Annotated in this window: 411 protein-coding genes, 2 tRNA genes, 12 pseudogenes and 1 riboswitch (1 of these 426 cut by a window edge); of the genes and pseudogenes, 195 read left to right on the top strand and 230 right to left on the bottom strand. The window is 66.2% G+C overall.

The window, feature by feature from the left end; genetic code table 11:
- Positions 1-288: 288 nt before the first annotated feature.
- Complete coding sequence (locus B6S44_RS06500; protein ID WP_129155961.1) at positions 289-1497, bottom strand: M20 family metallopeptidase; 1209 nt, start codon at positions 1495-1497, stop codon at positions 289-291.
- 210 nt (positions 1498-1707) lie between these two features.
- Here B6S44_RS06500 and B6S44_RS06505 point away from each other — a divergent pair, with 210 nt between their 5' ends.
- Positions 1708-3174 (top strand): methyl-accepting chemotaxis protein, encoded by a 1467-nt coding sequence (locus tag B6S44_RS06505; RefSeq protein ID WP_129155962.1) that lies wholly within the window; start codon positions 1708-1710, stop codon positions 3172-3174.
- 34 nt (positions 3175-3208) lie between these two features.
- On the opposite strand, the gene B6S44_RS06510 is transcribed toward B6S44_RS06505, so the two are convergent.
- Together B6S44_RS06510 and B6S44_RS06515 are read right to left on the bottom strand one after the other, a co-directional pair.
- Entirely contained in the window at positions 3209-4399 is a 1191-nt protein-coding gene (locus B6S44_RS06510; protein ID WP_129155963.1) for a pyridoxal-phosphate-dependent aminotransferase family protein, read from the bottom strand.
- Between the two features lie 109 nt (positions 4400-4508).
- Positions 4509-5141 (bottom strand): LysE family translocator, encoded by a 633-nt coding sequence (locus B6S44_RS06515; protein ID WP_129155964.1) that lies wholly within the window; start codon positions 5139-5141, stop codon positions 4509-4511.
- A 269-nt stretch (positions 5142-5410) separates the two neighbouring features.
- Here B6S44_RS06515 and B6S44_RS06520 point away from each other — a divergent pair, with 269 nt between their 5' ends.
- Positions 5411-5956, top strand: a complete 546-nt coding sequence (locus B6S44_RS06520; RefSeq protein ID WP_129155965.1) for a hypothetical protein — start codon at positions 5411-5413, stop codon at positions 5954-5956.
- Between the two features lie 158 nt (positions 5957-6114).
- On the opposite strand, the gene B6S44_RS06525 is transcribed toward B6S44_RS06520, so the two are convergent.
- The 3 genes from B6S44_RS06525 to B6S44_RS06535 all read right to left on the bottom strand — a co-directional run bounded on the left by B6S44_RS06525 (position 6115) and on the right by B6S44_RS06535 (position 8842).
- A complete protein-coding gene (locus B6S44_RS06525; RefSeq protein WP_129155966.1) occupies positions 6115-6621 on the bottom strand; it encodes a DinB family protein in 507 nt (168 codons plus the stop codon).
- A 13-nt stretch (positions 6622-6634) separates the two neighbouring features.
- On the bottom strand, positions 6635-7855 hold the full coding sequence (locus B6S44_RS06530; protein WP_129155967.1) for an NAD(P)/FAD-dependent oxidoreductase: 1221 nt from the start codon (positions 7853-7855) through the stop codon (positions 6635-6637).
- Positions 7856-7927: 72 nt separating this feature from the next.
- Positions 7928-8842, bottom strand: coding sequence for a LysR family transcriptional regulator (locus B6S44_RS06535; protein ID WP_129155968.1), 915 nt, complete (start codon positions 8840-8842; stop codon positions 7928-7930).
- 255 nt (positions 8843-9097) lie between these two features.
- Between B6S44_RS06535 and amaB the strand changes: the two genes are divergently transcribed.
- From amaB to B6S44_RS06550, 3 genes are all read left to right on the top strand, one after another.
- On the top strand, positions 9098-10618 hold the full coding sequence (gene amaB, locus B6S44_RS06540) for an L-piperidine-6-carboxylate dehydrogenase (protein ID WP_129155969.1): 1521 nt from the start codon (positions 9098-9100) through the stop codon (positions 10616-10618).
- Between the two features lie 127 nt (positions 10619-10745).
- Positions 10746-11963, top strand: coding sequence for an acyl-CoA dehydrogenase (locus tag B6S44_RS06545; protein ID WP_129155970.1), 1218 nt, complete (start codon positions 10746-10748; stop codon positions 11961-11963).
- Positions 11964-12066: 103 nt separating this feature from the next.
- Complete coding sequence (locus B6S44_RS06550; protein WP_129155971.1) at positions 12067-13251, top strand: CaiB/BaiF CoA transferase family protein; 1185 nt, start codon at positions 12067-12069, stop codon at positions 13249-13251.
- 9 nt (positions 13252-13260) lie between these two features.
- Here B6S44_RS06550 and B6S44_RS06555 read toward each other — a convergent pair whose 3' ends face one another.
- A complete protein-coding gene (locus tag B6S44_RS06555) occupies positions 13261-13644 on the bottom strand; it encodes a type II toxin-antitoxin system VapC family toxin (RefSeq protein ID WP_206735092.1) in 384 nt (127 codons plus the stop codon).
- On the bottom strand, positions 13614-13883 hold the full coding sequence (locus B6S44_RS06560; RefSeq protein WP_129155973.1) for a type II toxin-antitoxin system Phd/YefM family antitoxin: 270 nt from the start codon (positions 13881-13883) through the stop codon (positions 13614-13616). Before B6S44_RS06560 ends, B6S44_RS06555 begins: the two co-directional genes overlap by 31 nt.
- A gap of 53 nt (positions 13884-13936) precedes the next feature.
- Between B6S44_RS06560 and B6S44_RS06565 the strand changes: the two genes are divergently transcribed.
- On the top strand, positions 13937-15610 hold the full coding sequence (locus tag B6S44_RS06565; RefSeq protein ID WP_129155974.1) for a thiamine pyrophosphate-binding protein: 1674 nt from the start codon (positions 13937-13939) through the stop codon (positions 15608-15610).
- Positions 15611-15746: 136 nt separating this feature from the next.
- Positions 15747-16250, top strand: a complete 504-nt coding sequence (locus B6S44_RS06570) for a hypothetical protein (RefSeq protein ID WP_129155975.1) — start codon at positions 15747-15749, stop codon at positions 16248-16250.
- Positions 16251-16323: 73 nt separating this feature from the next.
- Here the strand turns inward: B6S44_RS06570 and tal are convergent, their stop codons facing one another.
- The 4 genes from tal to B6S44_RS06590 form a co-directional block, all read right to left on the bottom strand.
- Positions 16324-17307 carry a transaldolase gene (tal, locus tag B6S44_RS06575; RefSeq protein ID WP_129155976.1) on the bottom strand — a complete coding sequence of 328 codons (984 nt, stop codon included), beginning with the start codon at positions 17305-17307 and terminating at the stop codon, positions 16324-16326.
- Between the two features lie 129 nt (positions 17308-17436).
- Entirely contained in the window at positions 17437-18276 is an 840-nt protein-coding gene (locus tag B6S44_RS06580; protein ID WP_129155977.1) for a carbohydrate ABC transporter permease, read from the bottom strand.
- Positions 18273-19163, bottom strand: coding sequence for a carbohydrate ABC transporter permease (locus B6S44_RS06585; protein WP_129155978.1), 891 nt, complete (start codon positions 19161-19163; stop codon positions 18273-18275). Before B6S44_RS06585 ends, B6S44_RS06580 begins: the two co-directional genes overlap by 4 nt.
- Positions 19164-19263: 100 nt before the next feature.
- Entirely contained in the window at positions 19264-20646 is a 1383-nt protein-coding gene (locus tag B6S44_RS06590; protein WP_129155979.1) for an ABC transporter substrate-binding protein, read from the bottom strand.
- Between the two features lie 305 nt (positions 20647-20951).
- Here B6S44_RS06590 and B6S44_RS06595 point away from each other — a divergent pair, with 305 nt between their 5' ends.
- From B6S44_RS06595 to B6S44_RS06605, 3 genes are all read left to right on the top strand, one after another.
- A complete protein-coding gene (locus tag B6S44_RS06595; RefSeq protein ID WP_129155980.1) occupies positions 20952-21938 on the top strand; it encodes an ABC transporter substrate-binding protein in 987 nt (328 codons plus the stop codon).
- Positions 21939-21969: 31 nt separating this feature from the next.
- The gene (locus tag B6S44_RS06600; protein WP_129155981.1) at positions 21970-23715 is read left to right on the top strand and encodes an ABC transporter permease; all 1746 of its coding nucleotides are present in this window, start codon (positions 21970-21972) and stop codon (positions 23713-23715) included.
- Between the two features lie 184 nt (positions 23716-23899).
- Positions 23900-25204 carry a diguanylate cyclase gene (locus B6S44_RS06605; RefSeq protein ID WP_129155982.1) on the top strand — a complete coding sequence of 435 codons (1305 nt, stop codon included), beginning with the start codon at positions 23900-23902 and terminating at the stop codon, positions 25202-25204.
- A gap of 13 nt (positions 25205-25217) precedes the next feature.
- On the opposite strand, the gene B6S44_RS06610 is transcribed toward B6S44_RS06605, so the two are convergent.
- Positions 25218-26156 carry a LysR family transcriptional regulator gene (locus B6S44_RS06610; RefSeq protein ID WP_129155983.1) on the bottom strand — a complete coding sequence of 313 codons (939 nt, stop codon included), beginning with the start codon at positions 26154-26156 and terminating at the stop codon, positions 25218-25220.
- A 120-nt stretch (positions 26157-26276) separates the two neighbouring features.
- On the opposite strand from B6S44_RS06610, the gene B6S44_RS06615 reads away from it, so the two are divergent.
- The 6 genes from B6S44_RS06615 to hpxZ all read left to right on the top strand — a co-directional run bounded on the left by B6S44_RS06615 (position 26277) and on the right by hpxZ (position 32803).
- On the top strand, positions 26277-27773 hold the full coding sequence (locus tag B6S44_RS06615; protein ID WP_129155984.1) for a CoA-acylating methylmalonate-semialdehyde dehydrogenase: 1497 nt from the start codon (positions 26277-26279) through the stop codon (positions 27771-27773).
- 25 nt (positions 27774-27798) lie between these two features.
- Positions 27799-28947, top strand: coding sequence for an isobutyryl-CoA dehydrogenase (locus tag B6S44_RS06620; RefSeq protein ID WP_129155985.1), 1149 nt, complete (start codon positions 27799-27801; stop codon positions 28945-28947).
- A gap of 272 nt (positions 28948-29219) precedes the next feature.
- Entirely contained in the window at positions 29220-30131 is a 912-nt protein-coding gene (gene mmsB / locus B6S44_RS06625; protein WP_129155986.1) for a 3-hydroxyisobutyrate dehydrogenase, read from the top strand.
- A 93-nt stretch (positions 30132-30224) separates the two neighbouring features.
- The gene (nudC, locus tag B6S44_RS06630) at positions 30225-31181 is read left to right on the top strand and encodes an NAD(+) diphosphatase (RefSeq protein WP_129155987.1); all 957 of its coding nucleotides are present in this window, start codon (positions 30225-30227) and stop codon (positions 31179-31181) included.
- Between the two features lie 48 nt (positions 31182-31229).
- Positions 31230-32402: an amidase gene (locus B6S44_RS06635; protein WP_129155988.1), complete on the top strand. Its 1173-nt coding sequence runs from the start codon at positions 31230-31232 to the stop codon at positions 32400-32402.
- The gene (hpxZ, locus tag B6S44_RS06640; RefSeq protein ID WP_248309481.1) at positions 32399-32803 is read left to right on the top strand and encodes an oxalurate catabolism protein HpxZ; all 405 of its coding nucleotides are present in this window, start codon (positions 32399-32401) and stop codon (positions 32801-32803) included. The genes B6S44_RS06635 and hpxZ overlap by 4 nt, the downstream gene beginning before the upstream one ends.
- Positions 32804-32961: 158 nt before the next feature.
- Here the strand turns inward: hpxZ and B6S44_RS06645 are convergent, their stop codons facing one another.
- The gene (locus B6S44_RS06645; protein WP_129155989.1) at positions 32962-33816 is read right to left on the bottom strand and encodes a prephenate dehydratase; all 855 of its coding nucleotides are present in this window, start codon (positions 33814-33816) and stop codon (positions 32962-32964) included.
- A gap of 9 nt (positions 33817-33825) precedes the next feature.
- The gene (locus B6S44_RS06650; RefSeq protein ID WP_129155990.1) at positions 33826-34569 is read right to left on the bottom strand and encodes a 3-deoxy-manno-octulosonate cytidylyltransferase; all 744 of its coding nucleotides are present in this window, start codon (positions 34567-34569) and stop codon (positions 33826-33828) included.
- Between the two features lie 172 nt (positions 34570-34741).
- On the opposite strand from B6S44_RS06650, the gene B6S44_RS06655 reads away from it, so the two are divergent.
- The 6 genes from B6S44_RS06655 to B6S44_RS06680 all read left to right on the top strand — a co-directional run bounded on the left by B6S44_RS06655 (position 34742) and on the right by B6S44_RS06680 (position 42442).
- Positions 34742-35287, top strand: coding sequence for a c-type cytochrome (locus B6S44_RS06655; protein ID WP_129155991.1), 546 nt, complete (start codon positions 34742-34744; stop codon positions 35285-35287).
- Positions 35288-35452: 165 nt separating this feature from the next.
- Complete coding sequence (locus B6S44_RS06660) at positions 35453-37321, top strand: extracellular solute-binding protein (RefSeq protein WP_129155992.1); 1869 nt, start codon at positions 35453-35455, stop codon at positions 37319-37321.
- Positions 37322-37327: 6 nt separating this feature from the next.
- Positions 37328-38419, top strand: coding sequence for a microcin C ABC transporter permease YejB (locus tag B6S44_RS06665; protein ID WP_129155993.1), 1092 nt, complete (start codon positions 37328-37330; stop codon positions 38417-38419).
- Positions 38416-39600, top strand: coding sequence for an ABC transporter permease (locus B6S44_RS06670; protein WP_129155994.1), 1185 nt, complete (start codon positions 38416-38418; stop codon positions 39598-39600). Before B6S44_RS06665 ends, B6S44_RS06670 begins: the two co-directional genes overlap by 4 nt.
- Positions 39597-41225: an ABC transporter ATP-binding protein gene (locus B6S44_RS06675; RefSeq protein ID WP_129155995.1), complete on the top strand. Its 1629-nt coding sequence runs from the start codon at positions 39597-39599 to the stop codon at positions 41223-41225. The genes B6S44_RS06670 and B6S44_RS06675 overlap by 4 nt, the downstream gene beginning before the upstream one ends.
- Positions 41225-42442: a phosphopentomutase gene (locus B6S44_RS06680; protein ID WP_129155996.1), complete on the top strand. Its 1218-nt coding sequence runs from the start codon at positions 41225-41227 to the stop codon at positions 42440-42442. Before B6S44_RS06675 ends, B6S44_RS06680 begins: the two co-directional genes overlap by 1 nt.
- A gap of 151 nt (positions 42443-42593) precedes the next feature.
- Here the strand turns inward: B6S44_RS06680 and B6S44_RS06685 are convergent, their stop codons facing one another.
- Complete coding sequence (locus B6S44_RS06685; protein ID WP_129155997.1) at positions 42594-44051, bottom strand: methyl-accepting chemotaxis protein; 1458 nt, start codon at positions 44049-44051, stop codon at positions 42594-42596.
- Complete coding sequence (locus tag B6S44_RS06690; RefSeq protein ID WP_129155998.1) at positions 44048-44422, bottom strand: hypothetical protein; 375 nt, start codon at positions 44420-44422, stop codon at positions 44048-44050. Before B6S44_RS06690 ends, B6S44_RS06685 begins: the two co-directional genes overlap by 4 nt.
- 193 nt (positions 44423-44615) lie before the next feature.
- Here B6S44_RS06690 and B6S44_RS06695 point away from each other — a divergent pair, with 193 nt between their 5' ends.
- Positions 44616-45044, top strand: a complete 429-nt coding sequence (locus B6S44_RS06695) for a TadE/TadG family type IV pilus assembly protein (RefSeq protein ID WP_129155999.1) — start codon at positions 44616-44618, stop codon at positions 45042-45044.
- 36 nt (positions 45045-45080) lie between these two features.
- A complete protein-coding gene (locus B6S44_RS06700) occupies positions 45081-46763 on the top strand; it encodes a pilus assembly protein TadG-related protein (RefSeq protein WP_129156000.1) in 1683 nt (560 codons plus the stop codon).
- Between the two features lie 4 nt (positions 46764-46767).
- Here B6S44_RS06700 and B6S44_RS06705 read toward each other — a convergent pair whose 3' ends face one another.
- The 5 genes from B6S44_RS06705 to murA are packed head-to-tail and all read right to left on the bottom strand — an operon-like array spanning position 46768 to position 50822.
- The gene (locus tag B6S44_RS06705; RefSeq protein ID WP_129156585.1) at positions 46768-47172 is read right to left on the bottom strand and encodes an arsenate reductase/protein-tyrosine-phosphatase family protein; all 405 of its coding nucleotides are present in this window, start codon (positions 47170-47172) and stop codon (positions 46768-46770) included.
- Positions 47173-47218: 46 nt separating this feature from the next.
- Positions 47219-47692: a UPF0262 family protein gene (locus B6S44_RS06710; protein WP_129156001.1), complete on the bottom strand. Its 474-nt coding sequence runs from the start codon at positions 47690-47692 to the stop codon at positions 47219-47221.
- Positions 47693-47740: 48 nt separating this feature from the next.
- Positions 47741-49033, bottom strand: coding sequence for a histidinol dehydrogenase (hisD, locus tag B6S44_RS06715; RefSeq protein WP_129156002.1), 1293 nt, complete (start codon positions 49031-49033; stop codon positions 47741-47743).
- Between the two features lie 24 nt (positions 49034-49057).
- A complete protein-coding gene (locus B6S44_RS06720) occupies positions 49058-49501 on the bottom strand; it encodes a DUF2948 family protein (protein WP_129156003.1) in 444 nt (147 codons plus the stop codon).
- A gap of 31 nt (positions 49502-49532) precedes the next feature.
- The gene (gene murA / locus B6S44_RS06725; protein WP_129156004.1) at positions 49533-50822 is read right to left on the bottom strand and encodes a UDP-N-acetylglucosamine 1-carboxyvinyltransferase; all 1290 of its coding nucleotides are present in this window, start codon (positions 50820-50822) and stop codon (positions 49533-49535) included.
- Positions 50823-51557: 735 nt separating this feature from the next.
- On the opposite strand from murA, the gene B6S44_RS06730 reads away from it, so the two are divergent.
- From B6S44_RS06730 to B6S44_RS06745, 4 genes are all read left to right on the top strand, one after another.
- A complete protein-coding gene (locus B6S44_RS06730; RefSeq protein ID WP_164985747.1) occupies positions 51558-52520 on the top strand; it encodes an enoyl-CoA hydratase-related protein in 963 nt (320 codons plus the stop codon).
- Positions 52521-52683: 163 nt separating this feature from the next.
- Positions 52684-55044 carry a putative bifunctional diguanylate cyclase/phosphodiesterase gene (locus tag B6S44_RS06735; RefSeq protein ID WP_129156006.1) on the top strand — a complete coding sequence of 787 codons (2361 nt, stop codon included), beginning with the start codon at positions 52684-52686 and terminating at the stop codon, positions 55042-55044.
- A 185-nt stretch (positions 55045-55229) separates the two neighbouring features.
- Entirely contained in the window at positions 55230-56675 is a 1446-nt protein-coding gene (locus B6S44_RS06740) for a dihydrolipoyl dehydrogenase family protein (protein ID WP_129156007.1), read from the top strand.
- An 11-nt stretch (positions 56676-56686) separates the two neighbouring features.
- Positions 56687-58141: a sensor histidine kinase gene (locus B6S44_RS06745; protein ID WP_129156008.1), complete on the top strand. Its 1455-nt coding sequence runs from the start codon at positions 56687-56689 to the stop codon at positions 58139-58141.
- A gap of 127 nt (positions 58142-58268) precedes the next feature.
- Here B6S44_RS06745 and B6S44_RS06750 read toward each other — a convergent pair whose 3' ends face one another.
- Entirely contained in the window at positions 58269-58895 is a 627-nt protein-coding gene (locus B6S44_RS06750) for a S24 family peptidase (protein WP_129156009.1), read from the bottom strand.
- 248 nt (positions 58896-59143) lie between these two features.
- Here B6S44_RS06750 and B6S44_RS06755 point away from each other — a divergent pair, with 248 nt between their 5' ends.
- A complete protein-coding gene (locus B6S44_RS06755; protein ID WP_129156010.1) occupies positions 59144-59485 on the top strand; it encodes a DUF952 domain-containing protein in 342 nt (113 codons plus the stop codon).
- Positions 59482-60570: a quinone-dependent dihydroorotate dehydrogenase gene (locus B6S44_RS06760; RefSeq protein ID WP_129156011.1), complete on the top strand. Its 1089-nt coding sequence runs from the start codon at positions 59482-59484 to the stop codon at positions 60568-60570. Before B6S44_RS06755 ends, B6S44_RS06760 begins: the two co-directional genes overlap by 4 nt.
- 20 nt (positions 60571-60590) lie before the next feature.
- On the opposite strand, the gene B6S44_RS06765 is transcribed toward B6S44_RS06760, so the two are convergent.
- The 3 genes from B6S44_RS06765 to B6S44_RS06775 form a co-directional block, all read right to left on the bottom strand.
- The gene (locus B6S44_RS06765; protein WP_129156012.1) at positions 60591-61064 is read right to left on the bottom strand and encodes an Imm50 family immunity protein; all 474 of its coding nucleotides are present in this window, start codon (positions 61062-61064) and stop codon (positions 60591-60593) included.
- Between the two features lie 57 nt (positions 61065-61121).
- Positions 61122-61394, bottom strand: a complete 273-nt coding sequence (locus B6S44_RS06770; protein WP_129156013.1) for a DUF6460 domain-containing protein — start codon at positions 61392-61394, stop codon at positions 61122-61124.
- An 85-nt stretch (positions 61395-61479) separates the two neighbouring features.
- A complete protein-coding gene (locus tag B6S44_RS06775; protein ID WP_129156014.1) occupies positions 61480-62160 on the bottom strand; it encodes a response regulator in 681 nt (226 codons plus the stop codon).
- A 308-nt stretch (positions 62161-62468) separates the two neighbouring features.
- Here B6S44_RS06775 and B6S44_RS06780 point away from each other — a divergent pair, with 308 nt between their 5' ends.
- The 5 genes from B6S44_RS06780 to B6S44_RS06800 all read left to right on the top strand — a co-directional run bounded on the left by B6S44_RS06780 (position 62469) and on the right by B6S44_RS06800 (position 65943).
- On the top strand, positions 62469-62726 hold the full coding sequence (locus B6S44_RS06780) for a DUF4212 domain-containing protein (RefSeq protein ID WP_129156015.1): 258 nt from the start codon (positions 62469-62471) through the stop codon (positions 62724-62726).
- 19 nt (positions 62727-62745) lie between these two features.
- On the top strand, positions 62746-64734 hold the full coding sequence (locus tag B6S44_RS06785; protein ID WP_129156016.1) for a sodium:solute symporter family protein: 1989 nt from the start codon (positions 62746-62748) through the stop codon (positions 64732-64734).
- Between the two features lie 118 nt (positions 64735-64852).
- Positions 64853-65155 carry a YggT family protein gene (locus B6S44_RS06790; protein WP_129156017.1) on the top strand — a complete coding sequence of 101 codons (303 nt, stop codon included), beginning with the start codon at positions 64853-64855 and terminating at the stop codon, positions 65153-65155.
- A 4-nt stretch (positions 65156-65159) separates the two neighbouring features.
- Positions 65160-65513 (top strand): hypothetical protein, encoded by a 354-nt coding sequence (locus B6S44_RS06795; RefSeq protein ID WP_129156018.1) that lies wholly within the window; start codon positions 65160-65162, stop codon positions 65511-65513.
- 37 nt (positions 65514-65550) lie between these two features.
- On the top strand, positions 65551-65943 hold the full coding sequence (locus tag B6S44_RS06800) for a hypothetical protein (protein ID WP_129156019.1): 393 nt from the start codon (positions 65551-65553) through the stop codon (positions 65941-65943).
- Positions 65944-65953: 10 nt separating this feature from the next.
- On the opposite strand, the gene B6S44_RS06805 is transcribed toward B6S44_RS06800, so the two are convergent.
- Together B6S44_RS06805 and B6S44_RS06810 are read right to left on the bottom strand one after the other, a co-directional pair.
- Positions 65954-67735 (bottom strand): cisplatin damage response ATP-dependent DNA ligase, encoded by a 1782-nt coding sequence (locus tag B6S44_RS06805; protein WP_129156020.1) that lies wholly within the window; start codon positions 67733-67735, stop codon positions 65954-65956.
- Complete coding sequence (locus tag B6S44_RS06810) at positions 67732-68787, bottom strand: ligase-associated DNA damage response exonuclease (protein WP_129156021.1); 1056 nt, start codon at positions 68785-68787, stop codon at positions 67732-67734. The genes B6S44_RS06805 and B6S44_RS06810 overlap by 4 nt, the downstream gene beginning before the upstream one ends.
- A gap of 61 nt (positions 68788-68848) precedes the next feature.
- Here B6S44_RS06810 and B6S44_RS06815 point away from each other — a divergent pair, with 61 nt between their 5' ends.
- Positions 68849-69787: a class I SAM-dependent DNA methyltransferase gene (locus B6S44_RS06815; protein ID WP_164985748.1), complete on the top strand. Its 939-nt coding sequence runs from the start codon at positions 68849-68851 to the stop codon at positions 69785-69787.
- Between the two features lie 14 nt (positions 69788-69801).
- Here B6S44_RS06815 and B6S44_RS06820 read toward each other — a convergent pair whose 3' ends face one another.
- Positions 69802-70731, bottom strand: a complete 930-nt coding sequence (locus B6S44_RS06820) for a LysR family transcriptional regulator (protein ID WP_129156023.1) — start codon at positions 70729-70731, stop codon at positions 69802-69804.
- A 105-nt stretch (positions 70732-70836) separates the two neighbouring features.
- On the opposite strand from B6S44_RS06820, the pseudogene B6S44_RS06825 reads away from it, so the two are divergent.
- The 4 genes and pseudogenes from B6S44_RS06825 to B6S44_RS06840 all read left to right on the top strand — a co-directional run bounded on the left by B6S44_RS06825 (position 70837) and on the right by B6S44_RS06840 (position 75037).
- Positions 70837-71518: pseudogene (locus B6S44_RS06825) on the top strand (L,D-transpeptidase).
- Between the two features lie 55 nt (positions 71519-71573).
- The gene (locus tag B6S44_RS06830) at positions 71574-74060 is read left to right on the top strand and encodes a ligase-associated DNA damage response DEXH box helicase (RefSeq protein ID WP_129156024.1); all 2487 of its coding nucleotides are present in this window, start codon (positions 71574-71576) and stop codon (positions 74058-74060) included.
- A gap of 44 nt (positions 74061-74104) precedes the next feature.
- Complete coding sequence (gene pdeM / locus B6S44_RS06835; RefSeq protein ID WP_129156586.1) at positions 74105-74767, top strand: ligase-associated DNA damage response endonuclease PdeM; 663 nt, start codon at positions 74105-74107, stop codon at positions 74765-74767.
- A 195-nt stretch (positions 74768-74962) separates the two neighbouring features.
- A tRNA-Thr gene (locus tag B6S44_RS06840) sits at positions 74963-75037 on the top strand.
- A gap of 388 nt (positions 75038-75425) precedes the next feature.
- Here B6S44_RS06840 and B6S44_RS06845 read toward each other — a convergent pair.
- From B6S44_RS06845 to B6S44_RS06870, 5 genes are all read right to left on the bottom strand, one after another.
- Positions 75426-76280 (bottom strand): autotransporter outer membrane beta-barrel domain-containing protein, encoded by an 855-nt coding sequence (locus B6S44_RS06845; protein ID WP_164985749.1) that lies wholly within the window; start codon positions 76278-76280, stop codon positions 75426-75428.
- Positions 76222-81219 (bottom strand): beta strand repeat-containing protein, encoded by a 4998-nt coding sequence (locus B6S44_RS06850; protein ID WP_164985750.1) that lies wholly within the window; start codon positions 81217-81219, stop codon positions 76222-76224. Before B6S44_RS06850 ends, B6S44_RS06845 begins: the two co-directional genes overlap by 59 nt.
- A gap of 212 nt (positions 81220-81431) precedes the next feature.
- Entirely contained in the window at positions 81432-82772 is a 1341-nt protein-coding gene (locus B6S44_RS06860) for a calcium-binding protein (protein ID WP_129156027.1), read from the bottom strand.
- A gap of 14 nt (positions 82773-82786) precedes the next feature.
- Positions 82787-84442, bottom strand: a complete 1656-nt coding sequence (locus tag B6S44_RS06865) for a cytochrome P450 (protein ID WP_164985751.1) — start codon at positions 84440-84442, stop codon at positions 82787-82789.
- 315 nt (positions 84443-84757) lie between these two features.
- Complete coding sequence (locus tag B6S44_RS06870; RefSeq protein ID WP_129156029.1) at positions 84758-86113, bottom strand: winged helix-turn-helix domain-containing protein; 1356 nt, start codon at positions 86111-86113, stop codon at positions 84758-84760.
- A 464-nt stretch (positions 86114-86577) separates the two neighbouring features.
- Between B6S44_RS06870 and B6S44_RS06875 the strand changes: the two genes are divergently transcribed.
- Positions 86578-87621: an AraC family transcriptional regulator gene (locus B6S44_RS06875; RefSeq protein WP_129156030.1), complete on the top strand. Its 1044-nt coding sequence runs from the start codon at positions 86578-86580 to the stop codon at positions 87619-87621.
- 102 nt (positions 87622-87723) lie between these two features.
- Here B6S44_RS06875 and B6S44_RS06880 read toward each other — a convergent pair whose 3' ends face one another.
- Together B6S44_RS06880 and B6S44_RS06885 are read right to left on the bottom strand one after the other, a co-directional pair.
- The gene (locus tag B6S44_RS06880; RefSeq protein WP_129156031.1) at positions 87724-90720 is read right to left on the bottom strand and encodes an autotransporter outer membrane beta-barrel domain-containing protein; all 2997 of its coding nucleotides are present in this window, start codon (positions 90718-90720) and stop codon (positions 87724-87726) included.
- Positions 90721-91075: 355 nt separating this feature from the next.
- Positions 91076-91402, bottom strand: a complete 327-nt coding sequence (locus B6S44_RS06885) for a hypothetical protein (RefSeq protein ID WP_129156032.1) — start codon at positions 91400-91402, stop codon at positions 91076-91078.
- A 289-nt stretch (positions 91403-91691) separates the two neighbouring features.
- On the opposite strand from B6S44_RS06885, the gene B6S44_RS30180 reads away from it, so the two are divergent.
- Entirely contained in the window at positions 91692-91874 is a 183-nt protein-coding gene (locus tag B6S44_RS30180; protein WP_129156033.1) for a diguanylate cyclase domain-containing protein, read from the top strand.
- A 170-nt stretch (positions 91875-92044) separates the two neighbouring features.
- Here B6S44_RS30180 and B6S44_RS06895 read toward each other — a convergent pair whose 3' ends face one another.
- Positions 92045-93967 carry a diguanylate cyclase domain-containing protein gene (locus B6S44_RS06895; protein WP_129156034.1) on the bottom strand — a complete coding sequence of 641 codons (1923 nt, stop codon included), beginning with the start codon at positions 93965-93967 and terminating at the stop codon, positions 92045-92047.
- Between the two features lie 375 nt (positions 93968-94342).
- Here B6S44_RS06895 and B6S44_RS06900 point away from each other — a divergent pair, with 375 nt between their 5' ends.
- Both B6S44_RS06900 and B6S44_RS06905 read left to right on the top strand, forming a co-directional pair.
- Complete coding sequence (locus tag B6S44_RS06900) at positions 94343-95203, top strand: alpha/beta fold hydrolase (protein ID WP_129156035.1); 861 nt, start codon at positions 94343-94345, stop codon at positions 95201-95203.
- A 67-nt stretch (positions 95204-95270) separates the two neighbouring features.
- The gene (locus B6S44_RS06905; protein ID WP_129156036.1) at positions 95271-95555 is read left to right on the top strand and encodes a hypothetical protein; all 285 of its coding nucleotides are present in this window, start codon (positions 95271-95273) and stop codon (positions 95553-95555) included.
- A 36-nt stretch (positions 95556-95591) separates the two neighbouring features.
- Here B6S44_RS06905 and B6S44_RS06910 read toward each other — a convergent pair whose 3' ends face one another.
- From B6S44_RS06910 to B6S44_RS06920, 3 genes are read right to left on the bottom strand one after another with little or no spacing between them, the layout of a single operon-like run.
- Positions 95592-96110, bottom strand: a complete 519-nt coding sequence (locus B6S44_RS06910; RefSeq protein WP_129156037.1) for a cupin — start codon at positions 96108-96110, stop codon at positions 95592-95594.
- A 14-nt stretch (positions 96111-96124) separates the two neighbouring features.
- Positions 96125-96352 (bottom strand): hypothetical protein, encoded by a 228-nt coding sequence (locus tag B6S44_RS06915; protein ID WP_129156038.1) that lies wholly within the window; start codon positions 96350-96352, stop codon positions 96125-96127.
- A gap of 19 nt (positions 96353-96371) precedes the next feature.
- Positions 96372-97253 (bottom strand): hypothetical protein, encoded by an 882-nt coding sequence (locus B6S44_RS06920; RefSeq protein WP_129156039.1) that lies wholly within the window; start codon positions 97251-97253, stop codon positions 96372-96374.
- A 342-nt stretch (positions 97254-97595) separates the two neighbouring features.
- Between B6S44_RS06920 and B6S44_RS06925 the strand changes: the two genes are divergently transcribed.
- Positions 97596-99656, top strand: a complete 2061-nt coding sequence (locus B6S44_RS06925) for an ATP-dependent helicase (protein ID WP_129156040.1) — start codon at positions 97596-97598, stop codon at positions 99654-99656.
- Positions 99657-99680: 24 nt separating this feature from the next.
- Here the strand turns inward: B6S44_RS06925 and B6S44_RS06930 are convergent, their stop codons facing one another.
- Complete coding sequence (locus B6S44_RS06930) at positions 99681-99908, bottom strand: DUF6894 family protein (protein ID WP_129156041.1); 228 nt, start codon at positions 99906-99908, stop codon at positions 99681-99683.
- Between the two features lie 272 nt (positions 99909-100180).
- Between B6S44_RS06930 and B6S44_RS29795 the strand changes: the two genes are divergently transcribed.
- The 6 genes and pseudogenes from B6S44_RS29795 to B6S44_RS06960 all read left to right on the top strand — a co-directional run bounded on the left by B6S44_RS29795 (position 100181) and on the right by B6S44_RS06960 (position 105016).
- Positions 100181-100633, top strand: coding sequence for a Zn-binding domain-containing protein (locus B6S44_RS29795; protein ID WP_282568171.1), 453 nt, complete (start codon positions 100181-100183; stop codon positions 100631-100633).
- Positions 100634-100688: 55 nt separating this feature from the next.
- A pseudogene (locus B6S44_RS06940) lies at positions 100689-101084 on the top strand (transposase); the annotation flags it as partial.
- Positions 101085-101388: 304 nt separating this feature from the next.
- Positions 101389-103515 carry an AIM24 family protein gene (locus B6S44_RS06945; RefSeq protein ID WP_129156042.1) on the top strand — a complete coding sequence of 709 codons (2127 nt, stop codon included), beginning with the start codon at positions 101389-101391 and terminating at the stop codon, positions 103513-103515.
- Between the two features lie 101 nt (positions 103516-103616).
- Positions 103617-103916, top strand: a complete 300-nt coding sequence (locus B6S44_RS06950) for an AlbA family DNA-binding domain-containing protein (RefSeq protein ID WP_129156043.1) — start codon at positions 103617-103619, stop codon at positions 103914-103916.
- A 195-nt stretch (positions 103917-104111) separates the two neighbouring features.
- Positions 104112-104306 (top strand): DUF6494 family protein, encoded by a 195-nt coding sequence (locus B6S44_RS06955; protein ID WP_129156044.1) that lies wholly within the window; start codon positions 104112-104114, stop codon positions 104304-104306.
- 179 nt (positions 104307-104485) lie between these two features.
- Entirely contained in the window at positions 104486-105016 is a 531-nt protein-coding gene (locus B6S44_RS06960; RefSeq protein ID WP_248309483.1) for a flotillin domain-containing protein, read from the top strand.
- Between the two features lie 202 nt (positions 105017-105218).
- On the opposite strand, the gene B6S44_RS06965 is transcribed toward B6S44_RS06960, so the two are convergent.
- Entirely contained in the window at positions 105219-106529 is a 1311-nt protein-coding gene (locus B6S44_RS06965) for a type II toxin-antitoxin system HipA family toxin (protein ID WP_129156046.1), read from the bottom strand.
- Between the two features lie 8 nt (positions 106530-106537).
- The gene (locus tag B6S44_RS06970) at positions 106538-106807 is read right to left on the bottom strand and encodes a helix-turn-helix transcriptional regulator (RefSeq protein WP_129156047.1); all 270 of its coding nucleotides are present in this window, start codon (positions 106805-106807) and stop codon (positions 106538-106540) included.
- Positions 106808-107424: 617 nt separating this feature from the next.
- Here B6S44_RS06970 and B6S44_RS06975 point away from each other — a divergent pair.
- Positions 107425-107631 carry a hypothetical protein gene (locus B6S44_RS06975; protein ID WP_129156048.1) on the top strand — a complete coding sequence of 69 codons (207 nt, stop codon included), beginning with the start codon at positions 107425-107427 and terminating at the stop codon, positions 107629-107631.
- Between the two features lie 18 nt (positions 107632-107649).
- On the opposite strand, the gene B6S44_RS06980 is transcribed toward B6S44_RS06975, so the two are convergent.
- Both B6S44_RS06980 and B6S44_RS06985 read right to left on the bottom strand, forming a co-directional pair.
- Positions 107650-108849, bottom strand: coding sequence for a Gfo/Idh/MocA family protein (locus tag B6S44_RS06980; RefSeq protein WP_129156049.1), 1200 nt, complete (start codon positions 108847-108849; stop codon positions 107650-107652).
- Between the two features lie 9 nt (positions 108850-108858).
- Positions 108859-109818: a PDR/VanB family oxidoreductase gene (locus B6S44_RS06985; RefSeq protein ID WP_129156050.1), complete on the bottom strand. Its 960-nt coding sequence runs from the start codon at positions 109816-109818 to the stop codon at positions 108859-108861.
- 114 nt (positions 109819-109932) lie between these two features.
- On the opposite strand from B6S44_RS06985, the gene B6S44_RS06990 reads away from it, so the two are divergent.
- The 3 genes from B6S44_RS06990 (at position 109933) to B6S44_RS07000 (ending at position 114731) form a co-directional block, all read left to right on the top strand.
- Positions 109933-111267, top strand: coding sequence for a Rieske 2Fe-2S domain-containing protein (locus tag B6S44_RS06990; RefSeq protein ID WP_129156051.1), 1335 nt, complete (start codon positions 109933-109935; stop codon positions 111265-111267).
- A gap of 135 nt (positions 111268-111402) precedes the next feature.
- Positions 111403-112866 carry an aldehyde dehydrogenase family protein gene (locus B6S44_RS06995; protein WP_129156052.1) on the top strand — a complete coding sequence of 488 codons (1464 nt, stop codon included), beginning with the start codon at positions 111403-111405 and terminating at the stop codon, positions 112864-112866.
- Between the two features lie 77 nt (positions 112867-112943).
- Positions 112944-114731, top strand: coding sequence for a thiamine pyrophosphate-binding protein (locus tag B6S44_RS07000; RefSeq protein ID WP_129156053.1), 1788 nt, complete (start codon positions 112944-112946; stop codon positions 114729-114731).
- Positions 114732-114745: 14 nt separating this feature from the next.
- Here the strand turns inward: B6S44_RS07000 and B6S44_RS07005 are convergent, their stop codons facing one another.
- Positions 114746-115252, bottom strand: a complete 507-nt coding sequence (locus B6S44_RS07005; RefSeq protein ID WP_129156054.1) for a MarR family winged helix-turn-helix transcriptional regulator — start codon at positions 115250-115252, stop codon at positions 114746-114748.
- Positions 115253-115575: 323 nt separating this feature from the next.
- Between B6S44_RS07005 and B6S44_RS07010 the strand changes: the two genes are divergently transcribed.
- From B6S44_RS07010 to B6S44_RS07040, 7 genes are all read left to right on the top strand, one after another.
- Complete coding sequence (locus B6S44_RS07010; protein WP_129156055.1) at positions 115576-116427, top strand: ABC transporter ATP-binding protein; 852 nt, start codon at positions 115576-115578, stop codon at positions 116425-116427.
- 3 nt (positions 116428-116430) lie between these two features.
- Entirely contained in the window at positions 116431-117186 is a 756-nt protein-coding gene (locus tag B6S44_RS07015; RefSeq protein ID WP_129156056.1) for an ABC transporter permease, read from the top strand.
- Between the two features lie 76 nt (positions 117187-117262).
- Positions 117263-118192 carry a LysR family transcriptional regulator gene (locus tag B6S44_RS07020; RefSeq protein WP_282568172.1) on the top strand — a complete coding sequence of 310 codons (930 nt, stop codon included), beginning with the start codon at positions 117263-117265 and terminating at the stop codon, positions 118190-118192.
- 236 nt (positions 118193-118428) lie between these two features.
- On the top strand, positions 118429-119421 hold the full coding sequence (locus B6S44_RS07025) for an ABC transporter substrate-binding protein (RefSeq protein ID WP_129156058.1): 993 nt from the start codon (positions 118429-118431) through the stop codon (positions 119419-119421).
- Between the two features lie 97 nt (positions 119422-119518).
- Positions 119519-120484, top strand: coding sequence for an ABC transporter substrate-binding protein (locus B6S44_RS07030; protein ID WP_248309484.1), 966 nt, complete (start codon positions 119519-119521; stop codon positions 120482-120484).
- A 42-nt stretch (positions 120485-120526) separates the two neighbouring features.
- Entirely contained in the window at positions 120527-121339 is an 813-nt protein-coding gene (locus tag B6S44_RS07035; protein ID WP_248309485.1) for an ABC transporter permease, read from the top strand.
- On the top strand, positions 121329-122270 hold the full coding sequence (locus tag B6S44_RS07040; protein ID WP_129156059.1) for a DMT family transporter: 942 nt from the start codon (positions 121329-121331) through the stop codon (positions 122268-122270). The genes B6S44_RS07035 and B6S44_RS07040 overlap by 11 nt, the downstream gene beginning before the upstream one ends.
- 23 nt (positions 122271-122293) lie before the next feature.
- Here B6S44_RS07040 and lhpI (B6S44_RS07045) read toward each other — a convergent pair whose 3' ends face one another.
- Together lhpI (B6S44_RS07045) and B6S44_RS07050 are read right to left on the bottom strand one after the other, a co-directional pair.
- Positions 122294-124009: a cis-3-hydroxy-L-proline dehydratase gene (gene lhpI, locus B6S44_RS07045; RefSeq protein WP_129156060.1), complete on the bottom strand. Its 1716-nt coding sequence runs from the start codon at positions 124007-124009 to the stop codon at positions 122294-122296.
- A 216-nt stretch (positions 124010-124225) separates the two neighbouring features.
- Positions 124226-125485 (bottom strand): D-amino acid dehydrogenase, encoded by a 1260-nt coding sequence (locus B6S44_RS07050; RefSeq protein WP_465246092.1) that lies wholly within the window; start codon positions 125483-125485, stop codon positions 124226-124228.
- Positions 125486-125621: 136 nt separating this feature from the next.
- Positions 125622-125722: riboswitch (glycine riboswitch) on the bottom strand.
- A gap of 330 nt (positions 125723-126052) precedes the next feature.
- Here B6S44_RS07050 and minC point away from each other — a divergent pair.
- The 3 genes from minC to minE are packed head-to-tail and all read left to right on the top strand — an operon-like array spanning position 126053 to position 127904.
- The gene (gene minC, locus B6S44_RS07055; protein ID WP_129156061.1) at positions 126053-126793 is read left to right on the top strand and encodes a septum site-determining protein MinC; all 741 of its coding nucleotides are present in this window, start codon (positions 126053-126055) and stop codon (positions 126791-126793) included.
- A gap of 35 nt (positions 126794-126828) precedes the next feature.
- The gene (minD, locus tag B6S44_RS07060) at positions 126829-127644 is read left to right on the top strand and encodes a septum site-determining protein MinD (protein WP_126113752.1); all 816 of its coding nucleotides are present in this window, start codon (positions 126829-126831) and stop codon (positions 127642-127644) included.
- Positions 127641-127904, top strand: a complete 264-nt coding sequence (minE, locus tag B6S44_RS07065) for a cell division topological specificity factor MinE (RefSeq protein ID WP_057188104.1) — start codon at positions 127641-127643, stop codon at positions 127902-127904. The genes minD and minE overlap by 4 nt, the downstream gene beginning before the upstream one ends.
- 34 nt (positions 127905-127938) lie before the next feature.
- On the opposite strand, the gene B6S44_RS07070 is transcribed toward minE, so the two are convergent.
- From B6S44_RS07070 to B6S44_RS07085, 4 genes are all read right to left on the bottom strand, one after another.
- Positions 127939-128352, bottom strand: coding sequence for a (R)-mandelonitrile lyase (locus B6S44_RS07070; RefSeq protein WP_129156062.1), 414 nt, complete (start codon positions 128350-128352; stop codon positions 127939-127941).
- A 189-nt stretch (positions 128353-128541) separates the two neighbouring features.
- Positions 128542-131904 (bottom strand): error-prone DNA polymerase, encoded by a 3363-nt coding sequence (locus B6S44_RS07075; protein WP_129156063.1) that lies wholly within the window; start codon positions 131902-131904, stop codon positions 128542-128544.
- Between the two features lie 217 nt (positions 131905-132121).
- On the bottom strand, positions 132122-133657 hold the full coding sequence (locus B6S44_RS07080; protein WP_129156064.1) for a Y-family DNA polymerase: 1536 nt from the start codon (positions 133655-133657) through the stop codon (positions 132122-132124).
- Positions 133575-134393, bottom strand: a complete 819-nt coding sequence (locus B6S44_RS07085; protein ID WP_129156065.1) for an ImuA family protein — start codon at positions 134391-134393, stop codon at positions 133575-133577. Before B6S44_RS07085 ends, B6S44_RS07080 begins: the two co-directional genes overlap by 83 nt.
- A gap of 174 nt (positions 134394-134567) precedes the next feature.
- Between B6S44_RS07085 and B6S44_RS07090 the strand changes: the two genes are divergently transcribed.
- The 3 genes from B6S44_RS07090 to B6S44_RS07100 all read left to right on the top strand — a co-directional run bounded on the left by B6S44_RS07090 (position 134568) and on the right by B6S44_RS07100 (position 137727).
- Positions 134568-135572: a DUF808 domain-containing protein gene (locus tag B6S44_RS07090; protein WP_129156066.1), complete on the top strand. Its 1005-nt coding sequence runs from the start codon at positions 134568-134570 to the stop codon at positions 135570-135572.
- A 76-nt stretch (positions 135573-135648) separates the two neighbouring features.
- Positions 135649-136587: an AEC family transporter gene (locus B6S44_RS07095; RefSeq protein ID WP_129156067.1), complete on the top strand. Its 939-nt coding sequence runs from the start codon at positions 135649-135651 to the stop codon at positions 136585-136587.
- A gap of 42 nt (positions 136588-136629) precedes the next feature.
- Positions 136630-137727, top strand: a complete 1098-nt coding sequence (locus B6S44_RS07100; RefSeq protein ID WP_129156068.1) for an NADH:flavin oxidoreductase/NADH oxidase — start codon at positions 136630-136632, stop codon at positions 137725-137727.
- A gap of 13 nt (positions 137728-137740) precedes the next feature.
- Here B6S44_RS07100 and B6S44_RS07105 read toward each other — a convergent pair whose 3' ends face one another.
- The 8 genes from B6S44_RS07105 to epmA all read right to left on the bottom strand — a co-directional run bounded on the left by B6S44_RS07105 (position 137741) and on the right by epmA (position 142658).
- Complete coding sequence (locus tag B6S44_RS07105) at positions 137741-138049, bottom strand: DUF1330 domain-containing protein (protein WP_129156069.1); 309 nt, start codon at positions 138047-138049, stop codon at positions 137741-137743.
- 2 nt (positions 138050-138051) lie between these two features.
- Complete coding sequence (locus B6S44_RS07110) at positions 138052-138339, bottom strand: DUF1330 domain-containing protein (protein WP_129156070.1); 288 nt, start codon at positions 138337-138339, stop codon at positions 138052-138054.
- 34 nt (positions 138340-138373) lie between these two features.
- Complete coding sequence (pyrF, locus tag B6S44_RS07115) at positions 138374-139081, bottom strand: orotidine-5'-phosphate decarboxylase (RefSeq protein ID WP_129156071.1); 708 nt, start codon at positions 139079-139081, stop codon at positions 138374-138376.
- A 98-nt stretch (positions 139082-139179) separates the two neighbouring features.
- Entirely contained in the window at positions 139180-139827 is a 648-nt protein-coding gene (locus tag B6S44_RS07120) for a DsbA family oxidoreductase (RefSeq protein WP_164985752.1), read from the bottom strand.
- 10 nt (positions 139828-139837) lie between these two features.
- The gene (locus B6S44_RS07125; RefSeq protein WP_129156073.1) at positions 139838-140224 is read right to left on the bottom strand and encodes a type II toxin-antitoxin system VapC family toxin; all 387 of its coding nucleotides are present in this window, start codon (positions 140222-140224) and stop codon (positions 139838-139840) included.
- Positions 140221-140466 (bottom strand): type II toxin-antitoxin system Phd/YefM family antitoxin, encoded by a 246-nt coding sequence (locus tag B6S44_RS07130; protein ID WP_129156074.1) that lies wholly within the window; start codon positions 140464-140466, stop codon positions 140221-140223. The genes B6S44_RS07125 and B6S44_RS07130 overlap by 4 nt, the downstream gene beginning before the upstream one ends.
- A gap of 66 nt (positions 140467-140532) precedes the next feature.
- Positions 140533-141597 carry a lysine-2,3-aminomutase-like protein gene (locus tag B6S44_RS07135; RefSeq protein ID WP_129156075.1) on the bottom strand — a complete coding sequence of 355 codons (1065 nt, stop codon included), beginning with the start codon at positions 141595-141597 and terminating at the stop codon, positions 140533-140535.
- The gene (epmA, locus tag B6S44_RS07140) at positions 141594-142658 is read right to left on the bottom strand and encodes an EF-P lysine aminoacylase EpmA (protein WP_129156076.1); all 1065 of its coding nucleotides are present in this window, start codon (positions 142656-142658) and stop codon (positions 141594-141596) included. Before epmA ends, B6S44_RS07135 begins: the two co-directional genes overlap by 4 nt.
- 132 nt (positions 142659-142790) lie before the next feature.
- Here epmA and efp point away from each other — a divergent pair, with 132 nt between their 5' ends.
- Together efp and B6S44_RS07150 are read left to right on the top strand one after the other, a co-directional pair.
- Positions 142791-143360, top strand: coding sequence for an elongation factor P (gene efp, locus B6S44_RS07145; protein WP_129156077.1), 570 nt, complete (start codon positions 142791-142793; stop codon positions 143358-143360).
- Positions 143361-143452: 92 nt separating this feature from the next.
- Positions 143453-143971 (top strand): DUF1993 domain-containing protein, encoded by a 519-nt coding sequence (locus tag B6S44_RS07150; RefSeq protein ID WP_129156078.1) that lies wholly within the window; start codon positions 143453-143455, stop codon positions 143969-143971.
- 195 nt (positions 143972-144166) lie between these two features.
- Here the strand turns inward: B6S44_RS07150 and B6S44_RS07155 are convergent, their stop codons facing one another.
- Positions 144167-145624: a phospholipase D-like domain-containing protein gene (locus B6S44_RS07155; protein WP_129156079.1), complete on the bottom strand. Its 1458-nt coding sequence runs from the start codon at positions 145622-145624 to the stop codon at positions 144167-144169.
- Positions 145625-145989: 365 nt separating this feature from the next.
- A complete protein-coding gene (locus B6S44_RS07160) occupies positions 145990-146646 on the bottom strand; it encodes an MBL fold metallo-hydrolase (RefSeq protein ID WP_129156080.1) in 657 nt (218 codons plus the stop codon).
- A 291-nt stretch (positions 146647-146937) separates the two neighbouring features.
- On the opposite strand from B6S44_RS07160, the gene B6S44_RS07165 reads away from it, so the two are divergent.
- Complete coding sequence (locus B6S44_RS07165; RefSeq protein ID WP_206735093.1) at positions 146938-147762, top strand: AraC family transcriptional regulator; 825 nt, start codon at positions 146938-146940, stop codon at positions 147760-147762.
- A complete protein-coding gene (locus tag B6S44_RS07170) occupies positions 147759-148733 on the top strand; it encodes an alpha/beta hydrolase family protein (RefSeq protein ID WP_129156082.1) in 975 nt (324 codons plus the stop codon). Before B6S44_RS07165 ends, B6S44_RS07170 begins: the two co-directional genes overlap by 4 nt.
- Here B6S44_RS07170 and B6S44_RS07175 read toward each other — a convergent pair whose 3' ends face one another.
- From B6S44_RS07175 to B6S44_RS07215, 9 genes are all read right to left on the bottom strand, one after another.
- On the bottom strand, positions 148734-149066 hold the full coding sequence (locus B6S44_RS07175; RefSeq protein WP_129156083.1) for a hypothetical protein: 333 nt from the start codon (positions 149064-149066) through the stop codon (positions 148734-148736).
- Positions 149063-150679: a fumarate hydratase gene (locus B6S44_RS07180; protein WP_129156084.1), complete on the bottom strand. Its 1617-nt coding sequence runs from the start codon at positions 150677-150679 to the stop codon at positions 149063-149065. Before B6S44_RS07180 ends, B6S44_RS07175 begins: the two co-directional genes overlap by 4 nt.
- 135 nt (positions 150680-150814) lie before the next feature.
- A complete protein-coding gene (gene ptsN, locus B6S44_RS07185) occupies positions 150815-151276 on the bottom strand; it encodes a PTS IIA-like nitrogen regulatory protein PtsN (RefSeq protein ID WP_126113772.1) in 462 nt (153 codons plus the stop codon).
- A gap of 84 nt (positions 151277-151360) precedes the next feature.
- Entirely contained in the window at positions 151361-151948 is a 588-nt protein-coding gene (gene hpf / locus B6S44_RS07190; RefSeq protein WP_129156085.1) for a ribosome hibernation-promoting factor, HPF/YfiA family, read from the bottom strand.
- A 188-nt stretch (positions 151949-152136) separates the two neighbouring features.
- Positions 152137-153669 carry an RNA polymerase factor sigma-54 gene (rpoN, locus tag B6S44_RS07195; RefSeq protein ID WP_129156086.1) on the bottom strand — a complete coding sequence of 511 codons (1533 nt, stop codon included), beginning with the start codon at positions 153667-153669 and terminating at the stop codon, positions 152137-152139.
- 158 nt (positions 153670-153827) lie between these two features.
- Complete coding sequence (lptB, locus tag B6S44_RS07200; protein ID WP_129156591.1) at positions 153828-154688, bottom strand: LPS export ABC transporter ATP-binding protein; 861 nt, start codon at positions 154686-154688, stop codon at positions 153828-153830.
- 284 nt (positions 154689-154972) lie between these two features.
- Positions 154973-155668 (bottom strand): LptA/OstA family protein, encoded by a 696-nt coding sequence (locus tag B6S44_RS07205; RefSeq protein WP_248309486.1) that lies wholly within the window; start codon positions 155666-155668, stop codon positions 154973-154975.
- 41 nt (positions 155669-155709) lie between these two features.
- Entirely contained in the window at positions 155710-156447 is a 738-nt protein-coding gene (gene lptC / locus B6S44_RS07210; protein WP_129156087.1) for an LPS export ABC transporter periplasmic protein LptC, read from the bottom strand.
- 115 nt (positions 156448-156562) lie between these two features.
- Positions 156563-157177 (bottom strand): ribonuclease D, encoded by a 615-nt coding sequence (locus B6S44_RS07215; RefSeq protein WP_129156088.1) that lies wholly within the window; start codon positions 157175-157177, stop codon positions 156563-156565.
- A gap of 234 nt (positions 157178-157411) precedes the next feature.
- On the opposite strand from B6S44_RS07215, the gene B6S44_RS07220 reads away from it, so the two are divergent.
- From B6S44_RS07220 to B6S44_RS07230, 3 genes are all read left to right on the top strand, one after another.
- On the top strand, positions 157412-157840 hold the full coding sequence (locus B6S44_RS07220) for a DUF805 domain-containing protein (protein ID WP_129156089.1): 429 nt from the start codon (positions 157412-157414) through the stop codon (positions 157838-157840).
- Positions 157837-159039 carry a succinyl-diaminopimelate desuccinylase gene (dapE, locus tag B6S44_RS07225; RefSeq protein WP_129156090.1) on the top strand — a complete coding sequence of 401 codons (1203 nt, stop codon included), beginning with the start codon at positions 157837-157839 and terminating at the stop codon, positions 159037-159039. Before B6S44_RS07220 ends, dapE begins: the two co-directional genes overlap by 4 nt.
- A gap of 67 nt (positions 159040-159106) precedes the next feature.
- Positions 159107-159694: a hypothetical protein gene (locus B6S44_RS07230; RefSeq protein WP_129156091.1), complete on the top strand. Its 588-nt coding sequence runs from the start codon at positions 159107-159109 to the stop codon at positions 159692-159694.
- 162 nt (positions 159695-159856) lie between these two features.
- On the opposite strand, the gene truA is transcribed toward B6S44_RS07230, so the two are convergent.
- The 3 genes from truA to def all read right to left on the bottom strand — a co-directional run bounded on the left by truA (position 159857) and on the right by def (position 162214).
- Positions 159857-160594, bottom strand: a complete 738-nt coding sequence (truA, locus tag B6S44_RS07235; RefSeq protein ID WP_129156092.1) for a tRNA pseudouridine(38-40) synthase TruA — start codon at positions 160592-160594, stop codon at positions 159857-159859.
- A gap of 3 nt (positions 160595-160597) precedes the next feature.
- The gene (gene fmt, locus B6S44_RS07240; protein ID WP_129156093.1) at positions 160598-161527 is read right to left on the bottom strand and encodes a methionyl-tRNA formyltransferase; all 930 of its coding nucleotides are present in this window, start codon (positions 161525-161527) and stop codon (positions 160598-160600) included.
- Between the two features lie 153 nt (positions 161528-161680).
- Complete coding sequence (gene def / locus B6S44_RS07245; protein ID WP_129156094.1) at positions 161681-162214, bottom strand: peptide deformylase; 534 nt, start codon at positions 162212-162214, stop codon at positions 161681-161683.
- A 115-nt stretch (positions 162215-162329) separates the two neighbouring features.
- Between def and B6S44_RS07250 the strand changes: the two genes are divergently transcribed.
- Positions 162330-163514, top strand: coding sequence for a DNA recombination protein RmuC (locus B6S44_RS07250; protein WP_129156095.1), 1185 nt, complete (start codon positions 162330-162332; stop codon positions 163512-163514).
- A 691-nt stretch (positions 163515-164205) separates the two neighbouring features.
- Positions 164206-164667, top strand: a complete 462-nt coding sequence (locus B6S44_RS07255; protein ID WP_129156096.1) for a hypothetical protein — start codon at positions 164206-164208, stop codon at positions 164665-164667.
- Positions 164668-164708: 41 nt separating this feature from the next.
- On the opposite strand, the gene B6S44_RS07260 is transcribed toward B6S44_RS07255, so the two are convergent.
- From B6S44_RS07260 to B6S44_RS07280, 5 genes are all read right to left on the bottom strand, one after another.
- Entirely contained in the window at positions 164709-165218 is a 510-nt protein-coding gene (locus B6S44_RS07260) for an OsmC family protein (protein WP_129156097.1), read from the bottom strand.
- Between the two features lie 51 nt (positions 165219-165269).
- Positions 165270-165905 carry an ATP-binding cassette domain-containing protein gene (locus B6S44_RS07265; protein WP_129156098.1) on the bottom strand — a complete coding sequence of 212 codons (636 nt, stop codon included), beginning with the start codon at positions 165903-165905 and terminating at the stop codon, positions 165270-165272.
- A 233-nt stretch (positions 165906-166138) separates the two neighbouring features.
- Positions 166139-166921 (bottom strand): ABC transporter ATP-binding protein, encoded by a 783-nt coding sequence (locus tag B6S44_RS07270; protein ID WP_129156099.1) that lies wholly within the window; start codon positions 166919-166921, stop codon positions 166139-166141.
- Between the two features lie 7 nt (positions 166922-166928).
- Positions 166929-167762 (bottom strand): ABC transporter permease, encoded by an 834-nt coding sequence (locus tag B6S44_RS07275; RefSeq protein WP_129156100.1) that lies wholly within the window; start codon positions 167760-167762, stop codon positions 166929-166931.
- A gap of 20 nt (positions 167763-167782) precedes the next feature.
- Positions 167783-168757, bottom strand: a complete 975-nt coding sequence (locus B6S44_RS07280) for an aliphatic sulfonate ABC transporter substrate-binding protein (RefSeq protein ID WP_129156101.1) — start codon at positions 168755-168757, stop codon at positions 167783-167785.
- 328 nt (positions 168758-169085) lie between these two features.
- On the opposite strand from B6S44_RS07280, the gene B6S44_RS07285 reads away from it, so the two are divergent.
- The 3 genes from B6S44_RS07285 to B6S44_RS07295 all read left to right on the top strand — a co-directional run bounded on the left by B6S44_RS07285 (position 169086) and on the right by B6S44_RS07295 (position 173206).
- Complete coding sequence (locus tag B6S44_RS07285; protein WP_129156593.1) at positions 169086-171851, top strand: [protein-PII] uridylyltransferase; 2766 nt, start codon at positions 169086-169088, stop codon at positions 171849-171851.
- Positions 171852-171946: 95 nt separating this feature from the next.
- Positions 171947-172570, top strand: coding sequence for a nucleotide exchange factor GrpE (gene grpE / locus B6S44_RS07290; RefSeq protein ID WP_129156102.1), 624 nt, complete (start codon positions 171947-171949; stop codon positions 172568-172570).
- Between the two features lie 3 nt (positions 172571-172573).
- Positions 172574-173206 carry a trimeric intracellular cation channel family protein gene (locus B6S44_RS07295; RefSeq protein ID WP_126113794.1) on the top strand — a complete coding sequence of 211 codons (633 nt, stop codon included), beginning with the start codon at positions 172574-172576 and terminating at the stop codon, positions 173204-173206.
- A gap of 55 nt (positions 173207-173261) precedes the next feature.
- On the opposite strand, the gene B6S44_RS07300 is transcribed toward B6S44_RS07295, so the two are convergent.
- The 3 genes from B6S44_RS07300 to B6S44_RS07310 all read right to left on the bottom strand — a co-directional run bounded on the left by B6S44_RS07300 (position 173262) and on the right by B6S44_RS07310 (position 175851).
- Positions 173262-173924, bottom strand: coding sequence for an alpha-ketoglutarate-dependent dioxygenase AlkB family protein (locus B6S44_RS07300; protein ID WP_129156103.1), 663 nt, complete (start codon positions 173922-173924; stop codon positions 173262-173264).
- An 8-nt stretch (positions 173925-173932) separates the two neighbouring features.
- Positions 173933-174739 carry a 4-hydroxy-tetrahydrodipicolinate reductase gene (gene dapB / locus B6S44_RS07305; protein ID WP_129156594.1) on the bottom strand — a complete coding sequence of 269 codons (807 nt, stop codon included), beginning with the start codon at positions 174737-174739 and terminating at the stop codon, positions 173933-173935.
- Between the two features lie 143 nt (positions 174740-174882).
- Positions 174883-175851 carry a TIM44-like domain-containing protein gene (locus tag B6S44_RS07310; RefSeq protein WP_129156104.1) on the bottom strand — a complete coding sequence of 323 codons (969 nt, stop codon included), beginning with the start codon at positions 175849-175851 and terminating at the stop codon, positions 174883-174885.
- 180 nt (positions 175852-176031) lie between these two features.
- Here B6S44_RS07310 and B6S44_RS07315 point away from each other — a divergent pair, with 180 nt between their 5' ends.
- On the top strand, positions 176032-176343 hold the full coding sequence (locus B6S44_RS07315) for a hypothetical protein (RefSeq protein ID WP_129156106.1): 312 nt from the start codon (positions 176032-176034) through the stop codon (positions 176341-176343).
- Positions 176344-176809: 466 nt separating this feature from the next.
- Here the strand turns inward: B6S44_RS07315 and B6S44_RS07320 are convergent, their stop codons facing one another.
- From B6S44_RS07320 to B6S44_RS07330, 3 genes are all read right to left on the bottom strand, one after another.
- On the bottom strand, positions 176810-178054 hold the full coding sequence (locus tag B6S44_RS07320) for an amidase (RefSeq protein WP_129156108.1): 1245 nt from the start codon (positions 178052-178054) through the stop codon (positions 176810-176812).
- 123 nt (positions 178055-178177) lie between these two features.
- Complete coding sequence (locus B6S44_RS07325; protein WP_129156110.1) at positions 178178-178957, bottom strand: SDR family NAD(P)-dependent oxidoreductase; 780 nt, start codon at positions 178955-178957, stop codon at positions 178178-178180.
- Positions 178957-179655, bottom strand: a complete 699-nt coding sequence (locus B6S44_RS07330; protein WP_129156112.1) for a hypothetical protein — start codon at positions 179653-179655, stop codon at positions 178957-178959. Before B6S44_RS07330 ends, B6S44_RS07325 begins: the two co-directional genes overlap by 1 nt.
- Positions 179656-179775: 120 nt before the next feature.
- On the opposite strand from B6S44_RS07330, the gene B6S44_RS07335 reads away from it, so the two are divergent.
- From B6S44_RS07335 to B6S44_RS07350, 4 genes are read left to right on the top strand one after another with little or no spacing between them, the layout of a single operon-like run.
- Positions 179776-180624, top strand: a complete 849-nt coding sequence (locus B6S44_RS07335) for an IclR family transcriptional regulator (RefSeq protein ID WP_129156114.1) — start codon at positions 179776-179778, stop codon at positions 180622-180624.
- Positions 180621-181436: an ABC transporter permease gene (locus B6S44_RS07340; RefSeq protein WP_129156116.1), complete on the top strand. Its 816-nt coding sequence runs from the start codon at positions 180621-180623 to the stop codon at positions 181434-181436. The genes B6S44_RS07335 and B6S44_RS07340 overlap by 4 nt, the downstream gene beginning before the upstream one ends.
- A gap of 55 nt (positions 181437-181491) precedes the next feature.
- Positions 181492-182484: an ABC transporter substrate-binding protein gene (locus tag B6S44_RS07345; RefSeq protein WP_129156118.1), complete on the top strand. Its 993-nt coding sequence runs from the start codon at positions 181492-181494 to the stop codon at positions 182482-182484.
- A 16-nt stretch (positions 182485-182500) separates the two neighbouring features.
- Complete coding sequence (locus tag B6S44_RS07350) at positions 182501-183283, top strand: ABC transporter ATP-binding protein (protein ID WP_129156120.1); 783 nt, start codon at positions 182501-182503, stop codon at positions 183281-183283.
- A gap of 116 nt (positions 183284-183399) precedes the next feature.
- Here B6S44_RS07350 and B6S44_RS07355 read toward each other — a convergent pair whose 3' ends face one another.
- Entirely contained in the window at positions 183400-184104 is a 705-nt protein-coding gene (locus B6S44_RS07355; protein ID WP_129156121.1) for a glutathione S-transferase N-terminal domain-containing protein, read from the bottom strand.
- 227 nt (positions 184105-184331) lie between these two features.
- Between B6S44_RS07355 and B6S44_RS07360 the strand changes: the two genes are divergently transcribed.
- Both B6S44_RS07360 and B6S44_RS07365 read left to right on the top strand, forming a co-directional pair.
- Positions 184332-184736 carry a DUF2306 domain-containing protein gene (locus tag B6S44_RS07360; RefSeq protein ID WP_129156123.1) on the top strand — a complete coding sequence of 135 codons (405 nt, stop codon included), beginning with the start codon at positions 184332-184334 and terminating at the stop codon, positions 184734-184736.
- A 118-nt stretch (positions 184737-184854) separates the two neighbouring features.
- The gene (locus tag B6S44_RS07365) at positions 184855-185997 is read left to right on the top strand and encodes an extensin-like domain-containing protein (protein ID WP_129156125.1); all 1143 of its coding nucleotides are present in this window, start codon (positions 184855-184857) and stop codon (positions 185995-185997) included.
- A 53-nt stretch (positions 185998-186050) separates the two neighbouring features.
- Here the strand turns inward: B6S44_RS07365 and B6S44_RS07370 are convergent, their stop codons facing one another.
- Together B6S44_RS07370 and mepA are read right to left on the bottom strand one after the other, a co-directional pair.
- Positions 186051-186749, bottom strand: a complete 699-nt coding sequence (locus B6S44_RS07370; RefSeq protein ID WP_129156127.1) for an alpha/beta hydrolase — start codon at positions 186747-186749, stop codon at positions 186051-186053.
- Between the two features lie 105 nt (positions 186750-186854).
- Positions 186855-187796, bottom strand: a complete 942-nt coding sequence (mepA, locus tag B6S44_RS07375; protein WP_129156129.1) for a penicillin-insensitive murein endopeptidase — start codon at positions 187794-187796, stop codon at positions 186855-186857.
- A 144-nt stretch (positions 187797-187940) separates the two neighbouring features.
- Between mepA and B6S44_RS07380 the strand changes: the two genes are divergently transcribed.
- Both B6S44_RS07380 and B6S44_RS07385 read left to right on the top strand, forming a co-directional pair.
- On the top strand, positions 187941-188924 hold the full coding sequence (locus B6S44_RS07380) for a Bug family tripartite tricarboxylate transporter substrate binding protein (protein WP_129156131.1): 984 nt from the start codon (positions 187941-187943) through the stop codon (positions 188922-188924).
- Positions 188925-189012: 88 nt separating this feature from the next.
- Positions 189013-189186 (top strand): DUF3309 family protein, encoded by a 174-nt coding sequence (locus tag B6S44_RS07385; RefSeq protein WP_129156132.1) that lies wholly within the window; start codon positions 189013-189015, stop codon positions 189184-189186.
- Positions 189187-189304: 118 nt separating this feature from the next.
- Here B6S44_RS07385 and lhpI (B6S44_RS07390) read toward each other — a convergent pair whose 3' ends face one another.
- Genes lhpI (B6S44_RS07390) through sppA form a run of 4 tightly spaced genes read right to left on the bottom strand, consistent with a single transcriptional unit; the run spans position 189305 to position 191898 of the window.
- Entirely contained in the window at positions 189305-190249 is a 945-nt protein-coding gene (lhpI, locus tag B6S44_RS07390; RefSeq protein WP_129156134.1) for a bifunctional Delta(1)-pyrroline-2-carboxylate/Delta(1)-piperideine-2-carboxylate reductase, read from the bottom strand.
- 10 nt (positions 190250-190259) lie between these two features.
- Complete coding sequence (locus B6S44_RS07395; protein ID WP_129156136.1) at positions 190260-190595, bottom strand: LapA family protein; 336 nt, start codon at positions 190593-190595, stop codon at positions 190260-190262.
- Between the two features lie 18 nt (positions 190596-190613).
- On the bottom strand, positions 190614-190901 hold the full coding sequence (ihfB, locus tag B6S44_RS07400) for an integration host factor subunit beta (protein ID WP_129156138.1): 288 nt from the start codon (positions 190899-190901) through the stop codon (positions 190614-190616).
- Between the two features lie 28 nt (positions 190902-190929).
- On the bottom strand, positions 190930-191898 hold the full coding sequence (gene sppA / locus B6S44_RS07405; RefSeq protein ID WP_129156140.1) for a signal peptide peptidase SppA: 969 nt from the start codon (positions 191896-191898) through the stop codon (positions 190930-190932).
- Positions 191899-192173: 275 nt separating this feature from the next.
- Between sppA and B6S44_RS07410 the strand changes: the two genes are divergently transcribed.
- On the top strand, positions 192174-192548 hold the full coding sequence (locus tag B6S44_RS07410; RefSeq protein ID WP_129156142.1) for a cupin domain-containing protein: 375 nt from the start codon (positions 192174-192176) through the stop codon (positions 192546-192548).
- A gap of 6 nt (positions 192549-192554) precedes the next feature.
- Here B6S44_RS07410 and B6S44_RS07415 read toward each other — a convergent pair whose 3' ends face one another.
- Together B6S44_RS07415 and rpsA are read right to left on the bottom strand one after the other, a co-directional pair.
- Complete coding sequence (locus B6S44_RS07415; protein WP_129156144.1) at positions 192555-193844, bottom strand: Hsp70 family protein; 1290 nt, start codon at positions 193842-193844, stop codon at positions 192555-192557.
- Positions 193845-193934: 90 nt separating this feature from the next.
- Positions 193935-195641, bottom strand: coding sequence for a 30S ribosomal protein S1 (gene rpsA, locus B6S44_RS07420; protein WP_129156146.1), 1707 nt, complete (start codon positions 195639-195641; stop codon positions 193935-193937).
- A 447-nt stretch (positions 195642-196088) separates the two neighbouring features.
- Here rpsA and B6S44_RS07425 point away from each other — a divergent pair, with 447 nt between their 5' ends.
- On the top strand, positions 196089-197096 hold the full coding sequence (locus B6S44_RS07425; RefSeq protein WP_129156148.1) for an LLM class flavin-dependent oxidoreductase: 1008 nt from the start codon (positions 196089-196091) through the stop codon (positions 197094-197096).
- Between the two features lie 61 nt (positions 197097-197157).
- Here the strand turns inward: B6S44_RS07425 and B6S44_RS07430 are convergent, their stop codons facing one another.
- The 5 genes from B6S44_RS07430 to B6S44_RS07450 form a co-directional block, all read right to left on the bottom strand.
- Complete coding sequence (locus B6S44_RS07430) at positions 197158-198582, bottom strand: TRAP transporter large permease (RefSeq protein ID WP_129156150.1); 1425 nt, start codon at positions 198580-198582, stop codon at positions 197158-197160.
- Positions 198579-199151 (bottom strand): TRAP transporter small permease subunit, encoded by a 573-nt coding sequence (locus B6S44_RS07435; protein ID WP_465246096.1) that lies wholly within the window; start codon positions 199149-199151, stop codon positions 198579-198581. The genes B6S44_RS07430 and B6S44_RS07435 overlap by 4 nt, the downstream gene beginning before the upstream one ends.
- Before the next feature lie 199 nt (positions 199152-199350).
- Positions 199351-200094 carry a response regulator gene (locus B6S44_RS07440; RefSeq protein ID WP_129156152.1) on the bottom strand — a complete coding sequence of 248 codons (744 nt, stop codon included), beginning with the start codon at positions 200092-200094 and terminating at the stop codon, positions 199351-199353.
- Positions 200087-201616, bottom strand: coding sequence for an ATP-binding protein (locus B6S44_RS07445; protein ID WP_129156154.1), 1530 nt, complete (start codon positions 201614-201616; stop codon positions 200087-200089). The genes B6S44_RS07440 and B6S44_RS07445 overlap by 8 nt, the downstream gene beginning before the upstream one ends.
- Before the next feature lie 80 nt (positions 201617-201696).
- Positions 201697-202176, bottom strand: a complete 480-nt coding sequence (locus B6S44_RS07450) for a MarR family winged helix-turn-helix transcriptional regulator (protein WP_129156596.1) — start codon at positions 202174-202176, stop codon at positions 201697-201699.
- A gap of 135 nt (positions 202177-202311) precedes the next feature.
- Between B6S44_RS07450 and B6S44_RS07455 the strand changes: the two genes are divergently transcribed.
- The 3 genes from B6S44_RS07455 to maiA are packed head-to-tail and all read left to right on the top strand — an operon-like array spanning position 202312 to position 204930.
- Entirely contained in the window at positions 202312-202524 is a 213-nt protein-coding gene (locus B6S44_RS07455; RefSeq protein ID WP_129156156.1) for a hypothetical protein, read from the top strand.
- Positions 202525-202543: 19 nt separating this feature from the next.
- Positions 202544-204256, top strand: coding sequence for a cytochrome c biogenesis protein DipZ (locus B6S44_RS07460; protein WP_129156158.1), 1713 nt, complete (start codon positions 202544-202546; stop codon positions 204254-204256).
- Positions 204257-204294: 38 nt separating this feature from the next.
- Complete coding sequence (gene maiA / locus B6S44_RS07465; protein ID WP_129156160.1) at positions 204295-204930, top strand: maleylacetoacetate isomerase; 636 nt, start codon at positions 204295-204297, stop codon at positions 204928-204930.
- 6 nt (positions 204931-204936) lie between these two features.
- Here the strand turns inward: maiA and B6S44_RS29800 are convergent.
- Positions 204937-205110, bottom strand: a pseudogene (locus tag B6S44_RS29800) (helix-turn-helix domain-containing protein); the annotation flags it as partial.
- A 91-nt stretch (positions 205111-205201) separates the two neighbouring features.
- Between B6S44_RS29800 and B6S44_RS07475 the strand changes: the two are divergent.
- The 3 genes from B6S44_RS07475 (at position 205202) to B6S44_RS07485 (ending at position 207188) form a co-directional block, all read left to right on the top strand.
- On the top strand, positions 205202-205759 hold the full coding sequence (locus tag B6S44_RS07475; protein WP_126113829.1) for a LemA family protein: 558 nt from the start codon (positions 205202-205204) through the stop codon (positions 205757-205759).
- A gap of 34 nt (positions 205760-205793) precedes the next feature.
- On the top strand, positions 205794-206858 hold the full coding sequence (locus B6S44_RS07480; protein WP_129156162.1) for a M48 family metallopeptidase: 1065 nt from the start codon (positions 205794-205796) through the stop codon (positions 206856-206858).
- A 96-nt stretch (positions 206859-206954) separates the two neighbouring features.
- On the top strand, positions 206955-207188 hold the full coding sequence (locus B6S44_RS07485; protein ID WP_129156163.1) for a hypothetical protein: 234 nt from the start codon (positions 206955-206957) through the stop codon (positions 207186-207188).
- A 16-nt stretch (positions 207189-207204) separates the two neighbouring features.
- Here the strand turns inward: B6S44_RS07485 and B6S44_RS07490 are convergent, their stop codons facing one another.
- Positions 207205-207813, bottom strand: coding sequence for a 2-hydroxychromene-2-carboxylate isomerase (locus tag B6S44_RS07490; RefSeq protein ID WP_129156165.1), 609 nt, complete (start codon positions 207811-207813; stop codon positions 207205-207207).
- Positions 207814-208068: 255 nt separating this feature from the next.
- Here B6S44_RS07490 and B6S44_RS07495 point away from each other — a divergent pair, with 255 nt between their 5' ends.
- A complete protein-coding gene (locus B6S44_RS07495) occupies positions 208069-209301 on the top strand; it encodes an argininosuccinate synthase (RefSeq protein WP_129156166.1) in 1233 nt (410 codons plus the stop codon).
- A 153-nt stretch (positions 209302-209454) separates the two neighbouring features.
- Here B6S44_RS07495 and B6S44_RS07500 read toward each other — a convergent pair whose 3' ends face one another.
- The 3 genes from B6S44_RS07500 to B6S44_RS07510 all read right to left on the bottom strand — a co-directional run bounded on the left by B6S44_RS07500 (position 209455) and on the right by B6S44_RS07510 (position 214286).
- Positions 209455-211308, bottom strand: coding sequence for a potassium transporter Kup (locus tag B6S44_RS07500; RefSeq protein ID WP_248309510.1), 1854 nt, complete (start codon positions 211306-211308; stop codon positions 209455-209457).
- A 217-nt stretch (positions 211309-211525) separates the two neighbouring features.
- On the bottom strand, positions 211526-213727 hold the full coding sequence (locus B6S44_RS07505) for an esterase-like activity of phytase family protein (protein ID WP_129156170.1): 2202 nt from the start codon (positions 213725-213727) through the stop codon (positions 211526-211528).
- Between the two features lie 136 nt (positions 213728-213863).
- Positions 213864-214286 (bottom strand): hypothetical protein, encoded by a 423-nt coding sequence (locus B6S44_RS07510; protein ID WP_129156172.1) that lies wholly within the window; start codon positions 214284-214286, stop codon positions 213864-213866.
- A gap of 132 nt (positions 214287-214418) precedes the next feature.
- Between B6S44_RS07510 and B6S44_RS07515 the strand changes: the two genes are divergently transcribed.
- Positions 214419-215240 (top strand): helix-turn-helix domain-containing protein, encoded by an 822-nt coding sequence (locus tag B6S44_RS07515; protein ID WP_129156174.1) that lies wholly within the window; start codon positions 214419-214421, stop codon positions 215238-215240.
- Between the two features lie 88 nt (positions 215241-215328).
- On the top strand, positions 215329-215520 hold the full coding sequence (locus B6S44_RS07520; RefSeq protein ID WP_129156176.1) for a CsbD family protein: 192 nt from the start codon (positions 215329-215331) through the stop codon (positions 215518-215520).
- Positions 215521-215580: 60 nt separating this feature from the next.
- On the opposite strand, the gene dnaJ is transcribed toward B6S44_RS07520, so the two are convergent.
- Positions 215581-216714 (bottom strand): molecular chaperone DnaJ, encoded by a 1134-nt coding sequence (gene dnaJ / locus B6S44_RS07525; RefSeq protein ID WP_129156178.1) that lies wholly within the window; start codon positions 216712-216714, stop codon positions 215581-215583.
- 135 nt (positions 216715-216849) lie between these two features.
- Positions 216850-218772, bottom strand: coding sequence for a molecular chaperone DnaK (dnaK, locus tag B6S44_RS07530; RefSeq protein WP_129156180.1), 1923 nt, complete (start codon positions 218770-218772; stop codon positions 216850-216852).
- 459 nt (positions 218773-219231) lie between these two features.
- Between dnaK and B6S44_RS07535 the strand changes: the two genes are divergently transcribed.
- Positions 219232-220134: a hypothetical protein gene (locus B6S44_RS07535; RefSeq protein WP_129156182.1), complete on the top strand. Its 903-nt coding sequence runs from the start codon at positions 219232-219234 to the stop codon at positions 220132-220134.
- Positions 220135-220144: 10 nt separating this feature from the next.
- Here the strand turns inward: B6S44_RS07535 and B6S44_RS07540 are convergent, their stop codons facing one another.
- Complete coding sequence (locus tag B6S44_RS07540) at positions 220145-221050, bottom strand: methylated-DNA--[protein]-cysteine S-methyltransferase (RefSeq protein WP_129156597.1); 906 nt, start codon at positions 221048-221050, stop codon at positions 220145-220147.
- Between the two features lie 198 nt (positions 221051-221248).
- On the opposite strand from B6S44_RS07540, the gene B6S44_RS07545 reads away from it, so the two are divergent.
- On the top strand, positions 221249-221851 hold the full coding sequence (locus tag B6S44_RS07545) for a class I SAM-dependent DNA methyltransferase (protein ID WP_129156184.1): 603 nt from the start codon (positions 221249-221251) through the stop codon (positions 221849-221851).
- 7 nt (positions 221852-221858) lie between these two features.
- Here the strand turns inward: B6S44_RS07545 and B6S44_RS07550 are convergent, their stop codons facing one another.
- Entirely contained in the window at positions 221859-222386 is a 528-nt protein-coding gene (locus B6S44_RS07550) for a hypothetical protein (protein WP_129156186.1), read from the bottom strand.
- 2 nt (positions 222387-222388) lie between these two features.
- Positions 222389-222916: a DUF2244 domain-containing protein gene (locus B6S44_RS07555; protein ID WP_129156188.1), complete on the bottom strand. Its 528-nt coding sequence runs from the start codon at positions 222914-222916 to the stop codon at positions 222389-222391.
- A 20-nt stretch (positions 222917-222936) separates the two neighbouring features.
- Between B6S44_RS07555 and nth the strand changes: the two genes are divergently transcribed.
- Positions 222937-223638, top strand: coding sequence for an endonuclease III (gene nth / locus B6S44_RS07560; protein ID WP_129156190.1), 702 nt, complete (start codon positions 222937-222939; stop codon positions 223636-223638).
- Positions 223639-223645: 7 nt separating this feature from the next.
- On the opposite strand, the gene B6S44_RS07565 is transcribed toward nth, so the two are convergent.
- Complete coding sequence (locus tag B6S44_RS07565) at positions 223646-224632, bottom strand: Bug family tripartite tricarboxylate transporter substrate binding protein (protein WP_129156192.1); 987 nt, start codon at positions 224630-224632, stop codon at positions 223646-223648.
- Positions 224565-225767 carry a 4-oxalomesaconate tautomerase gene (locus tag B6S44_RS07570; RefSeq protein WP_282568170.1) on the bottom strand — a complete coding sequence of 401 codons (1203 nt, stop codon included), beginning with the start codon at positions 225765-225767 and terminating at the stop codon, positions 224565-224567. Before B6S44_RS07570 ends, B6S44_RS07565 begins: the two co-directional genes overlap by 68 nt.
- Positions 225768-225852: 85 nt before the next feature.
- On the opposite strand from B6S44_RS07570, the gene B6S44_RS07575 reads away from it, so the two are divergent.
- Positions 225853-226767, top strand: coding sequence for a LysR family transcriptional regulator (locus B6S44_RS07575; protein WP_129156194.1), 915 nt, complete (start codon positions 225853-225855; stop codon positions 226765-226767).
- 3 nt (positions 226768-226770) lie between these two features.
- Here B6S44_RS07575 and B6S44_RS07580 read toward each other — a convergent pair whose 3' ends face one another.
- Positions 226771-227568: an undecaprenyl-diphosphate phosphatase gene (locus B6S44_RS07580; RefSeq protein ID WP_129156196.1), complete on the bottom strand. Its 798-nt coding sequence runs from the start codon at positions 227566-227568 to the stop codon at positions 226771-226773.
- 239 nt (positions 227569-227807) lie between these two features.
- Between B6S44_RS07580 and B6S44_RS07585 the strand changes: the two genes are divergently transcribed.
- Genes B6S44_RS07585 through B6S44_RS07595 form a run of 3 tightly spaced genes read left to right on the top strand, consistent with a single transcriptional unit; the run spans position 227808 to position 230499 of the window.
- Positions 227808-228500, top strand: coding sequence for a glutathione S-transferase family protein (locus tag B6S44_RS07585; protein WP_126113847.1), 693 nt, complete (start codon positions 227808-227810; stop codon positions 228498-228500).
- Positions 228398-229636 (top strand): tRNA epoxyqueuosine(34) reductase QueG, encoded by a 1239-nt coding sequence (queG, locus tag B6S44_RS07590; RefSeq protein ID WP_129156197.1) that lies wholly within the window; start codon positions 228398-228400, stop codon positions 229634-229636. The genes B6S44_RS07585 and queG overlap by 103 nt, the downstream gene beginning before the upstream one ends.
- Positions 229633-230499: an SDR family oxidoreductase gene (locus B6S44_RS07595; protein WP_129156199.1), complete on the top strand. Its 867-nt coding sequence runs from the start codon at positions 229633-229635 to the stop codon at positions 230497-230499. Before queG ends, B6S44_RS07595 begins: the two co-directional genes overlap by 4 nt.
- A gap of 7 nt (positions 230500-230506) precedes the next feature.
- Here B6S44_RS07595 and olsB read toward each other — a convergent pair whose 3' ends face one another.
- From olsB to B6S44_RS07615, 4 genes are all read right to left on the bottom strand, one after another.
- Entirely contained in the window at positions 230507-231463 is a 957-nt protein-coding gene (gene olsB / locus B6S44_RS07600) for a l-ornithine N(alpha)-acyltransferase (protein WP_248309489.1), read from the bottom strand.
- 125 nt (positions 231464-231588) lie between these two features.
- Positions 231589-233685: a response regulator gene (locus tag B6S44_RS07605; RefSeq protein ID WP_129156203.1), complete on the bottom strand. Its 2097-nt coding sequence runs from the start codon at positions 233683-233685 to the stop codon at positions 231589-231591.
- A 106-nt stretch (positions 233686-233791) separates the two neighbouring features.
- Positions 233792-235330 carry a YifB family Mg chelatase-like AAA ATPase gene (locus B6S44_RS07610; protein ID WP_129156205.1) on the bottom strand — a complete coding sequence of 513 codons (1539 nt, stop codon included), beginning with the start codon at positions 235328-235330 and terminating at the stop codon, positions 233792-233794.
- 249 nt (positions 235331-235579) lie between these two features.
- On the bottom strand, positions 235580-235879 hold the full coding sequence (locus B6S44_RS07615; protein WP_129156207.1) for a hypothetical protein: 300 nt from the start codon (positions 235877-235879) through the stop codon (positions 235580-235582).
- Between the two features lie 183 nt (positions 235880-236062).
- On the opposite strand from B6S44_RS07615, the gene B6S44_RS07620 reads away from it, so the two are divergent.
- Positions 236063-236152, top strand: a tRNA-Ser gene (locus B6S44_RS07620).
- Between the two features lie 458 nt (positions 236153-236610).
- On the opposite strand, the gene B6S44_RS07625 is transcribed toward B6S44_RS07620, so the two are convergent.
- Positions 236611-237501: a LysR substrate-binding domain-containing protein gene (locus B6S44_RS07625; protein ID WP_164985753.1), complete on the bottom strand. Its 891-nt coding sequence runs from the start codon at positions 237499-237501 to the stop codon at positions 236611-236613.
- 345 nt (positions 237502-237846) lie between these two features.
- On the opposite strand from B6S44_RS07625, the gene B6S44_RS07630 reads away from it, so the two are divergent.
- The 5 genes from B6S44_RS07630 (at position 237847) to B6S44_RS07650 (ending at position 244527) form a co-directional block, all read left to right on the top strand.
- Positions 237847-238899: an efflux RND transporter periplasmic adaptor subunit gene (locus B6S44_RS07630; RefSeq protein WP_248309490.1), complete on the top strand. Its 1053-nt coding sequence runs from the start codon at positions 237847-237849 to the stop codon at positions 238897-238899.
- Positions 238896-239978, top strand: coding sequence for an efflux RND transporter periplasmic adaptor subunit (locus B6S44_RS07635; protein WP_129156213.1), 1083 nt, complete (start codon positions 238896-238898; stop codon positions 239976-239978). Before B6S44_RS07630 ends, B6S44_RS07635 begins: the two co-directional genes overlap by 4 nt.
- Positions 239975-243064 (top strand): efflux RND transporter permease subunit, encoded by a 3090-nt coding sequence (locus tag B6S44_RS07640; protein ID WP_129156215.1) that lies wholly within the window; start codon positions 239975-239977, stop codon positions 243062-243064. The genes B6S44_RS07635 and B6S44_RS07640 overlap by 4 nt, the downstream gene beginning before the upstream one ends.
- 145 nt (positions 243065-243209) lie before the next feature.
- A complete protein-coding gene (locus B6S44_RS07645) occupies positions 243210-243899 on the top strand; it encodes a TetR/AcrR family transcriptional regulator (protein ID WP_129156217.1) in 690 nt (229 codons plus the stop codon).
- A gap of 160 nt (positions 243900-244059) precedes the next feature.
- Positions 244060-244527: a hypothetical protein gene (locus B6S44_RS07650; RefSeq protein ID WP_129156219.1), complete on the top strand. Its 468-nt coding sequence runs from the start codon at positions 244060-244062 to the stop codon at positions 244525-244527.
- A gap of 195 nt (positions 244528-244722) precedes the next feature.
- Here B6S44_RS07650 and B6S44_RS07655 read toward each other — a convergent pair.
- Positions 244723-245802: pseudogene (locus B6S44_RS07655) on the bottom strand (alpha/beta hydrolase); the annotation flags it as partial.
- A gap of 392 nt (positions 245803-246194) precedes the next feature.
- Between B6S44_RS07655 and B6S44_RS07660 the strand changes: the two are divergent.
- Together B6S44_RS07660 and B6S44_RS07665 are read left to right on the top strand one after the other, a co-directional pair.
- A pseudogene (locus B6S44_RS07660) lies at positions 246195-246653 on the top strand (IS3 family transposase); the annotation flags it as partial.
- Positions 246654-246934: 281 nt separating this feature from the next.
- Positions 246935-247213 carry a hypothetical protein gene (locus B6S44_RS07665; protein ID WP_129156223.1) on the top strand — a complete coding sequence of 93 codons (279 nt, stop codon included), beginning with the start codon at positions 246935-246937 and terminating at the stop codon, positions 247211-247213.
- A gap of 169 nt (positions 247214-247382) precedes the next feature.
- Here the strand turns inward: B6S44_RS07665 and B6S44_RS07670 are convergent, their stop codons facing one another.
- The 3 genes from B6S44_RS07670 to B6S44_RS07680 all read right to left on the bottom strand — a co-directional run bounded on the left by B6S44_RS07670 (position 247383) and on the right by B6S44_RS07680 (position 252012).
- Positions 247383-248594 carry an NAD(P)/FAD-dependent oxidoreductase gene (locus tag B6S44_RS07670; RefSeq protein WP_129156224.1) on the bottom strand — a complete coding sequence of 404 codons (1212 nt, stop codon included), beginning with the start codon at positions 248592-248594 and terminating at the stop codon, positions 247383-247385.
- A 554-nt stretch (positions 248595-249148) separates the two neighbouring features.
- Complete coding sequence (locus tag B6S44_RS07675; RefSeq protein WP_129156230.1) at positions 249149-250921, bottom strand: MFS transporter; 1773 nt, start codon at positions 250919-250921, stop codon at positions 249149-249151.
- A complete protein-coding gene (locus B6S44_RS07680) occupies positions 250918-252012 on the bottom strand; it encodes an HlyD family secretion protein (protein WP_129156232.1) in 1095 nt (364 codons plus the stop codon). Before B6S44_RS07680 ends, B6S44_RS07675 begins: the two co-directional genes overlap by 4 nt.
- 172 nt (positions 252013-252184) lie before the next feature.
- Between B6S44_RS07680 and B6S44_RS07685 the strand changes: the two genes are divergently transcribed.
- A complete protein-coding gene (locus B6S44_RS07685; protein WP_129156234.1) occupies positions 252185-252394 on the top strand; it encodes a hypothetical protein in 210 nt (69 codons plus the stop codon).
- On the opposite strand, the gene B6S44_RS07690 is transcribed toward B6S44_RS07685, so the two are convergent.
- The 10 genes from B6S44_RS07690 to B6S44_RS07735 form a co-directional block, all read right to left on the bottom strand.
- The gene (locus B6S44_RS07690) at positions 252391-253710 is read right to left on the bottom strand and encodes an alpha-hydroxy acid oxidase (RefSeq protein ID WP_248309491.1); all 1320 of its coding nucleotides are present in this window, start codon (positions 253708-253710) and stop codon (positions 252391-252393) included. The two genes, B6S44_RS07685 and B6S44_RS07690, sit on opposite strands and share 4 nt — an antisense overlap.
- A gap of 229 nt (positions 253711-253939) precedes the next feature.
- Positions 253940-254629, bottom strand: a complete 690-nt coding sequence (locus B6S44_RS07695) for a response regulator transcription factor (RefSeq protein WP_129156236.1) — start codon at positions 254627-254629, stop codon at positions 253940-253942.
- Positions 254619-255008 carry a response regulator gene (locus B6S44_RS07700; RefSeq protein WP_129156238.1) on the bottom strand — a complete coding sequence of 130 codons (390 nt, stop codon included), beginning with the start codon at positions 255006-255008 and terminating at the stop codon, positions 254619-254621. Before B6S44_RS07700 ends, B6S44_RS07695 begins: the two co-directional genes overlap by 11 nt.
- Before the next feature lie 2 nt (positions 255009-255010).
- Complete coding sequence (locus B6S44_RS07705; RefSeq protein WP_129156239.1) at positions 255011-255655, bottom strand: response regulator transcription factor; 645 nt, start codon at positions 255653-255655, stop codon at positions 255011-255013.
- On the bottom strand, positions 255652-257673 hold the full coding sequence (locus tag B6S44_RS07710; RefSeq protein ID WP_129156600.1) for an MASE1 domain-containing protein: 2022 nt from the start codon (positions 257671-257673) through the stop codon (positions 255652-255654). Before B6S44_RS07710 ends, B6S44_RS07705 begins: the two co-directional genes overlap by 4 nt.
- 220 nt (positions 257674-257893) lie before the next feature.
- Positions 257894-258655 carry an SDR family oxidoreductase gene (locus B6S44_RS07715; RefSeq protein ID WP_129156241.1) on the bottom strand — a complete coding sequence of 254 codons (762 nt, stop codon included), beginning with the start codon at positions 258653-258655 and terminating at the stop codon, positions 257894-257896.
- On the bottom strand, positions 258652-259131 hold the full coding sequence (locus tag B6S44_RS07720; RefSeq protein ID WP_248309492.1) for a hypothetical protein: 480 nt from the start codon (positions 259129-259131) through the stop codon (positions 258652-258654). The genes B6S44_RS07715 and B6S44_RS07720 overlap by 4 nt, the downstream gene beginning before the upstream one ends.
- Before the next feature lie 458 nt (positions 259132-259589).
- A complete protein-coding gene (locus B6S44_RS07725; protein WP_206735094.1) occupies positions 259590-260420 on the bottom strand; it encodes an alpha/beta fold hydrolase in 831 nt (276 codons plus the stop codon).
- A 229-nt stretch (positions 260421-260649) separates the two neighbouring features.
- Positions 260650-261408 (bottom strand): SDR family oxidoreductase, encoded by a 759-nt coding sequence (locus B6S44_RS07730; RefSeq protein ID WP_129156245.1) that lies wholly within the window; start codon positions 261406-261408, stop codon positions 260650-260652.
- Positions 261409-261745: 337 nt separating this feature from the next.
- Complete coding sequence (locus B6S44_RS07735; RefSeq protein WP_129156247.1) at positions 261746-262585, bottom strand: alpha/beta hydrolase; 840 nt, start codon at positions 262583-262585, stop codon at positions 261746-261748.
- 433 nt (positions 262586-263018) lie between these two features.
- Between B6S44_RS07735 and B6S44_RS07740 the strand changes: the two are divergent.
- From B6S44_RS07740 to B6S44_RS07765, 5 genes and pseudogenes are all read left to right on the top strand, one after another.
- A pseudogene (locus B6S44_RS07740) lies at positions 263019-263941 on the top strand (MBL fold metallo-hydrolase).
- A 255-nt stretch (positions 263942-264196) separates the two neighbouring features.
- A pseudogene (locus B6S44_RS07745) lies at positions 264197-264361 on the top strand ((2Fe-2S)-binding protein); the annotation flags it as partial.
- A gap of 364 nt (positions 264362-264725) precedes the next feature.
- A complete protein-coding gene (locus B6S44_RS07750; protein ID WP_129156249.1) occupies positions 264726-265085 on the top strand; it encodes an SPW repeat protein in 360 nt (119 codons plus the stop codon).
- 627 nt (positions 265086-265712) lie between these two features.
- On the top strand, positions 265713-268580 hold the full coding sequence (locus tag B6S44_RS07760) for an MASE1 domain-containing protein (protein ID WP_465246093.1): 2868 nt from the start codon (positions 265713-265715) through the stop codon (positions 268578-268580).
- 24 nt (positions 268581-268604) lie between these two features.
- A complete protein-coding gene (locus B6S44_RS07765; protein WP_129156253.1) occupies positions 268605-269393 on the top strand; it encodes a DUF2628 domain-containing protein in 789 nt (262 codons plus the stop codon).
- Between the two features lie 294 nt (positions 269394-269687).
- Here B6S44_RS07765 and B6S44_RS07770 read toward each other — a convergent pair whose 3' ends face one another.
- Positions 269688-270902: an ROK family transcriptional regulator gene (locus B6S44_RS07770; protein ID WP_129156255.1), complete on the bottom strand. Its 1215-nt coding sequence runs from the start codon at positions 270900-270902 to the stop codon at positions 269688-269690.
- A 161-nt stretch (positions 270903-271063) separates the two neighbouring features.
- On the opposite strand from B6S44_RS07770, the gene B6S44_RS07775 reads away from it, so the two are divergent.
- The 5 genes from B6S44_RS07775 (at position 271064) to B6S44_RS07795 (ending at position 276043) form a co-directional block, all read left to right on the top strand.
- Positions 271064-272296, top strand: coding sequence for an extracellular solute-binding protein (locus B6S44_RS07775; RefSeq protein WP_129156257.1), 1233 nt, complete (start codon positions 271064-271066; stop codon positions 272294-272296).
- A 63-nt stretch (positions 272297-272359) separates the two neighbouring features.
- Positions 272360-273253 (top strand): carbohydrate ABC transporter permease, encoded by an 894-nt coding sequence (locus B6S44_RS07780; protein WP_129156259.1) that lies wholly within the window; start codon positions 272360-272362, stop codon positions 273251-273253.
- Positions 273253-274074 carry a carbohydrate ABC transporter permease gene (locus tag B6S44_RS07785; RefSeq protein ID WP_129156261.1) on the top strand — a complete coding sequence of 274 codons (822 nt, stop codon included), beginning with the start codon at positions 273253-273255 and terminating at the stop codon, positions 274072-274074. The genes B6S44_RS07780 and B6S44_RS07785 overlap by 1 nt, the downstream gene beginning before the upstream one ends.
- The gene (locus tag B6S44_RS07790) at positions 274071-275108 is read left to right on the top strand and encodes an SIS domain-containing protein (protein ID WP_129156262.1); all 1038 of its coding nucleotides are present in this window, start codon (positions 274071-274073) and stop codon (positions 275106-275108) included. The genes B6S44_RS07785 and B6S44_RS07790 overlap by 4 nt, the downstream gene beginning before the upstream one ends.
- Positions 275105-276043, top strand: a complete 939-nt coding sequence (locus B6S44_RS07795; RefSeq protein WP_129156264.1) for an ROK family protein — start codon at positions 275105-275107, stop codon at positions 276041-276043. The genes B6S44_RS07790 and B6S44_RS07795 overlap by 4 nt, the downstream gene beginning before the upstream one ends.
- A gap of 10 nt (positions 276044-276053) precedes the next feature.
- Here B6S44_RS07795 and B6S44_RS07800 read toward each other — a convergent pair whose 3' ends face one another.
- Together B6S44_RS07800 and B6S44_RS07805 are read right to left on the bottom strand one after the other, a co-directional pair.
- Complete coding sequence (locus tag B6S44_RS07800; RefSeq protein ID WP_129156266.1) at positions 276054-277112, bottom strand: Ldh family oxidoreductase; 1059 nt, start codon at positions 277110-277112, stop codon at positions 276054-276056.
- Complete coding sequence (locus tag B6S44_RS07805) at positions 277112-278122, bottom strand: amino acid ABC transporter substrate-binding protein (RefSeq protein WP_129156268.1); 1011 nt, start codon at positions 278120-278122, stop codon at positions 277112-277114. Before B6S44_RS07805 ends, B6S44_RS07800 begins: the two co-directional genes overlap by 1 nt.
- A gap of 188 nt (positions 278123-278310) precedes the next feature.
- Here B6S44_RS07805 and B6S44_RS07810 point away from each other — a divergent pair, with 188 nt between their 5' ends.
- From B6S44_RS07810 to B6S44_RS07825, 4 genes are all read left to right on the top strand, one after another.
- Positions 278311-279111, top strand: a complete 801-nt coding sequence (locus B6S44_RS07810; RefSeq protein ID WP_129156270.1) for an HpcH/HpaI aldolase family protein — start codon at positions 278311-278313, stop codon at positions 279109-279111.
- Positions 279112-279124: 13 nt separating this feature from the next.
- A complete protein-coding gene (locus tag B6S44_RS07815; RefSeq protein ID WP_129156272.1) occupies positions 279125-280042 on the top strand; it encodes a cupin domain-containing protein in 918 nt (305 codons plus the stop codon).
- A gap of 11 nt (positions 280043-280053) precedes the next feature.
- Positions 280054-280986, top strand: a complete 933-nt coding sequence (locus tag B6S44_RS07820) for a DUF6282 family protein (protein ID WP_129156274.1) — start codon at positions 280054-280056, stop codon at positions 280984-280986.
- 133 nt (positions 280987-281119) lie between these two features.
- Complete coding sequence (locus tag B6S44_RS07825) at positions 281120-281521, top strand: hypothetical protein (protein ID WP_129156276.1); 402 nt, start codon at positions 281120-281122, stop codon at positions 281519-281521.
- 146 nt (positions 281522-281667) lie between these two features.
- Here B6S44_RS07825 and B6S44_RS07830 read toward each other — a convergent pair whose 3' ends face one another.
- From B6S44_RS07830 to B6S44_RS07850, 5 genes are all read right to left on the bottom strand, one after another.
- Entirely contained in the window at positions 281668-282654 is a 987-nt protein-coding gene (locus B6S44_RS07830; RefSeq protein ID WP_129156278.1) for a Bug family tripartite tricarboxylate transporter substrate binding protein, read from the bottom strand.
- Between the two features lie 82 nt (positions 282655-282736).
- A complete protein-coding gene (locus B6S44_RS07835; RefSeq protein WP_129156280.1) occupies positions 282737-283540 on the bottom strand; it encodes a DNA-binding transcriptional regulator in 804 nt (267 codons plus the stop codon).
- Between the two features lie 84 nt (positions 283541-283624).
- Positions 283625-284608, bottom strand: coding sequence for an NAD(P)H-quinone oxidoreductase (locus B6S44_RS07840; protein WP_129156282.1), 984 nt, complete (start codon positions 284606-284608; stop codon positions 283625-283627).
- Complete coding sequence (locus B6S44_RS07845) at positions 284608-285246, bottom strand: fumarate hydratase C-terminal domain-containing protein (RefSeq protein WP_129156283.1); 639 nt, start codon at positions 285244-285246, stop codon at positions 284608-284610. Before B6S44_RS07845 ends, B6S44_RS07840 begins: the two co-directional genes overlap by 1 nt.
- A complete protein-coding gene (locus B6S44_RS07850; RefSeq protein WP_129156285.1) occupies positions 285243-286112 on the bottom strand; it encodes a fumarate hydratase in 870 nt (289 codons plus the stop codon). The genes B6S44_RS07845 and B6S44_RS07850 overlap by 4 nt, the downstream gene beginning before the upstream one ends.
- A 180-nt stretch (positions 286113-286292) precedes the next feature.
- On the opposite strand from B6S44_RS07850, the gene B6S44_RS07855 reads away from it, so the two are divergent.
- A complete protein-coding gene (locus tag B6S44_RS07855; protein WP_129156287.1) occupies positions 286293-287744 on the top strand; it encodes an aromatic amino acid ammonia-lyase in 1452 nt (483 codons plus the stop codon).
- A gap of 136 nt (positions 287745-287880) precedes the next feature.
- Here the strand turns inward: B6S44_RS07855 and B6S44_RS07860 are convergent, their stop codons facing one another.
- The 14 genes from B6S44_RS07860 to B6S44_RS07925 form a co-directional block, all read right to left on the bottom strand.
- Positions 287881-288336: an SRPBCC domain-containing protein gene (locus tag B6S44_RS07860; protein WP_129156288.1), complete on the bottom strand. Its 456-nt coding sequence runs from the start codon at positions 288334-288336 to the stop codon at positions 287881-287883.
- Positions 288333-288695, bottom strand: a complete 363-nt coding sequence (locus B6S44_RS07865; RefSeq protein WP_129156290.1) for an ArsR/SmtB family transcription factor — start codon at positions 288693-288695, stop codon at positions 288333-288335. The genes B6S44_RS07860 and B6S44_RS07865 overlap by 4 nt, the downstream gene beginning before the upstream one ends.
- A gap of 624 nt (positions 288696-289319) precedes the next feature.
- Entirely contained in the window at positions 289320-289883 is a 564-nt protein-coding gene (locus B6S44_RS07870; protein WP_129156292.1) for an NADPH-dependent FMN reductase, read from the bottom strand.
- Between the two features lie 36 nt (positions 289884-289919).
- Positions 289920-290207: a YciI family protein gene (locus B6S44_RS07875; RefSeq protein ID WP_129156294.1), complete on the bottom strand. Its 288-nt coding sequence runs from the start codon at positions 290205-290207 to the stop codon at positions 289920-289922.
- Positions 290208-290263: 56 nt separating this feature from the next.
- Positions 290264-291238 carry a sugar ABC transporter substrate-binding protein gene (locus tag B6S44_RS07880; protein ID WP_129156296.1) on the bottom strand — a complete coding sequence of 325 codons (975 nt, stop codon included), beginning with the start codon at positions 291236-291238 and terminating at the stop codon, positions 290264-290266.
- Between the two features lie 41 nt (positions 291239-291279).
- The gene (locus B6S44_RS07885; protein WP_129156298.1) at positions 291280-292254 is read right to left on the bottom strand and encodes an ABC transporter permease; all 975 of its coding nucleotides are present in this window, start codon (positions 292252-292254) and stop codon (positions 291280-291282) included.
- Entirely contained in the window at positions 292251-293204 is a 954-nt protein-coding gene (locus B6S44_RS07890) for an ABC transporter permease (RefSeq protein WP_129156300.1), read from the bottom strand. Before B6S44_RS07890 ends, B6S44_RS07885 begins: the two co-directional genes overlap by 4 nt.
- Positions 293197-294744: a sugar ABC transporter ATP-binding protein gene (locus B6S44_RS07895; RefSeq protein WP_465246097.1), complete on the bottom strand. Its 1548-nt coding sequence runs from the start codon at positions 294742-294744 to the stop codon at positions 293197-293199. Before B6S44_RS07895 ends, B6S44_RS07890 begins: the two co-directional genes overlap by 8 nt.
- Positions 294745-294749: 5 nt before the next feature.
- Positions 294750-296171 carry an FAD-linked oxidase C-terminal domain-containing protein gene (locus B6S44_RS07900; RefSeq protein ID WP_129156302.1) on the bottom strand — a complete coding sequence of 474 codons (1422 nt, stop codon included), beginning with the start codon at positions 296169-296171 and terminating at the stop codon, positions 294750-294752.
- A gap of 65 nt (positions 296172-296236) precedes the next feature.
- Positions 296237-297124, bottom strand: a complete 888-nt coding sequence (locus B6S44_RS07905; RefSeq protein ID WP_129156304.1) for an intradiol ring-cleavage dioxygenase — start codon at positions 297122-297124, stop codon at positions 296237-296239.
- Complete coding sequence (locus B6S44_RS07910) at positions 297121-298038, bottom strand: NAD(P)-dependent oxidoreductase (protein ID WP_129156306.1); 918 nt, start codon at positions 298036-298038, stop codon at positions 297121-297123. Before B6S44_RS07910 ends, B6S44_RS07905 begins: the two co-directional genes overlap by 4 nt.
- A gap of 10 nt (positions 298039-298048) precedes the next feature.
- Positions 298049-299413 carry an amidohydrolase family protein gene (locus B6S44_RS07915; RefSeq protein ID WP_129156308.1) on the bottom strand — a complete coding sequence of 455 codons (1365 nt, stop codon included), beginning with the start codon at positions 299411-299413 and terminating at the stop codon, positions 298049-298051.
- 2 nt (positions 299414-299415) lie between these two features.
- A complete protein-coding gene (locus B6S44_RS07920; protein WP_129156310.1) occupies positions 299416-300504 on the bottom strand; it encodes a maleylacetate reductase in 1089 nt (362 codons plus the stop codon).
- Between the two features lie 43 nt (positions 300505-300547).
- Positions 300548-300922, bottom strand: coding sequence for a Dabb family protein (locus B6S44_RS07925; protein ID WP_129156312.1), 375 nt, complete (start codon positions 300920-300922; stop codon positions 300548-300550).
- A 118-nt stretch (positions 300923-301040) separates the two neighbouring features.
- Between B6S44_RS07925 and B6S44_RS07930 the strand changes: the two genes are divergently transcribed.
- Complete coding sequence (locus B6S44_RS07930) at positions 301041-301955, top strand: LysR family transcriptional regulator (protein WP_129156314.1); 915 nt, start codon at positions 301041-301043, stop codon at positions 301953-301955.
- Between the two features lie 301 nt (positions 301956-302256).
- Here the strand turns inward: B6S44_RS07930 and B6S44_RS07935 are convergent, their stop codons facing one another.
- Positions 302257-303177, bottom strand: coding sequence for a LysR family transcriptional regulator (locus B6S44_RS07935; protein ID WP_248309511.1), 921 nt, complete (start codon positions 303175-303177; stop codon positions 302257-302259).
- Positions 303178-303301: 124 nt separating this feature from the next.
- Between B6S44_RS07935 and B6S44_RS07940 the strand changes: the two genes are divergently transcribed.
- The 8 genes from B6S44_RS07940 (at position 303302) to B6S44_RS07975 (ending at position 313288) form a co-directional block, all read left to right on the top strand.
- On the top strand, positions 303302-304342 hold the full coding sequence (locus B6S44_RS07940) for an aromatic ring-hydroxylating dioxygenase subunit alpha (protein WP_129156316.1): 1041 nt from the start codon (positions 303302-303304) through the stop codon (positions 304340-304342).
- 25 nt (positions 304343-304367) lie between these two features.
- Positions 304368-305465, top strand: a complete 1098-nt coding sequence (locus B6S44_RS07945) for a 2Fe-2S iron-sulfur cluster-binding protein (RefSeq protein ID WP_129156318.1) — start codon at positions 304368-304370, stop codon at positions 305463-305465.
- Between the two features lie 89 nt (positions 305466-305554).
- The gene (hisC, locus tag B6S44_RS07950) at positions 305555-306616 is read left to right on the top strand and encodes a histidinol-phosphate transaminase (RefSeq protein ID WP_282568174.1); all 1062 of its coding nucleotides are present in this window, start codon (positions 305555-305557) and stop codon (positions 306614-306616) included.
- A gap of 74 nt (positions 306617-306690) precedes the next feature.
- Positions 306691-308247: an ABC transporter substrate-binding protein gene (locus tag B6S44_RS07955; RefSeq protein WP_129156320.1), complete on the top strand. Its 1557-nt coding sequence runs from the start codon at positions 306691-306693 to the stop codon at positions 308245-308247.
- 97 nt (positions 308248-308344) lie between these two features.
- On the top strand, positions 308345-309310 hold the full coding sequence (locus B6S44_RS07960) for an ABC transporter permease (protein ID WP_129156322.1): 966 nt from the start codon (positions 308345-308347) through the stop codon (positions 309308-309310).
- 1 nt (position 309311) lies between these two features.
- Positions 309312-310166, top strand: coding sequence for an ABC transporter permease (locus B6S44_RS07965; protein ID WP_129156324.1), 855 nt, complete (start codon positions 309312-309314; stop codon positions 310164-310166).
- The gene (locus tag B6S44_RS07970) at positions 310156-311865 is read left to right on the top strand and encodes an ABC transporter ATP-binding protein (RefSeq protein WP_129156326.1); all 1710 of its coding nucleotides are present in this window, start codon (positions 310156-310158) and stop codon (positions 311863-311865) included. Before B6S44_RS07965 ends, B6S44_RS07970 begins: the two co-directional genes overlap by 11 nt.
- Positions 311792-313288 (top strand): FAD-binding oxidoreductase, encoded by a 1497-nt coding sequence (locus tag B6S44_RS07975; protein WP_129156328.1) that lies wholly within the window; start codon positions 311792-311794, stop codon positions 313286-313288. Before B6S44_RS07970 ends, B6S44_RS07975 begins: the two co-directional genes overlap by 74 nt.
- A 196-nt stretch (positions 313289-313484) precedes the next feature.
- Here B6S44_RS07975 and B6S44_RS07980 read toward each other — a convergent pair whose 3' ends face one another.
- From B6S44_RS07980 to B6S44_RS08010, 7 genes are all read right to left on the bottom strand, one after another.
- Entirely contained in the window at positions 313485-314045 is a 561-nt protein-coding gene (locus B6S44_RS07980) for a PRC-barrel domain-containing protein (RefSeq protein ID WP_129156330.1), read from the bottom strand.
- Between the two features lie 41 nt (positions 314046-314086).
- Positions 314087-314422, bottom strand: a complete 336-nt coding sequence (locus tag B6S44_RS07985; RefSeq protein ID WP_129156332.1) for a cytochrome C oxidase subunit IV family protein — start codon at positions 314420-314422, stop codon at positions 314087-314089.
- 7 nt (positions 314423-314429) lie between these two features.
- Positions 314430-315152: a heme-copper oxidase subunit III family protein gene (locus tag B6S44_RS07990; RefSeq protein ID WP_129156334.1), complete on the bottom strand. Its 723-nt coding sequence runs from the start codon at positions 315150-315152 to the stop codon at positions 314430-314432.
- 23 nt (positions 315153-315175) lie between these two features.
- Positions 315176-315898, bottom strand: coding sequence for a cytochrome c oxidase subunit 3 (locus B6S44_RS07995; protein ID WP_129156336.1), 723 nt, complete (start codon positions 315896-315898; stop codon positions 315176-315178).
- Positions 315899-315910: 12 nt separating this feature from the next.
- Positions 315911-317671 (bottom strand): cytochrome c oxidase subunit I, encoded by a 1761-nt coding sequence (locus B6S44_RS08000; RefSeq protein ID WP_129156338.1) that lies wholly within the window; start codon positions 317669-317671, stop codon positions 315911-315913.
- Between the two features lie 63 nt (positions 317672-317734).
- Positions 317735-318550 (bottom strand): cytochrome c oxidase subunit II, encoded by an 816-nt coding sequence (locus B6S44_RS08005; RefSeq protein ID WP_129156340.1) that lies wholly within the window; start codon positions 318548-318550, stop codon positions 317735-317737.
- Between the two features lie 435 nt (positions 318551-318985).
- Positions 318986-319375, bottom strand: coding sequence for a c-type cytochrome (locus tag B6S44_RS08010; RefSeq protein ID WP_129156342.1), 390 nt, complete (start codon positions 319373-319375; stop codon positions 318986-318988).
- Between the two features lie 399 nt (positions 319376-319774).
- Between B6S44_RS08010 and acnA the strand changes: the two genes are divergently transcribed.
- The 4 genes and pseudogenes from acnA to B6S44_RS08030 all read left to right on the top strand — a co-directional run bounded on the left by acnA (position 319775) and on the right by B6S44_RS08030 (position 325990).
- The gene (gene acnA, locus B6S44_RS08015) at positions 319775-322447 is read left to right on the top strand and encodes an aconitate hydratase AcnA (RefSeq protein WP_129156344.1); all 2673 of its coding nucleotides are present in this window, start codon (positions 319775-319777) and stop codon (positions 322445-322447) included.
- Between the two features lie 45 nt (positions 322448-322492).
- Positions 322493-323462: pseudogene (locus B6S44_RS08020) on the top strand (Bug family tripartite tricarboxylate transporter substrate binding protein).
- Positions 323463-323535: 73 nt separating this feature from the next.
- Positions 323536-324453, top strand: coding sequence for a GntR family transcriptional regulator (locus B6S44_RS08025; RefSeq protein ID WP_129156346.1), 918 nt, complete (start codon positions 323536-323538; stop codon positions 324451-324453).
- Between the two features lie 754 nt (positions 324454-325207).
- Positions 325208-325990 (top strand): helix-turn-helix transcriptional regulator, encoded by a 783-nt coding sequence (locus tag B6S44_RS08030; protein WP_129156348.1) that lies wholly within the window; start codon positions 325208-325210, stop codon positions 325988-325990.
- A 21-nt stretch (positions 325991-326011) separates the two neighbouring features.
- Here B6S44_RS08030 and B6S44_RS08035 read toward each other — a convergent pair whose 3' ends face one another.
- The 16 genes from B6S44_RS08035 to B6S44_RS08110 all read right to left on the bottom strand — a co-directional run bounded on the left by B6S44_RS08035 (position 326012) and on the right by B6S44_RS08110 (position 343454).
- Positions 326012-326782: an SDR family NAD(P)-dependent oxidoreductase gene (locus B6S44_RS08035; RefSeq protein ID WP_129156350.1), complete on the bottom strand. Its 771-nt coding sequence runs from the start codon at positions 326780-326782 to the stop codon at positions 326012-326014.
- 12 nt (positions 326783-326794) lie between these two features.
- Positions 326795-327625, bottom strand: coding sequence for an SDR family NAD(P)-dependent oxidoreductase (locus tag B6S44_RS08040; RefSeq protein ID WP_129156352.1), 831 nt, complete (start codon positions 327623-327625; stop codon positions 326795-326797).
- Between the two features lie 27 nt (positions 327626-327652).
- Entirely contained in the window at positions 327653-328273 is a 621-nt protein-coding gene (locus tag B6S44_RS08045) for a glutathione S-transferase family protein (RefSeq protein ID WP_129156353.1), read from the bottom strand.
- A gap of 14 nt (positions 328274-328287) precedes the next feature.
- Positions 328288-329985, bottom strand: coding sequence for an FAD-dependent oxidoreductase (locus B6S44_RS08050; RefSeq protein ID WP_248309493.1), 1698 nt, complete (start codon positions 329983-329985; stop codon positions 328288-328290).
- A 13-nt stretch (positions 329986-329998) separates the two neighbouring features.
- The gene (locus B6S44_RS08055; RefSeq protein ID WP_129156355.1) at positions 329999-330742 is read right to left on the bottom strand and encodes an SDR family NAD(P)-dependent oxidoreductase; all 744 of its coding nucleotides are present in this window, start codon (positions 330740-330742) and stop codon (positions 329999-330001) included.
- A gap of 29 nt (positions 330743-330771) precedes the next feature.
- Positions 330772-331485 (bottom strand): ABC transporter ATP-binding protein, encoded by a 714-nt coding sequence (locus B6S44_RS08060; protein WP_129156357.1) that lies wholly within the window; start codon positions 331483-331485, stop codon positions 330772-330774.
- Positions 331478-332263, bottom strand: a complete 786-nt coding sequence (locus tag B6S44_RS08065) for an ABC transporter ATP-binding protein (RefSeq protein WP_129156359.1) — start codon at positions 332261-332263, stop codon at positions 331478-331480. The genes B6S44_RS08060 and B6S44_RS08065 overlap by 8 nt, the downstream gene beginning before the upstream one ends.
- The gene (locus B6S44_RS08070; RefSeq protein WP_206735095.1) at positions 332253-333236 is read right to left on the bottom strand and encodes a branched-chain amino acid ABC transporter permease; all 984 of its coding nucleotides are present in this window, start codon (positions 333234-333236) and stop codon (positions 332253-332255) included. Before B6S44_RS08070 ends, B6S44_RS08065 begins: the two co-directional genes overlap by 11 nt.
- Positions 333237-333240: 4 nt before the next feature.
- A complete protein-coding gene (locus tag B6S44_RS08075) occupies positions 333241-334143 on the bottom strand; it encodes a branched-chain amino acid ABC transporter permease (protein ID WP_129156361.1) in 903 nt (300 codons plus the stop codon).
- Positions 334144-334229: 86 nt separating this feature from the next.
- The gene (locus B6S44_RS08080; protein ID WP_206735096.1) at positions 334230-335441 is read right to left on the bottom strand and encodes an ABC transporter substrate-binding protein; all 1212 of its coding nucleotides are present in this window, start codon (positions 335439-335441) and stop codon (positions 334230-334232) included.
- A 613-nt stretch (positions 335442-336054) separates the two neighbouring features.
- Positions 336055-337134: a hypothetical protein gene (locus B6S44_RS08085; protein ID WP_129156363.1), complete on the bottom strand. Its 1080-nt coding sequence runs from the start codon at positions 337132-337134 to the stop codon at positions 336055-336057.
- Between the two features lies 1 nt (position 337135).
- Complete coding sequence (locus tag B6S44_RS08090; protein WP_129156365.1) at positions 337136-338671, bottom strand: class I adenylate-forming enzyme family protein; 1536 nt, start codon at positions 338669-338671, stop codon at positions 337136-337138.
- Between the two features lie 22 nt (positions 338672-338693).
- Positions 338694-340445, bottom strand: a complete 1752-nt coding sequence (locus B6S44_RS08095; protein ID WP_129156367.1) for an ABC transporter permease subunit — start codon at positions 340443-340445, stop codon at positions 338694-338696.
- Positions 340442-341518, bottom strand: a complete 1077-nt coding sequence (locus B6S44_RS08100) for an ABC transporter ATP-binding protein (RefSeq protein WP_129156369.1) — start codon at positions 341516-341518, stop codon at positions 340442-340444. The genes B6S44_RS08095 and B6S44_RS08100 overlap by 4 nt, the downstream gene beginning before the upstream one ends.
- A 23-nt stretch (positions 341519-341541) precedes the next feature.
- The gene (locus B6S44_RS08105) at positions 341542-342609 is read right to left on the bottom strand and encodes an ABC transporter substrate-binding protein (RefSeq protein ID WP_164985754.1); all 1068 of its coding nucleotides are present in this window, start codon (positions 342607-342609) and stop codon (positions 341542-341544) included.
- Positions 342610-342680: 71 nt separating this feature from the next.
- Positions 342681-343454 (bottom strand): enoyl-CoA hydratase/isomerase family protein, encoded by a 774-nt coding sequence (locus B6S44_RS08110; RefSeq protein WP_129156373.1) that lies wholly within the window; start codon positions 343452-343454, stop codon positions 342681-342683.
- Positions 343455-343575: 121 nt separating this feature from the next.
- On the opposite strand from B6S44_RS08110, the gene B6S44_RS08115 reads away from it, so the two are divergent.
- From B6S44_RS08115 to B6S44_RS08145, 7 genes are all read left to right on the top strand, one after another.
- Complete coding sequence (locus B6S44_RS08115; protein WP_248309494.1) at positions 343576-344400, top strand: IclR family transcriptional regulator; 825 nt, start codon at positions 343576-343578, stop codon at positions 344398-344400.
- A 90-nt stretch (positions 344401-344490) separates the two neighbouring features.
- The gene (locus B6S44_RS08120; RefSeq protein WP_206735097.1) at positions 344491-344805 is read left to right on the top strand and encodes a (2Fe-2S)-binding protein; all 315 of its coding nucleotides are present in this window, start codon (positions 344491-344493) and stop codon (positions 344803-344805) included.
- Positions 344798-346156, top strand: coding sequence for an FAD/NAD(P)-dependent oxidoreductase (locus B6S44_RS08125; protein WP_129156375.1), 1359 nt, complete (start codon positions 344798-344800; stop codon positions 346154-346156). Before B6S44_RS08120 ends, B6S44_RS08125 begins: the two co-directional genes overlap by 8 nt.
- The gene (locus B6S44_RS08130; protein WP_129156377.1) at positions 346153-347307 is read left to right on the top strand and encodes an NAD(P)/FAD-dependent oxidoreductase; all 1155 of its coding nucleotides are present in this window, start codon (positions 346153-346155) and stop codon (positions 347305-347307) included. The genes B6S44_RS08125 and B6S44_RS08130 overlap by 4 nt, the downstream gene beginning before the upstream one ends.
- 354 nt (positions 347308-347661) lie before the next feature.
- Complete coding sequence (locus B6S44_RS08135; RefSeq protein WP_129156379.1) at positions 347662-348570, top strand: LysR family transcriptional regulator; 909 nt, start codon at positions 347662-347664, stop codon at positions 348568-348570.
- Positions 348571-348660: 90 nt separating this feature from the next.
- Positions 348661-350712, top strand: a complete 2052-nt coding sequence (locus B6S44_RS08140; protein WP_129156381.1) for a hydantoinase/oxoprolinase family protein — start codon at positions 348661-348663, stop codon at positions 350710-350712.
- A 2-nt stretch (positions 350713-350714) separates the two neighbouring features.
- Entirely contained in the window at positions 350715-352718 is a 2004-nt protein-coding gene (locus B6S44_RS08145; RefSeq protein ID WP_129156383.1) for a hydantoinase B/oxoprolinase family protein, read from the top strand.
- 9 nt (positions 352719-352727) lie between these two features.
- Here the strand turns inward: B6S44_RS08145 and B6S44_RS29275 are convergent, their stop codons facing one another.
- The 4 genes from B6S44_RS29275 to B6S44_RS08165 are packed head-to-tail and all read right to left on the bottom strand — an operon-like array spanning position 352728 to position 357033.
- Positions 352728-353441 carry an MOSC domain-containing protein gene (locus tag B6S44_RS29275; protein ID WP_164985755.1) on the bottom strand — a complete coding sequence of 238 codons (714 nt, stop codon included), beginning with the start codon at positions 353439-353441 and terminating at the stop codon, positions 352728-352730.
- Positions 353438-354337 carry an ABC transporter permease gene (locus B6S44_RS08155; protein ID WP_248309495.1) on the bottom strand — a complete coding sequence of 300 codons (900 nt, stop codon included), beginning with the start codon at positions 354335-354337 and terminating at the stop codon, positions 353438-353440. The genes B6S44_RS29275 and B6S44_RS08155 overlap by 4 nt, the downstream gene beginning before the upstream one ends.
- Positions 354334-355290, bottom strand: a complete 957-nt coding sequence (locus B6S44_RS08160) for an ABC transporter permease (protein WP_129156387.1) — start codon at positions 355288-355290, stop codon at positions 354334-354336. Before B6S44_RS08160 ends, B6S44_RS08155 begins: the two co-directional genes overlap by 4 nt.
- A gap of 60 nt (positions 355291-355350) precedes the next feature.
- Positions 355351-357033: a peptide ABC transporter substrate-binding protein gene (locus tag B6S44_RS08165; protein WP_129156389.1), complete on the bottom strand. Its 1683-nt coding sequence runs from the start codon at positions 357031-357033 to the stop codon at positions 355351-355353.
- Between the two features lie 279 nt (positions 357034-357312).
- Here B6S44_RS08165 and B6S44_RS08170 point away from each other — a divergent pair, with 279 nt between their 5' ends.
- The gene (locus B6S44_RS08170) at positions 357313-358641 is read left to right on the top strand and encodes an NAD(P)/FAD-dependent oxidoreductase (RefSeq protein WP_129156391.1); all 1329 of its coding nucleotides are present in this window, start codon (positions 357313-357315) and stop codon (positions 358639-358641) included.
- Between the two features lie 64 nt (positions 358642-358705).
- Positions 358706-360028, top strand: a complete 1323-nt coding sequence (locus B6S44_RS08175) for an NAD(P)/FAD-dependent oxidoreductase (protein ID WP_129156392.1) — start codon at positions 358706-358708, stop codon at positions 360026-360028.
- Between the two features lie 3 nt (positions 360029-360031).
- On the opposite strand, the gene argE is transcribed toward B6S44_RS08175, so the two are convergent.
- Positions 360032-361174 carry an acetylornithine deacetylase gene (argE, locus tag B6S44_RS08180; protein ID WP_129156394.1) on the bottom strand — a complete coding sequence of 381 codons (1143 nt, stop codon included), beginning with the start codon at positions 361172-361174 and terminating at the stop codon, positions 360032-360034.
- A gap of 212 nt (positions 361175-361386) precedes the next feature.
- Between argE and B6S44_RS08185 the strand changes: the two genes are divergently transcribed.
- Both B6S44_RS08185 and B6S44_RS08190 read left to right on the top strand, forming a co-directional pair.
- Positions 361387-362055, top strand: coding sequence for a haloacid dehalogenase type II (locus tag B6S44_RS08185; protein WP_129156396.1), 669 nt, complete (start codon positions 361387-361389; stop codon positions 362053-362055).
- 2 nt (positions 362056-362057) lie between these two features.
- Entirely contained in the window at positions 362058-363527 is a 1470-nt protein-coding gene (locus tag B6S44_RS08190) for an aldehyde dehydrogenase family protein (protein ID WP_129156397.1), read from the top strand.
- A gap of 18 nt (positions 363528-363545) precedes the next feature.
- Here the strand turns inward: B6S44_RS08190 and B6S44_RS08195 are convergent, their stop codons facing one another.
- Positions 363546-364499 carry a LysR family transcriptional regulator gene (locus tag B6S44_RS08195; RefSeq protein ID WP_129156398.1) on the bottom strand — a complete coding sequence of 318 codons (954 nt, stop codon included), beginning with the start codon at positions 364497-364499 and terminating at the stop codon, positions 363546-363548.
- 230 nt (positions 364500-364729) lie between these two features.
- On the opposite strand from B6S44_RS08195, the gene B6S44_RS08200 reads away from it, so the two are divergent.
- The 7 genes from B6S44_RS08200 to B6S44_RS08230 all read left to right on the top strand — a co-directional run bounded on the left by B6S44_RS08200 (position 364730) and on the right by B6S44_RS08230 (position 371142).
- Entirely contained in the window at positions 364730-365815 is a 1086-nt protein-coding gene (locus tag B6S44_RS08200; RefSeq protein ID WP_129156399.1) for an ABC transporter ATP-binding protein, read from the top strand.
- 29 nt (positions 365816-365844) lie between these two features.
- Complete coding sequence (locus tag B6S44_RS08205; protein ID WP_129156400.1) at positions 365845-366549, top strand: HAD-IA family hydrolase; 705 nt, start codon at positions 365845-365847, stop codon at positions 366547-366549.
- 5 nt (positions 366550-366554) lie between these two features.
- Positions 366555-367871 carry an NAD(P)/FAD-dependent oxidoreductase gene (locus tag B6S44_RS08210; RefSeq protein ID WP_129156401.1) on the top strand — a complete coding sequence of 439 codons (1317 nt, stop codon included), beginning with the start codon at positions 366555-366557 and terminating at the stop codon, positions 367869-367871.
- A 94-nt stretch (positions 367872-367965) separates the two neighbouring features.
- The gene (locus B6S44_RS08215) at positions 367966-368964 is read left to right on the top strand and encodes an ABC transporter substrate-binding protein (RefSeq protein ID WP_248309512.1); all 999 of its coding nucleotides are present in this window, start codon (positions 367966-367968) and stop codon (positions 368962-368964) included.
- A 105-nt stretch (positions 368965-369069) separates the two neighbouring features.
- Positions 369070-369939, top strand: a complete 870-nt coding sequence (locus tag B6S44_RS08220; RefSeq protein ID WP_248309496.1) for an ABC transporter permease — start codon at positions 369070-369072, stop codon at positions 369937-369939.
- Entirely contained in the window at positions 369936-370721 is a 786-nt protein-coding gene (locus tag B6S44_RS08225; RefSeq protein WP_129156403.1) for an ABC transporter permease, read from the top strand. Before B6S44_RS08220 ends, B6S44_RS08225 begins: the two co-directional genes overlap by 4 nt.
- Before the next feature lie 145 nt (positions 370722-370866).
- A complete protein-coding gene (locus B6S44_RS08230) occupies positions 370867-371142 on the top strand; it encodes a hypothetical protein (RefSeq protein ID WP_129156404.1) in 276 nt (91 codons plus the stop codon).
- Between the two features lie 59 nt (positions 371143-371201).
- Here the strand turns inward: B6S44_RS08230 and B6S44_RS08235 are convergent, their stop codons facing one another.
- Positions 371202-372479, bottom strand: a complete 1278-nt coding sequence (locus tag B6S44_RS08235; RefSeq protein WP_129156405.1) for an NAD(P)/FAD-dependent oxidoreductase — start codon at positions 372477-372479, stop codon at positions 371202-371204.
- A 178-nt stretch (positions 372480-372657) separates the two neighbouring features.
- Here B6S44_RS08235 and B6S44_RS08240 point away from each other — a divergent pair, with 178 nt between their 5' ends.
- Positions 372658-373533 (top strand): GNAT family N-acetyltransferase, encoded by an 876-nt coding sequence (locus B6S44_RS08240; RefSeq protein ID WP_129156406.1) that lies wholly within the window; start codon positions 372658-372660, stop codon positions 373531-373533.
- A 3-nt stretch (positions 373534-373536) separates the two neighbouring features.
- Here the strand turns inward: B6S44_RS08240 and B6S44_RS08245 are convergent, their stop codons facing one another.
- From B6S44_RS08245 to B6S44_RS29280, 13 genes are all read right to left on the bottom strand, one after another.
- Positions 373537-374013 (bottom strand): Lrp/AsnC family transcriptional regulator, encoded by a 477-nt coding sequence (locus B6S44_RS08245; protein WP_210215008.1) that lies wholly within the window; start codon positions 374011-374013, stop codon positions 373537-373539.
- A gap of 134 nt (positions 374014-374147) precedes the next feature.
- Complete coding sequence (locus tag B6S44_RS08250) at positions 374148-375542, bottom strand: aminotransferase class III-fold pyridoxal phosphate-dependent enzyme (RefSeq protein WP_129156408.1); 1395 nt, start codon at positions 375540-375542, stop codon at positions 374148-374150.
- 9 nt (positions 375543-375551) lie between these two features.
- Complete coding sequence (locus B6S44_RS08255; RefSeq protein ID WP_129156409.1) at positions 375552-375995, bottom strand: helix-turn-helix domain-containing protein; 444 nt, start codon at positions 375993-375995, stop codon at positions 375552-375554.
- Positions 375996-376256: 261 nt separating this feature from the next.
- Positions 376257-377726, bottom strand: a complete 1470-nt coding sequence (locus B6S44_RS08260) for an NAD-dependent succinate-semialdehyde dehydrogenase (RefSeq protein WP_129156410.1) — start codon at positions 377724-377726, stop codon at positions 376257-376259.
- Between the two features lie 12 nt (positions 377727-377738).
- Positions 377739-378665 carry a 2-hydroxyacid dehydrogenase gene (locus tag B6S44_RS08265; RefSeq protein ID WP_129156411.1) on the bottom strand — a complete coding sequence of 309 codons (927 nt, stop codon included), beginning with the start codon at positions 378663-378665 and terminating at the stop codon, positions 377739-377741.
- Positions 378666-378684: 19 nt separating this feature from the next.
- Complete coding sequence (locus tag B6S44_RS08270; RefSeq protein WP_164985756.1) at positions 378685-379545, bottom strand: GNAT family N-acetyltransferase; 861 nt, start codon at positions 379543-379545, stop codon at positions 378685-378687.
- A 36-nt stretch (positions 379546-379581) separates the two neighbouring features.
- Positions 379582-380289, bottom strand: a complete 708-nt coding sequence (locus tag B6S44_RS08275; protein WP_164985757.1) for a cupin domain-containing protein — start codon at positions 380287-380289, stop codon at positions 379582-379584.
- Positions 380290-380725: 436 nt separating this feature from the next.
- Positions 380726-381022 carry a hypothetical protein gene (locus B6S44_RS08280; RefSeq protein WP_129156414.1) on the bottom strand — a complete coding sequence of 99 codons (297 nt, stop codon included), beginning with the start codon at positions 381020-381022 and terminating at the stop codon, positions 380726-380728.
- Positions 381019-381297 (bottom strand): copper-binding protein, encoded by a 279-nt coding sequence (locus B6S44_RS08285; RefSeq protein WP_129156415.1) that lies wholly within the window; start codon positions 381295-381297, stop codon positions 381019-381021. Before B6S44_RS08285 ends, B6S44_RS08280 begins: the two co-directional genes overlap by 4 nt.
- Positions 381298-381317: 20 nt before the next feature.
- Entirely contained in the window at positions 381318-381797 is a 480-nt protein-coding gene (locus B6S44_RS08290; RefSeq protein WP_129156416.1) for a cupredoxin domain-containing protein, read from the bottom strand.
- Between the two features lie 30 nt (positions 381798-381827).
- Positions 381828-383264, bottom strand: a complete 1437-nt coding sequence (locus B6S44_RS08295) for a multicopper oxidase family protein (RefSeq protein ID WP_129156417.1) — start codon at positions 383262-383264, stop codon at positions 381828-381830.
- Positions 383265-383285: 21 nt separating this feature from the next.
- On the bottom strand, positions 383286-384773 hold the full coding sequence (locus B6S44_RS08300; RefSeq protein WP_129156418.1) for a TolC family protein: 1488 nt from the start codon (positions 384771-384773) through the stop codon (positions 383286-383288).
- Positions 384770-384985 (bottom strand): hypothetical protein, encoded by a 216-nt coding sequence (locus B6S44_RS29280; RefSeq protein WP_164985745.1) that lies wholly within the window; start codon positions 384983-384985, stop codon positions 384770-384772. The genes B6S44_RS08300 and B6S44_RS29280 overlap by 4 nt, the downstream gene beginning before the upstream one ends.
- Before the next feature lie 230 nt (positions 384986-385215).
- On the opposite strand from B6S44_RS29280, the gene B6S44_RS08305 reads away from it, so the two are divergent.
- Positions 385216-385929: a response regulator gene (locus B6S44_RS08305; RefSeq protein WP_248309497.1), complete on the top strand. Its 714-nt coding sequence runs from the start codon at positions 385216-385218 to the stop codon at positions 385927-385929.
- Positions 385926-387317, top strand: a complete 1392-nt coding sequence (locus B6S44_RS08310) for an ATP-binding protein (RefSeq protein WP_129156419.1) — start codon at positions 385926-385928, stop codon at positions 387315-387317. Before B6S44_RS08305 ends, B6S44_RS08310 begins: the two co-directional genes overlap by 4 nt.
- 7 nt (positions 387318-387324) lie before the next feature.
- Here B6S44_RS08310 and B6S44_RS08315 read toward each other — a convergent pair whose 3' ends face one another.
- The 4 genes from B6S44_RS08315 to B6S44_RS08330 are packed head-to-tail and all read right to left on the bottom strand — an operon-like array spanning position 387325 to position 391485.
- On the bottom strand, positions 387325-388077 hold the full coding sequence (locus tag B6S44_RS08315; protein ID WP_129156420.1) for an SDR family NAD(P)-dependent oxidoreductase: 753 nt from the start codon (positions 388075-388077) through the stop codon (positions 387325-387327).
- On the bottom strand, positions 388077-389366 hold the full coding sequence (locus tag B6S44_RS08320; RefSeq protein ID WP_129156421.1) for an ABC transporter substrate-binding protein: 1290 nt from the start codon (positions 389364-389366) through the stop codon (positions 388077-388079). The genes B6S44_RS08315 and B6S44_RS08320 overlap by 1 nt, the downstream gene beginning before the upstream one ends.
- A gap of 54 nt (positions 389367-389420) precedes the next feature.
- A complete protein-coding gene (locus B6S44_RS08325; protein ID WP_129156422.1) occupies positions 389421-390722 on the bottom strand; it encodes an ABC transporter substrate-binding protein in 1302 nt (433 codons plus the stop codon).
- Complete coding sequence (locus B6S44_RS08330) at positions 390694-391485, bottom strand: FadR/GntR family transcriptional regulator (protein WP_129156423.1); 792 nt, start codon at positions 391483-391485, stop codon at positions 390694-390696. Before B6S44_RS08330 ends, B6S44_RS08325 begins: the two co-directional genes overlap by 29 nt.
- A gap of 96 nt (positions 391486-391581) precedes the next feature.
- Here B6S44_RS08330 and B6S44_RS08335 point away from each other — a divergent pair, with 96 nt between their 5' ends.
- The 5 genes from B6S44_RS08335 (at position 391582) to B6S44_RS08355 (ending at position 395836) form a co-directional block, all read left to right on the top strand.
- Positions 391582-392706, top strand: a complete 1125-nt coding sequence (locus tag B6S44_RS08335) for a mandelate racemase/muconate lactonizing enzyme family protein (protein ID WP_129156424.1) — start codon at positions 391582-391584, stop codon at positions 392704-392706.
- A 198-nt stretch (positions 392707-392904) separates the two neighbouring features.
- Positions 392905-393780 (top strand): carbohydrate ABC transporter permease, encoded by an 876-nt coding sequence (locus tag B6S44_RS08340; RefSeq protein ID WP_129156425.1) that lies wholly within the window; start codon positions 392905-392907, stop codon positions 393778-393780.
- Positions 393773-394600 carry a carbohydrate ABC transporter permease gene (locus tag B6S44_RS08345; RefSeq protein ID WP_129156426.1) on the top strand — a complete coding sequence of 276 codons (828 nt, stop codon included), beginning with the start codon at positions 393773-393775 and terminating at the stop codon, positions 394598-394600. Before B6S44_RS08340 ends, B6S44_RS08345 begins: the two co-directional genes overlap by 8 nt.
- A gap of 4 nt (positions 394601-394604) precedes the next feature.
- Positions 394605-395501: a DUF6772 family protein gene (locus tag B6S44_RS08350; RefSeq protein ID WP_248309498.1), complete on the top strand. Its 897-nt coding sequence runs from the start codon at positions 394605-394607 to the stop codon at positions 395499-395501.
- Positions 395501-395836 (top strand): hypothetical protein, encoded by a 336-nt coding sequence (locus tag B6S44_RS08355; RefSeq protein WP_129156427.1) that lies wholly within the window; start codon positions 395501-395503, stop codon positions 395834-395836. Before B6S44_RS08350 ends, B6S44_RS08355 begins: the two co-directional genes overlap by 1 nt.
- A gap of 14 nt (positions 395837-395850) precedes the next feature.
- Here the strand turns inward: B6S44_RS08355 and B6S44_RS08360 are convergent, their stop codons facing one another.
- The 4 genes from B6S44_RS08360 to B6S44_RS08375 are packed head-to-tail and all read right to left on the bottom strand — an operon-like array spanning position 395851 to position 399180.
- Positions 395851-396963, bottom strand: a complete 1113-nt coding sequence (locus B6S44_RS08360; protein ID WP_164985758.1) for a siderophore-interacting protein — start codon at positions 396961-396963, stop codon at positions 395851-395853.
- A gap of 29 nt (positions 396964-396992) precedes the next feature.
- Positions 396993-398132 (bottom strand): ABC transporter substrate-binding protein, encoded by a 1140-nt coding sequence (locus B6S44_RS08365; RefSeq protein WP_129156429.1) that lies wholly within the window; start codon positions 398130-398132, stop codon positions 396993-396995.
- Entirely contained in the window at positions 398129-398962 is an 834-nt protein-coding gene (locus B6S44_RS08370; protein ID WP_164985759.1) for an alpha/beta hydrolase, read from the bottom strand. Before B6S44_RS08370 ends, B6S44_RS08365 begins: the two co-directional genes overlap by 4 nt.
- Before the next feature lie 32 nt (positions 398963-398994).
- Entirely contained in the window at positions 398995-399180 is a 186-nt protein-coding gene (locus B6S44_RS08375; protein WP_129156431.1) for a TonB-dependent receptor, read from the bottom strand.
- 286 nt (positions 399181-399466) lie between these two features.
- On the opposite strand from B6S44_RS08375, the gene B6S44_RS08380 reads away from it, so the two are divergent.
- From B6S44_RS08380 to B6S44_RS08390, 3 genes are read left to right on the top strand one after another with little or no spacing between them, the layout of a single operon-like run.
- The gene (locus tag B6S44_RS08380; RefSeq protein WP_129156613.1) at positions 399467-400501 is read left to right on the top strand and encodes an ABC transporter ATP-binding protein; all 1035 of its coding nucleotides are present in this window, start codon (positions 399467-399469) and stop codon (positions 400499-400501) included.
- Positions 400498-401487: an ABC transporter ATP-binding protein gene (locus tag B6S44_RS08385; RefSeq protein WP_129156432.1), complete on the top strand. Its 990-nt coding sequence runs from the start codon at positions 400498-400500 to the stop codon at positions 401485-401487. Before B6S44_RS08380 ends, B6S44_RS08385 begins: the two co-directional genes overlap by 4 nt.
- 24 nt (positions 401488-401511) lie before the next feature.
- Positions 401512-402978, top strand: coding sequence for an alkaline phosphatase family protein (locus B6S44_RS08390; protein ID WP_129156433.1), 1467 nt, complete (start codon positions 401512-401514; stop codon positions 402976-402978).
- Between the two features lie 186 nt (positions 402979-403164).
- Here the strand turns inward: B6S44_RS08390 and gmtX are convergent, their stop codons facing one another.
- Positions 403165-403386, bottom strand: coding sequence for a gamma-mobile-trio protein GmtX (gene gmtX / locus B6S44_RS30185; RefSeq protein WP_465246094.1), 222 nt, complete (start codon positions 403384-403386; stop codon positions 403165-403167).
- A gap of 79 nt (positions 403387-403465) precedes the next feature.
- On the opposite strand from gmtX, the pseudogene B6S44_RS08395 reads away from it, so the two are divergent.
- Positions 403466-403612, top strand: a pseudogene (locus B6S44_RS08395) (IS3 family transposase); the annotation flags it as partial.
- Here the strand turns inward: B6S44_RS08395 and B6S44_RS08400 are convergent.
- The 10 genes and pseudogenes from B6S44_RS08400 to B6S44_RS08445 form a co-directional block, all read right to left on the bottom strand.
- Positions 403613-403927, bottom strand: coding sequence for an antibiotic biosynthesis monooxygenase family protein (locus B6S44_RS08400; protein ID WP_129156614.1), 315 nt, complete (start codon positions 403925-403927; stop codon positions 403613-403615). It abuts the pseudogene before it with no gap.
- Positions 403924-404943 (bottom strand): zinc-dependent alcohol dehydrogenase family protein, encoded by a 1020-nt coding sequence (locus B6S44_RS08405; protein ID WP_129156434.1) that lies wholly within the window; start codon positions 404941-404943, stop codon positions 403924-403926. The genes B6S44_RS08400 and B6S44_RS08405 overlap by 4 nt, the downstream gene beginning before the upstream one ends.
- 61 nt (positions 404944-405004) lie before the next feature.
- A complete protein-coding gene (locus B6S44_RS08410; RefSeq protein ID WP_129156435.1) occupies positions 405005-405307 on the bottom strand; it encodes an ArsR/SmtB family transcription factor in 303 nt (100 codons plus the stop codon).
- Positions 405308-405421: 114 nt separating this feature from the next.
- Positions 405422-406962, bottom strand: a pseudogene (locus B6S44_RS08415) (mechanosensitive ion channel domain-containing protein).
- A gap of 186 nt (positions 406963-407148) precedes the next feature.
- A pseudogene (locus B6S44_RS08420) lies at positions 407149-407556 on the bottom strand (pirin-like C-terminal cupin domain-containing protein).
- 293 nt (positions 407557-407849) lie between these two features.
- The gene (locus B6S44_RS08425; protein WP_129156436.1) at positions 407850-408215 is read right to left on the bottom strand and encodes a quinone oxidoreductase family protein; all 366 of its coding nucleotides are present in this window, start codon (positions 408213-408215) and stop codon (positions 407850-407852) included.
- Between the two features lie 141 nt (positions 408216-408356).
- Positions 408357-410096 (bottom strand): monovalent cation:proton antiporter-2 (CPA2) family protein, encoded by a 1740-nt coding sequence (locus tag B6S44_RS08430; RefSeq protein ID WP_206735098.1) that lies wholly within the window; start codon positions 410094-410096, stop codon positions 408357-408359.
- Positions 410096-411157 carry an LLM class flavin-dependent oxidoreductase gene (locus B6S44_RS08435; protein ID WP_129156437.1) on the bottom strand — a complete coding sequence of 354 codons (1062 nt, stop codon included), beginning with the start codon at positions 411155-411157 and terminating at the stop codon, positions 410096-410098. Before B6S44_RS08435 ends, B6S44_RS08430 begins: the two co-directional genes overlap by 1 nt.
- Positions 411158-411320: 163 nt before the next feature.
- Positions 411321-412805 carry an alginate export family protein gene (locus tag B6S44_RS08440; RefSeq protein ID WP_164985760.1) on the bottom strand — a complete coding sequence of 495 codons (1485 nt, stop codon included), beginning with the start codon at positions 412803-412805 and terminating at the stop codon, positions 411321-411323.
- A gap of 51 nt (positions 412806-412856) precedes the next feature.
- A complete protein-coding gene (locus B6S44_RS08445) occupies positions 412857-413510 on the bottom strand; it encodes a hydrolase (RefSeq protein WP_129156439.1) in 654 nt (217 codons plus the stop codon).
- Between the two features lie 146 nt (positions 413511-413656).
- Between B6S44_RS08445 and B6S44_RS08450 the strand changes: the two genes are divergently transcribed.
- The 3 genes and pseudogenes from B6S44_RS08450 to B6S44_RS08460 all read left to right on the top strand — a co-directional run bounded on the left by B6S44_RS08450 (position 413657) and on the right by B6S44_RS08460 (position 416535).
- Complete coding sequence (locus B6S44_RS08450) at positions 413657-414607, top strand: LysR family transcriptional regulator (RefSeq protein ID WP_129156616.1); 951 nt, start codon at positions 413657-413659, stop codon at positions 414605-414607.
- 79 nt (positions 414608-414686) lie between these two features.
- Positions 414687-415623 (top strand): annotated as a pseudogene (locus B6S44_RS08455) (pirin family protein).
- A gap of 144 nt (positions 415624-415767) precedes the next feature.
- Positions 415768-416535: an alpha/beta fold hydrolase gene (locus B6S44_RS08460; RefSeq protein ID WP_129156440.1), complete on the top strand. Its 768-nt coding sequence runs from the start codon at positions 415768-415770 to the stop codon at positions 416533-416535.
- Between the two features lie 521 nt (positions 416536-417056).
- On the opposite strand, the gene B6S44_RS08470 is transcribed toward B6S44_RS08460, so the two are convergent.
- The 4 genes from B6S44_RS08470 to B6S44_RS08485 form a co-directional block, all read right to left on the bottom strand.
- Positions 417057-418619 (bottom strand): ABC transporter substrate-binding protein, encoded by a 1563-nt coding sequence (locus B6S44_RS08470; RefSeq protein ID WP_129156441.1) that lies wholly within the window; start codon positions 418617-418619, stop codon positions 417057-417059.
- A gap of 67 nt (positions 418620-418686) precedes the next feature.
- A complete protein-coding gene (locus B6S44_RS08475; RefSeq protein ID WP_129156442.1) occupies positions 418687-419457 on the bottom strand; it encodes a glycerophosphodiester phosphodiesterase in 771 nt (256 codons plus the stop codon).
- Between the two features lie 4 nt (positions 419458-419461).
- On the bottom strand, positions 419462-420340 hold the full coding sequence (locus tag B6S44_RS08480; RefSeq protein WP_206735099.1) for an ABC transporter permease: 879 nt from the start codon (positions 420338-420340) through the stop codon (positions 419462-419464).
- Entirely contained in the window at positions 420337-421278 is a 942-nt protein-coding gene (locus tag B6S44_RS08485) for an ABC transporter permease (RefSeq protein WP_129156443.1), read from the bottom strand. Before B6S44_RS08485 ends, B6S44_RS08480 begins: the two co-directional genes overlap by 4 nt.
- A gap of 304 nt (positions 421279-421582) precedes the next feature.
- On the opposite strand from B6S44_RS08485, the gene leuA reads away from it, so the two are divergent.
- The 8 genes from leuA (at position 421583) to B6S44_RS08525 (ending at position 431071) form a co-directional block, all read left to right on the top strand.
- Entirely contained in the window at positions 421583-423250 is a 1668-nt protein-coding gene (gene leuA, locus B6S44_RS08490) for a 2-isopropylmalate synthase (protein WP_129156618.1), read from the top strand.
- 162 nt (positions 423251-423412) lie between these two features.
- The gene (locus B6S44_RS08495) at positions 423413-424105 is read left to right on the top strand and encodes a protein-L-isoaspartate(D-aspartate) O-methyltransferase (protein WP_129156444.1); all 693 of its coding nucleotides are present in this window, start codon (positions 423413-423415) and stop codon (positions 424103-424105) included.
- A 245-nt stretch (positions 424106-424350) separates the two neighbouring features.
- The gene (locus B6S44_RS08500) at positions 424351-425217 is read left to right on the top strand and encodes a sugar phosphate isomerase/epimerase family protein (RefSeq protein ID WP_129156445.1); all 867 of its coding nucleotides are present in this window, start codon (positions 424351-424353) and stop codon (positions 425215-425217) included.
- On the top strand, positions 425214-426728 hold the full coding sequence (locus B6S44_RS08505; protein ID WP_129156446.1) for a sugar ABC transporter ATP-binding protein: 1515 nt from the start codon (positions 425214-425216) through the stop codon (positions 426726-426728). Before B6S44_RS08500 ends, B6S44_RS08505 begins: the two co-directional genes overlap by 4 nt.
- Positions 426725-427705, top strand: coding sequence for an ABC transporter permease (locus tag B6S44_RS08510; RefSeq protein WP_129156447.1), 981 nt, complete (start codon positions 426725-426727; stop codon positions 427703-427705). Before B6S44_RS08505 ends, B6S44_RS08510 begins: the two co-directional genes overlap by 4 nt.
- Positions 427702-428685, top strand: coding sequence for an ABC transporter permease (locus tag B6S44_RS08515; RefSeq protein WP_129156448.1), 984 nt, complete (start codon positions 427702-427704; stop codon positions 428683-428685). The genes B6S44_RS08510 and B6S44_RS08515 overlap by 4 nt, the downstream gene beginning before the upstream one ends.
- Positions 428686-428765: 80 nt before the next feature.
- Positions 428766-429890 (top strand): substrate-binding domain-containing protein, encoded by a 1125-nt coding sequence (locus B6S44_RS08520; RefSeq protein ID WP_129156449.1) that lies wholly within the window; start codon positions 428766-428768, stop codon positions 429888-429890.
- 149 nt (positions 429891-430039) lie between these two features.
- Complete coding sequence (locus B6S44_RS08525; protein ID WP_129156450.1) at positions 430040-431071, top strand: LacI family DNA-binding transcriptional regulator; 1032 nt, start codon at positions 430040-430042, stop codon at positions 431069-431071.
- A gap of 2 nt (positions 431072-431073) precedes the next feature.
- On the opposite strand, the gene B6S44_RS08530 is transcribed toward B6S44_RS08525, so the two are convergent.
- The 7 genes from B6S44_RS08530 to B6S44_RS08560 form a co-directional block, all read right to left on the bottom strand.
- Positions 431074-433047, bottom strand: coding sequence for a hybrid sensor histidine kinase/response regulator (locus B6S44_RS08530; RefSeq protein WP_129156451.1), 1974 nt, complete (start codon positions 433045-433047; stop codon positions 431074-431076).
- Positions 433048-433112: 65 nt separating this feature from the next.
- On the bottom strand, positions 433113-433988 hold the full coding sequence (locus B6S44_RS08535; protein WP_248309499.1) for a DMT family transporter: 876 nt from the start codon (positions 433986-433988) through the stop codon (positions 433113-433115).
- 93 nt (positions 433989-434081) lie between these two features.
- Complete coding sequence (locus tag B6S44_RS08540) at positions 434082-435371, bottom strand: ArgE/DapE family deacylase (RefSeq protein WP_129156453.1); 1290 nt, start codon at positions 435369-435371, stop codon at positions 434082-434084.
- 134 nt (positions 435372-435505) lie between these two features.
- On the bottom strand, positions 435506-437113 hold the full coding sequence (locus B6S44_RS08545) for an ABC transporter ATP-binding protein (protein ID WP_129156454.1): 1608 nt from the start codon (positions 437111-437113) through the stop codon (positions 435506-435508).
- On the bottom strand, positions 437113-437949 hold the full coding sequence (locus B6S44_RS08550; RefSeq protein ID WP_129156455.1) for an ABC transporter permease: 837 nt from the start codon (positions 437947-437949) through the stop codon (positions 437113-437115). Before B6S44_RS08550 ends, B6S44_RS08545 begins: the two co-directional genes overlap by 1 nt.
- A complete protein-coding gene (locus B6S44_RS08555; RefSeq protein WP_129156456.1) occupies positions 437946-438923 on the bottom strand; it encodes an ABC transporter permease in 978 nt (325 codons plus the stop codon). The genes B6S44_RS08550 and B6S44_RS08555 overlap by 4 nt, the downstream gene beginning before the upstream one ends.
- Before the next feature lie 109 nt (positions 438924-439032).
- Positions 439033-440589, bottom strand: coding sequence for an ABC transporter substrate-binding protein (locus tag B6S44_RS08560; protein ID WP_129156457.1), 1557 nt, complete (start codon positions 440587-440589; stop codon positions 439033-439035).
- Between the two features lie 221 nt (positions 440590-440810).
- Here B6S44_RS08560 and B6S44_RS08565 point away from each other — a divergent pair, with 221 nt between their 5' ends.
- A complete protein-coding gene (locus B6S44_RS08565; RefSeq protein WP_129156619.1) occupies positions 440811-441614 on the top strand; it encodes an IclR family transcriptional regulator in 804 nt (267 codons plus the stop codon).
- Positions 441615-441779: 165 nt separating this feature from the next.
- Here the strand turns inward: B6S44_RS08565 and B6S44_RS08570 are convergent, their stop codons facing one another.
- Complete coding sequence (locus B6S44_RS08570; protein ID WP_129156458.1) at positions 441780-442211, bottom strand: Lrp/AsnC family transcriptional regulator; 432 nt, start codon at positions 442209-442211, stop codon at positions 441780-441782.
- Between the two features lie 120 nt (positions 442212-442331).
- Between B6S44_RS08570 and B6S44_RS08575 the strand changes: the two genes are divergently transcribed.
- The 7 genes from B6S44_RS08575 (at position 442332) to B6S44_RS08605 (ending at position 451386) form a co-directional block, all read left to right on the top strand.
- A complete protein-coding gene (locus B6S44_RS08575) occupies positions 442332-443459 on the top strand; it encodes a saccharopine dehydrogenase family protein (protein WP_129156459.1) in 1128 nt (375 codons plus the stop codon).
- A gap of 146 nt (positions 443460-443605) precedes the next feature.
- Complete coding sequence (locus tag B6S44_RS08580; protein WP_129156460.1) at positions 443606-445093, top strand: M81 family metallopeptidase; 1488 nt, start codon at positions 443606-443608, stop codon at positions 445091-445093.
- A gap of 79 nt (positions 445094-445172) precedes the next feature.
- Entirely contained in the window at positions 445173-446801 is a 1629-nt protein-coding gene (locus B6S44_RS08585; protein WP_129156461.1) for an amidohydrolase, read from the top strand.
- Positions 446802-446933: 132 nt separating this feature from the next.
- Entirely contained in the window at positions 446934-448523 is a 1590-nt protein-coding gene (locus B6S44_RS08590) for an ABC transporter substrate-binding protein (RefSeq protein ID WP_248309513.1), read from the top strand.
- A 105-nt stretch (positions 448524-448628) separates the two neighbouring features.
- Positions 448629-449564: an ABC transporter permease gene (locus B6S44_RS08595; protein WP_129156463.1), complete on the top strand. Its 936-nt coding sequence runs from the start codon at positions 448629-448631 to the stop codon at positions 449562-449564.
- Positions 449565-449572: 8 nt separating this feature from the next.
- Positions 449573-450394: an ABC transporter permease gene (locus tag B6S44_RS08600; RefSeq protein ID WP_126113963.1), complete on the top strand. Its 822-nt coding sequence runs from the start codon at positions 449573-449575 to the stop codon at positions 450392-450394.
- A gap of 26 nt (positions 450395-450420) precedes the next feature.
- Positions 450421-451386 (top strand): succinylglutamate desuccinylase/aspartoacylase family protein, encoded by a 966-nt coding sequence (locus B6S44_RS08605; RefSeq protein WP_164985761.1) that lies wholly within the window; start codon positions 450421-450423, stop codon positions 451384-451386.
- 12 nt (positions 451387-451398) lie between these two features.
- Here B6S44_RS08605 and B6S44_RS08610 read toward each other — a convergent pair whose 3' ends face one another.
- Positions 451399-451875, bottom strand: coding sequence for a hypothetical protein (locus tag B6S44_RS08610; RefSeq protein ID WP_129156465.1), 477 nt, complete (start codon positions 451873-451875; stop codon positions 451399-451401).
- Between the two features lie 104 nt (positions 451876-451979).
- Here B6S44_RS08610 and aroQ point away from each other — a divergent pair, with 104 nt between their 5' ends.
- A complete protein-coding gene (gene aroQ, locus B6S44_RS08615) occupies positions 451980-452429 on the top strand; it encodes a type II 3-dehydroquinate dehydratase (protein WP_129156466.1) in 450 nt (149 codons plus the stop codon).
- A gap of 6 nt (positions 452430-452435) precedes the next feature.
- Positions 452436-453470, top strand: coding sequence for a Gfo/Idh/MocA family protein (locus B6S44_RS08620; RefSeq protein ID WP_129156467.1), 1035 nt, complete (start codon positions 452436-452438; stop codon positions 453468-453470).
- Here B6S44_RS08620 and B6S44_RS08625 read toward each other — a convergent pair.
- Positions 453467-453961 carry the 3' portion of a MurR/RpiR family transcriptional regulator gene (locus B6S44_RS08625; RefSeq protein WP_129156468.1) on the bottom strand. It continues 378 nt past the right edge of the window, so 495 of the gene's 873 nt are visible here — the last part of the coding sequence; its start codon lies beyond the right edge, outside the window; it ends in the stop codon at positions 453467-453469. The two genes, B6S44_RS08620 and B6S44_RS08625, sit on opposite strands and share 4 nt — an antisense overlap.

Genomic DNA, 453961 nt, shown 5'->3' on the forward strand with positions numbered 1-453961 from the left:
GGGTCGATGGATCGGCAGGCGAAGACCCTGGCTCACCCACGGGCTTGCTGTCCCTGAGGGTCGTCGGTCTTCCGCCTGCCACCGCACCCGCCAGTGTAGCAGATGAGGCAAAATCAGAGTTACAAGGGACCGCCGCTGATCATTGGAACGCAACGGCACCGCTGCGCCTTCTGCGAATAGGGCAGGCCCTCATCCCTGCCCTTCTCCCACACGGGAGAAGGGTTCCCCGCGCCTGCTGCTTGGGCTTCCACGCACTCGACAAGCGTTAGCGGTTCGAGTTTGCCACTCTCAATCCATCCGTGCCGCCGTGCGCATCACCGCCAGCGCCAGCGTCTGCGCCGCCGGGACGATGCTCTCGACCTCCAGGAACTCGTCCGGCGTATGCGCCATGCCGCCGACCGGGCCAACGCTGCACAGGGTCGGGCAGCCCTGCGCCGCCGTGAAGCCGGAATCGGCGCAGCCGCCGGTGTATTCGGCCGTCACCGCGATGCCCAAGCCGGCCGCTGCTTCGCGATAAGTATCGTAGAGCAGGAGCGAATCCGGCGTCTGCTCCAGCGGATAGAACTCGCCCTTGATGATCAGCTTGGCCGACGCGCCCTCGACCACCGGCGTCTCGACGATCTCGCGGATCGCCTCGACCAGCTCCTGGCGTTGCGTCGGCGTCTTGTAGCGCAGGTCGATCTCGCACCAGGCCGACGGCGCCACCGTGTTGACGGTCTGGCCGCCGCCGATCAGCCCGACATTGACGGTGACGCCGGCTGCGAGGTCGGTCAGCCCCTGCAAACGCGGGATCTTGTGGCCGAGATCGACGATGGCCGAGACGCCCTTCTCGTAATTCGCGCCGGAATGGGCGGCCTTGCCGAGGAACTCGGCCCGCATGAAGACGCCGCCCTTGCGGCCTGACGTGATCGACTGCTTGTGATCCCTACCATAGTCCGTACCCGTCGGCAGGCGGCTCGGCTCGGCGTTGAAGACGCAGCGGGACTCACGCGCCGCGGCCTCGATCACCGGACGCGAGGATGGCGAGGCAATCTCCTCGTCGCTGGTCGTCAGCATCATCAGGGGCGCCTTCAGGCCGCCATTGGCGGCGAAGGCGGCGGCGACGAAGGCTTCGATGACGAGCCCGGCCTTCATGTCGGCGACCCCAGGCCCATAGGCGCGCCCGTCGCGGATGGTGAACGGCCTGCGCGTCGGCTCGCCCTCCGGGAAGACGGTGTCGCGATGGCCGAGCAGCAGGACCGGCCGCTGGTCATTCGCCGTCGGGTTGGGCAGGCGCGCCTTGATCGCGTCGCCAAAGCGGGCATCGGGCACGATCTCGACGGAAAGCCCGTTCGCTTCGTGGAATCGGGCCAACACCTGCCCGGCCCGATCGACGCCCGCCTTGTCGTAGGAGCCTGAATCGGTGTCGACCATCTCGCGCAGCAGATCGATCATCGCCTGCTTGCGCTCGCCGAGCCAGGCGAGGATGCGGGCTTCTTCCTGTGTCGTATCGGTCATGATCGGGCTTCCGGCTGGTAGGACTGCCGCAAGCTTAGCCAAGCCCTTCCGGCGCCGATAGGACAAGCGCGCAAGCCCGGCAGACCTCCGGCGCGGCCATGCGTGCGAGGCCGGTTAAGCGAAAATTCAGCGTGAGAAGACAAACTATCCAAGGGGGATAGGCCTGCCAGCGGCCATCCCCGGATCGCGCGCTCACAGGCTACCGCCCGCATGCACACGGACTCCGCCGAAATCTATCTGACGCAGCTGCGGCTGCGCGTCGGCGGAGCCTTGATTCTGCTGCTCTGGCTTTTCGCACCGGCGACGATGCTGGCCTCGTTCGCAACCGGCGGCGTCGAGCCGCTGCCGCCCTTGCTGCTCACGATCGGGCTGGCAGCGCTCGCAACCCTGGCATGGCGGCGCGACCCGACCGGCGTGTCGACGCAGATCATCCTGTCACTGGGCGCCGCCGGCAGCGCCCTCGCCTTCACCTTTGCGCTCAAAGGCCCGGGTTGGCACGAGGCCAGCGATGCGGTGCTGCTGATCATGCTGACGCTCTCTGCCGGCTGGTGCGCCTGGCAGCCGCTCGTCGCCACCACGATCCTGGCGCTCGGCCATGCCCCCCTGCTCCGGATGCTCCTGTCCGGCGCCAACCTCTCCCTGCGCGACGAGGCACTGTTCCTCGCCTGCATCGTCGTCCAATTGGGCTTGCTGCTCTGGATCACGCGGCAACAGGCCAGGACGCTCGCCGCGGCAGGCGACATGGCGGCACAGGCGCGCGACGACGCCACTGCCCAGGCCGAGGAACTGCATCAGGCGCAATTGCGCGACATGGAGCGCGAGGCGGCCCGCCGCAAGGCGACGCAAGACATCGTCGCCGGCTTCAACACGCAGTTCCTCGCCACGCTCGACACGGTGCTGGAGAACATCCGCGACCTGAAGGAGCGCGCCGCCTCCCTGAACGAGATCGCCAACATCGCCAATGGCGAGGTCACCGCCGTGGCCTCGACCTCGGAGGAATCCTCGCGCAACGTCTCCGACGTCGCCACCGCGACGGAGCAGCTCTCGACCGCGATCACGGCGATCGACCGCCAGCTCGCCACCACCCAGGCGCTCGTCGCCGACATGAACGGCAGCGCTCGGACGACCGCCGGTTCGGTCGGCCTGCTCGACCAGTCGGTCCAGCGCATCGACGGCATCGTCACCCTGATCCGCGGCATCGCCGGGCAGACCAATCTCCTGGCGCTCAACGCGACGATCGAGGCGGCCCGCGCCGGGGATGCCGGCAAGGGCTTCGCCGTCGTCGCCGCCGAAGTGAAGAGCCTGTCACACCAGACCGCGATCGCGACGCAGGACATTGCCGGGCAGATCGGCGAGATCAAGCAGGCGACGGCCGGCGTGGTCGAGACCATCGCCAAGCTGACCGCCGGCATGGCCGATATGGATGAGCGGACGCTTTCGATCGCAGGCGCGCTGGAAGAGCAGGGGCAGATGACCCATGTCATCAGCCGCAGCATCGCCGAGGTCGCGACCGGCACCGAATACCTGGCGCAGACCACCAACAATATCCGCGGCTCGGCCAACCAGACCCATGAGGTCGCGACCGCAGTGCTCGCCTCGACCACGGCGCTGGAAGGCAAGGCCGAGGAACTCGAGACGGCGGTGCACCAGTTCCTGCAGCGCGTCTCGGCTGCCTGAGGCGGTACCCCGGCGATCTGCCTAGGCGCTATACCTAGGCAGCCACCTCGCGCGCATGGGTGCCGAGATAGGCGATGGCAGCCGCGACACCGCCGCTGCCATGCGGGATACCCTTCGCCTGCAGAGCCATCTCGACCGCGCTCAGGCTGCCCAGCACCATCGGCGCATTGACATGGCCCATATGGGCGATGCGAAAGGCCTTGCCGGAGAGATCACCGATGGCGATGCCGAGCGTCACGCCACAGACCTGCCGTGCATAGTCTGTGATCGCAGCCGGGTCGCCGTCGACGAGGATCGTGGTGACCGAGGGCGCGCGCTGCGACGGCTCGACGACATTGTAGCTCAGCACCTGCCCTTCGGCCCATTTCGACATGGCGGCATGGGTCGCCGAGGCCAGCAGGGCGTGACGCTCCCAGACGGCGTCCAGGCTCTCAGTGAGGATCATGTCGAGGGCGGCGCGCAGGCCGAACATCAGATGCTCGGGTGGCGTGCCGCAATGCTTCATGTAGAGCAGCGGGTTCAGGCGCGCGGTCCAGTCCCAATAGGGCGTGCGCATCGTCGCGCGCTGATGCGCGTGCAGGGCCTTGCCGTTCGCGGCGACGAAGGCGAGGCCGGGCGGGGTCATCAGGCCCTTCTGCGAGGCCGACATCGCGACATCGACGCCCCAGGCGTCCATCTCGAACGGCATGCAGCCGATCGAAGCGACACCATCGACCATGTAGAGCGCCGGATGGCCGGCCGCATCGATCGCGCGGCGGATCGCCGGGATATCGTTGACCACGCCCGAGGCGGTGTCGACCTGGACGGTCAGGACCGCCTTGATCTCATGGCCGGTGTCCCGGCGCAGGCGCTCCTCGACGGCTGCCGGATCGACCGCCGCGCGCCAGGAACCGGCGAGCACCTCGACCTCTGCCCCCATGAACCTTGCAGTCTCGCCCCAGCCAACGGCAAACCGGCCGCTGGCGAGCACCAGAATCTTGTCGCCGCGCGAAAGGACATTGGTGAGCGCCGCCTCCCAGCCGCCATGGCCGTTGGCGGCATAGAGGAAGGTCTCGCCGGTCGTCCGGAAGATCGCCTTGAGATCGCCCAGCAGGGTTTCGGTCAAGTCGACGATCGTCGTCGAGGAAAGCTCCTCGGCAGGCCGGATCATCGCCTGCAGCACACGATCGGGAACATTGGTCGGACCCGGCATCGCGAGCAGGGCCCGGCCATTGGCGACACTCATGGAAAGCTCCTGCCTTATGCGCTGCGGCGAGCGCGACGAGCCACCAGCGGCCCGATAGCGCTATGCACAAACCCTGCTAACGGTGCAGAAATCGTTGCGGGCGGCCTTGTCAACGACGCGCTTCTGCCGCCATGCGCACGGCAAAGCCCGCAAGCATCGTGGCCATCAGCCAGCGCTGCACCAGCGCCCAGAACGGACGCGTGCGCAGGAAGATGGCGATGCCACCCGCGGCGAAGGTGATCAGCGTGTTGACGCTGACGGACACGATGATCTGGATGAAGCCGAGGATGATCGACTGCGCCAGCACGCTGCCGGCGGCAGGGTCGATGAACTGCGGCAGCAACGCGAGGTAAAACATCGCGATCTTCGGGTTGAGCAGGCTGGTGAGGAAGCCCATCGCGAACAGCTTGCGCGGCCCGTCATGCTTGAGCTCGCGGACATGGAAGGGCGAGCTCGCGCCCGGCCGGACCGCCTGCCAGGCGAGCCAGAGCAGATAGGCGGCGCCGGCGAGTCGCAGCGCGTCATAGGCGTAAGGCACTGCAAAGAGCAGCGCAGTGATGCCGAAGGCGGCGCAGACAACATAGAAGACGAAGCCGAGCGCGATGCCGCCGAGCGAGATCAAGCCAGAGGCTGGCCCCTGCGAGATCGAACGCGAGATCAGGTAGATCATGTTCGGCCCGGGCGTCAGCACCATGCCGAACGCGAGCAGAATGAAGGCGATCAGATTGGTCGTGTCGATCATGGCGCGCTCCGGCGGCTAGAGCAGGATGCGAAAAAGTGGGAACCGGTTTTTCGCAAGAATCCTGCTCTAACTTTTTGATGAGAGACGGATTCAGATTTCCGGCTCTAGGTGCAGGACCATGGCATTGCCGGCGAAACGACCGCAAGACGCAGCTCATGCCGCCGCCGCATCGCCGCCATCCCGAAGCCGGGGGCTCCTGACAGGAGATGGCGGGAACGAGTAGCTTCCTGCCGGGTTTCATGGCGACGGTCTCCGGGGGGAGTTGCACCATGAACCTGTTCAGTCGCCTGCTCTATTCCGCCATCGCTGGCGTCTTGCTGCTCGCCGCGGTCCTGCTGATGGCGGTCGCGGTCGCGCGCACCTTCACCGGCTTTCGGACCGGGGACGGCGCGCTCGACACCATGCTCGATGGCATCGGTCTCGTGATCATCGCGGTTGCCGTCGCCGATGTCGGCAAGTTCCTGTTCGAGGAGGAAGTCATCGCCGACCGCGAATTGCGCCACCCGGCCGAGGCGCGCGGCTCGCTGACCAAGTTCATGACCATCATCATCGTCGCGCTCAGCCTGGAATCGCTGGTGCTGATCACCAAGGCGGCGCGCGACAAGCCGGCCGACATCCTGTTCCCGGCGCTGCTGATGCTGGTCGCGGTGGCGGCACTCGTGGGTCTCGGCCTGTTCCAGAAGCTGAGCCAGCATGCGACGGCGGCGATCCCCGATAATGTCGACGACAAAGAGAGTGAGGAAGAGAAGCCGCTGGCAGCTCGGCGGGTGACGAAGACCACCGGGGCCAAAAAGGGCAATCCAATCAACCAGTGACACGCGGGGAACCCTCTCCCGGAGGGAGAGGGCAGGGTGAGGGGTAGGCCCTGTGACCAGTGCCGCGAAGCCTGACCGCGCGGTTAGGTTCAGGCCAACGTTTCCGCTCCGAACACCTCACCCCTGCCCCTCTCCTTCCAGGAGAGGGGTTCCCTGCGCTATCCCCGCAAATCCACCAGCATAAGGTCGGTGTCACCGGGCTTGACGCCGGCGGCCGTCAGCATGGCGTGAGCCTGCCCGCGATGATGGGTCTGGTGGTTGAAGAAGTGCATGACCAGCTGGGCCTTGGGTTTGGTCAGCTCGCGGCGGGAGATGCCGGAGACCCAGGTCAGATCTTCGGCGAGCCATTCCGGTGAGAGACCCGCCGCCCAGTCGCCGATGAGCACGTCGGTAACCTGCCGCTCGGCGGCAAGCTCCTCCCACGCTTCGATCATCCGGGAGGATTCGCTGCCGGGGACGGATGGCTTCGGCGTGCCGGTGAAACGCGAGAGCCACATCCTGTCAGCCCAGAGCAGATGGCAGAACGTGCCGTGGATCGAGCCGAAGAAGGCGCCGCGGTCCTGCCTGCGTGCCTCATCGCTCAAGCTCGCGGCCGCGCCATAGAGATTCTCGTTCTGCCAGGCGTTGTAGCGCGCCATGGCGGAGACATAGGCTGGATCGATCATCGGGACGTGCTCCTCAGATGATGTTCGCCTCGCGCAGCGGCTGGCCGGCGACGATGCGCTCATGGCCGAGATCGGCGAGGTCGAGCGTCAGGTAACGACCGTTGACGATGTGCTCGGCAAGACCGCGGCCGACCGCCGGCGATTGCTGCAGGCCATGACCGGAAAAGCCGTTGGCGAGATAGAGGTTCGATACGCCGACGGCCGGTCCGAGGATGGCATTGCCGTCGAGGCTGTTCATGTCATACGGGCCGGCCCAGGCCCGGCCGGGCTTGATCGCCTCGAAAGCCGGGACGCGATGGGCGAGCGGCGCCCAGACATATTCCTCGAAGAACGACCAGTCGACATCCTCGACATCGGCGTCGGTCTCGATCCATTCGCGGTCGAGCTCAGCCGGCGGCGAGGAGCCGCAGATGAACAGCTGCCCCTCGCTGCCGCGCTTGCCTTCGGGGCGGACATAGGCGCCGGAGGTGTCGATCAGCAGCGGGCAGTTATCGACCTCGCCCTTGCAGGTGAAGCTGTAGACATAGCGCTTCATCGACTTGACCGGGATGTCGACGCCGGCAGTGGCGGCGAGCCTTGCACCATGCGTGCCCGACGCGTTGACGGCGGCGGCGCAGGCGATACGGCTGCCATCGGCCAGTTCGACGCCGGTGACGCGGCCGCCCTCGACGACGTAAGCAGCGACCTCGCCCTGGCGATACTCGACGCCGAGCGAACGTGCCTTCTTGCGGAAGGCCTGCAGCAAAGCCCAGCCGTCGAACCAGCCCTCGCCGCTGACGCCATAGGTGCCGCAGAGGAGATCCGAAGTATTTAGCCAGCTGAATTTGCTGCGCAGCATTTCTGCAGCATAAAGCGCGACATCGGCGCCTTCCTGCTGCTGAAGCTTTTGATTCTGCTCGAGAACCTTGCGACCCTCGCCGCTGGCGACATAGAGATAGCCGCCCTCGTGCAGATCGATCGACGGCATCTCGCCATCGACCGCGAGGTGCTGGCCGATGTTGCGCAAAAAATCGATGCCGAAGAGCGAGACGCGGATGTTCACCGCGCTGGAGAACTGCTGGCGGATCGAGGCGGCCGAGAGCGCCGAGGCCGAGAGCCGATAGGTCGGATCCTTCTCGACGACGATGACCTTGCCCTTGAAGCCGGGATCGCTGGCGAGATGGTAAGCGACGGAGGAGCCGATCGCCGCGCCCCCCACGATGACGATGTCGGCCGAGCCTGGAGCGGAAGACATGAGTGACCTGCGCAAGCGGTGGTTCGTGATCTCAGCGCATGAATGACGCCTCGACCGGCGCTTGTCGAGGGCCTAGTTCATCGCCTCGCATTCGCCGACGAGCCAGTCGCGGAAGGCTACCACCGACGGCAGGCTCGCCTTGGCCTCGGGATAGACGAGGTAGTAACCCTCCGGGCCACGCACTGGCCGATCGACCGGAATGACCAGCGCGCCCGAACGCAATTCCTCTTCGATCAGGAAGCGCGGCACGATGGCGACGCCGAGGCCCGCGACCGCCGCCTGCGCCACCATGGCGAACTGCTCGAAGCGCGGCCCCATCAGCGCCCGCTCCGGCGGCAGGCCCTGCTGCTCCAGCCAGTTGGCCCAGGCGCGCGGCCGGGTCGATTGCTGCAGCAAGGGCTGACGCAGGAGATCAGCCGCCTCCTTGATACCGGCTCGCGTTATCAGCGCCGGCGCCGCGACTGGCACGACCTCCTCGCCCATCAAACGATGCAGCCGTGCGCCCGGCCAGACCGGATGGCCGAAATGGATGGCCGCGTCGGCCTCGTCATGAGCGAAATCGAAGGGCACGAGCTTGGTCGAGAAATTAATGGTGACGCCGGGATGCGCCTCGGTGAAGCGCGGCAGTCGCGGGATCAGCCAGCGCGTGCCGAAGGTCGGCAGGATGGCGAGATGGAGCAGGCCGGCGCCGCCGCGAAAAGCCATGGCGGAGAGTGTCGCTGCGGCCAATCGCGAGAGCCCGTCGCGGACCTCTGCGGCATAGGCGCCGCCGGCCGGCGTCAGGCTGACGCGCTTCTTGACCCGCTCGAACAGCTTGAGGCCGAGATTCTGCTCAAGCAGCGCGATCTGGCGGCTGACGGCGCCTTGCGTCAGGTTAAGCTCCTCGGCGGCGCGGGTGAAACTGCCATGGCGCGCCGCCGCCTCGAAGGCGGCGAGCGCCGAGAGCGAGGGCACCGACAGGCGGCCGGGAACGATCTCCGAGTTCATGATCTCATCTCATCAAGTCGTGAGAACATATCGATTGCGGAGAGCAACCGGAAGAGGGCATTGTGCAGCCGAATGCCGGGCTGCAGCTCGCAGTCCAATACGAGCCCTCATCCTGAGGAGCCGCGCAGCGGCGTCTCGAAGGATGTTCCAGATTGCACCGCTCCGGCGGCCTGGAGCATCCTTCGAGACGCATTTCCGTTGGAAGCGCTCCTCAGGATGAGGGCTGTGGTTCGCTGGCGATCAGGATCAAGCACCATGACGACCTCCCTTCCGAACGACGCCCTCGCCTTGCTGAAGCGCCTCGGCGTGACCGACAGCGCCTATGCGAGCGCCGGTCTTTCCGCCCGCTCGCCGATCACCGGCGAGACCGTCGCGACGCTGCGCGAGACCTCTCCGGCGGAAGCCGAGGCCGCGATCGGCCGGGCGCAGTCCGCCTTTCTCGCCTGGCGCAAGGTGCCGGCGCCGCGGCGCGGCGAGTTCGTCCGCCTGCTCGGCGAGGAATTGCGTACGCACAAGGCCGATCTCGGCCTGCTGGTGACGCTGGAAGCTGGCAAGGTCACCTCGGAGGGCCTCGGCGAGGTCCAGGAGATGATCGACATCTGCGACTTCGCCGTCGGCCTGTCGCGCCAGCTCTACGGCCTCACCATCGCCACCGAGCGGCCGAACCATCGCATGATGGAGACCTGGCATCCGCTCGGCGTCTGCGGCGTGATCTCGGCCTTCAACTTCCCGGTCGCGGTCTGGTCGTGGAATGCGGCGCTCGCCTTCGTCTGCGGCGACAGCGTCGTCTGGAAGCCGTCGGAAAAAACCCCGCTGACCGCGCTCGCCGTGCAGGCCATCACCCTGAAGACGATGAAGCGCTTCGGCCCCGAGGCTCCCGCCGGCCTGTCGGAGATCCTGATCGGCGGCCGCGAGATCGGCGACATCCTGGTGCAGGACCATCGCGTCCCGATCGTCTCCGCCACCGGATCGACCCGGATGGGCAAGGAGGTCGGCCAAAAGCTCGCCGGGCGTTTCGCCCGCGCCATCCTCGAGCTCGGCGGCAACAATGCCGCGATCGTCGCGCCCTCCGCCGATCTCGACCTCGCGCTGCGCGGCATCGCGTTTGCGGCGATGGGCACGGCCGGCCAGCGCTGCACCACTTTGCGCCGCCTGATCGTGCATGAGAGCGTCTATGACCAGCTCGTGCCGAAGCTCGCCAAGGTCTACGGCTCGGTCAAGATCGGCGACCCGCGCGATGCCGGCGTCCTGGTCGGCCCGCTGGTCGACGAGGCCGCTTATCACGGCATGCAGAAGGCTCTGTCCGAGGCCAAGGCCGAAGGCGGCAAAGTCCATGGCGGCGAAAAGGTCGATGTCGGCGCGGGCGGTTTCTATGTCCGCCCGGCCCTGGTCGAGATGCCCAAACAGTGCGGCCCGGTCGAGCGCGAGACCTTCGCCCCGATCCTCTATGTGATGAAGTACAAGTCGGTCGAGGAAGCGATCTCGCTGCAGAACGCTGTCGGCGCCGGCCTGTCCTCCTCGATCTTCACCCTCGACATGCGCGAGGCCGAGCTGTTCGTCTCCGATGAGGGCTCGGATTGCGGCATCGCCAACGTCAATATCGGCCCCTCCGGCGCCGAGATCGGCGGCGCCTTCGGTGGCGAGAAGGAGACCGGCGGCGGCCGCGAGGCCGGCTCGGACGCCTGGAAGGCCTATATGCGCCGCGCCACCAATACGCTGAACTACGGCACCACGCTGCCGCTGGCGCAGGGCGTCAGCTTCGACGTCGATGCGTGATCGATAAGCCGTCATTCTCGGGCGAAGCGAAGCGCAGACCCGAGAATCTCAGGACCAGCCAGCTGGTTTCCGAGATGGTCGGGTCAAGCCCGACCATGACGATCAGACCAAACGGGGAGTTGAGATCATGGCCGAAGCCGCCCGCAAGACCGCCCAGAGCCACAAGCTGGCCGAGTTCAACTGGCAGGACCCCTTCCTGCTCGACGACCAGCTCAACGAGGATGAGCGGCTGATCCGCGACACCGCGCGCGACTATGCGCAGGAGAAGCTGCTGCCGCGCGTGGCCGACGCCTATCTCGAGGAGAAGACCGAGCGCGGCATCTTCAACGAGATGGGCGAGCTCGGCCTGCTCGGCGTCACCGTCCCCGAAGAGTATGGTTGCGCCGGCGCGAACTATGTCTCCTATGGGCTGGTCGCCCGCGAGGTCGAGCGCATCGATTCCGGCTATCGTTCGATGATGTCGGTGCAGTCCTCGCTGGTGATGTATCCGATCTACGCCTATGGCGACGAGAACCAGCGCAAGAAATACCTGCCCAAGCTCGCCTCGGGCGAATGGGTCGGCTGCTTCGGCCTGACCGAGCCGGATGCCGGCTCCGATCCCGGCGGCATGAAGACCCGGGCCGAGAAGGTCGCCGACGGCTACAAGCTGACCGGCTCCAAAATGTGGATCTCGAACTCGCCCATCGCCGACGTCTTCGTCATCTGGGCCAAATCGGCCGCGCATGACAACCAGATCCGCGGCTTCATCCTCGAAAAGGGCATGAAGGGCCTCTCCGCCCCGAAGATCGGCGGCAAGCTCTCGCTGCGTGCCTCGATCACCGGCGAGGTGGTGATGGACGGCGTGATCGTGCCGGAAGAGAACCTGCTCCCGAACGTCTCGGGCCTGAAGGGCCCGTTCGGCTGCCTCAACCGCGCCCGCTACGGCATCTCTTGGGGCGCGATGGGCGCCGCCGAAGACTGCTTCCACCGCGCCCGCCAATACGGGCTAGACCGCAAGCAGTTCAACAAGCCGCTCGCCCAGACGCAACTCTTCCAGAAGAAGCTCGCCGACATGGTGACCGAGATCACACTCGGCCTGCAGGGCTCACTGCGCGTCGGCCGCCTGCTCGACGCTGGTCAAATGGCGCCGGAGATGATCAGCCTCGTCAAGCGCAACAATTGCGGCAAGGCGCTCGACATCGCCCGCCAAGCCCGCGACATGCACGGCGGCAACGGCATCTCGATCGAGTACCATGTCATGCGCCACGCCGCGAACCTCGAGACGGTCAACACCTATGAGGGCACGCACGACGTCCACGCGCTGATCTTGGGCCGGGCGGTGACCGGACTGCAGGCGTTCTTCTGATCCCTGCCCGTCATGGCCGGGCTTGACCCGGCCATCTCTCCCCGAACCAGACTCCCGAAGAGATGGTCGGCTCAAGGCCGACCATGACGACGTGGATCAGTCGATGTCCAATACTCCTCCCCTCGCCGGCCTGCGCGTCCTCGAACTGGCGCGCATCCTTGCAGGCCCGTGGATCGGCCAGCTGCTCGCCGATCTCGGCGCCGATGTCGTCAAGGTCGAGGCGCCCGAAGGCGACGACACCCGCAAATGGGGCCCGCCCTTCGTCGAGGGCGCGGGCGACGAGCATCTCTCGGCCGCCTATTTCCATTCGGCCAATCGTGGCAAGCGCTCGATCACGGCCGACTTCCGCACGGAGGAAGGCCAGGCACTGGTGCACCGTCTCGCGGCCCATGCCGATGTGGTGATCGAGAACTTCAAGGTCGGCGGGCTCGTCAAATACGGGCTCGACGCGGCCTCGATGCGCAAGGCCTATCCGCGGCTGATCTACTGCTCGGTCACCGGTTTCGGCCAGGACGGCCCCTATGCGCCGCGCGCCGGCTACGACTTCCTGGTCCAGGGCATGGGCGGGCCGATGTCGGTCACCGGCGAGCCCGGCGGCGCGCCGATGAAGGCCGGCTATGCCGTCGCCGACATCTATACCGGCCTCTACGCCACGACCGGCATCCTCGCCGCGTTGCGCCAGCGTGACACGACCGGCGAAGGCGCCGTCCTCGACATGGCGCTGCTCGATGCGCAGGTCGCCGTGCTCGGCAACCAGGCGATGAATTACCTGACTTCCGGCAAGGCGCCGCAGCGCCTCGGCAACGCCCATCCCAACATCGTGCCCTATGACGTCTTCCCGGTGGCGGACGGGCATATCATCATCGCCACCGGCAATGACGGACAGTGGCGCAAGCTCTGCGAGGTGGTCGGCGATGCCGGCTTCGCCGGGGAGCCCGATTATCTCGACAATCGCTCGCGCGTCGCCAACCGCGTCGCCCTGACGGCGCGCCTCAACGCGCTGACCAGCCGCTTTGCCAAGCTCGATCTCTTGGCGAAGCTGGAGACGGTCGGCGTTCCGGCCGGCCCGATCAACACGATCGAGGAGGTCTTCGCCGACCCACAGGTCAAGGCGCGCGGCGTGCGCGTCGATCTGCCGAATCCGGCTGCGAAGGCTGGCACGATCCCGACCATCGCCTCGCCGATCGTGCTCGACGGCATCAGGCAGGTCGCGAGCCGGCCGAGCCCGCGCCTCGGCGAGCACGCCGACGAGATCCTGAACGACCCGGCCTGGGGCGGAGGCGGCTGAATGGTCGGCTTACCAGAGGCGACGGGCGCCGAGTGCGTCGAAGGCGGTGTCGGGAGAGACGATCGTCAAATCCTCGACGATGGCTTGCCCAGCAAGCATGCGATCGAACGGATCGCGATGCTCGCCAGGAATCATGCCTCCGACCAGCGCATGCTCATGGCTGAGCGGCAGCAGGTCGAACCCCTCCGCCGTGCAGTGAGCGGAGAAGCCTTCGACGAGCGGGCGAACCTGCGGCAGTTTGCCGATGCGCAGTTTGGTGGCCAGTTCCATCGCAGTGACCGAACTGACGACAATGCGCTCTGCGGAACGGATCGCGAGGCTCGCGGTAAGGCTCAGGCGCTTGTTGTCCAGTACCCACCAGATCAGCGTCGCGGAGTCGAGGAGAAGTCCCAATCGTCCCGCCCTTCCCATAGACGCAGTTCGTCCTCGGGCAGCGGATCGAAGATTTCATCTCCAACCTCGAACTGGCCCTTGAACCGCCCCGGCTTGCGCTCGGGCCGCGCCGCCTCGATCGGCACCAGCCGCGCCACCGGCTTGTCCCGGCGCGAGATCACGACCTCGCCGCCCTTCTCGACTTGCTCGATCAGGCGCGAGAGATTTGTCTTGGCTTCATGGATGGTGACGCGCGTCATCGCCGTCTCCTCGTTCAACCTGACCAACTTAGCTAATTAGGACGGATGTTTCAATGACCGGACCTCGCACCGGCGGGCAGATCCTCGTCGACCAACTCCTGATCCACGGCGCGACCGACGCCTTCTGCGTGCCGGGCGAGAGCTATCTTGCCGTGCTCGACGCGCTGCACGACGCCGACATGAAGGTCACCATCTGCCGGGCCGAGGGCGGTGCGGCGATGATGGCGGAGGCCGCCGGCAAGCTGACCGGCAAGCCCGGTATCTGCTTCGTGACGCGCGGTCCCGGCGCGACCAACGCCTCGCCCGGCATCCATATCGCCGACCAGGATTCGACGCCGATGATCCTGTTCGTCGGCCAGATCGAGCGCGGCATGCGCGAGCGCGAGGCCTTCCAGGAGCTCGACTACCGCGCCGTCTTCGGCACGATGACCAAATGGGCGACCGAGATCGACGATGCCGCGCGCATTCCCGAGATCATCAGCCGCGCCTTCCATGTCGCGACCGCCGGCCGGCCCGGCCCGGTGGTGATCGCCCTGCCCGAGGACGTGCTGACCGACCTCGCCGACGTGGCGGACGCATTGCCCTATCAGGTCACCGAGACGCACCCGTCCCTGCTGCAGACCATCGACCTGCAGAAGCGGCTCTGGGCAGCGAAGGCGCCGATCGCGATCCTCGGCGGTTCGCGCTGGGACCCGCAGACGATCGCGCGCTTCCAGCGCTTCGCCGAGCGCTTCGACTTGCCCGTCGCGGTCTCGTTCCGCCGGCAGATGGTATTCCCTGCCGATCATCCGAACTTCGCCGGCGATCTCGGCATCGGCCCCAACCCAAAGCTCTTGAAGCGCATCCAGGACAGCGACCTCGTGCTGCTCGTCGGCGGGCGGCTCTCGGAGATGCCGAGCCAGTCCTATACGCTGTTCGGCATTCCCAATCCCGGCCGGCCGCTGGTGCATGTCCATCCCGATGCGGAAGAGCTCGGCCGCGTCTACCGGCCGGAGCTGGCGATCAACGCCTCGCCGACCGCCTTCTGCGCCGCGCTCGAGACGGTGCATCCGCCGCAGGTGATCCCGTGGGCCGGTGCGGCCGCCGAGGCGCACGAGGCTTATCTTGCCTGGAGCGAGCAGCCGGCGCCGGTGCCGGGCAAGTTCCACCCTGGCGAGATGGTGACCTGGCTGCGCCGTAACATCCCGGCCGATGCCATCATGTGCAATGGCGCCGGCAATTACGCCACCTGGGTGCACCGCTTCCATCGCTTCACTAAATTCGCGACGCAGCTCGCACCGACTTCGGGCTCGATGGGCTATGGCGTGCCGGCGGCGATCGGCGCCAAGCGCTTGTTCCCTGAGAGAACGGTGATCGCCTTTGCGGGCGATGGCTGCTTCCTGATGAACGGCCAGGATTTCGCGACGGCGGTGCAGTACGAGCTGCCGGTGATCGTCATCGTCGTCGACAACGGCATGTATGGTACCATCCGCATGCACCAGGAGAAGCATTATCCCGGCCGCGTTTCGGCGACGACGTTGAAGAATCCCGACTTCGCCGCCTACGCCAAAGCCTTCGGCGGCCATGGCGAGCGGGTCGAGACGACCGAGGAATTCGCTCCGGCCTTCGAGCGGGCGCTGAGCAGCGGCAAGCCGGCGATCATCCACTGCCTGCTCGACCCCGAGGCGATCACCCCGGCCAAGTCGCTCTCGACGATCCGTGCCGAGGCAATCGCCGCGCAAGGCTGAACTCCTACTGAACTTTCCCGCCCGTGCCTCGTTTGTGAGGAGCGGGCGCCTGATCTTGTCGATTGCGGCGCTGACACGAACAAGCGCGACGCAACCGGGCAACGCAGGAACGGGAGGTTCGGGTATGACGCGACGAATGATCCTGGCGATGGGCGTGGCCGGCGGCATCGGCCTTGCCTTAGCGCCGCAGGCGCAGGCTGCGGGCTTCCTCGACGACCTGACGCGGGCGATCTTCGGCAATCCGAGGCCGCCGGCTGCGATCGGCGGCCTTGATGGGCCGGCGATCAGGCCGAAGCCCAGCAAGCCGCGCCCGGTGAGCACCAAACCGGCCGAGCCCGCGGCCAAGCTCGACCCCGCCAGCGATGCCTATTGGTATCTGCGCGACCCGACCTTGCGGAAGGGCGATATCGTCGTCACCCGTAGTGGTATCGTGGTTTTCGACGGGCAGAAATCATCCGAACACGCGAGCAGCGCGTTCACGGCTCTTGAGGATACCAAGCGCCTGCCGAAGGCCCAGCAGCAGACACTGGAAGCGGCGGCTGCGCGGGGACGGGCCAATTTTACGCCATCCACCACGGCACCGGTCGTTCCTGTACTGCAGGTGAAGGCAGAGGTCAGCGCATCCGCGCAAGCTCAGTAGGTCGCGCGACCAAGCGTGGAATCGAAGACGGCGCCGCCAGTGACGACAGCGACCTTCACCGAACTCGCCGGGTTCACGCGGCCTTGGCCTCGTCGAGCTTGGCGGCGACGAGCTTGCGCAGGCTGCGCAGGTCTTTGACGAAGCCGCGAATGCCCTCGGCGAGCTTCTCGGTCGCCATCGCGTCCTCGTTCATGGCGAAGCGAAAGGCCTTCTCGTCGAGCGTGATCTTCCTTGCGCCATCGGGGGACGCGACCTGCGGCGAGGACGCCGGCGAGAGCCTGCGCGGCAAATCGCCTGTGGCTGCCGCCATTTCGTCGAGCAGGCCGGGGCCGATCGTCAAACGATCGCAGCCCGCCAGCGCCTCGATCTCGCCGGTGTTGCGGAAGGAGGCTCCCATGACCACGGTCTTGATACCGAGCGCCTTGTAATAGGCGTAGATGCTCTTCACCGAGACGACCCCCGGGTCAGCTTCCGCCGTATAGGGGCCGCCGCCAGCCTTGACGTGCCAGTCGAGGATACGGCCGACGAAGGGCGAGATCAGGAAGGCCCCGGCATCCGCCGCCGCGATCGCCTGCGGCATGGCGAAGAGCAGGGTCAGATTGCAGTCGATACCTTCGCCCTGCAGCACGCGGGCGGCCTGCAACCCCTCCCAGGTCGAGGCGAGCTTGATCAGGATGCGCTCGCGCTCGACGCCGCGCTCCTTGTAGGCGGCGATGATGGCGCGAGCCTTGTCGATGCTGGCCTGGGTGTCGAACGACAGGTCGGCATCGACCTCGGTCGAGACCCTTCCGGGGACGATCTTGGTCAGCTCGGCGCCAAAGGTGACGGCGAGCCGATCGCAGACCGCCTCGACCGCGCCGGAGCCGCCCTGGCGCTTGCCCCAGGCGACCGCCTCCTCGACGAGCGCGGCATAGGCCGGCGTCTCCACCGCCTTGAGCAGCAATGTCGGATTGGTGGTGCAGTCGACGGGCTTCAGCCGGCGCACGGCCTCGATGTCACCGGTATCGGCAACGACGGTGGTCATGGCGCGGAGCTGGTCGAGCTTTGAGGCGGTCATCACGTCATCCGTAAGGGTTGTTGCGGCGTCCAACGCCAATATGCGGCGTGCCGCCGGCCATTGCGAGCGAAAGCAAAGCAACCCGGCTCTGCATCAGCTCCGGCCGGATCGCTTCGTCGGTGCTTTCGGTCAGCTCTTCACCGCGCCCGCAGTCAGGCCCGAAACCATGTTCTTGCGGAAGCCGTAATAGATCACCGCCGGCGGGATGGCGTAGATCAGGCCCGCCGTCATCAGGAGGTTCCAGGGCGCGTCGTCGGCCGAGAGGAAGAGGCCGAGGCCAACCGCGAGCGGCACCGCCTTCTCGCTGGAGAGCAGCAGGAAGGCGTAGAGATACTCGTTCCAGGCGAGCAGCAGCGCATAGATGCCGATCACCACCATGGAAGGCTTCATCAGCGGCAGGTAGACCAGCCGGAAGAGCTGCAGCGAGTTGGCGCCATCCATGATCGCGGCTTCGTCAAGCTCCTTGGGCAGCTTGTCGGAGGCCTGCTTCAGCACCCAGATCGCATAGGGCGAAGCGAGCGCGACCATGGCGAGGATCAGCGCGACACGGGTGTTGAGCAGCCCGAAGGTACCCATCGCCTTGTACATGGGGATGGCGAGGAAGGCGGCCGGGATCAGATAGGTCGCCAGCGCGAAATTCATGATCGAGCGGCCGCCCGGCGCCTTCAGCCGCGAGATGGCGAAGGCGGCGCAGGTCGCGATGAACAGGGTGAGCAGCCCGGTCGTGATCGCGATCAGGAAGCTGTTGAACAGCTGCAGCCAGAAGTTCGTCAGATAATAATGCTGCTGGTTGAAGACGATCTGGAAGTTCTGCAGCGTCGGCTTCTCCGGCCAGAGCCTGCCGGCGAGCATCGATTCCTGCGTCGAGATCGACAGCACGAAGAGATGGTAGATCGGCAGCAGCGTCCAGATCAGAACCGGGATGGCGATCAGGATCAGCTTACCCTCGTCGAGAACCTTCTTCATCATTCGGCTCCCTTCGAGAGACGCTTCACCATGAACCAGACCATGGGCAGGATCAGCGGCATCGCGCAGATGATCGAGGCGATGCCGAGGTCGAGATTGTTGTTGCGCATATAGCGGATGCCGAGCGTCGCCAGCACGTGATTGAGGTCGCCCGGACCGCCGCCGGTGAGCAGGTAGACGCTGTTGAAGTCGCCGAGCGTCCAGATCATCGAAAGCAGGGTCGAAGTGACATAGAGCGTCGCCAGCGACGGCCAGGTGATGAAGCGGAACTGCTGCCATCTGTTGGCGCCGTCGACGCTCGCGGCTTCATAGAGGTCCTGCGCGATGGCGAGCCGGCCGGTGACGAGGATCAGTGTCCAGAATGGCAGCGATTTCCAGATATGGACGAGGATCGAGGAGGCGAAGGCGAGCGTCGGATCGGTCAGCCAGCCGGGCCCCTCGACGATGCCGAACCAATGAAAGAGCTGCTGGTTGATCATGCCGTTCTCGGGATTGAGCATGACCCGGAAGGACAGGATGGTCGGGATCGAGGGCACCGCCCAGGGCAGGATGAACAGCACCAGCATGAAGCGCACCCAGGCGCGCTGCTGGACGAAGAAGCCCGAGAGGAACAGCGCGATCAGGAACTTCAGGTTCACCGCGATGAACAGGAAGACGACGGTGTTGACCACCGTGCGGATGAAGATCGGATCGGCGAAGAGTGCCTTGTAGGACTGCCAATTGAGGCCGAGCCAGAAACCATAGGCGACCGGATAGACCACCATCACGGCGAAGACGAGGATATAGGGCGCGAGCATGATCACCCCCCAGAGGGCACGGTCGCGCGCCTGTCCGGAGGTTGCGCTGCTCCGGCTCGTCGTGGTGGGGGGCGCCATCGTTGCGGCGGTCATGTTCTTGTCTCCTTTGCACGTCCGCCGATCGAGACGGGTCGGCATCCCGCGACGCTTGCCGCCGCGGGATGCCTTGTCATTCGGACAGCGATGGCCGGTGTCAGCCGGCGATCTGCTTGATGCGGGCGATCATCTCGTCGACCGCCTGCTCCGGCGCCACCTTGTCGACTAGCACGCGGTTGATCGCCTTGGCCCAGACGTTCTCAGCGTTCACCGCGGTGAACTTGTAGTTGTAGACGAACTGGAAGGGGATCGTGCCCGAGCTGAACTGCTTGTAGACCAGCGCGCGGTGCGGATCCTTGCCGTCGGTCCAGAACGGGCTGGCGAGCCCGGACTTGGTGGTCGGCAGCCAGCGCCCGAGCGAGCCTTCGACGAAGGGGCGCAGATTCTCGTCCTTCATCATGAAGGCCATGAATTCCTTGCCGCGCTTCTTGTTCTTGCCGTCGGCGAAGACGACCGCCGTCTTCACCGCCGCCAGATTCGGAAGCGGCTTGCCGTCGGGCTTGTCGGGGAACTGGGTGGTGCGGATGTTGTCGAAATAGTTCTTCTTGGCCTGGTCGCGCTGCTCCTGGGTCAAGGCCGGGTTATTGCTGTCGTCGAGATGCTTGGAGGCGATCGAGATGGTCGCGTTGTGCGTCATCGCGATCGTCTTGTTATGGAAGGCGACGTTGTTGTCCGGATCGAGCCAGTTGACCGAGGAGGGCGGCGTGCAGCCGCGCGAGGAGATGTTGGCGTAGTCCTTCACCGCGGCGACCATCGCCGGCTTGTTCTTCGGATCGTCGAGGACGATCTTGCCGTTCTCGTCGACGACCTTGGCGTCATGCGCGTTAGCGAAGGTCAAGAAGCTGTAGAAGGTGTCGGAGGCGGCGACGCCCATCGGATGGCCGACGGCGTAGATGCGCTTGCCCTTGGCGCGCAGCCCGCCCTGGACCTTGTCGCACCAGAAGTCCCAGTAGCCGTTCCAGCTCTTCGGGATGTCGCCTTCCTTGAAGCCCGCCTCCTCGAGCATGTCCTTCCAGTAGGTGATGTGCATCATCTGCTGCTGGAGCGGGAAGGCGTAGTAGGACTTCTTCTTGGTCTTGTCGTTCATCAGGAAGGTGGTGACGAGCGAGTCGGGCAGGATGTCGCCCTTGAGCGGCTCCAGCACGTCGGTCACGTCCTCGAGCTTGCCCTCGAAGGCCCATTGTCCCGTGGTGCGGAAGTCATAGGTGGTGCAGAAGCCGACATCCGGCGGCGTGCCGGCCTGCACGGCGCCGACCGATTTGGTGACGCAGTCCTCGGTGGAGTACAGGGAGAGATCGACCTTGACGCCGGCGGCCTTCTGGAACTTGTCGACGACGGCAAGCAGCGCATCGTCCTCGCCCTTGTAGAAGCCCTTGGTGAACCAAACCGTCACCGTCTCCTGGGCGAGCGCCGCTCCCGACCAGCCGGCGGTGATTGCGGCCAAGGCTGCGCCGGCAGCCAGAGAGCGCAGGATTTTCATGGTAACCTCCCATTTAAAACGTTTAGATTGAGCTTTTTTGCCCATCTCCTCCTAAACACTAGTCGAAGAGCCCTGCAAGAAACAAGCGGCTGGTCTGCACGAATTTCATGCCCCCCTCGGCGGAAGCTTCCCTCCATCCGTCCTCGCAGGGATCGTATGAAACGACTTTGACGGCGCAGCCGGGCCGCGGCAAAGAGGACAATGTCACGGATGTGTCATCGATACGGCCTAACCCCGCCGCACGATCCCCATCCAGACCTTCGCGCGGCCTCATCGGCGTCGCGGCAAACTGACCGGAGTTTCCCATGCGCGCCCTCGCAACCACCGCCGTTCTCGCGCTCGGACTGGCCCTGCCGGCGATCGATCCCGCCGGCGCGGTCGAAGGCAAGCTCGTGCTCTACACCAGCCAGCCCAACACCGACGCCCAGCAGACGATCGACGCCTTCAAGGCAAAGTACCCCAAGGTCGAGGTCAGCTTCGTCCGCGACGGCACGCCGCGCGTGATGGCCAAGCTCCGGGCCGAGATCGAAGCCGGCGCGCCGCAAGCCGATGTGCTGCTGATCGCCGACGCCGTGACCATGGAAGGCCTGAAGAAGGAAGACCGCCTGCTCGCACACGACAAGGCCGATGTCTCGGCCTTCCCGGCCGGTGTGCACGACCCGGCGAAGATGTGGTTCGCCACCAAGCTGATCACCACCGGCATCGTCTACAACACCAAGGCGGCGCTGAAGCCGCAGAGCTGGCTCGATCTCGCCAAGCCCGAGGTCAAGAACCAGCTCGCCATGCCGAGCCCGCTGAATTCGGGCGCCGCGATGATCCACACGATCACACTGACCGGCAACCTGCCGGGCGGCTGGAGCTTCTACGAAGAACTCAAGAAGAACGGCACGCTCGCCGCCGGCGCCAATGGCGACATCCTGCGCCAGGTTGCGACCGGCGAGAAGCTCTACGGCATGATCGTCGACTTCATGCCGATCCGCGAGAAGGCCAAGGGCGCGCCGGTCGAGTTCGTCTTCCCGAAGGAGGGCGTCTCGGCGGTGAGCGAGCCGGTCGCGATCCTGAAGAGCAGCAAGAACCCGGAGGCCGCCAAGGCTCTGGTCGACTTCCTGATCTCGAAGGAAGGCCAGGAGCTCGCGCTGAAGCAGGGCTATGTCTCGGCCCATCCCGACGTCGCCCTGCCGGCCGGCTATCCGGCGCGCGGCGCGATCAAGCTGATGCCGTTCGACGCCGCCAAGGCGCTGGCCGACGAGCCGGCCGCCCGCAAGCGCTTCAGCGCCATTTTCGAAGGCTGAGCCCGCTCAGCCCGATTCAGGCTCCGAGACGATGACGCTCGCAGCGCCCGCAGAGTTCCGGCAGACCGGCATCCGGCCGGCCCTGCCCGGCCTCGCCTTGCCGTCAGGCCTTGGCCTGCCGGCGCTGGTGCTGCTCTGCGCGGCGCTGTTCGGCGCCCTGCCCTTCCTGCGGCTGCTCGCCGCCGCCTTCGCGCCCGGCTGGCAGTTCGCGCCCGAGGGCGCGCTGGCCGAGATCACCAGCCGCGCCGCAGTCAACGCGACCCTGCACACCTTCGAGACGGCCGGGCTCTCGGCGCTCGGCGCGCTCCTGATCGGCGGAGCTGCGGCGATCCTGCTCGCGGTCACCGATGTCCGCGGCAAGCGGCCCCTCGCCTTCGCGCTGGTCTTCTCGATGATGATCGCGCCGCAGGTCGCGGCGCTCGCCTTCCTGAGCCTGTTCGCACCGAATTCCTTCCTGCTCGGCCTTCTCGGGCTTTCGCCGGCGCCGGGCACGCCCAACCCATTGCTCGGGCGCGGCGGCATCATCCTGGTGATGGCGCTGCATCACGCACCGCTTGTCGCGATCACGCTGTGGACCGGCCTGCGCAGCGTGCCGCATGCGCTGGTCGAGGCAGCGCAGATGGAAGGCGCCGCGCCTGCGACCATCGTCGGCCGCATCCTTTTACCGGTGCTGCGGCCGCAGATCATCGCCGCGGCCCTGCTCGCCTTCGTCGCCGGCATCGGCAATTTCGGCATCCCGGCCCTGCTCGGCTTGCCGGTGAATTACCTCACCCTGCCGACGCTGATTTATCGCCGGCTCTCGAGCTTCGGCCCTGCCGGCCTGCCAGATGCCGCCGCGCTCTCGCTGCTGGTCGCGCTCGTCGCTGGCCTCGGCATCACCGCCGGCCTGCTCGCGACGCGGCGCGGCGGGGGCAAGGTCGAGATCGAGCGGCCGCTGCAGCCCTTCTGGCATCTTGGCGGCGCCCGGCCTGTCGTCTTCGCCGGGCTCTGGCTCCTGATCGCGCTCAAGCTCGGCCTGCCGCTGCTGGCGCTGATCGGCGAGGCGCTGACGCCGGCGCTCGGCGTCGCATTGACCTGGCAGAATCTGACATTCGACAAATTCGCCGAGGTGCTGCTGCGGCAGGACGTGACGGTGCGCGCCTTCCGCAACTCACTCCTCTTCGCCGGCTCGGCCGCGGTGATCCTGGCGCTGCTTTCGATCGCCTTCGCCTATGGGCTGGAGCGGCGCATGGGCAAGCTCCGGCGCGTGGTCGAGGTGGTGATCGAGCTGCCCTATGCCCTGCCCGGCGTCGTCCTCGCCATCGCCTGCATCCTGATGTTCCTGAAGCCATTGCCGCTCATCGGGGTCAGCATCTACGCGACGCCCTTCATCATCCTGTTCGCCTATATCGCCCGCTTCCTGCCGCTGGCCCTGAAGGCGCCGGTCGCGGCGATGGCCCAGATCGAGGCGCATCACGAGGAAGCCGCCAAGCTCGACGGCGTCACGCTCTGGCAGATGCTGCGCTTCATCGTCGCGCCGATCCTGGCGCCGGCGGCGGCGGTGAGCGGCCTGATGGTCTTCCTCGTCGCCTTCAACGAGCTCACGGTCTCGGCCCTGCTCTGGTCCTCGGGCACCGAGACGCTCGGCGTCGTGCTGTTCAGCCTGAAGGAAGCCGGCCTCGCGGGCGAGGCTGCAGCGGTCGCGATCAGCGCCTGCGTGGTGATCCTTGCCGTGATGCTCGGGCTCGACGCGCTGGGCCGCAAGCTGCCGGCCAACATCCTGCCCTGGCGGATCTGAGCGGCACCCCTCGCACCGTGCCGATAAGCCCTCCTTATCGTCCGTGAACGGCAGGGGCTTAGTTAAACCCAAATTAACGTTGCGGCAGGATGGTCTGCCGCATGGAGTTCGCCTTTCCATCGCGAAGCAGAGCTCGAAACCTGCCGCATACCCTGCCGGCACCGACTAGGGACTCGTGAGCTCAATGGCCTATCGCGCTACCGGACGCCGTCAGAGCGAACCCATCGCCGAAGAGCTCAAGGTCCTTCTCGTCGAGGATTCGCGGACCTATGCGCTGGCGCTGTCGCGCCGCCTCGAGGCCGAGCTTCAGCTGCCCATCGTCGTCTGCCAGTCGCTCAACGAGCTGCACGAGGTCGTCACCGAGGACCGCGCGGCGTTCACCCTGGCCGTGGTCGATCTCAACCTGCCCGACGCCCCGCGCGGCGAGGCCATCGACTTCACCGTCCAGCGCCGCATCCCGACGATCGTCCACACTGCCAGCTTCGACATCGAGACGCGCAATCGGATCATGGAGCGCGACGTCATCGACTATGTCCCGAAGGACAGCGCTTTCACGCTCGAGACCGTGGTCGCGACCGCCAGGCGCGCGCTCTGCAACCGGCAAACCCGTATCCTTGTGGTCGACGACACCGCGGCGACCCGTAAACTTCTCACCCATATGCTGAAGGTACAGCAATACCAGGTGATCGAGGCGGAGTCCGGAGATGAAGCGCTGTCGCTGATCCAGGACAATCCCGACATCCGGCTGGTCGTGAGCGACTACTACATGCCGGAGATGGACGGCTACGAACTGACGCGCCGCATCCGCCGCCAGTTCGCCTCTGACCGGCTGCGGCTAATCGGCGTCTCGTCCTCCAGCGACCGCATGGTGTCCGTTGGTTTCCTCAAGGCGGGCGCCAATGACTTCATCTCGATGCCCTTCATTCCCGAAGAGCTGCAATGCCGGATCGCGAGCAATGTCGAGACGATGGAGCAGATCGAACAGCTGCATAATCTCGCCTCGCGCGATGCCCTGACCGGCCTGTTCAATCGCCGCTTTTTTTTCGAGAGCGCCGAGAAGCTCATTGCGGAAGCGCGAGCGAAGAATCTGCCGAGCGCCATCGCCATCCTCGACATCGACGACTTCAAGCATCTGAACGACAGCCACGGCCATGATTTCGGCGACCAGGCGCTGGCCAAGGTGGCGCGATATCTCGCCCAATCGGTCGAGGGCGCCGGCCATCTGCTCGCCCGGATCGGCGGCGAGGAGTTCGCCATCCTGTTCCCCGGCCTGAACACCAGGGCGGCGCTGCGCCTCAGCGATCACATCCGGCTCGACCTCTCGCACGAGACATTGCTGGTCGACGATCAGCAGATCACGCTGACGGTCTCGATCGGCGTCGCCGAGATAAATGGGCAGGGCAGCCTGGACCAATACCTCATAGCGGCCGACCGAGCGCTCTATGCGGCCAAGCACGAGGGGCGCAACTGCGTCCGCGTCGCCGCGTAGGCCCGCGCCGATCTCAGCCCGCGGCTGCCAGGCGCGGAACTCCTGCAGCCGCCAGCTCGCCCATCAGCAGCGCGCGATTGGCCTTCGACTCGCGCACGATGAAATCGACGACCGCCCGAACCCGGGCGACGTCCTTGAGATCGGCGTGGACCAGCAGCCAAAAGGAGCGCGTGATCGAGACGCTCTCCGGCAAGACGGGGACGAGCCGGGGCTCGTCGACCGCCATGAAGTGATGGATCACGCCGATGCCGGCGCCGGCCGCGACCGCGTTCATCTGCGCGAGCACGCTCGAGCTCTGGATCTGGGCGCGCAGGCCCTTGGCGACCTCGTCGAGATAGTCGAGCTCGGGCGTGAAGATCAGGTCGTCGATATAGCCGACGATACGGTGGCCGAAGAGGTCCTCTGCCGCCGTGACCTTCGGCATCGCATCGAGATAGTCCTGCGAGGCGTAGAGGCCGAGGCGGTAATCGCAGAGCTTGCGGGCGACGACCTTGCCTTCCTTGGGCGGAGCGAGCGTGATCGCGACATCCGCCTCGCGCTTCGACAGCGAGAGCAGGCGCGGCATGGCGATGAGTTGGAGCTCGAGCCCCGGATAGGCCTTGCCGAGGCCGGCGAAGCGCGGTGCCAGGAAGGTCGAGCCGAAACCGTCGGGCGCGCCGATCCGGACCGTGCCGGAGAGCGCCATGTCGGCGCCGCCGATCTCGCTCTGGATCGCCAGCGCCTCGGTTTCCATGCTCTCGGCCTTGGCCAGCAACTGCTCGCCATGGCCGGTCAGGGCGTAACCCTGCGGCCGCCGCTCAAACAGCTTGGCCTTGAGCGATTCCTCGAGCGAGGTGATGCGGCGCGAGACGGTGGCATGATCCGCGCCGAGACGGCGCGCGGCGGCGGTGAGCCGGCCGGAGCGGGCGACGGCGAGGAAGAAACGCAGGTCGTCCCAGTCGAACCGTTCCATGCCGCTCCTCCGTATTTGTGTTTTTGCACGACGTAAGCCGATATCTGCCTATAGCCGTGCGCAAACGATAATGATAGGGGTAGCTCCAATCAGCGCCACACGACTTTAGGGGAGGATGCCATGCGTCAGATCGGTCACTTCATCGGCGGCAAGCACGTCGCTGGCACCTCGGGCCGCACGGCCGATGTCTACCAGCCGATGGACGGCTCGGTGATAGGCAAGGTCGCCCTCGCCTCGCAGCAGGAATTGCGCGCCGCGGTCGAGAACGCGCTCGAAGCCCAGCCGAAATGGGCGGCGGTCAATCCCCAGCGCCGCGCCCGCGTGCTGATGAAGTTCCTCGACCTGATCGCGCAGAACAATGACGAGCTCGCCGAGCTGCTCGCCCGCGAGCACGGCAAGACCATCCCCGACGCCAAGGGCGACATCCAGCGCGGCGTCGAGGTCGTCGAGTTCTCGCTCGGCGTGCCCAACCTGATGAAGGGCGAGTTCACCGACGGCGCCGGCCCGGGCATCGACATCTATTCGCTGCGCCAGCCGCTCGGCGTCGTCGCCGGCATCACCCCGTTCAACTTCCCGGCGATGATCCCGCTCTGGAAGCTCGGCCCCGCCATCGCCTGTGGCAACGCCTTCATCCTGAAGCCGTCCGAGCGCGACCCCGGCGTGCCGATGCGCCTCGCCGAGCTGTTCATCGAGGCCGGTGGCCCTCCGGGCATCCTCAACGTCGTCAACGGCGACAAGGAGGCAGTCGACGCCATCCTCGACGACCATGACATCAAGGCGGTCGGCTTCGTCGGCTCGACCCCGATCGCCGAGTACATCTACGCCCGTGGCTGCGCCAATGGTAAGCGCGTGCAGTGCTTCGGCGGCGCCAAGAACCACATGATCATCATGCCCGACGCCGACATGGACCAGGCGGTCGATGCGCTGATCGGCGCCGGCTACGGCTCGGCCGGCGAGCGCTGCATGGCGATCTCGGTCGCAGTGCCCGTAGGCAAGGCGACCGCCGACGAGCTGGTCAAGCGCCTGATCCCGCGCGTCGAGAGCCTGAAGATCGGCCCCTCGACCGACACCTCGGCCGATTACGGCCCGGTCGTCACCAAGGCGGCGATGGAGAAGATCAAGTCCTATGTCGACATCGGCATCGGCGAAGGCGCCAAGCTCGTCGTCGACGGCCGCGACTTCAAGATGCAGGGCTACGAGAACGGCTTCTATGTCGGCGGCTGCCTGTTCGACAACGTCACCAAGGACATGCGCATCTACAAGGAGGAGATCTTCGGACCGGTCCTCTCCGTGCTGCGCACCGAGAGCTATGACGAAGCGCTGAAGCTGACCAACGACCACGAATATGGCAACGGCACCGCGATCTACACCCGCGACGGCGATGCCGCGCGCGACTTCGCCTCGAAGGTCCAGGTCGGCATGGTCGGCATCAACGTGCCGATCCCGGTGCCGCTCGCCTACTACACCTTCGGCGGCTGGAAGCGCTCGGTCTTCGGCGACCTCAACCAGCACGGCCCGGATTCGATCCGCTTCTACACCAAGACCAAGACGGTGACGGCGCGCTGGCCGTCTGGCATCAAGGACGGCGCGAGCTTCGTCATCCCGACGATGGGCTGAGGCCGACGGCGAAGGAGATCAGGGCATGTTCTCCCTCACCGAAGACCAGATCGCCATCCGCGACATGGCCCAGGGTTTCGCAACCGAGACCTTGGCGCCGCATGCCGTGCGCTGGGACGAGGAGAAGCACTTCCCGGTCGAGGAGATGCGCCAGGCGGCGGCGCTCGGCATGGGCGGCATCTACATCCGCGACGATGTCGGCGGCTCCGGCCTGACGCGCCTCGACGCGGCAGTGATCTTCGAGGCGCTCTCGACCGCCTGCCCGACGGTCGCGGCCTATATCTCGATCCACAACATGTGCGCCTGGATGATCGACCGCTACGGAGCGGACGAGCAGCGGCAGAAATTCCTGCCGAAGCTCTGCAGCATGGAGCATCTGGCGAGCTATTGCCTGACCGAGCCGGGCGCCGGCTCCGATGCCGCCGCGCTGAAGACCAAGGCCGTGCTCGACGGCGACCATTACATCCTCGACGGCCAGAAGCAGTTCATTTCGGGCGCCGGCGTCTCGGATGTCTACGTCGTGATGGTGCGCACCGGTGAGGCCGGCCCGTCGGGCATCTCGACCATTGTCGTCGAAAAGGGCACGCCCGGCCTCTCCTTCGGCGCCAACGAGAAGAAGATGGGCTGGAACGCCCAGCCGACGCGGGCGGTGATCTTCGAGAACTGCCGCGTGCCGGTCGCCAACCGGATCGGCCCGGAAGGCATCGGTTTCAAGATCGCGATGGCCGGCCTCGATGGCGGGCGGCTCAATATCGGCGCCTGCTCGATCGGCGGGGCGCAAGGTGCGCTCGACAAGGCGCTCAGCTATGCCCAGGAGCGCAAGGCCTTCGGCTCCCGCATCGCTGATTTCCAGGCGCTGCAGTTCAAGCTCGCCGACATGGCGACCGAGCTGGAGGCGGCCCGCACCTTCCTCTGGCGTGCCGCGGCGGCACTCGACGAGAAGACGCCGGATGCGACGAAGCTCTGCGCCATGGCCAAGCGGGTCGCGACCGACACCGGTTTCGAGGTCGCCAACCAGGCCCTGCAGATCCATGGCGGCTATGGCTATCTCGCCGATTACGGCATCGAGAAGATCGTCCGCGATCTCAGGGTCCACCAGATCCTCGAGGGCACCAACGAGGTGATGCGGATGATCGTGGCGCGCTCGCTGGTCGGGCGGGCGAAGGGGAATTGACGCTTGGCGCGGACTACGACCGAACGGTGGCGGAAACGTACAGCTCGCGGTTCGTTCGCAAGCACGGTCATCGCAGCGGTAATAGGCGCGTTCGGCCTGCCTCCAGCGTGGGTGCTGCTTTCGCTCGGCTCCGCTCTCGTCCTAGGCTTCGCTTGGCTGCTCCTTCTCTTTTGGTGAACTAAGCCGAAATCCCTGCAACCACGGCCTATGGCGCCATCGATGCGAGCTCTTCAGTTTCCGCTCTCTGATCAGCGCAAAGAGCGAGACCAACCATGAATTCCGCGGAGGAAACGACCATGAGCACCATCGCCTTCATCGGGCTCGGCAATATGGGCGGGCCGATGGCCGGCAACCTGGTCAAGGCCGGGCACAAGGTCTTCGCCTTCGATCTCTCGCAGGCCTCGAAGGACGCGGCTGCCGCGCTCGGCGTCGGCATCGCCGCCTCGGCCAAGGAAGCTGTCGCCGAGGCCGAGATCGTCGTAACCATGCTGCCCGCCGGCAAACATGTGCTGGGGGTCTGGGCCGATATCCTGCCCGCGGTGAAGCCGGGCACGCTGCTGATCGATTCCTCGACGATCGACGTCGAGAGCGCCCGCAAGACCCATGCACTCGCGACCGAGCGTGGCTGCCTCTCGCTCGACGCGCCGGTTTCGGGCGGCGTCGGCGGCGCCCAGGGCGCGACGCTGACCTTCATGGTCGGCGGCAGCGCAGACGCCTTCAAGCGCGGCGAGCCGATCCTGTCGGCGATGGGCAAGAAGGTCGTGCATTGCGGCGACGCCGGCAACGGCCAGGCGGCGAAGATCTGCAACAACATGATCCTCGGCATCTCGATGATCGGCGTCTCCGAAGCCTTCGTGCTGGCCGAGAAGCTCGGCCTGTCGCATCAGGCGCTGTTCGACGTCGCCTCGACCTCCTCGGGCCAGTGCTGGTCGTTGACGACCTATTGCCCGGTGCCGGGCCCGGTGCCGACCTCGCCGGCCAACAATGACTACAAGCCCGGCTTCGCCTCGGCGCTGATGCTGAAGGACCTCAAGCTCGCCCAGGAGGCGGCGCAGGCCGCCGGCGCCTCGACCCCGCTCGGCGCTGCTGCGGCGCAGGTCTATGGCCTGCACAATGCCTGGGGCGAAGGCGGCACGGATTTCTCCGGCATCATCCATCTGCTGCGCGGGCGCGGAAACAGCTGAACGGATGCACCGCCGCCGGCGAACGTTCGCATACGTATAATTCTGCTTTCGACCCCGTTCCGGTTGGAACGAAAGCGGAGTAGGACGGGAGGCATGAACGACGCCTCCCGCCGCACCGAACGCTCAGCCCAGACCGGTTTCGCCACCAGCCCGCTCGACCGACGTGCCGATCTGCGTGACCGGGCGGAGGAGATCGCCGAATTGCGGGCGCGCAGCGATGCGCGCTTCACCGTCGTCGCCGGCGAAACGCCGATCCTGCTGCGCAACGGCGCCGAGACCCAGACCGTCTGGTTCGACGAGAGCGGTGCCGACGGCTTGGGCCCGGCGCTGGACGAGGTCTTTCTCGGGCTCGATCCGGAAGGCGCGCCGCGCTTCGGCCGGCTGATCGACCGCGAGTTGCTCGACGGTCTGCGCGAGCAGGCCGTGCTCGTCGTCACCGACCTGCGCAGCATCGCGCTGAAGCGACTGGTGCCGAAGGAGGAGCTCGGTCCGCTCGGCGAGGCCAAGGCCCTGCTCGACTGGCATGCACGCCATCGCTGCTGCGCCCAGTGTGGCGCGCCGACCAAGCTCGGCTCGGCCGGCTGGAAGCGGCAGTGCGAGGCCTGCGGCGCGCAGCATTTCCCGCGCACCGACCCGGTCGTGATCATGCTGGCGGTGCGCGGCGACAACTGCCTGTTGGCGCGCCAGTCGCGCTTCGCGCCCGGCATGTATTCCTGCATCGCCGGCTTCGTCGAGCCGGGCGAGACCTTCGAGGACGCCGTCCGCCGCGAGACCTGGGAGGAAGCCGGCCTGCGCACCGGCACGGTTCGCTACATCGCCTCGCAGCCCTGGCCCTTCCCGGGATCGCTGATGATCGGCTGCATCGCCGAGGCGCTGAACGACGATATCGTGCTCGACGGCACCGAGCTGGAAGCCGGCCGCTGGTTCAGCCGCGCCGAGGCGCTGCAGATGCTGGAGGGCAGGCACCCCGACGAGCTGTTCTGCCCGCCGCATATGGCGATCGCGAACACGATCCTGAAGGCGTGGGCGGTGGACGGCGAGGAGCCCTGACGCGCCCCGCGTCATCCTGACGAACGAACAGCCTTTGCGGAGCCCTGGATGACGGACCCGGTCAACGCCTTCGTTCCCGGGCCACGTGCCCATATCGCCGGCCATCCGGGCGGACCGCTCTCGGGGCTGACCTTCGCGGTCAAGGATCTGTTCGATGTCGCCGGCCTGCCGACCGGTGGCGGCAATCACGACTGGGCCAAGGCGAACCCGATCCCGACGCGCCATGCCTGGACGGTGCAGACCTTGCTGGATGCGGGTGCGGATTGCGTCGGCAAGACCATCACCGACGAGGTTTCGCTCGGCATCCTCGGCGAGAACGCCTTCGACGGCACGCCGATCAACAGCGCCGCGCCCGGGCGCGTGCCCGGCGGCTCCTCCTCGGGTTCGGCGGCGGCCGTCGCCGCCGGCCTCTGCGACATCGCGCTGGGTACGGATACCGGCGGCTCCGTCCGCGTGCCGGCGAGCTTCTGCGGGCTCTACGGCATCCGGCCGACCCATGGCCGGCTCGACCTGACCGGGCTGCTGCCGCAGGCGCCAAGCTCGGACACGGCGGGCTGGTTCGCGCGCGATGCCGGGACCTTCGCGAAGGTCGGTGCCGTGCTGCTCGGCGAGGCGCCCGGCCCGCTGCCGACGAAGCTGCTGATCGCCGTCGACGCCTTCGGCTTCGCCGACCCCGAGGTCGCGGAAGCCCTGCGGCCGATGGTGCGGAAGCTGGAGCGGATCGTCGGCACGGCGCGCGAGGAGATCATGGCGCCGCAGGGGCTTTCGGTCTGGGCACGGGCGCAGCGCAGCCTGCAGCCGGTCGAAGCCTGGCAGACCTTCCAGCCCTGGATCGAGCGGCATAACCCACGCATGGCCTTCAGCGTCGCCGCCGGGCTGATCGCCGGCTCGCAGATTTCCGCGAGCGAGCGCAACTGGGCGGCGCTGATGCGCGAGGAAGCGCGGGCGCGGCTGCGTTACCTCTTGCCAGCAGGCACGATCCTCTGCCTGCCGACCACGCCTTTCCCGGCGCCGCTGCGCGGGCTGCCGGCGCCTGAGCTGCAGCCCTTGCGCGACCGCATCACCTGCTTCTGCGCCCAGGGCGGCCTCACCGGCTCGCCCCAGCTCAATCTGCCGGGCGCCACGGTAAACGGGGCGCCGGTCGGTCTGTCGATCATCGGCGGCCGCGGCACCGACGCCAGCCTGATCGCCGTCGCCCAAGCCATGGAGGCCCTCTCGTGAGCGACCTGACCCCGAACCTGCCCGATGTCGTCGCCGAGATCAGCGCCCTGTTCGAGCGCTACGAGCAGGCGCTGATCGACAAGCAGGTCGATGTGCTCGACGCCTCCTTCTGGAACAGCCCCCACACCATCCGCTACGCGCTGGGCGAGAACGGCTACGGCTTCGACGAGATCCACGTCCACCGCGTCGCCCGCCCGCCGGGTCCCGGCATCAAGGAGAAGCGTATCCGCCTGGAAATCCTGACGCTCGGCCGCGACTTCGCCACCGTCAATCTCGAATTCAAGGTGCGCGGGCGCGAGATCATCGGCCGCCAGAGTCAGAGCTGGGTGCGCTTCCCGGACCTGGGCTGGAAAGTGGTCTCGGCCCATGTCTCAACGATGGAGGGGCCGCGCCCCTGGTGAAGGGGCGGCGGCCTACCCTTCTCCCCTCGGGGGAGAAGGTGGCTCGGCGAAGCCGACGGATGAGGGAAGGGTAGGCGCTACCTGTCCTCGTCTCACCCAGCCGCGCCGCCCTCATCCCCCTGCCGGGACCTTCTCCCCCGAGAGGAGAAGGGAAGGCTTTACTCCCCCGGCTCGGGGAAGCTGTCGCGGAATGCGTGCGCCGGGTAGACGCCGAGGATTTTCATCTCCTTCGAGAAGAAGGCGAGCTCGTCGAGCGCGCGGCGCAGCGCCGGGTCGTCGGGATGCCCCTCGACGTCGCTGTAGAACATCGTCGCCGAGAAATGGCCGTCGACCATGTAGCTTTCGAGCTTGGTCATGTTGACGCCGTTGGTGGCGAAGCCGCCGAGCGCCTTGTAGAGCGCCGCCGGCAGGTTGCGGACCTGGAAGATCAGGGTCGTCACCGTCTTGCCGGCGCCCTGGCGGGCGAATTCGGGATATTTCGAAAGCACGACGAAGCGCGTGGTGTTGTGCTTCTCGTCTTCGATGTCCTCCATCAGGATCTTGAGGCCGTAGACCTCTGCGGCGATGTGCGGCGCGATCGCGGCACGCGTCGGGTCGCCGGCCTCGGCGACCTGACGGGCGGAGCCGGCGGTGTCGGCCGCGACCTCGGCCTTGAGGCCGAGCTTGCGGATGATCTTGCGGCACTGGCCGAGCGCATGGATGTGGCTCTGCACTGTCTGCAGCGTCGCCAGCGTCGCGCCCTCGACCGCCATCAGATGGAAGCGGATCGGCAGGAAATGCTCGCCGATGATGTGCAGGCCAGAGCGCGGCAGGAGGTGATGGATGTCGGCGACGCGGCCGGCGATCGAGTTGTCGATCGGGATCATGCCGTAGCGGGCAGCGCCGTCCGAGACCGCCGCGAGCGCGTCCTCGAAGGTCCGGCAAGGCAGCAGCTCGCAATCCGGGAAGACCTGGAGGGCGGCCTGCGAAGAGAAGGCTCCGGGCTCACCCTGATAGGAAACGACGACTGACATTTTAGGTCTTCAGGCTCCGGCGCTGGATGTCAGGAACGCGCGGGCGCGGTCCAGATCGGGGGGCGTGTCGACGCCTCGTGGGACGTGATCGATGATCATGGCGTCGATGCGCATGCCGTCCTCGAGCGCGCGCAGCTGCTCGAGCTTCTCGCGCAGTTCGAGCGGCGACTGCGGCAGCGAGACGAAGCGATCGAGCGCGCGGCGGCGATAGGCGTAGAGGCCGACATGATGATAGAGCGGGCCATCGCCGTAAGGCGCCGTCGCCCTGGTAAAGTAGAGCGCCCGCATCCGGCGGGGGGAGATCTCGCTGCCGATCAGCTTGACCACGCTCGGCGCGGTCCTCTCCTCGTCGTCAGTGATCTCGCCGGCAAGCGTCGCGATGTCGACGGCCGGATCGGCCAGCGGCTCCACCGCCGCGGCGATCGCGGTCGGTGCCAGCGTCGGGAAGTCGCCCTGGACGTTGACGATGATGTCGTGCTCACCCTTCGGATCGACGATGTCGGCGGCCTCCTTGATCCGGTCGGAGCCGGTCTGGTGCGCGGGGCTGGTCATCACCGCCCGCCCGCCGGCCTGCTCGATCGCCGCCAGGATGCGCTCGTCATCGGTTGCGACCACGACCTCGCCGACGCGCGCTTCGATGGCACGGCGCCAGACGCGAACGATCATCGGCTCGCCCAGAATGTCGGCCAGCGGCTTGCCTGGCAGGCGCGTCGCCTGCATGCGGGCGGGGATCAGGATCAGCGGATTGGGCATTGGCTGGGGAAAGCTCGCGGGGCGGCAAAAGGTCTCAAAGCGGAGCGTGCTTATACGAGTTGCAATGCAGCGCGCAAAGCGGTTAAGCAGCGCTGACGTGCCGGCTCCGCAAGGGCCCGGCCGCAGCGCTGTCTTGCTTCGCCGACGGGCGGGCCGGGGGTTGTGAGAGACGATGAATATCGAACTGAACAAGATCGCTGGCGCGGGGCTTTCGACCCTGCTCGTCGTGATGGCCCTGAACATGGGCGCCGGCATCGTCTTCGCCCCGAAGAAGCCGGCCGTTCCCGGCTACGACCTGCCGAGCCTCGAGCCGGCCGCCGCTGGCGGCGCCGGTGCTCCTGCAGCAGCCGCCGAAGAGCCGATCGCGGTACGTCTCGCCAAGGCCGACCCGGCCAAGGGCGAGAAGGCTGTCGCCGCCTGCAAGGCCTGCCACACCTTCGAGAAGGGCGGCGCCAACAAGGTCGGCCCGCATCTCTACGACGTCTATGGCCGCAACGAGGGCTCGGTCGCAGGGTTCGGCTATTCGGCCGCGATGAAGGGCCGCGGCGACAAGAGCTGGGACGCCGATGCCCTCGATCATTTCCTGAAGAATCCGAAGGCTTATGTTCCGGGTACCATCATGGCCTTCGCCGGCATCAGCCGCCCCGAGGCCCGCGCCGACGTCGTCGCCTATCTGAACACGCTGGCCGACGCGCCCAAGCCCCTGCCGAAACCCTGAGCCGGCGCCTTTCGCAGCAACGTGACCGCACGAGCCGGGCCAAGCGCCCGGCTTTTGCTTGTTTGCGCCATGCAATTGCCGTCACCATGACGGGGAATGCGCACAACACTGGCTTTGGCCGGGCGTGACGACATAATCGGACGACGAATCGCAAGGGGTTTTTGCATGGCGATCCGGATCACCCGCCGCAGGCTGCTCGAAGCCGGCGGTGCGCTCGCAGGCGCGGCCACGCTGCCAGGCTCGCTGACGACGGCACTGGCGCAGGAGAACGAGGTCCACGGCCTCTCGACCTTCGGCGAGCTGGCGCTGCCGCCGGACTTTCCGCATTTTGCCTATGTCAACCCGAAGGCGCCGAAGGGCGGCTCGATCACCATCCAGATCAAGCGCGCCGGCGGCAACCAGAGCTTCGACACCTTCAACACGCTCAACACTTTTGTGCTGCAGGGCGACGGCGCCGCCGGCATGGATGCCTGCTTCGACAGCCTGATGGCTGGCTCGGGCGACGAGCCAGGCTCGCTCTACGGCCTGCTCGCGAAGAGTGTCGCTGTGTCCGCCGACAAGCTGACCTATCGCTTCCGCATGCGGCCGGAGGCGAAGTTCCATGACGGCTCGCGCGTCACCGCCGGCGATGCCGCCTTCTCCTTCAACCTGCTCAAGAGCAAGGGCCATCCGACCTACCGGCTGATCCTCGCCGAAATGGAATCAGCCGTCGCCGAGAGCGACGACCTCATCGTCGTCAAGCTCTCGCAAAAGCGCAGCCGCGACCTGCATCTCGTCGTCGCCGGGCTGCCGGTGTTCTCCGAGAAATACTGGTCGACCCGCAATTTCGAGGCCTCGACACTGGAGCCACCGCTCGGCTCGGGCGCCTACAAGGTCGGCCGCTTCGAGCAGGGCCGCTTCATCGAGTTCGACCGGGTGCCGGACTACTGGGCCAAGGACCTGCCGGTGAATGTCGGCCAGAACAATTTCGACCGGGTCCGCTGGGAATATTTCCGTGACCGACAGGTCGCCTTCGAGGCCTTCAAGAGCGGCGTGATCACCTTCCAGGAGGAGTTCACCTCGCGCATCTGGGCGACGGGCTACGACTTCCCCGCCATCCACGAAGGCAAGGTCAAGAAGGAGGCCCTGCCGAAGACCGAGCCGATCGGCTCGCAGGGCTGGATCTACAATCTGCGGCGCGAAAAGTTCGCCGATCCGCGCATTCGCGAGGCGCTCGGCCTCGCTTTCGACTTCGAGTGGACCAACAAGAACATCATGTTCTCGTCCTTCTCGCGCGCGACCTCCTATTTCGAGAACTCGGATTCGAAGGCGGTGGGCAAACCCTCGCCGGAGGAACTCGCACTACTGGAGCCGTTCCGCGGCAAGGTGCCCGACGAGGTCTTCGGCGAGCCCTATTTGCCGCCGGTCAGCGACGGCTCCGGCAGCGACCGTGCCTTGCTGCGCCGCGCCGACGAGATGCTGCGTGCCGCTGGCTGCAAGCGCGATGGCAATGTGATGAAGCTGCCGAACGGCCAGCCCTTCGAGATCGAGTTCCTGGATTCGACGCCCTCGCTGCAGCCGCACACCCAGCCCTTCCAGGCCAATCTCAAGCGGCTCGGCATCAATGCGACCTCGCGCATCGTCGACGGAGCGCAATACCAGCGCCGGCTCGACGAGTTCGACTTCGACGTCATCAGCCGCGCGATGAGCGGCAGCTCGATCCCGAGCGACACGATGCGCGTCGTCTACGGCTCGGAAGCGGCCAAGACGCGTGGTTCGCGCAATGTCGGCGGCATTGCCCATCCAGCGATCGACGCGATGATCGACAAGATCGGACAAGCCGACAGCTATGCCGAGGTGGTGGTGGCGGCCAAATGCCTCGACCGATTGCTACGGGCCGGGCGCTACTGGATCCCGATGTGGTGGAACGCCAGCGAATGGCTGGCCTATTGGGATATGTATGAGCGTCCTCAGACCAAGCCGAAATTCAGTTCCGGCGCGCCGGGTACATGGTGGTACGATCCCGAAAAAGCCAAGCGGATCGGGAAGGCATAAGCGGGCATGCTGAACTACATCGCCCGGCGTCTGGCGCTGATGGTGCCGACCCTGTTCGGCATCCTGCTGATCTCCTTCGTCATCGTGCAGTTCGCGCCCGGCGGCCCGGTCGAGCGGATCATCTCACAGCTCAATAATCCCAATAGCGGCGCGGCCGAGCGCGTCGGCGGCGGCTCCGGCGGCGATGCCGGTACGCAGGCGCTGGATTCCGGCTCGGCCTATCGCGGCGCGCAGGGGCTCGACCCGGCCTTCATCAAGGAACTGGAGAAGCAGTTCGGCTTCGACAAGCCGGCGCATGAGCGCTTCTTCAAGATGCTGAAGGACTATGCGACCTTCGATTTCGGCCGCAGCTATTTCCGCGATGCGCCGGTGCTGCAATTGATCAAGGAGAAGCTGCCGGTCTCGATCACGCTCGGTCTCTGGATGACCCTGCTCTCCTACGCGATCTCGATCCCGCTCGGCATCCGCAAGGCGGTGAAGGACGGCTCGCGCTTCGACACCTGGACCAGCGCGGTCGTCATCGTCGGCTACGCCATCCCGGGCTTCCTGTTCGCGATCCTGCTGATCGTGCTCTTCGCCGGCGGCTCGTTCTGGCAGATCTTCCCGCTGCGCGGCCTGACCTCGGAGAACTGGGCGCAGCTCAGTCTCATCGGCAAGGTCGGCGATTATTTCTGGCACATCGCCCTGCCGGTGCTGGCGATGGCGCTCGGCGCCTTCGCGACCTCGACGCTGCTGACCAAGAACTCCTTCCTCGACGAGATCAGGAAGCAATACGTCCTGACCGCCCGGATGAAGGGGCTGTCGGAGCGCCGCGTGCTCTATGGCCATGTCTTCCGCAACGCCATGCTGATCGTCATTGCCGGGTTCCCTGGTGCCTTCGTGCATGCGCTCTTCGCCGGCTCGCTGCTGATCGAGACGATCTTCTCGCTCGACGGGCTCGGGCTCCTCTCCTTCGAGGCGATCGTCAATCGCGACTATCCGGTCGTCTTCGCCAACCTCTTCATCTTCTCGCTGATCGGCCTCGTCGTGCACCTGATCACCGACCTGACCTATGCCTGGGTCGACCCGCGCATCGATTTCGAATCGCGGGAGGCCTGACGGTGAGCGACACGCTTCTCGATGCCCCGCCGCCGGTCCTGCGTTCTGCCGAGCCTGCTCGTGCTCCGGCCACGGCCAAGCAAGGCTGGCTCAAGCTCTCGCCGATCAACCGGCGCCGTCTCGACAGCTTCAAGGCCAACAAGCGCGGCTGGTGGTCGTTCTGGATCTTCCTGACGCTGTTCGTGCTCTCGCTCTTCGCCGAGTTCATCGCCAACGACCGGCCGCTGATCGTCCGCTACAAGGGCGAGACGCTGTTTCCGGTGGCGGTCAACTATCCCGAGGAGAAGTTCGGCGGCTTCCTCGCCACCACTGACTATCGCGACCCGACCATCGCCAGGGAGATCGCGGCGAATGGCTGGGCGCTGTGGCCGCCGATCCGCTATTCCTACCGCACGCACAATCTCGACCTGCCGGTGCCGGCCCCTGCCCCGCCGACCTGGCTGCTCAAGGACGAGCAGTGTCGCGGAATCGCCGAGCGAACCGGCGGCATGACCTGCCGCGAGCTCGAATGGAACTGGCTCGGCACCGACGACCAGGGCCGCGACGTCGTAGCCCGGCTGATCTACGGTTTCCGCATCTCGATCCTGTTCGGGCTGATCCTGGCCTCGATCTCCTCGGTGATCGGCATCGCCGCCGGCGCGATCCAGGGCTATTTCGGCGGCTGGACCGACCTGATCTTCCAGCGCGTCATCGAAATCTGGACCTCGATCCCGGCGCTCTATCTCCTGATCATCGTCGCGGCGATCATCACGCCGAGCTTCTTCGTCCTGCTCGGCATCCTCCTGCTGTTCTCCTGGGTCGCGCTCGTCGGCGTGGTCCGCGCCGAATTCCTGCGGGCGCGGAATTTCGAGTATGTTCGGGCGGCGCGGGCGCTCGGCCTCTCCAACCGGGCGATCATGGTCAAGCACCTGCTGCCCAACGCCATGGTGGCGACGCTGACCTTCCTGCCCTTCATCCTCAACGGCTCGATCACGACGCTGACCTCGCTCGACTTCCTCGGTTTCGGCCTGCCACCAGGCTCGCCCTCGCTTGGTGAGCTGCTGGCACAGGGCAAGGCCAATCTGCAGGCGCCCTGGCTCGGTCTCTCCGGTTTCTTCGTGATCGCGCTGATGCTGTCGCTGCTGATCTTCATCGGCGAAGGGGTGCGGGATGCCTTCGACCCGCGGAAGACCTTCGCATGAGCGCCCCCCTCCTCTCCGTCCAGGACCTCTCCGTCGCCTTCCGCCAGGGCGGGCGGGAAACGCTCGCGGTCGACAAGGTCTCGTTCGAGATCGCCAAGGGCGAGACGCTGGCGATCGTCGGCGAATCCGGCTCGGGTAAATCGGTCTCGGCGCTGTCGATCCTGAAGCTCTTGAACTATCCGGCGGCGTATCATCCCTCCGGCAAGGTGCTGTTCAACGACCAGGACCTGATCGCCGCCGATGAGGACGCGATGCGCAAGGTCCGCGGCAACGACATCACCATGGTGTTCCAGGAGCCGATGACCTCGCTGAACCCGCTGCACACGATCGCGCGGCAAATCGGCGAGATCCTCGAACTGCACAAGGGCCTGCGCGGCGAGAAAGCGCGCAAGCGGACGCTCGAACTGCTATCGCTGGTCGGCATCCGCGATGCGGAAAGCCGGCTCGACGCCTATCCGCACCAGCTTTCCGGCGGCCAGCGCCAACGCGTGATGATCGCGATGGCGCTCGCCAACGAGCCGGACCTCCTGATCGCCGACGAGCCGACCACGGCGCTCGACGTCACCGTGCAGGCGCAGATCCTGACGCTGCTGAAGGAGCTGCAGGGCCGGCTCGGCATGGCGATCCTCTTCATCACCCATGATCTCGGCATCGTCCGGCGCATCGCCGACCGGGTTTGCGTGATGCTGAAGGGCAGAATCGTCGAACAGGGCCCCGTCGCCGAGATTTTCGGCAATCCCCAGCACGCCTATACGCAGCGCCTGCTCGCCGCCGAGCCGAAGGGTCGGCCGGAGCCTGTGCCGGAAGGCGCCCCGATCCTGCTGGAAGCCGGTCCGGTCAAGGTCTGGTTCCCGATCAAGACCGGGCTGCTGCGCCGCACGACCAGCCATGTGAAGGCCGTCGACGGCATCTCGGTCAAGGTGCGCGAGGGCGAGACGCTCGGCATCGTCGGCGAATCCGGCTCGGGCAAGACCACGCTCGGCCTCGCCATATTGCGGCTGATCTCTTCGGAGGGACCGATCGTCTTCCTCGGCGACCGCATCGACGGGCTGAAGAGCGCTGCCGTCCGGCCGAAGCGCAAGGACCTCCAGGTCGTCTTCCAGGACCCTTACGGCTCGCTGTCGCCGCGCATGTCGGTCGCCGACATCGTCGCGGAAGGGCTCACCGTCCAGCAGAAGGGGCTGAGCTATCAGTGCCAGCGCGAGATCGTGGCGCAGGCGCTCGCCGATGTCGGGCTCGATCCTTCGACGATGGACCGCTATCCGCACGAATTCTCTGGCGGCCAGCGCCAGCGCATCGCGATCGCCCGCGCCATGGCGCTCGATCCGAAATTCGTCGTGCTCGACGAGCCGACCTCGGCGCTCGACATGTCGGTCCAGGCGCAGATCGTCGAATTGCTGCGCGGGCTGCAGGCCCGGCGCAAGCTCGGCTATCTCTTCATCAGCCACGACCTCAAGGTGGTCAGGGCGCTGTCGCACCGGGTGGTGGTGATGCAGAACGGCAAGGTGGTCGAGGAAGGCCCCGCGGAGGAGATCTTCCAGCGTCCCCGCGAAGCCTATACGCAGGCGCTGCTGGCGGCCGCGCTCAACCTTGAGCCGGCGAACAGCGCCGCGGTGCGGGACTGATGACACGCGCCATCCTGATCGTGCTCGATTCCGTCGGCTGCGGCGGCGCCGAGGATGCCGCCGCCTATGGCGATACCGGCGCCGACACGCTCGGCCATATCGCTCAGGCCTGCGCCGAGGGGCGCGGCGATCGCCAGGGCCTGCGCAGCGGGCCGCTCCATATCCCGAACCTCGCCCGACTGGGCCTCAGCCATGCCTGCGAGGCCTCGACCGGCAAGCCGCTCGCCGGCGTGACACGGCCGGACGCGCCGCAGGGGCAATACGGCTATGGCGTCGAGATCAGCCAGGGCAAGGACACTCCCTCCGGCCATTGGGAGATCGCCGGCTGCCCGGTGCCGTTCAAATGGGGCTACTTCACCGCGCTGGAGAACACGTTCCCGCCGGACTTGGTCGCCGCCATCATCCGCGACGGTGCCCTGCCCGGCATCCTCGGCAACAAGCACGCTTCCGGCACGGCGGTGATCGACGAACTCGCCGAGGAGCACATCCGGACGGGAAAGCCGATCTGCTACACCTCGGTCGACTCGGTGCTGCAGATCGCGGCGCATGAGGAGCATTTTGGCCTGGAGCGGCTCTATGCGCTCTGCAGGAAGGCCCGCGTCCTAGTCGATCCACTCAGGATCGGCCGCGTCATCGCCCGGCCTTTCGTGGGAACGACCCAGACCGGTTTCACCCGCACCGGGAACCGCAAGGACTTCTCCATCCCGCCGCCGGACGAGACCATCCTCGACCGGCTCGCGGCCAGGGAGCGACCGGTCGTCACCGTCGGCAAGATCGGCGACATCTTCGCTCATCGGAACACGGGCGAGGAGATCAAGCCGTTCGGCAACGCCGCCATGTGGACCGCGGCGCTGGAGGCGTTCGCGCGGCTGCCCGATGGCGGCTTCTGCTTCGTCAACCTCGTCGATTTCGACACCGAGTACGGCCATCGCCGCGACATTCCGGGCTATGCGGCAGCGCTCGAAGCCTTCGACCGCGATTTGCCGAAGCTCGAGGCGTTGCTTCGCCCCGGTGACCTCGCCGTCATCACCGCCGACCACGGCAATGATCCGAGCTGGCCCGGCTCCGACCATACGCGCGAGCATGTGCCGATCCTGGCCTTCGGACCGACCGTACCGGCGCAGCTGATCGGGCGCCGCGGGAGCTTCGCCGACATCGCGGCGACGCTCGGCGAATGGCTCGATATCGGAGTCGTGGGCCCCGGTCGCGCCTGGTAGCTGGGGCCGGTTTACCGGCCAGCTTGATTCAACCTGTTCGAATCCGGTTCTAGAGCATTTTCGAGCGAAGTGGGTACCGGTTCGCGTGAAGAAAATGCGATAAAACAAAGAGATAGAGCATTTCAGCGATTCGGAGAAACGCGGAAATGCTCTAGGCGGCAGCGACGCGCTCGCAGAACTCCGCCACCTCGCGGCGGATGCGCTGCGCCTGCGTCGCAAGGTCCGACGAAGAGCTCTGCAGGCTGCCGGCAGCGGCGTAGGTGCGCTCGGTCACCGCCTCGAAGCTCTGCAGGGTCTGGGCGCTGCGGTTGGCACCATCGGAGGAAACCTGGACCTCGCGCGCGATCTCGGCGGTAGCGCGATCCTGCTCGCCGACCGCATAGGCGATCGCCACCGAGACGGTCTCGACCTCGCCGATCGCCGTGACCATCTCGCGGATCGACTTGAGCGAGCGTTGCGAGGCAGTCTGGATCGCTTCGATCGAGCGCGCCACCTCCTCGGTCGCTGTCGCCGTCTGCGCCGAGAGCGTCTTGACCTCGCTGGCGACGACGGCGAAGCCCTTGCCCATCGCGCCGGCACGCGCCGCCTCGATGGTCGCGTTCAGCGCCAGCATGCTGGTCTGTGCCGCGATGCCGCGGATGATCTCAGCCACGGCGCCGACGCTCTCGCCGGTACGTGCCAAGGCCTCGATCTCGGTGCTGGCAGCCCGTGCGAGCCTGGCTGCCGATTGCGAGCTGCCAGCCGATTGCGTGACGTTGCGACCAATCTCGGCGATCGAAGAGGCAAGCTCCTGACTGGCTGCCGCGGTCTGCTCGATGCTTGTCGTCACCTCGGTAGAGCTGCGCGAGACGAGCGAGATCTGCTGGCGCGCCCGGTCGGAGGCGCCGGTGAGGCCACGGGCATCGACCTGCATCGCCTCGGACGCCTTGTCGAGGACGGCCATCGCGCCATCCATCTCGTCGCGGAAATGTTCGACCATGGCACGCAAGCGCTCAGCGCGTGCCTCGGCCTCGTCGGCGAGCGCCCGCTCGCGCTCGCTCGCCAGGCGTTCGCGCTCGGCAATCTCTTCGGCTCGGCGCAGATTGGCCTCGGTCTGCGCGAAGATGCGCGCAGTCATCACTGCGATCGCTGCGAGGAAGGCGGTTTCGACAACCACGATGACGGCATGCAGCAGCACCCGCGCCAGATTGCCGCCCTGATAGAAGACGGCGGCTGGCAGGACGAACTGCAGCACCAGATGGTGGACCGCGGTGAGCGCAGCGCCAAGGATGATCGGCCGCCAGTCGCAGAAGCCGGCGAGCAGCGCCAGCACCGCAAAATAGTACATATGCATGTCGGGCTGCCAGGGATGCCCGGAGAAGACCGCGACCAGAATCGAGACCTGGCCGATCAAGGCGACAGCGATTGCGCATTGCGCCAGCAACCTCGCGCCCACGCCGCGATAGGCCAGCAGAGCCGCGAGCGCGAGCAACAGGGCGCTCAGCCCCGGTACCAACGCGTCGCCGGACTGCAGCAGGGATGCCATCGCGAGCAGCGGGACGTGGAGGAAGGCGAGGCCGACGAGGCAGCGCGCGACGAGGTCGCGAAGGCCAGGCAAAGTCAAAGTCATAGGCGGTTCGCTTCGGCCTCTGATGAGATGATGCATCCGGCAAGGCCGTCGAGGCGCAGCATCAGCACGGCGCCGGCAGGCCTCGCTGCCGGCACCATCCCAGCCTCTGGCGCAAGGACGACGACGAAGGGCACCGCACCCTGCCGCAGGAGCCTGGAGCCGGTCGCGAGACTGCGCGCCACGGCTTCCTCACCCGACACCCAGGGTGGGAAGATGACCGCCAGCGGTGCGGCCGGGCCGGCGACAGAACCAGGCAAGCTCGCGAGGGCGGCGAGGCCGGAGCAGACAGCCAAGCCTATAATCAAGCCGATATCGCGCCACTGCCGGAGCCGTCGAGACGGTGCATCGATCGGTATTGCGACGGCGCTCATCGTCAGATCGGCTCTCGATTTGGCTAACGTGACGTTGCCCTCACTGAAGCTCCTGGGCCGCTCCGCTTAAATTTCGATTAATCAGCCAACTTGGTTTCAAAGGGTGCCGCCCGCTTCTGAATGTACGTTTTACGGTTTATAAAGCCGCTGGCTATACACTCTATGGTTGTTGAACCTGTGGAGTTTACACGCCATGCGTTCGCTCATTCATCGCCTACGAATTGATCGCTCCGCCGCTACTGCCGTAGAATTCGCCTTCATCGCGCCGATCCTGCTGCTACTCCTCTTCGGCATCATCGGGTACGGCCACGCCTTTGGCGTGTATCACGGCGTGCAGCAACTGGCGGCGGAGGCGGCCCGCGCCTCAGTTGCCGGGCTCGACGATGCGGAGCGCGAGCGGCTGGTGCGCGCTTTCGTCACCCGCAGTATCGGCTCCTACGCCTTTCTCGACCCTAGCAAGCTGACGGTGCGGACGACCGCGACCGGCGCGCCCTCGCCGAGCTTCGAGGTGGCGGTCGTCTACGACTACTCGGACAGCATCTTCAACCGCCTCAATTCCATAGTTGCGCTGCCGACGCCGGTGGTCGAGCGCCGAGCCGTCGTGCAGCGCGGTGGCTACTAAACCCGTCCATCGACGGAAACGGTAAGGGAGGCCGTCATGATCAATCTCTTGCGGAGGCTGTTTGCGGATCGCCGCGGCCTCTCATCCATCGTGTTCGCCGGTAGCTCCATGGTTCTCTTCGGCTTCGGCACGATGGCTGTCGACGTCGGCAGCTTCTACTACCAGCAGCGCCGGCAACAGACCGCAACGGATCTCGCCGCGCTCGCCGCCGCGGCGGACCTGGCAAGGGCAGACGCGGCCGCACGGGCAAGCGCCGGACGCAACGGTTACACCGCTGCCGCAGTCGAAAGGGTGCAGCTGGGCACCTATACGGCGGACGCGACGCTCGCGCCTGAGATGCGCTTCCAGCCGAGTTCAGCGGCTGTCGCGAACGCTGCCCGGATCGAGATGCGCGCGACCACCCCGATGATCCTCGGTCGTGTGCTTGCAGCGGGCGGGCTCGGAAATGAAGCCGGCGACGTCACGATCCTGACGCGAGCGACTGCCGCACAGGATATGCAGGCCTCCTTCGCCATCGGCTCGCGGCTAGTCCGGGTCGAAGGCGGCGCCCTCAACGGCCTGCTCGGCGGCCTACTCGGGACGAGCCTGTCGCTGTCGGTGATGGACTATGAGGGGTTGGCGCGGGCCCGGATCGACCTGTTCGGCTTCGCCCGGCGACTGGCGACGCGCGCCTCGATCTCCGCATTGACCTTCGACGAGGTCGTCCGCGCCCAGGTCCGCATCGGGGATGTCATCCTGGCTGCGCAGGATGCAGCGCGGGACCAAGGCGCGGGCAGTGATGCAGTCGCAGCGCTAGGGCATCTGGCGACGACACTTGCCGGTTCAAGCCAGCGCCTCAACCTGCAGAGCCTCGTCTCGTTCGGCATCTATGGCGGCCGTCAGCTGAGCGAGGAGGTGCCGCTGAAAGCATCGCTATCGGCACTCGACCTGGTCTCGGCCGCGGCGCAGATCGCCAATGGCGCGCGCCAGCTCGATCTCGGCCTGGCGGTCAACGTGCCCGGCCTGGCCTCGGTCTCGCTGAAGCTCGGCATCGGCGAGCGGCCGGTCGGCACCAGCATGGTGCGCGTAGGCCGCACCGGCGCTACGGTCCACACTGCCCAGACGCGTCTGCTGCTCACCCTCACCCTCGTCGGCAGCGGCCACGCCTCCTTGGTCAAGCTGCCGCTTTATCTGGAACTCGCCTCTGCGACGGCTCGTCTGACCGCGATCTCCTGCGGCGCCGGCGACATCACAAGCGCGCGGGTGACGCTCGGCGTGACGCCAGCCGTGGTCGATGCCTGGATCGGAGAGGTCTCCAATGCCGAGTTCAGCAATTTCAGCACCCGGCCAAACCCTCCGGCTGCAACGTTGCTCAACCTGCTCGGCCTCGCAAAAGTGACGGGCCGAGCGCATGTCACGATCAGCAACACCAGCGAGACCCCGGTCAGCTTCAGCTATGCCGAGATCCAGCGAGTCGAAAAGAAGACAACATCGACGCAGAACTTCGTCGCGAGCTTGCTGTCGCGCCTGGTCGGCGACCTCGAGCTGCGCGTCGAACTACTGGGACTCGGCCTGCCCATACCTGGGCTCGACGGCGCCGTCTCCGGCGTCATTGCCGGTGCGGCGGCGCCGCTCGACCAGGTGCTGACGAGCCTGCTCAACACGCTTGGGATCGGGCTCGGTCAGGCCGACAGCTGGGTCAGCGGCGTGCGTTGCGGCGGAGCGGTACTGATCCTGTAGAGCTTTACGCACGCAGCCGGTTCTTGATCCGCTGCATCAGCCCGTCGCGGACCGCGCGATAGGCTTCGAGGACCTGCTCGCGCGAGCCTTGCACGATGGTAGGATCCGGCGTTGGCCAGTATTCGACGTCGGACGCGACGGTGCGGGTCAGGTCGAGCGCCTTGTGATGCGCCTCGGGCGAGAGCGTGACGATCAGATCGAAGTTGAGCCCCTCCCATTCCTCCAGCTCCTCGAGCGATTTCGGCTTGTGCTTGCGGGCATCGATGCCGATCTCGTCGAGAACCTCCAGCGCGAAGGGATCGACCTCGCCTTTGCGGGCCCCGGCCGACTGGACGTAGACCGACTTGCCGAAGAAGTGCTTGGCCATCGCCTCCGCCATGGGCGAGCGCACCGCGTTGTAGGCGCACATGAACAGTACGCTCTGCAGCTTGCGCGGGGCGGACGGCTCCAAGCGCTCAGCCCTTCCAGTGCAGTGCGTAGATCAGGGTGAAGAGGCGGCGGGCGGTCTCGTTGTCGATCTCGACCTTGTTCGCCAACCGTTCGACCAGCAGGTGAGCTGCCTCGTCGTGCAGGCCGCGACGTCCCATGTCGATCGCCTCGATCTGCGACGGCGTCGCCGTGCGGATGGCGGCATAATAGCTGTCGCAGACCAGCTCGTAGTCCTTGATGATGCGCCTGAACGGCGTCAGCGAGAGAAGGTGCGTGACGACCGGGGCGCCATCGGCGCTCCTGATCTCGAAGGCAAGGCGTCGCTCGACCAAGGCAAGATGGACGGCATAGGGTCCGCCGTCGAAGTCCGGCACAGCGAAGTGGTTGCGCTCGATCAGGTCGTAGATCGCGACGGCGCGCTCATGCTCCTGGTCGGCGCCACCCCGGCCGAGTGAAGCCTCGTCGAGCGTAACGGCGACCAGATGGTTGCGTTCCGACATGTATCCTCCGCGCAGCCGGTCGCGAGCGCAGAATCGCCGCGCCCGACGTCAGCCGTTGAGTCGGATCGTCACGGAACGCGCGTGGGCCTGCAAGCCCTCGGCTGCGGCAAGCTCGGTCGCAGCACCGGCGAGCGCCCGCAATGCCGCAGGATCGCATTTCAGCAGCGAGGTCCGCTTCATGAAATCGGGCACGCCAAGCCCCGAGGAGAAGCGCGCCGAGCGCGCCGTCGGCAGGACATGGTTCGAGCCGCCGACATAGTCGCCGATCGCCTCGGGCGTATGCCCGCCGAGGAAGATCGCGCCGGCATTGCGGATGCGTCCCGCCAGGCGCTCCGGTTCGGCGGCGATGATCTCCAGATGCTCCGGCGCCAGCCGGTTGACCAGCGGGATCGCCGTGTCGAGCGCCCCGACCACGATGACTGCGCCGAAATCACGCCAGCTCGCACCGGCGATCTCGGCGCGCGGCAAGGTCCTGAGCTGGCCTTCGACAGCGCGCTCGACCGCATTGGCAAGTGCGGCATCGTCGGTGATCAGGATCGATTGGGCGGCGGTATCATGCTCGGCCTGGGCGAGGAGATCGGCCGCGATCCAGTCGGGATTGGCGCTGGCATCGGCCAGGACCAGCACCTCGGACGGGCCGGCGATCATGTCGATGCCGACCGTGCCGAAGACCCGGCGCTTGGCGGCGGCGACATAGGCGTTGCCGGGGCCGACGATCTTGGCGACGGGCGCGATCGTCGCGGTCCCGTAGGCGAGCGCGGCGACCGCCTGGGCCCCGCCAATCCGATAGATCTCGTCGATGCCGGCGAGTTTCGCCGCGGCGAGCACCAGCGGATTGCCCTGGCCGCGCGGCGTCGGCGCGACCATGACGAGGCGCTCGACCCCGGCGACCTTGGCCGGAATCGCGTTCATCAGAACGGACGACGGATAGCTCGCAGTGCCGCCCGGGACGTAGAGGCCAACGGCCTCGATGGCGCTCCAGCGCCAGCCGCTCTCGACGCCGAGCGCATCGCGCGACCAGGAATCGGCCGGCTTCTGGCGCAGGTGATAGGTCTCGATCCGGGAGCGGGCCGTTTCCAGCGCATCGAGTTGCTCACGCGTGCAGGCCGCAACCGCCGCCTCGACCTCGCTCTCGGTGACGCGCAATGTCTGCGGCGTCAGCGAGAGTTTGTCGAAACGGTCGGTGTACTCGATCAGCGCCGCATCGCCGCGGGTGCGAACATCGGCGATGATCGCGGCGGCGACCTGATCGACATCCTCGGAAACCTCGCGCTTCATCGCGAGCAGAGCAATGAACTCCCGCTCGAAACCGGCATCGCGTGCGTCAAGCCTGATCGGCATCGGGATATCCTGACCGGAAGGGGTTCAGCCGGCGTCCGGATGGGCAGGCGTCGCGACGGCTTCCCAGATCGGGCCGAGATCCTTCATCTGCGCCTCGATGCACTCGACATCGAGGCGGATGGCGGCGCCGTCGGAGAAATGCAGGGTGACTTGCCCGGCCGGGCCGTCGCTCTCGGTGAAGGTGACGGCGAGCAGGCTGAGCACGGCGCCCTCGCCCGCCGCGATCTTCGTGCTGCGTGCGGCCGTCACGCGCTCGAAATGCAGGGCAGAGAGCCGGCGGCGCTTCTGACCCTGGGTCGCGCCTTCCCAGTCGAAGCGGCGCAACGCCAGGGCGAAGCGCTTCTCGGCCGGCAGATAGGCGATATCTCCGCGCTTCAGTACCGCGTCCTGCAAATGCGCCGAGATCACCGACAGATCGTCGGCATCCAGGGCGATCAGTCTCAGCGGCTCGGCGACGGGATCGGACATGCGCCTTATCTGGCGGGGGTGTGGTCCTGCGTCAACCGCTGATGCGCTCGATCTGGGCGCCGCAGCGGCCGAGCTTGGTCTCCAGCGCCTCGAAACCGCGGTCGAGATGATAGACACGGTTGATCATCGTCTCGCCTTCGGCGACGAGACCACCAATGACGAGTGAGACCGAGGCGCGCAGATCGGTCGCCATCACCGGTGCGCCGGTGAGCTTCTCGACACCGTCGACATAGGCGGCATCGCCGTCGAGCCGGATCTTCGCGCCGAGCCGGGCGAGCTCCTGCACATGCATGAAACGGTTCTCGAAGATCGTCTCGCGGATGCGCGAGGTGCCCTTGGCCATGGTCATCAGGGCCATCAGTTGGGCCTGGAGATCCGTCGGGAAGCCCGGGAACGGATCGGTGGTGACATCGACCGGCTCGAGCGCCGCGCCGTTACGGCGGACGCGAATGCCTTCATTGGTCTCGGAGATATCGACGCCGGCCTCGCTGAGAACATCGAGCCCCGCCTGCAGCAGATCGGCGCGCGCCCCTTCGAGCAGGACATCGCCACCCGTCATCGCTACCGCCATCGCATAGGTTCCGGTCTCGATCCGGTCCGGCAGGACGGCATGGTGCGCCCCACCGAGACGCGAGACGCCCTGGACGGTGATCCGCGAGGTCCCCGCTCCCTCGATCTTGGCGCCCATCTTGTCGAGGCAGAGGGCGAGATCGACCACTTCGGGCTCGCGCGCCGCGTTCTCGATGACGGTGGTGCCGTCGGCCAGCACCGCAGCCATCAGCGCGGTATGGGTGCCGCCGACAGTGACTTTCGGGAAGACGATCTCGGCGCCCTTGAGGCCCTTCGGCGCGCGGGCCAGCGCATAGCCGCCCTCGATGGTGATCGTCGCGCCGAGGCGCTCCAGCGCCATCAGCAGCAGATCGACCGGGCGGGTGCCGATGGCGCAGCCGCCCGGCAGCGACACCTTGGCCTCGCCCATGCGGGCCAGGATCGGCGCGATCACCCAGAAGCTCGCCCGCATCGTCGAGACGAGGTCATAGGGCGCGCAGGTGTCGACGATCTGGCGCGCGGTCAGCGCGACGGTCTGACCGGTCTCGGCGCTCTGGCCGATGCGCTTGCCGGCGACAGAGCGATCGACGCCGTGATTGGACAGGATACGCGAGAGCGCGCTGACGTCGGAGAGCCGCGGCACATTGGTCAGCGTCAGCGTCTCGTCAGTGAGGAGGCTCGCGATCATCAGCGGCAGCGCCGCGTTCTTCGCACCGGAGATCGGGATCACGCCATTGAGGCGCTGGCCGCCGGTGATGCGGATACGGTCCATTGGGCTCGTCCTGCAGGACGGCCGGCAACGGGCGCCGGCCAAAAGGAGGGGTCAGGACCGGGGAGGTTCGGCCTGGGCGGGCGGTAGCTGGTCCTGAGCCGGCGTGTCCGAGGTGCGCCGAGCCCGGGCCTGCGCCTTGCGGCGCTTCAGATTCTCGCGGAGGGCAGCGGCAAGGCGCGCCCTTCTTTCATCATCGGCTTCGGTCTGGCGGCTCAAGGCGTCAGCTCGTTAGAATGCCCGCAGCCATGCGGCGACGGACGTTGCTTCATGGTTAGCGGCTCGGCCGGGTCCGGACAAGATCGGCCCGCCGGGACGTCTCTTCTTAGCACGGTCGATTGCGGCACAACTGCGGCGCCGTGGGTCTCCGGATGGGACAGCCCTGTTCCGCGCCGCTATCGGCCGACCGGCCGCGGCTGTGCGCGCGCTGCTCCAGATGCCGGCGCCCAACGTGCTGGGAAGCGGCGCAAGGCTCTGTCCCATTTGGTAAAATTTTCCTTATCTCGGCAACCCTGACCGAACGGTGGTAGGGTGGCACGCCCATTGCGTGCATCGCCAGCACGATGGCGGCGCCGACGAAACAACCGAAGGGGACGCTTCTCGCTGGTGAGCCGACTTGAGGCGTAACCAATAAAACTTAAGCAAATTAACCATTTCCGGCAGTTTGCGTTTACAGATCATTAACTTTGTCTACCCTCGGCGGCGTCGAGGGGTGCGATGCGAGGCGGAGACAGGACGATGTTTCAGAGCTATGCACCCACGGCTGGCGGCCAGGCCGCTGCCGAGCTCACCAACGGCGATGTGATCGAGGCGATCCGCCACCACGCCGGCTTCCTGCCGGAGGTTCAGCTCGCTTATGAGCCGCAGCTGCGCCTGCTCTGGGTCACCATCAAGCCGGAGCTGAAGCCGGTCTTCACGCTGCAGCTGCTCGAGAGCCTCGGCAAAATTCAGCAGGCAATCATCGATCTCTGGGGGGCTTCGGAGCAGTATCACAACGCCCCGGTGCGCTTCCTTGCCTTCCGCGGCACGGGGCCATTCTTCACCCTCGGCGGCGATCTCGACTTCTATCTCGACTGCCTCGCCAAGAACGACCGCCCCGCGCTGGCGGAATACGCCCGGCTCTCGGTCGAGGACGCGCTGCGCAATGCCAGCGGTCTCAACGGCATGGTCGTCACTCTGTCGACCATCCACGCCAAGGCGATCGGCGGCGGCATCGATGCGCCGCGCTCATGCAATGTCATGATCGCCGAGGAACAGGCGTCGTTCGTCTACCCGGAGATCAAGTTCAACCATTTCCCGATCACGGCGGTCGGGCTCCTGTCGCGCCGGATGGGGCAGCGTGCAGCCGAGCATATGCTGCAGTCAGGCGAAGAGATGAGCGCCGCAGAGTTCATGGCCGCGGGCGGGCTGGAAGCGGTGGTACCGGCCGGCACGGGCGAGGATTGGCTGCGCAAGTACGCCGCCGACTCGCTGCCGATCCACGCCGCCAGGACGGCGTTGTTCTCGGCCTTCAACCGCCGCGCCGGAAATCTGCGCGAGGAGCTCGAATATCTCGGCCAGCTCTGGACCGACTGCATGCTGCGCCTGCACCCGAGCGCGATCTCGAAGCTGCAGCGCATCGCCCAGACGCAGGACCGCATGCTCTCGCGCGTCTATCAGCGAGCCCCGGAAGAACGGTTCGCGGGCGCCGGCGCAGTCTGAGCCGCCCGCAAAAGCCGGCGCTGCCGGCTGTCGCGGCGATTATGCGACTCTACCGTGTAACTCTCATGAAACTTTTACCTTTCCCTCTTAAAGCCGTTAGGTGACGCGGCGTAGGATAGGTCATTCAGCCGCCTCTCCGGAGACCGTCAAAAGGCAGGAGCGGATGGCGGGAGTGCCGAACCGGTTGCGCAGCGCCAGCGCAGATAGGGCGATCGCGGAACAGCCGGCCGGGCACGACGGCCGGAGCGCGGTCGACCTTGCCGACTATCGCCTGCTCGTCTCTTCGCTGTTCTCCTCGCCGGGTTCGATCATCCCCGGCGGCATCGCCGGCATCCTCACGCCATTCCTGTGCTGGATCTCCACCGGGGCCGAGTTGTTCATGACGCTGACGCTTGGCGTCGCGCTGGTCGTCGTCATGCGAATTATCACGGTGGTCCGCTATCGCCGGCTCGACCATTCCGAGGACACGCTCGCGCAGACCCGGCGCTGGGATCGGGAGTATTTCTTGGGCGCGACCGTGTTCAGCGCGGTCCTGGGATTCAGCTGCTATGTAGCGCTGGCCTGGACCGACGATCCCGCCGCCCATATCACCTCGGTATCCTCGACGATCGCGCTCGCCTCCGGCTATGTCGCGCGCAATGCCGGACGGCCGAAATTTGTCGCCGTCCAGCTCCTGACCTTTTGCGTCCCGATGGCGATCGGGCTGATTCAGGCGCAAAATCCGTACTATCAGTATATCGGCTACTTCGCTTTCCTCTATGTCGGCGCCAATATCGCGATCACCAACTCGCTGCACCGCAACCTGCTGGCATTGAGCGACGCGACCAAGCAATCCAAGGCGCTGGCGACCGCACTGCGCTCGCAGAACCTGACGCTCGACGCCGCGCTCAACACCATGATCCACGGCCTGGCGATGTTCGACCGCAAGCTCGATCTTGCGGTCTCGAACGCGCCGCATGCCGCTCTCTACGGGGTTCCCGAGACACTGGCGCTGCCGGGCACGCCGATCACCGCGATCGCCCGTTTCCTGGTCGAGCGGCAGGTGATGACGCCGGAGCAGGTGCGCGACATCAAGGCGGCCCTCGACGGCGTCCGGACGACGCAGCAGGCGGCCATCTACGAGCTGCAGTCGCGCAACGGCCGGATGCTCGTCGTCACCATCGCGCCCGCGGCCGAAGGCGGCGTTTTGATGCTGACCGAGGATGCGACGGAGCGGAAGGCGACCGAGGCGCGGATCGAGCAGATGGCGCGCTTCGACGAATTGACCGGGCTCGCCAACCGCTTCGAGTTCAACACACACTTGGCCGACGCTTTCCGTCGGCAGGAGCGAACCGGCGAGACCTTCGCGCTGCTCTATATCGATCTCGACGGCTTCAAGCAGGTCAACGACAATCTCGGCCATGACATCGGCGACCGGGTCCTGATCCAGACCGCCGCGCGCCTGAAGAGCACGATCCGCCACAACGACCTGCTGGCGCGCTTCGGCGGCGACGAATTCGTGCTGATCCTGCCGGCGACCGATATCGCGACGGTCCGGATGATCGCGCAGCGCATGATCGAGACGATGGATCGGGCCTTCGAGCTCGACACCAAGACCGTCTACGTCACCGCCAGCATCGGCATCGCGCTCGCGCCCACCGACGGCGCAACGCCCGCTGACCTGCTCCGCCATGCCGACACGGCGCTCTACAAGGCGAAGGCAGCCGGCCGCAACACCGCGACCTTCTTCGACCCGGCCATGGCGGAAGAAATGCTCGAGCGCCACGAGATCGAGGTCGATCTACGCCTGGCCAGCGCCGAGGGCGCGCTCGAGCTGTACTACCAGCCGATCATCGACCTGCGCACGCAGGAGATCGTGACGCGCGAGGCGCTGATGCGCTGGCGGCACCCGACGCGCGGCATGGTGCCGCCCGGCGTGTTCATCCCGATCGCCGAACAGTCCGGCCTGATCGCCGGCATGGGCGACTGGGCGATCCGGCAGGCCTGCCGCGATGCGGCAAAATGGCCCGACGGTGTCGGTGTTTCCGTCAATATCTCGCCGCTTCAGTTCCGTGAGCCTCGTCGCATCGTCGAAACCGTCAAGAATGCGCTGCTGCTTGCCCATCTGGCGCCTGGTCGTCTGACGCTCGAGGTGACGGAATCGCTGCTGATCGAGGACAACAAGACGACGCTCGAGGTCATCAACGAATTGCGTGGGATCGGGGTGAAGTTCGCGCTCGACGATTTCGGGACGGGCTATTCCTCCCTCGCCTATCTCTCAACCTACCCGTTCTCGCAGGTGAAGATCGACCAGAGCTTCAGCCGCGACGTCAACAGCGACGAGGCCTCGAAGGCGGTGATCGAGGCGGTGTGCCAGCTCGCCCGGCGCCTGTCGATGAACGTGGTCGTCGAAGGCATCGAGACGGAAGCGCAGCGCATGGCGGTGCAATTGCTCGGTGCCCAGCGGGCGCAAGGCTATCTGTTCGGCCGGCCGCAGCCGGTATCGGAGTTCGGCAAGGGCGACGAACCGCGCAAGATCGCCTGAGGGCTGGCTCGACCATCGTCCCGCCCGAATTGACTGCTTCCACCCGGTTATCGCAGCAGCGAGCTTGATTCCGCCGCAACGGCAACGCATCTGCACGAGCAGGCTAGAGCAGGATGCGAAAAAGTGGGAACCGGTTTTTCGCATCGATCCTGCTCTAACCCTTTGATGAGAGCCGGAGACGCGGCGTGAGCGAAACCGCCAGCCCAGCAGCCAGCAAGGAGCCGCTGACGCCGGATATCTGCGTCATCGGCCATGGCCTGGGCGGGCTTGCGGTCGCGACGGCCGCCGCGCTGTTCGGCGCCCGGACCGTCCTGGTCCGGCATGACGGGAGCGAGCTTCCGCCGAACGAGGGCGCACGCGGCCAGGCTTTGCGCGCCGCGGCCGGGCAAGTGCGGGCCTTCTCAGGCGCCGCGTCCTTCGGGATTGCGGTGGATGCGGACCAAATCGACTATACCGGCGTTCTAACTCATCTCGACCACGTTGCAGCCAGGTCGGCCATGAACGATTCGGATGAGCGTCTCACCGCCCTGGGCGTCATGGTGCTCAAGGGCGAGGCGCGCTTCCAGAATCGCCATCAAATCAGCGTCGGCGAGACGGTGGTCAAGGCACGGCGCTTCGTCATCGCCACCGGCGCGCTACCGACGCCCCCCTCGATCCCGGGGCTCGCCGACTTGCCCTATCTGACCGAGGACAGCATCTTCGAGCTGGCGAAGCGGCCGGACCGGCTGATCGTGCTCGGCGGAACGGCAGCGGCCATCGAGCTTGCTCAGGCGATGCGTGCGCTCGGCAGCGACGTCACCCTGATCGCACCGGGCGGCCTGTTGCCGGAAGAGGATCCGGAAGCGGTCGGCGTGCTCAGGCGCGCTCTGCTCGGGGACGGTGTCACCTTGCATGAAAGCCGTCCGATCCTGCGGGCCGAGAGCCACCGGCAACGGCCACGCCTCGTGCTCGACGGCGACATCGCCATCGATGGCACACATCTTCTGGTCGCGAGCGGGCGCAAGCCGAACATTGCGGCGCTCGAACTCGACCTTGCGGGCGTTCGCACCGACGACACAGGCGTCATCGTCGACGCCTCGCTGCGCACCGCCAACCGCCGCATCTACGCCATCGGCGCTTGCGCCGGCGGCGCGGCCGCCAAGGCGGCCTCCAGTCATGCCGCTCAGCATCAGGCCGGACTCGTGCTTCGAAACGCCCTGTTCCGTCAGCCAGTGCGCTTCAGGCCGGAACAGGTACCGCGCACCGTTCACGGCCGGCCGGGATTGGCGAGCGTCGGCCTGAGCGAGGCGCAGGCACGCGCGCAGGGCGCCATCCGGGTACTGCGCTGGCCCTATGCCGAGAGCGGGCTCGCCCAGGCAGAGCGGCAGACGGAGGGGCTGATCAAGCTGGTGACCGACCGCAAGGGCACGATCCTCGGCGTCGTCATTGCCGGGGCGCAGGCCGCCGAGCTGATCGCGCCCTGGGTCCTGGCGGTACAGAAGCGGATGAATGTCCGGGACATGGCCGGGCTCATCGTTCCGTCCCAGAGCCTGTCGGAGATGTCGCAGCGGGCGGCGCTCTCCTTCCAGGCACCGCTCGCAGCGAAACCGGGTATTCGCCGATTGATCGGCTTTCTGCGGCGTTTCGGATAGACTGGCTCTTGATGTCGCCAAGACGGTTCGATCCCAATGCCCTGTCGATCAGCGTGCCGCGCGGGCCGACGCAGCTCGGCCTGTCGGCCAAGCTGCTCGTCCTGACCATCCTGTTCGTCATGCTGGCCGAGGTGCTGATCTATCTGCCCTCGGTCGCGAACTTCAGGCGCAACTGGCTGAACGACCGGCTGGCGGCGGCACAGATCGCCGTGCTCGTGCTCGAAGGCGCTCCGGCCGAAGGCATGCCCGAGGGCAGTGAGGAGCGGCTCCTGGCCGGTGTCGGTGCCTCTGCCATCGCTGCGCGAGTCGGTGGCGCACGGCGCCTGCTCAGTCTCGACTCGATGCCGCACGAGGTCGCCAAGACCGTCGACCTGCGCGACCAGAGCTGGATGCAATCGATCGTGGAATCGGTGGCGACGCTGGTCAGCTCGTCGCATGAGATGCCGATCCGGGTGGTCGGACAGGCGGTCGGCGCCGCCGACTTCGTCGAGATGGTCATCGACGAACGGCCGCTGCGCCGCGCCATGCTGAAGTTCTCGGTCAATCTGACGCTGGTTACGCTGGTCATCTCGATCCTGACGGCAGGGCTGGTCTATCTCTCGCTCAACTGGCTGATCGTGCAGCCGATCCGGCATCTCGCCGCCAATGTGATGGAGTTCGAGCACGACCCGGAGAATCCACGCCGGATCATCGAGCCGACGCTGCGTGCCGACGAGATCGGCGAAGCGCAGCGGGCGCTGGCGCGCATGCAGGCGACGCTCGCCGACGATCTGCGCGCCAAGAAGCATCTCGCCGAGCTCGGGCTCGCCGTCAGCAAGATCAACCACGACCTGCGCAACATGCTGGCCGCGGCGCAACTGATGTCCGACCGGCTGACCGAGACGCGCGATCCGAAGATAAGGCGTTTCGCGCCGAGGCTGATCGCGACGCTCGGGCGCGCCATCGACTTCTGCCAGGCGACGCTCGCCTATGGCCGGGCGACCGAGGCGAACCCGGCGCTGCGCGACGTGGCGCTGCGCCAGCTCGTCGCCGAACAGGCCGAACTGCTCGGCCTCGGCGAGAACGGCACGATCGTCTTCGCCAACGAGGTGCCGGCCGAGGTGATCGCGCCCTGCGATCCCGACCAGATGGCGCGGGTCCTGTCCAATCTGATGCGCAATGCGATCCAGGCGCTCGACAGTATCGCGGAGGCCGGCGAGCGGACGCCGGCACTCAGAATCAGCGCCGGCCGGCGCCATGAGGAGATCATCCTCCGCATCGCCGACAACGGGCCGGGCGTACCGGCGCGAGCCCGCGACAACCTGTTCCAGGCCTTCCGTGGCTCGGTCAATCCCGGTGGCACCGGCCTCGGCCTCGCCATCGCCGCCGAGCTGGTGCGGCTGCATGGTGGCATGATCGCGCTCGAGCCATCCGAGACCGGCGCAGTGTTCACGGTGTCGCTGCCGGCACAGCGCGTATTGGCCTGAATTTTTTCAGCCCTCATCCTGAGGAGCGGGCTTCAGCCCGCGTCTCGAAGGATGCTCCAGATGGTTCCGGAGCCCCCTGAAGCATCCTTCGAGACGCCACGTGGTCAAAGAGCGGCTTCGGCGTTGCCTACTGGCTCGCCCAGATCACCCGCGCCATGAAGGCGATCTCGGTGAGCGCCAGAACGCGGTCGGAATGCTCTGGATTGAGCGAGGCGAGCTCGACCGTCTTCGCCGTTTGACGCCTGAGCTGCTTGGCCAGCACCTCGCCCTCGACGGTCTTGACCACGACCCGGTCGCCCCGGCGGATCGCGGCGCCGGGCGAGACGATGATGGTGTCACCGTCACGATAGAGCGGCAGCATCGAATCGCCGGCGATCTCGAGCGCATAGGCTTTCTCATCCTGCAGGCCGGGAAAGGCGACCTCGTCCCAGCCCGAGCCCAGCGGAAAGCCGCCATCGTCGAAGAAGCCGCCGGAACCGGCCTGGGCGAAGCCGATCAGCGGAATCGTGCGCGCCGGCGGCGCACCGCGCCGGATCACGTTCATGAACTCGTCGAAGGAGGCGCCGGTGGCGGCAAGGATCTTGGCGATCGATTCGGTCGAGGGCCAGCGCTCGCGCCCGTCGACGCCGACACGCTTCGAGCGGTTGAAAGTGGTGGCGTCGAGCCCGGCCTTGCGGGCCAGACCGGACGGGGAGAGGCCGTAGCGCTGGGCGAGCGTATCGATCGCGCTCCAGATCTGGTCATGGGACAGCATCGCGGAGAGGCCTCTTTCCTGATGGTGCCGACGCGGCGCTAAGCGGGGATCAATATAGGAAATATCCCCTATCCGATAAGAATTCAATCTGATTCACTGTGCTAGCGGCCACCGATGGCGGTTTTTTTGACCGCAAGTGGCGCTCCGGTATAGGCGAGCCGACATCCAGGCGAAGAAATCCCCGAAGCACCTCGATGCGGCACGGTTTCCGCTTTTGTCGACGCCCCGCAAGCGATATGCCCAGCGCCATGCCGCTCATCTACAAGATCTGTACCGAGGCGCTCTGGCGCGAGGCTGAGGCCGCAGGCCTCTTCCAGGGAGCCCCAATCGACCTCGCCGACGGCTTCATCCACTTCTCCACCGGCGCACAGGTCCGCGAGACTGCGGCCAGGCATTTCGCCGGCCAGGATGGCTTGCTGCTGATCGCCATCGATGACACCCCACTTGGCGAGGCCCTGCGTTACGAGCCGTCGCGCGGCGGCGCGCTGTTCCCGCACCTTTATGCCCCGCTCGATCCGAAGCAGACGCGCTGGATCGCGCCGCTGCCGCACGGTGAAGGCGGCCATGTCTTTCCGGAGGATGTCGCGTGATCGGAGCGTTGTTCGGCCTGGCCCGGCCGCTGATCCACAAGCTCGACGCCGAACAGGCCCACCGGCTGACGGTCGCGGCACTGGCGGCCGCTCCGGCCTTGCGGCCGGCGGCCGATCCACCGTCGCTCGCGGTCGAGGCGTTTGGACTGCGCTTTGCCAACCCGGTCGGTCTCGCCGCCGGCTTCGACAAGAACGCCGAGGCGATCGATGGCGCGCTCGGGCTCGGCTTCGGCTTTGTCGAGATCGGCGGAGTGACGCCGCTGCCGCAGCCGGGCAATCCGCGCCCGCGCGTCTTCCGCCTGCCGGAGGACGAGGCGGTGATCAACCGCTACGGCCTCAACAGCGAGGGCATGGAGGCGGTCGCGGCAAGGCTTGCGGCGCGCCGGAAGAAGGGCGGCATCGTCGGCGTCAACCTCGGCGCCAACAAGGATTCGGCCGACCGCAGCGCCGACTATGCGGTGCTGGCGCGCAGGCTCGCGCCGCTCGCCGATTTCCTCACCGTCAATGTCTCCTCGCCGAACACGCCCGGCCTGCGCGATCTGCAGGCCGAGGACGCGCTCGACGATTTGATCGCGCGCACGCTTGCCGCCCGCGACGAGGCAGCTGCCGGCGGTAGACCGACGCCGGTGCTGATCAAGATCGCGCCCGACCTCGCCATGCCCGAGCTCGACGGCATGGTCGCGGTCGCCCGCCGCCGCAAGGTCGACGGCATGATCGTCTCGAACACGACGATCGCGCGCCCCGACAGCCTGCGCAGCGCGAACAAGGCGGAGACCGGCGGGCTCTCAGGCAAGCCGCTCTTCTCGGCCTCGACGCGGATCCTTGCCGAGACCTTCCTGCGCGTCGAACGCCAGTTCCCGCTGATCGGCGTGGGCGGCATCGATTCGGCGGAGACCGCCTTCGCCAAGATCCGGGCCGGGGCGAGCTTGCTGCAGTTCTATTCGGCGATGGTGTTCAAGGGTCCGGGACTGGTCGGCGAGGTCAAGCGCGGGCTCGATATGCAGATGCGCAAGGCCGGACTGCCGCGGCTCGACGCTCTGGTCGGGCGCGATGCCCAGGCGGTCGCGCGCGGAGAAATGATATGAGCGACCGTCTACGAAGAGGCTTAGCTGACGTCCCGATAGATTGAAGGTTCATCCGGGAGGCCGGGCTTAAACGAGATCGATACCCGTTTCGCCCGAACCACACCGTCCAAACCGAAGCAAGGCTCAAGCTCAATCTCGATGTCTTCGGGCGACTCCGGAAGCGGATAGTAGTCGCCCCGACCCCGATCGGTTGCCCGTTGCAGCTTCAGACTTCCGATGACGTTCTGATGGCTGAAACCATCGAGCTGCAAATCCATGATGTCTTCCATCGTGAAGGTCACGACGGCGTGCTTGTCGAGCACGATAAAGCCGTCACGGCCGACCTCATTGGTCATGACCCAGCCGTGGAGAATTAGAGTGCTCTGACCCGAGCGGCGCAGATTCAAGCCAAGAATCTCCGCGTCATGAAAGTTCGGAACCTGCCCGAACCAACGAAGAAGCTCCGGACCGCCGGGCACCTCTAGATAGATCTGCGTGTCTGGCTTGCTCGCCATTCTGGCCATCGAAATCTTTGAACGCGAAGTCCGGTCGAAGGCCGATGAGTGCCCTCGCTACCGCTTCGAGGCGAACAGGCGGCTGAGCAGCCAGAGCGGCACGACGACCAGGGCGCCTGCGATCGCCCAGCCGCCGACCTCGCGGACCGCGTCGAAGCCGAGATCGGTGATCGAGCGGACGAAGCGCAGCGCCGAGTCGAAGAGGCCGCGCGGCGACAGGCCGAGAAAGGCCATGGCCGCGCCGACCAGCAGCGAGATGAAGAACAGGCGCACGAGGACGCTGAGGACGGAACCGCCCAGGAAGCGCTCGGTGCCACCGCCATTGGCCATGGAAATCCCCCTACGGATTGACAGCGGGACAAAACCCGCTCGCGGTTGAACCTGCGCTGAACGCCGCCGTCAACCGCTACGCGTCTCAGCTCGTCGCAGAAGCGCCCTGCACGGCCCAGCCGGCGCCGGCGATCTTGGCGGCGGCGATCACGGCCTGGGTGCGGCTGTCAACGTTGAGCTTGGTCAGGATCGCCGAGACATGCGCCTTGACCGTCGCCTCGGAGACGCCGAGCTCATAGGCGATCTGCTTGTTGAGCAACCCCTCCGACAGCATCATCAGGACGCGCACCTGCTGCGGGGTCAGCGTGGCGAGGCGGCGGACCATGTCGGCGGTCTCGTGATCGACCGGGGCGGAAAGATCGACGCCGGGCGGGGTCCAGACGCCGCCGTCGAGCACGGCCTGGATCGCCTCGCCCATCTGAGCGACCTCGGCGGTCTTGGGCAGGAAGCCGAGCGCGCCGAACTCGATGCAGCGGCGGATGACCGCGGGGTCGTCATTGGCCGAGACGACGATCACCGGAATCTCGGGATGGGCGGCACGCAGGAAGAGCAGCCCGGAAAAGCCCTGCACGCCCGGCATGCTGAGATCGAGCAGGATGAGGTCGGTATCGGCAGCCTCGGCCAGCGCCTGGCCGAGCGCCTCGAGCGAACCGACCTCACTGACCTCCGAGCCGGCCAGCGCATGCGAGACCGCCTGGCGCAGCGCGCCGCGAAAGAGCGGATGATCGTCGGCGATCACGATCCGGGTCGACGGCTGACGACTCATTGCTGGCATTCCCTCCCATCGATTGCCGCACAGTCTGGCCCTGCGCGGTCGCGATCTCAAGCGCCACCGCCGGTTTCGGCGGGAATGATGCCCGATCATCGCGATGTCGCGCAGATCGACTGCGGCTGCAACGCGATCGCGACTTGGTCTTTGGGTGAAGACTTACGTCTTTAGTTCACATTCTTTCGTCGACACACTTCCATTAACCTATCGTCAGGCGGTTGGGGACCGGACGAACGCGAATCACAAGAATCCGACAACGGCCGAAGTTGCGAAAATTCGCAATAAGCTCTCGGGAGAAACGTTCCATGGATTCGCAAGAAAACGATCATCACTGGCAACGAACGAGCAAGTTGATGCTCGTGATGATGGCCCTGTGGCTGTTCTTTAGTTATATCATCCATATGTTCGTGACGCCGCTCAACGGCATCAAGATCTTCGGATTCCCTCTGGGTTTCTATATGGCTTCCCAGGGATCGCTCATCGCTTTCGTCGTGATGCTGTTCTGGTTCGCCAAGGCGCAGGACAAGATCGATCGCGACGCAGGCGTGGCCGAAGACGATTGAGCCGGGGAGGGCTACGATCATGTCGAGCGAAGCACAGGCCGGCTCTGGTGGCTTCACCTCAAGCCTCGGCCGCATCTACGGGATTTATACGGGCGGCTTCGTCGCCTTCATCATCCTGGTCGCCATCCTGGAAAAGGCCGGCGTCCCGAACAAGATCCTCGGCTACATGTTCGTCGGCTTCACCATCCTGGTCTATGCCATCATCGGCGTCATCTCCAGGACGGTGCAGGTCTCGGAATATTATGTCGCCGGGCGCTCCGTACCGGCCTTCTACAACGGCATGGCGACCGGCGCCGACTGGATGTCGGCGGCGTCCTTCATCGGCATGGCGGGCTCGCTCTTCCTGCTCGGCTATGACGGCCTCGCCTTCGTGCTCGGCTGGACCGGCGGCTATGTGCTCGTCGCGGTGCTGATCGCGCCGTTCCTGCGCAAGTTCGGCGCCTATACCGTGCCCGACTTCCTGTCGGCGCGCTATGGCGGCAACGTCGCGCGCTTCCTCGGCGTGATCGTGCTGCTGGCCTGCTCCTTCACCTATGTGGTGGCGCAGATCTTCGGCACAGGCCTGATCGCGCAGCGCTTCCTCGACATGGACTTCGTCGTCGCCGTCTATGTCGGCCTCGCCGGCATCCTGGTCTGCTCGATGCTCGGCGGCATGCGGGCGGTGACCTGGACGCAGGTCGCGCAGTACATCGTGCTGATCGTCGCCTATCTGGTGCCGGTCATCATCCTGTCGGCGCAGAAATACGGGCTGCCGATCCCGCAGCTCACCTATGGCCAGGCGCTGCAGGAGATCGCCGCGCTCGAGCAGAGCTTCCTGCAGAACAATCTTGCCACCGCAGCCACGCTCAAGCCGCACACGACGCCGTTCCTGAACTACAGCCCGGCGAACTATTTCGCCCTGATCCTGTGCCTGATGGTCGGCACCGCCTCGCTGCCGCACGTGCTGATGCGCTACTTCACCACGCCGTCCGTGCGTGACGCCCGCATCTCGGTGGCCTGGTCGCTACTGTTCATCTTCCTGCTTTACTTCACGGCGCCGGCCTATGCGGCGTTCTCGAAGCTGGAGGTCTACTCGACCCTGATCGGCAAGAACCTCGCCGACATGCCGCAATGGGTCTTCAGCTGGGGCAAGCTCGGGCTGGTGACGATCTGCGGCAAGGCGGCGGAAAGCGTCCAGGCGATCACGGCGGCCTGCGGTGCGATCAGTGGCCATACCGGCGTGCTGCGCCTGCAGGATTTCGGCATCAACACCGACGTGGTGGTGATCTCGACGCCTGAAATCGCCGGCCTGCCCTATGTCATCACCGGCCTCGTCGCGGCCGGCGGCCTTGCCGCCGCGCTCTCGACCGCGGACGGGCTCCTGCTCGCCATCGCCAACGCGCTCTCGCACGACGTCTACTACAAGATGATCGACAAGAACGCGCCGACGGCACGCCGCCTGATCGTCTCGCGCGTATTGCTGGTCATCGTGGCGGTACTGGCCGCCTACACCGCCTCGACCAGGCCTTCGGATATCCTTGCCATGGTGTCCTGGGCCTTCTCGCTGGCGGCGGGCGGGCTGTTCCCGGCGCTTGTGCTGGGAATCTGGTGGAAGCGCGCCAATTCGGCGGGCGCCATCGCAGGCATCACCGTGGGCTTCGGCCTGACGCTGTTCTACCTGGTGATCAGCCGTTACTACCCGCATCTCGGCGTGCAGTATTTCGGGATGAGCTCATTGCTCAACCCGGTCTCGGGCGCGCCGCTGATCTCGCCCGAGAACATGGCGAAGTTCCTGGCCGACCCGGCGATCGCCAGCGGCCCGGCGCTGGTCACCAACCCGCTCGCCTCCAAGGTCGGCTGGTTCAACATCAACAACATCTCCTCGGCGCTGTTCGGCCTGCCGGCCGGCTTCCTGGCGATGTATGTCGTGTCGATGCTGACCGCCGCGCCGTCGAAGGCGATGATGGACTTCGTCGACGCCTGCCGCCGTCCGCGCGGTGGCACGATCATGGAAGAGAAGACGAGTTGATCGCCTTCCGGCCCTGAACACCAACGAAGGGGCGGGACTTGCTTCCCGCCCCTTCCCGTTCACACTGCCGCAAACCGAGATTTCGCCGCGCGCCCGGCCGGCCACAGGAGAAAGCTGCTTGACCGATTCCGTCGGGTTCTGGGTCTTCCACCTGCCCAACCTCATGCTGGCGGCGCTGATCTACACGCTGCTCGGGCGCTATATCCTCTCCCTGTTCTTCCCACCCGAGAGCGACAAGGTGATCTGGCGCGTCTTCTGCCAGATCACGGACCCGATCCTGAACCTGGTGCGGCTGGTGACGCCGGCGCTGGTGCCGATGCCGCTGCTCAACCTGTTCGCGATCGTCTGGCTGTTCCTGCTGCGCTTCCTGCTGTTCTACATCGTCCGCATGCTCGGGCTCCTGCCCGCCGCCACGGGGTGACGCCATGAACCAGACCACAGATAATGGCGATGATCGCGACAGGCTGGTGCGGCAGGACGGGCTACTCGTCGGCATCGCCGGCTTCTCGCTGCTCTCCGGCATGCACTTCTCGCCCTATTTCGACCCGGCCTTCATCCTGGTGAAGTTCCTGCTGGCGCCGTCCTTCTTCGTCTCCTCGCCGATCCTGCTTTACTATTTCACCTCGCTCTTCGTCTCGGTCGCCTGCCTGATCCTCGCCGGCGCGCCAGCCGCGATCTTCGAGCGCCTCACCGGCCGACGGAATAGTGATGCGGCCTCGCTTGGCATCTGGCTGGTCGGAGTGCTTATTCTGGCGCTGCCGGCGGTGACGGGATTCTAGGACGGAACCTCCGACCGCCCTCCGCATTGGAAGCCGCATGTCGAGCGCTGGCGATCCGGACAAGGCCGACCCAATGCGCCGCTTGCGGACGCTCGCGGAAATCTCGACGGCACGCGCCTGCGGCTTTGCCGGCCTTGCCACCTTCTGCCTGATGGTCGGCCTCTCCGGCAGCCCGCCGGCCGCGCTCAAGGCGGGCGGCTATTGCGCACTTCTCGTCGTCGTCGTGCTGCTCATGCTGGCGCAGCAGGCGCCGCTGCGGCCCTATAAGCGTACCGAGATCTGGCTGATGCTCGACCAGGCGGAGCGCCCGCCGGAGGCCTATGCGCAGGGGGTGTTCGCGCGGGTGCGCCGTGACACCTTCCTGCGTTTCGCCGCCTATCACGCGATGGCTGCCACGATCCTGCTCGCTGCGGCCTTCTTGATCCGCTGAACCTTCCCCATCAGCCCGCCGCCGGCAGCAGCGCCTCGAGTGCCTCGATCCGGTCGGCCTCGCCCGGCGGCTTGTCCCAGCGGATGCGGCTGATGCGGGGAAAGCGCATGGCAACACCGGATTTGTGCCGTGTCGAGCGCTGCAAGCCCTCGAAAGCCACTTCAAAGACCAGGCCGCTGGAGGACGTATGCGTCACCTCGCGCACCGGGCCGAAGCGATTCAGCGTGTTCTTGCGGACATAGCGATCGATCTCGAGCAGCTCCTCATCGGTGAAGCCAAAATAGGCCTTGCCGACCGGCACTAGCTCGTCCGCGCCCGCCTCTCCGACCCGCCAGACGCCGAAAGTGTAGTCGGAGTAGAAGGAGGAGCGCTTGCCGTGGCCGCGCTGGGCATACATCAGCACGCAATCGACCAGCCGCGCATCGCGCTTCCACTTGTACCAATAGCCCTTGGGCCGGCCGGGCAGATAGGGCGAGTCGAGCCGCTTCAGCATGCAGCCCTCGACCGCCTCGGCGTCCGCCCCGGCCCCGGCGGCGGCCGGATCGGCACGAGTCTCCGTCAGCTCTTCCCAACTGGCGAAGGTGATGCGCGGCGAGAGATCGAAGCGGGTGCTGTCGAGCCTGCCGAGGAAGGCTTCGAGCCTGGTGCGCCGCTCGGTATAGGGATGGGCGCGCAGGTCATCGTCTCCTTCGGCCAGGATGTCGTAGGCGCGGATATGCGCCGGGAACTCGGCCAGCATCTTGGGCGTCACCTGCTTGCGGTTGAGCCGTTGCTGGAGCGTGTTGAAGCTCTGGACGACACCATCGCGCATCACCAGCAATTCGCCATCGATCGCGCCGTCCTCAGTCAGCGCCTCGGTCAGGTCGGGAAAGGCGCCGCCGATCTCCTCGCCGGTCCGGGAATAGAGCCTGACGGTCCGGCTGCCATCGGCGCGCGTGCCGGCGACGGCCTGGACGCGGATGCCGTCCCATTTCCACTCGGCGGCGAATTCATTCGCCGCGAGCTTGTCGAAATCGCCATCCTCGATCGCATGCGAGAGCATGACTGGGCGGAACGGCGCCGGATCGGTTGCCTCGGGCCGCGGCGCCCTGCCCTCCAGCCAGGCGAAGAGCGCGGTGTAGGGCGGCTCCAGCCCATGCCAGACCTGCTCGACCTCGTCGGCCGGAATGCCCCCGAGACTCGCGGCCGCGGTCTTGGCAAGGCGGGCGGAGACGCCGATGCGCAAGGCACCGGTGATCAGCTTGAGCAGGGCCCAGCGGCCGGTTTCGTCGAGCGCGTCGAGCCAGGAGGCAATCAGGCGCGGCATCTCGATCTTGCCGGAATTGCGCAGGCCGGCGACGACGTCGGGAAGGCTGAGCGGGGCGCGGTTGTGGCCGGACGCGACGCTCAGAGGCAAAGGCGCTTCTCCTCCCCCTGGCGGGGAGGAGAGAGAGGTGGGGGGCGCCCCGCCTGGCGAGCGCTCACCCGGTCGCTCGCCCCCCACCCCTGCCCCTCCCCACGAGGGGGAGGGGTTCACGCTGGCGGTCGGCCACATCAACGCGACTGTCTCGGAGAGATCGCCGACATAGTCATAGGAGAGCGCGAACAGCACCGGATCGGTGCGCTCGGCGATCAAGGCGCGGATCAGGCCGGGCTTGGCGTTCTGGAAGACCAATCCGCCGGTCATCGCCGCGAGCGCGTAGCCGCGGTCGGGATCGGGCGTTGACCGCAAATAGTCGGCGATCAGCGCGAGCTTGCCGTTGCGGCGCGGCTCGTAGGCGAGGCGGTCGAGCAGCCAGGCGAAGCGGTTCATGGGACTGCCTCCGCCGGCTTGGCGTCCGGCTCAGCCTCGCCCTCGTCGCCATAACCGACGAGGTGGAGCGGCGTGCCCTTGAGGCCGACCGTGCCGCACCAATGCGCCAGCGCCTCGGCCTCGCCATGGGTGATCCAGATCTCGCTGGCCCCGACCTCGCGGATCGTCGCCTGGAGATCGTCCCAGTCGGCATGGTCGGAAATGATCAGCGGCAGCTCGACGCCCTTCTGGCGTGCCCGGGCCCGTACGCGCATCCAGCCTGAGGCAAAAGCGGTGACCGGATCGGGAAAGCGCCGCGACCAGAGGTCCTGGATCGCGCTTGGCGGGCAGATGACGATCTCGCCGGCAAATGCCTTGCGTTCCTCGGCCTTGCGCTCGCTTGGCTCGACCTTGCGGACTTCGCCGAGCGGAACGCCCTCGGCCCGGTAGAACTCGGTGATCTTCTCAACCGCGCCGTGAATGAAGATCGGGCGCTCGTAGCCGGCCTCGCGGATCAGCGCCATGACACGCTGGGCCTTACCGAGCGAATAGGCGCCGACGATATGCGTACGCTCAGGAAAGAGCCGGACGGAATCGAGCAGCTTGGCCGTCTCGGCATGGGCCGGCGGGTGGCGGAACACCGGCAGGCCAAAGGTTGCCTCAGTGATGAAGACGTCGCAGGAAACAGGCTCGAACGGCGCGCAGGTCGGATCGCGCTCGCGCTTGTAGTCGCCGGAGACGACGATGCGCAGACCCTTGTGCTCGACCACGATCTGGGCCGAGCCGAGGACATGGCCGGCCGGGACGAAGCGGAAATCGACCGCGCCGATGCGGACGGTTTCGCCTGGCGCCGCCACCTGCTGCGAGCCGGTGAAGGCCTCGCCATAGCGCAGCGCCATGATCGCCAGCGTCTCGCGCGTCGCCAGCACGGCGCCATGGCCGGCTCTCGCATGATCGGAATGGCCATGGGTGATCAGCGCCCGCGCCACCGGGCGGACCGGATCGATATAGACATCGGCCGGCGGGCAATAGAGCCCGGCCGGAGTCGGCGTCAGCAGATCGGAAGGCTTCATCGTCTGGCCAGTGTCATTCACCTCAGATAAACCCGCCTGCATGATCGAAAAGGGCAGCAGCGTGTACTCCGCCAGTTCCGGCGACGAGCGTCTCGACCGTCGCTACGCCTGGGCCGAGGCGGCGTTGAAGGAGGGCGACGCGCAAGCGGCGATCGACATCCTCGATCAAACGCTCGCCGAGAACTACGGTTTCACCGCCGCCTGGCATCTTTACGGGCTGGCTCAGGAGACGCTCGGACACAATGAGGAGGCCGCGACCGCCTGGCGGCAATGCCTAGACCTCGACCCGAACGACCATGTCGGAGCCAAGCTCGACCTCGCCCGCATCGGCGCCCTGGCGGCCGAGCGGGCGACCTCGGAGAACTTCTCCGGAGTGCTGTTCGACGGCTATGCCGACCGTTTCGACAGTCATCTCGTCGGCACGTTGCAATACCAGGCGCCAGCGCTGCTGAAGGAGGCGCTCGCACGCTGCTGCACGCAGGCCGGAAAGCCGTTCCATTTCGAAACGGCCTACGATCTCGGCTGCGGCACCGGGCTGATGGGCGAAGCGATCCGTGCCGAGACGGAGTTCCTCGCCGGCTGCGATCTCTCGCCGCGCATGATCGCCAAGGCGCGCGACAAGCTGCGCGGCGATGGTCAGCCGCTTTACGACAAGCTCGCCACAGCCGGCTTGACCGCCTTCCTGGCGAGCCGGCCAGACGCCTCGGCCGATCTCGTCATCGCCGCCGACGTCTTCGTCTATCTCGGCGACCTCGCGCCGAGCTTTCATCAGAGCGCGCGCGTGCTCAAAGCGGGCGGGCTCCTCGCCTTCACCGTGCAGAGCCATGACGGCGAAGGCGTCGCCGTCGGCCAGGACCGGCGTTTCGCCCATGCCGAGACGTGGATCAGGGAGAAGCTCGGCGAGGTGAGGCTGGAGTCGGTGCTGGTCGAACACCCGAGTACGCGCATCGATCGCGGTCAGCCCGTGCCGGGCTTGCTTTTGATCGCGGAGCGCCGCTGAGGGCACGAGGCCAGCTAGGCCGCTTCCAAACGCAGATCTCCAGCATCGACGCCCTCAACGGCGCGCAGGGCCGGGATGGCAAAATCGGTGAAGGCGCGCACGACCGGGCGCATGAAGCGCACCGAGGGAAAGGTCCAGAAGGCCTCGGTCGGCTTGACCTCGTAGTCCGGCAGGATGCGGACGAGCCGCCCCGTCGCGAGCTCATCCGAGACGAGGAGGAGTTGGACGGGGCCGGCAGCCCGACCGGACAACAAGGTCGCGGTGATCGCGTCGGCGTGGTTCGTCCGCATGATCGGTCGCACCGACACGTCGACCGTCTCGCTGCCGCGCCGCAGCGTGAGCACATCGCGCGGCAACAGCTCCGTCGCGGTGGTCACGACATCGACCTCGGACAGCTGCGTCAGCGTGTCGATCGGCCCTGACCGGGCGAGGAACTGCGGGGAAGCGACGAGGATGCGGCGAACCTGGCCGAGCCGCCTGACGATCAGCTCCTGGCCGTCCGGGCGGCCATAGCACAGCGCGAGATCGAATCCCTCATAGACCAGGTCGACCGCCCGGTTCTCCAGCACCAGATCGATGGTGACGCCGGGATAGCGCTCCTGGAAGGCCAGGGCGATCGGATGAAGGTGTCGCACGCCGATACAGGACGGCGCGTGCACGCGCAGCAGCCCTTCGATCGCGCCCATCTCGTGGCGAACGCCCTCCAGCGCCGCATCAATGGTGGCGAGCGCGCTCCGGCCGGCTTCGTAGAGCGCCTTGCCCTGAACGGTCGGCCGGACCATGCGGGTCGAACGCTCCAGCAGCCGCGCGCCGACATGCCGCTCGAGATTGCGCAGATGCTTGGTGACAGCGGGCTGCGACACGGAAAGATCACGCGCCGCGGCGGTGACCGAACCGCGCTCGACGGTGCGAACGAACGCTCTGAGGGCAGCGGCGATATCCATACATAGCCAAAAGTTATGACAGTCATCACCTCATAACGGATCGACGCGATCACCGCAAATTGCTCTATCGCCGCACCAATCCCATCACGCGAGCCGATAGCCTGAATGCCCATCGACAGACGCCGCCTGCTGCTCGGCAGCCCGTTCCTTTTGTCCGGCTGCGTCGCGAGACCTGCGCCAGAGCTTTCCAGCCGGTCACCCACCAATCGGCTCGACATGTTCGATGCCGACTACGCCTCGATCTACGCCGCCATCGACGGCGAGCCCTTTCCGGTCCCGGCTGTCGACCTCGCCGAGATCGAGCCCGAATTCCTGCGGCGGGAGGTCGGCTATCGCACAGCCGAGCGGCCGGGGACCGTCATCGTCGATCCCGGGGAACGTCACGCCTATCTCGTCGGCGAAGGTGGGCGTGCGATCCGCTATGGCATCGGCGTCGGCAAGGAGGAAGGCTTCAATTTCCGCGGCGCCGCGACGATCGCGCGCAAGGCGCAATGGCCGCGCTGGACGCCGACGCCGGACATGATCCGCCGCGAGCCGCAGCGCTATGGCCGCTATGCCGGCGGCCTCGCCGGCGGCGCCGGCAACCCGCTCGGTGCTCTACCTTTATCGCGACGGGCGCGACACGCTCTACCGGCTGCACGGCACCGTCGAACCCTGGACGATCGGGACGATGGTCTCGTCCGGCTGCATCCGGCTGCTCAACCAGGACATCCTGGACCTCTATCGACGCGTTCCTGTCGGCAGCAGGGTCGTGGTGCTGGGATCGAACGCCGGCACGGCCGTGTGAAAGACGCAAGCCCGCCGTTCCCTTTTCGTTCGACAGAGCCTATCTCTGTCCCTCGATGGATGCGCCCTCGCCTCTTCCCCTCGCCTTCTCCGCCTGGTTCGCCAGCCGCGGCTGGAGCGTCCGGGCACATCAGCTCGCTCTGCTGGAGGAGGCCCGGGCCGGGCGCTCGACGCTGCTGGTCGCGCCGACCGGCGCCGGCAAGACGCTCGCCGGCTTCCTGCCTTCGCTGGTCGAACTGACCCAGCGCGGCGGCGCGCGCGACGGCTTGCACACGCTCTATGTCTCGCCATTGAAGGCGCTCGCGGTCGATATCGCCCGCAATCTCGAGACGCCGATCCGCGAGATGGGGCTCTCCGTCAAGGTCGAGACCCGCACCGGCGACACCTCGCCCGCCAAGCGCGCGCGCCAGATCGAGCGCCCGCCGGACATCCTCCTGACCACGCCCGAACAGCTCGCGCTGCTGGTCTCGCATCGCGATGCGAAACCGTTCTTCGCGAACCTGCGCCGCGTCGTGCTCGACGAATTGCACGCGCTCGTCACCTCCAAGCGCGGCGACCTGCTCTCGCTCGACCTTGCACGGCTGCGCGGGCTGGCGCCGCAGATGAGCGCAGTCGGCCTGTCGGCGACGGTGCGCGAGCCGGCCGACCTGCAGGCCTATCTCGGCGGCGCCGAGACGCCGTCCGGCCTCGTCACCGTCAAGGGTGGCGCGAAAGCCGAGATCGGCATCATGGCGACCAAACGGCGGCTGCCGCTCGCGGGCCACATCACCGCCCATGCCGTCGGCGACATCTATGCCGCGATCCAGGCGCACAAGCTAACGCTGGTCTTCGTCAACACCCGCATGCAGGCCGAGTTCATGTTCCAGGCGCTGTGGAGCGTGAATGACGAGACCCTGCCGATCGCCTTGCATCACGGCTCGCTCGATGTCGGCCAGCGCCGCAAGGTCGAGGCGGCGATGGCGGCGGGCAAACTGAAAGCCGTGGTCTGCACGGCGACGCTCGATCTCGGCATTGACTGGGGAGATGTCGACCTCGTCGTCAATGTCGGCGCGCCCAAGGGCGCGAGCCGATTGATGCAGCGCATCGGCCGCTCGAACCACCGCATGGACGAGCCCTCGCAGGCGCTATTGGTACCGTCGAACCGCTTCGAGCTGCTCGAATGCCGCGCCGCGCTCGATGCGGTGGCGGAGGCGGCGCAGGATACCCCGCCGCCACGGATCGGGGCGCTCGACGTGCTCGCCCAGCATGTGCTGGGGGTCGCCTGCTCGGACGGTTTCGAGCCCGATGCGCTCTATCAGGAGGTCCTGACCGCCTCGCCGTATGTCGACCTTACCCGCGCCGATTTCGACGCTGTCGTCGATTTCGTCGCCACCGGCGGCTATGCGCTGAAGAGCTATGAGCGCTTCGCCAAGCTTCGGCAGAGCAAGGACGGGCTCTATCGCGCCAGCAATGCCCGCGTGATCCAGCAGTACCGGATGAATGTCGGCACCATCGTCGAATCGACCATGCTGAAGGTTCGGCTCGGCCGCTCGCGGCCGGCCCGTCCCGGCGGCCAGAAGATGCTCAGCCGCGGCGGGCGCCTGCTCGGCGAGCTGGAGGAGTATTTCGCCGAGACGATGACGCCGGGCGACACTTTCATCTTCGCCGGCGAGGTGCTGCGCTTCGAGGGCATCGTCGAGAACGAGGTGGTCTGCTCGCGCACCGCCGCCGGCACCGACCCGAAGATCCCGTCCTATAATGGCGGCAAGTTCCCGCTCTCGACCTTCCTTGCCGCCAGGGTGCGCGCCATCCTCGCCTCGCCGAAGGAATGGGCGAAGCTGCCGGACGAGGTCTCGTCCTGGCTGCATGCGCAGCGCCTGAAATCGCGGCTGCCCAAGCCGGGCGAGCTCCTGGTAGAGACTTTTCCACGGGCGGGGCGCTTCTTTCTCGTCGCCTACCCGTTCGAGGGCCGCCTCGCCCACCAGACCCTCGGCATGCTGCTGACGCGCCGGCTCGAGCGGGCACGATTGAAACCGCTCGGCTTCGTCTGCAATGATTATGGTCTTGGCGTCTGGACGCTCGGCGACATGGCGGCGGCGATCGCGCGCGGGGCGCTCTCGCTCGACGAGCTCTTCGCGCAGGACATGCTCGGCGACGATCTCGAGGAGTGGCTGGCGGAATCGGCGCTGATGAAGCGCACCTTCCGCTCCTGCGCCGTGATCGGCGGCCTGATCGAACGGCGCTTTCCCGGCCAGGAGAAGAGCGGGCGACAGGTGACGATCTCGACCGACCTCGTCTACGACGTGCTGCGCCGGCACCAGCCCGACCATGTGCTGCTGCGCGCCGCACGCGCCGATGCGGCGACCGGCTTGCTCGACATCGGCCGCCTGGGTCAGATGCTGACACGGATCAGCGGGCGAATCGTGCATCAGCCGCTCGATCACGTCTCGCCGCTCTCGGTCTCGGTCATGCTCGAGATCGGGCGCGAGGCGGTCCATGGCGAAGCGGCCGACGAGATCCTGGCCGAGGCGGAAGCGCAGATGCTTGAAGAGGCGATGGCGTGAACCTGGCGGCGAAGCAAGCGACCGGAACGGCGGCCGAGGCGTTCATGCTCGGCCGGCTCGCGCTTGTGCCCGACCTCTCTGGCGCGCTCTATCTGCCGGACGAGCGCACGCTCGTCGTCGCCGACCTGCATCTGGAGAAGGGCTCGGCCTATGCGGCCCGCGGCGTCCTGCTGCCGCCCTATGATTCCGCCGCGACGCTCCGGCTGCTCGGCGCCGCGATCCTGCGCTACCAGCCGGCGCGCGTGATCGCGCTCGGCGATTCCTTCCATGATCGCGGCGCCGAAGCGCGGATCGACGAGAACTGCCTTGCGAGCTTACGCGCCTTCCAGGCAGGCCGTGACTGGCTCTGGATCAGCGGCAACCACGACCCGGCGATCTCGGCCGCAATGGGCGGCGCGGTGGTCGACGAGATCGACCTCCGCGGCGTCAGGCTGCGACACGAGCCGAGCCCCGCCGGTGCGCTGCCGGAAATCGCCGGCCATCTGCACCCGACCGCGAAGGTCCGGATGCGCGGCCGGGCGCTGCGCCGGCGCTGCTTTGCGCTCTCGCCGACGCGCTGCGTCATGCCGGCGATGGGCGCCTATGCCGGTGGCCTCAATGTCCGCGACATCGCCTTCCGGCCGCTCTTCGGCCTGGGCTTTTCTGCCCATCTCCTCGGCGACGGCCGCCTCTTCCGCATCGACCAACGCCTGCTGCTGCCGGACTGAAGCGGGCGATTGCTTCGACTTAGAGCACTCCATTGGTAATGGAGTGGTCGACCGTCTTTCATTTTCCGGTGCAAGGATATGTGCGTAACAGGTTGCGTCAGCGCAGGGCTTGTGGCATCAGGACGCCGCTTCGGAACGGCGCAGCGCTTTTACGGGTCCTCGATCGACCCGAAACGCCAGCATAAGCACGGTCCTGCTGCGGTAGCTCAGTGGTAGAGCACTCCATTGGTAATGGAGAGGTCGAGAGTTCAATCCTCTCTCGCAGCACCAGCCATTCTCCGGATAACCGGCGATTTTCCAAAAGCGCGGAAAACCCGCGCTTTCGCCGTCACTTACGAGTCTCGCGACCGATAGAACGCGATGACCAGCCAGCGGTCACGCGCCAAAAAGTCAGCAAGCCTGGCGCCTGTCTCTGACGCGCAATTTCGGATTTTCCGAGTATTCCAGCGCCCGTGGGCCAGAGACGGGTTAGCTTTGGAAAGAGACGGGTTCGCAACTCGGCTATGGCCGCCCATGGCCCATTCCCGAAACCCAGAATGTCCGCTTATGCGTAGGTCAACAAGTGAAGAGCCCTGCGAGGCGAAGCCCGCAAAGACGGGCTATTCGCTCTGCACCGGGACGACGCCAACCAGCAGCGGTCCAAACGCTGTCATTTGTCTCAGAAGCTGACCCTGAGCTGCGCGGTTCCGCCGATGCGGCGGGTGTTCCCGGAGAGTTCCGAGTCGACGCGCATGCCGAGGCTGACGCTCTGGCTCAGCCCGATGTCGGCTCCCGCTGCGAGCAGGGCGGCGTTGCGGTCCGGTCTGGCGCCGATTACCCCGAAGCTCGCGCCGGGCAGGCCGTTGAGCGAAGCGGTGAGGTCGGCGTCGCGCTGGTAATAATGCGCCCAGGCGGCGCGCACGAAGCCGGTGACGGGAGTAGCGCCCGCCAGCAGGTTGGCGTCGAGCTGCAGCCCGAGCTCGCTGCGGCTGGTGATGTCGGAACGCCCCGCCAGCGTCAGCGTGCCGGCGGCGGCACCGGTCCCGTCGCGCTCGATTGCGACGGGGCTGCTCGCGCGCACCGCCTGAAAAGCGGCGAGCGGCGAGAGTGTCAGGCCGCCCCAGCTTACCACCGGCAGGCTTGCCTCAATCCGGCCGGACCACACCTCGGTCGCATAGGAGGCGGTCACGCCGGTACGGGCGAGCGCGGGAATCACGCGGCTGGTGTTGGTGTCGAGCCTGGCATAGCCGAGTGCGGCGGCAAGGTTGACGGTGCCCAGCGTGGTGCGGCCATAGAGGCCAGCCTGGAAGACATCGGCCTCGGCCTTGCCGAGACCGCCCGAGAGCGAGGCGCGCGATTGGCCGCCCGCGACCGCGATGCCCGCGACCGTGTTGGAGCCGAGCCGGACGTCGACGCCGACCGCGAGATGAGCATCGGAGAGGTTGCGGTTCGCCGAGCCCACGGCCCGGTCGCCGTCATTGCGTCCAGTCGAGCTGAAGGTCGCGCCCCAAAGCGAGAAACGCGCCGGATCCAAGGTCGGGCGACCCGGCCCGTCCCTGCTTCGAGGGCAGATCGGCCGTGAAGCCGGCAGCGCCGCCGGGGCCGTTCTGAGAACCGGCGAGGCGGCCTGCCCCCGAGCCGTCGAGCATGGTGCCGAGGAACTGGCCAGCCGCGCTGTTGGCCATGGCGGGCACGGCGGTATGGACCTCGCCCGAGAGCTGGTTCACGGCGACGGGGATCGCCGCCGCCGGCAGGTTGTAGATCCCAAAAAGCCCTGAGGGGTCTGCGCCATTGGCAACCGCGGCATCGATGGCCGAGGCGACCGCAAGAGCGTTAGCCGGGCGGCCGACGCCAAGTCGTGGCGATGGAGCGGACGGGACGATCGGCGGGACGACCGGGTCGACGATCGGCGCCAACGGTTTCGGCGTCAGCGTCAGCTGGACGTCGTTGCCGTTGTAGCTCACCGCAGTGGTGACCCCGTCGCCGAACGAGCCGGTGGTGTCGACCAGGCCGAAGCGCGTGCCGCCGAGCCCGCCCGCTGTCGAGAGCAGCGTGTAGGGCGCGGAGAAGCTGTAGGCACCGCCTAGAGGCACGATCCGCAGCGTGCCGGCCAGCGCGGCCGTGCCGGTGACAGCTGTCCGATCGGAGACCGCGCCCTGGACCTCCGCGACATAGGTCGAGCCGGTGCCCATCACGAGGTTGCCGTTGACCGTCAGCGTGCCGGGTGAGTTGCCCGGCGAGAGCGTGCCGTTCACGGTGAGCGAAGGCAGGGCGCCGGTTCCGCCGACCGCGCCACCGGCCGCGACCGTCATACCCGAGGAGGCTGCGATCGAGCCGTTGACCACGAGCGCGCCGGCATCGACGAACGTGGCGCCCGTATAGCTGCTGATGCCGGTCAGAGTCGTCGTGCCCGTGCCGGCTTGGCGCAATGCGCCGGAACCCGAGACAGCGCCCCCGAAGCTCACAGCGTCTGACCGGTTGAAGACCAGCGTCCCGCCATTGGCGACGTCACCAGTGATCGAGCCGCTTGTCCCGCCGGCGCCGATCTGCAGCGTCCCGCCCAGGATCGTCGTGCCGCCGGTATAGCTGTTGGCTCCGGCAAGGATCTGCGTGCCCGCGCCGGTCTTGGCCAGCGCCAGGGTCGCTCCGGTCTCGCCGGGGGCGTCGTCGGCAATGCTCCCGACAAAACTTGCCGTGCCTGATGAGACCGCGAGGGTCAAGGATCCGGCCTGGGTATCATGGCCGTTGACGACCAGCCCGCTCCCGGCGAGCGAGCGAACGGTCACAGCGTGGCCATGCGCCATGAGGGCTGCGTTCGGCGCCAGCGTGACGTCGGAGTTCGGGGAGAATGCGCCGTTGGCCGCTGCTGCCAGCGTCACGCCGCCACCAATCGCGGTCGGGCCGCTGTAGCTGTTGCTGCCGCCGAGATCGACCCGGCCGATGTCGGTGCTGGAGTTGAGCAGCGAGAGCACTCCGCCGGCCCCGTTGCCGTCCGTGATGTTGCCGGTCAACGTGACGACCTGACCGTTCGCGTCGATGGCACCACCGCTCGTGTCGACCGCAATGGCAGTGGCGAATGTGTTGATGAAACCCGTTCCCGCCTGGAACGTGCCGCCGGCTAGCGTCAGCGGGCCGACGCCGATCGCGGATGCGCTGCCGGCCCGCAGCGTGCCGCCGCCGATCGTGGTGCCTCCGGAATAGGTGTTGGTGCCTGTGAGGATCAAAGTGCCGGCACCAACCTTGGTCAGGCTGGTGCCGACGCCATCGACGATGGCCGAGCCGATCGAAACGGTGACGCCGGATGCCGTGTTGATCGTTCCGCCGCCGGTGACACCGAGTCCGAGCGAACCTCCGGTCAGCACGTACCCGTCGCTGTTGAACTGCAGCGTGTCGAAGCTTTGTGTGCCAGGGACGGTGACCGCGCCAGCGGTGCCCTGGAAGACCCCCACCGAACCGAGCCAGGGCGCATTGATCCCGGCGTGGCCGGGCGCGCCGGTCCAGTTGGCGTTGCCGCCATTCCAAATCCCGGAGCCGCCATCGACGGTGCCGTTGCCGGTGAGGTCTGTGCCGTCCCAGAACTGCATGGTCTGGCCCGCGCCTACCACAGCGAGATTGACCTGGTTCGGCACACCGGACGGAGCGTTGTAGATCGTGCCGACAGCCCCGGCGACCGAGGGGGCCGCCAATGCCAACGTATCGAAGCTGCCGCTTATCGTGCCGCCGCCGGTGACTTCGAACAGACGATAATAGCCCGCCGAAGCGACGTTGGCTGTCAGTGTCCCGCCGAGCGTCAGGTTGCCGGCCGCGCCGCTGCCGTTGACGATGATACGGTCGTTGTCTGGGCCGCCGACCACGCCGTAGCTATTCAGCTCGAACACGGTATTCGAGCCGCTGCTCAGCGTCAGTGACCCGACCGTCAGCGTGCCCGGCGAGTTGCCGGCCGACAGCGTGCCGCCGGAGGCGACCGTCACCGCCCCGACGATCACGCCCGAGCCCGACAGCGTCGCGCCGCTGGCAACGCCGACCGCCGAGGAGGCGAGCGAGCCGTTCACGCGCAGCTCGCCGCCATTGACCTGCGTCGCGCCGGTGTAAGTGTTAGCGCCACTGAGCGACCAGGTGCCTGCATTGATCTTCGTCAGCCCGCCCGTCCCCGTGGCGATCACACCGGAAACCGTACCGGTTCCCGGGCCGGCGAGGGTCAGGTTTTGTCCCGAGCCGGTAATGCCGCCGGAGATCGCCAATACACCCGGAAGGTTCAAGAAGCCGGCATTGATCTGGCTGTCCGCGGCGAGCGTGATGTCTCCGCCATAGCTGCTCGTGCCGCCGTTCGCGAGAAGCGCGCCGAAGCCACCCATGCCAGTGCCTGAGAGCGTGAGCGCCTCCCCGCCGATGTTGACGCCGCTGCCGAGGCTCAGGGACGCGCCCGATGCCACCACCGTTCCGCTCGCCGTCGCGCCGAGACCGAGACTGTTCGTCACGAACAGGCTGCCCGAAACCACAGTCGTGAGGCCGGAATAGGTGTTGGCGCCTGCGAGCGTCCATAGGCTTCCAACCTTCGTGATTGAGCCGGAACCGATGGCGATCACGCCACTGATCGTGCCGCTATTGTTGCTAGAGCCGCCAAGCGTCAGATCAGTGTTGAATCCAGAAATGCCGCCCGAAAGATTTAGCGAGCTCGTGGTCTGGACAGTGATGCTGCTGGCTGCCGCAAGGGTGATTGCCCCCTGGAAGGTGTTGACGCCGGAATTCAAGCTGGTGAGAGCGCCGGCTCCCAACGCACCAGTCCCCGAAAGCGTAAGCGCCTCGGCGCCGACGGTTATGCCGCCGGTCAAGGCGAGCGTCGCACCCGATGCGACCGTCGTTCCGCCTGCCCCCCCGCCGAGGCCACTGCCGTTAGAGACGGTGAGCGTGCCCGCCGAAACCGTTGTCACACCCGTGTAGGTGTTCGCACCGGACAAAGTCAGGCCGTCCGCACCGAGTTTGGTAAGTGAGCCTGCGCCGGTGACGACGTTACCTAAAGTAGCTGCGGTGGATTGATCGAATTGAACGCCCGTACCGGCGGTGGTGAGATGAACATCGCCCCTCATGCTCCAGCCGGGCAGGAGCGTTACTGTAATGATGCCATCCATCAACGTGATGGCGTTCGCGCGCGCGCTGGCACCGCCATCAAGGCCGCCGGAGATGTCGCCTGCGCTGATGATCGTGAGGTTCGATCCTACTATGCCTGCTCCACCATTTCCCGCTGGTCCATCCACGCCAGAGCCGTCGGAGGTATTGGGAGCAGCGCCTCCAGCCCCTCCGTTGCCTCCGGTGAGTGCGGTGCCTGCGGATATGTTGATGACCACGTTGCTCGCGAGCAATCCTGCGCCACCCGCGCCGCCTGCCCCACCATCGGTCCGATAGGAAACCGCTGTCATAGCCCCAGTTGCGCCGCCGTCTCCTCCTTTCCCACCGGACACACTTGCGCCGACCGTGATCGAAGATGCTCCTGACCCCAAGAACGAGATGCCAGCGCCGCCGGTGCCACCGTTTCCACCCTTACCGTAAGTCCCCTGGAGATCCCAAAGGAACCAACCTTTACCGCCGGCGCCGGCATCCCCTCCTCGCACCGGTGCCGAAATTGTGCCTGTGATCGAGTTACCGGTGAAAGCGAGGCCAATTCCACCGGATCCGCCGCCACCTCCCGAGATATTATTCGATACTAGAGAGCCGCCGTTGCCACCATTGCCGCCTGTGGCAGAAGCGCCGAGGGCACCTAAATTGCCGTCGCCCGTAACGACTAACCCCCAACCGGCCGCTCCGCCACCTCCGCCATTAAACAGTGCCCTCCAGGGAGGGCCGCCGAGCCCGCCTGCGCCACCGGTAATGTTGGCGCCTGCAAGGACTTGGCGCACACCGCCATGCGCGCCGCCGCCACCGCCACCGCCCGAAAGAGAGTTCGAATCGCCGGTTCCGCCAGCCGCGCCAGGGAACGCGCCGCCTGCGCCTTCTCCGAAGCCACCCGGATGAAATCCTCCGCGCCCGCCAATGGCGCCAGCTCCGCCGCCTCCCCCAGAGTCACGAGTAGCCGAGCCGTCGCCGCCAGCCGATCCGGGGCCAGTGGCACTGTCGATGCCTCCCTGTATTCCGCCGAATCCGGCGCCACCCTCGGCGAACGCAGGCCCTATTAAACCCACCAAGTTGCTGGCGACTGCCGTGGTCGCTATCAGGGCCAACATGCCCCACCAGTTTCGGCGCTGGCTTTCAAGGCTTTCAGCGGCGCTCTGAATCAAGTCGATGCGACGCGGCAGTTCGCATACCGATCCGGCTGAAGCGGTCGCTGCGAGCCGCCAAGTGCGATGCATGCAGCGGCGAATATATGCCGACTCTGCATCAAGAGACGTGGCAAAGCCCGCGGTGACTAATGGAAGACGCAGATCATCCAAGCGCACTTTGACGAGCGGGTGGCAGCGCCGACCAGTGAAGTTTGGCATGTAAATCCTGTCCGGCATAGGAATCATGAAGGGGCGGCGGGGTAGAAGAGATATCCGGACCAGCGCCGCATGAGCCTCCTCAAATCGAGGTGGAACGCTTGAGGTCGGTCGATATACACAGACCACGCCGGTCGCTCCGGCGCGGCGGCTAGAAAGGAAAAAAGGCCGCCGCGACCTCAAAGGCTGACGGCGGCCCATATCCAGTTTGCCGCTCAGGCGAAGATCAGCTGATCACCGAGCTGGGCCGCGGTGAAGTTGGTGACGATGATGCCGCCAGAGCCGCCAAGCGCGGTTGTGCTGATGACGACGCTGCTGCCGCTATTGGTGAAGGTGAGCTGCCCGGCTCCGATGCCCTCGAAACGCAAATAGTCGAAATTGTTGGCGCTCTCGCCGAAGCCGTCGACGACGTCGAAGATCCCGGCCTCGAAATCCGCGGCAAGCGTCCAATACTGGTCATTGCCGGCGCCACCAGCGGAATAATCCTTGCCGGCCCCGCCAATGAGCTGGTCAGAGCCCTCGCCGCCGAAGAGCTGGTCGGCACCGCCCTGGCCATAGAGCCAGTCATTACCGAGCTGGCCGTACAGGTAATTGATGTTGCTGTCGCCGATCAGGTAGTCCTGCTGGGCCGATCCCGTCACGGCCTCGACGCCTAGCAGCGTATCGCCCTGGGCATCGCCGCCGACGCCCATGCCGACATCGAGCCGCACCACGACGCCATTGATTGAGCCGTCATAGCGCGCGAAGTCGAAGCCGGACCCGCCGTCGAGCCAGTCGGCGCCGGCGCCGCCGTCGAGCTGGTCGCTATCGGCCGCGCCATCGAGATAATCCGTGCCTGCTCCGCCGAGCAGCGTGTCGGTGCCGGCGCCGCCCAGGAGCGTGTCATTATCCGCACCGCCATCGAGCATGTCGCTGCCGCGCCCGCCATCGAGATAGTCGTTGCCGGCATTGCCGACGATGGTGTCGTCGCCATCGCCGCCATCAAGCACATCCGCGCCGGTGTCGGCATCGCCGATTTCCCCGAAAGTGCTGGCCTTGCTGCTCACTTCCGGCAGGTCCGAGATGCCGTTGTTGGTGTAGTTGACCGTCTTGGCGTAGCCAGCCGGCACTGAAAACGTTCCGCCGCCGTAGATCGTGTCGTTGCCGGCGCCGCCGAAAATAGTGTCCGCCCCGGTCCCGCCTTGTAGAAAATCGTCTCCCAGCCCCCCGAAAATGGTATCATCGCCACCTTCGCCATTCACGTAGTCGAAGCCCGATTGACCAAATATCAGATCGTCTCCAATCCCGCCTAGAATGACGTCTGCCTCAACGGTCAAGCTTCCAACGATATCACCGTCACGTCCACTTGCAGAATTATCGCCGTAGACAACATCATTGCCGCCGAAAGCAATAATATAATCCTCTTGTGACCCGCCTTCGATATAGTCGATTTTCGCACTTGCAAAAATATAGTCATCGCCATCAAAGGCAAAGATATCCGTTGCTAAATTAGGGACGTCAAAAATTTCCGATCGTCCTGCAACGCCTTGATAGATTCTCTTGTTTGAAAACGACATTAAACCATCCTTATTTAGAATTTAAATGCCGTCGCGACATTACAACTTTCCGTTACGGGATCGCCTCGTTTCGCTAGGACTTTTGATCGGCCAGTAGTGACCGCTTTGGGTGGGATATCAGGGGGCGTTGAGAGCGGGACCAATCGTACCGGCACGGATGATGGCGTCACCGAAACCGTCGCAGAGAAGGTCACGGCGACGTCGTGCACTGGCACCAGTTCAAACTCCTGGATCACGGTACTCAGGAAGCGCGTTAACAGGTATTCGGCCTGGTGGCGCCCAATGCAGTGTCGCGCTCCCGCGCCGAACGGCATGGCGCTTGCGATTGACGCGGCGGGTCGCTCACCGCCTGGTCCCGCAGCGAAACGGCAGGGATTGAATAGCCGCGCGTCCGCGAAGAATGCCTCGTTCAGGCCTACGGCGGTCTTCATCCACATCACATTCGTCTTGGCCGGGATGGTGATCCCCTCCACCTCCATCGAACGAGTCTCGGATACCTTCGAGCTGAACGGAACCGGCGGAAACAGGCGCATCGTTTCGTGGACGATGTTCAGCACGAAGTGATCCCCAGCGCTCTTGCCTGCGTCTCGTGCCTCGAGCACGCGGGCTCGGACCTCGTCCTGTACGTGCGGGTTTCGGGAAAGCAGGTAGAGCGCCTGGGCCATGGTGTAGCTCATGGCGTCGGTTCCTCCGGCAACGAGCGAGATCAACTCCTCGACGCATTCGTGGTGGCTCCAGGTCGCCGTGCTGCCTGGATCAAGCTTCAGCCTGACAAGTCTTTCCAGCACATCCGGCGGCTCGTCCCCTCCACCGCTCAAACGACTTTGCAGCCGTCGCTCCAGAACCGCCGCGAGATGTGCGAAGAGGTAGCGATATGCGGCTCTTGCCCGCCTTGCTCTGATCGGGAACAGCCATCGCACGAAGAAGGGATGAAACGCCCGGAAGCTGATCGCTTCCTCAAGCGCGCCGATCGCAGCCAGATATACGCCGAGGTCCGACCGCTGCTCCCACTCGTCTCCGCAGAGGAATGAACCCAGGCTATTCGCGCTCCAGTGATGGAGGTCGGCCTTCAGGCTGCCATGCCGGGTCTGCCCGGATCGCCAGGTTCGGAGATAAAGCGCCGAGACTTCCTCCATACGGCCAGCACCTTGCTGCACGGCTTTTGGTGTAAACTGCGGGTTCATCTGTTGCCGATGGGCGGTATGCCTCTCGCCCCTCTTCAAGCCCATCAAGCTTCGAGGCAGCACGGTGCTATCGGCGACCCGGTTTGAATCCATGCCCTTATGGCCAAGGTCCTTCGGCGCGACCGAAAGCGAGACAAACGGCGTGTTGCCCCACGCCATGTGGACCTTCACGACCGGGCCGTACGCCCGATGCAGCTCCACCAGCGCCCGATCACGAGCGCCATGATCGTGGAGGAGGAGAAACTTAAGGCTCCCGACGAAGAACGACGGCTTCGGGCCGGGAATGTGGGCATATCGTCGAAACTCGAGGCATCGGAACGCCACACCCAGCGCCAAGAGGCCGACCGGGGCCAGCGCCGCGAGGAGCCATGCTTCGGGGGAAGACAGCATCCGCGCAAACGCCAAGGTCGCCACGACAAGCACGATGGCGATGATGAAACCATAGAGGCATTCGTACAGTTTCAGGAGTGCCGCGGTGCTCTTCATGACGAGGTCTCCGGCAGGGCGACACGACCCTTGCGCGGAACTACGCAGAGCGTGGCGGCACCCGTCCTGAAGCCCGAACGAAAAACATCCGAAATTAACCCGAAATTCAACGGGACCAGGCTTGTCCTGGATAGTGTCTAGTCGCTGTCGCCGCCGTCCGGTGGCTCGATGCCCGCTTCTGCAGCCGCCCATAACAGGTGGATCGCCGCACAGTGATGGCGACACTCGAAGGCCGAGAGGTCTCGATGATGCAGGGCTGGAATCAGGCCGACGCCCGGACGCAAGCTGCAGACGGCCGCCCTGACAAAGGCTGCCCTAACGGCCGACCTCGACCCAGCCCATCCGGTGCAACGGGGCCAGCACCGCCGTCTCGAAACGGGCGCGATAGGCAGCCTCGTCCGACATGCCAAGCGCCCGCAGCGGACGCGCCAAAAGCGCCGGGTCCCGCTGCCGCAAATTGGTATCAAGCGCCTGCGCCTCGGCCAGGCGACCGGCGGCATGCAGCGCAACCAGGCGATAAAAAAGCCGTTCCTCAGTCGGGAAATTGAGCGCGGTAGACGTCAGAAAATCATCGGCTGCCTGGTCCGGCTGCCCCGTCATCAGCTTCGCCAAGCCTAGAAAGCCCCTCCAGCTTTCTGAGAACTGGTGAAGGGGGCTTTCCAGCAATGCGGCCCGCAGGGGCGGCTGGGCGGATTCGGCGTTGCCCAGCATCAGATGCATGATACCGACATTGGCACGGTCTGCGACTCGGCCGGGATCTGCGCCGGCGCGCTCGTAGAAGGCCATCGCTTCGGCGAAGCGGCGGTGCTGCCGCAGGACGGCCGCCTGGGCCCCTAGCGAAATGGGCGCCTCAGGCTTTGCCGCCATCGCCAAGGCGGCAAAGCGCTCCGCCTCGCGCAAGTCCCGTTCCGGGTCCAGACTGGCACCGTTGGTGCGCAGATTCGTATGGACGAAGGCCGCCTCGGCCGCCGCTTCCGCCAGGCGCGGTTCGAGCGCGAGCGCGCGGAGGAAGAGCGGCAGGCTCACACGCAGGCGATCCCCATACGCCCCGCCGCCCTGCTGGGCGATGCGCCCTTCCGCCAGCAGTCGCTGCGCCTCGTCCCAGGAGGAGCGCTCCGCGGATGCAACAACGGACGGCGCTGCCGGAGCAGGCAGGCGGTTTGCGCTGATCCAGGCGGCGGCCGAAAACACGAGACCGAAGCCACCCACGACAAGGGCGGCCCAGGCCACGCGGCTGCGCGGTCGACCGCCAGAGGGCATCGGTGCTTCCGAGCCGGCCGGCGTTGCGGCATTGGGGCCGGCACCGGGGGGGAGCAGCGCTGCCCGTTCGGCGCCTGGCGCAACGGGGCGCAACCTCGTCGCCAACACATAGCCCCGCCGTGCATAGGTCTGCAGCATGGCCGCCTGGCCTGTTCCCAGCGCGCGTCGGATTTCCGAAACGCATTGTGTCAGGCTGTCGTCCGAGACGGCAACATCGCCCCAGACAACGGTGAGCAAGGTGTCACGCGACACGATCTGGCCAGCATGGGCCAGCAGATGCGCGAGTACCGCCGTGGTCTTGGGGCGCAGCACCACCTCCCGCGCCTCAGCGGTCAGAACCCCACGCGTGAGGTCGAGGACGAAGCCATCGAAGGCGAGGAGGGTGCGCGGCGATTCCAGTAGGTCAGTCATGCCCACCAAAGCAATCGAGGCCTGCCCGTTTTCGAGCGAAGTGGATACCGATTCGCGTGAAGAAAGCGAGTCAAAACAAGGGCTAGGGCAATTGAACGATCCAGTTGGATCGAAAATTGCTCTAGAGGTTCCTGTCCACGCGCGCCGCGTTTTACAACGCCTTCAAGACCCAAGCCCATCTGATCCGCCGCCCCACCTCCGTCCGTTCCGAGCCGAAGCCCATCGGAGGTGGGCGGTGGCCACCGCGGCCGCCTGACGAATGCGGCCGGGCAGGGGTCTTGCGGTCACCATGTGCGAACCTGACAACACCCGCTTGCGATCGGATCAGCCTGCCACGTTATGGAGGTGTCGGATGCCAATTCTGACCGTTCTTGCGTCTTGGTCGCCAAATCTGTCCACGCATCACGAAATCTGTCTATGCTGCGGATGCGAACGGCTGACGCGGCCGAGATGGAGACATATCGATGGTCGTGCCTGCGATCGAGCCTGCGCTGCCGGCGATGTTCGATATTGTCCGGGCAAGGCATCCGGAGGATTTGGACGGCCGGTTGCGCGTCAACGAACGCGTCGCCAAATCGGACCGCATCTACACCTATCAACTCCAGAACCGCGCGCTTTGGAGCGCGAAGTTTGACAAGCCGATTTTTACGCTCGCGACCCGTGCCGCTGGCTCGATCCTGGCAAGTTACGCCGACAGCAGCTTCGCAACGGATGTCTCCGTCGAAGGCGACGAAGGCGATCTTTTTTGCTTCACGACCATGCTATTCGGCCACATCACATTGGTCCAAAAGGGGAATTCAACGACGGCCATGGACGGTCGTGGCCTTGTCTGGAGGCCCGGCCCCGGCGGCCGGCTCCTGATCAGCGATGACAACGCGCGCACGAATGTCTTCTTCAAGGTCGCCGATGTCGAGGATGCGCTGGAGCACATGCTCGATAAGCGCCTCCGACAGCCACTCGAATTCGAGCCCAATCTTGATTGGGGCAGCGGGCTTGCGGGCAGCCTGAAGCGCCAGCTTGATTTCGTGATGCACGAGTTTCAGCGACAGGACGGTGTGGCCAGCAACCCCGTCGCACTGGCGTCTTTGACGGACCTGCTGATCTCGCTGGTGCTTCGCGGCGTGCCACACAACTACGTCGATCAGTTGGACGAGGGAGCTTCCAGTGTAGTCCCGGCCTATATTCGCCGCGCGGAGGACTTCATGCGCGCAAATGGCGCGGAGCCGATCCGCATGCCGCAGGTCGCCGCCGCCGCTGGATGCAGTGTGCGAACGTTGGGCCATGTGTTCAAGCATTTCCGCGGCAATACGCCCCTTGGCGTGTTGCACTCCATCCGACTTGAGTTAGCGCGTGACGATCTGACTCTTGGCGCATCGGGAAGCTCAGTGGCTACGGTCGCGCGCCGCTACGGTTTCACCAATTCGTCCCGCTTCGCCACCGCCTTTCGCCGCCGTTTCGGCGAGACCCCATCTGAGGCCGCGCGACGCTCATCGCGCTCCTCCAGTTGAGTGCTGCAAAGTCACGTTTAGGTCCAAAGCCCACTCGGCCAATGCGGCTGGCCTCTTGTCACCGTCGCTGAAATACCTCTGAGCGTCTGCCAATGGCCCGTCTCAGAAGCTGACCCTCAACTGCGCGTTTCCGCCGATGCGGTGGGTATTCCCGGAGAGTTCCGAATCGACGCGCATGCCGAGGCTGACGCTCTGGCTCAGCCTAATGTCGGCTCCCGCTGCGAGCAGGGCGGCGTTGCGGTCCGGCCGGGCGCCGGTGACCGCGAACCTGGCACCGGACAGGCCGTTGAGCGCGGCGGCGAGGTCGGCGTCGCGCTGGTAGTAATGCGCCCAGGCGGCGCGGACGAAACCGGTGACGGGAGTGGCACCCGCCATCAGGTTGGCATCGAGTTGCACGCCGAGTTCGCTGCGGCTGGTGATGTCGGTGCGCCGCGCCAGCGTCAGCATGCCCGCGGTCGCGCCCATCCCGTCGCGCTCGATTGCGGCCGGGCTGTTCGCGCGCACGGCCTGGAAGGCGGCGAGTGGCGAAAGCGTGAGGCCGCCCCAGCTTGCCACCGGCAGGCTCGCTTCGATCCGGCCGCTCCAGGCCTGCGTCGCGTAGGAGGCGGTCACTCCCGTGCGACCGAGCGCGGGAATGGCGCGGCTGGTGTCGGTGTCGAGCCTGGCATAGCCGAGCGCCGCGGCGAGGTTGGCGGCCCCGATCGTGGTGCGGCCATGGAGCCCGGCCTGGAACACATCGGCTTCGGCCTTGCCGAGCCCGCCCGAGAGCGAGGCGCGGGCCTGACCGCCCGCGACCGCGACGCCCGCGACGGTGTTACTGCCCAGCCGGATGTCGACACCCACAGCGAGATGGGCGTCGGAGAGGTTGCGGTGGGCGGAGCCCATGCTTCGGTCGCCGTCATTGCGTCCGGTCGAGCCGAAGGTCGCGCCCCAGAGCGAGAAGCGCGCCGGATCGAGGGTCGGGCGCCCCGGCGCGTCCTGTTTCAAGGGCAGGTCGGCGGTGAAGCCGGCCGCGCCGCCGGGGCCGTTCGGCGCACCCGAGAGCCGGCCGCTGCCTGAGCCATCGAGCATGGTGCCGAGGAAGCGGCCAGCCGCGCTGTTCGCCATGGCCGGTGCGGCCGTGTGGACCTCGCCCGACAGGCTGTTCACGGCCGCCGGGATCGCTGCCGCCGGCAGATTGTAGATCCCGAACAGGGCCGAGGGGTTCGCGCCGTTGGCCACCGCCGCATCGATGCCGGAAGCGACCGCAAACGCATTGGCCGGGCGGCCGACGCCGAGACGCGGGCTGGGGGCCGGAGCCGGAGGCGTGACCGGCGGTTCGGTCGGCGGCGCGACCGGCGGCTCGGGGTCGACGATGGGGGCCAGCGGCTTCGGCGTCAGCGTCAACTGCACGTCGTTGCCGGTGTAGCTCACCGCGCTGGTGACGCCGTCGCCGAAGGAGCCAGTCGTGTCGACCGTGCCGAAGGTGCCACTGCGCCCGCCCGCTGCCGCGAGCAGCGTGTAAGGCATCGAGAACAGATAGGCGCCCCCCAGCGGCGCGATCCGCAGCGTGCCGCCCAGCGCGGCCGTGCCGCCGACGTTGATCCGGTCGGAGACGGCGCCCTGCACCTCGGCGAGGTAAAGCGAGCCCGCCCCCAGCACCAGGTTGCCGTTGACCGTCAGCGTGCCCGGCGAATTACCCGGCGCCAGCGTGCCGTTGACCGTCAGCGACGGCACTTGCCCCGAGCCGCCCAACGTCGCGCCGGCCGCCACCGTCACGCCGGAAGACGAGGCGATCGAGCCGTTCACCACCAGCTTGCCGCCCATGACCGTCGTCGCGCCGGTATAGGTGTTGGCGCCCGCGAGCGTGAAGGCACCTGTACCGACCTTGGTCAGCGAACCTGTGCCCGAGAGCACGCCCGCGAACGTCGTGCCGCCATTGTCCGAGCCGGTGCTCAGCGTCGCCGCGCCCAGCGTCACCGCGCCCGCGCCCGCAAGCGAACCGATCGCCTGGTTGAAGCCATTGAGAGCGAGCGTGGCGCCGGTCGCGACGGTCAGGGTCGAGTTCGGTGCAAGGCTGCCCGCAGCCCCAGCCAGCAAGGTGCCGGCATCGACCAAGGTCGCACCTGTATAAGTGTTGGCACCCGAGAGCGTGAATGTGCCGGTGCCGCTCTTGGTGACAGGGCCCGAGCCCGAGATGACGCCGCTGATGATTCCATTTCCGGCGCCGTCGAGGCTGAGTGCATGGCCGCCCGTAGCAATCCCGCCGCTGAAGGTTGCGGTTGCATTCAGCACACGGATCGCGCTGGAGCTGGTCAGCGAGACGTTGTTGCCGAGGGTGCGCGCCCCCGTGGTCGCCAATATGCCGCCATTCAGCGTGACCAGACCAGTGCCAAAGGCCGCGTTATTGGCCGCGATGATCGAGCCAGCAGTGATCGTCGTCCCGCCGGTATGGACATTGGCGCCTGACAGGGTCAACGCGCCGGTACCGACCTTGGTGAGGCTCACAGGAGTATCGATCCTGCCGGCATAGGTGGTGTCCGAGTTCAGGCTGCCAACCGACAGCGCACCGAAGCCTATGGTGCCAGTGCCTTCGATCGAACCGATCGACAGCGTGTTCGCGGATAAGTCCCCGCCCTGGCCGATGAATCGCGATCCCACAGCCGAGCTGGTGGGACCGGTAAAAACGACGAAGCTACCTACTGTCGCAATGAGCGTCGTCGCGCCGGTAACCGAGGTGCGGATCGCAATCGCCCCACCTGCTGCAGTGATCAGCGTCTGCTCGACGCTCGAATTATTGATGACGGAGTCTATGACCAAAGAATGGTTCGGGGTCATCAACAGTGTGTAGGCGAGCGCGTTGCTGTTGAATTGGATAGTGTTGATCAAATTGTCGGTTGTGACAGTGACATTTCGCATTGCCGTGGGGCTGTTGGTGAACGTCGCCGTGCCCGTCGGCACCGCTCCGCCAGTCCAGTTGGAACCGAGGTTGAAGTCCCCCGTGGCGCCCAGCCAGTCGGCAGTCTGGGCCAGAGCTGGAGATCCGGCGGCAAAAGCCGTGACACTGACCCCGAGCAGCAGCGCGAGACGCGAAGAGATCGTCGTATTGCGGTAGAGCATGCTCGGCGAAGGCCTTCATCTTCTGAATGGGATCACAGGATCGTTGTCGCGGCTGCAGTTTGCAGGTCGAGCAATGGAGACGAAGACAAATCCAGAAGGACCCCGGTCTTGTCGCCGAATATGTCTAGCTGCTGCTGAATATGTCTAACGTAGCAGGAGATCTGGCAATCAAGGCCGGAGTGCCCCACCGCTATTGAAATAGGGAGCACGACCAATGACCACGATCGAAGCAGTCCGCCGCGGTCCGTTGCTACGATTACGGGGGTAGACTGGCAGCGCCGAAGTTCCAATGGGTCGTCCGGAGCCGACCTCCTGCTCGGAGACGGTGGCTCGACACTGCGCATATTTCCGGCGATCAGTCGGAACTCACCACGTCGTTGGCTTCATCATCGTGCAGCATCTTGCTGAGCAGGACATAACGATTGATCGTTGTAGGCGTAACGTCGAGGGTGCATCTTTCGCGCAATTTGGCCGCCTCCTGATGCACGACCAGTCGCATCTCCTGGGGGTGGATCGCGTACGCCTCGCTCCAGATTAACATGCGCTGAAGATTGAGATCCCAGCTCAGGCACGCGGTTTGGATCCGTGTCAGTGGCTGTTTCGACTGACTGGGCTCGGCGGCTGCGACCGCCGCCGCCGCGAGTAACATCAACAATTTCAGGCGTGCCGCGGTGGTCTTCATGACGAGGTCTCCGGCAGGGCGACATGACCCCTGCGCGGAACTAGGCGGAACGTGGCGGCACCGGTCCTGAAGCCCGAACGAAAAACATCCGAAATTTACCCGAAATTCAACGGGATCGGTCTAAAACGTCCCGAGTTGGTCGACCGCAACCGGGTCGGCACTCCCGCATTCATGCTGCTGAAGATCAAAGCGCGTGTCCAACGGGCAGAGCGAAGTTGATTTTCGCAACGAGTCGCGAGCGGGCCCCGAACGTCCCAGCGGGGAACGTCCGGTTTCGGGCAGTAAGCCAATGTCCGCAGTTGGCGCGACGCCGGCGTTGGTCAACGCCCGCAGGTTCGAGGTCAGTTTGTCGATCGGGCTGGCAATCCACCCGCACTACGCAGATTCAGTCGCCACACTCAGGCGCAGGGCGGATAACGCGCTTTATGAGGTCAAGAAGACTGGACGTGGCCGCTGGAGCCGTGCCGCCTGAACCTTCAGGAAGATTCACCGGCCAGTTGGACCCGGCAGACGACCGTGAGAGAGCTCGCCGCTCACAATATTGGGGGCAGTTCCAGCTTCGGCGCGAGGCGCCTCACCGACTTCCCTCCTAACTCTGCGTCCTTGCTGCGCGGACCAAAACGTCGGCGAAAGCAGCGTTGTCTACGCTTGCCTCGCGTGAGGCCAGGCCATCACCTGTCCCGACATAACCAGGCGGTCGCGACCATTAGTCTTGGCCGCATAAAGCGCCCGATCGGCAGTCGCGACCAACGAGGCGCAATTCGCCGCTGTCGCAGTGCTGGGCCGAGCGATAGCACCGCCTAGGCTGGCGGTGACAAGCTTGGAGGGAGGATTCAAGGCGTGCGGAATCTGAGCTTCGCGAAGTGCCTCGCGAAGTCGTGCGCCGACCTGCTCACAGCCTTCGGTATCCGTGTTTGGCAACAGCAGGGCGAACTCTTCTCCGCCGTATCTCGCGGCCAGATCTGCCGGCCGCCACGCATGTGCCGCCAAGACACCTGCGACGGTACGCAGGCAGCTATCTCCGGCCTGATGCCCGTAGTGATCGTTGAATTTCTTGAAATGGTCGATATCGATCATCAGCAGGGAAAGAGACGTGCCGTCTCGTGCGGCCCGCGCCCACTCCTGCTGCAGCCGCTCGTCGAAGCAACGGCGATTGGCAAGCCCGGTCAGCCCGTCGGAGGCCGCAAGAGCCGCGAGCTTGTCCTCCAGATCCTTGTGTTCCGTCATGTCACGCGAGATCGCCACGACGCCATCGACCATACCGGTGGCCGGCGTTCGCGTCACGCGCAGGGCCGTCTCGATCCAGATCTCGGTCTTTTCCCGGTGCCGTGTGCGATAGATGATCCTGGCTTCTTCGACGTCACCGCACTTTAGTGAGGCGACCGCCTGTTCGACGCGGGGCAGATCCTCCGGGTTGACGCCCGCCAGGGCTGGCGTCCCCACGAGTTGCGCGGGATCCCAGCCCAAGACACGTGTGGAGGATGGCGAGGCGTAGAGAATGCGCTCATCGAAGGCGATCCGCGTGACCATGTCGCTGGATTCTTCCGCAAGCAAACGGAAGCCCGCCTCCTTGGCGGCCAGCGCCATCGCCATGCGTTGGCGCCCGACGAGTTGGCGCACGAGATAAAAGCCGATGATGCCGATGACCGCCGTCAGCACCAGAACGACGGCCGTCCGTATGATGGCACCCTGCCGCCAGGGCGCCAGCACATCCTCCTGGGCTTGAGTCGCCAGCAACAGCAGAGGATATCGCTCGCTGAATCGGTAGGCGCTCAAGCGCTGCACGCCATCCAGTGGCGACTTGAAATAATAGGCGCTGGCGGAGGGGCGCGATGTGCGCTCTTTCAGGAGAGGCGTCGCCGACATATCTCGTCCGACATAGGTGCCATCATCGGAACTGCGCGCGAGCAGAATACCACCGGCGCTCAACAGCGTGATGGCGCCGTTCGGCCCAAGGTCGAACTGCCGATAGAACTGGGAGAAATATGCCGCGTCGATGGTTGCAAGAACGACGCCGGCGAACCTCCCGTCGGGATGGTTGAAGCGGCGGGACACCGTGATGATCCATTGGCCACCCGATCGGCTCTTTATCGGTTGCCCCAGATAAGCGCGTGGTTCGTCCCACTCGCGGTGACGCTGAAAATAGGCTCGGTCACTATTGTTGAGGCCAGCGAGATTCACCCCCTCCGTGGTCGCTAGCCAGCGGCCCGTTTCATCGTAGATAAAAAGACCCCGGATACGTCCCAGCGTCAGCTTGCGACGGTCCAGAAAAGCCTGAACTCTCGAGATCGCTTCCGAATCCGTCCCGATTGTTTCGAGTCTGCTGGCGAGGCCCATCAGTATCGCATCGGCAAGCTCGACGGTGTCTTCCGCATGTTGCGTGAGTGACCGCGCGAGATTGATCATATCGACCTCGGCGCTCTTCAGATCGGCACTCCTCGCCTGCCATTCTCGCCATCCGCTCAGGGAGAGAATGGCGACGCAGGCCAACGTCACAAAGGCCGCCGCCCAGAACGGAAGACGCGGCAGACCACCGGCACCATTGTTGATGCGAACCACGGTCATGGCCGGCTCCCTTCAGACCGGAAACTCGCACCAGCGCGTTAACAAAGCTTAACAGAGTGGATCTTTCGACAGCTCGCGCTGCCGCCATGTGGCAAGGCCTGTCTATTCGGGGCACGCAGGGCTGCTGCATGGATGGGAGGTGGACGGATCAGACCTCGATGAAACAGTGAGCACCGCGGTTGAGCTCGGCCTTTAGTGGCGCGCCGCCAGTGCCCGCTGTCCGGCAGCAGGCAAACGTCAGTTTGTGGCGCGAAGCTGTCACCGCATCAGCGCGCCAACGTCACCTGCCCGGAGCAGATCGGAGAAACCTTACAGCAACCGGAACGAGCAAGGCATCCAAGAGTTAACGGTCGCCATCTGAGACCGGAGCCGCAGATGTTCGACGGCTTTACCCTCGATTTCATCCAGCTGGGTGAAGTGACTTTGCGCGTGCGCCACGGCGGCTCGGGGCAGCCCGTGCTACTGTTGCACGGCCATCCGCGCACCCATGCGACCTGGCACCGGGTCGCGCCGTTGTTGGCGACGGAGTTCCACGTCGTCTGCCCAGATCTGCGGGGCTTCGGGCAATCCTCGCGGCCTCCCGAATTGCCCGATCATCTTGGGTCATCGAAGCGTGCGAAGGCCCTGGATTGCCGGGAACTGATGGCGCGGCTCGGCTTCGACCGCTTTCATGTCGCCGGACACGATCGCGGATCATACACAGCTTTTCGTCTGGCGATGGATCATCCCGAGGCCGTACAACGGCTTGCCGTCATGGATGGTGTACCGATCCTCGAGGCCCTGGAGCGCTGCACTGAAAAGTTCGCGCGGCTCTGGTGGCACTGGTTCTTCTTCTGCCAGCCGGACAAGCCCGAGCGAGCGATCCTGGCCGATCCGCTTGCATGGTATGGCGCTGATCCCGAGGCGATGGGGTCTGAGAACTACGCCGATTTCCTGGCAGCTATCCAGGATCCCGACACTGTCCGTGGGATGCTGGAGGACTATCGCGCCGGGCTAGCGGCGGACCGGTTCCATGACGAATCCGATCGCGAGCAGGGAAGGACCCTGCAGTGCCCGCTGCTGTGCCTGTGGTCCGAAAGAGATGATCTGCCTGAACTTTATGGGGATGTGCTGGATGTCTGGCGGCCTTGGGCGCCGGATCGCCGAGGGCACGCGATCGCCAGCGGTCACCACATGGCGGAAGAGGCGCCGGAGGCTGTTGCGCGTGCACTTCGGAATTTTTTCGCCGAACGGTGAAAGCAACGGCTGAACGGAGAACCCACCGGCTCCTGCTGCGTTGTCCATGCGCAGCTAGGAGGGTGCGATGAGCCATCATTCTTCGGAACTGATCAGCTTCGTCCTTCCGATCAGCCACCGCGCTCCCCCGACCGGCAAGGCCTTGAGGGAGCGGCTTCTGCTGCAGATGGATGAAGCTGCGATGCTGGCAGGACTCGCCCGCCTGTCGGGGCGCAGCACGAGTTCCATTGCCTGGCTGCTACAGCAGGACATGATCGTACCTGGCGGATTACTGCGGGCCGCGATTGAGGTCGATCGGAAAAACCAGATAGCACTCCGTCATGAGCGAAGCATGTCGATCACGCCGAGATAGGCGGTTTGATTCAGCCTGGATCCTGAACTGCGATCCTCAGAGCCCGTCGCTCCAGTGCTCGAGCATCGGCCCGTCCCGGCCGGACACCGGATCGGCTACCGGCCTGGCCAGGCGGTTGATCGCCGTCTTTAGCTCCCCGGTCGGGGCCTCGCGCAGAATGTCTCCGCTCTGCCCGGGTGGGTAAGCTCCGACGACGAGAAAGTCACTGCTGGCGCTGAGCCGGCGATGGCCCGTACCGGCTGGAAGCAGCAGCACGTCACCGGCCGAGACACCAAGCTCGCGACCACCTTCTCCGCCCAGAACCAGCTCGGCCGAGCCCTTGGCAATGCCGAGCACCTCATGGCCCTTCGAATGGTAGTGATGAAAGTCGTAGATGCCGTTTCGCCAAGCCGGCAGCCAGCCGTTCTCTTCGAAGCGCCGCTCCATAGCGCTGGCGAGGTCGGCCGGAGCACGAGGAAAGGCCTTCTGATACACGAGCGCGGGGAAGCGCGGATTGTTAGGGATAGGTCCGCGCTCCTCGAAGGGCAGGACCAGGATCGTCATCAGCGCTGCCATCGCTCGCTCTCCGATCAACCAGAGCGCGGCCCGCTCGGATCGCGATCGCGACCATGGCCGTTGCCGGGCGTCGGGTCGCCATCCCCCGACAGCACGACCGGGTTGGCGCTTACCAACCCTCCAAGGTTCGGCTTGGCCTGCGAAGGTGCAAATTGCCTCTCCGCGTTCTGCTTCGCCGGCTGGCGAGATTTTACGTCCGCTTCCTGCTCAGGGCTCAGTGAATTGCCGTGTCCATCACGCATGAGCTCCTTTGATTGTCGTTCAACGCGTTCCCCAGAGGGCCGTCAGGTCGAGTTCTTCGTCACGGTGCTTGCCGCCGAGCTGAGCTGCTATCCAGGCTGCGGCAGCGCCGACCAGCAACGCCGCTGCGGTCAGGAACGCCGAGAGAACGCCCATCTTTCGGGTGCGCTCGGCAGCTTGCTTGGCAGTTTCCTTGGCCTGATTGAGGCGAGCGAAAGCGTCGTCGATCCGCTTCTCGGCTTCGGGCTGGGCGATGTTCATCCGGGTCGACATCCGGCCCGCGATATAGGAGCGATCCGCCTGCTCGAGCTGGCCGCTCGCAAGGCTGCGTGACAGGATGCGAGATGCTTCCTCGCGCTCGCCCTGTGATACCGGCTCGGTCCCAGCAGTTCTCGTCAACGTATCGAGCGCCGACGCCAGCGGATCCGGTTGCTGGCCCAGTACCGTTCCAGCGGCACTCGTGGCGGCAGCGGCTCCCATTGCAGCGGTCTTTGCAAGTCCGACAGCGGAGGACGCCGCCAAGCCGGCGACGAGCAGAGCCCCGACCGCCCAGACGACTAATCCGTGGGCGCCGTCGCGCACGTGACGTTCATGCAGGCTGGCATCGGCGGCCGGACGGCGCATCCGACCCGCGAGATAGCCGCCGGCCCCGGACGCCATCACGGTCACCCACAGAATCCAGAGCGCACCGGCGATCGCCAGCGCGGTCAGACCTGTCGACCTCGAGGGCTCGACCGAGACGAGGGACAGCCCGATCGCCGAGCCGAAGGTGGCGAGGAGTGTCGTGATGGCTGCAGACAGGACTGCCCCGCCAAGGATTGCGCTCCATTCAAGATAGGAGCCCGAATGCGTGGCCGCGTCGGCCGGCGCGACGACGACGACGTCAGTGGTTTCAGTTGCCATAGCAGACTCCTATCGCAGGCCAATGAAGGAGAGGATGGCCATGACTACGACCACGAGGCCGACCAGATAGATGATGCTGTCCATTGCTTTTCTCCCGGGCGCGCTTGGCGGGCCGTCGGGAGAACGATCTCAAGCGTCAGCCGGTTCCGTAGCTGCATGCGCTTAGTGCCTTGATCGAACACTCACCGCTCGTCGCGACACGACTGGCGACCTTGCTTCCGCTGTCACTCATAGAACATAATCGGAACAAACTTGCCGGCGGAGCAAATCATCGCCGTCATTCGACATTGCCGCATCCAGCTGTCCAGTGCTCCGGTTCAACTCCAATAGGTCGAATTACGCATGAACGCGCACGTCTATCTCGACAGCCTGAATTCGGCGCAGCAGCGGGCCGTGTCGTATGGCGACGGAGCGGCGCCGGCTCCGCCTGTGCTGATCATTGCAGGAGCCGGCTCGGGCAAGACTAACACGCTGGCACACCGCGTCGCCCATCTGCTCGTCTGCGGTGCTGATCCGCGGCGCATCCTGCTGATGACCTTCTCGCGCCGCGCCGCCTCCGAGATGATCCGCCGCGTCGAGCGCATCGCCCACAAGGTGATGGGCGACGGCGCCGGCGTCGCTGTCGATGCGCTGAACTGGGCCGGCACCTTCCACGGCGTCGGTGCGCGGCTCCTGCGCGACCTTGCCGAGCAGATCGGGCTCGACCCCGCCTTCACGATCCATGATCGCGAGGATGCCGCGGATTTGATGAACCTGGTCCGGCACGAACTCGGCTTCTCGAAGACCGAGGCGCGCTTTCCGACCAAGGGAACGTGCCTGTCGATCTATTCGCGCTGCGTGAACGCCGAGCAGCCGATCGAGGATGTTCTGCGGCTGTCCTATCCCTGGTGCATCGCCTGGGCGCAGGAGTTGAAGCAGCTCTTCGCGGCTTATGTGGAGGCGAAGCAGCAGCAGAACGTGCTCGATTACGACGACCTGTTGCTCTACTGGGCGCAGGCGATGTGCGACGCCGATCTCGCTGCCGATGTCGGCACGAGCTTCGACCACATCATGGTCGACGAGTACCAGGACACCAACCGGCTGCAATCCTCGATCCTGCTCGCCCTCAAGCCGGATGGCCGGGGGCTAACCGTCGTCGGCGACGACGCGCAGTCGATTTATTCCTTCCGCGCCGCAACAGTGCGCAACATTCTCGATTTCCCGTTGGCGTTCTCGCCACCCGCGGAGATCATCACGCTCGATCAGAACTACCGCTCGACGCAAGCCATCCTCGCCGCTGCCAATGCGGTGATCGACCTTGCCGCCGAGCGCTTCACCAAGAACCTCTGGACCGATCGTGCCGCCGGCGCGGCGCCAGAACTGGTCAACGTCCGCGACGAAGCCGATCAGGCCCGCTTTATCGCGGAGACAGTGCTGGCAAACCGCGAGGCCGGCGCAACGCTGAAGCAGCAGGCCGTGCTCTTTCGCGCCTCACACCATAGTGGCTCGCTCGAAATCGAATTGACCCGTCGGAACATCCCGTTCGTGAAGTTCGGCGGGCTGAAGTTCCTCGACGCCGCGCACGTCAAGGACCTGCTCGCGCTGCTGCGCTTCGTCGAGAATCCGCGCGATCGTGTCTCGGCCTTTCGCGTGATGCAGCTCCTGCCTGGCGTCGGCCCAACCTCGGCGCAACGCATTATCGAGCATCTGGCGCAGTCACCGGAAGGAGCAGACGCCCTGCGCGACGCCCCTGCCCCCGCCCGCGCGGGAGCCGACTGGGCATCATTCGTCGAGGCGATAGAGGAGCTGCGCTCCGGTAGATCAGGCTGGCCAGCCGAGATCGAGCGGGCCCGCCTTTGGTACGAGCCGCATCTGGAGCGCATCCACGAGGACGCGACGACGCGCCAGGCCGACCTCCTGCAGCTCGAGCAGATCGCCGGCGGCTATCCCTCGCGCGCGCGATTCCTGACCGAGCTGACGCTCGACCCGCCGGACGCCACCAGCGACCAGGCCGGCGTGCCGCATCTGGACGAGGACTACCTGATCCTTTCGACCATCCATTCGGCCAAGGGGCAGGAGTGGAAATCGGTCTTCGCCATGAACGTGGTGGATGGGTGCATTCCGATCGACCTTGGCGCCGGCGCCAGGGACGAGATCGAGGAAGAGCGCCGGTTGCTCTATGTCGCCATGACCAGAGCCAAGGATGATCTGCACTTGATGGTGCCGCAGCGCTTCTTCACGCACGGCCAGTCATCAACCGGTGACAGGCACGTCTATGCCGCCCGCACGCGCTTCATCCCGAACAACCTGCTGAAGTATTTCGAGCGGCGCGCTTGGCCGCTGGCCGCGCCCGCCGGCGCACGGGCGCCGTCCGGCGGCCCAAAGGTTGATGTACGCGCTAGGATGCGCGGCATGTGGCGCTGAGCCGATTGCCTGTTAGCGGGGCGCCTAGTGGCCTTCAAGCTTCAGCTCTGCGACGTACACTTGCGCGCCATCTGCGTTCTGGACCGTCACGGTCAGCGCTAGAAAATCGCCGTTTGGCAGCTTCTCGCGGTTCATGTCGGTCAAAAGCTCTTTGGCTGCGTTCTTTGCACTTTCATCATCAGGTAACTCGACGCCCTCATCGTCCAGGTCGGTCTTGTCGCCGTCGCGGGTATGAAAAAAGTAGCGCGTCATCCTGGCTGAATGCGAGGCAGGCTACTTAAGTTCCGGTCGATCGAGATTGCTTTCGCAGATGCAGATAGCGGGCGTCGAATTCGCCGAGCTCGCACAGCTTATCCCAGTCAAGTACCGTGATACGGCGGGCTGCGGGGTGAAGCCCACTGTCGCCGCAGTCAGAGTTCTCAGGCTGTGATCCATTTCTTCGATGTCAAGCGAATGCAGGTCCGGGATATCACCGGGAATGTGCAGCGACAGAATCTGCCGCTCGCCTGAACCGACGATCTTGTATCGACAGACCAAGTCTTCGATCACCAGCCAGCACTGCTTGGTGCCCTCACCCTCGCTTACGATACCCCGCGAGTTCTCTCAAAGAACGAGTCTATGCCTTGCCGAGCCGGCAAAACCCTGGTGCCTACGACCGCTGTGGAATTCTAATTTACACCGCAACGCCTGGCGCCCAGGGAACATTGGGCGGTCTGGTGGCCACGGCGCCGCGGTTTGCTGCGCTCCTAAAGAACGCATTGGCTAGATTGACGGTTTGCTCAAGCGACCCTGTTTGCGCTGATCACGAGCCGGACGATCGCAGTGGTGACCGTGCGACACATGGAGCAGCGTGCCACAGCTGCCTCCTGATCTCCGAAACCAGTTGCGAGCGCCGAAACCTATTTTTGGACCGCAGTTTACTCGTACGGACGATGGCCGACGACGGCGCAGAGTTTTTTGATGGAGTACCAACCTGAACTCTTGATTTGTAGGGCTGGCTATCAATGAGAACCTCCGTTCCATCGTGCGGTCACCATGACATGCGGGGCAGGCGCCACGCTACGCGGCTTCATCGCGCCTTGGGTTCTGGACGGTCCGGTCAACCGTGATGCCTTCGAGACCTATGTCGCCAAGGTGCTCGTGCCCGAACTCAAGCCCGGCGACGTGGTGGTGATGGACAACCTCTCCAGCCACAAGGGGCCGAAAGTGCGCGAGATGATCGAAGCCGCCGGCGCGGAGCTGCGCTATCTGCCGCCCTACAGTTCCGACTTCAACCCGATCGAGATGGCCTTCGCCAAGCTCAAGGCCCTGTTGCGCAAGGCTGCGAAACGAACCGTCGACGGCCTCTGGAGCGCTATCGGCCGCTTCATCGACCTCTTCGAGCCCGATGAATGCCGCAACTACTTCAGCGCCGCAGGATACGATGCAACCCGATCGGAAAACGCTCTAGTTTTGCCGCTTCCGGGGATTTTTCCGCACAAGACGGCTCGGCGTGCCGCGGATGCCGCAGCACTTGCGAGGGCGCGTCCTGGAGGCGCCGAGCCCCGCAGAGGGACCAAGTGTAGGCGGGCCACCACCTTTTCGGGAGCCTTCAGGGCCGGCGGCCGTTATCCTAAAGTAAACCAGAAACGGACGCTGGGGAACAACGACCGAAAGCTGCGTCAGCGCCTTGCCGGAATATCTAAGCGTGCTACGAATACGCTCATTGCATTTCAAACTATGTGGTAGGGCCATGACGTTCCTCGACATCGCCAAGGTCCGCCCAACCGTGACGCAATTCCTGCGCGATCGCATTCCGAACCGTCAGACGCTACTCCTGTCGTGGCCCTTCATTGCGGTCAATATTTTCTGGTTCCTCGTCCTGGTCTCCTGGCTGCCCATGATCGCGGGGCTCCAGGATATCCTCGTCCGGCTAAGGCTCGGCACCGCACCGGACGCGTTCAGCGTGAGGCCCGACACCGTTTCATTCGTCCTCGTCGCTGTTGGCATCCTCGCGACGGGACTGGTGCGGTTCCGCTTCATCCCGGTCCTCTGCGTGCTCCCCGCGCTCATGGCGGTCCTGTTGGGCATCGGCCCGGCGAACCTCGGGAACTGGAGCGAGCTCGCGCCATGGCTCCTGCCGATCGGACTCGGTCTCGTCGCCCTGTCGGGGCTGTGTTTCGTGCTCCACGGTCGCATACGAAGCCCGGCTGTCGCCGCCTTCCTCCTGCTGGCAGGCATCGAGGCGCTGTCGGGTATTTTCCCGCTCGCCCCCTCCCTAGAGGAGGGCGCTTCGGCAATTCCTCCAGTAGCGCCTCAACCCGGCGCGCCCACGCCGGCGGTCTTCCTGACGTTCGGAAGGCTATTCCACGCCTACCACCTCTCCGTGCTCGACCTTTTGATCGTCGCGTCGCTCATTGTCCTTGGCCGCTTCCTCGTCCTGGTGTGGAGGCACAACCAGCCCGGCTGGGTAGGCCTGAGAGAGAATGCCGACCTTCGGACGACCGCGGTCCGGACGGCCTGGCTCTCCGTGCCGTTCTTCGTCCTGATCGGCGTCCTGGGCTGGTTCTGGAACGGCGTTGGGCGCGAGGCCGAGGCATACGCAATCACCGTGCTGGCCACGCCAGGACCGACCGCCGCCAAGAGCCTTGAGGACGCGCTGCGACAGGCGAGCGCCCGCGAGCAGCAGAAGGTCGCGGAGCGCAGCAAGGCCTCTCTCGGGGACGCGACCGCCAAGGCCAAGGACGGCACGACGCAACTCGTCGGGTCCGTGATGCCTAACGTGCGGGCCTCGTTCCCGGCTTATCTCATGGAGCTCAGGGGCTGTCGCTGGTACGACGTCTTCTGCCATGTCATGAACGGCATCAAGTCAGTCGTGAACTCGGTTTACCGGAAAGCCCGCGACGCAGCCCTCAACTCGCTGGAGGCCGAGCTGCGCCGTGCAGACGCCTATGGGAAGGACCAGCTCGACACAAAGCGCAGGATTGCGACCGAGGCGGTGGATTCCTTCTCTAGGCAAACCACACGCTGGGCCGACACGGCAGTCAGCAAAGCGTTCGAGACGGCAAGTTGGATCGGGTTGATCCTGTCGATCTACGGCTTCATCGTGGCGGTCAAGACGGTGATGGTGATCATGTCGCGCCTTCTCTATCGCGACACTCCCGATAACCCGCTCTTCGCGTCGTTGAAGCCAAATACGAAGAACCCCGTGTCCCACCTGCCCACGGTCGTGGGTAACGAGGCCGTTATTCCGTACCGCCCGCCCGGCTCGCCCGATACCTATATCGCGCTGCGCTACGAGATCAGGAACGCGGTCGCCAACGTCTCGCTGCCGCAACCCGGCACCGGCATTTTCGGCAGGATGCTAAGCGGGCGTTATGTCCTCGGCCTGCTACGCACATCCAGCCTGCCCAAAGAAGGGGCCTCCATCGTCGTGAATGCGCCCTCGGAGTTGGTAACCTGGTCGTTGGCGCCAGGCGAGGAGATCATCTTGCGCTATGACGACCTTGTCGCCTTTTCAAGCACCGTCCGACTCGCCATCGAGATCAACTTCTCGCTCCAGGCCACGCTTTTCGGACGGTTTCTCTTCCATAAGGCGATCGGTCCGGGTGACGTGATCATGCAGACGCAAGGAGAGGCTGTGGCGGGCCACGAAAAAGACGCGGCCGAGTCACGGCGGGCGACATCGCTGAAGGCGTGGGAGTTGCAGGCCGGGTTCCAGATCCAGTCGAACCTCGATTGGCGCGGGGTCTATCTCGCTCCTTACAATATTCGCAAGCAAGCACGTTCCTTGCTGATCTACGACAATGGCCCGGAGAATTCGCGCTGGTCCTCGCTGGGCCTGATCAAGGCCGTAAGAACCTTCCTGCTGCCATTCTAGCGGCTGCCGTCGTTCCTGCCTTGGCCGGGTCCTTCCTTGGCTGCCGCGGAGTTCCATATCGCCAGCGGCTCCCGGCTACGTGACAGCATGCGAGACGAAACATGGCGGCATCGGATCTGGCCGAGCTTTTGCCCGAGACCCGGGCCAAGCTGGCCAAGCATCTTGCAGCCTTGGCAAACCATGGCGGCGGGTTCATCGTCATCGGGGTCGACGACGCCACGCGCGTGCCCACGGGCGCGCCGCCGGCCGGCCTCGCCAAGATCGATCAGGAAGCGGTAGCAGGTATCCTGAAGCGCTACCTAAGCCCGCCGTTCCAGATTCAGGTCGAGAGTGCTGAGCAGGACGGCGTTGGGTATCCCGTCGTGGTGGTCCCCCGACGGGGCCGAAGGGACAACCGGTAGGCGTCAGCCAGGGCAGGATCTACGTCCGCGCCGCCGGGCCACAAAGCATCGAAATCAAGACTCGATAGGAAACGCAGGGAGAGTCACTGACCAGCTTGGCTGCTTCGCGAGCCGGCGGCTAGCTCTATAAGTGAGGACGCGGCCGATGAGCTTGCCTGCGCACGAAGCCGTCAGCAGCGACCTGGGAGATCAATCATGGATGAAGATCGTTTCAACATGGCTGTCCGGAAGTTCTTGAAGGAGGTAGGAGTGACCTCACAACGAGAGATTGAGCGCATTGTGCGGGAGGGCGCGCTGGAAGGACGCTCGGTGCGTTTTCGCATGACGCTGACTTCAGACGATGCGCCCTCGCTTCAGCATGTTGTGGAGACGACAATCGACCTCCGATGATTCAAAGGAGATCGCGGAGGCGAGCTGGCGTTACGGCGCTCTTGAGTGGGCACTCTCGTGGCGTTCGCCTCCTGCTGGATAACCGATCACGGCTGCTTCGGTAACGAGGGATTTGGGCCAAGCAGATTGCGGTCATCGACGCCCGCCGCGAGGCCGAGCGCGACGCCACGCGCGTCACCGTGAACGCCCAGGCCGAGCGCGAGGCCGCCGACAACCTCGCCCAGGCCCTGCGCACGCAGGCCACCGCCGAAGCCGACGCCAACAAGATCAAGGCGAGCGGCGTCATCGAGCTTGGCGAGGCCGAGGCCAAGCGCGAACGCGCCCTCAACGAGGCCCGCAACGCGCTGTCGCCGCAGATGGTGGATTTCGAGCTCACCAAGCAACGCATCGCGATCGTTCCGGCGGCGCTCGAGCAGGCCATGAAGCCGATCGAGAAGATCTCCGACATCAGGATCTTCAGCGCCGGCAACCTGGCTGGCGCGATGGGCAATGGCGGCTCGCCGGGGCAAGGCGGCCTGAGCCCGATCTCCGATCTCAGCAGCCAGCTGCTCAGCTTCGGCGCACAAAAGCCGATCGTCGACGAGATCCTGGTGCAAGCCGGCTTCCGCGGCAGCGATCCTGTCGACGCACTCCTGGGTGCGACCCGGACGAAGGATTCAGGTGCGAGGTCTATCGAGGGGAACGGCGACGCCACCTTATCCAAGAAATAGCGGTCTGGGCTGTCGCGCGGGATCCGCCAACGCAGCCGTTCCCCTCGCGGGATCTGAACCATGACGTGGCCAGCTTTGCCCTCACGGCTGACAAGTCGCGTCCGAGACGCTTTCGCCTTCATGTAAAGGCGACGGCACAAGCGATCTTGAGAATGGATGACGGCGTTGACGACGAGCGCCGCCATTCTGATGCGGGACTGCCTTACTCGCCTTGGTTTTGGATCCGCTTTGCTCGCGGATCGCGTCTTCGTCCTTCACGCCTATTGGCGAGTTGCCGTTCGATGATCTGAGCCGATCTCGCCACCTCGGCCTGCACTCGATCGAGAAGCTCATGCCCGCCAGCGGGCATGGCGACCACGCGATCGCGCGCTTCCTGGGCGTGCTCCATCACGAGCTTGCAGAGTTCGGCGACACGCTGGAGCGTGTGCGCGGGGTTCAAGCCGACACTGCGCGCCAGGATCTGCCAGTCAGACCCCTGGACTTCAGCGGCAACGCGGCGCTCGCCAAGGCTCTGAGCCAGATTCATCGTAATCTGCGGGTATATCTTCGCGCAGAGCACGTCGTAGAGCGGAGCGAGGCGAGAGGAGCCGCCGGCGCCGATCTGGAGGGCGTAGTTCTTGGCGTGCGCGTCGGTGTTGCAGCAGATCACGTTGAAGATCATGCCATCGAGCAGATCGAGACGCGCTCCGGGGGAGACATGCCGCTCGACGGCCTTGAACAGTTCAATCAGGCCTGGTCCGCTACGGATCTCGCCGCCGCGCCCGGCAGGCGCATATTCGTATTTGTCCTTGGGGTAGATGCCCAGGGCCTGGGCCAGATCCTCCTGGTGAACGCGCTGGATGCCGGCGGGCGTCTCGATCCGGTCATATCGCTCGACCAGCAGGTAGCTTCGTCTAAGAGCGCGTCCCGTCGTGACCGTGGCGGCACGCAGGCCAATCAACCCGGCCAGCGTCAGGCAGAAGGCCTCGTTCTGGACACTTGCCTTCAGCCGTTCGACATCGGGCTTCAGGATATGCGTCGAGGGCGTGCCATCGAGCGGAATCGCGATTCTGCCATCGATGATGAGGACGCCGATCTTTTCCTGGGCACCGGCCAGCGACATCGAGACCCCGGCCTCGCCGGCGAGCAGCGGCTTCATCGGCAAATCCGAAATGATCCGCTCGAGCTCTTCGTCGGTCTCGACGACGTGGAAGCGGTCACCCGCCTCGCGCGGCTGGCCAAAAGCAAGGGCGCCGGCCGTATCGCGTCCGATCCGAGCGAGGAGGCCAATGATGTTCTGGGGCGCGACCTGGAGGATCTGACCGATCTCCTGCAGATGCGTTTCCGGCAACAGGTTCGCCAGCCATGGCAGGACGATTCTCGCCTCATAAGGCTCCGGGCGCAGCGGCATCGTCACCGAGATCGGGAAAGCGAATTTACGATCAATCCAGTCAGGATCGTAGGCAAGCGAGACGCCGTGCTCGTTTTCCAGGATACTCGCGACGCGCAGCTGCTCGAAGAAGATGTCGGTCATCAGGCCATCTAGAAGCGCGGCAGAGTGGCGAGGGGATCATTGGGATCGTCAAGCCGAGCTGGCGACTCTTGCTCGGACGGAAGCGAAGCGAGGCGAAGGCCGACTTCGAAGGCGGCTGTCAGGGCATGCCCAAGATGCGTGCCGGATTTTCCGGCCTCGAGATCGATGATCGTGCGGCGGGTCACGCCGCAGCGGGCGGCGAGCTCGTCCTGGGTGATCCCCGTGGCCTGCCGGTGCCGGCGGACGAGGCGACCGAATTCTTCGGCGGTTCGGATCATGGCACTCTGTCCGCAGGGATGGCACAAACCAGAATGTGAAAGATACTGCACAATGGCGCGGTGTCAAGCGTATGTGCATTATTCTTCACATTAGCTAACTCAGCCGAAGATGTGCAGAATTCTGCACTCTCGCCCTACTGCCGCGCCAGGACGTGGCCGCGCTGTTCCTGTCGGCTCCCTGGTCGCGCAGCCGCCTTGTACGAACGGGTATAACAGCGGGATTCGCCGACTCAGCCTTTCCTCCGCGGGCGGTTCAGGCTACGAGATTCTTGCTTTTTTCTGACCTTCCACAATCCGAGCAAGGGTCATTTCACCGGCCGTCACACCGTTACAAAATATCTCGTAACCTATTGTTTTTATTGAACTGTATGCCAGTTCAATCCTCTCTCGCAGCACCAGCCTTTCCCTTTGAAATCGTTGAAGCCCTTGACGCCACGAGGCCCCTGCTCCTTCCGGCATTGCAAATGTCGTGAGGAATCGCCTGGAGCCCCAGCGCTCGCATGGTGTCGGCATGAAAATGCTTGGCAGGAGAAGTCTTTTTGTCTTGGACCGGAGGTGCCGCGCACGGTCTAGTCCTGCGATCAGGCGTGCCAGCCAGCATCATCGGAGGGTTCATCATGCCGCTCATTCGCATCGAGCCCGTCGAGGATCACGCGACCGGCCGCTTCGCGATCGAGATCTATTATCCGGCAGACACGGAGCGCCCGCTCGTCACCACCGCCCCGCGCTACAAGAGCGCCGCGGCGGCCGAGCAGGATACGATCGCGATCCTCGCCTCGAACGCCAATAATCCTGCTCCGGAGGAGCCGGCCAACCGGCGGTAGCGGGCTTGGCTCACCGGCTCAGCCCGGCGCGACCTGGTGTTTGAGCGCGATCTCGCGGCCGGTATGAGCCGATTCCAGGATCGCGAGGCAGACTTCCAGGGTCGCCATACCCCATGCGCCGCAATGCAAGGGTGCGATGCCGGACCGGACGGCGGCATAAAGCTCGTCGACGACCTCGGCACGCGGCACGGTCGGCGCCGGCAGCCCCTCCAGCCAGCGGCGGTCGTCGGCGTAAATCATCACACCCTCGGCCAATGGGCGAAGGTCGGCCTGCTCGCAGCAGACCGTGACCGGGCCGAAATGATTGTGCCCGAGGGCGGCCGGCAGCGCCGCGACGGAGCTGTTCGCCACGCCATAGGTGCGAGTATTCTTGAGCGCCGCCTCTTCCTCCGGCGTCGAGACCTGCGCCAGCCCGCGGCGCGCGGTGCCATAGCTCTCGGGATCGCGCCGCTGGCCCATCTCGCCGATCCAGCCGAGCTGCTCGTCGCTGTCATAGCGGCCATAGCCGCTATAGGTCAGCGTCGCGCTGGCTCCGTCCGCGAAAATGAGAAATGCCTGATAGGCGCCCTCCGTCGGGCGGGCCGGATCGAACCGGCCGGTCGTAGCCCGCACGGTCGAGACCAGCCCGCCACCCAGCAGCCGGACGACATCGACCTGATGGGCGCCCTGGCTGAAGACGACGCCGCCGCCCTGTGCCGTGTCGAGCTCTTCCGGTCGGCGCGGCCGGTAGAGGAAATCGGTGTGGTTCGAGGCCGTGATCATCCGCGCCCGGCCGAAGCAGCCCGAGCGGATCAACTCTGCCGCCTTGAGATACGGTGCATCGTAGGAATGGCTGTGCCCGACGAGGAGATGCACTCCGGCGGCATCGGCCGCTTCGATCATCGCCTGGCAGTCGGCGATGGTCAGCGCCATCGGCTTCTCGACGAGGACATGCTTGCCACGGGCCGCCGCGAGACGGACATGGGCGACATGGAACTGGTGCGGCGAGGCGATGTAGAGCGCCTCTACCGCGTCGTCGGCGCAGAGCCTCTCGACACTGTCATAGCTGCGCGCCGGCGAACCCGGCCGGGAGAAATCGCTCTCGAACTGCCGGCGCGCCTCTTCGCGCGGGTCGGCCGCGGCAACGAGCCGGATGAGCGGATGATGCGCCAGGGTCGGCAGCATCAGCATGAAGGCGCGTCCCAATCCGACGACGCCCAGACGGAGCGGCTCAGTCATCGCAGATCCCTAGAGGTCGAGCACGAGTTCGGCGGATTTTGCCCGCGACACACAGATCATGATGCTGCGGGCGCGCTCATGCTCGGCCAGCGCCAGATCGCGATGATCGGGCTCTCCCGAGACGAGCCGTGTCCTGCAGGTGCCGCAGGTACCGCTTTCGCAGGAGGAGGGCAGTACTTTGCCGGCCTCCCGCAGCCGCTCCAGGATCGACCTGTCGGCCGGCACTATGAGGCGCTCTCCGCTTTTCGCCAGCACGACCGTGAACGGCGTATTGTCTTCCGACCGGACCCGGGCCGTGCCGAAATCCTCGAAATGCACGGCGGCCGACGACCAGTGCCCGGTCATGTCGCGTACCGCCTCCATCAATCCACGCGGCCCGCAGCAATAGAGATGGGCGCCTTTCGGCTCCTCCAGGATCGGCCAGAGGTCATAGGCCTTGTCCGGGTCGCCGCCGTCATGGTGGATCACCACCTTGCCGCGGAACTCCGGCGTCAGGAACTCGTCCCGGAAGGCCATCATCTCCGGGCTGCGCGTGAAATAGTAGAGCCTGAACGGCTTCGCCCGTGTCGCCAGCAGATGCCTGATCATGGCGCGGATCGGCGTGATGCCGATGCCGCCGGCGATGAAGATGTAGCTGGATGGACCCGGCTTCAGCGCGAAGTCGTTGCGCGGCGCCGTGATCGCGATCTCGTCGCCGACATGCGTCCTGTCGATCAGGCTGATCGAACCGCCACGCCCGCCGAGCTCCTTCTTGACGGCGATGAGATAGTGACCGGCGTCGTCCGGATCATTGCAGAGCGAGTATTTCCGCATCTCGCCAGTGGGGACCCTGACGCCGAGATGGGCGCCGGGCGTGAACGGCGCCAGCGCCTCCCCATCCGCCGGGCGCAGCTCGAACAGGCAGATGTCCTTGGCGACCATCTGCTTGTCGGCGATCGTGACCCGGATGGTCGCTGCTTCCTCGCTCATGTTCCCCTCCGCGAGCCACTCTCGACAAGCGTTTCGAACCGGACTAATCTTACACTTAGATATCTAAGTAATTTGCCGCTGGCTAGTCCGAGCCGCGATTTGGGAGGGGTCCACATGCTCACCCGCGAAGAGAACGAACTGCTCTGTCGCGTCGAAGGCGACACTCCGATGGGCCGGCTGATGCGGCGGCACTGGGTGCCGGCGCTGCTCTCCGAGCAGCTCGTCGAGAGCGACGGAGCGCCGGTTCGCGTCCGGCTCTTCGGCGAGGATCTCGTCGCTTTCCGCGACACCGACGGGCGCATCGGCGTGCTCGGCGAGTTCTGCCCGCATCGCAAGGCCTCGCTGTTCTTCGGGCGCAACGAGGAATGCGGTTTGCGCTGCCTCTACCATGGCTGGAAGTTCGACGTGGACGGCAAGGTGCTGGAGATGGTCTCCGAGCCGGCTGAAAGCGGCTTCGCCGAGAAGCTCCAGCACAAGGCCTATCCGACACAGGAAGCCGGCGGTTTCATCTGGGTCTATATGGGGCCGAAGGAACTGATGCCGGACTTCGAGCCGCCGGCCTGGGCCCCGACGCCGGAGGCCAAGGTCTCGATCGTCAAGATCGACCTGCCGTGCAACTGGGCGCAGATCATGGAAGGGCAGATCGATTCCGCCCATTCCTCCAGCCTGCACTCATCCGACATGAAGCCCGCCCGCGTGACCACCGCGGGCACGACCGCGACGCACTGGACGCGGCCGTCGACAGACAAGAATCCGCGTATCCAGGTTCAGCTGACGAATTACGGCTTCCGCTATGCCGCGATCCGGCGGCCGATCGTCAATGCGCAGACGCATGACTACATCCGGTTGACGGTCTTCGTCGCACCCTTCGCGGCCCTGATCCCGCCGAACGCCTCCTACAACGTCGCCACGGTGATCGTGCCCAAGGACGATGTCTCCAGCTATTTCCACTTCATCGCCTGGGGCAATGACGACTGCATCGACCAGGAGAGCTGGCGCAAGTTCTGCGTCGCGCAGGTCGGCATCGATCTCGACAAGACCTACAAGCCGATGCTGCGCAACAAGGCGAACGACTACCTGCAGGACCGCAAGGCGATGAAGCTGGGCGATTTCACCGGCGTGCCCGGGATCCCGAACCAGGACATCATGATGTGGGAATCGATGGGGCCGATCGCCGACCGTACCAGCGAGCGCCTCGGCGCCAGCGACATCGCCATCGTCCAGTTCCGCCGCGTGATGATCGATGCGGCGCGCAAGCACGCCGCCGGCAGCGAGGCCATCGGCCTGATCCAGCCGCATATCCCGCAGGCCAAGCTGCGCTCCTATCAGGGCATCGTCCCCAAGAGCGAGGACTGGCGCAAGCTCGGCGCGTCGAGCGAGGAGGTCGCGGTGCTCGACGGGATGGAGCAGGACGAGACCGAAGCCGAGATGGCGGCTGCACGGGGCTGATCCGCCGGGGCACTGCGCCTCTCGCAACTGCGAAGTAGTTTTTCGGCATCGCGGCCAAAGCGGGAAAGTCTTTGAACGCAGCCTGTGCGTGCGCGAGTGTTCGCGCCAACGCGCACACCTGCCGTGAGACCAGCCATGCTCGACAAGCCCGCGCCGACCGGCCGCAGCCTCTATATCGGCGGAAGCTGGCGCCATCCGCTGTCTGGGCGCTACGCCCCGACCCTCAACCCCGGCACGAACGAGGTCATCTGCGATGTCGCCGAGGCATCCGCGGCCGATATCGATGTCGCGGTCGCGGCGGCGCGGACGGGTTTCCGGACGTGGCGCCAGGTGCCGCCGCTTGAGCGCGGGCGCATCCTGAAGGCGATCGCAATGGTCGTCCGCGAGAATGCCCGCGAACTCGCTGCGCTCGACGCCGCCAATTGCGGCAATCCAATGCGCGAGATGGTCGGCGACGCCGCCATCGCGGCGGCACAGCTCGACTTCTTCGGTGGCCTCGTCACCGAGATGAAGGGCGACACCATTCCGATGGGCCCCGATGCGATCAATCTCACGGTGCGCCAGCCACTCGGCGTCGTCGCCCGCATCCTCGCCTTCAATCACCCCTTCATGTTCTGCGCCGGCAAGATGGCGGCGCCGCTGGCGGCCGGCAACGCCGTCATCATCAAGCCACCGGAGCAGGCGCCGCTGTCCTCGCTCAGGCTCGCCGAGCTCATCGGCGGCCTGCTGCCGGAGGGCGTCCTCAGCATCGTGCCCGGCGGGCGCGAGGCGGGAGCGGCGCTCGCCAGCCATCCCGGCATCGACAAGGTCGCGCTGATCGGCAGCGTCCAGGCCGGCCGCGCCGTGATGAAAGCCGCGAGCGACACAATCAAGCCCGTGCTGCTGGAGCTCGGCGGCAAGAACGCGCTGATCGCCTTCGCCGATGCCGATCCCGAGCGGGTCGCCGCCGCGGTCGTCGCTGGCATGAACTTCACCTGGTGCGGCCAGTCCTGCGGCTCGACCAGCCGGGCGTTCATCCACCGCGACATCTATGAAGCGGTTCTCTCTCGGCTGCCGCAGAAGCTGTCCGGCTTCGTGCCCGGCATTCCGACCGACGAGGCCACGACCATGGGCGCGATCGTCAGCGCAGCCCAGCATGCCCGCATCCTCGATTTCATCGCCTCGGCAACGGCCGAGGGCGCGAGGTTGGTCTGCGGAGGCCGCGTGCCGGACGATCCCAGGCTCGCCGGGGGGTTCTACATCGAGCCGACGATCTTCGCCGATGTGACGCCGCAGATGCGGATCGCGCGCGAGGAGATCTTCGGCCCGGTTCTCTCGGTCATGCCCTGGAGCGACGAGGCCCAGATGCTGGAGACGGTCAACAGCGTCGAATACGGGCTGACCTGCTCGATCTGGACCAATGACCTTGTCAAAGCGCACCGCACCGCCCTGGCGGCGGAGGCCGGTTTCGTCTGGGTCAACGAGGTCGCGAAACATTTCCTGGGCACGCCCTTCGGGGGCTGGAAGCAATCGGGCATTGGCCGCGAGGAATGCCTCGGCGAGCTCATCGCCTTCACCCAGGAAAAGAACATCCATGTCAGCCTGAAATTGCCGGGCTGACGCTTCAGGACGGCCGGGATCGCTGCCGCAGGCAGTCGGTCGCAGCGTCGTTCGCAAGAACAATCTGGGGAAACGCCATGAACGACCTGACGCTGTCCGGTATCGATGTGCCCGTTGCGTCGAGCGACAACGGCATCTGGGGGAGCGACGTCGTCGCGCAGATGCTGCGCGCGCTCGACATCCCTTATCTCGCGCTGAATCCCGGCTCCAGCTTCCGCGGCCTGCACGACAGCCTCGTCAACCATCTCGGCAACCAGCAGCCGCAGATGCTGCTGTGCCTGCATGAAGAGCATGCCGTCGCTGTCGCCCATGGCTATGCCAAGGTCACAGGCAAGCCGATGGGCGTGATCCTGCACAGCAATGTCGGCCTGATGCACGGCGTGATGGCGATCTACAACGCCTGGTGCGATCGCGTGCCGATGCTGATCCTCGGCGCGACCGGCCCGGTCGACGCGGCCGAGCGCCGGCCCTGGATCGACTGGCTGCACACCGCCAAGGATCAGGGCGCCCTGATCCGGCCTTATGTGAAATGGGACGACCAGCCCGTCTCGGTGGCGGCCACGGTCGATGCGCTGATCCGCGCGACCAATCTCACGCGCAGCGCGCCGCAGGCTCCGACCTATGTCTGCCTCGATGTCTCGATGCAGGAGAAGCGGCTCGAGGAGATGCCGCCTCTTCCTGACCCGAAACGCTTCGCTGTCGCTTCGCCGAGCGTTCCGGCAGCCGCCGAGATCAGCCGGGCTGCGGATCTGCTGCGGGACGCAAAGGCTCCGCTCATCCTGTTCGGGCGGATGTCGCGCGCAGAGCGCGACTGGGGCCGCCGTGTCGCGCTGGCCGAGCATCTCGGCGCTGCCGTCCTCACCGACATCAAGACCGCGGCCGTCTTCCCGACGGATCATCCCCTGCACGCAGCCAAGCCGTCCTTCTTCCTCGATGCGCAGGCGGTCGACGCCATCCGCGCCGCCGACGTCATCCTCGCCTTCGACTGGGTCGATCTTGGCGGCACCCTGCGCCAGGCCGATGGGGCCTCATTGGCCCGCGTGATCAGCGTCTCGCTGGATCACCATCTGCACAATGGCTGGAGCATGGACCATCAGGCGCTCGCGCCGGCCGATCTGCATCTCGCCGCCGATCCCGATGCGGCCATGCACCTGATCGCCGACGCATTGGGGGCCGGCCCCGGCACGGCCCCGGCCGTCCGCCCGACCTTGCCGGCGCTGGCCTTCGATGGCGAGCGCCCGCTGGACGTCGTTTCGCTCGCCGCAGCCATGGGCGAAGCGCTACAGGACGAGGTGATCAGCCTGGTTCGCCTGCCGCTCGGCTGGGCCACCGAGGCCTGGCATTTTCGGCATCCGCTCGACTATCTCGGGATCGACGGCGGCGCCGGCATCGGCTCGGGGCCGGGCATGCTGATCGGCGCGGCCCTGGCGCTCAAGGGCTCGGGCCGGCTCCCCGTGGCGGTTCTGGGTGACGGCGACACCATGATGGCGGCCTCCGCCTTGTGGACGGCAGCGCATTACAAGCTGCCCTTCGTCGCGATCGTCTCGAACAACCGCTCCTTCTACAATGACGAGATCCATCAGGAGCGCGTCGCCAGGCAGCGTCAGCGCCCGGTCGAGAACAAGTGGATCGGCCAGCGCATCGACGAGCCCGATATCGACATCGCCGCCATCGCCAGGGCCCAGGGGTTGATGGGCATCGGCCCGATCCGAACGGTCGATGCCCTCCGCGACGCGGTGACCGAGGCGGCGAAGGCCGCCAAGGCCGGCGCGTCGGTCCTGATCGATGCGCGGGTCATGCCAGGCTACAACCCGGCGATGGCGGCCGGCATGACGCGCCATGCCGGGCAAACGCCGAAGGACTGAGCGCCGAGGGCTGTTCAGGCGGCTCCGGCAGGGTCAGCGACGTCCGGCACATCGGCGAGATTGCGCTGGACCGCGGCGAGATAGCCGAGAAAACGGGCCTTATCCTCTGGCGTGAAACCGGCAGTCGCCTGCTCGACCACCTCCTGCGCCATCGGCAGGAGCTCGGCCCTGAGCGCCTGGCCCTTCGGCGTCAGCAGCACGTGCAGCTTTCGCCTGTCATGCAGGTCGCGTTCGCGGCTGATCAGGCCAGCCTTCTCCATGGCGGTGAGTGCGGCCAGCGTCGTCGGTTCCATCGTGCCGATCCGGCGGGACAGCTCGCGCTGGGTCAGCCCGTCCTCCTGCCAGAGTGCCCGCAGGAAATACCACATGCCCGTGGTGACGCCGTGCGGCTCGATCTTGCTCTGCAGATAGCGCTGTGTCGCGCGGTTCGCCATCCGCAGCTGGTAGCCGACACTGCTCTCGAACGGCAGATCGTGCGGGGCTCCAGGCAGCCCGCCATTCTCGTCCCCCGTCGTCGCCACGATCGTTCACATCTCCAAGGTCAGGGCCGGCCAGTATAGGCCGCAACCGCGCCCTCGATAGCGCGTGCACCCGCCCATCCTGAAAAGTTTGACTGGCCAAGCAAGATAATCTTGGACCTTGCCCGCGCCGCCTCACTAACGTGGCGACTGCGTAGGCCGCGAACCGAAGCGAAGACGGCCGCGCGAGGGAAGGATGACATGCCGCCGACTCAGTCGGGCCTCGACCGCTCCGGGCGCGCCAACGCCGCGCACCCTCCAGCTGCTGACGCAGCTGGACGAGGGTTGGAGCGATGAGCGACGGCCAGCCAAGGGATGAGCGCTCAATGCCCGCTTCGGCCGCCAAACTGCGTCTAGCCGAGACCGTGAAAGAGGCCGACCTGGTCATCGACGGCGTGACGATGCGCTTCGAGACGCGCGAAGGCGCCATCACCGCCGTCGACGATATGTCGTTCTCGGTCGAGCGCGGCGAGTTCGTCTCGATCATCGGCCCGTCGGGATGCGGCAAGTCGACCGTGTTCAACATTCTGGGCGGGCTGGTGCGCGGCTACGAGGGCAAGGTCAGTGTCGGCGGCGACGTGATCTCGGGCCCGCATCCCTCGATCGGCATGGTCTTCCAGGAGGAATCGACCTTTCCCTGGCGGACAGTGCTCGACAACGTCGCCTTCCCGCTCGAGGTCAAGGGCGTGCGCAAGGCCGAGCGCCATGAGGCGGCACGGCACTTCATCGACATGGTCGGCCTGAACGGCTTCGAGCAGCGTTACCCGGCCGAACTATCGGGCGGCATGCGCCAGCGCGTCGCCATCGCCCGCACGCTGGTGTTCGAGCCCAAGATCCTGCTGATGGACGAACCCTTCGCCGCGCTGGACGAGCAGACCCGCCTGCTGCTCGGCGACAAGGTCCTGAAGATTCAGGAAACGCTGAAGCAGACCACCCTGCTGATCACGCACAATATCACCGAGGCCGTGCAGCTCTCCGACCGGGTCATCATCATGACCTTCCGCCCCGGCAAGGTGAAGCGCATCGTCGACATCCGCCTGCCACGGCCGCGCACGGGCGACGTCGTCGGCAGCGAGGCTTTCGGCCGCCATGTTGCCGAGATCTGGAACGATCTGCGGGAAGAAGCCTCGCGCGGCATGGCCGAATCCGAGGCGGGCGCCCGCCGCCGGAAGGGCTGAACCATGCGGCTCGCTGGAATCCCGCCGCTCGCGATCGGCTTCGCCACGGTTGGCCTCGTCCTGGGAGTGGTCGAAGTTCTCCTGCTGCTTGGCCTCCTGAACCAGTTCGTGATCCCGCTACCTTCGGCCGTTCTCGGCAGCTTCGGCCGGTTGTTCGCGGAGGAACAGCTGCTGGAGCGGTTGATGATGACCGGCAGCGAGGCGCTGGCCGCGAGCGTCCTCGTCGCCATCGTCGGCATCTCGCTCGGGGTGCTGCTCTACAAGGTCCGGATCCTCGCGCTGGCGACCGAGCCCTGGGTGGCGGCGGTCGCCGCCGCGCCGGTAGTGCTGGCCTATCCGCTCTTCCTCGTGATCTTCGGACGCAGCGCCGCCACGATCATCGCGATGGGCTTCGTGGCCGGCCTCGCTCCGGTCATCCTGAAGACACTGGAAGGGCTGAAGGGCGTCAGGAAGAGCCTGATCAATGTCGGGCTGAGCTATAATCTCACGCCTTCGCAGCAATTCTGGAAGATCGAATTCCCCGCTGCCATCCCGACGATCTTCGTCGGCGTTCGCCTCGGCCTCGTCTTCGCGCTGATCAACCTGATCGGCGTCGAGTTCCTGATCAATTTCGGTGGGCTCGGCCAGCTGATCAACGATCTCGCGGAGCGCTACGACCTCGCCGGCGTCTTCGCGACGATCGTCTTCGTCATTCTCGTCAGCGTCGTGATTTTCGCGGCACTCGAGCGCATGGAACGCTGGCTCCGGCCGGGCCGCTAGCCGCCGGGCCGCGCCTTGTCGCGACTGCTGAAGCGCCGCATGATGGCCGCCAAGACGACATGCCCGGGAGGCCGCGATCAATCTCCGCCAGCTTCGATATTTCGTTGGGATCGCCGAAGTCGGGAACATCACCAAGGCAGCGGAGCAGCTCAACGTCGCGCAACCTGCGCTGGGCCTGCAGATCCGGCAGCTCGAGCAGAACCTCCAGACCGAGCTTCTGCTGCGCCATTCGCGCGGCGTCGTGCTGACGCAGGCAGGGGAACTGCTGCTGGAGCGCGCAAGACGCATCCTGAAGGAGGTCGAGGACGCCAGGCGCGATGTTCGGGCACTGTCCGGGAACGATCAGGAAATGCTGACCATGGGGCTGACGCCGAGCATCATGCTCCAGCTCGGCCCCGATTTGCTGATCGACGCCAAGAACAAGATGCCCTCGGTCTCGCTCAGCCTGGTCGAGGAACTGAGCCACGGTCTCATCGCCGCGATGGAGCGCGGCGAGCTGAATGCGGCCTTCGCCTATGGCATCGACCATCCGCGCCCGGGCATCGAGCGGACGGCCCTGTTCGAAGAGGAGCTGGTGCTCATCAGGCCGGTCGCAGACGGGCCGCTGCCTGAGACGGTGACCCTGGCCGAGGCCCTGAGCCACGACCTCGTCCAGGCCGGTGAGCGTGACATGGTCCAGCAGCTGCTCAAGGCCGCCGCCGAGAAATTCTCGCTGCCGCTGCATATCGTCTACGAAGCGCAGTCCATTCCGGCGATGCGCGCGCTCGTCGTGCGTGGTGTGGCGGCGAGCGTCATACCCTATGGCACGGCGATCGAGGAGCTGCGCGCCGGCAAGCTTGCCATGCAGCGCATCTCGGACCAGCCGCCGAAGCGGACACTCTACCTGATCAGGCCCGGCAACGCGCCGGCTTTCCGCCAGCAGGAGGCGGTCGACCGCTTCTTCGCCTCGGTCACCGAACACCTGCTCGTATCCCTGGGCTCGCTCGCCCGTCGCGTCGGCTCCTGAACCGCCTCCCATACGGCCTACGTCTTGTTCTCATTTCGCGGAAGTCTTTGTGCCCTCCGCCGGCGCGGCGCACTCTGCCGCAAAATGATGGCGCGCCCGACGCGCTAGAGCACGCGCCGATCAGGTTGCTACGCAATCTGATCGGACAACGCGTTCTCTTTCTATAATTTGGAGACGGATTCACCGTTCAGGTTGATTCAACCTGAACGGGTCCGGCTCTAGCCGGGAGGAATTGCGTGTCCGATCTGCGCCTGTCCATCGCCATCGGCGACTATGATCGCAATCGCCCCCTGCTCGATGGCGCGGTCCAGATCGACGGTGTCGACCCCGTCTTCATGAAGCTGGTGCCGGAGGAAATCTTCTTCCGCGCCTTCCGTCATGCCGAGTTCGACGTTTGCGAAGCCTCGCTGTCGAGTTTCACCCTCAAGACGGCGCGTGGCGACAGCCCCTATGTCGGCGTTCCCGTCTTCCTCTCGCGCGCCTTCCGCCACACCGGCATCTTCATCAGGACCGATCGCGGCATCGCTCGTCCCGAGGATCTCAGGGGCAAGCGTATTGGCTGCCCGGAATATCAGCTCACCGCCTGTGTCTGGATCCGTGCCATCCTCGAAAACGACTATGGCGTGAAACCCTCGGAGGTGACCTGGGTTCGTGGCGGCCTGGAGCAGCCGGGCCGCGCCGAGAAGATCAGCATCGAGCTGCCACCGGAGATCACGGTCGTGCCGGCACCGGCCGACCGCTCGCTCAACGAGATGCTGATAGACGGCGAGATCGACGCCTATATCGGGCCGCGTTCGCCACCGGCCTTCGAGGCCGGCCACCCCAAGATCGCCCGCCTGTTCCCGGATCCGACCGCCGCCGCGTCGGACTATTACCGGCGCACCCGCATCTTCCCGATCATGCATGTCCTGTGCGTACGCCGCAGCATTGTCGAGACCCAGCCCTGGCTGCCAGCCGCGCTGCTGAAAGCCTTCGAGCAGTCCAAGGCCGTCGCGCTCGCCAAACTCGCGGACACATCCGCCACCAAGATCACGCTGCCTTTCGTAGAGGAGCAGCTGCAGGCGGCGCGTAGCCTGATGGGACAGGATTTCTGGTCCTATGGTGTCGGCCCCAACCGCCATGCGCTGGAGGCGTTCCTCCAGGCCCACCACAGCCAGGGGCTGTCCTCGCGGCAGCTTGCGGTCGAGGAGCTCTTCCATTCCAGCACGCTGGAGGCCTTCAAGATCTGACGGAGCCGAACAATCTCCGGAGTTTCCACTTCGCCACAGAAGCGAAGGTAACACGACGAAGGCCAGCCGCACCGAGCTGGCGACAGGGGAGGACAGGATGACGACATTCAAGACGGTCATGTCGACGCTTGCGGCACTCGGCTTCGCGCTGTCACTCGTGCAGGACGCCGCCGCCCAGGACAAGCTCAAGCTGGCGATCGGCCAGCGCGGCAACTGGGATACCTCGGTCTCGGAAGTCGGCACGAGGCTCGGCATCTTCAAAAAGCACAATCTCGAGCTCGAGATGCTCTACACCCAGGGCGGCGGCGAGACCCAGCAGGCCGTGCTCTCCAATAGCGTCGACATCGGCGTCGCCGGCGGCATCATGGGCGCGCTCTCTGCCTATTCGAAAGGCGCGCCAATCCGCATCATTGGCGCCGAGACCACCGGGGCAAAGGACCTTTACTGGTATGTCAAAAGCGACTCTCCGGTGAAGGCGCTCAAGGATCTGCAGAACCACACGGTCTCGTTTTCGACCAATGGCTCGTCGACCCATGGCGTCGTCAACGCCTTCATCAAGGAGAACAGCCTCAAGATCCGGCCGACCGCGACCGGGGGCCCGGCGCCGACGCTGACCCAGGTTATGTCCGGCCAGATCGATGTCGGCTGGGCTGCGCCGCCCTTCGGCCTGCCCCAGCTCGACAAGGGCGAAATCCGCGTCGTCGCGACCGGCAACGACACCCAGGCCTTCAAGAGCCAGACAGTCCGCCTGCTGATCACCAACACCAGCGCGCTCCAGAACAAGAAGGCCGTGATCGATCGCTATATGGCCGCCTATCGCGAGACCGTCGACGCGATGTATTCCAGCGATGCGGCGATCAAGGCCTATGCCGATTTCGTCGGGATTCCCGAGGCCATCGCCAGGCGCACGCGGGATGATTTCTTCCCGAAGGAGGCGCTCGACCCCGACAAGATCGTCGGGCTCGACACCATCGTTCCCGACGCGGTGGCGCTCAAATACACGGCCCAGCCACTGACCAAGGAACAGCTCGCCGAGCTGATCCAGATCCCGCCGCGCAAATGAGCCAGCGCGTCGACGGCCTCGTCTACCCGGAGTGACGGCGCGATGACGACAACGACCCTCGGCCGGACGGAAAGCCGCCCGGCGAAGATGGACGAGGCACGGGCCGTGCTGATCACGCGGATCGGCATCGTCGCGGTACTTTTGGCGATCTGGGAGATCGCAGCGCGCTCGGGATTGCTCTACCGCGACGTCGTGCCGTCGCTGCTCCTCATCACGCGCGCGCTCGCCCATCTCCTGATAGAGCCGACCTTCTACGCCAATCTCGGCGTCACTGCCGGCGAGGTCGCGCTCGCTATCCTCATCGGCGGCGGCGGCGGGGTCGCCGTCGGCATCCTGCTCGGGAGCAACCGCTTCCTGCAGCGCGCCTATGAGCCGTTGCTGCATTATCTGGGACCGACTCCGAAGATCATCTTCTTTCCGCTGCTGATCATGTGGTTCGGCGTCGGGCCGGGTTCCAAGGTCGCGATGGGCGCGCTGTCCTCGTTCTTTCCGGTCGCGATCAGCGTCGCCGCGGCGATGCGCGAGATCGACACCGTGCTCATCCGGGTCGGCCTCAGCTTCCGGCTCAATGTCGGCCAGATGATCTCGAAGATCTACCTGCCGGCGATGCGCGCACCGGTCATCAACGGCCTGCGCATCGGGCTCGGTGTCGCCATCATCGGCACGCTGCTGGCCGAGACCAAACTCGCCAATCAGGGGCTCGGCTATGCCGTCATCCAGACCTATGCAACCTTCGACATGCCGCGCATGTACGCGCTGCTGATCGTCGTCTTCCTGCTGGCCGTCGGCGTGAACGTCGTGCTCGGGCGCTACACGAAGCTGCCCGGCACCAGGCGCCCCTCGGATGCGCACTGAACCTGTCGGCGGGGCTATCCCGGCCACGAAGCCGCCGGCAGGCATCCCGCGCAGCGCCTATTGGCTGGCGACGCTCCCGCCTCTGTTCTGGTCGGGCAATTTCCTGATCGCGCGGCTGATGCGCGAGACGATACCGCCCGTGCAGATGTCGTTCTGGCGCTGGAGCCTGGCCCTTCTCATCCTTGCCCCGTTCTGCTGGCGGCCGATCGCCAACTCCTGGCCGCGCATCCGCGGCAACCTGCCATTCCTCGCACTGCTCGGCGCGATCGGCGTCACCGCATTCAATTGCTTCGTCTATGCGGCACTGCACTACACACCGGTCGCCAACGCGGCGCTGGTCAATTCCCTGCTCCCCGTCGTGACCTTCCTGCTGGCCTATCTGATCCTGAAGCAGAGCCTGACGCGGCAGCAGCTTGCCGGGATCGCAGTCTCGCTCTGCGGGGCGGTTCTGGTGATCTGCCGCGGGGATCCAAGGATGCTTCTGAATGTCTCGCTCAACCGGGGCGACATTCTGGTCTTCGCCGGCATGAGCTGCTGGGCGTTGTACACCGTGCTGATCCGCTGGCGGCCGGCAGGGCTGCCTGCGATGGCATTTCTTGGTGTGACCGTGTTCTTCGGCGTCCTGTTCCATTTGCCGGCCGTCGCCTGGGAATATGCCGTGCAGGGCGGCTTCCGGCTCAGCATGGCGACCGCCGGCGCGCTGTTGTATTTCTCAGTCTTCCCGTCGATCCTGGCCTATGTCTTCTGGAACCGCTCGGTCGCGGTGCTCGGCCCCGGCAGGACCGGCATGTTCATGCATCTCCTGCCGCCAACCAGCGCTGTGTTGGGTTTCATCGTGCTCGGCGAGCAGATCGCCTGGTTCCACCTGGCAGGCTTCGCCGTCATCGTTCTCGGCATCTGGCTCGTCACGTCGGCGCCGCGCAAAGCGTGATCGTAGAATAGCGCCAGACAAATTCACCCTGGCTCGGCAAGCCAGGCCGGCAAACGGGCGGGCGCGATACCGGTGAGAGCAGCCTCGATGCAGTCGTCGAGAGTCCCGAGCCTCACCGTGCAGCCAGAGAGGCCCGGCCCGTAATGGGCGTATTTGCCGGAAGTCGTCAGGACGACCTTGGCCTGCTCCGGGAAAACCGGACGTGTGATCGAGCACCAGCAGAGGTCTGGAATGATGTCGACGCCGCTTTCCCGCAATCTCGTCATCGTTCCATCGGCCTCCGCCGCGGCTATGATCTCTCTTCCCGCCGTGATGATGACGGAGACGGTCTTTGCGAGAGGGCGGCCACCGAGCCGCTCCGCGACAGCCCGGCATTCGTCGAGGGAGGCGTGAGGGCTGCCGATGGCGACGAGATCGACCTCCGAGGGGCCGCTGCTCAGCTTGCGCCAGCCGGCAGCAAGGTCTTCGCGCGTCACCAAAATCTCGTCCTCGGCAGCGCCGCCGAGGCTGTCCGCTTCCGGCGTGATGCCCTCGACATGCAGCATGGCCGCGGCGGAAGTTGTCCCGAAGGCGGCGCAGAGCGCTTTGAGATCGTCCGGCATTGGCTGCGTTTTCGAGAGGCCCCTGATCAGCGGGATGCGGTCGGGCGAGGCGAGGCCGGCGAGATAGCCGATCAAGGGCCAGGCCGAGGAGTCCGCGCCGTCCGGCAAGTCGATCCGGATCGCACGGCGCGCCCGCCGGCCCTCGTCGAGAAAGGCTCCGGCGCGTGGTGCTCGGCCGGTGACGGCGATGCAGAAATCCAGAAAGTCCGGGTGCTTCGCCGTGCGGGCTCCGAGCACGGAGTTGGCGAAGATCACCGCGTTCGATTCCGACCAGCCGATCGCCTCTCCGAAACCCGGCGGATCCGGCAGGGAATAGGGCGCGCAGGTGAAGCTCGCCTGGCATCCCATGCGAACATAGGCGTCGGCGAGGCGCGTCGCGGGCTCACCGAAATTCCGTGCCACACCCTGGCGGCGCCAGTTCGCATGATCGACCGAGATGGCGTTCATCGTCGTCGGGACGCGAGCGCGCGCGCCCAGCTCTTCCATCTTCTCGGCGAAGATCAGATTGGCCGGGCCGGCATAGATGCAACCGTCGACATGGACCCGCGTCACGTCGATGAGGTCGCTCGCTCCCTGCTGGCTCGCCATGGCGCAGATGATGCGCATCGCCTGCCGGGCAGCGATGCCCTCGGCTCCGGCGAGCATGCGATGGTCGGCAGGAGAAAGCTGCAAATCGTCATGGGCTGTCGCGCCGAGAGAAATCCGCAAACGCCCGCCATCCGCAGTTATGCCGTCCGGTGCGATCGTCGCGTCTGTCGCGGATGACAGGGTGACAAAGGCTTCGTCCGGAAGACGAATGACGGGAATGCGGCGCCCGAACATCTCCGAGGCGACGATCGCCCCAAGCGTCAGCGTGTCCTCAGGACCGGCGAAGATCAGCGCCGCGGGGCTCCTGCCCGAGAGCGCGAGTTCCAGCAGCACGCCCGAACCGGAGCAGGAACCTCGGCTGCTCGGCATCATCACGACCGCACCGGCGAGCGAGACGCCGTGCGAGGGGTGGTGGACGTCGATGACCACCCCCGTGGCGGGATCGACGCCACCCCAGAAGCTCAGGGGCTCGCTCAGGACGATGATCGGCCCGGCGGCGTCGCCAGGAGCGACAGCGATCCCGTTGTCGTGTCGTGCGGCAGAGTTCATGGAGGCTGTTCAACGAAAGCAGGTGCGGGATCGGAACAGGGGGTGCGAAGTCGCCCCTCCCGACGCAGGTAATATCATCGAATGTGAGCCGCGTACTGAAGTGGCACTCGCCGTCCTGAACTCGCTCTTCTCCAGCTATCGAAGCCTGAAGCTGCCATGGCGATCGGGCGGGGCTCTGAACGCAGCAGCGCCCGCCCCGCCCGAGAGGCTTATCGTTCAGCCGACGTTCGGCCGCGCAGTCACCAGCGCCCCGACGGCATCAGCCGTCGCGGCCGACAAGGTCCAGCCGAGATGGCCATGCCCGGTATTGTAGAACACCCGCGGATTGCGCCCACGCATGACCCTCGGCAGCATATCGGGCATCATCGGCCGCAAGCCAGCCCAGGGCGTGACCTGGCGCGTGCTCATCCCGGGAAAGTGCGTGCGGCACCATTGGACGAGCGGCTCGATCCGGCTGGCCCGGATGTCCTTGTTGTAACCGTTGAATTCGGCCGTGCCCGCGACGCGAAAACGGGTCGCGCCCAGCCGGCTGGTGACGATCTTCGCGCGGTCATCCAAGAGGCTCGTCCAGGGGGCCGCCCGCTGGTCCGAGGCTTCCGGGAGATCGACCGTGATCGAATAGCCCTTCACCGGATAGACGTTGACGCGATCGCCGAGATCGGCGGCGAGCCGGCGGGATGCGACGCCGCCACAGACCACGATACGGTCGAAGCGATCGATCTGCGTGCCGGCCTCCGCCGCTTCCTCCGTCGGCCTCCAGCTCACCTCGACGGCGTCGCCGGCACCGTGCTCGATAGACAGAACCTCGCTCGACAGGCGCATCCTCACACCCCGGCGCTCGCAGGCACGGGCGAGCCCGTTGGTGAATTTGTGGATGTCGCCGGTGAAGTCCGACGGGGTGTAGAAGCCGCCGTAGAACTCGCCCTTCAGGGACGGCTCGATCGCCCGGATGTCCTCGGGCGTGACGGCACGGCGCTCCAGCCCTCCCCTGGCGAGCAGCGCCGAGACGCGGGCCGCCGCGTCGAACTCAGCCTTGCTATGGTAGAAGTGCAGGATGCCGCGTTCCTCGCAATCGAATGCGATGCCTTCGTCCCGTGCCATCTGCATGAGATGAGCGCGGGCCTCGATCGCAAGCCGGGCGGTCGTGAGCGTGTTCTCCTCATATCGCGGAATCGAGGCGACAAACTGCGCCATCCAGGACAGCTTGTGCCAGGACGGCTTGGGATTGACGAGAAGCGGCGCTCCCGGCGTGAACATCCACTTGATGCCCTTGAGAACCGTGGCCCAGCTGTTCCAGACCTCGGCATTCGAGGCCGAGAGCTGGCCGCCATTGGCAAAGGAGGTTTCCATCGCGGCATAGGGCTGGCGGTCGAAGACCGTGACCTCGCAGCCGCGCCGGGCCAGGTTATAGGCCGTGGTGATGCCAGTGATGCCCGCGCCGATGACGGCGACGCGCGAGATGTCGGATGTGCTCATAGGTGCTCCTGCCCGCTCAATGCGGGTCGTCAGCACCCCCTCTGTCATTGGCCTGAGAGCTTCGTCGGGCCCAATCAGCTGGGCTGTCGACTTGCACCATCGGCGCAGAACTGCGGTTCTGCTTTTCAGAGTCGAATCATCGGCAGCGGTACGTTTTGCCTGAGAGTTTCCGGGGCGGTTGCTCCGTCGGCGCCGGCCCGATTTTGACGTCGAACCGATCTCTCCCGCTGACACGAGTGCTAGTGTGCCTGCGATTTCTGTCAAGGGCGATCGGGCGGGAGCTCGCCGACGTGCGGGCGGCCAGCCGGTATCGGCGGCTTGCGGACCCGGCCGGCTTCAGCACTGACCGCGGACAGCCCCAGCTCGGCGGCGCAATCCCGCAAGGCAACTCCCTGATTGCTTTTCGGCAATGCGTCGGCGCGTTAAAAATTATAAACCCTTGATAAATAACAGATTTATATCGAACTTCGGCATCTCGACAAACCGTTCTCCCCGATATTCGTCCCAACGATTTACCGCTCGTTAACCATTCGATTCCTACATCTGAGCAACCGAAAATTTACCAAGATGACCGCCGTGTTAACTCAACCCCGGCCGATCCGCCTCAAGGGGCGATCATACCTTGCGCTGACGCTGACACCCGAGCTGCCCTTCGAGGATTGGCTGGTGCGGCTCGACGATCTCGCCGGCCGCTCCGCCGGTTTCTTCCTGCGGCGGCCGGTCGTGCTGGACGTCGAGGGCCTCGAGATCGACCGCGCGCAGCTGCGCGACCTCGTCGGCAAGCTCGGCGCGCGCAATGTCCGGATCATGGGAATCGAGGGCGCACGCCCCTCCATGCTCGGGAACGATCTGCCGCCGGCCATGTCGGGCGGAAAGACAACTGGAGACATCGAGGAGCCAGCGACCGAGCCGACCCAGGAAGCCCCTGTCGCCGAGACCGTGGCAGAGGCTCCCGCCGCGCCGCCTCCCGCTAGGACCGCGCCGGCCTCGCTCGTCGTCACCCAGCCGGTGCGCTCGGGGCAGTCGATCTTCGCCGAGGGCGACGTGACCATCGTCGGATCGGTCGCCTCCGGCGCCGAGGTCATCGCCGGTGGTTCGATTCATATCTACGGCACCCTGCGGGGGCGGGCGATGGCCGGCACGCTGGGCAATGCAGAAGCTCGCATCTTCTGCCGCAAGCTCGAGGCCGAGCTGGTCGGCATCGACGGCTACTACAAGACGGCCGAGGACCTGGAGCCCGGCCTGCGCGGCAAGCCCGTCCAGTTCTGGCTCGAAGGCGAGACCTTCACAGGCGGGTCACTCGCCTGAAACGACAACGCGTCCACCGGAACTAGGAGAGGTCAATGGGCAAGGTCATCGTGGTCACATCGGGCAAGGGCGGCGTCGGCAAGACGACGTCCTCCGCCGCCCTGGGCGCAGCTTTGGCGCAGAGCGGCGACAAAGTCGTGGTCGTCGACTTCGATGTCGGCCTGCGCAATCTCGACCTGATCATGGGTGCCGAGCGGCGGGTGGTCTACGACCTCGTCAACGTGATCCAGGGCGAGGCCAAGCTGACGCAGGCGCTGATCCGCGACAAACGGGTCGAGACGCTCTATCTGCTGCCGGCCTCGCAGACGCGCGACAAGGACAATCTCACATCCGAGGGCGTCGAGAAGGTCATCGGCGCGCTGAAGAGCCATTTCGACTGGGTGATCTGCGACAGCCCGGCCGGCATCGAGCGCGGAGCCACCCTCGCCATGCGCCATGCCGATATCGCGATCGTCGTCACCAATCCGGAAGTCTCTTCGGTGCGCGATTCCGACCGCATCATCGGCCTGCTCGATTCGAAGACGCTGAAGGCCGAGAACGGCGAGCGCATGGAGAAGCACCTGCTCCTCACCCGCTACGACCCCGCCCGCGCCGAGCGCGGCGATATGCTAAAGGTGGACGACGTCCTCGAGATCCTGTCGATCCCGCTGCTCGGCATCATCCCCGAAAGCATGGACGTGCTGCGCGCCTCCAATATCGGCTCGCCCGTCACCCTGGCTGATGAGCGCAGCGCACCAGCGCTCGCTTATTTCGACGCTGTGCGCCGCCTCAAGGGTGAGAACCTGCCGATGACCATCCCCGGCGAGAAGCGCGGCTTCTTCGGCAAGATCTTCGGAAGGAAAGCGGCATGAATCTGCGTCGTCTCTTCTTCCGGCCCCAGTCGGCTCCCGCCGCGCGCGAGCGCCTGCAGGTCCTGCTGGCTCATGAGCGCCTCTCGGCCGATGGCTCCGACCTCGTGACCAAGCTGCGCGACGAGATCCTGCGCGTAATCGCCAAGCATGTGCAGGTCGACGACGACAAGGTCACCGTCCGGATGGAGCGCGGGCCCCAGGTCTCGACGCTCGCCGTCGACATCGAGATCCCGTTCGACGCGGGCAAGAAGGCGGCCTGAGGGCCGCCTTTCCCATTCCAGGGCCAGCGGCGACCTACATCACAGCCGGCCCGCGGCCGTCGTATTCGGCGTCCGAGACCTTATCGAGCCAGTCGACAACCTTGCCGTCCAGAGCCTCCTGCACGGCGATATGGGTCATCGCCGTCTCCGGCCCGGCGCCGTGCCAGTGCTTCTCGCCCGGCGGGAACCAGACCACGTCGCCAGGCCTGATCTCCTCGACCGGGCCACCCCAGCGCTGCACCCTGCCAAAGCCCGCCGTGACGACCAGCGTCTGGCCAAGCGGATGCGTGTGCCAGGCGGTGCGAGCTCCCGGTTCGAAGGTGACGCTGGCGCCCTGCACGCGCTCGGGCGCATGCGGATTGAACAGCGGATCGATGCGGACAGTGCCGCTGAACCAGTCGCTCGGGCCTTTCGCCGAAGCCCTTGTCCCGGCGCGGATGATGTTCATGGTGTCTCCTTAGGCCTGCGTTCGCGAGCGAATTCGATGCCGGCACTCTAGGATGCTTTCGCTCAGGGCTGCACCGTCATTGCGAGCGCAGCGAAGCAACCCAGGGCGGCAGCGCTCTACGATTCCTGGATTGCTTTGTCGGCTGCGCCTCCTCGCAATGACGGCTCTGCGATCCAAGTCATTTCAGTCTCAATGGAAATCGCGCGACTTCGGCAGGATGCGGACATTGCGCGGGTGGCGCGCCCGCGGAATCTGCGGATGCTGGAACTCGTCGGCACGGGTCAGCACGATCTCGGCGCGATGGGTGTCGGATAGGCTGAGCAGCTCGGCCGAGCGATCGACGACGCGCTTCGCCATCAGGTGGATCACGTTCTCCGGGCTTTTCTGTACCCTGCCCTCGACGAGGAGCAGCCGCGCCGCCATGACCTCGCGGCGAAAACGCTCGAAATCGCGAGCCCAGAGCACGACATTGGTGATGCCGGTCTCATCCTCCAGCGTGATGAAGATGGCATTGCCCTTGCCGGGGCGCTGCCGCACCAGCACGACGCCGGCGACGCTGGCCCAGGTCCCGTCGCGCATAGCTGACATCTGCTCGCAGCTCGCGATGCGCTCGCGGGCGAAGCGAGGGCGCAGCAGGCCCATCGGATGGCCTTTCAGCGAGAGCCGAGCCGTCTGGTAATCGGCGACGACATGCTCGGCGAGGGGCATAGCAGGCAGTGCAGCGGCCTGCTCAGAGCCGAGCTCGCGTGCCTGCGCGGCCTCGAACAATGGCAGCGCTGCGTCATCCGGCAGGCGGCGCACCGCCCAGAGCGCTTCGCGTCGGTCGAGCCCGAGCGAGCGGAAGGCGTCGGCATCGGCGAGCAGGCGCATGGCACGGGCCGGCAAATGGGCGCGGCGGGCGAGTTCCTCGACATCGCGATAGGGCTCGCCGCGCGCCGCGACGAGGCGCTCGGCCCAGTCCTGCTTGAAGCCGTCGAGCTGGCGCAGGCCGAGGCGCAGCGCCCAGGGGCTTTTCCAGCCCGGCCCTCCCCGCTCCAGCAGATTGTCCCAGGCGCTGGAGTTGACGTCGATCGGACGCGGCTCGACGCCGCCATTCTCCTGCGCCTCCCGAACGATCTGGGCCGGGGCGTAAAAGCCCATGGGCTGCGAGTTCAGCAGCGCCGCGGCGAAGATCGCCGGGTGGTGGCATTTCAGCCAGGAGGAGACATAGACCAGCTTGGCGAAGGAGGCGGCGTGGCTTTCGGGAAAGCCATAGCTGCCGAAGCCCTTGATCTGCTCGAAGCAGCGCTGGGCGAAGTCGCGCTCATAGCCACGCCCGACCATGCGCTCGACCATCATCGCCTCGTAATTGCCGATGGTGCCGGCATTGCGGAAGGTCGCCATCGCCTTGCGCAGGCCGTTGGCCTCGATGTCGCTGAACTTCGCCGCGACCATGGCCAGCCGCATCGCCTGCTCCTGGAAGAGCGGGACGCCCTCCGTCTTGTTGAGGACCTCGAAGAGCTCGTCGGGCCGGCCATGCTCCGGCGCGGGTGACGGATAGGTCACGTCCTCGATCCCGGCCCGCCGCTTCAGATAGGGGTGCACCATATTGCCCTGGATCGGGCCGGGGCGGACGATCGCGACCTGGATGACGAGGTCATAGAGCTTTCGTGGCTTCAGGCGCGGCAACATGTTGATCTGCGCCCGGCTTTCGACCTGGAAGACGCCGAGCGACTTGCCCTCGCAAAGCATGTCGTAGGTCGCCTCGTCGTCCTGCGGGACATCCGCGAGCCCCAGATCGATACCCTCTTTATCGCGCAGCAGATCGAAGGCCTTGCGGATGCAGGTCAGCATGCCCAATGCGAGCACATCGACCTTCATCAGGCCGACAGCGTCGATGTCGTCGCGGTCCCATTCGATGAAGGTGCGGTCGTCCATCGCGGCATTGCCGATCGGCACGGTCTCGTCCAGGCGCTCGCGCATCAGCACGAAGCCGCCGACATGCTGCGAGAGATGGCGCGGGAAGCCGAGCAGGCGCACGGCGAACCGCACCGCCTGCGCGATCACCGGATTATCGGGATCGAGCCCGGCCTGGCGGATCTGGCTGCGGGTGATGTCGGAGCCCCAGCTGCCCCATTGCGTTGAGGCGAGGCGAGCGGTGACGTCCTCGGTCAGCCCCAGCGCCTTGCCGGCCTCGCGCATGGCGCTGCGCGGCCGGTAATGGATCACGGTCGCGGCGATGCCAGCGCGAGTGCGACCATATCGTTCATAGATCCACTGGATCACCTCCTCGCGCCGCTCATGCTCGAAATCGACGTCGATATCGGGCGGTTCACGCCGCTCGGTCGAGATGAAGCGCTCGAACAGCACGTCGCTTTCGGCCGGATTCACGGCGGTGATGCCGAGCACGTAGCAGACGGCGGAATTGGCGGCAGAGCCCCGGCCCTGACAGAGGATGCCCCGGCTTTCGGCGAAATCGACGATCTGGCGGATGGTCAGGAAATAGCGGGCGTATTCGAGCTTACCGATCAGGGCGAGCTCCTTGGCCAGCAGATCGCGCACCTTCGCCGGCACACCGTCCGGGTAGCGGACTTCGCCACATTTCCGGACGAGTTCCTCCAGCCAGGCTTGAGGCTCCCAGCCGGGCGGCACCGGCTCGTCCGGGTATTCGTATTTCAACTCGCCCAGATCGAATGCGATACGGCCGAGCAGATGCTGCGTCTCTGCGATCGCCTCGGGCGCCTCCTTGAAGAGCCGGGCCATCTCCTGCGGCGCCTTCAAATGGCGCTCGGCATTGGCCTCGAGCAGGCGGCCGGCCTTGTCGATCGTCGTGCCCTCGCGGATGCAGGTCAGCAGGTCCTGCAGGTCGCGCTGCTCGGGCGCGTCATAGAGCACATCGTTGGTGGCGATCAGCGGGGTGCGGGTCGGCGCGGCGATACTTTTAAGCCGGGCGTGGCGGCGGCGATCGTCGCCGCGGCGTGACATGCTGGCGGCGAGCCAGACCGCGCCGGGCGCGGCCTCGTCGAGGCGGGACAGCAGCGCAGGCAGGCCGTCGAGCCGACGCTCCGGCATGACGATCAACAGGAGGTCGCGGGCATCGTGCAGGAGGTCGTCGAAATTGAGGATGCACTCGCCCTTGCCGCCGCGCAGATTGCCGGTCGTCAGCAGGCGGCAGAGCCGGCCCCAGCCGGCGCGGTTGGCAGGATAGACGACGATGTCAGGCGTACCGTCGGCGAAGACGAGGCGGCTGCCGGTGACGAGCTTGAAGGCTTTTGCCATCGCCTGGAGCTGCGGCAAGGTGAAGGGCAAATCGGCGAAGGCCGGGTTCTCGACCCAGATGTATTCGCCGGGGCTGCCGCCCTCGCGGATTTTCTCGGGGGCGAGCACCCCATCCTCGCGCAGATCGCGCAGCGCGATCCAGGCCCGCACCACGCCGGCGACCGTGTTGCGGTCGGCGATGCCGAGGCCGCTCTGGCCGAGCAGCAGCGCGGTCATCACCAGGTTCGGCCCGGGCGAGGCTCCGCGCAGGAAGGAGAAATTACTCGCGGCGACGGGCTCGGCATATGCGGTCATGGCTGCGCATCGCCAGTATGCGGGAACCGCCACCTGTCCTCTCCCCCCTTGTGGGGGAGAGCTAGAGAGGGGGGTAGACAGCGGTGCAGCTGTGAGAATTGCAGAACCCGAGCGCCAGCAAGGGAAGCGTCGCGGGTGGCATACCCCCCTCCCCAACCCTCCCCCACAAGGGGGGAGGGAGCCAGGTAGTGCCCAGTCCTAAGGAGAGCATAGACGGTCATGCGAACAGCCCGTGCAGATACCAGCGCGGCGCGGTCGTCTCGCGGCCATAGAGGCCCGCGCGGAAGAGCCAGAAACGGCGCCCCTGCGCATCCTCGACGCGGTAATAGTCGCGCGTGTGTTCGCCGGGCCCGTCGCGCCACCAGTCCGGCGCGATCCGCTCCGGCCCCTCGGCCCGGGCGATCTCGTGCAGAACGCGCCGCCAGCGAAAGCGCAAGGGCGGGCCATCCGGCACCTCGGCCAGGGTCTCGACCGGCTGGGGCGGTTCGAAGAGCTGGAGCGGGCGGGCCGGCGGCTCGTCCGGCTGCGAAATGGGCCAGGGTGCCGCGTCCGCCTTGCCGGACGCGGCCGGAACCAGCGCAGCTTCGCGCTCGGGCTGATGGCTGTCCTGCGCAACGAAACGCAGCACGCGCTCGCGGCCGAAGCGGGCGACCAGCCGGTCGATCAGATCGGCGACCGCCTCCTCCTCGACGGCGCGCCCGTCGAGGCTCGCCTGCGGCGTCCCGAGCGGCTCGCAGACCAGCACCCCGAGTCTGATCGCGTCGAAGCCGAAGCCGGGATCGAGCGGATCGGCCAGACTGTCGATGCGCTCGCGATAGAGCCGCAGGATCGCGGCCACGTCGCGCGAGGGCCGGCCGGTCTCCAGCGCCAGCCGGCGCACGGCACCATCGCTGCGAAAGAAGCTGATCTCGAAGGCCCGCCCGCCCTCGCCGCGCGCTTCGAGCAGGCGCCCGGCCTCGCCGAGCAGGCGGGCGACGATCTGCTCAAGCCCGTCGGTATCCTGCAGCGGATCGGGGAAATGCCGCTCGACCACGCAATCGGGCGGCGGCCGCAAGGGCGTGATCCGGGCATCCTCATGGCCGAGGATGCGGCGCAAACGCGTGACGAGCGCCTCGCCGAAGCGGGCGGCGAGCGTGTGCGAGGGCCGGCCGGCGAGATCGCCCAGTGTCTTCAGCCCGGCGCGCGACAGGGCGATCACCGTCTCCGGCGAAGCCTCCAATGCCGAGACCGGCAGCGGCAGCGTTCGTTGCTCATCCTCGCCGGGGAGCGAAATGGCGCAGCGGCCGAAGCGAGAGAGGGCGCGAGCCGCCTCCGGCGTGCCGGCGATACTGGCGAAGACGGTGAGGCCCAGCCAGTCCATGCTCTGGCCGACCCGCTGGCGCAGGGCCGCCTCGCCGCCGAAGAGATGGGCGCAGCCGGTGATGTCGAGCACGAGCCCGTGCGGCGGATCGAGCGCGACGAGCGGGGTGAAGCGGTCGCAGAGTGCCGCAAGCCATTCGATCAGGCGCTGGTCGGTGGCCGGATCGGCCTCGACCACCGCCAGCTCCGGGATGCGGGCGCGGGCATCGGCCAAGGTCAAGCCGCGGGTCAGGCCGAGCCGAACGGCACGAATGTCGCAATCGGCGAGGCGCAGCGCGCCGCGATCCTTCTCGACCAGGACGAGCGGGCGCTCATCCGGCCCGGCGGAGCCCCGCCGGCGCAGGCGCTCGCTCGCCAGATAGGGAAACCAGAGGGCGAGATAGCGGCGCTGCATCCCTTCTGCCTCCCTCGCTCCCGATCCTGTCCCGGAAACATCGTTCGTCACGGTTCCACTCCACACGCCACTCACGCTCACCAAGGCCGCCGCGATGGCGCAGCAGCCGTAATCCGAAGGCGGGATCGCCCGGCGCCTGCGCCTCCCGCGCCCGCGATGGCAGGGCCCGTACCTGCCAGCGCGTGCTGGCGGCGCTGGGCTCCGGCTCAGCCGCCACCCGCAGCAGCAGGGTCAGGACGCCGGAGGCCTCCGCCGCCAGCGCCAGGCGGCGGCTGGCGGTCAGGTCGAACTGGCGCGGCGCACCCCAGGGCTCGATCAGCGTCGCGCCCAGCGCGGCGCAGCGCGCCGCCTCTGCGCCTGCCCGCAGCGCCCCCTCGCCGTCCCTGACCCTGACCAGCAGGATCTGCGAGGGATCGAGCCCGAGCTCGGCCAGGCCCGGCGGGTGCAGGCGCCCGGCCTCGGCGTCGAGGAAATCCTGCCGGACCCAGAGCACGGGCCGCGATCCGGCGGCGCGCAGGGCCAGGGCCGCGGCGAACCCCGTGGCGGCGGGAAGGTCGGCTCCAGCCGAGGCGTAAACCTCATGCAAGGCAGCGCGCGCGATACCGCCACCCAGCGGCTCGTCCAGCGAGGATGTTCCGAAGGCAACTCGCTCTACCGGCGAAAGCTCGCGCGCCAGCCCCGCCAGAGCGAGGCTCTGCCGCAGGGCAGCCAGAGAACGGGTGGATGCATCGGCCATCGGAATGTATGTTCACTTTTTGTTCCAAACATAAAGCGACTCCAAACCGCTCCGGAGTCAAGCCCGCATCTGCTCCCGCTTGCCTGCGAGCGCCTCGCTGCTGTCATATCAGGGCAAACCGGATCGCTTATCAGCTGCGCGCCGCCCACCCCGCGGCCTCGCCTGGAGACCGCCATGAGTTCGGGACTGTTCGCCCTTCTCGACGACGTCGCAGCCCTGGCCAAGGTCGCCGCGGCCGCGCTCGACGATGCCGCTGCGCAAGCAACCAAAGCCGGCGCCAAGGCGGCCGGCATCGTCATCGACGATGCCGCGGTGACGCCGCGCTATGCCGTCGGCTTCGCGGCTGAGCGCGAATTGCCGATCATCGGCAAGATCGCGCTCGGCTCGCTGAAGAACAAGCTGCTCTTCCTCTTGCCGGCGGCGCTGGTGCTCAGCCTCGTCGCACCCTGGGCGATCACGCCGCTGCTGATGGCGGGCGGCGCCTATCTCTGCTTCGAGGGCTTCGAGAAGGTCTACGAACTCGTCGTGCCGCATGCGCATCATGACGAGATCACCGGCGAGGGCGGCACCGACATCCTCGACGCCAAGCAGCTCGAGGAGCAGAAGATCGCCGGCGCGATCAAGACCGACTTCATCCTCTCGGCCGAAATCATGGCGATCACGCTCGCCGGCGTCACCGCCTCCTCCTTCTGGATGCAGGCTTTGGTGCTGGCCGTGGTCGGGCTCGGCATGACCGTGCTGGTCTACGGTGTCGTCGCCCTGATCGTGAAGGCCGACGATGCCGGCGTCGCGCTGGCACGCAGCGGCCTTCTGCCGATCCGGCTCATCGGCCGCGGCCTCGTCACCGGCATGCCGCCCTTCCTCAAGGTGCTGAGCGCGGTCGGCACGGCGGCGATGCTCTGGGTCGGCGGCGGCATCATCATCCACGGCCTCGCCGGCTACGGGCTCGCCGGGATCGAACATGTCATCCACGATACCGCCGTCGCGGTCGGACGCGCCTGGCCGGCGCTTACGGGCGTGCTCGAATGGCTGACGACCGCAGCCGCCTCCGCAGTGTTCGGGCTCATCGTCGGCGGGCTTTGCCTTGTCGGCATGCACTTCATCGTCGAGCCCATACTGAAGGCCCGGCGCGGCAGCGGCGGGAAGCCGGCAGCCCTGCCGGAAAAGCAGACCCACTAGGCAGCAACGGAACACATAGCGGCCTGAAATCTGCTAGAGCCGGCAACCGGCCCGGCTCGCGGGCCGCGGTGCCCTCATGCTGCAATTCCTCGCCACCAGCACGCCCTTCTTCGCGGTGATCGCGCTCGGCGCCTTCACCGCCTGGCGCGGGCTGTTCAGCGCCGATGCGGTCAGGGTGTTCAACACCTTCGCCTTCATGGTGGCGACGCCGGCGATGGTGCTGCGGGTGATGTCGCGCCAGCCGATCGCGGAATTGTGGAACGGCGTCTTCTTCGCCGCGCTGGCGCTGATCGGGGTCGCGGTGCTCGCCCTCGCCATCGTGCTGCAGCGCCGCCTGCTCGGCCTGCCCTTCCCCAACGCCGTGTCGCGGGGCCAAGCGCTGGTCGGCGGCAATTTCGCCTTTCTAGGCATCCCGCTGATGCTCGCCTTCCTCGGCGACAGTGCGGCGGCGCCGATCGCGATCGGCCTGATCTGCGATACGGCCCTGATCGTGCCGCTCTCGATCGGCCTGATCGAGGCCGGGCGCGGCCAGGGCTCGCCGCTTTCAATCGCGCTCAGGCTCGTCCGCGGCACGATCGTCAACCCGTTCATGCTCTCGATCCTGGCCGGGATCGCCCTGTCGCTGAGCGGGCTTGCCCTGCCGGAGCCGGTCGACCGTTTCCTGCTCTTCCTCGGCGCGTCGGCGGCCCCGGTCGGCGTCTTCGCGCTCGGCATCGCCGCCTTCCAGTGGAGCCGCGAGGGCAAGCTGCCTTTGCGCGGCGTGCTGCCACTGGTCGTCGGAAAGCTCGTCCTGCATCCCTTGCTGACCTGGGTGGTGCTGGCGCTGGTCCTGAAGCTCGATCCGTTCTGGGTCCAGGCCGGCGTGCTCTATGCGGCACTGCCAATCGCAGCCAATGTCTTCGTCATCTCCGAACGCTTCAACACCGGCAGCCGCCCGATCGCGGCTGCGATCGTGATTTCTACCGCCGCCGCAGCCCTCACCTTCCCGCTAGCGATCTGGCTGATCTCGCCCTGACCCGCCGTCGACACGCCCGAAACTGCCCGTCAGGAAACTTTCATGCCGAGCCAGCTCTTCCAGCCCTTCGATCTGGGCGGCCTTCATCTGGCAAACCGGATCGTGATCGCGCCGATGTGCCAGTATTCGGCTGAAGAAGGTTCGGCCACCGACTGGCACCTGATCCATCTCGGAAACCTCGCTCTGTCGGGCGCCGGGCTCCTGATCATCGAGGCGACGGCGGTCGAGCCGGAGGGACGGATCAGCCCTGACGATCTTGGCCTGTGGAGCGACGCGAACGAGGCAGCGCTGGCACGCGTGATTGAGGCGGTCCGGCGCCATTCCGACATGCCGATCGGCATCCAGCTCGGCCATGCCGGCCGCAAGGCCTCGGTCCATTCCCCCTGGACCGGCGGCGGGCAGCGCCCGCTCGACGATCGTGGCTGGCAAACGCTCGCCCCCTCGGCCCTGCCGATGCAGGCCAAGGACCGGCCGCCGCTGCCACTCGACGCGGCCGGTTTGAAGCGAATCCGCGAGGCCTTCGTCGCGACGGCGCGCCGGGCGGTTAGGCTCGGCCTGCAGGCGATCGAGCTCCATTGCGCCCATGGCTACCTGCTGCACCAGTTCCTGTCGCCGCTGGCGAACCAGCGCGACGATGCCTATGGTGGCTCGCTGGAGAACCGGATGCGCTTCCCGCTCGAGGTTTTCGACGCCGTGCGTGAAGCGGTTCCGGCGACGATCCCGGTCGGCGTGCGCGTCTCCGGGACCGACTGGGTCGAGGGCGGCTGGGACATCGCGCAGACCATCTCCTTCTGTGAGGCGCTGAAGGCGCGCGGCGTCAGCTTCGTCCATGTCTCCAGCGGCGGGGTCTCGGCCGCGCAGCAGATCGCGCTTTCACCCGGCTACCAGGTGCCGCTGGCCCGGGCAGTGAAGGCGGCGACCGGCCTGCCGACCATCGCCGTCGGCCTGATCATCGACTACGAGCATGCCGAGGCGGTCGTCGCCGGCGGCGATGCCGACATGGTCGCGCTGGCGCGCGGCATCCTCTACGAGCCGCGCTGGCCCTGGCATGCCGCCGCCCATCTCGGTGCCAGCGTCAAGGCACCGAAGCAGTATCTGCGCTCGCAGCCGAGCCGCTATCGCAACCTGTTTGAAAGCTGAGAGCTAGGCGATCTCAATCGCCCGGCTGCGCCCCGTCATAGCCGCCGATGATGACGAGATCGACCGCGCCGACCTTGGCGAGGTGCTGCACCGCCGCCTGGTATTCCGGCGATTCGTAGCAGGCCCGCGCCGTCGCCTCGTCCTTGAACTCGATGACGACGTTGTGCTTGCGGCCCTCGCCGCGGGCGAGCTTGTACTCGCCGCCGCGGACAAGGAACTTGCCGCCGTATTTGGCGAAGGCGATGGCGTTGAGCGAGCGGTAGGTCGCGTATTCCGACTCGTTCTGCACATCAAGGCGGGCGATCCAGTAGCCTTTCGCCATGGTCACACGCCCTCGACCGCAACGAGATCGATCTCGCCGGCGCCCTCGCGCAGCTTGCGCGCCTCGGCATATTCGGCCGAGAGCAGATAGGCCTTCGCCGTAGCAAAGTCGGGGAATTCGAGGATGACGTTGCGGGCCCGGCCTTCGCCCTCGCCGACCGTCATCTGGCCGCCGCGCACCAAAGGCGTGCCGCCATATTGCCTGATCGCCTCGGAAGCCTTCGCGGCATAGGCCGCCCATTGCGTCGCATTGGTCACCTTGGCGCGACCGATCACATATCCCTTGGGCATTGCCGTATCCGTATCCGGTGAAAGGAGCGGCAGACTAAGCGGCGCCCGCAATCTCGTCCATGACCGCAGCCGCCGCTGCACGCGGGTCAGCCGCGCGAATGATGGGACGCCCGACGACGAGATGATCGGCGCCGGCGCGGATCGCCTCGGCCGGGGTCAAGGTGCGCTTCTGGTCGCCGACGGCGCTGCCGGCCGGGCGAATGCCCGGCGTGACGATCACCATGTCGGGGCCAATGACGCCGCGCACGATCTCGGTCTCGGCGGCGGAGCAGACGATGCCGTCAACGCCGGCGGTGCGCGCCTGCTGGGCCCGCATGCGCACGAGATCGCGCACCGCGAGCCCATAGCCGGCATCCTTCAAGTCGCCATCGTCATAGGAAGTCAGGGCAGTGACGGCGAGCAGCTTCAGCGCCGCTTCGCCGCGCCCCTCGACCGCGCCGCGCATGGTCTGCGGATAGGCGTGCACGGTGAGGAAGGTGACGCCGAGTTTGGTCAGCGATTCCACACCCTCGGTGACGGTGTTGCCGATGTCGTGCAGCTTGAGGTCGAGAAAGACCTTCTTGCCTTCGATCACCAACTGACGGGCGAGGTCGAGCCCGCCGGCGAAAGCGAGCCGGTAGCCGATCTTGTAGAAGCTCGCCCCGTCACCCAGCGTGGACACGATGCGGTAGGCGTCCCAGACAGTCGGCACATCGAGCGCGACGATCATGCGGTCCCGGAGATCGTTGATCTTCTGCGTCATCGTCCTGCCCTCCTCGCTGCCCGGCGGGGATGGCGCACGATTCGAGAGGTGATGCAAGGATTTCCGTTGCAGGAGCAGGCTTTGCGACGCCTGCGAGCTTACTCGCGGCCGCCCGTCAGCGCCTGCGCGAAGACCTGGGTCCAGACGTCCGGCGGCTGGGCGCCGGAGACCGCGAGCTTGCCGTCAACGATGAAGAAGGGCACGCCGGTGACGCCGACCTTCTGGGCGTGCGCCTCGAGCCCGATCACGGTCTCGCGCAGCTCGTCATTAGACAACTCGTCGCGCGCCGCCTGCTCGTCGAAGCCTTGCTCGCCGGCGATCGCGACCAGCGTCTCGATATCGCCGATATCGCGCCCGTCCTGCCAATAGGCCTTGAACAGCGCCGCGGTCATCTCGCTGCCGCGCTGCACGGTCGCGGCGGCGGCGACGAGCATATGCGCCATGCGGGTGTTGACGCTCTTCGTCACCTTCGCCCAATTGAAGGTGACGCCGCTCTCCAGCGCCGCCTCGGACAGGCGCAGTTCGATCTCGCGGCGCTTGCCGGGGCCGAACTTGGCGTCGAGATAGGCCGTGCGGTCCATGCCTTCCGCCGGCATCTCCGGGTTGAGCTCATAGGGCAGCCAGGTGATGGCGACGCGCTCGGTGAGGTTGTGGTTGGCGAGCGCCGTCTCGAGCCGGGTCTTGCCGATGAAGCACCAGGGGCAGGCGATGTCGGAGACGATCGCGAGCGGCAGCTTATCTTGCATGGTGGTCTCCTTAGACCTTGCGGACTGCACGGCCATAGCCGGCCAGCGTCGCATCGGCGGTTAGCAATATCATGCCCTCGACCATTGCCTGGGCAATCAACAGACGATCGAATGGGTCCTTATGGTGCGCCGGCAGCGCTTCGAGCGCGATCGCATGCTCACCGGTAACCGATACCTCGCGATAGCCGCTGCCCAGAAGGCCACGGCGCAGCGAACTCAGATCGACCGAGAAATCGCTTCGTCCAAGCGCATTCTTGATCGCGATTTCCCACAGCCCGACGACACTGTAAGCGATCTCGTTATTGGGAGCGGCGATAAGCTCCATCGCTTCTTTGGATAGCATGTGCGACTTGCCGGCCGTCCAGAGCAGGAGATGCGTATCCAGCAAGAGCTTCACGAACGACCTTCGAACATGTCGATGATGACGTCGGCGCCCATCGTATCGAAATCGTCAGGGACCTGGATTTCCCCATCCATGAAGCCGATCCGCTTCGCGACCCGGCGCTCGGCTTCATCGAGCGGCACGAGCTTGACCATCGGCTTGCCAGCCTTGGCGATGACGACGCTCTCCCCCTTCGACACCTGCTCGACCAGGCGCGAGAGATTGGTCTTGGCCTCGTGAATGTTCACCGTCTTCATATCGGCTCCCGAACTTAGTCCATCGGACTTAGTCTACTGCTTTCGCCCTTGAAATGAAATCGCGACTTATGTCGGCGGATAGGCATGGCGGTCGCCATGGCGATCCTCCGCGACGCCTTGCGCGCCGGGCGTCTCGCAGCCCGAAAGGAAGGCGGGTCCGACCGGAATCTTGCCGGCCCCACCGGGGATGTCGAGGATATAGGTCGGCTGGCACAGTCCGGAAAGGTTGCCGCGCAGGCTTTTGACGAGCGCCTGCCCCTCCGCCAGCGAGAGCCGGAAATGGCTGGTGCCCGGCGCGAGATCGGGATGGTGCAGGTAATACGGCTTGACCCGGTTCTCGACGAAGGCGCGCATCAGCGCCGACAGCGTCTCGACATCGGCATTGACCCCTTTGAGCAGCACACTCTGGCTGACAAGGACATGGCCGGCGTCGACCAGACGTTCCAGCGCAGCCTTCGCGTCCCCGGTGAACTCGCGCGGATGGTTGGCGTGGACGGCGATATAGCTCGCCTTGCCGGGAATGCGCAGCGCGCGGGCATAGTCCACGGTGATGCGCTCGGGCTGCACCATCGGCACGCGCGTATGCCAGCGCGCCACCTTGATGTGGGGGATCGCGGCGAGACGCTTTGCGATCTCGCGCACACGCCGGGCCGAGAGGATCAGCGGGTCGCCGCCGGTCATGATCACCTCCCAGATTTCCGGCCGGGAGGCGAGATAGGCGAGCGCGGCATCGAGCTTGTCGCCAGTCAGCGCATCGCCGCCGGGGCCGACCATCTCGCGGCGAAAGCAGAAGCGGCAATAGACCGGGCAGGCATGGACCAGCTTGAGCAGGGCCCGGTCCGGATAGCGGTGGACGACGCCCTCGACCGGCGAGTGCGCCTCGTCGCCGATCGGGTCGGCCAGCTCCTCCGGCAGCGTTTCAAGCTCGGCCGGTGCAGGAATGAACTGGCGCGCGATCGGGTCGGTTTCGTCGGACGGATCGATCAGTGCCGCGATCGCCGGCGTCACCGAGACGGCATAGCGCCTGGCGACCTCGGCCAAAGCCTCACGCCGTTCGGGCAAGACGAGACCGCGCTCGACGAGAGCGTCGACCGTCCTGAGCGGCTGGCCGGGCAGCTGGTGGATCGTCATCGCCCTCCCCTGCCCGGTTCCGCGACCGGCGTCCAGAGTACATCCTCGATCCGGCGCGCGCCCGTGCAGAGCATGACCAGCCGGTCGAAGCCGAGCGCAATGCCCGAGGCCTGCGGCATCAGCACGAGCGCTGCGAGGAAGTCCTCGTCGATCGGATAGCGCTCGCCATAGATGCGCTGCTTCTCGTCCATGTCAGCCTCGAAACGGCGGCGCTGCTCGTCCGGATCGGTCAGCTCGCCGAAGGCATTGGCGAGCTCGACGCCGCAGGCATAGAGCTCGAAACGCTCGGCGACACGCGGATCGCCCGGTTTGGGGCGTGCCAGCGCCGCCTCGGAGATCGGGTATTCGCACAGGATGGTGGCGCGGCCGCGGCCGAGCTGCGGATCGATTTTCTCGGACAGGATGCGGCTGAAGATGTCGGACCAGCTGTCGTCCCCGGCGAGGCGGATGCCGGTGGCCAGGGCCTGCGCGGCCAGCGCCCCACGATCGGTCGCGCCATCTCCGGCGAGCGTCGCCATCAGGTCGATGCCAGCATGGCGAGCGAAGGCTTCGTGCAGCGTCAGCCGCTCGGGCTCGGCGAAGGGGTCGACTTCGTTGTCGCGCCAGCGCAGGACCGCGGTGCCAGCAGCACGCGCAGCCTCGGCCAGCAGCGCGACGCAGTCCCGCATCAGCGCCTCGTAGCCTTCTCCCGCCCGATACCATTCCAGCATGGTGAACTCGGGATGGTGCAGCGCTGTGCGCTCGCGATTGCGGAAGACGCGGGCGAAATCGAAGATGCGCGGCTCGCCGGCCGCCAACAGCTTCTTGGCGGCGAATTCCGGCGAGGTGTGCAGATAATAGGGATGGCCGGCGCCGGTATCGTCGACCAGCGTGGTGGCAAAGCCGTGCAGATGCGTCTCGTTACCTGGTGAGAGTTGCAGGATCGCCGCCTCGACCTCGATGAAGTCACGCGCCTCGAACCAGCGCCGCAGCGCCGCCTTGATCCGCCCACGCGCCAGCAGTGCCGGACGCCGGTCAGCATGGATGTCCGGTCGCCAGAAGGGCGGGAGCGTCTCGCTCATCGAGCCTCGCTGCGCTGAAAGCCTGCACAAACGGCCTGCGCGCTTCCGTTTGCGCCCCGAATGCGGTAGTGGCGCGGCACAGGAATTCGCATAGCGCGCGGACAGGGCCCGCGCCAGCCAAGGAAATCGCACGTGGTCAAGGTCATCGCCTCCTCCGTCCGCAAGGGCAACGTTCTCGATCTCGACGGGCATCTCTGCACCGTCATCTCGGCCGAGAGCTTCTTCCCGGGCAAGGGCACGCCGACGACGCAGATCGACATGCGTCGCATCTCCGACGGCGTGAAGATGACCCAGCGCTACAAGACGACCGAGCAGGTCGAGCGCGCCTATGTCGAGGATCGCGACTTCACCTATCTCTACCAGGACGGCGAGCAATACGTCTTCATGAACCCCGAGACCTACGACCAGATCCCTGTCGACGGCGGCGTGGTCGGCGACATGGCGCCCTACCTCCAGGAAGGCATGAAGGTCTCGCTCTCGGTGTTCGAGGACCGGGCCGTCGCGATCGAGCTGCCGCAGCGCATCACCTGCGAGGTCGCCGAGACCGAGCCGGTGACCAAGGGCCAGACGGCCTCCTCCTCCTACAAGCCGGCGATCCTGACCAATGGCGTGCGCACCGCCGTGCCGCCGCATATCGGCCCCGGCACCCGGATCGTGGTGATGACTGCCGATGGCTCCTATGTCGAGCGCGCCAAGGACTGACGCCGGCGCCCGCTGACATCGGCGGGGAAAGGCTTATATCGGCAGACGCAGCGGGCCCTTTCCGGGCCCGTTTTCGTTGGTGAGGATTTCCGATGCCGCTTTCCGCCTATGCCGCCGTCTTCCCGGGTTTCATCCAGACCCTGAAGGCGCTCGACGCGATCCTCGACAAGGCGGGCTCTGAGGCGTCCGAGCGCAAGATCCAGCCGGAGGTGCTGCTGTCGAGCCGGCTTGCCCCGGACATGCTGTCCTTCACTCGGCAGATCCAGCTGATGTCGGATTTCGCCAAGAACGCCGCGGCGCGGGTCAGCGGAGCGGAAAACCCGCGCTTCCCTGACGAGGAGAAGAGCTTCGAGGAGCTGAAGGCGCGGATCGCGAAAACCCTCGACTTCATCGCCTCGGTCGACAAGGCGGCGCTCGACGCAGGGCTCGACAAGGACGTGACCTTCCCGCGCGGCCCTTCTGCCACCGTGACGATGAAGGGCGCCGACTACCTCACCCGCTTCGCCGTGCCGAACTTCTATTTCCACGCCACGACCGCCTACGACATCCTGCGCGAGAACGGCTTTCAGGTCGGCAAGCAGGATTTTCTCAAGGGCGTGTTCGACGCCTGAGTTGGCGTCGTCATTCCGGGGCGCTGCGCAGCAGCGAGCCCGGAATCCAGAACCACGACGCGTCTCCAATTCGTCATGCTCGCCCTCGTGGCGAGCATCCACGTCTTGAACACCTCATTGCAGGAAGGAAGGCGTGGATGGTCGGGACAAGCCCGACCATGACGGTAAGGGGGTTGTCCCGGAAAGCCGCCAGCCTCACAGATAGGGTGACCAGAGCCAGAGCATCCGGTCGAGCAGCCGCAGGGGGAAGGGCCGTGAGCGCAGCCCCTTCAGCGTGACCGGCCGTGCCCTGGCGATCGCGGCATCGATGCGTTGCTCGATACCAATAGCGAAGCCTTCGTCGAGCACTTCAAGGTCGATCTCGAAGTTCAGCCGCAGCGAGCGTGCGTCGAGGTTGGACGAGCCGACATAGGCCCAGGCGCCGTCGATCGCGAGCAGCTTGGAGTGATCGAAGGAGCCGGTGGCGCGCCAGACCTTGCAGCCATCCTTCAGTACCTGGTCGAACTGCGCCCGCATGGCGCGGTCGACCAGGACGAGGTTGTTGACGTCGGGCACGACGATGTCGATGGCGACCCCGCGCCGTGCCGCGGTGACCAGCGCGCTGATCAATTCCCGGTCCGGCAGGAAATAGGGCGACATGATCCGGATCGAGGTCCGCGCCACCGAGAAGGCGCCGATCAGCAGCTTGTGGTTGGTCTCCAGGCTGGCGTCGGGGCCGGATGCGACAGCACGCATCAGCACCGTCGGACCTTGCCGAGCCGCCTCCGGCGTGACCGCCCAGATATCGCCGGTGAGCTCCTCCCCCGACGCGAAACGCCAATCCTCGGCCGCGACGCCGAACAGATCCTCGACGACCGGCCCCTCGACGCGGAAATGCGTATCGTGCGCGGCGGCCTCGCCGGCGAACTCGGAGGTGAAACCCTGGCGGATGTTCATGCCGCCGGCGAAGGCGATCCGCCCGTCGACGACCAGCAGCTTGCGGTGCGTGCGCAGGTTCGCATAGGGCAGCCTGAGGCCGACGATGATGTTGCCGTTGAAGACCTCGGTCGGCACGCCGCTCTTCTGCAGATGGCCGACGATGCTCGGCACCGAATAGCGCGCGCCGACGGCATCGATCAGCACACGCACGTCGACGCCGCGGCGGACGGCCGCGATCAGCGTATCGGCGATGCGCAGGCCGAGCGGATCGCGATCGAAGATATAGCTCTCCAGGATGATCGAGCGCTCAGCTGCCGCAATCGCCGCGATCATCGCGGCATAGGCCTCATCGCCGGTCCGCAGTACCGCGATGGCATTACCGGTCTTGAGATGGCGACGCGTCGCCTTGTCGCCCAGGGTCTTCAGCGCGGCGAAGCGTCGGCCGATATCGCCGGCGATCTCGGCATCCGAGACCTCGAATGTCTGTGCGAGCGGAGCGCTGCCAAGCTTCGGCTTGCGCTGCGAGACGATCGAGGCGCGGCGGATGCGGTTGATGCCGCCCACCGCATAGATCAGAGGTCCGATGATCGGCGAGAGAACGATGACGCCGACCCAGCCGATGGCAGCGCGCACCTCGTCCTTGGTCATCGCTGCGTGGCTGGCCGCGATGACCGTCAGCACCAGCGAGACGAAGCCGAGGATATGCGGCCAATAGGCGGAGAGAATCTCCCACATGACCGCGACTATCGCATGGGCCGCGAAACCGGCAACGCGGCCAGGCGCCTAAGGACGCGGCCCGGTTTTCATGGAGCCGGCCCTTGCAATGACAGGATCATCTTCCCATATCGGGTTCACGGCGATGTCGAGGGCGTTCCACCGCCCTCCGTTCCGTTGAAGACGGCCATGAACCCGAAGCCAGCGACGCCGGATGTACGCGCGCCCTTCCGGACATGGCCGTTGGCGTTTCTAGGCTTCTCAAGCGCGTCATGCTCGGGCCTGACCCGAGCATCTCAGGCCGGATGCGGCTCCGTTTAGCGTCTTCCCGTCACGAGATTCTCGAGTCTGCGCTTCGCTCCGCCCGAGAATGACGGACGACCCTTTTATCCCTGCAGGAACGGATTGGTCTGGCGCTCCTCGCCGAGCGTGCTCGCGGGACCATGGCCGGGCAGGAACTGGACGTCGTCGCCGAGCGGCAGCAGCTTGCCCTTGATGCCGCCGATCAGGTCCTTGTGGTTGCCATAGGGGAAATCGGTGCGCCCGACCGAGCCGGCGAAGATCGTGTCGCCGGCGAGCAGAAAGCGCAGATCGTTCTGGAAGAGCGTGACATGGCCGGGCGTATGCCCCGGCACGTGCTGGACGGAGAAACTGACGTCGCCGACCGAGACGCTATCGCCCTCGGCGAGCCAGCGCGTCGGCGTCACCGCCTGCACACCGCGCATCTCGAACATCAGCCCCTGCTGCGGCAGCGCGTCGAGCAGGAACTTGTCGGCCTCATGCGGGCCGATGATCGGCAGGTTCAGCACGCCCGCGAGCTCGGTCGCGCCGCCGGCATGGTCGATATGGCCGTGGGTCAGCCAGATCGCGACCGGCGTGACGCCGAGCTCCTTCAGCGCGCTGCGGATGCGCTCGACATCGCCGCCGGGATCGACGACCGCCGCTTCCTTGGTGCGCGTGCACCAGACGATCGAGCTGTTCTGCTGGAAAGGCGTCACCGGCACGACGGCAATGCCGAGCGGAGAGGTCGTATCGCTAGTCATCCATCATCCCGTGGCTGCTCACATCAGAAACCCGGCGGTGCCATATCGCAGAGCGGCGATGTGACTGCCATACCTCAAATGCCGCCTTGCCCAAACCCATTCGCCACGCTGCGTTCGAGGATGAGGGGATTGCAGCATTCACATCCATGAGGTGAAAGGGGATGCATGATGAGGGAACGGATCGGTCCCTCATCCGGGCAATTTAGCAAAAGCAGCTAAGTTTCCGGCGCGTCGATAGGGCAAGCTATTCTTATGGCAAGCGATCGAACAGAACGGGATTACCGCGCCCGCGTGGCTCGCGCGGTCGCGGCCATCATTGCCGATCCGATGGCCGATCTGCATCTCGATGATCTGGCACGCCTCGCACATTTCTCACCCTTCCATTTTCACCGCGTCTACGCCGGCGTGGTGGGCGAGACCGTGGCCGCCACGCTCCGTCGCGTCCGGTTGGCTCTCGCGACACGCCTTCTGACCGGTTCCGATGAAAGCATCACGCAAGTCGCACTGACTGTCGGTTATGACAGCCCGCAAGCCTTCACCCGCGCCTTTCACCAGTTCACCGGGCAGTCGCCGCGCGCATTCCGGCAGCAGATGAGGCGCGCGATCCTCACTGCCGACGGGGCAGTTGACAACGACGGCGACGATGCAGCCACGCCGACTGTCGAGATCGTCGAACGACCGGCGCAGCGGTTACATGCGCTGCGGCATACGGGATCGTTCGCGACCATTCCTCATACGCATCGGCAGCTGCGTCTGCGCGCCGGCACGCGCGCCATCTCGGAGAAATGGGGCGCCTCCTTCGGCAATCCCCAATACGCCGACCGCTTCAGATACTATGCCGCCGTCGCCTCGCCCGATCCTTGGCCAGAGGGTTCCGAAGTCGAAACGCTCGAGATCCCCGGCGGCCGCTATGCCGTGCAGCGGCTGTTGGGTCCGTACACCCGTATCAACGCCGCCGCGCAGGCTCTCTACACAAGATGGATGCCGGGCAGCGGCTACGAGCCGGATGATAGGCCGACGCTGGAGCACTATCTCGATACGTCGTCGCGCGGCATAGCGCCCGCCGCCCTGCGCACCGACCTGCTCATCCCCATCCGCAGCGCGAGCCCGTCATGAACCTCCGTCGTCTGTTCTCCTGCATCGCCATTAGCCTTGCGGCCTCGCTGGCGCAGGCGGCCGGGTTCAAGTCCGTCGAAATTCCCGCTGAAGGAGCACTCCAGCCGCTCAAGGGAGCGGTCTGGTATCCATGCACCCAGCCAAAAAGCGACATACGGCTCGGGCCTTTTGCCATGTCCGTCAGCATGAACTGCCCGCTCGCTAGCGAGAAGCGCCCGCTCATCGTGGTCTCGCACGGCAGGACCGGGAGCTTCCTCGGACACCGGGACACGGCCGCGGTTCTGGCCGATGCCGGCTTCATCGTCGTCGCGATCAATCATCCCGGCGACACCAGCCTGGACCAGAGCCGGACGCGCGAGTTCTCGGTCTTCGTCGAGCGGCCGGCCGACATCAAGCGTGCGATCGATTACATGCTCGGCTCATGGCCCGATGCGGCCAAGATCGATGCCGGGCGCGTCGGGTTCTTCGGCTTCTCGCGGGGCGGCTATACAGGGCTCGTCGCCGTCGGCGCCAATCCACAGTTCGGCAAGCGCCTCAGGCTCTGTGAAGACAAGAGCGACCCGCTCTGCGAGCAGGTCCGCCTGGGAAAGCTTCCGGAGCTCAGCCATGATCCGCGCATCAAGGCTGCGGTCATCGTCGATCCGCTCAGCGTCTTCTTTACGGAGGAAAGCTTCAAGAATGTGAGGGTGCCGGTTCAGCTCTGGGGTTCCGAGCGCGGTGGCGACGGCGTGACCCCGGCCAGCGTCGCTGGCATAGCCGGCCAGCTGCCGACGAAGCCCGATTTTCACGTCGTGCCCGGCTCGCAGCACTTCTCCTTCCTGCCGCCCTGCCCGGCCGAGCTGGCTCAATCAGCCGCCGAGCTCTGCAGCGATCAGTCCGGTTTCGACCGGGCCGCCTTCCATGCCGACTTCAACGCCAGCGTGCTCGCCTTCTTCAAGGCGCAGCTGGGCCAGCCGCCAGAGATCAGATAGTCAGCGGCGCCCGCAGCGATTGGCGAGCAGCACGCGGTAGTCGGCGAGCGACTGATCCATCTGGCCGACATTCTCCTCGCGCTCGCGGCCGGTCTGGCAGGTGGCGAAGACGGAGCGCGCCTTCTGCAGGAAGCCGACATGGTCGCGCCAGGCGGCGCATTGCGTCGCCTGATCGGCAGTGGCGACCTGCTGCATGCGATATTGCCGCTGGCGCATCGCCGCCTCGTTCTGGAACAGGTCGCGCGTGCAGGTCGCCGGAACGGGACGCGGCTGTGCCAGTGCGAGAGTCGGAACCAGAGTCAGCAGGACGGCGACGGCAGCGCGAGCGATCATCCGAGATTCAGCTCCTTGAAGAAGTCGTTGCCCTTGTCGTCGATGACGATGAAGGCGGGGAAATCCTCGACCTCGATGCGCCAGACCGCTTCCATGCCGAGCTCGGGATATTCGAGCACCTCGACCTTGCGGATGCAGTCCTGGGCGAGGCGCGCCGCCGGGCCGCCGATCGAGCCGAGATAGAAGCCGCCATGGGTCTTGCAGGCTTCGCGGACCTGGGCCGAGCGGTTGCCCTTGGCGAGCATCACCATCGAGCCGCCGAAGGACTGGAACTGGTCGACGAAGGAATCCATCCGGCCGGCCGTGGTCGGTCCGAAGGAGCCCGAGGCGAAACCCTCCGGCGTCTTGGCCGGGCCGGCATAGTAGACCGGGTGGTTCTTCAGATAGTCCGGCATGCCCTGGCCGTTCTCCAGCCGCTCGCGGATCTTGGCATGGGCCGAGTCGCGCGCGACGATGATCGTCCCGGTCAGCGAGAGCCGGGTCTTCACCGGGTATTGCGTCAATGTGGCGAGAATTTCGCTCATCGGCCGGTTCAGATCGACCTTGACGACGTCGCCGCCGAGCTTGGCCTCGTCGATCTCGGGCAGATACTTCGACGGATCGGTCTCGAGTGCCTCGAGGAAGATGCCGTCCTTGGTGATCTTGCCCTTGGCTTGCCGGTCGGCCGAGCAGGAGACGCCGAGCCCGATCGGCAGCGAGGCGCCATGGCGCGGCAGGCGGATGACACGCACGTCATGGCAGAAATACTTGCCGCCGAACTGGGCGCCGACGCCGAGCGCCTGCGTCAGCTTGTGGACCTCCTCCTCCATCTCGAGATCGCGGAAGGCGTGACCACTGGCTGAGCCTTGAGTCGGCAGCGCGTCGAGATATTTGGTCGAGGCGAGCTTGACCGTCTTCAGGTTCTGTTCGGCCGAGGTGCCGCCGATGACGATGGCGAGGTGGTAGGGCGGGCAGGCGGCGGTGCCGAGCGTCAGGATCTTCTCCTTCAGGAACGCCATCATCCGGTCCTTCGTCAGCAGCGAAGGCGTCGCCTGGAAGAGGAAGGTCTTGTTGGCCGAGCCGCCGCCCTTGGCGACGAAGAGAAATTTGTAGGCATCCTCACCCTCGGCATAGATGTCGATCTGGGCCGGCAGGTTGGTCGCGGTGTTCTTCTCCTCGAACATGGAGAGGGCTGCGACCTGCGAATAGCGCAGATTGCGCTTGAGATAGGCGTCATAGACGCCTTCGCCGAGCGCCGCCTCGTCCTCCCCGTCCGTCCAGACCTTGCGGCCCTTCTTGCCCATGATGATCGCGGTACCGGTATCCTGGCACATCGGCAGCACGCCGCCGGCGGCGATGCCTGCGTTCTTGAGCAGGTCGTAGGCGACGAAACGGTCGTTCGAGGTCGCCTCGGGGTCATCGAGAATTTTTGCGAGCTGGGCGAGATGTCCCGGGCGCAGCAGGTGGTTGATGTCGATGAAAGCCTGCTCGGAGAGCCGCTTGATCGCCTCGCGAGAGACGCTCAGGACCTCGCGCCCGCCAACCGTCTCGACCGTGACGCCGTCGCTGCCGAGCGAGCGGTACGGCGTCTTGTCCTCGCCGAGGGGGAAGAGATCGACATGGGTATAGGCCATCGGCGGCGCTCCGGCGGTTTGCTGGCGCCGTGTGCGGCGCCTCAAAACTTCGGCCGCGTCATAGCCGCTCGGGGCGAGGCCTCCAAGCCTAGACTGTCATCATTCAAAGGAAGGGCCGCTTCGGGCAGCCCGTCTTCAGGCCGCCTTGGCGGCGGTCTCCGCCAGAATGGCGTAGATCGCGGCCGGGTCATGCGCGTGGCGCACCTGTTCCAGCACCGCCTGGTTGCGCAGCACGCGCGCGACGCGGGCCAGCGCCTTGAGATGGTCGGCCCCCGCCCCTTCCGGGGCGATCAGCACGAAGACGATATCGACCGGCTGACCGTCGAGCGCCTCGAAATCGATCGCCTTCTCGGCGCGGGCGAACAGGCCGACGAGCCGATCGATGCCGGCCATGCGGCCGTGCGGAATCGCGATGCCGTCGCCGATGCCGGTCGAGCCGAGGCGCTCGCGCTGGAGCAGGGCCTCGAACAGCTCGCGTTCGGGTAGGCCGGTCAGCAGGGCAGCGTGCTGCGCCAGTTCCTGCAGAGCCTGTTTCTTGCTGTTGGCGCGCAACGGCGAGATCACCGCATCGGGCCTGAGAAGATCGGTCAGCGTCATAGGCCAATCCATGCATGTCCCGTGCCGGAACGCGGGCGCCACCGGCATCCCGGCCGGCACCCGAATTCCATCAGCGGCGGGACTTCAAGAAAGAGAAGCCGGCGGATCGATCCAGCCGATATTGCCGTCGCGGCGGCGGTATACGACGTTCATGCGGCCATTGCCAGCATGGCGGAAGATAACCACAGGCGCACCGGTCAGATCGAGCTCGGCGACCGCGTCGCTAACCGTCATCTGATGCAGGGATTTGGTCGATTCCGCCACGATCACCGGGTTCTCGCCGGCGTGATCAGCCTCGTGCTCCTCGATATCCTCATCGGGGGCGGCGATCACATAGCTGGGGATTTCCAGAGCTGGCTCGCGCCCGTTGGCAGCCGCAGCGCGATCTTTCAGTCTTCGCTTATAGCGACGCAGCCGCTTCTCGATGCGCTCGGCCATCTTGTCGAGGCTGGCATAAGGGTCGTGCGCGGTGGCCGACGCCTCGAGCGTGATACCGGAGGAGAGATGCAGGACGCCATCGGTCTTGAAGGCGGTGCCGTCCTTGCCGACGGTGACGTGGCCCTGGTAGCCGCCCTCGTAGTACTTGCCCAACGCCGCGGCGACCCTAGCCTCGGCCTGGCCACGCAGGGCCTCGCCGACATCGAGATTCTTGCCGGAGATTCGCAAGCTCATGGAGTGCTTCCCCTTCTTGTCGCCATGGTCAGTAGCCGACCATCCTGAGGAGGTAAGAACGGGCCCCCGAGGTTGTCAATGCATCGGCGGGGTGAGCTGCATAGGCGACATGACGGAGGATGGGCTCCTTGCGGCAGTCAGCGCGGTGCAGCGCCGCCCGGACCGGGCAGCGGCAAACGTCGGGGTGCTCAGCGTCCGGCGAGCGCCATTGCCGCCTTTTCGCGGCGGCGCTCCATCGAAGAGGGAATGCGCAGCGATTCCCGATACTTCGCCACGGTGCGACGGGCGATTTCGATGCCGCTTCCCTTCAGCTTGACGACGATGGCGTCATCGGAGAGCACATCACCCGGCGCCTCTTCGTCGATCATCTGCTTGATGCGGTGGCGCACGGCCTCGGCCGAATGTGCCTCGCCATAGCCGGTTGCAGCGATCGCGGCGGAAAAGAAGTACTTCATCTCGAAGACGCCGCGCGAGCAGGCGAGATATTTGTTCGAGGTGACGCGCGAGACGGTCGATTCATGCATGCCGATCGCATCGGCGACCGTCTTCAGGTTGAGCGGACGCAAATGCTCGACGCCATGAGCGAAGAAGCCGTCCTGCTGGCGCACGATTTCGCTGGCGACCTTGAGGATGGTGCGGGCGCGCTGCTCGAGCGAGCGGGTCAGCCAGTTCGCCGTCTGCAGGCATTCGGCGATGAAGGCTTTGTCCGCATCGCTGCGTGCCACCTTCGAGACACGGGCGTGATAGGTCTGGTTGACCAGTACGCGCGGCAGCGTGTCGGGATTGAGATCGACCAACCAGGAGCCGTCCGGCGCAGCGCGGATGAAGACGTCCGGCACCACCGTCTCCGCCGCCGAGCCGCCGAACGCGCGCCCGGGCTTGGGATCCAGCCGCCTGATCTCGGCGACCATGTCGGCGATATCCTCGTCGTCGACGCCGCAAACCCGCTTGAGGGCAGCGTAGTCGCGCCTGGCGAGGAGCGGCAGGTTGGCGAGCAGGGCCTGCATCGCCGGATCGTAGCGGTTGCGATCGCGCAGCTGGATCGCCAGGCACTCGCTGACGTCGCGGGCGGCGACACCGCTGGGGTCGAAGCCCTGGACGACGGCGAGCACCGCCTCGACCCTGGCGAGATCGACGCCGAGGCGCTCGGCGATATCGGGCAACGGCTCCGTCAGATAACCGGAATCGTCGACGCCATCGATGATGTGGCTGCCGATCAGCCGCTCCGCCGGCGCGGTGATGGCGAGGTCGAGCTGGGCGCGGAGATGATCGTGCAGCGAGAGCTCACTGGTCAGGCCGTTTTCGAAGCCGTCCGGCCCCTCTTCGAATGAACCGCCGGAGCCGCCGTAGGCCCCGCCAATGATCGGCAGGCTGTCGGCCCCTTGCGTTTCGAGCCGTGCCGCTTGCGGCTGCTCATTCTGGAAGACGTTGTCGAGTCCGGTGCCGAGCCTGCCCTCCATGCCCTCCTGGGTATTGAGGCTTTCGGCGCGGGCGTAGGTCTCTGCGTCGGCTGTGTGCGGGCTTTCCCCCGCACCATTCAGTGAACCCGGCTCCGGAGCCTCGTCAGTGCGCTCGAGCAGCGGATTGCGCTCGAGCTCGCCCTCGACGAAGCTCTGCAATTCGAGATGGGAGAGCTGGAGCAGCTTGATCGCCTGCAGCAATTGCGGCGTCATCACTAGGGACTGGCCCTGTCGCAGCTCCATGCGTGGCATCATCGCCATCGCGATCCCGACTCCTCAGCCTGCGGCAATTCGGCACGGTTCTTGCCTGTCAGTCAGACTAGCCGGAGGCCGCGGCGGCGTCAAAGCCCTTCGGGGGCTTTTGCCTCGGGAAGTTAATGCGCTGCAACATAAGCAGGCGAAGCGCCCGCCGATTCGGCTCAGAGCCGGAAGTCCTCGCCGAGATAGACGCGGCGGACATCGGCATTGGCGATGATTTCGGCCGGCGAGCCTTCGGTCAGCACTCGGCCGGAATGGATGATGTAGGCGCGGTCGACCAGGCCGAGTGTCTCGCGGACATTGTGGTCGGTGATCAGCACGCCGATGCCGCGATCGGTCAATTGCCGCACCAGCTCCTGGATGTCGCCGACCGCGATCGGGTCGATGCCGGCGAAGGGTTCGTCGAGCAGGATGAAGGAGGGCCGGCCGGCAAGCGCGCGGGCGATCTCGCAGCGCCGCCGTTCGCCGCCCGAGAGCGCGATCGACGGCGCCTTGCGCAGGCGGGCGATGTTGAACTCGTCGAGCAGCTTGTCGAGCTCGCGCTCGCGCTTCTTGCGGTTCGGCTCGACGACCTCCAGCACCGCCCGGATGTTGTCCTCGACCGAGAGGCCGCGAAAGATCGAGGCCTCCTGCGGCAGGTAGCCGATGCCGAGCCGGGCGCGCTGATACATCGGCAGGGTGGTGATGTCGTTCCCTTCGAGCGAGATCACGCCCATATCGGCGCTGACCAGGCCGGTGATCATGTAGAAGATCGTGGTCTTGCCGGCGCCGTTCGGCCCGAGCAGGCCGACCGCCTCGCCATTGCGGACATAGAGCGAGGCCTCGCTCACGACATTTCGGGCGCCATAGGTCTTGCGCAGGCCGCTGACGGCCAGGATGCCGCTGCCGCCGACAGCGCTCGCGATGGGACCAGGCTGCACGTCCTCTTCGGGTGCCTGCTTGTCCTTGCCCTTGCCGAAGAGCCCGCCGAGCCTGGCGAACAGGCCAGAGCGCGCCGCCGGCGCCTTGGCCGGCCGCGTCAGGCCGGGCTGCGCCTGCTGGCCAGCCGCGGGAGGGGGAGAAAGAGACACCGTCACAGGAAAAAGCGCGAGCTGCTAGAGCAGGATGCGAAAAAGTGGGAACCGGTTTTTCGCATCGATCCTGCTCTAACTCTTCGATGAGAGACGGATTCAGATTTCAGTTGGCATCGCCTTGCGATTCCAACTGAAATCATCCGGCTCTCGCGTTCGACATGGGTCCGCTCTGGTATGCGAGGCGCGCCCAACTGGCAACGCCTTCCTGCGGCCGCCCCAGCCGCCAGGGAAAATCAGTTGGTCGGCGTGGCGGCTGGCTTGGCCCCCGCCTTGTTGTCCTTGCCGGCCTCTCCCGAGTTCGGCACGAAGAAGCCCTGGACGCGCCCCTTCGAGGTGACGTTGGCGACGCCGGTCTGGGTGTCGTAGACGAGCTGGTCGCCGCGCGTGATGTTCGGGCCGTCGTTCAACGCGACATTGCCGGTCATGATCACCTTGTTGTTGGCGCGGTCGAAGACGGCGTTGTCCGAGGTCGCGGCCTGCGTCTTCGAGACGACGGTCACCGGTCCGGTGCATTCGATGCGCTTGATCGCACCGTCATTGCCCTGGCCCTGTGCGGCAGGCTGGGCGGGCTTCGGCGTGCCGCCCTGGCCACGCCCTTCATAGAACACCGTCATCACCGAGCAGCGCACGGTGGTCTCGCCCTGCACGGCGACGACATTGCCGGAGAAGACCGCCTTGTTGTCCTTGTCGAGCACATCGAGCTTGTTCGCATCGATCTTGATCGGCTCCTTGCTGTCGCCGCCCATGCCGCCGAAGGGCGAGCCCGGCGCGCCGCCGCGCGGCTTGGCCGGCTTGGCAGGCGTGGCGCTCGCCGCGGCGGGCGCGGCAACAGGCGCCGAACCGGAGCGCGCGGGCTGTTGCTGGGCCAGCGCGCCGGCGGACAGGGCCGGCGCGATCAGGACAGCGAGAGCAAGAACGAAGGGTTTCATCGGTGACCTGTGGTTGACCTGCATGGCTCGGTACGATGATCTCACGGCTTCGCAGCGGAACGAAGGGCTTCGAGGTTGGGCGTGCTGCCCTCGCGTTCGGGACCAGCCAGGCTGCGCGCCGGCGCGTTCTCGATCAGGACATGCACACGCCCCTCGAAGGTAATCAGCGCACCATTGTCCTTCACGTCGAGCGTGTCGGCATCGATCGTGGTCGTGCCGAGATTGACCTTGACCGGCTCGCGCGAATTAACGGTTCCGCCCTTGAAGTCGACATCGGCCGTGCGCATGCGGACGTCATAGCCCGACTCGGTGCGGATCTTCACATCGTCGACCAGTTTCAGCTTCTCCTTCTGCTGGTCGAAAAGGCCGCTCTGGGCATTGATGTTGATCCAGCCCTCGTCCTTCATCAGCACGCGGGCCGTCATCTTGACCAACTCGATCTGCGTCGGATTGCGGACGTCCTGGAGGGCCGAATCGGCCGTGACCTCATAGGGGCTGTTGTCCTTGCGATAGCCGGCGAGCTTCGGCGCCTCCATCACGACCTTGCCGCCCGACAGGCTGATCCCGCCTAGGGAGACATTGCCGATTTGACGCAGCGGGTTGAGGAAGGGGACGATGATAAGGCCGACCACCGCGACGACGGCGCCGACCGGGATCAGCCGCCGCAGCACGCGCACGAGCGCAGAATGCCGGCGCGCCGCCCGGAAGGCACTCTGCCGGATCTGCGCCCGGATCGCCGCCGGGCTCCGCGTCTCAGGGGTCGTGATCGCCAAGGTCATGCCCGCCAATTGCCAGCCGCCAGCGGCTTTTTCATGTCGAACCGGCGCGTCCCAACAGGGCGCGCAACCGGTTCGGCAGCCGCTCGGCGAATAGCCTAGCTCAAATAGCTCAACTTTACGTATGTGCGAAGACGTCGACCTCTGGCCAGCCGGCGAGATCGAGCTCGGCGCGGGTCGGCAGGAAATCGAAGCAGGCCTTGGCGAGATGCGCGCGCCCCTCGCGCTCCAGCATCACGTCGAGCTTCGTCTTCAGCGCATGCAGATGCAGGACGTCGGCGGCTGCGTAGCCGAGCTGCGCTTCAGTCAACGTATCGGCGCCCCAATCCGATGATTGCTGCTGCTTCGACAAGTCGACGCCGAGCAGCTCCCGCACCAGGTCCTTCAGACCGTGCCGGTCGGTGTAGGTGCGTACCAGCTTGGAGGCGATCTTGGTGCAGTAGACAGGTGACGTGACGACCCCGAACGCCTTCTCCAGCGCGGCGATGTCGAAACGGGCGAAGTGGAAAAGCTTCAGCACGCCGGGGTCGGCGAGGACGCGGCAGAGATTGACCGGCGTCGGCCCGTCCTTGGGAATCTGCACGACATCGGCTGTGCCATCGCCGCACGAAAGCTGCACCACGCAGAGCCGGTCGCGCTGCGGATTGAGCCCCAGGGTCTCGGTGTCGATCGCCAGGATCGGCCCCGGCTGGAACCCATCAGGCAGATCGTCGCGATGCAGACGAATGGTCATGCCAGAAACCTCACTCGGCAGCGCGGCGCGCCGCTCAGTCAGCTTGCCGTCCACCACTCAAGCCGAACAGCTTCCTCAAAAACTCGGCGGACGCTCCGCAGCTAGCGGCCCACCCGGCCGCATTCAAGCATTTTCTCTGGCAATACAACCGGTTCGCCGGCATTAACCTTTTATTCACCATATGCTTCATTCGAACGTGCGGGCATGCAAGGATGCGCAATCGGAGCCTGACGCATGTCCGCAATCCGCCTCTTCACCGATCTCGACGGCCGTATCGGCCTGCGCCAGTTCTGGCTCGGCAGCATCGCGCTCGCGTTCTGCCTCCTCGCAATCCAGTGGGGCGCACCGCGCCTGACCGACAGGCACAGCGCGGCGATGATCATCGCCTTCGCCAACACCTTCGCCCTGTTTCCCTGGTCAGCACTGGCCGCAAAACGCGCCACAGACCGAGGCGGCTCGTCGCTCTTCGGCATATTGCTGGTTTGCGCCATCGTCCTGCCGCGGGAGTTCCAGCCCCTGCTTGGCTATGCCTGGGCGCCTTCGCTGGTCGCGATCTCGACGATGGCCTGGCTGGTCGCGCTGGTCGATCTCGGCCTGATGCCGGGCGTCGATCCCGATGCGGCGCTTGCGGAGCAAGAAGGGGCTGCTAAACGGGCTCGATGAGCCCGAACCCGCCCGCCCTCCTCGACTTCGATCCCGCCGACCCGATCGCCCTCACCCAGGCTTTGGTCCGCTGCCCCTCGGTGACACCAACCGAGGGCGGCGCGCTTTCTCTGCTCGCTGCCGTGCTGAGCGCCGAGGGTTTCAGGGTGGAGCGGCCCGTTTTCTCCGAGCCCGGCATGCCGGATATCGAGAACCTCTATGCCCGCATCGGTAGCGAGGGGCCGGTCCTCGTCATCGCCGGCCATACCGATGTCGTGCCGCCGGGCGACCTTGCTGCCTGGACGCGCGATCCGTTCGCTGCCGAGATCGTCGATGGTGTGCTCTACGGCCGCGGCGCCTGCGACATGAAGGGCGGGCTCGCGGCGATGGTTGCTGCCGCGATCCGCTATCGCCGCGAGAACCCGGATGCGCCAGGCTCGATCGCCTTCCTCGTCACCGGCGACGAGGAGGGCCCGGCCGTCAACGGCACGATCAAACTGCTGGCCTGGGCCGATGCGCGCGGCGAGCGCTTCGACCATTGCCTCCTCGGCGAGCCGACCAATCCCGCTGCGATGAGCGACATGATCAAGATCGGCCGGCGCGGCTCGCTGACCGGCAAGCTCACCGTCCAGGGCGTGCAGGGCCATGTCGGCTATCCGCATCTGGCCCAGAATCCGATCCGCGGCATGGTCAGGCTGCTGGCGGCACTGGACGCGACACCGCTCGACGCCGGCACCGAGCATTTCGACCCGAGCAATCTCGAGGTGACGACGCTCGATGTCGGCAATCCGGCGACGAACGTCATCCCGGCGCAGGCCCGGGCCGTTTTCAACATCCGCTTCAACGACCTCTGGACGCCGGAGACGCTCGCTGCCGAGATCGAGCGGCGGCTGCGCGAGGCGGCCGGCAACACCGTACGCTACGAGGTCACCTTTGAGCCAACCAATGCCGTCGCCTTCCTGACCCAGCCCGGACCCTTCGTCGCCATGGTCGCGGATGCAGTCGAAGCTGAAACCGGCAAGCGCCCTGCCCTGTCGACGACCGGCGGCACCTCCGACGCCCGCTTCATCAAGAACTATTGCCCGGTGGTCGAATACGGCGTTGTCGGCCAGACCATGCACCAGATCGACGAGCGGGTCGCCATCGCCGATCTCGTGACGCTGGAGCGGATCACGCATCGTTTACTGACGGATTATTTTGCCGCAGCGCAGCACGCTTGACGGAACCGACCCTGATCCCCACAGTTTAGACGAAAGTCTAATATCGTGACGTCCGGAGGGTTGGGCCATGAGGCTTGCTGCCGACGATGTGACGCGATCGCTCGCCGCCTCCTGGCGCCTGCTGCGGGCCGACGCGAAAGCCCTGCCTGATCTTGACCTCAGCCGCGACGGCTTCTGGCGCTCCTATCTCGCGCTGGTGCTCGTCGTGCCCTCGATGATCCCGGCACTGGCCGCCGAGCGCACGCTCGCCGGCCTCTCGAACAGCGGCGGGCTGTTCGACGCTCCCGGCCTGATCGCGGCGATCGTCACCGCCGAGATCCTGGCGATCCTCGCCGTGCCGGCGCTGCTGGTCGGACTCGTGCCGAACCTCACCCACAATCCGCGCTTCACCGGCTTCATCATCGCCTGGAACTGGGCCGGCATCCTCTCGGCGGCGCTGATGGCAGTGCCCGCAACGGTCTTCGCGCTCGGCTGGTCGAACCCCGGCATCGCCGGCTTCCAGAGCCTCGCCTTCGCAGCGATCGTGCTGCGACTGCGCTATTGCGTCGCGAGGGCTGCTTTCGGGCCTGAGAGCGGCGTTGCAGGCGCGATCGCCTGCGCCAGCCTGGTCGCCGACTATGCGGTCCTGAAGACCTTCGGGCTGGCCGGATTCTGATTCGCAACCGTCATTCCGGGGCATGGCGAAGCGATGAGCCCGGAATCCATGAACACGACGGCGCCGAACCGTTGCGGCGACAGAAGCATCCTTGCCTCGAACAGCGTGGTCATGGGTTCCGGGCTCGCCGCTACGCGGCGCCCCGGAATGACCGCGTGGTTTTCAGTAATCCACGCCAGCGAGATAGAGCCCGCTGGACGGCGCCAGCGCTGCGCATTGCGAGCGGTCGCGCGCCGCCAGCACCTTGCCGACCTTGTTCTCCGGCCAGCGCCCCATGCCGACCATCTTCAGGCAGCCGACCATGGAGCGGACCTGATGGTGCAGGAAAGAACGGGCATGGACATAGGCGACGATCTCGGCCCCCTCGCGCCGGCAGTCGAAGCGGTCGAGCGTCCGCATCGGGCTGTTCGCCTGGCATTCGGCGGCACGGAAGGTGGTGAAGTCGTGATGGCCGATCAGCGCCTTGGCGGCACGGTCCATCGCCTCGTGGTCAAGCCTGACCGGGACATGCCAGACGCGGTTGGCGTCGAGCGCCGGCTGCGCCCGCCGGTCGAGGATGCGGTAAATATAATAGCGGCGCGTCGCCGAGATGCGGGCGTCGAAGGTATCCGGCACGGCCTCGGCGCTCAGCACCGCTACCGGCAGGCGCTTCAGCCTGGCATTGCTGGCGTCGCGCACGACATCGGTGCGCCAGTCCTTGTCGAGATCGACATGGGCGACCTGATGAGTGGCATGGACGCCGGCATCGGTGCGCCCGGCGCAGTGCAGGCGCACGGCATGACCGCAGAAGGCCTCGATCGCCTCCTCGACACTCTGCTGGACCGATGGCCCGTTGAGCTGGCGCTGCCAGCCTGAGAAGGGCGTGCCGTCATATTCGATGACGAGCTTGTAACGCGGCATTGGCTAAAGCTTCGCGCCCGCAGACAGCCGCGCACCGCGCAGGAACTCCTGGGCGCTCATCGGCCCCTTGCCGGCGCGCTGGACCTGGATCAGCTTCACCGCCCCGACGGCGCAGGCGATCGTGCCCTCGTCGTCGAGCAGCGTGCCGGGCTCGGCCGCGCCGCCGGCGCGTGCGGTGCGCAGCAGCTTCAACCGCTCTGGCCCCTTGCCGAGATCGACCTCGACGAAGGCGCCCGGGAAGGGCGAGAGGCCGCGCACGACATCGTGGACCTGCTGGGCCGGTCGGTTCCAGCTCAGCTTGGCCTCGTCATTGCCGATCTTGCTGGCATAGGTGACGCCCTCTTCGGGCTGCGGCGTGAAGCGCAGGCCGCCACGACCGAGGGCCGGCAGCGCCCGGACCATCAGGTCTGCGCCGAGGCCGGCGAGACGGTCGTGCATGTCGCCAGCCGTGGCGTTGCCATCGATCGCCAGTGTCTCGACCATGGCGACAGGGCCGGTATCGAGCCCCTCCTCCATCTTCATCACGCAGACGCCGGTCTCGGCATCGCCGGCCATGATCGCGCGCTGGATCGGCGCGGCGCCGCGCCAGCGAGGCAGCAGCGAGGCGTGGAGATTGAGGCAGCCGAGCTCCGGTACCTCCAGGATCGCCTTGGGCAGGATCAGGCCGTAGGCGACGACGACAGCGACATCGGCCTGGTGCGAGGCCATGATCTCGGCGGCCTCGGCGGTCTTCAGCGTCTTCGGCGAGAACACCGGAATGCCGAAGCGCTCGGCCGTGACCTGGACTGGCGAGGGCCGCAGCTCCATGCCGCGCCCAGCCGGCGCCGGGGCGCGGGTGTAGACCGAGACGACCTCATGGCCCTGGCCGATGATCTCGGTCAGGGTGGGCACGGAGAAATCCGGCGTGCCCATGAAGATGACGCGCAAACTCATAGGCCAACTTTATCCCAAACCTGCCCGTCATTCCGGGCGTAGCGAAGCGAAGACCCGGAATCCATCGAAGGGCCCCGGCGTTCTACGATGGATTCCGGAGCGGCGCCGCTGACGCGGCTTGTCCGGAATGACGGCGTGTTTCGCCGGCCTATCCTAAGCCGCGCTGTCCCGTTTCGCCGCCTTGGCGAAGCGCTTGGTGACGCGCTCCCGCTTCAGCCGCGACAGATAATCGATGAAGAGCACGCCGTTGAGATGGTCGATCTCGTGCTGCAGGCAGGTGGCGAGCAGGCCGTCGGCCTCGATCTCCTGCGCCTTGCCGTCGAGATCGCGATAGCTGACCTTGACCCGCGCCGGCCGCTCGACCTCCTCGTAATATTCGGGGATCGAGAGGCAGCCTTCTTCATAGGCGCTGAACTCGTCCGAGTTCCAGGTCACCTCCGGATTGACGAGGACCATCGGCTCGCGCTGCTGCTCCTCACCCTCCTCCGCCTTCTTCGAGACGTCGAGGGTGACGAGGCGGACCGGCTCGCCGATCTGGATCGCGGCGAGGCCAATGCCAGGCGCGTCGTACATCGTCTCCAGCATGTCTTCCGCCAGCTTGCGGATCTCGGGCGTGATGTCGCCGATCGGCGCCGAGACCTTGCGCAGCATCGAATCGGGCAGAATGACGAGGGGGCGGATAGCCATAGGGCGCTCTGGAACGATTGTCGGAAGTTGCGGCGACATAAGCTCTTGTGGGGAAGCGGTCAAACTGTTCCGCTTATGTTCTAGAATTGCCAGACGAATCGTGTAGGCTTCAGGGATGAACCAGATCGCCTTCGTCCTGCTCGAGCGCCCGGTGAGCTGGGCCGAGGCCGCCTTCGGCTTTGCCGGGCTGACCCTTGCCCTGCTCCTGCTGGCGCTGCTCTCGTCCTGGCGCGGCTCGCGCCGGCGCGAGATGGAAGCGGCGATGGCGGCCGAGCGCGCCCGCGAGATGGACGACAAGGTCGCCGAGATGAACCGGCTGCAAGCCGAGCTCACCGGCCGCATGCAGACCATGGCCGAGATCCTCTCGACCCGGCAGGGCGACCTTGCCCGCGTCATGGCCGACCGGATGGACGGGTTGCGCCAGCAGGTCGGTGCCGGCCTTGAGCAAAATGTCCGCCAGACCAGCGAGAGCCTCGGCAAATTGCAGGAGCGGCTCGCCGTCATCGACAGCGCCCAGAAGAACCTGACCGAGCTCACCGGCGAGGTGGTGACGCTGAAGGACGTGCTTTCCAACAAGCAGGCGCGCGGCGCCTATGGCCAGGGCCGGATGGAGGCGATCATCCGCGACGGTCTCCCAGCGGCATTCTTCGCGTTCCAGCCGACGCTTTCGAGCGGCAAGCGGCCGGACTGCCTCGTCACCCTGCCCGGCGACGGGCGCGGCCTCGTCATCGACGCCAAATTCCCGCTGGAGAGCTTCACCATGCTGCGCGAGGCGCGCGGCGACGAGGCGAAGAAGCAGGCCTCGGCGCGGGTGCGCGGCGATGTCGGCCAGCACGTCAAGGACATCGCCGAGCGCTATTTCCTGCCGGGCGAGACGCAGGACATGGCGCTGCTCTTCGTGCCCTCGGAATCGATCTATGCCGACCTGCACGAGTATTTCGACGACGTGATCCAGAAGGCGCACCGGGCGCGGGTGATGATCGTCTCACCCTCGCTGCTGGCGCTGGCGATCCAGCTGATGCAGTCGCTGGTGCGCGATGCGCGCATGCGCGAGGAGGCGCAGGTGATCCAGTCGGAGGTCGGCAAATTGCTCGACGACGTCCGCCGGCTCGGCGACCGCGTCGACAAGCTCGACAACCATTTCCGCCAGGCGCAGGACGACGTCAGCCAGATCAAGACCTCGGCCGGCAAGGTCACCGGCCGGGCCGAAAGGATCGGCGCGCTCGAATTCGACGATGCTCGCCCCAACGAGCCGGCCCTGCCCTTCGCCAAAGAGGTGAAGCTGAAGGCGGCGGAATAGGCGAAAGGCGGCGGAACCGCGACGCAAACCCTCTCCTGGAAGGAGAGGGCAGGGTGAGGTGTAGGCCGTTGGACCAGTGACGCGAGCGCTGACCGCGCGGTTGGGTTGAGGCTCACGATTTCTCTCCCGAACACCTCACCCCTGCCCCTCTCCTTCCAGGAGAGGGGTTCCCCGCACTTCCCACGCCCAAGCGTCGTCCCCGCCCGCAGGCTCATCCCGCGGGCGTTGTGCATATGAGGGGCAGCGGAGCGCCGCGAGGCGCGATTTGGTATCCGCTTCCGTTGAGCCAGGAAGCGGCGCGGATGGATTGAGCCACCACCCGCACGCCCCGTGGCGCTCCGCCTTCGGCGATTTTAAAGCCCCGGGCCGCGCTTCTGTCGCGCCGGTGTGAACCGGCGCGGTCTAGCGAGCTCCTCGCGCAGGGGCCGTAGTACCCCCAGGTCGGTTCCCGAAGCCTCCCGGGAGCGAGGCGCAACCCTCGCCCGCAGGCGCCGCACCCACCCCGCCAAACGACATGCCTCCGGTCGGCCGCCCCTCGGGGATGGGATGTGGCGGATTATATGGAAGGTCGAGAGGGCGGGGATAAAGTCGCGACTGATCCCCGCGCGTCTGTTGAGTGGCCGATTCCGACCATTGCGGACTCGATAGAGGCCGCCTACCGTGAGTAGTATTATCTTTAGGAGACATACCGGTGCGCTCGATCAGGTTCGCTGCTGCACTGGCTTTGAGTTTGCTCCCTAATCATCTAGCGGCTTGCGAAATTGCAATCAGAGATGCCAAGGCCGCGATTTCAGCGATCGGCTTAGTATTCGAACCTTACAAGGAGAGGTGCCTCTACGAAAACGAAGGCCTCCAATGCCTCGTCAAAGAGCGGTCTCTGGCAACCCATTCGTTTGCGATGCCCGGATATGTGCCTGGATATTTGGCCGTGCTCAGCGCGTCTGCCAGCGAAAAAACAGACAAGGACGTTCTTGCCGGGATTTTCATCAGCCATCTGGTCGATCGTTCCCCGAACAAGGACATCAGGCCGCGCTTGGTTCGGGCATTCGAATTAGGGGAGGAGATTAAAATTTCAGGCGGAGACTGCTCACTTCAGGCCCGCACAAAAGACGGCATGGTGGAAGTTTTCATGGCGGGACCGATGGTCCGCTAGCCACCGATCCCCGATAGTTTCCGACTGGCCACCCGCGGCGCTTAAACGCTGGTCAGCGCCGCCGACAACTCCGGCTTCACGTTGAGCGTCTGGAAGACGACGCAATAGCGCTCGGTCAGCTTGAGCAGCGTGTCGAGCTTCTCCTGCGGCGCATCGGTCTCGACGTCGAAGGAGAGGCGGATCGCCTTGAAGCCGACGGCGGCATCCTTGGCGACGCCGAGCGTGCCGCGGAAATCGAGATCGCCCTCGGCACGGACGGTGCCCTTCTTCAGCTCGATCTCGAGCGCGGTCGCGACGGCCTTCAAGGTGACGCCGGCGCAGGCGACGAGGGCTTCCAGCAGCATGTCGCCGGAGCAGAGCTCGGCGCCGGAGCCTCCCGTCGCCGGGTGCAGGCCGGCGAGCGCGATCGCCCGGCCGGCCTCGACCTTGCAGGCGATGTGCTGGTCGTCGAGCTCGCCCCTGGCCTTCAGCGTGATCACCGCCGCATCGGGCGCCTCGCGGTACTTGTCCTTGAGCGGAGCCTGCAAAGCGCGCAGCGCGGTGACGTCCATGATCGTGATCCTCGGGTAGAAGAGAAGCTGGTGGCGGCCTGTCTAGCCGCTTCAGGCCGCAGCCTCTACATCCGGCACGACATGCCGGCTTTCCTTTTCGAGCGCCCGGCGCAACTCGCGGCGCAAAGCGACGAAGCCGACGGAGCGCTCATCGCGCGGGCGGCTCAGCAGATTATCGAGACTGAAGGCTATCGGCCCGGCCTCGTGCGGCAGGACGAGGATGCGGTCGGCCAGCCGCACGGCCTCCTCGACGGAGCCGGCCGCTATGACGACAGCGGGGCGCCCCTGCGTACAGAGCTCCGGCAGGAAGGCCGCCAGCCGCTCGCGCGCCTCGGCGTCGAGTGCCGCGAAGGGCTCGTCGATTAGCAGCAGCCGCGGCCTGACCAGCAGGAGGCGGGCGATCGCAAGCCGCAGCAGTTCCTCGGGCGAGAGCACTCCTGGCCGCTGCGCCGCCTGCACGGCGAGGCCGACGCGGACCAGCACATTGGCGATCAGGCCCTCGCGCTCGAACGGCGTCGCCTTCGGCAAAGCGAAGGCGAGGTTCTCTGTGAGGTTTAGCCAGGGGAAGAAGCGCGGCTTGGCGCAAAGCAGGCCGATCTCGGCCGTCGGAACCGACCCATCATCGGATACCAGATCTGCAAACCCACGCAGCGCCGCCGAGCGAACCTCGGCGGAGGCGCCGAGCAACGCGACAACCTCGCCAGCTGCCGGGCGGCAGAACGTTGTCGGGAGAACGGGAGAGGCTGTGAAGAGCGGCCGACATCAATAGCTCCTTCCAAAACAAGGCGGAGGGAGCGCCGACGGCATCAGGCCGTCCCGTCGTCCCGCGCTTTAGCTGCATTTGTTTCGCGCCCGCAAGCTGAGGCTCAAATCGGCGCGTGTCCTCTCATACGGTCCAGACGTCCGTTTTGTCAAACGGCCTACCACCACATCCCGGCGCTCTCGGCCGTCTTGTGCTGACGCGGCTCGCTGTCGGTGAGCGAGCGGTCGAGCGTGCGCAATGCCTCGCGCTTGATCGCCTCGAAGGCCGGCGAGAGCCGGTCGCGCGGGCGCGTCAGCGGATTGTCGAGTTCGTCGAAGATGCGGCCGGGCCGCGGCTGCATCACCACGATACGGTCGGCCAGCGTCACCGCCTCCTCGACATCATGGGTGACCATCACCACGGTCGGCCGGCTCTCCTCCCAGAGCGCGAGGAGATGGCCGTGCAGGCTTGCCCGCGTCGTCGCGTCGAGCGCCGAGAAGGGCTCGTCCATCAGCAGCAGCTTCGGCCGGGTGACCAAAGCGCGGGCGATGGCGACGCGCTGCTGCTGGCCGCCGGAGAGCTCGCGCGGCCAGCGCGCCTCATAGCCGGCGAGGCCGACGCGGGCGAGCGCACCGGTGACGAGGCGAGAACGCTCCGCCGCAGGCAGAAAGCTGAGGCCGAAGCCGGCGTTGTCGGCGACCGAGAGCCAGGGCAGCAGGCGCGGCTCCTGGAAGATGACGCCGACATCGGCGCGCGGCTCGGTGATGGCGGCGCCGCCCAGCAGGATGGCCCCCTCGCTCGGCCGGTCGAGCCCGGCGACGAGGCGCAAGAGCGTGGTCTTGCCACAGCCGGAACCGCCCACCAGCGCCAGGATCTCGCCGCCGGCAACGGAGATGTCGATGCCGGCGAGCGCGCGGGTGCCGTCGGCATAGGTCTTGGAAAGGTGGTCGAAGATGAGCATGACGCCCTCAGAGCCTGTCCCTGGCGGTGTCCTGCCAGGCAAGGAAGGGACGGGTGATGGCGAGCAGCAATCCGTCAGCGAGCTTGCCGAGCACGGCGAAGGCGATGATCGCGGCGATGATGGTGTCGGGCCGGCCGAGCTGCTGGCCGTCGACCAGGAGATAGCCGAGCCCCTCGCTGGCGCCCATGATCTCGGCGGCGACGACGAACATGAAGCCGAGCCCGAGCCCGCCGCGCAGCGCTGTGAACCAGTCGGGCAGGATCGCCGGCAGCAGGACGCGCCGGACCATGGCGAGGCGGCCCAGGCGAAAGACCCGGCCGACCTCGACGATCTTGCGATCGATCGAGAGGATCGCGGCGGCGACGCCGAGATAGACAGGGAAGAAGACGCCGACCGCGATCAGCGCCACCTTCGAGGCCTCGAAGATGCCGAACCAGAGGATGAAGAGCGGCACCCAGGCGATCGAGGGGATGGCGCGCAGGGCCTGCAAGGTCGGGTCGAGCAGGCCGCGCGCCAGCGGCAGCGCGCCGGTCAGGGCGCCGAGCGCGGTGCCGACGGCGGCGCCGATGCCGAAGCCAGCGGCGACGCGCCAGAGCGTCGCCAGTGCATGAGTCCAGAGCTCGCCGCTGACGGCGAGCTGCCAGAGCGTTTTGCCGACCACGCTGGGCGGCGGCATCAGCCGGCCATTGGCGAGGCCGGCCCGGACGAGGATTTCCCAGATGATCGCGAGAACGACCGGCAGCAGGAAGCCGGCGAGCCGCAAGCCGATGCGGGAAGCCGGCCGCGTAGGCGGCACGGCCGGCTTCCCGTCGATGGCGTCTGCGATCTCGATCGAACTCATCGCGACGGGATCATGCCCGCTCAGTTGGTCGCGGCAAAGCGCTTGTCGATCAGCGCGTCGACCGTCGCCTTGACGTCGGCGTTTGCCGGCAGGACGCCAGCCTGCTGCAAGGCCAGGCCTGCGGCGAGGATCGTCCGCGCCTGATCCGGACCGATCGTGCTGTGGGTCAGCTCGGTCCGGGTCAGCTGGCGCTCGATCACCGCGTCGGAGAGCTTGGTCGCCTCGACCAGCGCCTTCCTGACCTCGGCCGGATTGGCGAGCGCGATGGCGCGCGCCTCCTCATAGGCTTTCAGCACCTTGCGGACGAGGTCCGGGTTCTTCTCGGCAAACTCCTCGCGGACATTGAGGACGCCCCAGGTGTTGTCGGCGGCCTTGCGGTGGAAGAGCTTGGCACCGGCCTCGACCTCGGCGGCGGCCATCATCGGGTCGAGCCCGGCCCAGGCCTCGACATCGCCGCGCTCGAGCGCGAGCCGGCCGTCGGCGTGCTGCAGCAGCACGAGCTTGACGTCCTTCTCGGTCAGGCCGGCCTCGGCCAGCGAGCGGACCAGGAAGATGTGCGGATCGGTGCCGCGGGTGACGGCGACGCGCTTGCCCTTGAGATCGGCAACCTTGGTGATCTCGGTCTTGGCACCGGTGACCAATGCGGTCCACTCGGGCCTGGAATAGACATAGATCGACTTGATCGGGTTGCCGTTGATCCTGGCGATCAGCGCGGCGGCGCCGGCGGTCGAGCCGAAATCGAGCGAGCCGGCATTGAGGAATTCGAGCGCCTTGTTCGAACCTGCGGAGAGCACCCAGCGCACCTTGATGCCATCGGCCTCGAGCGCCTTTTCGAGGATACCGCGGTCCTTCAGCACCAGGCTGACGGGATTGTAGGTCGCGTAATCGACGCGGATTTCCTTGGGCGCCTGCGCCATGGCGCTGCCGAAAGCGAGCGAGGCTGCGGCGAGACCGGCGAGCACGGCGCGGCGGGTCGAAGACGAGATGATCGGCATGGCGTTCCCTTCGAAGACTTCACGCGAAGGGATTCGAAGGCAACCAGCCCCCAGCGCCCCCGCTTTAGCTGCACTTGTTTCGCGCCCGCAAGCTGCTGGCTCAAATCGGCGCGTGTCCGATTGATAGGTTCGATCGTTCTCTTTGTCAAACAAAACGCCAGCCAATGTGAGATCGGTATTTTCACATCCATACCATGTTGAATTAGCGCTCCGCGCCTCGCCGCAATCGTGCTAGGAGTCGCTGGCCGCCGCTTCCGCCGAAAGCCCCGAAGAGCCTCGTTCAGTGCCGCCCTCTCACGACAAGCCAGCGCCCCGCCTCGCCGAGTTCATCGACAATCCCGTGGCCGCGGTCGGCAGGTTGGCGCGGCCCTTCGACAAGGGGGATCGCGACGGCCTGCGAAGCGCCCTGGTCAGCGCCCTGCGCGACAACCTCGAAGAAGGGCGCCAGTCGGCACGGGAGATCCTGGCCCGCACCCGCAACGGCCTCACCTGCGCCAAGCGGCTCTCCGGCGCGATGGACAGCGTCGTCGAGAGCCTGCACGCGGCGGCGACGCGGCATTTCTATCCGGTCGACAACCCCTCTGCCGGCGAGCGCATCGCCGTGGTGGCGGTCGGCGGCTATGGCCGCGGCACGCTGGCACCGGGTTCGGATGTCGACCTGCTCTTCCTCTTCCCCGACAAGCAGACCGCCTGGGGCGAGAGCGTGGTCGAGGCCATGCTCTACCCGCTCTGGGACCTGAAGCTGAAGGTCGGCCATTCCGTGCGCTCGGTCGACGATTGCATCCGCGAGGGTCGGGCCGACATGACGATCCGCACCGCGCTGCTGGAGGCGCGGCTGATCTGCGGCGATGCGGCGCTGTTCGCCGACCTCGTCCGGCGCTACGGCGCCGAGATCGCCGAGGGCACCGCCCCCGCCTTCACCGAGGCCAAGCTCGCCGAACGCGAGACCCGCGTCGCCCGCGCCGGCTCGTCGCGTTATCTGGTCGAGCCCAATGTCAAGGACGGCAAGGGCGGCCTGCGCGACCTCAACACGCTGTTCTGGATCGCCAAATACTCCTACCGGGTCGACGATTCCGCCGAGCTGGTCGAGGCCGGGCTGTTCGACGCCCGCGAGTTCGCGATGTTCCAGCGCTCGGAGGAGTTCCTCTGGCGGGTACGCTGCTGGATGCATTTCATCACCGGCCGGGCCGAGGAGCGGCTCTCCTTCGACCTGCAGCGCCAGGTTGCGGCCGCGATCGGCTATGCCGGCCGCAGCGGCCAGGCTCCGGTCGAACGCTTCATGAAGGCCTACTTCCTCGTCGCAAAGGATGTCGGCGACCTCACCGCCATCGTCTGCGCCGCGCTGGAAGCGCGCCAGCAGAAGCCGCGCGCCAGCCTGACCAGCCTGATCGGCACCTTCACCAAGCGCCGGCGCGTGCGCGCGCTCGGCCATCCCGATTTCACCCTGCAGGGCCAACGCCTCGCCGTGATCGACGACGACGCCTTCAAGCGCGATCCGGTCAACCTGCTGCGGCTCTACGAGATCGCCAGCCGCGACGACCTCGCCATCCATCCCGACACCAGCCGGCTGGTGACGCAGTCGCTCCGGCTGGTCACGCCGCAGTTGCGACAGGACCGCGAGGCCAACCGCATCTTCCTGGAGGTCCTGACCGCGCGCCGCTCGCCGGAAGCGGTGCTGCGGCGGATGAACGAATCCGGCCTGCTCGGCCGCTTCGTCCCGGATTTCGGCCGCGTCGTCGCGATGATGCAGTTCAACATGTATCATCACTACACGGTCGACGAGCACCTGCTCCGCTCGATCGGCATCCTCGCCGAGGTCGACGCTGGTGCACTCGAAGCCGAGCATCCCCTTGCGAACTCGATCTTCGCGACGATCACCAACCGGCGCGCGCTCTATGTCGCGCTCTTCCTGCACGATATCGCCAAGGGCCGGCCGGAGGACCATTCAGTCGAGGGTGCCCGCATTGCCCGCAAGCTCTGCCCGCGGCTCGGCCTCACCGAGGCGCAGACCGAGACGGTTGTCTGGCTGATCGAGAACCACCTGGTGATGTCGACGATCGCCCAGAGCCGCGATCTCGGCGACCCCAAGACGATCGAGAGCTTCGCGGGAATCGTACAGACGCTGGAGCGGCTGAAGCTGCTGCTGGTTTTGACCGTCGCCGATATCAAGGCGGTCGGCCCTGGCGTCTGGAACGGCTGGAAGGGGCAATTGCTGCGCACGCTCTACTACGAGACCGAGATCGTGCTCGCCGGGGGCCATTCCGGCATCGAGCGCAAGGCCAGGGTCGAGCGCAAGCAGGAGGCGTTGGAAGCGCGCCTGTCCGACTGGACGGCGGAGGAGCGGGCCGCCTATCTCGCCCGGCATTACCCGGCCTATTGGCTCAAGGTCGAACCCGAGCGGCAGGAGCAGCACGCCCGCTTCCTGCGCGAGGCGGAAATCGCCGGCCGCACCACCTCGACAAAGGTCGAGACCGACCAGTTCCGCGGCGTGACCGAGCTCACCGTGCTGGCGCCGGACCATCCGCGCCTGCTCGCCATCGTCACCGGCGCCTGCGCGGCGGCCGGCGGCAACATCGTCGATGCGCAGATCTTCACCACCACGGACGGCTTGGTGCTCGACACGATCTTCGTCTCGCGCGCCTTCGAGCGCGACGACGACGAATTGCGCCGCGCCGAGCGGATTGCGGCGGCGATCGAGCGCGCGCTCAAGGGCGAGATCAAGATCGCCGACCTCGTCGCCCAGCGCCGCGCGCCGCCACCGCGTGGCGGGACCTTCCAGGTCGCGCCCGAGGTGATCATCGATAATGTCCTGTCGTCGCGCTACACAGTACTGGAGGTCTCGGGCCTCGACCGGCCCGGCCTGCTCTACGATCTCACCACCGCGATCGGGAAGCTCAACCTCAACATCGCCTCGGCCCATATCGCGACCTTCGGCGAGAAAGCGGTCGACGTCTTCTACGTCACCGACCTGACCGGGGCGAAGATCACCTCGACCGGCCGGCAGTTGCTGATCCGCCAGGCGCTGCTCGCCGTGTTCAGCCAGGAGCTCGACAAACCAGCCGCAGGCAAGGCCAAGGCCATGGCCCGCGCTTGATTTCGCCCCGCCGAAGCCCGATATCGGCGACGAAGCCGGTGTGCCTCGAGGTTACGCCGCAATGATCCATGACGATCAACGATTGGGATGATGGAATGACGCAGAACCCTGCGAAGGACGATCCGAAGCCGGAAACCGAGAGCCAGGAAACGGCACAGGCCGAGGCGGTCGAGACGCAGACGCCCGATCCGCTCGCCACGGCCGAGGCCGAGCGCGACGACTTCAAGGACAAGCTGCTGCGCACCCTCGCCGAGATGGAGAACCTGCGCCGGCGCACCGAGCGCGAGATCGCCGACGCCAAAGCCTATGCGGTGACCAGCTTCGCCCGCGACCTGCTCGGCTCGGCCGATAATCTGCGCCGCGCGCTCGAAAGCTTGCCGGAGGCGGCCCGCGCCACCGCCGATACTGCGCTGAACGCCTTGGTCGAAGGCGTCGAACTGACCGAGCGCGAGCTCCTGAAGACGCTCGAGCGCCACGGCGTGCGCAAGATCGATCCGCAGGGCGAGAAGTTCGATCCGAACCTGCACCAGGCCATGTTCGAGGCGCCCGATGCCGGCATCGCCAAGGGCCTCGTCTCGAAGGTGGTGCAGACCGGCTACAAGATCGGCGAGCGGGTGCTGCGTCCGGCGCTGGTCGGCGTCTCGGCCGGCGCGCCCAAGCCCGCCGCCAACGGTTCGGACAGCCCGGCCGCCGATGCCGGCGACAAGCCTGTGAACTGACAGGTGCTCGAAGCTGCGGGCGTCGTCGTCTTCGCCCTGACCGGGGCGCTCGTCGCCGCCCGCAAGCGGATGGACCCGTTCGGCTTCATCCTGCTCGCCACCGTCACCGGCGTTGGCGGCGGCACCTTGCGCGACCTCCTGCTCGACCGGCGCGTCTTCTGGATCGAGGCGCCATCCGACGTGATGCTGTGCACGGCCGTCGCCCTTGCGGCCTGGGCGATCGCCTATGCCAAGCCCGGCATGCTCGACGGCTGGGGCGCCAAGCGCCTGTTGATCTGGGCCGACGCGGCCGGGCTCGCGCTCTTTGCCGTGGTCGGCGCGCAGAAGGGGCTCGCATCAGGCGTTCCGATCGCCTCGGCTATCGCCTTCGGCGCCATGACCGCGACCTTCGGCGGCATCATTCGCGATATCCTCGCCGGCGACCGGCCGATGGTGCTGTGGAGCCGCGATTTTTACGTCACCGCCGCGGCAGCCGGCGCCGGCGCGACAGTCGGCCTCGCACAAATGGGGCTGGACGCAAGGCTCGTCATGCTGGGCGGGCTCGCCGCAGGCTTTGGCCTGCGCGCCGGCTCGCTCCTGTTCGGCTGGTCGTTTCCAAAGCTGCCGGGCGACGATACCCCAAAGCAGTCAAGCTGACGGCCTAGATCATCGCGCGTCCGAACGGACGCGGTTACTATGATCTATCATATTGTCATCGCATCGGATTCTTCCGAAAAGTGGATTCCACTTTTCGGTCCGATGCTATGGTCACTCGCCGCAGCGTCAGGTTGATCCGTCCCGCCTGCGGCAGCAGGCTCGACGATCCCGCAAGGATGCGGTCGATGCCGTGAAAAGCGAGCCGCGCCTCGCCGCCGAAGGCGAGCGCATCGCCCGAAGCCAGCTTCAGCGAGACCGTCTTGCCGCCGCGGCTGGTGCCGCCAATGCGGAAGACAGCGGTGTCGCCGAGCGAGAGCGACAGCACCGGCGCGTCGAAATCCTGCTCGTCGCGGTCCTGATGCAGGCCCATCTTCGCGGTCGGCTCGTAGAAATTGACGAGGCAGGCCTCGGGCGGGTGCGGATAGCCTGCGAGTTCCTGCCAGGCGCGCAGCAGCCGGGCCGGGATCGGCGGCCAGGGTTGCGCAGTTTCAGGATGAAGCGGCTGGTAGCGGTAGCCGCGCTCGTCCGAGACCCAGCCGAGCGGCCCGCAATTGGTCATTTTGACCGAGAACGGTTTTCCGGTCTTCGGCATGCGCGGCACATAAAACGGCGCCTGCCGCGCCGCCTCGCGCAGTTCCGCGACGAGGGCCGCCTGCTCGGCCGGATCGAGATAGCCCGGCCAATGCGTCACGCCCGGCGCGACGGCGAGCGCAGCCATTGCGGCGCTCAGAGCTTGTCGAGGCCGAGCACGTCGGCCATCGAATAGAGGCCGGGCTTGCGGCCGCGGCCCCAGAGCGCCGCCTTGACCGCGCCTTGCGCGAACAGGCTGCGATCCTCGGCGACATGGGCGAGTTCGAGCCGCTCGCCGGCGCCGGCGAAGATCACCTTATGATCGCCGACGACGGTACCGCCGCGCAAAGCGGCAAAGCCGATCGTGCCGGGCTGGCGGGCGCCGACCTGGCCATCGCGCACCGCGACGCGAGTCTCGGCGAGATCAACGCTACGACCTTCGGCGGCCGCCTCACCGAGCAGCACGGCGGTGCCCGAGGGCGCATCGACCTTCATGCGGTGGTGCATCTCGACGATCTCGATGTCCCAATCGGTGCCGAGCGTCGCCGCGACCTTGCGCACCAGCGCCGCCAGCAAGTTGACGCCGAGACTCATATTGCCGGAGCGGATGATCGCGGCATGGCGCGCCGCCGCCTCGAGCTTGGCCAGATGCTGCGGCTCCATGCCGGTGGTGCCGGCGACATGGACGATGCGGGCCTGGGCGGCGAGGCCGGCAAAGGCCACCGTCGCGTCGGGGGTGGTGAAATCGAGCACGCCCTCGGCCTCGACGAAGGCGGCGAGCGCGTCGTCGCTGACCGTGACGCCACTGGCGGGCAGGCCGGCGAGCACCGCGGCGTCCTGGCCAAGTGCCGGCGAGCCCGGCCGCTCGATCGCGGCGGAAAGCACGCAACCTTGCGTGTCATGGATCGCTTTGACCAGCGTGCGGCCCATCCGGCCGGCGGCGCCGACGACGACGAGACGCATGTCGCTCATGATGAAACGCTCCAGCCAGTATCCAGACCGGCGCAGGCCGGGCAGCGCATGCCTATAAGCTGCTTCTCTGCGGGCCGAAACGAAAAACGGCCGGGCAAAGCCCGGCCGTACAGATTTCGGGTGTGGTCGCCGGCCTATTCGACCGGCTGGATCCCCGTGACTTTCCACTCGCCGCCGCGCGAGCGCACGAAGGTCCAGTGCTCGATCACCTCGCGCGGGATGGTGGCATGGCCCTCGACGACCTTGCCGCCATTGCGCTCGACCATCGCGGTGAGCAGGCTGAAGCGCATCGCGACGGTGGCGTAGTCGTAGCCATCCTCGCGCCAGGATTCGGCGAGGTCGCCCTGCAGCAGCTTGACCTCGGCGGCGCGCTCGATCAGGCCCTTGCGAGCGTTCTCGGCGAACTCCTCCTCCAGCGCACCGGAAATCTCCGGCGTCGCGATCTGACGCAGGCGGGCGACATTCTCATCGGAGATGGACGTCTGCACCTCGGTGAGCAGGCGCTCGAAGTTGCCGTAATCGGCACCGACCAGCTCGAACTCGACCGGCTTGGCCGCTGCTGCCGCGGCAGCGCCGCCACCGAGACCGCCGGCCATGGCCGGAGCAGCCTGCGGCTGGTAGGCCTGACGGTCGAGCGGCGCGCCGGCGCCGGCGAGCTGCGGCTCGCTGCGACGACGGAACAGGCGCAGGGCCAGCCAGATCAGACCGCCGATCAGCGCGGCCTGGAAGAGCAGGCCAAGCAGGCCGGCAAGGCCGCCGAAGCCGGCGCCCGAGAGCAGGCCGAACAGGCCGGCCCCGAGCAGACCACCGGCGACGCCCATCATCAGGCTGCGCGCCATGGACGGGCGGGCGGCCTGCGCGGCAGCGCCTGCCGCACCAGCAGCCGGAGCGGCGGCCGTCGGGCCGGGCGCCTGCGTCGGGCTACGCTGGAACGAGGAGCCGGGCGCGGTCGGCGTTGGCGCGACCTGCGACTGGGTGCGCGAACCGCGGCCGCCGACGCTGCGGCCGCCCGGGGCGGCCTCGGCGATGATCGGCACCAGCAGAAGTGCGCCGGCGATGAGAGCGACGGCACGGCCACGACGGGCGAGCGAAATCAGAGACATGGTTCCTCCCGGAGCCTGGATGGCTCACTGGACCCAGAATATGGTCGGGTCGTACGACTTTCGCAAGGTGAGCCTGCGCGATCGGCGCTGCTGAGCCGACTATCCCACCATTGGGGGTTCGATGCTGCCATGCTATGGTTTCCGTCACGTTAGCCTTTAGGCAAACGACGGGAGCGAGCCATGATCCGATCCCCTCGGAGGCTACCCTGCTCAGGCGCAGTCGCGCTGTCCTTCTGGGCGCTCTTTGCGACAATCGCGCTACTGTTCCAAACCCCTGCCCTTGCGCAAGAGCAGCGCGCGGCAGCCCTCGACAGACCGCGCCTGGCGCAGGCTCCTGAGCCCTATTGCTTCTGCTGGAGTGACGGCAAGAAGATCGCGGAAGGCAGCATGGCCTGCATCCGTACCACCATGGGCCGACGCCTCGCCACCTGCGGCCGCGTGATCAATATGATGTCCTGGGAAGTGACCCAGAATCCCTGCCCGGAGAGTTGAGCGGGCACCTTGCTGGATTCAAAGGAAAAGCGCCGCAGGGCCTCTCCCGCGACGCTTCCCAATTGGCTTGTGGTCTTTGGACTTGAGACTGACTTCCCCGTCAGAACGCTCCGATCACGATCGCCAGAACCAGCGCAAATGCCGCACCCATGGCCAACCGGTCGAGACTTAGCGCGAGGTTCATGTGAACCCTCCTTTGTCATTGACCTGACATGGAAGCTAGCAGAAACGGCGGCCGCTGCAAGTGCCTGCGACGCCGCAGCGAGCGTCGCAGCAGAGAAACGTTCTTAATCAGCGGTTAAAGCATTGAACTGCTTTGTGGATAGTTCCGCATAAGACCTTCTCAGCAGAGGTTTTTAGTATTCCAAAGAGCAGTATAGATCCCTACCGTCACAATCGAGCCTGAGTTGTTGCAGCGCAATATTGTCCCAGGCGGGACCAGCGCCCAGCTTTCGCCGAGATTTCGTCATCCCGGCATCAGGATCTGGCGCTCGAGCGCACGCGCCACGGCAATGACCCGCGCATCGTCACCGAAGCGTCCGACGAGCTGGAACGAGACCGGCAGACCACGCGGGCCACGCATCAGCGGCACGGTCAGGCAGGGTGTGCCGAGCAGCGTCCAGAGCCGGTTGAACTTGGAATCGCCGGTCGAAGCGAGGGTCTCCGGCGCTTCGCCCGGCGCGGCATAGGTCAGGACGAGATCAGCTTCGCCGAACCAGCGCTCGGCTGCCTGGCGCCCGCGCCGGGACGCGGCGCGCGCCGCGTCGTAGTCCTGCGGTGTGGTGGTGCGAACCTCGTCGAGATAGGCGCGCAGCTTCGGCGGCAGTTCGTCACGATGATTGGCGTATTCCCAGGCGAGCGCCTGCGTCGCTTCCCAATTCTGCAACGGACCATGGGCGTGGAAGGTCTCGGCGAGTTCGGCCGGCGTCGCCAGCTCGAGGACCTGCGCGCCGCCTTGCCGGGCAAGTTCGGAGATGCGCTGCAGCGCGCCCTCGCAAGCCGGCTCCGGCTTGTCGGCGAACTCCTGCCGGCAAAGGCCGAGCTTCAATCCATCCAGCGCCGCCTCGGGAGCGTCAAGATCGGCGCGGCCGGTCAGCGCCGCCAAAGCGAAGCCGAGATCGCCGGCGCTGGCTGCCATCAGGCCGAGCGTATCGAGCGACCAGGAAAAGGGCTTCACCCCGACAGTAGGCAGAAGTCCGTAGGACGGTTTGATCGCGGCGACGCCGCAATAGGCGGCGGGGCGGATCACTGAGCCGCCGGTCTGCGTGCCGATGGCGAGCGGGACGAGGCTGGCGGCGACAGCGGCCGCCGAACCGGCCGAGGATCCGCCCGGGCTGGCAGAGCGGTCATGCGGGTTTCGCGTCGGGGCCGGGTCGAGAAAGGCGAAGGCGGTAGTCTGGGTCTTGCCGGCGACGGTCGCGCCGGTCGCCTTCAGCGCCATCACGATCGGGGCATCGGCCTTGGGCTGATGGCCGTCATAGATCGACGAGCCCATGCCGGTCGGCAGATCGGCGGTGTCGATGATGTCCTTGACCCCGACTGCGATGCCGGCCAGCGGCCCCTCGCCTGGCGAAAGCGTCTCGGGCCGAGCCGCAAAAGCTCTGAGATCGCCATCCCGCTCCTCGATTCGCCGCTCGCTATCGGCAAGGGCAGCCTGAGCCGACATCTCGCCATTGGCGACGCGGCGAGCGATATCGCGAACCGAAAGCATGAACCTGTCCCTGGAATCCGCAGCCGAACGGCCGATGCGACCATGCTGGCACAAGCCCGGCGCTCGAAGGAAGCCGTGAGAGCGCCCTTGCAGACGGGGCATGCACCCCGCGCGGCGCGGCGCTCAATAGGTCGCGCGACCACCCGAAAGATCGAAAATCCCGCCGGTCGAGAAGGAGCAGTCGTCAGAGGACAGCCAGAGCACCATGCGCGCCACCTCCGGCACCTCGACGAAACGCCCCATCGGGATGCGCGACATGATGTCGGCGCGCCGCTCCGCCGAAATCTCCCTGGCCATGGCGGTCTCGGCAGCGGCCGGCGTCACCGCGGTGACGATGATGCCCTCCTTCGCGGTCTCCTTGGCGACGCTCTTGGTCAGTGCGATCAGCCCTGCCTTCGAGGCGGAATAGGCCGCAGCCTGCGCCATGCCTTCCTTGCCCTGGATCGAGGCGATGTTGACGACATGGCCGCGCAAGGGATGTCCGTCCGGCGAGCGTCGCGGTTCCTGGCGCAGCATCCGGCCGACGACGGCGCGGGTGACCAGATAGGCCCCGAACAGGTTGACCTGCAGCACGCGCTGGAAGTTCTCCGGTGTCGTCTCCCAGATCGGCTTCACTTCGCCGAGCACGCCGGCGTTGTTGATCAGGATGTCGATGCGGCCATGGGCGGCAACCGCAGCATCGGCCGCCGCCTCGACCGCGTTGACATCGCGAATATCGAGCTGGCGCTGGCTGGCTCGGCGCCCCAGTTCGGGCGCGACTTGCGCCAGCGCGACGGCATCCTGATCCCAGAGCTCGACACTTGCGCCGGCTTCGATCAGCGCATTGGTGATGCCGCGGCCGAGCCCGCCAGCACCGCCGGTGACAATCGCATGCCGGCCGGAGAGATCATGACGCGCACTCATCAGCCGGCTGTCCAGGAGGTCTTGGTCCGGGTGACCTGGTGACGGTAGAGGCCAAGAGAGAACGGGCCCTGGCCGCCGAGGACTTCGAATTCCTCGGCGGCAAGCTGATCGCGCGCCAGCGCGACGAATTCGGCCTCGTCGCCCCAGCCCTCGACCAACAGCACCCAGCGCGGCACGGCGTTGGCGATGCCGCGCACCTTCTGCTCGGCCGTGGCGACGCCGCTCGCCTCGGCATCCGCCGCCAGCACGTGAACGCCGGCGACGCCGCGGGTGGCGAGCAGGTCCGGCACCAGCCCGCGCAGCAGCGCCGCCTTATGGGCTGAGGCGATGTTATCAGGCACATCGTAGCGCAAGGTCGCGATCAGCCCGCCCTGGGCCGGCCCGGTGGTGTGGGAGACACGGCAGATCGCACGCGCCACCGAGCGGAAGTGCTTCACCGCCGACATCGTCCAGGGCGTCGGCGCGTTGACCCTGGCCGTATAGTCCTGCCCCTTCAGCACTTCGAGGCTCTGCGCCTCATAGAGGTTGAAGAATTCGAGGTCGGCGTCGATCGCGACATAGCGGCGCCCGCGCAGGAAGCCGGGAATGCCGACCCGTTCCGGCATGTGCTCCTCGCCATGCCAGGCATAGAACTCCGCCCTGCCCTCCGGCGCGATGTCATGCCAGATCGCGATCGCTCCCTCACCTGCCAGGCTCATCGTTCCTCCATGGGCTCACCCTGCGAGGCGCGTTGACTTGGCCTCACCCCGTCTCTATACGAAAATGAAATCCAAATTGGAAATGATTTCCAATCTTAATCAAAACGAGGGCGGGGACGAGTGACGATCGCAGCGGTCGAGCGCGCATTCAAACTGCTGGAGGCGCTCGCGGGCGAAGCCGATGGCGCCGACCTGACCGTGCTTGCCGAGCGACTCGACCTGCCGGTCAGCGCGACCCACCGGCTGCTCGCGACACTCGCTGAGCGCGGTTTCGTCACCCAGGATGCGCAGTCGGGCGCCTATGGATTGACGCTGAAACTGTCCCAGCTCGCCTTCCGCAATCTCGACCTGCGCGGCCTGCCCGATGCCGGCCAGATCGTCCTCGACGAGCTCGCCCGCACGACCCGCGAATATTGCCGCCTCGCCGTGGTGGAAGGCGAAAACCTGACCTGGATCGCGCGCGCCCAGGGCGCTACCGCCGGTCTGCGTTACGAGCCGCCCATGGGGATGGGCATCGTCCTGCACGCCACCGCGACCGGCAAGGCCTGGCTCGCCTCGCTGCCGGAGGCGGAGGCACTGCGCATCGTCTGCGCGCGCGGTTTCGACGCGGAGGGCCGCGCCGGTCCGAACGCGCTCGGGGACGTCGACGCCTTGCGCAAGCATCTCGCCGAGACCCGCAGCCGCGGTTTCGCCCTCGCCGTCGAGGAGGGCGAGATCGGCACCGTCGCGATGGCGACGACTTTCCGCGCCGGGCCCGATACGGGAGCGCCGATTGCAGGCACGCTCAGTGTCGCCGGCCCATTGCCGCGCATGCAGGAGGCGCGTCGCAGCGAGGTCGCGGCGGCGCTCGCCACCGCAGCCCGGAACATGGCTGAGATCTGGCCGCTGAGGCGGCGACAGATCGGACCACTGCCGGCCGTTTCGACAGGGGCATCCGGACAAACGATGCCGACAGAGACATCAACATGAGCAGCGACAGCGCAACCAGTGCGACCACAGGGACGACGCCGCAGGCCTCCGGCAACGCCGCCGCCTGGGTCTCGGCCATCGCCTGGCCCCTGGCGAGCTTCGCCGTGCTGCTCGTCGCCTGGCAGCTCCTGGTACCGATGGCCGGCATCCCCGAATACATCCTGCCCGTGCCGAGCGCCTTCTTCGAGCGGCTCTGGATCGACCGGGCGCTGATCTTCCAGCACACACTGGTGACGGCGAACGAGATCGTGCTCGGCTTCCTGATGGCGGCGGTGATCTCGATCCCGCTCGGCTACGTCATCGTCTCGGTCAGGCTGCTGGAGAAGGCGATCTACCCGGTCATCGTCTTCTTCCAGCTCGTGCCGAAGATCGCGATCGCGCCGCTCTTCGTCGTCTGGTTCGGCTTCGGCCTGTTCCCGAAGGTGCTGCTGACCTTCCTGCTCTGCTTCTTCCCGACGCTGGTCGCGAGCATGACGGGCTTTCGGGCGCTGGATGAGCGCGTGCTTTACCTGACGCGCTCGATGGGCGCTTCGGCCTGGCAGACCTTCCGCTATGTCCGGGTGCCGGCGGCCCTCACTTATATCTTCTCGGGGCTGAAGGTCTCGGCCGTGTTTGCGGCGACCGGCGCCATCGTCGGCGAGTTCGTCGGCGCCAATGCCGGCCTCGGCTACCTGCTTTTGCGCGGCACGAGCTTCCTCGACATGCCGTTGATCTTCGCCTGCCTGGTGGCGCTCTCCGTCGTCGGCATCCTGTTCAGCTATCTCGTCGATGGGCTCGAGGTGCTTCTGATGCCCTGGCAGCGCAAGGGCTGAAACTTACGAAATCGACCATCAATCCGGGCAAACCGGAACCACAGGGAGAACGACCATGCTGAGAAGGACATTGCTCACCGCCGCCGCCATGCTGGCGCTCGGCACGAGCGGCGCGCTCGCCCAGGCCGGCGGCAAGCCGATGAAGATCACGCTGAACTTCCTCGCGGCCGCCCCCAATGCCGGCTTCATGATGGCCAAGCAGATGGGCCTTTACGAGAAGGCCGGCATCAACCTGACGATCGAAGAGGGCAAGGGCTCGGGTACGACCGCGCAGATGGTCGCGACCGGCCAGGCCGATGTCGGCTTCGCCGACGCACCGGCCGCGATGCAGCTACGCACCAAGGGCGCGCCGGTGAAGATCATAGCGCCAGTGCTGCAGACCAATGGCTTTGCCATCATCTCGCTGGAAGAGAGCGGCATCGCCTCGCCCAAGGACCTCGTCGGCAAGAAGCTCGCGGTCCAGCCCGGCACGGCGCAGACCATTCTGCTCGACGCCATCCTCGCCTCCAACCAGATCGACAAGAGCAAGGTCGATATCATCAACATCGATCCCGGCGCCTTCGTCGGCGCGCTGCTGGAGAAGAAGGTCGACGCCATCCTCGGCGGCGCCGACTTCCATTCGGTGCAGATCCGCGAGCGCGGCTTCAAGGTCCGCGACCTCTTCTACCGCGATGTCGGCGTGCCGACGGTCGGCCTGTCGATCATCGCCCGCGACGACCGGATCAAGGCCGATGCCGAGCTCTACAAGAAGTTCGTCGAGGCGAGCCTGCAGGGCTGGGACGCCGCCCGCAAGAACCCTGACGCCGCCGCCGACGCCGTCGTGGCGCAATTTCCCTCGGTGAAGAAGGCGCAGGTGCTGGCGCAGTTCGACGTGGTCAACAAGCTGCTCTGCGCGCCCGGCGCCCCCTCGCTCGGCAAGGTGCCGGAGAAGAACTGGAGCGTGAGCTTCGACCTGCTGACGCAGTATCTCGGCCTGCCCAAGGACAAGTCGATCACCGACTACTACACGACCGAGCTGCTGCCGGCCTCGGCGCCGGCCTGTCCGTAATCGACGAGGGCAAGGCATGACTGCAGCAGCCGTCTCTCCCGCCGCCTCGATCCAGGGGCGCGGAATCGTCAAGAGCTTCGGCGGCTTCACGGCCGTCGACGGGCTGACGCTCGACATCAGGAGCGGCGAGTTCGTCAGCCTGATCGGCCCGTCCGGCTGCGGCAAGAGCACGTTCATGCTGATGGCGGCCGGGCTGATCCCGACCAGCGGCGGGGAATTGCTGGTCAACGGCAAGCCTCTGAGCGAGCCGCTCACCGATATCGGCATCGTCTTCCAGGACCATCTGCTGCTCGAATTCCGGACGGCGCTGGAGAACGTCATGCTGCAGGCCGAGATCCGTGGCCTGCCGCTGGCGCCGGCGAAGGAGCGGGCGCTCGAACTCTTCGCCAAGCTCGGCATCAGCCATGCCGCCGACCGCTATCCGAAACAGCTCTCCGGCGGCATGCGCCAGCGCGTCTCGATCGCCCGCGCGCTGATCCACAACCCGTCGGTGCTGATGATGGACGAGCCCTTCGGGGCGCTCGATGCGATCACCCGCACGCAGATCCGGCACGACCTCGAAGTGCTCTGGCTGGAGACGGCCAAGACCGTCGTCTTCATCACCCATTCGATCGAGGAGGCGATCGGCCTCTCCGACCGGGTGCTGGTGATGTCGCCGACGCCGGGCCGGGTCGTCGACGAGATCAAGATCGAGTTACCCCGGCCCCGCCCCGCCCATCTCGGCGACTATCCGAGCTTCAACGCCTATGCCGACCGCATCCACGACGCGTTCAGGCGGTTTGGCGTGATCAAGTACTAAACGCGTTATTCTCGGGCGAAGCGCAGCGCAGACCCGAGAATCTCGTGACGAGAAGGCGCCAACCGGAGCCTCCTCCGGCCTGAGATGCTCGGGACAAGCCCGAGCATGACGAGGTGTTACGGCCGCTTCGGGATTTCCAACCCACGCTGCACGGCCGGACGCGCCAGCCCGCGCTCCAGCCATTTCGGCACCAGCTTGAGCTTGTCGTAGTCGACCAACTCGCCGGCGGCGTAGTTCCCGATGAGATTGCGGACCCAACCGAGCGTCGCGATGTCGGCGATGGTGTATTCGTCACCCATCAGCCAGTCGCGGCCGGAAAGCCTGGTTTCGAGCACGCCGAGCAGGCGCTTGCTCTCATTGACGTAGCGGTCGCGCGGGCGTTTGTCCTCGTATTCGCGGCCGGCGAACTTATGGAAGAAGCCGAGCTGGCCGAACATCGGGCCGATGGCCGCCATCTGGAAGAAGACCCATTGCAGGGTCTCGTAGCGGCGGGCCGGATCGGTGGGCAGGAACTTGCCGGCCTTGTCGGCGAGGTAGACCAGAATCGCGCCTGACTCGAACAGAGCGAAGGGCTTGCCGCCCGGGCCATCGGGATCGAGGATTGACGGGATCTTGCCGTTCGGGTTGAGCGAGAGGAATTCCGGCGTCCAGCTCTCGTTCTTGCCGATGTCGATCATATGCGGCTCGTAGGCGATGCCGGTTTCCTCCAGCATGATCGAAACCTTCACGCCATTTGGCGTCGGCAGCGAATAGAGCTGCAGCCGGTCGGGATGCTGCGCCGGCCAGCGCAACGTGATCGGAAAACCGGAGAGATCGGACATCGGGGAAATTCCTCGGATGGCGGGCTTGGGGCCAGCGTTGCCGGCTCGCCCGATAGGCGGGACGCCAGTGGCGCGGGAGCCATGACGTTGCGGCGTAACTTGGGGCGGCGATGGAGGCGGCGCAACCGCGCGGAGCTTGCGGAAATGCCGACCGGCTCGGGCAGGAATCACATGTCGATGCTATGCTCGGCACCCTTATCGCCTTTCGCAGCTGCAAGGACTTCGCGATGACGCTTGCCCCGCTGCTAGCCGCGCCGGCCGTCATCCAGCTGCACGCCCTGGCGGCCCTGACCTCGCTGGCGGCCGGCCTGACGGTTCTCGTCCTGCGCAAAGGCACGGCGCGCCATCGCCTTATCGGCTGGGTCTTCGTCGCGGCAATGGCGGTAACGGCTGCGAGCTCGGCCTTCATCACCAGCGACGGGCACTACAGCGCGATCCACCTGCTCAGCGTGCTGACGATCGTGAACCTGCCCTATGCCATCATCATGCGCCGGCGCGGCAACATAGTCGCCCATCGCTCCGCCATGCTCTGGCTCTTCGCCGGCCTCGTCGTGGCCGGTGCCTTCACGCTCGTGCCGGGCCGCCTGATGAACAAGCTCGCCTTCGGCGAAGCCACCGCCGCGATACGTTAACGCGCTCGACAGCGCAGTAACGGCCGCTTAACGCCATCGGCAAAGTTAATCCGCCCGTGGCTTCCAGGACGCAGCCGGTCAACAAACCGTTCACCCAACGCCTCGCATTTGATCTGTCATGCGTCGCGTTCATCTCACCCTCATCGCGCTCGGCGTCATCGGCGTCGGCCTTGCCGGCTGCGGCAAGTTTCAGAAGCCGCAGCGCGCCGCCTGGCGAGACCAGGCCGAAGCCCAGTGCCTGGCCTCGCGCCAGGTGCAGCTCTCGGCCTATGTCAGCCTGCGCGAGAAGCCGATCGACGGGCCGGGCACCTGCGGCATGGAGAAGCCGCTGCGCGTCGCCGCCTTCGCCAATGGCAGCGTGGCGCTGACCAGCAATGCGACGCTCGCCTGCCCCGTGGTCGCGACCACCGACAAATGGTTCACCGAGGTGGTGCAGCCAGCGGCGATGAACGTGCTGGGTGCGCAGGTGATCGAGATCCGTGCCGGCTCCTATTCCTGCCGTGCCATGAACAACGGCACCGGCACCAGCCGGACCTCAGAGCACGCCTTTGGCAACGCCGTCGACGTCTTCTCCTTCCGGCTGAATGACAATCGCGTCGTCACCGTCAAGGATGGCTGGCGTGGCTCCCCAGAGGAGCAGGCCTTCCTGCGCGAGATCTTCGTCGGCGCCTGCGAACATTTCTCGACGGTGCTCGGCCCCGGTGCCGACGCCTTCCACTACGACCATTTCCACATCGACCTGGCGCGCCATTCCAAGGGCCGGCACATCTGCAAGCCGGTGATCAAGTACGAGCCCAACTACAACCTGCCGCCGCCGGACCCGGCGCGGCCGGACCGCATGGCGCTGCAACAGCAGCAGCAGGATACACGTCAGACGCTGCCCCCGCCGATGGTGGCTGGTGGCTCGGGCGGGCTGCTGCGCCAGCCGAGCGGCGGCCTGCGCCCGCCAGGCGCCGTCGATGGCGGCTACTCCGTCGCCCATCGATCCGGCCAGGGCGGGCTCGACGGCCAGCGGCGCTACATCGAGGAAGGTCCGCAGCAGGCGAGCCCGCGCTACCAGCCGCAACAGGCGCCGAGCGAGATGCGCGGCCCGTTGCAGCTGCCGGGCTCGGTGCCGCCGACCGAGGAGCTGATCGTCGGCGACGACGAAGGCAATGGCATCATCGATGAGGCGGGCGAGAACGAGCCGCCGATCAACCCACGCAACGATCCCTTCGCCTATCGGCCGCAAGGCCAACAGACGGGATCGCTCCGGCGGTAAAGGCGGCGCGATCCCAAGCGGAACGCCGCCATCATCGCTCAGGCGAACAGCCTTCAGGCCTTCGTTACCTCCTGAGCAGCTTCATCGATCAGCCCTGCCACCTCCCCCGCCCGCGAGGCCAGGGAAGCGTGGCTGGCATCAAGCGCGAGGATGCGCCGCGGCTTCATCCGTTCGGCCATGCGATGCTGGTTGTCGGGATGGATCATCCGGTCATCGGTGGAGAGCTGGTACCAGCTTGGTTTCTTCTTCCAGGCCGGGGCTGTGATCGTATCGCCGAAGGTGCTCGCCAGCGGCGCCTTCTGCGCGACCGCCATTGCGAGGGCTTCATCGGCGCTCAGATCCTGGCAGAAGCTCTCATGGAACTTGTCGTAGTTGATCCAGAGATAGCCATCGCTGTCGGGAGCGAGATTGGCGATCGCCGCCGGCGGGGTCGCCTGGCTGATGCCGCCGGGGCTCTCGCCGGCATCCGGCGCGAAGGCGGCGATATAGACGAGGCCGACGACGTTCGGCAGGTCACCGGCTTCGGTGATGACGGCGCCGCCATAGGAGTGGCCGACCAGCAGGACCGGGCCCGCCTGCTGCTTCACCATCTTGCGCGTGCGCTCGGCATCGTCGGCGAGCGAGGTCAGCGGCATCTCGACCGCCCGCAGCTCGGCATGGCCCTTGCGCGCCAGCTCGACGATGACCTTGCTCCAATGAGCGGCACCGCCCCAGAAACCGTGAACCAGAACGATGGTCGGCTTGGCACTCATCATGCCCTCCTCTGATCGGCAGCATAGCCGCGCGGGCAGAACGCCCCGCGCCCAGCCAAGCTGGAGCGCCACTATGACAGAGGAAAGGTGGGCCGGACTATCCTGCTAGCGCGACACCAGCACCTGCCGGCACTCGGCCGGCAAAGCGTCGAGCGACATCGGCGGCTTGGGCTTCGGCTTGGGGCCGGGTTTCGGCTTGGGCGGGTTGAAGATCGCCTGATGCTGGCGCTCGATCCAGCCGGAGAGTTCCTCGCCGCAGCCGTCACCGAAATTGGGCGGCTCCTGGCCGTCGCAGCCCTCGACGCCGGGCGGACAGCTCAGCCTGATGTGGAAATGATAGTTGTGGCCCCAGATCGGCCGAACCTTGTTCAGCCACGTCCGGTCCGAGCCGGCCTCGCGGCAGAGTGCGACCTTGAGCGCCGGATTGACGAAGATGCGCTCGACCCTGGGCTCGCTGGCGGCAGCCTTGATCAGGCGGGTATGGGCCGGCGTCCAGTTTTTCGGATCGACGTCGCGCCAGTCGGAGCGGGCCATGTTGGTCGCGGCCATGTTCTCGCGATCATCGCTGTCGAGCCGCTTCCGTGGCATCGGCGTCAGCCAGACATCGGCGTCGAGCCCAATCTGGTGCGAGGCATGGCCGGTCAGCATCGGCCCGCCGCGCACCTGCGAGATGTCGCCGACGAGCAAGCCGGACCAGCCGGTGATCTTAGGCACCTCGCGGGCGAAGCGCTCGAGGAAGGAAATCAGCTCGGGATGGCCCCAGTTGCGATTGCGGGCGAGCCGCATCACCTGCCAGTTCTCGCCGTCGACCGGCAGCGCCGTCGCCCCCGCCAGACAGCCGCGGGCATAGGAACCGATGGCGCGCGCCCGCAGCGCGGCCGGCGTGGTCTTCTGGCCGAACAGGGCGCGGGCTGCGTCAGGGTAGGCCGCGATATTGGCGGCACGGGTCTTGGCTTCCGCCTCGGCGGTGGATTGCGCGTGAGCCGGTCCGGCCGAGATCAGCATCGGCAGAAGAATCAGGCAGGCGAAGCGGGATAAGAGCTGCATGGCGCAGACTCGCAGGCCACTCGCGGTCAGGTCAAGCACAGCCTGATCAACGAACTGGACAGGCAGAAATTCAGCCGGCAACCTCCGCCGCGCCAGAAAGCAGACAGCAAGCCCGGCGCTGGCAAGCGGAGGAGACATTTGACCATGAGCCGTTTCACACTCGATCGCCGCGCGCTGCTCGGCGGGCTAGGCGCCACGCTTGCCCTGCCCGCAGCCGGTCACGCGCAGGGCGCCTGGCCACAGGGACGCACGCCGAAGCTGGTCGTGCCGTTCACGCCCGGCGGGGCGACCGATATCCTCGGCCGGCTGGTCGCCGACAAGGTCGGACAGGCGCTCGGCGCGACTTTCGTGGTCGAGAACCGTCCCGGTGCCGGCGGCAATATCGGCGTCGAGGCGGTGGCGCGGGCCGAGCCGAACGGCGACACGCTATTGATCGTCTCGGTCGGCCTCGTCGCCAATCCAGCGCTCTACGCCAAGGTCAATTACGATCCACTGACCGATTTTGTGCCGATCACCATGGTGGCGCTGGTGCCCAATCTGCTCGTGATCAGCCCCGCCCTGAAGGTCAAGGACACGGCCGAGCTGATCACCTATGGCAAGGCCAATCCGGGCAAGCTGACCTATGCCTCATCCGGCGTCGGCACCTCGATCCACCTCGCCGGCGAACTCTTCCAGAAGCTGACCGGGATCAAGATGGTGCATGTGCCCTATCGCGGCTCGGCCCAGGCGATGCAGGACCTGATCGGCGGGCGCGTCGACCTGATGTTCGACAACATCACCGCCGCACTGCCCCAGGTTCGTGCCGGCACGGTGCGCGGCTTCGGCGTCACCACGGCGCAGCGCGCGCCGACCGCCTCCGAATTCGCGCCGATCAACGATCTCGTGCCGGGCTTCGACGTCTCCTCATGGTTCGCCCTGTTCGCGCCGGCGAAGACGCCGCAGGCGATCATCGACCGGCTGCAGGCCGAGACCAAGGCCGCGATCGCCGACCCGGTCGTGCGCGGCAAGATGGACCAACTCGCGGCCCAGCCGGTCGGCAACACGCCGACGGAGCTTGCCGCCTTCGTCCGCGTCGAGCAGACGAAATGGGTGGGGCTGATCCGCGAGGTTGGCATCAAGGCGGAGTGACCGGGAACTTACCGTTCGCGCCCGACGTTCTTTGGACGCTCGCCCGTCGATAGCGACGAGGCGGCGGACGGAAGAAGGGGCGCGAGCCATGTCCACACTCCTCATCATCATCCTGCTTATCGTCCTGCTTGGCGGCGGCGGATATTACGGACATCGCAGCTATGGCGGCGCCGGACTCGGCGGCGTGATCGGCCTCGTGCTGACGATCGTGATCGTGCTCTGGCTGCTCGGAGCGCTCGGCGGCCCGGTCGTCCGGGTCTGAGCGCTTACCGTCATTGCGAGCGTCAGCGAAGCAATCCAGAGGGACATAGAACTCTGCCGCCCCTGGATTGCTTCGTCGCTACGCTCCTCGCAATGACGGCAACACCTGGGCCCTGCGCTCAGGACGCCAGTTTCCAGACCAGCATGGCGGCGGCGAGATCCTCGAGCGCGGTGCCGACCGATTTGAACAGGGTGACGTCGTCGCGCTCGGCGGCGGCATCGTACTCGCCGCGGCAGAGACCGGCCAGTGTTCCGGAGACCTGTTCCGCCGTGTAGGCGCCGGCCTTGATCGCGACGGCGACATCCCCGCCTTCATGCAACGCAGCCTGCGTATCGACGAAGACATGGGCGCGCTGCAGCGCCTCGTCATCGGCCTCGCGCATCGACAGGTTGAAAGCGCCGACCAGGTCGAGATGGGCGGTGCGCTTCAGCCAGCGGCCGTGGATCAACGGTTCGCGTGACAGCGTCGCGCAGGAGATGAGATCGGCCTGCCGCGCCTCGGCTTCCAGGTTCTCGGCGACGCGCGCCTCGATGCCGTCGCGCGCCAGTTCAGCCACCACTTCGGCGGCTGCTTCCGGGCGACGCGCCCAGATCGCGATGTCCTCGAAGGTGCGTACGCTGCGATGCGCCTTGACCAGGAACGCCGAGAGGGCACCGGCGCCCACCATCAGCATGCGTCTGGTATCGGGCCGTTCCAGCATGCGCGAGGCGAGCGCGGATGCTGCCGCGGTCCGCCACAGCGTCAGCCGGGCGCCATCCAATGCGGCAAGCGGCGCACCGGTCGCGCCATCCATCAGCATATAGGTGCCCATCACGCTCGGCTGGCTCAGCGCGGCATTGCCTGGGAAGACCGTGACGACCTTGGTGCCAAGAAAGGCCGGGTTCGCCTCCGGCGCCGTCCAGGCCGGCATCAGCAGAAGCGTCGCCGCCGCATCCGGCCGCTCGATCTCGTGATGGTGGCGCACCGGCGTGACGATATCGCCACGGAAGGCCTCGGCGAGCGCATCGATCAAAGCGGGGAAGTTGAGCAGGCCGTCGATCTCGGCCGCAGAGAAGAACCGCATGGCAGCTGCTTCAGATGCGGCTGGTCAGCGCCGGCAGCGCCGAATCCGGCACCGCGGCGCGCAGCGACTGCGCCTCACCGCGCAGCTTCTCGGCCTCGCGGCGGTTGACCCTGGCAGCCTTGCGATGCTTGCCCTGCGCCAGCCAGGAGGCGAAGCCGCCGATCAGGATGCCGATGGCGATGGCAGCGAGGACCACGGCAAACAGCGGCAGATCGAAGGCGAGTGCCGGCGCATCGCGGCTGATCGGATCGAGCGAAACCCGGACGGGCGCGCGGTTCGCCACCGAGAACAGCACCACGAGAAGTGCGACCGGGACGAGCACCAGCGCCTTGAAGAAAGCCTTCATTCCGCTCCTCCAGCCGGCTCAGCCGGCCTTGCCGTTCAGCCGCATGCGCAGCTCCTTGCCAGTCTTGAAGACCGGCACGAACTTCTGATCGACCTTGACGGAGTCGCCGGTGCGCGGATTGCGACCGACACGGGCGGCACGCTCCTTGGTCGAAAAGGCGCCGAAGCCGCGCAGTTCGACACGATCGCCGCGCGCCAGCGCCTTGACGATCTCGTCGAGGATCGAGCCGACAATGTTCTCGATGTCGCGCTGATAGAGGTGAGCGTTGCGCTCGGCGATGCGCTGGACGAGTTCTGATTTTATCATGGGTCCAATATAACCGCTTGTAACATCGTCACTTTTCGACGGCAGGCTGCCAGAGCGCCAAGGGCGCGTCAAGCCGCAGTCCGACCGGGATTTCGGCCGCGCGCGCAAACAGCGCGGCAGCCGCCTCCAGGCCCGCCGCACGCGCCAGCGCCTCGCCGGCGCTCCACAGGCCGTAGGAGGAGGATTCGCTGCGGCGGCGCCAGTCACGCACCGGCAGCGACTTGCCGACGCCCTTCTCGCGTTCGAGCCAGGCAATCGCCTCCAACTCGCCACCGATCTCGTCGACGAGCTTGAGCGTAACCGCCTGGCGGCCCGAATGGACGCGCCCGTCGGCAACCTTGGCGACTTCGGCCTCGCCGAGCTTGCGGCGCTCGCCGACCAGCCGCTTGAACCAGTCGTAATTATCCGCGATGACGCGCGCGATCTCGGCGGCGGCTTCAGGCGAAGTCGGCTCGAGGCCGCTTGGAGCAGCCTTCAGAGGGCTCGAGCGGGTGATCTCGAACTTGACGCCGATCGTGTCGAGCAGCCTGGCGACATTGGGAATCTGGGCGATCACGCCGATCGAGCCGACGGGAGAGGTCTGGCGCGCGACGATGCGCTCGCTGCCGAGAGCGACGATATAGCCGCCGGACGCAGCCATCCCGTCGACCACCGCGACGACCGGCTTCTTTGCGGCAAGCCGGCGGATCGCCTCGTACAGCGCTTCCGAGCCGGTCACGGTGCCGCCCGGGCTGTCGATGCTGAGCAGCACCGCGCTGGCGCGGCTGTCCTCCAGCGACTTGATCAGATCGAGCGTGCGACGGTCGCCGGAGATGAAGCCGGAAATCGTGACGCGGGCGATGTGCGCCTGCGCGGTGCTGCCCGGCAGGCGCCCGCTCCAGACGAGCGCGCCGGCGACGGCCAGAACGACGACGCCGGCAAGCGCAAGCAACCGCCAGAGCGAGAGCTTACGCCGCAGGCTGCGGCGATCGGCGAGCAGATCGGCATCGGACGACATCACGGCGGCTCCGGTTAGAGTCGGATTCGACCCGGGCGCAACGACCCGATCGATCAATCCCTCTCTCATCTTCAGATAGAGACCGCTTTTTCCGATCACCTTGCGATGCAAGCTGATCGGAGCGGGCTCTAGAGGCCTGTGGTGTAGCTCCGCGGTGCCGGGGCGGCAAGGCGGCAGTTGTCGCGCCGACAGCCGTGGCGGCGCTGCACGATCGTTCAAGACAGGGCGACGACGAATGCCGAGCATACCGGCACCTTGATCGGAGCCCTGCCGAGATGCCTGAAAACACCTATCGCGCCATCAATTTCGCCGAGAAGCTCGGCCAGATTCACGAGCGATGGCAGCCGCGCGTTCTGGCGGAACTCAACGACTACCAGATCAAGATCGTCAGGATCGAAGGCGACTTCATCTGGCATGACCACCCCGAGACCGATGAAGCCTTCATCGTGCTCGAGGGCTCGTTGCGGATCGACTTCCGCGACGGTTCGGTCACGGTCGGTCCTGGTGAAATGTTCGTCGTGCCCAAGGGCAAGGAGCACAAGCCCTTCGCCGAAAAGGAGGTCCGCATGCTGCTGATCGAGCCGCGCGGCACACTTAACACCGGCCATGAGGGCGGCGCGCGAACGGCGCAGAACGATCGCTGGATCTGAGCGGTCTCAGGCCGCAGCCAGCGCCTGCTGCCGGTCGAGCGCCAGTAGGGCGAGCCCGCTCGCGACAGAACGGAAGGCGTCGCCGATATGAATGCGCTCCGGGCTGAAGCGACGGTCGAACAGGGCGCGCACCGCCGGGACATAGGAGGTGCCGCCAGTCATGAACACCGCTTCGATCCGATCGGCCTCGACCCCGGCGGCGGACAGCGCCTCATCGAGCGCGCCCTCGATCGCCGCGACATCCTCGGCAATCCAGCGCTCGAACAGGGTCCGCGTCACCGTGCGGTCGATCCGGACGCCCATCTGGTCGAAGGTGAGCTGCGCCTCCTCCTGCGCGGAAAGCGCGATCTTGGTCGCCGAGACGGCGCGATAGAGCTCGTAGCCGAGATCATATTCGATCACCGTCATCAGGTCCTCGAGCCTGCCAGGCTCAACCGCGTCGCGGATCAGCGCCCTGAGCTCGGTCATGGTCTCGCGGCTCTTCATCAGCGAAAGCCGGTGCCATTGCGCGAAGGCGGCGTGGTAATGCGCCGGGATCGGCAGGCGCTTGCCGAAGGAGAGATAGTCCGAGCCCTTGCCGAGCAGCGGCGAGACCGCATGCTCGATGATGCGGTAGTCGAAGCTGTCGCCGGCGATGCCGACACCGGCATGGGAGAGCGGAACCGCCTGGAGCCGGCCCGCGCCGCCAGGCTCGAAACGCATCACCGAGAAATCGCTGGTGCCGCCACCGAAATCGGCGACCAGCATGGTCTGCGGGGTCTTGAGCTCGCGGGCGTACCAGTAGGCGGCGCCGAGCGGCTCATAGGCGAAGTCCACCGTCGGCATGCCGGCCCTGCCATAGGCGGCCGAGAGACGCGAGAGCGCCAGCGCCTCGTCAGGCCGATCGCCAGCGAAGACAACCGGGCGGCCGGAGAGGACGGCGCGTTCGCCGAGATCGTCGAGGCCGGCGGAGAGGTCCTTCAGGAAAACCGCGATCAGATCCTCCAGCCGGAAGAGCTTGCCGAACAGGCGGGTCTCCTGGAAGGCGCGGCTCGACAGATAGGTCTTCAGCGATTGCAGGAAGCGATGCTCGGTCGTCATCCCGAGCGCCATGTCGAGCGCGTCCGGGCCGCTGACATGGGTAACGTGGGAATTGGGCGGCCTGCCTTCGCGCCAGAACATCAGGGCCGAGCGATAGGCGTCGACGGCACCCTGCTTCGTCGCGAAGCTGCGGGTCGTCACCGAACCATCAGGACGTGCGAGCGCGACCACGCTGTTGGTGGTGCCGAAATCGATCCCGATCGCCGCGTCGTCCATTGCCGTGCTCCATTTGCCGAAACAAAAGCCCGCGCGGATTTCTCCGCGCGGGCCGATGGATTGGTCAGGCCGCGAGACGCGGCCCGATGATCACTTCTTCTCGGTCGTCGCCTTCTTGAGGGCCGCGCCGAGGATGTCGCCGAGCGAGGCGCCGGAGTCGGCGGAGCCGTACTGGGCCATCGCCTCCTTCTCCTCGGCCATTTCCAGAGCCTTGATCGAGACCTGGATCTTGCGGGCCTTCTTGTCGAAGAGAATGACGCGGGCGTCGACCTTCTCGCCGGCCGCGAAGCGCTCGGGGCGCTGCTCGGCACGATCACGCGCGATTTCGGCGCGCTTGATGAAGGTCGTCATGTCCGTGCCGGCGATCTTGACGTCGAGACCACCGTCCTTGACGTCGACGATCTCGCAGGTCACGACCTGGCCCTTCTTGAACTCGCCGGCATCCACGAAGGGATCGCCGCCGAGCTGCTTCAGGCCGAGCGAGATGCGCTCCTTCTCGACGTCAACATCGAGGACGACCGCCTGCAGCATGTCGCCCTTCTTGTACTCCTCGATCACCTGCTCGCCCGGACGGTTCCAGTCCAGGTCCGACAGATGGATCATGCCGTCGATGTCGCCCTCGAGCCCGAGGAACAGACCGAACTCGGTCTTGTTCTTGACCTCGCCCTCGACCACGGCACCCGACGGATGCTGCTCGGCGAAGACCTCCCACGGATTGCGGAGGGTCTGCTTCAGGCCGAGCGAGATGCGGCGCTTGACCTGATCGACCTCGAGGATCGCGACGTCGACTTCCTGCGAGGTCGAGACGATCTTGCCGGGGTGGACGTTCTTCTTGGTCCAGGACATCTCGGAGACGTGGATGAGGCCTTCGATGCCCGGCTCCACTTCGACGAACGCGCCGTAGTCCGTGATGTTGGTGACGCGACCCTTCAGGCGGGTACCGACCGGGTAGCGGGCGGCAATGCCATCCCACGGATCGGCCAGCAGCTGCTTGATGCCCAGCGAGATGCGGTGCGTCTCCTGGTTGATCTTGATGATCTTGACCTTGACCGTCTGGCCGATGGTCACGACCTCGGACGGATGGTTGACGCGGCGCCAGGCCATGTCGGTCACGTGCAGCAGGCCGTCAATGCCGCCGAGATCAACGAACGCACCGTATTCGGTGATGTTCTTGACGACGCCGTCGATGACCTGGCCCTCTTCGAGCGAGGCGACCAGCTCGGAGCGCGCCTCGGCGCGGGTCTCTTCGAGCACGGTACGACGCGAGACGACGATGTTGCCGCGGCGACGATCCATCTTGAGGATCTCGAAGGGCTGCGGCTGGCCCATCAGCGGGCCGACGTCGCGGATCGGGCGGATGTCGACCTGCGAACGCGGCAGGAACGCGACGGCGCCGTCGAGATCGACGGTGTAGCCACCCTTTACCGTGTTGAAGATGTTGCCCATGACCTTCTCGCGGGCCTCGAACGCCTTCTCGAGCTTGACCCAGCTCTCTTCGCGGCGGGCCTTGTCGCGCGAGATGACGGCTTCGCCGAGCGCGTTCTCGATCCGGTCGAGATAGACCTCGACTTCGTCGCCGACCTTGAGCTCCTCATCCCGGCCCGGGCCGGTGAATTCCTTGAGCGCGACGCGACCTTCGGTCTTCAGACCGACGTCGATGATCGCCATGTCCTTCTCAATGGCAACGACCTTGCCCTTGATGACGGTACCTTCGAGGGCCTCGTTACGGGTGAACGATTCCTCGAGCAGGGCGGCGAAATCCTCGCGACCCGCGTGATAGCTTTCGACAGCTGACATAAATGCTCCTGAACGCCGGCCGCGTATCCCGCGGATGTCCGGCATGGCGCCGATTGGGTTGGTGTTGCACACCGGATCGATCCGCGCGGTGCTCCGCTCACGGAGCTTGCCGTCCCTCAGGACGGCGGCGCCTGGCCGCAGGGGCCGATCCGCATCCGACAGGCCGTTTTTCCAAACACGAAACGGGAGCAAGCCGATCGGCCGCCCCCGGCTGTGATCGATCACGGCCCTTCGGACGAGGCTGACCTAGCGATTTCTGCCGCCAGTTGCAAGTTGCGCAACCAGAATCCTGCCATCGCCTCGGGCAACAAAGGCGAGCGTACCGAACAACGCCTCGTCAAATGCCGGTCGCGCATGCGCGTAGCGACCTTGCGACCTGCCGGAAGGCTGCCGATCTTTCCCCGCGAAGCCCGGTCGCGAGCCGGCGCGATGCAAGGGAAGTCCCATATGTTCCCGCTCTCCATTCTCGACCTCGCCTTCATCGCCGAAGGCTCGACCGCAGCAAATGCCCTCCATAACAGCCGTGATCTCGCCCAGCATGCCGAAAGGCTCGGCTACACGCGCTTCTGGCTGGCCGAGCATCACAACATGACCGGCATCGCCAGCGCCGCGACCTCGGTCGCGATCGGCTATGTCGCCGAAGGCACCAGGACGATCCGCGTCGGCGCCGGCGGGATCATGCTGCCCAATCATTCGCCTTTGGTGATCGCCGAGCAGTTCGGCACGCTGGAGACGCTTTATCCCGGCCGGATCGATCTCGGGCTCGGCCGCGCGCCCGGCACCGACCAGCGCACCTGGCGGGCGCTGCGGCGCGAGGCCGACGCCTCCGAGCGCTTCCCCCAGGACGTGCTCGAATTGCAGGCGCTGCTCGGTCCGCTGCAGCCGGACCAGGTGATCCAGTCCGTGCCGGGCACCAATACCAATGTCCCGCTCTGGATCCTCGGCTCCAGCCTGTTCGGCTCGCAGCTCGCCGCAGTGCTCGGGCTGCCTTACGCCTTCGCCTCGCATTTCTCGCCGGACGCGCTAATGGACGCGCTCGCCGTCTATCGCGAGCGCTTCCAGCCCTCGGCCCAGCTCGACAGGCCCTATGCCATGGTCGGCTGCAACGTCATCGCCGCCGAGACCGATGCCGACGCACAGCACCTCTTCACCTCGGTGCAGCAGCGCTTCGCCGACATGCTGCGCGGGCGGCGCGGCCTGTTGCCGAGGCCGATCGACGACATCGAGGACTATTGGTCCGGCCCGGAGAAGGCGCAGGCGCAGCGCATGCTCTCCTGCTCCTTCGTCGGCTCGCGCGAGAGCGTGCGGGCGCAATTGCAGGCCTTCATCGAGAAGACGAAGGCCGACGAGCTGATCGTCGCCTCGGCCATCTTCGACCACGCCGCGCGCAAGCGCTCCTACGAGATCCTGGCCGAGATCCAGCCCGCGCTCGGACGTGCAGTCGTCGCGGCCTGAGCCGCTTTGACAAGGAGATAGATCGCCATGTGTCCTATACGACACACGGCGATCTAATGCGTCAGTTCAGCCCCGGTGCAGGCAGGTTTAGGCCGTCGAGCCCGGGCAGGTTCTGGAACTGGCGCTCGATCGCAGTCGGATCGATCACCTTCGGCTTGTCGAGCCAGTAGGTCACCATCTCCGGGAAGGCGATCATCAGCGCGACCAGGATGAGCTGCAGCACGATCCAGGGGATCGAGCCGAGATAGATGTCGCGGCTTTTCACCGTCGGCGGCGCGATGCCGCGCAGGTAGAACAGCGCAAAGCCGAAGGGCGGATGCATGAACGAGGTCTGGATGTTGGCGCAAATCAGGAGCCCGAACCAGATCAGGTTGATGTCGAGCTTCGCCGCCGCCGGCGTCAGCAGCGGGATGATGATGAAGGCGATCTCGAAGAAGTCGAGGAAGAAGGCGATGAAGAAGACGAACACCATGGTGAAGGCCAGGAAGCCGATCTGACCGCCGGGCAGGCCCGTCAGCATGTGCTCGATCCAGAGCCCGCCGCCGACACCCTGGAAGACCAGGCTGAAGACGCGCGCGCCGATCAGGATCATCGTCACCATCGCGGTGATGCGCATGGTCGAGGACATCGCCTGATAGGTCAGCTTCCAGGTCAGCGTGCGATACATAGCCGCCAGCACGAGCGCGCCGACCGCGCCCATCGCGCCCGCTTCCGTCGGGGTCGCCAGGCCCATGAAGATCGTGCCGAGCACGAGGAAGATCAGTGCCGCCGAGGGCACGATGCCGCGGACGCATTTGATCGCGAGCGCCCAGCCCTTGAGCGTGCGCGCCTCGGGCGGCAGCGCCGGGATATGCGCCGGCTTGAGGATGCTGAGGATCGCGACCCAGATGCAGAACAGCGCGACCTGAACGATACTGGGGCCGATCGCGCCGGCATACATGTCGCCGACCGACTTGCCCATCACGTCGGCGAGGACGACCAGCACCAACGAGGGCGGGATCAGCTGGGTGATGGTGCCGGAGGCCGCGATGACGCCGGTGGCGTGCTGCATGTTGTAGCCGTAGCGCATCATCACCGGGAGCGAGATCACGCCCATGGCGATCACCGAGGCAGCGACCGTGCCCGTGATCGCACCCAGGATCGCGCCGACGAAGATCACCGCATAGGAGAGCCCGCCACGGACGCTGCCGAAGAGCTGGCCGATCGAATCGAGCAGGTCCTCGGCGAGGCCGCAGCGCTCCAGCACCGCCCCCATGAAGGTGAAGAACGGGATCGAGAGCAAAAGGTCGTTCGAGATGATCGCGTAGAGCTGGAAGGTGAGGTTGCCCATGTACTGGGGCGCGATCACCCCCATCTCGATCGCGATGAAGCTGAAGAACAGCCCGACAGCCGCCAGCGAGAAGGCGGCGGGATAGCCGATCAGCAGGAAGACGATCAGGCCCCCGAACATCATGGGGCCGAGATTGGCGCGGATGGCGTCGATCATTGCAGCGGCTTCTCGTAAGCGTATTCGTGCTGGTGGAAGCCGCGCAGCGCTGCGGCGCGCTTGATCATCTCGGAGATGCCCTGCAGCAGGATCAGGCTGAAGCCGACCGGCAGGAGCAGGATCACCGGCCAGCGGATCAGGCCGCCGGCATTGCTGGAAGATTCATTCAGCACCCAGGACTGCACGAACCAGGGCCAGGTGAACCAGATCATCACCAGGCACATCGGCATCAGGAACACGGCGCCACCGACGAGATCGATCCAGTGCCGGACGCGGTCGGAGACAGCGCCGTAGAACAGGTCGACGCGGACGTGCTCGTTGACCCGCAGCGTATAGGCCGAGCCCAGGAGCACCATGCCCGCGAACATATACCATTGCAGCTCCAGCCAGGCATTGGAGCTGTAGGAGAAGATATAGCGGATCGTGGCGTTGCCGGCGCTGATCAGGCAGGCGAGCAGGACGAGCCAGCTTGCGATCACGCCAAGGGAGCTGCCAAGTTTATCAATCGCGCGCGCCAGGGGCATGAGCGGACGACAGAAGGTCCAGGCGATCCAGACCGCCGCTGCCATCCCGCCGACCGCGGCGAGCGCCAACCAAAGCTTGAACATTCAGGATTCCCCGGCGTCGCGCTGCGCCGCGCGGCAGCGCGGCCGGACGCCCCTCAGGCCCACCATTGCTTCTGCTCCCGGTTCCGGGCGCGTCCCCGCGCGCTTCTCGGACCTCGTCGCTAGCAGTTACGCGCTTAGCCGTTCCATGTCTGGAACCGAGCTATCGCATAGCCTCGGCATAGCCAGCAGCGTCGAGCTGCTCCTGCGTGCGAAGCCGGTAGCCTACGGAAAGTTCGGTCACCAGATAGGCCGGCCGCGCCGGGTCGGGCTCGATCTTGTCGCGCAGCTTCTTCATCAGGATGCGCAGATACTGCACGTCCTCGTCCGGATCCTGCGGCCAGAGTTCCTTCATCAGCTGGCGATGGGTGAGGACCTTGCCGTGGTGAATGCCGAGCACCCGCAGCAGGGCGAACTGCTTTGGCGACAGGACGACCGGGGCGCCGTCGAGGCTGACCATGCGTTGGGCGAAATCGAGCGTGAGCTTGCCGACGCGCAGCACCGGCTCGGCGGCGCCGGGCTGGGCGACGCGCCTGAGGACCACGCGCGCCCGGGCGAGCAATTCGGCCATGCCGAAGGGTTTGACGACATAATCATCGGCGCCCTTCTCGAGCAGCGAGACCTTCTCCTCCTCCGAGCTGCGGACCGACAGCACGATGACCGGGCCGGGGAACCAGCCGCGCAGGGCTTCGAGCACCGAGGCTCCGTCCGCGTCCGGCAGGCCGAGATCGAGCACGACAAGATCGGGCCGGCGCATAACCGCCAGTTCGAGCGCCTGCTTTGCCGTCTCGGCCTCGGCGATACGGAAGCCCTGCATCTCGAAGCCCGTCCTCAGGAAGCGCCGGATCTGCGGCTCGTCATCGATCACGAGCACGAGCGGACCAGCTTGCTGCCTCGGTTCAGTCATCGTCGGATTCCCCAACTCGTTGCACAGCGAGCGGCAGCCACAGCCGCATCGTCGTGCCTTTGCCCGGTCCCTCACTCAGCGGCTCGATGCTGCCGCCATTCGCCTCGACGAAGGTCTTGGCGATGGCGAGCCCCAGGCCGCTTCCCCCGGCAATATCGGCATGACGCTCGCCGCGATGGAAGCGCTCGAAAATCTGTTCCGCCTCGTGCCTGTCGAGCCCGGGCCCCTCGTCATGGACCGCAATGGCCAGCCTTCCGTCGTGCACGCCGGCGCTGATGGCGATTGGCGCGTCGCCCGGCGCGAACTTCGCGGCATTCTCCAGGATATTGATCAGCGCCTGCTCGATGAGCACCGGATCGACCCGGACAAAGGGGAGATCGCGCGCCAGCGCCAGCGTAACCTTGCGGCCGCTCAACCGCTCGGCGGTGCTATCCAGCGCGCCGTTGACGATATCGGCCGGGTCGATCTCGTCGAAGCGTGGCTGCAGGGCGCCGGCGCGGATGCGGGTGACGTCGAGCAGGTTCTGGATGCGCCGGTCGAGGCGTCCTGCTTCGGAGGCGATGGCTTTCGAGAGGTCGGACAGGCGCGGCTCGGCCGAGACCGCCGGCGCTGTCGACAGCACACTGGCGGAACCGAGAATGCTCGCCAGCGGCGTGCGCAATTCGTGCGAAACCGATTCCATCAGGATGTCGCGCAGAGCGTCGGTACGCTGCCGCAGCTGCCGCTCCTCGAGCGCGCGCGTCAGCCCCAGCCTTTCCAGCGAGCGTGCGCCCTCCTCCAGGATGGAGCGGGCACGGGCGACGATCTCGCCGCTCGGGTCGTGACTGTCACCGCCCATCGCGACCGCCAGGACCGCCTGGAGCGGGCCGGGTCGGCCGAGCCCGCAGAGGAGCCAGCGTCCGCCGGCCGGCAGATCGGCGACCGCGACATCGGGACTGCCGGGCTGGCCACGGCGTTCGGCGAAGCTAAGCGCCGCCTCGGCTAGCGTTGCAGCCGGCACCGCCAATGTCGGACGACCGATCGCATGCCAGGGCTGCCCATCGCCAGCAGCAAACAGCACGACCTCGCGCTCCAACGCCTCGGCCATATGGGCGGCGACGACGTCGTAGATCGCAGCGACGTCGCCAGCCCCGGCGATCTCGCTGCTGAGATCATAGAGCTGGCGGACGCGCCGCTCCTCCTCGCGCACCCGCAGCATCTGGGCACGCAGTTGCCCGGCAAGTCGCCCGATCGTCAGGGCGACGATCAGCGAGATGATGAGGTCGACGATCTGCGAGGGTCGCACCACCATGACGCTGAAGAGCGGTGGGTAGAACAGCGAGGTCATTACCGCGCCGAGGAGGGCGGCCGCGACGGCGGGGCCGGTACCGTACCAGACCGCCGCAACCAACCCCGGCAGCATGTAGATCGCCGAGACGCTTTCCAGCGGCGTCAGCACGACCATGATGACGGCAGGCAGCGTCGCCACGGCGACCAGACCAGCTGCCTTCAGATACGCAAGAGAATCGATGCGCGAGATCACGATGCTGGCTGCTTTAGCAGGTCCCGTGCCGCCTGCCGCACAGGAAACTCATCCGGCTAGGATGCGGCTGCGCGCAGCACTTAGTCAGCGTGCTCGGCTGCGATGAGATTGCCGCGCAAACGCACCATCTCCTCACGCAGATGGCGCTGCTCCTCGGGGACAAGCCCGGTGGCGCGCTGCATGCTGACCCTGACCGCCCTGCCCCGCTCGCGCAAAGCCCGCCCCTGCGCCGTCAGATTGATCCGGACCTGGCGTTCGTCCTGGGGGTCGCGCTGGCGCGTCACCGCGCCCATCGTCTCCAAGCGCTTCAGCAGCGGCGTCAGCGTGCTCGAATCGAGGAAGAGTTTTTCGCCGAGCTTGCCGACGGTCTGGTCGCCCTCCTCATAGAGCGCGACCAGCGCGATATACTGCGGATAGGTCAGCCCGAGCTCGTCGAGCAGCGGCTTGTAGACGCGGTTGAAGGCGAGATTGGTCGAATAGACCGCGAAACAGAGGAATTCGTCGAGCCCCGGCAGCCTGTCGGCGCCGGCGTGCTGAGCCGCCTGCCCTGAATCGCCCATCACGCACGTCTCCCGGCAAAGGATCGCTCACAGATATTTGACGCACGATTTATTTTCAAGCGATTGAGCGGCGCTTCGCTTTCGTTTACTTGTCGAGCGATCCAATCGCTCGACAAGTAAAATCGGAGTACGGCGATGACCCGCATCGTTCCCTTGACCGCCACGGCGTCCGCCCCGGGCCAGCAGCAAACCGCTCCGGCTCCACGCCGTCTGCTCGCTGCTGTGATGCTGGCGGCGGCGACGAGCTTCGCGATGGCCTGCAGCGCCTTCACCGGCCCGCGCAGCTACGGCTCCGCCCCGGTCGTGTCATCGAACCCGTCGCCACGGCGCGGCGCAGCCCGCTCCTGACGCCTCCGAGGAGACTTCCATGACCTTCGTTCTGGCCTATCTCGCCGGCATCCTGACCATCGCCAGCCCCTGCATCCTGCCGGTCCTGCCCTTCGTCCTGACGCGCGCCGGCCAGCCTTTCCGCAGCAGCACCTTGCCGATGCTGCTCGGCATGACCTTGGCTTTCGCCGCTGTGGCCAGTCTCGCCGCGGTCGCAGGCAGCTGGGCGATCGCGCTCAACAGCCACGGCCGCTCGGTCGCGCTCGGCCTCGTCGCCCTGTTCGGGCTGGCCCTGTTGTTCCCGGCTTTGGCGACACGCCTCGCCGCGCCGTTGACCGCGCTCGGCGAGAAGTTGACACGCATTGCGGGCGCTGACGGCCGCACCGATCTGCGGCCTGCGTCCTCCGCCCTGCTCGGCGTCGCCACCGGCCTGCTCTGGACGCCCTGCGCCGGGCCGGTGCTCGGCCTGATCCTCGCCGGCGCCGCTCTCGGCGGGCCGAGCCTGACCACCGCGCTCCTGCTCTTTGCCTATGCGGCTGGCGCGGCCACCGCGCTGGCAGCCGTCCTGCTGCTAGGCAACCGGCTGCTGGCGCGGGCCCGGCGGCCTGCTGCCCTGTTCGAGCCGCTGCGCCGCGGCCTCGGTGTCGCGGTGGTCGCGAGCACGATCGCGATCGCCTTCGGCTTCGACACCAGCGTCCTCACCCGCCTGTCGGCGCCGACCACGGCTGCGATCGAGCAGCGCCTCCTCGATATCGCGATGCCAGTTGCCCCGAGCCTCGTCACAACCGCGCAGGCACAGCCGGCAGCCAAGCCGCTGTTCGGCGCCAAGCAATGGCTCGACCGGGAGCCGCTCACCGCCGAGAGCGTTCGCGGCAAGGTCGTGCTGGTGAACTTCTGGACCTATTCCTGCATCAACTGCCTGCGTACGCTGCCTTATGTCCGCGCCTGGGCCGAGAAGTACAAAGACCGCGGCCTCGTCGTGGTCGGCGTGCACACGCCGGAATTCGCCTTCGAGAAGGACCCGAACAATGTGCGCAAGGCCGTCGCCGCGCTCGGCGTGAGCTATCCGGTCGCGATCGACAACGATTATGCGGTCTGGCGCGCCTTCGGCAACCAGGCCTGGCCTGCCCGCTACTTCATCGACGCGCAGGGTCGCACCCGGCATCACGAGTTCGGCGAGGGCGACTATGCAGCCTCCGAGCGGCTGATCCAGTCGCTGCTCGCCGAGGCCGGCGGCAAGGTCGAGCCCGGCATCGCCAAGGTTTCGGGCGAAGGCGCGCAAGGGGCGCCGGATTTCGCCAATCTGCGCTCGCCCGAGACCTATCTCGGCCATGCCCGCAGCAATGGCTTCGCCTCGCCGGGCGGCATCCGGGCTGATGCGCCGGCCACCTACGAGACCGCCACCTCCCCGCGCCTCAACCAGTGGAGCCTGTCGGGCACCTGGACGGTCGCCGGTGAATTCGCCACGTCGCAGCAGGCGGGCGGGCGGATCAACCACCGCTTCCATGCCCGCGACCTGCATCTGGTGATGGGCCGTGCGCCCGGCGGCCCGCCGGTCCGCTTCCGCGTCACCATCGACGGCGCCGCGCCTGGCAGCGCCCATGGCGCCGACATCGACGCCGACGGCTACGGCACGATCGGGGACGAGCGGCTCTACCAGCTGGTTCGCCAGGACGGGCCGGTGAAGGCCCGCGATTTCAGCATCGAGTTCCTCGACCCCGGCGCTCGCGCCTACGCCTTCACCTTCGGCTGACCACCGCCATTCGCCGGAAAAGACCACGGGAGGAAACCATGAAGCTCTATCTCAACAAAGTCTCGTCCGCGACCGCACGGGTGCGCATCGCGCTCGCCCTGAAGGGTCTCAAAGTGGAGGAAGAGCTCGTCACCATCTTCGGCGACGACGCCGCCAGCCGGAGACCGGAGTATCGCGCACTCAATCCGCAAGGGCTGGTGCCGGCACTGCTCACCGATAGTGGCTGGCTGATCACGCAGTCATTGGCGATCATCGACTATCTCGACCAGATCGCTCCGGAGCCGCCGCTGCTGCCTGCCGAGCCGGAGCAGCGGGCCTTCGCACGCTCGGTCGCTCTCGCAATCGCAGCCGAGATCCACGCGCTGCTGCCGCCGCGCATCGGCGCCCGCCTGAGAAGCCTTCCCGGCGTCGGGCCCGAGGAGGTCGCGAGCTGGAACCGGCACTGGGTCAGCGAGGGCTTGAGCGCAGTCGAAGCGCTGATCGCACGGCGGCGCACCGGCCGCTTCGTCGTCGGCGACCGACCGTCCATCGCCGATATCGTGCTGTTCCCGCAGACGGTCGGCGCTGCCCGCATCGGGCTCGATACCGCGCAATGGCCGAACATTGCCGAGATTGCCGGCCATTGCCGTGCCATTCCCGCCTTCGCCGAGAATGCGCCGGTCTCGCCCAAGTAGCGGGCGTCAGCCGGCCCTGACCTGCGAGGGCGAGCGGCCGAAGCGCTTGCGGAAGCTGCGATTGAAATAGGAGAGGTCGCCGAAGCCGACCTCGAAGGCGACGCTGCTGATCGAGAGGGCGTCGTCTTCGGCCGACATCAGCTTGAGCCAGGCGCGCTCGAGCCTGCGCTCCAGTACATAATCCGAGAAGCTTCCCTACCGTCGCCCTTCATGCAAGGTTGCCGGCGAGATCGCCTGTGCCGCAAGATCGCCTGTGCCGGAGGAGAACACCATGGGTTGGGTCGTCCTTGGACTGATCGTCGTCGTCGTGGTCTGGCTGATCATGACCTATAACGGCCTCGTCGCGATGCGCCAGCGCGTCAACCAGGCCTTCGCCGACATCGACGTGCAATTGAAGCAGCGTCACGACCTGATCCCGAACCTGGTCGAAACCGTGAAGGGCTATGCCAGCCACGAGAAGGAAACCTTCGACGCGGTGATCAAGGCGCGCAACCAGGCGCAGGCCGCATCCGGCCCGCACGACCAGGCGGCTGCCGAGCAGCAATTGACCGGCGCGGTCGGTCGCCTGCTCGCACTGGGCGAGGCCTATCCCGACCTGAAGGCGAGCGCGAACTTCCAGCAGCTGCAGCAGGACCTCGGCAATGTCGAGGACAAGCTGGCAGCGGCTCGGCGCTTCTTCAACAACGCGGTCAGCGAGTTCAATGCGGCGATCCAGGCCTTCCCGGCCGTGTTCTTCGCACCGCAAATGGGCTTCTCCCCGCGCGAATTCTTCGATGTCGGCGAAGAGACGCGGGCGCAAATCGAAGTCGCGCCGACCGTGAAGTTCTGAGCGCCTAGAGAAGCGTCACAGCGGAGCTGCGGCGATGCCGGGGGAAGCCTTCGGGCTCTACACCCATCAGCGCAACAACCGGACCCGGTCGATCGCCCTGATCATCGGGCTCTTCCTGATGGTCTATCTGACCGTCTGGGGCGTGATGCTGGTCGGCTACGGCTATGTCGGCGTGCCGCGCGGACGCACGGTGCTGAACTTCGTCGGCCAGCGCTTCTGGGCCTGGCTGCCGTTCATCACGCTCGGCACGGCCGCCTGGGTCCTGATCGGCTTTCGAGTCAATGTCGCGCTGATCGAGGCTGTCTCGGGCGCCGAGGGCGTGACGCGGGAGGCGCAGCCCAAGCTCTACCGGATGTTGGAGAATCTCTGCATCTCGCGCGGCATGGTGACGCCGAAGCTCGCCATCATCCAGAGCGACGCGCTCAACGCCTTCGCCAGCGGCGTCAACGACAAGCAGTTCACGGTGACGCTGACCACCGGGCTGATCGAGCAGCTCAACGACGCCGAGATCGAAGCGGTGATCGCCCATGAGCTGACCCATATCCGCAATGGCGACGTCAGGCTGATGGTGATCGCCGTGGTGATCGCCGGCATCATCTCCTTCGTCGGCGAAATCCTGTTCCGCAATCTCGGGCGGGTTCGCATCTCCTCGGACGGCGACAAGAAGGGCAGCGGCTTTGCGATCGTCCTCGGCTTTGCGGTGATTGCCGTCGCCTGGCTGCTCGCCGTGCTGATCCGGCTGTCGTTGTCGAGGGCTCGCGAATACCTCGCCGATGCCGGGGCGGTCGAACTGACCAAGAACCCCGACGCGATGATCTCGGCCCTGCTGAAGATCTCCGGCCGCGCCGACATCGACAATGTGCCGTCGGGCGTGATGGACATGTGCTTCGAGAACGACCCCGACGATTTCGCCGATCTGTTCTCGACCCATCCTTCCGTGACCAAGCGCGTGCAGGCGCTGGTGCAGACCGCCGGCGGGCGCCTGCCGCCACAGGCATCACCCGGTCCGCCGAAGATCAGCGAGCGCCAGACGCTGCCCGAGATCGCCGAGACCTCGGCCGCACATGGGCCGTGGTCGCGGCCAGCGCCACCGGCCTGAGCCGACTTCTCGCGCTGTGGACTCGCGACGGCCCCGGCAATAGCTTGTCGTTAGGGAACGGAGACGACAATGCGGAGCTTTCTCGGACTGACCGCATTGGCGCTCGCGATTGCGCTTCCGCGACCCGCGCTCGCGCAGGAAGGCTGCCAAACGACGCAGAGGTCCTGCATGAAGATCTATCAGCGTTGCGACGAAAACTGCCAGAACCGCAACAATCCCAGCGCCTGCGTGGCGCGCATTTGCAACCCCGCGCTCGCCGGCTGCAAGGCGAACGGCGTCTGGAAAGCGAGCGCCTCGACGGCCTGCTGGAAGACAAACAACCGCACCTGAAGAGGTCGCGAGCGCGTCAGCGCCCGTCCTTCGCCCAGGCGAGTGCTTCCTCCAACCTGTCGTCGCCCCAGAACAGCTCGCCGTCGCCGGTGACGAAGGTCGGCGCGCCGAAGATGCCGAGCGACTTGGCGAGCTCGGTCTCGGCCTTGAGCCGTCCCTTGACCTCCTCGCTGCGCGAGGCGGCAAAGGCTGCTGAGGGGTCGGCGCCCGCCTCACGAAGGGCACCACTCAGCACGGCTTCTTCGGCGATGTTGCGGCCTTCGCAGAACTCGGAGCGGAACAGCGCCCTGGAGAAGGCAGGCAGCCAGCCGGCCTCGCGTCCCGCGAGCGCGAGCCGCGCCGCAATCAGCGAGTTCTGCGGGAAGGTCTCGGGCTTGACGATTGTGAGGCCAGCTCGGCCGGCCCGTCGCGCCACGTCGCGCCACATATAGCGGCCCTTGTTGGGGTAGAGATTGAATGGCGAACTGGTCCAGCCCTGGGCAGCGAAGATCGGGCCGAGCAGGAAAGGCCGCCAGCGCACGCTGACGTCGGCTGCATCGGCCAGCTCCTCGATCCGCAGGGCGCTCAGGCAGGAATAGGTCGATGCGAACTCGTACCAGAAATCCAGAACAGGACGATTCGGCATCAAACCTCCGCGCGGGAGCGGCTTAAAAAAACTGGATCGATTCTCCGCCCCCGCGAATCGACCCGCAAGCCAGAAGCCGCAAACGCGTTACCGACAGCGATCCATCAAACGACGACGCGTAATCGATCAGAAGGTTCCGATTGCGTCGCCCCAAACCCTGCGATAGTGCCCGGTTACGTCCGAAATGCGGCCGGCTAAGCCGCATTCTCACACTGTGCACGATCCGTCGTGCCGCCACTGCAGGAACTGAAGCCCATGGTCGACAAGCGCGTCAACAAGGTCGTGCTCGCCTATTCCGGCGGGCTCGATACCTCGATCATCCTGAAGTGGCTGCAGACCACCTACAATTGCGAGGTCGTGACCTTCACCGCCGATCTCGGCCAGGGCGAGGAGCTCGGCCCGGCGCGCGACAAGGCGCTGCTGCTCGGCATCAAGCCGGAGAACATCTATATCGAGGACCTGCGCGAGGAGTTCGTGCGCGACTACGTCTTCCCGATGTTCCGGGCCAATGCCGCCTATGAGGGCGTCTATCTGCTGGGAACCTCGATCGCCCGCCCGCTGATCGCCAAGAAGCTGATCGAGATCGCCGAGAAGGTCGGCGGCGACGCCGTCTCGCATGGCGCGACCGGCAAGGGCAACGACCAGGTCCGCTTCGAATTGACCGCCTATGCGCTGAAGCCCGACGTCGTGGTGATCGCGCCCTGGCGCGAATGGGACCTGCGCTCGCGCGAGCAATTGCTGGCCTTCGCCGAGCAGCACCAGATCCCGATTGCCAAGGACAAGCGCGGCGAGGCGCCGTTCTCGGTCGACGCCAACCTGCTGCATGCCTCCTCCGAGGGCAAGGTGCTGGAAGACCCGGCCCAGGAAGTGCCTGACTACGTCTATTCGCGCACGATCTCGCCGGAGGACGCCCCCGACAAGCCGACAGTGATCTCGATCGACTTCGAGAAGGGCGATGCGACCGCGATCGACGGCGTCAAGCTCTCGCCGGCGACGCTGCTGGCGAAGCTCAACGATCTCGGCCGCGACAACGGCATCGGCCGGCTCGACCTGGTCGAGAACCGCTTCGTCGGGATGAAGTCGCGCGGCATGTACGAGACGCCCGGCGGCACGATCCTCGCCGTGGCGCATCGCGCCATCGAGTCGATCACGCTCGACCGCGGTGCCGCCCATCTCAAGGACCAGCTCATGCCGCAATATGCCGAGCTGATCTATAACGGCTTCTGGTTCTCGCCCGAGCGCGAGATGCTGCAGGCGCTGATCGACAAGAGCCAGGAGTTCGTGGCGGGTACAGTGCGGTTGAAACTGTACAAAGGAGGCGTCCACGTCATCGGCCGCTCCAGCCCATACTCGCTCTACGACCAGGACCTCGTCACCTTCGAGGAAGGTGCGGTCGCCTACGACCATCGCGACGCCGCCGGCTTCATCAAGCTCAACGCGCTGCGCCTGCGCACGCTCGGGCAGCGCAAGAAGAAGCTGGGGCTCTGAAAAGACCGGCTTTTCGGCACACGCCGTCATTCCGGGCTCAGCGAAGTGGAGCGCCGGAATCCATCGTAGAGCTCAGCGCCCTTCGATGGATTCCGGATTTGCGCTACTTCGTAGCTTGTCCGGAGTGATGCGTTTGGCTGATCGCTCCGGCGATCAGATCTCGATCTCCACCCCGACCTCCACGACCTGCTTGGCCGGGATATGGAAATGGGCGGCCGAACGCTCGGCGTTGCGCTGCATGAAGGAGAAGAGCGCCTCCCGCCACATCGCCATCCCCGCAATCTCCTCGCGCGGAATGACCGTCTCGCGGCCGATGTAATACGACATCTGGTCGAGATCGACGCCCGGCAGAAGGCCGCGCTCGACACCGCAGCGCAAGCCGTCAGGAAAGCGCGGTGTCTCCATGAAGCCGAAATGCAGGATCACGCGCGTGACGCCGGGGGCGAGCTCGATCACCTCCATGCGGTTTTCGTCGGACACGCGCGGGATTTCCTCCAGCTTGCCGGTGACAAGAAGAATGCGCTCGTGCAGGGCGTGGTTGTGGCGGACGAAATGCGTGAGCGAGAGCGGAAGCCCACGCGCAGCCGAGGCGAGGAAGGCGGCAGTCCCCGGAAGGCGCACTGGCGGGTTCGTCGCCAGCATGTCGAGAAATTCCTTCTCCGGCTCCCGCTGGCGGCTGCGGGCTACCTCCACCAAAGCAAGGCCGCGCCGCCAGGTGAGCATGATCACCACCAGCACGAGCGCCAGGACCAGCGGATACCAGCCACCTTCATGGAGCTTGGGCAGGTTGGCTGAGAAGAAGGCAAGGTCGATCAGCAGGAAGAAACCGTTGACCGCCACGACAAGGATCGGGTTGTAGCCCCATTTGAGGGCGATCAGCGCTGCTAGCCCGGTGGTGATGGCCATCAGCAGCGAGACAGCGATGCCATAGGCTCCGGCCAGCGCGTCGGACGAGCGGAACATGAAGACCGAGGTCAGCGTCGCCAGGCAGATCATCCAGTTGACGATCGGGATGTAGATCTGCCCCTTCTGGTCATGGGCCGTGTGCTTGATGTGGACGGCGGGGAAGAGGCCGAGTTGCACGGCCTGTTGGGTCAGCGAATAGGCGCCGGTAATCACGGCCTGCGAGGCAATGACGGCCGCAGCGGTGGCGAGGAAGATCAGGGGATAGTGCGCCCAGTCCGGGGCGAGCTGGTAGAACGGGTTGTTGAGGGCTGCAGGTTGGATGAGCAGCAGCCCGCCCTGGCCGAAATAATTGAGCATCAGCGCCGGCAGCACGATGGTGAACCAGGCGAGACGGATGGGTTTGGGGCCGAAATGGCCCATATCCGCATACATCGCCTCACCCCCGGTCACGGCCAGGAAGGTGGCCCCCAGCACGGCGAAGCCGACGAGCGGGGCGGTGTGGGTGATGAAGTAGAGCGCAGCGAACGGGTTAATCGCCGCGAGAATCTCCGGCGCCATCAGGATGCCCCGGATGCCGAGCAGCGCGAGCACCAGGAACCAGAACAGCATGATCGGCCCGAACAGCCGGCCGATGAAGCCGGTGCCCTTGCTCTGGACCAGGAAGACGCCCATCAGGATCGCGGCCGTCAACGGCACGACGGCCGGAGCCAGCATCGGTGCGTCGACCTTGAGACCCTCGATCGCACTGAGCACGGAAATGGCCGGCGTGATCGCACCGTCGCCATAGAGCAGAGCGGCGCCGACGAGTCCGATGACGAGAGCATAGGCTCGCCCTGTGCCTGGCTTGGCATGGCGCGCCTTGAGCAGGGCCAGCATCGCCATGATGCCGCCTTCGCCGCGATTGCCGGCGCGCAGGATCAAGATCGAGTACTTGATCGAGATGATCAGGATCAGCGCCCAGAGGATCATCGAGACGCAGCCAATGACAGCTTCCGGCTGCAGGGCGCCTCCGGCACTCGCGGCCCGGGCCGCTTCCTTGAGCGCATAGAGCGGGCTGGTCCCGATATCGCCGTAGACGACACCCAGAGCCCCGAAAGTCAGGGCAGGGATGGAGCCGCCGTGATCGGGATGAGACGGCGTGCCGTCCTGTGACAGAACCTCACGGGCCATGCGCCGCCTCCCCTTTGGTGGAAGTAGCGCATGTCGCAGCGCTGGCAGCAAGACATGACCCGGCGGGATTGCTGTACTCGGCGGCAGCAACATCCAAGGGCGCCAACATGCCGGCGAGCGTCACTCGCCGGCTTTTTTGTTTTGCGCCCTATTTCGCGAGCTTGCCAAAGGCGAAGAACTGGGTCTCGCCGGAGGAGTCGTCGACGCCGTCATTGTCGGTGACGACGAAGAGCTCGCCGGCCCTGTCGACCGCCATGCCCTCGACCTTGTCGAGCCCGTAGCCACCGAGCTTCATCAGGTCCGGCGTCAGGTCGCGCAGCAGCTTCTTCTCGACCGTCGGAATCTCCGAGGAGCCGAACGGCGCCGGCTTCAGGCCCTTCACCGAGAAGGTAGCCAGCGTCTTCACCGCCTTGGCGCCGAACTGATTGTCACGCTCGATCACCGCGAAGCTGTCGTCGCCGAGATAGGTCAGTTCGGAGAGGCCCATCCAGGCGCCGGCGGCGGGAGCCGTCAGCGGGTAATAGAGGATGCCCCAGCTCTTGGTCGAAGGCTTGTAGGTCAGGAGCTTGACCTTGCCCTTGGGGTCGTCCTTCCACTCGCGCTGGACCGCGATCCAGACCGTCTCGTCCTGGCCGGAGCCAGTGACGGCGACGCCCTCATAGCCCTGGTTGATCGCCTTGGCGGCGAACTCCTCGGGGAGCGCGATCTCCTCCTCGACCTCGCCCTTGGCAGAAGTACGCAGCAGCAGGTTCTGCGTCGGCTTCTCCTTGCGCTCCGGCGCGCCTTCCGAAGCCAGCCAGAAGCCGCCGCCCGGGCGGGTCGCGATCGCTTCGAGATCATAGGAGGTGGGCTTACCGTCCTTGGTCACGGTGAGCGCGCCGGTGATCATCGCAGGCTTCTTCGTCGCGTCGATTTCGAGGATACGCGAGGGCGTATAGGCGCTGTCGGTGACGCTGAAGAGCCGGCCCGGCAGCTCGGGATGAGCGGCAAGACCAGACAGCGCACCCCAGCCGAGCGGGGCGCCATCGACATCAGCCGAGACGATGGTCGGATAGGCGATCGGGGCCTCGCTACGCTCGTAGATCGTCACCGCCGAGCGCGGCCCGCCCTTGTCGCCGAGATCGGCCTCGGAGGCGGAAACGAAGAGATTGCGCTGGGGGATGGCGAGCAACCCCTCCGGCGCGATGCCGGCGGGCAGCGCCTGCAGATAGCGCGGGGTACGGCCCGGTCCTTCGTCCTTGAAGACGAGCACGAGCGAAGCGCGCTCGAGCCCGACGAAGATCAGACGATCGCCACCGTAAGTGCCGACCTCGATGCCCTCCGGCTCGCTGCCCTTGGCGGCGGAGCGGCGCTCCGGATAATGGCCGAGACGGATGGCGATATGGTCGACCATGTTGCCGGCATCGAACTCGACCGTGCCGTCCTTGCGGAAGATGGTGAAGCCGCGCGAGCCGCCCTTCCAGTCGCCCTCATTGGCGGTGACGAAGCGGTCATTGTCGAGCCAGCGCACCGCATCGGGCTCGCGCGCCACGCTCTTCAGTTCCTCGACCGGCTTGATCTGGCCGTCGCGGGTCTTGTCGATGTTCTTGAGATCGACGGTGCCAGCCGGGAAATGCGCGACGAGCTTGCCGGTCTTCGTATCGACCACGGCAAGATGATTGTTCTCCTGCAGCGTCACCACGGCGAGGCCGTCCTGGTTGACGTCGACGAATTCCGGCTCCGGATCGGTCGGCTCGACCGCGGCGATACCGGTGAGATCGACGACCTGCCTGGAAGCGCAATCGGCCTCGCCGCCCTTGAGGCCGATGAGGGTGAGATTGCCGGCGGGAAGCTGCGGCAGGTCGCCCTTGTTCAGCTTCTCGTCGCGCTCGTTCTCGATGACGATGGCGAGCTTGCCCTTGTCCTTGGTCAGCGTGATCGAGTCGGGCTGGCCGCCGAGCTCGCATGTCGCCGCGACCTGCCTGGTCTTGAGGTCGATCGTGGCGAGATGGCCGGCCGGCTCCTTGAAGTTGTCGCCGGAGGCGACGACCACGGCGAAGGCGCGCTCGCCGAGGATGACGACCGACGTCGGCTCGCCACCGACCGGGATGAAGCCCGCGGGCTTGGGGGCATTGGCCGTGCTGATGTCGATCAGGCCGATCGCCTTCTGCTCGGCATCGGTATAGGCGAGCAGCGTTCCCGCTTCGCTGGCGGTGATGATCTCCGCGACCGTCTTCTTTTTCGCGTCGCGGTCGGCCGGGAGGTTCAGCGGCACCTGGAAGGTGGCGATGCGGTTGAAATTCGGCTCGGCAAGCGCCGTTCCGCTGGCGAGGAGCGTCGCGAGAGCCGCAAGGACGAGGGGTTTGCGCATGGGACGGTCCTGTTCCGCAGGGGGAGGAGGCAGGCCTTCCGGCTAGTGAGCACAGGCGACAGTTTCGTGACAAGCCGTCGCAAAGCAAACGCCGCCGCGGACCATTCCGCAGCGGCGCAATATGGGGCACGAGCAATCAGTGCAGCGCAGCTTCGGCTCCAGCGGCTTCCGTGACCGACTTCTTCAGGCCGATCACTTCGAGTTCGGTGACAACGGCCACCGCCGCGGCCTGGGCCAGGACGAAGGCGATGCCGAGCGTGGTCGGCGCAAACCAGCCGGCAACCAGGATCAGCACACTATCGGCGACCCAGAGGATGTTGACGCCGATCACGGCATAGACGGCGAGCCGCGGCAGGCGCGCCCGGCTGGCGAAGAATGCCAGCGCAGCGGCGCAGGGCAGCAGCACCAGACCTGCACCGCGCAGGAACTCGACCGGAAAGCCGAGCAGGCCGGAGAGCGCACCGGCCCCGAGGCTGAGCAGCAGGCCGGTGCCAGCGCAGGCAGCCGCATCGAGAGCGAGAGCATTACGCAGGAAACGTGAGGACTGGATGAAGGCCATGGCTGTTCTCCAATTGGGCCCGTTCTCGTCAGGGCCGTTGCTGATGGGAGCCATGCTGACGAAGCCCAAGCGGCCCGTCGATTAAGCGAGAGGTAATTGGAAGGCGCCCCGGCTGCGGCTAGCTTGCTCTCCATGAACAAGCACCAGCAGCCCGTGATCGGGCATCTCATCCGCGACTGGCGCCAGCTGCGCCGTCTCAGCCAGCTCGATCTCGCCCTCGAGGCCGAGATCTCGCAGAAACATCTCAGCTTCATCGAAAGCGGCCGCTCGGCGCCAAGTCGGGACATGGTCCTGCTCCTCGCCGAGCATCTCGGCGTGCCCTTGCGCGAGCGCAATGCGCTCTTGCTCTCGGCCGGCTATGCCCCGGTCTATCTCGAACGCTCGCTGGAGGATCCGAGCCTGCAGGCAGCGCGCAGCGCGATCGACATGCTGCTCAAGGGGCACGAGCCCTACCCGGCGGTGGCGGTCGACAGGCATTGGACCCTGCTCGCAGCGAACGCGATGATCGCGCCGCTGCTGACACTGGTCGAGGACGCCGATCTGCTGCGCCCGCCGGTAAACGTGCTCAGGCTCAGCCTGCATCCGCGCGGGCTCGCACCGGCGATCATCAACCTCACCGAATGGCGCGGTCATCTCATCGCCCGGCTGCGTCAGCAGATCCGCGCCACGGCCGATCCGCTGCTGGCTGAGCTATTGACCGAATTGCTGAGCTATCCCGTTCCGGCCGCCCCGAGCACGAAGGGCCGATCACACGAAGAGGCGGAGCCGCCGATCGTCGTGCCTCTGAAGCTGCGGCTGGGTGAGACCATCCTGTCGCTGATCTCGACCACGACCGTGTTCGGCACGCCGGTCGATGTCACACTGTCCGAACTCGCTTTGGAGACGTTCTTCCCGGCAGACGAAGCAACCGGCCATGCTCTGCGGGCGATCGCAGCGTCCAATTCGCCCGCCTGAGAACGGAACCAAAGCCCGGCCGTGACGTTCTCCCATCCGAACCGGCGCTATTGCGCCGATCACGGATCATTCTGAAAGGAAAATGTCGATGGGCAGCACGACCGACAAGATCAAGGGCATGGCCAACGAAGCCGCCGGCAACGTCAAGCAGGCCGCCGGCAAGGCGCTCGACAAGCCCGGGCTTCAGGCCGAGGGCATCGCGCAGGAGCGCAAGGGCGAAGCCCAGCAGGCGGTCGGCAAGACCAAGGATGCGGTCAAGAAAGTGATCGACAAGGCCTGACCGCAAGGTCGGCCCGATCAAAAAAAGGCGGGCGCCGTGAGGCGCCCGTTTTTTTTGTTCTCAGGCCGCGCCGCCGAGGCCGCCAAGGAAATCCTTGACGCGGCCGAAGAAGCCGGCGGTCTCGGGGTGGGTGGCGCCGGAGCTCTCGCGCTCGAACTCCATCAGCAATTCGCGCTGGCGGGCGGTGAGCTTCTGCGGCGTCTCGACCAGCACCTGGATGTAGAGATCGCCCATCTCGCGCGAACGCAACACGCTCATGCCCTTGGCCTTGAGGCGGAACTGCTTGCCGGTCTGGGTACCCTCCGGGATTTTCACCCGGGCCTTTTCACCGTTCAGCGTCGGCACCTCGATCTCGCCGCCGAGCGCGGCCGAGGTCAGCCCGATCGGCACACGGCAGAACAGGTCGGCGCCGTCGCGCTGGAAGATCGCGTGCGGCTTGATCGAGAGGAAGATGTAGAGATCGCCCGCCGGCCCGCCGCGCAGGCCCGCCTCGCCTTCGCCGGCAAGACGGATGCGGGTGCCGTCCTCGACACCGGCCGGGATGTTGACCGAGAGCGTGCGCTCACGCGTGACGCGGCCGGCGCCCTGGCAACCGGTGCAGGGATCGTCGATGATCTCGCCGCGGCCACCGCAGGTCGGGCAGGTGCGCTCGACCGAGAAGAAACCCTGGCTGGCGCGAACGCGGCCATGGCCACCACAGGTCGGGCACTGGCGCGACTTCGAGCCTGCCTTGGCGCCGGTGCCCGAGCAGACCTCGCAGGCCATCGAAGTCGGGACCCGGATAGTCTCGTTCTTGCCGGCATAGGCGTCTTCGAGGCCGATCTCGAGATTATAGCGCAGATCGGCGCCGCGCTCGCGGGCATTAGCGCCGCGCGGGCCGCGGCCACGGCCCTCGCCGAAGAAGGATTCGAAGATGTCGGACATGAAGTCCGACATGTCGGCCGGACCGCCTGCGCCGCCGCCACCATTCTCGAAGGCCTGGTGACCATAGCGGTCATAGGCGGCGCGCTTCTGGCCGTCGGAGAGGATCTGATAAGCCTCGTTAAGCTCCTTGAACTTGATCTCGGCCTGCTTGTCGCCCGGATTCTTGTCCGGGTGATGCTGCATGGCGAGCTTGCGGAAAGAGCCCTTGAGCTCGATTTCCGTCACCGTCCGGGAGACCCCGAGGATTTCGTAATAGTCGCGCTTCGACATTCAACCAGCTGCCCCTACGCCGCCCTGCGCTTCCTACGCAGACCAGCGAGTCATGTCCTGCCGACGCCATCGCCTTAATGGAATGGCCGGGTCAAGCCCGGCCATCCCGTAACGGTCGATGACCAGCGCGCCGCCTCAGGCGCTCTTCTTCTTGTCGCCCTTGTCGTCGCTGACGTCCTTGAAGTCGGCGTCGATGACGTCGTCCTTCTTCGGCTCCTCGGCAGCGGCGCCCTCGGGTGCGTTCGCTTCGGCCTGGCTGGCGGCGTACATCGCCTCGCCGAGCTTCATCGACACCTGCATCAGCTCGTTGGTACGCGAGGAGATCGCCTCGACGTCCTCACCGGTCAGCGCAGTCCTGAGGGCCTCGAGCGCGGTCTCGATCGCGCCCTTGTCGGCCTCCGAAACCTTGTCGCCATAATCCTTCAGCGACTTCTCGGTCGAGTGCACGAGGCTCTCGCCCTGATTCTTGGCCTCGACCACCTCGCGACGCTTCTTGTCGTCGGCGGCGTTCGCCTCGGCATCCTTGACCATTTTCTGGATCTCGGCCTCGGAGAGGCCGCCGGACGCCTGAATGCGGATCTGCTGCTCCTTGTTGGTGGCCTTGTCCTTCGCCGTCACCGAGACGATGCCGTTGGCGTCGATGTCGAAGGTCACCTCGATCTGCGGCATGCCGCGCGGAGCCGGCGGAATGCCCATCAGGTCGAACTGCCCGAGCATCTTGTTGTCGGCCGCCATCTCACGCTCGCCCTGGAAGACCCGGATCGTCACCGCGCCCTGGTTGTCCTCGGCGGTGGAGAAGACCTGGCTCTTCTTGGTCGGGATCGTGGTGTTGCGGTCGATCAGGCGGGTGAAGACACCGCCCAGCGTCTCGATGCCGAGCGACAGCGGGGTCACGTCGAGCAGCAGCACGTCCTTGACGTCGCCCTGCAGCACGCCGGCCTGGATCGCGGCGCCGATGGCGACGACCTCGTCAGGGTTGACGCCCTTGTGCGGCTCCTTGCCGAAGAACTGCTTCACCACCTCCTGGACCTTCGGCATGCGGGTCATGCCGCCGACGAGGACGACCTCGTCGATCTGCCCCGCCGACAGTCCGGCATCCTTGAGCGCCTTGCGGCAGGGCTCGATGGTGCGCTGGATCAGGTCGTCGACCAGGCTCTCGAACTTGGCGCGCGAAAGCTTGATGGCGAGGTGCTTCGGACCAGAGGCATCCGCCGTGATGTAGGGCAGGTTGATCTCGGTCTGCGCCGTGGTCGAGAGCTCGATCTTGGCCTTCTCGGCAGCTTCCTTCAGGCGCTGCAGAGCGAGCTTGTCCTTCTTAAGATCAATGCCCTGCTCGCGCTTGAACTCGTCCGCCAGGTACTCGACCAGGCGCATGTCGAAATCCTCGCCGCCGAGGAAGGTGTCGCCATTGGTCGACTTCACCTCGAAGACGCCGTCGCCGATCTCGAGGACCGAGACGTCGAAGGTGCCGCCGCCGAGGTCATAGACCGCGATGGTGCCGGCCTGCTTCTTGTCGAGGCCATAGGCGAGCGCCGCCGCGGTCGGCTCGTTGATGATGCGCAGCACCTCGAGGCCGGCGATGCGGCCGGCATCCTTGGTGGCCTGGCGCTGGGCGTCGTTGAAATAGGCCGGGACGGTAATGACGGCCTGCGTGACCGGCTGGCCGAGATAGGCCTCCGCGGTCTCCTTCATCTTCGTCAGCGTGAAGGCGGAGATCTGCGAGGGCGAGTAGTCCTTACCGTCGGCCTCGACCCAGGCGTCGCCAGACGGGGCCTTCTTGATCTTGTAGGGGACGAGATCGATGTCCTTCTTGGTCATCGGATCGTCGAAGGTACGCCCGATCAGGCGCTTGATGGCGAAGAAAGTGCGCTCCGGATTGGTGACCGCCTGGCGCTTCGCCGGCTGGCCGACCAGACGCTCGCCGTCATCCGTGATGGCGACGATGGACGGCGTGGTGCGGGCGCCTTCCGAATTCTCAATGACCTTGGGCGTCGACCCTTCCATCACTGCAACGCAGGAATTGGTCGTTCCGAGGTCGATACCGATGACTTTACCCATGGATGGGATCCCTTTCGATTTAGCAGATCGCCGAAAAGCCCGCGCACGAGGCGCCGTCCTCCGGCCCATGGCCCCAAGTCGCCCCCACCTTCCGCGGCGAACGAACCCGGGATATCCACGTCTGGCAGCGAAATGACGGAACGAGGCACTGGCCCCGGCCCGGTTTCGGCCGCCGGTTAGAATAAAGATCGACCGGTCCTGCGTTTCAGCGCTCGCATGTGAATGTTGGCGCTTGGCACAATCCGGCCCCGATGGTCGACAAAACCACCGCTTGGCGGCGTATATAGGGAGGGTGACGCCCTGCTTGCAAGGCACGGAGCCGGATTAAGAATCGGCTTTGAGCGGTGTCCTGCACAGAATTCGCAGGGCTGACCATTCTGGATAAGTGTTGCCTTCGTGCTCTTGCGCAGCAAGCTCGGCCAATTCATTCAAAAGAACCTTGCGCAACGGGAACCAGCCGTGACCACGACTCGCCGCCCGACCGCCCATCGTCTCGCCGCCGGCGCAGCGCTGGCCTGGCTCGGCCTTGCGAGTGGGGCTCTGGCGCAGCCGTTGCAACTGCCCGGTGCACAGCCCTTCAACGCGCCCGGCGCCCAGCAGTCGGCGCCGGCTTCGGTCGGCGCCCCGGCGACGCCACGCCCGCGCACCATGCCGGCGATCAAGATTCCCGGCGAAGATTCGATCCTCGGCAAGACGCTGCGCCGCAATGGCGGCTTCGGTGAAGCAACGCTGGAGAAGACCGGCAATGGCTATGGCCTGAAACTGCGCGCCGAGGGCTTCCAGTCCAGCAATCTCACCGAACCCTGCGCGATCTCATTCGGCGACGCGCCCGTGCCGGTGACCTCGCTCGGCAAGCCAGCGGGACTGGCGCGCTACAAGCTCGAAGCGCCTGCCTGCCCGATCGTCTTCGACGTGCTCGAGGGCGCTTTCCTGGTGATCGAGCCCGAGCAGCCCTGCGTGATCGAGGCTGCGGCGTGCCGCATTGATCCCCGCGGGGTCTGGGGGCCGGATGTGCGCACGCTTCCCGCCCGCGCCAAGGAGATCGACGGCGAACGCACCAAGGCCGAGACGGCGGTCCGCGACGGCTTTCGCGCGCTCTCGGCCAAGGCCGACTTGCCTGAGCAGAGGTCCATCGCCCGCGAGCAGGCCGGCTTCTCCTCGGAGCGCGAGCAGATCTGCCGCGACTTCCAGCGCGAGGGCTCGCATGGTTTCTGCGGTGCCCGCGTGACCGAAGCGCGCGCTGCCTCGATCCGCTCCCGGCTCGGCCTGCCCGATCCGAAGCCCGAGACGGCCAAGCCGCGCCCGGCCACGGCGAGACGGGCGCCCCCGCCCGCGGCGGCGCCCGCTCCAGCCATCCAGTAAACCTATCGCCTCAGGCTGCCTGGCCGCTCGCGACCTGGCCCGCCTCCCAGCCGAGGATGGCGCGCTTGCGCGTCAATCCCCAATGGTAGCCGGTGAGCGCGCCGGACTTGCCGATGACGCGGTGGCAGGGAACGACGAAGGAGATCGGGTTCTTGCCGACCGCCGCGCCGACTGCGCGCGCCGCCGAGGGCTTGCCGATATGACCGGCGACGTCGCCATAGGTGGTGGCGCAGCCGACCGGAATGCGCAGCAACGTCTCCCAGACGCGGACCTCGAAATCGGTGCCGATCAGCACGACGCGCAGCGGCGTCTGGGGCGACCAGCTGCCGGGCTCGAAGACGCGGGCCGCATAGGGTTTCGTTGCCTGCGGATCGAAACGGTAATCCGCATGCGGCCAGCGCCGCATCATGTCGGCGAGCGCCTCGGCCCGGCCGCCGATGACCTTGCCACCGTCGAGGCTGTTCGAGACCCAGCCGAGGCCGGCAAGACCACGCTCGGTCACCACCACCAGCGCTTCGCCGAAGGGCGAGGTGTGGAAGCCATAAGACAGTCGCAAGCCCTCGCCGCCGGTCTTCCATTCACCCGGCGACATCGCCTCATGGGTGACGAAGAGGTCGTGCAGACGGCTCGGCCCGGAGAGCCCGACTTCGAAGCTGGTGTCGAGGATGCTGGCGGACGAGGCCAGCAGGCCCTTGGCGTTGTCGAGCGTGATCGCCTGCAGGAAGGCCTTGGGCGTCAGCCCGCACCAGCGGCGGAACAGGTGATGCACGTCGGTCGGGGTCGCGCCGGCCGCGTCGGCGATCGCCTCGATCGTCGGCTGCTGGCGCCAGTTGTTGGTGATGTAGGAGAGAATGCGACGCACTGTATCGTAGTCCGAGCCGGGCGCGGCCGCCGGAAAATCGGCCTCCGAAGGCATGGCTTCGGCGGCGCGGGCGAGCACGGCATTGGAGACGGTGATCGGTTTCATCGCAGTTCGGAAGCTGGAGTGAGCGTTCATCTGTCTATCCTCGCGATCTGAATCTCATGCTCACGAAGCTAGTCATGTCAGCATGCGTCTCCCACCCGAAAGCTGACAAGCTCGTCTTCGCCAGCGATGGTGCGTAGAAGTTTGCAGATGACCCGTTCCGCCGATGCCATCGTCTCGCTCTATGAGCGCCATGCCACCGCCTACGACCAGCAACGCGGCCGGTCGCTGATGGAAGCGCGTTGGCTCGACCGATTTTTGTCGCTGCTGCCGGCAAGCCCTTCGGTGCTCGATATCGGTTGCGGCATGGGCGAGCCGATCGCAGCGTATCTCATCGCGCGGGATTGCACCGTCACCGGTATCGATTCGTCGGAGCCATTGATCGCGCTCTGCCGTGAGCGCTTCCCCAAGCAGGCCTGGCAGGTCGCCGACATGCGCTCGCTCGCGCTCGGCCAGCGCTTCGGCGGGCTGATCGCCTGGGACAGCTTCTTCCACCTAGGCCATGATGATCAGCGGCGGATGTTCCCGATTTTCCGCGAGCATGCCAGCGATGACGCGGCATTGCTCTTCACCAGCGGGCCGAGCCATGGCGAGGCGATCGGCATGTTCGAAGGCGAGCCGCTCTATCATGCCAGTCTCGACCCGGCCGAATATCGCGCCCTGCTGGGCGAGAACGGTTTCGCCGTCGTCGATCATGTCGCGGAGGATGCGAGTTGCGGCGGCCACACCATCTGGCTCGCCCGGTTGCACTGAATGCGGCTCAGGCGGGTAGCCGCCCCGCCAGGAACCGCAACAGCTTCTCCCGCGTCAGGCGCTGGTTGTTGCGATGCCACTCGTCGCTGGTGAAGAAGACCGGCGAGCTCTCGTCCCAGCCGCTGCAGCTATAATCCGACTGCTCGGCAAAGAAGGCGACGAACGCCTCACGCGAGCGCCATTCCGCGATCGCCTCGCCCGGATGATGGCCGTCCAGGATGTCGCACAGCTTGACGCCGGCCTCGGTGCGGATGAGCCCATGGCCACAGAAGTCGCGGTGGAATTCGTGGATCAGGCCCTCGCCGACCGGGCAGGTCATCAGATGATCCCAGACCTGCCCGGCCAGCACCGGGCCGAACAAGGCGCGATCGAGCTTGTCGCGTAGCACGAGGCCATAGGCGCGTACCCTCGCTTCACCATCACTGATTTGCGCCACTGAACCTGCGCCGGGCTTGCGCAGCGTCGCCCGCAAGGCGGCGCCGAGCACGACCACGATCACTGCCAACGCGATCAGCGGGATGATCGTCGCGGCCATGTTCAGGCTGGTTCGAAATCCGGGCCGCGCTTGGCCTTGGCCAGCGCCGTGCCGAGCGCCTGCGCGAAGCCCTCGCGTTCCTGCGGCGAGAGCGCGGAAGCGACCACGGTCCGCTGGCCGCGCGAGACCAGCGAAAGCGCGAGCAGGCCGTAATCCTCGTCATCCTCGCGCTCGATCTTCGTCCAGGCGGGATTCGAGCGCCAGATGTTCTCGCGGCCGTGATGTGAGACCTTGCGCAGCAGCACCTCGAGCGGCGTCACGACGATGCGCTCGAAGGCGCGGGCTGCGTTGAAATTGGCCTTGAAGGCGATGAAGATCGCGATGATGTCGAGACCGAAGAAGCCGGCGACCGGCCAGGCGCCCAGTACTATGAAGGGGATCGAAGCAGCAAAGCTGACCAGGCAGATCAGCGTCATCACGATGCGGAAACCGTCCTGACCGAGCGAGCGATACGGCGTGATCGTCGCGTCGAAGACCGGCCGCTCGGCCGCTTCGGCTGCCGTGTCGCAATCGGGCTTGCCCAAGGTCATCCGCGAATTATAACGCCGCTATGCCCCTGCCGAACAGTCCGAAACGCCGCAGCCCGCCGCCCAAACGGATCACAGATCCGAAACCGCGCAGCGCCGCCGAGATCTACGAGATCTTCAGCCGCTTCCGGCAGGCGAGGCCCGAGCCGAAGGGCGAGCTCGACTATACCAACGCCTTCACCTTGCTGGTCGCCGTCGTGCTCTCGGCACAGGCGACCGATGCCGGCGTCAACAAGGCGACGAAGCAGCTGTTCGAGCTCGCCGATACGCCGCAAAAGATGCTCGCTCTCGGCGAGGACCGGGTGCGCGAACTGATCAAGACGATCGGGCTCTACCGCAACAAGGCGAAGAACGTCATCGCACTCAGCGAGAAGCTGATCGCGGAATTCGGCAGCGAGGTGCCGACCGCGCGCGAGGCGCTGGAGAGCCTGCCCGGCGTCGGCCGGAAGACCGCGAATGTCGTGCTCAACATCGCCTTCGGCGAGATCACCCATGCGGTCGACACCCATGTCTTCCGCGTCGCCAACCGCCTGCGCATCGCGCCCGGCAAGAACGTGCTGCAGGTCGAGCTCGGCCTGGAAAAGGCTGTGCCGGCCGAGTTCGGCCGGCACGCGCATCACTGGCTGATCCTGCACGGACGCTACACCTGCAAGGCGCTGCGTCCGGCCTGCGAGACCTGCGTCGTCGCCGATCTCTGCGATTCCGCGGACAAGCGGATCGCCTAGAACGCCGTCAATTAATGGCGAGTCGGGCCTGCTTGATAATCCCGGCCCAGCGGCGTGACTCGGCCTCCATCATCGCGGCGAATTCCTCGGGCCTGTTGCCGATCGGCTCAGCGCCCTCATTCTCCAGGCGCTCGCGGATCAATGCGCTGTTGATGGTATCAACCGTGGCCTGGCGCAGCTTGGCGGTGACATCCTTCGGCGTGCCCTTGGGCACGACGAAGCCGTACCAGGCCGTCGCCTCATAGTCCGCCCAGCCGCTTTCGGCGACCGACGGTACCTCCGGGAAGAGCTTGGCGCGAGCCTTGCCGGTCACCGCCAGCGCCCGGACCTTGCCGCCATGGATCAGGCCGAGCACCGACGGCACGGTGGTGATCATGAAGTCGCTGTTGCCGGCGAGCAGGTCGGTCAGCGCCGGCCCGGCGCCGCGATAGGGCACGTGCACGGCCTCGAACTGCGTGGTCTGCGCCAGCAGCACCGTCGCGAGATGGCTGGCGGAACCGTTGCCGGCAGAGCCATAGGTCAGCTTGCCGGCATTCTTCTGGGCGTGGCCGACGAGTTCGGCCAGCGTCTTGTGCGGCGAGTTTGGCGAGACCACCACGACGAGCGGCGCGGCCGAGATCAGTGTCAGCGGGTCGAAGGCGGTGAGTGGATCGACCCGGACATTCTTGAACAGATGCGGGTTGACCACCATCGGGCCCTGATTGGCCATCAGCACGGTGTAGCCGTCTGGCGAGGCTGCAGCCGCCTGGGCGGTGGCGAGATTGCCACCGGCCGAGCCGTTGTTCTCGACCACCAGCGACTGGCCGAGTCGCTCGCCGACACCCTGCGCGACGAGGCGCGCGATCGCATCCGTGCCGCCGCCGGCGGCATAGGGCACCAGCAGCTTCATCGGCCGGTCCGGGAAGGCGGCCTGGGCGTGCGCGAACTCAGGCAGACAGGTGCTGGCCGTGGCGGCCGCGATCAGGCTGCAGAGATGGCGGCGCGTGATCGTCATGGGTCAGTTCTCCTCCCGTTTCCGCCCTCTCTGCAAGCGCGAGGATCGTGCTTGCGGGGACGATGACGTTTCCTTCGAAAATACGGCGCGCGGTACGCACCAGGCTCGCGCGGGTCACCTGACCGGCAGCGTCGAGCGAAAGATCGACCTGAATGGCGCCGCTCGGGTGCTCGATCGTGACCAGCGAGCCGGTCTCTAGGCTCAGCATCTCCGCGGCGACGCTGCCGGCGATGCGGCTCGCCGCAGCGACGCAGAGCGCACCGGTGACGGCGTGGCTGCGATGGCAGCGATCCGGGGTGAAATAGCGCGAGGTCAGGCTGCCGCCGCGACGCGCGGGCGAGAGCACCCCGACCTTGGGAATGACGCGGCCGGCGACATCGCCGAGCCCCATGCGGCGTCCGGCCTCGCGGCGCAGTTGCTCCAGTCGCGAGAGCATAGTGGTATTTGCATCGAGCTCGGCCGGCGTCTCGTCGCCAGCGAGGCCAAGATCAGCGGCGCGTAGCAGCAGCATCGGCGTGGCGTAGTCGATCAGCGTCACCGGGACGCCGTCGATCTCCTCGCGGGCGGTGCCGGTCGGCAGCAATGCGCCGGTCTTGGAGCCGACGGCTTGCAGGAAGCCCAGCCTGATCGGGGCGGCCGTGCCGGCAACGCCGTCGATCGCGGTTGCGCCGTCATAGGCGACGACGCCGCCCGGCGTCATCACGGCAGCCTCGATCAGCGCGCCGGTGTTGCGGTTGTGGATGCGCACGATCGTCTCGCCATCGGCCGCCGGCACCAGGCCGGCCTCGATCGCAAAGGGACCGACGGCGGAGAGCATGTTGCCGCAATTCGGACTGAGATCGACATGGGCGCGCTCGACCGCGACCTGGGCGAAGAGATAGTCGACATCGGCATCGGGCCGGCTGGAACGGCTGACGATCGCGACCTTGCTGGTCAGCGAATTGCCGCCGCCCAGCCCGTCGAGCTGCAGCAGATGCGGCGAGCCCATCGCGGCGAGCAGCACGCGATCACGCGCCGCCGGATCGCTCGGCAGGTCGCTTTCCAGGAAGAACGGGCCGCGCGAGGTGCCGCCGCGCATCAGCACGCAGGGGATGCGCAGGGCCTGAGCATGCGGAAGCTGGAAGGGAGCGGACAAGGGCGTCACCCGGCGATTGCGATGCCCTCTCTTCTCAAATCGAATAATCGCTGTGAAATGCAGAGATCGACGCTATTGATACGTCATGAGCATCAATTTCGAAGCCCTCGACCTGCGTGCCTTCATCTCGGTCGTCGAGCTCGGCGGCTTCCACCGCGCCGCCGAGGCACTCAACATGTCCCAGCCGGCGCTGAGCCGCCGCATCCAGCGCCTGGAAAGCGCGGTCGGAGCGGCATTGCTGGAGCGCACGACGCGCCGGGTCGCGCTGACCATGGTCGGGCGCGAGATGCTGCCTTTGGTCCGGCGCATGCTCGACGAGTTCGACAGCTCGATCTTCGCGATGCGCGATCTCGGCAGCCGCCGCGCCGGGCAGATCGCCCTCGCCTGCGTGCCCACGGCCGCCTTCTACTTCCTGCCCTCGGTGATCGCGCGCTTTCAGGCACAGTATCCGAACATCCGCTTCCGCATCCTCGACCTTTCGGCCAATGACGGGCTGGAAGCGGTGGCGCGCGGCGAGGTCGAATTCGGCATCAACCTGATCGGCGGCTCCGATGCCGAGCTCAGCTTCGAGCCGCTGATCGACGACCCGTTCGTGCTGGCCTGCCGGCACGACCATGCGCTCGCTTCAAAATCGACCCTGGGCTGGGGCGATCTTCAAGATCACCCACTGGTCACCGTCAGCCGCAGCAGCGGCAACCGCGCCATCCTCGACGCAGCGCTAGTCAAGGTTGGGGTCAGGCTCGACTGGTCGTTCGAGGTGACGCACCTTTCGACCTCGCTCGGCCTGGTCGAGGCGGGCCTCGGCATCTCGGTGCTGCCGAAGCTGGCGACGCCGGGCGAGAACCACCCGATCATCGTGACCCGGCCGATCCGCGATCCCGAGGTCTCCCGCACCATCGGCGTGGTCAGGCGCCGCGGCGTCAAGCTGGCGCCGGCGGCGGAACGCTTCCTGGAGATGCTGCTCGGAACCTGGCGCGGGCCCCTACTCGCTTCAGAGTGAAGTTCAGCCGAAGACCCAGAGCCCGGCGAGACCGGCCGAGCCGACGATGATCCGCCACCAGGCGAAGGGGGCAAAGCCCCGCTTCGAGACGAAATCAAGGAAGCTGCGGACCACGATCAGCGCCGAGATGAAGGCGGTGACGAAGCCGACGCCGATGAGGGCGACGTCGTTCGTCGTCAGCTCCTTGTAGTTCTTGAGCAGATCATAGGCGAAGGCGCCGGCCATGGTCGGCATAGCCAGGAAGAAGGAGAACTCGGCCGCGGCCCGCTTGTCGGCGCCGAGCAGCATGGCGCCCACGATGGTCGAGCCGGAGCGCGAGACGCCCGGCACCATGGCAAGGCACTGGATGAAGCCAATTTTGAGATACATCAGCAGTGGGAACTTCGTGGCGTCGTGGTGCTTCACCTCGAGTTCCAACTCGTCGACGACGAGGAGAACGAGACCGCCGGCGATCAGCGTGCAGCAGACCAGGAAGGGGTTGAACAGCACGCCCTTGATGAAGCCGTGCGCGAGCGCGCCGATCACCGCCGCCGGCAGGAAGGCGACGAGCACGCCGAGGACGAAGCGGCGGGCGGACGGATCGGTGCGCAGGCGCAGGGCGATATCGAGCAGGCGACGGAAATAGACCAGCAAGATCGCCAGGATCGCGCCGAGCTGAACCAGGATCTCGAAGGCCTTGCCCTTGGATTCGAAGCCGAGGAAATGCCCGAGCAGCAGCAGATGCCCCGTCGAGGACACCGGCAGGAATTCGGTCAGCCCCTCGACCACGCCGAGCACGGCGGCGACAAGAAGGTCATGCATGGGAGGGTCCTTCCGAGCCTTGCTGGTGCGGCGCAACAAAAGCGCGCCGAACGCGTTAAAGCTATGGCGCACGGTCTTTGCAAATTGGTTACCAGACCGGCAAGGATTTCGGCGCAAATCGCCCCTTTTCCCGGTCCTGGGTTGTGAGGCTTAGCCGGCAGGCCTATACGGGGGCGCTCTATTGCGCTGCACTAGGCGCCTGCTTCCCCCGCCGAACCTCCCATTTTTCCAGCAGTTCGATGGCCACGCTTCACCATTACTCACTTTGCCCGCATTCGCGTTTCATCCGGCTCGCGCTCGGCGAGTTCGGCCTCGATGCCGCGCTGGTGGAGGAACGCGTCTGGGAACGGCGGCGGGAATTCCTCGAGCTCAATCCGGCAGGCACGACCCCCGTCCTGCGCGAAGACAGCGGGCTTGTCATTCCGGGCCCCGGACCGATCGCCGAATATCTCGACGAGACGCGCGGGCTGGCGCTGGGCGAGCGGCGCCTGCTCCCCGAGGGGCCGGGCGGCCGGATCGAAGTGCGTCGGCTGCTCGACTGGTTCAACATCAAGTTCAATGAGGAGATCACCGCCCCGCTCGTGCTCGAGAAGGTGATGAAGCGCTTCATGAACCGGGACGAGGGCGGCGGCCCACCGGAAATGAGTGCGATCCGCGCGGCGCGCGGCAATGTGCGCTATCATCTGCGCTACGTCGCCTGGCTGACGGCGAAACGGAACTGGCTCGCCGGCGATAATCTGAGCTATGCCGATCTCGCCGCGGCGGCGCATCTGTCTTGCGTCGACTATCTCGGCGACGTGCCCTGGGACGAGGATGAGGCTGCCCGCGCATGGTATGCGAGGATCAAGTCCAGACCGAGCTTCCGGCCGCTGCTGAGCGACCGGATTCCCGGAATGGCGCCCTCAGCCCATTACGACGACCTGGACTTCTGAGCGGCGAGAAGCTCAAGGCCGCGATCGCCGCGCGCGCCAAGGCCGAGGGCTTCGTGGTCATGCGCGTCGCACCCGTCGACGCGATTCCCGAGGCGCCGCAGCGCCTCGCCGGCTGGCTCGAAGCCGGCCATCATGGCGAAATGACCTGGTTGACCGAGCGCACGGCGGAGCGCGCCGACCCGGCGACTCTATGGCCGGCAGCACGCTCGGTCGTCATGCTCGGCATGAGCTATGCCGGCGAAGGCGACCCGCTCGCCGTCCTGGCGCAGCGCGACCGCGGCGCGATCTCGCTCTATGCCCGCCGGCGCGATTATCATGACGTGATCAAGGGCAAGCTGAAGAGCGTCGCCGGCGTGCTCGCGGCGCGCGGCAACGCCGAGGTCAAGGTCTTCGTCGACACCGCCCCGGTGATGGAAAAGCCCCTCGCTCAGGCCGCCGGGCTCGGCTGGCAGGGCAAGCAGACCGTGCTGGTCTCGCGCCAGCATGGCGCCTGGCTTTTCCTCGGCGCGATCTACACCTCAGCCGAACTGCCGGCGGACGAGCCGGAGCGGGACCATTGCGGCTCCTGCACGCGCTGCCTCGACATCTGTCCGACCAAGGCCTTCCCGGCGCCCTACCAGCTCGATTCGCGGCGCTGCATCGCCTACCTCACGATCGAGCATCAGGGCCATATCGAACCCGAATTCCGCGCGGATATCGGCAATCGCATCTTTGGCTGCGACGACTGCCTCGCCGTCTGCCCCTGGAACAAGTTCGCGGAAGCCTCGCACGAGACGCGCCTGGCGCTGAAGGACGAGCTCGACGCGCTGCCGCTGACGGAGCTCGCTGCGCTCGATGACGCTGCTTTCCGTCTGCTCTTTGCCGGCACGCCGGTGAAGCGGACCGGTCGCGATCGCTTCATCCGCAATGTGCTGATCGCGATCGGCAACAGCGGCGACCCGGCGCTGGCCGCAAGCGCCGAAGCCCTGCTCGACGACGCTTCGCCGCTGGTCAGGGCAATGGCGACCTGGGCGCTCGGGCGGCTTGTCCCGGCCCGCGCTGCCGAACTCGCCCCGGAACGCCTCGCGAGAGAAGCGGATCCCGACGTCAGGGGCGAATGGGCTCGCCTTCTCCCCAACGAACTGGAACCAGCATGAAGCTCGTCATTTTCGGCCTCGGCTATTCGGCCGGGTTCTTCGCACGCGCCGCTCTGGCGAAGGGCTGGGACGTCACCGGCACGGTGCGCTCGGCCGAGAAGGCCGGCGAGCTCAGCCGGCAGGGCCTGCACACATTGGTCTTCGGCGGCTTTGCCATCTCGACGCCGCTGGCCAAAGTGCTCGCCGATGCGGATGCGGTGCTGGTCTCGGCTCAGCCGGACGAGGCCGGTGACCCGGTGCTCGGCGCGCTCACCGAGAAGCTTGCTGAGGCCGAGAAGCTGCGCTGGATCGGCTATCTCTCGACCATCGGCGTCTATGGCGACCATGGCGGCGCCTGGATCGACGAAACAGCCGAATGCCGGCCGACCAGCCGGCGCTCGCGGCAGCGGCTGGAGGTCGAGCAGGACTGGCTCGCCTTCGGCGCGAATAGCGGCAAGGCGGTGCAGATCTTCCGCCTGTCTGGCATCTATGGCCCCGGCCGCAATGCGATCACCAAATTGCAGGCCGGCAGCGCCAACCGGCTGATCAAGCCCGGCCAGGTCTTCAACCGCATCCATGTCGACGATATCGCCGGCGTGCTGATGGCTTCGCTCGAGAAGCCGCGCCCCGGCGCGATCTATAACGTCACCGATGACGAGCCGGCGCCACCGCAGGATGTCATCAGCTTCGCGGCCGAGATGGCCGGGCTGGAGCCGCCGCCGGAAACGCCATTCGATCCCGCAAAGCTCTCGCCGATGGCGGCGAGCTTCTACAGCGAAAACAAGCGGGTCTCGAACGCGCTGGTGAAGCGCGAACTCGGCTATGCTTTCCGTTACCCGGATTATCGGCAGGCGCTGCGCGACCTGGCGGCAGCAGGACCGTAGTCTCGAATCAGGCGGCGTAACGCCCGGCCTCGCCGTCGAGATACTCGATATAGCGCCGGTCGATCGCGGTGACCGGCAGGATGACCAGCACGTCTGTGGTTCCGAACTGCTTGTCGATCACCGCGCCGGAGCCGAAGCGGGCACCAACGCGCAGATAGCCCTTCACCAGCGGCGGCAGGCATTTCAGCGCGAGCTTGGCGTCGATCATGCCGGCTGGCAGGCGATCCATCGCGACCTGGCGCTCAGGCTGCGCCACAACCCGCCAGTCGCCTTGGGCCGTGGCGTGATGGTGGATGAAGCTCAATGGCAGCGCCAACATGTCGGGATCGACGCCGTCGAAGCTGGCGCAGCCGAACATCGCGTCGATGCGGTGATGCTGGCAATAGGCCCAGATACCGTGCCAGAGCAGCTCGACCGTCTTCTTGGTGCGGTAGGGCTTCAGCACGCAGGAGCGGCCGAGCTCGAGGAAGCGCAGATCAGGATGGCGCGCCAGGAGCGGTGCGATATCGAATTCGGATTGCGTGTAGAAGCCGCCGAGCTTGGCAACGGCCTGCTCGCGCATCAGCCTGTAAGTGCCGACCACCTTGGGCTTGATCCCGCCGAAACGCCCGCGCGCGGCATGGTCGATGACGAGCAGATGGTCGCAGACGGCGTCGAATCTGTCAGCGTCGCGCCGGAACATGCGCGAGACCACGTCGGGCTTGGCCGACATCTCCTGGTAGAAAACGCGGTAGCGCAGGCGCTGCGCCCGCCAGATCTCGCGCGGGCCGCGGGCCAGCCTGACTTCGAGCGAGCCGGAGCGGCCGAGCGTGCCGGACAGCGCGTCGGGACCAGGAAAACCAAAGCCACCGAGTTGCTTGCCAGCTGCAAACAGGTTCGATGGCGAGAAGCGCTGCAGCAAGGCCTGGCCGGCCGGCTTCTGCTTTGCCGGCTGACGTAAACCCTGGAAAACATCGCGCGTCATAGACAGTCTGGCCTCTGCGATCTCGGATCGGCGCATGACAGCTCTGCGCCGACCGTCTTACGAGATCGCGACAAAACTACGTCAGTGCGATGACGAAGCCAACCGCCTGTGAATCGAAGTGCGGCTCAGGCCGACAAAGCCTCGACCGTTCGCAGCGGCGAAAGCCGATCGATCCAGCTGCGCAACTGCTCGCGCGAAAGCGGTTTAGCCAGGCAATCGTCCATGCCGGCGGCAAGCGCCTGCTGGCGATCCTCCTCCGCCGTATTGGCGGTGACGGCAAGAATCGGCAACCGGCCGGCGCCGAGCTCCGCTTCGATCGTGCGTATCCGGCGCGCAACGGCCAGCCCGTCCTGAACCGGCATGCGGATGTCGAGCAGGACGAGATCAAAGCCCTGGCCTCCTCCGCCGAGCGTGGCCTCGACGAAGCGCATAGCCTCACCGCCATCGCGCGCCCACACCGCCGTGCAGCCGAGCCGCTCCAGGGTGCGCGTCAGCAGCAGCGCATTGATCTCGTTGTCCTCGGCGACGAGAACCCGCAGGCCGGCACCAGGCGGCTGTATCGAAGGATCAGTTGCAGGCGGCAGCGCCGCGAGGGTCTTTGAGCGTTCCGCCGGATCGAGCCGCACCTGCAGCGAGCGCGCCCGGATCGGCTTGACGAGAAAGCCAGTGAAGCCGGCGGCATAGGGCGAGCCGAAGCTGCGGCGTTCTGCAGGTGCCAGCATGATCACGATGTCGGCGACGCCGGCCCGCCGAGCCGCAGCCGCCACCGCCTGGGCCTCGCCGCCCGGGAGATTGCTATCGATCAGCACCGCGGACAGGACCGAATCGCCGGCGAGCTCGGCAAGCGCCTGTGCGTGGTCAGCGGCTCGCTGGACCTCTGCCCCGTGCCGCTCGAGACTGGCAGCGATATGCGCAGCGCTGAACGGCGCCGACGAGGCGACAAGGATGCGCCTGCCCTGCCAGTCCGATGTAGCGCCAGGTGCGGTTGCGGCCTCGCCTGCCCGCAGCGGCAGGATCAGCCGGAACAGCGCGCCACCGCTTGCTCGGTTGCTTGCCTCGACATCCCCGCCCATGGCGCGAGCAAGCCGGCGCGCGATGGCGAGGCCAAGGCCGGTGCCGGCCTGCTCGCGATGCCCGGTCAGGCCGCCCTGCTCGAACTCCTCGAAGATCGTCGCCAGCCGTTCCATCGGGATACCCGGGCCGGTATCGGCAATAGTGACGACGAACTCGCCCTCGATGGTATCCGCTTCGATGCCCACGCCACCCTCATGGGTGAACTTCACGGCATTGCCGACGAGGTTGAGCATAATCTGGCGCAGCCGCTCCGCATCGCCGACGAGCCGTTGCGGCACGTCCGATCCGAGCAGGGCGGAGATCTCGACGCCCTTGGCCTGGGCGCGCGGCGCCATCAGCTCGGTGATGTCCTCGATCAACGAGGCAGGATCGAACGGGGCATCAACAAGCTCGAGCTTGCCGGCCTCGACCTTGGCGAAATCGAGGATGTCGTCGACGAGGCCGAGCAGCGCCTCGCCGGATGTCCGCAGCGCCTTGACATAGGTGCTCTGCTCCGGGTCGAGCCTGGTATCGTCGAGCAGATCGGCCATGCCGAGAATGCCATTGAGCGGGGTGCGGAATTCGTGGCTGACGGTCGCCAGGAAGCGCGACTTGGCGGCGCTCGCCTCCTCTGCCTTGCTGCGCGCCTCCTCAAGGGCAGTTTCGGCAGCGATGCGCCCGCTGATATCGCGACCGACGCGCTGCAGCACTGTTTGTCCCGCAGCGACAGGGACAACCGTCTCGACCCAGGACAACCAACGCTCGCCGGCGTCCGTCTCGATGCATTCGTCGAAAACACGAGCCCCGCCCGGCAGCGCCTGCACGGGCCGGGCGCTGCGCACGCGCGGCTGCTCGCTGCTGCCGACAGCCTCAGCCTCGTTCTTGCCGATGAGCGCCGCATAGGCGGCATTGGCGTAGATGATCCGGCCCTCGCTGCGGCGCACGATCAGATCGCCCTGCGCCTCGATCAGGCTGCGATAGCGCTCCTCGCTGTCGGCGAGCTCCCAGAGCCGGTCGCTCAGCTTCTCGACATCACGCGTCAGCGCCTTGGCCTGCCGCGTGACCTGCTGGCGCTCGCGCAGCAGCCGAAGCGCGACGAAAGCGCAAGCCATGGCCACGGCAACGGCAGCACCTGTCAGCAGGGCGAGTGGGGACAGCGGCTCGATCATGCCATCCCATCTAGCATCCACCCTCTTGAGAAAGCGTTCGTCCCATCCGCGAGGATGCGGAACGGTTTGAATGGTTTCGTTAACCTTTCAGCATGGATTGGGGCGATCACGCCGCCTGCGCTGCCTGGTCGATGCGCGAGCGATAGGACAGCGCCTCGGCGAGATGGATGCGCCCGATCTGCTCTTCACCATCCAGATCGGCGAGCGTGCGCGCGACCTTGAGCACGCGATGATAGCCGCGCGCCGTCAGCCGCATCGCATCGGCGGCGTTGCGCAGGAGCGCGAGCCCGGATGCGTCCGGCCGCGCGACATCGTCGAGCAAGGCAGCGGGGCAGCGGGCATTGGTCGTACCACCCGGAAGCCCAAGCGCGGCATAGCGCTCCGACTGGCGAGCCCGGGCCGCCGCGACGCGGCCTGCAACCTCGGCCGAACCTTCGGGCGCTGCGGGCAGGATGAGATCGGCCGCCGTCAGCGCCGGCACCTCGATGGTGATGTCGATCCGGTCGAGCATCGGACCGGAGATCTTGGCCTGGTAGCCCGCCATGCAGCGCTCGTTAGGCCTGGTGCGGCAGGCATAGCCCGGCTCGGTCGCCTTGCCGCACCGGCAAGGGTTCATCGCTGCGACGAGCTGGAATTTCGCAGGATAGACGGCGCGATGGTTGGCGCGCGAGATCAATACCTCGCCGGTCTCCATCGGCTGGCGCAATGCATCGAGCGCCTGAGCCTGGAACTCCGGCAATTCGTCGAGGAAGAGCACGCCGTGATGGGCAAGCGAGATCTCGCCCGGCTTTGCCTGCAGGCCGCCGCCGACGAGCGCCGCCATCGAGGCCGAATGATGCGGCGCGCGGAAGGGACGCCGGTCGGTCAATTCGCCGTCGGCGAGGTGGCCGGCGACCGAAAGCACCATCGAAACCTCGAGCAATTCGCGCGGATCGAGCGGCGGCAGGATCGACGGCAGACGGCTCGCCAGCATCGACTTGCCGGCACCGGGCGGGCCATTCATCAGCAGGTTGTGGCCCCCGGCCGCGGCGATCTCGAGCACGCGTTTGGCACTCTCCTGGCCCTTGATCTCGCGCAAGTCAGGCAGCAGCCCGCTCTGACGGGCGACGGCGGGCTGCGGCCGGGCCATCACCTGCGTGCCCTTGAAATGATTGGCGAGTTGGATCAGCGAGCGCGGCGCGAGGATATCGAGGTCGCGCGCTGCCCAGGCCGCTTCCGGCCCGCTCGCCGCCGGGCAGATCAGCCCCTGGCCCCGGGCATAGGCCGCTATCGCCGCGGGCAGCACGCCGGCGACCGGGGTGATCGAGCCATCGAGGGCAAGCTCGCCGAGCACGGTATAACCCGCGAGCGCATCGGCCGGGATCGCGCCGATCGCTGCCATGACGCCGAGCGCGATCGGCAGGTCGTAATGGCTGCCTTCCTTGGGCAGGTCGGCAGGAGCGAGATTGACGGTGATGCGCTTGGCCGGCAGCGCCAGCCCCGAGGCGATCAGCGCGGCACGCACCCGCTCCTTGCTCTCGCCGACCGCCTTGTCGGGCAGGCCGACCAGGATGAAGGCGACGCCGCCCGGCGTGACCTGGACCTGGACATCGACGGCGCGTGCCTCGATGCCCTCGAACGCCACCGTCGCGACCCGCGTCACCATCTATTCGCCACCCCGTCCCGCGCAACCACGCTAGCGGAAGCGCGCTATAGTTGCAAGAACAGATAGGGAACTTTAATGTCAGTCCGCGAGGCTAGAGCATCCGTCAGGCCCGCGGTCGCCGCGGTCGATAGCGGCTGCAGCCGGTACCCGCCCTCTCCCCAAGACAGTCGCGAACGGCGGCGATAGCTGGCACTGAAACCGCGCGATCGGATCGGGATCAAGCACAGCTCGACAATCGTCAAGGCCGCTTCACCGCCGCGTGACGATACCGATCTCGGGCTTGGGCGTGGCGCCCAGCCAAAGCAGCAGGAAGCCGAGCAGCAAACCGGCCGCGGCGGTCGGCATCTGCAGCGCATGTACGAGCACCGGATCCCAGAGCATGGGATGAAGATTCCGTTCGACCGCGGGCTGCAGCAAGCGGAAGCGCTCGCCGACGAGCGTCAGCAGGGTCTCGCCAAGCGGCGTGAAGCGCAGGAGCGAATTGGCGATCGAGCGCGCCCCATCGGTGAGCAAGGCGACGAAGCCTCCGGCGATGAGAAGGTAACCCAACATCCTGACGAGAAAGCGCAATTCGTCCCCCGATTCCCGGACTGACCGGCACTGGCTCGGCCAACAGGCATGTGTCCCCTCACCCGGTGCATTGCAACGGCAAAGGACAATTGCGCGCAACCTCGCCGGGCTGCGGCATTAGGCCTTGAAAGAAGCGCGCGCGGACGCCATAAGCAGCGCGCCGGACAGGTGGCCGAGTGGTTGAAGGCGCACGCCTGGAAAGTGTGTATACGGGAAACCGTATCGCGGGTTCGAATCCCGCCCTGTCCGCCAGCTAGTTTTCGAGCTTCCCCTCGCACCGCAGAACCGCGCAAAATGGCCGGTATATCCGGGCCTTGGACGCGTCGAACACTTCTCACTTTCGCTCCGGGCTAGAAAATTTGGGCGCCCCAAAAGGGCTATTCTTGGCTCCGTCCCATGCTGCTGCGGTTCTCTGCGCCAACCGCAGTAGCTAAATTTGTGTCGAGATTTGGCCCTTTCCGGACTCCGACAACGTCTGCTCCCGGGCGTTCTGGTGCGCGCGCCAGCCAACGGGCGAGAGTGGCCCGATTTTTGACTTTGAGTTCGTCCGCATTGGTGGGGCACATTCGCCCGACGGATAGTTATACAGAGGCAAGTTCGAGCCGACGGCCTGTTTGAGTCCCGACCTCTGAGAGCCGGGTAAGCACTCCGGGTCTGTGACGGCGGGTGTTTTCTCGCGAGCCGGGCGATCACTCGACCGGGGATCATAGCTAATCGAGGCGGACCATCTGTAGGAAATTGACCACGGCAGGGTCGTCAGCATCGCGGCGGAAGACGACCTCGGTGCCAATCTGGATCGTATTGCCCGAGATGGGCCGGTAGACGACATGCTCGCCGATACTGATGGAACTGACCGAGGACGGCACGATGGCCACGCCCAGTCCGGCACCAACGAGGCTGATGAGAGAAAATCCGCTGCGCGCCTCATACGCCACGCGCGGCGCAAACCCAAGCGTCAGCTGGACCAACGAGCGGTCCTGCTCAATATCCGACCCGACATAGAGGATGAAGGGTTCATCGGCGAGCGCCTCACGTGGAATCCGGCTGCGTCGCGCCAGGGGATGGTCAACCGGAAGCGCGATCCGCAGCGGCCATTCCATCAGGCGGATCGCATCGAGATCCTGCGGCAGCTTCCAGGCAGGGCTTCCGATAAAGCTGGCGAGGAAGCCGATCTGGATTCGGCCTTCCAGCAACTGGGCGATCTGGGTGCTCGGATGCAGTTCCTGCAGGCCGAGCTCGACATCGGGCATTTGCCGCCGGTACTCCCGCAGGGTTTTTGACAGCACCCCAGAATAGGAAACGTCGGCGGAGTAGCCAATTTCAATGCGGCCGATCTCGCCGCGCCCGGCCCGGCGGGCCACGATCGCAGCATGCTGCGCCTGTTCAAGGGTGCGGCGGGCCTCCCTGAGGAACAGCCGGCCAGCCTCCGTCAGAGTCACCACCCGGTTCGTCCGGTTGAGGAGCTGCACTCCCAACGTCTCCTCCAGGGCCTTGATCTGAATGCTGAGGGCCGGCTGCGCGATGTGGAGGCGGTTGGCGGCTCGGCCAAAATGCAGCTCTTCGGCCGTGGCGACGAAGTATCGGAGGTGACGCAGATCCATCGATATTTTTCTCATATCGGTATTTGAATAATAATATATTTGAGCAGAGCAACCGCTGCAACACCCTCTCATCGTGCTGCGGCCACGTGTGGACATCGACGTGGCGTTCGAGGGCTGCGTGCAGGGACGCGGAATGTCACATGCAGGCTCCAGGGCCCTCTTCACCGAAGAGTGGCAAGCCAAGCGACAATTGATATCTTTTACCAATCAAACTTTGAATAACAATATATTGGACCATATAGCGTGCCGTGACTATTCCCTCCCCTGACTTTGGCTTCCGGCCAGCGAAAGGGGCATGTGATGGGATACAGTCGTTGGTGGCGGAGATCGGCCCGTTGCACGGCAATGCTTGCCGTGACGGGCTTGGCCGCCTGCCAGGAACAGGCCAGCGGCCCGGAGAACCCGCCGACCGCTGTGCAGGTCGAGGCGGCTGCCCTGGCCGACTATGCGCCGGCCATTCGACTGACGGGCGAGATTCGCCCACGGGTCGAAAGCGAGCTGTCGTTCAGGGTGGCAGGTCGCATCACCGAACGCTTGGTCAATGTCGGCGACCATGTAACGGCCGAGCAGGTGCTGGCCAGGCTCGATCCGCAGCAGCAGCGGGCGACGGTCACCGCCACCGAGGCCGCGGTCGTTTCCGCCGAGGCTGTGCTGCGCCAGGCGACCTCCAGCTACGAGCGCCAGAAAGCCTTGCTCGCCCGAGGCTTCACGACCCAGCGCGAACACGATCAGGCCCAGGAAGCCTACCGCACGGCCGAAGCCGCGCTCGTTGACGCCAGAGCTCAGCTCGGCACCGCCCGCGACCGGCTGTCTGATACTGTGCTGCGGGCGGGGGTTGCCGGCGTCATCACGGCGCGCAATGCCGAGACCGGGCAGGTCATACAGGCGGCGCAGACCGTATTCTCGATCGCCCAAGACGGGCCGCGCGATGCGGTGTTCAATGTCAACGAGTCGATCTTCACCCACGAGCTCACCGATCCCGCCATCGCGCTGACGCTGGTGTCCGACCCGGCCGTGACGGCAACGGGCGCCGTGCGTGAGGTCTCGCCGACCGTGGACCGGCTCACGGGGACCGTCAGAGTCAAGGTCGGCCTCGCGCAGTCGCCGGCAGCGATGACGCTCGGCGCCTCCGTCATCGGCGAGGGCCGGATGCAGCCTCGCAAGCTCGTGGTGGTGCCGTGGAGTGCCTTGTCTAGCGGCAACGGCCAGCCGGCCGTGTGGACCGTCGCCCCCCAGACGAAAGCAGTGTTGCTGAAGCCGATCACCATCGAAGGCTACGGGACCGGGAAGGTTTTCGTGCGGGAGGGGCTCCAGCCCGGCGAGATGGTCGCGACCGGCGGGGCGCAGTTCCTGCGACCCAACCAGGTGGTCGCGGTTGCCAAAGGAGCAGCTCAATGAATCGCATCCTGACATCCCTGACCGTCCTCGGCTCAGTCGCTCTGCTCGCGGGCTGCAAGGACGAGCAGCACGGGAAGGTGCAGCCGCCCCGGCCCGTTCTCTCCGTCGTTGCGACCCCGCAGGCGGCGCGTACCCTAGGCTTCGCGGGAACCGTCGAACCTCGCTACAAGTCCGACATCGGCTTCCAGGTGCTTGGGCGCATCGTGAGCCGCGACGTCAATGTCGGCGACGTCGTCAAGCAGGGGGATCGTCTGGCCAGGCTCGATCCCGTCGCTTATGAGCTTGCGGTGCGGTCGGCTCAGGCTGACTTGGCCAGCGCCACCGCCCGGCTCGAAAACGCCGCCGCGACAGAGGCTCGGCAGCGCAAGCTGCTCTCGCAGGACATTTCCAACCAGGCGCAGTTCGACGCCGCCACGCAGGTGCAGGAGTCCGCGTTGGCCGGCATCACCCGCGCCAAGGCGGAACTCGAAAAGGCCGAGGAGCAGCTCAGCTACACCGAGCTGCGGGCTGACTTCGACGGCGTCGTCACCACGGTTGCGGCGGAACTCGGGCAGGTGGTCCAGCCGGGCCAGACGGTCGTCTCCGTGGCCCGCCCCGAGATCCGCGAGGCGGTGGTCGACCTGCCCGAGAGCATCGGGCGCGATCTCAAGGCGCAAGCGCGCTTCGACATCGCCCTGCAAGTCGATCCGTCGGTTCGAACTGCCGGATCGGTCCGAGAGATCGCCCCACAAGCAGATCCCGCCACACGCACGCGGCGGGTCAGGATCACACTCGACAGCCCGGCGGCGAAGAGCTTTCGCCTCGGAACGACGATTACCGCAACGGTCACGACGCAGGCTTCCCCGGGCATCGAACTGCCGATCACGGCCGTGCTGGAGCGGGACGGCAAGACCATGGTCTGGGTCGTCAATCCGGCAACCAGGACGGTGTCGACCGAGGACGTGACGATCGCCGCGCGAGAGCGATCGTTCGTTCGGATCCTCGACGGGCTCACCGCCGGCTCGCGCGTTGTCACCGCCGGCGTGAATAGCCTGACCCCTGGCCAAACAGTCAAAATCCCAGACGGGGCATTCCAATGACAAACCGCTTCAACCTATCCGACTGGGCGCTCGAGCATCGCTCCCTCGTCTGGTACTTCATGATCGTCTCGGCCATCGCGGGCATCCTCGCCTACGTCAGTCTGGGGCGCGAGGAGGATCCGTCGTTCACCATCAAGACGATGGTGATCGCCGCCCAGTGGCCCGGCGCCACGGTCGAGGACACCGCGCGCCAGGTCAGCGACCGCATCGAGAAGAAGCTCGAAGAGCTCGACTCGCTCGACTACACCCGCAGCCAGACCACGCCGGGCCAGGCCGTGATCTATGTCAACCTGAAGGACACGGTCAAAAGCCGCGACGTGCCGGGCGTCTGGGTCAAGGTCCGCAACATGATCAACGACATCAAGCGGGAGCTACCGCAGGGTGTCGTCGGCCCCGTCTTCAACGACGATTTCGGTGACGTCTTCGGCAATGTCTACGCCTTCACCGCCGACGGGCTGACGCAGCGACAGCTGCGCGACTATGTCGAGGATGTGCGGGCCAAGGTTCTCACGGTACCGAATGTCGGCAAGGTCAACCTGATCGGCGCCCAGGACGAGGTGATCTTCCTCGAATTCTCGACGCGCGAGATGGCCGCCCTCGGCGTCAGCCAGCAGGAAGTCATCCAGACGCTCCAGGCACAGAACGCGATTGCGCCGTCGGGCGTCATCGAGGCTGGCCGCGAGCGCATCAGCGTCCGGGTATCCGGGCAGTTTACGTCGGAAGAGAGCCTGCGCGGCCTCAACCTGCGCGTCAACGACCGCTTCTTCCGCCTGAGCGACATCGCCACCATCAGCCGCGGCCATGTCGACCCGCCGCAGGCCTTGTTCCGGTTCAAAGGTCAGCCGGCGATCGGTCTCGCCATCGGCATGAAGACCGGCGCCAACCTGCTTGCGTTCGGCGAGGCGCTGAAGGAGCAGATGCACAAGATCACCGGCGAACTGCCCATCGGCGTCGGCGTTCACCTCGTCGCCGACCAGCCGGTCGTGGTCGAGGAGGCGGTTGGCGGCTTTACCAAGGCGCTGTTCGAGGCTGTGGCGATCGTGCTGGTGGTCAGCTTCATCAGCCTCGGCATGCGGGCCGGCCTGGTGGTGGCAATCACCATCCCGCTCGTGCTCGCCATGACCTTCGTGGTCATGCAGTATACCGGCATCTCTCTGCAGCGGATCTCGCTCGGCGCTCTCATCATCGCGCTTGGCCTGCTGGTCGACGACGCGATGATCGCGGTTGAGATGATGGTGGCGCGGCTCGAGGCCGGCGACACGCTGCGCAAGGCCGCGACCGCCGTCTACACCTCCACCGCCTTCCCGATGCTCACCGGCACGCTCGTAACCGTCGCAAGCTTCATCCCGGTCGGCCTCAACAGCAGCAACGCGGGCGAGTACACCTTCACGCTGTTCGTCGTCATCGCAGTCTCGCTGCTGTTGTCCTGGATCGTCGCGGTGCTGTTTGCGCCCCTGCTCGGCGTGGCGCTGCTCCCGAAGACGATGAAGAAGCATCACGACAAGCCGAGCAGGGGCGCGGCAATGTTCTCGCGCGTCCTGGTCGGTGCCATGCGCTGGCGTTGGCTGACCATCGGCGTGACGGTCGCGATGTTCGCCGTCTCGCTCTACGGGATGCGGTTCGTCGAGCAGCAGTTCTTCCCGTCCTCGGACCGCAACGAGCTCCTTGTCGACTTTACTTTGGCGCAGAACGCCTCGATCACCGACACGAAGGCGCAGATGGACCGCTTCGAGGCCAAGCTCGCCGGTGATGCCGACATCGATCACTGGTCGTCCTATGTCGGCCAGGGCGCAGTACGCTTCATCCTCTCCTTCGACCCGCAACCGGCGAACCCCAACTACGGCCAGATGGTCATTGTGACCAAGAGCATCACGGCCCGTGAGCGCCTCAGGGCCAAGATCAAGACCTGGTCTCGGGAAGAGTTTGCTGGCCTCGATGTATATGTCGACCTGCTGGCGGTGGGTCCGCCGGCCGGCCGGCCGGTGCAGTACCGGCTCAGCGGACCCGACAACCAGAAGGTGAGGGAGCTGGCGCAGAAGCTCGCCGCAATCGTCGGCGAGCATCCCCGGGTCAGCGATATCGGGTTCAACTGGAACGAGCCCGCTCGGGTGGTCAAGATTGACGTGCTGCAGGACAAGGCCCGCCAACTCGGCGTGACCTCGCAGGACATCGCCGGCGTGCTCAACGGCGTGGTGGGCGGCACGAGCATCACCCAGGTGCGCGACGCGATCTATCTGGTCGACGTCGTGAGCCGGGCCAGTGCCGCCGAGCGGGGCGCCATCGAGACACTGCAGAACCTGCAGCTGCCGGGCAAGAACGGCCAGTCCGTGCCGTTGGCGGCGATCGCGACCTTCCGTTACGAGCTCGAGCAGCCGGTGATCTGGCGTCGCAGCCGACTGCCGACCGTCACGATCCGGGGCAGCATCGTCGGCGAGACGCAGCCGGCGACGATCGCTCAGCAGCTCGAACCCAAGGTCCAGGAGTTCATCCGGGCGCTGCCGGCCGGTTACGCGGCGGCGGTGGCGGGCCCGGTGGAGGAAAGCGCCAAGTCCCAGGGGCCGATCGCGGCCGTCGTCCCGCTCATGCTGTTCATCATGGCGACGATCCTGATGGTTCAGATGCAGAGCTTCTCGCGACTGTTCCTGGTGGTGGCGGCGGCCCCGCTCGGGCTGATCGGCGTGGTGGCGGCTATGCTGCCGAGCGGCGCTCCCATGGGCTTCGTGGCCATCCTGGGCGTACTGGCGCTGATCGGCATCCTGATCCGCAACTCGGTGATCCTGGTCGTGCAGATCGAGGATTTGCGGCGGGAGGGCTGGGCCCCGTGGCAGGCCGTGGTCGAGGCCACCATGCACCGGACGCGGCCGATCCTGCTGACGGCAGCGGCTGCGAGCCTGGCGCTGATCCCGATCTCGCGTGAAGTGTTTTGGGGACCCATGGCCTACGCCATGATGGGCGGCATTATCGTCGGCACGCTGCTGACCCTCCTGTTCCTGCCGGCGCTCTACGTGGCCTGGTTCCGCATCAAGCCGTCCTCGGAGTCTGAGGCAGAACCGCTGCCCGCGCAGCCGGCGCACGAGCCAGCCTAGACCGCGCCGCACCGCTTGCTCGGCGTTCCGGACCGGAGCTTCGCCCCGCATCCGATCCTCACGAACGCCGAGCATCGCCCCGGCCGCAGCGCGCCCCCGCCGCGGCCGGGGCTACACCCACCAGCCTAAAAAGGACGAAAACCCTATGCTCACCAACACCCCGCCGGGCGGCAATGAGCCCCAGCAGGATCTCAGAAGCACGCTCACGAGGCGCCAAATTCTGGACGGAGCGCGCCAGGTCTTTCTCAGGAACGGCTTCGTGGGCACCAGTATCGAGCAGATCACCACCCAAACCGGCGTCTCAAAGGCTACGATCTATCGCTATTTCGAAAGCAAGGATGCCCTGTTCGGCGCGCTGATCACCGGGGAAGCGGAGAGGATCGCGGGCACGCTGCCCTCCATCGATCCGGAGGACCCTGATCCAGTGTCGGCCTTGCGCCATTTCGGGATTGCGATCCTCGAAACTCTCAATAATCCGACGACCATCATTACCCTGCGTCTGATCATCGGGGCGCTTAGCCGCTTTCCGCAGCTCGGAGAGGAGTTCTGGCGGCACAGCCTGGGCCCAACCGTGAAGGAGATCGCAGCCTATCTCGACGTCCACGCCAAAGTCTGTAACGTTCGGATCGACGATAGCCGTGCCGCGGCAGAGGAGTTCGCGCGGCGGTGCCTGGCGCACGTGACCGAGCGTGTTCTGGTGCCCGGCCTGTCGTTCCTGACGGAAGTGGAATGCACGGCGGTGGTCGAGGATATTCTCCGCAACCACGCCATCCGGGTTGGTGCCCGCCAGGGCGGGAGCGCAGGCCTCACGCCTCCGGACGACGGTCTGGCATGAGGTCGGGATTGCTTTCGCTCAACCTAGCGCTGTCGATCACATGCAGCACGGTTCATCACCCGTTTCCCTCGTTAGCCCAACGACTTTAGCCAGCCGGAAAAACCGGCGTAAGCACTCATCCCGGACGAAGATCATGGAAATCAAACCAGAGTGGATCACCTTGGTCACCGCCTCCACGGCGTTGATCGCGTCGATTGCCGGCCCGTTCGTCAATACGCGGATCGCCAAGTTCCAGTTCAACGCGGACGTGCTGTCGGTCAACCGCCAGAAATGGATCGAGACGATGCGCGACCTCGTGGCGAGCCTCACCTCGCAGTTCCTGACCGTGGCGGCAATTCGCCAGACCGTCGAGGAGCCGACAAGCATCGCCATCGCCCGGGATCCCGAGCTGTTCAGGCGCGTGGAGAACCTCCTGCGGACGGTCTCCAAGATCGAACTCATGCTCAACCCGCTGGAACAGGACCACCAGCGGCTCAACGTCCTGATGAGGGAGGCGGTCGACCAGCTTCGCTCACCGCCGCCGGAGTCGGGCATCGAGGATCATATCGAGATCATCAGCCGCGACATCACCCGGGTCTCGCAAGCGATCTTCAAGTGCGAATGGTTGCGGGTCAAACGCGGTAAATAACTAGCTGCGCCCCGGTTGGAGCTCTTCGGCTGCCGCATATTGCGGGGAGCGCAGATGTCGCCGTGATCATCGTCCTGAAGGCGTCAAATTACCTTCACTCGGAAACGGCGGGGATGGGCACGGTGGCGAGGCGCAAGGGCTGAGCTTGAGCTTACTCGCACAGCTCCGAGGGAGGGGAAGCCGTCATCGGAACCTGATGAGGCTCGCGGCCCCTTCTACCTTTAGTGCCGCCTCTGTCGCGACAGTCCCGAGCTGGTTGCCAATGCCGGTCTTGCTACTTGCGATCGCCTGACCGGCCATAAGGCGCTCGCCGAGCAACCGGACGACCTCGGGGCGCTCCGCGAACTTGCCATGATTGAGCGGATCGCCGCCCTTGAGTGCCGTCAGGTCCAGGACTGTCACCCCCGCTTTCTCCAGCTCGGACCTATACGGCTCGGCAGCCGGGTTGATCTGGCCGAGCCGATCGACATCACCGCCGATGAGGCGCGACATATCGAGGGCCTTATCATCCTGCGACACGAACAGCGTGAGCTGCGGACGATGCGGCCCCTGTTCCAGCCATTGCTTACGGAAGACCTGAACATCGATGTCGGGCGATGCCAGAATGACGTTCCTGATCGTCGGCGCCACACGGCCGTCGCGGATCGCCATTTGCCGCAAGGCCTCGACAACAAGCCAGCTTCCCATCGAATGCGCCATGATCGTGATGTCGCCGACCAAGGGATCCTGGGCGGCTCGTCGCAAGACCTCCTCGAGCTGCGTCCGGGAATAGTTCGTGCTTTCCCGGTCATAGGCGTAGTCGAGAACATTGCCCCGAGAGGGCCAGGTGAACAGGATCGGCGCGACGTCAGCACGGGAATCGTGCACAATCTGGGCGAAACGGTACACCGCATCTTCGTAGCGATTGTTGAAACCGTGCACGAAGATCAGCACGCGACGACTACGCGGCAAGTGCTGCTTCACCCACCCGCGAATCTCGCCGAGGCTGGACAAGTCCCGGACGCTTGTCGTCGCGAAGTCCGTCGCCGGGTTTGGGGGCAATTGCTTCGGCCACTGCACTTGCCCGACCTGCCGGTTGTCCGGCGGAGGGATCGAAATCGTGAGTTCGGTCGACTGCAAAGCCTCACCGCGCTCTCCTGAAAACAGGACCGCCCGATCCGGACTGGGCGCCCGCGTGGTCGCAACGAGAAGGTTGACCCGCGATGTCCGTGGAACCGATACCTCGACCGGCGTCAGGACGCCTTTGGGCGGGCCTGCGCATCCCGTCACACTCATGCAGAGGGGAAGGACGGCGGTAAGGAGCAGCGGTTGGCGCAGGATATGAGTTCTTCCTGGCGCCCTCGGAGCTTTGGTCATGAGTCTTCACTGCCTGCTTCGACCGATCCGACAATGCGACCGTTTCGAGCGGCAGGACGACGCTCATGATGCGAGGCATTGGACGGTCATTCGGGTGGCAAGAAGGCTTGATAAAAACCGCCCCTCAGGTCCAATATATTGCTTTACGCATAATGATATCGAAGATTTATCAATGGGCGAAGAGACGCTGTGGGCACGTGTTGATCGGCCTTCCAGACTTCGTCGGGCAACGTGCATGGAACCCAAGTCAGGCCAGCACGTGCCAAAGTCTGCTTTCGGGAGCCGAGCCAGAGGCTGCTTTTGGCGCCCTGCATGTCTGGACGGCGGAAGGTTGGCTCTATGTGGCCGCAGTGATCGACCTGATCTCGCGCCGTGTCGTCGGCTGGTCGATGAAGGCCGAAATGACGGCGGCGCTCGTCATCGACGCGCTCGTCATGGCGATCTGGCGCCGCGGAAAACCCGACGCACTGCTGCATCACTCGGATCAAGGCAGCCAATACACCAGCCAGCACTTCCAGGAGCTGTTGGCCGAAAACGGTGTCACCTGCTCGATGAGCCAGTCCGGCAACGTCTGGGACAATGCCGCGATGGAGAGCTTCTTCTCCTCCCTGAAAACCGAGCGCATCAGAGGCAAAATCTATCGGACGCGCGACGCCGCCAGGGCCGACGTGTTCGATTACATCGAGCGGTTCTACAACACGATCCGCAGGCACTCGACCATCGGCTATCTCAGCCCGGTCGAGTTCGAAAAGAAGGTCGGATTAGCTTAACTGGCCGTCCACGAAACCGGCAGCAGGCCAGGATCACCTCGCGTGCTTGATGCACGACCTTGCGTGCGAGCGACAGCCGGCGGTCATCGCGTGCGACCAAAGGGCTGCCTACCCAAAGGTCTAGGGTGACACCGCCAAAGTATAGATTCTCGCTACTTGTGGCTGATTGAGATGTCTTCTGCTTGGGTCGCAGAATGCCGCCAAGAGCCCAAGACGGTTGGATCAGCGGGCTCCTTCCGCCATCGATCACGATGGGCTTCGCTCAGGTTGGAGTTGCCGCCATGCGTTCCCTCATCTGGCTTTTCAGCTTGCCGGCAGTCCTGCTGTCGCCGGGGCACGCGGCCGAGGGCCGGCAGGCGATATCTCCGGTGCCTCGACTGGGCGACATCGTTCCCACGTCCGTGCGTGTGATTGGAGTCGATGGCGAGAGTGCGCCACGGCGCTATGGGATGCTGATCATCGACGGGCGTTTCATCGTCCTGGTGGAGGCGAGCAGCCGCAAGGTCGTCGAGGTCATCTCGGACGCCCCGCTGTTCGCTCCCGCGCCTCCGACGCGGTGATTCAGCCTTTTTCGGAAACTCCTCCGCTTTCGGCAGGAGTACCTCGCAATAGCCGCCAATACGATCTGCAAGCACGAGCCGCGATGGTCAGGCGCGATGCCCACTGCGCGCTGATATGACAGCGGGGTGATCTACCCGCTGTCACCCTGTTTCATCGCAGGCCGGCGCGTCAGAAATCGACGGTGCGCGCGTAGAGCACGTTCTCATAGGCTGCCGTGCGGTCCGCGGCCGGCGGGTAGATCCAGACCTCGTTGATCTCCTGCTTGACCTTCTTGGCCGCGGCGCCGGTGATCTCGACCTTGGAATTCCACCCGCGCGTGAAGATGGCCGTGTCGGGGCCGAGGTCGAGGCAGGTCACGTAGGCGGGCTGATCATAGGGAAGGGTCGATTCTCCCAGCAGATCCGCAGCGGCGTTGTGCCCGGCGAAGGCACCCAAGCGGCGGGCGTGCTGACAGGACATGACGGCGTAGTTCCCGGCCGTGTCGCTCTTTGCCTTCGCCGTATCGCCGGTCGCGAAAACGCCGGGAGCCCCCGGCACGCGCAGATCGGGCTCGACTACGAGCCGACCCAGATTGTCGCGCTCCGCCGGCAATTGCGCGGTCAGCGGCGAGGCACGCATGCCAGCGGACCAGATCACCGTGGAGGTCTCGATCCGCTCGCCATTGCTCAGCGTGACACTGTTCTCATCGAGTCCCGCAATGCCGACATTCAGCCGAGTCTCAATCCCGAGAGCGCGCAGCCGCTCCTCGATCAGGGGCCTGGGTTCAACGCCCATCGCCGGCGCGACATGCTCCGACCGGTCGACGATGACGACGCGGATATCGGCATCCTCGCCCAGGATCTCGCGCAGACGCCCCGGCATCTCGGTAGCGAATTCCAGCCCGGTGAAACCGGCGCCGCCGACCACAACCGTATTGCGCGCCGGCGATGCCGGCATTTTCGCCAGCGCATGCAGGTGGCGATCGAGTTCGATCGCCTCGGCCAGTTGCGTCGCGGCGAAGCCGAACTCGGCCAGGCCCGGGATCGGCGGAGTAAAGCCGTTGCTGCCCGCCGCAAGGATCAGCCGGTCATAGGGCAAGGTCGCCGAGGTGCCATCGGCCGCTACGACCGTGATCGTCGATGTGGCGCTGTCGATTATCTCGACGCTGCCTTGGCGATAATTGATGTCGGTCGCGGCAAACAGCTCGGTCAGAGGCGCGACCATCTGTTCGGGCTGCCGTTCGTACAGGCGCGGGCGGATGACCAGTTCCGGCGCAGGTGACACCACGGTGATCGCCACGTCACTCGGTGAAACACCCAGTTCATGACGCTGGCGAGAAGCGCCCAGCGCTGCCATCAATCCCGCGAAGCCCGCCCCGATGACCACGATGTTTTTGGGCATGAAAGATCTCCTCGTCCTTGTTGAAAGCAACGGCAAAGAACAGCTTGCCTCACCACCGCCGCGAACATCCCTGGCCTGCAGGCGGGCATGCGACGTGAACCAGCAAAGTCAGTCGGAAGGCGGCATGGCGCCTGATGCTGGATGTCGCCCGCAGATCTTGGTCAGGCATCCATCCGTTCAGGTTGCCGAGGCAGCATTGGCCTCATTGCCTCTCTCGTCAGCTCGGCCGGCCAATCTCCTCGGCGCGTCCTTTATGAGGAAAAGGCCAGGGAGCTGTCGAGAATGAGGGACCCTATGCAAAGGTTCAGGGTGACCTGTCCCGCGGGTGAGCGTGAGCTGCTTTCTTGCGGGCTGCGGTTGATCGGCCGGGCGCGCCCGGTTTCCGCTCGCGCGGCGCTCCGCCTCGTCGCCGGACGAGCGTAGGCGTTCCGTATCACTCGTTATGACGGCGCAAGGTGAGCGCACGCGCCGCTCAAGCGAGCGTGTACGCTGCTGGAACAGCCCATTATTCATCCGACATGACGCAAGCGAAGGTCAGGCTGCTTCGTCCTGGGTCATGCGGCAGGTTCCAGTTTTGGCGCTTCTTCAGAGTCTCTCACCTTGGCGACGGCGCCATCGGCACGTACACCCGCTCGACTATCGTTGTCGGCAGACGCTGTGCGGCCGAGCGAACCTGCCGGCGCGGTCTCCCTCTCCGTCTCTTTCTGGATCGGAGGCGAGGGCTTCGGCACGATTGTCCCTGATGCTGCCTCAGCGTGCTTTTCGAGCTTGGCGAAGGCGATCTTGATGGCGACGAGGATGGGGGCTGCGACGACGAAGAGCAGGGCGACCGCGTTGAAGGCTGTGTCGAAGGCGATCACAGCGGACTGGCCCGTCACGGCTCGGCCGAGCAGGCTCGCCGCGGCCCGGCCGGCAACGGCGGCGTCCATCCCCTTCGCCGTCAACATCGCCGCCGTGGCCGTCAAGCGCTCGATCACGGCAGGCTTTCCGGCAGCGACGTTGGCGCCGAGGACCGCGAGATTGGCGATGGTGTGGTGCTCGATCAGCGTCTGCAGCGCCGCAATCCCCATCAGGCCGCCGAGCTGGCGGCCGGTGTTGAACAGGCCGATGCCGCCGGCGAGTTGGCGCGCGTCGAGATGGCTGAAGGCGATCAGCGTGATCGACAGGAACAGGAAGCCAAGGCCGAGGCCGCGCAGCAGTACCCCCGCCATCATGTCGTCAGCCCCGCTCTCGCTGGTTGAGCCGGAGAGCAGCCACATCCCGCTCATCAGGATCAGGATGCCGAAGGGCACCGTAGCGAAGGGCGGCAGGCGGCGGAACTGCACGAGCAGGGCGACGAGGAGAAGCGTGCCGATGAAGGGCGCGCCGCTCGGCAGCAGGAGCGCGCCGGCCTCGCTCGGGGTGAAGGCGAGGACGGACGTCGCGAAGGCCGGGATCACGAAGGCGCTGCCGGACAGGGCGGCGCCGGCGACGAAGCTGACGATGAAGGCGAAGGTAAAGTCGTTCGGCCCGAACAGGGAGACGTCGATGAGGCCCCGGCCTCCGGCCAGCGCCTGCTGAGCGAGGAAGGCCAGCAAAGCGGCGGCGCCGGTCAGCGTCAGCCAGAGGATGCGCGGCTCCTCGAACCAGTCCCAGCGGCTGCCTTGCGTCAGAACATAGGTGAGGCAGAAGAACGTGACCGAGATCAGCGCGACGCCGAGCCAGTCGAACGGACGGCGTACGTTCCTTTCGGGCATCGGCCCATCCGCCAGCAGCAGGAGCCCGGCGGCGGTGAGGGCGAGCGGCACGATGCTGAAGAAGATCCAGGTCCAGGCCTGCGCATCGAGCAGCCAGCCCTGAAGCGCCGGGGCGAGCGTTCCGGGCGCGACGACGGCGCCCATCGCGAAGAGCGCCTGATGCAGCGGCTGCTGCGCGCGCGGGAAGCGCAGGAAGATCAGCGCCTGGCCTGCGACGAGCAGGGTGCCGCCGGACAAGCCCTGGACGACGCGCAGCCCGATCAGCAGGTCGAGCCGGGCGGTCATGGCGGCGATCCCGGAGGCCAGCCCCATCGCCAGGGTCGCAGTGACGAGCACGCTGCGCGGATCGATCCGGCTCATCAGCCAGGGCGCGGTCATGAAGCCGATCAGCTTCAGCGCGATGTAGCCGATGTCGAGCCAGGCGAACTCGTCGGGCGTCGCCGAGGTGTCGCCGATGATGTCGCCGCGCCCGAGCGAGAGGACGGTGCCGGCAAGCGCCTCGGTCAAGGCGGCGAGCACGATGCCGGTGAGAAGAAGGGTGCCGGCGGCAGCGCTGCTGCGGCCCGGCGCGATGCTAGCGACCATGATCATGAGCTGCCTCCCGGGGCGATCTCGACGCGCGCCGACAGGCCGGGCACCAGGCGGCCGGGCAAGGGATTGCCGACAAAGCGGATCTTGACCGGAACGCGCTGGACGACGCGGACGAAGTTCCCCGTCGCATTGTCGGCCGGGAGCAGGCTGAAGGCGGAGCCGCTGCCGGGCGCGAAGCTGTCGACCACGCCCTGGAGCGCCTCGTTCGGATAGCCGTCGACGGTGATGCGGACATGCTGACCGGGCCGGATCTGCTCGAGCTGGGTCTCCTTGAAGTTCGCCACGACCCAGACATCGTCGACCGGGACGATGTCGAGCAGGGCGACGCCCGGCGCGACCAGGCGGCCAATCCGGACCTGGCGGTTGCCGACGATGCCGCCGACCGGAGCGCGCACGACGGTACTGTCGAGATCGATCTGGGCGAGATCGCGCGCGGCCTGCGTCTGCGCCACGGCGGCAACGGCCGCTTGGTGCTGCGTGGTCAGGACGGCGATGCGCTGCTGCTGCGCTTCGATCGCCGCCGAGGCCGCCGACAGGTTTGCCTCGGCCCGCGAGCGCGCCGCGTCGCTCTCATCGAGCAGGGCCTGGCTCACCGCATTGCTGCGAATGAGTTCGCGGCGCCGGCTCTGCGACCGTGTCGCCAGGGTCACCTCGGCGCTGGCGGCCTGCTTCTGGGCTTCCGCCTGCCGGACCAGAGCGTGCTGGAGCTTGGTCTCGGCATCGACATTGGTGACGCGCGCCTGCGCGGCCTCGACATTGGCCACGGCTTGCGCGAGCCGTGCGCGATAGTCCGCATCGTCGATCCGGAACAGGATGTCTCCCGCTCTGACGGCCTGATTATCCTCGATCTCGACGGCCGTGACATAGCCCGCGATCTTCGGCGCCAGTGAGGTCAGATCGCCGCGGACATAGGCGTTGTCGGTCGCCTCGCCGCCCGAACGGGCATTGGCCCAGCCCGCCGCCGCGGCCGCCGCGGCGCCAAGGCACAGCAGCAGCCCGACGATCTTCTTCCTGCCGGGCCGCGCGGCGGCGGCGGCGCTCCCAGCGCCCTCCTCGCTGACGACGAGGCTCTTCTCATCAAGCGGGTCCATGGTCCCATTTCCGTTGAACGCCAATGGCTGCGATCGAGCGCCCCGGCAGCGAGCCTGCCGCCGGGTGCTTGCTGGCATTCTGCGATCTGGACGGAGGAACTCTCAATCGGCCGCAAGAATAGCGAGAAGCCGTGCATTGGCGGCGTTGCTCTAGACCTTCGGATAGGACGACATGCTGTTTGGTTGCTGTCGAGGCAGTGCGGTCGATACCATTCCGGGTCAGCGCGGACTTGGGCGGGAGGCGGTCCGGTCCTTCGACGAAGGCAAGGCCGTTGATGGTCTGCACGCCTTCCGCGAGCGTGGGCTGCCGATCGAGGCAGATGAGCCATTCGGACGGCTTGACCTCAGTCAAACCGTGTCCAAAGCCACCAACAGCCTCTAGACCCGCGTGACCGTATCCCGCGTGATCTGACCGACGTTGAGCGCGCCCGTCTGGCGCATGATCGTGATGAACTCATCGTCCAGAATCTGGAGGACACGGTCGACGCCGGGTTCGCCGAAGGAGGCGAGCCCCCAGACGTAGGGTCGGCCAATCCCCACGGCCGCGGCGCCGACGGCAAGTGCTTTCAGGACATCGGTGCCGCGGCGCACGCCGCCGTCGATGAGAACCGGGATGCGGCCACCTACCGCGTCCACGATCTCAGCCAGAACACCAATCGTCGCCTGCCCGCTCTCTTCGGCGCGCCCGCCATGATTGGAGACCAGAAGGCCGTCGACGCCGTGACGCAGCGCCTCCTTGGCGTCTGCGCCGGTCACAATGCCTTTCAGCAAGAGCTTGCCTTTGACGATCCCGCGCAGGCGATCGACGAAGCTCCAGGTCATGCCGGTGCCGTAGAGGTTCGTGACCTTCGACACATCGATGCCGGCGAAATTCGCCTTGCGGCTGACCTCATTGGCAAAGCCCGGCGTGTGACAGCCCGAACAATCGCGCTGATCCTGACGCCGCATGCGGAACAAGGTCTCGGTGTTGCGGCCGCCCTGCCGGTCGACCGTCAGGACGATCGCCGGACAACCCGCGGCCTCGGCACGGCTTACCAGTGCCTGCGTCACGGCCCAGTTGTCGGTCGGATAAAGCTGGAACCAGGCCGGCGAGCCATGGGCCTTGCTCACATCGGCGATGCTCGCATTGTCGACCGTGGAGAGGATCATCTGGTGCCCGCGCTTGCCGGCCGCGCGCGCCGCCGTGACTCCCGCCTCCGCATCGAAGGCGCCAAGGCTGCTGACCGGGCAGAGAAAGATCGGGCTGCGCCAGGTTTCGCCGAAGATCTTCACGCTGGTGTCGACCTTGCGCGCGTCGATCAGCCGTTTTGCGCGAATGTTGTAGCGGGCATAGGCGGCATTATTGGCATCGCGCGTCACGTCGCCGTCCACGCCGCTTTCCAGATAACCCCAATGCGCCGGTGCCTCCTGAGCCAGCACGGCTTTCTTCGCCGCAGGTTCGAACTCGAACACGTTCAGCGCGTCCCCCGCCGCGGTGATGATCCCGTCCGGACCAAGCGTTCGGGCGGAGCTGCGCAGCACATCATAGCTTTGGGCCAACGACCGGTCCGGCATGGACGCCAGAATCGAAGCAATCGTGGAGGCGACCATCGGGGTCGCGACGAGCGGGCTGGCAGCCAGAAAATTCAGGAATCTGCGACGCGCAATCATTCCGCGATCCGAAATCTCGAGCGACTTAAGGGGCGTCGGCTTTTCCATGGAGATCCTCCGCGATTAGTGCAATTCAGGAAAACTGCTTGATTTCCTTGAGTTATCTATCCAGGCAGCGCCGGTAGCGGCTATCGTCCGGGGGTATTGAAACCCTATCCGTTGGTTTAGGGCCGGATCCGCCAAGTATCCCGGCACCCGTGGTTAGCCGTTTGCAGACACGTCAGATCAACCCAGACAAGCTGGCAGCCAGCAGCATGCTCGTCCCGGCATCGGCTGCCTAGGCCGTACGCGTTTCGCGGACATCGGCAGGCAGTGCTTCCCAGGCGCGGATGAGCTCGCCAAGCGAGGTCGCGTGCATTTTCCGCATCGCGTTGCTGCGGTGGAGCTTGACGGTGACCTCGCTGATGCCGAGATCAAAAGCGATCTGCTTGTTGAGGCGTCCGTGCGCGACTTCATGCAGAACCGAGCGTTCGCGCGGCGTCAACGTCTCCAGGTATTCCATGCTGCGTTTGGTGACTGCGGCCTCGGCCCGCTGCACGGCATCCGCCGCAATCGCGACGGTCACGGCGTCGAGCAGGGTCTGGTCCCTGACCGGCTTGGTCAGAAAATCCAAGGCACCAGCCTTCATCGCCTGGACCGTCATCGGGATGTCCCCATGCCCGGTCAGGAAGATGATTGGCTTGCGATTGCCGCTTTGAACGAGCTGGTGTTGCAGTTGGAGACCGCTCGCCCCCGGCATGCGCACATCGAGGATCAGGCAACCGGGGCTCTCCAATGCGCCGGAACCTAGCACTTCGCCGATCGACGGGAAGCTGACCGGGCTGAAACCGGCCGACAGGATCAACTCGGACAGCCCCTCCCGAACCGCAGCGTCGTCGTCGACAATGATGACCAAGGGTTCTGGTTCCTGGGCCCGTTGCATCCGCAACGCCTCCGATCCTCGCAGGTTCTGATGACTAGCTTTCATTGTTCACCCTCCTTTTTTGTTCAGGCAAGGCATCGCCAATAGCCGCCAGCAGGACCTGCCCATCGAAGGGCTTGCGGAAGAAGCCGCTGATGCCCAGCGCCCGGCTTTGATCGGCAATCTCGTGGCGGCCCGTGATCAGAAACACCGGCAATCCCGGACACGCCTTCGTCACGGCGTCGCGAAGCTCAAATCCGTCCATGTCCGGCATCCCGATATCGGTGATCAGGGCATCGAAGCCGGATGGCCCATCGGCCAAGAGCGATCGGCCCGACGAGAAGGTCCGGACCGCGTAGCCCGCAGATTCCAGCAGTTCCTCGAGCGCTTCAAGTAACCTTGGATCGTCATCGACAACCGCCACGACAGGTCTCCGTTTCGTCACGGTCAGCTCCTTCCCGCTCGGCGCGAGTGCGCGATCGGAATCTCCAGCCTCTCTGCGATCCGAACGAGATCGGCCAGCGAGGCGGCAGCCATCTTCTGCATCACGTTTCTTCGATGAATCTGCAGCGTGACCTCGCTGATGCCCAGCTGGGCGGCGGCCTGCTTGTTGAGAAGGCCACTCACGACCAGCGGCAGCACCTCACGTTCGCGCGGCGTCAGCACAAGATAGCGCTGCTTAAGCACACCGAACTCGGCACGCTCCAATCGCCTTTCCCGATCCTGCGCGATTGCGGCGTCGATCGCTGCCAGAAGGTCGACATCACTGAACGGCTTCGTAAGGAAGTCCACGGCGCCGTGCTTGATGGCCTGAACGGAAGACGGGATGTCGCCATGCCCGGTGATGAAAATGATCGGCGGATGATCGCCGATCGCGATCTGCTGCTGCAGGTCTAGGCCGTTGATGTCCGGGAGCTCGACATCGAGGAGGAGGCAGGCTGGGACTTCCGGCTTTTCTGCGTTGATGTAGTCGCCGGCCGATCCGAACGCTTCGGAGCGCATGCCGTGTGACGTCAGCAGCTCACCGAGTGCCTCCCGCATGCGGTCATCGTCGTCGACGATGAATACCATAGGATCGCCCGTCGTCGTCATGGCGCCGCTTTCAGTTCAACCGGCAATGTGAAGATGAACAGGGCTCCGTGCTTTTTGTTCTTTTCTGCCCAAAGTCGTCCGCCGCGAGATTCGACAATCGACCTGCAGATCGTCAGCCCCATGCCCATTCCATTTCCTTTTGTGGTGAAGAACGGCTCGAATATCCTGCCGGAGACAGCGACCCCGGGGCCGTGATCGCTGATCTCGGTCTGCACGACGTCTCCGAGCCGACGCGCTCTTATGCCAAGAACCCTGTCTTCGGTCGTGGTGTCCATCGCTTCCATTCCGTTGCGAATGAGGTTGATCAGCACCTGTTGAACCTGGACACGATCGAGAGACACGGGAGGCAGGTCGCCTTCGACATCCGTGTCGATGCGAATGCGACGCTGCTCCATCTCCTCGGCCACAAGAGCCAGCGCTTCGGCTATGGCACTGCCCAGCGCCGTCGAGCTCTTGGCCTCCGTGGATTGCTTGAACAGGGCGCGGATGCGGCTCACGACATCGGCGGCCGAGTTCGCGTCGCGGATGATGCGCTCGGCCGTGAGCTTCGCACGCCCAAGGTTTGGAGGATCCGTCGACAGCCAACGGTTGCAGGCGAGCGAGTTGGCAACGATCGCCGCCAGAGGCTGGTTGACCTCGTGAGCGATCGAGGCCGAGAGCTCCGCGAGGCTAGCGAGTTGGCTCGCGCGGCCAAGTCTCTCTTGCGCGAGCCGCAGCTTCTGCTGAGCGCGAACCTCTCCGTCGATGTCGAGGCAGGTGATGTTCCACTGCACGATTGCGCCTTCGGCGTTGCGCATCGGGACGGCGCGGGTATCGACCCAGCGATACTCGCCATCGAAGCGCTGCAGACGGAGCATTCGCGCGAATGGCTCGCCAGTGGCCAAGGAACGGGCCAAATTCTCCTTGACGCCAGCCACATCGTCCGGATGGACACTCGTGTCGATCGTGCCGGCCAAGCGGGATTTGCCCACGCCGTCCAGTTCTTCAAGTTCATAGCCGAGGAACTCGCGAAGCTGCCGGCTACGATAAACCGGCTCGCCATCCGGCGCGGCGCAATCGATCATCACCGGCAGCGTTTCAACGAGGTCTCGCAGCGAGCGCTCGCTTTGTTGCAATGAGAGCAGCGCCTGCTGGTGTTGCCGGGATATCGCGGCCACGATGAGCGCCGAAAATGCCGAGATGGCCAGAAAGAGCTGCAGCATGACCTGCTTCTGCCTCTGGGTCTCGGGATCGCCGATGAACTGACTGCTGCCGGACAGGGTGAGTGCCATCGTCGTGAGGGCGAGAAGGCACAAGGCGACGGCGACGCCTTTGAACTCGAAACGTACCGCCGCCCATAGGATCGGTGGCATGATGATGTAGGCGGAGAGCAGGAAGTCGTACTTCAAGGCAAGCGCGGCGACACCCAGGAAGATCAGCCCCAGGACGCCTGCCTCCGTCCACTGCATCGCAGAGATCTGCGTCCGGTTGCGCCAGTGCTGGATCGCGACGAGCGCCGGCGGCGCCACGAGCAGGATTCCAGTGGCGTCGCCGATCCAGAATAGCGGCCAGACGCTCGTGAAGGTTTGGGACTTCACGCCGAACCAGGCGAGCGCCGCGCTGCCCACCGTGGCACTGGCGAGGGGCGCGACACCAGCGCCCAAGACCACAAATGCGAGAACCTCTCGCAAGGTCTCCAGCCGAACCGGCCGCCCGATTGCCCGATTCAAGAGCGTTGCGCCGACGACGGCGCAGAGGGCGTTGCCGAGATAGATCAGCAGGCCCGCGAGCAGCGGACTATGGAACCATACGAGCTGCGCGGTCATCTCCGCCAGACAGCCAATCAGGATCCACCACGGCCAACTATAGGGCGAGGTGAGGATCAGCGTCGCGATGAAAACCCCGCCCGGAGGCCAGATCGAAACAGTGATCCCGGGGACGATCGCGAGCGCCTGAGCGAAGCCGCACCCCAGCACATACGCCAGATAAAACAGCGCCAGATGCTGAAAACGAGGGCTGTGCGACCAAGCGTACATCAGCGGTTGCTCCAACCGAGTGTCGCCCACGTTAATCTCGCTATGGTAGAATCGCATCTTATGGAAATCCATGAGATACGCCGGGCTGGGCGAGGTCGTCGCGCGCGCCGGGACGGTCGAGTGCTGGCCGGCCCGCCCGCGGTCGAGATGGTAAGTGTCGGCGCGGGTGCGGATGTTCGTGGTCCGGCCGATCCTCGCAGCGCGCGTTGAAGCCCCCGCCGCGTCAGGCCGCCCTCTTGCGGGCGGCGCTTGTGGCCCAATCCTCGAATCGGGCCGCGCCGATGCGGGCGCCTTCGGCCGGCAGGAGCGAGCGATCGTTCAGCCGGGCGCCGAAATAGCGGGCATTCGGATCGGTTACGACTTGGCGCGCATCGCCGATAGCTACGAGGAAGCGGCGGACGAGCTCATCAAGCCGGAAGCGCTCCGGGCCGGCGACCTCGACCATGCCATCGATCGGAGCGCCGAGAGCGACCGCTGCCAGAGCCTCGGCGACATCGTCGGAGACGATCGGCTGGATCGCGACCGAGGGCAGGCGAACAGTTCGGCCTTTGGTCGCCGCATACGCGATCCCGCACAGGAAATCGGCGAACTGGGTCGACCTCAGAATCGAATACGGGACCTTGGACGCCCTGATCAGGTTTTCCTGTGCCATCCTGCTGCGGAAATAGCCGCTTTCGAGCAAGCGATCCGTGCCGACCACCGACAGGGCCACGTGATGCTCGACCCCAGCCGCGACCTCGGCAGCGAGAAGATTGCGGCTGGAGGTTTCGAAGAACTTGAGCGCCGCATGGTCTTCGAACGAAGGCGAACTTGCCACGTCGACGACAATCTGGGCGCCTGCCAGAGCTTCGGTCAGGCCTTCGCCCGTGATGGTGTTGACGCCGGAAGCAGGCGAGGCAGCCAGGACGACATGCCCTTTCCGGCGCAGGATGCTGGCCAGTTTCCAACCGATCGAGGCGGAGCCGCCGACGACGACGATCTTCATGCTCCTGCCTCCGGTTGCTGCAATCGCGGCCGGTCTGATACGGCAGCGAGCTTTTCCGTGCGCGATTGACGGATCGCCCAGAGGGTCAGCACGACCCCGAAGAGAGCCGGCATCGTCACGGCCGGAAAGTCGCGCGGAATGACGGAAGGGGAGCAGATGCCGACAGCAACTTCCCAGAAGTGGAAGAGCGCATGCGCGCTGAGCCAGACCGTCGCAGCGGCCCAGAGGCCGATGCGGCGCTCCGGCACGGCAAGGCCGATCGCGAAAGCGGCGCCGAGGAAGAGCTGGATCATCCCGATATCGCGGACGAAGTGCTGGTTGAAAAAGCCGGTATCGGTCACGCCAGGCACCAGCTCATACCAGGCCAGAGGGGCGATGAGCATGAAAAGGCCGTTGAGGGAGAGGAATGCGCCGTTGAAGATCGCCATCGTGATGACGGCCGCCGCGGCAGTTCGATTTTCTCGATTGAAGCCCATGATCGGTACCTCCCATGATTGAACTGGAGCCAGGGAACGCGATGCGATCGCGCGCGATGTGTCCGACATCGATGGTCTGGCGCGCCGTCGCGATCGTGCGCCCGTGAGCTCAAGGCTAGGTCGGCGACGGGCCGGAATCGATTGAGTTCAAGGGCAAGCAGCGGCCATACCGCGGTCTAGGCCGTCATAGCCGGCCGCTAGGTTTTGCTGGCTTCACGTGAACCACGGGCAGCTGCGAGCAATCCGCCCGACCGGGCTGCGCCGAGCGCTCTCGCTTCGGTTCGCTCCTTCTCATGGGTTGCCATGAGATGCGGCTTGGTCAGGCGGGAGCATGAGTTCGCCAGCCCACTGGCATTGGGGTCATGGCTTCTGTTCGCGCTGAGGCTGAAAAGGTGATCGCCGACCGGCAAGGGGCGGGCCGGCCGGCGATCAGGCTCTCGCTGAGGTGCAGCTCAAGCCTATGACTTGATGAATGCGAGCAGGTCGGCATTCACCAATTCGGCGTGCGTCGTGCACATGCCATGCGGCAGGTTGTCGTAGACCTTGAGCTTCGCGTTCTTCAGGAGCTTCGCCGACAGCGGCCCGGAATTGGCGAACGGCACGATCTGGTCATCCGTGCTGTGCATGACGAGGGTCGGGACGCCGACCAGCTTGAGGTCTTCGGTGAAATCCGTCTCCGAGAACGCCTTGATGCCTTCGTAATGGGCCTTGGCGCTGCCCATCATCCCCTGCCGCCACCAGTTCTGGATCGTGCCCGGTATGGGTTTCGCGTCCGGCCGGTTGAAGCCGTAGAAGGGACCCGAGGGGAAATCGACGTAGAACTGGGCGCGATTGCCGGCCAGGGTAGCGCGCAAACCGTCGAGAACCTCCATCGGAACCCCTCCGGGAGTGTTCGGCGTCTTCACCATGAGCGGCGGCACCGCTCCGATCAGGACGAGCTTGGCGGCGCGTCCCCGGCTATGGCGAGCGACGTAGCGGGCGGCTTCCCCGCCGCCGGTCGAATGCCCGACATGGACGGCGTTCTTCAGGTCGAGATGGTCGACCACCGCGGCTGCATCGGCAGCGTAGTGGTCCATGTCGTGACCGTCGCTGATCTGCGCCGAACGGCCATGGCCGCGCCGATCGTGGGCGATGACGCGATAGCCCTTGCCGAGGAAGAAGAGCATCTGGGCGTCCCAGTCGTCGCTGCTCAGCGGCCAGCCATGGTGGAAGACGATCGGCTGAGCGTCCCTGGGCCCCCAGTCCTTGTAGAAGATCGCCACGCCGTCCTTGGTCGTGATCGTACTCATCGTCATTGTTCCTTTGCTCAGGTCGGAAGAAGGTGGGCGCTGTCCCCGGTTCGTCTGCGCGGCCGCGCCTTGCGCCAGACCAACGGCGAGCGTCGTGGCGAGGGCGCCCACCAGGACTTCGCGGCGTGATCCGGGGACGTGCGAGAAGTCATTGTGCATTGCTGCGGTCCTTCAGTTTTGCGTAGGAGGCCGGCCCGGTTTGGCGACGGGAGAGTCCGGCGACCATAGGTCAGTGCCGCTGGGGCGAAGCGTGGCGGAACCAGTCATCGAAGCCGATCGCGCCGATGCGCGGGTTGTCGCCGGGGACGAGCGACCGGTCGTCGATCTCGGTGCCGAAATACTGCGCGTGAGCGCTCCCGATCACCTTGCGCGGATCATTGCTCGCCCTCAGGAAGCGCGCGACGAGATCGTTCATGCGGATTGGCTCGGGCCCGGCGATCTCGATCACGCCGTTGGCCGGAGCGGAGAGCGCCACATCGGTCATGAAGCCGGCGACGTCGTCCGATGCGATCGGCTGAAAATAGGCGGAGGGAACGGTTGTCGTATCCCCGACCGTCGTCGATTGGGCGATGGCGCCGAGGAACTCGAAGAACTGTGTCGAGTGGACGATGGTGTAGGGGATGCCGGATCCACGGATCAGGTCTTCCTGGGCCATCTTGGCACGCAGATACCCGCTCCTCGGCAGGCGACCGGTCCCCACGACCGAGAGCGCGATATGGTGCTTCACGCCGGCCGCCTTGGCTGCAGAGAGAAGGTTGCGGCCGGAGGTCTCGAAGAACTCCAGAACGGCCTTGTCTTCGAATGACGGCGAGTTCGCGAGATCGATGACCACCTGAGCGCCGGCGAGGGCCTCGCTCAGTCCTTTGCCCGTGATGGTGTCGACGCCGTTATTGGGGGACGCTGCGAGCACGTCATGCCCCTTGTTGCGCAACCTCGCGACCGTCTTCGAGCCGATGAGGCCAGTGCCGCCGATGACGACGATCTTCATGACGAAAGCTCCGTGTTCGCAATGCGGGAGGCGACTTTTGAGAAGCCGGATGGTCGGCCGGTTCGTCTCACGGCCTTCGCTGCGGATAATGCGACGGAGCTGCGGGCCAGACTATCGAACGGAAGCATCTGTGACGCGATGCGAAGGTTTAGGGCGCCTGCATCCGGAGATTGGGAGCACCTGCCGGAACAGGCAGATGCCGCTGCCACGGACATAGGTCCGCCGAACCATCTGGCCAGAGGGTCAACCACCTCGGCCTTTCGTACCCTCACGATGGCGATGTGATCGGCCGGATCCAGCCGCCCCAACGGGGGCGCTCGCCGTTCGGGTTGTGACGCTATGCTGGGCCAGACAACGCCGCTTGCCGACGGGAACGCCGGCTCGACCCCGGAACATTGGAAGCCCGGGCGTTCTGCGCAGCCCAGTCGAGGGCGAAGTCCGCGACCTCCTCCCAGCCCGCCTGAATACAGGTCCAGTGCGAGCGGCCGGGATAGATCTTGATCTCGGTCTGCGACGGCGCCTGCTTCTGCTTCTCGAACAGGGCTTGCGTCATCTTGGCCTGGGCGATGAGGTCGATGCCGCCGCCGATGAGCAGCAGAGGCGCGCGATGGGGGTTGTCCCAGCGGATCTTGCCTGCGGCCGACACCAGGCCGTCCCAGTAGATTTTTCCGGGCGTCGGGACGATGTAGCGGTCGTACATGGCGTCGACCTGCTGCGGCGGCACGGTCTGCGCGAAGCGCGTGCCGAAGAAGCTGCGCGACATGGTCATGACGCGGCGCCAGCTTCCCCAGGACAGGAACACCGGGAAGGTCGACCGGACGGTCTGCCAGCCAACCAGCACGCCGGAGGTCGGAGCGGGGTCGATGACGACGCCGGCCGCGCCGAGGCCACGGTCGAGCAGGTGCTGCGTGACGGTGCCGCCGAATGAGTGCCCGATCAGAATCGGCGGCTCGGGCAGCGCGCGGATGAGGCGATCGTAGTGATCAATGACCTCGTTGATGCCGACCTCGGCGAGCGCGGGGTCCGGGGACGCCCGCAGCTCGGCCGGAGGACGGTCGTCGAGCGGCCAGGATGGGGCGATGACGGCATAGCCCTGCGCTTCATAGCGGGCCTTGAAGCCTTCCCAGCTCTGCGCATTCAGCCAGGCGCCATGGATCAGCATGATGGTCTTGGACATCGGTCACTCCGTCGGATCTGCTGGTAGCTGGACGCGGCCTTCGCACAGGCCCCGAGGGCCCTCGGCGCTGGGGCGCCAATCGGCGCGCGCCGTCGTCGGCATCGAGGCCGTGGCCACTGATATCGCGGTATCGGAGCGAGCCTCACCCTAGGCGCCGGTGCACCGGCGACATGCAAGAGGCACAGCCGTTGCTCGCCGCTCAGAGCGGCGCCTCCCGACGTTCGCGGAGGGTCGACCATGCGCGCAACGAGGCTGCCATACACCTTCGCACAGCCTGACCGAGGCTTCTGTTCGATGGCTGTGCTGGCGGAGGCGATGCAACGTCCTTCGGCTACGCCATGTGGCCGTCCCGGAAGGCGAGCACGCCAACCATGGAGACCGCTGGCGGAGGTGGCCGATACGGCCGTGGCAACCCCATCAGCAGGAGACAGACATGATCGCCCAGATGAGCCTCGACAACATTTCACATCCCGGCCGAGCGGCGCTCGACGAGTTGGTCCCATCGCGTTACGCGGTGAAAGTCGGAGAGATCGACGTGCTGGTGATCAGCGACGGCGTGCTGTCGCTGCCAACCGAGATGCTGGCGCACGACGCCGACCCGGCCATCCGCGCGGCCTGGCTGAAGGAAAATTTCCTGCCGCAGGAAATGATCGGCTGGCCGCTGAACGTGGTCGTGGTGAAGAGCGGCGACCAGACGATTCTCGTCGATGCCGGGCTCGGAGTGGACCCGAACTTGCCGCGGGCCGGGCGGTTGATCAAGCGATTGGAAGCCGCCGGCATCGATCTCGGCGCGTGACCGACGTGGTGCTGACCCACATGCACATGGATCACATCGGCGGGCTGCTCGTCGACGGGGTGAAGGAACAGCTGCGTCCGGACCTGCGTATCCATGTGGCGGCGGCCGAGGTCAAGTTCTGGGCGGCGCCCGACTTCACCGAGACCTCCATGCCGGAGGGATTCCCGGACGCGCTGCGGGCGAGCGCCAAGCGGTTCGTGCACGAGTATCGCAACCAGCTGCGGACATTCGAAGAGCGGCACGAGGTGGCGCCGGGCGTCGTCGTCACGCGCACTGGCGGCCACACCCCCGGACACAGCGTGGTCCGCCTGTCCTCCGGCGGCGAGCGGCTGATGTTCGCCGGCGACGCCGTGTTCGCGGTCGGGTTCGACCATCCCGACTGGCACAACGGCTTCGAGCACGACCCCAAGGAGTCGGCCCGCGTTCGCGTCGAACTCTTGCGCGAGCTGGCGGCGACCGGCGAGCAGCTGGTGGCCACTCATATGCCGTTCCCGTCCGTTGGTCATGTGGCGGTCGACGGCAAGCTCTTTCGTTGGGTGCCGGCCGTCTGGGACTACTGACCGCTCGTTGGGTCAGGGCCGAGCCGGCCTGGAGGCTGGCTCGGCCAGGGCGTTGGCGATCTTGAGCCAAGTCTCGAGGCGTGGCCCTGACGAGCGACGCCGCCATAGCGCAAGGCGTAGCGCTGCTGCGCCATGAGGTGAAACCGGCCGGCTGCGGCATCGCATCGCTTGGCCCGGGCGGTTTCACCTCACCCAAACCCTTGTTCATGGCCCTAGCGGCCTTCGGATAACCTTGCTGCCAAGAGCCATCGCGCCATGATCGTCTGTTCATGCAATGTGTTGAGCGAACAGGATGTCCGCTCCGCCGTCGAGGCGCAAACGCCGCGCTCGCCCAGCCAAGTTTATGGCTGTCTCGGCTGCAGTGCCAAGTGCGGCCGCTGCGCACGCACCATCCGCCGCCTCATGGACGAGGCGCTCGGCGGCGCGCAATATCCTGCAACGGCTGCGCGCGGGCCTCACAGCCCCGATCTGCAGCCGCCTGCCGGCGTTCCGGGTGTCAAACCGCTTTGGAGACCAGTGCTCCTTTTCGTGGTGAAGGTTGGCCCTGAAGCGGGCGACCGAGTTTTCGGCCACGAAGCGTCGATCGGCTACGGTAGCAGCGTCGAGCACCTATCCCCCAGCACGGAATACACTATCCCCACGACCAGCTGACCTCACTACAAGCATCGCCTGACAGATGCATGCGTAGAGTATCGCAGTTGGATTGAACTCTTCATTCTTATTGAACCTTCAATCTCAAATATAGTTTGGGATATTGGAGGAATTCCAAATCTAGGAGAAAAATATGACAAATGAAATTCCGAGCAAGGGATTGGAATGGACCAACCTCGTTCTAGGCGCGATCTTGGCCTGCGCCGCTTTCCTGTTCGCTGATCCGTCTACCGCCGCATGGAATGCAGGGATCGTTGGCGCGTTGATCGTCTGCTGTTCCCTCGTGGCGCTCTATCGCTACGGAGATTGGACCGAATGGTCCAACCTGACCTTGGGATGCTGGGCGGTCGCCGCGCCGTTCCTGCTCGGCTTCAAATCGGCGGAAGGGCCGATGTGGACGCACGTCGTGGTCGGGCTCTGCGTGGCGACAATCGCCGCTGGGCAGCTTGTCGCCAGCCGCAAAGCCCAGCCGCAGACGAGCGGCTCAAGATAACTCAGGCGGAGCACCGGGGACGGATGAGCGGAGTCTGCTTCCGCTCCCGTCCCCCAAGGCGCTTCGGCCGGTCAAGAATGGACCGCCGCGCCGGCTGAAGCCGGACAGGGAAACGGATGATGGACTCCTCGAACCGCGAACCAACGCTCGAAGACTTGCTGGCCGACTCCATCGTCCAACTCGTGATGAGGCGCGACGACGTCGTGCCAGACGAGGTGCGGCAGATCGTTCACGAGGCTTGGGTGCGTCGAGACCTGTGGCAATTCCGACCAGGACGTGACCGCCTGCGCTGGAGCCCGTCCGGATCGGCCTGTGCCGCAAGCTGGCCGGAAAACGGGCTCTTCAAACTATAATACAAGAGACGGTTCGCCTGCCAGCTCGAGCCGGTCTGACCGGATCCGACTCCAAAGGCCTGTTCAACGTCACCTCGTCCCGATCAAACGATTTTGCTTCGCCTTCATCGTCATTTTTGGCCGATGACGCGTTGTTCGGAAGCGCGATCCCATTCCCCTCATTCGCCATCTGCGTACCGACGGTACGACCCTGAGTTGGCCGCCGCGATACAGAGAACAGTGGTATACGACGGCTGATAGTCCTCGGGCTTGCCTCACTCCGAAGGAGCGGCCAGTGACGACAGCGTCCAACTCTCATGGCGAAGCCGGCGACGACGATCGGAAGCAGGATCAGTGGTCGCGAATCTGGGCGTACCGCCCGCAACTCCGGCGCCTGGCTCTCTTTGCCGTGGCCTATATCCTGGGCTGTGCGTTCGCGCAGTCGCTGGCAATCGTGCCCGAGACAGGAATTTCCATCTGGCCTCCGGCCGGGCTGTTCATCGCGACCCTCATCGTCACTTCAGGCTATAGCTGGCCGTGGTGGATCGCTGCGGCCTGCCTGGCCGAACTCGTCAGCAATCTCGTCTGGTTTCACAACCCGCTGCCGGTGGCGCTCCTGATCAATGCCGGCAACGCGCTTGAGGCGGTAGTCGGAGCTTGGCTCGTGACCCGAACCTGCAAGCGGCCGGTGCGCCTGGAGACCTTGCAGGAGGTCCTCGCATTCGTTTCACTGGCTGCGGGTATTGCGCCGGCCCTGAGCGCGACGGTGGGCAGTGCCACACTCGCGTGGTTCGACATGAAACCGCACTCATTCGCGGCGGCCTGGCCCATGTGGTGGATCGGAGACGCGACCGGGGTTCTGATCGTGGCGCCGCTGGCGCTGGCCGTTTTCCAGAATTGGCGCGGCGAGGCGCGGTTTTCTGCCGCCCGCTGGCTGGAGGCTTTCGTCGTTGGGGTGATCCTGCTCGGTGTCGCCGCGCTGTCCCTCGGTGGCTACCTGCCCTTCGCCTACATCATCATGCCGCCGCTGCTGTGGGCAGCGGTGCGATTTGAATACAGAGGCGCCGCCGTCAGCCTGGCCCTCCTCGCACTGATAACCGCGGCATTTACGATATCCGGCGACAGCCAGTTCGCCGGCGCTCCCGAGACGCAGCGACACCGGCAGATCATGCTGCAGCTCTTTCTGGCCATTTCGGCGTTCTCCGCACTCGTCGTCGCCGCAATATCCCGCCAGTACCATCAGTCGCTGCTGACATTGCGCCAAAGTCAGCAGCAGCTTCAGCAGATGATCGACACACTCCCGGTCCGCATCTGGAGCGCGACGCCCGATGGCGCCCCCACTTATTTCAACAAGCGCTACCAGGACCATTTCAAAGAGGTTCTCCCGAGTCTGACGCCGCTCCAGGCATCGAACATCCAGGATCTGGTCGGTCAGCTCATCCATCCGGACGACGCGTCCGAGGTGGAGCGGACGCTGCGAGGCTGTCTTGAAAGCACCAGCCCCGCCGTGATGCGGTTTCGCTGGCTTGAGAAGGACGGCGCCTATCGCTGGGCGGAGTGCAAGGTGGAACCCCGGCGTGATGAAAGCGGAGCGGTTGCCGAATGGTACGGCGTTTCCATCGACATCGACGATCAGATGCGCCTTTACAACGAAGTTCAGGAGCGAGAAGCCAGAATTCGGCGCCTGGTCGAGTCCGATATCATCGGCATCGTCATCTGGGACCTGGACGGACGGCTCATCGACGCCAATGACGCGTTTCTCCGCATGGTCCAGTATGACCGCGCGGATTTGCAGGCCGGGCTTCGATGGCTCGATATGACGCCTCCGGAATGGCAGGCCGAGCATATCCGCAACGAGCTCGACGAGCTCAAGGAAACGGGCAAGATGCAAGCCCGCGAGAAGGAATACTTCAGGAAGGACGGCAGCCGTGTACCGGTGCTGATTGGGGCTGCCTGCTTCGAAGGCCAGTCCAGGCAAGGCGTCGCCTACATTCTCGATTTGACTGAACGCAAGCGTGCGGAATCGGCGTTACACGACCGGGAATGCGAGCTTTCACAGCTCGTAGACATGCTTCCGGTTTACATCAGACGCCTGTCGCCCGAAGGAGAGCCGATCTTCTTTAACAAGCGACTGACCGATTTTATCGGCGTGAGCTTGGCGGACTTAGGCGCGGCCGGCGCGAGTCGACTTCGACCAGCCATCGAGAATTTCGTCCACCCTGATGAAGTTGCGAAGGTCGTGGCGGCGCTCCGCCGCGCCCTCGCCACGGGCGAGGACTACACCATGAGATATCGCATGCGTGGCGCGGACGGCGTGTATCGGTGGGTCGAGACTCGTGCCGAGCCGTTGCGGAATCAGGATGGAACAATCGCGCAATGGTATTCGGTGTCGATCGACATCGAGGACCAGATGCGAGCACTGCAAGCGGAAGAGGCATTGCGGCGTGCCTCCGGCGAACTCGCCAAGGCGACACAAGCCGCCAGCCTTTCGGAGCTCTCGGCTTCGATCGCCCACGAGGTGAACCAGCCGCTGGCGGCTATTGTGGCGAACTCTCATGCCTGCCAGCGCTGGCTCACGGCCGAACCGCCCAACCTCGAGCGCGCGCAGACGACGGTGGAGCGCATCATCCGCGACACCAATGCCGCGGCCGAGGTCGTGAGCCGAATCCGTGCCCTCTTCAAGCAGTCCGTAGAGACGAGGACGAGCACGCCTCTTGGCAGCGTCCTAGAGGAAGCGCGCAACCTGATAGCCGATGAGGCGGCGCGACGGCGCGTCCGTATAGACCTCGATATCCAGAGCGACCTTCCACTCATCGCGCTGGATCGCATCCAGATCCAGCAGGTGCTGGTCAATCTCATGCGCAACGGTATCGAAGCGATGGAGGCGGTTGCGGACGAGAGATCGCTCGGCGTGCGCCTGCGCCGCATAGCAGATTCGGTTCAAACGGAGGTCAGCGATCGCGGGCCGGGCGTCGAATTCCCCGACAGGATCTTCGAGCCCTTCTTCACCACGAAGGAACAGGGAATGGGCATGGGCCTGGCAATCTGCCGGTCGATCGTCGAGTCGCATGGCGGGCGATTGTGGGTCGAGACAAACGAGCCGCGTGGTGCAAGGTTCATCTTCATCTTGCCGGTTGAAGTGAAGCAGCATGATGACGAGTGATCCACATTGTCTTCACCCCGGAGGATGCCGTTCACCAGCTTTGCGATGGCGGAGGATCACTACCTGGGCAAGTGGCGGACGATGCTGGCCAAGGCCGGCGGCGATCCGGCAAAGATCGCAATGTTGAGTTCCTGGACCTGGCCGGCGCTGTTCTTCCCCTATGGCTGGCTGTTCTACCGGAAGATGTGGGCCCTCGGCGGCTCTGTCTTCGCCTTCCAGTTGGTCTATGCTCTCTTGCCCGAGAGTGCGCCGCCGCTGGCAGCGGGGCTGCTGATGGTGGCGACCTTCAGCCTCGGCATCGTCTTCGCGCTCTACGGCAATGCCTGGTACCTCGAAAAGGTCCGCAAGCGCTGGGAAGCGCTACGATCTGAGCCCGATCGGGCCACCGCGCTCGCCAAGGCGAAGCAGGAAGGCGGCGTCAACCTGATCGCACCGATCGTCGCCTTCGCGCTGGTTGTTGCGGCCGCGGTCGGGCCGCACCTGATCAGTTGGAACGATCCGGTCGCTATGGTGCGCGACGGGCATATGAGGGCTTACCCCAGCACCACTGTCGGCAAGGCCTTCGCCGGCAATTTCGATGGCGGCACCTGGCGCAGCTTCATCACAGCCAAGGGTCAGCAGGTCGTCGAGTTCAGCGGCAAGATCAACGCGGCCCTGCATGGCAATGCGGTATCGGCGCTCGCGGACAGCTTCGAGAAAGCCCGCAAGGTCGGGCGCTCAAAGCTCGAAGACACAATCTCGCCCTGTCCGCCAAGCAATTCTCTTGGAAAAGGTGAGAATATCGAGCCCCAACAGCCACCCCAACAGAGATGAATGACTAGTCTCCTTCAACGCTACGCGAGCAAGGTATCAGGGACACACTGCGTCGGCCGCGAACTGAATTTCTGAATTGCGCCGCAAGCTGACATGAGCTCGCCGCCAGGAGGCGAACATTCGGAAAAAAGGCTCGGGGGTCAGTCTGGCTTCAGTTGACGCCGGGTGAAGATGGCCGACGGCCTCGGCGATCAATCAACGAAGGGCTTGCGTGAAGCGACCGCTGACAACGATGCATCCGACGTGGTGACGCTCTGGGCAAGCCCAAAACCGAGTCCACCGTCCAGCCCTCCTTCAGATCCGCTCCACCACGCCCTGCTTGAACAGCAATGACAGCTCCGGCGTCATGCCGTCGAAGACCGGCAGCGTTGCAGCGCCCAGCGCCGGCGTATCCGGTCCCATCTCGGCGGCGATCAGGCGCGGCGTGTCGGCCGCCTTGTTGAGGCTGACGCTGCGCGGTAGCGGCTCGATCCGGGCGATCAGTGCCTCCAGCACGGGGCGGGGCAGCACTCCACCGAGGATCACCGTCTGCGGATCGAGCATGTTCTCGATCATCACCACGGCCTGGCGCAGGCTGGCTGCGGCCTCGTCCAGCCAGGCGAGCAGGCGGGTGTCGCCGTCTTCGAGCGCCTTGGCGATGCGGTCGAGATCGCCGTGGCGGACGGTTGCCGCCTGGCCATCGCCGAGCGCCTTCAGCGCGAGCGAGACCGAGGCGTAGCGTTCGAGGCAGCCGCGATTGCCGCATGGGCAAGGCCGCCCGTTGGTGTCGACGACGAGATGGCCGATCTCGCCAGATTTGCCGTAGCCGCCACGATAGGGCTGGCCACGCAGGAAGAGCCCGCCGCCGATGCCGGCGCCGATATAGATATAGGCAAAATCGGTCAGGGTACGGCCGGCGCCGTAGAGCCGCTCGCCGATCGCCGCCGCCGTGGCGTCGTTCTCGAGCAGCACCGGCAGGCCGAGCTTGTCCTGCAGCGACTGGCGCAGCGAGAAATCCTTCCAGCCGGGCAGCGCGACCTCGCCGAGCACGACGAGCCGGTCGTCCTGGAACAAGGCCGGGACGACGAGGCCGACGCCCCAGACACGCTGGCGCGCCACCTGCTGGCGCTCGAGCATCGCCGAGATCGTCGCCGCGATCTGGTCGAGCACAGCCTCGGGTGCATCGAAATCAAGGTCGAGCTCGACGCGATCGCGCACCGCGCCGGCGACGTCGGTGAGGATGACCAGCAGGACGCCATGGCCGAAGGACACGCCGAAGGTGAAGCCGCCATCGGGATTGATGTCGAGATCGACCGCCGGCTGACCGCGGGCGCCGCTGCGCCGGCTGACGCTGCGCACCAGCCCGGCCTCGCTCAGCTCGGCGATGATGTTGGAGATGGTCTGCGGCGCCAGGCCGGTGGCGCGGGTGATCTCGGCGCGCGAGAGCGGCGCCTGCAGCCGCACCGTCTCCAGCACGACCCGCCGGTTGAACCGGCGGGCATGGTCCATATTGGCGCCGAACAGCTTCATCTCTGCCTCTGAATCATCGCTCCTGCCTACACCCAGCCGCTTGCCAGTCGAAGTGCTCTCTGATTAAATCACTTCATTGGAATAAATCGGGCGGCAGCGAAAGACCTCCCGGAAACAGCGGGGAACAGACCATAACGCAGCAGCGCGAATCCAAGAGTGGCTTGTCCCGCCGGACGGTGCTGGGCGCGGCCGGAACGATGGCGGCGACGGCCTATGGCTTCGGCGCGCGAGCGCAGGAGATGAACGTCCGCTTCGTCGGCGAGCGCTACCCGGCGCTGGAATTCTACGTGAAGAAGCTCCAAAGCGCGCTACCGAACGTCAAGGTCACTGCCGACCTGATGCCGAACGCGCCGTTGAAGGAGCTGCAGACGATCACGCTGTCGTCCGGTGCGGACTCGATCGACATCATGCTCGGCAACGACCTGACGATCGCCAACTTCGCGCAGAACGGCTGGCTCGAGCCGCTCGACGATTACATCGCCAAGCACAAGGACGAGTACAAGCTCGACGACTTCGCCAAGACGGCGATGAGCTCGGCCTCGTTCGGCGGCAAGGTCTATGGCCTGCCGGTGCTGACCAACACCCAGCTCATGGCCTATCGGCAGGATCTGTTCGAGGCCAAGGGCCTGAAGCCGCCGACCTCGTTCGAGGAGTACATCGCCGCCGCCGGCGCGCTGAACTCGCCCTCCGTCGCGGGTACCGTAATGACGCTCAAGGGCGACGGCGTCCTCAACGAGGGCCACTGGTATCTGAATGCGCTGGGCGACGGCTGGTTCGACGCCAACAAGAAGCCGGTGTTCAACAGCCCGAAGGGCATCGCCGCGATCGAGACGATGAAGTCGCTGACGCGCTTCGCGCCGCGCGGCTACACCGCCAACGGCAACGACGAATCGACCATCCTGTTCCAGCAGGGCGCCGCTGCCATGGGCATGCAGTGGCTGACGCGCACCGCCGCGATGGACCGCCAGGATCAGTCCAAGGTGATCGGCAAGATCAATTGGGCGCCGCCGCCGCGGGGTGGTCAGGTCGTGGTGGCCGACACCTTCGCCATCTCGAAGTTCACCTCGCGCAACAAGGACACGCTGTTCCGCCTGCTCGCCGCGACGCTGTCGCCGACGAACCAGCGCGAGGGCGCGAGCCTCGCCTGTCCGACGCGCGTCTCGGTGCTGGAGGATCCGGAGCTGCGCCAGCGCTTCCGCTATTACAACGTGCTGGTGCCGGCACTGGACAAGGGGGCGACCTTCCCGAAATTCGCCGAGTTCAAGGAAGTCAGCGAGACGGTGACGCGGCGCGTCCTGCAGGCCGTCACCGGCGAGATGCCGGTCAAGGAGGCGCTCGACACCGGCGCCAAGGAAGCCGAGGAATTCCTGACGCGCCGCGGCGTCTACAAGTGAGCATTCTCGCTTCCGGAACGGTCCGGGCCTGAACCGGGCCGCTCCAGCGCAAGGCACAGATTTATGGCGTCGTCGTCGGCGCGGGCCTATCCCCGCGAAATATCGCTCTGGCTGTTCGTGGTGCCGAGCGCGCTCGTCGTGCTCGGCATCCAGCTCTACCCGGTGCTCTACGCCGTCTATCTCAGCTTTTTCGACTACCATATCGGCCAGTCGCAGCCCCGTTTCGTCGGGCCCGACAACTACCTCGCTTTGCTTGGTCAGGACCGTGTCTGGGCCTCGCTCAGGACGACGGTGATCCTGGTCGCCTGCTCGCTTGCGGTCGAGTTCGCGCTCGGCCTGCTGCTCGCGCTCGGGCTCTACAAGCTGACGCGCGGCGCGCGCCTCTTCTCGACACTGATCTTCGTGCCCTATCTGATCACGCCGGTGGTCGCTGCGCTGTTCCTGCGCTGGATCTTCGCGGCGCGCTGGGGTCTTGCCGACGCCGTCATCGCCTCCTTCGACATCTTCCCGCCGGACTGGCTGGGATCGCCGGTCTGGGCCTTCGTCACCATCATCGTCGCCGATGTCTGGCAATTCACGCCCTTCGTCATGCTGATCCTCTATGCCGGCCTGCAGGGCATGGACGAGGCGCTGCTCGAAGCCGGCAAGATCGACGGCGCCTCGGGCCCGCGCCTGGTCTGGCACATCATCCTGCCGTGCTTGCGCCCGCAGATCCTGTTCGTGCTGGCGATCCGGCTGATGGATTCCTTTCGCACCTTCGACAGCATCTATGTGCTGACCGGCGGCGGCCCGGGCACCGCGACCGAGACGCTGACGATGTACACCTACGCCCTGGCCTTCAAGCAGCTCGACCTCGGCCGCGCCTCGACACTGGGCGTCCTGACCATGCTGATCGTCACCGGGCTGACGCTGATGATCATCTCGCTGATGTACCGGCGCGAACGGGGAGCGTTCTGATGCGCCGCCTCTTCGGCCAGCCGCTCGCCGTCTTCCTCCTGTCGCTGTTCGCGCTGTTCAGCCTGACGCCGATCATCTGGGCGGTGCTGATCTCGATCAAGCAGCCGGCCGATGCCTTCGCGATCCCGCCGAAACTGCTCTTCGAGCCGACCTTCCGTTTCCATTACGAGATCTGGGTCGAGCGCCGCTTCGTCGAGTTCTTCCTGAACAGTTCGATCATCGCGCTCGGCACTGTCTTCATCTCGGTGCCGCTCGGCACGCTTTCCGCCTACGGCCTGTCGCGGCTGGAGAGCCGGATGGCGCGCTCCTATCTAATGGGGCTCCTGGTGATCCGGATGTTCCCGCACATCCTGCTGCTGATCCCGTTCTTCATCGTGGCGCGCTCGCTTGCGATGATCGACACCTATCCTGCGATGATCGCGGCGATGGTGGCGATCAACCAGCCCTTCACCGTCTGGCTGATGCGCAGCTTCTTCCTGGAAATCCCGCGCGAGCTCGACGAAGCCGCCACGATCGACGGCTGCAATGCCTGGACGACCTTCACCAAGGTGATCCTGCCGCTGGCCAAGCCCGGCATCGTCGTCACCTCGCTGTTCAGCCTGCTGCTTGCCTACAACGAATTCCTGTTCGCGCTGATCCTGACCGGCAGCAACACCAAGACGCTGCCCGTCGCGATCGCCGAATATGGCGGCGAGGACCTGAACTACTGGTCGCTCTCGGCGGCCGGCGCGATCGGGATCATGCTGCCGATCCTGCTGTTCATGCTGTTCTTCCAGCGCCATCTCGTGCGTGGCCTGACCATCGGCGCGGTGAAGGGATGACCATGGTCGACCAGAGCATCATCGACGGTTTCATCCGGGCGCAGGCGCAGATCGTGCCGGCGACGATCGCCGCCGTGCGCCAGCGGCTGCGCGAGCTCGCGCTTCCGCGGGCGGGGCACATTGTCCTCGTCGGCTCCGGCACCTCGCTCAACGCGCTGCTGGTGGCGAAGCCGGCGCTGGAAGCCAGGGGCACCTTCGTCGAGGCGCTGAACCCGGGTGCCTTCCTGCAGCGCGAGCCGGTGCTCGGCCGCGAGGCGCTGGTCGTCGCGCTGTCGCAGACCGGGACCAGCGAGACCACCGTCGCAGCGGTCAGGCGAGCGCAGGACAGCGGACTGACCACCCTCACCATCACTGCCGAGGCCGACAGCCCGATCGGGCGGGTGGCGACGACCAGGATCGTGATGCCGATCGGATCCGAACCGGTCGGCCCGAAGACAAAAGGCTATGGCGGCTCGCTCGCGGCGCTGGCCGAGCTTGCGGCGGCACTCGCCGGTCATGCCGGGCAGGACGTCGCCGAGGCGGCGATCGCCGCACTGATCGAGGCGGCGACACTGCCGGCCTTCGCGCTGGCGGCGGAGCTCGACGCGGTCGATGGCCTGCTCTTCACCGGCGAGGGCCGCCATCTCGGCACGGCGCTTGAAGCCTCGCTCAAGCTCGCCGAGATGACCGGCGTGCCGGCGGCGGCCTTCCCGGCCGAAGAAGCCATGCATGGCCGCCTGCACGGGCTGACCGGCAGGAGCCTCTGCGTCATGATCGCGGCGGACGCGGCCGAACGAGAGCTCGCGGCCCATGCCGCTGGTGTGATGGCCACACTGGGCGTCCGCATCCTGATCCTCAATTTAACCGATGAGCCGACGTCGTTCGACTGGCTGCGGCTCGACGGACTGGCGGCGCCCTATGACGCGCTCGCCGCGATCGTGCCCGTGCAGCGGCTGGCGCAGGCCATGGCGGCGCGACGCGGGATCCCACCGCATCTGATGCGCTTTCCCGGCCTGTCCAAGAAGCTCGGCATCAAGATCGACCGCTTGCCATGAAGACCGTCTTCGCCTTCGATATCGGCGGCACCGCCGTCAAGTTCGGGCTGGTGGCCGAGGACGGCCGCCTGCTCAAGCAAGGCGAGGTGCCGTTCGAACGCGACCTGTCTTTCGCGGCGCTCTGCGAGCGGCTGGCCCGGCTCTATGAGGACGTGATGGCGGGCGCCCCGGCCGATGCCTTGGCGGTCGCGATGCCGGGCTACGCATCGCCGAAGAGCGGCGTCGTCATCGATGGCGGCGGCAATGTTCCCGCGCTGCGTGACGGGTCAATTGCCCAAGCGCTAGAACAGCGGGTCGGCCTCCCGGTCTGGTTCGCGAATGACGGCGTTGCCGCTGCATTAGGCGAAATCAGGTACGGTGCCGGCCGGGCGCTGAATCGCTTCGTCCTGATCACGATTGGGACGGGGGTCGGCGGCGCCGTTGTGCTCGACGGAAGGCCGGTCATTGGCCCGGACGGCCATCCGCCCGAGCTTGGTGCCATCGTCGTCGGTATCGACGGCACGGGCCGGCCGCTTTCGCTAGAAGCGCGGTCCTCGGCGCCAGCCATGCTGCAAGCCTACGCACGTCAGGCCGGGGATGCAGCCTTATCGGCACGGAAGCTGTTCGAGCAGGCCGAGGCCGGCGACGCGGCGGCGGAAGCGATCATCGATGCGGCCTGTCGCGGCATCGCCCACGCGGCGGGCGCCCTGACCAACGCGCTCATGCTCGAGGCGATTGTTCTCGGCGGCGGGGTGTCGGGGGCCGGCGAGGCTCTGGCGCGCCGGATCCGTACTATTTTGCCGGCTTATGTCTGGCCGGCCCTGGCGGCAGCAGTTGATGTCCGCACCGCCGAACTCGGCAATACGGCCGGGCTGCTCGGCGTCGCCTCGCTTGCGTTCGAAGGGCTAGCCGCGTCGGCCAAGGATCGCAGCGTCAGACAGATCGCGAAGTCCTGATCAATTCGCATCAGTCGGCGAGAGCAATCGGAATCGCGACGCCGAGGCGGCCGGCACTGGCCTGAAGCGCGGCCAGCGTTGTCCTTGCGAGGGGGCAGAAGCCGTCGAAACGGCTGCGCGCCTGCGTTGCCCGATCGCCCGGCAGGCGGATGGGAGGGGCGCCGGGAACCGGCCTCGACTGCCGGATGTGGTCCGTGAACGTCGCTGCAGCGGTCTCGAACTCGGCGAGAGGGCGCATGCCCTCGATCTCGATCGCCATGAACAGGTTGGCGCTGCCATAGGGCCGGGAGAGATCACCATAGAGCGGTTGCACCTCGCTGCCGATGCCGCCGGCCGAGAGGCCACCCGCGATAAGGTCGATCATCACGGCAAGGCCGAAGCCCTTTGCCCCGGCAGCAGGCAGGAGCACGCCCTTGATCGCCTCGGCCGCGTCGCGGGTCGGCAGCCCCTCGGCCGTTTGGGCCCAGCCTTCGGGAATGGGCTCGCTGTTGCTCGCCGCCAGCCTGACCTTGCCCATCGCGCCGGCGCTCATGGCGAGGTCGAGGACGATCGGCTCGCCGCCGGTCGGAATGGCGAGCGCCAGCGGGTTGTTGCCGACGACCGCCTCGGCTCCACCCGGCGCCGGCAGCATCGGGCGCGTATTGGCCATGACGATGCCGATCTTGCCGGTGAGCGCGATCTTGCGGGCAAAGCGCCCGGCGGCGCCGAAATGGAAGGCGTTGCGGATGGCGACGATCGCGACGCCGTGCTCGGCCGCACGGGCGATCGCGATGTCGCAGGCCCGCTCGGCCGTGACATGGCCGAGCCCGTTCCTGGCGTCGATCGTCAGGCGCGCACCCGTGTCGACGACGATCTCGCCGCTGGCCGCCGGATCGACGGATTTCCGTTCGATCCGCTCCAGATACATCGGCAATTGCAGCAGGCCATGCGAGGCCAGGCCCTCGATATCGGCATCGACGAGTGCCTGCGCCACCAGAGCGGCATTGCCTGGCGGCGTCCCGGCCGCCTCGAGCAAGGCGGCCGCGAAGGATCGCAGCGCCTCGGCTGAATAGCGGCCGGACGCTGCCATCAGCGCACCGGCGGCGCGTATTGCAGGCCGCCCTTGGTCCAGAGCTTGTTGAGGCCACGCTCGATGCCGAGCTTCGAGCCCGCGCCGACATTGCGCTCATAGACCTCGCCGTAATTGCCGACCTGCTTGACGATCTGCAGCGCCCAATCCGGCTTCAGCCCCATCGATTCGCCGAGATTTCCCGAGCCGCCGAGCAAGCGTTGCACTTCCGGCGAGCCGGTGCGCTTCATTTCGTCGGCATTGTTGGCGGTGACGCCGAGCTCCTCGGCGACGAGCATGGCATAGAGCGACCAGCGCACGATGCTGGTCCACATCTCGTCGCCCTGGCGCACGACGGGGCCAAGCGGCTCCTTCGAGATCAACTCCGGCAGGATCACGTATTCGGTCGGGTTGACCAGCTTCAGCCGGTAGGCCGAGAGCGCCGAGACGTCGTTGCTGAAGACGTCGCATCGGCCGGACTCGAAGGCCTTGGCGACCTGATCGCCGGCCTCGAAGGCGACGCCCTCATACTTCATGCCGTTCCCACGGAAATAGTCGGCGATGTTGAGCTCGGTGGTCGTGCCGGTCGGCACGCAGACCGAGGCCCCGTTGAGCTCTTTCGCCGATTTGATGTTCAGCGCCTTGCGAACCATGAAGCCCTGGCCGTCATAATAGCCGACGCCGACATAGCGCAGGCCCATCTGGGTGTCGCGCGACAGCGTCCAGGTCGCCTGCCGGGAGAGCAGGTCGATCTCGCCGCTCTGCAGGCTGACGAAGCGGTCCTTCGGGCTGAGCGGGGTGTAGCGGACCTTGCCGGCATCGCCGAGGACGGCGGCAGCGACGGCCCGGCAGATGTCGACGTCGAAGCCGCCCCAGCGCCCGGCCTCGTCGGGCACCGAGAAGCCGGCGACGCCCGGGCTGACGCCGCAGATCATCTCGCCGCGATTCCTGACGGTCTCGAGCGTGCCGGCGGCGGCGGGCATGGCGCAGGCCGCGATCAGGCCGGCGGCCGGCAACAGGCGTGTCTTCATTCGGATGCCCTTCCCCCCGAGTGTCGTATCCGACGTTTCCTCGCCGGGTCCCAGGGTGATCCTGACGGCTTTCTGACGCAGGGGGCGCGCGCCTCGGCTGATTTCGAGATGTGAAACGCAGGGACTTCCGGTCATATCCGGGAGCGGCAGTGCCATCATCCGATCATCGAAATCGGTACGGCCTATCCATGCAGCCCCCTGCCCCAACCAGCTTTCGCCAACGCCTCGTCAGCGGCGCCTTCCTGGCGGGGAGCTTCGTCAAGACGCCGAGCCCGCACGCCACCGAAATCCTCGGCAATAGCGGCTTCGACTTCATCGTCGTCGATCAGGAGCATGCGCCCTTCGATCGCGGCACGACCGACCTCGTGCTGCTGGCGGCACGGGCCGCCGGGATCGCCGGCGTCGTCCGCGTCCCGACGCTGACGAGCGACGCGATCCAGGTGTCGCTCGATTGCGGCGCGGTCGGCATCCTCGCTCCGCATGTCGCGAGCGTGGCTGATGCTGAGGCCCTCGTCGCCGCCTGCCGCTATCGCGGCGGCAAGCGCGGCTTCTCCGGCGTCACCCGCGCCGGCCGCTATGGCGGCAGCAAGATGTGGGACCTCGTCGACGCGGCCGATGCGGCAGTGGCGACGATCGCCATGATCGAGGACCCGTCGGCGCTGGACCGGATCGACGCCATCCTCGCGGTCGAGGGGTTGGACGCCGTCTTCATCGGCCGCGGCGACCTCACCGTCGCCTTCGGAGCCCCGACCCGCGATGCGCCTGCGGTCCGCGATGCGGTCGAAACGATCCTGCGCGCCGCGAAGAAGGCCGGCAAGCCGGTCTGCGTGATGACCGACAATGGCGAGGAATCCGCTGCCTTCGCCGAGCGCGGCGCCAGCGCCTTCATCCTCTCTTCGGACCAGGGCTTCCTGCGCAAGGCCGCGAGCGAAACCCTGGCGCAGATGCAGACAGCCAGGAGCCGGGTCGAGAACCCAGGCTCCCGATAGGAGATACGGACCCGTGAGCTATCCCTCCAGCGATCCGCGCTCGAAGCTGTCTGCGCCGGCGGCGACGAAGGCCGCGCCGGTCAAGGCGTATGCCGGCGCCGACTATGCCCGCTTTTATGTTGAGGAGCCGCAGCACGCGAACGACAGCGAGCGCACCTGGCTGGCTCGCGGCCAGAACTTCATCGTCGCCTATTCGGATGTGAAGCCTGGCGCCGTGCTGGCACGCACGGCGCAGCCGGACGAATACTGCCTGATCCTGCCCGAAAAGGAGCTCGGAGCGACAGTCACCGCCGGAGCCGAGACGGTCGAGGTCGCGGGCGGCTCGATCGTCTTCGTGCCGCCGGGCGCCTCGCGCATCACGCTCAAGGGCACCGGCCGCGTCATCCGGATCTTCTCCAGCGTCGCGACCGACCTGGCGGCGTCCTGCTCGAATGCCGCCTCCTATGCGCAGCCTCATGCCAATGTCGCGCTGCTGGAGCCCTGGCCGGAACCATCAGGTGGCTTCAGGATCCGCGCCTACAGCCTCGATGCCGGCGGCGGCGAAGGCCGTTTCGGCCGCATCTTCCGCTGCACCACGCTGATGGTGAACATCCTCGATCCACGGATGGGCTTGCGCGACGTCACCGCGCTCTCGCCGCATCACCATGACGATTTCGAGCAGGGCTCGCTGGTCATCGACGGCGGCTACATCCACGACATCCGCTGGCCGTGGACACCCGACATGCGGATCTGGCGCGAGGACGAGCACGAATTGATGGCCGCGCCATCGCTGACCGTGATCCCGCCGCCCTCGATCCACACCTCGCGCTCGGTCCTACCCGGGCTGAACCAGATGATCGACATCTTCTCGCCGCCCCGCCTCGACTTCTCGCAGAAGCCCGGCTGGGTCATCAACGCCGCGGATTATCCGATGCCCGGCGAAACCGCCTGAGGGCCTGCGACATGACCTTGACCGCCCAGAAAGCCGACGCCCGCAGCCGGCAGATCGCCGACCTCCTGGTCGGCGCCGTCGACCTGCATTGCCATAGCGGCCCAGCCGCGATGCCGCGGATCCTCGACCATCACGAGGCGATGCTGGATGCCGCCGCGGCGAAGTTCCGCGCCGTCGTCTACAAGGATCATTTCTATCTCGGCACCGCCCACGCGATCCTGCTCGAGAAGCTCGTGCCTGACACCGGTGTCAGGCTGTTCTCGGGCATCGCGCTCAACAATGCCTCCGGCGGCTTCAACCCGCATGCGGTCGACCACGCCATCAAGCTCGGCGGCAAAATCGTCTGGATGCCGACGCTCTCGGCCAAGAACCATATCGACGTGCTCGCCTCCGGCGCGGTGAAGACCTTCCCGAAGACCGCACAGAAGATGCTCGACCCGATCCCGCTGACGCCGTTCGGGGCCGACGGCAAGCTCACTGACGACGTCAAGCTGATCCTCGACCTGATCGCGGCCGGCGACATCATCCTCGCCGGCGGGCATCTCTCTACGCCCGAGCTCTTCGCGGTGTTCGAGGAGGCGAAGGCGCGCGGCGTCAGGAAGCTGCTCGTCAACCATCCGACCTACATGGTCAACAATTGCAGCGATGCGGAAATCCGCGACCTCGTCTCGCTTGGCGCGGTGATGGAGCATTCGATCTGCATGTTCGTCGAAGGCAAGTCGAAGAAGTTCGAGCCGCCTGAGCTGCGCCGGGTGATCGAGGTCGCCGGCGTCGAGAACACCGTGCTCTGCTCGGACCTCGGCCTTACCGGCTCGCCGCGCCCGATCGATGGCTATCGCGAGGTCGTCGGCCATCTGCTCGACCTGCAGTTCACGGAGGCCGAGATCAAGCGCCTGACCGGCGGGCATGCGGCGGAGCTGCTGGGGTTGGAGGCGGCGGCCTGAAAAAAGGACCAGAGAACTGCGGGACAGTCGGCCACGATCCATTGCGTCATTTCAAACGTGAAGGTCGGCTAGCTTGCCGTCCACCAATTCGATAGCTTTCTTCGACAGGGAATGTTGAGGAAGGGGCAGACGCATGAACGCTTCCGAGATGTTTATGAAGTATGACTATGCAGAAACAAAAGATCTACTGAAAACTTTTATTACTCTGATTTCCGCAACGCTGGTATTTTCAATAACTTTTTCTGAGAAAGTAGTAGGCATCAAGGACGGATCACTAGAATCTCGTGTCGCATTGATTATCGCATGGTCACTTCTAATTCTTGCATTGATATGCTCGGGCATAGCGTTAAGCTTCATTGCTGCGGCGGCGGGAAAAATAATCTACGGAAATATCCCACTGTTTAACTGGAACTATTGGCATTTGGCGCTAATTTCATGGTTTTTTGTGCTCTTTGGAGGTGGCGCCTTTGTAGGCGGGTTGGTTGCAATGGCTATTGCTGGCGCACGATCAATGGGCGTTTGGCCTCGGACATAGTGCAGCGGCCTTAATCAGCGAGGTCTGCTGTAAACCCAATCGCGACATTCGTCACGTCAGGCGACGTGACAGCCATAGCCTAATGGAGAGAAGAAGCCGGGCCCAGGCGAACCTTGGGCCAGGCGCTTGTTTTGTAACTTTTCAGCTCAATCCAGCGAGATCGCCGCAGCCCGCACGACATCCGCCCATTTCGCCACTTCCTGGGTCTGAGCAGCCCGCACCGCCGCGGCGTCACCGCTGAGCGAACGCACGCCGATCGTGGCGAGCTTTTCACGCCCCTCGGTGCTCTCGACATAGGCGCGGGTGATCTTAGCGATGCGCGCCACGATCGGATCGGGCAGCCCTTTCGGCCCGACCAGCGCAAACCAGCCCGTCGCACTGACGCCCGGCAACCCGGCCTCGGACAAGGTCGGTACCTCCGGCAATTGCGGGGCACGCTGGTCGCTTGTCACCGCAAGCGCGCGGATGGCGCCGCTTTTGACGTGGGGGATGTAGGCCGGGATGAAGTCGATCGCGACATTGACCATGCCCCCGACCAGATCGGCCGAGAGCGGGGCCGAGCCGCGATAGGGCACATGCGTCATCTGGAAGCCAGCCTTGCGCTGGATCAGCTCGCCGGTGACATGGCCCATCAGCCCGAAGCCGGGGCTGCCGAAGGTGAGCTTGCCGGGATTGGCCTTGCCGTAGGCGACGAGCTCGGCAAACGACGAGACCGGCAGCGAGGGATGGACGCTGACGATGCCCTGGACGTCGCCCAAGAGCGCGACCGGCGCGAAATCGGCCAGCGGATCGAAGGACATGGTCTTGTAGAGCAGCTTGTTGGTCGCGAGCGGCCCGGACGAGGAGAACAGCAGGGTGTAGCCATCCGGGGTCGCCCGGGCGACGCCGGTCGCCGCGATGTTGCCGCCAGCGCCGGTCTTGTTCTCGACGACGAAGCCCTGGCCGAGTTCGCTGCGCAACCGCTCCGCCAGCAGGCGAGCGACGACGTCGGTCGAGGCTCCCGCCGGGAACGGCACGACGATGGTGACCGGCCGGCTCGGCCAGGTATCGGCGAAGGCCCGCCCCTGTGTAGCCAGCGCGCCGGCGCCAGCGAGAGACGCCATGAAACGACGGCGTGAGATCGGCCGCATCATCTGAGGTTTCCTCCGGACACCATGTTTTGGTCGTGTCCGGACACTAGGCACGAGCCCTTCACAGGTTCGCGGGAAAGCGCGGCTATTTCTCGCCTTGAAACGCAACGCCCATGGATTGCGACAGCGCCTCGAGCTGCGCCTCGATATTGGCCGCCGCCTTCTTCAGCGGATGGATGATTTTCGCCTTGTCATCCGGGTTAGGGACTGCGGCGCGGAAGAAGGTCACGCCGAAGGTCGCGAGCACGCGCTCGCCGAGCTTGATCGGCACCGCGATCGTCGCGGAATTCTTCGGCTCGGCGGCGGGATCCCGCTCGGTATAGCCGCGCCAGCGCGCCTGCGCGATCATGCCCTCGACATCTTCGTCGCTGAGGCTGTTGTTCTCCGGCTCGGCCGAGGCGCGCATCGCAGCGCGCAGTACGTCGCGTTCCTCGTCGGGACAGAAGGCGAGATAGGCGCGTCCGAGCGCCCGGCCGCCGAGGTTCAGCCGGTAGCCGAGCGTCGCATGGAAGGGCGAGATCGGGCTGTCAGGAATCGTCGAGAAACGGACGACCACGGCGTCGTAATCGAGTAGGCAGACCGCGCAGGGCCATTTGATCTGGCGCGTCAGCGCTGTGGCCCAGGGGCGCGCCGCCTCGATCACCATCGGCGCGCCATGGAAGCCCGAGCTCAGATGCGCCACCTGCGACGTCACGAGATAGCCGCGCATGCGCTCGTCGCGCACGACATAGCCGGCTTCCATCAGCGTCTCGAGCAGGCGCACGATCGTCGGCTTCGGCATGCCGGTACGGCGATGCAGTTCGCCGACGGTCGCGACACTGCAGCGATTGACCTCGGTCAGCAGCCGGAGCGCCTTGAGAACGGACTGAACGGGCGCGAAGGAGAACACTTTGCGATCCGGCTAAGCGAGCACGAACCGCTGTTCTAGATGAGAATTCTCCAAACTGGATAGTTATTCGCGCAGCCCGCCGGGCTATTCCGGCATGGTCAGGACAACCTTGCCGACCTGATCGCCCGCATCCATCAGCGCATGCGCATCCTGGACGTCGCGCCAGTCGAAGCTCGCGCAGATATGGCTGCGGATCGCCCCGCTCACCAGCAGCGGCCAGATTTGCGCCACCAGCTTGTTGGCGATCCGGCCCTTATAGGCGGCATCGCGTGGCCGCAGCGTCGAGCCGGTCAGGGTCAACCGCCGGCGCACGATGTTGCGGACATTGACCTCGGCCATCTGGCCGAGATGGCTGGCGATCAGCACGACGCGCCCGTCCGGCGCGAGCAGTTGCAACTGCTTTTCGGTATAGGGGCCGGCCTGCGCGTCGAGGACGACGTCGACCTTCTCCTTGCCGATCGCCGCCTCGACCTCGCCTACCCAGTCGGCGCGGTAGTCGACGGCGAGGTCGGCGCCGATCTCCAGGCAAACCGCGCGCTTCTCGGCGGTGCCGGCGGTCGCGATCACGCGGGCGCTGCGGAGCTGCTTGGCAATCTGGATCGCGGCCATGCCGACGCCGCTGGTGCCGCCCTGGACCAAGAGAGTCTCGCCCTCAGCGAGCCGGCCGAGCCAGATGACGTTGTTCCAGGCAGTGAAGAACACCTCCGGCAGCGCCGCCGCCTCAGCGAAGGAGAAACCGGTCGGCAGCGGCATGCATTGCAGCGCCGGCACCGCGCAGAATTCGGCATAGCCGCCGCCATTGGCGAGCGCGCAGACGGCATCGCCGAGCTTCGGCCAGGCGACCTCGGCGCCGACAGCCTCGACCACGCCGGAAACGTCGAGGCCAGGCAGGTCGGTCGCACCGGGCGGTGGCGGGTAGAGGCCGCGCCGCTGCTGGATGTCGGGCCGGTTCACCCCGGCCGCCCGCACGCGGATCAGCACGTCGCCGGGACCGAGCACGGGCAATGGCCGCTCGCAAAAGGCAAGGACCTCGGGTCCGCCCGGCCTGGTGATCTCGATCGCTTGCATCAGTTGGTCTCGTTGTCGGTTTCCGTGGGGCGGAGCGAGCGGATGATCTCCGGCAGGCGCTCGCGGGCAGACGTCATCAGGCGCTCATAGATCGAGTTGCCATGGGCATCGATGGCGACGATCACCGGTCCGAAGCCGCCGAGCCGGAGCCGGTTCAGGCGGAACTGCATGATCAGGTCGCGCCAGGCGCAGTCGGTTACCGCCTCCACGCCTTCGCTCAGCAAGGCGGAGGCGCCGCCGACGAAGGAGAAATAGACGCAGCCGACTTCGCGCATCGCGTCGACGCTGTCCTGCGAGAGCCCGCCCTTGCCGCCGGTCGCGGTCAGGCGCAGCCCCCGGATCAGCGTCGGCATCAGGTGACTGAAGCGGCTCGACGTCGTCGGGTTGACGTAGTGGACCGCGCCGGGCCGCCCGTCATCGTCCTCATAGCTCACGCCCATATGGAAGAAGGTGCCGGCGCGCAGCGACAAAGGCAGTTCGCGGCCGGCCTCCAATTCCGCGACCATGCGCTTCTGGGTGGGCATTCCGACGGTCGCGACCGCATCGCCATCGAGCAGCACGACATCGCCGACCTTGAGCGCGCGCGCCGCTTCGGGCGTCAGCGGCAGGGTCAGACGTATCGGGGATGGGCTCGTCATTCGATCCGCTCCACCACGCCGGAATTGTAGATCCGCGCCCGCGTCCGCCGGTTGATCCAGCAGTTGAACGAGACCGCGACCGGGGTGAAGCCGTGGCCGGAGGCGTATTCGACATGGACGCCGAAGGTCGTGGTCGAGCCGCCGACGCCCATCGGGCCGAAGCCCATCTGGTTCACGGCGCGGGTCAGGCGCTCCTCCATTGCGGCGACCATCGCCTCGGGATTGCGCTCGCCGAACGGCCGCAAGGTCGCGTCCTTGGAGAGCTTTGCGGCATGATCGAAAGTGCCGCCGATACCGACGCCGATCACCACCGGCGGGCAATGCTGGCCGCCGGCGCGCAGCACGATCTCCAGGATGCAGCGCTCGATCTCGTCGAGGCTCGGGCTGACCAGTATCTCCACGGCGGCCCAGCGCCCGCCGCCGAGCGCCTTGGGGGCGCAGGTGATGTCGAGATAGTCGCCCTCGCCGACGAGGTCCCAGGAGACCAGCGGCATGTCCTTGCCGTGAAAGCTGCGCTCATTGGTCAGCGGATTGGTGACGAAGCGCAGCAGCGGCGGCTGGATCGTGCGGGTGAGCTCGGCGAAGCCGTCAACGATGGCCTGGCGGATATCGCCCTCCATCCGCGCGCCGGAGCCGATCTTGATGCTGTAGCTCGGCACGCCGGCGTCCGAACACAGGAACTTGCCGGTGGTCTCGGCGCGCTCGGCGCTGTCCAGCATGAAGGCGAGTGTCTGGCGGGCCTGCGGCTCGGTTTCCGTCGCGAGCGCCTTGCGGAATTCGGCCTTCGAGGATTCAGGGATACGGCGCAGCGACCAATCATAGAGATTGGCGGTGACTTCCTTGACCAGATTATAGGTGATTGCCATGCGCACCGTCCGTTCGACGGCGTGAAACTAGTCGATTGATAAGCGCTGGCTGAGAACCGGCGCCGTGTTTCGCATGATGAAATTGATGTGACGGTCCGCCCCCTGCCCCGGCTTCCCCTTAATGACAGGATCGGCAGAGCCTGCCGGCGCGCCGGCTGCACAGCAACAGGATGATCTGCCATGAGCCATGTGGACATCACCGGCTTCGATCTGACGATCGACGAGATCGTCCGCGTCTCCAGGCAAAAGACGCCCGTCTCCGTCACGCCGGATGCCGTTGAACGCATGGAGGCGGCCCGCGCAATCGTCGACGAAGCCGTGGCGCGCGGCGACAAGGTCTATGGCGTCACCACCAGCGTCGGCGCCAAAACCGGCGTCCCGCTCGCCCCTGAGCGCATCGGCGAGTTCAACCGCCGCCTGCTGCTCACCCACAACGTCGCGCACGGCCCCCTCGCCTCGCCCGAAGCCGTCAGGGCGATGATGCTCGTCCTGCTCAACTCAATGGCGAGCGGGCGCCTCGGTGTGCGGCCGCTGCTCGCCGAGCGACTCACTGCAGCCCTCAATGCCGACCGGCAGATCGACGTCCACATTTGGGGCTCGATGGGCCAGAGCGACATGGCCCCGATCACCGATCTTGCGCTCGCGCTCTACGGCGATATCGAGCTGCAGGCCGGCGAGGCGCTGGCACTGCTCAATTCCAGCTCGCTCGCGCTCGGGACAGCGGCGCTCGCCATGGCGGATTTGCAGCGCAGTCTCGATCTGTGGAGCCTGGTCGCCGCGCTGAGCATGGAGGGCTTCGCCGCCAACCCGTCGATCGTCTCCGAGGCCGCCTTGCGCTCGCGCCCCTTTGCCGGGCTGAAGCGGCATGGTGCCAGGATTCGTCATTATCTCGACGGCAGCTATCTCTTCACCAAGGGTGGGCCGCGCCATCTGCAGGATCCCTTGAGCTTCCGCTCGCTGCCCTTGCTGCACGGCACGGCAGCCGACAGCCTTGGTTTCGCTTATCGCCAGGTCGAGACCGAGTTCCGCTCGAGCCAGAACAACCCGATCGTCTCGCTCGAGGATCGCTCGCTCGTCTCGGTCGCCAATTTCGACACGGTCTCGCTGTCGATGGCGCTCGACATCGCCCGCCTTGCCTTCGCGCCGGTCGTGACGGCTTCCGCCGAGCGAGTCGCCAAGCTGGTCGATTCCTTCTGGTCCGGGCTGACGGTGGGCCTGATCGAGGAGGACGGCGTCGGCCTGCCGGGCTTCAACGGCCTCGCCCAGTTTCATAAAGCGATCACCTCGGAGGCGAGGCTGGCTACCGCACCCGTGGTGCATGAACTCGCCAGTTCCAGCCACTCCAACGGCAATCTCGACCGGGCCGGCATGGCGGGGCTGGCGGCAAGGAAGACGGCAGAGGTTGCAAGCCTGTGCCGCTCTATCGCGGCAATCGAGCTTCTCGTCGCGGCTCAGGCCGTCGATATCAGGAAGGCCACACCGCTTGGCTCGGTCACAAGCAAGCTCCACACACTGGTTCGGGAGGTGATCCCGTTCGCCGCAGCGGGCGATCGCGTTCCCCATCTCGATCCGCTGCTGCAGCATCTCGAGGAACGCAACAGCGACGTCCAACGCATGATCGAGCTGGGTTGACCCGTCCCGGGTTTGCTCGAAATCAGTCTGTTCCGACTCGCTCCGGCGGCCTCGCTTGCTAGGCTGACTATCTGCAAGCGGACCCTTTGAAGGTCAGCAAATGGCCGATGTCAGGTCTGCCTCATACACCGCTATTTCATTCAGCGGTCAGCAGCACCTCAAGCTTCTCATAAACTTCGTCCAGGCCATCGGTGAAGCCGTTAGCAATCGCGGCGGCCCGCGCCTCGTGATTTGCATAGCGCATTACCTGGGTCATGCGGGTCCCTGTTCCGCGCGCGACCAGATCGGTGATGATCGTTGCACCCGAAGTCGTATCGCCGTTGAAATATTCGACATGGGTCATGTGATGCGGGGCATCGACGGTCAGGATCGGTCCCGAGAAAAAGAACGCTTCCCATTCAAAGCGAAAGGTCCCGCCCGGCTGCAGGTCCATCTCGCAGCGCGTCATGTCGTCCGATCCCAGCCACTGACGGATCAGCGCAGGCTCGGTCAGCGCCCGCCAGACGCGGGCGGGTGGATGGGTGAAATCGCGACGGACGATGATATCGGTTTCGCCGTCCAATGCGACGGTCAGGTCCAGGGTCATGTTCATGATGTGCTCCTTTCAGGGTTGTCGGAAGATGTCTGCTCCGTTGTGTCTGACAGGCCGTCGAGAACCGCATCCAGCCTCTGGAACTGCGTCTCCCAAAGTGCGCGGTATTGGCCGAGCCAGTCCCAGAGCGCCGCGACGGCGTCCGGTTTCAGGCGGCGGGGGCGGGCGGCGCCTTCGATGCGGGTTTCGATCAGTCCCGCCTCCTCAAGCACCTTCAGATGGCGGCTGATCGCCGGCTGGCTGATGGAAAATGGGCGGGCGAGGTCCTGCACCGTCGCCTCACCTTCCGCCAGCCGCGTGATGATGGCGCGGCGGGTGGGATCGGCCAGGGCCGCAAAGGACTGATCGAGGGCGCTCATGGCGGATATCCGATATGTAACGACTCAGTTATATAACTAAACGGCGATATAAGTAAGCCTCAAACCGTACCTGGATGGCGGGTCAGTCTGAACGTCCGCTCTGCGGACGAAACGCGTCGTTGAACTGATAAGAATATGTGGCGGCGCTTGACCGCCGGGTGGGCGCTGGGGTGTGGATGCCTGCTCCCCCACCCAACCCAGCCATCGCGCCTCCGCTACGGCTACCCGTCAGCCGTGCGCCGATAACGGAAGTTGAATAAGCTTCCAGATATCGGACATTGGCTCGTGGGCGACTCAAATGACGACACAAGGCTTGGGCGCGAATGCCGCCATCTTGCCGGGATCTCACACCGGATCGCGCGGGTAGGAGATTTTCTGAAGCCTGAGACTTAGCCAACCGACTTGATGAAGCTTCGTGCGGTGGTCCTCGGATGATCATCGCTTGCCTCCCGCAAGGCGCCTGCAGGAAGCTCGTCGTCAGGGCGCCGGATCATCGTCCGCGCAGGGGCGCGAGCGCGGAGTCTAGAGCAGTTCCGCGTTTCTCCGAATCGCGAAACTGCTCCAACCGTTTATTTTGTCGCATTTTCTTCACGCGAACCGGTATCCACTTCGCTCGAAAATGCTCTAGCCGAGCCGATCGCGCCAGTCGCGCAGCGCTTCCAGGAGCTGGCGGATGAAGCCGGCCGTGGCCTCGTCGGTGAGCCGGCCATCCTCGTTGAACTTGGTCTGAGCCGAGCCGATCATCACCTCCGGCTTGTTGAGCGGGAAGGCGTTGAGGAAGATCAGCATCTGCCGCAATTGATACTGCGCCCGGGCAGTGCCGAAGATGCCGCCGCTCGCCCCCATGATCGCCACGGGCTTGTTGTCGAAAGGCTGGCTCGGCGGGCGCGAAGCCCAGTCGATCGCGTTCTTGAGGACGCCCGGAATCGAGTAATTGTATTCCGGCGTCACGAACAGGATCGCGTCGGCGGCCTCGAGCTGGTCGCGCAGGCGCTGGGCCGCCGGCGGATAGCCCGCGACACGAACATCGTCATTGTAGAGCGGCAGGTCGCCGATCTCGGCGGTCTCGATCGTCATCCCCTCGGGCGCCAGCGCAATGGCGGCCTTGAGTGCGGCGGTGTTGTAGGATCCGGCCCGCAGGCTGCCCGACATTCCGACGACCCGGATCGGGCGTCCATCCTTAGCCATGTCTTCTCTCCTGAAACGCTCGGTCAGTTATCGTATTCAGCCCTGGCGCCTGATGAAGCCGGTGATCGCGATGCGCTCCCATATCCCGGCGGCGCGGAACGGGTCGGCGGCATTGAAGCGCTCCACGGTTGCGAGGTCCGCCGCCTCCACGACGAAGAGGCTGCCGATCATGGTCGAGGCCTCGTCGGCGACCAGGGGACCCGACATCACGATCTCGACCTTTAGCGCAGAGGTGTCGGAAAGGAAGGCCTTGTGCGCGTCGTAATGAGCCAGGCGGGCGCCGAGCGCGCCGGGCTTGTCGAGGGCATGGATCACGAACAGCATGCGATGTGCTCCTGTAGCGGCCGGGAGGACACCCCCGGCCGCGACGACGGTGAGGGTCAGTTCGGCTTGCTGGCCAGGGCCGCCGCCTCGCTCCAGCTCGGGCAGCTACGCGTTTCCAGAGGGATATCGTAGGGCTGGAAGTTCGATGCGTTCACCACGGTCGGCTTCAGCACCACTTCGGTGACGATCGGCTCGTTGCGTAGGGCCCGGATCGCGACGAGGGTGCCGATGCAGCCCTGCAGGAAGCCGTTATAGTCGCCCGAGGCGAGGAGCTTGCCGGTCTTGATGGCGTCGACCGCCTCCTTGGTGCCGTTGATGCCGATGACCCTGGCCTTGCGGTTGGCGCCGTCGAGGGCCTCGATCACGCCGATCGCCATCGCATCGTTGGCGGCGAGCACGCCGTCGATCTGCGCATGGGACTGCATCAGGTTTTCCATGACCTGCAGGCCCTGCAGGCGCTGGTAGTTGGCCGGCTGACTGGCGAGCAGCTTGACCTCCTTGAACTCCTTGATCGCATCGTTGAAGCCGCGCACCCGGTCGATATTGGTCAGCGAGCCCTTGACGCCCTCGAGGATCACGACATTGCCCTTGCCGCCGATCTCCTTGAGCAGGAAGCGCGCCGTCTCCAAGCCGAGGCTGTAATCGTCTGCCCCGACGAAGGCGAGGAACTTGCCCCCGGCGCTGCGGTCGGTGACGTTGACGATCGGGATCTTGGCGTCGTTGATCTGCTCCACGCCCGGCACCATCGCCTTGTAATCGACGGGCACGAAGACGATGGCGCTGGGCTTCTTGACGATAACGTCCTCGACCTGGCTGAGTTGCTCGGGGATCGAGTCGGGCTTGGTCGGGATGTAATGCACCGCCTTGGCGCCGAGCGATTTGGCCGCGACCTCGGCGCCGACCCGGACCGTCTGGAAATAGGGGTTGGTCTGGTTCTTGGTGAAGACCGCGATCGTCTCGCCGGCGGCGAGCGCTGCGCTGGAGATCAGGATGGCGGGCAGTGCTGCGGCCAGAAGTTTCGATTTCGACATGGTTGTTTCCTCCCTTTGGTTCTTCGGTTGTGTTGCTTGGTTCAGGCGCGCCGACGGCCGACCATGTCGAACCAGACGGCGAGGATGACGATCAGGCCGGTGACCAGCGGCTGCCAGTTGGCGTTGACGGCGAGCAGGTTCATGCCGTTCAGCACCAGCGTCAGGATCAGGGCGCCGATGAAGGTGCCGAAGACGCTGCCGACGCCGCCGAACAGCGAGGCGCCGCCGATCAGCGCCGCGGCGATCGCCGGCAGCGTCATGGCCTCGCCGATATCGCCCTCGGCCGAGTTCAGCCGGGCGAGGAAGACGATCGAGGCGACGCCCGCCATGGCGCCGGAGAAGCCGTAGACCAGGATCAGGCGGCGATCGACCGGGATGCCGGTGAGGCGCGCCGCGACCGGGTTGGCGCCGATGGCGTAGATCTGCTGCCCCCAGATCGTGCGCTGGGCGAAGATCGTGCCCGCCAGCAGGAAGGCCAGCATCAGATAGACCGGGATCGGCACGCCGAGGAAATAGCCCGAGCCGATCTGCCGGAAACCGGGCGGGAAGCCGTGAATGGTCTCGCCGGCCATGTAGTAGTAGGTGATGCCGTGCAGCACCCAGAGCATACCGTAGGTGGCGATGAAGGACGGGATCCTGAGCTTGGCCACCATCAGCCCGTTGCAGATGCCGATGGCGAGCCCCGTGGCGAGGCCCACGAGCGTGCCGAGCACGGGCGAGCCGGTCGCCTTGATCACGGTCGCCGCGAAACAGGCGGAGAGGCCGATATTGGCGCCGACCGAGAGATCGAGCCCGCCGGTCAGGATCACCAGCGTCAGCCCCGAGGCCAGGAAGAAGAGCAGGCTCGCCTGCCTGAGCACATTGAGGATGTTGTTGGCGGTGAAGAAGGCTTCCGTCGCGACGCTCAGGGCGGCGCAGAGCAGAGCCACCGCCAGCAAGCGATAGGCAAGCTGCTGCGTTTCGCGCGAGAGGTGGAAGCCGGCCGAGCGGGTGGAGGCGTCGCTGGCGATGCTCATGACCTGGTGCTCCGCAGGCTGTCGACGAGAAGGGCGGCGATGACAAGGGCGCCGATGCAGGCGACCTGGACGGAGGAGGGAACGGCCATCAGGTTGAGGCCGTTGCGCAGTACGCCGACCGTCAGCACGCCGAGCAGCGTGCCGAAGAGCCAGCCATTGCCCTTGTCGAAAGAGGTTCCGCCCAGCGCCACCGCGGCGATGGCATCAAACTCCAGGCCGATCGCCGCGGTCGGATGGCCGGCGTTGATGCGCGCGGTCATCAGCAGGGCGGCGAACCCGGCCATCGCGCCGCCGAGCATGTAGACGGCGACGAGCAGGCGCTTCCAGGCCACGCCGGCGAGCGTCAGCGCATCGCGGTTGCCGCCGAGCGCGCAGATATAGGTGCCGAAGCGGGTGTGGTAGAGCAGGATGTGGAAGAGTGCGTAGAAGCCCGCGCCGATCAGGATCGGCGTCGGGATGCCGAGGATGTCGCCGGAATAGACCAGCCGCACGAAGCGCGGGATGCCGACGACGCTCTGGCCGTCGCTGACGACGAGCGCGAGCCCCTGCGCCGCTCCGAGCGTGCCGAGCGTGGCGACGAAGGGCGGGATCGAGAGTCCGGCGATCAGCCAGCCGTTCAGGAGGCCGAAGGCGAGGCCGACCGCGAGCGCGCCGATCAGGGCGAGCGCCAGCGACTGCGTCGCGACCACGATCAGCGCCAGCACGAGCGAGGCCAGTGTCAGCACCGCGCCCATGGAGAGGTCGAGCCCCTCGGTCATGATGATCAGCGTCATCGGCAGGGCCAGCAGCAGCAGGATGACCGACTGCACCAGCACGTTGGAGAGGTTGCCGGCGGTGAGGAAGCCGGGGCTCGCCAGCGAAAAGAGCAGCGAGAGCCCGACCAGCGCGACGGCCACGCCCGGCACTGCCGGGAGACGCGGTGAAGCAGAGGAGATCGCCTGATCAGTCATGGTGCATCCCCATTCGGACGATGTTCTCTTCGGAGAGTTCGGAGCGGGAGAGTTCGCCGACGAGGCGCTTGTCGCGCATCACGTAGGCGCGGTCGCAGACATGGACGATCTCGGCCTGCTCGGAGGAGATCATCAGCACCGCGGCGCCATCGGCTACGAGCTGGTCGATCAGCGCGAAGATCTCGGACTTGGCGCCGACGTCGATGCCGCGGGTCGGCTCGTCGAAGATGAACAGCCTTGTGCCGGCGGCGAGCCACTTGCCGATCACCACCTTCTGCTGGTTGCCGCCGGAGAGCAGCGCGACGCTCTGGTTCGGCGATGGTGTCGCGATCCGCAGCCGCTTGATCAGCTCCTCGGCCGAGCGCTGCGCCCGGCGCGGCGAGAACATCCCGTTCGGGAAGAGCTTGGGCAAAGCGGCGACGGCGAGGTTGTCGGCGACCGTGCGGATCAGCGCGAGGCCTTCGATCTTGCGGCTTTCCGGGATGAGGCCGACACCGGCGAAGACGGCAGCGTCGGGCCCGCCGCGCCTGGCCTTTCCGAAGATGCTGATCTCGCCAGCCGTGACCTCGTCGGCGCCGAAGACGGCGCGCGCGACCTCGGTCCTGCCGGAGCCGACCAGGCCGCACAGGCCGACGATCTCACCGGCGCGCACCGTCAGGTCGATGTCGCGGATGCCGTTCTTGGCGCAGAGGCCCTTGACCTCAAGCACGATCTCGCCCGGCTGCTGCGCGAAGTTGCGCGGATAGCTCATGTCGACAGTGCGGCCAACCATCATGCGCACCAGCGCATCCGGCGTGGTCTCGCCCGGCCGCGCCCGGCCGACGAGCTTGCCGTCGCGCAGCACCGTGATCCGGTCGCCGAGCGCGAACACCTCCGCCATGCGGTGCGAGATGTAGACGATGGCGACGCCCTTCGCCTGCAGCTGGCGCATCACCTCGAAGAGGCGCTCGGTCTCGCGATCGGAGAGCGCGGCGGTCGGCTCGTCCATGACGAGGATGCGCGCGTCCTGCGACAGCGCCTTGCCGATCTCGACCATCTGCTGCTGAGCGACGCCGAGCGTGTGGACCTTGGTCCTGGGATCGACATCGAGGCCGATCAGGTCGAGCACCGCCTGCGCCTCACGATAGAGCCGCCGGCGGTCGACGAGACCGGGAATGCGCGACGGGAATTCGCGGCCGAGGAAGATGTTCTGCGCCACGTCGAGATAGGGGACGAGCGAGAACTCCTGGAAGATCACGGCGATGCCGAGCTTGCGGGCATCCGCCGGCGAGCGGATCTCGACCTTCTCGCCCTTGTGGAAGTATTCGCCAGCATCGGCCTGATAGGCGCCGCACAGCACCTTCATCAGCGAGGATTTGCCGGCGCCGTTCTCGCCGAGCAGCATGTGCACCTGGCCCGGCCAGAGAGCGAAGGAGACGTCGTCGAGCGCCTTCACGCCGGGGAAGGTCTTGGAGATACCCCTGAGCTCGAAGAGCGGCACGCCTTCGGCGGTGACAGGCGGCGGGGCAGCCGCTTCGAAGTCGGGCTTCATCGCCGTCATCGCGCTCATGACGCGCCTCCGATCTGCGCGGGCGAACGGAAGATCTTGCCGGGGTTCATGATCCCCAGCGGATCGAGCGCCTGCTTCACCAGGCGCATGGCATCGACGGCCTCGCCCAGTTCCAACTCGAGGAAATCGATCTTGCCGAGGCCGATGCCGTGCTCGCCGGTGCAGGTGCCGTCGAGCGCGATCGCCCGCCGCACCAGGCGTTCGTTGAAGGCCTTGGCCCGGGCGAGTTCCTCGGCGTTGGCGGGATCGATCAAAACAAGGAGGTGGAAATTGCCGTCGCCGACATGGCCGACGACCGGAGCGATCAGCCCGGCCGCCTCGATGTCCGCCGCGGTGGCGACGAGGCATTCGGCCAGGCGCGAGATCGGCACGCAGACATCGGTGACCAGAGCGCGCGCGCCCGGCCGCAAGGCGAGCCCGGCATAGAGCGTGTTGTCGCGGGCCCGCCAGAGACGGCTGCGTTCCTCCGGCGTGGTCGCCCAGGCAAAGCCCTGGCCGCCGAATTCGCCGGCCAGCGCCTGCGCCGTCTCGGCCTGCTCGGCAACATAGCTCTTCGAGCCGTGGAACTCGAAGAAGAGATGCGGCGCCTCCGGCAAGCCGAGCCCGGCGTGCAGGTTCATGCCGCGCATCATCACCGCGTCGAGCAGTTCGATGCGCGCCACCGGAACGCCGGACTGGATGACCGCGATCGCCGTGTCGACCGCGGCCTTCAGGTCCGGAAAGCTGCAGACCGCCGAGGAGATGGCCTCGGGCTGGGGATGGAGCTTGAGCGTCACCTCGGTGATGACGCCGAGCGTCCCTTCCGCGCCGACGAACAGGCGGGTGAGGTCATAGCCGGCGGCGGATTTGCGGGCGCGCCGTGCCGTCCGGATCACGCGGCCATCGGCGAGCACGGCCTCGAGGCCGAGCACATTGTCCTTCATCGTGCCGTAGCGCACCGCCATGGTGCCCGAGGCGCGCGTCGAGGCCATGCCGCCGATCGAGGCGTCGGCGCCGGGATCGATCGGGAAGAACAGCCCGGTGTCGCGCAATTGCGCATTGAGCTGCTTGCGGGTGATGCCGGGCTGGACGCGCACATCCATGTCCTCCGGGCTCGCCGCCAGCACCTTGTCCATACGGGACATGTCGATGCAGACGCCCCCCAGCGGCGCTGAAGCGTTGCCTTCGAGCGAGGTACCGGCGCCGAACGGGATGACCGGCAGCAGCAGATCGCGGCAAACCGCTACGATGTCGCGCACCTCCTCGGTGGTTTCCGGAAAGGTGACGAGATCAGGCGGCGAGGCCGCATGATAGGCCTCGCTGCGGCCATGGTCGGCGAGGACGCCGGGGGCGCGGCTGACGCGCGAGCCGAGCGTATCGGCCAACCGCGCCAGTGCCGTTTCCGTGGCGGCGCCATCCGGGGATGGTCTGGTCAACATTGGTTTCTTCCTCCCGATTGGCCCGCTGACCGGGCTCTCTCGATTGCAGTCGATGATTGCTGGGCTCAGCCCGCGCCTTGCGCACGTCCCGGCGCAGGGTTGAGCTGGAAATCGTAGGTCAGGTGGCACCAGGGCCGGTCGAGCGTTCTTCCATCCGGAGCGGTGCCTGCCGGATGCGCCGCAAAATCGCTGATCAACGAATCCTTCACGCCGAAGACGGCGTCGGAATCGAGATACTGGTCGCCGGCGACGAAGACGTGGGTGACGAGCTTCTCGTATCCCGGCGCCGCGATCATGAAATGGACGTGGGCCGGCCGCCAGGGATGGCGTCCCTGCGCCTCCAGCATCTTGCCGACCGGCCCGTCATGCGGGATCGGGTAGGCAGCCGGCTTGATCGACCAGAAATGGAAGCGGCCCTGCGCGTCGGTGCGAAAGCGCGCCCGGGCGACGAGATCGGCCGCGTCCTCCGAATGCTGGACGTCGTAATAGCCGTCCTCGTCGGAATGCCAGACGTCGACGATCGCCCCCGTGAGCGGACTGCCATCGGCAGCGGTGACGGAGCCGGAGACATACATCGGCTCGCCCGGCAGCTCGCCGGAGATGTCGCTGCCCAGAGCGGCTTCGGGCGGGCCCTCGACATAGAACGGGCCGAGCACGGTGCTCTCAGTGACGGCGCTCTGATGGTCGTGGTTGATCGCGTCGACCAGCATGGAGACGCCGAGCGTGTCGGAGAGCAGGATGAACTCCTGCCGCGCCCCGGTGCACATCTGGCCGGTATCGGTCAGGAAGGCGATGCCCTTCGCCCATTCCTCCTGCGTCGGACGGATCTCGCGGATGAAATCATGGAGGTGGCGGACGAGGGCTTCGCTGATCTGGCGGGTTCGGGCATCCGGTGCGTCGGCGATGCGCTCGAGCACGGCCTGGGTGATGCTGTCCTGATCGAAATTCCTCATTCGACCCTCCCTTCGTTCCTGCCGAGCTCGGGCTCGCCCAGGCCTGCGAGCCATTCGGCGAGGCGTACCGTCGAGATGAAATCGGCCTCGCCTTCGCCGCGCCCGATCAGGGCGCCATAGGTTTCGCGCGTCAGGCTCGCCAGCGGCATGGCCATGTCAGCGGCATGGCCGGCCCCGATGATCAAATCGAGATCCTTGGCCATCTGCTGGCAGGAGAAGGTCGGCGAAAAATCGCGCGTTTCCAGGCTTTTCGCCTTGTAGTGGACCATGGGCGAGCCGACCGCGCTGTTGGTCAGCACGTCCAGAATGTCCTGCCAGGCGAGATTGCCCTTGCGCGCGAGCACGACGCTCTCGCCCATCATCGCGGCAGAGACCGCGATCATCAGGTTGACGGCGAGCTTGGCGAAGCGGGCCTCCTCGGCTTCGCCGAGATACTTCTGGGCGCGGGTGAAGCCCTGCGCGATCGGCAGGAAGCTGTCGAAGGCGGCGCGCGGCCCCGAGACGAAGCAGGTCAGGTTGCCGGTATGGGCGATGGCGGCGTTGCCGGAGACCGGCGCGCGCAGATAGAGAATGCCGCGCTGCGCCGCCTCCCGCGCCACTTCCGCGGAGATCGTCGGGCTGACGGTCGAGGTTTCGACCAGGATCGCGCCCTTGCGCATCGCGTCGAAGAGCCCGCCGGACAGTGCGACGGCAGCCAGCACCTTGTCGTCCGGCAACGAGGTGAAGACGATGTCGCGTCCGGCCGCATCGAGGAGCGTGGCGGCGGGCCTGACACCGCCTGCGGACGCTGCGGCGATGCGCTCCTGGTCGCGATCGAAGCCTGCGATGTCGTGCCCGGCCGCCGCGAGACGGATCGCGATGGGCAGCCCCATCTTGCCGAGCCCGATCCAGCCTATGGTTTGTGTGTCGGTCATTCCGCTGTCCTCAAGCCGCCCGTTGCCCGCGACGAAGCTCTTCGACGATACGCGTGCCGGAGGCGGCGAGACGGGCAACCTTTCCGTCCAGCCCTCCGGCCAGCAGCCTTCCATGCTGCTTGAGAAAGCGGCCGGCGATCATCACGGCTTCGATGTCGCCGCGCCCCGCCTGCATCACCACGGTGGCGGCGGGATCGTGCACCGGCTGCAGATGCAGCGCACGCGCGTCGATCAGGGTGATGTCGGCCTGCTTGCCGAACGCGAGCGAGCCGATGCGGTGATCGAGGCCCAGCATGCGCGCGCCCGCTATGGTGATCCAGGACAGCGCCTGACGGACGGGAATCGTCGAGGTCGGCGGAATCGCGCCGGTCTGGCGGCGGCTTTCTGCGTTGTCGAGCGCGCGCTGCATGCCGAGCGCGATGCGCGCGACGCCCATCATGTCGCCGGCGAGCACGGATTCGAGATCGACGCCGAGCGAGGGCGCCACGCCCCGCGCCAGCAGCCGGCCGGTGATCGGGAAGCCATGGCCCTGCGTCATCTCGTTTTCCGGGGTGACGGAGAAAGAGGCGCCGAGATCGACCAGCCGCGCGAACAGCTCGTCCGAGAGGTCGTTGCCATGCACGATGTTGATGCAGGGCCCGACCAGCCCCTCGGCGAGCAATTGCTCCCATCCACCCGGCGTCTTCGCCGCGCCACCGCCCTGGTGCATCGAGGCGACGAGGCCGAATTCGCGGGCGAGGCGGAAGTCGGCCCGCGCGACCTCCATTGTCGCGTAATGCGGGCCGAGGATGGCGAGGCCGAGCGTCAGCAAGCCGTCATCGCCGGCGAAACGGCCGCGCCGCAAACGCTCGACCTCGGCGCGCGGATGCGGCACCTCCGAGAAATGCGGCTCACCGGGCTTGGGATCGGGCTTGGGCGAGCCGTGGAAGAAGGCGGCGCGGATGCCGCTTTCCGTCAGCGCCTCGACGGCGGCGTCGGTGTGCTCGGGCGTGGGGTTGTTGTGGCACCAGTCGACCAGCGTCGTGGTGCCGGCGTCGATCTGGCCGAGCGCGCCCATCAGCGTCGCGATGCCGATATCCTCCGGCGTGAAGAGGGTGGCGAGGCCGGCATGCACCCAGCGGAAATATTCGAGCAGCGTCCAGTCGGCCGCGAGCCCGCGCAGGCCGGTCTGCCAGCTATGCATATGGGCGTTGACGAAGCCTGGCACGGCGATGCGCCCGGCCGCGTCGACGCGCTCGGCATCGTCAGCCTTGATGCGGGGCGCGATGGCGGCAATCCTGCCGTCCGCGACGAGGATGTCGCCCCGATCCAGGTCGCCCGTGGCGGCGTCCATCGAGAGGATGGTGGCGCCCGAGATGAGGATGCGGCGCGCCATGCTCAGGCCGCCTCGTCTTCGGCGATGGCGGCCCGCGGCCGCTCGCCTGCGAAGGCCTTGGCGAGCAGGTTGCGGATGCCGTCGCGCGTGACCGGTCGCGGATTCCAGTAGGGGTTCTCGACGGCGATGTCCGCTGCCGTCTCGATTCCGCTCTCCGGCATACCGAGTTGCGCCAGCGACAGCGGCACGCCGAGCGCGCGCACCAGATCGTACAGGCCCTGCGCCGCGTCGGGGGCGCCGAGCGCCCGGCGGATCGCGGCCATCGCCTCCGGCGCGGCCGGCGCGTTGTAGGCGACCGCATGCGGCAGGACGACGGTATGCGTCTCGGCATGGGGCAGGTCGAAGCTGCCGCCCAGCGTGTGGCAGAGCTTGTGGTGCAGCGCCATCCCGACCGCACCGAGGCAACAGCCGCAGAGCCAGGCGCCGTAGAGCGCGTTGGTGCGTGCCTCCAGGTTCGCCGGCTCGTGAACGAGGATCGGCAAGGCGGAGGACAAGGTGCGGATGCCGTCCTCCGCCATCAGGGAGATGATCGGATTGCGGTCCCTGGCGTAGAGCGCCTCGACCGCATGGGCCATGGCGTTGACGCCCGAGGTCGCCGACAGCATCGGCGGCAGGCTGAGCGTCAGCTCGACATCGTAGAGCACCGTCTCGGGCAGCACGTCGAGCGAGCGGATCGTCGTCTTGCGGCCAGCTTCCGTCTGGCCGAGGATCGGTGTCATCTCCGAGCCGGCATAGGTGGTCGGGATAACGATCTGCGGCACGCCGGTGCGCAGCGCCAGCGCCTTGCCGAGCCCGGTGGTGGAGCCGCCGCCCAGCGCCACGACGCAATCGGCCCCGGTCTCGCGCAGGGTTTCGAGCGCCCGCTCCGTCACCTCGACCGGCGTATGCATCGTCGCCTCGGCGAAGTACCCGGCCAAGGCGGAGCCGAGCAGGGCACCAAGACGCTCACCCGCGGCCGTCTGCTGCGGCGTCGTCAGCACCAGCGCCCGCCGGGCGCCGAGCCGCTGAACCTCCGCCGCGACCTCCTTGATCGTGCCACGCCCGAAGCGGACCCGGGACGGGAGAGCCTCATAGGTGAAGGTCTCGATCATCGGGGACTCCCTGCGGAAGAGACGTTGATCGGGCGGTGCCGGCTCACTCGCCGGCGACGACTTCGCGGTGGCGGTGCAGATCGCTTCCGGCAAAGACCGGGGTGTCCGCGTCGGCGAGATAGTCGACCTGGAAGCGCGCGATCCTGAGATCGGCCAGCTCCTGCCGGACCCTCAGATGCTCGGGATGGCTGCCATAGGCTTCCAGCGCAGCGCGATCGGCAAACTCGCTGACCAGAACGACATCGCAGGCATAGTCGACACCGCTGACGTCCGCGCCGATCTCGATATGGGTGAGACCGTCGATGCGGCCCCGAAGCCCCTCGAAGGCAGCCTTGACCTTGGCGCGGGCAGCGGCGCGCTCCTGCGGCGTGTCTCCACGCAAGCGCCACATCACGATGTGGCGGACCGGACCGGACATGGCGTTTCCTCGACCTTAGGCCATCGTTCTTGGGCCGTCGTTGTCCGGCGAGTTAAGACTTGCGAAAGCCGGAAATAAAGCTGAGCTTCAGGAACTCTCTTTTGCGGAAATCGGAAATATGGACCGGCTCACGCAGATCGAGGTGTTCGTGAAGACGGCGGAGCTGCGCAGCCTGTCGCGCGCGGCGGAAGCGCTCGGCATGTCGAACGCCGCCGCCAGCCGGCACCTCGCCGCCCTGGAAGAGCGCCTCGCCGCCCGGCTGGTCGAGCGCAATACGCGCCGGCTCTGGCTGACCGAGGCGGGCGAGCAGTTCTACCAGCGCAGCGGCGCGCTGCTGACCGAGTTCGGCGAGGCCGAGGATGCGGTGAACGCCCATACGCTCGCGCCGCAGGGCGTGCTGCGCGTCACTAGCTCCCTGTCCTTTGCGACGATCTATCTGGCACCGATGCTGCCGGCGTTCCGCAAGCTCTACCCCAAGCTCGGCGTCCACATCGCCGTCGCCAACCGCTATCTCGACTTCATCGAGGCCGGCATCGACGTCGCCATCCGCACGCGCCTGCACGAGCCCGACAGCCATATCATGGTGCGGCGGCTCGGGCGGATGCGGCGGGTCCTCGCCGCCTCCCCCGCCTATCTGGAGGAGCGCGGGCGGCCCGCGGCCCCGGCCGACCTCGCCCAGCACGACATGCTGGTCTATAACCTCGCCGCCGACCCGTTCTCGCTGCGCTTGACCAGGGGGGATACCGAGCGGATCGTGCGGATCGGCGCGGCGCTCGACTGCAATGACGGGCAGGTGATCCGCCAGGCCGCAATCGCGGGGCTCGGCATCCTCATCCAGCCGCTCTACATCGTGCAGGCCGATATCGAGGCGGGGCGCCTGACACCCGTCCTGCTCGACTGGCAGCTACCGATGCTGACCATGAACATTGCCTATCAGAACCGCGACCACCTGCCGGCCAAGATCCGGGTGTTCAACGAGTTCCTCGTCAATCACGTCCGCTCGACCTCAAACAGCCAGATATGGTCGGCATGACCGCCCTTGGCAGTGCCAGCAGATCGAGAAGCTGAGGCAGCAAGGCAACTTTGGCTTCAGTTTTGCCCTTTGTCGGATGCTGAGGCGGTAAACAACGCGACCCTAGCGGTGCGCCAACTGCTGACGTTGGCGTGCTACCCGGAAGCGGACATTTTTCGCTGACCCCTGCGATAAGCCCGCGACCTATTGCGGTCACTACGGGCGGAACGTCTCGCCATCCCGGAGATGCCATGGATGGGTTCGTGCGAGGTTCAACGGCGCGCATGCGATTGTCTTCGGTGCAACCGCTTTTCCGGTACGCCTAGCCGCCGGCAGACAACTTGGCCTGACTTTTCGACAGCGCGACGACCCAAGCTCTGAATTCCGTTCCGAACGGCTTGTCCAGCGCTGCGCGGTCCCAGGCTAGAAAATAGGGGTCGCTCAGTTGCAGACGATGGTCGAAAGGGATCACCAGGCGTCCGGCTGCGAGGTCTTCGGCGATCATCGCCATTTGGGCGAGAGCGAAGCCGTGCCCGTTGACTGCGGCGTCCAGAGCGGAACTCGACAGGGAGAAGGCGAGTTCGGTCTCGACCCGGCGCAGATTTCCGCCGACGCTCGCTGCCCACTCGCGCCATGTCGGGGCCGGACGATGCTGCTGTTCCCATTCGATGCCGATCAAGGGATGGCGCAAGACATCGTCGGCGGTGCTGACATCGTGTCCGGCAATCAGAGAGGGCGCGCAGGCCGGCACGACCCAATCGGTAAACAGCTCGGTGAAATGGGCGAACCCCTTGCTCTTTTCGCCATATGAAATGCGGAAATCAAAGGGATCGTGGTGCAGCACCGGCTCCGCTTCGGCGCCGATCAGGCGAACCTTCGCGGCCGGATGGAGTGCGTGCCAGTCAAAGAGTTTCGGGCCGATCCACCGGCTGGCCACTGAAGCCAGGCAACTCACGACGAGGCCGCCGCTCGCCCGCGCGTGATCGAGGGCGGCATGCGTCTGGCGAAGATCGTCGAACGCCGCCGCCAGGCCCTTCTGATACATCCTGCCCCAGGATGTCAGCTCGACCCCCTTGCCGCTACGCTCGAGCAGATGGAGCCCGAGATGCTCCTCCAGCTTGCGGATCTGCTGGCTAACCGCTCCTGGCGAGACACCGAGTTCAAGAGCGGCCTTCGTGACGCTGCCGTGCCGCGCCACATGCTCGAAGGCTTGCATGGCTTTCAACGGTAGCTGTTTCGGCACCAAGACCTCTCTGCGGAGCGATCAGTCATTTTAGTTTTTCTAATATAGATTGCAATTCGTAACGCTTCGTCCCGGCTCGCAGCGCGCTTAACAATTGGCCTGTCGATTGCGCGGGGAAGCCGTCATGTTCCTGAGAAACGCTTGGTATGTCGCTGGATGGGATCGCGAGATCGGCACCGCGCTGCATCCGGTCACGATGCTGGGCGAGGCGATCGTTCTCTTCCGCAGGCAGGACCGCACACTGGCAGCCCTGGAGGATGCCTGCCCGCATCGCAAGCTCCCCTTGTCCATGGGTCGCATCAAGGGCGACACGGTCGAGTGCGGCTATCACGGCCTGACCTTCGACGGCACCGGAACCTGCACGCGCGTGCCTGGCGCCGAACGCATTCCTCATGTCGCTCGGGTCCGTTCCTATCCGGTCGCGGAGCGTTACGGCCTGGTCTGGATCTGGATGGGCGAGGCGTCGCTGGCCGACCCTGCCGAAATCTTCGCGGTCGATCACTGGGGCGATCCTGCCTGGGGCATCAACCAGGGCGATGGCATGACGATCGACTGCAACTACCTCTACATGACCGACAATCTGCTCGACCCTTCGCATGTCGCGTGGGTTCATCAGTCCTCCTTCGGCGGCGCCGGAACCGAGGAGACTCCCCTCCAGACGACGGTCGGGGAAGACGGAGTGACCGTCTGGCGCTGGATGATGGATGCTCCGCCCGCACCCTTCTATGCGCCGTTCCTGAAGTTCAGCGGACATTGCGATCGCAAGCAGCATTATGAAGTCCGCTATCCCAGCAATGCGATCATCAAGGCAATTTTCGCGCCGGCTGGGAGTGGCGGCGAAGGCCGTCCGTTCCATCAGGACGTGTTCCTGATGGACAGCTACAATTTCATGACCCCGATCGATGAGCGCCGGACCCGCTACTACTGGTTCCAGATGCGCAACTTCGCGCCGAACGACGCCGAGATTTCCGCACAGTTCGCAACCTCGGTCAGGGGCGCATTCGAGGAGGACCGCGCCGTACTGACAGCCGTGCAAAAAGGCATGGACGACAAGCGCACGCCCAATCTCGACCTCAAGATCGACAATGGCCCGCTCCGTTTTCGCCGCCGGCTGACGCAGCTCATCGAGGCCGAGCGCGCCTCCTCGCTCGCCGCCGCGGAATAGGGCGTCCTTCGTGAGCGCGCCCCGGATGAGCGGTTTCCGCGAGCTCAAGGTTCTCGCCAAAAGGCGCGAGAGCAGCACGATCACGTCCTTCGAGCTCGCGCCGGTAGAGCGCGAAGGATGGCGCCCATTCAGGCCCGGCCAGGTCCTCGTGCTGCGCTGCGCCTCTTCAACGGAACGCCGGTTCGTGCCGCGCACCTACAGCGTGTCGTCACCTTCCGCGGAGGCGGGGCGCTACCGGATCACCGTGAAGCGTGAGGCTGCTCCATCTGCGGGGCTGCCCGACGGGATCGGTTCCTGCTTCCTGCATGACGCGGTCGAGGTCGGCGACATCCTTCTGGTGGATGGGCCGCGCGGAGAGTTCGTCCTGCGCGATGAAAGCTCGCGTCCCGTCGTTCTGCTGAGCGGCGGCGTCGGGTTGACGCCTTTGGTCTCGATGCTTCATGCGCTGGCTGCCGATGCCGGCAGGCGCGTCTTCTTTATCCATGCCTGCGACAATGGCGAGGTGCATGCGCTGCGCGACGAGGTCGATGCCATCGCGGCGGACCATGCCCATGTCAGCGTACACTATTGCTACCGATTTCCGACAGATGCCGACCGGCGAGCTGGCCGCTTTCACAGCGAAGGCCTCGTCACCCGCGAGGCACTGCAGAGTCTGCTGCCGCTCGACGACTATGACGTCTATCTGTGTGGCCCTCCCCCTTTCATGGACGCCGTCCATGGGCTGATCCGCTCGCTCGGCATCACGCCCGAACGGATCGCGAGCGAGGTCTTCGGACCCGCCAGCCTCGCCGGCGACGGGCGCGCCTCGAACGAAGGAAGCAACCCGGAATCCGTTTCTTCACTTATCGCCCGACCATTGGCGGGCACGGAACCTCTCGTTGAATTCCGCAGGTCGGGCCGGATCGTGCCATGGGACGCGGCAGCACAGTCCCTGCTGGTCTTCGCCGAGGAGAACGGCCTCGATCCCGAATTCTCGTGTCGCGCCGGAATCTGCGGCTCGTGCACGACCGCCGTGATCGAAGGCGAGGCCGACTATTTCGAAGAACCGCTCGACCCGCCTGGCGACGGCCACGTCCTGATCTGCTGCGCCCGCCCGAACGGCAACCTGGTGCTCGACCTGTGAACCCGCAGAGTGCAGGCTTGAAGGACGGTGACGCCGAGAGCCGGCGCGCAGCCGGCGCGGCTCCCCAGGATCAGCGCTTCAACCGCTATGTGGCCGCGCTGCCAGCCTACAATGCGGGAATGAACGTCGACCGCGCACGCGAGATCAGCGGCAGGCAGGATATTGCGCGGCTGGCGAGCAACGAGAACCCCGACGGCTGCTCTCCGGCGGTTTGGGCGGCACTGACATCGCCCGCATTCGAACCTTGGCGCTATGCAGACCCCGCCTGCACGCTTCTCAAGACTGCCCTCGCCCGCAAACTGGCGGTCGGGATCGACGAGATCGTCATCGGCAACGGCTCCGAAGAGATGATCGCTGCGATCTCGCGCGCGACGCTGATGCCCGGGGCGAAGGTCGTCACGGTCGCGCCCAGCTTCGGCCTGCATGAGATCGAGCCGCTAGCGGTCGGCGCGCAGGTGGTCAAGGTCGCCATGACCGCCGAGCTTGGCTTCGACATCCCGGCGCTGGAGGCTGCGATCGTGGCTGGCCCGCGCCTGGTGTTTCTCTCGTCGCCATGGAACCCCGTCGGCCCCGCGCTCGACAGGCACGCCCTGCAGCGCCTGATCGCCGCCACCGGGCCCAATACGCTGTTCGTGCTCGACGAGGCGTATTTCGAGTTCGGCGGCAGCGACATGCCGGACGGGCTTGCGCTCATGCGCGAGGCAGGTGTCGCCCATATCATCCTGCGGACCTTTTCGAAGGCCTATGGGCTTGCCGGGCTACGCGTGGGCTATGCCGTCTGCAGCGACGCGGAGACCGCGCGCGTCGTGGCTGCGGCCAAAACGCCGTTCAACGTCAATGGCGCAGCCCAAATCGCCGCGCTCGCCGCACTGGACGACGAGGACTGGATGCTGGCCTCGGTCGCGCGGCTGCGCGCTGAGCGCCAACGGGTGACGGAAGCGCTGCGCGCTATCGGACTCCATACGGCGCCGTCCCACACCAATTTCGTCTTTCTGGATGCCGGCCGCGACAGCGTCGAGCTCGAACGTCGGCTCTTGATGCAGGGCATCCTCGTCAAGGCCTGGCGCGAGCCGGGTTTCCAGAACTTCGTCAGAGCGACCATCGGCCATCGTTGGGAGAACGACAGGTTTTTGGAGGCTTTGGCGCCCTAGCCGCGTGCCTGACCGACTGAGCACAGAACTCAGCGGGGCCGCGGTCATCACAAACCAAAAAGGGGAATGCAGACATGAGCGAAGACGTCTCGATCAACCGACGACATGCAATGGCGGGACTGGGCCTGCTCTCCGCCGCAGCCGCCCTGCCATCTCTTGCCAAGGCCCAGGGACCGGCGCCCAAACGGGGCGGCGCGATGCGCATCGCCATCGCGGACTTCGCCACCTCGGATTCGCTCGACCCGACCCTGGCCGAGACGCAGTTCAGCCAGAACCTGCAATGGCAACTGCGCAACAACCTCGTCGAGGTCGGGCCCGGGGGCAAGCTGATCCCGGAACTGGCGGAGAGCTGGGAGGGCTCGAACGAGGCCCGGACCTGGGTGTTCAAACTGCGCCGGGGTGTGACCTTCCATGACGGCAAGCCCTTCACGGCGAGCGACGTGGTCCATTCCTTCAACATCCACCGCAAGGAAGGCTCGAAATCGCAGACCAAGCCGATCCTGAACCAGATCACCTCGATCAAGGCCGAGGGTCCCCATACCGCGATCTTCGAGCTGGTGGACGGCAATGTCGGCTTCCCCGCGCTGACCAGCGCGGTCGGCCTCTACATCCTCAAGGAGGGCGATACCGATTTCAACAAGGGGATGGGCACCGGCGGCTATATCCTCGAGCAGTTCCAGCCCGGCATCAAGGCGGTGGTGCGCCGCAATCCCGGTTACTGGAAAAGCGGCCACGCCAATTTCGACAGCGTCGAGCTGATCTGCATGAAGGACGCGACGGCGCGCGCGAATGCGCTGATCACCGGGCAGATCGATGCCTACAACGCCGTCGACACGCGTACCGTAAACCTGTTGCAGCGCAGCAGCGCGATCCGGATCAACCGGGTCAAGAGCAAGGCGCATTTTTCGTTCCCGATGATGATCGATCAGGGGCCGTTCGCCAGCAACGACGTGCGCCTGGCGATGAAGTTCGCCATCGATCGGGACGACATCGTCAAGCGCGTCCTTGGCGGCTTCGGGGCACCGGGCAACGACCATCCGCTGTCCTCGGCCTATGCCTTCTACGACGGCACGATCCCGCAGCGGAGCTATGATCCCGACAAGGCCAGGTTCCATCTCGACAAGGCGGGCGCGGCGAACCTGCGCGTCCAGCTTCATGTCTCGGAGACCCCCTTCACCGGCGCGACCGACGCGGCCGTCCTGTTCAAGGGCCATGCCGCCAAGGCCGGCATCACCATCGACGTCGTCAAGGAGCCGGAGGACGGCTACTGGTCGTCGGTCTGGAACAAGCGGCCGCTTTGCACCTCGCGCTGGAGCGGGCGCATAAACGAGGACGTGCTCTTCACGCTCGGCTACACGGCCGACGGCACCAAGGCCGGCTGGAACGAGACCCGCCTGAACGACGAGCGCTTGAACAAGCTCGTCGCCGAGGCCCGCAAGGAATTCGACGAGGGCAAGCGCCGCCAGCTCTACGGCGAGGTCCAGCGCATCGTGCATGGGCAGGGCGGCTCGAACATCTTCGCCTTCGCCGACTTCCTCGACGCCGTCAGCAGCAAGGTCACGCATGGCGAGCTGTCGGGCGACTGGATGCTCGACGGCTGCCGTGCCTCAGAGCGCTGGTGGTTCAGCTGAACCCGCATCGTTCCCTGGACAGCCGGCATCTGTTCGAAATCCGCCTCCGCGCGCGTCCTGCGTCCGCGGAGGCACTCGGCCGCAAGGGACGGTCGTCATGGGCAGCGTAGCCGAGCTTCTCGCCAAGCGCCTCGTCTTCGGGATCGCCACGCTGTGGGTCATCTCGCTGCTCGTGTTCTCGGCGGTCAACCTGCTGCCGGGCGATCTCGCCGACGCCATTCTCGGGCAAGGCGCGACCCCTGAAGCGGTCGCCGCCTTTCGCGCGGAGCTCGGCCTCGATCAGCCCGTGGCGAGCCGCTACCTGAACTGGGTGGCCGATATCCTCCACGGCGATCTCGGCCGCTCGCTTGCCAACGACCGGCCGATCTCCGAGCTGGTCGCGGGCCGGCTCGCCAACACCGTCCGACTCGCCATCCTTGCAGCCTTCATCGCGATTCCAGCCGGCGTCGGCCTCGGCATCCTCGCCACGGTGTACCGCGACCGGCCCTTCGATCGCGCGACGACGACGGCCTCGCTCATCGCCATCTCGTTTCCCGAATTCTTCACCGCCTATATCCTGGTCGCACTGTTCTCGGTCACGCTCGGCTGGCTTCCCGCCGTCGCGATCGAGACCCGGGGCGGCGGCTGGCAGCAGGCCCTGCGCGAGATCGCGCTGCCGGCCCTGACGCTGGCGCTGGCCGTCGTCGGCTATGTCCTGCGCATGACCCGGGCAGCGATCGTCAACGTCATGGCCGCGCCCTATATCGAGATGGCGCAGCTCAAGGGCGCCTCGCCGCTGCGCATCGTCACCCGGCACGCGCTGCCCAACGCGCTGTCGCCGATCATCAACGTCGTGATCATCAACCTCGCCTATCTCGTCGTCGGCGTCGTCGTCGTCGAAGTCGTCTTCGTCTATCCCGGCCTCGGACAACTGCTCGTGGACTCGGTGTCCAAGCGCGACATCCCCGTCGTGCAGGCCTGCTGCATCATCTTCGCGGCGACCTATGTGCTGCTGAACCTCTTGGCCGACATCCTCTCCGTGCTCTCCAACCCGAGGCTGCGCCGGCCTCGCCAGCAGGTCTGACATGCAGCTCTGGCTCAAACTGATGCGTGCGCCGCTTTCCGCGAAGCTCGGCATGGCCATCGTCGCCGTCAACGTCGCCTGCGTCGTCTTCGCGCCCTGGCTCGCCCCCTTCGGCGAGACCGAGATCGTCGGGCAGAGCTGGGTGCCGGGGTTTTGGGGGGCCGATGTGCAAGGCGCCCCGGCGACCTGGCTGGGCACCGACCATCTCGGCCGCGATGTCCTGACGCGGCTCATCTTCGGCGCCCGCAACTCGATCGTGATCGCGCTGGTCACCACGATTCTTTCCTTCTCGCTCGGGATCACCACGGGCCTGCTCGCTGCGGCGATGCGCGGGTGGGTCGACCAGATCCTAAGCCGGACCGTGGATCTGATGATGGGCTTCCCGACGCTGATCTTCGCACTGATGGTGCTCGCCGTGATCGGCTCCTCGATCCCGGCCGTCATCGGCGTCATCGCTTTGCTCGATGCCACGCGCGTCTTCCGCATCACCCGAGCGGTCGCGACCGACATCGCAGCGCAGGATTACGTGGAGGTCGCTCGACTGCGAGGCGAAGGGATGGGCTGGATCATGCGCCGCGAGATCCTGCCCAACGCGATCACGCCCTTGGCGGCGGAATTCGGGCTGCGCTTCTGCTTCGTCTTCCTGTTCGTCGCCACGCTGAGCTTCATCGGCCTCGGCGTCCAGCCGCCCGCCGCCGACTGGGGCTCCATGGTGAAGGAGAATTCGGCGGCGATCTCCTTCGGCATCCTGATGCCACTCTTTCCGGCCGCCGCCATCGCCCTCCTCACCGTCGCGATCAACCTGATCATCGACTGGACGGGCGCCACAGCCGGCGGAGTGCACGATGATCATTGACCAAGTACCGCAACGCATCGTCCCCGCTCCATGCAATGATGAGGCCCCGCTTCTCGACATGCGCGGCCTCAGGATCGAGGCGCGCAGCGGCGAGGCCTGGCACGTCATCGTCCATGGCCTCGATCTGACCCTGCGGCGCGGCGAAGTGCTTGGGCTGATCGGCGAATCGGGCGCCGGAAAATCGACGATCGGGCTGGCCGCCATGGGGCATGCACGGCCTGGCTGCCGCTTCGCCGGCGGTTCCATCCTGTTCAGCGGCAGGGACCTTCTGCGCGAGCCCGCCGCGGGGCGCCGCGCACTTCGCGGCACAAGGATCGCCTATGTCGCGCAGAGCGCCGCCGCGGCCTTCAATCCCGCCCATCGCCTGATCGACCAGGTCGTCGAGACGGCGGTCGAGCGAGGTGGACGCAGCCGCGTCGATGCGATGGCTGACGCCAAGGACCTGTTCAGGCGGCTTTCCCTGCCGGAGCCGGAGACCATCGGACTGCGCTATCCGCACGAGGTCTCGGGCGGGCAGTTGCAGCGGGTCATGACCGCGATGGCGATGGTCTGCCGGCCAGACCTGATCATCTTTGACGAACCGACCACAGCGCTCGACGTGACGACGCAGGTCGAGGTGCTGGCCGCCATTCGCAGCGTCGTCGAGGACTTCCATACGGCGGCGCTCTACATCACCCACGATCTCGCGGTCGTCGCGCAACTGGCGCACCGCATCATGGTCCTGCGCCATGGCCGACTGGTCGAGGAGGCGCCGACCCGGACCATGCTGGAGGCGCCATGCGAGGATTACACGCGCTCGCTCTGGGCCGTGAGGACGCTGGAGAAGCCCGCCGAACCCGAGGCGCCCTGTCTCCTCCAGATGGAGCAGGTCGGTGCCGCCTATGGCGCGCGCAGGGTCCTCGACGACATCTCGATCAGGATCGAGCGCGGACGCACTGTGGCGGTGGTCGGCGAGTCGGGCTCCGGCAAGTCGACGCTGGCGCGGGTGATCACCGGCCTGCTGCCTCCTGTCGCAGGCGCGATCGTCTTCGCGGGCGAGCCGCTGCCGGCCCAGACGCAGAAGCGCAGCAAGGCGCAGCTGCGCCGGATCCAGATGATCTACCAGAGTCCCGATGCGGCGCTGAACCCGCGCCATACGGTGCGCGAGGTCATCGGCCGACCGCTCGAGTTCTACGGCGGCCTGAAGGGCCGCGAACGGGAGGTCCGCACGCTCGCCTTACTCGATATGATCGAGATGAGCGCGACCCATCTCGACCGCCTGCCGAGCGAGCTGTCCGGCGGCCAGAAGCAGCGCATCTGCATCGCGCGCGCGCTGGCGGCCGAGCCCGAGCTCATGATCTGCGACGAAGTCACATCCGCGCTCGACCAGATCGTGCAAGCCGGCATCCTGAAGCTTTTGAGGCAGCTGCAGACGGAGTTGTCGCTGTCCTACCTGTTCATCACCCACGACATCGCGACCGTGAAGGCGATTGCCGACCGGATCGTGGTGATGCATCGCGGCAAGATCGTCGAACAGGGCGACAAGCGCGAAATCCTGGCCCCACCGCACCCTGCCTACACCGAACTCCTGTTGTCCTCCGTGCCAGGGCTGGATCCCGATTGGCTCACCCGCCTGCTCGCAGAGCGTGAGCGAGACGGCGGCACCCACGCGACCTCCTGGCCGGACCGTTTGCCGAAAACCGGAAATCGCCATGTCTGACGCCGCCATGCCCGCCACCGCGTCCGGCGCAGACCGGATCGACCGCCTGCGCGCGCTTCTCGGCACCTCCGCGATTCTGGGCCCGGCCGAGCTCGAGGGGCGGGATGCCGGCTGGGACGCTGCGAACTTCAACGCCTTCGCGCTTGCCCGGCCAAGCTCGACTGCCGCCGTCGCACGGCTCCTCGCCTGGTGTGCCGACGAAGGCATCGTCGTCGTGCCCCAGGGCGGGCGCACTGGTCTCGTCGGCGGCGCGGTCTCGAGCCCCGACGCCCTGATCTGCGATCTGGGAGGTCTTGCCGCGATCGAGGAGATCGATGCCGAAACCGGCATCGCCGTGGTCCAGGCCGGCATCACGCTCGCTGCCCTGCAGCAGGCGACAAACGCCATCGGGCTCGATCCTGGAATCGACCTCGCCGCACGAGGCTCGGCTACGATCGGCGGCATGGTCTCGACCAATGCCGGGGGCATCATGGCCTTTCGCGCGGGGGTGATGCGTCACCGCGTCCTGGGCCTCGAGGTCGTGCTGCCCGACGGGCGGATCTTCAGCGACATGACCCGGGTGATCAAGACCAGCGCCGGCTACGATCTCAAGCACCTGTTCATCGGGGCGGAGGGGACGCTCGGGGTCGTCACGCGCGTCGTTCTGAAGCTCGAACCGGTCGTCGCCGCGCGGGCCACTGCTCTGGTTGCGATCGCTGATGCGCAGATGGGCCTCGCCATCGTGCGGCATTTGCAGACGCGCCTGCCCGGACGCCTGCGCGCCGCCGAGATCATGTGGCGGACCTTCGTGGCGGCCACCGGCGCGGCGCTCGGCTTCGATGTCAGCCAGTCGCCGTTCGACGCGCCCTGTGTTCTGGGCCTCGAAATCGCCGGCGAGGACTTCGACGAGGCCGCCAGCGCGTTGGAAAACGGCTTGGCCGAAATCTATGACGAGCTCGATATCGAGGGTTGCGTCGTCGCGACCTCATTGCAGCAGGCCGAGCGACTCTGGAGCGTGCGTGAACGCACGGAGATTCTGTATCGCCTGCATCCGCGCGCGCCCTCCTTCGACGTTTCGGTGGCCGGTGGCGCGATCGATGTCTATCTGTCCCGCACACTCGCGGATTTGCGGCTGATCGATCCCGAGATCGAGCCTTATGTGTTCGGTCACCTCGCCGACGGAAATCTCCATATCGTCCTCAACCTCCCGGGGCCGCTTGATGAGGCAATGCAGGAGGATGTCGAGAGAGCGATCTACCAAGACCTGGCAGCGATGGGCGGCTCATTATCGGCCGAGCACGGCATCGGGCTGACAAAGCGAGCGGCGTTCGAGCGGTACGCCGACCCGGTCAAGCAACAACTGACCGCCGCCATCAAGAACCTTCTCGACCCAACCGGGATTTGCAACCCCGGCAAGATCCTCGATACGAAGCTTGTCCTCTGAGGTGTAGCCCTTCGGATTGCTGGGTACAGAGCGGACAGCGGCAGACCGTTCCACCGCTGACGGTGTAGCCAAGGGCGGCGAACAACCTCGACCCGCCTGAAAGACGCCAGTAAAGGACATTGGGCTCCTGCCCGAAAGCGGACGTTGATGTTGCAGCGAGAACTCCGAGGGCAGCCTCGGAGCACGTTCGGATTGGTCAGTTGGGAACGTTGTTCCAGTAGTCACTCATGTCCTGCTGACGTTGCTGGTCTGGCACAACGCCTTTGTCGCCATACAGGGTCGCAGCACCTCGGACCTGCGCCTCGGTGAGGTCAGTGCGATAGCCCTCGAGTTCCTTGTCGTAGGTCAGCTTTTCCCATGGGATCGTAACGTGGTGGCTGCCGATGCCGAGAAATCCTCCGAACGTCACGTCGACGAAGGAAACACGGCCGCTGACCTTCTCGATCAACAGCCGCTTGATGGTGCCGATCTGATCATATTTGCGGTCGAATACGGCGGTCCCTTCGACACGATCACTTTCGATGATTAAGTGCGGTGCCGGTCGCTCGGCGGGCCCCCAAAGATAAAAACCGTTCTCGATAATGCCGGCTGCGACGACAGCCCTGCTGATGGGGAGTGTCCATTCCTCATTGGGCCGGATCTCTCGCACGAGCGTCCACGGCCCAAGATCCGGAGGCAAATTGCCGCCGGCAGGCTCCTCGGCGAAGGCGCGTAGGTCAGGGGAGTTCACGGCTTGGAACAAGCAGTAAGTTCTCATGAGCGTCTCCCTTTACCGGATCGAGAGCCTCCAGATCGCCATCAGGAACCGGCCACGAAATAGGCCACCCGGGTGAACAGCGTGTATTCCGACTCGAAGACCATGATCCCGACGAAGACCAGCAGCACCAGCGGCGGGACGAGGATCGCATAGGACAGCGCCAGCCGCTCCCAGGCCATGTGCATGAAGACGGCGACGATCAGCCCGGCCTTGAGCGCCATGAAGATCAGGATCAGCGACCATCGAAGATAGCCGGCGACATGGAAAAAATCGACCAAGTAGGAACACAGGCTGAGGACAAACAGCCAGCACCAGACCACGAGATAAAGCCTGATCGGATGCTGCTGGGCGTCGGTATGAGCTATGGGCTGTGCCATGGCGACCTCACCAGAGATAGAACAGCGCGAAGATGAAGACCCAGACGAGATCGACGAAATGCCAGTAGAGCCCGGTGATCTCGACGATCTCGTAATGCCCCTTGCGGCTCGTGAAGAAACCGCGTCGCCCATCGTCGAAATCGCCGCGCCAGACTTTACGGGCGACGATGATCAGGAAGATCACGCCGATCGTGACATGGGTGCCGTGGAAGCCCGTGATCATGAAGAAGCTGGAGCCGAACTGCTCCGCACCCCAGGGATTGCCCCAGGGGCGGACGCCTTCCGAAATCAGCTTCGACCATTCGAAGGCCTGCATGCCGACGAAGGTCGCGCCGAGCACGGCGGTCACGAGCATCAGGATCGCGGTCTTCCTGCGGTCGCGGCGATAGCCGAAATTGACCGCCATCGCCATCGTGCCGCTGCTGCTGATCAGGACGAAAGTCATGATCGCGATCAGGATCAGCGGCAGGTGGTGGCCGGCGATCTCGAGCGCGAAGACCTCGCTCGGATTGGGCCAGGGCACGGTCGTCGACATCCTGACCGTCATGTAGGAAATCAGGAACGTGCCGAAGATGAAGGTGTCGCTGAGCAGGAAGATCCACATCATGGCCTTCCCCCAGGAGACGTTCTTGAAGGCCCGCTGATCGGACGACCAATCCGCCACGATCCCTTGCCAGCCGGGCGCGCGACCGATCTTGGGGTTCAGGGTGTGCGGCGCGACCTCGTTCATCGTTCCGACCTCGCTTAGAGCCTCTAAGTCAGCAATCCCCGGCAGATCGCGATGAGATCATCCGTCCAGCGCATGAGCAGGCTGAACAGGATGAGCCAGACAAGCAGCAGAAAGTGCCAGTAGAGGGCGCAGAGCTCGACGCTGAGCGTGAGCTCGCCAACCGCCCGCCGAGGGCTCGTCGCCGATAGGGCGAACGCCCTGACGCTGGTTCGGCAAAGCGCCACGAGCCCGCCCAACATATGCGCGCCGTGAATCGCCGTGACCAGATAGAAGAAGGCGCTGGCGGGATTGGCAGCGGTGAAATAGCCGGAGGCGGCAAGCTCGCGCCATGCCAGCACCTGAGTTGTGAGGAAGGCGAGCGAGCACACGCCGGCTGCAAGGATGCTGGAGCGGACGTGGCCGAGTTCGTCGCAGCGCGCGGCGATCACCGCCATGTGCAGGGCGATACTTGCGAGGACCAGCAGGCCTGTACTGAACCACAGGACCGTCGGCATCGGCAGCGCGCGCCAGTCCGCCGTGTCCATCCGCATGGAATAGGCGCTGACCAGAAGCGAGAACAGCGAGCCGGCCACGACGAGGAAGGCGCCAAGGCCGACCTTCGCGGTCGGGGAAGACGGCAGCTCCGCACCGCCGGCCTCGACGCCTACCCCGACCTCGAGCCACGGCTTGTCGGCCAGCCCCTGGCGCGACAGCCACCAGCCGGCGAGGATTGCCATCAGGACCATGAAGAGGACGATCACGACCATGGCGACACCTCGTCACGCGGTCCGCGGGGTCGGCGGCTGGTTCTGCGGCAGGAAATCCTCCGCGGCGCCGGGCACGCTGTAATCATAGGCCCAGCGATAGACCACCGGCAGGGTCTTGCCCCAGTTGCCATGCGCGGGCGGCGTCTGCGGCGTCTGCCATTCCAGCGTGGTCGCGCGCCAGGGGTTGCCGCCGGCCGGCCGGCCGTGCCTGACGCTCCAGACGAGGTTGAACAGGAAGGCGAGCTGGGCAGCGCCGACGATCAGGGCGACGATCGTGATGAATTCGTTCAGCGTCGCCGCCGAGGGCGGGACGAAGGCCATCCCGCTGATCTCGTGATAGCGGCGGGGTACGCCCATGAGCCCGATATAATGCATCGGGAAGAAGATCAGGTAGGCCCCGAGGAAGGTGACCCAGAAATGCAGCTTCCCGAGGACGTCGCCGAGCATCCGCCCGGTGACCTTCGGATACCAATGGTAGATCGCCCCGAAGATCACGAGGATCGGCGCGACGCCCATCACCATGTGGAAATGAGCGACGACGAACATCGTGTCGGAGAGCGGCACGTCGACGACGACATTGCCGAGGAACAGGCCGGTGAGCCCGCCATTCACGAAGGTGACGATGAAGCCGAGTGCGAACAGCATCGGCACGTTCAAATGGATGTCGCCGCGCCAGAGCGTCAGCACCCAGTTATAGACCTTGATGGCGGTGGGGATCGCGATGATCAGCGTCGTTGTGGCGAAGAAGAACCCGAAGGCGGGGTGCATGCCGCTGACATACATGTGGTGCGCCCAGACGACGAAGCTCAGCGCACCGATCGCCACCAGCGCCCACACCATCATGCGGTAGCCGAAGATGTTCTTTCGGGCATGGGTGCTGATCAGGTCGGAGACGATGCCGAAGGCCGGTAGCGCGACGATGTAGACCTCGGGATGGCCGAAGAACCAGAACAGGTGCTGGAACAGGATCGGGCTGCCGCCCTTGTGGGCCAGCCGCTCCCCCATCGCGACGATGGCCGGCATGAAGAAGCTCGTGCCGATCAGCTTGTCGAGCAGCATCATCACGGCGCCGACGAAGAGCGCCGGAAAGGCGAGCAGCGCCATGACGGTGGCGGTGAAGATGCCCCAGATCGTCAGCGGCATGCGCATCAGCGTCATGCCTCTGGCCCGCCCCTGCAGCACGGTCACCACATAGTTCAGCCCGCCCATGGTGAAGCCGATGATGAACAGGATCAGCGAGACGAGCATCACGAGGATGCCCCATTGCTGGCCGGGCGTGTTGGCGAGGATCGCCTGCGGCGGGTAGAGCGTCCATCCCGCTCCCGTCGGGCCGCCCGGCAGGAAGAAGCCGGCAACGAGCACCAGCACGGCGAGGAAATAGATCCAGAAGCTCAGCATGTTCACATAGGGGAACACCATGTCCCGGGCGCCGAGCATCAGCGGGATGAGGTAGTTGCCGAAGCCGCCGAGGAACAAGGCGGTCAGCAGGTAGATCACCATGATCATCCCGTGCATGGTGATGAACTGGTAGTAGCGATCGGGGTCGATGAATGAGAATGTCCCCGGGAAGCCGAGCTGCAGCCGCATCAGCCAGGACAGGACCAGGGCGACCAGCCCGATCGCCAGCGCCACGATGGAATACTGGATGGCGATGACCTTGGCGTCCTGCGAGAAGACGTATTTCGTGATCCAGCTCTTCGGGTGATACAGCTCGACATCGTCGACCTCGGCCGCCGACAGCGGTCCGGCTGCGTCATGCGTCACGTCGGCCATCGGAGCATCTCCCACTCCTTTCGGACGCAGCCCCTGTTCCGGAGCTTGATCCCGTATCGATCCCTAGTTCTTCGCCTGCGCCCTCATCGGCGCCTGGAGTTGGGCGAAGGTTTTTTGTTGCTGCAGCCAGGCCTGGAAGTTGCCTTCCGGCTCGACCACGACATTGCCGCGCATGAAGGTGTGGCCGGTGCCGCAGAGCTCGGCGCACAGCACGTCGAAGGTGCCGGTCCGCGTCGGCGTGAACCAGTAATAGGTGACGCTGCCGGGGATCATGTCCATCTTGGCGCGGAACTCCGGCACATAGAAATTGTGCAGGACATCGACCGCGCGCAGCAGCATCTTCACCGGCTTGCCGAGCTGGAGATGGAGGTTGTCGCCCTGAATCACCACGTCGTCCTGCCCGTGCGGATCCTTGGGATCGACGCCCAGCGGGTTCTCAGGAGTGATGTGGGCGACGTCGGAGGCACCGAGCCTGCTATCGGCGCCCGGCAGCCGGTAGGCCCATTGCCATTGCTGGGCGACAACCTCGACAATGGTCGCGTCCTTCGGAACCGTGACGAACTGGTGCCAGACGACGAGGCCGGGCGCGAGCATGGCGGCGACGCCGACACCCGTCCCGACCGCGAGCCACCATTCCAGCCGCTTGTTCTCCGGCTCGTAGGCCGCGCGGTTGCCCTCGCGATGGCGGAACCGGAGGACGCAATAGGCCATGAACAGGACGACGGCCGCGAAGACGACGCCGGTGATCCAGAACGTGATGATGATGGTGTCGTCGATATAGCCCCAGTTGGAGGCGATCGGCGTCCACCACCATGGGCTCAGGAAGTGGAACACCACCGAGCCGATCACGACCAGAGCCAAGACGACCGCGACACCCATTCCTTTTTCATCCTTGCCGAGGGCGGCATGAACAGGAACCAGGCAATGCCGCGGCGCAGGTAACGCGCCTCGGCGCTACGTAAACAAGATCATTTCCGATATGAAAACGGGGTTGGGGCCCGAAACGAAGCGGGCCCATTGTTTAAAACGATCGAGGCCAACAAGATCGGAAGCGGCACATGACTGCCGCTGGGCGCGGGCTCGGCCGAGCGCGCCGTCGGGCTGCAAGTTTTGCTTCCTGTCCGCCATCGCCGAACCTTTGGTTCGCCTGGACGACCACGCGTCGCATCTGACGCACAAACTCTCAGCCGGGTTGCAGGACACTCAAGCCTCCAGCCCATAGTCACCTAATGTTGTCGTCCTGCTCGCGGTGGTTGTCAATCGAACCACATCGCAGGCCGGCGCCGCCACGACTGCAATCGAGCGCCGATCCGGCTATTTTTTCTTTCCGTCGGTGTCAAATTGCTTGAGGAAGGCGAGGATGTCGTCGATTTCCTGCTCCGATTTGAGGCCTGGAAACACCATCTTGGTGCTCGGGATCTTCACCTGCGGCGCCTTGATGTAGTCCCGGAACGTGGGCTCATCCCAGATGATGCCGGAGTTCTTGTTGGCGGGCGAGTAGCTGTAGCCCTCGATCGATCCCGCCGACCGACCGAGAAGGCCGTTCAGCCTCGGTCCGATGGCGTTCTTCGCCGTCTCCCCGATCTGGTGGCAGGCGCGACATTTCTGGAAAACCTTCTCACCCGCGGCGGGATCGCCGGCCGCGTTGGCAGGATGGGGCAGGGCCGCAAACATCAACGAGGCCATCAAGGTCCAGCGCAGCATCGAAGGTTCTCCTTCGAACTCGGAGGCGCCCCTATCCGTCCGATCGCGGACGAGCCGCACTACCTTTCACAGTACACTTACATCATTGCCGGCCTCCCTCCAATTCGGGGGCGATGGGTGTCGCGCCAGCTGAGCCAGCTTGAGGATGAGAACCCCAAGCTTGGGAAACTGGCGCCGATCTCCAGCCCGATCGGGATCTGCTCCAGGAGACCGGCAAAAAATCTGAAACCTGGTCGCAAGTGCAGCGAAACGAAAGGCTGCCGACTCTCCTACCCCGACAAGCGTCAGTCTTATCCATTGGCGGGTGGCGCGGCAGCTGCCTCGATATGCCGGTTACATCCGAAACCACCACCATGGTCGTATATTGCATTTATTGTTGTTATTATGCATATGCCAGATATGAGCCTGTCGGTTGCATCGCCTTATCGAACTGCGCGCCTCGCCGGCGGCGTCTACGTCGTCGCCGATCTCAAGGCCGCGTTCGGCGACGGTTTCCGTAAGCTGCCTCTCGTTCTGCGCATCATCGTCGAGAACGTACTGCGCGAGTCCACGGGCGACCACGAACGCGACCGGGCCCTGTCGGCCCTTCGCGGCTGGCTCGAATGCGGGACATCCGAGGCGGAGATCGCTTTTCAACCGGGCCGTGTGCTGATGCACGACACGACCTGCACGCCAGCGCTGGTCGACGTAGCGGCGATGCGCGATGCCATTGCCGCAGCGGGCGGAGATCCTAAGCGCCTCAGCCCGGTCCTGCCGGTCGATGTGTCGGTCGATCACTCGCTGGGAGTCGACGTTTGCGCCTCCCCGGAAGCCATGCGGGTCAACCTGGAGCGCGAGTATCGCCGGAATGGAGAGCGCTATCGCTTTTTGAAGTGGGCGACTCAGGCGCTGGACGGTGTCCGAGTCCACCCGCCGGGCACCGGCATCATGCACACGATCAACCTGGAGCAACTCGCGACCGTCGTGACCACGCGCCGGATCGACGGCCGGCTCTGGGCGATGCCCGACACGCTGATCGGCACCGACAGCCACACACCGATGATCAATGGCATCGGCGTTCTGGGGTGGGGCGTCGGCGGGCTCGAGGCCGAGAGCGTGATGTTCGGCATGCCCGTGACGATGCGGATTCCCGACGTCATCGGTGTGCGCCTGACCAACCGGCTGCGCGAAGGCGTGAGCGCGACCGATCTCGCACTGACAGTGACGCAGCGCCTCCGGGCAAGGAATGTCACCGGCGCGTTCGTCGAGTTCTTCGGACCAGGGGTGTCCAGACTGTCGGCAGGCGAGCGCTCGGTGGTTGCGAACATGACCCCGGAATTCGGTGCCTCGACCGGCTATTTCCCGATCGACGACGCCACGCTGGAATACCTGGTGCAAACAGGCCGATCGCCGGAACAGATCGGTCTGGTCGAGGCCTACGCGAAGGAGCAGCAGCTCTGGTTCGATCCGCAGGCTCAGCCCCATTACACCGACATCGTCGAGATCGATCTCGCCGCGATCTCCATCAGCCTCGCCGGACCACGCCGCCCGCAGGATTTGCTCGCTCCCGAGGCCGTGCAGCCGGCACTGGTCGCGATGCCACAACCCGAAACGCCATCTGCCTCGTTGCCGCGCTTTCCCGTCGCCCTTGCCGCGATCACGAGTTGCACCAATACCTCGGATCCTCGCCTTGTCGTGGCGGCCGGCCTGGTCGCCCGCAAAGCACGCCGTTTTGGGCTGAAGCCCCCGCCTTGGGTCAAGACCTCCCTGGCGCCGGGATCGCCTGCGGCGGAGCGCTATCTCAGGCGGGCGGTATTGCTTGACGATCTCGAGGCCCTGGGCTTCGGCATCGTCGGCTATGGATGCACCACCTGCATCGGTAATTCGGGGCCGTTGCTACCGGTGATGGATGCCGCCGTCCGCGCCGATGAGATTCTCCCCGTCGCCATTCTGTCAGGCAACCGCAACTTTCCCGGTCGGGTGCATGGCCAGGTCGAGGCGAGTTTCCTCGCATCGCCTGCGCTGGTGGTCGCCTACGCGCTGGCCGGGGATGCCGATCGCGATATCCTGAAGGACCCGTTGACTTCGACTGCAAACGGCAGACCGGTGATGCTGGCCGAATTGTGGCCGACCGGTCCCGAGATCGACGCGGCGTTGGCGCTTGCCCTCGACCCCGCGGATTTCAATCGCGCTTTCGCCGAGGCCACGACAAGCCGCCACTGGGCTGAACTCGACGCGCCCTCTTCAGCTCTATTCCCTTGGGACGCGGGCTCGACCGCCCTGCGGCCGCCGCCCTTTGCCCAGGCGCTACAAGCCAATCGGCTGGGCCAATATCGCGCTCACCCTCTGCTCGTTCTCGGCGATGACATCACCACCGACCATATCTCGCCGGCCGGACAAACCCCTGCGGCGAGCGAGGCCGGGCAATGGCTGATCGAGCGCGGCGAGGACCCGAAGGACCTGAATGTATACGCCTCGCGCCGTGGCAATTGGGAGGTCATGCTGCGCGGTCTCTTCACCAACCGCACGGTGGTGAACCGGCTTGCCACAGAGCTGCCAGCAGGCTCCACCCTTCTCGTCCCGACCGGCCAGACCTTGCCCCTGTGGCGCGCTGCAGAGCGCTATCGCGCAGCGGGCGATGCGATGGTCGTCGTCGCCGGCGAGCGCTACGGCACCGGCTCGTCGCGCGACTGGGCCGCCAAGGGGCTTGGGCTCCTCGGCGTCAATGCCGTCATCGCCCAGAGCTTCGAGCGGATCCACCGCTCCAACCTGATCGGAATGGGCATTCTGCCGCTCTTGTTTCCATCAGGGACCGGGCCGGACTCGCTGGACCTTGCGCCCGGCGACACCATCGAGATCGAAGCTGTGGCCGATGTGATCGCTCCGCGCAGCGCTGTCATGGCCCGCATCCATCGCGTCAGCGGTTCCGTCGAGCCCTTGCCTCTGCAGGCCGCCGTCGAGACCGCACTCGAATGCGAGACGCTGCGTGCCGGCGGCATCATTTCCCTGATCCTCGGGCGCATGCTGGCCGCACCCGTTCAGCCTTTCACCACACCCGGTGAAACACCACCCGCAGCCCTGCGGGAAGCCTGAACAGCGCACGAAGCGCGACCACCTATCATCCTTGGGAGGATTATCATGACGACGCGCAGAGCTTTCCTGGCCGCCGGCATCGCGGCTTTGTCGATCTCGCCCGGCCTCGCGCTGGCCCAATCGCCGATCCAGGAACTGAAGATCATGGCACCGGCCGGTCCCGGCGGTGGCTGGGATGGCGCCGCACGGTCAATCCAGCAGGTTCTGACCGAAACCAAGGCCGTTCGCAGCGTTCAGGTCAACAACGTCACGGGCGCCGGCGGCACGATCGGGCTGGCGCAGTTCATCAATAACGCGAAGGGGAGACCCCAGCCAGTTGATGGTCAATGGCATCACGATGGTCGGCGCCATCCTGACCAACAAATCGCCCGTTAGCCTCGACCAGGTGACTCCACTGGCTCGACTGACTGGCGATCCGCTCGTGATCGTCGTTCCCGCAGACTCGCCTCACAAGTCGGTCAAGGATTTCGTCGCAGCCATCAAAGCCGATGTGGCGCGCGTCACCTGGGCGGGCGGATCGGCCGGTGGCGCCGACCACATCCTGGCTGCGCTCGTCACCAAGGTGGCGGGCGCCGATGCCGGCAAGGTCAACTACGTCGCCTTCTCCGGAGGTGGCGAAGCTCTGGCGGCGATGCTCGGCGGCCGCGTGACTGCTGGCGTTTCCGGCTACGGCGAGTTCGAGGGTCAGATCAAGGCCGGAAAGCTGCGTGCACTCGCGATCTCGTCGGGCAAGCGCCTTGAGGGCGTCGATGTACCAACGCTCAAGGAACTCGGCTACGACGTCGAAGTGGTGAACTGGCGTGCAGTCATGGCAGCTCCCGGCATCACGGCTGATCAGAAGACTCAACTGACCAAACTTTTCGACGGCCTGGCTGCGAGCAGCGAGTGGAAGTCACTGCTCAAGGCCCGCGGCTGGGACGACTACTATCTCGCCGGCGAGCCTTTCGCCGCTTTCCTCAAGGAGGAACAGGTCCGCGTCGGCGACATCCTCAAAACCATCGGCCTCGTCAAATAGGTCCTGCTTGCCGCGCGACCAAGCCGGCCATAGACCACATTTCGGGGGCGGGAATGCCGCCGAGGTGTAGGTCATGGCCGGCAGTGGAAGACGAGACCTCGCAACGCCTCTTGCGGCGCGCATCCTCGGCGAGATCCGGGATGGCGCCCTGGGCATCGGAGCCCATCTCCGCACTCAGGACATTGCGACACGCCTCGGCGTGTCGCGGTTTCCAGTCGGCCAGGCACTGCAGCTTCTCGCCGATAAGGGCGTGCTGCGTCACGAACGCAATCGGGGCTATTTCGTCCAGCAGGCCTCGCCGCCTTCGAGTGACACGCTTGGGCTTGCCGAGCCGGACGGCGTCACCCAGGCGTACTTCCGGATCGCAGACGACCACCTCCGTGGCACCCTTCCGGAGCAGGTCAGCGCAGCCGATTTGCGGCAGAGCTACGGCCTCACGCGCGCCGAGCTCAACGCAGTCCTGACCCGCATCAGCCAGGAGGGCTGGGCAGAGCGGCGGGCGGGCTATGGTTGGACCTTCGCGCCGGTGTTGAACACGCCAGAAAGTCTCGAGCAGACCTACCGACTGCGCCTCGCGCTCGAACCTGCGGCGCTTCTGGAGCCAGGATACCATTTGGCGCCCGAGAGCATTGCAGCCTGTCGTGCTGCCGAGGAGCGCCTACTCGCAGGCGCCATCGAAACCGATACAGCCGATGCCCTGCACGAACGCGGCGTCCGCTTCCACGAAACGATCGTGGCAGGCTCCGGCAATCCGTTCTTTCTCGACACGATCCGCCGGATCAATCGTGTGAGACGATTGCTGTCCTACCGCTCCATGCTCGACCGCAAGCGCTACCGCCAGCAATGCGAGGAGCATCTGGCGATCCTCGACAGCCTGGCGCGCGGCAAGCAGTCCGAGGCTGCCGAACGTCTACGACTGCATCTTTCGCATACGATCGACAATCTCACTGTCATCCGCCCGCTGCTGAGCGCTGAGCGTCACCGCTCGTGACCGGCATGCGAGTTGTTGCATTTCTTGACGTCTCAATGGCGCCTTCGTCGTCTTGCCGAAACAGGACACCTCGAACTGCTCGCCGGATGGATACGGGCGGCCGTAATCCCGTGCATCTCGCGGCTCGAAGGTTCGAAGAGTTGTGGAGGTCGCACTCCGAGGTTTTGTGGATTGTCTCCCGACGAAACCGGACTGATCAGCGCCAACGGGGAAAGCGACACCATCGTCAGGCTTGCGTTGGCTGCGACCGTTCGGGAGTCATTGAGGTCGCCGCTGCGGCCAGCCCTGTTTGCGTGCTCTTCTTCAAACCCTGATGAAGGCGGCACGGGCCAGAGCCATCCGCCGCTCTTTCGCGTGCAACGCGCCAACAATCGCCCGGCGGTCAGCGCCAATTCTGATATTCGACGTGCCGTACGAACCAGACGTCCAGCGCTCATCAGACCGCCAGTCATTCATTAGCGTCGCTAATTGGTCCTAGTGGATCAAGACTACCAAAAACTGTTTTGCAGCCTTGCGCCGATTGCAGGCTCTCACTCATTGCCCGAAAGCGGACGCCCAATTGCCGCATGACGATCGATGCGAAAGCGGCTTCCGATCATGGAGATGGCCGAACAGCGAAGCGACGGAGATGCTTGATTATTATGCCTGCACGCTAGTTTGCATGCGAAATTGGATACTGTTATCGCTTCAAGCCTCAAGCGCTCCCGCCGCTGGCCTCCGGCCATGCTGAAAGAGGAGCCGGCGGGAGGTTGGAATGCAGCTTTTGGCCATCCAGCAGACTGTGGCCGCGGGCAGTATTCTGGCCACCATGCCGCAGGTCATCGAGAGCGTGGGCCGTCCCGATTTTTCGACCGGGTTGTTCGACATCGCCCGTCGTTTCACCGGTACCGAGATCGTTACGGCTTTCATGACCGCGCCCAATGGCGAGGTTCATACGCTTCTCGCCGAGAACCGGCAGGGACCGGGCAAGGCCGCACTCGATGTCGCGCGCCGCTATGTCTCCCGCCACTGGCGCGCCGATCCGGCCAATGCGATCGCTCTCGATAAAGGCGGCGAGCGTGATTGCTGGGGGGTCCGCATGCGGGCCAGCGACATCGCCAGCCCGACCTACCGGAGCGAATGCTATGTCGCCGTCGGGTTGTCGGAGCGCTTTTCACTGATCCAGCGGCGGGTGGCCGGCACGATGCGGCTCAGCATCTATCGTCGTCGCAAGGAAAGCTTCAGCGATGAGGAGATCCTGCACCTCGCCGAAAGCGCGCCGCTGCTCATGGCGGCCCTCTGGCGCCACTATGAGGCGGTGAAGCCCGCCGACGGGCACCGTGCCGCCGCAGTTCTCCAGGCACGGCTCGAGGCGGTCGCGCCCGGCCTGTCGAAGCGCGAGCGCGATGTCTGCGCGCTCATCGCGACCGGCCTGACCTCGGAAGGGATCGCGCTCGAGCTCGGGGTCGGCCTCAATACGGTGCTGACCTATCGCAAGCGCGCCTATGCCAGGCTGGGGATTTCCTCGCAGAACGAGCTGATGCGCATCCTGATGTGACGCGCCACAGCGACAGCTGGATCAAGCCATCCGGTAGCCGCCGTTCACGTCAAGCGTCGCGCCGGTGATGTAGGATGCCTGTGCGGAGAGCAGGAAAGCGACGGCTCCGGCAATGTCGTCCGGCTGGCCGAGGCGGCTGAGCGGCACCGCCTGCGCCAGCATGTCCAGCGAGCCCGGCGCGGCCGAGCGCGGCGTTGCCGCTGCGAGCATGGGTGCGTCGATGATGCCTGGCGCGACGCAGTTCACAGTGATGCCGAGTGGCGCGAGTTCGCGGGCCATGGCCTTGGTGAAGCCAAGGATCGCCGATTTCGACGAGATGTAGCTCGCCGAGCCGCGATAGCCGCCGAGCTCGGCGGCGACGGAGCTGGTCGTGGTGATGCGCCCGCCCTCGAGCGGCCGCTCCCGGCGGCGGCGCGCATAGGCGCGGATGCTCAGGAAGACGCCGCGCGTGTTGACCGCATGCGTGCGTTCCCAGTCGTCTAGCGTCATGTCGAAGATCGTCGGCCGCTCGCCATCCGCCGCCATCAGCAGGATGCCGGCATTGCAGACGAGCGCGGTGACCGGGCCGTGAGCGGCCTCGATGGCGTCGAACAGCGCCTCGACCGAGCTTTCGTCGGAGACGTCGACCGCCCAGCCGCTATGGCCCTCGCCCGGCAGCGAGGCGGCCACTGAAGCGGCCGGTTCCTTCGTCAGGTCGCAGACGGCGACGCGCCAGCCGTCGATGGCGAGCTTGTGGGCGATCGCGGCGCCGATTCCACGCCCGGCACCAGTGACGAGGGCTAGCTTGGTCATGTCAGCGTCCGTTCATTCGCTGTAGATGCCTTGCGCGAGCAAGGCCTTGGAGGAGAAATCGCGGCCGTGGCTGCGGGTGAAGAAGCCGGCGGAGAGGCCGCCATCGGCCATGATCAGGGCGCCGTTGACATAGCTTGCGAGGTCCGAGAGCAGGAACAGGCAGACATTGGCGATCTCCTCCGGCCGGGCGAGCCGGGCCAACGGCGTGCGGTCCTCCATGACGCCGGAGACGAAGCTTTCGGGAATGCCGGCGCGGATCATCGGCGTGTCGGTCGCGCTCGGGCCGATGCAGTTCACCCTGACGCCGTGCGAGCCCCATTCGATGGCAAGGTCACGGGTCAGGCCGACGACGCCGGCTTTCGAGGCACAGTAGTGCGCGCGTCCGGACTGGCCGCCGAGCGAGGAAACCGAGCCGATGGTGACGATGGCACCGCGACCGCGTGCAACCATGCGCCGGCCCGCTGCCTGGCAGGAATAGAAGGTGCCGGAGAGATTGACGCCGATCACCGCCTCCCAGCTCTCGGCTGATAGTTCTGTCGCGGGGGCGGGGCGCGAGATGCCGGCGGCGGTGATCAGCCCGTCGAGCGGGCCGAGGTCGTGCTCGATCGTTGCAGCCGCTGCGTCGGTGGCCGCCTGATCGCGCACGTCGAAGCTCACGGCGACTGCGCGGGCGCCGAGCGCCTCGATCTCCTGGACCACCGCCGCGGCGCCTTCGGCATCGGCGTCCGCGACCGCTACGCCTGCGCCCTCACGCGCAAGCGCGATGGCGCAGGCCCGCCCGATGCCGGAGGCACCACCGGTGACCATCACCGTACGGCCTGAGAGCCCGAAACTGGCGCTCATGTCCTGTCCCTCGAGATCACGCTCCGCTCAACCCAGCTTCTGGCCGCCGAAGGCGGGTCGCTGTGACAGGCGCTCGAACCAGGCCGCCGCCTGCGGTCGGCCGTTGCGCCAGCTCAGGTCGGCGAAGCGCAGGTCGAGATAGGCGAGGCCGCAGAAGAAGGTGATCGTGCCGATGTCGACGCGTTCGCCGAAGGACGGAGCCTTGCCTTCGATGATGTCGAGGACCGCCCGGATCTTGGCGAGCTGGCCGTCGATCCAGCGCTCCCAGCGCATCACCTCGTCGCGCAGCAATCCCTCGTAGCGGGCAAGGAGGGCGGCATCGAGCAGGCCGTCGCCGAATGTCTGCTCGGTGAGAGCGTTCCAGCGCACGGTCGACTCGGCCGGGAAGAGCGTGCCGCCGGCGCGATGGTTCAGGTACTCGCAGATCACGCGGCTGTCGGCGATTGCCGTGCCATCCTCGGTCAGCAGGGTCGGGACCTGGCCGAGCGGGTTCGACTTGATGATGTTCTGCTCGCGCGCCAGCGGCCCGCCGGATTTGTATTCCTGCGAAACGTCGAGCATCTCGATCTGGTCGAGAATGCCGAGTTCGGCGGCGGCGATCCGAACCTTGAGGACGAAGGGCGAGGTTGCGGATTGGTAGAGCTTCATCGCGGCAGCCTTTCTCAGCGGGGCAGATGGTCGGACCCGGTGGCGAGCGCGCGCCCGGCGATGAAGCCGAAGGTCAGCGCCGGGCCGAGGGTGATGCCGGCGCCGGGATAGGCGCCTGCCATGATCGAGTTCATGTCGTTGCCGCAGGCGTAGAGACCCGGGATGGGGCGTTCGTCGCGGCCGAGCACTCGCGCTTGCGGATCGCAGATCAGGCCGGTCGCCGTGCCGATGTCGCCCGGCCAGACCTTCACGGCATAGAAGGGACCGGTCTCGATCGGCCCGAGGCACGGATTGGGCTCGCGGGCGGGGTCGCCTAGATAGCGATTGTATTCGCTCGTGCCCTTGCCGAACGCGGCGTCGACGCCCGAGCGCGCCGCCTCGTTCATCCCGGCGATCTCCGCCGCGAGTGCCGCCGCGGCCACGCCGATCCGCTCGGCGAGAGCGACTATGCTATCGCCTTCTAACAGGTAGCCAGCCTCGACGAAGGCCTTGGGCGATTTGAGGCCGGGATGGACGAGGCCGAGCCCGTATTTGCGCAGGAAGACGCTATCGCAGACGAGGAAAGCCGGCACGGCCCCGCTCGCATGCATGGCCTCGACGAAGCCGTGATAGGAGGTCGCTTCATTGACGAAGCGGCGGCCCTTGCCGTCGACCGCGATCAGCCCCGGCTTCGCCCGATCGAGGATCAGGTGCGGGAACTGGACCTCGCTGCCGTCCGGCTTGCGCAGCACCGAGACAGGCGTCCAGAAGGCGCCGCCGATATTGTCGTCGCGCAGGCTGCCACCAGCGCCGAGCCCGAGTGCGATGCCGTCACCAGTATCGGTCGCCGGCGCCATCGAGCGGTGGACGTCGGCATGCGGCAGATGCTGGCCCCGCATCGTGGCATTGGCCGGGAAGCCGCCGCTCGCCAGCACCACGCCGCGCCGCGCGCCGATGCGCTGCTCGCCGTTCGGGCCGTTCGCGACGAGGCCGATGACTAAGCCGTCGCTGACGATCAGGGAGCCCGCGGCAGTCTTGATGCGCAGGTCGACGCCGGCCAGCCGTGCCGATTTCAGCAGGCGTCCGGCGAGCGCATTGCCCATCAGCAGCCGCGCGCCGCGCGGATGCCGCAACCGGTGGAGGCCGTGCTGGAGCAGGAGCTTCGCACTGTGTCGGAAATTCGCGAGGCTGTGGAAGCGACCGACCAGCGCGTCGATATCCTTGCGGTTGACCATCATGCCGCCGAGCACGGTGAATTCCTTCAGCGGCGGCCGCAACAGGGCAAAATCGGCGCCCAGATCGTTGCCGTCATAAGGGGCGGGGTCGATGGTCCGACCACCTTTCGAGGCGCCAGGCTGCTCGGGCTGATAGTCGGGCGAATAGGCGCGCGCTTCGAAGCGCAAGGCCGTCTCGCTTTCGAAAAAGCGCACCATCTCCGGCCCATTGTCGAGGAAGGCGCGCATCAGGTCCGGCCGCAGGCGGTTGCCGAGCACGGCCTCGACATAGGTCATCGCCGCCTCGCGGCTATCGGCATGCCCGACCTTGGCGGCATGCGGGTTCTCCGGGACCCACATGGCGCCACCGGAGACCGCGGTGCTGCCGCCGACGAACTCGCTCTTCTCGATCAGCAGGACGTCGAGCCCAGCCTTTGCGGCGGTGATCGCCGCCGCCATGCCGCCGGCACCGGAGCCGACGACGACCACGTCGCAAATCTCGTCGAAACGCTCGCTCACGGCCCGTCTCCGCTCAGATGCCCATACCGCCGCCGAGCGACTTGCCGCCGTCGACGAGCAGGACCTGGCCGTAGATGAAATTGGTGCACGGCGAGGCGAGGAAGGCGACGGCGTTGGCGATGTCCTCGGGGGCGGCGAGCGCGCCGGTCGGCTGCTGGGCGAGCAAAGCGGCGCGGGCCTCTTCTGACTGCTTCGCCACCATCTCGGTCGCGACCGCGCCCGGCGCCACGGCGTTGACCGCGATGCCACGCGGCATCAGCTCCATCGCCATCGCCCGCGTCAGCCCGACGACGGCCGCCTTCGAGGCGACGTAATGGGCATGGTTGCGCGCGCCAAGAAAGGTCCGCGAGGCGATGTTGACGATGCGCCCGCCCCTTTCCATCCGCCGTGCCACGGCCTGCGAGAGCAGGAACAGCGCGGTGACGTTGACGTCCATCATCCCTCTGAAATCGCCGGCGGCGAGCTCGAAGAACGGCTTGTTCTCGAAGACCCCGGCATTGTTGACGAGCACCTGCGCCGCCGGCAGCCGTTCCGCCAGCGCAGCCAGGCCGTCGTGATCGGCAAGATCGATCGGCTCGAAGAAGACGCTGTGCCCGCGCGCCGTCAGTCCAGCCACGAGTGCGGTCGCAGCCTCCGCCTCACGATCGAGGATGCCGACCGCAAAGCCGTCCGCACAGAAGCGCTCGACGATGGCCCGGCCGATCCCGCGGGCACCGCCGGTGACGAGGGCGAGAGATTTATCCTGCTGGGCAGCCATCAGCCAGATCCTGTGCGCTTGGTCCCGGCTCAGCCGCCGAGATAGGTGCGGCGGACGCTGTCGTCTCGTCGCAGGTGTTCGGACGGACCCTCGAGGGCCACCTCGCCGTTCTCGAGGATGTAGGCGTAGGAGGAGCAGCCGAGTGCGATTGCCGCGTTCTGCTCGACGAGCAGGATGGTGAGCCCCTCGCGGTTCAGCCGTTCGATGATCGCGAAGATCTGCTGGACCAGCAGCGGCGAAAGCCCGAGCGACGGCTCGTCGAGCAGCAGCAGCCGTGGCCCCGCCATCAGCGCGCGGCCGATCAGCAGCATCTGCTGCTCGCCGCCGGAAAGGGTGCCGGCCTTCTGCTGCAGCCGCTCCTTCAGCTTGGGGAAGTACTCGAACACCCGCTCCAGATCGCGCCTGATCCCGGCCGCATCGCTGCGGCGATAGGCGCCCATGTCGAGGTTCTCGCGCACGCTCATGTCGCGGAACACCTCGCGTCCCTCGGGCACCTGCAGGATTCCGGCGGAAACGACCTTGTGCGACGGCCAGGACTGGATCGCCTCGCCGGCGAACCGGATCTGTCCCGTCGTCACGGGCACGAGTCGCGACACGGTATTGAGCGTCGTGCTCTTGCCGGCGCCGTTCGAGCCGAGCAGGGCGACAATGGCGCCCTCGGGCACCTTGAGCGAAACCTCCGAGAGCGCCTGGATGCGGCCATAGGAGGCGCAGATGGCGTCGATTTCGAGCAGGTCAGCCATGGAGCGTCTCCTGCGTGGTCTCGCGGCCGAGATAGGCTTCGATGACGGCGGGATGGGCGCGCACCTCGGCGGCGGTACCCTCGGCGATCTTGGTGCCGAAACTCAGCACGGTGATGCGGTCCGAGATCGACATGACCAGCTGCATGACGTGCTCGACCAGGAGGATGGTGATGCCGTCGCGCTCGCGCAGCTCGCAGAGCAATCGGTCGAGCGCCGCGATCTCGCGATTGCGCAGGCCTGCCGCCGGCTCGTCAAGCAGCAGCAGCCTGGGGCGGATCGCCAAAGCGCGGGCGATCTCGACCATTTTCTGGTGGCCGAAGTCGAGATTGCGCGCCTTGGTCTGGGCGTAGGCCGAGAGACCGGTGCGCTCGAGCAGGTGCTCGACATGCTCGACGATTCCGCGCGGCCGGGCGCTGATCGCGTCGCGCCAGGAGCGGCCGGCGTGGACATGCGCGCCGATCAGCACGTTCTCGAAGACCGTCAGTTCGGCGAACAGCTCGAGATTCTGGAAGCTGCGGGCGATGCCGAGCCCGGCCATCCCCCTGGCGGGCATGCGGGTGATGTCGCGCCCGTCATAGGTGATGCGGCCTTCGCTCGGCGTGTAGAAGCGCGAGATGCAGTTGAAAGTGGTCGATTTGCCGGCGCCGTTCGGGCCGATCAGCGCATGGATCGAGCCCTTCGCCACCGCCATGTCGAGCCCGCCGACCGCGGTGAGCCCGCCGAAGCGGATGGTCAGGCCCGCGACATCGAGGAAGGGCGCGGCGGTCTCAGCGACCATGGCGCGCCTCCCGGATGCGGTCGCCGATGAAGGCGAAGAGGCCGCGCGGCGCGTACATCATGAACAGGATCAGGATCGCGCCGTAGATGATCTCCTGATATTGCGGCGCCTGGCGCAGCACCTCCGAGATCAGGCCGAAGACGATGGCGCCCCCGATCGCGCCCCCGATCGAGCCCAGCCCGCCGACGACGACCATGGTCAGCACCAGGATCGTGGTCTGGAAGCCGAGGCTGTCGGGATGGATGAAGGTCTGGAACAGGCCGAACATGCCGCCGGCGAAGCCCGCAATCGCGGCGGAGAGACCGAACGCCACGACCCGGGTGCGGCGCACGTCGATGCCCATGGCCATGGCCGCGACCTCGGACTCGCGCACGGCGCGGAAGGAGCGTCCGAGCCGCGAGCGTGAGATCGCGACGGTGACCCCGATCATCAGCAGGCAGAAGAACAGGACGAAGGGGTAGGCCTGCTTGTCGCTGAGGATCTCGAGCGGGCCGAAGCGCGCCGGGCTGATGCGCAGGCCGTTCGGGCCGTTGGTGACGCTGTCCCAGTTGGCGAAGACCCATTGCATCGCCTCGCCGAAGGCGAAGGTGGCGAGCGCCAGGTAGATGTCGCGCATGCGCAGCGCCAGCGCGCCGATGAACAGGCCGACGATGCCGGCGACGAGCGCGCCGAACAGCATGGCGAAGGGATAGGGCAGGTCGACGGCGCGGTTGGCCAGTGCGCTGGCATAGATGCCGATGCCGTAGAAGGCGGCGTGGGCCATGGAAAACTGACCGGTCTCGCCGATGACGATGTGCAGCCCGAGGCAGAGCACCACGAAGACCAGCAGCAGATTGGCGATGTAGATGACGTAGCCCGTGGTGAAGGCCGGCAGGGCCACCGCGACGAGCGCCGCCACCGCCAGGCCTGCGATGGCCGGGCCCGAGAGGGCACGCTTGCCGGGTGCTGCCGATGCGAGGGGAGAGGACGACACGGGGTCAGACCTTCTTGATCGTCAGCTTCCCGCCGAACAGGCCCTGCGGACGCAGGACGAGCACGATCAGGATGGCGAGGAAGGGGGCGAGCACGATGGCGCGGGAGGAGATGAACAGCCCGACCATGTTTTCGACGATGCCGATGATGAAGCCACCGACGATGGCGCCGGGCAGGCTCGAGAAACCGCCGACGATCGCCGCCGCGAAGGCGAGCATGACGATCGAGCCCATGTCCGCGGTCATCAGGATCTTGGGCGAGATCAGCAGCGCCGCGATCGCCGAGATAACGCCCGACAGGCCCCAGATCAGCATATGGCAGCGGCGCAGGTCGACGCCGACGAGTTGGGCCGCCTTCGGGTTCATGCCGACGGCGCGCATCGCCCGCCCCGTCTTGGTGTAGTTGAACATCCAGAAGAAGGCCGCCATCACGGCGACGGCGGTGCCGAAGATCGCAAGGTCGAGCAGGGTGACCGACGCCTGGCCGATCATGACGGAATCGGTCGGCACCAGAGCGGGGAAGGAGCGCGGCGTGTCGCCGAAGCCGGTGCGGCGCACGAGCCCCTTCAGGACATAGGACAGGCCGAGCGTGGCGATGACGAGATAGACGAGGTCCTTGGCCGATTTCGCGACCTGGTCGAGCACGACGCGCCGGAACAGCGCCATGGCGAGGAAGGCCGCGAGCAGCGTCGCCGGCAGCACGACCCAGATCGGCATCTGCTGGAAGACGAAGAGATAGAGCGCGACATAGCCGGCGGCCATGAAGACCTCGCCCTGGGCGAAGTTCGGCACGTCCGAGGTCTTGAAGATGATCACGATGGCGAGCGCGAGCAGGGCGTAGACGCTGCCCGAGACCAGCCCCGAGGCGATGCCTTGCTGCAGGAAGATCAGCGCGAGTTGCAGGTCCATGTCCGGCCGGGGCTCAGGTCAGGGGAGAGATGGCGGCTCGGGGGCCGCCATCCGATGTCGGGCGAGGGCGAGACTGCCCGCGACGATCACTTCGGCTCATAGGTCCAGCGGCTGGTGAAGACGCCTGGTAGCGGGGTCATCGTCGTGCCGTCGTATTTGATGAAGATCGTCGAGCGGTTCGCGGCGCGCTGCTGCGGCCCGAACTGCATGCGCCCGGCCATGACGCCCGAGTCGAAGTCCTGCGTCTTCAGGGCGGCGAGCACCTTCTCGCGGGTCGGGTTCGGGCCGGCATCCTGCAGCGCCTTGACCACGGACATCGCCGGAGGGATGCCGTACGGCATGTAGGTCTGCGGATGGTCGGGCTTGGCGGCGAGATCGGGATAGGCCGCCTTGTACATGTCGTAGATCGGCTTGAGCTTGTCGCCGCCGGGCGAGTCGATCATGACCTCCTGGGTATAGAAGTTCTTCAGCGCGTCCTTGCCGACATTGCCGACGAGCTGGTTGAGGCTCGCCGTGCCGGTGACCGAGAGGATGATCGGCTTGTTGAAGCCGAGCTCGGCCGCCTTCTTGATCAGCAATGCGGCCGGACGGGCATAGGTCACGAGCAGGATCGCGTCCGGATTGGCGGCGCGCAGCTTCAGGAAGGGCGCTGTGACATCATTGATGGTCGGGTTTACCGATTCGACCACGAGCTTGACGCCGCTGACCTCGGCGTCCTTCTTCGAGCCTTCGAGATTCCAGGCGCCGTAGGCGTCGTCGTGGTTGATGTAGGCGACCGTCTTGGCGCCCAGGCTCTTGGCGGCGAATTCGACCATGGCGCCCCCGACCGCGTATTGCGAGATCGAGAAGGCGCCGAAGATGTAGTCGGTCGGCGGGAACAACGCGCCGTCACCCGACGCGTTGAGCATCAGATAGGGCACCTTGTTGCGGACGATGTAGTCCTTGGCGGCGACGACGGCGGCCGAGCAGGAGCCGCCGTTGAGCATGAAGACGTTCTCCTGCTCCACCAGCTTCTTGACGGCGGCGACGAGATCGTTGGCGTTGCAGCGGTCGTCCTCGACGACGTATTCGATCTTGCGGCCGTGGATGCCGCCGTCCTTGTTGATCTTGTCGTAGTACATCTTCGCCGCGTTCACGACGTCGAAGCCATAGGCCATGTTCTGGCCCGAGAGCGGCCCGAAGATACCGATCTTGATCGTCTTGTCGGTGATGCCGGGCTCCTGCGCGCCGGCTGCGAGGTTCATCAACAGCCCGCCGGCCAGTGTCAGGCCGCGTACGATTCCGTTCGTCTTCATCATGTCCCTCCCTGTCATCGCTTTGCCTTGTCGTTGAGGTGGCCCGCCTCGGCAGGGCGGTCCGATCCTGCGGAGGATCATAGCGGAGTGCACCGCCGCCTCTGTCACAGCCGCTTGGGACATCCGGCGTCACCGTCTGCGCGGGCGGCCGTCATCGACGCGGCTCGGCTTCGAGCGATAGCCCGGGTGCGCCGGGCGATGGATAGGACAGTTTCCGGACAATGTGGAAGGTGCGCATGAGTGGTGCGCATCGCCTGCTCGGCACGGTCGGCATCGCGCGGCGGCAATGTCGACTTCGATGAGCGGTTCATTCGGTCGCGTCTCACCGGAGAGGATCCCGTTCCGCAGCGTCTCATAGACATCGCCCGAGCGGCGGCGGGCGGCAGCGGCTTTCTCTGCGTTCACTTCGGGAAACCGCTCTGGCACTGGAAGGACGAGGCGCTTTTGCAAGCCGGCGATCGGTTCGCATCTTGTCGCTATGCGACGAGAATGCCGGGTTTCCGACGACACCGCTGTCACCACGGGTGGGGACATGTTGCGGGCGTTCCGGAGTATCCGGTGGCATCGCCGAGTAGGCGTCCGAGCACGGCGTGCTTCGACCCGCGATCGAGGCGAACTAGCGCTTCATCAGAGCAGCGCGCAGCTGAAGCAACTCCTCGCAGACGGCTTCAAGCTCTCCCACGAAAAAGCCATTGCGAAGGGCAGGAATATGGTCGGCGAGCCTGTCGCCGAGGAGGCCGGTGAAGCTGGCCTTGCCTTCGGGTGAAACAACGAGACCGTTCTCTTCCTCGAATGATGCATTCCAGGCAATCGCTTCGGCCTGGGCGACACCGTCTGGAAGATCGGGTTCGAGCGTCCCATCGGTCAGCCGGACCGGATAACCGCCCGGTAACCCGTTCGGGCCGGGCACATGGCCACCCCATGACCGGCCGGCCGCCATGGCGAGCAGCATGGGGACGCCGCTCGCCCCCGATATCTCGATGACCGGCTCGGGGGTGAGCTGGATATCGGCGAAACGCCCGTAGACATCCTCGACCTCGGTGCCGTCCAGCCAGACGCGCGGCGCCCGTCCGCCGCGTTCCTCAGGCCGGCGGCGCCAGGCCGCGAGGTTCTGGTAATGCGCGAGGACCTTCAGATCAGCTCCCGGCGGCGTGGCGGCCGAGCCGGCGAAGACATTCGACAGGATCGCGACATTGCCCATGCCGCACGCGACGTCGTGGCCCATCGCGCGGATCATGCCGTTGACCACGTCGGGGAAGCCGCAATTGACCAGCGTCACAGGCTTGCCGCTGCGCGTGATCGCCGCCGCGACCCGCGAGCTGAGCAGCGCCTGGAAAACCGCCGTGGCGCTCAGGCCGCCTTCGGCGACGAGCTGCGTCCAGGCATTGCCGCTCTGGGCGATCACCTGCGAGGTCTGGATCGAAGCGGCCTGCACCACGATGCGCGGAGCGGTCGCCGCTAGCATCTCGTCGGACGCGTTCGGAACGAGCAGATCGACCGCATGTGTCGTGAAACGCGCCTTCTTGCCGAACAGCGCCGCGCGGGCATTGGCGGCGGTGCGCAGCCAGTTCAGGCGCTCGCGATTGCGGCCGGCGATGATCACCTCGACCGATTCGTCGGCGGTCGCTGCGATGTCGAAGGCGATACGCGCGGCGAAGCCACCGGTGCCCGAGATCAGGATGTCGCAACCGGCCATGTCAGAATCTCGTCGCCATCGCCGCCCGGTCCCAGCAATCGTCGAGCCGCGGCGAGAGCTTGTGCTTCATGATGCGCTGGCTCGCCGTGCGCTCGAATTCGTCGATGACGGCGATGTAGCGCGGGTTCTGGTAGGGCGCGAGACGCTGGCCGAGCCAGCCGGACAGCGCCTGCGGATCGATGACGATGCCGTCGCGCGGCTTGACGAAAAGCTTGATGTCCTGCTCGCCGACATCGGCAGCGACGCCGATCATCGCGCAATCCTCGACCGCTTCATGCTCTGCCGCGACGTGCTCGACCTCCCAAGCCGAGACGTTCTCGCCCCGGCAGCGCACGCTGTCGGTCATCCGGCCATGGAAATAGAGATTGCCGTCGGCATCGAGGGAACCGAGATCGCCGGTGTGGAAACCATCCTCGCGCAACGCCTTCGCCGTCGCCTCGGGATTGTCGAGATAGCCGGGGAAGATCGCGCCGGGGATGCTGGTCTCGATCACGATCTCGCCGCGCTCGCTGGGGAGCACCGGCTGTCCGCCGGTGTCGAGCAGCTTCACCGTGAACCAGGGCAGCGGCCGGCCGACCGAGCCCGGCACCCCGGTCACATTGCAGGTCGTGAGGCTGGAGGCTTCCGTCATGCCGTAGCACTCGCGGATATCGATGCCGAAGCGGTCGCGGAACTGCGGCCAGATGTCGGGCGGACAGCCGCCGCCCCAGGCGATGCGCACGCCATGCTCGCGATCACGTGGCGACGGGGATTGCTTCAGCAGGATCTGCAGGATGCCGCCGAGATAGTGGATATGGCTGGCGCCTTCCGCCCTGACCTGATCCCAGAAGCGGCTGGCGCTGAAGCGCTCGACCATGGCGAGCGTGATGCCGCTGATCATCGGTAGCGGCAGGAGCTGGGCGCCGCCGATATGGTAGAGCGGCTCCCAGACGAAGAAGACATCTGCGGGCCGTGCATCGGACAGCCTCGCGACGCTCTCCGCCGCGAGCCGGAGCATGCGATGCGAGACGATCACGCCCTTCGGCCGGCCGGTGGTGCCCGATGTGTACATGATGGCGAAGACAGCATCGGCGGCCGGCGCCGGCTCGTCGAAGCGCTCGCTTCTGGCCAGGACGGCGTCGAGTTCGCCGCCCGGCGCGTGCAAGAGCTTTGGCAGGTCCGGCTCCGGGCCCATCGCCTCGGCGATCTGCGGCGCCAGTTCTGCATCGGCGATGACCAGCCGCGGCTGCGAATGCGTCAGTAGGTAGCGCAGCCCCTCGCCGCGCTGCTGGGCGTTGACCGGTACCCAGGCGACGCCGGCACGAGCAAGGCCGAAGACTACCGCGATCGTAGCGATCGAGTTGCGCATCATTACGGCGACCCTGTCGCCAGGCTTGATGCCGCGCGCCCTGAGATGGGTGGCGAAGGCGGCCGAGCGGCGTTCGAGCCCGGCATAGGTCACGGTCTCGCCGCAGAACCGCGCATAGACGCTGTCCGGCTCAGCGGCAGCACGCGTGGTCAGAAGGCTCACGAAGCCGTCGTCGTTGAAGGAGGTCATGCTCGGTCGTCGGCTCGGTCGATCAGGAAGAGGAGCGGAAGCGTTCCGCAAGCAGCAGCATCACCGTCACCACGACGAAGACGACCACGGAGACCGCGGCCAGCGTCGGGTTGAGCTGCAGGATCATGTCGTCCCACATCTGTTTCGGCAGCGTGGTCTTGATGCCGCCCGAGACGAAGATCGCGATCGTCAGCTCGTCGAAGGAGGTGATGAAGGCGAACAGGAAGGCAGCGATGAGACCGCCCTTCACGAGCGGAATGGTGACGCCGGTTAGGGTGCGCAGCCGGTTGGCGCCGAGCGTCGCCGCTGCCTGGTCGAGGCGCTGGTCGTAGGTCTTGAGCACGGCGGCGATGGTGACGAGCGTGAAAGGAATCGCCAGCACGGTGTGGCCGATGACGAGGCCGAGATCGGTCGCGATCAGCCCGAGCCGCGCGAAGAGATAGAACAGCCCGACCGCGATGACGATGCGCGGCACGATCATCGGCGCAAGGAAGAAGGCGAAGATCAGCCCGCCCCAGCGCGTGCGGCTGTTCGCCAGCGCCAGAGCCGTAAAGCCGCCGATGGCGGTTGCAGCAATTGCCGTGACGAAGGCGACCGCGAAGGAGCGGATCGTCGCCTGGATCCACAGCGGCGAGCTGAAATAGGCCTCGAACCAGCTCAGCCCATAGCCCGGCGGCGGAAATTCGAGGAACTGCGAGGAGGTGAAGGCGAGCGGGATGACGAGCAGCGTCGGCAGCACCAGGAAAGCGATGACGAGCCAGCAGAAGCCGGGCAGCAGCAGGTCGCAAACGCGCTTTCCGAACAGGGATCGCGCCAGTGTCGCGAGGTGGCCGGCAAGGGTCGCGACCGCTGCCAGGACCGCCAGGCCGAGGTTGCGGATGCGGCCGGTGCCGACCTGGGCGGAGCCACCGGCGATGGTCGAGAGCCCGAAGAGCCTGTCGTAGATCACGCAAGACACGAGCGCCGCCGCCAGCATCATCGCGGACAGTGCGCCGGCGAAGGACCAGTTCAACAGCTCCTGCACCTGCGTGATGATGAGCTGGGCGAGCATGGTCTCCTGCCGACCGCCGAGGAAGGCCGGGACGATGAAAAAGCCGAGCGAGGAGATGAAGACGAGGAGGCCGGCGGCCGCCACGCCGGGCAGCGACAGCTTGAAATAGACCAGCCAGAAGGCGCGCGCCGGCGCGGCCCCGAGCGTCTGCGCCGCCTGGACCAGCCGGCGATCGATGCCGGTCATCACCGGCAGCATGGTCATCACCGCCAGCGGCACCATGGCGTGCACCATGCCGACCATGACGCCGAACTGGTTGTGCAGCAGCGGCAAAGGCTGGTCGACGATGCCGGAGCCGGTCGCCAGCGAGTTGATGATACCGCTGCGCCCGAGCACGATCATCCAGGCGAAGGTCTTTACGAGATAGCTCGTCCAGAAAGGCACCATGACGAAGAGCAGCATGCGGCCGCGAAACAGGTCAGGCAGGCGTGCAATCCAGTAGGCGAGCGGATAACCGATCAGCAGCGACCAGATCGCCGTCCAGCCGGCGATGCGGAAGGTGATGCCGAGCACGCGCAGATAGACGTCCGTCGCGACGATGCGCTGATAGGCGCCGGCCGAGAAGGCGCCGCTCTCCGGATCGACGATGCTCAGGCCGAGCAATTGCGCGACCGGATAGACGAAGAAGACCGCCAGGAACAGGAGGCCTGGCACGGCCAGCCAGAGCGCGCCGAACCGCAGTTTGAGGCGCACCGGCGCGCTGCTGAGGGATACCGCGCTCATGCGACCAGCACCGCCTTGTCGCGCGACCAGCCGGCGACGATCCGCTCGTCGATCGCGGGCACCAGATCGTCGGGGCCGAGCCGCAGCACCAGCGGGCTGCCGTCGTCGAGCGCGGCGATGACACGCGTCTCGGAGCCGGCATAGACGACCTCGCTGACGCGGCCGCTCACGGCGTTGCCGTCTCGGGCGCCGAGATGCAGGTTCTCCGGCCGGATGACGAGGGTGGCATCCTTGCTCTGGCAACGCGCGCCGCTCGGCAAGGCGAAGCGCCCATGCGCCGTGTCGATCGCGCCATTGCCGTCCCAGCGCCCTCGGAAGATGTTGGAGATGCCGATGAAATCGGCGGCGAAGGCGGTGCGCGGGCGCTCGTAGATCTCGCGCGGCGTGCCGAGTTGCTCGATCCTGGCATGGTTCATCAGGCAGATGCGGTCGGACATGGCGAGCGCCTCTTCCTGGTCATGCGTGACATAGACGATGGTGGCGCCGCTCTCGCGATGCAGCCGCTTGATCTCGATCTGCATGTGCTCGCGCAGCTTCTTGTCGAGTGCGCCGAGCGGCTCGTCCATCAGGATGATCGAGGGTTGGTAGACAAAGCAGCGCGCCAGCGCGACGCGCTGCTGCTGGCCGCCGGACAACTCGCGCGGGAAGCGGCCGGCGAGATGGCCGAGATGGACCATCTCCAGCGTCGCCGCGACGCGTTTTTTGACTTCGGCGCCCGGGCGTCCGCGCATCTTCAGCGGGAAGGCGATGTTCTCGGCCACGGTCAGGTGCGGGAACAGCGCATAATGCTGGAAGACGAGGCCGATATCGCGCTGATGGACCGGCGTGGCCGACTGATCGCGCCCGTCGATCACGACCCGCCCTTCGCTCGCCTCGACCAGCCCGCAGATGAGCTGCAGCAGCGTGGTCTTGCCGGAGCCCGAAGGCCCCAGCAAGGTGAGGAACTCGCCCTCGGCGACGCTGAGCGAACTCGGCTCGAGGGCCGTGGTCGCGCCATAGCGCTTGCAAAGTCCTTCGATGACGAGCTTGCCCTCGACGACGAGCTTGGCCGCCTTCGGTTCGGTTCCGGTCATCGCGGCGCTCGTCGCCATCGGCATCAGGTCAGGAGCCAGGAGTTGAAGCGCTCGGTGACCTTCGAGCGATTGGCGCTCCACCAATCCTCGTTGGCGATCGCCATCTGCTTCAGGTTCTCCGGAGAGGTCGGCAGGACTTTTGCGCGCTCGGGCGAGATCGTCTGATAAGCGTCGAGATTGGTCGGGCCATAGGCGAGGGCTTCGGTGAAGGCGGCCTGCGCCTTCGGGTCCGAGCAGAAGCGGACGAACTGGCGGGCGACATCCGCCTTCGGCCCGCCCTTCGGCAGCCCCCAGCCCTCGATCGAGTAGAGCCCCTGATTCCAGACGATCCTGGCAGGCGTGCCGCCGTCGATCGCGGCCTGCAAGCGCGCATTCCAACCCGGCAGCATGTCGACTTCGCCGCTCTGCAGCAGCTGGGTCGACTGGGCGCCGCCGGTCCACCAGACCGCGACATGCGGCTTGATCTTGTCGAGGACCTTGAAGGCGCGGTCGATGTCGAGCGGGTAGAGCTTGTCGAGCGGCACGCCGTCGGCGAGCAGCGCCTGCTCGATCGTGTCGATCGGGTTCTTGCGCAGTGCGCGCCGGCCCGGGAACTTCTCGACATTGAAAAAATCGGCCCAGCTCGCCGGGGCGTTCTTCACCCGGTCGGTGCGGTAGGCGAAGATCGTCGAATAGACGTCCGTGCCCATGAATTCGGGCGAGATCGCCTGCGGCATCAGCCTGGGCACATCGGCATGCGCAAAGCCGATCGGATCGAGCAGGCCCTGCGTCTTCAGGATGTCGCGAGCCGAGAGCGTCAGCGTGCAGACATCCCAGGTGTAGGACTTGGTCTCGACCATCGCCTTGAACTGGGCGGTCGGCTCGGCCTCGCGGGCGACGTTGACGACCTTGTTGCCGGTCGCCTTCTCGAAGGGGTCGTAGAAGGCCTTGCGGAAGGCCGGCCCGAACGGCCCGCCGGGATCGGCGACCGTGATCTGGGTCGCGGCTCGGGCGATCCCGGTGAGGTAGGGCGCCGCAAGAGCGCCAGCGGCTGCGCCGCCGGCCAGTTGCAGCAGGGTGCGTCGCGTCGGCTTCGTCGTTCCGGTCGTCATCGTCATCTCCCCTTTCAAGCGGTTTTCCGCGTTTCCCCGTGGGTGATCAGATCGTCAGGCGCATTGTCTCATCAGGCGCTTTTGCGCGCGGCGCGAACGGCCAGGAACTGCTCCATCATCCGCGCCGGCTCGCCGGTGCCGTAGGCTTCGCGCTGATTGCGGATGCCGGCCTTGAGGCACTCGCGGAAGCTCTGCTCCGTGACTTCGCGGAAGCGGGCCTTGTTGAGGCGCATGGCGACGGGGGGCTTGCCGGCCAGTTCCTCGGCCAGCGCCAAGGTCGCCTCCATGACTGTCTGCTTCGGCACGATCCGGTTGATCAGGCCGATCCGGTAGCATTCGTCGGCATCCATCATCCGCCCGGTCAGGGTCAGGTCGATGGTGCGGGCGATCCCGATCATCTCGCGCATGATCCAGGGGCCGGTCACCGAGGCGATGCCGGAGTTGATCTCGGGCTGGCCCATGGTGACGCCGTCATGGCCGATGCGCAGGTCGCAGAGCAAAGCGACCTGGAAGGCCGAACCGGCGGCGACACCGTTCAAGGCGGCGATGATCGGCTTCGAGAGCGAGCGGAGCCGGTCGTAGAGCCGCTCCCACTCGTTCATCCAGGCTTCTGCCCGGTCCTGGTCAAAGGTCTTGGTCTCGTTGAGGTCCTGGCCGGCCCCGAAGGCGCGGCCGCCGGCGCCTGTCAGGATGATGGCCCGCACGGCCTCGTTCGCTTCGAGCTCGTCGAGGCCTTCGACGAGCCGGGACCGCATCGGCGCATTCCAGGCATTGAGGATCTGCGGCCGATTGAGGGTGAGGATGCCGACAGCGCCGCGCACCTCGACCAGAACAGAATCCTTCACACCGCCCTCCGATGAGTTTTTATTACAATACGATAACTTCTATTGAATATTCTGCGCGAAAGGCTCACCTTGTCAAGACCGCCGGCCACGGCCATTGATCGCGCCAGGAGAACAGGCCCCGATGACGATGCCCGAAGCGAGACAGACCGGACGCAAGCGAGCAGCCGCAGCAGGCGAAGAGGCCGTGCGCAAGGACGACGCGCTGATGGTCAATTCGGTCGAGAAGGCGTTCCGGGTGCTCTCGGCCTTCGGCCGCCAGCACCAGACGCTCAACCTGTCGCAGGTTGCTTCCGAGACGGGGATGGACGTCAGCGCCGCGCAGCGCTTCACCCACACGCTCACCAAGCTCGGCTATCTGCGCAAGGACGCGCAGACCAAGCGCTTCGAACTGACCGCGAAGACGCTCGATCTCGGCTACCACTTCGTGCGCAGCAGCCGTCTGCTCGACAGGGCGATGCCCTATCTCATGCACCTCAGCAAGGAGACCGAGGAGACGGTCAACCTCACCGTGCGCGAGGGGCCGGAGATCATCTTCGTCTCGCGCTTCCTCAGCCGCCATGTGCTGAACACCGACGTCATCATCGGCACGCGGATGCCGGCCTATTGCACGGCGCCCGGCATCGCCATGCTCTCGCGCCTGCCCGAGGAGGAGGCGATGGCGATCATCGACGCCTCCGACCTCAAGGCGCACACGCCCTCGACGACCTGGCGGCGCGATGCATTGCGCGAGAAACTGCGCCAGTCCGCAGCGCAGGGCTACGCCACCGCGTTCGAGGAGGTCTATCTCGGCGATGCCTCGATCGCCGCCGTGATCGTCGATCATCACGGTCGCCCCGAGGGAGCGGTGAACATCGCAACCTCGACCTCGCGCTTCAGCCATGCCGAGGTCATCTCGCGCTTTTCCTCTCTCGTTATCGCCACCGCGCACGCCATCTCGCGGGTCTGAGTTGAGCGGACTCAGCGCTTGACAGGCAGTCGAGTCACTTATCAATATTCGAGAACTATTATTGCATTGAAATAAAACTTCTGGATCGGAATGGACGCTTCCAAGGCCCAGTTCCGCCGTGTCGCGGCCCGCGCAGGACAGCCGGCGATGCTCAGCTTCGACGGCACGACCATCCGGGCGACGACCGGCGATAGCGTCCTTGCCGCGCTGCTGGAGAGCGGCGCCCTGATCCGCCGGCTGGAGTTCGGAGCCGAGCCGCGCGCCGGCTTCTGCCTGATGGGCGCTTGCCAGGACTGCTGGGTCTGGAGCGCCGAAGGCGGCCGGATCAGGGCCTGCACCACGCAGGTCGTCGACGGGATGATCCTCTCCGCCGAGCCGCAGCCGCTGGTCAGGGCGGATGGCTGACATCGTCATCGTCGGAGCCGGGCCGGCCGGCATCAGCGCAGCCGAGGTGCTGTGCGCGAAGGGGCTGAGGCCCGTTCTGATCGACGAGGGCGCGCGAGCAGGCGGCCAGGGCTATCGCCGGCCGGCCGACGATCTCGCGCTCGACATGAACCGGCTGATGGGGTCGGAGGCCGGGAAATACGCGGCATTGCATCGCCGCTTCGAGGCGCTGCGGCGGCAGATCGACTATCGTCCGCGGACGCTGGTCTGGGCCATCGACGGCAACCAGTTGCATCTGCTGCAGGACGGCCAAGCCGAGACGCTCGCCTTCGACAGGCTGCTGATCGCCAGCGGAGCGATGGACCGGGTGGTGCCCTTGCCCGGCTGGACCCTGCCCGGCGTGTTCACCCTCGGCGGCGCGCAGGTCGCGCTGAAGGATCAGGGCTGCCTGATCGGACGCCGCGTCGCCTTCCTGGGCTCGTCGCCTCTCTTGGCGCTGGCAGCAAAGCAATATCGCGACATGGGTGCGGAGATCGCTGTGATCGCCGATACCACGCCGTTGGCCGCCAAGGCCGCTGCCCTGCCGGCGCTGCTGCGGGCCCCGCGGACGCTGCTGCGCGGCATCTCGTATATGAGCGCGTCGCTGCGCGCCGGGACGCAGATGCTGCACGGTGTGACACCTGTCGCCGTCGAGGGAGAAGGCCGCGTCGAAGCTCTGCTCCTGCGAGATGCGCAGGGTCGTGAACGCCGTTTCGCCTGCGATGCGGTCGCGCTCGGCTATGGCCTGAAGCCGGAGACGCAGCTCGCCGACCTGGCGCAGGCCGAGTTCGCCTATGATCCGGATTTCAGGCTGCATCTGCCGAAGATCGATGGCCTGGGTCGAGCCCGGCCCGGCCTCTATCTCGCCGGGGACGGGGTGCGGATCGGCGGCGCCGACGCGGCCGAGGCGAGCGGCGCGCTCGCCGCCCACGCGATCCTCACCGATCTCGGCCAGCCGCAGGATGTCGAGGCGGTGAGGCGTTTGGCACGGCAGGTCGAGCGCCTGCGCGCTTTCCAGCGCGGGCTGGCGGGCGCCTTCGCCTGGCCAGCCGCGCAGATCGCCGCCCTGCCCGATTCCGTCATGCTGTGCCGCTGCGAGAACGTGATGGTCGGTGACGTCCGCACGGCGATGGGCAAGGAGCTCGGCCCGATCGAGGTCAACCGGGTCAAGGCGATGACCCGCTGTGGGATGGGGCGTTGCCAAGGCCGGGTCTGCGGTCCCGCCTTGCAGGAGATCGTAGCGGCCGGGCGGGACGGTGCCACCGCCGGGCGGCTGCGTGGCCAAGCCCCGGTCAAGCCGATCGCGCTCGCCGCCGCCGGCGATCCGGCATGAGCGAGCACACCAGCGATGTCGTGATCGTCGGGGGCGGGCTGATCGGCGCCTGGACCGCCTTTTTCCTCGCCCGGCGCGGACAACGTGTGAGCTTGATCGAGAAGGGCGTCGTCGGCGCGCAGTCGAGCGGCGTCAACTTCGGGAACCTGCGTCTCCAGGGCCGCTTTCCCGGCCAGTATCCGCTGTCCCTGCGCTCCCAGGCGCTCTGGGAGGATTTCGATGCGCTGATCGGCGAGGATTGTGAGTTCGAGCAGACCGGCCATCTCTATCTCGCCTACGACGAGGACGAGCATGCCAGACTAGAGGGCTATGCCGAGGTTTCCGAATCCTACGGGCTCACCATCGAACACCTCGGCCGTGTCGACCTCAAGCGGCGCTGGCCCTGGCTTGGCGAGCGCGCCGTCGCAGCAACCTTCTCGGCGCGCGACGCCACCGCCAATCCGCGCCTCGCCACCCCGGCGATTGCGCGCGCTGCCGCAAGGCACGGAGCCGTCATCCGCGAGAACACGCCTGTCACCGCAGTCGATCGCTCGGGCGACGGTTTTGCGCTGACGCTGGCCGACGGAGAAGCGTTGAGCTGCGGCGCGCTCGTCAACTGCGCCGGCGCCTGGGCGCTGGAGGTCGCGGAGCGTTTCGGCGAGACCGCGCCGGTCTTCCCGGCCGGCCCGCCCCAGTTCGTGACGGAGCCGTTTCCCTATCTGATCGGCCCGTCGGTTCAGGCGATCGACGGCTCGGTGATTTTTCGTCAGATTCCGCGCGGCAACATCATCCTGGCCGGCTATCCGCGCACGGCGGCCGACCCGGAGGCGAACCGCGCACCGGTCCCTCCCGCCAAGACGCTCGCGGCGATGAGGGCACTGGCGCGCGTCGCGCCCATGCTCGCACAGTGCCATGTCATCCGCGTCTGGTCCGGCATCGAGGCCTATCTGCCCGACATGATCCCGGTGATCGGGCGAAGCGAGACGACGGCGGGGCTGTTCCATGCCTTTGGCTTCTGCGGCCATGGCTTCCAGATCGGCCCCGGCGTTGGGCTCTGCCTAAGCGAGATGATCGTGGACGGCGCAACCCAGACGCCGCTGGAGCCGTTCTCGATCGGACGCTTTCGCACAAAGCAGGCGGTCAGCGAAAAATTCCGCAAGGAATTCGACTGATGGATCGAGAGATCAACGCTGATCATTCGATGGAGCGCCAACTGCTCGCGCTGGAGCCATTGACCTGCGACTGACTTGTCATTCAGCTGCGGTTAGAGCTTCGGCGGGTTTTTGCGCGGATTTGCGCGGTTGCGATGAGACCGGCGGCGCAGGCCGCCGGCGGGATGTAGTCGAGCGCAAGTAGCCAAATTCGATGTCGCAAAATGGCCCATTGTCGACATATGGAACGTCCGCTTCTGGGCGTCCGGTTTGAGTATCGGCGGGCAATTGACCCGCCGAAGGCAGACGAGGCTCCGGCTATTGCCGAGAGCAGCGGCGGCTGACAGGTGTCGCGGCTGCTCCTAGGATCGCATCATGCGTGCCCGTCAGATCGAAGTCTTTCGCATGGTCATGCGCTGCGGCACGCTGACCGGCGCCGCCGAGGCGCTCAATGTCTCGCAGCCGGCGCTCAGCCAGATCCTGCTGCACACCGAGGATGAGCTCGGCTTCAAGCTGTTCCTGCGGGTGAAGGGGCGACTGATCCCGACTCCCGAGGCCGAGGAGATCTATCCCGAGGTCGAGCGCCTGTTCGGCGATCTCGAAATGCTCAGGCGACGCACGCGTGACCTGCGTCACGGCAAGGCCGGCCTCGTGCGCCTCGCCGCCTCGGCACCGCCATCCCTCTCTTTCGTTCCGGAGGCGCTGCGTCATTTCCGTGCAGCGCATCCGAACACGCGCGTGCGCTCCTATGTCGTGCCGGCCGAGGTCATCCTGACCATGCTCGACCGCGACCAGGCCGGGCTCGGCATCGCCATGATGGACCAGCCGACGCCCTTCATCGAGACAGAGGTGGTCGGCTACACCCGCGTGGTCTGCGTGCTGCCGACCAGCCATCCGCTGGCCGAGCGCGAGGCCATCGGCGCAGAGGACCTCGATGGCGAGACGCTGATCTCCTACCGCGCCGAATCGCTGCCGGGGCAATTGCTGCGCGACGCGCTGGCCAAGCAAGGCCAGCCGTTCCGGCCTGAGATGGAGATCGACGTCTCGATCATCGCGCTCGCCTTCGTGCAGCAGAGACTCGGCGTCGCCGTCGTCGACGGTCTCCTGCCCTGGCACAATTTCCCCGGGCTGGTGACGCGTCCGTTCCGACCGCATGTCGCCTTGCCGCTCTGCCTGCTCACCAGCACGCGCCGGCCGCTCTCGCGCAGCCATGAGCTGCTGCGCAACCACATCCGCACGGCCTGCCAGCAGCTCGATCTCGACCAGCCTGCGCCCGAGGCATAAGGGCGACTTATCCGGCACTGCCGTTTTGGTGTTGGACCCTGCGCGGCACCCTCTCCAAGACTGGTCCGTCTTTTGTGGAACGGGCCCATCATGAGCTGGCGTATCGGCGTCGACATCGGCGGCACCTTCATCGACTTCTGCGCGCTGGAAACCGGCAGCGGCCGCGTCGAGACGATCAAGGTTTTGACGACACCTGACGCCCCGGGCCGCGAACTCCTCGCCGGGCTCGACCTGCTGAACGAGCGCCATGCCGTGCCGCCGGAGGAGATCGTCTCCTTCGTCCACGGCACCACGGTCGGCATCAACACCATCATCCAGCGCAAGGGCAGTCGCCTCGGCCTGATAACCACCGCCGGCTTCGAGGACGTGATCGAGCTGGCGCGCCTGCGCATGCCCGACATGTATTCGCTGTTCTGCGCCCGCCCGGAGCAGCTCATCCCCCGCGACTGCGTCTTCGGCGTCGGCGGGCGCATCCTCTCCGATGGCAGCATCGCCGAGCCTCTCGACCGCGACGCCCTCGCCGATGCGATTGCCAAGCTCAAGGCGCGCAGCGTCGACGGCGTGATCGTCTCCTTCCTGCACGCCTATCGCAATCCCGCTCATGAAACCGAGGCGCGGGCGCTGATCGCCGAGCTCGCGCCGGAGCTCTTCGTCTTCAGCACCAGCGAGGTCTGGCCGGTCATCCGCGAATATGAGCGCACCACAACTGCGATCCTGAACGGCTACGTCCACCCGCGCGTCTCGGGTTATCTCGATGCCCTCGAAGAGGCCCTCGTCTCGCGTGGCGTGCCGGCCGGCGCGATGCTGACCAAGTCGAATGGCGGGGTGATGAACGCCGCGACCGGCAAGCGCTCCTGCGTCAACATGCTGCTCTCGGGTACGGCCTCCGGCGTGATCGGCGCGGCCTATCTCGCCGAGCAGGCCGGCGCGAAGAACATCCTCACCCTCGACATCGGCGGCACCAGCGCCGACCTCGCCTTGATCATCGACGGCCAGCCGCAATTCGGGACGGGCGAGGTCGTTGGCGACTTTCCTCTCTATGTGCCGAGCGTCTCCGTCACCTCGATCGGCGCCGGCGGCGGCTCGATCGCCTGGGCCGACGCCTTCGGCGTGCTTAAGGTCGGCCCCGAAAGCGCTGGCTCGACGCCCGGCCCCGCCTGCTATGGTCGCGGTGGCGCCCGTGCCACCGTCACAGATGCGATGGCGACCTGCGGCCTCCTCGGCCACACCGCCCTCGCCTATGACCAGATCGGCATGCGCCGCGACCTGGCGCAGAAGGTGGTCAGCGAGGTCGCCGCAATGCTCGGCCGCAGCGCCGAGACGACGGCCGAGGCGATCATCGCCATCGCCGTCTCCGAGATGTTCGTCGAGGTCAACAAGCTCGTCGCCCGTTACGGCGTCGATCTGCGCGACTTCGCGCTGATGCCGTTCGGTGGCGCCGGGCCGATGCTCGGCTGCTTCCTGGCGCGCGAGCTTGGGATACCGCGCGTGCTGGTGCCGCGCCGGCCCGGCGTCGTCAGCGCACTCGGCGGGCTGATCGCCGATCTGAAGGGCGACTTCATCCAGAGCGTCTTTGCAGCCGCAGAGCCCGCCTCGTTGCCGCAATTGCTGGAGGCGCTGGCGCAGCTCAAGCGCGACGGGCTCGCCTGGATCCGCGAGGATCAGCGCTTCACCGGCCCCGTGGTCGAAACCTTAAGCGCCGACATGCGCTATCACGGCCAGTCCTTCGAGATCGAGGTGCCGCTCTCCGAGAGCTGGCTGGTCGAGGGCGATCTCGCGGCGATCCGCGCCGCCTTCCACCGCCAGCACCTCGACATCTACGACTTCAACGACGAGGCGGCCGAGGTCCAGATCGTCAATCTGCGCCTCGTCGTCACCGGCGCGACGCCGCGGCCGGAGCTCGCCCCGGCAAGCGAGGCGGTCGACGAGGCCGTGATCCCGGCGCGCTTCATCACGGTCTGGCTCGACGGCGGCGAGCGCGAGGTTGCGCTCTTCCACCGCGAGGCGCTGCGCTGCGGCCAGCATTTCTCCGGCCCGGCCGTGGTCGCGCAGGAGGACACCACGATCTGCATTCCGGCCGGTTTCGAGGCTGAGGTCGACGCCTTCCTCAACCTGCATCTCACCCTGCGCGAGGGAGCCTGATCATGGTCGACAAGGTGACCCTGCAGGTCCTGGCCAATCATTGCCGGGCCGCAGCCGAGAACATGGCCTATACGCTCTACCGCACGGCGCATTCCACCTTCGTCAAGGAGACAGAGGACTTCACGGTGATGGTGATGGACCGCACCGGGCGCGTCGTCGCCGTGCCGATGGATCTCGGCGCGACCTGGTATCCGGGGATGAACTACAACCGCGCCATCGAGATGGTGCCGGATTACCGCCCGGGCGACATCGCCTTCACCAACGACCCCTATAGCGGCTATCTCGCCACTCACGCCCCCGACACACATCTATGGAAGCCGATCTTCCACGAGGGCGAGATCGTCTGCTTCGTCGGCGGCCATGTCCACAACACCGATATGGGCGGGGCGGTGCCGGCGAGCCTGTCGCGCTCGCTCACCGAGATCCATCAGGAGGGCATCCGCTTCCCGCCGATGACGCTGATGCGCGACGGCGCCTTCGACGAGACGGTTTTGCGCATCATGATGATGAATGTGCGCAAGCCGGCGCTCAACATGGGCGACCTCAAGGCGCTGGCCGGCGCGCTCAACACCGGCGAGCGTAAGATCCAGGCGATGGTCGCCAAGTTCGGCGCCCAGGGCTTCATGGATGGGCTCGACGGGCTGATGGACTATGCCGAGCATCAGGCCCGCGAGATCCTGCGCTCCATTCCCGACGGCGAGTACTTCTTTTCCGACTATGCCGACGAGGACAGCGTCGACGGCAATCCCTGCCGGCTGGCGCTGACGCTGACGATCAAGGGCGACGCGGCGATCCTCGACTTCACGGGATCGGACCCGCAGCTCGGCTCATCGCTCAACGTGCCGACCGGCTCCGACCCGCGCCATACGCTGCTGCTCGTCGGCGTCTACTATGTGCTCTACACTCTGAACCCGCAGCTCCTGCTCAATTCCGGCCTGACCCGGCCCTTCACCTGCATCGCGCCGGAAGGGACGGTGCTGAACCCGTCCTTCCCGGCGGCGGTCGGCATGCGCAGCCTGACCTGCGCGCGCCTGCGCAGCCTGATCTTCGGCGCCTTCAGCCTCGCCGCGCCCGAGCGCCTGCCGGCGGCGCCGGCAGGCTCCAGCTCGATCGTCAATGTGATGACGACCGACGAGAAGACGCATCGCAGCGTCATCGCCGCGATCAATCCGGTGGTCGGCGGCGGCGGCGGCATGCCGCATCGCGACGGGCCGAACGGCTCGGGCGCCGACGCCGCCTATCTCAAGAACACGCCGATCGAGATCACCGAGACCGAGGTGCCGATCCGCTTCATGCGCTACGGGCTGCAGCCGGATTCAGGAGGCGCCGGGCGCTGGCGCGGCGGGCTCGCGACAGTGATGGAGTTCAAGGTGTTCTCGCCGAACTCGCGCATCACCGTGCGCAATCGCGACCGCTCGCATTTCCGGCCGTGGGGCACGCTCGGCGGCCTCTCCGCCGAGACCTCGAACTTCATCATCAACCCCGGCCGTCCCAATGAGCGCATCCTCGGCAACACCGACATCGCCATCGCTGAGCCGGGCGACGTAATCCATATCCACTCGCCGGGCGGCGGCGGACGCGGCTCGCCATTGGAGCGCGAGCCGGAGCGGGTCCTGCTCGATGTCGAGCGCGGCTATGTCAGCCTTGACGCGGCGCAGGCGCTCTACGGCGTGGTGATCGAAGGGGACGCCGTCGATTCCGATGCGACCGCCGCGTTGCGAGCGGAGCTGACGGCGCGCGCCCATGAGACTCATTTCCATTTCGGCCCGGAGCGGGACGCGTTCGAGCAGGTCTGGACGGCGGAGAACTATGGTGCGCTGACGCGGTTGCTGGCCGGTTTGCCGGTCCACTGGCGCTTCTTCACCAAGACCAAGCTGTTCGCCGCGATGCGCGATGCGTCCGGCAAGCTCGACCTTGCCGCGGCCTTCGCAATCGTTCGGCGAGATTATCCGCAAATTCCGGAGGTCGGGGAGGATGCGCCAGAGATTGCGCAGGCGGCCGAATAGCCGCCGGCTTCAGCCGACGGTGACGGCTGCGCCGGCCGCGATCTGGCCGGGCGTCACCACGTCGCAATAGATCCCGAACTTGCGCTCGTGGCGCTTGACCACGGTCCGCAGGATTTCGACGTCCTGCGGCAGGCCCTCCTGCGCGATGGTGATGAAGCCGCAGCGTCCGCAGGGTTCACGCCCCCGCAGCACGACGTCCCCGATCCTGATCTCGCGACCGATCCAGCCATGCTCCGGTATGGCCTCCGTCCCATCGGGCCAGTCGACGAGGATATTGGGCCGGAAGCGACGGGCAGCGATGACGCTGCCGGGCAGTTCCCGCTCGAGGCTGCCCAGCGCCGCGCTGGTGACGAGATGGATCGGCGCATGCTCGTAGCGTGGCCTGAATCCGCCTGATCCGACGGCGTCGAACCGCTTCAGCACCGGCATGAAGCCGAAGGCCTGTGACAGGCCCTCCAGCAGCTCCGAATCCTCCGGCACCGCCCAGCGTTCGCCATCGAGGGAGAGGGCGACGCCCTCGCCTGCGACCTTGGCATGAGCGCGCGGCACGCCGATGAAATGCTTCTCGCGGCCCGGCGAGGCGATGCGGCCGGTGGCGGCGTCGAGCAGCCCCCAGATCCGGTCGCCGGCGACGCCGCCGGCATTTACATCGAGCTGGTCCAGCTGCTCGCCGGCCACCGAGCTGACCGGGTAGCGCCAGAGTTCGGCGACCTTTCCCGTCACTGGCCCTCCATCCGCGGATCGAGCGCATCGCGCAGACCGTCGCCGATGAAGTTGAAGCTGGTGACCGCGAGCGTGATCGCGGCGCCGGGGATGATGGCGAGCCAGGGCGCGCTGGTGAGATAGCTCTGGGCGCTTTCCAGCATGTTGCCCCAGCTCGGCGTCGGCGGCTGGATGCCGAAGCCGAGGAAGGAGATGTAGCTTTCGGCCAGGATCGCATGGGCGACATTGAGCGTGGCGGCGACGACGATCGGCGCAATCGCGTTCGGCAGGAGCTCGCGGACCATGATGCGCCGGTTGCTCGCACCGAAGGAGACGGCTGCCTGCGCGAATTCGCGCGTCTTCAGCGAGCGGATCTGCGCCTCGACCACGCGCGCGACCTCCATCCATGAGGTCATCGCGATCAGGAGGATGATCGACGGCACCGAGGGGGCGATCAGCGCCGAGATCGCCAGCAGCAGGAAGATCGAGGGGAAGCACAGCATCGCATCGACGAAGCGCATCAGCGTCGCGCCGATGACGCCCTCGTAGAAGCCGGCGACCATGCCCACGACGATGCCGATCGCCATCGCGATCGCCATGGCCGAAAAGCCGACCGCCAGCGATATCCGGCCCGCCATCAGGAGGCGCGCGAGGATGTCGCGGCCGAGCGGGTCGGTGCCGAGGACATGCGGACCGGAGAAGGGCGGCGCGAAGCGGTTGCGGATGTCGATGAAGGTGTCGGTGTAAGGCAGGAGCCAGGGCCCGACGATGCAGGCGAGCGTCAGGAAGACGATCGTCGCCGCGCCGAAGACCGCGAGCCTGTGCCGGCGGAAGCGGCGCAGACCCGGGCTGTTCCAGAAGCCGGGGGCCGGCGGCAAAGCGGGCTCTGCCGTGCTGGTGAAAGGCATGCCGCTCATCGCCCGCTCCTCGAAATGCGCGGGTCGGCGACGCCGTAGAGCAGGTCGGCGAGCAGGGACCCCGTCAGGACGAGCACGGCGGTGAACATCAAGATGCCCATGACCACGGGATAGTCGCGATAGCTGATCGAATCGAGGAAGAGCCGGCCCATGCCGGGCCAGGTGAAGACCGTCTCGGTCACCAGTGCACCCGACAGCAGCGTCGGCACATGCAGGCCGGTGATGGTGATCATCGGCAGCAGCGCATTGCGCAAGGCATGGCGCAGCAGGATCTGGCGCTCCGGCACACCCTTGGCGCGGGCGGTGCGGATGTAGTCCTGGTTGACCACTTCCAGCATGGATGAACGCATGTAGCGGCTCCAGACCGCGGTCGAGACCAGCGCCAGCACGATGCAGGGCCCGATCAGGTGATGCACCTGGTTGAGGAACGAGCCGTCGCCCATGGTGTAGCGGTTGCCCGAGGGCAGCCAGCCGAGCCCGACCGAGAAGACATAGATCACGACGAGACCGAACCAGAAGGTCGGGATCGAGAGCGCGATCATGGCGCCGACGGTGGCGAGCGAGTCGAACAGCGAATAACGCCGGATCGCGCCGAGGATGCCGACCCAGGCGCCGATCACCATGGCGAGCAGCGTCGAGGTCAGCATCAGCTCCAGCGTCGCGCCGATATGCGAGGCGATGATGTGCAGCACCGGCTGCTGGTCGCGATAGGACACGCCCCAGTCGCCGCGCAGCATGCGCCAGAGCCATTCGAGATATTGCACCGGCAGCGGGCGGTTGAGGCCGAGCTGTTCGGCGATGCGGTCGAGATCGGCCTGGGTCATGTCGCCGCCGGCGGCGAACTGCGACATCGGCCCGCCCGGCGCCAGATGCAGGATGGCGAATCCGATCACCGAGACGATCAGCAAGAGCAGCAGCGACTGTCCGAGCCGGCGCAGGAGGAAGGCGATCATGGCGCCCGGCCCCCGGCCAGCGCCGGCTTCATGCCGGCGCGGTTCACATCGCGCTTCATGTCACTTGGCCCAGTACCACTGGCCCATGTTCCAGGTGTTTTGCCTGGCGTTGATGTTGGGCTGGTAGCCGATCAGCCCCTCCTTGTAGCCTTCGACCGGCGCGTACTGGTAGATCGGCAGGATCGGCAGTTCCTCGCGAACGAGCACCTGCAGCTTCTGGTAGATCGCCTTGCGCTTCTCCTGGTCGAAGGTCTCCTGGCCCTGCTTCATCAGCGTATCGGCCTCGGCGCTCTGCCACTGCATCTGGTTGGCGCCGTTGCCGCTCTTGGCCGGGATCGCATCCGAGCCGAAGCGATGCGCCGGATCGGGATCGATCACCGTACGGAAGGCGGTGCCGACCAGCAGGGACTGGAACTTGGAGCGGGTGTAGAACTCGCCCCAGATCACGGCGGCGGGCATGTTGTTGATCGCCATCTTGATGCCGATCTGCTGCCAGTCCTGCTGCATCAATTGCTGGCATTGCTCGCGAAGGGCCGCGCCCGTCGTGGTCGAGACGGCGAATTCGAGCGGCACGCCGTTCTTCATGCGCACACCCGAGCCAGAACGCTTCCAGCCGGCATCGTCGAGGATCTTGCCGGCGAGAGCCGGATCGTAGACCTGCTTCGGCAGGCTCGGATCGTAGGCCCAGGATTCCTGCGGCATGAAGGATTCGGTCGGGGTGTGCAGGCCGTAGAAGACGATGTCGATGATCGCCTGCTTGTTGATCGAGGCGTAGAGGGCCTTGCGCACCGCCTTGTCGGAGAGGACGGGGTGCTCGAGGTTCGGCATCAGCACCTCGAGCGAGGCGCTCGGGATCTTCACCACCTTGCGGCCGGGCAGCTTGACCGCCTCGGCATAGAAATTGGCCGGGATGCCGGTGCCGATGATCAGGTCGACCTGGCCGGTGCGGAACTGGGCATAGAGCGCGGTCTGGTCGGGTACGTATTTCAGCACCGCCTTCTCCAGATACGGCCCCTTGCCGTGGTACTTCTCGTTGGCGACGAGCTGGATGTTGTCGCCCGGCGTGCGCGTGCCCCATTTGAACGGGCCGGTACCGACCGGCGCGCCGTTGAACGGCGCCGTGTTCGGGTCGGCCGCCTTCTCCAGCAGGTGCTTGGGCACGATGAAGGTGTTGGAGAGCAGCGCGAGATAGGGCGCATAGGCCTTCTCCATGCGCCAGGAGATCTCAAGCGGGCCGGTGACCTTGATGTCCTTGACCAGCGAGTGGCCGACGCGGGTGCGCGCCTTGAAGCCCGGCGCATTGATCAGCTCGAGCGTGTACTTGACGTCCTCGGCGGTGAACGGCGCGCCGTCATGCCAGGTGATGCCCTCGCGCAGCTTGACCTTCCAGGCGAGGCCGCCTTCCGAGATGCCGCCATTGGCCTCGCTCGGCACCTCGGCCGCGAGGTCGGGGATCAGCGAGCCGTCTGGCTGGGCCAGCCACATCGTGTTGAAAACCTGCATCCAGACGGTCTCGTCGACCTCGATGCCGGGCATCAGCGGGTTGAAGGCCGTCGGCTCCTGCGACAGGCCGACCACGACCTGACCGCTCGGCTTCGCGGGCGGCGGCGGAGGCGCCTTGCCCTGAGCGCGAGCGCCAAGACCGGACGCGGCGAGGAGGCCGCCGGCGCCCAGCGCCAGGACCTCGCGGCGATGCAGAGCAGGCAGAGCAAGGCCGGACGCCTTCGTGGACGGCTTGTTCATCGTTGATCCCCTCGTTGTCGACGGCCTCACGAGACCGTGGCACGGCCGCCGCCTTTTGCTTGGCGGCTGGCCGTATCGGCCGTCGAATTGACGGCCCGGCCCCATCATAGGCAGGCCATGACCGGCGATGGTCACCGTCCTGTGCGGGGACAACCAAAAGAATCTGCCGAATCCTGCCCTTCCTTTGGCATAGGGTTTCAGACGGATCGGGCTTGAATACCGGCCTCCCGCCCGGTCAGCGCCGCCAGCACGACCTCTCCCGCCAAGGACAACGCCGCCATGTCGCCCCCGGTCAACCGCGTCCAAAGCGACGAAGCCTTGCCCGCAGCAGCCGATGTCGTGGTCATTGGCGGCGGCATCGCCGGCGTCACCGCAGCCTATCATCTGGCGAAGAAGGGCCATTCTGTCGCGCTGGTCGAGAAAGGCTATCTCGCCGGCGAGCAGTCGAGCCGGAACTGGGGCTGGTGCCGCCAGCAGAACCGCGACCTGCGCGAGCTACCGCTAGCGATGCGGGCCGTCGAGATGTGGAACGGGCTCTCCGAGGAGGTCGGGGCCGATGTCGGCTTCCGCCGCAGCGGCCTGACCTATCTGACGACCCGCCAGTCTGACCTCGATGCCTGGGAGGGCTGGGGCGAGAAGGCACGCCAATACCAGATGCAGACCCGCATGCTGAGCCCCGAGGAGGCCCGCGCTTTGGCGCCGCATGCCAAGGGTGACTGGGTCGGCGGCGTGCATTCGCCGACCGATGGCCGCGCCGAGCCGGCCATGGCGGTTCCGGCCATCGCCGAGGCGGGGCGCCGGCTCGGCGTCACTATCCATCAGGATTGCGCGGCGCGCGGCCTTGAAACCGCAGCCGGACGCGTCTCAGGCGTCGTCACCGAGAAGGGCACGATCCGGACCGCGACGGTGCTGCTCTCCGGTGGTGTCTGGACGGCGATGTTCGCCCGCCACCACGGCATCAGCATGCCGCTCGCCGGCATCAAGTCGACTTCTTTCTTCACCGGGCCGGCGCCGGAGATCACCACGGGCGGCATCTCGACACCGGACCTCACCATCCGCCGCCGGGTCGATGGCGGATACACGGTGGGGATCAGCGGGCGCGGCCTGCTCGAGCTCTCTCCGCACGGCATGCTCAATGCCAGGCCGTTCTGGCGCACCTTCAAGAAGCGCCACAAGCTGCTGACGATCCGGGCCGGCAAGTCCTTCTTCTTCGGGCCGGAAGCGCTGATGCGCTGGAGCAATGATTCGATCTCGCCCTTCGAGCGGATGCGGACCTATGACCCGCCGCCGCAGGAGGAGCTGATCACCTTCGCCAAGAAGCGGCTCGGCGAGATCTTCCCGCAGCTCGCCACTGTCGAGATCAAGCACAAATATGGCGGGCTGATCGACTTCACGCCCGACTGGGTGCCGGTCATCTCGGCCATCGACGCCCTGCCGGGCCTGCATGTCTCGGCAGGGTTCAGCGGCCATGGCTTCGGCATCGGCCCGGCGGCCGGGCGGCTCGCGGCCGACATCGTCGCCGGCGACAGCCCGATCGTCGATCCCACCCCCTATCGCTACAGCCGCCTCGTCGACGGGACCGACCTCGGCGAGCCCGGGCTGATGTGACGCTCGCTCTCTCCTAGCCGCACAGTCCCGCCGCCTTCTCGCGCAGCGCTTTCCGGAGCCCTCCATGTCGCCGACCATCGAACGCATCGCCAGCAGCGAAGCGCTGCCCGCGGCAGCTGATGTCGTCGTCATCGGCGGCGGCATCGTCGGCGCCGCCGCGGCCTATTATCTGGCACGGCGTGGCCGCTCGGTGGCGCTGGTCGAGAAGGGCGTGATCGGCGGCGAGCAGTCGAGCCGCAACTGGGGCTGGTGCCGCAAGCAGAACCGCGACGCCCGCGAACTGCCGCTCGCGATCCGCGCCATGGAGCTCTGGGAGAAGCTGAGCGACGAGCTCGGCCGCGACAGCGGCTTTCGCCGCTGCGGCCTGGTCTACGCCAGCAACGACGCTGCGCAATTGGCGCAATGGGAGCGCTGGCGCGAGACCGCCAAGGCCTTCGGCGTCGAGACCACGATGCTGACCGGGGCTGAAACCGCGACAATGACCGCCGCCAGCGGGCAGAGCTGGCTCGGTGGCCTGCATTCCGTCACCGACGGCAAGGCCGAGCCGGCGCTCGCAGCGCCGCTGATGGCCGATGGCGCTCGCCGCGCCGGCGCCAGCATCCATCAAGGCTGCGCGGCACGCGGGCTCGACATCGCTAATGGTGCCGTCACCGGCGTCGTCACCGAGAAGGGTACGATCCGCACGAACGCGGTAATCCTCGCCGGCGGCGCCTGGGCCTCGGCCTTCTGCCGCCGCCATGGCATCGTCTTCCCGCAGGCGAGCATCCGCGCGACCAGCCTGCGCACCGAGCCGGCGCCGGACTTCCTCGACGCCTTCTACACCCCGGAAATCGCGCTGACCCGCCGGCTCGACGGAAGCTACACGGTCGCGATCAGCGGCAAGGGCACGCTCGAGATCACGCCGCAGGGCCTGCGCTATGCCCGCGAGTTCCTCCCGATGTTCGTCAAGCGGCTGAAGGCGGTCGAGCTCGGCATCGGCTCCTCCTTCTTCAAGGGGCCGGAAGCGTTCGGCAGCTGGGAACTCGACGAGGTCACGCCCTTCGAAGCGATCCGCGTGCTCGACCCGGCGCCGAACCGCCGCGTGCTCGCGACCCTGCTGGAGCGCGCCCACGCCATGTTCCCGGCCCTCAAGTCCGTCGCCGTGCGCGAAAGCTGGGGCGCCTATATCGATTCAACGCCGGATGCCGTGCCGGTGATCTCGCCGGTCGCCGGCCTCTCCGGCTTCGTGCTGGCGGCCGGCTTCAGCGGCCACGGCTTCGGCCTCGGCCCCGCCGCCGGCCATCTCGCCGCCGACCTTGCGACCGGTGACACGCCGATCGTCGATCCGCGCCCGTTCCGGCATTCGCGCCTCGTCGACGGCTCCCGCGGCGCGATCGGCGAGTTCTGAGGTTCAGCAGAGGCGGTCGGCGACGCGCGCGATCATCGCCATCGCTCCAGCGAGCTCGGCATCGGTGATGTACTCTTCCGGCTTGTGGGCGCGGTCGACATCGCCGGGCCCGCAGACGATCGCGGCAAGGCCGGCGCGCTGGAACAGCCCGGCCTCGGTGCCGTAGCTGACAGCCGCCTGGCGTCCCTGGCCCGAGACCGCCTCGGTGAAGGCGACCAGCGGATCGCTCTCGTCGAGGGCGAGAGGCGGATAATCGCTCATGGTCTCGAAGCTGAACGCGAGCTTGTGCCCGGTCGCGGCAGCCTCGCGGGCGATCCGCTCGGCGACACCGGGCAGGAAGCCGAGCAGCGCGGCGGGCTCCTGGCCGGCGATGGCACGGGCCTCGACCTCGAACACGCACTGCGCCGGCACGATGTTGATGCCGGTGCCGCCCTTGATCACACCGACCTGGATCGTCGAATAGGGCGGCGCAAAGGCCTGCGCGAATGGCCCTTCAGCGGCATGGCGCAACGCCTCCTCATGGATCGCGGCGATCAGGCCGGCGGCGTAATGGATCGCGTTGTCGCCGAGATCGGTGCGCGAGGAATGCCCGGCCTTGCCGTCGACCGTGACACGCTGGGCGATCTTGCCCTTATGGGCCAGCACCGGCCGCAAGCCGCTTGGCTCGCCGACTATGCAGCCGAGCACAGGCGGGCATAGCTCCGGCAGTCGCGCGATCAGATGACGCACGCCGACGCAGCCGACCTCCTCGTCATAGGACAGCGCGATGTGCACCGGCCGCGCCAACTTCTTTGCGACGAGGGCGGGTACGCTCGCCAGCACGCAGGCCGCAAAGCCCTTCATGTCGACCGCGCCGCGCCCGATCAGCCGCTCGCCATCACGCCGCAGCTTGAAGGGATCGCCGATCCAGCCCTCGGGCGCCGCCGGAACCACGTCGAGATGCGCTGAGAGGATGATGCCGCCCGGGACCTTCGGCCCGATCGTCGCGAACAGGTTGGCGCGGTCGCCCTCCGGCCCCGGCACGATCACGCTGTCGACGCCATGGCCGGCGAGATAGGCGCGGACATGCTCGATGATCGCCCCGTTCGGGGTGCGACAGACGGAGGGAAAGCCGACGAGATCGGCGAGAACGGTTTCGACGGTCATGGGATTCGCTTGAGGGTTGGATCAGCCGAAACTCGGCGAGGCGGCCTAGCCTGTCCATCCTGCCCCGACTGCCGCAGCAATCCATGCCGAAGCATACCCGCTCATCGGCAGAATATTCGGTCGCGCCGAGCGGATTCCGCCTCCCTCCCCACGCTCGCGCTCTAGCCTCTTCCCAACGGCAGAGAGCCGTCGCAACGATCGAGAGCGAGACGATGAGCAGCTTCCGGCCGAAATTCATCACCTTCGACTGCTATGGCACACTGATCTATTTCGAGATGGCTCCGGCCGCCCGGCGCGTCTATGCCGGCCGCCTCGCGCTTGAGCAGATGGACGCCTTCTGCGACGCCTTCTCGAGCTATCGTCTCGACGAGGTGCTCGGCGCCTGGAAACCCTATCAGGACGTCGTCCGCAATGCGGTGGAGCGGACCTGCAAGCTCCTCGGCATCCCCTACGATCCGGCTGATGCTCAGCGCATCATCGACGAGATTCCGAGCTGGGGTCCGCATCCGGACGTGCCGGCCGGTCTCGCCAAGGTCGCCAGGGAGATCCCGCTCGTCATCCTCTCGAACTCGATGACGGATCTGATCCCGCATTCAGTCGCCAAGCTCGGCGCACCCTTCCACGCGGCCTATACCGCGCAGGACGCCCAGGCCTACAAGCCCCACATGCGCGCCTTCGAGTACATGTTCGACATGCTCGGCTGCGGCCCGCTGGACGTGATGCACTGCTCGTCGAGCTTCCGCTACGACCAGATGACCGCCTACGACATGAAGATCGCCCGACGCGTCTTCGTCAATCGCGGCCACGAGCCGGCGAACCCCTATTACAGCACCCACGAGATCAAGGACATTGGCGGCCTGCCGGCCCTGGTCGGGCTCTGATCATGCCGGGTGATTTCGACCCGGCCACGATCCACGTCACGACCGGACATTTCATCGCCGGCGAGGCGATCGGCGGCGGCGAGACGATGCCGGTCGCTCGCCCATCCGATCTGGTCGACTATGCCGAAATCCCGATCGCCGACGCCGCCATGGTCGACCGGGCCGTCGGCAGCGCGCATGCAGCGGTCGCTGCCAGCGGCTGGGCGACAAGGCCGCCGCGCGAGCGGGCCTGCGTCCTGAGACGCTGGGCGGAGCTCATCGAAGCAAATGCCGAGGAACTCGGCCGGATCGAAGCCGTCGGATCGACACGGCCGATCTCGCAGGCCGTGACCGGCGACGTCGCAGCCACGGCTGACGGCATCCGCTTCTTCGCCGAATGGGCCGACAAGCTCGGCGGCGAGGTCGCCGCGACGCGCAGCGACAATCTCGGCCTGATCGTCTCCGAGCCTTATGGAGTCGTCGGCGCGATCGCGCCCTGGAACGTGCCGCTCAGCACCGCGTCGTGGAAGCTCGGCCCAGCGCTGGCGGCGGGCAATGCCATCGTGCTGAAGCCGTCGGAACTGACGCCGTTTTCCGCCGTCAGGCTGGCACAGCTCGCGATCGAGGCGGGCATGCCCCCCGGCATCTTCAATATCGTCCAGGGCACCGGCGTCACAGGCGATGCGCTGGCGCGCCATCCGGGCATCGGCAAAATCTCGTTCACCGGATCGACCCGGACCGGCGCGGCGATCATGAAGGCGGCGGCCGAGAGCGGCATCAAGCCGGTGACGCTCGAGCTCGGCGGCAAGAGCCCGCAGCTCGTCTTTGCCGATGCCGATCTGGAGAAGGCGGCAAGCTGCATCGCCGGTTCGATCCTGGCCAATTCCGGCCAGGGCTGCGTCGCCGGTTCGAGAGTGATCGTGCAGCGCCCGATCGCCGAGGCCCTGATCGACCTGCTGAAGGTGAAGCTCCTCCGGATCACGCCGGGGCATACCTGGAAGGCTGCGACCGATTTCGGCCCGATCGTGTCCGAGGCGCAGGCTCACCGCATCGACCGCATCGTTACCGCCAGCCGGGAGCAAGGCGGCGAGGTGCTGCTCGGTGGAAGCATGATGGCCGGCTATGGCGGCGCCTACTACCAGCCGACGATCATCGCGAACGTGACCGGCGACAACGCGGCGGTGCGCGAAGAGGTCTTCGGCCCGGTCCTCACCATCCAGAGCTTCGCCGACGAGGACGAGGGCTTTGCCCTCGCCGATCATCCCGAATACGGCCTCGCCGCCGGCGTCTACACCCGCGATCTCGGCCGCGGCCTGCGTGCCGTGCGCCGGCTGCAGGCCGGCACCGTCTGGGTCAACCGCTACAGCCGCACGCTCGACTTCATCCTGCCGACCGGCGGCTACAAGAGCTCCGGCATCGGCAAGGATCTCGGCCGGCAAGCGGTCGAGCAGAACCTGCGGCACAAGACGGTGCTGATCGACATCGCGAGCTGAATGCGCCGCGCAGCGCCGTCAGCTGTAGCAGGCCTGCCTCAAACCGAGACCGGGATGAAGCGCGTCGATCGCCTCGATCTCGGCCTTCAGTTCTGCCCCGATCCAGTCCCGGATCTCGCCGACGACCGGGCTCGGCGGGCGGTTGCGCGGCGTCAGGAGCACGCAGTTGCGCTCGCCGCGCGTCAGCCGGTCGCTGGCCGGCACCAGCGCGCCAGACCTCAGCGCATGCGAGACGACCGTGATCCAGCCAAAGGCGACGCCCTGGCCGAGCAGCGCCGCCTGCACCACCACGGCATAGTCCGAGAAGCTCAGCGTCTTGACCGGCCCCGGCCGGCCGGTGGCGAAGGGCGGATAGCGCTCGGCCCAGTCGAGCGCGGAATCGGTCAGGTTGATGATCGTGTTGCCGTCGTCCGTTGTCCCCACTTCCGGCTCGCTCTGCCGGTAGCCCGGGCTGCAGATCGGCAGCATCACCTCGCGCACCACCATCGCCTCGGCCGGCACCGCTTCATCGCCATCGAGGAAGCGCATGCCGAGATCGACATTGTCGACCGGGCCGCGCAGCGAGCCGGCGATCATCTGGAAGCGCAGGTCGACCGAGGGAAAACGGCGCTGAAAATGATCCATGCGCGGCATCAGCCAATGCGTGGTGAAGGCGGAGGAGACCGAGATCGTCACCGTCTCCTTGCCGCCGCGTAGCTGCTCGACCTCGCGCAGGCCCGCTTCGATGCTGCGGAAGCCGTCGGCGACGCGGCGATAGAGCACTTCGCCCTCCGGCGTCAGGATCGCGCCCCTCCCGCCGCGCTCGAACAGGCGCAGGCCGAGATGGCTCTCGAAGCGCGACAGCATGCGGCTGACCGCCGGCTGGGTGACGTTCAGCTCCTCGGCCGCGCGGGTGAAACTGCCGCTGCGCGCCGCCGCCTCGAAGACGAAGAGCGCATTGCTCGACGAGACCATGCGGCGCAGCTCTGACATGACTTCAGGTTATGTTCTCCCTGATTATTTGGCAATTGCGACAAGGGGCCGAAATCCCGTTTCATCAGTTGATCGAATGCAGCTTGCGGTGACGGCCCGCCAGAGGCCCGCACCACCGAACAGCACCAGCGCCGGCACGGATCGCCATAAGATCACCTTATGGCCCGTCCCGAAAACGGTCTTTGCCTGCGCAGTGCCGCGATGTCGCTGTATCCGGACGGGAGAGTGCCATGGCCAACATAGGCGGCGAACGCGTCGAGATCAGATCCGCGAGCAAGCATTACGGCTCGGTGCGCGCGCTCGACGACGTCTCGCTCGACATCGCCCCGCAGGAATTCGTCTCGCTGCTCGGCCCGTCCGGCTCGGGCAAGACCACCTTGCTCGGCATCCTCGGCGGCTTCATCCAGCCTTCCGGCGGCTCGGTCCATCTCGGCGGCCGCGACGTCACCTATACCCCGCCGCACAAGCGCGACATCGGTATCGTCTTCCAGAACTACGCGCTGTTCCCGCATATGAGCGTCGGCGAGAACGTCGCCTTCCCCTTGCGGGCCCGGCGCCTGCCCAAGTCGACCTATGCCGAGAAGGTCCGCGGCGCGCTCGCCATGGTCGACCTCGCCGGTTACGAGGAGCGCGGCATCGGCCAGCTCTCCGGCGGCCAGCGCCAGCGCGTCGCGCTCGCCCGCGCCATGATCTTCGAGCCGCGCCTGATCCTGATGGACGAGCCGCTCTCGGCGCTCGACAAGCAGTTGCGCGAAAACATGCAGATCGAGCTGCGCCAGCTCCACAAGCGGCTGGGCGCGACGATCATCTACGTCACCCACGACCAGCGCGAGGCGCTGACGATGAGCGATCGCGTCGCAATCCTGAAAGACGGCAAGCTGGTCCAGATCGACAGGCCCGAGCGCCTGCACGATCACCCCGCCAACGCCTTCGTCGCCAGCTTCATCGGCGAGGCGACGCTGCTGCCGGTCGAGCGCGCCGGCTCTGACAGCGTCTCCCTCGCCGGCACCGTGCTGAAAAGCGCCCGCCCGATCGCGCCGAACGGCGAGCTCGTGCTCGCGATCCAGACCGAGAAGCTGCTGGTCGAGGACGGCTCCGGCAGTCCGGACCGAAATCGGCTCGAAGCCCGCGTCACCGACATCGTCTTCCAGGGCGAGAGCCTGCGCGTCTTCCTCGCGCTCGATGACGGCACGGCGCTCAGCCTGCGCCAGCCCAGCCATTACGAGGCCGCCCGCCGCATCCCGCCGGTCGGCGAACGCCTCGCCGTCAGCCTCCACCCGCAGGACACGATCATCGTGCCGAAAGCCGGCGCCTGATCCCCCTCCCCAAGCAGAGACGCAAGACCATGGCCCTCAGCGATTTCAAGGTTCTCACATTCGACGTGGTCGGCACATTGATCGACTTCGAGGCCGGCGTGCTCGGCGCGGTCCGGCGCCTCGGTGGCCCTGCTGCCGCCAAGCTCAGCGATGACGAGATCTTCGCGCCTTACCTCAAGGGCCGCGAGCTGCATTACGAGCGCTCCAGCGAGGTGATGAAGCTGGTCTACATCCACCTCGCCAAGGAGCTCGGCCTGCCGCATGACGATGCCACGGCTGATGCCTTCCAGCTCGCCATCCTGCGCCACCCTGCCTTCCCGGATTCGGCTGAAGCGCTGGCGCGGCTGCGCAAGCATTACCGGCTGGTGGCGATGACCAATGCCGACCGGCCGAGCTTCACCTGCTACTCGCACACGCTCGGCAACCCGTTCCACGACAGCATCACCGCCGACGAAGCGATCCACCCCAAGCCCGATCCGCTCTACTTCGCCTATAATCGCGGCCGGCAATCGGCCTTCGGCTACAAGCAGGAGGAGATCCTCCACGTCGCGCAGAGCCAGTACCACGATATCGGCGTCGCCAAGTCGCTGGGCTATGCCACCTGCTGGATCGAGCGGCGCCAGGGGCAGAAGGGCTTTGGCGGCACGCCGGCGGTGCCGGAGATCACCAGGCCCGATTTCCACTTCCCGACGCTGAAGGCGCTTGCCGACGCGGTCGAGGCGGGACGGGCCTGATCCCTGTGACGGCCGCGCCGACATCCTGGCAGGCCCTCGACGCCGCGCCCTCGCTTTGGCGGGCGACGGCTGCGCCGCTGCCTGCGCTGCCGCCGCTCGCCGGCGACGCGCAGGCGGACGTCGTCATCATCGGCGCCGGCTATACCGGGCTCTCGGCCGCCCATCATCTCGCCGCCAGCGGCCTTGCGCCTGTCGTGCTGGAGGCGAACGAACCCGGCTGGGGCGCGAGCGGGCGCAATGGCGGCGTCATCACCGCCAAGTTCCGCCTGTCCTTCCCGGCGATCGCCGCCGGCCATGGCCGGGGCATGGCGAAACGCATGTACGACATCGCCCATGAGGCGACCGATATCGTCTCCGAGCTGGTCGACATCCACCGCATCGCCGATGCCGGCTTGACCCGCGCCGGTCAGGTCAAGGCCGCGCACAACCACGAGACGCTGGCCTATGCGGTGACGGAAGCGCAGTGGCTCCGCGCCGAACTGGGCGACACCACGATGACCGTGCTCGATGCCGGGCAGGTGCGCGAGGAGACCGGCTCCGCCGGCTTCGTCGGCGGCGTGCTCAATGCCGGCTCGGGCGGCATCCACCCGCTCAACTATCTGCGCGGCCTCGCCCGCGGCGTGACCTCGCAGGGCATTCCCGTCCATAGCCAGACGCCGGCGCTCAGCCTCAAGCGCGAGCGTGACGGCGTGCTGGTCGAGACGCCTGGTGGCACGGTGCGGGCGAAGCAGGCGATCATCGCGACCAACAGCTATTCCGATCTGACCCCGGCGACCCGCGACTACCAACGCACGCTGATCCCGTTCCGCAGCGCGATCATCGCGACCGAAAAACTCTCGCCAAAACTCGCCGCCAGCGTGATGCCGACGGGCCGGACCTATACCGAGACCAAGCGGATGATGCGCTGGTTCCGCATGGTCGACGACCGGATCGTCTTCGGCGGGCGGGGCGCCTTCGGCAAGACGGATTCCGCCGCAGCCTTCGCCGCCCTGCACAAGGCGATGATCGGCATCTTCCCGCAGGTCGCCGACGTGCCGCTGGCTTATTCCTGGTCGGGATTGGTGGCGATGACGCTCGATTCCGTGCCGCATGTCGGCCGCGTCGACGACCGGGTCATGGTCGCCATGGGCTACAACGGCGCCGGTGTCGCCATGTCCAGCCTGATGGGACGCTACCTCGCCGCCTTTGCGCGCGGCGAACGCCCCGATGTCGGGTTGCTCGACATCGGCCGCATGCGGCCCGTGCCCTTCTACGCGCTTCGAGAACCGGCGGTCCGTCTGGTCGCCGGCTGGTACCAGTTTCTGGACGCGATCGGACGGTAGCCCTCGAAGCTCCGATCCAACAACAGGGGAACAAGACATGGCTAAGAGCTTGAGTTTCCGGACCGCCTGCGCCGCAGCGGGGTTTTCCCTCGCAATGCTCGGCTCCGCCAGCGCGGCCGAGCAGATCATGTTCGTCTCGCAGGGCGGCGCCTATCAGAAGGCGCAGACCATCGCGATCCTCGACCCGAGCGCCAAGAAGCTCGGCATCACTATCAACCAGGACAGCGTGCCCGACGCCTGGCCGATCATGCGCTCGCAGGTCGCATCGGGTAAGCCGACCTGGGACGTCGTCGACGTCGCCACCAATTTCTGCCTGCGCGGCGGCGAGCAGGGCATCGTCGAGAAGCTCGACTTCAGCAAGATCCCGAACGCCGCGGCGATGCCGGCCGAGTACCGCAGCGACTGGTCGGTGGCCTACGAATTCTATTCGAGCGTGCTCGGCTACAACCTGAAGAAATTCCCGGACGCCGCCTCGGCGCCCAAGACCTGGGCCGATTTCTGGGACGTGAAGAAGTTCCCGGGCCGCCGCTCGCTGCGCAACCACCCGCTCGCGACACTCGAGGCGGCGCTGATGGCCGACGGCGTCGCCCCCGACAAGCTCTACCCGCTCGACGTCGAGCGGGCCTTCAAGAAGCTCGAGGAGATCAAGCCCAACATCACGGTCTGGTGGACGTCCGGCGCCCAGTCGGCGCAGCTCCTGAACGATGGCGAGGTCGACATGGTGATGGCCTGGAACGGCCGCATCAGCGCGCTCGCCAAGGAAGGCGCCAAGGTCACCTATACCTACAATCAGGGCATACTGCAGAGCACCTCGCTCTGCGTGCTCAAGGGCGCCCCCAACCTGCCGACCGCGATCAAGTTCCTCAACGAAGCGGTCGATCCGGTGCACCAGGCCAATCTGCCGCTGCATATCGACTACGGCCCGGCCAACCCGAAGGCCTACGACACCAAGGTCATCTCCGAGGCGCGGGTCAAGGAGCTGCCGAGCGCGCCGGAGAACGCCAAGGTGCAGGCGCTGATGTCCTATGCCTGGTGGACCTCGCCGGCCGGCGAAGCCGCCGAGAAGCGCTGGCTGCAGTTCATGCAGAAGTGAGCAGCCTCACCGTCATGCTCGGGCTTGTCCCGAGCATCTCTTGCAGGAGATTCTCGGGTCTGCGCTGCGCTTCGCCCGAGAATGACGTCTAGAAGGGACCGCAACGTGAGCACCAGCGCGATCGACCCATCCCTCCGTCATCAGCGCCGCGAGCAGGCGCTGATGACGCTGCTCGCGGCCCCGGCCGTGCTGGTGATCGTCGCGCTGGTGGTGATCCCGGTCGGCTGGCTGGCGGCCCAGTCGATCTACGACAACGGCTTCACGCTTGAGCACTACCGCCGCATCTTCACCGAGGAGGTCTACTGGCGCAGCTTTGCGCTGACCTTCCGCATCGCCCTGATGGTGACGTTTCTAACCCTGCTCCTCGGCTATCCGGTCGCCTATGCAGCCGCCCACGCCAAGCGGCCCTGGAACGTATTGATCCTCGCCTGCGTGATGCTGCCGTTCTGGACCAGCGTGCTGGTGCGCGCCTATGCTTGGCTCGTGCTGCTGCAGCGCACCGGCGTCGCCAACCAATTACTCGAACGCTTCGGTCTGATCACCGAGCCGCTGGCGATGGTCCACAACGAGCTCGGTACGGTGATCGCGACCGTGCACATCCTGCTACCCTTCATGGTGCTGCCACTCTATTCGACCATGCAGAAGATCCCGCGCGAGCTGATGCTCGCCGGCGCCAGCCTCGGCGGCGGCCCGCTCTACAGCTTCCTGCGCATCTTCCTGCCGCTGTCGCTGCCGGGCGTCGTCGCCGGGCTCACCCTCGTCTTCGTGCTGACGCTCGGCTTCTACATCACGCCCGAGCTGCTCGGCGGCGGGCGCACCGTGATGATCTCGATGGTCGTGAGCCGCAATGTCGAGCTCTACGCGCAATGGGGCGCCGCCAGCGCCGTCGGCGTCGTGCTGCTCGCCTGCGTGCTCATGATCTTCGCCGCGGTCGGCCGCATCATCCCGCTCGACAAGATGCTGGGGCAGAAATGAAGACCTCGCTGCTGCCGCGCCTCGCCTTCGGCCTCGTCGTCGGGCTGGTCCTGATCTACCTGATGCTGCCGGTGCTGATCATCGTGCCGATGTCGTTCTCGAGCACGCGCTTCCTGACCTTCCCGCCGCCGGCGCTCTCGCTGCGCTGGTACGCTGAGTATTTCGGCAGTCCGAACTGGATGCAGGGCACGCGGATGAGCCTGATGCTCGGCGTGCTGACCGTGCTGATCGCGACACCGCTCGGCACCGCCGCGGCCTATGCCATCAGCAACGCCCAGAACCGGCTGATGCGCTCGCTGCACATGGTGCTGATGCTGCCGCTGATCGTGCCGATCATCATCGTCGCGATCGGCATCTTCTTCGTCTACGCCAAGCTCGGCCTGATCCAGACGCTGACCGGGCTGGTACTGGCCAATGTCATGCTCGGCCTGCCCTATGTCATCACCTCGGTCGTCGCCGGGCTGCAGAGCTTCGACAAGACGCAGGAGATGGTGGCGCGCAGCCTCGGCATGAACCGCCTGCGCGCCTTCCTGACCGTCACCTTGCCGCAGATCAAGGCCAGCGTCTTCGCCGGCGCCGTCTTCGCCTTCATCTCGGCGATCGACGAGACGATCATCGCGCTCTTCGTTTCCGGCGGGCAGTACCAGACCCTGACCAAGCGCATGTTCACCGCCCTGCGCGACGAGATCGACCCGACCATCGCCTCGATCTCGACCCTGCTGACGGCGGCTTCCTTCCTGCTCGTCCTGCTCGCCATGAGCGGACAGAAGAAGGAGGCGTAGCGCAGACCACGTCTGAGGGCGCTGTGGATCGCGCTCCCGCGGGCGACCGGCGTAGCCATCCGAAACTCGAGGTCGGGATTCCCGAATCTGGATCAGCGACGGCGGGCGCAGCAGGTCAAGGGCCTGCGGCTCGCCGGTTCATTCCATGCACCAACTCGGCGGCCTTCTGCGCCGAGATCGTTTTCACACCCGAGCTCGCAAGTTGCTCGAACATGAGCGCTATGGCCTCGACGGCGGTGTGCTCGGCGGCTGCGATCGTAAGGGTGGCCAGAGACAGGGCTTTGTCCCGACTGGCAAGGACAACCTCAACGGACGACTGGTGAAGCGTAGTCGTCAGTCCTTGGACAAGCTCTTTGGCTCGTTCTTCGGGGGTGTGATCCGACAGATGACCAATGTGTGTCATTTCAACGCAACTCAATGACCGGGCTGAGCTAGCGTTCAATCTTCATGCCATGGTTCATATCGATGGCCAGACCTGCCTCAGTGTCGCCAGTCCTGGTAGCGATAATAGGCGCCGACGAAGGGCAGGAACCAGGGCGGGCCGAAATGGCCGGGCACTGCCGGCCAGTCGAGCCCGGCGAAGGGGTTCGCCCTGGCGTCCCCACCCATCACGCTCGCCATGGCCTGCCCCATATGCACCGACATCTGGGTGCCGTGGCCGCTATAGCCGAGCGCGTGGAAGACGCCGTCGCGCTCGCCGGCGCGCGGTAGCCGGTCTACCGTCATGTCGACGAGGCCGCCCCAGCAATAGTCGATGCGCGTATCCGCGAGCTCGGGGAAAAGCTCCAGCATGCGCGCCCTCAGGATCGCGCCGCTCTTGGCGTCCGAGGCCGGGCTCGACAGCGCAAAGCGCGCCCGCCCCCCGAAGATCAGCCGGTTGTCGGGGGTCAGCCGGAAATAGTTGCCGATGTTCTTCGTCGTCGTCGCCGTCCGCCGCGTCGGCATGATCGCCGCGGCGCGCTCTGGCGAGAGCGGCTCGGTCGCGATGATGAAGCTGCCGACCGGCACGATCCGCCGCCTCAGCCAGGCGAATGGCCCCCGGCGCGAGGCGCCGGTCGCGAGCAGGACCTGCCCCGCCTCCAGCGTGCCGCGGCTGGTGACGACGCGGTGGGCCTGGCCGTTCAGCCGCTCGAGTCCGGTCACCGCCGCGTTCTCATGGATCGCCGCGCCATTGCGCGCCGCGGCCTCCGCCAGACCGACGCCGAAGCGGCCCATATGCATATGGGCGCTGCGCGGATAGACGAGGCCGCCGAAGAAGCCGTCCGAACCGATCTCGCGCCGCATCTGCTGGGGCGGCACAACGATCAGGTTCGGCTCGACGGTGCGCTGCAGCAGGGCGGCGCTCTTCTCCAGCTTGGCGAAATGCTCCGGCTTGGCAGCGAGCTTGATCTTGCCGGTGCGGATGAAATCGCAGTCGATCACCTCATGCGCGACCAGCGCCTCGACGGTGTCGACCGCGCTGTCGAAGGCGCGGTAGAGCGCGACCGCCCTCTCCTCGCCGAGGCTGGCGGCGAGGCTCCCGAGATCATGCGCGAGCCCGTTGTTGCAATGCCCACCATTGCGCCCGGACGCCTCGCCGATCACGCGCCCGGCCTCCAGCACGGCGACGCTCGCGCCCGACTTCGCCAAGGCGAGCGCTGCCGACAGGCCGGTGAAACCGCCGCCGACGATGGCGACGTCGACCTTGCCGGCGATCGAGGCCGTGGAGCCGGCGGTGAATCCCGGCGCCGTCGCGAGCCAATAAGGTTCGAGCTTCATGGAAGACAGGGCCTCAGCGCTTCAGACAAGACGGCAGGGATGGCATTCGGCCGGCCGAGCCGGCTCCGACCGTCGAGAATACCGCCTTGCCGGGCAGGTTCTTGGACAATTTTGCAGTTCTCCGCAGCCCGGCGCCTGCCTATAGTCGCCCGGCATTCGAGGAACGAGGCCTGCAACGGTGGCTCATGGTACGGCTCGGCGCCGGCTCGACTACGAGCTCGCCATCAGGCCGATGACAGAAGCGGATATCTCCCAGGCGCACCAGCTCTCCGTCGGTGTCAGCTGGCCGCATCGGCCGGAGGACTGGCGCTTCGTGCTGGAGGTCGGGCACGGCTTCGTCGCGTGCGACGCGATCGACCGGGCGCTGGCTTCGGCGATGTGGTGGCCGTATGGGCCGCATTTCGCCACGGTGGGCATGGTCATCACCTCGCCGCGGCTGCAGATGCAGGGCGCCGGGCGGCGGCTGATGGACACGATCTTCGAGCAGGCGGGCGATCGCGACCTCAGGCTCAATGCGACGCGCGCCGGCTACCGGCTCTATCGCTCACTCGACTTCCAGCCGATCGGCCGGATCTTCCAGCATCAGGGCCGCGTCCAGGCGCCGGCCGGCGCTGCGCCCGACGAATTCACCGTCCGCCCAGTGACCGCCGCGGACGGCGATGCGATCGCGCAGCTCGACGCCGACGCCTATGGCGCCGACCGCTCGCGCGTGATGGCAGCGCTGATGAAGCTCGCAACCGGGACGGTGATCGAGCGGGACGGCGCGTTGGTCGGCTTCGCGCTCTGCCGCCGCTTCGGCCGCGGCCATGTCGTCGGCCCTGTCGTCGCCGAGAGCGACGAGGCGGCGATCGCGCTCGTGCGACCGCATGTACTCGCCCATGACGGCCAGTTCCTGCGCGTCGACACCGCCCAAGAGCAGGGCAAGTTCGGCGGCTTCCTCGAAGATTGCGGCATGACCGTCTTCGACACGGTGACGACGATGATCCGCGGCCGCAATCACGGCCCGAGCGGCCAGGCTCGGACCTTCGGCCTCGTCACCCAGGCGCTGGGCTGAACTTTACAGGCCGAACAGCACCGGAAGCGGATAGCCCGGCTTCTGGATCGGCGACTTGATCACGATGTAGCTGAAATATTTGGAGATGCCGATATTGCGGTCGAGCAGGGTCTCGATCAGCGACTGATAGTGCGTCAGCCCGCGTGTGACGAATTTGACGAGGTAGTCGTAGCCGCCGCTGACCATATGGCACTCGACCACCTCGTCGACACGTCTGAGCGCCGTCTCGAAACGGATGAAGTATTCCTTGGTGTGGTCTGCCAGGGTGATCTCGGTGAAGACGGTGATCGTCTCGCCGAGCTTCTGCAGGTTGATCGTCGCGCCATAGCCGGAGATGAAGCCGGCCTGCTCCAGCCGCTTGACCCGCAGCAGGCATGGGCTCGGCGACAGACCGACCGCATCGGCCAGGGTGACGTTCGTCATCCTGGCGTTGTTCTGCAGCTCGATCAGGATCTTCATGTCGATGCGGTCGAGCCGCACGCCCGGTGTCACGACGAAAGCCTCATGCCAGAGCCGCCCTACGCAGCCGGGCGGCGGACACCGCACGGCCGCGCCACCCTAAAGGCTGTCGCGCCCTTCCGACAAGGAAGGGAGCATGGCCGAACAAGCAAATCTCACGCCGCCTTCGCCACCGCCAGGCCCGCCGCGACCTCCGGCAGCGCCATGACCTCGTCGAGCGTCTTGCGCAGCCGCGTCACGATCAGGTCGATCTCTGCCTCGCTGCAGCATAGCGGGGGCGCGAGGCCGATGATGTCGTCGGCGAAGGCGCGGAAGATCACGCCGTTGGCGTAGCCGCGGGCGAAGAGGTGGTCCGGCAGCTTCGCCTCGCGCGGCAGCTTCTGCTTCGTCGCCTTGTCGGCGACGAGCTCGACGCCAGCGAGCAGGCCCCGCGCCCTGACCTCGCCGACGAGCGGATGGTCGGCGAGCGTCGCCAGGCGCTCCTCAAAATAGGCCCCGACGCGCTGGCCGTTGGCGAGGATGCCGCCCTCCTCGTAGAGGCGCAGCACTTCGAGCGCCACGGCAGCGCTGACCGGATGGCCCGAATAGGTGTAGCCATGGCCAATCGGCCCGCCGGCGGGGGCATTATCGGCAATGGCGCGATAGATCTTCTCGCCGATGGCGAGCGCGCCGAGCGGCGCGTAGCCCGAGGTCAGCCCCTTGGCCATGGTCATCATATCCGGCACGACGCCTTCGGCCTCGCAGGCGAACATCGGTCCGGTACGGCCGAAACCGGTGATGACCTCGTCGGCAACGAAGAGGATGTCGAGCTCGGTCGCCGTCTCGCGCATCGCCTTGAGCCAGCCCTTGGGCGGCACGACGACGCCGCCCGACCCCTGCACCGGCTCGCAGAAGAAGGCGGCGACGTTGTCGGCGCCGAGCTCCTCGACCTTGGCGCGCAGCGCCGCGACGTTTGCTGCGATCACCGCCGCGTCGCTGCTTCCAGTCGGGTTGCGGTAGGGATAGGGCGAGGCGATGTAGTGCTGGCCCTCTGCCGGCAGGTCGAAGCCGGCATGGAAGGCCGGCAGCGCCGTGACGCCCGCGCCCGTCGAGCTCGAGCCGTGATAGCCGCGCTCCAGTGAGATGATCCGCTTCTTCTGCGGCCGGCCGGTGACGTTGTAGTAGAAGCGGATCAGCCGGAGCGCGCTATCGACCGCGTCCGAGCCGCCCAGCGAGAAATAGATGTGGTCGAGATCGCCGGGCGTGAGCTCGGCGAGCTTGGCGGCGAGGCGGATCGTCGGCTCGCTGCCGAAACTGAAATAGCCGGTGGCATAGGGCAGTTCGCGCATCTGGCGAGCCGCCGCCTCGACGATGCTGTCATGGCCGTAGCCGACATTGACGCACCAGAGGCCGGCAAAGCCGTCGATCAGCTCATGGCCGTCGGCATCGGTGATGAAAGCGCCCTTGGCCGACTTCATCACGGTGACGCCACGCTTCTCATGGCCGGCCCAGTTAGCGACCGGATGGACCCAGTGGCGGCGGTCGAGGGCTTCGAGGGAGTTGACGCTCATGGCGGGACCTCAGACGGGACGGGAGATCGGAACACGGGAGAAGGCCGCCTGCTCCGGGCGGGCGATGCTGACGGTCCGCGACGGCGGGGACTGCACCTGCTCGCGCAGATAGCGGCCGGGAGTCGTGCCGTAGACGCTCTTGAAATGGCGCGAGAGATGGCTCTGATCGAAGAAGCCGGCGTCCAGCGCAGCCTGTGCCGCCGGGACGCCATCGGCGAGCAGTACCCGCGCATAGCGCACGCGCTGCCGACAGACGAAGCGGTGCGGCGTCAGCCCGACCTGGCGGCGGAAGACGGTGACGAAGCGGCAGACGCTGAGGCCCGCCACGGCCGCCAGCTCGTCGAGATAGAGAGCCTCGGTGAAATGCCGCTCGATATGGACCAGCGCCCGCCGGATACCGGGGCTAGCCGGCTCGGCCGCTCGGGCGGCAGGACTGGAAACAGACTGGAGCATGGACCGCCTCGTCCTCCGCTGAACGCGCTCGAGCCGGATCCGATCAGGTCGACTCGACCTGATCGGTGAATCCGTCTCGCACTTTGGGTCAGAGGCCGTTTTGCCGATCAGCTTGCGACGCAAGCAGATCGGAACAGGCTCTGGCGCTATCAGGGAGGCTAGGAGCGGCCGGCCGGGGTGTGCGGCGGCTTTGGCCTGCCGCTTTGGTATCCCCTGCCCAATTCGGGCACGCGATCGGCAGATCGTGCTTCGGCCTTCCGATCAGGCGGACTTCAGCCCGCCGATATGGAAACTCTTCAGTTCGAGATATTCCTCGATGCCGGTCGCGCCACCCTCGCGACCGATGCCCGACTGCTTGATGCCGCCGAAGGGCGCCACCTCCATCGAGACCGAGCCGGTGTTGAGCCCGACCATGCCGAATTCGAGCCGTTCGCCGACACGCCAGGAGCGGTTAAGGTTCTGCGTATAGAAATAGGCGGCGAGCCCGTAGGGCGTGCCGTTGGCGATCTCGATCGCCTCGTCCTCGTGCCTGAAGCGGAACAGCGGCGCCACCGGCCCGAAGGTCTCCTCATTGGCGAGGCGCATCCGCGTGGTCGCACCGGTCAACACCGTCGGCACGACGAAGCGGGAACCGTCGACCTCGCCTTGCGCTCCGGCCAAACGCGTCGCACCGAGCGACAACGCATCGTCGAGATGCGCGTGGACCTTCTCGACGGCCGCCGCATTGATCAGCGGGCCGATGGTGACACCGTCCTGACGCCCATCGCCGACCCGCATCGCCGCGACCGCCTTGGCGAGGCGATCGGCAAAGGCGTCGTGAATACCGTCCTGCACCAGGATGCGGTTGGCGCAAACACAGGTCTGGCCGGCATTGCGGAACTTGCTGGCGATGGCACCGGCGACGGCGGCGTCGAGATCGGCGTCGTCGAAGACGATGAAGGGAGCATTGCCGCCGAGCTCCAGGCTCAGCCGCTTCAGCGTGTCGGAGCATTGCCGCATCAGTAGGGCGCCGACCCGGGTCGAGCCGGTGAAGGAGAGCTTGCGGACCACGGGGTTCTGCGTCAGGGCCGCGCCGACGCCTTGCGGCAGGCCGGTGACAATGTTGATGACGCCGGGCGGGAAGCCGGCGCGCTCAGCCAGAACGCCGAGCGCCAGCGCCGAATAGGGCGTCAGCTCCGAGGGCTTCACCACGATCGTGCAGCCGGCGCCGAGGGCCGGCGCACATTTTCGGGTGATCATCGCATTGGGGAAGTTCCAGGGCGTGATCGCGGCGGAGACGCCGACGGGCTCCTTCAGCACGAGGATGCGGCGGTCGGCGGTCGGCGCCGGCACGGTGCTGCCATAGACGCGCCGCGCCTCCTCGGCGAACCATTTGATGAAGCCGGCGCCGTAGAGGACCTCGCCCTCGGCTTCCGCCAGCGGCTTGCCCTGCTCTGCCGTCATGATGCGGGCGAGGTCCTTGCGGTGCTCCAGCAAGAGGTCGTGCCAACGCTCCAGCAGAGCGGCCCGCTCGGCCGCCGGCCGCGCCTTCCAGGCCGGAAACGCAGCCTCAGCCGCCGCGATGGCGGCGTTGGTTTCCGCTTCGCCGCAGGCCGGGATCGTGCCGATCTCGATGCCTGTCGCCGGATCGCGCACCGGCAGCTCCTCGCCGGTGGCGGCACCCACCCACTCGCCACCGATCAGGGCGCGGCCGACGAGAAGCGTGCGGTCTTCGAGAGCGACGATCGACATGGAAAACCTCGTTCAGTAGCCGCGATCGCGGTCGATCAGGCCGATCAGGGGCTCACCAGCCTGGTGGCGCCGCAGGTTCTCGATGACGATGTCGAGCGAGGCCTCGGAGCGCGAGCGGCTGGCGATATGCGGCGTGAGCAGGACCTTGGGATGGCTCCAGAGCGGATGCCCGGCCGGCAGCGGCTCCGGCTCGCAGACATCCAGCACCGCTCCTGCCAGATGGTCACTGTCCAGCGCCGCCAGCAGGGCGTCCTGATCGAGATGGCCGCCGCGGCCGGCATTGACCAGCATCGCGCCCTGCGGCAACCGGGCAAAGAGCTCGGGGCCGAGCAGGCCGCGCGTCGCGTCGGTCAACGGCAGCAGGCAGACCAGGATATCGGTGCGAGCCAGGAAGGCCGGCAGTTCGTCATCGCCGGCGAAGGTCGCGATCCCGTCGACCTCATGCCGGGAGCGGCTCCAGCCGGCGACCCCGAAGCCGAATTCGGCGAGCTTCAGCGCGCAGGCCTTGCCGAGCATGCCGAGGCCCAGAACCCCGACACGGCGCTCTGATGCCGGCCTGATCCGGAGCGGCGCCCAGGCCTGCTTCCGCTGTGCGGCGATGTAGGGGACGAGATCCCGATGCAGAGCCAGCACCGACATGGTGACGTATTCGACCATGCTGTCGACGAGGCCGGGCTCGATCATCCGCACAATCGGCAGCTGCGCCGGTATGTCCGCCAGGTTCAGCTGGTCGACACCGGCACCGACGGAGATCAGCAATTCGAGATTGGCGAGCTGACCTAGGAGGCCGTCCGGCGGAATCCAGGCGGCGAGATAGCGGATATCGGCGGGGTCGCCGATATCCGGCCAGATCCGGAACGGCAGCTCGGGCGCCTTCTCCGCCAACAGCCGCGTCCACTCCTCGCCGCGCGCGGCGTCGGACTTCAACAGAAGCGTCATCGTATGGACCTCGCGGACATCAGCCGAGCGCCTGGTTGATCAGGGCGTGGAGGCGCGCCGGGCCGGAAGCGGCCGGCAGATCGCCGCGCACCATTGCGGTGACGTCCCCGGCTGGCGCAAGACCAACTTGCTCCAGCCACTCACACAGCCCGGAGCCGAACGGCAGGTCGATCCGGACGAACTGGCCGGTCCGGCCATGCAGCCAGCAGGCGATCAGCGTGCGCGCATCAGCCTCATTCGCCGCCACGACCGGGCCGATAACATGGCCGCGGCCGAAAGCGCGCAGGATGCTGAAGCCGACGGGCTGCCCCGCCCTCTCCAGGATCAGGCATTCACCGCATTGCAGGAGCGCCGCAAGGGTCGGCCCACGCTCCAGCCCGGTCGCCGCCCCATCGAGACACTCCAGAATGGAAAGATCGGCCGCGCTGCCGGGACGCAGCCGCTCGCCCACGTCGAGCTCCGGGGAAGCGACGGCGAGCACGTGTCCGTGCTGCTGGCGAACGCCGCTGTGGGCTCTGAAGCCGAGACGGGCGTAGAGCGGCTCGCCAGCGACGGTGGCGTTGAGCATCAGCGAGCGCTCCCCGGCCTGCGCGAGCAGCGTCTGCATCAGGCGCTTGCCGATCCCAGCCCCCTGCTCCTCGGGAGCGACGATGATCATCCCGAGCGTGGCGTGGCCCTCGCCATAGGGCCACCACAGCGCCGTGGCGAGGAGCTTGCCGTCTCGCACGCCGACGACGCCACCGCCGAGTCCGATCGCGAACTCCCAGTCCTCGCGGCGATACGGCCAGCCGACGCGCCGCGACAGCTCCGCGCCGAGCGCCGCGTCGCCGAGCGTGATCGCACGCAGCGTCAGCGCTTCCGGGGCTGCGATCTCAGCCATTGGCGATCCCGGCCATGGCGCCATGCCGCGGGGCGCTCACGCTCCGACCTCCTGGACGACGTAGACCTTGGCGAGATGCTCATCGCTGTCCCAGGCGCATGGCGTGCCATAGGGGACGAATACGCTCTCGCCCGCCCTGACCCGGACCGAACGCCCGTCCTCCCCGGTGAGGGTGACGCTGCCAAGGAGGATATGCATCAGCTCGTTGACCGGCTGCGGGCGCAGAACACGCCGATACGGCGTCGAATCCCAGATGCCGGCACGCAAACGCGATGCCTCGTCGGTGAAGGCGTTGAAGCTGCGGCACTGCGGAACCGGCCCTTTGAGAAGATTGGCTGGAGGCGGCGACGACGGCGAGAGCGGCGCGTCGGCCGGCAGCTCGGTCACGCCGGGCGCTGCGGAAGCATCGCCGGTGCTGGCGCAGAAGGTCCAGCGCGTGCCGGGCGCTGCCTCGACACGCAGAGCCGTGCCACGCGCGATTACGGCACTCTCGCCAGCCTGGATCGGGCGCTTGCTGCCGCCCATGAGCGACAAGTCGAGGCGCCCGGCCGTGACGACGAGCACCTCCGTGTGCGGGAAGGCCGCAATCTCCATCGCGCCCGAGAACGCGGCGCTCCCCACTGCCAGATCCTGCGCGCCGCTCCAGGTGACCTCCCGGCTGGCGGCGAATGGGTCGTGTTCGGAGAGCGACCTGGCGCCAGAGGCGCCATCACGGTTGGCGAGTACGATCGGAGCAGTCGACATGGAGGCCTCTCCCAGCATGATGGTGCTGAGCTAGGGCGTTTCGCGGTCGGCGGATTGGAGGAAATTCTCGGGACGGCATGTCGGCGTCGCGCATGGAGCGAGGTCGAATCACTCTTTCGCCGCGTAGATCCTGAATGCCCGCTTGAAGGCGGCGCGCCAGAATCCGCAGCCGCCATGCACCTGCTCGACCTGATGCGCCGGACCACGTCTCGCCTGACTGGCAAGCCATAATTCCGGACAGCGCGGCGTCAACTTTGCTGGCTAAATTTTTATACGACGTTTGCGCAACGTTTCCTGACGCTCAGCCTGGAGGGCACGGAAACGGGGGCGATTGTTCTCCTCGACCACGCTTGCCGGCCTGATCGCGCTCGTCCGTTCCTGCTCTTCCAGAAGTTCTACATCCGCAATTTCGTGACGAGCGGGCTCAAATAAACGGCTAAGGTGGATCCGCCTCGCCCCTGCGCTGGCTCGCGCTGCAGCGATGGCCGTCGCAGACGACATCGAGAACCTGGTGCGCCGTGCCGAAGCAGTTGACGCGATAGGCGATGAGAGAAGCCTGCTTCAGCACCGTCTCGACCTGCGGCTTGACGCAAGCGTGCTCGAGCAGGATGCGCTGCAGGTCGCCATCGGAGGCGAGTGCGGCGGAAAGACTGCCCAGAAGAACCAGCGCCGGGGCGCTGCCCCGGCTCAGGGGGATGGATCGGCGCGGCCCATCCCCGCGAGATCGGGTCACTTCGCCTTCTGGAGCGTGGTAACGGTGATCTGGCCGTTGACGCGGTCGGCGTCGAATTTGATCTTGGTTCCAGCCTTCAGCCCCTTCAGCATGGCCGGATCGCCGGCGCGGAACACCATGGTCATGGCGTCCATGTCGAGGTTCTTGATCGGGCCATGATTGATGGTGAGCTTGCCCTGGGGCTCGTCGACCTTGGTGACCGTGCCGCTGATAGACTGTGCCGCGGCCGGCAGGGCGACGAGGAGGAATGCGAGGGTGGCTGCTGTCCTGGGCATGGGACGCTCCTTTGTGAGGCTTACTTGACGATGATCTTGCCGGTCATGCCGGCTTCGCGGTGACCGGGGATCAGGCAGGAGAAGTCGAACTCGCCCGCCTTGGTAAAGGCCCAGACGATCTCGCCGGTCTTCTTCGGCTGAAGGCGCTTGGCGTTCGGATCGTCATGCTCCATGTCGGGGTTCTTCTGCATCTCGATGGCGTGCTTGAGGTTCTCCTCCAGCGTCGCCAGGACGAGCTCATGGTCGAGTTCGCCATTGTTGCGCAGCTGGAAGCGGACCTGCTCGCCGCGGCGCACCTCGATCCGGTCGGGGATGAAGGACATCTTGCCGTCCTTCTCAGCCATCGCGACCTGCACGATACGCGCCGGCTTCTTCGGATCGCCGGGCTTGCCATAGGCGGTCTCGCCGCCATGGCCGTGACCGGCTCCGCCCGGGCCGGCCAGGGCGGCACCGGCGGAGAACAGGACTGCGATTGCGGCGAGCTTGAATGCTGTCGTCATGAGACTCTCCTGCTGGAAGGATCGGCGTCTTCAGTGGTTGGAGTGGGAGTTCTTCGCCGCAGGCCGCGGCTTGCCGTCAGGCCCGAGGTTCGGCTTGCGCGGATCCTTGACGCGCCATTCGGTCGGCTCGATGCCGCTGTCGGGGGAGGCGCCGCGCGCCGCTTCTGCCAGCTTCTGGCCCTTGTATTCGAAGGCGACGGTGCCCTCCGGGTGCTTGAACCAGCCGGGGTCCTTGTAGTCGGTCTTGGCGAGGCCCTCGCGGACTTTCACCACCGAGAACATGCCGCCCATCTCGACCGGGCCGAACTGGGCGAAGCCCGTCATCATCGGCAGGGTGTTGCCGGGCAGGGGCATCTCCATCGAGCCCATCTCGCCCATGCCGTTCGAGCCCATCGGCATGTAGCCAGGCGCGATCTTGGCGATACGCTTGGCGAGGTCCTTCTTGTTGACGCCGATATAGTTCTTCACCGAATGCCCCATGGCATTCATGGTGTGGTGCGATTTGTGGCAGTGGATCGCCCAGTCGCCGGGCTCGTCGGTGACGAAGTCGAAGGCGCGCATCTGGCCGACGGCGCAGTCGATCGAGACCTCGTCCCAGGCCGCCGCCGGATCGACCCAGCCGCCATCGGTGCACGAGACCTTGAACTCGTAGCCGTGCATATGGATCGGATGGTTGGTCATGGTCAGGTTGCCGAAGCGGATCCGGACCTTGTCGTTCTTGCCCACGACCAGCGGGTCGATGCCCGGGAACACGCGGCTGTTCCAGCACCACATGTTGAACTCGGTCATCTCGGCGACGCGCGGCACATAGGAGCCGGGCTCGATGTCGAAGGCGTTGAGCAGGAAGACGAAGTCGCGGTCGACGCGGCGGAAGGCCGGGTCCTTCGGATGGACGACGAAGAAGCCCATCATGCCCATCGCCATCTGGACCATCTCGTCCGAATGCGGGTGGTACATGTAGGTGCCCGAGCGCCTGAGCTGGAACTCGTAGACGAAAGTCTTGCCCGGCGGGATATGCGGCTGGTTCAAGCCGCCGACGCCGTCCATGCCGTTGGGCAGGCGCTGGCCGTGCCAGTGGATCGTGGTGCTCTCCGGCAGCTTGTTGGTGACGTAGATGCGGACCTTGTCGCCCTCGACCGCCTCGATGGTCGGCCCCGGCGACTGACCGTTGTAACCCCAGAGATAGCCCTTCATGCCGGGTGCGAGCTCGCGCACCACAGGCTCGGCGACGAGATGGAATTCCTTCCAGTCGCCATTCATGCGCCAGGGCAAGGTCCAGCCGTTGAGCGTCGCGACCGGCTGATAATCCGGCCCTGTGGTGGGCACGAGAGGCGCCTGGGTTGACGCCTCCTTCATGGTCGGGGCCTCGGGCACCGAGGCGAAGGCCGTGCGGCCGGACACGGAACCGGCCGCGGCGACGACGAGGCCGGAGGTGCCGATGAAGCCTCTGCGCGATAGCGTGGTCATTGTTTCGTTCCTTCCGCCCGCTCAGTGTCCGCCGCCGCCAGCATCGCCGCCGCCCGCCGCAGCGACGGTGGCCGAGCCGCCGCCTCCGCTGCCGCCACCGATCAGCGCGTGCTTGAAGTCGGTATGGGCGAGCCAGAAGTCGCGGCGGGCATTGATCGCGGCGACGTTTGACAGGATGCGGTTGCGGGCATCGGTGATGAGATCGGTGACATCGTTCAGCATGCCGCTGTAGTGCAGCAGCGACTGCTCCTGGATGATCTTGCGCAGCGGCAGGACATTGTTCTGGTATTGCCGGGTGATGTCGTAATTGGCGCGGTAGGCGGTATAGGCCTCGCGCGCCTCCGAGCGGGCGTTGACCGCCTTCTCCGCCAGCCTGTTGGCGGCCTGCATGTAGGTCTGCTCGGCGAGCGCGATCTTGGACTGGCCGAAATCATAGATCGGGATGTCGATCTCCAGCTCCAGCGTCCGGCTGCGGCTCGACTCGCGCTCGACATGGCCATCTGCGCCGATGCTGCGGCCGCGATCATAGGTGCGGCGCCCGAGTAGGTCGATGTCGTTGACGAAGCGCGTCGCATTGGCGAGGCCGAGCGACTTCGCCAGCGTATCGAGCTCGGCGCGCGCGATCTGGATGTCGATACGCTTGCGCAGCGCCTCGGCCTCGATAGCCTTAACCGATTGCAGCCGCGGCAGAGGCGGCAAGGTGCCCGGCAGCCTGAACTTGAGTTCGTCGCCCCAGAGCCCGAGCTGACGAATGAGCCGCTCGCGCTCCTGTCGCTGCTGCTGGCGCGCCTGGGCGAGCTGCACGGTCAACTCGGCCTCGAAGGCGAATTCGCGGGCCTGGTCGATCTTGTTGACGCCGCCGGACTCGCCGAGCCGCTTGAACAGCTCGGAGGCCGCATCCGCCGAGCCTTTGGCCTCCTGATAAAAGGCGACCTGGGCGTTGGCGGCGACCGCGCGGTAGTACTGACGCCGCGCGTCGGCAGCGAGCCGCAGCACCGCCTCGACAGCGCGCAATTGCGCAGTGCGGAAGCGATCGCCGGCGATCTCGGCCCTCGCCGGGAGGGTGACGAGTGCGAGCAGGCTGCCGACGATCTGGCGCTCGATCTCGACCTCGAAGCGGCCGGAGAGCTTGGAGATGCCGAAGCGCGGATTGGGCGGCAAGCTGGCGGCGACCATCTGAGCCTCGGCGATGCCGAGCTCGTTGAAGGCCGCCTGAAGGCCGCGATTGCTGAGCAGGGCGACTTGAACCGCGGCATCGGCCGTCAGCGGCTTGCGCAGCAACTGGTCGACCCGCGTCTTCGCCGTGAGCGCGACCCGGTCGTCACCGATTTTGACAACGTCCTTGCCGATCTCAGCGTAAGTCGCGGTCTGGATCGGCGCCATGCCGCCATCGGCGGAGAAACCGGCGCAGCCGCCGAGCAGAACCACCGTGCCGGCGAGCAGGCCCCAGCGCAACAGGCGGCCGCCATTCGGAAGGCTTGGAGCGGTCGGATAGGTAGGCAGCGTCATGACTTCGGCCCGACTTGGCGGTTGAGCTCGCGCCAATCCTTGGGCTCGGCCGGGCGGAAGCTTGCGGCACCGGCCGTCACGCTGCGATAGGCGACAGCGGGAACACGGGCGTTCGGATCGGCCGGCCGGGCCAGGTGGTCTGGGACCGTGGCGGAGCAGGCGCCCAGCGCCAGACCGAGCGCCATCAGCAACGGCACCTTCACGAACGTCACGATTCGGCATCCCCTTTTTTCGATGCGACAGGGGTAGCAGCGGGCTTCCGAGGGCGTCCGTTACAAATTGTTTCAAAGCGGCGCGGGCGGCAGGGCCGCGAGCGCGCTATGTTCTGCTGACCAGATCGCAGGAGCCCGCTCGCGGGAGCACGGACATTCCGACCGAACCACAGCCAGAGACGGACCAGGCTCCCGACGCAGCGATCGCCAATGACCACGGTCATATCCTGGTGGTCGACGACGATCCCCAGATCAGGCTGCTCGTCGCGCGCTTCCTGCAGCGATACGGCTATCAGGTCACCGGTGCGCCGGACGGGCGCGCGATGATGGAGGCGCTGGCGCACAGCGCCATCGACCTGATCGTGCTCGACCTGATGCTGCCCGGGCGCTCGGGCGTCGAGCTCTGCCGCGACGTGCGCGCGATCTCGCAGGTGCCGATCGTGATGCTGACCGCCCGGAGCGAGGAGAGCGAGCGCATCAGCGGCCTCGAGGGCGGGGCCGACGATTACGTCACCAAGCCGTTCAGCCCGCGCGAATTGCTGGCACGGATCAGGGCCGTGCTGCGCCGAGCGAGGGCAGCGCGCAGTTCCTCGGCCCCGCAGACGAGCGCGATCGTGACCTTCGAGGGCTGGCGCATGGATCTGCGGCGGCGCGAGCTGCTATCGCCATCAGGGACCCTGATCGACCTCTCGACCGGTGAGTTCGATCTGCTCGTCGCCTTCGTCGAGCATGCCAACCGCGTCCTGTCGCGGGAGGCGCTGATGCAGTTCGCCAAGACGCGAACGAGCGACGATCCGTTCGACCGCACCATCGACGTCCAGATCAGCCGCCTGCGCCGCAAGCTCGAGGCCGACGCCCGGGGCGGCCAATTGATCAAGACGGTACGCGGCGCCGGCTATCTGTTCGCCTCGCAAGTCGACCACCAGCAAGGACAGCCCGCTTGACGCCTCCGGCCAAACGGCTCTGGCCCGATACGGTCGCCAGCCGCGCCATCCTGATCCTGGTCGCGGCGCTGCTCGCCTTCCATCTGCTCGGCTACTGGGCCTATCGCGTCGGCGTCGAGAACCTCGCGACGGCGGGCCAGGACCGCGGCCTCGCCGAGCGCATCGTCTCGATCAAGCGAGCGATCGCGAGCCTGCCGCAGGCGCCGGAACGCGACCGTGTCGCGCATGACCTGTCGAGCGCCAGCCTCGAAGTGCATTGGAGCAAGGTCAGCCTGGTGCTCGGCAGCGCTCCGATGACCGAGCGGACCCGGGCGATGGAAGCGCGGCTCAAGCAGCTCGCTCCGGAACTGGCGGCGGAATCCTTCCGGGTCGGCTTTGCTGACGATGGCGCGCTCGGCGCCGGCGAGGCCAATGCCTACAAGCACGTGATGCTGGTCTCGGTCCGGCTCGACGACGGCTCCTGGGTCAACTTCTCCTCTTCCGCGCTCGGGGCCTCGCAGCATCTCGACTGGGGCCTGACCGCGATCATGATCTGCTTCGCCGTCGCCATCGTCGTCGTGGCGCTGCTGCTGCTGCGCTGGGCGACGCGGCCGCTACGCGATCTCGCCATCGCGGCGGAGCGCTTCAGCCTTGACCAGACACCGCAGCCGCTTCCCGAACATGGGCCGGTCGAGGTGCGCCGCGCCGCGCGGGCCTTCAACACGATGCGGGAACGCATCCGGCATCTCGTCGCCGAGCGGACCCAGGCCATGGCCGCCGTCTCGCATGATCTGCGAACCCCGATCACGCGCCTCAGGCTCCGCTCCGAATTCCTCGACGATGACGCGACCCGCGTCCTGATCGACGCCGATCTCAGCGAGATGGAGGCGATGATCGACTCGACGCTGGACTATCTGCGCGGCGGAACCTCCAGTGAGCCGATGCGCCCGGTCGATCTCGCCTCGGTGATCGAAACCATCGTCGACGAGCATGCCGACCAGGGCCACCGCGTCTCGCTGGTCGGGCTGAGCTCCGCTCCCGTCCGAGGCGGAGTTCTCTCCCTGAAGCGTGCCGCTTCCAACATCATCGGCAATGCCGTGAAATACGGTCAGGCGGCCAAGGTCACCATCGCCGAGGCCGGCGATAGCTTCGCCGTCGTCGTCGAGGACGAGGGGCCGGGCATCGCACCAGCCGATAGGGAGCGGGTGTTCCATCCCTTCGTGCGGCTCGAGGAATCGCGCGGCCGTCAGACCGGCGGCTCGGGCCTCGGCCTGACGATCGCGCTCGCCATCGCCCGTTCGCATGATGGCTCGATTGTGCTGGAGAACCGGGCCGAGGGCGGTCTCCGCGTCACGCTTTCCCTACCGAAGCTTTCAGCATCAGGGCGCGATGAGCTTCCCTTGGCCTGAACGCAGCTCATAGCCGCATGCCGCCATCGACCGCGATCTCGGCGCCGTTGATGTAGGCCCCCTCGGGCGAGCAGAGCAGCAGGGCCGCGCCCGCGCAGTCCTCGGTACGACCGAGCCTGCCGAGCGGAATGCGTGCAAGCACCTGCTCCTCTCGTCCGGGCTGAGCCAGCACGGTGCGGTTGCGATCCGTCAGAATGGCGCCGGGCTGGATGATGTTGCAGGTGACGTCCGGGGCGCGCAGGGTTCGCGCCAGATTGAGGATCATGTTGGTCTGCGCGGCCTTGGTCGCCGCGTAATAGAAATGCGTCGGATTGGGGCGCGCCTCCTGTACGCTGCCGATTGCGATGACCCGGCCGAAGCCGCGCGCCAGCATGCCCGGCAGGAAAGCCTGCAGCAGCCGCAATGTGGCGTGGAGGTTGATCTGCGTCTGAGCCGCCATTGCGGCTTCGGAGACCGCATCCCAGGTTTCGAGGGTTTCGACGGAGGCGCAGAGCACGAGGATGTCGGGTTCGGTGCCGTTCGCCGTCAGCTCCGCCGCCATGGCAGGAGGGGCCGCGGCCTCCGCGAGATCGGCGATCAAGGGCGATGCCGCGAGGTTCGATGCTCGCAGATCCAGGGCCGCCGTGGTCGCGGCCGCTGCATCCCGGTCATGAATGACCGCGTGCGCGCCGGCCTCAGCGAGCCTTGTGGCGATCGCGAGCCCGATCCCGCGGGCCGCGCCGGTGACGAGTGCAGTCCGTCCGGCCAGAACGCCCGCCATCAGCCGAGCAGCGGCTTCACGCGCGCGACGGCATCATCCATTGCCTGCTGCGGCGGCTTCCGGCCGAGCACGGCGGCCTGCGTTTCCTCGATGAAGATGTCATGGGCGCGCGCCTGCTCGTCGAAGGCGGGCAGATGGATGCGCGAGGCCTTCAGCGCCGCCGCCTCATCGGCCGCATAGGGCATCGCCACCTTCAGCTTGTCGTCGGCATAGGTCGAGATGCGGGTCGGACCGTTACCGTTGAGCGCCATCGCGGTCGTGCCGGCCTTCGAGGACAAAGCGCGGATGAATTCCCAGGCAAGCGGCTTCTGCTTGGCGTTCTTCGGGATCATCAGCGACCAGAACTCGACCGTCGGTGCGAAGGCGACCTTGCCGGCGAGATCAGAGGCCATCGGCGGCAGCAGCGACTTGAAGCGCCCGCCATATTTGCCCTTGGCCGGATCATTGTAGGAGACCAGCCGCGCGAATGGGTTGATCGTCATCGCCGCCCTGCCCTGCTGCATCCAGGTGGTGATCTCCTCATTGTTCACTGTGGCGAAGTTCCGCGGCAGCACGCCCGTCTTGTAGAGATCGGCGAGGATGGTCAGCGCCTTGACCATCGCCGGCTCATTGGCGGTGAGTTTGCCATCGGCGGTCATGTAGTCGCCGCCGAGGCAGCGCGAAACCGTCAGGAAGTTCGAGGCGAACACCGCGGTGAAGGCGAGACCATGCACCTGCGTGCCGTCATCACGCTTGAAGGTGAGCTTGCGCGCGACCTCGATCAGTTCCTCGAAGCTCGTCGGAAGCTTGCTGATGCCACGTTCCTCCAGCAGCGCCTCGTTGTAGATCAGTGCATTGGTGGCGTGGCGGACGGGGATGCCATGCAGCGCGCCATCGAGCTTGAGCGGACCGATCAGGCCCGGTGCGAAATCGTCGAAGGCCTCGATCGGCGCCTCCTTCAGCAGCGTGTCGAGCGGCTCGAACAGCTTGAGATTGCGCGGCACGGCGCGGCCGTTGACGAGATAGGCGACGTCGATCGAGGTCTCGGCCAGCGATGCCTCGCGCAATAGCCGCTCATGCACGGCGTTGACGTCGCCGAAGGTGACCCAGTTCAGGTTCGCCCCGCTCGCCTTGCGGAAGGCTTCGGTCGCATCACCACCCGGCCCGGTCGTGGCTGCGGTCTGGTGGACACGATGGCCGAGCACGGTCAGCGTTTTTGCCTGAGCGAAGACCCGGCCGGGCAACATGGATGTTGCGGCTGCCGCGCCGGCGAGAGCGCCGAACCGGCGGCGCGAGATCGACTGTGACATGGACTTCCTCTCCACAAGCTTGTCGGGCGCTGTCGTCGCGCCTTGTCGCGTGCCTCAGGCGGGCAGCAGCGGCTGCACGCGCTTGACCAGCGAGGCCATCGCCTCCTCCGGCGTCTTCATGCCGAGCACAGCGGCCTCCGCCTCTTCCTTGAAGAGGTCGCCGGCGCGGGCTGCCTCGTCGAAGGCCGGCAGCGGCACGCGCGCCACTTTCAGCACCTTCAGCTCCTCGGCGGCATAGGGCACGGTTCCGGCGAAGCTCTGGTCGGCATAGGTCGAGGCGCGCACCGGTCCATTGCCGTTGAGCGCGGCCTTGAGCGTCGCCTCCTTCGAGGCCATCGCCTTGATGAAGCTCCAGGCGAGGTCCTTGCGCTTGGCGTTTTTCGGAATGACCATGCCCCAGAACTCGACCTTGGCCGGGGCGGCATCATATTTCCCCGCCAGCGTCTTCGAGGCCGGCACTGCGATCGTCTTGATCTTGCCGGAGAATTTCGACTTCTGCGGATCGTTGTAGATGCGATTGCGGCCCATGCTCTGCAGGCTCATCGCCGCCCGGCCCTGCTGCATCCAGACATTGACGTCCTCGGGCGAGAGCGTCGCGAAGTTGCGCGGGAAGGCATTGGCCTGGAAGAGCTCGCGCAAGGTCCTGATCGCAGTCAGCATCGGCGGCTGATCGGCGGCGCATTTGAAGTCGGGCGTGATGAACTCGCCATCCCAGGCGCGAGCGAGATCGATCACGTTCGGATAAGTCACGCCCGGCATGCACAGGCCGACGACCTGCGTGCCATCGGAGCGGCGATAGCTGCAGGCCTTGGCGATCTCGATCATCTCCTCGATTGTCGCCGGCGGCTTGGAGAAGCCCTTCTCGGCCAGGATCTCCTCATTGTAGTGCAGGCCGGACGAGGCATGCCGAAACGGGACGGCGAGCTGCTTGCCGCCGACAGTCATGCCCTTCATCAATCCCGGGAAGATATCGGCGAGATCCTCGACCGGATCGCGCTTGAGATAGTCGTCGAGCGGCTCGAACAGGCTCGCGGCGCGCGGCACGACCTGGGTATTAAGGACAAAGCCGACATCAACCGAGGTCTCGCCGAGGCTCGCCTCGCGGAAGAGCCGCTCCTGCAGTGGGCCGGTGTCGAAGGTCGTCCACTGGACGCTGACGCCGTTCTTCTGGGCCCAGTCCTTGGTGATGTCGCCGCCCTGCGCCCCGGTCGCGACCGTCTGCATGACGCGATAAGTGAAGACGTTGAACGGCCCGCTTTGCTGCGCACGGGCAGCGCCTGCGCCCAGCGTCGCAAAGCTCAACCCGAGAATGCTAGCGCCGAACTGCCTACGGTTCAGTCCTGTCTCCGTGGTCATGCCTGTCCTCCCGATGGTTCGCGAGTTCCGCGATGGCGGCTTCAGCCGCTTCGAAATGCTTGTTCATGGCGGCGAAAGCCGCGGCCGGATCGCCGGCACGGATCGCATCGACGACGCGCACATGCCGCTCGAAGGTGCGCCGCCAGTCCTCTTTGGTGCGCTTCTCGCGCGAATTGAAGATTTCCATGACCTCGCGGATCACTGGCCTGAGGCCCCTGATCTGGAAGTCGAGCAGGCGGTTGCCGGAAGAAGCGGCGATGGCCTCGTGGAAGTCGAGATCGGCCTCGATCCAGCGTGGCACATTCCCGAGCGCGCCCTCCATGCGGGCGAGGATCAGGTCGAGCTTCTCGATATCCTCGTTCGAGCGGCGCTCGGCGCTGTGGGCCGCGATCGGCGGCTCGAGGATGCGACGCAGTTCCACCGCTTCGGTGAGACCGCTCGGGCGGCCGCGCACGGCGAAACGGTAGAAGCGGTCGAGCGGGGCGGCGTCGAGCGCCTGAATGCGAGTCGGCTTGCCTTGCTGGATATGGACGACGCCCATCGCCGCGAGCTGGCGGATCGCCTCGCGGGCGATCGGCTTGCTGACGCCGAAGGAGGCGGCGATCCGCGCTTCCGACGGCAAGGCGTCGCCGGGCTTCAGCCTGCCGTCCTGGATCGCCTGGGTGATGCGCTGAATTACGGCATCGCCGAGCCGCATCGGCACGACATCGCCGCCGGCGAATGGGTCGTCGCCACCCAGCAAGGATGAAGCGGCATCGCTCATCGATCACCTCCGTTCGATGATCATTGACAGATGGCGCTTAGCTTGGCAACTGTTCAACCTATCAGATAAGTTAAGCACTCGGGAGGACGCCGCTTCATGTCGGCCAGCCGCATCTCGAAGATTACCGCACATCCGCTGCGGGCGACCTTGCCCAAGGTCCAGCGGACGTCGCAGGGCGACTATCCGGCGATCGAGATCGTCGTGGTCGAGGTCGAGACCGAGGATGGCGTCGTCGGCTTCGGCGAAGGCCTCTGCCGCCGCGGCGCGGCCGGCTATGCCCGCTTCATCGAGGAGGCGCTGGTGCCCCGGCTGATCGGGCGCGATGCAGCTGACCGGCGGGCTTTGTGGAAAGCGATGCGCGCCGCGCTGTCGGGGCGCCCGGGCGGCCAGATCGTCGAGGCGATCGCGGCGGTCGACATCGCGCTCTGGGACATCGCCGGAAAACAGGCGGGCCAGCCGATCCACAAGCTGCTCGGCGGCATGAGCCGCACCGAGCTCGCGGCCTATGCCTCCTCGATCAACTGGCTCGACGATGCGACGGTCGAGGCGGAGGTCGCCGCCGTGCTGAAGGCCGGCTTCCGCGAGATCAAGGTCAAGCTCGGCCATCCGCTCCGGGATGCGATCGCCCGTGCGAAACTCGTCCGCAAGCTCGCCGGCGACGACATCGCCCTCTATGTCGATGCCAACTGGGCCTATGACGTCGACGATGCGCTGATCGTCGGGCGGGCGCTGGCCGATCTCGGCTATGGCTTCTTCGAGGAGCCGATTGCGCCGCAGGATCGCGAGGGCTACCGCCGCCTCGCCCAGCATCTGCCGATCAGGCTCGCGGCCGGCGAGAGCGATTTCGTCGCGTCGGACGCGCTGATCTCGCTGCAGGACCGCTCGCTCGGGCTGATCCAGCCGGATGTGACGCGCTCAGGCGGCATCAGCGAGACCTGGCGCATCTGCGAGCTCGCCGCCGCCTTCAATACCGCTTACGCCCCGCATGTCGGCTGGTCGGGCGCGATCTGCGTCGCCGCCAGCCTGCAGCTCGCCGCGGCGGCCGAGACCTTCCGCACCTTCGAGTGCATGGTCTACCAGAACCCGCTGCGCGACGCCTTCACCCAGCCGATCGTCGGCGAGGGATCGCAATTGGTCGAGGGCAAGCTTTCCGTGCCGCAGGGGCCGGGGCTCGGCATCGAGATCGACCGCGACGCGCTCACGCGCTTCAGGATTTCATGAGGCGGCGATGAAGCTAAGCGCCTCCTTCTACTCCAACCTCCTCCGTCATCCCGGACAAGCCGCGCAGCGGCGCCGATCCGGGATCCATCGAAGGGCGTCGAACTCTACGATGGATCCCGGGTCTGCGCTTCGCTTGCCCGGGATGACGGCGCGGTTTGGACTACGGGTTTGGGTTGCGATTGAATCGCGAGTGCGCCCATGACCACCCGCACGCCACTCTCCGCCATCGCGCTGGTCTCGCCGGTCCAGTTGATGATCGGCGGCGTCATCTTCCTGCCGGCGATCTATGTCTTCTGGCTCAGCCTCAACCAGTCCTCCTTCGGCCAGGCCGCGAGCTTCGTCGGCTTTGCCAACTACGCCAAGGTGCTGGGCGACGCCTATTTCTGGAAGGCGCTCCTCAACACGGTGATCGTCGTCGCCGTGGTGGTGCATGTCGAACTCTTGCTCGGTCTCGGCATGGCGCTGTTCTTCGCCTCGGGCGTGCCGTTCCGGCCGCTGCTGCTGGCGATCGTGCTCGCGCCCTATGCCGTCAGCGAGGTCTCGGCGGTGGTGATGTGGCGCTTTCTGTTCGAGCCGGATGTCGGGATGATGAGCCGGCTCCTGATGTCGCTCGGCCTGCCGCCGATCGAATGGGCGGTGAACCCGAGCCACGGGCTCGGAATGGTCAGCCTGCTCTCGATCTGGCTGCACCTGCCCTTCAGCTTCATCATCCTCTATGCCGCCAGGCTCTCGATCCCGAGCGATCTCTACGAGGCAGCGGCGATCGACGGCGCCTCGCCCTGGACCTCGTTTCGCCGGATTACGCTGCCGCTGCTGATGCCAGCGCTGCTGATCGCGGCGCTGTTCCGCTACATCTTCGCCTTCCGCCTGTTCTCCGAGGTCTGGCTGATGACCGGCGGCGGCCCGGCGCGCTCGACCGAGGTGATGGCGGTCTATCTCTATCTCGAGGCCTTCCGCTACAACGCCTTCGGCCCGGCCGCCGCCACCGGCTGGCTGCTTGTGCTCGCCTCGCTCCTGCTCGCGCTGTTCTACCTGCGTGGGCTCTACAGGGAGATGTTCGGCAAGCATGCCTAAGCTCCTGCGCTCCCTGCTCAAGCTCATCGGTGTCGCGGCCATCGTCGCCTGGTCGCTGGTTCCGATCGGCCTGATCGCGCTGTCGTCCTTCAAGGCCGATCGCGACATTTTTTCGACTACGGGCGCGCTCTCTTTTTCACCGACGCTGGCGAACTACGAGGCGCTCTGGAGCCGCTGGGGCGATTTCTTCTTCGGGCTGTGGAACAGCTTCCTGGTCACGGTCGGCGCGACCGTGCTCGCCGTCGGCGTCTCCCTGCTCGCCGGCTTCGCCTATTCGCGCTTCGCCTCGAGGGGCCTGCAGGCTTCGGCCTTCTTCCTGATCTTCATCCGACTGGTCCCGCCGATCGTGATCACGCTGCCGCTCTTTCCGGTGGTGAACTGGCTCGGCCTCAACGACACGCACTTCGTGCTGATCGTGCTCTACGCCACCTTCTTCGTCTCGCTCGGGACGGTGGTGATGCGCACCTTCATCGACCAGATCCCGCGCGAGCTCGACGAGGCCGCGATGATGGACGGCGCCTCGCAGTTCCAGATCATCATGCGCGTGATCCTGCCGATGGCGGCGCAGGGCATGCTCGCGGTTTCGGTCTTCGTCATCGTCTACGCCTGGAACGAGTTCCTCTTCGCCTTCATTTTCACCACAACCAAAGCGAAGACCGCGCCATTGGTGATCTCCGAGATGATCGGCGCCGTCGAGGGCGTCGAATGGGGCGTGCTCTTCGCCGCCTCGACCGTGCAGCTCGTGCCGGTGCTCGCCTTCGTCATCCTCATGCAGAAACACCTCGTCGCGGGCCTGACCGCCGGTGCGGTGAAAGGGTAGGATCATGAACCCGTCAGAATTTCGGCTCGACGACCTGCGCCGCGCCATCCGCGAGGCCGACCCGCAGCTCAGCCGCTTCGACCCGCTGCCCCGCATCATCTGCCTCGACGATTTCGACCGCGGCATGTGCGGCTGGACCCAGCTCGTCGGCAATTACGAGGACAGTCTCGACGCCATGCTGCCGGGCTATGCCCAGCACAGCCACGCCATGCTCTCGACCCTGCCGAACTGGGATTTCGGCTCGCATGGCGGCGTCGACGGTTCCTATGCGCTGAAGATCGCGACGCGGCCGAAGAAGGGCGCGCAGAACGTCGCGATCAAGCGACTGACCTTCCGCAAGCCGGGGCCGATCAGGCTGGAGGCCTATTTCACCTTCAAGCCCGAAGCGAGCGATCTGCAGCTCTCGGAGACCGATATCCGCTCGTTCGGCTTCCTCTATGACCTCCAGATCGGCGATACCTCAGGGCCGGGCGACCGCGTGATGCCGCATTTGCGCTTCCTCAATGCGCAGGACGGCAAGCATCTGCAGAAATGGCAGTTCAAGCGCAAGACGACGCCGATCAAGCCGATCGGCAACGCGGGGAAGACCATCACCCATTATCATCTCGCGCCCGACGATTGGGAGGACTTAGCCGGTGGCGAGCAGCGGCTCTGCTACAACGAGATCCCGACCAAGGTGAACTGGCACTATCTGCGCTTCGATTTCGATCTCGGCGCGATGCAGGCGACGCGCTTCCAGGTCAACGACCGCGTCTTCGCCATGGATGGTTTCGACTGCATCCGCATCCCCGCGATGAAGAACCTGTGGTGCATGCTCAACCTCGCCTTCTTCGCCGAGACCGACACCGACAAGCGCGCCTTCGCCTATCTCGATTCCGTCTGCCTGTCGGGAGACTTCTGATGCTGCCCGAGAACCTCACTGCCGTCGTCGCCCGCAACGAGAGCTGGAGCGGGACGAGCGCGAGCGAGCCCTACGAGGCCGGTTGGGCCAAGGAGGCGATCGTCTTCGTTCGCGCGTTGAAGGAGCCGAAGGGATCGCTGCCGAAGGCGCGCATCGAAATCTCCGCCGATGGCATGCACTGGTGCGCCGAGGGCTCGGAGTTTCCGCTGCCGGCCGTCAAGGATGCCGTGACTTTCCAGCGCCTCGGCCATTTCGGCAATTTCGTCCGCGTCGCTGCGACGCTACCGGATGGCGCCGAGATCACCGTGCTGGTGACGCTGCATCTGAAGGCCTGAAGCCGTGAACCGCTTCAGGCCGCCTTCGCGGCCTGCTTCTTCTCCGCCATGTGCTGCTCCTCGGCGAGGCCGGCGCGCCAATAGCTGACGACGAGATGCTCGTCGATCCCTGGACGCAGGTGCTGGCGCGCCGTCGCACGGATCTCGCGGAAGGCCGTGTGCTCGGTTGCGGCCCAAAGATAGAGGCTGCCCTCGCCCGGCGGCCAGTCGAGCGTCGCCAAAGCGTCCACCAGCAAGGTCGTGGAGCCCGGCGCCACGCCGTCGCGATGGAGCCAGCGGACGTCGAAACCCTCCGGCAGCGGCAGGGGCTGACGCTCGTTCGCGTCGGCGATCTCGATCAGCGCGAGCCCGCGAGCCTGCGCCGGAAGATGCGCTAACATCCGGGCCAGAGCCGGCAAACCAGTCTCGTCCGCGAGGAAGAGATAGCGCTCGGCCTGCTTCAAGCCACGCCCGCCCGGCCCGGCCATGCCGATACGATCGCCGATCTGCACGCCAGCGGCGAAGGCCGAGCCCGGACCGGCATCGTCATGCAGGACGAAATCGATGGCGAGCGTGCCCGCTGCCACGTCGATCTCGCGGATCGTGTACTTGCGGATCGCAGGCCGCTGCTCCGGCGGCAGCGATTGCAGCAGGCCATCCGCGCCGATCATCGGCCAGGCCGGCTCGGCCAGGCCCGCCGGCGGGATGAACAGGCGCACATGCAGCGCCTCCAGCGAGTCGTAGTGGGCAAGATCGTCACCGCGGAAGCGGATGCGGCGCATATGCGGCGTCAACTGCTCGACGCCGGTCACGGTGAGCACCCGGAAATCGGGCGGCAGCATCGGCTCGGCGCCGTCACCACTCCAGTTGATCGCCGGCGCGGCGCCTTCCGGCGAGAACTCGACGACATGGCTCGCGATGGCGATTTTGCTGCCTTGCAGCTGGGCCAGATCGGGAGCTTCGATCACGACAGACAATGCGCCTGAATCAGCACGCAGTTCCGTCCGGCTGCCGCCGAACCTGATCATGGTCACACCATCGGCCTCGCCAATCTCGGCCTCATGCTCAAGAAGATGCTCGCAAAGCGGGCGCAGCACCGCAGCGGGATCAGGCAAGGCGATACGCGTTTCGGCGCGAAGCATAGTCATGGGAATTGTCCTGTAGTGGCCCTGAAGGTTCAGGGCTTCACTTGGCCGACGCTCTCGATCCAGAGCGGGCCGTCGAGCGGGATGGCCGAAAAACGGCTGGAAATCTCGTTCAACGTCGCCTGCGGGTCGACATCGGCGAGGCGGTCGGGATGAAACCATTTCGCCAGCCGCTCGATGGCGACGATATGGAGCGGGGTATCGTTGAAGAGATGCCAGAGACCATAGGCGCGGCCTTGTCGCACCGCGGCGAGCGCAGAGATGCCGGGCCGGCCCAGCAGCGCGGCGAAGCTCTGCAAGGCGGTCTCGCGCGACACGCCCAGCCCGAGGACGAGGCCGCCTCTCCCCGCCAAATGCGTGCCGCCGGTCGCGACATAGATCGCGGGATCGGCAGCAAGCAGTTGCTCGAGGCTGATCTGCCCGGTCGCGCCGGGCAGGATCGCGGCGGCGATGTTGCGGCCGCCGGCTGCGGTGATGAAGTCGTCGAACGTGCCCTTGCCCGGCGTCGGGCAGCAATCGAAGCCGCCGGCATGGGCATGCATGAAGACAGCCGGACGCTCCGCGCCGCGCACGCGCTCTTCGATCAGGCGCCGGCGCTCCTCGTAGAAGCGGATATAGGCCTCAGCCTGGCCCTCGCGGCCGATCAGCTTGCCGAGGATGCGCAGGCTCGGCAGCGTGTCGCGCATCGGCTGCAGGTAGAAATCGACGACGGCGACCTTGATGCCGGCCGCCTCGAAACGCTGGACGAGATCGCCAGGCCCGCGCCGGGTGCCCGCGAGCGACAGGCTGAGGATCACCAGATCGGGCGACAGCGACACCGCCTTCTCGAAGGAGAAACCGTCCTGCGTCGCGCCGTCGCCAACCGTCGGCACGCTCTCGATCGCCGGGAACCTGGCGAGATAGCGGGCATAGGCGTCGGGGTTCTGGCGACGGTGATCCGTGCCCCAGCCGGCGAGGATGCTGATCGGGTCGGGATGGATCAGGCCGAGCGCGTTGAGTTGGCGCCCCTGCGCCAGCACAATCCGCTTCGCCGGGCCGGGCAAGGTCACGCTACGCCCAAACAGGTCGGTCACGGTGACCGATTCAGCGCGGGCAGGAGCCGACAAGACTGGAAGTGGTGCGGCCACGGCAAGCAGCAACCGCGCCAGGAACCGCAGCGGCGAAGCGGTCATGGCGAGAGCTTTCCCTCTGTGCCGCCCAGGGCGAAGGCGACCGCGCGCGACAGCATCGCCGGGATTACTGAGATATGGTTCTCGCCAACAAAGACGACATGTTCGCAATCGACACGTCCGGAAGCCGCCAGCACCTCTGCCATTTCGGCAGCATTGCCGATCATGCGGGCCATGTGCAGCCGCGCCGCCCGCTGCGGATCACGCTGCTCGTCGCCATTCTGCTCGTCACCGCCAACGGTGATCAACAGGCGCGGAGCACTCGCAGCCACAGGTAAACGCAGGAACCGCTCGCGCGTCTTTAGGATGGCGCGCTCCTCCCACCAGATCGACGGGCTGCCGGCGACATGGCTGCGGAACAGGCCGGGCCGCGCGAACAGCGTGTGCAAGGCGAAGAGCCCGCCGAAAGAATGGCTGACCAGCGACATGCAGGCCCGGTCGATTGGCGCCAACCTCTCGACCTGCGTCAGCATCTCGCCAGCGATCAGGTCGAGGAAGCGATCGGCACCGCCATCCGTCGGCAAGAGGTCTTGCCGGCGCCGCTCGGCATCGAAGGGCGCCGCTCCCGGATAGCCGACGCCGAGGATAACAGCCGGGCTGACGCCAGAAACCTCGGGACGCCCGGCCTGCAGCCGCGCAGCAGATAGCGCGGTCGGGAACAGCGCATCGCCGTCGACGAGGACCAGGACCGGGAAGCCGCCGGCCGGGGCCGGCTCGGGCGGGATCGCGGCCAGCAGCCGGTACTCGGCTCCTCCCGGCGACATGAACGCGAGGCTGCGCGTGTGCGGCAGCTCGACCGGCCGGAGAGCCGGGGCCGGATGCCCCTCGAACACAACCCGCTCCGGCCGCAACATCCCGCCTGCCCTCACCAGCGATAGGACAGGGTGGCAAGCACGGTGCGGCGCATGCCGAAGGAGCACTGCACGGCGCCGCAGCAGCCGGCGATGTATTCCTTGTCGAACAGGTTCTGGGCGTTGACCTGCACCTTCCAGCCCGTCATCGCGGCATTCGCAGCGCCGAGATCATAGCTGATCGCGGCATCGACCGGCATATCGTTTCCGACCTCAAGACTTTGCTGTCAGATTATGAACCTTCTAAGCTCGGCAATTCATAGCCAATGCTTGCACTGGAGCTCGCCCATACGGTCGCTCTCGAACCAGCTACCCTGACTCGACGCAGATTGTCGGCTCGCGGTCGGACGCCGCATGGTAGTAGCCAAACCGCCGACGCATCTACTATTCCGCTCCGTCACATCACGGTCACCGAACCGCGTCTATCCCGCTGCGATGACGCTCCTGACCGCCCGCGACAAAGATCGCTCCGGCATCGCCGCGCTGATGCCCGGCGCGGAGCTGAATCCGCCGCCGCTGCTTGCGCTGAACAACTTCTCGGTCGCCTTCCAGGGAGCTGGCGGCCCCGTGCCGGTCGTGCGCGGCATCGACCTCAAGCTGGCGCCCGGCGAGGCACTCGGCATCGTCGGGGAATCAGGCTGCGGCAAGAGCGTGACCTGGCTGGCGGCCTTGCGCCTGCTCGGCGGCGGTGTCGTCACCTCCGGCGAGGTCCTGCTCAAGGGGCAGGATATCACCCGCCTGCCGGAGCGCGCGCTGGCGACCATTCGCGGCGGACGCATCGGGCTGATCTTCCAGGACCCGACCAGTTCGCTCAATCCGGTGCAGCGGATCGGCACGCAACTCACGGAAGTGCTGCGCCTGCATCGCGGCTTACGCGGCGACGCCGCCCATCGCGAGGCGCAGCGCCTGCTCGACCGCGTCGGCATCGCCGATGCGCCGCGGCGGCTGCGGCAGTATCCGCACGAATTCTCAGGCGGCATGAACCAGCGCGTCATGATCGCGCTGGCGCTCGCCGGCGAGCCCGAGGTGCTGATCGCGGACGAGCCGACCACGGCGCTCGACGCGACGATCCAGGCTCAGATCCTCGACCTGATCCGCGGTATCCGCCGCGAGAGCGGCATGGGGCTGGTGTTGATCTCGCACGATATCGGCGTCGTCGCCGATCTCTGCGACCACGTCGCGGTGATGTATGCCGGGCGCGTCGTCGAGACCGCCGCGACGCAAGACCTGCTCAGCCGGCCGCGCCATCCCTATACGCGCGGCCTGCTCGCCGCCCTGCCGACACTTGGCGGCCCGCGCCAACGGCTGACGCCGATCGCCGGCACCGTTCCCGCCCCCGACAGGATGCCGCCGGGCTGCGCCTTCGCGCCACGCTGCTCATTGGTGATCGAAGCGTGCCGGAGCGAGACGCCTCCTCTTGTGCTGGCGGCGCAGGACCAGCGCGCTGCCTGCCTGCGCCTCGCCGAGACCGCGATGGCGCCAACGGCGCATGAGCCTGCGCCCGCCGGAGCGTTCGCATGAGCCCGCTCCTTCGTGTCAGCGACCTTGCACGGCATTATCCGGTCGCGACTGCGGCGGGGCAGAAGCGGATGCTCCACGCGGTCGACGGTGTGAGCTTCACCCTCGCCGCTGGAAAGACGCTCGGGGTGGTCGGCGAATCCGGCTGCGGCAAGTCGACCACCGCGAGGCTGGTGCTCGGATTGCTGCCGGCGACCCGCGGTCGGATCGACTTCGCCGACGCGCCGATTACCGCTGTGCGCGACCGCCGCTGGCGGGCGCTACGCCGGAGGATGCAGCTGGTGCATCAGGACCCGCTCTCAGCACTCGACCGGCGGCTCCCGGTCGGCGAGCAGATCGTCGAGCCGCTCGTCATCCACGGTCTCGAAGCAGGTGCCGAGGCCCGGCGGCAGAAGGCGCTCGCGCTATTCGAAGCGGTCGGATTAAGGCCGGACCTGTTCCAGCGCTATCCGCACGAGTTGTCGGGCGGGCAGCGCCAGCGCGTCGTGCTCGCCCGCGCGCTGATCCTCGGTCCTGAGTTATTGGTCTGTGACGAGCCGATCTCGGCGCTCGACGTCTCGGTCGCCGCTCAGGTCACCAATCTGCTGCAGGACCTGCAGGCGCGCTTCGGCATGGCCTACCTCTTCATCAGCCACGACCTGAAAGTCGTCAGGCAGATCGCCGACGAAGTCGCTGTGATGTATCTCGGCAAGATCGTCGAGCAGGGTGCACCGGAGGCGCTATTCCATGCGCCGACGCATCCCTACACCGAGGCACTGGTCTCGGCCGTGCCGACGCTGCTGCGCGGCACGCGCGAGCGCATCATCCTGCGCGGCGACCCGCCCAATCCGGTCGACCGCCCAGCGGGCTGCGCCTTCCATCCGCGCTGCCCGCGTGCCGTTACCCGCTGCCGCGAGGAGGCGCCCATGCTGCGCCCCACGAGCGACGGGCGACTTGCCGCGTGCCATCTGGTACCCGTGGCTGCCGCCGCCAGAGCGGCCGCCGCCTGATCCATACAACCGCCGGAAATCGACATGGCCCAAGACGAGCGCTCCCCAGCCACACGCGTCATCGTCGCGGTCTTCGACGGGTTGCGGCCCGATCTGGTCACGCCGGAGCTGACGCCCAACATCCTGCGGCTGGCGGCGCGCGGCACCTGGTTCCGGCGGGCGCGCAGCGTCTTCCCCTCGGTGACCCGCGTCGCCACCAGCTCGATCGCGACCGGCGCACCACCCGCTGTGCACGGCATCGTCGGCAACGCCTTCTATCTCGCCGACGCCATCCCCGAGCGCATCTTCGACACCAGCGACGCCACGCTGATCCGCCGCGCCGAGGCGCATCATGACGGCCGGCTGGTCGCGGTCGACACTTTCGGCGACGTGCTGGCGCGGGCTGGCAAAAGGCTCGCCGTCGTCCATACCGGCTCGGCCGGATCGGCCCATTTCATCAATCCCCGCGCCCGCGCCAACGGGCACTGGACCTTCTCGATGCACGGCGCCGGGGCGACGCAGACGCCGGAAGCGGTCGAGGAGGTACTCGCCAGGATCGGACCGCTGCCGGAGCGCGAACTGCCGCGCCTCGGCGAGGTCGCCTATGGCGGCCGGGTGATGATCGAGCATGTGCTGCCGACCCTGAAGCCCGACGTCGCGCTGATCTGGTTCAACGAGCCCGACACCACCTTCCATTATCGCGGGCTCGGATCGCCCGAGGCGAAGGCGGGGCTCAAGGAGGCCGACCGCGCCTTCGGCGATATCCTCGACTGGGTCGAGGCCCAGCCCGACGCCGAGCGCATCGCGGTGATCGCCGCCTCCGACCACGGCCAGATCTCGACCGGCGCGATCGAGCCGCTGTTCGATGGGGCGCGCCAGGCCGGCTTCGACCTCAGCAACGGCAAGTCCGTCGATGGGACCACCTTCATCGCGACAGGCGGCATCAGCGGCGAGATCCGTCTGCGCGGAGACGACCGGACCGGGCTTGAGCGCATCGCCGCCTGGCTTATGGAGCAACCGGCAATCGGCCATGTCTTCTCGCGCGGCAGTGGTGAGGAGGGCGAAATCGCCGGTACCCTGTCGCTCGACCTGATCGGCGCTGGTCACGCCGTGCGCCAGCCCGATCTGATGTTCATCCTGAAATCATCGCTCGACGCGGACCAATACGGCTTGCCCGGCCTCGGCGCGATGACGCCGGGCGACGTGCCGCTCGGCGGCGGCATGCATGGCGGCATCAACCCGCACGAGCTCAATACGGTTCTCATCGTCTCCGGCGGCGCGGCCGACGGCGGAAGTGTCTCGCAGGAGCCGGCGGGGATCATCGATATCGGCCCGACGGTGCTCGGCTTCGCCGGCCTCGCCAAGGCACCGAGCATGGTCGGGCGCGATCTCTCCCGTCCGGCGCAGGAGGAGGCCCGCACGCAGCGCTTCGCGGCCGGCCGGGGCACCTTCACCCAGCATGTCGAGATCGCCGAGCAGGACGGCCGCCGCTTTATCCTCGGCGGCCACTGATCAAGGGCGAGTGAACGCAAAAAGGGGCGGCCAAATGACTATACCAACACTGAATTAGTTCGCGCGCCGTTGTTAAACAGCCAATTGCGACAGTGGGTTACGCAAAATTAACATACGATGCATGACTACATCGTACTACATCGTTCGAGAGGGTGGCCGCGGCTTTGCTCGCAGCCATCCTTTTTCTTATGATCTTTCTGCGCCCGTAATCTTGCGGATGGCCGTGGCAGATCCTGGGTCGAAAATCGTTCGCCCCTTATCATTCACGATTTCGCCCAGCGCGATTTCCTGCCATCCGCGATCCGATAAAAACACGGGGGAAATGGACCTGCGTAGTGCCTGTTTCTCCGACGCTGCCAGCTGAGATTCCATAGGCAGAAGAACCACAGGGACGGCTTCCGGAGACATGGCAATCTTGCCTCCTAAAGGACGCCGATTGAACCGCCCCGGGTCTGTCGGAGGCTCCAAGTCCTGAGAAGGTGGAGCGATGACGAGCAAGACGACCAACAAGTTTTCGCCTGAGTTGCGCGCCCGCGCGGTGCGGATGGTGCTGGACCATGAGGGCGAGCCTCCGTCGCGATGGGCGACGATCATGTCGATCGCGGGTAAGATCGGCTGCACCGCGCAGAAGCTGCTAGGGAAGATGTTTGCCCATTGGAAAGTCCGGTCCCTCGACATGATGGACCGTGGGTTCTGCCGAAAAATACTCTTGCAAGCCCAGCATGAACTTCCCGTGGTTTTCGCTCGCTTCGAAGCCCGGCGTATGATCCTCGAGCGATTGCCATTTCACGATCAGGTTGAAGCGGTGTGGGGATTCAACCCCTTGCGCGAGGACATGACCGCAATAACCGTTCGCGCTAATCAGCAATGGGGCGACCTTCGCGAATACGGTTCTGAATTTATCGATGTGTTCATCAAGGACCGGGAGTAGAGCGATCTCGTAGATCATGGTGCGCTCCAGCTGCGGCTTGCGTTCAAAAGACGCACACTCGCGGGATGAGCCGAAGGCTCAACCGCAATCACGATCTTTCCTTGAATCCCGTTGTTGGGGCTCTCCAGGCGGGCATGGGCGAGCGGAATGTCGGAAAGCGAGTAAGCGGCACCAAGATGGGGCCGCAACTGACCGCGCTCTACCAACGCGCTCAGCTCATCGAGCTTGCCGCGGTTCTGTCGCGTAAACACGAAGTGATAGCTCGCGTTCTTGCCCCAGGCCTGGATGAGATCTTGCGGCTGGGCCGTGTCAACGATCGTAACTACGCGGCCGAGCTGGGCGAGCGCATCAGAGCTGCGTGACAGTGTCGCGCCGCCGATGGTGTCGAACACCACATCGACTCCGCGACCGGCCGTTTCCCGCATGATGGCGTCGACATAGTCTTCCCTCTCGTAATCGATGACCACATCCGCGCCCAAGCCTCGGGCGAACTCAAAGCCCGTTTCCCGCACGGTCGTGAACACCTTGGCTCCCACTGCCTTTGCGAGCTGGATCGCAACATGACCGACGCCGCCGGCGCCGCCGTGTACAAGGATGCTTTCTCCCACTCTCAGCGCCGCACGCACGACCAGTGCTTCCCATGCCGTGCCACCCACCAGGGTCATGCTTGCCGCCTCAAGATGACTCAGCGAAGGGGGCTTCTTCCCGACGATGTTCTCGGCAGCAACGTGGTACTCGGCGTAGCTTCCTTGGCCGTCAAATATCTGAGGGGTGTACCAGACTTCGTCCCCGACCGAGAAATTTGTCACACCCGGCCCGACTTCTTCGACAACACCCGATACGTCATGGCCGGTAATCGCCGGCAATTGCACTAAATCGGCATAGTCGCCGCGCCGGACCTGGTAATCCAATGGGTTGATCGACGTGGCATGTACGCGCACCAGGACTTGTCCCGCATGCGGAACAGGTTTTGGCACGTCGCAAAGTTCGAACGACGATGGGCCGCCAAATGACTTGAGAACTACGGCTTTCATTGCATTTCCTCGTTTCGACAAAAAGGGATATAGAGAATTCCCGATACATATAGCTAAAAGATCAGAGGTCTTTCCCTATGATCTCGGCGAACGCGCTGATGGTTGCTTCGTTGCGCTTGTAGTAGGTCCACTGACCAATGCGCTTGGCCTCTACCAAGCCCGCCCGTTGAAGCGTTGCAAGATAGTCAGACACCGTTGACTGCGACAGTCCGACGCCTTCTTGGATGCTGCTAACGCAGACTCCCACCGTATGAACGTCACCTTCATCCTGCGGAGGGAAATTCTTCTCGGGATCCTTCAAGCCCTTCACGATTTCAAGGCGTGTACGGTTTGAGAGGGCTTTGAATATTTCGAGCAATTCCATACGTCGGATGATATCGATATTTACCGATATGTCAATGCGGTGGCGCGCAAATGTTTATAGGAAAAGAGTGCGCTCCAAGGCTTGCCCAATTTGCGGACATTGGCGATGGAGGATTTAAGCGTCCTGTCCCCCGTGACGGATTTCGAAGAGGTGGCGCATGCGATCCAGCAATCGCTGGACGGAGCCATGCTCACTTCCACGAGCGGCGGATGGCAATAGTTGCTGCTGGTTCTCCATCCGGCGCGCGAGCAGCAATGCGAGATCCTCGGCGATCATCGGCCGGTCCCGCATCAGCGGCGCCAGGCTGTCCTGAGCGATCTCATAGGCGACGACCAGCGTCAGCGCCTTGACGGTTCCCAGCTCCGGCGCGCCGGTCAGCAGGCCGCCTTCACCGAAGCAATCTCCCGGGGCCAGGCGTCCCAACTCCATCTCGTGCCCACCCACCGCATGGGTACCAAGGCCACACCACTTCGGATGACCATGAGCGCTTGCAAAGTGGCACCCTCGGCGACGATCGTTTCGTCCTTCCGGAACGTGCGCCGAACCATCGCACCCGCCAGAACCTCTTTCTCATCCTCGGTCAGCGTCGCAAACAAAGGGATGGCATCGAGCAATCGAAGCGGCGTGCTCCGATGCCGCGATGCGGCTGAATCTGCGTCGAAGCGGGGCGAGTTACTCGCCGTGGCGCCAGCTTCGGCGACCGGTGAAAGCCGGAGGTCGGCCGCCTGTGCATGGCGGTGGATCAGATCGAAGACCTCGTTCTTCGCCAGCGCCGATTTCGAGATATCGGGCACGCGAAACCACAGCTCGATCTCGAGCGATGTGCCGGTCAGCGACTTGACCTGCACGCCCGGAGCCGGCTCCTTTAAGATAGCATTGCAGCTTAGCAGGACGTCGCGCATCGCTTCCACGATCATGCGCGGCGACCGCGTGGGCACAAGCGATACTGTCAGCCTGATGCCGTGGCTGCGCTCCGGACTACTCATGTTGGTCAAAGTAGCCTTGGCGAGGCTGCTGTTGGGGAGCACGACGAGATCGTTGGAGCCGTTGATGAGATGCGTGGCGCGCCAGTTGGTTTCGAGCACACGGCCCTCTATTCCGCCGTTCAGAACAATCCAGTCACCGATCGCGTAAGGACGCCCGATGTTGAGCGCGATGCCGGAGAAGACGTCGCTCAGCGTGCTCTGCAACGCTAGGCCGATAATGATCGCGACGACGCCCGATGTCGCGACAAGTGTGCCGACCGGCATGGCGAACACATAGGCGATCATCGAGAGCAGCGCGCCGGTGTAGATTGTCGCGACCACCAGGTCTTGGATCAGCCGTCCCTCTCGGGGCTGGCGCTCGAAGATCAGGAACACCCGGACGAAGGCAATCAGCGCCCAAGCACCATTGATCCACCAGATGACCTTGGCGATGCCGATGAAGATCTGCTGCATCGCCTCCGTTTCGTCGGCAGTCGGCTCATAGGGAACGATGCCATGGTGCAGGAGCAGACCGGTCAGGGCGATGAAGAATACGACCTGTCCGAAGAGGCGACCCGCCGGGTAGCGGCGCAGTGCGAGACGCGTGACCAGCGTGCCGGCCAATGCCAGCATCGCGGTCTGGATCATCGGATCAGCTAGGAAAGCCAACGCCGCGTCGCCGTATGTCATTTCTCAACGTATCCCGATCAAGGGCCCCGAGTGGACGTTTATGAAGAAGGCACGCCGGATGGCGTCCTTTGACAGCCGCAAAGGTCGTGAGGATCAGCTGGCCGGCAAGGCACCATGATTGAAGTCGCCCGCCACGCGGTCACGTGGTCCTGGACCGCGCCGTCGATACAGCTGCCTTCACCCCATTCAATCCGGCAGGGGAATGTGCTCATCCCGGTCGTCACCCGGGAGATCAAAGCGCCCCTGGCCCCAGTTCTGGGCGCGCCATTCGGCCTTGGCTGCCTCGATGCGCTCCTTGGAGGAAGCCACGAAGTTCCACCAGATGTAGCGCGGTCCGCCGAGAGTGGCGCCGCCGAGGATCATCAGCCGCGCGCCTCCGCTGCCTGCGGCGACCGTGATCCTGTCGCCGGGGCTCCGCCGGACCGGCCTGGTCGAAAAAGATGAACGGCCCGACCATCTGCCTCTTCGGCGCCGGCAAGGCGCGCCGCACCTCGAAGCCGCCGAGGTCCCGGGCGCGCGGAACGATCAGGGTCTCGATCGCGTCCATGCCGACATCGTCGGGGCAGCCGGGTTCGATTGCTGGTTCCAGCTCATGAGCATCATCCTCTGCCTGCCGACAAGGCTCGGCTTCGGTCCGAAGACGAATGACCGGGTTCGATCCGTCTGCGCCCTGCGAGCGCGTTGGCGCCTTCGGTCCCTCACGGTTCGATGACTCGCGCCGCTCTCCGTGGCTAGCCCTGCTCGACGTCAAGCTCTGTCGCAAAAAGCGGAACGATGGCGGTATGTCGAGCTGAGAACTCGGCCCCGCGGCCGAGGAGGCCACCGAGAGAGAACGAGACCCTATTTGGCAAATTTCAACACCTCCGGCGCTGCTCGATCCGACTTTTTCAGCGAAGAACAGGCGACGTGCAATGCCAGCGACGTTGCCCCTCTGGCATGATCCAGGTGCGAGTGGCGGGAACAGCGCGAAGTTCAGCATGAGAACCCGCGAGATTGAAGCTCGCGACCTTCTGCCCGAGATGACGACCGCTAACATCGGCTCCTACTGCGGCGATCAGGCCGGCTGCCGCATATCCGACGACATAGCTTGGATGCGGCGGAGGAGAGGATGCGCGGTTGATGAGGTCGCCGCCTTCGATGGCGACGGCCTTAATACGGATCAGGACGCCGTCGGCGGGGCACTCCGGATCGAGGACGCCCTCGTAACGGAAGACCTCCGGGCCGCCGCATTGGTCGTAGACCGCTGCCTTCATTGCTCAACCTCGTATCTGGCCTGGTACCGTGATTGCCAAGGCGAGCGGTTGGGGAGCCTGTCGCACGCCGGCCTTGCTGCTTTGATCTGGATTGTCGCAAGTCCGGTCAGCTGTGTGGGCCGTTTTGATCCGATGTTCCGCTCAGCGGTCCGGGACGGGTTGGACGTGGAGTCGGTCGCTGCCCGACATGGAGTCACCCTGAACCTGCTCGGCCAGCCGCTCGGTATCGCGCCGACGGATGTCCTCGACGGCTTCCTCGATGTCGACATCGGCAAAGCCCAGCACCCGCAAGCCCTCCGCCCCCATCAGATAGGCGGACTCGGCCGTCTCGCGGATCTGGTAGTCGACACCGGCGCGGATGAGATCCACGGCATGGCCACGGTCGTAGCTGCGAACGAGCAGTTTGGCCTGAGGAAATTCGTGCTGCGCCAGTTCCACGATTTGCAGCGCGGCCTTGGGATCGTCGATGCAGATTATGATCGCATCTGCCAACCCGGCGCCGGACTGGCGCAAGACGTCGAGCCGGGCGCCGTCGCCGAAGTACACCTTGAACCCGTATCGGGCCGCGTCGCGGATCCGGTCGGGCTCCCTGTCGATGACGGCCAGGTCGACGCCTCTGGAGAGAAGCGCCTGCGAAGAGATCTGGCCGAAGCGTCCGAAGCCGATGAGGAGGATCCGCCCCTTGAGGTCGCGGGCGGCGTCGACGCCATCCATCGACGCTTCGCTGCGCAACAGCCTGTCGGCCGCGATCATCAGCAGCGGCGTCAGGGCCATGGACAGGATCACGACGGTGGAAAACAGCGCGTTTTCCCGCGCATCGATCACGCCGGCCGACGTCGCCGCGGCGTAGAGGACGAAGGCGAACTCGCCACCCTGCAGGAACATCGAGGTTCGGTGCAAAGCCTGGCGGCTGGAGCCGCCGAACAGCAGGGCAACGGAATATACCACGACGCCCTTCGCGATGGTAAAGGCGGCCAGCATGGCCAGCAAGAGGCGCCATTCGGCCGCGACGACTGCAAGGTTCAGCGACATGCCGACGGCCAGGAAAAACAGCCCCATGAGCAGGCCGCGAAATGGCTCGATGTCGCTTTCGATCTGGTGGCGATAGCTCGAACTCGAGAGCATAACGCCGGCGAGGAAGGCACCCATCGCCATCGACAGCCCGGCGACCTCCATGAGCAGCGCCGCGCCGAGCACAACCAGCAGCGCGCCTGCGGTCAGAACCTCGCGCGTCCGCGCTTGGGCCAGCAGAGCGAAGAGCGGGTTCAGGGCCCAGCGCGACACCGCCAGCAGCACGGCTAAGGCGGCGATCGCGATCAAGACACCGTTCCATCCCGCCTGTCCTTGTGCGAGAGGCGACAGGAAGGCGACCGCGGCCAGGAGCGGCACGATCATCAGGTCTTCGAACAGGAGGATCGCGACGGACTTCTGCCCCTCCGCGCTCGACATCTCGCCGCGGTCCTGCAGCACCGACATGATGACGGCGGTCGAAGACAGGACGAAGCCCGCCCCGGCGATGAAGGCGACCTGACCGGGGAGATTGAACAGGGCAGCGCCCGCCAGCATGAGGGCCGCGATTGCAGAAAACACCTGGGCGAGGCCCAGTCCGAAGATCTGGCCGCGCATGGCCCAGAGCTTGGGCGGGCGCAGTTCCAGTCCGATCACGAACAGGAACATCACCACTCCAAGCTCTGAGAAATGCAGGATGGCCTGGGCATCGGCGAACAGGCCGAGCACCGAAGGCCCCACCAGCACGCCGGCGGCGAAGTAGCCGAGGACCGAGCCGAGGCCGAGCCGCCGGAACAGCGGCACGGCAACCACAGCCGCGCCCATCAGAACGACAGCGGGCGCGATCATCTGCCCCAAGCCTGCTTCAGCCATCAGATCGTCTTTCCGGTTCTGTCTGTCGCCACCAGTGCATTCCGGATGATCGGCGCGACCTCGCTGCCCAACAGCTCGATCGAACGCTTCATCGCCGCCGTTTCGAGCGAGGCGGTGCTCATCTGGAAGGTGATGCGCGCGACGCCGCCGAGCGTCTCGTTGGCCTGGAGCATCTTGGCTGCGACCGTCGCCGGATCGCCGATCAGGAACGCGCCTTCCGGACCCGCCATGGCGTCGAACTGCTGGCGCGACGGCGGCGGCCAGCCGCGCTCGCGGCCAATCCTGCCCGTCAGATGCGCCCAGCCGGGGAAGAAGGCGTCCCTGGCCGCCATGTCGGTCTCGCCGACGAAGCCCATCGCATGGATGCCGACCTTGAGCTTCTCGGGATCATGCCCGGCGCTCTTGCCGGCTTCGCGATAGAGGTCAACGAGCGGGCGAAAGCGCTCGAATGTGCCACCGATTATCGCCACCATCAGCGGCAGGCCGAGCGTGCCGGCGCGGGCGAAGGATTGCGGCGTGCCGCCCACGCCGACCCAGACCGGCAGGCGGGGCTGGTGTGGGCGCGGGTAAATGCCCTGACCCTCGAGCGCCGGACGGAAGCGCCCTTTCCAGATCGGATAGGTCGTCTCGTTGAGCTTCAGGAGCAGATCGAGCTTCTCGGCGAAGAGGTCGTCATAGTCGCGCGGGTCCAGGCCAAACAGCGGGTAGGCCTCGCCGAACGAGCCGCGTCCGACGATGATCTCGGCCCGCCCCCTGGCGATCAGGTCGAGCGTCGCAAACTCCTGGAAGATCCGGACCGGGTCGGCGGCGCTCAGCACCGTCACCGCGCTCGTCAGTCGGATCCGGCTGGTGCGGGCCGCCGCCGCAGCCAAAATGATCACCGGTGCGGAGTCGAGGAACTCGGCGCGATGGTGCTCGCCGATGCCGAAGACGTCGAGCCCGGCGCGGTCCGCGACCTCGACCTCGTCGAGGAGATCGGCCATGCGATCGGTTGGCGAAGGAGGTTTGCCCGTCGCCGGATCGGGCAGGATGGCTGCAAAGCTGTCGATACCGATTTCCATGGATGGTCCTTGCAAACTCATGGGGCGACGCAGGCGCAGCGCGCAGAACTGGGGAAAAGGCGGTTCATGGCGCGCGAGTTTTCGATCCGGGTGACGTGCCTTAGCTGCCCGCCATTCCCGACTTGCTCGAACACTCGCTTTTTGACGAACGATGTTCTCATCGTCAGAATCGGTAGTTGGCGGTGAGGCCGAGCAGCTTGATGACTTGCGAGGGTCCGGTTTCCCGAATGAACCTACCAGGGTCGAAGACACCGACCGACGCTGCGAGATTCAGCTCCGGCGTTGCCTGCCACGCCGCGGCGATCTCGGCCTGCGTCCCGATGAAGCGCGCGTTGCTGTTTTTGCCACTGCGGACGAGGGCCCCCGAGATCGCGTAGATGCCGTCGCCGGTGCTCTGCCGCCAATAGGCCGTACCCGACAGCGACAGCTCGACGTCCTTGTGCGGACGGATCGTGACGGATGGTCGAAGCTGGATCAGGTTGCGCGGTCCGATCGGCGATTGGGACGCAAAATACTTGCCCCTGGGAAACAGCGGATTGAACGTACCGAGCCTTGGATCGTCCGGGTCGTCGTCGCCGGAGATCATGTCTGCCGTCAGCCTGAGGTCGGGCTGCAGCGGAGCCTGCGAAAAGCGATGGCCAACTTCGCCGCCGATCCCCCAGCCCACCCTGCGGTGGCGGGCGAATGTTCCTTGCTGAACAGCGGCCTCGAGGTTCCAGTATGAGGAGCCGGTGTCTCCGAAAATCCGGGTGCCGAAAGTGTGGACCAGCTCTTTGCCGGCGCCCTGGTCGTAGACCGCATTCCGGTCCCGCAGCCCGAGATAATAGCCGTCGAAGCCGTTCGCACGACTATCTCCCAGCCAGCGCGTCGCATAGACGCCCCAGAGGGACTTCTGGGACGACGTCCGGTCATCGAAATCGTCCAGCCTGTTGTCGACCGGGCGAAAATAAAGAGCCGTCACCTGCCAGGACTTGGCCGTAAGGGACATGTCGAGGCCGTCGAACGCCTGAGGGACATTGGGACCGTAGCGCGTGTCGACGAAGCGCCCCGCGCCTAGTGAGACGAGCTTGCGGCCTGCCGACAGCCGCAGCGAGGTCTCCTCAGCGACATCCGCTTCCACCTCGACGAATGCCTGCAGCATATCGGCACCAGTCGTATCGACAGGCCTCTTGGCGCGGCGAACGCCTGAAATCCCGGAGAGCATGGGTTGTGCGAACAGGCGCAGCCTGCCCGCATGAAAATCGATGTAAGGCATGAAGCGATGCCAGACATAGCCATCGTCCGGCGCCGCGCCCCAGCGGACATTGGCATAGCCTTCGTAGCGTGATCGGACCTCGAGGCCTGTCGTGAGATAGGTCGATCCATCCGCGCTCAAGGGGGTGTACTTGAACGGCTCCGTCCACCGCCCCGTCCGCTGCGTCGGGTCTGCGAGATAGGACCAGCTTTCGGGGTAACGCTCGATCGTCAAGGTCGGCGCGCGGCCGATATCCGTGCCTGTCTGTGCGTCTGCAACAACAGGCAGCGTTGCTGCCGCGAAAGCGATGGTCCACTTTCGCGGCGACAATTGTTTCAGGCTTCGGCGGAAGCGGCGGCTGGATCGCCGGGGCTTCACGGGGCCCGGCACACAGGGAGGTGCGAGCCGCGACACCGGACACATCATCTCGCAGGGCATTTCGCCGCGGCTTGCCACCCGAACAGGTCAGCCGGCGGCGCTCGGGACCGGCGTGTTGAGCAGCTGCTGCTCCCATAGATAGGCGATGCCACTGCCCGCAGCATGTTCCTTGAGCACGTCCGTCACCTTGCCAGCGGTTTCGATGCGGGCCCAGTCGCGCTGCCATTCGGCCATGACGGCGAGCCATGTCATCATATTCGCGCCGGCCGCGATCATGCGCTGGATGGCGACCTCGTGGGATTCAACAGAAATGCCGCCGCAGGCATCCGTGACCACGGTCACGTCCCAGCCCTCGCCGAGAGCCTGGATCGCCGGCATCGCGACGCAGACTTCGGTCCAGAGGCCCGCGATGATCAGCTGCTTACGGCCCGTCGCCTTGACCGCGTCCACCACCTTCGGATCTTCCCAGGTGTTGACGAACGTCCGGTCGATCACGTCCTGACCCGGGAAGACATCGGTGATCTGCGGGAAGATGAGACCGCCTCGCTCAGCGATCACGCTCGTGAGAATGGTCGGGACGCTGAATGCCTTGGCGGCCTTCGCCAGAGCCGTCGCATTGTTGACCGCCATATGCGGGTCGTGGCTGTTCAGGTTCGTGAGCTGGAAAGGCTGGTGGTCGATTAGGACGAGGACAGAATCTTCCGGGCGAAGAAGCGACTTCAGGCCGTTACGAAAGGTCATGACTATCCTTTTTGATGTCGTCGATGAGCGGCGTGTCTGCCTGGCAGTTTCGCCAGGGGCGGCGCCGATCGTGTAATGCCGTTCCCAAGTGCGCTACGATAGTGCCGAGGTTCGGCAAGCTGTGTCGCAAGATGAGGAACGCCAAATTGGAGATCGAAGATCTGCAGACATTCGTGGCGGTTGCTGATGCCGGAGGCGTCTCGCCCGCCGCGCGCCGGCTCGGCCTGTCCAAGTCCATCGTGAGCCGACGGCTGCTGCGGCTAGAATCGGGGCTCGGAGTCCAGCTGCTTGCGCGCACGACCCGCGGCGCGGCGCTCACGGAAGCCGGCGCGACATTCCGCGATCACGCGGCCAGGGTCTCCGCCGAGATCGAGCTGGCGAGGGAAGCGATCCTGCAGAACGGCGACCTTCGCGGCCGCCTGCGGATCGCCATGCCGCTGACCTTCGGGCCGACGCACTTTGCTCCGATGCTCGCCGAACTGGCGCGACGCCATCCGCAGCTCCACATCCATACCGTCTACAGCGACCGCTTCGTCGATCTCATCGCCGAGGGCTTCGACTGCGCGATCCGTGTCGGCTACCTGCAGGACTCAAGTCTGGTCGCAAGGCGTGTCGGCCCGATCTACGGCAAGCTCGTCGCGAGCCCGGACTATATCAAGACTCACGGCTCCCCTGAGAAACCCGAGGAGATCGCCGCCCATCCGGCTTTGATGCAGGGCATGGAGACCTGGCAATTCATGGACGGTGACAAGATCGTCACCATCCAGCCGCAGGGGCGCTTCAAGGCAGACAGTGCCACGGCTCTCGTTGCTGCCGCAGCAGCGGGGCTCGGTATCGCCTGGCTGCCCGACTGCATGATCCATGAGCATGTAGCGGCTGGCGCGCTCGTTCCAATCATGATGCGCTATCCGCCGCCACCGGCCGGCGCCTATGTTGTCCGTCCCCCGGGCCAGCACCCCGAACGCAAGATCCGGGTGCTGACCGAATTGTTGATCGAAATGCTCGAACACGATCCGCGTTTCGCGGAGATTGGTCAGTCCAATCCGAATGGCGAGGGCGTTGTGCCGGTGAGTTCCGCTTGCGGCGACACAGCTTAGCGCCCCCCGCGGCTAGTCGCGAGAGTGGCGGCTCGCTAGGTCGACCGTCCGTAGAGGTGCTGCCAGGAGATCGCGACGCATGAGTTGGAACCCAGCAATCGAACCCGGCTGCCCCGACGATGTCGGCATGGACGCTATCGAGACCCTGATCGTTCCGCGCGCCCGGGACCTCGGCGGCTTCGAGGTGCGGCGGGCCTTGCCGGCGCCGAAGCGGCAGATGGTCGGGCCGTTCATCTTCTTCGACCAGGCCGGGCCGGCCGAGCTGCTGACCGGCCAGGGCATCGACGTCCGGCCGCACCCGCATATCGGTCTCGGCACCGTAACCTATCTCTTCCGCGGCGATTTCCATCACCGCGACAGCACCGGGGCCGATCAGATCATCCGCCCCGGCGCCCTGAACTGGATGGTCGCCGGACGTGGTGTTACCCATTCCGAGCGTACCTCCGCAGCCAGCCGAAGCGGGCCGAACAGTCTGTTCGGCATCCAGACCTGGGTGGCCTTGCCCGAAAGCCATGAGGACATGGCGCCTACCTTCGAGCATCACGGCAAGGAGGCCTTGCCGGTCATCGAGGACCGCGGCGTCTCGGTCAGGCTCATCCTCGGGAACGCCTATGGCGAGCGCGCCCCGGCGACGATGTTCTCGGAGACGTTCTACGCCGATGTCGGGCTCGAAGCGGGAAGCCGGCTGCCCATGCCGGACGATCACGAGGACAGGGGCATCTACATCGTCGAGGGCTCGATCTCGATAGCCGGCCAGGAATACGAGGCCCCCCAGATGATGGTCTTCCGCCCCCGGCGACAGGGTCACGGTCGCAGCCGGCGCCAGGGGGGCGCGGCTGATGATCCTCGGCGGCGCCACTCTCGGCGGACCGCGCTACATCTGGTGGAACTTCGTGGCTTCCTCCAAGGAGCGCATCGAGGCAGCCAAGGCCGAATGGCGTGCGCAGAACTGGGGCAAGGGACGCTTCGATCTCCCGGTCGACGACCGGGACGAGCACATTCCTCTCCCGGACTGAACAGCGCTCGCGTCCTGAATGCGACCTTGACGGTCCATCCCGGCGGATCGCGCGGGCTCGCCGAGACCCAGATCGGACGTTTCAACGCCGATATCCTGAGCTTCATCCGTGCCTGAGCGCCTGCATTCCCTGAAAGGAAAAACCATGTCCAAGATCGCTGCAACGGTTGCTCTCGCGACCGCTCTTCTGTCCGGCGCCGCGGTGGCCCAGTCGGCCAAGCCCACCATCGTCCTCGTCCATGGCGCCTTCGCTGACTCCTCGAGCTGGAACGGGGTCATCGCCAGTCTCCAGAAGAACGGATACACGACAGTCGCCGTCGCCAATCCGCTGCGGAGCGTGTCGGGTGATGCGCGCCTGGTGTCCGACGTCGTCGCGAGCATTGCAGGTCCGGTGGTCCTCGTCGGGCATTCCTATGGCGGCCAAGTCATCACGAATGCGGCGAAGGGCCACGGCAACGTCAAGTCGCTGGTCTATGTGGCCGCGTTCGCTCCCGAGGCCGGCGAAGCCGCTGCCGATCTCGCCGGCAAGTTCCCTGGCGGCACCCTGGGCGCGGCGCTGGCGCCGCCGGTCAAGCTCGCTGGCGGTGGCGTCGACCTCTACATTGATCAGGCCAAATTCCGTGACCAGTTCGCTCATGATGTTTCGCCAGAGGCGACGGCACTGATGGCTGCCGGCCAGCGTCCGATAACCGAGGCTGCGCTGACGGAGAAGTCCGGCGAACCCGCATGGAAGTCGCTGCCGTCCTACTTCGTCTATGGCGACGGGGACAAGAACATCCCGGCCCGTGCGCTTGCGTTCATGGCCGAGCGTGCCCACTCAAAGCGCACGGTCGTGGTCGAGAATGCTTCTCATGTCGTGATGGTCTCGCAACCTCAGATCGTTGCGGGGCTGATTGAAGAAGCGGCGCGATAGCCTCGGGGCAGGGCACGGCGCGCGGACACCGTGCCCTTCTATATGCTCGCAGATGCGGCCCGTTTGACCACTTCCGGCTACGCTAAGGTCAAGCCGAATGTCCGGTTTCGGGCAGCGCGCCAATATCCGCTCCTGGCGCTCCACTCCCCTGCTTAAGCCGAGCTTGCGACGCCGTCCTCGAAAGCCTCCCGGCACATATCCACGAAGCCGCGTACCTTCGGATCCATGTAGCGCGTCGAGGCGAAGACAGCGTGGAGGCACCCAACAGCACCTGTGAGCGCGGCGGATCGGCGTCGGCGCGGCTGCGCGACCCTGCCAGTTGCGCCGCGCCGCCACCTACCGTGAGCATTTGTGCCCGCGAAAATGACCCAGCTACGTAACCATCTGATGCACGAATATCGGTAAGCTTTACGCCCCGCAGCGCTCAGCGCGCCGCTGCTGCGTGCTCTTTACCAAACTATGTACGTCAGGGCTGGTGGCATAACACCTGTCGCCCCTTTTTCTTGCCGTTTTCGCGCCGCTCAGCTGCGGGCGAAGGACAGGTTGTCCGGGCGCAGATCCATGAAATAGAAGGTCGTCGGCCGCCAGGCGATCGCCTTCTTGATCGCATAGGCCTCGCTCGGCTGGTAGAGGATCGTCGCCGGCGCCTCATCCTCCCAGATGTCGAGCATCTGCGTGAACAGCGCCTTGCGCCTGGCCGGGTCGACCTCCGCCTCCAGCGCCGTGCCGGCCTTGTTGAAGCCTTCAGCCGAGGTCCAGAACTTCGAGACCTGGTGCTCGCCGGCGGGACCCCAGGCAACCCAGATGGCGCCAAGCGGATCGGGCAGGCGCGTCGAGTTCGACCAGTTGAAGATCTGCGCACCGGCAGCGCGCATCTGGGTCGAGTTCTCGACGACCTGCAGCGAGGCGTTGATGCCGACGGCCTTCCACTGCTCGACCAGGATCTGCGCCGCCTCCAACGCATTGGTGTAGTAGTTCGCCATGGTGCGGTAGACGATCGGCTCGCTCTTGTAGCCCGCCTGCTGCAGCAGCGCCTTGGCCCTGGCCGGATCGTAAGGCAGCTTGCGGCCCTCGACGAACATCTGGCCGTATTCGGGGAAATTGTGGCTCGCCGGCACCTGCGCCGTGCCCTGCCAGAGCGCATCGACAAGCTTCTGCCGGTCGATGGCGCAGTTCAGCGCCTGCCGCACCCGCTTGTCGGACAGGACTTTGTCCTGCTCGTTGTAGGCGAGGACATGGACATTCGCGAGCACGACGGAGCGGACGTCGATGTCCTTGTAGGCGCCGACCACGCTCATCTGGTCCGGCGGGATATTGGTGATCAGGTCATAGTCGCCCGCGACGAGACCGGCGACACGGGCCGCCAGCTCCGGCACGCGCCGGAAGGTGACGCGCCTCGCCGTCGGCTTGCCCATGAAATAGTCGTCGAAGGCTTCCAGCACCGTCGCCTCGGCGGCGGAATGCGAGACGACGCGATAGGGGCCGGTCGCCACGGGCTTGCGCGAATAGGCCTCGAAGCCCATCGCCTCATAGGCGCGCTTGTTGACGATCCAGGCGCACCAGGAGGCGAGGCGCTGTTCCAGCAGCACGTCCCGGACCTTGGTGCGGAAACGCACGGTGTAGCGGTCGATCGGCTCGACGCTGGCGAGGATGCCGAAATAGGGCTTGCCGCCGGGGATCTGGGCCTTGTCGCCCCAGAGGCGTCCGTCGCGGAAGGTGTAGGCGACGTCTTCCGAGGTCAGCTCGTCGCCATTGTGGAACTTGACGCCCTGGCGCAGCGTGACGACCAGCTCCTGCGGCGAGACGCGCTCCCACTTTGTGGCCAGATGCGGCTTCAGCTCGGAGCCGCCGCCATCGGCGGCGCCGAGGAAGTCACGGCGGATCAGCGTGTCGAAGATCGAATAGGTGACGCGCGTGCCGACATTGGAGAGCTCACGCGCCGGCTCCAGCGTCGCCGGCAGATCGGCGACCGCGACGGTGAAGTTCGGGCGCGTCTCGCCAGCAGCGAATGCCTGCGGAGCGGCAAGCAGGGCCGAGGTGGCGGAGGCACCCTCCAGGAAATGGCGGCGGGAAATCGGGATCATGGCATGTCTCGCAGCGATGTCGGCGGCGCTGCCGGTCCGGCTCGCCACGCAATCGCGCTGCCATGCCTCAGCGAGACGACAGGGCCGTGACGGAACGGGTGGACAACAGCTGTCGAGGATCGTCGAGCATCACCGCATCGGGAGCGAGCGACAGGATGCGATCGATCCCGTCGGCATCGATCCGCCCGACCGGAAACGGCGGATAGCCGACTAAGGCGACTGAGCGCGACTGCCCGACCATGACGACGGTTCGCAGACCGACGGCCCGTGCGGCGGCGATGCGCTCGACCGTCGCCTCGCTTTGCCAGAAGCGGAACCAGTTCGCGCCGAGGGCCTTCGCCTGCTCGTGGGAATCCGGGTCCGGGACCAGAGCAAGGATCGCAATCTCCTGCGACAGGACGCGGGCCGCGGGGATGAGGTCGAGCGAGCGCAGACCGAGCAGCACGCGTGTCGTGGCACCGGCTGCCGTGACGGCGTCGAGGATGCGCGGTAGCACGGCCGGGACGGTGAGCTTGATGTCGAGTAGCAATCCGATCGGCGCGGAAGCAGCAATGGCCTCCTCCAACGTCAGCAGGCCGGGCAGGATCTCCCGCAGCTCGGCAAGCTTCGTCTCGGCGACGAGGCGCGGATCGCCGGCGAGGCGCAGGAGGTCGGCATCGTGCAGGCAGACCAGGGCGCCGTCGGCGCTCAGCCGCAGATCGGTCTCGACCATCGCGGCGCCGACGGCCTTGGCCTGCTCGAACGCCTCGACACTGTTCTCTGGCCCAAGCAAGGCCCCGCCGCGATGGGCGATGGCGAGCGGGAGGGGCCCCGTGATCTTGCCGATATCGAAGCTCATGCTCTCAATGCCGCTCGCTGGTCGGATCGAGGCGGTCGCGCAGCCAATCGCCGAACAGGCTCATCGACAGCGTCGTCAGGAAGATGACGAGCCCGGGGAAGACCGCGATCCACCAGGCATTCAGGAGATAGCGCCGGCCCTCGCCGAGCATCAGGCCGAGCGAGGTACCGGGCGGCTGCACGCCGAGGCCGAGGAAGGAGAGCGAGGTCTCGAGCAGGATCGTGCCGGGAAAGTTGAGCGTCGCCTGCACCACGAGGGCGGCGACGATGTTCGGCAGGAGATGGCGCAGGACGACGCGGGAGGTGCGCGCGCCGAGAGCCTCGACCGCGTTGATGTAGTCGCTCTCCTGCTCGGAGGCGACGAGGCCGCGGGCAAGCCGCGTATAGCGGTCCCAGCCGTCGATGCTGACCAGGACGATGAACAGCACGATGTTGTTGCCGAAGAAGGCGAGCATGGTCAGCGCCAGGAACAGCGCCGGGATCGCCGCCTGCGCATCGACCAGCATCATGATCGTCTGGTCGACGATGCCGCGCATCCTGGCGGCGATGAAGCCGAGCAACGTACCGAACACCGCCCCGATCAGCGTGCCCATCACCGCGATCAGGATCGAGGTACGGACCGCGTAGATCATGCGGCTGAGGATGTCGCGGCCGAGCTGATCGGTGCCGAGCCAGTAGGTCATGCCGCCGCTCTGCGTCAGCGGCGGCTTCAGCCGGGCGAGCAGGTTCTGCGTGGTGTAGTGGATCGGCGCCAGCCAGTCGGCCAGGATCGCGACGAGCACGACCAGGACCAGGAAGCCGGCCGAGAGCTTCACCACCGGCGACATGCGGCGACCGCGCGGGCGGGAGGCCGGGGCGCTGCTGAGATCGAGGCTCGCCGTCATGCCGGCTTGCTCGCGCTGCGGGAGAAGCCGCCGAGCCGCGGATCGAGCATGATGTGCAGGATGTCGACCAGGAGATTGGCGGCGACCATCACTACGGTGACCGTCAGGATCACCGCCTGGACCACCGCGAGATCGCGCGTCGAGACGGAATCGACTAAAAGCCGGCCGATACCCGGCCAGGCGAAGATCGTCTCGACCACGGCGCTGCCGGCGAGGATGTGGCCGATCTCGATGCCGATGAACATCAGGAGCGGCACGGCGGCATTGGGCAGGGCATGGCGCAGGATGACCGAGAGCGGCATCACCCCGCGGGCGCGGGCGGCGCGGATGAACGGCTTGCCAAGGACTTCGAGCGTGGCGGTTCGCGCGAAGCGGGCGAGGCGCCCAGCGAGCGGCAGGGCCAGCGTCACCACCGGCAGGATCAGGTGCCAAAGCGTCTCGGAACCCGCCGAGGGCAGCATGCGCAGTTTCAGCGCGAAGAGCAGGATCAGCAGGATGCCGAGGAAGAAGATCGGGATCGCATAGCCGAGCACGGCGATCGCCATGGCGAGCCTATCGACCGCACTGTTGTGGCGCAGCGCCGCCAGGACGCCGAGCGGCAGGCCGATCAGCAGAGCGAGCATGAGCGCGCAGGCGCCCAGCAGCATGGTCTTCGGCAGGGCATCGACGACCGCGGCGAAGGCTGGCCGGTCATCGGCGAAGGAGAGGCCGAAATCGCCCCGAACGACGCTCGCGAGATAGCGCAGATATTGTTCTGCGAGCGGGCGATCGAGCCCCCAGAGCTCGCGGTAATGGGAGCGCACGTCCGGCGGCGTCTCGATCGAGAGCATGATGTCGGCGGGGTCGCCGGCCAGCCGCAGCGCCAGGAACACCGCCGAGACGCAGATCGCGACCGTCAGCAGCGCGCGCAGGACGCGAAAGGCCAGGAAACGCAGCATCGCCGGGGGCTCGTTGATCGAAAGCCGAGCTTGTGCGGATGCTCACGCGACAAACGAATGACAGTTCGTCTTCAACCTGTGCGGTCCGGAAACTGGGTCGGCGTCAGGATTGATCTTCCTCCGCCATGATGGTTATGTCCGACCATGCGATTTCGGTCCGCCATCCGGGGCCTGACCCTTCGACTTAGCCGCCCGGCGCCGTGAGCGCGCCGGGGTTCAAAGGCCTGTCCATCGCATGACGGCGCAGCAAGGTCCCGAGCAGGCCTGACGCCGCATCCTTCGCAAGGGTTGTCCCATGACCACAATGCCGATTTCCAAGTACCGCGCCTATGCGCCGGTCAACCTGCCCGATCGCCGCTGGCCCTCGCAGGTACTGACCAAGGCGCCGATCTGGTGCTCGGTCGATCTGCGCGACGGCAACCAGGCGCTGATCGAGCCGATGGGCGTCGATCGCAAGGACCGCATGTTCAACCTCTTGGTGAAAATGGGGTTCAAGGAGATCGAGGTCGCCTTCCCCGCGGCGTCGCAGACCGATTTCGACTTCGTCCGCTCGATCATCGAGAGCGGAGCGATCCCCGACGACGTCGCGATCCAGGTTCTGACCCAGTGCCGCTCCGAGCTGATCGAGCGCACCTTCGAGGCAGTGAAGGGCGCCAGGAACGTCATCCTGCACTTCTACAACTCGACCTCGACGTTGCAGCGCGACGTCGTCTTCCGCTCCGACCGCAAGGGCATCGTCAAGATCGCGACCGATGCGGCTGCCCAGATCAAGGCGCTGGCCGCGCATGCGCCCGAGACCAATTTCACCTTCGAGTACTCGCCGGAAAGCTTCACCGGCACCGAGCTCGACTACGCGCTCGAGATCTGCGAGGCGGTCAAGGCGGTGATCAAGCCGACGGCGCAGAACAAGCTGATCCTGAACCTGCCGGCGACCGTCGAGATGGCGACGCCCAATGTCTACGCCGACCAGTTCGAATGGTTCGGGCGCAACATCTCCGACCGCGACAGCGTGCTGCTCTCGATCCATCCGCATAATGACCGCGGCACGGCGGTGGCGGCAGCCGAGCTCGCGCTGATGGCCGGCGCCGACCGCGTCGAGGGCACGCTGTTCGGCAATGGCGAGCGCACCGGCAATGTCGACATCGTCACCATGGCGCTGAACCTGTTCACGCAGGGGATCGATCCGGCGCTCGACCTGCGAGATGTCAACGAGATCCGCAGCATCGCCGAATACTGCACGCAGCTGCCGGTGCACGAGCGCCATCCTTACGTCGGCGAGCTCGTCTACACCGCCTTCTCCGGCTCGCATCAGGACGCGATCAAGAAGGGCTTCGACGCGCAGGAGAAGCGCAACGACCCGATCTTCCAGGTGCCCTATCTGCCGATCGACCCCAAGGATGTCGGCCGCGACTACGAGGCGGTGATCCGGATCAACTCGCAATCCGGCAAGGGCGGCATCGCCTATATCCTGCAGGCAGATCACGGCCTCGACCTGCCGCGCCCGCTGCAGATCGAGTTCTCCAGGATCGCGCAGGAGCAGATGGACGAGGAGGGCAAGGAGCTGACCAGCGCCGTGCTCTGGTCCCTGTTCAGCAAGACATATCTCCTCGCCGACGCGCCGCTGGAGCTGATCACGCACAAGACCTTCCCGGACGCGCAGGGCTCGCGGACGCTGACGGCGGAGCTGAAGCAGGACGGCGCGATCCGCACGATCGAGGGTGTCGGCAATGGCCCGATCGATGCCTTCGTCGATGCGCTGAAGACGACCTATGGCGTGGAGTTCTCCTTCCTCGACTATCACGAGCACGCGGTCGGGCGCGGCGCCAACGCAACCGCCGCCTGCTACGTCCAGCTCCAGGCCGAGAAAGGCCGGGTCGTGCACGGCGTCGGCATCGACCCGAATATCGTCATGGCCTCGCTCAAGGCGGTGCTGAGCGGCATGCAACGGGTGATGGCCGGCCAGCAGGGCTGAGCGGCTACAAGCCGTAGCGGCGCGGCGCTGGCGCATTGAGCAGGTCCTGGCCTCGTAGCGCCCGGTTCTCGCGAACCTGCGGCTTGTCCTGACGTTGAATCTCCAGCTGCGGCTTCGCGGGCGACAATTCGTTCCGTAGGGCCACCGCCCGCGGAGGTAGTCATGCCGGAGCCCCCCGATTTCACCCGTGCCCGCCAGCGCATGGTCGAGCAGCAACTCGCCGGCCGCGGAATTCGCGACCGGAAAGTGCTGGACGCGATGCGACTGGTTCCGCGCGAGGCTTTCATCGCGGCCCAGCTCGCAGCATTCGCCTACCAGGATGGCCCGATCCCGATCGGGGAAGGACAGACGCTCTCGCAACCCTATGTCGTCGCCTTGATGCTGGAGGCGGGCGCCATCGCTGCGCAGGACAAGGTACTCGAAATCGGCGCCGGCTCGGGCTACGTAGTGGCTCTGCTCAGCCGCATGGCGCGCAAGGTCTTCGCGATCGAGCGGCACGCCATCTTGGCGGCCCGGGCCACGAAGCGGCTGCAGCAGCTCGGCTGCGACAATGCCAAGATCCTCTGCGCCGACGGGACTGAAGGTTTGCCTGCGGAGGCGCCGTTCGACGCGATCATCGTCTCGGCCGGCAGTCCCCACATTCCCGGCGCCTTGAAGCAACAGCTCGCCATCGACGGGCGGCTCGTCATCCCGGTCGGGCTGAACGGATACGGGCAGGTGCTGACCAAGCTGACGCGGCAGGCCGAAGGCACCTTCGCCAGCGAACGCCTTGCGCCCGTCAGCTTCGTGCCGCTGATCGGCAGGCACGGCTGGGCAGCCGGAAACGAGGAACTTCCGAGTCGGGACGAGAACTAGGCCCGGCCATCTGGGCAAGGCCGCGCTCCGGTGCAGGTTCGCCAGCCGGCTGGCGAACAGCTTGGAAAGTCGCCAGTTGACAGTTTTGCAATCGATTACATAATCCGATCCAGCGCGGTTCCACAGAATGAGCCGCATGAGGGAGGAGTGCCGATCATGTGCATCAGCATCGTCGATCCATCGGCTTTTTCTGGTCACGTGACCGCGCTGCGGTCGCGCTGAGCGCGGTCGCGAAAGCCCTGGCTATGGTCCAGATCGGCTTCAACCTGCTGACGGTCGGCGGCTTCATCGACGAGGCGCATCTACCTTTGTGCGAGCGCATCCGTGAGATCGGCTATGACGGGGTCGAGATTCCGGTCTTCGAAGGCGATGTCGGCCACTATGAGCGCCTCGGCCACCGCCTCGACGAGATCGGCCTTGCCCGCACCATCGTCACCATCGTCGCCGAGGACAGCAACCCGCTATCGCCCGATCCGGCCATCCGCCAAAGGGCACGCGAGCGCCATCGCTGGGCGGTCGACTGCGCCGCAGCGCTCGGCGCGAGCGTCATCGCCGGGCCCTACCATTCTCCAGTCGGCGTCTTCACCGGCGAAGGTCCGCGCGAGGACGAGCTCGCTCATCTCGCCGAAGCGCTGCACGCCATGGCGGATCATGCCGGCAAGGCCGGGATCGCGCTCTCGCTGGAGGCGATCAACCGCTTCGAATGCTACGCGCTGAACACGATGGCAGCGGCGAGCGCACTGCATGCACGGGTCGGGCATCCGAACTTCGGCTACATGTACGACACCTTCCACGCCAATATCGAGGAGCGCGATCCGGTCGGCGCCTATCGCCGCTACGCTCCCGAGATCAACCATATCCACCTCTCGGAGAACGATCGCGGCATCGTCGGGCGTGGCCATGTGCCGTGGGACGAGACGTTCCGCGCCATCCGTGCCACCGGCTACGATAGCTGGCTGACCGTCGAGGCCTTCGGCCGGGCCCTGCCCTCGCTCGCCGCCGCGACGCGGGTCTGGCGCGACCTCTTCCCCGATCTCGACACGCTCCTCACCGAGAGCCACGACTTCATCCGGCGCGGCTGGGCGGAAGCGGCCAAGACAGGTGCCACATGAGCGCCAGTGCGCCGGTCCTTTCAATGCGCCGCATCGGCAAGAGCTTCACCGGCGTGCGGGCGCTCGATGATGTCAGCCTCGACTGCCATGCCTGCGAGGTCCACGCCATCTGCGGCGAGAACGGCGCCGGCAAGTCGACGCTGATGAAGGTGCTCGGCGGCGTCTACCGTCCCGACGAAGGCGATATCCTGCTCGGCGGACAGCCCGTGGCGTTCCGGCACCCGGTCGAGGCGCGCCGGGCCGGCATCAGCATCATCCACCAGGAGCTCAGCCTGCTGCCCGAACGCAGTGTCGCCGACAACATCTTCCTCGGCCTGGAGCCGACCCGCAGCGGCCTGCTCGACCGCGCCGCGATGCAGCAGGGCGCGCGCAAGCTGCTGGAGCGCGTCGGCGCCAGGGTCCATCCGGACGCGCTGGTGAAATCGCTGTCGATCGCCGAGCAGCAACTCGTCGAGATCGCCAAGGCGCTGGCGCTCGATGCCCGCATCATCGTCATGGACGAACCCACCGCCGCGCTGGACGAGCGCGATGCCGGCCGGCTGCTCGAGCTGGTCGGCACGCTCAGGCGCGAGGGCGCGGCGATCCTCTACATCTCCCACCGCATGGCCGAACTGAAGGCGATCGCCGACCGCATCACCGTGCTGAAGGACGGCAAGCTCGTCGCAACGCGCCCTGCCGAGGAGCTGACGCCAACGGCGATCGTCAGGTTGATGGTCGGGCGCGACCTTGCCGACTTCTTTCCGGCCCCCGGCGACCCGGCCAAGGTCGGCCCGAACATCCTGTCGGTGCAAGGCGCGGGCAACGCCATCCTCTCCGACATCGCTCTCGACCTGCGGGCCGGCGAGATCGTCGGCGTCGCCGGGCTCGAAGGCTCGGGCAAGGGTGCGCTCGGGCGTGCCTTGTTCGGCGACGAGCCTTTCACGCGCGGCCGCATGGTTGTCGAGGGCCGCGACGGGCTGATCGGCTCGCCACGCGCCGCGATCGCCGCCGGAATCGGCTTCCTCTCCGACGACCGCAAGAAGGAGGGCATCGCCCCGCAGCAATCGCTGCGCGACAATGTCCTCATGACCCTCCGTGCCTTTGCGCAGCGTCTGCTGCCGCCGGGCTCCGGCGGGATGGCGCGCGCCGCCGCTGACAGGCAGCTGGCGGAGGTCGATGTCCGGGCGGCCGACTTCGCGCAGGAGATCCGCGAGCTTTCCGGCGGCAACCAGCAGAAGGTCGTGATCGGCCGCTGGCTGGCGCGCGATCCCAAGGTCCTAATCTTCCTGGAGCCGACCCGTGGCATCGACGTCGCCGCCAAGGCGGCGATCTACCAGCTGATGCGTGGCCTCGCCGATCGCGGCCGCGCCATCCTGATGATCTCCTCCGACCTGCCGGAGATCATCGGCGTCAGCGACCGCATCCTCGTCATGCATGAAGGCAGCATCGCCGGCGAGCTGAAGCGCGGCGCCAGCGAGGAAGACGTGATGCACCTCGCGCTGGGCACCGATGCGACGGAGGCCGCGGCATGAGCGCGAGCGCCGATATCGCCACCGCCCGCCCGGCGCGCGAAATACCAGTGGCGCCGCTGCTCTTCGCCGGCTCGCTGGCGCTCTATGTCGCGACCGCGCTTGCGACCGGGCAACACGCCTATCTCACCGGCGAGGGCTTTGTCGGCCTGACCCAGCGCATGGTCGCGCTCGGCATCGTCGCGCTCGGGCAGACGCTGGCGATCTTGGTCGGCTCGATCGACCTCTCGGTCGCCAACCTGATCAGCGTCTCGGCCGTACTCGCCTCCTTCATCATGAAGGGCGAGCCGGCCATGATCGCACCAGCCGTGCTGGCAGTGCTGGCGCTGTCGGCGGCAATCGGCCTCGTCAACGGGCTGATCATCGCGAGACTCGACGTCAACCCGCTGATCGCGACGCTCGGCGTCGGGCTGATCCTGCAGGGGCTGCTCTCGGCGAGCTTCACCAATTTCGCCGGCTCGGTTCCAGCAGCCTTCCAGGCCTTCGCCTATGGCCGCATCGGGCCCCTGCCCTGGTCGGTGCTGCTGATGTTCCTGCTCGCGCTCGCGATCTGGCTGATGCTGACCCGCACGCGCTTCGGCGCCCATCTCTACGCCGCCGGTGGCAATCGCGACGGCGCCCGCCTCGCCGGCATCCGCACCGAGCGCGTCGTCGTCGGCGCGCATGTGCTGTGTTCGCTGATGGCCGGTTTGACCGGGCTCTATCTCGCCAGCCGCCTGCGCGCCGGCGCGCCCTGGGTCGGCCGCGACGGCGTCTACGACCTTGAGTCCATCGCCGTCGTGGTGATCGGCGGCACGCTGCTCGCCGGCGGGCGCGGCGGCGTCTGGGGCACGATGGCCGGCGTCTTCCTGTTCGCCACGCTCGACGCCGTCTTCAACATGACCGGCATCGACGCCTTCCCGAAACAGGTTCTGCGCGGCGCGATCGTCATTCTCGCGGTCGCCGTCTATGCGGTGCGCAGCCGGGGGCATGTCGCATGAGCACCGCGGCCGCCCAGTCGGGACCGTCGGCAGCGCTGCGCTTTGCCCGTGGCATCAATGTCGGGGTCGCCGTCTTCCTCGTACTCTACGGCACGATCGCCGTACTGCAGCCTAGCTATTTCGAGGTCGAAGGTGTCCTCAACTTCCTGCGCCGGGCCGCGCCGCTGATCATCCTCGCCTGCGGCCAGCTCTTCGTCATCGCCGGCGGCGGCTTCGATCTGTCGATGGGCTCGCTGGTGACCCTGACCGTGCTCGGCGGCTCGATGCTCGCCGGCGGCAATCCCGACAACACCTGGTGGACGATCGGCGTGCTCTATCTGATCGGACTCGGTGTCGGGCTGGTCAACGGGCTGGTCGTCACCCTGCTCAAGGTGCCCTCGATCATCGCGACGCTCGGCATGCTGCTCTCGCTCAACGGCGCGGCGCTGATGTGGTCGGGCGGGGCGCCGCGCGGCTATCTGCCGGAGAATTTCCGGGCGCTGGGACGCCTCGTCTATCGCGACGTGCCGGTGACCGGGATCATGCCGCTCTCGGTGATCATCCTCATCGTCTTCGTCGCCCTCGCCGCCTGGCTGCTGCACGCGACCGTCTTCGGCCGGCAGGTGCTGGCGGTCGGCGACAATCCGCGCGCGGCCGAGCTTTCCGGCATGCCGGTCGGTGCGACGCGGGTCCTGGTCTTTATCATCTCGGCGCTGTCGGCGGTGACCGCGGGCATCCTGCTCGGCGGCTTCGCCGGGGTCTCGATCGCGGTCGGGCAAGGGCTGGAACTGCAGGCGATCGCCGCCTGCGTCATCGGCGGCGCTCAATTGCTCGGCGGGCGCGCCAGCGTGACCGGTGCCGTCGCCGGCGCGCTCAGCCTGTTCGCCCTGTTCACTTTGCTCAACCTGATGGGCCTGCCGCAGCCGCTGCGCGAAACCGTGCAGGGCCTGATCCTGATCGCCGCGGTGGCGTCGAGCGCCTGGCGCAGCAGGCGCGCGTGACGAACGAATTTTCGGAGCGCGTGATCCCACGCGCTCCGCCAAAGGCCGCCGGCAAGGCGGCGCGATAGAGGGAGGTGACGATGAAGACGCAGATCGGTTTGGTGGCACTGCTGGCAGGCCTGTCGAGCGCCGCGCTCGCGCAGAACTTCAACGATCCGGCCGAGTTCGAGCGCCAGAAGGCGCTGCTCACGGTCGCCCCGCAAGGTCCCGACGGAAAGCCGTGGGAGCAGAATCTCGGCGGCGAGAAGGTCGACACGGCCAAGTACAAGAAGCCCGGCCCCTACAAGCTCTGCTTCTCCAATGCCGGCGTGAACAATCCCTGGCGCGTCGTCGGCTTCACCAACATGCAGGCCGAGGTCGACGCCAACAAGGCCGACATCGCCTCGTTCACCCATGCCGATGCCGAGGGCAAGGACGACAAGCAGATCTCGGACATCAACGCCTTCGTCAACAGCGGCCAGTGCGATGCGCTGATCGTCTCGCCGAACACCACGGCGGCGCTGACGCCGGCGGTCGAGGCGGCCGCGAAGAAGCTGCCCGTCGTGGTCTTCGACCGCGGCGTCGACAGCAAGGCCCCGGTCACCTTCATCAACCCGATCGGCGGCTATGGCTTCGGCATCCAGGGCGCGAGCTTCATCGCCGAGAAAATCCCGGCCGGCGGCGCGGTGCTGGCGCTGCGCATCCTGCCGGGTGTCGACGTGCTGGAGAACCGCTGGGCGGCGGCCGAGCGCATCTTCAAGGAGAAGGGCATCAAGGTCGTCGGCGCCGAGTTCACCAATGGCGACAACGCCAAGACCAAGGCGATCGTCGAGGACTACCTCAACCGCTTCGGCAAGATCGACGGCGTCTGGATGGACGCCGGCGCGACCGCCGTCGCGGCGCTCGAAGCCTTCGAGGATGCGGGCAAGCCCTTTCCGGTGATCAATGGCGAGGACCAGCAGGACTTCCTGCAGAAATGGAAGAAGAACAAGCTCACCGCGATCGCGCCGACCTATCCGACCTATCAGTGGCGCACCCCGGTGATCGCGGCGATCCGCATCCTCAAGGGCGAGCCGGTCGTGGGGCCGACCTGGAAGCTGCCGCAGCCGGCGATCACGGCCGAAAACCTCGACAAGTTCATCAACGACAAGATGCCGCCGCTGCACTACGCGCTCTGCGGCTGCGAGCAGATGGCGAACTATCCGGCCCGCTGGGGCGGCAAGTAACGCGGCCAAGTAACCCGGCAAAGTAACGACGCCGCCGGGCGCCCGCATGATACGGGCGCCCACCCCTGCCCTACCGGCAGCGATTGCGGCATGATGGGCGTTCTGCCTCCTCCTGCCGATTCGCAGTCGCTTTTCCCAGATCATTGGCCTTGCAAGACGCAACCCCAGCCGCTCCAACCATCGCCGAAGTCGCGCGCCTCGCCGGTGTCTCGACGGCGACGGTGTCGCGCACGCTGGCGCAGCCGGACAAGGTCAAGGCGCGCACCCGCGAGCGCGTGCTGGAGGCCGTGAAGGCGACCGGCTTCATCCCCAACGCCCAGGCGCGCAATCTCAGGCTCCAGGCGACGCGCACGGTGATCCTCTTGGTGCGCGACATCAGCAACCCGTTCTATCTCGAAATCTACAAGGGCGTCGAAGAGGCGGCGATCGACGCCGGCTACAAGGTGCTGATGGGCGATGCCCGCGACGATGACGAGCGGATCATGCGCTATGTCGACATGGTGCGCGAGCGTCATGCCGACGGGCTGATCCTGATGGTCGGCCGCTTTCCCGAGGCACTCGCGGCGCGTGGCAGGTTGCCGCCCATCGTGGTCGCGCTGGAGATGCTGCCCGGGCTGAATCTGCCGACGGTCAAAGTCGACAATCACGCTGCGGCGCGTGCCGCGGTCGCCCATCTCGCCCGGCTCGGCCATCGCCGCATCGCCCATATCGCCGGGCCGATGCCCGACCCGATGAGCCTCGACCGCCGCGACGGCTATCTCGCCGGCCTCGCCGATGCCGGTATCACGGCCGATCCGCGGCTCGTCGTCGAGGGCGATTTCGGTCTCACCGCGGGGCGCGCCGCGATCCGAACGCTCGACGCCAGCGGCGTCGACTACACCGCCGTCTTCGCTGCCAGCGACCAGATGGCGGTCGGCGCGATGGGCGAGCTGCGCGCACGTGGGCGCAACGTTCCCGACGACGTCTCGGTCGTCGGCTTCGACGATATCGTGCTGGCGGAGGCGGTCGAACCGCAGCTCACCACCGTGCATCAGCCGCGCCGCGAGATCGGCCAGGCGGCGATGGCGCTCCTGATCGCGCAATTATCGGGACAGGGCGACCGCGCCGACCTCGTGCTGCCGACGCGGCTCATCGAACGCGCCTCGGCCGCGCCGCCGCGCAAAGACGGAAAATCCGGATAGCCTCAGGCCGCTGCAGCCGTAGCGCGTCGTGCCATCGCCCCGGCAACCGCCTTTTCCAGATCCGCCTGCCAGAACGGCTTGCTCAGGCGCAGCACGCCGGCTCCCGCGCCTGCGGGAAGGTCGGCATAGCCGGTGGCGAGGATGACCGGCAGGGCCGGCCAGCGTTCGCCGACTGCTGCGATCAGTTGCGCGCCGGTCATCTGCGGCATGGCATGATCGGTGATCAACAAATCGATCTCATTGCTCTCCAGCACGGAAAGCGCTTCGCGTCCCGAGCTGGCCTCGATGACCTTGTGGCCGAGATCCTCAAGCAGCGCAGTGGTGTTCATCAGCACAAGCGCGTCGTCGTCGACGGCGAGCACGGTGAGCGGGCGCGTCGATGCAGCGTCAACCTTGGCCTCAACGGGCAATCGGGCAGGCTCGGCCGCAGTAGCTGCGGTAGCCGCCGGCAGCCAGATCTCCACGGCCGTACCATGCCCCAGGATGCTGTCGAGCAAAAGCCGTCCCCCGAGCTGCTCGGCCATGCCATGCACCATCGAGAGACCCAACCCCGTGCCTTTGCCGATGCCCTTGGTGGTAAAGAATGGCTCGGTTGCCTGGGCGAGCGTTTTTGCATCCATCCCGCTTCCAGTGTCGGCCACCGAAAGGCGAACATAGTCCCCAGCTGGCAAGCCGCTCCGGTGCCCGCCGCTGACGCGCTCATTGCTACCGCCGATCCGCAGTACGCCGCCCTCCGGCATGGCGTCCCGCGCATTGAAGGCGAGGTTGAGCACGGCGGTTTCGAGCTGGTTCGGATCGGCCGCGGCCATCACGAGATCGGCCGGGAAGTTCGTCTCGATCTGGATCAGCGGCCCCAGCGAGCGCTGCAGCAGGTCGCCCATCTCGGCGACGAGCACGTCGACCGCCACGGGTTGCAACTCGAGCTCCTGCTTGCGGGCGAAGGACAGCATGCGCTGTGTCAGGGAAATTCCTCGGCTCGCCCCCTTGATCGCATTGTCGATCAGGCCGAGCTGGCGCGCGTCGCTGATCTGGCGACGGACGAGTTCGAGGCTGCCCATCACGGCAGTGAGCAAGTTGTTGAAGTCGTGCGCGACGCCGCCGGTGAGCTGTCCCAACGCCTCGATCTTCTGCGCCTGGAACAGCGCCTCGCGCGCCGCGTCGAGCTCAGCCTCCACCTTGCGGCGATCGGTCAGATCGCGGGTGATCTTGGCGAAGCCGATGATCTCACCGGCGTCGTCGCGGATCGGATCCATGACGACATGCGCCCAGAACGCCTCGCCGTTCTTGCGCAGGCGCCAGCCCTCCTTCTCGAAGCTGCCCGTTTCGATCGCGGTCTGCAGAGCGCGCTCGGGCTCGCCGCTGGCCCGGTCCTCCGGCGGGTAGAACAGCGAGAAATGCCGGCCGATGATCTCGTCGGGCAAATAGCCCTTGATCCGCTGTGCACCGGCGTTCCAGTTCGTGACCACGCCGCCGCGATCGATCATGTAGATCGCGTAGTCGGTGACGCCCTGGACCAGCAGGCGGAAACGTTCCTCGCTGCGCCGCAGTGCCTGCTCGGCCTCGCGCCGCTCGGTCAGATCGCGCGTGACCTTGGCGTAGCCGAGCACATGGCCGGTTCCCGGGTTCAGGATCGGATCGATGACGACATGGGCCCAGAAGCGGGTCCCGTCCTTGCGGACGCGCCAGCCTTCCTTCTCGAAGCGGCCCTCCTCCGCGGCCTTGCGCAGGGCGCGTTCCGGCAGGCCGGCGGCGCGATCCTCATCCGTGTAGAAGCGCGAGAAGGATTGGCCGATGATCTCGTGATCCTCATAGCCCTTGAAGCGCCGCGCACCCGGGTTCCAGCTGATCACAATGCCCTGCGGATCGAGCATGTAGATGGCGTAGTCCGTGACCGACTCCACCAGCAGCCGATAGCGCTCGGCGGTCACTGGACCTTCCGCGATGTGATGCACGTTTGGAACCTTGGCGTCTGACATGTCCAACGCGCCGAACGCGGCGCCCTGGAGAAGGTTCCCTGTGGGACAAAGAAAAATGATGGACGTCAGTTCGTCGGTTTCGGCGCGACCAGAATCGCGCCGGAGGCTGCGACCACCAGGATGAGCCCGAGCCAGTCACTCGCAGCCGGGTGCTCTCCCAGCAGCAGAACCGAGCCGAGCGCCCCAACCGCTGGAACCATGAGGGTGCCGAGGCTGGCGATGCCGGCCGGCAGCCGCGCGATCACGGTGAACCAGAGGAAATAGGCGAGCGCCTGCGCGCCGAGGATATGGAAGGTGAGCGCCGCGGCGACCGGCGGCGACAACGCCTTCGGAACCGGCAAGCCTTCGAAGATCAGCATGCCGATGCCAGCCGCCGCGCCGCCGATCAGCAATTGCCAGGCCGCAATCGCCAGCGTCGGCGCCGCGACCGGCCAGCGCTTGGTGACGATGGTGCCCAGCGCCCAGCTGATGCTGGCGAGCAGGGCAAGACCGAGCCCCGGAGAGAACTGGCCCGCCCGGATCAGCGGCAGGCCAAGACAGAGCAATCCGGCAATGCCCAACCCCAAGCCAATCAGCCGCGGGCGGTCGAAGCGCTCGCCCAGCACCGGCCAGGCCATCAGTGTCGCCCAGACCGGCATGGTGAAGGTGAGGATCGCGGCACGCGAGGTCGGCGCCATCAACTGCGCGAAGGCGAGCAGGATGTTGAAGGCGGCGATCGAGAGGATGCCGGCGACGATCAGCCTCGGCCAGTGCGCTGTCGGCACCTTGAGACTGACACCACGCGACAGCGCGACCGCGACCAGAGCGAGGCCGGCGAAGGTCATGCCGCCGGCCCGCAAGGTCCAGGGTGCGATCTCGGTCAGCGAGATCCGGACCGCCGGCCAGTTGAAACCCCAGAGCAGTCCGAGCAGCGGGACGAGCAGGAGCGAGCGAGCGGGCACGGGCGGCATGTCGTGACTATGCGTGAGGGTGCACCTGCGCCGTCATGTCATTTCGGCGCAGGCTCAATGCACGGTAGGCGCGCATCAGCTTCTTCATCCCTCGACCGGCTCGACCCCGCACCATTCGGCGACGAAGAGCGCCATGGTGCCGGTGATGCGCTTCAGCGACGCCAGGCTGACGCGCTCGTCGAAGGCATGGATGTTCTGCGAGATCGGCCCGTAGCAGAGCGCCGGCACCTTGTCGTAGAGCGCGTAGACGCGGGTATCGAGATAGCCGGGGGTCATGAAGCTCTTCAGCGTCTTGCCGGTCGAGCCCTGATGGGCGCGGCCGAGCACGGCTTCCGCCTCGCTGCCGGGCTCGAGCACATAGCCCTCCGACCAGAAGCCGTTGAACACGACCTTGGGCGGGTTGTTCGAGAGAAAACTGTCGGTGCGCGCGAAAGCCAGCACCTTCGCCTCGATGCGCTTGGCGAGCTCGTCGGCGGACATGCCGGGATAGAGCCCGATCCGGCAGTCGACCTTGCACCAGCACGGTACGGAGGAGGCCCAGTCGCCACCCTCGATCTTGCCGATGTTGAGGTTGATCGGATGGGCGACATCCTCGAAATGCGGCCGGCCGATCTTCTCGCGGTTGAGCGCCGCCTCGACCTCGCGCAGCGCGCCGATGACGCGATAGGCCGCATCGATCGCATTCGCCCCGGCCGCCATCTCGCGCACATGCATCGGCACGCCGCGGACCTCGAGCTGGAACCAGAGCACGCCGGTATTGGCGCGCACCAGCATCTCCTCTTCCGGCTCGGGGATCAGCACGGCATCGGCCTCATAGCCGCGCAGATGCGTCATCAGCGCGCCATTGCCGGTCGATTCCTCCTCGACCACCGACTGGACGTAGACGGTCGCCGCCGGCTGCAGGCCGATGCGCCGGAGCGCGTCGAGGCAGAACAGGTTGGCCGCGCCCCCGGCCTTCATGTCAGCACCGCCGCGGCCATAGAGCCAGTCGCCATCGATGACGGGATCGAAGGGCGGGTGCGTCCAGAGCTCGGCCGGGCCGATCGGCACTACGTCGACATGGGCCTGCAGGATCAGCGAGCGCCCTTTCTCCTCGCGCGGATGATGGATGCCGACGACGATCGGCGCTTCCGAATGCGTCTCCGAGAACGGCGCGCCGCCGGGATGGTTGGCGATCGCCTCGCGGTCCATGGCGAAGCGATCCATGGTGAAGCCGCGTGCCTTGAGGGCGCGGAAGACGAAATCCTGGACGGTGTGCTCATCGCCGCGCGTCGAGGGGAAGCGGATCATCTCTTGGGTGAAGGCGACCTGCTCGGCAAAGCCCGCCTCGACGGAGGCGAGGATGCGGTCGCGCAAGGCGGGATCGAGCGGCATGGGACGGGTCTCCGGTAGATCGTAGGGTTACGCCGTCATGCTCGCCCTTGTGGCGAGCATCCACGTCTTGAGCACCGCATTCGACAGGTGAAGACATGGATGGCCGGGACAAGCCCGACCATGACGAGGTGTGCTCACCGCCCGAACCGCTCGCCGCCCGGGACGGCGGCGAGCAATTGGCGGGTGTAGGCGTGCTGGGGGGCGGCAAAGAGCGCGGCGGTCGGGCCGCTCTCGACGATCCTGCCGCGCTGCATCACCGCGATCTTGTCGCAGATCTGCGCGGCGACGCGCAGGTCATGGGTGACGAACAGGATGGCGAGGCCGAGCCGCTGCTGGATGTCCTTGATCAGCGTCAGGATCTGCGCCTGCACGGAGACGTCGAGCGCCGAGACGGCTTCGTCGGCGACGAGCACGTCGGGTTCGAGCGCAAGGGCCCGGGCGATGCCGATGCGCTGGCGCTGGCCGCCGGAGAATTCGTGAGGATAGCGATCGATCGCATTGGCGGAGAGGCCGACCAGCTCCAGCAGCTCCTTCGCCCGCGCCAGCGCGTCCTTGCGCGATACGCCATGCGCGACCGGGCCGTCCGAAATGATCCGGCCGACGGTCTGGCGTGGATTGAGCGAGGCGAACGGGTCCTGGAAGACCATCTGGATGCGCTTGCGGTGCGGGCGCAACGCCGCGACGCTGAGGTCGGTGATGGTGAGATCACCGAGAGTGATGCGGCCTGAATCCGGCTCGATCAGGCGCAGGCAGCAGCGCCCGACCGTCGACTTGCCCGAACCGGACTCGCCGACGAGTCCGAGCGTCTCGCCCCTGGCCAGCGTGAAGCTGACATCGTCGGCGGCCCTGACTTCGCGGCCGGGACGGAAGAAGGCGCGCTTGCGATAGACCTTGCCCAAGTTCTCGACGGTGAGCACCGGCTTGCTTTCCGGCAGCGCCGGCCGCTCCGGCGGCGTCAGCGACGGCACGGCGGCGAGCAGTTTCTGCGTATAGGGATGGCGCGGCGAACCCAGCACCTGGTCGACCGTGCCCTCCTCGACCAGCACGCCCTTCTCCAGCACGGCGATCCGGTCGGCGATCTCGGCGACGACACCCATGTCGTGGGTGATGAACAGCACGGCCGTGCCGTGCTTGTGACGGAGATTGTCGAGCAGCTTGAGGATCTGCGCCTGCGTGGTCACGTCGAGCGCGGTCGTCGGCTCGTCGGCGATCAGCAGCTTCGGTTCGAGCGCCAGCGCCATCGCGATCATCACGCGTTGGCGCTGGCCGCCGGAGAGTTCGTGAGGATAGGCGCGCGCCAATCGCTCGGGCTCGGGCAGGCCGACCTCGGTCAGCAGCGCGACGGCTCTCGCATAACGCTCCGGCTTGCTGAGCAGCCGATGCGCCTCGAAGGTCTCGACGATCTGGTCGGCGACCCGCATGACCGGATTGAGCGAAGTCATCGGCTCCTGGAAGATCATGCCGACCTCGCGGCCGCGCACGTCCTGCATCGCGTCTTCCGACAGCGCCAGCAGGTCGCGGCCGGCAAGTTTGATCGCGCCAGCGACCGGCTTCACCGCCCTGGGCAGGAGGCCCATCACCGCATGGGCGATCATCGACTTGCCGGAGCCGGACTCGCCGACGACGCAGAGCGTCTCGCCGGGCGCAATGCTGAGCGTCACATTCTCGACGGCAAAGGGACGATCAGCCAGCGACGGCAGAGCGAGCTTCAGGCCTTCGATTGCGAGAACGGGAGCGGCCATCATTCCCTCTCCCGGGCAAGGCGCGGGTTCAGCGCGTCGTTCAGGCCCTCGCCGGCGAGGTTGAGCGCCAGCACCGTCAGGAAAATCGCGACGCCGGGGAAGAAGCTGATCCACCAGGCATCGAGCAGGCGCGTGCGCCCGGCGCCGACCATGTAGCCCCAGCTCATCAGATTGGGATCGCCGAGGCCGAGGAAGGAGAGCGAGGATTCGAGCAGAATCGCCGAGCCGATCATCAGCGAGCCCATCACGATGATCGGCGCGATCGTGTTGGGCAGGACCTGGCTCCAGATGATGCGCGCGGTCGGCTGGCCGATGGTGATCGCGGCCTGGACGTATTCGCGCGTCTTCAGCGAGAGCACCTCGCCTCGCACCAATCGCGCCACCGGCGGCCAACTGACCACGCCGATGGCGAGCACGATCGAGCCGAGCTTGGGCTGCAGGATCGCGACCAGGACGATGGCGAGCGCGAAAGAGGGAATGGTCTGGAAGAACTCGGTGAAGCGCATCAGCGCGTCGTCGATGAAGCCGCCAGCATAGCCGGCGACGGCGCCGAGCGGCACGCCGATCAGCAGCGCGACCAGCGTCGAGACCAGACCGATCGTCAGCGAGACGCGGGCGCCATGGGCGAGGCCCGAGGCGAGGTCGCGGCCGAGCGTGTCGGTGCCGAGCGGGAAGCGCTCCATCACGAAGGGCGCGAGGAAGGGCCGCGCCACCGTCCGCCAGGGCGATTGCGGATAGAGCGAGGGCGCGAGGATGGCGAAGAGCACCACCGCGACCAGGATGAAAAGGCCGATCAGGGCGCCGCGATTGCGGGCGAAGCGCTTGAGGAAGTTCATGACACCGCCTCGATGCGCGGATCGGCCAATCGGTAAACGATATCGGTCAGGATGTTGAAGCCGACGACCATGGCCGAGGAGATGAAGAAGACGCCGAGCAGCACCGAATAATCGCGCTGCACCAAGGCATCGAACATCAGGCGCCCGATGCCCGGCCAGGCGAAGACGGTCTCGGTCAGCACCGCGCCACCGACCAGCTGGCCGGCCTGGAGCCCCGCCAGAGTCACCACCGGCAGGATGGCGTTGCGCGCGACATGGCGGCGCGAGATCACGCCCGGACTGAGGCCCTTGGCGCGGGCGGTCTTGACGAAATCGGCGCCGGCGACTTCGAGCATCGAGGCCCGCATCATCCTCGCGTAGAGCGCGGTGAAGAACAGGCCGAGCGTCAGGGCCGGCAGGACGAGATGGCTGGCGATGTCGAGCGCGCGAGCGAGCCCGCCATAGTTCGCGCCGATGGTCTCGTAGCCGACATTGGGTACCAGGCCGAGCTTCAACGAGAAGACGATCTGGCTCATCAGCGCGACCCAGAACAATGGCGTCGCATAGAAGACCAGCGCCAGCGTCGTGATGACACTGTCCTGCCAGCGGCCGGCACGGCGGGCGGCGAGCGCCCCCATCAGGACGCCCAGACCCAGCGAGACGAGGAAGGCGGCGCCGGTGAGCAGCAGCGTCGCTGGCAGGCGGTCGAGGATCAGGCTCAGCACGCTCTGCTGTTGGCGGTAGCTGAAGCCGAGATCGAAAGTGAGATAGCCCTTGAGATAGACCCAGAGTTGGGTCAGCAGCGGCTGGTCGAGGCCGAAGCGCTCGCGCAACTGGATCAGCAATTGCTCATCGGCGGCGCCGGCCTCGCCGGCCAGCACCTGCGCCGGGTCACCAGGGGCGGCCCGGATCAGGAAGAAGTTCAGCACCGCGATGGCGAAGAGGACGACGATCCCCTTCGCGAGGCGGCCGGCGAGGAATTGCGCGAGGTTCATTCAAATTCCGCTGGCGTCATTCTCGGGCGAAGCGAAGCGCAGACCCGAGAATCTCTTGCAGGAGATGCTCGGGTCGAGCCCGAGCATGACGTGATCCTGTCGGATCACGTCACTCCTTCCAGGCATCACGGAAGCCGTCGTCGACGCCGATGCCGGTGGTGACGAGGTTCTTGACGTTGCAGCGATAGAGGGTCGGGAAATCCATCTCCAGCAGCCAGAGCACCGGCAACTCGTCGGCGAGGACTTTCTGCACCTTGGTGTAGAGGTCCTGGCGCTCCTTGTCGGTCGGCGCAATCGCTGCCTCGGCGAAGAGCTTGTCGACCTCCGGGTTGGAGTAGCCGCCGACATTGGCGAAGGGATTGCCCTTGGCGATGTTCGAGGTGATGTAGCTGCGCGCCACGCCCATGGCGGGGTCGCCGAGCTGGTAGAGGAAGTTGAAGTTGAGGTCGAAGTCCCAGTTGCTGGCCTTCTGGGTCCAGCCGGGCACGTCGGTGTTCTCGACCTGCACCTTGACGCCGACATCCTCGAGGTTCTGCTTGATCGCCTCGGTCCAGCGGGTCCAGGTCTCGCCATAGGGCAGGTTGAGCAGCCGGATCGTCTCGCCCTTGTAGCCGGAGGCCTTGATCAGCTCCTTCGCCTTGGCCGGATCGAAGGCATATTTCGGCACATCGGCCGAATAGAATTTGGTCTTCGACGAGATCGGACCGGTCGGCAGTTTGCCGAGCCCGCCCCAGACCACCTCACGGCCGAATTCGCGGTCGATCGCGTACATCAGCCCCTGGCGGAACTGCTTGTTGCCGAGGACGCCGTTGCGGACATTCGGCGTCAGCCAGGCATGCGGGGCGAACATCTCCCAGCCCTTGGTGGTCATGCAGGTGTTCGGCAGCTTGGAGAGGCGCCCCACGTCGTAGACGTCGACCGAGCCGCCGGTCAGAACGTCGATCTTGCCGGTCTCGTAGGCGACGGCGCGCGCCGCCGCATCCGGGATGATCTGCCAGTAGATCTCGTCGAGGTTCGGCTTGCCCTTCAGCCAGTAGTTCTCGTTCTTGACGAGGTGGATGTAGGAGCCCTTCTTCCACTCCTTCAGCTTGAACGGACCGGTGCCGATCGGCGTGTTGTTGGCCGGGTTGGCGCGATAATCGGTGCCGTCATAGATGTGCTTGGGGATCATCGGCGCTGAGGCGACCTCCTGCGTCATGATCATCGGACCGAAGGGCTGCTTCAGCGTGATCTTCACCGTGAGGTCGTCGACCTTCTCGATCTTCTCGACCTGGGCATTGACGATCGGGCGCCAGCGCGGATGGACCTCGCGCAGGAACTTGTCGAGGGTGAAGACGACATCGTCGGCCGTGAACGGCTTGCCGTCATGCCAGGTCACGCCCTCCTGCAGCTTGAAGGTGTAGACCTTGGCGTCCGGCGAGATCTCCCAGCTCTTGGCGAGCGAGGGCTGCGGCTCAAGCTTCTCGTTATAGCGCAGCAGCGACTCGTAGATATTGCCGGCGACCATGTTGGTCGGGCCGTTCTGGTTGAGCCCCTGCATCAGCATCGGCGGCTCGGGCTGGACGACGACGTGGACCGTGCCGCCCTTCTTCGGTTCCTGCGCCTGCGCCACGCCGAGCGCCAGGACGGAGGCGGCGAGCGCCAGGCCAAATCTCAATCCGGTCATCGTCGTTCTCCATTCCCAGCGCCGGGGTCCGCGGCATGCAGCGGCCCAAGCGTCCCCGTTTTTCATTCACCGGCCAGCTCAGGCGGATCGCACCCGATCGGGCACCCGTTGGCAAGCTCCGTCGCAATGAAAGCGAGAGACAAATTCCGTGTCAAGGATTGACATGCTGTGTTATTAGGCGACACGCGCAGCAAACGAACATGGCGCAGCCTTCAGGTGCAATGAATCAGGAAGACCGGGACAGGACCGCGCAATTGCCGCCGGGCGTGCCGATCGTCAGGGCGGTCGACCGCGCCATCGCCTTGCTCAGGGCCTTCCGCCCGGAGCACCCGCGGCTCGGCCTGAGCGAACTCGCGCGGCAGGTCGGCCTCGACAAGGGCACGACGCGGCGTCTGCTGCTGACTTTGCAGCTCAACGAGCTCATAGAATACGACGAACACGCACAAAGCTATGCGCTGGCGGTCGGACTGATCGAGCTCGGCAGCGCCGTGACGACCGGTCGCGAATTGCGCGACATCGCCGGTCCCTATCTGACCGAGATCGCCGAGAAGACCGGCGCGACGTCCTTCCTCTGGGTCCATAGTGCCGGGCGCGGCCTTTGTGTCGACCGGGTGCGGGCCTCGCTGCCCCATGTCGATGCGACCTGGTTCGCGGTCGGGGCGCAGGCACCGCTGAACTGCGGCGGCGGTCCGCGCGTGCTGCTGGCCTATCTCGGCGATGAAGAGCGCAGGCTCGCCCTCTCGCTCGATCTTCCCAAGCGCGCGCCGGCGAGCCAGACCGATCCCGAACTGCTCTGGCGCGAAGCCGACCGCATCCGGGAACAGGGCTGGGAGCTTGCTGCCGACGACTTCTTCATCGGGCTGACCGGCGTCGGCGTGCCGATCTTCGACCGAAGCGGCGCGCTCGCCGGGGCGCTCAGTATCTCCTCGCTGACCTCGATCGTCGCGCCACAAGGGCGCCCGGTGCATCTCGACGCACTGCGCGACGCCGCGGCGCGGATCGGAGGACGACTTCTGCCGGGTTGAGCCGGAACCGCTCCGTCTTTCCGGGACTTCGCGTAGCGAAGGGCCCGGAACCCAGAACCGATGCCCAATCTCAGAAAGCCGTCAGCCGTATCGCTTCAACGAGCAAGAGCGTCGGTTCTGGTTTCCGGGCTCAGGCCTCCGGCCTGCCCCGGAATGACGGCGGAGCTACCGCTCGATCCGGGTCGAGAGGATGATCGAGGACATGGTGCGCTCGACGCCTTCGAGCGCGCCGATCCGGTCGATCAGCCCGTCGAGCTCGCCGATCGAGGGCGCCACGACCACAGCGATCATGTCGAACTGGCCGCTGACCGAGTGCAGCGTCCTGATCTCTGGAATCCGGCGCAATTCGGCCTCGACCCGGGCCGCCAGCTTCGGCAGGGCGGTGATCAGCACATGCGCCTTGACCTGGCCCTTCTCGTAATCCTCCGAGAGCCGCGCGGTATAGCCGGCGATGACGCCGCGACGCTCCAGCCGTTCGATCCGGCTCTGCACGGTGGTCCGCGACAGGCCGAGCTTGCGGCCGAGCTCGGCCACCGGCGCGCGAGCGTTCTCGGTAAGCATGGTCAGAAGCTGGCGGTCGGTCTGGTCGGTTAGCATAGCGACGAGAACTTACGGCGTTTCGCTGAAAAATCCCATATGAATCGTCGCGTCGCTGGCTTCTAACCGACGACCTCTTCGGTGAATCTGTCTGACAGAAACAGATTCATCGGGGGAACCATGAAAAACGTGGTCGTCATCGGCGCCGGCAAGATCGGCGCAACCATCGCCGACCTGCTCGGCGCGACCGGGGATTACCGCGTGGTGATCGCCGACCGCTCCAACGAACAGCTCGCCGCGATCAAGACCAGCTCGACGATCTCGACCCGCAGGGTTGACATCACTGACGAGGCCGAGCTCGCCCAGGTCCTGAACGGCGCCTTCGCCGTGCTCTCGGCCGCGCCCTACGATCTGACGACGCGCATCGCCGAGGCCGCCGCGGCGCAGGGCGTTCACTATCTCGACCTGACCGAGGACGTCGCCTCGACGCGCCGGGTCAAGGAGCTGGCGCTGACCGCCAAGGCGGCCCTGATCCCGCAATGCGGACTGGCGCCCGGTTTCATCTCGATCGTCGCCGCCGACCTCGCCCGCGATTTCGACCAGCTGGACAGCCTCAAGCTTCGGGTCGGCGCACTGCCGCAGTATCCGTCCAACGCGCTGAACTACAACCTGACCTGGAGCACGGACGGGGTCATCAACGAGTATTGCGAGCCCTGCGAGGCGGTCGTCAACGGCGAGCGCGTGCTGGTGCCGGCGATGGAAGAGCGCGAGGAGTTCTCGCTCGACGGCATCACCTATGAGGCCTTCAACACCTCGGGCGGGCTCGGCACGCTCTGCGACACGCTCGCCGGCAAGGTGCGCACGCTGAACTACCGGACGATCCGCTATCCCGGCCATTGCGCGATCATGAAGGCGCTGCTGCAGGATCTGCGCCTGTCCGAGCGCCGCGACGTGCTCAAGGACATCTTCGAGAACGCCCTGCCGAGCACCCTGCAGGACGTGGTCGTGATCTTCGTCACCGCCAGCGGGCGGCTGAACGGGCGGCTGACCCAGCAGACCTATGCCAACAAGGTCTACAGCGCCGTCGTCGGCGGCGTGATGCGCAGCGCGATCCAGATCACCACGGCGTCGGGCATCTGCGCGGTGCTCGACCTGCTCGCCCAAGGCAAGCTGCCGCAGAAGGGCTTCGTCAAGCAGGAGGATATCGGCTTCGACGCCTTCCTCGCCAACCGCTTCGGCCGCGCCTATGCCCGGCCCGAGGACCTCGGCAACGCGCCCGGCGAGAGCCACGCGGCCCGCGCCGCCTGATCTGGCGCCAAGCATAATCCTCCCCGGCCCGCAAGCGGGCCAACGCAAGGGGTGCATGAGCGAGTGCGGGCTGGCAGCGGCTCGCTCCCGCGCTAGAAAAAGAAAAATGGTTCCATAGGGAACGTTTCCGGGGGAGCGACCGAACGATGGCCAGACGCGTCCTGATCGCGGAATTCATGCACGAGACGAACACTTTCAGTGTTCAGCTCACCGATGAGGCGGTGTTCCGCCATCACGGCGTCTTTCGCGACAATGAGGTGCCGGCCGCCTTCCAGGGCACGCGGACCTCGGTGGGCGCGGCTTTCGAGGCCGCCGAAAAATTCGGCTGGAGCCTGGTCCACCCGCTGGTCACCGGAGCCAACCCGTCCGGCCGCGTCACCGACGCCGCTTTCGACGCTTTCGCCAACATGATCCTTGCCGCCTGCGAGCGACTCGACGGCGTGCTGCTGCATCTGCACGGGGCGATGGCGACGGAAAGCTCGGATGACGGCGAAGGCGAATTGCTGAAGCGCATCCGTGCCAAGGTCGGGCCCGATGTGCCGGTTGTCTCGGTGCTCGACCTGCACGCGACGCTGACGCAGCTGATGGCCGACAGCGCCAACGCGCTGATCTCCTACCGGACCTATCCGCATATCGACCAGTATGAGCGGACCTGGCAGGCTGCCGAACTGCTCAACCGCGCGATGAAGGGCGAGATCAGGCCGCGCGTCGCGGTGGCACGCCGGCCGATCCTCTATGCGCTCGATGGCGGGCGCACGACCTCGCCGCCGTTCATGGAGTTGCTGCGCCGCGGCGACGCGCTGGAAGCGGCGGGTGATGCGCTCGTGGTCAGCGTCCAGGCCGGCTTCTCCTCGGCCGATGTGCACGATATCGGTCCCTCGATCGCGGTCACCCATGACGACCGCGGCAAGGCGCAGGCCCTCGCCGAGGAGCTGATGGACTATGCCTGGGAGCAGCGGCACTTCTCCTCGATCCACTTCACCCCGCTGAAGGAGGCGATGGCCAAGGCCAAGGCGGGCGAAGGCACGCTCGGTCCCGAGGCCGGCGGCAAGCCGCTGGTGATCTCGGATTATTCCGACAACCCCGGCTCCGGCGCCTATGGCGACGCGACCAACCTGCTGCGCGCCGTGCTCGATGCCGGCCTCAAGAATGTCGGCTTCCATGCGATCCGCGATCCCGAGGCCGCGCTCGCGGCGCAGGCGGCCGGCGTCGGCAATCGCGTCAAGCTCGAGCTCGGCGGCAAGGTCGATCCCAATACCGGCGGCGGCCCGCTTGAGCTCGACGCCCATGTCGTGGCGCTGACCGACGGGCATTTCATCTGCTACGGGCCAATGGCCGGCGGCGTCTGGCGCAATTACGGGCTCTCGGCGCTGCTGCGCGTCGACGATGTCGAGATCATCGTCATCACCCATAACGGCCAGGCGACCGACCTTGCCCAGTTCACCTCGCTCGGCGTCGATCCGACGCGGAAATCGACTGTCATCGTCAAGTCGATGCAGCATTTCCGCGCCGCCTTCGAGCCGATCGCGCGCGAGGTGATCGAGGTCGACACCGGCGCGCTCTCGACCAAGAACTTCAAGGAGCGCCCCTACCAAAAGGTGCGCCGCCCGATCTTCCCGCTCGACGACATCTGAGTGGGATCGAAGACCACGACCGGCCGCAAGCGCCGGCAGCGACAAGACCGGAGGATGCAAGGATGACGGAGCGAAGAGCATGAGCGTCAAGGCCGATATCGTGCTGCGCGGCGGACCGATCTGGTGCGGCCGCGAGGAGGGCGTGGTCGAGGCGCTGGCGCTCTGGGGCGACAAGGTGCTCGCAGCCGGCAAGGACGCCGAGATCACCAATCTTGTCGGACCATCGACCCGCATCATCGACCTCGCCGGCCGGCTGGCGACGCCGGGGCTGAACGATTCCCATCTGCATCTGATCTCGGTCGGCCTGACCATGGACTGGGTCGACGCCCGTCCCGCCGCGGCGCCGACGCTGGAGGCGCTGCTCGGTCAGATCGCAGCCCGCGCCGCGAAGTCGAAGCCCGGCGAGTGGGTGCTGGCGCGTGGCTACGACCAGACCAAGCTCGACACCGGCCGCCATCCGTTCCGCGAGGAACTCGACCGGGCCTCCCCGAACAATCCGGTGATGCTGGTCCGGACCTGTGGCCACATCTCGATCTGCAATTCGAAGGCGCTGGCGCTCGGCGGTATCGACGAGAATTCACCGACGCCGCCGGGCGGGCTGATCGAACAGCAGAACGGCCGTCTTACCGGCATGCTGGCGGAGAATGCCCGCGCCCCGGTCAAGGCCGCTATTCCGGCACCGAGCGAGGAGCAGCTCCTCGCTGCGATCGAGCGCGGCGGGCAATATCTGCTCTCGCTCGGGATCACCAGTTGCATGGACGCAGCAGTCGGGATGGTCACCGGCTTCGACGAGATCGCGGCCTACCACAAGGCCAAGCGTGATGGCCGTTTGCCGGTGCGTACCTGGCTCGCCCTGCTCGGCGACGAGGGCCGCTCGATCGTACCGCAATGCCATGCGGCGGGGCTGATCTCCGGCACCGGCGACGAGATGCTGATGATCGGCGCGGTCAAGATCTTCTTGGACGGCTCGGCCGGCGGGCGCACCGCCTGGATGAGCGAGCCCTATCTCGGCGACGACAAGACCATCGGCGTCCAGATGCTCTCGAACGAGGAGCTTGAGCGCCAGGTGCTGGACGCCCATGCCAAGGGCTACCAGCTCGCCTGCCACGCCATCGGCGATGCGGCGATCGAGCAATTGATCACTGCCTATGAGAAGGCGCTGGCTGCCCATCCCGATCCCGACCGGCGCCACCGCATCGAACATTGCGGCTTCTCGACGCCGCAGCAGCACGAGCGGATGGTCAAGGCCGGGATCTATCCCTGCCCGCAGCAGGTCTTCATCCACGATTTCGGCGACGCCTACGTCAAGGTGCTCGGCGAGGAGCGGGCGCTGCCAAGCTATCCGTTCCGGACCTGGTTCGATCTCGGCCTGAAGCCGGCGACCGGCAGCGATGCGCCGGTCTGCGATCCCGATCCGTTCCCGAACTTCCACACCATGCTGACGCGCCAGACCTGGCGCGGCACGGTGATGGACGAACGCCAGCGCGTCTCGATCGAGGAAGCGCTGCAGGCCTACACCGAATACGGCGCCTTCTCGCAAAAGCAGGAAGCGGTGAAGGGCAAGCTGAAGCCCGGCTTCCTCGCCGACATCGCCGTGTTCTCGCGCAATCTGCTCTCGGCCGCGCCGGAGGAAATCCTGAAGGACACCCGCTGCGACCTCACCATCCGCGGCGGCGCGGTCGTCTACGAGCGTTGGGGCGGCGCGTGAACGCGCTGCACAATGGAAACAAGAAGACGGGGCGTGAAAGCCCGCTATGGTTTCAAATGGAACGAATACCGGCGCCGATCAACGGCGCCGACTTCAAAAGAGTTCACCAATAAATTGGGAGGTTTCGACGTGTTGAAAAAGCTTGCCTTCACGACCGCGCTGACATTCGCGGCCTTCACCCTCCAGGCGCAGGCCCAGGAGCCGCGCCGCGGCGGCACCATCCGCTTCACCGCGCCGTACGGGGCGTCCTTCGTCAGCAATGACAGCCATGTCTCGAACCAGATCCAGGACGAGATCTACGGCTATGCGCTGCATGGCATGCTCTACAAATGGGATGCCAAGAACGGCAAGCCGGTGCTCGACATCGCCGAAAGCGTCCAGGTCTCGGCCGACGGCAAGACCTATACCTACAAGCTGCGCGACAATGCGCTCTTCCACAACGGCCGCAAGCTGACGGCCGACGACGTCATCTGGTCCTATACCCGCATCATGGACGGCTCGAAGAACTATCCCGGCGCGCGCTACGTCGCCCGCATCGTCGGCGCGACCGATGTCCAGAAGGGCCAGGCCAAGGAAATCTCCGGCCTGAAGAAGATCGACGATTCCAGCTTCTCGATGACGCTGACCGACAAGGCCGATCCCGGCTACTTCCTGTTCCAGGCGCAGACCGCGATCCTGCCGGCCAAGGAAGCGCAGGCCGCCGGCTTCTTCGACAAGCCGATCGGCCTCGGGCCCTTCAAGTTCGTCGAGCACGTGCCGGGCTCGCGCATGGCCTTCGAGCGCTGGGACAAGTACTACCTGGCCGGCAAGCCCTATGCTGACAAGCTCGTCATTTCGCCGATGGGCGAGGCGGCGGCGCGTGATGTCGCCTTCCGCAACAAGGAGGTCGACGTCTCGATCCTGGGCTCGACCCAGTACGTCGCCTACAAGGCCGACCCGAACCTGTCGAAGGGCATTCTGGAGGTCGCCGAGGTCTTCACCCGCAATATGGGCATGAACCCGACCTTCAAGCCCTTCTCCGACAAGCGGGTGCGCCAGGCGATCAACTACGCCATCGACAGCGAGCTGATCATCAAGCGCCTCGTCCGCGACAAGGCCTATCGCGCCGCGAGCTGGCTGCCGCTGTCCTCGCCGGCCTTCGACAAGGACGCCAAACCCTACGCCTTCGATCCGGAAAAGGCCAAGAAGCTCCTGGTCGAGGCCGGCTATCCGGATGGTTTCGAGTTCGAGTGGACCGCGACGCCGAACGAGAGCTGGGGCGTTCCGATCGTCGAGGCGACGATCCCGATGCTCGCCAAGGTCGGCATCAAGGTGAAGGTCAAGCCGGTCGAAACCTCGGCGCTCGGCGGCGTCGTCATAGGCGGCGACTTCCAGGCCTATATCTGGTCGAACACCTCCGGTCCGGACACGCTGACCGCGCTGAAGTGCTTCCACTCCTCGACGCCGCGCTCGTCCTGCAACTACACCACCTTCAAGAACGCAGGCTTCGACAAGCTGATCGACGACGCTTCGTCCGAAGCCGATCCGGCCAAGCAGCTCGACCTGCTGAAGAAGGCCAACGCCCTGCTGCAGGACGAGGCGCCGGTCTGGTTCTTCAACTACAACAAGGCGGTTCTGGCCTATCAGCCCTGGCTGCACGGCCTCCAGCCGAACTCGACCGAGCTCGCGCTGCAGCGTTACGAGGAGCTCTGGGTCGACACCACCTCGCCCGCGGCGAAGTAACACCATCCTGAGCTCCCGCCGCCGCGCCATCGCGCAACGGCGGGAGCTTGTCCGCATCCGCTCGTCGGTCACGACCCGCGCTAGCGGCGGTCAGGAGCTATTGTCATGTTGCCTTATGTCTTTCGCCGGCTGCTCCAGGCCATCCCGATCCTGCTGGCGGTCGCGGCCCTGATCTTCGTGCTGTTCAGCGTGATCCCCGGCAATTTCGCCACCAGCCAGATGGCCGACGGGCGAAGCAATATCGACGCTGCCACGATCGAGCGGATGAACCAGCAGTTCGGCCTCAACGACCCGCTGCCGTTGCGTTTCGCAAAATATGTCGGGGGCCTCGCGACCTTCGACCTCGGCGATTCCTTCCGCACCCGCCAACCCGTGACCAAACTGATCGGCGAGCGGCTCTGGCCGAGCCTGCAACTCGCGCTCGCCGCCATGCTCTTCGCCATCGTCATCGGCGTGCCGCTCGGCTTCGTGGCCGCACTGAAGCCAGGCGGCTGGATCGACATGTTCTCGATGGTCTTCGCCGTGTCCGGCCTGTCGCTGCCGATGTTCTGGCTCGGCCTGCTCCTGATGTATGCCTTCGCGCTGACGCTGAACTGGTTCCCCAGCTTCGGCTATGGCGATGGCGATCCGCGCTACATCGTGCTGCCGGCGATCGCGCTCGGCGTCTCGCCATTGGCCCTCCTCGCCCGGACCGCCCGCGCCGCCGTGCTCGAGATCATGCACGCCGACTTCGTCCGTACCGCCCGCGCCAAGGGCGCCAGCGCCTACCGGGTGATGCGCTGGCATGTCGCCCGCAATGCGCTGGTCATCGTGCTGACCACGCTCGGCCTGCAATTCGGCTCGGTCCTCGGCCAGGCGGTCGTTGTCGAGAAGCTCTTCGCCTGGCCGGGCCTCGGCTCGCTCCTGGTCGACAGCGTCACCTGGCGCGACATCCCGGCGGTACAGGGCTGCATCCTGACGATCGTGCTCTTCTTCCTCGTCGTGAACATCGCCGTCGACGTGCTTTGCGCCGTCGTCGATCCGCGCATCAAGTACAGCTAGGTCGCTCCATGAAGTTTCGTGCCAACCTCTGGATCGGCGCCACCTGCTTTGCGCTCGTCGTCGCAGGCGGCGTTTTCGCGCCCTGGCTCGCCCATACCGATCCGGTGATGGACGCCAATCTGATGAACGCCGAAGTTCCGCCCGGCTCCGAATTCTGGTTCGGCACCGACGCGCAAGGCCGCGACATCTACAGCCGCGTGCTCCATGGCGCCCGCATCTCGTTGACAGTCGGTATCGTCTCGCAATTGATCAACACGCTGATCGGCGTCGCGCTTGGCCTCTCCGCCGGCTACTGGGGCGGCTGGTGGGACGATTTCGTCAACGGCCTCACCAACATGATGCTCGCCATTCCCTCGCTGATCTTCGCGCTGGCGATCATGGCCATTCTGCAGCCGGGCCTCACCAGCCTGCTGATCGCGCTCGGCCTGACCAACTGGTCCTTCACCTGCCGCCTGACGCGGGCCGCGACCCTGTCGGTGAAGTCGCTCGGTTATGTCGAGGCCGCCAGATCACTGGGATACGGCACCTTCCGGATCATGTTCACGCAGATCCTGCCGAACATCGCCGGCCCGATCATCGTGATCGGCACGCTCGGCATGGGCGGCGCGGTGCTGGCCGAAGCCTCGCTCTCCTTCCTCGGGCTCGGCATCCGCCCGCCCTTCCCGAGCTGGGGCTCGATGCTGTCAGACGCGCGCGACCAGATCTCGACCGCACCGTGGATCTCGATCTTCCCAGGCCTTGCCATCTTCCTAACCGTGCTCGGCCTCAACCTGCTCGGCGACGGCCTGCGCGACATCCTCGACCCGCACTCGCAGACCCGCAAAGCCTGAACTCCCCTTCCGACGAGAGCCATCCTGTGACCACCACCGACCTCGACGACGGCCCGCTCGAAACCATCCGCTTCATCGGGCTGAAGCCCGGCCCGAAACTGATCGTGACCGGCGCCGTCCACGGCAACGAGCCCTGCGGGCCGACCGCGATCCGCCGCGCCATCGAGGAGTGCCGCGCGGGCAAGATCAAGATCCTGCGCGGCGAGGTCACCTTTCTGCCCGTCACCAATCCCAAGGCTTTCCGCCTGAAGACCCGCGAGGGCGACCGCAATTTCAACCGCGACCTGCGCGAGCGGCCGCTGGCAAGTGATTACGAGGACCGGATCGGCAATCCTGTCTGCACGCTGCTGCGCCAGCACGACGCGCTGCTCGACATCCACTCCTTCCGGCAGGAGGGCGAGCCCTTCGTCTTCTTCGGCCCGGCCGACAATCGCGGCGAGCTCGAACCCTTCGCCCGGGCGGAGGAGGAGATGGCGCTCGCCTCGTGCCTCGGCGTTTCCACGGCCATCCATGGCTGGCTCGACAATTATGCAAGGCTGCTCGACATCCGCTCGCGCCTGCCGGTGCCGAAGCTTAACGTCACCGAGGGCTATGGCACGACCGAGTTCATGCGCTTTTGCGGCGGCTATGCGGTGACGCTGGAATGCGGCACGCATGACGACCCGAAGGCCGCCGATATCGGCTATACGGCGATCAGCAACACGCTGGCGCAATTGCAGCTGGTCGACGCGCCCCTGCCGCCGGCAGCGCTCAGCGACGTGATCGAGATGGTCGAGGTGCTGCTCTGCGGGGCGGAGGGCGACCGCGCCGAAACAGGCTGGCGCACCGGCGATGCGGTCAAGGCCGGCGCCACCCTTGCCCGTCGCGCCGACGGCACCAAGGTGACAGCGCCGCGCGATGGCTACATCATCTTCCCAAATGTCGCGCCCAAGCTCGGCGAGGCGATCTGCCATTTCGGCGTCGCGAGCAATCGCGCGATTGGAGTCGCCTGACGCAAGCGCCGATCAGCGCCGGCCGGCGGCGACGAATTTGTCGCCGTCCCAGGCGAGACGGCGCTGGCATTCCAGGTGACCCGAGCGGCCGCAGGCGCTGCCATGCAGCGACAGCACCAGCACGGACTTGCCGCCGGCCTGGGCGAGCGACCAGTCACGGACGTTATTGCCGAAAGCCTGGCGATAGCCCGTACCGCTTGAGATCAGGATGTCGAGCGTGCAGCCGGCCGAACCGCAGAACGGGTTGGTCATGATCCCGCCGACGCATTCGGACTGGCTATAGTCGAGCAGATAGTCGGGCTGGCCGTCGCCGTTGAAATCGGCCGTCCGCTGGAAGCCCGGCTTGAACGTCGCGCGCCCGCCACAGGTATCCCGGATTTCGGCGCGCACCTTGGCGATCTCGGCGGGAACCGTCGGTTGCGCCAAGGCGCCGGCGCCGAGCTGAGCGGCGAAGGCCAGGACGAAAGCAAGACTGCGCCACAACCCCATCGGCCTTCTCGCGGCAACGCCGTCATGACGCTACGGCAGGACGCTAATCTTGCGTCCCGTCCGGATAAAAGCAACATGCTGCCCGCATCACTTCCGGAGTACCCATGTCCCGCCTCGTCTACGTCCTCAACGGCCCGAACCTGAACCTGCTCGGCAAGCGCCAGCCGCACATTTACGGCTCGGAGACGCTGGCCGATGTCGAGGATGCCTGCCGGGCGCTGGGCAAGGAGCTCGACCTCGAAATCCGCTTCCACCAGTCGAACCGCGAATACGAGATCATCGACTGGATCCATGAGGCGCGGGAGACCGCGGCCGGCATCGTCATCAACCCCGGCGCCTTCACCCATACCTCGGTCGCGATCCTCGACGCGCTCAACGCCTTCGACGGCACGGTGATCGAGTGCCACATCTCGAACGTGCACAAGCGCGAGAGCTTCCGGCACCATTCCTACATGTCGTTGCGCGCCGATGGCGTCATCGCCGGTTTCGGCACGCAGGGCTACCTGCTGTCGCTGCGGCGCGTCGCCAAGCTCGCCGACGAGAAGAAGGCCTGAACCGCCATGGTTCCGGTCAAGCTGGCCGTAATCGGCGCCGGGCTGATCGGCCGGCGCCATGCCGAGCATGTCGCGGCAGAGCCGCGCTCCGCGCTGTCGGCGGTGGTCGATCCGACACCGGCAGGCCGCGCGGTCGCGGCGGCGCTGGATGCGCCCTGGTTTCCGTCCTTCGCCGAGATGCTGGCGGCAGAGCGGCCCGATGGCGTGATCATCGCGACGCCGAACCAGCTCCATGTCCGCAACGGGCTGGAGGCGGTCGAGGCCGGCATCCCGGCGATCGTCGAAAAGCCGCTGGCTGACGACCTCGCCGAGGGCGAGCGCCTGGTCGCAGCGGCCGAGCAGGCTGGCGTGCCGCTGCTCACCGGCCATCACCGGCGCTACAATCCGATGATCCGCAAGGCCAAGGAGATCGTCGACTCCGGCCGGCTCGGCCGGGTGCTGGCGCTGAGCGGGCATTTCTGGCTGATGAAGCCGGACGATTACTTCGAGGCCGACTGGCGGCGCGAGACGGGGGCGGGACCGATCCTGCTCAACCTGATCCACGATGTCGACCTGTTCCGCTATCTCTGCGGCGAGGTCGCCTCGGTGCAGGCACACGCCTCCAACGCCGTGCGCGGCCATGCGGTCGAGGAGACCGCTGCGATCCTGCTGCGCTTCGCCAATGGCGTGCTCGGCACGGTCACGGTGTCCGACTCGATCGTGGCACCGTGGAGCTGGGAGATGACGACGGGCGAGAACCCGGTCTACCCGCAGCAGGACCAGTCCTGCTACCAGATCGGCGGCACGCATGGCTCGCTCACGATCCCGCAGCTCGAAATCTGGGCCAATCCGGCTAAGCGCAGCTGGTGGGAGCCGCTGATGCGCGAGCGGGTCCCTGTCGTGCAGGAAGACCCGCTCCGGGTCCAGGTCCGGCATTTCTGCGACGTCATCCGCAAGGGCGTGACGCCGATCGCCTCTGGACGCGAGGGGCTGAACACATTGAAGGTGATCGCGGCGGTGCAGCGCTCGGCCGAGACCGGTGCCATGGTCGAGCTCGGCTAGTAATGGAAGGTCCAGAGCAGACTTTCGCTCAGGCCCTTCAGCGCCTCGACCGCGTCGGGGCGCTCGCGCGCCAGCGTGGTGATCAAAGCGTCCGCCACGGCGAAGGCGGCAGTCGGCGAGTTCGGCAGGAAGCTGTTGCGGGCAGGGGCAAAGAACGTCATGTCGGCCAGCGGCACCAGCGGCGATGACGGCCCATCGGTCAGGGCGACCAGGACGGCGCTGCGCTTCTTGGCGAATTTAGCGAGCTCCAGCGTGGCGCGCGAATAGCGCGGCAGCGAGATCGCGATGACGACGTCCTCCGGTCCGGCCGAGAGCATGTGGCGGACGGCGCGCTCCGGCCCGCCGCGCGAGGAGGCGAAGACGACGTCGGCGTCGAGATAGAGCGCGAGCCCATCCTCGAGGAAGGCGCCGACATAGTGGCTCGCGCCCGAGCCGACGATGAAGATCCGGCGCGCCTTCAGCAGCAGGGCGATGGCGCGGTTGACCGTCTC

This window comes from Allobosea sp. Tri-44 (assembly GCF_004123845.1).
Classification (GTDB): Bacteria; Pseudomonadota; Alphaproteobacteria; order Rhizobiales; family Beijerinckiaceae; genus Allobosea.

Excerpts from the sequence above, each read along its gene's own strand:
- B6S44_RS06885 (WP_129156032.1), bottom strand. The coding sequence starts at position 91,402 with ATGAAGACCACCGCGGCACGCCTGAAATTGTTGATGTTACTCGCGGCG.
- B6S44_RS06995 (WP_129156052.1), top strand. The coding sequence starts at position 111,403 with ATGCTCGACAAGCCCGCGCCGACCGGCCGCAGCCTCTATATCGGCGGA.
- B6S44_RS07080 (WP_129156064.1), bottom strand. The coding sequence starts at position 133,657 with ATGCAGCGCCGCTATCTCGCCCTCTGGTTTCCCTATCTGGCGAGCGAG.
- B6S44_RS08125 (WP_129156375.1), top strand. The coding sequence starts at position 344,798 with ATGGCTGACATCGTCATCGTCGGAGCCGGGCCGGCCGGCATCAGCGCA.
- B6S44_RS07635 (WP_129156213.1), top strand. The coding sequence starts at position 238,896 with ATGAATCGCATCCTGACATCCCTGACCGTCCTCGGCTCAGTCGCTCTG.
- B6S44_RS08155 (WP_248309495.1), bottom strand. The coding sequence starts at position 354,337 with ATGAGCGGCATGCCTTTCACCAGCACGGCAGAGCCCGCTTTGCCGCCG.
- B6S44_RS08495 (WP_129156444.1), top strand. The coding sequence starts at position 423,413 with ATGCCGGAGCCCCCCGATTTCACCCGTGCCCGCCAGCGCATGGTCGAG.
- B6S44_RS06965 (WP_129156046.1), bottom strand. The coding sequence starts at position 106,529 with ATGACCGACATCTTCTTCGAGCAGCTGCGCGTCGCGAGTATCCTGGAA.
- B6S44_RS06705 (WP_129156585.1), bottom strand. The coding sequence starts at position 47,172 with ATGTGCGCCTACAACGCGGTGCGCTCGCCCATGGCGGAGGCGATGGCC.
- amaB (WP_129155969.1), top strand. The coding sequence starts at position 9,098 with ATGACGACCTCCCTTCCGAACGACGCCCTCGCCTTGCTGAAGCGCCTC.
- B6S44_RS06665 (WP_129155993.1), top strand. The coding sequence starts at position 37,328 with ATGCTGAACTACATCGCCCGGCGTCTGGCGCTGATGGTGCCGACCCTG.
- B6S44_RS07040 (WP_129156059.1), top strand. The coding sequence starts at position 121,329 with ATGCGCACTGAACCTGTCGGCGGGGCTATCCCGGCCACGAAGCCGCCG.
- B6S44_RS06565 (WP_129155974.1), top strand. The coding sequence starts at position 13,937 with ATGACCGGACCTCGCACCGGCGGGCAGATCCTCGTCGACCAACTCCTG.
- B6S44_RS08250 (WP_129156408.1), bottom strand. The coding sequence starts at position 375,542 with ATGAGCGTCAACTCCCTCGAAGCCCTCGACCGCCGCCACTGGGTCCAT.
- nth (WP_129156190.1), top strand. The coding sequence starts at position 222,937 with ATGCCCCTGCCGAACAGTCCGAAACGCCGCAGCCCGCCGCCCAAACGG.
- B6S44_RS08505 (WP_129156446.1), top strand. The coding sequence starts at position 425,214 with ATGAGCGCCAGTGCGCCGGTCCTTTCAATGCGCCGCATCGGCAAGAGC.
- B6S44_RS08350 (WP_248309498.1), top strand. The coding sequence starts at position 394,605 with ATGAACCCGTCAGAATTTCGGCTCGACGACCTGCGCCGCGCCATCCGC.
- B6S44_RS07455 (WP_129156156.1), top strand. The coding sequence starts at position 202,312 with ATGACCCGCATCGTTCCCTTGACCGCCACGGCGTCCGCCCCGGGCCAG.
- B6S44_RS06990 (WP_129156051.1), top strand. The coding sequence starts at position 109,933 with ATGCTCACCCGCGAAGAGAACGAACTGCTCTGTCGCGTCGAAGGCGAC.
- B6S44_RS07100 (WP_129156068.1), top strand. The coding sequence starts at position 136,630 with ATGCCGAGCCAGCTCTTCCAGCCCTTCGATCTGGGCGGCCTTCATCTG.
- B6S44_RS07275 (WP_129156100.1), bottom strand. The coding sequence starts at position 167,762 with ATGAGTTCGATCGAGATCGCAGACGCCATCGACGGGAAGCCGGCCGTG.
- B6S44_RS06830 (WP_129156024.1), top strand. The coding sequence starts at position 71,574 with ATGGATGCGCCCTCGCCTCTTCCCCTCGCCTTCTCCGCCTGGTTCGCC.
- B6S44_RS07575 (WP_129156194.1), top strand. The coding sequence starts at position 225,853 with ATGAGCATCAATTTCGAAGCCCTCGACCTGCGTGCCTTCATCTCGGTC.
- B6S44_RS08400 (WP_129156614.1), bottom strand. The coding sequence starts at position 403,927 with ATGATCTACGAGATCGCTCTACTCCCGGTCCTTGATGAACACATCGAT.
- B6S44_RS06895 (WP_129156034.1), bottom strand. The coding sequence starts at position 93,967 with ATGACCGTGGTTCGCATCAACAATGGTGCCGGTGGTCTGCCGCGTCTT.
- B6S44_RS08540 (WP_129156453.1), bottom strand. The coding sequence starts at position 435,371 with ATGCCGCTCGATCCCGCCTTGCGCGACCGCATCCTCGCCTCCGTCGAG.
- B6S44_RS07645 (WP_129156217.1), top strand. The coding sequence starts at position 243,210 with ATGCTCACCAACACCCCGCCGGGCGGCAATGAGCCCCAGCAGGATCTC.
- B6S44_RS08145 (WP_129156383.1), top strand. The coding sequence starts at position 350,715 with ATGGTCGACAAGGTGACCCTGCAGGTCCTGGCCAATCATTGCCGGGCC.
- B6S44_RS06610 (WP_129155983.1), bottom strand. The coding sequence starts at position 26,156 with ATGGAACGGTTCGACTGGGACGACCTGCGTTTCTTCCTCGCCGTCGCC.
- B6S44_RS06745 (WP_129156008.1), top strand. The coding sequence starts at position 56,687 with ATGTCGCCAAGACGGTTCGATCCCAATGCCCTGTCGATCAGCGTGCCG.
- B6S44_RS06605 (WP_129155982.1), top strand. The coding sequence starts at position 23,900 with ATGGCCTATCGCGCTACCGGACGCCGTCAGAGCGAACCCATCGCCGAA.
- B6S44_RS08270 (WP_164985756.1), bottom strand. The coding sequence starts at position 379,545 with ATGGCTGAGATCGCAGCCCCGGAAGCGCTGACGCTGCGTGCGATCACG.
- B6S44_RS08060 (WP_129156357.1), bottom strand. The coding sequence starts at position 331,485 with ATGGCTGACCTGCTCGAAATCGACGCCATCTGCGCCTCCTATGGCCGC.
- B6S44_RS08035 (WP_129156350.1), bottom strand. The coding sequence starts at position 326,782 with ATGACCAAGCTAGCCCTCGTCACTGGTGCCGGGCGTGGAATCGGCGCC.
- B6S44_RS07155 (WP_129156079.1), bottom strand. The coding sequence starts at position 145,624 with ATGTGGGAGATTCTCTCCGCCTATTGGCCGCATATCCTCGGCTTCGTC.
- B6S44_RS08475 (WP_129156442.1), bottom strand. The coding sequence starts at position 419,457 with ATGAGCTTCGATATCGGCAAGATCACGGGGCCCCTCCCGCTCGCCATC.
- mmsB (WP_129155986.1), top strand. The coding sequence starts at position 29,220 with ATGAATTCCGCGGAGGAAACGACCATGAGCACCATCGCCTTCATCGGG.
- B6S44_RS08000 (WP_129156338.1), bottom strand. The coding sequence starts at position 317,671 with ATGGCCGACGTGACGCATGACGCAGCCGGACCGCTGTCGGCGGCCGAG.
- B6S44_RS08265 (WP_129156411.1), bottom strand. The coding sequence starts at position 378,665 with ATGACGCTTCTGTTGAAGTCCGACGCCGCGCGCGGCGAGGAGTGGACG.
- B6S44_RS08585 (WP_129156461.1), top strand. The coding sequence starts at position 445,173 with ATGAGCGTCAAGGCCGATATCGTGCTGCGCGGCGGACCGATCTGGTGC.
- B6S44_RS07480 (WP_129156162.1), top strand. The coding sequence starts at position 205,794 with ATGCCGGGGGAAGCCTTCGGGCTCTACACCCATCAGCGCAACAACCGG.
- B6S44_RS08445 (WP_129156439.1), bottom strand. The coding sequence starts at position 413,510 with ATGACCTTTCGTAACGGCCTGAAGTCGCTTCTTCGCCCGGAAGATTCT.
- B6S44_RS07030 (WP_248309484.1), top strand. The coding sequence starts at position 119,519 with ATGACGACATTCAAGACGGTCATGTCGACGCTTGCGGCACTCGGCTTC.
- B6S44_RS07365 (WP_129156125.1), top strand. The coding sequence starts at position 184,855 with ATGCGTCGCGTTCATCTCACCCTCATCGCGCTCGGCGTCATCGGCGTC.
- B6S44_RS07730 (WP_129156245.1), bottom strand. The coding sequence starts at position 261,408 with ATGAAGATCGTCGTCATCGGCGGCACTGGCCTCATCGGCTCGAAGACG.
- B6S44_RS06675 (WP_129155995.1), top strand. The coding sequence starts at position 39,597 with ATGAGCGCCCCCCTCCTCTCCGTCCAGGACCTCTCCGTCGCCTTCCGC.
- B6S44_RS06505 (WP_129155962.1), top strand. The coding sequence starts at position 1,708 with ATGCACACGGACTCCGCCGAAATCTATCTGACGCAGCTGCGGCTGCGC.
- B6S44_RS07965 (WP_129156324.1), top strand. The coding sequence starts at position 309,312 with ATGCAGCTCTGGCTCAAACTGATGCGTGCGCCGCTTTCCGCGAAGCTC.
- B6S44_RS06580 (WP_129155977.1), bottom strand. The coding sequence starts at position 18,276 with ATGATGAAGAAGGTTCTCGACGAGGGTAAGCTGATCCTGATCGCCATC.
- B6S44_RS08225 (WP_129156403.1), top strand. The coding sequence starts at position 369,936 with ATGAAGACCTCGCTGCTGCCGCGCCTCGCCTTCGGCCTCGTCGTCGGG.
- B6S44_RS06735 (WP_129156006.1), top strand. The coding sequence starts at position 52,684 with ATGGCGGGAGTGCCGAACCGGTTGCGCAGCGCCAGCGCAGATAGGGCG.
- B6S44_RS08100 (WP_129156369.1), bottom strand. The coding sequence starts at position 341,518 with ATGACCGGAACCGAACCGAAGGCGGCCAAGCTCGTCGTCGAGGGCAAG.
- B6S44_RS07910 (WP_129156306.1), bottom strand. The coding sequence starts at position 298,038 with ATGACCGACACACAAACCATAGGCTGGATCGGGCTCGGCAAGATGGGG.
- B6S44_RS07810 (WP_129156270.1), top strand. The coding sequence starts at position 278,311 with ATGCAGCCCCCTGCCCCAACCAGCTTTCGCCAACGCCTCGTCAGCGGC.
- B6S44_RS07780 (WP_129156259.1), top strand. The coding sequence starts at position 272,360 with ATGGCGTCGTCGTCGGCGCGGGCCTATCCCCGCGAAATATCGCTCTGG.
- B6S44_RS08485 (WP_129156443.1), bottom strand. The coding sequence starts at position 421,278 with ATGCTGCGTTTCCTGGCCTTTCGCGTCCTGCGCGCGCTGCTGACGGTC.
- B6S44_RS06880 (WP_129156031.1), bottom strand. The coding sequence starts at position 90,720 with ATGCTCTACCGCAATACGACGATCTCTTCGCGTCTCGCGCTGCTGCTC.
- B6S44_RS07845 (WP_129156283.1), bottom strand. The coding sequence starts at position 285,246 with ATGACGAGCCCATCCCCGATACGTCTGACCCTGCCGCTGACGCCCGAA.
- B6S44_RS07410 (WP_129156142.1), top strand. The coding sequence starts at position 192,174 with ATGCCTGAAAACACCTATCGCGCCATCAATTTCGCCGAGAAGCTCGGC.
- B6S44_RS07595 (WP_129156199.1), top strand. The coding sequence starts at position 229,633 with ATGAAGCTCGTCATTTTCGGCCTCGGCTATTCGGCCGGGTTCTTCGCA.
- B6S44_RS07895 (WP_465246097.1), bottom strand. The coding sequence starts at position 294,744 with ATGACGGCGATGAAGCCCGACTTCGAAGCGGCTGCCCCGCCGCCTGTC.
- B6S44_RS08345 (WP_129156426.1), top strand. The coding sequence starts at position 393,773 with ATGCCTAAGCTCCTGCGCTCCCTGCTCAAGCTCATCGGTGTCGCGGCC.
- B6S44_RS07515 (WP_129156174.1), top strand. The coding sequence starts at position 214,419 with ATGAACAAGCACCAGCAGCCCGTGATCGGGCATCTCATCCGCGACTGG.
- B6S44_RS07750 (WP_129156249.1), top strand. The coding sequence starts at position 264,726 with ATGACAAATGAAATTCCGAGCAAGGGATTGGAATGGACCAACCTCGTT.
- B6S44_RS08160 (WP_129156387.1), bottom strand. The coding sequence starts at position 355,290 with ATGATCGCCTTCCTCCTGCGCCGGCTCGGACAGTCGCTGCTGCTCTTG.
- B6S44_RS08040 (WP_129156352.1), bottom strand. The coding sequence starts at position 327,625 with ATGAGCGCCAGTTTCGGGCTCTCAGGCCGTACGGTGATGGTCACCGGT.
- B6S44_RS06750 (WP_129156009.1), bottom strand. The coding sequence starts at position 58,895 with ATGCTGTCCCATGACCAGATCTGGAGCGCGATCGATACGCTCGCCCAG.
- B6S44_RS06765 (WP_129156012.1), bottom strand. The coding sequence starts at position 61,064 with ATGGCGAGCAAGCCAGACACGCAGATCTATCTAGAGGTGCCCGGCGGT.
- B6S44_RS07090 (WP_129156066.1), top strand. The coding sequence starts at position 134,568 with ATGAGTTCGGGACTGTTCGCCCTTCTCGACGACGTCGCAGCCCTGGCC.
- B6S44_RS07875 (WP_129156294.1), bottom strand. The coding sequence starts at position 290,207 with ATGCTGTTCGTGATCCATGCCCTCGACAAGCCCGGCGCGCTCGGCGCC.
- B6S44_RS07505 (WP_129156170.1), bottom strand. The coding sequence starts at position 213,727 with ATGCGCAAACCCCTCGTCCTTGCGGCTCTCGCGACGCTCCTCGCCAGC.
- B6S44_RS30180 (WP_129156033.1), top strand. The coding sequence starts at position 91,692 with ATGTCCGCAGTTGGCGCGACGCCGGCGTTGGTCAACGCCCGCAGGTTC.
- B6S44_RS07610 (WP_129156205.1), bottom strand. The coding sequence starts at position 235,330 with ATGGTGACGCGGGTCGCGACGGTGGCGTTCGAGGGCATCGAGGCACGC.
- B6S44_RS07180 (WP_129156084.1), bottom strand. The coding sequence starts at position 150,679 with ATGGCCTATACCCATGTCGATCTCTTCCCCCTCGGCGAGGACAAGACG.
- B6S44_RS06620 (WP_129155985.1), top strand. The coding sequence starts at position 27,799 with ATGTTCTCCCTCACCGAAGACCAGATCGCCATCCGCGACATGGCCCAG.
- B6S44_RS06600 (WP_129155981.1), top strand. The coding sequence starts at position 21,970 with ATGACGCTCGCAGCGCCCGCAGAGTTCCGGCAGACCGGCATCCGGCCG.
- B6S44_RS06655 (WP_129155991.1), top strand. The coding sequence starts at position 34,742 with ATGAATATCGAACTGAACAAGATCGCTGGCGCGGGGCTTTCGACCCTG.
- B6S44_RS07820 (WP_129156274.1), top strand. The coding sequence starts at position 280,054 with ATGACCTTGACCGCCCAGAAAGCCGACGCCCGCAGCCGGCAGATCGCC.
- B6S44_RS08275 (WP_164985757.1), bottom strand. The coding sequence starts at position 380,289 with ATGTCGACTGCTCCGATCGTACTCGCCAACCGTGATGGCGCCTCTGGC.
- B6S44_RS07315 (WP_129156106.1), top strand. The coding sequence starts at position 176,032 with ATGATCCGATCCCCTCGGAGGCTACCCTGCTCAGGCGCAGTCGCGCTG.
- B6S44_RS07885 (WP_129156298.1), bottom strand. The coding sequence starts at position 292,254 with ATGAGCATCGCCAGCGACGCCTCCACCCGCTCGGCCGGCTTCCACCTC.
- B6S44_RS07580 (WP_129156196.1), bottom strand. The coding sequence starts at position 227,568 with ATGCATGACCTTCTTGTCGCCGCCGTGCTCGGCGTGGTCGAGGGGCTG.
- B6S44_RS07960 (WP_129156322.1), top strand. The coding sequence starts at position 308,345 with ATGGGCAGCGTAGCCGAGCTTCTCGCCAAGCGCCTCGTCTTCGGGATC.
- truA (WP_129156092.1), bottom strand. The coding sequence starts at position 160,594 with ATGCCGCGTTACAAGCTCGTCATCGAATATGACGGCACGCCCTTCTCA.
- B6S44_RS07880 (WP_129156296.1), bottom strand. The coding sequence starts at position 291,238 with ATGTCGAAATCGAAACTTCTGGCCGCAGCACTGCCCGCCATCCTGATC.
- B6S44_RS06650 (WP_129155990.1), bottom strand. The coding sequence starts at position 34,569 with ATGCCCAATCCGCTGATCCTGATCCCCGCCCGCATGCAGGCGACGCGC.
- B6S44_RS08480 (WP_206735099.1), bottom strand. The coding sequence starts at position 420,340 with ATGACGGCGAGCCTCGATCTCAGCAGCGCCCCGGCCTCCCGCCCGCGC.
- B6S44_RS06910 (WP_129156037.1), bottom strand. The coding sequence starts at position 96,110 with ATGGCAGCGCTGATGACGATCCTGGTCCTGCCCTTCGAGGAGCGCGGA.
- B6S44_RS08510 (WP_129156447.1), top strand. The coding sequence starts at position 426,725 with ATGAGCGCGAGCGCCGATATCGCCACCGCCCGCCCGGCGCGCGAAATA.
- B6S44_RS06810 (WP_129156021.1), bottom strand. The coding sequence starts at position 68,787 with ATGAAGCCTTCCGATCTGCTGACGCCGACTCCGGCCGGGCTCTATTGC.
- B6S44_RS08005 (WP_129156340.1), bottom strand. The coding sequence starts at position 318,550 with ATGGGTGTCGCGGTCGTCTTGGCTCTGGTCGTGATCGGCTCGGTGGTG.
- B6S44_RS08550 (WP_129156455.1), bottom strand. The coding sequence starts at position 437,949 with ATGAACTTCCTCAAGCGCTTCGCCCGCAATCGCGGCGCCCTGATCGGC.
- B6S44_RS07905 (WP_129156304.1), bottom strand. The coding sequence starts at position 297,124 with ATGAGGAATTTCGATCAGGACAGCATCACCCAGGCCGTGCTCGAGCGC.
- B6S44_RS07545 (WP_129156184.1), top strand. The coding sequence starts at position 221,249 with ATGACCCGTTCCGCCGATGCCATCGTCTCGCTCTATGAGCGCCATGCC.
- B6S44_RS08575 (WP_129156459.1), top strand. The coding sequence starts at position 442,332 with ATGAAAAACGTGGTCGTCATCGGCGCCGGCAAGATCGGCGCAACCATC.
- B6S44_RS08185 (WP_129156396.1), top strand. The coding sequence starts at position 361,387 with ATGAGCAGCTTCCGGCCGAAATTCATCACCTTCGACTGCTATGGCACA.
- B6S44_RS08295 (WP_129156417.1), bottom strand. The coding sequence starts at position 383,264 with ATGACCACGCTATCGCGCAGAGGCTTCATCGGCACCTCCGGCCTCGTC.
- B6S44_RS07790 (WP_129156262.1), top strand. The coding sequence starts at position 274,071 with ATGACCATGGTCGACCAGAGCATCATCGACGGTTTCATCCGGGCGCAG.
- B6S44_RS07970 (WP_129156326.1), top strand. The coding sequence starts at position 310,156 with ATGATCATTGACCAAGTACCGCAACGCATCGTCCCCGCTCCATGCAAT.
- B6S44_RS07665 (WP_129156223.1), top strand. The coding sequence starts at position 246,935 with ATGCGTTCCCTCATCTGGCTTTTCAGCTTGCCGGCAGTCCTGCTGTCG.
- B6S44_RS08090 (WP_129156365.1), bottom strand. The coding sequence starts at position 338,671 with ATGACCTCCTTCAACGACGACGGCTTCGTGAGCCTTCTGACCACGCGT.
- B6S44_RS06975 (WP_129156048.1), top strand. The coding sequence starts at position 107,425 with ATGCCGCTCATTCGCATCGAGCCCGTCGAGGATCACGCGACCGGCCGC.
- B6S44_RS07715 (WP_129156241.1), bottom strand. The coding sequence starts at position 258,655 with ATGAAGATCGTCGTCGTCGGCGGCTCCGCCTCGATCGGTTGGAAACTG.
- B6S44_RS07170 (WP_129156082.1), top strand. The coding sequence starts at position 147,759 with ATGAACCTCCGTCGTCTGTTCTCCTGCATCGCCATTAGCCTTGCGGCC.
- B6S44_RS06710 (WP_129156001.1), bottom strand. The coding sequence starts at position 47,692 with ATGTCGGAACGCAACCATCTGGTCGCCGTTACGCTCGACGAGGCTTCA.
- B6S44_RS06800 (WP_129156019.1), top strand. The coding sequence starts at position 65,551 with ATGTCGAGCGCTGGCGATCCGGACAAGGCCGACCCAATGCGCCGCTTG.
- B6S44_RS06500 (WP_129155961.1), bottom strand. The coding sequence starts at position 1,497 with ATGACCGATACGACACAGGAAGAAGCCCGCATCCTCGCCTGGCTCGGC.
- B6S44_RS06690 (WP_129155998.1), bottom strand. The coding sequence starts at position 44,422 with ATGAGCGCCGTCGCAATACCGATCGATGCACCGTCTCGACGGCTCCGG.
- B6S44_RS06875 (WP_129156030.1), top strand. The coding sequence starts at position 86,578 with ATGGTCGTGCCTGCGATCGAGCCTGCGCTGCCGGCGATGTTCGATATT.
- dnaK (WP_129156180.1), bottom strand. The coding sequence starts at position 218,772 with ATGGGTAAAGTCATCGGTATCGACCTCGGAACGACCAATTCCTGCGTT.
- B6S44_RS07540 (WP_129156597.1), bottom strand. The coding sequence starts at position 221,050 with ATGCCTTCGGAGGCCGATTTTCCGGCGGCCGCGCCCGGCTCGGACTAC.
- B6S44_RS07995 (WP_129156336.1), bottom strand. The coding sequence starts at position 315,898 with ATGGTCGTGATCGTCCTCTTCATGGTCCTGATGGCAATCCTCGCCGGC.
- B6S44_RS07430 (WP_129156150.1), bottom strand. The coding sequence starts at position 198,582 with ATGATCGACGCCATCCGCGCCAATCTCGGCCCCATGATGTTCGGGGGC.
- ihfB (WP_129156138.1), bottom strand. The coding sequence starts at position 190,901 with ATGATAAAATCAGAACTCGTCCAGCGCATCGCCGAGCGCAACGCTCAC.
- murA (WP_129156004.1), bottom strand. The coding sequence starts at position 50,822 with ATGGACCGTATCCGCATCACCGGCGGCCAGCGCCTCAATGGCGTGATC.
- B6S44_RS08530 (WP_129156451.1), bottom strand. The coding sequence starts at position 433,047 with ATGTCAGACGCCAAGGTTCCAAACGTGCATCACATCGCGGAAGGTCCA.
- B6S44_RS08230 (WP_129156404.1), top strand. The coding sequence starts at position 370,867 with ATGCACCAACTCGGCGGCCTTCTGCGCCGAGATCGTTTTCACACCCGA.
- B6S44_RS08120 (WP_206735097.1), top strand. The coding sequence starts at position 344,491 with ATGGACGCTTCCAAGGCCCAGTTCCGCCGTGTCGCGGCCCGCGCAGGA.
- B6S44_RS07585 (WP_126113847.1), top strand. The coding sequence starts at position 227,808 with ATGGCCACGCTTCACCATTACTCACTTTGCCCGCATTCGCGTTTCATC.
- B6S44_RS07345 (WP_129156118.1), top strand. The coding sequence starts at position 181,492 with ATGCTGAGAAGGACATTGCTCACCGCCGCCGCCATGCTGGCGCTCGGC.
- B6S44_RS07940 (WP_129156316.1), top strand. The coding sequence starts at position 303,302 with ATGTTCCTGAGAAACGCTTGGTATGTCGCTGGATGGGATCGCGAGATC.
- B6S44_RS06920 (WP_129156039.1), bottom strand. The coding sequence starts at position 97,253 with ATGGCAACTGAAACCACTGACGTCGTCGTCGTCGCGCCGGCCGACGCG.
- B6S44_RS06550 (WP_129155971.1), top strand. The coding sequence starts at position 12,067 with ATGTCCAATACTCCTCCCCTCGCCGGCCTGCGCGTCCTCGAACTGGCG.
- gmtX (WP_465246094.1), bottom strand. The coding sequence starts at position 403,386 with ATGTCTCCGGAAGCCGTCCCTGTGGTTCTTCTGCCTATGGAATCTCAG.
- B6S44_RS06755 (WP_129156010.1), top strand. The coding sequence starts at position 59,144 with ATGCCGCTCATCTACAAGATCTGTACCGAGGCGCTCTGGCGCGAGGCT.
- leuA (WP_129156618.1), top strand. The coding sequence starts at position 421,583 with ATGCCGATTTCCAAGTACCGCGCCTATGCGCCGGTCAACCTGCCCGAT.
- B6S44_RS08215 (WP_248309512.1), top strand. The coding sequence starts at position 367,966 with ATGCTCGGCTCCGCCAGCGCGGCCGAGCAGATCATGTTCGTCTCGCAG.
- B6S44_RS06685 (WP_129155997.1), bottom strand. The coding sequence starts at position 44,051 with ATGACTTTGACTTTGCCTGGCCTTCGCGACCTCGTCGCGCGCTGCCTC.
- B6S44_RS08515 (WP_129156448.1), top strand. The coding sequence starts at position 427,702 with ATGAGCACCGCGGCCGCCCAGTCGGGACCGTCGGCAGCGCTGCGCTTT.
- B6S44_RS07850 (WP_129156285.1), bottom strand. The coding sequence starts at position 286,112 with ATGGCAATCACCTATAATCTGGTCAAGGAAGTCACCGCCAATCTCTAT.
- B6S44_RS07735 (WP_129156247.1), bottom strand. The coding sequence starts at position 262,585 with ATGTCCAAGACCATCATGCTGATCCATGGCGCCTGGCTGAATGCGCAG.
- hpf (WP_129156085.1), bottom strand. The coding sequence starts at position 151,948 with ATGAGCTTGCGAATCTCCGGCAAGAATCTCGATGTCGGCGAGGCCCTG.
- B6S44_RS08080 (WP_206735096.1), bottom strand. The coding sequence starts at position 335,441 with ATGATGAAGACGAACGGAATCGTACGCGGCCTGACACTGGCCGGCGGG.
- minE (WP_057188104.1), top strand. The coding sequence starts at position 127,641 with ATGAATCTGCGTCGTCTCTTCTTCCGGCCCCAGTCGGCTCCCGCCGCG.
- B6S44_RS07160 (WP_129156080.1), bottom strand. The coding sequence starts at position 146,646 with ATGACTAGCGATACGACCTCTCCGCTCGGCATTGCCGTCGTGCCGGTG.
- B6S44_RS07355 (WP_129156121.1), bottom strand. The coding sequence starts at position 184,104 with ATGTCCGATCTCTCCGGTTTTCCGATCACGTTGCGCTGGCCGGCGCAG.
- dnaJ (WP_129156178.1), bottom strand. The coding sequence starts at position 216,714 with ATGTCGAAGCGCGACTATTACGAAATCCTCGGGGTCTCCCGGACGGTG.
- dapE (WP_129156090.1), top strand. The coding sequence starts at position 157,837 with ATGAGCCCGAACCCGCCCGCCCTCCTCGACTTCGATCCCGCCGACCCG.
- B6S44_RS07555 (WP_129156188.1), bottom strand. The coding sequence starts at position 222,916 with ATGACCTTGGGCAAGCCCGATTGCGACACGGCAGCCGAAGCGGCCGAG.
- B6S44_RS06925 (WP_129156040.1), top strand. The coding sequence starts at position 97,596 with ATGAACGCGCACGTCTATCTCGACAGCCTGAATTCGGCGCAGCAGCGG.
- B6S44_RS08365 (WP_129156429.1), bottom strand. The coding sequence starts at position 398,132 with ATGACCGCTTCGCCGCTGCGGTTCCTGGCGCGGTTGCTGCTTGCCGTG.
- B6S44_RS08555 (WP_129156456.1), bottom strand. The coding sequence starts at position 438,923 with ATGAACCTCGCGCAATTCCTCGCCGGCCGCCTCGCGAAGGGGATCGTC.
- B6S44_RS07340 (WP_129156116.1), top strand. The coding sequence starts at position 180,621 with ATGAGCAGCGACAGCGCAACCAGTGCGACCACAGGGACGACGCCGCAG.
- B6S44_RS06615 (WP_129155984.1), top strand. The coding sequence starts at position 26,277 with ATGCGTCAGATCGGTCACTTCATCGGCGGCAAGCACGTCGCTGGCACC.
- B6S44_RS06850 (WP_164985750.1), bottom strand. The coding sequence starts at position 81,219 with ATGCCAAACTTCACTGGTCGGCGCTGCCACCCGCTCGTCAAAGTGCGC.
- pyrF (WP_129156071.1), bottom strand. The coding sequence starts at position 139,081 with ATGACGCAGAAGATCAACGATCTCCGGGACCGCATGATCGTCGCGCTC.
- B6S44_RS07070 (WP_129156062.1), bottom strand. The coding sequence starts at position 128,352 with ATGAACATCATCCGCGCCGGGACAAGGGCTTCGGCGAAAGGCCCGAGC.
- sppA (WP_129156140.1), bottom strand. The coding sequence starts at position 191,898 with ATGTCGTCCGATGCCGATCTGCTCGCCGATCGCCGCAGCCTGCGGCGT.
- B6S44_RS06955 (WP_129156044.1), top strand. The coding sequence starts at position 104,112 with ATGGATGAAGATCGTTTCAACATGGCTGTCCGGAAGTTCTTGAAGGAG.
- B6S44_RS06530 (WP_129155967.1), bottom strand. The coding sequence starts at position 7,855 with ATGTCTTCCGCTCCAGGCTCGGCCGACATCGTCATCGTGGGGGGCGCG.
- B6S44_RS06785 (WP_129156016.1), top strand. The coding sequence starts at position 62,746 with ATGTCGAGCGAAGCACAGGCCGGCTCTGGTGGCTTCACCTCAAGCCTC.
- B6S44_RS06660 (WP_129155992.1), top strand. The coding sequence starts at position 35,453 with ATGGCGATCCGGATCACCCGCCGCAGGCTGCTCGAAGCCGGCGGTGCG.
- B6S44_RS08385 (WP_129156432.1), top strand. The coding sequence starts at position 400,498 with ATGAGCCCGCTCCTTCGTGTCAGCGACCTTGCACGGCATTATCCGGTC.
- B6S44_RS07870 (WP_129156292.1), bottom strand. The coding sequence starts at position 289,883 with ATGGCTAAGGATGGACGCCCGATCCGGGTCGTCGGAATGTCGGGCAGC.
- B6S44_RS08380 (WP_129156613.1), top strand. The coding sequence starts at position 399,467 with ATGCCCGGCGCGGAGCTGAATCCGCCGCCGCTGCTTGCGCTGAACAAC.
- B6S44_RS08190 (WP_129156397.1), top strand. The coding sequence starts at position 362,058 with ATGCCGGGTGATTTCGACCCGGCCACGATCCACGTCACGACCGGACAT.
- B6S44_RS08580 (WP_129156460.1), top strand. The coding sequence starts at position 443,606 with ATGGCCAGACGCGTCCTGATCGCGGAATTCATGCACGAGACGAACACT.
- B6S44_RS07705 (WP_129156239.1), bottom strand. The coding sequence starts at position 255,655 with ATGACGACGACGGGCGATCCTATGGTATTCATCGTCGACGACGATGAC.
- B6S44_RS07330 (WP_129156112.1), bottom strand. The coding sequence starts at position 179,655 with ATGAGCCTGGCAGGTGAGGGAGCGATCGCGATCTGGCATGACATCGCG.
- grpE (WP_129156102.1), top strand. The coding sequence starts at position 171,947 with ATGACGCAGAACCCTGCGAAGGACGATCCGAAGCCGGAAACCGAGAGC.
- B6S44_RS07900 (WP_129156302.1), bottom strand. The coding sequence starts at position 296,171 with ATGTTGACCAGACCATCCCCGGATGGCGCCGCCACGGAAACGGCACTG.
- B6S44_RS08170 (WP_129156391.1), top strand. The coding sequence starts at position 357,313 with ATGTCGCCCCCGGTCAACCGCGTCCAAAGCGACGAAGCCTTGCCCGCA.
- B6S44_RS07840 (WP_129156282.1), bottom strand. The coding sequence starts at position 284,608 with ATGCAAGCGATCGAGATCACCAGGCCGGGCGGACCCGAGGTCCTTGCC.
- B6S44_RS07015 (WP_129156056.1), top strand. The coding sequence starts at position 116,431 with ATGCGGCTCGCTGGAATCCCGCCGCTCGCGATCGGCTTCGCCACGGTT.
- B6S44_RS08570 (WP_129156458.1), bottom strand. The coding sequence starts at position 442,211 with ATGCTAACCGACCAGACCGACCGCCAGCTTCTGACCATGCTTACCGAG.
- B6S44_RS08065 (WP_129156359.1), bottom strand. The coding sequence starts at position 332,263 with ATGGTCGCTGAGACCGCCGCGCCCTTCCTCGATGTCGCGGGCCTGACC.
- B6S44_RS06805 (WP_129156020.1), bottom strand. The coding sequence starts at position 67,735 with ATGAACCGCTTCGCCTGGCTGCTCGACCGCCTCGCCTACGAGCCGCGC.
- def (WP_129156094.1), bottom strand. The coding sequence starts at position 162,214 with ATGGCTATCCGCCCCCTCGTCATTCTGCCCGATTCGATGCTGCGCAAG.
- ptsN (WP_126113772.1), bottom strand. The coding sequence starts at position 151,276 with ATGACGCTGACCGATCTTCTCAGGCCCGATGCGGTGATCTCGCCGTTG.
- B6S44_RS07670 (WP_129156224.1), bottom strand. The coding sequence starts at position 248,594 with ATGCCCAAAAACATCGTGGTCATCGGGGCGGGCTTCGCGGGATTGATG.
- B6S44_RS07795 (WP_129156264.1), top strand. The coding sequence starts at position 275,105 with ATGAAGACCGTCTTCGCCTTCGATATCGGCGGCACCGCCGTCAAGTTC.
- B6S44_RS06525 (WP_129155966.1), bottom strand. The coding sequence starts at position 6,621 with ATGATCGATCCAGCCTATGTCTCCGCCATGGCGCGCTACAACGCCTGG.
- B6S44_RS08300 (WP_129156418.1), bottom strand. The coding sequence starts at position 384,773 with ATGACGCTGCCTACCTATCCGACCGCTCCAAGCCTTCCGAATGGCGGC.
- B6S44_RS07320 (WP_129156108.1), bottom strand. The coding sequence starts at position 178,054 with ATGCTTTCGGTTCGCGATATCGCTCGCCGCGTCGCCAATGGCGAGATG.
- B6S44_RS07000 (WP_129156053.1), top strand. The coding sequence starts at position 112,944 with ATGAACGACCTGACGCTGTCCGGTATCGATGTGCCCGTTGCGTCGAGC.
- B6S44_RS06730 (WP_164985747.1), top strand. The coding sequence starts at position 51,558 with ATGTTTCAGAGCTATGCACCCACGGCTGGCGGCCAGGCCGCTGCCGAG.
- B6S44_RS08355 (WP_129156427.1), top strand. The coding sequence starts at position 395,501 with ATGCTGCCCGAGAACCTCACTGCCGTCGTCGCCCGCAACGAGAGCTGG.
- hisD (WP_129156002.1), bottom strand. The coding sequence starts at position 49,033 with ATGCCGATCAGGCTTGACGCACGCGATGCCGGTTTCGAGCGGGAGTTC.
- B6S44_RS07640 (WP_129156215.1), top strand. The coding sequence starts at position 239,975 with ATGACAAACCGCTTCAACCTATCCGACTGGGCGCTCGAGCATCGCTCC.
- B6S44_RS08335 (WP_129156424.1), top strand. The coding sequence starts at position 391,582 with ATGTCGGCCAGCCGCATCTCGAAGATTACCGCACATCCGCTGCGGGCG.
- B6S44_RS08390 (WP_129156433.1), top strand. The coding sequence starts at position 401,512 with ATGGCCCAAGACGAGCGCTCCCCAGCCACACGCGTCATCGTCGCGGTC.
- B6S44_RS07915 (WP_129156308.1), bottom strand. The coding sequence starts at position 299,413 with ATGGCGCGCCGCATCCTCATCTCGGGCGCCACCATCCTCTCGATGGAC.
- B6S44_RS07565 (WP_129156192.1), bottom strand. The coding sequence starts at position 224,632 with ATGACGATCACGCGCCGCCATCTCTGCAGCCTGATCGCGGCCGCCACG.
- B6S44_RS06510 (WP_129155963.1), bottom strand. The coding sequence starts at position 4,399 with ATGAGTGTCGCCAATGGCCGGGCCCTGCTCGCGATGCCGGGTCCGACC.
- B6S44_RS07395 (WP_129156136.1), bottom strand. The coding sequence starts at position 190,595 with ATGAAGGCTTTCTTCAAGGCGCTGGTGCTCGTCCCGGTCGCACTTCTC.
- fmt (WP_129156093.1), bottom strand. The coding sequence starts at position 161,527 with ATGAGTTTGCGCGTCATCTTCATGGGCACGCCGGATTTCTCCGTGCCC.
- B6S44_RS07800 (WP_129156266.1), bottom strand. The coding sequence starts at position 277,112 with ATGGCAGCGTCCGGCCGCTATTCAGCCGAGGCGCTGCGATCCTTCGCG.
- B6S44_RS07435 (WP_465246096.1), bottom strand. The coding sequence starts at position 199,151 with ATGGCAGCGGCGGTCTGGATCGCCTGGACCTTCTGTCGTCCGCTCATG.
- B6S44_RS08045 (WP_129156353.1), bottom strand. The coding sequence starts at position 328,273 with ATGAAGCTCTACCAATCCGCAACCTCGCCCTTCGTCCTCAAGGTTCGG.
- aroQ (WP_129156466.1), top strand. The coding sequence starts at position 451,980 with ATGTCCCGCCTCGTCTACGTCCTCAACGGCCCGAACCTGAACCTGCTC.
- minD (WP_126113752.1), top strand. The coding sequence starts at position 126,829 with ATGGGCAAGGTCATCGTGGTCACATCGGGCAAGGGCGGCGTCGGCAAG.
- B6S44_RS06950 (WP_129156043.1), top strand. The coding sequence starts at position 103,617 with ATGGCGGCATCGGATCTGGCCGAGCTTTTGCCCGAGACCCGGGCCAAG.
- B6S44_RS07150 (WP_129156078.1), top strand. The coding sequence starts at position 143,453 with ATGCCGCTTTCCGCCTATGCCGCCGTCTTCCCGGGTTTCATCCAGACC.
- B6S44_RS07380 (WP_129156131.1), top strand. The coding sequence starts at position 187,941 with ATGAGCCGTTTCACACTCGATCGCCGCGCGCTGCTCGGCGGGCTAGGC.
- B6S44_RS07130 (WP_129156074.1), bottom strand. The coding sequence starts at position 140,466 with ATGAAGACGGTGAACATTCACGAGGCCAAGACCAATCTCTCGCGCCTG.
- dapB (WP_129156594.1), bottom strand. The coding sequence starts at position 174,739 with ATGCGTCTCGTCGTCGTCGGCGCCGCCGGCCGGATGGGCCGCACGCTG.
- B6S44_RS06695 (WP_129155999.1), top strand. The coding sequence starts at position 44,616 with ATGCGTTCGCTCATTCATCGCCTACGAATTGATCGCTCCGCCGCTACT.
- B6S44_RS07695 (WP_129156236.1), bottom strand. The coding sequence starts at position 254,629 with ATGAAAGCTAGTCATCAGAACCTGCGAGGATCGGAGGCGTTGCGGATG.
- B6S44_RS08610 (WP_129156465.1), bottom strand. The coding sequence starts at position 451,875 with ATGGGGTTGTGGCGCAGTCTTGCTTTCGTCCTGGCCTTCGCCGCTCAG.
- B6S44_RS07825 (WP_129156276.1), top strand. The coding sequence starts at position 281,120 with ATGAACGCTTCCGAGATGTTTATGAAGTATGACTATGCAGAAACAAAA.
- B6S44_RS07725 (WP_206735094.1), bottom strand. The coding sequence starts at position 260,420 with ATGAGTACGATCACGACCAAGGACGGCGTGGCGATCTTCTACAAGGAC.
- B6S44_RS07460 (WP_129156158.1), top strand. The coding sequence starts at position 202,544 with ATGACCTTCGTTCTGGCCTATCTCGCCGGCATCCTGACCATCGCCAGC.
- B6S44_RS08025 (WP_129156346.1), top strand. The coding sequence starts at position 323,536 with ATGGCCGGCAGTGGAAGACGAGACCTCGCAACGCCTCTTGCGGCGCGC.
- B6S44_RS07110 (WP_129156070.1), bottom strand. The coding sequence starts at position 138,339 with ATGCCCAAGGGATATGTGATCGGTCGCGCCAAGGTGACCAATGCGACG.
- B6S44_RS08140 (WP_129156381.1), top strand. The coding sequence starts at position 348,661 with ATGAGCTGGCGTATCGGCGTCGACATCGGCGGCACCTTCATCGACTTC.
- B6S44_RS07360 (WP_129156123.1), top strand. The coding sequence starts at position 184,332 with ATGACGCTTGCCCCGCTGCTAGCCGCGCCGGCCGTCATCCAGCTGCAC.
- B6S44_RS07280 (WP_129156101.1), bottom strand. The coding sequence starts at position 168,757 with ATGCCGATCATCTCGTCTTCGACCCGCCGCGCCGTGCTCGCCGGTCTC.
- B6S44_RS08165 (WP_129156389.1), bottom strand. The coding sequence starts at position 357,033 with ATGAACAAGCCGTCCACGAAGGCGTCCGGCCTTGCTCTGCCTGCTCTG.
- B6S44_RS07925 (WP_129156312.1), bottom strand. The coding sequence starts at position 300,922 with ATGTCCGGTCCGGTCCGCCACATCGTGATGTGGCGCTTGCGTGGAGAC.
- B6S44_RS07855 (WP_129156287.1), top strand. The coding sequence starts at position 286,293 with ATGAGCCATGTGGACATCACCGGCTTCGATCTGACGATCGACGAGATC.
- B6S44_RS08360 (WP_164985758.1), bottom strand. The coding sequence starts at position 396,963 with ATGACTATGCTTCGCGCCGAAACGCGTATCGCCTTGCCTGATCCCGCT.
- B6S44_RS07095 (WP_129156067.1), top strand. The coding sequence starts at position 135,649 with ATGCTGCAATTCCTCGCCACCAGCACGCCCTTCTTCGCGGTGATCGCG.
- B6S44_RS07765 (WP_129156253.1), top strand. The coding sequence starts at position 268,605 with ATGCCGTTCACCAGCTTTGCGATGGCGGAGGATCACTACCTGGGCAAG.
- B6S44_RS08565 (WP_129156619.1), top strand. The coding sequence starts at position 440,811 with ATGAATCAGGAAGACCGGGACAGGACCGCGCAATTGCCGCCGGGCGTG.
- B6S44_RS07605 (WP_129156203.1), bottom strand. The coding sequence starts at position 233,685 with ATGATCGAGCCGCTGTCCCCACTCGCCCTGCTGACAGGTGCTGCCGTT.
- olsB (WP_248309489.1), bottom strand. The coding sequence starts at position 231,463 with ATGACGCGCGATGTTTTCCAGGGTTTACGTCAGCCGGCAAAGCAGAAG.
- epmA (WP_129156076.1), bottom strand. The coding sequence starts at position 142,658 with ATGAGCGAGACGCTCCCGCCCTTCTGGCGACCGGACATCCATGCTGAC.
- maiA (WP_129156160.1), top strand. The coding sequence starts at position 204,295 with ATGAAGCTCTATCTCAACAAAGTCTCGTCCGCGACCGCACGGGTGCGC.
- B6S44_RS08075 (WP_129156361.1), bottom strand. The coding sequence starts at position 334,143 with ATGGACCTGCAACTCGCGCTGATCTTCCTGCAGCAAGGCATCGCCTCG.
- B6S44_RS08330 (WP_129156423.1), bottom strand. The coding sequence starts at position 391,485 with ATGAGCGATGCCGCTTCATCCTTGCTGGGTGGCGACGACCCATTCGCC.
- B6S44_RS07860 (WP_129156288.1), bottom strand. The coding sequence starts at position 288,336 with ATGAACATGACCCTGGACCTGACCGTCGCATTGGACGGCGAAACCGAT.
- B6S44_RS06870 (WP_129156029.1), bottom strand. The coding sequence starts at position 86,113 with ATGACTGACCTACTGGAATCGCCGCGCACCCTCCTCGCCTTCGATGGC.
- B6S44_RS06985 (WP_129156050.1), bottom strand. The coding sequence starts at position 109,818 with ATGAGCGAGGAAGCAGCGACCATCCGGGTCACGATCGCCGACAAGCAG.
- B6S44_RS07955 (WP_129156320.1), top strand. The coding sequence starts at position 306,691 with ATGAGCGAAGACGTCTCGATCAACCGACGACATGCAATGGCGGGACTG.
- B6S44_RS06520 (WP_129155965.1), top strand. The coding sequence starts at position 5,411 with ATGAACCTGTTCAGTCGCCTGCTCTATTCCGCCATCGCTGGCGTCTTG.
- B6S44_RS08500 (WP_129156445.1), top strand. The coding sequence starts at position 424,351 with ATGGTCCAGATCGGCTTCAACCTGCTGACGGTCGGCGGCTTCATCGAC.
- B6S44_RS07685 (WP_129156234.1), top strand. The coding sequence starts at position 252,185 with ATGCTGTTTGGTTGCTGTCGAGGCAGTGCGGTCGATACCATTCCGGGT.
- B6S44_RS07215 (WP_129156088.1), bottom strand. The coding sequence starts at position 157,177 with ATGACCATTCGTCTGCATCGCGACGATCTGCCTGATGGGTTCCAGCCG.
- B6S44_RS06980 (WP_129156049.1), bottom strand. The coding sequence starts at position 108,849 with ATGACTGAGCCGCTCCGTCTGGGCGTCGTCGGATTGGGACGCGCCTTC.
- B6S44_RS06930 (WP_129156041.1), bottom strand. The coding sequence starts at position 99,908 with ATGACGCGCTACTTTTTTCATACCCGCGACGGCGACAAGACCGACCTG.
- B6S44_RS08325 (WP_129156422.1), bottom strand. The coding sequence starts at position 390,722 with ATGACCACGGAGACAGGACTGAACCGTAGGCAGTTCGGCGCTAGCATT.
- B6S44_RS08290 (WP_129156416.1), bottom strand. The coding sequence starts at position 381,797 with ATGACGACAGCATTCAAGCTCGCCGCAATCGCAGTCCTGTTCTCCGCC.
- B6S44_RS07205 (WP_248309486.1), bottom strand. The coding sequence starts at position 155,668 with ATGAAACCCTTCGTTCTTGCTCTCGCTGTCCTGATCGCGCCGGCCCTG.
- B6S44_RS08315 (WP_129156420.1), bottom strand. The coding sequence starts at position 388,077 with ATGGCGGGCGTTCTGGCCGGACGGACTGCACTCGTCACCGGCGCGGCC.
- B6S44_RS08600 (WP_126113963.1), top strand. The coding sequence starts at position 449,573 with ATGAAGTTTCGTGCCAACCTCTGGATCGGCGCCACCTGCTTTGCGCTC.
- B6S44_RS07085 (WP_129156065.1), bottom strand. The coding sequence starts at position 134,393 with ATGGCCGATGCATCCACCCGTTCTCTGGCTGCCCTGCGGCAGAGCCTC.
- B6S44_RS08085 (WP_129156363.1), bottom strand. The coding sequence starts at position 337,134 with ATGGCCGGTTGCGACATCCTGATCTCGGGCACCGGTGGCTTCGCCGCG.
- B6S44_RS08235 (WP_129156405.1), bottom strand. The coding sequence starts at position 372,479 with ATGAAGCTCGAACCTTATTGGCTCGCGACGGCGCCGGGATTCACCGCC.
- B6S44_RS08560 (WP_129156457.1), bottom strand. The coding sequence starts at position 440,589 with ATGACCGGATTGAGATTTGGCCTGGCGCTCGCCGCCTCCGTCCTGGCG.
- B6S44_RS07550 (WP_129156186.1), bottom strand. The coding sequence starts at position 222,386 with ATGGCCGCGACGATCATCCCGCTGATCGCGTTGGCAGTGATCGTGGTC.
- B6S44_RS07625 (WP_164985753.1), bottom strand. The coding sequence starts at position 237,501 with ATGGATCTGCGTCACCTCCGATACTTCGTCGCCACGGCCGAAGAGCTG.
- B6S44_RS07385 (WP_129156132.1), top strand. The coding sequence starts at position 189,013 with ATGTCCACACTCCTCATCATCATCCTGCTTATCGTCCTGCTTGGCGGC.
- lhpI (WP_129156060.1), bottom strand. The coding sequence starts at position 124,009 with ATGAACTCTGCCGCACGACACGACAACGGGATCGCTGTCGCTCCTGGC.
- B6S44_RS07450 (WP_129156596.1), bottom strand. The coding sequence starts at position 202,176 with ATGGGCGATTCAGGGCAGGCGGCTCAGCACGCCGGCGCCGACAGGCTG.
- B6S44_RS06770 (WP_129156013.1), bottom strand. The coding sequence starts at position 61,394 with ATGGCCAATGGCGGTGGCACCGAGCGCTTCCTGGGCGGTTCCGTCCTC.
- B6S44_RS07270 (WP_129156099.1), bottom strand. The coding sequence starts at position 166,921 with ATGCTCATCTTCGACCACCTTTCCAAGACCTATGCCGACGGCACCCGC.
- B6S44_RS06820 (WP_129156023.1), bottom strand. The coding sequence starts at position 70,731 with ATGGATATCGCCGCTGCCCTCAGAGCGTTCGTTCGCACCGTCGAGCGC.
- B6S44_RS06515 (WP_129155964.1), bottom strand. The coding sequence starts at position 5,141 with ATGATCGACACGACCAATCTGATCGCCTTCATTCTGCTCGCGTTCGGC.
- B6S44_RS06535 (WP_129155968.1), bottom strand. The coding sequence starts at position 8,842 with ATGAACTCGGAGATCGTTCCCGGCCGCCTGTCGGTGCCCTCGCTCTCG.
- B6S44_RS07250 (WP_129156095.1), top strand. The coding sequence starts at position 162,330 with ATGAACCAGATCGCCTTCGTCCTGCTCGAGCGCCCGGTGAGCTGGGCC.
- B6S44_RS08320 (WP_129156421.1), bottom strand. The coding sequence starts at position 389,366 with ATGTCACAGTCGATCTCGCGCCGCCGGTTCGGCGCTCTCGCCGGCGCG.
- B6S44_RS08470 (WP_129156441.1), bottom strand. The coding sequence starts at position 418,619 with ATGATCCCGATTTCCCGCCGCCATTTCCTGGAGGGTGCCTCCGCCACC.
- B6S44_RS08200 (WP_129156399.1), top strand. The coding sequence starts at position 364,730 with ATGGCCAACATAGGCGGCGAACGCGTCGAGATCAGATCCGCGAGCAAG.
- B6S44_RS07920 (WP_129156310.1), bottom strand. The coding sequence starts at position 300,504 with ATGATCGAGACCTTCACCTATGAGGCTCTCCCGTCCCGGGTCCGCTTC.
- B6S44_RS08205 (WP_129156400.1), top strand. The coding sequence starts at position 365,845 with ATGGCCCTCAGCGATTTCAAGGTTCTCACATTCGACGTGGTCGGCACA.
- B6S44_RS08520 (WP_129156449.1), top strand. The coding sequence starts at position 428,766 with ATGAAGACGCAGATCGGTTTGGTGGCACTGCTGGCAGGCCTGTCGAGC.
- B6S44_RS07220 (WP_129156089.1), top strand. The coding sequence starts at position 157,412 with ATGTCCGCAATCCGCCTCTTCACCGATCTCGACGGCCGTATCGGCCTG.
- B6S44_RS08435 (WP_129156437.1), bottom strand. The coding sequence starts at position 411,157 with ATGGAAATCGGTATCGACAGCTTTGCAGCCATCCTGCCCGATCCGGCG.
- B6S44_RS07135 (WP_129156075.1), bottom strand. The coding sequence starts at position 141,597 with ATGACGATCCACCAGCTGCCCGGCCAGCCGCTCAGGACGGTCGACGCT.
- B6S44_RS07720 (WP_248309492.1), bottom strand. The coding sequence starts at position 259,131 with ATGGGCTTCAATCGAGAAAATCGAACTGCCGCGGCGGCCGTCATCACG.
- B6S44_RS07890 (WP_129156300.1), bottom strand. The coding sequence starts at position 293,204 with ATGACTGATCAGGCGATCTCCTCTGCTTCACCGCGTCTCCCGGCAGTG.
- B6S44_RS08595 (WP_129156463.1), top strand. The coding sequence starts at position 448,629 with ATGTTGCCTTATGTCTTTCGCCGGCTGCTCCAGGCCATCCCGATCCTG.
- B6S44_RS06635 (WP_129155988.1), top strand. The coding sequence starts at position 31,230 with ATGACGGACCCGGTCAACGCCTTCGTTCCCGGGCCACGTGCCCATATC.
- B6S44_RS08260 (WP_129156410.1), bottom strand. The coding sequence starts at position 377,726 with ATGTCGATCGTCGCTCTCGAAGACCGCACGCTTCTCGTCGGCCGCGCC.
- B6S44_RS08410 (WP_129156435.1), bottom strand. The coding sequence starts at position 405,307 with ATGGAATTGCTCGAAATATTCAAAGCCCTCTCAAACCGTACACGCCTT.
- B6S44_RS07805 (WP_129156268.1), bottom strand. The coding sequence starts at position 278,122 with ATGAAGACACGCCTGTTGCCGGCCGCCGGCCTGATCGCGGCCTGCGCC.
- B6S44_RS06915 (WP_129156038.1), bottom strand. The coding sequence starts at position 96,352 with ATGCGTGATGGACACGGCAATTCACTGAGCCCTGAGCAGGAAGCGGAC.
- B6S44_RS06700 (WP_129156000.1), top strand. The coding sequence starts at position 45,081 with ATGATCAATCTCTTGCGGAGGCTGTTTGCGGATCGCCGCGGCCTCTCA.
- B6S44_RS06545 (WP_129155970.1), top strand. The coding sequence starts at position 10,746 with ATGGCCGAAGCCGCCCGCAAGACCGCCCAGAGCCACAAGCTGGCCGAG.
- B6S44_RS06865 (WP_164985751.1), bottom strand. The coding sequence starts at position 84,442 with ATGAAGAGCACCGCGGCACTCCTGAAACTGTACGAATGCCTCTATGGT.
- B6S44_RS08430 (WP_206735098.1), bottom strand. The coding sequence starts at position 410,096 with ATGGCTGAAGCAGGCTTGGGGCAGATGATCGCGCCCGCTGTCGTTCTG.
- queG (WP_129156197.1), top strand. The coding sequence starts at position 228,398 with ATGGTATGCGAGGATCAAGTCCAGACCGAGCTTCCGGCCGCTGCTGAG.
- B6S44_RS07120 (WP_164985752.1), bottom strand. The coding sequence starts at position 139,827 with ATGCAAGATAAGCTGCCGCTCGCGATCGTCTCCGACATCGCCTGCCCC.
- B6S44_RS07675 (WP_129156230.1), bottom strand. The coding sequence starts at position 250,921 with ATGATCATGGTCGCTAGCATCGCGCCGGGCCGCAGCAGCGCTGCCGCC.
- B6S44_RS08010 (WP_129156342.1), bottom strand. The coding sequence starts at position 319,375 with ATGCTGCGCTGGACCTTGATGGCCTCGTTGATGTTTGCGGCCCTGCCC.
- B6S44_RS07370 (WP_129156127.1), bottom strand. The coding sequence starts at position 186,749 with ATGAGTGCCAAGCCGACCATCGTTCTGGTTCACGGTTTCTGGGGCGGT.
- B6S44_RS07770 (WP_129156255.1), bottom strand. The coding sequence starts at position 270,902 with ATGAAGCTGTTCGGCGCCAATATGGACCATGCCCGCCGGTTCAACCGG.
- B6S44_RS08425 (WP_129156436.1), bottom strand. The coding sequence starts at position 408,215 with ATGAAGGCAGCGGTCTACGACCAATGCGGCGGCCCGGAGGTCTTCCGT.
- B6S44_RS07865 (WP_129156290.1), bottom strand. The coding sequence starts at position 288,695 with ATGAGCGCCCTCGATCAGTCCTTTGCGGCCCTGGCCGATCCCACCCGC.
- B6S44_RS08405 (WP_129156434.1), bottom strand. The coding sequence starts at position 404,943 with ATGAAAGCCGTAGTTCTCAAGTCATTTGGCGGCCCATCGTCGTTCGAA.
- B6S44_RS08620 (WP_129156467.1), top strand. The coding sequence starts at position 452,436 with ATGGTTCCGGTCAAGCTGGCCGTAATCGGCGCCGGGCTGATCGGCCGG.
- B6S44_RS07300 (WP_129156103.1), bottom strand. The coding sequence starts at position 173,924 with ATGGCTGCGCTCGCCGTCGCGCCGGGCGTGACGCATTGGCCGGGCTAT.
- B6S44_RS08545 (WP_129156454.1), bottom strand. The coding sequence starts at position 437,113 with ATGGCCGCTCCCGTTCTCGCAATCGAAGGCCTGAAGCTCGCTCTGCCG.
- B6S44_RS08255 (WP_129156409.1), bottom strand. The coding sequence starts at position 375,995 with ATGCTCCAGTCTGTTTCCAGTCCTGCCGCCCGAGCGGCCGAGCCGGCT.
- B6S44_RS08460 (WP_129156440.1), top strand. The coding sequence starts at position 415,768 with ATGTCCAAGATCGCTGCAACGGTTGCTCTCGCGACCGCTCTTCTGTCC.
- B6S44_RS06720 (WP_129156003.1), bottom strand. The coding sequence starts at position 49,501 with ATGTCCGATCCCGTCGCCGAGCCGCTGAGACTGATCGCCCTGGATGCC.
- B6S44_RS08105 (WP_164985754.1), bottom strand. The coding sequence starts at position 342,609 with ATGACGACCGGAACGACGAAGCCGACGCGACGCACCCTGCTGCAACTG.
- B6S44_RS06900 (WP_129156035.1), top strand. The coding sequence starts at position 94,343 with ATGTTCGACGGCTTTACCCTCGATTTCATCCAGCTGGGTGAAGTGACT.
- B6S44_RS07985 (WP_129156332.1), bottom strand. The coding sequence starts at position 314,422 with ATGGCACAGCCCATAGCTCATACCGACGCCCAGCAGCATCCGATCAGG.
- B6S44_RS06860 (WP_129156027.1), bottom strand. The coding sequence starts at position 82,772 with ATGTCGTTTTCAAACAAGAGAATCTATCAAGGCGTTGCAGGACGATCG.
- B6S44_RS08195 (WP_129156398.1), bottom strand. The coding sequence starts at position 364,499 with ATGTCAGAGCTGCGCCGCATGGTCTCGTCGAGCAATGCGCTCTTCGTC.
- lhpI (WP_129156134.1), bottom strand. The coding sequence starts at position 190,249 with ATGCGGTTCTTCTCTGCGGCCGAGATCGACGGCCTGCTCAACTTCCCC.
- B6S44_RS06905 (WP_129156036.1), top strand. The coding sequence starts at position 95,271 with ATGAGCCATCATTCTTCGGAACTGATCAGCTTCGTCCTTCCGATCAGC.
- B6S44_RS07230 (WP_129156091.1), top strand. The coding sequence starts at position 159,107 with ATGAGGCTTGCTGCCGACGATGTGACGCGATCGCTCGCCGCCTCCTGG.
- B6S44_RS07050 (WP_465246092.1), bottom strand. The coding sequence starts at position 125,485 with ATGAGCACATCCGACATCTCGCGCGTCGCCGTCATCGGCGCGGGCATC.
- mepA (WP_129156129.1), bottom strand. The coding sequence starts at position 187,796 with ATGCAGCTCTTATCCCGCTTCGCCTGCCTGATTCTTCTGCCGATGCTG.
- B6S44_RS08175 (WP_129156392.1), top strand. The coding sequence starts at position 358,706 with ATGTCGCCGACCATCGAACGCATCGCCAGCAGCGAAGCGCTGCCCGCG.
- B6S44_RS06560 (WP_129155973.1), bottom strand. The coding sequence starts at position 13,883 with ATGACGCGCGTCACCATCCATGAAGCCAAGACAAATCTCTCGCGCCTG.
- rpsA (WP_129156146.1), bottom strand. The coding sequence starts at position 195,641 with ATGTCAGCTGTCGAAAGCTATCACGCGGGTCGCGAGGATTTCGCCGCC.
- B6S44_RS07930 (WP_129156314.1), top strand. The coding sequence starts at position 301,041 with ATGGACCGGCTCACGCAGATCGAGGTGTTCGTGAAGACGGCGGAGCTG.
- B6S44_RS06970 (WP_129156047.1), bottom strand. The coding sequence starts at position 106,807 with ATGATCCGAACCGCCGAAGAATTCGGTCGCCTCGTCCGCCGGCACCGG.
- lptC (WP_129156087.1), bottom strand. The coding sequence starts at position 156,447 with ATGACCTTGGCGATCACGACCCCTGAGACGCGGAGCCCGGCGGCGATC.
- B6S44_RS07990 (WP_129156334.1), bottom strand. The coding sequence starts at position 315,152 with ATGAACGAGGTCGCGCCGCACACCCTGAACCCCAAGATCGGTCGCGCG.
- B6S44_RS06775 (WP_129156014.1), bottom strand. The coding sequence starts at position 62,160 with ATGAGTCGTCAGCCGTCGACCCGGATCGTGATCGCCGACGATCATCCG.
- nudC (WP_129155987.1), top strand. The coding sequence starts at position 30,225 with ATGAACGACGCCTCCCGCCGCACCGAACGCTCAGCCCAGACCGGTTTC.
- minC (WP_129156061.1), top strand. The coding sequence starts at position 126,053 with ATGACCGCCGTGTTAACTCAACCCCGGCCGATCCGCCTCAAGGGGCGA.
- B6S44_RS07785 (WP_129156261.1), top strand. The coding sequence starts at position 273,253 with ATGCGCCGCCTCTTCGGCCAGCCGCTCGCCGTCTTCCTCCTGTCGCTG.
- B6S44_RS08095 (WP_129156367.1), bottom strand. The coding sequence starts at position 340,445 with ATGAGCGCGGTATCCCTCAGCAGCGCGCCGGTGCGCCTCAAACTGCGG.
- B6S44_RS07175 (WP_129156083.1), bottom strand. The coding sequence starts at position 149,066 with ATGATCGCTCGCGCTGCCGTCGCCGTCCTGCTGACTCTGGTTCCGACT.
- B6S44_RS06590 (WP_129155979.1), bottom strand. The coding sequence starts at position 20,646 with ATGAAAATCCTGCGCTCTCTGGCTGCCGGCGCAGCCTTGGCCGCAATC.
- B6S44_RS07440 (WP_129156152.1), bottom strand. The coding sequence starts at position 200,094 with ATGACTGAACCGAGGCAGCAAGCTGGTCCGCTCGTGCTCGTGATCGAT.
- pdeM (WP_129156586.1), top strand. The coding sequence starts at position 74,105 with ATGCTCGGCCGGCTCGCGCTTGTGCCCGACCTCTCTGGCGCGCTCTAT.
- B6S44_RS07010 (WP_129156055.1), top strand. The coding sequence starts at position 115,576 with ATGCCCGCTTCGGCCGCCAAACTGCGTCTAGCCGAGACCGTGAAAGAG.
- B6S44_RS07035 (WP_248309485.1), top strand. The coding sequence starts at position 120,527 with ATGACGACAACGACCCTCGGCCGGACGGAAAGCCGCCCGGCGAAGATG.
- B6S44_RS07475 (WP_126113829.1), top strand. The coding sequence starts at position 205,202 with ATGGGTTGGGTCGTCCTTGGACTGATCGTCGTCGTCGTGGTCTGGCTG.
- B6S44_RS07415 (WP_129156144.1), bottom strand. The coding sequence starts at position 193,844 with ATGGACGACGCGGCGATCGGGATCGATTTCGGCACCACCAACAGCGTG.
- B6S44_RS08285 (WP_129156415.1), bottom strand. The coding sequence starts at position 381,297 with ATGCCCAGGACAGCAGCCACCCTCGCATTCCTCCTCGTCGCCCTGCCG.
- B6S44_RS07260 (WP_129156097.1), bottom strand. The coding sequence starts at position 165,218 with ATGGACGTCACCGCGCTGCGCGCTTTGCAGGCTCCGCTCAAGGACAAG.
- B6S44_RS07830 (WP_129156278.1), bottom strand. The coding sequence starts at position 282,654 with ATGATGCGGCCGATCTCACGCCGTCGTTTCATGGCGTCTCTCGCTGGC.
- B6S44_RS07490 (WP_129156165.1), bottom strand. The coding sequence starts at position 207,813 with ATGCCGAATCGTCCTGTTCTGGATTTCTGGTACGAGTTCGCATCGACC.
- B6S44_RS07980 (WP_129156330.1), bottom strand. The coding sequence starts at position 314,045 with ATGAGAACTTACTGCTTGTTCCAAGCCGTGAACTCCCCTGACCTACGC.
- B6S44_RS06945 (WP_129156042.1), top strand. The coding sequence starts at position 101,389 with ATGACGTTCCTCGACATCGCCAAGGTCCGCCCAACCGTGACGCAATTC.
- B6S44_RS06585 (WP_129155978.1), bottom strand. The coding sequence starts at position 19,163 with ATGACCGCCGCAACGATGGCGCCCCCCACCACGACGAGCCGGAGCAGC.
- B6S44_RS06795 (WP_129156018.1), top strand. The coding sequence starts at position 65,160 with ATGAACCAGACCACAGATAATGGCGATGATCGCGACAGGCTGGTGCGG.
- B6S44_RS07510 (WP_129156172.1), bottom strand. The coding sequence starts at position 214,286 with ATGGCCTTCATCCAGTCCTCACGTTTCCTGCGTAATGCTCTCGCTCTC.
- B6S44_RS06595 (WP_129155980.1), top strand. The coding sequence starts at position 20,952 with ATGCGCGCCCTCGCAACCACCGCCGTTCTCGCGCTCGGACTGGCCCTG.
- B6S44_RS08375 (WP_129156431.1), bottom strand. The coding sequence starts at position 399,180 with ATGCCGGTCGATGCCGCGATCAGCTATGATCTCGGCGCTGCGAATGCC.
- B6S44_RS07945 (WP_129156318.1), top strand. The coding sequence starts at position 304,368 with ATGAGCGGTTTCCGCGAGCTCAAGGTTCTCGCCAAAAGGCGCGAGAGC.
- B6S44_RS08340 (WP_129156425.1), top strand. The coding sequence starts at position 392,905 with ATGACCACCCGCACGCCACTCTCCGCCATCGCGCTGGTCTCGCCGGTC.
- B6S44_RS07680 (WP_129156232.1), bottom strand. The coding sequence starts at position 252,012 with ATGGACCCGCTTGATGAGAAGAGCCTCGTCGTCAGCGAGGAGGGCGCT.
- B6S44_RS07325 (WP_129156110.1), bottom strand. The coding sequence starts at position 178,957 with ATGAGTGCGCGTCATGATCTCTCCGGCCGGCATGCGATTGTCACCGGC.
- B6S44_RS08135 (WP_129156379.1), top strand. The coding sequence starts at position 347,662 with ATGCGTGCCCGTCAGATCGAAGTCTTTCGCATGGTCATGCGCTGCGGC.
- tal (WP_129155976.1), bottom strand. The coding sequence starts at position 17,307 with ATGACCGCCTCAAAGCTCGACCAGCTCCGCGCCATGACCACCGTCGTT.
- B6S44_RS07075 (WP_129156063.1), bottom strand. The coding sequence starts at position 131,904 with ATGACCGCATATGCCGAGCCCGTCGCCGCGAGTAATTTCTCCTTCCTG.
- B6S44_RS08030 (WP_129156348.1), top strand. The coding sequence starts at position 325,208 with ATGCAGCTTTTGGCCATCCAGCAGACTGTGGCCGCGGGCAGTATTCTG.
- B6S44_RS07520 (WP_129156176.1), top strand. The coding sequence starts at position 215,329 with ATGGGCAGCACGACCGACAAGATCAAGGGCATGGCCAACGAAGCCGCC.
- B6S44_RS08115 (WP_248309494.1), top strand. The coding sequence starts at position 343,576 with ATGACGATGCCCGAAGCGAGACAGACCGGACGCAAGCGAGCAGCCGCA.
- B6S44_RS06645 (WP_129155989.1), bottom strand. The coding sequence starts at position 33,816 with ATGTCAGTCGTCGTTTCCTATCAGGGTGAGCCCGGAGCCTTCTCTTCG.
- rpoN (WP_129156086.1), bottom strand. The coding sequence starts at position 153,669 with ATGGCGATGATGCCACGCATGGAGCTGCGACAGGGCCAGTCCCTAGTG.
- B6S44_RS08055 (WP_129156355.1), bottom strand. The coding sequence starts at position 330,742 with ATGGCTGCCCAGCAGGATAAATCTCTCGCCCTCGTCACCGGCGGTGCC.
- B6S44_RS07350 (WP_129156120.1), top strand. The coding sequence starts at position 182,501 with ATGACTGCAGCAGCCGTCTCTCCCGCCGCCTCGATCCAGGGGCGCGGA.
- B6S44_RS07310 (WP_129156104.1), bottom strand. The coding sequence starts at position 175,851 with ATGTCTCTGATTTCGCTCGCCCGTCGTGGCCGTGCCGTCGCTCTCATC.
- B6S44_RS07105 (WP_129156069.1), bottom strand. The coding sequence starts at position 138,049 with ATGGCGAAAGGCTACTGGATCGCCCGCCTTGATGTGCAGAACGAGTCG.
- acnA (WP_129156344.1), top strand. The coding sequence starts at position 319,775 with ATGAGCCTGTCGGTTGCATCGCCTTATCGAACTGCGCGCCTCGCCGGC.
- B6S44_RS07425 (WP_129156148.1), top strand. The coding sequence starts at position 196,089 with ATGTTCCCGCTCTCCATTCTCGACCTCGCCTTCATCGCCGAAGGCTCG.
- B6S44_RS06780 (WP_129156015.1), top strand. The coding sequence starts at position 62,469 with ATGGATTCGCAAGAAAACGATCATCACTGGCAACGAACGAGCAAGTTG.
- B6S44_RS07495 (WP_129156166.1), top strand. The coding sequence starts at position 208,069 with ATGGTCGACAAGCGCGTCAACAAGGTCGTGCTCGCCTATTCCGGCGGG.
- B6S44_RS06680 (WP_129155996.1), top strand. The coding sequence starts at position 41,225 with ATGACACGCGCCATCCTGATCGTGCTCGATTCCGTCGGCTGCGGCGGC.
- B6S44_RS07630 (WP_248309490.1), top strand. The coding sequence starts at position 237,847 with ATGCTTGCCGTGACGGGCTTGGCCGCCTGCCAGGAACAGGCCAGCGGC.
- B6S44_RS08130 (WP_129156377.1), top strand. The coding sequence starts at position 346,153 with ATGAGCGAGCACACCAGCGATGTCGTGATCGTCGGGGGCGGGCTGATC.
- B6S44_RS06570 (WP_129155975.1), top strand. The coding sequence starts at position 15,747 with ATGATCCTGGCGATGGGCGTGGCCGGCGGCATCGGCCTTGCCTTAGCG.
- B6S44_RS07690 (WP_248309491.1), bottom strand. The coding sequence starts at position 253,710 with ATGGAAAAGCCGACGCCCCTTAAGTCGCTCGAGATTTCGGATCGCGGA.
- argE (WP_129156394.1), bottom strand. The coding sequence starts at position 361,174 with ATGACCGTCGAAACCGTTCTCGCCGATCTCGTCGGCTTTCCCTCCGTC.